Annotated in this window: 306 protein-coding genes, 15 tRNA genes, 3 rRNA genes, 7 pseudogenes, 1 riboswitch and 3 other annotated features (1 of these 335 cut by a window edge); of the genes and pseudogenes, 59 read left to right on the plus strand and 272 right to left on the minus strand. The window is 47.1% G+C overall.

The window, feature by feature from the left end:
- From AYR61_RS12610 to AYR61_RS12665, 12 genes are all read right to left on the minus strand, one after another.
- A protein-coding gene (locus AYR61_RS12610; protein ID WP_054707090.1) for a vWA domain-containing protein crosses the window boundary here: on the minus strand, positions 1–44 show its 5' portion. Its footprint begins 1,213 nt before the window's first position; only the first 44 of its 1,257 coding nucleotides appear in the window; it begins with the start codon at positions 42–44; its stop codon lies off the left edge, out of view.
- A 24-nt stretch (positions 45–68) separates the two neighbouring features.
- A complete protein-coding gene (locus AYR61_RS12615; RefSeq protein WP_065903302.1) occupies positions 69–1,259 on the minus strand; it encodes an ATP-binding protein in 1,191 nt (396 codons plus the stop codon).
- Positions 1,260–1,416: 157 nt separating this feature from the next.
- Positions 1,417–2,865: a signal recognition particle protein gene (gene ffh / locus AYR61_RS12620; RefSeq protein ID WP_056987660.1), complete on the minus strand. Its 1,449-nt coding sequence runs from the start codon at positions 2,863–2,865 to the stop codon at positions 1,417–1,419.
- A 19-nt stretch (positions 2,866–2,884) separates the two neighbouring features.
- A complete protein-coding gene (locus AYR61_RS12625; RefSeq protein ID WP_054707084.1) occupies positions 2,885–3,226 on the minus strand; it encodes a putative DNA-binding protein in 342 nt (113 codons plus the stop codon).
- Positions 3,227–3,371: 145 nt separating this feature from the next.
- Positions 3,372–4,841 carry a signal recognition particle-docking protein FtsY gene (ftsY, locus tag AYR61_RS12630; protein ID WP_420864769.1) on the minus strand — a complete coding sequence of 490 codons (1,470 nt, stop codon included), beginning with the start codon at positions 4,839–4,841 and terminating at the stop codon, positions 3,372–3,374.
- A gap of 194 nt (positions 4,842–5,035) precedes the next feature.
- A complete protein-coding gene (smc, locus tag AYR61_RS12635) occupies positions 5,036–8,587 on the minus strand; it encodes a chromosome segregation protein SMC (RefSeq protein ID WP_065903309.1) in 3,552 nt (1,183 codons plus the stop codon).
- A 31-nt stretch (positions 8,588–8,618) separates the two neighbouring features.
- Entirely contained in the window at positions 8,619–9,317 is a 699-nt protein-coding gene (rnc, locus tag AYR61_RS12640) for a ribonuclease III (protein ID WP_065903312.1), read from the minus strand.
- 65 nt (positions 9,318–9,382) lie between these two features.
- On the minus strand, positions 9,383–9,625 hold the full coding sequence (acpP, locus tag AYR61_RS12645; protein WP_054707072.1) for an acyl carrier protein: 243 nt from the start codon (positions 9,623–9,625) through the stop codon (positions 9,383–9,385).
- Between the two features lie 214 nt (positions 9,626–9,839).
- Positions 9,840–10,880, minus strand: coding sequence for a phosphate acyltransferase PlsX (gene plsX / locus AYR61_RS12650; protein WP_065903951.1), 1,041 nt, complete (start codon positions 10,878–10,880; stop codon positions 9,840–9,842).
- Positions 10,881–10,913: 33 nt separating this feature from the next.
- Positions 10,914–12,950 (minus strand): ATP-dependent DNA helicase RecG, encoded by a 2,037-nt coding sequence (gene recG, locus AYR61_RS12655; RefSeq protein ID WP_065903321.1) that lies wholly within the window; start codon positions 12,948–12,950, stop codon positions 10,914–10,916.
- 121 nt (positions 12,951–13,071) lie between these two features.
- Positions 13,072–14,763, minus strand: a complete 1,692-nt coding sequence (locus AYR61_RS12660; RefSeq protein ID WP_065903323.1) for a DAK2 domain-containing protein — start codon at positions 14,761–14,763, stop codon at positions 13,072–13,074.
- 22 nt (positions 14,764–14,785) lie between these two features.
- A complete protein-coding gene (locus tag AYR61_RS12665; protein ID WP_054707069.1) occupies positions 14,786–15,148 on the minus strand; it encodes an Asp23/Gls24 family envelope stress response protein in 363 nt (120 codons plus the stop codon).
- 847 nt (positions 15,149–15,995) lie between these two features.
- Between AYR61_RS12665 and rpmB the strand changes: the two genes are divergently transcribed.
- Complete coding sequence (rpmB, locus tag AYR61_RS12670; RefSeq protein WP_065903325.1) at positions 15,996–16,181, plus strand: 50S ribosomal protein L28; 186 nt, start codon at positions 15,996–15,998, stop codon at positions 16,179–16,181.
- Positions 16,182–16,390: 209 nt separating this feature from the next.
- Here the strand turns inward: rpmB and AYR61_RS12675 are convergent, their stop codons facing one another.
- The 11 genes and pseudogenes from AYR61_RS12675 to gmk form a co-directional block, all read right to left on the minus strand.
- A complete protein-coding gene (locus tag AYR61_RS12675) occupies positions 16,391–17,038 on the minus strand; it encodes a thiamine diphosphokinase (RefSeq protein WP_054707064.1) in 648 nt (215 codons plus the stop codon).
- Between the two features lies 1 nt (position 17,039).
- Positions 17,040–17,690, minus strand: coding sequence for a ribulose-phosphate 3-epimerase (gene rpe / locus AYR61_RS12680; protein ID WP_065903327.1), 651 nt, complete (start codon positions 17,688–17,690; stop codon positions 17,040–17,042).
- A 10-nt stretch (positions 17,691–17,700) separates the two neighbouring features.
- Complete coding sequence (gene rsgA / locus AYR61_RS12685) at positions 17,701–18,594, minus strand: ribosome small subunit-dependent GTPase A (RefSeq protein ID WP_065903329.1); 894 nt, start codon at positions 18,592–18,594, stop codon at positions 17,701–17,703.
- A 79-nt stretch (positions 18,595–18,673) separates the two neighbouring features.
- A complete protein-coding gene (gene pknB, locus AYR61_RS12690) occupies positions 18,674–20,692 on the minus strand; it encodes a Stk1 family PASTA domain-containing Ser/Thr kinase (protein ID WP_065903332.1) in 2,019 nt (672 codons plus the stop codon).
- Positions 20,692–21,435, minus strand: a complete 744-nt coding sequence (locus AYR61_RS12695) for a Stp1/IreP family PP2C-type Ser/Thr phosphatase (RefSeq protein WP_054707060.1) — start codon at positions 21,433–21,435, stop codon at positions 20,692–20,694. The genes pknB and AYR61_RS12695 overlap by 1 nt, the downstream gene beginning before the upstream one ends.
- Before the next feature lie 14 nt (positions 21,436–21,449).
- Positions 21,450–22,798, minus strand: a pseudogene (rsmB, locus tag AYR61_RS12700) (16S rRNA (cytosine(967)-C(5))-methyltransferase RsmB).
- On the minus strand, positions 22,795–23,742 hold the full coding sequence (gene fmt / locus AYR61_RS12705; RefSeq protein ID WP_054707057.1) for a methionyl-tRNA formyltransferase: 948 nt from the start codon (positions 23,740–23,742) through the stop codon (positions 22,795–22,797). The pseudogene rsmB and the gene fmt overlap by 4 nt, the downstream one beginning before the upstream one ends.
- A 13-nt stretch (positions 23,743–23,755) precedes the next feature.
- Entirely contained in the window at positions 23,756–26,161 is a 2,406-nt protein-coding gene (gene priA, locus AYR61_RS12710) for a primosomal protein N' (RefSeq protein ID WP_065903333.1), read from the minus strand.
- Between the two features lie 3 nt (positions 26,162–26,164).
- Entirely contained in the window at positions 26,165–27,379 is a 1,215-nt protein-coding gene (gene coaBC / locus AYR61_RS12715) for a bifunctional phosphopantothenoylcysteine decarboxylase/phosphopantothenate--cysteine ligase CoaBC (protein ID WP_156770489.1), read from the minus strand.
- Between the two features lie 499 nt (positions 27,380–27,878).
- Complete coding sequence (gene rpoZ / locus AYR61_RS12720) at positions 27,879–28,091, minus strand: DNA-directed RNA polymerase subunit omega (protein WP_054707053.1); 213 nt, start codon at positions 28,089–28,091, stop codon at positions 27,879–27,881.
- 2 nt (positions 28,092–28,093) lie between these two features.
- A complete protein-coding gene (gmk, locus tag AYR61_RS12725) occupies positions 28,094–28,711 on the minus strand; it encodes a guanylate kinase (RefSeq protein WP_065903344.1) in 618 nt (205 codons plus the stop codon).
- A 183-nt stretch (positions 28,712–28,894) separates the two neighbouring features.
- On the opposite strand from gmk, the gene AYR61_RS12730 reads away from it, so the two are divergent.
- A complete protein-coding gene (locus AYR61_RS12730) occupies positions 28,895–29,197 on the plus strand; it encodes a hypothetical protein (RefSeq protein WP_054707048.1) in 303 nt (100 codons plus the stop codon).
- Positions 29,198–29,284: 87 nt separating this feature from the next.
- On the opposite strand, the gene recN is transcribed toward AYR61_RS12730, so the two are convergent.
- From recN to fabZ (AYR61_RS12865), 27 genes are all read right to left on the minus strand, one after another.
- The gene (gene recN, locus AYR61_RS12735; protein ID WP_065903345.1) at positions 29,285–30,988 is read right to left on the minus strand and encodes a DNA repair protein RecN; all 1,704 of its coding nucleotides are present in this window, start codon (positions 30,986–30,988) and stop codon (positions 29,285–29,287) included.
- Positions 30,989–31,079: 91 nt separating this feature from the next.
- Entirely contained in the window at positions 31,080–31,532 is a 453-nt protein-coding gene (locus tag AYR61_RS12740; protein ID WP_054707041.1) for an arginine repressor, read from the minus strand.
- A gap of 81 nt (positions 31,533–31,613) precedes the next feature.
- Positions 31,614–32,429: a TlyA family RNA methyltransferase gene (locus AYR61_RS12745; protein ID WP_054707037.1), complete on the minus strand. Its 816-nt coding sequence runs from the start codon at positions 32,427–32,429 to the stop codon at positions 31,614–31,616.
- Positions 32,430–32,437: 8 nt separating this feature from the next.
- The gene (locus tag AYR61_RS12750) at positions 32,438–33,340 is read right to left on the minus strand and encodes a polyprenyl synthetase family protein (protein ID WP_082409094.1); all 903 of its coding nucleotides are present in this window, start codon (positions 33,338–33,340) and stop codon (positions 32,438–32,440) included.
- Complete coding sequence (locus tag AYR61_RS12755) at positions 33,327–33,584, minus strand: exodeoxyribonuclease VII small subunit (protein WP_054707035.1); 258 nt, start codon at positions 33,582–33,584, stop codon at positions 33,327–33,329. Before AYR61_RS12755 ends, AYR61_RS12750 begins: the two co-directional genes overlap by 14 nt.
- 5 nt (positions 33,585–33,589) lie before the next feature.
- On the minus strand, positions 33,590–34,936 hold the full coding sequence (xseA, locus tag AYR61_RS12760; protein ID WP_056987651.1) for an exodeoxyribonuclease VII large subunit: 1,347 nt from the start codon (positions 34,934–34,936) through the stop codon (positions 33,590–33,592).
- Between the two features lies 1 nt (position 34,937).
- The gene (locus AYR61_RS12765; protein ID WP_054707032.1) at positions 34,938–35,789 is read right to left on the minus strand and encodes a bifunctional 5,10-methylenetetrahydrofolate dehydrogenase/5,10-methenyltetrahydrofolate cyclohydrolase; all 852 of its coding nucleotides are present in this window, start codon (positions 35,787–35,789) and stop codon (positions 34,938–34,940) included.
- A gap of 310 nt (positions 35,790–36,099) precedes the next feature.
- Positions 36,100–36,519, minus strand: coding sequence for a transcription antitermination factor NusB (gene nusB / locus AYR61_RS12770; protein WP_054707029.1), 420 nt, complete (start codon positions 36,517–36,519; stop codon positions 36,100–36,102).
- Positions 36,516–36,959 carry an Asp23/Gls24 family envelope stress response protein gene (locus AYR61_RS12775; RefSeq protein ID WP_054707026.1) on the minus strand — a complete coding sequence of 148 codons (444 nt, stop codon included), beginning with the start codon at positions 36,957–36,959 and terminating at the stop codon, positions 36,516–36,518. The genes nusB and AYR61_RS12775 overlap by 4 nt, the downstream gene beginning before the upstream one ends.
- Before the next feature lie 41 nt (positions 36,960–37,000).
- A complete protein-coding gene (gene efp / locus AYR61_RS12780) occupies positions 37,001–37,561 on the minus strand; it encodes an elongation factor P (RefSeq protein WP_054707023.1) in 561 nt (186 codons plus the stop codon).
- 85 nt (positions 37,562–37,646) lie between these two features.
- The gene (locus AYR61_RS12785; RefSeq protein ID WP_065903351.1) at positions 37,647–38,711 is read right to left on the minus strand and encodes a M24 family metallopeptidase; all 1,065 of its coding nucleotides are present in this window, start codon (positions 38,709–38,711) and stop codon (positions 37,647–37,649) included.
- A gap of 73 nt (positions 38,712–38,784) precedes the next feature.
- Positions 38,785–39,081 carry a 50S ribosomal protein L27 gene (rpmA, locus tag AYR61_RS12790; protein ID WP_054707020.1) on the minus strand — a complete coding sequence of 99 codons (297 nt, stop codon included), beginning with the start codon at positions 39,079–39,081 and terminating at the stop codon, positions 38,785–38,787.
- Between the two features lie 25 nt (positions 39,082–39,106).
- Positions 39,107–39,436, minus strand: coding sequence for a ribosomal-processing cysteine protease Prp (locus tag AYR61_RS12795; RefSeq protein WP_065903354.1), 330 nt, complete (start codon positions 39,434–39,436; stop codon positions 39,107–39,109).
- 15 nt (positions 39,437–39,451) lie between these two features.
- A complete protein-coding gene (rplU, locus tag AYR61_RS12800) occupies positions 39,452–39,760 on the minus strand; it encodes a 50S ribosomal protein L21 (RefSeq protein ID WP_054707013.1) in 309 nt (102 codons plus the stop codon).
- A 22-nt stretch (positions 39,761–39,782) separates the two neighbouring features.
- Positions 39,783–39,859 (minus strand) — a sequence feature (ribosomal protein L21 leader region).
- Between the two features lie 129 nt (positions 39,860–39,988).
- Complete coding sequence (gene accA / locus AYR61_RS12805) at positions 39,989–40,747, minus strand: carboxyltransferase subunit alpha (RefSeq protein ID WP_056987649.1); 759 nt, start codon at positions 40,745–40,747, stop codon at positions 39,989–39,991.
- Positions 40,747–41,604: an acetyl-CoA carboxylase carboxyltransferase subunit beta gene (locus AYR61_RS12810; RefSeq protein WP_056987648.1), complete on the minus strand. Its 858-nt coding sequence runs from the start codon at positions 41,602–41,604 to the stop codon at positions 40,747–40,749. The genes accA and AYR61_RS12810 overlap by 1 nt, the downstream gene beginning before the upstream one ends.
- On the minus strand, positions 41,605–42,981 hold the full coding sequence (locus AYR61_RS12815) for an acetyl-CoA carboxylase biotin carboxylase subunit (protein ID WP_065903356.1): 1,377 nt from the start codon (positions 42,979–42,981) through the stop codon (positions 41,605–41,607).
- An 8-nt stretch (positions 42,982–42,989) separates the two neighbouring features.
- Positions 42,990–43,442 (minus strand): 3-hydroxyacyl-ACP dehydratase FabZ, encoded by a 453-nt coding sequence (gene fabZ / locus AYR61_RS12820; protein ID WP_082615658.1) that lies wholly within the window; start codon positions 43,440–43,442, stop codon positions 42,990–42,992.
- Positions 43,443–43,857: 415 nt separating this feature from the next.
- A complete protein-coding gene (accB, locus tag AYR61_RS12825; protein ID WP_054707010.1) occupies positions 43,858–44,337 on the minus strand; it encodes an acetyl-CoA carboxylase biotin carboxyl carrier protein in 480 nt (159 codons plus the stop codon).
- A gap of 1 nt (position 44,338) precedes the next feature.
- Positions 44,339–45,568 carry a beta-ketoacyl-ACP synthase II gene (gene fabF, locus AYR61_RS12830; protein WP_065903358.1) on the minus strand — a complete coding sequence of 410 codons (1,230 nt, stop codon included), beginning with the start codon at positions 45,566–45,568 and terminating at the stop codon, positions 44,339–44,341.
- An 11-nt stretch (positions 45,569–45,579) separates the two neighbouring features.
- Positions 45,580–46,314: a 3-oxoacyl-ACP reductase family protein gene (locus AYR61_RS12835; RefSeq protein WP_065903360.1), complete on the minus strand. Its 735-nt coding sequence runs from the start codon at positions 46,312–46,314 to the stop codon at positions 45,580–45,582.
- 9 nt (positions 46,315–46,323) lie between these two features.
- Positions 46,324–47,262 carry an ACP S-malonyltransferase gene (locus tag AYR61_RS12840; protein ID WP_054707005.1) on the minus strand — a complete coding sequence of 313 codons (939 nt, stop codon included), beginning with the start codon at positions 47,260–47,262 and terminating at the stop codon, positions 46,324–46,326.
- A complete protein-coding gene (locus tag AYR61_RS12845) occupies positions 47,259–48,218 on the minus strand; it encodes a nitronate monooxygenase (protein WP_065903362.1) in 960 nt (319 codons plus the stop codon). Before AYR61_RS12845 ends, AYR61_RS12840 begins: the two co-directional genes overlap by 4 nt.
- Before the next feature lies 1 nt (position 48,219).
- Entirely contained in the window at positions 48,220–48,465 is a 246-nt protein-coding gene (locus tag AYR61_RS12850) for an acyl carrier protein (protein ID WP_065903377.1), read from the minus strand.
- Positions 48,466–48,501: 36 nt separating this feature from the next.
- Positions 48,502–49,482: a beta-ketoacyl-ACP synthase III gene (locus AYR61_RS12855; protein ID WP_054706996.1), complete on the minus strand. Its 981-nt coding sequence runs from the start codon at positions 49,480–49,482 to the stop codon at positions 48,502–48,504.
- A gap of 15 nt (positions 49,483–49,497) precedes the next feature.
- Positions 49,498–49,950 carry a MarR family winged helix-turn-helix transcriptional regulator gene (locus tag AYR61_RS12860; RefSeq protein WP_054706993.1) on the minus strand — a complete coding sequence of 151 codons (453 nt, stop codon included), beginning with the start codon at positions 49,948–49,950 and terminating at the stop codon, positions 49,498–49,500.
- 70 nt (positions 49,951–50,020) lie between these two features.
- On the minus strand, positions 50,021–50,464 hold the full coding sequence (gene fabZ, locus AYR61_RS12865) for a 3-hydroxyacyl-ACP dehydratase FabZ (RefSeq protein WP_054706990.1): 444 nt from the start codon (positions 50,462–50,464) through the stop codon (positions 50,021–50,023).
- A gap of 819 nt (positions 50,465–51,283) precedes the next feature.
- On the opposite strand from fabZ (AYR61_RS12865), the gene AYR61_RS12870 reads away from it, so the two are divergent.
- Positions 51,284–51,604: a heavy metal-binding domain-containing protein gene (locus tag AYR61_RS12870; RefSeq protein WP_054706987.1), complete on the plus strand. Its 321-nt coding sequence runs from the start codon at positions 51,284–51,286 to the stop codon at positions 51,602–51,604.
- A gap of 367 nt (positions 51,605–51,971) precedes the next feature.
- Here the strand turns inward: AYR61_RS12870 and AYR61_RS12875 are convergent, their stop codons facing one another.
- On the minus strand, positions 51,972–52,964 hold the full coding sequence (locus AYR61_RS12875; protein WP_065903380.1) for a hypothetical protein: 993 nt from the start codon (positions 52,962–52,964) through the stop codon (positions 51,972–51,974).
- Positions 52,965–53,869: 905 nt separating this feature from the next.
- Positions 53,870–54,049: a hypothetical protein gene (locus AYR61_RS12880; RefSeq protein ID WP_054706983.1), complete on the minus strand. Its 180-nt coding sequence runs from the start codon at positions 54,047–54,049 to the stop codon at positions 53,870–53,872.
- 236 nt (positions 54,050–54,285) lie between these two features.
- Between AYR61_RS12880 and AYR61_RS12885 the strand changes: the two genes are divergently transcribed.
- Positions 54,286–54,359 (plus strand) — tRNA-Arg (locus AYR61_RS12885).
- Between the two features lie 64 nt (positions 54,360–54,423).
- On the opposite strand, the gene AYR61_RS12890 is transcribed toward AYR61_RS12885, so the two are convergent.
- The 6 genes from AYR61_RS12890 to miaA form a co-directional block, all read right to left on the minus strand.
- Positions 54,424–54,918: a hypothetical protein gene (locus AYR61_RS12890; RefSeq protein ID WP_083215560.1), complete on the minus strand. Its 495-nt coding sequence runs from the start codon at positions 54,916–54,918 to the stop codon at positions 54,424–54,426.
- A gap of 69 nt (positions 54,919–54,987) precedes the next feature.
- Positions 54,988–55,908, minus strand: coding sequence for a hypothetical protein (locus AYR61_RS12895; RefSeq protein ID WP_054706978.1), 921 nt, complete (start codon positions 55,906–55,908; stop codon positions 54,988–54,990).
- Positions 55,901–56,785, minus strand: coding sequence for a hypothetical protein (locus AYR61_RS12900; protein ID WP_054706975.1), 885 nt, complete (start codon positions 56,783–56,785; stop codon positions 55,901–55,903). Before AYR61_RS12900 ends, AYR61_RS12895 begins: the two co-directional genes overlap by 8 nt.
- A 405-nt stretch (positions 56,786–57,190) precedes the next feature.
- Complete coding sequence (gene glnA / locus AYR61_RS12905) at positions 57,191–58,531, minus strand: type I glutamate--ammonia ligase (RefSeq protein ID WP_065903383.1); 1,341 nt, start codon at positions 58,529–58,531, stop codon at positions 57,191–57,193.
- Between the two features lie 43 nt (positions 58,532–58,574).
- A complete protein-coding gene (locus AYR61_RS12910; protein ID WP_054706971.1) occupies positions 58,575–58,958 on the minus strand; it encodes a MerR family transcriptional regulator in 384 nt (127 codons plus the stop codon).
- 80 nt (positions 58,959–59,038) lie between these two features.
- Positions 59,039–59,962 (minus strand): tRNA (adenosine(37)-N6)-dimethylallyltransferase MiaA, encoded by a 924-nt coding sequence (gene miaA / locus AYR61_RS12915; protein WP_065903386.1) that lies wholly within the window; start codon positions 59,960–59,962, stop codon positions 59,039–59,041.
- A gap of 108 nt (positions 59,963–60,070) precedes the next feature.
- Between miaA and AYR61_RS12920 the strand changes: the two genes are divergently transcribed.
- Entirely contained in the window at positions 60,071–60,244 is a 174-nt protein-coding gene (locus AYR61_RS12920; protein ID WP_065903390.1) for a DUF3042 family protein, read from the plus strand.
- A gap of 679 nt (positions 60,245–60,923) precedes the next feature.
- On the opposite strand, the gene AYR61_RS12925 is transcribed toward AYR61_RS12920, so the two are convergent.
- The 7 genes from AYR61_RS12925 to AYR61_RS12950 all read right to left on the minus strand — a co-directional run bounded on the left by AYR61_RS12925 (position 60,924) and on the right by AYR61_RS12950 (position 66,179).
- Entirely contained in the window at positions 60,924–61,334 is a 411-nt protein-coding gene (locus tag AYR61_RS12925) for a rhodanese-like domain-containing protein (RefSeq protein ID WP_054706965.1), read from the minus strand.
- A gap of 52 nt (positions 61,335–61,386) precedes the next feature.
- Positions 61,387–62,349, minus strand: coding sequence for an ROK family glucokinase (locus AYR61_RS12930; RefSeq protein ID WP_065903392.1), 963 nt, complete (start codon positions 62,347–62,349; stop codon positions 61,387–61,389).
- 18 nt (positions 62,350–62,367) lie between these two features.
- On the minus strand, positions 62,368–62,583 hold the full coding sequence (locus AYR61_RS12935) for a YqgQ family protein (RefSeq protein WP_054706962.1): 216 nt from the start codon (positions 62,581–62,583) through the stop codon (positions 62,368–62,370).
- A gap of 41 nt (positions 62,584–62,624) precedes the next feature.
- Entirely contained in the window at positions 62,625–63,299 is a 675-nt protein-coding gene (locus AYR61_RS12940) for a rhomboid family intramembrane serine protease (RefSeq protein WP_065903394.1), read from the minus strand.
- A gap of 17 nt (positions 63,300–63,316) precedes the next feature.
- Positions 63,317–63,859, minus strand: a complete 543-nt coding sequence (locus tag AYR61_RS12945; RefSeq protein WP_054706955.1) for a 5-formyltetrahydrofolate cyclo-ligase — start codon at positions 63,857–63,859, stop codon at positions 63,317–63,319.
- Between the two features lie 81 nt (positions 63,860–63,940).
- Positions 63,941–64,090, minus strand: coding sequence for a 50S ribosomal protein L33 (gene rpmG / locus AYR61_RS15005; protein ID WP_082409093.1), 150 nt, complete (start codon positions 64,088–64,090; stop codon positions 63,941–63,943).
- A gap of 124 nt (positions 64,091–64,214) precedes the next feature.
- Positions 64,215–66,179 carry a peptidoglycan D,D-transpeptidase FtsI family protein gene (locus AYR61_RS12950; protein ID WP_404814631.1) on the minus strand — a complete coding sequence of 655 codons (1,965 nt, stop codon included), beginning with the start codon at positions 66,177–66,179 and terminating at the stop codon, positions 64,215–64,217.
- A 428-nt stretch (positions 66,180–66,607) separates the two neighbouring features.
- Between AYR61_RS12950 and AYR61_RS12955 the strand changes: the two genes are divergently transcribed.
- Positions 66,608–69,259, plus strand: a complete 2,652-nt coding sequence (locus AYR61_RS12955; RefSeq protein ID WP_225356488.1) for a YfhO family protein — start codon at positions 66,608–66,610, stop codon at positions 69,257–69,259.
- Positions 69,260–69,364: 105 nt separating this feature from the next.
- On the opposite strand, the gene AYR61_RS12960 is transcribed toward AYR61_RS12955, so the two are convergent.
- The 9 genes from AYR61_RS12960 to AYR61_RS13000 form a co-directional block, all read right to left on the minus strand.
- Positions 69,365–69,670 (minus strand): HesB/YadR/YfhF family protein, encoded by a 306-nt coding sequence (locus AYR61_RS12960; protein ID WP_054706948.1) that lies wholly within the window; start codon positions 69,668–69,670, stop codon positions 69,365–69,367.
- A 253-nt stretch (positions 69,671–69,923) separates the two neighbouring features.
- Positions 69,924–70,406, minus strand: coding sequence for a transcription elongation factor GreA (gene greA, locus AYR61_RS12965; RefSeq protein WP_065903402.1), 483 nt, complete (start codon positions 70,404–70,406; stop codon positions 69,924–69,926).
- A gap of 80 nt (positions 70,407–70,486) precedes the next feature.
- Entirely contained in the window at positions 70,487–71,158 is a 672-nt protein-coding gene (gene udk, locus AYR61_RS12970) for a uridine kinase (protein WP_054707320.1), read from the minus strand.
- A 31-nt stretch (positions 71,159–71,189) separates the two neighbouring features.
- Complete coding sequence (gene mltG, locus AYR61_RS12975; protein ID WP_082615666.1) at positions 71,190–72,338, minus strand: endolytic transglycosylase MltG; 1,149 nt, start codon at positions 72,336–72,338, stop codon at positions 71,190–71,192.
- 618 nt (positions 72,339–72,956) lie between these two features.
- A complete protein-coding gene (gene pheT / locus AYR61_RS12980) occupies positions 72,957–75,368 on the minus strand; it encodes a phenylalanine--tRNA ligase subunit beta (protein WP_056987642.1) in 2,412 nt (803 codons plus the stop codon).
- A gap of 9 nt (positions 75,369–75,377) precedes the next feature.
- Positions 75,378–76,424 (minus strand): phenylalanine--tRNA ligase subunit alpha, encoded by a 1,047-nt coding sequence (gene pheS, locus AYR61_RS12985; protein WP_065903405.1) that lies wholly within the window; start codon positions 76,422–76,424, stop codon positions 75,378–75,380.
- A 42-nt stretch (positions 76,425–76,466) separates the two neighbouring features.
- Positions 76,467–76,699: a binding site (T-box leader), on the minus strand.
- A gap of 24 nt (positions 76,700–76,723) precedes the next feature.
- Positions 76,724–77,116 (minus strand): winged helix-turn-helix transcriptional regulator, encoded by a 393-nt coding sequence (locus tag AYR61_RS12990; protein ID WP_065903408.1) that lies wholly within the window; start codon positions 77,114–77,116, stop codon positions 76,724–76,726.
- A gap of 20 nt (positions 77,117–77,136) precedes the next feature.
- The gene (locus AYR61_RS12995; RefSeq protein WP_065903411.1) at positions 77,137–77,649 is read right to left on the minus strand and encodes an HD domain-containing protein; all 513 of its coding nucleotides are present in this window, start codon (positions 77,647–77,649) and stop codon (positions 77,137–77,139) included.
- A gap of 156 nt (positions 77,650–77,805) precedes the next feature.
- Positions 77,806–78,573: a TrmH family RNA methyltransferase gene (locus AYR61_RS13000; RefSeq protein ID WP_054707317.1), complete on the minus strand. Its 768-nt coding sequence runs from the start codon at positions 78,571–78,573 to the stop codon at positions 77,806–77,808.
- 68 nt (positions 78,574–78,641) lie between these two features.
- On the opposite strand from AYR61_RS13000, the gene AYR61_RS13005 reads away from it, so the two are divergent.
- The 3 genes from AYR61_RS13005 to ltrA (AYR61_RS13015) all read left to right on the plus strand — a co-directional run bounded on the left by AYR61_RS13005 (position 78,642) and on the right by ltrA (AYR61_RS13015) (position 81,829).
- Positions 78,642–78,914, plus strand: coding sequence for an acylphosphatase (locus AYR61_RS13005; RefSeq protein WP_054706941.1), 273 nt, complete (start codon positions 78,642–78,644; stop codon positions 78,912–78,914).
- A gap of 91 nt (positions 78,915–79,005) precedes the next feature.
- Entirely contained in the window at positions 79,006–79,950 is a 945-nt protein-coding gene (yidC, locus tag AYR61_RS13010; RefSeq protein ID WP_065903419.1) for a membrane protein insertase YidC, read from the plus strand.
- A 496-nt stretch (positions 79,951–80,446) separates the two neighbouring features.
- Complete coding sequence (gene ltrA, locus AYR61_RS13015) at positions 80,447–81,829, plus strand: group II intron reverse transcriptase/maturase (protein WP_065903422.1); 1,383 nt, start codon at positions 80,447–80,449, stop codon at positions 81,827–81,829.
- A 262-nt stretch (positions 81,830–82,091) separates the two neighbouring features.
- On the opposite strand, the gene AYR61_RS13020 is transcribed toward ltrA (AYR61_RS13015), so the two are convergent.
- Entirely contained in the window at positions 82,092–83,819 is a 1,728-nt protein-coding gene (locus AYR61_RS13020; RefSeq protein ID WP_065903425.1) for a HAMP domain-containing sensor histidine kinase, read from the minus strand.
- On the minus strand, positions 83,816–84,502 hold the full coding sequence (locus tag AYR61_RS13025; protein WP_065903428.1) for a response regulator transcription factor: 687 nt from the start codon (positions 84,500–84,502) through the stop codon (positions 83,816–83,818). Before AYR61_RS13025 ends, AYR61_RS13020 begins: the two co-directional genes overlap by 4 nt.
- 342 nt (positions 84,503–84,844) lie before the next feature.
- Between AYR61_RS13025 and adhP the strand changes: the two genes are divergently transcribed.
- From adhP to AYR61_RS13040, 3 genes are all read left to right on the plus strand, one after another.
- Entirely contained in the window at positions 84,845–85,867 is a 1,023-nt protein-coding gene (adhP, locus tag AYR61_RS13030; protein WP_065903431.1) for an alcohol dehydrogenase AdhP, read from the plus strand.
- A gap of 190 nt (positions 85,868–86,057) precedes the next feature.
- The gene (locus tag AYR61_RS13035) at positions 86,058–86,960 is read left to right on the plus strand and encodes a magnesium transporter CorA family protein (RefSeq protein ID WP_065903432.1); all 903 of its coding nucleotides are present in this window, start codon (positions 86,058–86,060) and stop codon (positions 86,958–86,960) included.
- A gap of 205 nt (positions 86,961–87,165) precedes the next feature.
- Positions 87,166–87,867, plus strand: a complete 702-nt coding sequence (locus AYR61_RS13040) for a matrixin family metalloprotease (protein ID WP_065903435.1) — start codon at positions 87,166–87,168, stop codon at positions 87,865–87,867.
- Positions 87,868–87,976: 109 nt separating this feature from the next.
- Here AYR61_RS13040 and rpmF read toward each other — a convergent pair whose 3' ends face one another.
- The 25 genes and pseudogenes from rpmF to AYR61_RS13155 all read right to left on the minus strand — a co-directional run bounded on the left by rpmF (position 87,977) and on the right by AYR61_RS13155 (position 112,848).
- Entirely contained in the window at positions 87,977–88,156 is a 180-nt protein-coding gene (rpmF, locus tag AYR61_RS15010; protein ID WP_082409092.1) for a 50S ribosomal protein L32, read from the minus strand.
- Between the two features lie 68 nt (positions 88,157–88,224).
- Positions 88,225–88,782, minus strand: coding sequence for a YceD family protein (locus AYR61_RS13045; RefSeq protein WP_065903438.1), 558 nt, complete (start codon positions 88,780–88,782; stop codon positions 88,225–88,227).
- A gap of 125 nt (positions 88,783–88,907) precedes the next feature.
- Entirely contained in the window at positions 88,908–90,092 is a 1,185-nt protein-coding gene (locus AYR61_RS13050) for a nucleotidyltransferase (RefSeq protein WP_065903441.1), read from the minus strand.
- A complete protein-coding gene (locus AYR61_RS13055) occupies positions 90,034–90,786 on the minus strand; it encodes a class I SAM-dependent DNA methyltransferase (protein WP_065903445.1) in 753 nt (250 codons plus the stop codon). The genes AYR61_RS13050 and AYR61_RS13055 overlap by 59 nt, the downstream gene beginning before the upstream one ends.
- The gene (gene rsfS, locus AYR61_RS13060) at positions 90,783–91,139 is read right to left on the minus strand and encodes a ribosome silencing factor (protein ID WP_054706929.1); all 357 of its coding nucleotides are present in this window, start codon (positions 91,137–91,139) and stop codon (positions 90,783–90,785) included. Before rsfS ends, AYR61_RS13055 begins: the two co-directional genes overlap by 4 nt.
- A 16-nt stretch (positions 91,140–91,155) precedes the next feature.
- On the minus strand, positions 91,156–91,767 hold the full coding sequence (yqeK, locus tag AYR61_RS13065) for a bis(5'-nucleosyl)-tetraphosphatase (symmetrical) YqeK (protein WP_065903448.1): 612 nt from the start codon (positions 91,765–91,767) through the stop codon (positions 91,156–91,158).
- On the minus strand, positions 91,760–92,392 hold the full coding sequence (locus tag AYR61_RS13070; protein WP_054706923.1) for a nicotinate-nucleotide adenylyltransferase: 633 nt from the start codon (positions 92,390–92,392) through the stop codon (positions 91,760–91,762). Before AYR61_RS13070 ends, yqeK begins: the two co-directional genes overlap by 8 nt.
- A 25-nt stretch (positions 92,393–92,417) precedes the next feature.
- Positions 92,418–92,729, minus strand: coding sequence for a ribosome assembly RNA-binding protein YhbY (gene yhbY / locus AYR61_RS13075; protein WP_054706919.1), 312 nt, complete (start codon positions 92,727–92,729; stop codon positions 92,418–92,420).
- Between the two features lie 12 nt (positions 92,730–92,741).
- Complete coding sequence (gene yqeH, locus AYR61_RS13080) at positions 92,742–93,878, minus strand: ribosome biogenesis GTPase YqeH (protein ID WP_054706915.1); 1,137 nt, start codon at positions 93,876–93,878, stop codon at positions 92,742–92,744.
- Positions 93,862–94,407 (minus strand): YqeG family HAD IIIA-type phosphatase, encoded by a 546-nt coding sequence (locus AYR61_RS13085; protein ID WP_083215561.1) that lies wholly within the window; start codon positions 94,405–94,407, stop codon positions 93,862–93,864. Before AYR61_RS13085 ends, yqeH begins: the two co-directional genes overlap by 17 nt.
- A gap of 512 nt (positions 94,408–94,919) precedes the next feature.
- Positions 94,920–95,273 (minus strand): 50S ribosomal protein L20, encoded by a 354-nt coding sequence (gene rplT / locus AYR61_RS13090; protein WP_054706912.1) that lies wholly within the window; start codon positions 95,271–95,273, stop codon positions 94,920–94,922.
- Between the two features lie 83 nt (positions 95,274–95,356).
- Positions 95,357–95,554, minus strand: coding sequence for a 50S ribosomal protein L35 (gene rpmI / locus AYR61_RS13095; protein ID WP_054706909.1), 198 nt, complete (start codon positions 95,552–95,554; stop codon positions 95,357–95,359).
- A 27-nt stretch (positions 95,555–95,581) separates the two neighbouring features.
- Complete coding sequence (gene infC, locus AYR61_RS13100; protein ID WP_156319203.1) at positions 95,582–96,103, minus strand: translation initiation factor IF-3; 522 nt, start codon at positions 96,101–96,103, stop codon at positions 95,582–95,584.
- 290 nt (positions 96,104–96,393) lie between these two features.
- Complete coding sequence (gene thrS / locus AYR61_RS13105; RefSeq protein WP_054706905.1) at positions 96,394–98,337, minus strand: threonine--tRNA ligase; 1,944 nt, start codon at positions 98,335–98,337, stop codon at positions 96,394–96,396.
- A 356-nt stretch (positions 98,338–98,693) separates the two neighbouring features.
- Entirely contained in the window at positions 98,694–99,623 is a 930-nt protein-coding gene (dnaI, locus tag AYR61_RS13110) for a primosomal protein DnaI (RefSeq protein WP_054706901.1), read from the minus strand.
- Between the two features lies 1 nt (position 99,624).
- Complete coding sequence (locus AYR61_RS13115; RefSeq protein WP_056987636.1) at positions 99,625–101,046, minus strand: DnaD domain protein; 1,422 nt, start codon at positions 101,044–101,046, stop codon at positions 99,625–99,627.
- 18 nt (positions 101,047–101,064) lie between these two features.
- Complete coding sequence (gene nrdR, locus AYR61_RS13120) at positions 101,065–101,550, minus strand: transcriptional regulator NrdR (RefSeq protein WP_054706892.1); 486 nt, start codon at positions 101,548–101,550, stop codon at positions 101,065–101,067.
- 30 nt (positions 101,551–101,580) lie between these two features.
- The gene (gene coaE / locus AYR61_RS15620) at positions 101,581–102,204 is read right to left on the minus strand and encodes a dephospho-CoA kinase (protein ID WP_175577013.1); all 624 of its coding nucleotides are present in this window, start codon (positions 102,202–102,204) and stop codon (positions 101,581–101,583) included.
- A 9-nt stretch (positions 102,205–102,213) separates the two neighbouring features.
- Positions 102,214–103,020: pseudogene (mutM, locus tag AYR61_RS15625) on the minus strand (DNA-formamidopyrimidine glycosylase); the annotation flags it as partial.
- Between the two features lie 17 nt (positions 103,021–103,037).
- Positions 103,038–105,704 carry a DNA polymerase I gene (gene polA / locus AYR61_RS13130; RefSeq protein WP_065903450.1) on the minus strand — a complete coding sequence of 889 codons (2,667 nt, stop codon included), beginning with the start codon at positions 105,702–105,704 and terminating at the stop codon, positions 103,038–103,040.
- Between the two features lie 414 nt (positions 105,705–106,118).
- A complete protein-coding gene (locus AYR61_RS13135) occupies positions 106,119–106,832 on the minus strand; it encodes a Bax inhibitor-1/YccA family protein (RefSeq protein WP_054706890.1) in 714 nt (237 codons plus the stop codon).
- A gap of 271 nt (positions 106,833–107,103) precedes the next feature.
- Positions 107,104–108,435 carry a UDP-N-acetylmuramate--L-alanine ligase gene (murC, locus tag AYR61_RS13140; protein WP_065903453.1) on the minus strand — a complete coding sequence of 444 codons (1,332 nt, stop codon included), beginning with the start codon at positions 108,433–108,435 and terminating at the stop codon, positions 107,104–107,106.
- A gap of 181 nt (positions 108,436–108,616) precedes the next feature.
- Entirely contained in the window at positions 108,617–111,616 is a 3,000-nt protein-coding gene (locus AYR61_RS13145) for a DNA translocase FtsK (RefSeq protein WP_318529565.1), read from the minus strand.
- A 102-nt stretch (positions 111,617–111,718) separates the two neighbouring features.
- On the minus strand, positions 111,719–112,354 hold the full coding sequence (ytpR, locus tag AYR61_RS13150) for a YtpR family tRNA-binding protein (protein ID WP_054706881.1): 636 nt from the start codon (positions 112,352–112,354) through the stop codon (positions 111,719–111,721).
- A gap of 176 nt (positions 112,355–112,530) precedes the next feature.
- Complete coding sequence (locus tag AYR61_RS13155; RefSeq protein WP_065903457.1) at positions 112,531–112,848, minus strand: thioredoxin family protein; 318 nt, start codon at positions 112,846–112,848, stop codon at positions 112,531–112,533.
- A gap of 186 nt (positions 112,849–113,034) precedes the next feature.
- Here AYR61_RS13155 and AYR61_RS13160 point away from each other — a divergent pair, with 186 nt between their 5' ends.
- The gene (locus tag AYR61_RS13160) at positions 113,035–113,361 is read left to right on the plus strand and encodes a PepSY domain-containing protein (RefSeq protein WP_065903459.1); all 327 of its coding nucleotides are present in this window, start codon (positions 113,035–113,037) and stop codon (positions 113,359–113,361) included.
- A gap of 70 nt (positions 113,362–113,431) precedes the next feature.
- Here the strand turns inward: AYR61_RS13160 and trmB are convergent, their stop codons facing one another.
- The 3 genes from trmB to AYR61_RS13175 all read right to left on the minus strand — a co-directional run bounded on the left by trmB (position 113,432) and on the right by AYR61_RS13175 (position 116,174).
- Positions 113,432–114,082: a tRNA (guanosine(46)-N7)-methyltransferase TrmB gene (trmB, locus tag AYR61_RS13165; RefSeq protein ID WP_054706870.1), complete on the minus strand. Its 651-nt coding sequence runs from the start codon at positions 114,080–114,082 to the stop codon at positions 113,432–113,434.
- A 150-nt stretch (positions 114,083–114,232) separates the two neighbouring features.
- Positions 114,233–115,444, minus strand: a complete 1,212-nt coding sequence (locus tag AYR61_RS13170; protein WP_065903462.1) for an ABC transporter permease — start codon at positions 115,442–115,444, stop codon at positions 114,233–114,235.
- Positions 115,437–116,174 (minus strand): ABC transporter ATP-binding protein, encoded by a 738-nt coding sequence (locus AYR61_RS13175; protein ID WP_054706863.1) that lies wholly within the window; start codon positions 116,172–116,174, stop codon positions 115,437–115,439. Before AYR61_RS13175 ends, AYR61_RS13170 begins: the two co-directional genes overlap by 8 nt.
- 626 nt (positions 116,175–116,800) lie before the next feature.
- Between AYR61_RS13175 and AYR61_RS13180 the strand changes: the two genes are divergently transcribed.
- From AYR61_RS13180 to ltrA (AYR61_RS13195), 4 genes are all read left to right on the plus strand, one after another.
- Positions 116,801–117,238 (plus strand): HIT family protein, encoded by a 438-nt coding sequence (locus AYR61_RS13180; RefSeq protein WP_054706860.1) that lies wholly within the window; start codon positions 116,801–116,803, stop codon positions 117,236–117,238.
- Between the two features lie 15 nt (positions 117,239–117,253).
- Complete coding sequence (locus AYR61_RS13185) at positions 117,254–117,559, plus strand: hypothetical protein (protein WP_054706857.1); 306 nt, start codon at positions 117,254–117,256, stop codon at positions 117,557–117,559.
- Positions 117,560–117,672: 113 nt separating this feature from the next.
- Positions 117,673–118,554, plus strand: a complete 882-nt coding sequence (locus tag AYR61_RS13190; RefSeq protein WP_065903468.1) for a peptidylprolyl isomerase PrsA — start codon at positions 117,673–117,675, stop codon at positions 118,552–118,554.
- A 497-nt stretch (positions 118,555–119,051) separates the two neighbouring features.
- On the plus strand, positions 119,052–120,434 hold the full coding sequence (ltrA, locus tag AYR61_RS13195; RefSeq protein ID WP_065900954.1) for a group II intron reverse transcriptase/maturase: 1,383 nt from the start codon (positions 119,052–119,054) through the stop codon (positions 120,432–120,434).
- An 804-nt stretch (positions 120,435–121,238) separates the two neighbouring features.
- Here ltrA (AYR61_RS13195) and AYR61_RS13200 read toward each other — a convergent pair.
- From AYR61_RS13200 to argS, 7 genes are all read right to left on the minus strand, one after another.
- Positions 121,239–122,192 (minus strand): 3'-5' exoribonuclease YhaM family protein, encoded by a 954-nt coding sequence (locus AYR61_RS13200; protein ID WP_083215602.1) that lies wholly within the window; start codon positions 122,190–122,192, stop codon positions 121,239–121,241.
- A 38-nt stretch (positions 122,193–122,230) separates the two neighbouring features.
- On the minus strand, positions 122,231–124,885 hold the full coding sequence (locus AYR61_RS13205) for an ATP-binding protein (protein WP_056987632.1): 2,655 nt from the start codon (positions 124,883–124,885) through the stop codon (positions 122,231–122,233).
- Positions 124,875–126,101: a metallophosphoesterase family protein gene (locus tag AYR61_RS13210; protein ID WP_056987631.1), complete on the minus strand. Its 1,227-nt coding sequence runs from the start codon at positions 126,099–126,101 to the stop codon at positions 124,875–124,877. Before AYR61_RS13210 ends, AYR61_RS13205 begins: the two co-directional genes overlap by 11 nt.
- A 164-nt stretch (positions 126,102–126,265) precedes the next feature.
- Positions 126,266–126,607, minus strand: coding sequence for a YlbF family regulator (locus AYR61_RS13215; RefSeq protein WP_054706840.1), 342 nt, complete (start codon positions 126,605–126,607; stop codon positions 126,266–126,268).
- A gap of 64 nt (positions 126,608–126,671) precedes the next feature.
- Complete coding sequence (locus AYR61_RS13220; protein ID WP_083215563.1) at positions 126,672–128,810, minus strand: PBP1A family penicillin-binding protein; 2,139 nt, start codon at positions 128,808–128,810, stop codon at positions 126,672–126,674.
- Positions 128,811–129,030: 220 nt separating this feature from the next.
- A complete protein-coding gene (locus AYR61_RS13225; RefSeq protein ID WP_065903472.1) occupies positions 129,031–129,498 on the minus strand; it encodes an arginine repressor in 468 nt (155 codons plus the stop codon).
- Positions 129,499–129,990: 492 nt separating this feature from the next.
- Positions 129,991–131,682: an arginine--tRNA ligase gene (argS, locus tag AYR61_RS13230; RefSeq protein WP_056987630.1), complete on the minus strand. Its 1,692-nt coding sequence runs from the start codon at positions 131,680–131,682 to the stop codon at positions 129,991–129,993.
- Positions 131,683–132,310: 628 nt separating this feature from the next.
- On the opposite strand from argS, the gene AYR61_RS13235 reads away from it, so the two are divergent.
- Positions 132,311–133,744: an APC family permease gene (locus AYR61_RS13235; protein ID WP_056987629.1), complete on the plus strand. Its 1,434-nt coding sequence runs from the start codon at positions 132,311–132,313 to the stop codon at positions 133,742–133,744.
- Positions 133,745–133,883: 139 nt separating this feature from the next.
- Here AYR61_RS13235 and AYR61_RS13240 read toward each other — a convergent pair.
- Positions 133,884–133,954, minus strand: a tRNA-Gly gene (locus tag AYR61_RS13240).
- Between the two features lie 122 nt (positions 133,955–134,076).
- Positions 134,077–134,293: pseudogene (locus AYR61_RS15795) on the minus strand (DUF2187 domain-containing protein).
- 217 nt (positions 134,294–134,510) lie between these two features.
- Here AYR61_RS15795 and AYR61_RS13250 point away from each other — a divergent pair.
- Positions 134,511–134,858 carry a DUF1516 family protein gene (locus AYR61_RS13250; RefSeq protein WP_054706831.1) on the plus strand — a complete coding sequence of 116 codons (348 nt, stop codon included), beginning with the start codon at positions 134,511–134,513 and terminating at the stop codon, positions 134,856–134,858.
- A 56-nt stretch (positions 134,859–134,914) separates the two neighbouring features.
- Here AYR61_RS13250 and AYR61_RS13255 read toward each other — a convergent pair whose 3' ends face one another.
- From AYR61_RS13255 to AYR61_RS13265, 3 genes are read right to left on the minus strand one after another with little or no spacing between them, the layout of a single operon-like run.
- Positions 134,915–135,643 carry an aspartate/glutamate racemase family protein gene (locus AYR61_RS13255; RefSeq protein WP_054706828.1) on the minus strand — a complete coding sequence of 243 codons (729 nt, stop codon included), beginning with the start codon at positions 135,641–135,643 and terminating at the stop codon, positions 134,915–134,917.
- A gap of 5 nt (positions 135,644–135,648) precedes the next feature.
- Positions 135,649–136,902 (minus strand): carboxylate--amine ligase, encoded by a 1,254-nt coding sequence (locus AYR61_RS13260; protein ID WP_054706825.1) that lies wholly within the window; start codon positions 136,900–136,902, stop codon positions 135,649–135,651.
- Between the two features lie 2 nt (positions 136,903–136,904).
- The gene (locus tag AYR61_RS13265; RefSeq protein WP_065903474.1) at positions 136,905–138,437 is read right to left on the minus strand and encodes a UDP-N-acetylmuramoyl-L-alanyl-D-glutamate--2,6-diaminopimelate ligase; all 1,533 of its coding nucleotides are present in this window, start codon (positions 138,435–138,437) and stop codon (positions 136,905–136,907) included.
- A 1,158-nt stretch (positions 138,438–139,595) separates the two neighbouring features.
- Here AYR61_RS13265 and AYR61_RS13270 point away from each other — a divergent pair.
- Complete coding sequence (locus AYR61_RS13270; protein WP_065903477.1) at positions 139,596–139,847, plus strand: hypothetical protein; 252 nt, start codon at positions 139,596–139,598, stop codon at positions 139,845–139,847.
- A gap of 47 nt (positions 139,848–139,894) precedes the next feature.
- On the opposite strand, the gene AYR61_RS13275 is transcribed toward AYR61_RS13270, so the two are convergent.
- The 3 genes from AYR61_RS13275 to AYR61_RS13285 are packed head-to-tail and all read right to left on the minus strand — an operon-like array spanning position 139,895 to position 140,745.
- A complete protein-coding gene (locus tag AYR61_RS13275) occupies positions 139,895–140,155 on the minus strand; it encodes a hypothetical protein (protein WP_054706817.1) in 261 nt (86 codons plus the stop codon).
- A 4-nt stretch (positions 140,156–140,159) separates the two neighbouring features.
- Positions 140,160–140,540 carry a hypothetical protein gene (locus AYR61_RS13280; RefSeq protein ID WP_065903479.1) on the minus strand — a complete coding sequence of 127 codons (381 nt, stop codon included), beginning with the start codon at positions 140,538–140,540 and terminating at the stop codon, positions 140,160–140,162.
- Positions 140,518–140,745, minus strand: coding sequence for a hypothetical protein (locus AYR61_RS13285; RefSeq protein WP_225353064.1), 228 nt, complete (start codon positions 140,743–140,745; stop codon positions 140,518–140,520). Before AYR61_RS13285 ends, AYR61_RS13280 begins: the two co-directional genes overlap by 23 nt.
- Before the next feature lie 308 nt (positions 140,746–141,053).
- On the opposite strand from AYR61_RS13285, the gene AYR61_RS13290 reads away from it, so the two are divergent.
- From AYR61_RS13290 to AYR61_RS13305, 4 genes and pseudogenes are all read left to right on the plus strand, one after another.
- Complete coding sequence (locus tag AYR61_RS13290) at positions 141,054–141,719, plus strand: GIY-YIG nuclease family protein (protein WP_065903481.1); 666 nt, start codon at positions 141,054–141,056, stop codon at positions 141,717–141,719.
- An 81-nt stretch (positions 141,720–141,800) separates the two neighbouring features.
- Positions 141,801–142,088, plus strand: coding sequence for a heavy metal-binding domain-containing protein (locus AYR61_RS13295; RefSeq protein WP_404814632.1), 288 nt, complete (start codon positions 141,801–141,803; stop codon positions 142,086–142,088).
- 54 nt (positions 142,089–142,142) lie between these two features.
- Positions 142,143–142,226, plus strand: a tRNA-Leu gene (locus tag AYR61_RS13300).
- A gap of 359 nt (positions 142,227–142,585) precedes the next feature.
- A pseudogene (locus AYR61_RS13305) lies at positions 142,586–143,052 on the plus strand (MarR family winged helix-turn-helix transcriptional regulator).
- 376 nt (positions 143,053–143,428) lie between these two features.
- On the opposite strand, the gene AYR61_RS13310 reads toward AYR61_RS13305, so the two are convergent.
- From AYR61_RS13310 to AYR61_RS13320, 3 genes are read right to left on the minus strand one after another with little or no spacing between them, the layout of a single operon-like run.
- Positions 143,429–144,133: a CPBP family intramembrane glutamic endopeptidase gene (locus tag AYR61_RS13310; RefSeq protein WP_054706801.1), complete on the minus strand. Its 705-nt coding sequence runs from the start codon at positions 144,131–144,133 to the stop codon at positions 143,429–143,431.
- Between the two features lie 22 nt (positions 144,134–144,155).
- Positions 144,156–144,392, minus strand: a complete 237-nt coding sequence (locus AYR61_RS13315; RefSeq protein ID WP_054706798.1) for a hypothetical protein — start codon at positions 144,390–144,392, stop codon at positions 144,156–144,158.
- Between the two features lie 33 nt (positions 144,393–144,425).
- Entirely contained in the window at positions 144,426–145,022 is a 597-nt protein-coding gene (locus AYR61_RS13320; protein ID WP_054706795.1) for a hypothetical protein, read from the minus strand.
- A 357-nt stretch (positions 145,023–145,379) separates the two neighbouring features.
- Here AYR61_RS13320 and mscL point away from each other — a divergent pair, with 357 nt between their 5' ends.
- The 4 genes from mscL (at position 145,380) to pgmB (ending at position 152,079) form a co-directional block, all read left to right on the plus strand.
- Complete coding sequence (gene mscL / locus AYR61_RS13325; RefSeq protein WP_056987698.1) at positions 145,380–145,784, plus strand: large-conductance mechanosensitive channel protein MscL; 405 nt, start codon at positions 145,380–145,382, stop codon at positions 145,782–145,784.
- Positions 145,785–146,251: 467 nt separating this feature from the next.
- Positions 146,252–148,546, plus strand: coding sequence for a glycoside hydrolase family 65 protein (locus tag AYR61_RS13330; protein ID WP_065903484.1), 2,295 nt, complete (start codon positions 146,252–146,254; stop codon positions 148,544–148,546).
- 116 nt (positions 148,547–148,662) lie between these two features.
- Complete coding sequence (locus AYR61_RS13335; protein WP_065903486.1) at positions 148,663–151,377, plus strand: glycoside hydrolase family 65 protein; 2,715 nt, start codon at positions 148,663–148,665, stop codon at positions 151,375–151,377.
- A gap of 24 nt (positions 151,378–151,401) precedes the next feature.
- Positions 151,402–152,079, plus strand: coding sequence for a beta-phosphoglucomutase (pgmB, locus tag AYR61_RS13340; protein ID WP_056987626.1), 678 nt, complete (start codon positions 151,402–151,404; stop codon positions 152,077–152,079).
- A gap of 106 nt (positions 152,080–152,185) precedes the next feature.
- On the opposite strand, the gene AYR61_RS13345 is transcribed toward pgmB, so the two are convergent.
- Positions 152,186–152,842, minus strand: a complete 657-nt coding sequence (locus tag AYR61_RS13345; RefSeq protein ID WP_065903487.1) for a deoxynucleoside kinase — start codon at positions 152,840–152,842, stop codon at positions 152,186–152,188.
- A 213-nt stretch (positions 152,843–153,055) separates the two neighbouring features.
- Between AYR61_RS13345 and AYR61_RS13350 the strand changes: the two genes are divergently transcribed.
- Positions 153,056–153,829, plus strand: coding sequence for a Cof-type HAD-IIB family hydrolase (locus AYR61_RS13350; protein WP_056987625.1), 774 nt, complete (start codon positions 153,056–153,058; stop codon positions 153,827–153,829).
- A gap of 326 nt (positions 153,830–154,155) precedes the next feature.
- Here the strand turns inward: AYR61_RS13350 and AYR61_RS13355 are convergent, their stop codons facing one another.
- From AYR61_RS13355 to pepV, 4 genes are all read right to left on the minus strand, one after another.
- Positions 154,156–154,548: a hypothetical protein gene (locus AYR61_RS13355; RefSeq protein ID WP_065903491.1), complete on the minus strand. Its 393-nt coding sequence runs from the start codon at positions 154,546–154,548 to the stop codon at positions 154,156–154,158.
- Entirely contained in the window at positions 154,548–154,775 is a 228-nt protein-coding gene (locus AYR61_RS13360; RefSeq protein WP_065903493.1) for an AbrB/MazE/SpoVT family DNA-binding domain-containing protein, read from the minus strand. Before AYR61_RS13360 ends, AYR61_RS13355 begins: the two co-directional genes overlap by 1 nt.
- Before the next feature lie 176 nt (positions 154,776–154,951).
- Positions 154,952–155,449, minus strand: coding sequence for a universal stress protein (locus tag AYR61_RS13365; protein WP_054706786.1), 498 nt, complete (start codon positions 155,447–155,449; stop codon positions 154,952–154,954).
- Positions 155,450–155,487: 38 nt separating this feature from the next.
- A complete protein-coding gene (pepV, locus tag AYR61_RS13370) occupies positions 155,488–156,900 on the minus strand; it encodes a dipeptidase PepV (protein WP_065903495.1) in 1,413 nt (470 codons plus the stop codon).
- A gap of 657 nt (positions 156,901–157,557) precedes the next feature.
- Here pepV and AYR61_RS13375 point away from each other — a divergent pair.
- Positions 157,558–158,385 carry an NAD(P)H-hydrate dehydratase gene (locus AYR61_RS13375; RefSeq protein WP_065903498.1) on the plus strand — a complete coding sequence of 276 codons (828 nt, stop codon included), beginning with the start codon at positions 157,558–157,560 and terminating at the stop codon, positions 158,383–158,385.
- Positions 158,386–158,446: 61 nt separating this feature from the next.
- On the opposite strand, the gene AYR61_RS13380 is transcribed toward AYR61_RS13375, so the two are convergent.
- Positions 158,447–160,111, minus strand: coding sequence for a putative polysaccharide biosynthesis protein (locus AYR61_RS13380; RefSeq protein WP_083215564.1), 1,665 nt, complete (start codon positions 160,109–160,111; stop codon positions 158,447–158,449).
- A 491-nt stretch (positions 160,112–160,602) separates the two neighbouring features.
- Between AYR61_RS13380 and AYR61_RS13385 the strand changes: the two genes are divergently transcribed.
- Positions 160,603–161,517 (plus strand): alpha/beta hydrolase, encoded by a 915-nt coding sequence (locus AYR61_RS13385; protein ID WP_191982255.1) that lies wholly within the window; start codon positions 160,603–160,605, stop codon positions 161,515–161,517.
- 84 nt (positions 161,518–161,601) lie between these two features.
- Here AYR61_RS13385 and AYR61_RS15630 read toward each other — a convergent pair whose 3' ends face one another.
- The 13 genes and pseudogenes from AYR61_RS15630 to leuS all read right to left on the minus strand — a co-directional run bounded on the left by AYR61_RS15630 (position 161,602) and on the right by leuS (position 175,730).
- Positions 161,602–162,042, minus strand: coding sequence for a phosphoribosylglycinamide synthetase C domain-containing protein (locus AYR61_RS15630; protein ID WP_318529595.1), 441 nt, complete (start codon positions 162,040–162,042; stop codon positions 161,602–161,604).
- Positions 162,040–162,854: pseudogene (gene purD, locus AYR61_RS13390) on the minus strand (phosphoribosylamine--glycine ligase); the annotation flags it as partial. The pseudogene purD and the gene AYR61_RS15630, both read right to left, overlap by 3 nt.
- A gap of 78 nt (positions 162,855–162,932) precedes the next feature.
- Positions 162,933–164,465: a bifunctional phosphoribosylaminoimidazolecarboxamide formyltransferase/IMP cyclohydrolase gene (purH, locus tag AYR61_RS13395; RefSeq protein WP_065903503.1), complete on the minus strand. Its 1,533-nt coding sequence runs from the start codon at positions 164,463–164,465 to the stop codon at positions 162,933–162,935.
- Positions 164,466–165,056, minus strand: coding sequence for a phosphoribosylglycinamide formyltransferase (purN, locus tag AYR61_RS13400; RefSeq protein WP_056987621.1), 591 nt, complete (start codon positions 165,054–165,056; stop codon positions 164,466–164,468).
- Complete coding sequence (gene purM / locus AYR61_RS13405; RefSeq protein ID WP_156770492.1) at positions 165,025–166,068, minus strand: phosphoribosylformylglycinamidine cyclo-ligase; 1,044 nt, start codon at positions 166,066–166,068, stop codon at positions 165,025–165,027. Before purM ends, purN begins: the two co-directional genes overlap by 32 nt.
- On the minus strand, positions 166,058–167,518 hold the full coding sequence (purF, locus tag AYR61_RS13410; RefSeq protein ID WP_065903506.1) for an amidophosphoribosyltransferase: 1,461 nt from the start codon (positions 167,516–167,518) through the stop codon (positions 166,058–166,060). The genes purM and purF overlap by 11 nt, the downstream gene beginning before the upstream one ends.
- On the minus strand, positions 167,494–169,725 hold the full coding sequence (gene purL / locus AYR61_RS13415; protein ID WP_065903975.1) for a phosphoribosylformylglycinamidine synthase subunit PurL: 2,232 nt from the start codon (positions 169,723–169,725) through the stop codon (positions 167,494–167,496). Before purL ends, purF begins: the two co-directional genes overlap by 25 nt.
- Before the next feature lie 4 nt (positions 169,726–169,729).
- On the minus strand, positions 169,730–170,401 hold the full coding sequence (purQ, locus tag AYR61_RS13420; protein ID WP_054706778.1) for a phosphoribosylformylglycinamidine synthase subunit PurQ: 672 nt from the start codon (positions 170,399–170,401) through the stop codon (positions 169,730–169,732).
- Complete coding sequence (purS, locus tag AYR61_RS13425) at positions 170,398–170,655, minus strand: phosphoribosylformylglycinamidine synthase subunit PurS (RefSeq protein WP_054706775.1); 258 nt, start codon at positions 170,653–170,655, stop codon at positions 170,398–170,400. The genes purQ and purS overlap by 4 nt, the downstream gene beginning before the upstream one ends.
- 27 nt (positions 170,656–170,682) lie before the next feature.
- On the minus strand, positions 170,683–171,390 hold the full coding sequence (gene purC, locus AYR61_RS13430) for a phosphoribosylaminoimidazolesuccinocarboxamide synthase (RefSeq protein ID WP_225353060.1): 708 nt from the start codon (positions 171,388–171,390) through the stop codon (positions 170,683–170,685).
- A 31-nt stretch (positions 171,391–171,421) separates the two neighbouring features.
- Positions 171,422–172,544, minus strand: a pseudogene (gene purK / locus AYR61_RS13435) (5-(carboxyamino)imidazole ribonucleotide synthase).
- Entirely contained in the window at positions 172,528–173,010 is a 483-nt protein-coding gene (gene purE, locus AYR61_RS13440) for a 5-(carboxyamino)imidazole ribonucleotide mutase (RefSeq protein WP_065903509.1), read from the minus strand. Before purE ends, purK begins: the two are co-directional and overlap by 17 nt.
- 296 nt (positions 173,011–173,306) lie before the next feature.
- Entirely contained in the window at positions 173,307–175,730 is a 2,424-nt protein-coding gene (leuS, locus tag AYR61_RS13445; RefSeq protein ID WP_065903512.1) for a leucine--tRNA ligase, read from the minus strand.
- Between the two features lie 79 nt (positions 175,731–175,809).
- Positions 175,810–176,019 (minus strand) — a binding site (T-box leader).
- Between the two features lie 103 nt (positions 176,020–176,122).
- Between leuS and AYR61_RS13450 the strand changes: the two genes are divergently transcribed.
- Positions 176,123–176,689: a tRNA (mnm(5)s(2)U34)-methyltransferase gene (locus tag AYR61_RS13450; protein ID WP_054706760.1), complete on the plus strand. Its 567-nt coding sequence runs from the start codon at positions 176,123–176,125 to the stop codon at positions 176,687–176,689.
- A gap of 383 nt (positions 176,690–177,072) precedes the next feature.
- Here the strand turns inward: AYR61_RS13450 and AYR61_RS13455 are convergent, their stop codons facing one another.
- From AYR61_RS13455 to metK, 3 genes are all read right to left on the minus strand, one after another.
- On the minus strand, positions 177,073–177,330 hold the full coding sequence (locus tag AYR61_RS13455; RefSeq protein WP_065903515.1) for a DUF960 family protein: 258 nt from the start codon (positions 177,328–177,330) through the stop codon (positions 177,073–177,075).
- A gap of 108 nt (positions 177,331–177,438) precedes the next feature.
- Complete coding sequence (locus AYR61_RS13460; protein ID WP_065903518.1) at positions 177,439–178,914, minus strand: MDR family MFS transporter; 1,476 nt, start codon at positions 178,912–178,914, stop codon at positions 177,439–177,441.
- A 241-nt stretch (positions 178,915–179,155) separates the two neighbouring features.
- Entirely contained in the window at positions 179,156–180,343 is a 1,188-nt protein-coding gene (gene metK, locus AYR61_RS13465) for a methionine adenosyltransferase (protein ID WP_054706750.1), read from the minus strand.
- A riboswitch (SMK box riboswitch) is annotated at positions 180,341–180,433 on the minus strand. It overlaps the preceding gene by 3 nt.
- A 174-nt stretch (positions 180,434–180,607) precedes the next feature.
- On the opposite strand from metK, the gene AYR61_RS13470 reads away from it, so the two are divergent.
- Together AYR61_RS13470 and AYR61_RS13475 are read left to right on the plus strand one after the other, a co-directional pair.
- The gene (locus AYR61_RS13470; protein WP_065903521.1) at positions 180,608–181,174 is read left to right on the plus strand and encodes a hypothetical protein; all 567 of its coding nucleotides are present in this window, start codon (positions 180,608–180,610) and stop codon (positions 181,172–181,174) included.
- A gap of 396 nt (positions 181,175–181,570) precedes the next feature.
- Positions 181,571–181,930 (plus strand): hypothetical protein, encoded by a 360-nt coding sequence (locus AYR61_RS13475; protein WP_056987616.1) that lies wholly within the window; start codon positions 181,571–181,573, stop codon positions 181,928–181,930.
- A 260-nt stretch (positions 181,931–182,190) separates the two neighbouring features.
- Here AYR61_RS13475 and AYR61_RS13480 read toward each other — a convergent pair whose 3' ends face one another.
- The 17 genes from AYR61_RS13480 to AYR61_RS13560 all read right to left on the minus strand — a co-directional run bounded on the left by AYR61_RS13480 (position 182,191) and on the right by AYR61_RS13560 (position 190,369).
- The gene (locus AYR61_RS13480) at positions 182,191–182,604 is read right to left on the minus strand and encodes a hypothetical protein (RefSeq protein ID WP_065903524.1); all 414 of its coding nucleotides are present in this window, start codon (positions 182,602–182,604) and stop codon (positions 182,191–182,193) included.
- Positions 182,605–182,856: 252 nt separating this feature from the next.
- Positions 182,857–182,941, minus strand: a tRNA-Leu gene (locus AYR61_RS13485).
- A gap of 40 nt (positions 182,942–182,981) precedes the next feature.
- A tRNA-Cys gene (locus AYR61_RS13490) sits at positions 182,982–183,052 on the minus strand.
- Positions 183,053–183,079: 27 nt separating this feature from the next.
- A tRNA-Gln gene (locus AYR61_RS13495) sits at positions 183,080–183,151 on the minus strand.
- 10 nt (positions 183,152–183,161) lie between these two features.
- A tRNA-His gene (locus tag AYR61_RS13500) sits at positions 183,162–183,236 on the minus strand.
- A gap of 14 nt (positions 183,237–183,250) precedes the next feature.
- Positions 183,251–183,321: transfer RNA gene (locus tag AYR61_RS13505), tRNA-Trp, on the minus strand.
- A gap of 1 nt (position 183,322) precedes the next feature.
- A tRNA-Tyr gene (locus tag AYR61_RS13510) sits at positions 183,323–183,408 on the minus strand.
- Between the two features lie 4 nt (positions 183,409–183,412).
- Positions 183,413–183,485: transfer RNA gene (locus AYR61_RS13515), tRNA-Phe, on the minus strand.
- A 33-nt stretch (positions 183,486–183,518) separates the two neighbouring features.
- Positions 183,519–183,593, minus strand: a tRNA-Asp gene (locus tag AYR61_RS13520).
- Between the two features lie 4 nt (positions 183,594–183,597).
- Positions 183,598–183,670: transfer RNA gene (locus AYR61_RS13525), tRNA-Val, on the minus strand.
- A gap of 42 nt (positions 183,671–183,712) precedes the next feature.
- Positions 183,713–183,784, minus strand: a tRNA-Glu gene (locus AYR61_RS13530).
- Between the two features lie 18 nt (positions 183,785–183,802).
- Positions 183,803–183,894, minus strand: a tRNA-Ser gene (locus AYR61_RS13535).
- 71 nt (positions 183,895–183,965) lie between these two features.
- Positions 183,966–184,082, minus strand: a 5S ribosomal RNA gene (rrf, locus tag AYR61_RS13540).
- A 68-nt stretch (positions 184,083–184,150) separates the two neighbouring features.
- Positions 184,151–187,070: ribosomal RNA gene (locus tag AYR61_RS13545) — 23S ribosomal RNA — on the minus strand.
- A gap of 221 nt (positions 187,071–187,291) precedes the next feature.
- A 16S ribosomal RNA gene (locus tag AYR61_RS13550) occupies positions 187,292–188,855 on the minus strand.
- Together the 16S, 23S and 5S rRNA genes with 11 tRNA genes alongside form the textbook arrangement of a ribosomal RNA operon.
- 368 nt (positions 188,856–189,223) lie before the next feature.
- A complete protein-coding gene (locus AYR61_RS13555; protein ID WP_054712238.1) occupies positions 189,224–189,601 on the minus strand; it encodes a CvfD/Ygs/GSP13 family RNA-binding post-transcriptional regulator in 378 nt (125 codons plus the stop codon).
- A gap of 177 nt (positions 189,602–189,778) precedes the next feature.
- Positions 189,779–190,369 (minus strand): peptidylprolyl isomerase, encoded by a 591-nt coding sequence (locus tag AYR61_RS13560; protein ID WP_275452930.1) that lies wholly within the window; start codon positions 190,367–190,369, stop codon positions 189,779–189,781.
- Positions 190,370–190,571: 202 nt separating this feature from the next.
- On the opposite strand from AYR61_RS13560, the gene AYR61_RS13565 reads away from it, so the two are divergent.
- Positions 190,572–191,231, plus strand: a complete 660-nt coding sequence (locus AYR61_RS13565; protein ID WP_056987227.1) for a VTT domain-containing protein — start codon at positions 190,572–190,574, stop codon at positions 191,229–191,231.
- A gap of 377 nt (positions 191,232–191,608) precedes the next feature.
- Here the strand turns inward: AYR61_RS13565 and AYR61_RS13570 are convergent, their stop codons facing one another.
- The 21 genes from AYR61_RS13570 to ccpA form a co-directional block, all read right to left on the minus strand.
- Complete coding sequence (locus tag AYR61_RS13570) at positions 191,609–192,244, minus strand: TIGR01906 family membrane protein (protein WP_054712234.1); 636 nt, start codon at positions 192,242–192,244, stop codon at positions 191,609–191,611.
- On the minus strand, positions 192,245–193,024 hold the full coding sequence (locus AYR61_RS13575; protein ID WP_065903529.1) for a TIGR01457 family HAD-type hydrolase: 780 nt from the start codon (positions 193,022–193,024) through the stop codon (positions 192,245–192,247).
- A gap of 8 nt (positions 193,025–193,032) precedes the next feature.
- The gene (locus AYR61_RS13580) at positions 193,033–193,770 is read right to left on the minus strand and encodes a YutD family protein (RefSeq protein WP_054712230.1); all 738 of its coding nucleotides are present in this window, start codon (positions 193,768–193,770) and stop codon (positions 193,033–193,035) included.
- Positions 193,763–195,211: a bifunctional metallophosphatase/5'-nucleotidase gene (locus tag AYR61_RS13585; RefSeq protein WP_225353327.1), complete on the minus strand. Its 1,449-nt coding sequence runs from the start codon at positions 195,209–195,211 to the stop codon at positions 193,763–193,765. The genes AYR61_RS13580 and AYR61_RS13585 overlap by 8 nt, the downstream gene beginning before the upstream one ends.
- On the minus strand, positions 195,186–195,797 hold the full coding sequence (locus AYR61_RS13590) for a metallophosphoesterase family protein (protein WP_054712227.1): 612 nt from the start codon (positions 195,795–195,797) through the stop codon (positions 195,186–195,188). The genes AYR61_RS13585 and AYR61_RS13590 overlap by 26 nt, the downstream gene beginning before the upstream one ends.
- Positions 195,798–196,010: 213 nt before the next feature.
- A complete protein-coding gene (locus AYR61_RS13595; RefSeq protein ID WP_054712225.1) occupies positions 196,011–197,411 on the minus strand; it encodes an amino acid permease in 1,401 nt (466 codons plus the stop codon).
- 443 nt (positions 197,412–197,854) lie between these two features.
- On the minus strand, positions 197,855–199,045 hold the full coding sequence (locus AYR61_RS13605; protein ID WP_056987226.1) for an acetate/propionate family kinase: 1,191 nt from the start codon (positions 199,043–199,045) through the stop codon (positions 197,855–197,857).
- Between the two features lie 22 nt (positions 199,046–199,067).
- Positions 199,068–200,090 (minus strand): class I SAM-dependent methyltransferase, encoded by a 1,023-nt coding sequence (locus AYR61_RS13610; protein WP_318529566.1) that lies wholly within the window; start codon positions 200,088–200,090, stop codon positions 199,068–199,070.
- An 89-nt stretch (positions 200,091–200,179) separates the two neighbouring features.
- Complete coding sequence (locus tag AYR61_RS15225) at positions 200,180–200,341, minus strand: hypothetical protein (RefSeq protein ID WP_156770493.1); 162 nt, start codon at positions 200,339–200,341, stop codon at positions 200,180–200,182.
- Positions 200,338–200,766, minus strand: a complete 429-nt coding sequence (locus tag AYR61_RS13615; protein WP_065903533.1) for a competence type IV pilus minor pilin ComGF — start codon at positions 200,764–200,766, stop codon at positions 200,338–200,340. The genes AYR61_RS15225 and AYR61_RS13615 overlap by 4 nt, the downstream gene beginning before the upstream one ends.
- Positions 200,763–201,161 (minus strand): type IV pilus modification PilV family protein, encoded by a 399-nt coding sequence (locus AYR61_RS13620; RefSeq protein WP_065903536.1) that lies wholly within the window; start codon positions 201,159–201,161, stop codon positions 200,763–200,765. Before AYR61_RS13620 ends, AYR61_RS13615 begins: the two co-directional genes overlap by 4 nt.
- A gap of 37 nt (positions 201,162–201,198) precedes the next feature.
- Positions 201,199–201,507, minus strand: a complete 309-nt coding sequence (locus AYR61_RS13625; protein WP_054712220.1) for a hypothetical protein — start codon at positions 201,505–201,507, stop codon at positions 201,199–201,201.
- Between the two features lie 378 nt (positions 201,508–201,885).
- On the minus strand, positions 201,886–203,190 hold the full coding sequence (locus AYR61_RS13630) for an IS1380 family transposase (protein WP_065901982.1): 1,305 nt from the start codon (positions 203,188–203,190) through the stop codon (positions 201,886–201,888).
- A 155-nt stretch (positions 203,191–203,345) separates the two neighbouring features.
- Positions 203,346–203,600, minus strand: a complete 255-nt coding sequence (locus AYR61_RS13635; protein WP_056987445.1) for a prepilin-type N-terminal cleavage/methylation domain-containing protein — start codon at positions 203,598–203,600, stop codon at positions 203,346–203,348.
- Positions 203,600–204,640, minus strand: a complete 1,041-nt coding sequence (locus AYR61_RS13640) for a type II secretion system F family protein (protein WP_056987444.1) — start codon at positions 204,638–204,640, stop codon at positions 203,600–203,602. Before AYR61_RS13640 ends, AYR61_RS13635 begins: the two co-directional genes overlap by 1 nt.
- Entirely contained in the window at positions 204,579–205,553 is a 975-nt protein-coding gene (gene comGA / locus AYR61_RS13645) for a competence type IV pilus ATPase ComGA (protein ID WP_191982256.1), read from the minus strand. The genes AYR61_RS13640 and comGA overlap by 62 nt, the downstream gene beginning before the upstream one ends.
- Positions 205,554–205,941: 388 nt before the next feature.
- Positions 205,942–207,324: a group II intron reverse transcriptase/maturase gene (ltrA, locus tag AYR61_RS13650; protein ID WP_065902193.1), complete on the minus strand. Its 1,383-nt coding sequence runs from the start codon at positions 207,322–207,324 to the stop codon at positions 205,942–205,944.
- A 468-nt stretch (positions 207,325–207,792) separates the two neighbouring features.
- The gene (locus AYR61_RS13655; protein ID WP_056987443.1) at positions 207,793–208,527 is read right to left on the minus strand and encodes a YebC/PmpR family DNA-binding transcriptional regulator; all 735 of its coding nucleotides are present in this window, start codon (positions 208,525–208,527) and stop codon (positions 207,793–207,795) included.
- Positions 208,528–208,665: 138 nt separating this feature from the next.
- A complete protein-coding gene (locus AYR61_RS15020; RefSeq protein WP_083215566.1) occupies positions 208,666–210,153 on the minus strand; it encodes a CPBP family intramembrane glutamic endopeptidase in 1,488 nt (495 codons plus the stop codon).
- Positions 210,154–210,170: 17 nt separating this feature from the next.
- A complete protein-coding gene (locus AYR61_RS13665; protein ID WP_065903549.1) occupies positions 210,171–210,380 on the minus strand; it encodes a hypothetical protein in 210 nt (69 codons plus the stop codon).
- A 763-nt stretch (positions 210,381–211,143) separates the two neighbouring features.
- The gene (gene ccpA / locus AYR61_RS13670; RefSeq protein ID WP_065903552.1) at positions 211,144–212,145 is read right to left on the minus strand and encodes a catabolite control protein A; all 1,002 of its coding nucleotides are present in this window, start codon (positions 212,143–212,145) and stop codon (positions 211,144–211,146) included.
- A 183-nt stretch (positions 212,146–212,328) separates the two neighbouring features.
- Here ccpA and AYR61_RS13675 point away from each other — a divergent pair, with 183 nt between their 5' ends.
- Positions 212,329–213,426 carry a M24 family metallopeptidase gene (locus AYR61_RS13675; RefSeq protein WP_065903554.1) on the plus strand — a complete coding sequence of 366 codons (1,098 nt, stop codon included), beginning with the start codon at positions 212,329–212,331 and terminating at the stop codon, positions 213,424–213,426.
- Positions 213,427–213,832: 406 nt separating this feature from the next.
- On the opposite strand, the gene AYR61_RS13685 is transcribed toward AYR61_RS13675, so the two are convergent.
- Together AYR61_RS13685 and AYR61_RS13690 are read right to left on the minus strand one after the other, a co-directional pair.
- Positions 213,833–214,321, minus strand: coding sequence for a YtxH domain-containing protein (locus AYR61_RS13685; protein WP_056987441.1), 489 nt, complete (start codon positions 214,319–214,321; stop codon positions 213,833–213,835).
- A gap of 25 nt (positions 214,322–214,346) precedes the next feature.
- Positions 214,347–214,760, minus strand: coding sequence for a DUF948 domain-containing protein (locus AYR61_RS13690; RefSeq protein ID WP_054710102.1), 414 nt, complete (start codon positions 214,758–214,760; stop codon positions 214,347–214,349).
- 632 nt (positions 214,761–215,392) lie between these two features.
- Between AYR61_RS13690 and AYR61_RS13695 the strand changes: the two genes are divergently transcribed.
- Positions 215,393–216,268: a mechanosensitive ion channel family protein gene (locus AYR61_RS13695; RefSeq protein WP_056987317.1), complete on the plus strand. Its 876-nt coding sequence runs from the start codon at positions 215,393–215,395 to the stop codon at positions 216,266–216,268.
- 42 nt (positions 216,269–216,310) lie between these two features.
- On the opposite strand, the gene cbpB is transcribed toward AYR61_RS13695, so the two are convergent.
- From cbpB to murI, 4 genes are read right to left on the minus strand one after another with little or no spacing between them, the layout of a single operon-like run.
- Positions 216,311–216,796, minus strand: a complete 486-nt coding sequence (gene cbpB, locus AYR61_RS13700; protein ID WP_054710099.1) for a cyclic-di-AMP-binding protein CbpB — start codon at positions 216,794–216,796, stop codon at positions 216,311–216,313.
- Positions 216,797–216,816: 20 nt separating this feature from the next.
- Positions 216,817–217,335 (minus strand): metallophosphoesterase, encoded by a 519-nt coding sequence (locus AYR61_RS13705; protein WP_054710096.1) that lies wholly within the window; start codon positions 217,333–217,335, stop codon positions 216,817–216,819.
- A gap of 3 nt (positions 217,336–217,338) precedes the next feature.
- Positions 217,339–217,941 carry an XTP/dITP diphosphatase gene (locus tag AYR61_RS13710; RefSeq protein ID WP_056987318.1) on the minus strand — a complete coding sequence of 201 codons (603 nt, stop codon included), beginning with the start codon at positions 217,939–217,941 and terminating at the stop codon, positions 217,339–217,341.
- Positions 217,931–218,785 carry a glutamate racemase gene (murI, locus tag AYR61_RS13715; protein WP_065903558.1) on the minus strand — a complete coding sequence of 285 codons (855 nt, stop codon included), beginning with the start codon at positions 218,783–218,785 and terminating at the stop codon, positions 217,931–217,933. Before murI ends, AYR61_RS13710 begins: the two co-directional genes overlap by 11 nt.
- A gap of 1,085 nt (positions 218,786–219,870) precedes the next feature.
- Here murI and AYR61_RS13720 point away from each other — a divergent pair.
- Complete coding sequence (locus tag AYR61_RS13720; protein WP_054710089.1) at positions 219,871–220,389, plus strand: YslB family protein; 519 nt, start codon at positions 219,871–219,873, stop codon at positions 220,387–220,389.
- Positions 220,390–220,491: 102 nt separating this feature from the next.
- Here AYR61_RS13720 and trxA read toward each other — a convergent pair whose 3' ends face one another.
- The 21 genes from trxA to AYR61_RS13825 form a co-directional block, all read right to left on the minus strand.
- Positions 220,492–220,809 carry a thioredoxin gene (gene trxA, locus AYR61_RS13725; protein ID WP_054710086.1) on the minus strand — a complete coding sequence of 106 codons (318 nt, stop codon included), beginning with the start codon at positions 220,807–220,809 and terminating at the stop codon, positions 220,492–220,494.
- Positions 220,810–220,895: 86 nt separating this feature from the next.
- On the minus strand, positions 220,896–223,256 hold the full coding sequence (locus AYR61_RS13730; RefSeq protein WP_065903559.1) for an endonuclease MutS2: 2,361 nt from the start codon (positions 223,254–223,256) through the stop codon (positions 220,896–220,898).
- A gap of 77 nt (positions 223,257–223,333) precedes the next feature.
- On the minus strand, positions 223,334–223,606 hold the full coding sequence (gene zapA / locus AYR61_RS13735) for a cell division protein ZapA (protein WP_225353183.1): 273 nt from the start codon (positions 223,604–223,606) through the stop codon (positions 223,334–223,336).
- 116 nt (positions 223,607–223,722) lie between these two features.
- Positions 223,723–224,052 carry a DUF1292 domain-containing protein gene (locus AYR61_RS13740; RefSeq protein WP_054710082.1) on the minus strand — a complete coding sequence of 110 codons (330 nt, stop codon included), beginning with the start codon at positions 224,050–224,052 and terminating at the stop codon, positions 223,723–223,725.
- 10 nt (positions 224,053–224,062) lie between these two features.
- Positions 224,063–224,500 (minus strand): Holliday junction resolvase RuvX, encoded by a 438-nt coding sequence (gene ruvX / locus AYR61_RS13745; RefSeq protein ID WP_056987321.1) that lies wholly within the window; start codon positions 224,498–224,500, stop codon positions 224,063–224,065.
- On the minus strand, positions 224,501–224,770 hold the full coding sequence (locus AYR61_RS13750; RefSeq protein ID WP_054710080.1) for an IreB family regulatory phosphoprotein: 270 nt from the start codon (positions 224,768–224,770) through the stop codon (positions 224,501–224,503).
- Between the two features lie 272 nt (positions 224,771–225,042).
- Positions 225,043–227,688, minus strand: coding sequence for an alanine--tRNA ligase (alaS, locus tag AYR61_RS13755; protein ID WP_065903560.1), 2,646 nt, complete (start codon positions 227,686–227,688; stop codon positions 225,043–225,045).
- Positions 227,689–228,391: 703 nt separating this feature from the next.
- Positions 228,392–229,753, minus strand: a complete 1,362-nt coding sequence (locus tag AYR61_RS13760; RefSeq protein ID WP_065903561.1) for a DEAD/DEAH box helicase — start codon at positions 229,751–229,753, stop codon at positions 228,392–228,394.
- Positions 229,746–230,717: a DHH family phosphoesterase gene (locus AYR61_RS13765; RefSeq protein WP_056987323.1), complete on the minus strand. Its 972-nt coding sequence runs from the start codon at positions 230,715–230,717 to the stop codon at positions 229,746–229,748. The genes AYR61_RS13760 and AYR61_RS13765 overlap by 8 nt, the downstream gene beginning before the upstream one ends.
- A 63-nt stretch (positions 230,718–230,780) precedes the next feature.
- A complete protein-coding gene (dinB, locus tag AYR61_RS13770) occupies positions 230,781–231,851 on the minus strand; it encodes a DNA polymerase IV (RefSeq protein ID WP_065903983.1) in 1,071 nt (356 codons plus the stop codon).
- A 208-nt stretch (positions 231,852–232,059) separates the two neighbouring features.
- The gene (yajC, locus tag AYR61_RS13775) at positions 232,060–232,428 is read right to left on the minus strand and encodes a preprotein translocase subunit YajC (protein ID WP_083215604.1); all 369 of its coding nucleotides are present in this window, start codon (positions 232,426–232,428) and stop codon (positions 232,060–232,062) included.
- A 136-nt stretch (positions 232,429–232,564) separates the two neighbouring features.
- Positions 232,565–233,707 (minus strand): tRNA guanosine(34) transglycosylase Tgt, encoded by a 1,143-nt coding sequence (tgt, locus tag AYR61_RS13780; protein WP_056987324.1) that lies wholly within the window; start codon positions 233,705–233,707, stop codon positions 232,565–232,567.
- A gap of 636 nt (positions 233,708–234,343) precedes the next feature.
- Entirely contained in the window at positions 234,344–235,378 is a 1,035-nt protein-coding gene (gene queA, locus AYR61_RS13785) for a tRNA preQ1(34) S-adenosylmethionine ribosyltransferase-isomerase QueA (protein ID WP_065903565.1), read from the minus strand.
- Positions 235,379–235,407: 29 nt separating this feature from the next.
- Entirely contained in the window at positions 235,408–236,430 is a 1,023-nt protein-coding gene (gene ruvB / locus AYR61_RS13790) for a Holliday junction branch migration DNA helicase RuvB (protein WP_083215567.1), read from the minus strand.
- Between the two features lie 10 nt (positions 236,431–236,440).
- Positions 236,441–237,046 carry a Holliday junction branch migration protein RuvA gene (ruvA, locus tag AYR61_RS13795; RefSeq protein WP_056987341.1) on the minus strand — a complete coding sequence of 202 codons (606 nt, stop codon included), beginning with the start codon at positions 237,044–237,046 and terminating at the stop codon, positions 236,441–236,443.
- A gap of 397 nt (positions 237,047–237,443) precedes the next feature.
- Positions 237,444–238,517, minus strand: a complete 1,074-nt coding sequence (locus tag AYR61_RS13800; protein WP_065903571.1) for a lysylphosphatidylglycerol synthase transmembrane domain-containing protein — start codon at positions 238,515–238,517, stop codon at positions 237,444–237,446.
- A 5-nt stretch (positions 238,518–238,522) separates the two neighbouring features.
- Positions 238,523–239,551 (minus strand): glycosyltransferase family 4 protein, encoded by a 1,029-nt coding sequence (locus tag AYR61_RS13805; RefSeq protein ID WP_065903574.1) that lies wholly within the window; start codon positions 239,549–239,551, stop codon positions 238,523–238,525.
- 140 nt (positions 239,552–239,691) lie between these two features.
- On the minus strand, positions 239,692–240,867 hold the full coding sequence (locus tag AYR61_RS13810) for a glycosyltransferase family 4 protein (RefSeq protein WP_065903576.1): 1,176 nt from the start codon (positions 240,865–240,867) through the stop codon (positions 239,692–239,694).
- Positions 240,868–242,217: 1,350 nt separating this feature from the next.
- Positions 242,218–243,936 carry a phosphoenolpyruvate--protein phosphotransferase gene (ptsP, locus tag AYR61_RS13815; protein WP_065903577.1) on the minus strand — a complete coding sequence of 573 codons (1,719 nt, stop codon included), beginning with the start codon at positions 243,934–243,936 and terminating at the stop codon, positions 242,218–242,220.
- Positions 243,936–244,202 (minus strand): phosphocarrier protein HPr, encoded by a 267-nt coding sequence (locus AYR61_RS13820; RefSeq protein WP_065903580.1) that lies wholly within the window; start codon positions 244,200–244,202, stop codon positions 243,936–243,938. Before AYR61_RS13820 ends, ptsP begins: the two co-directional genes overlap by 1 nt.
- 180 nt (positions 244,203–244,382) lie before the next feature.
- On the minus strand, positions 244,383–244,574 hold the full coding sequence (locus tag AYR61_RS13825; protein ID WP_156319298.1) for a hypothetical protein: 192 nt from the start codon (positions 244,572–244,574) through the stop codon (positions 244,383–244,385).
- A gap of 461 nt (positions 244,575–245,035) precedes the next feature.
- Here AYR61_RS13825 and AYR61_RS13830 point away from each other — a divergent pair, with 461 nt between their 5' ends.
- Together AYR61_RS13830 and AYR61_RS13835 are read left to right on the plus strand one after the other, a co-directional pair.
- Positions 245,036–247,297 carry an ATP-dependent Clp protease ATP-binding subunit gene (locus AYR61_RS13830; protein WP_065903586.1) on the plus strand — a complete coding sequence of 754 codons (2,262 nt, stop codon included), beginning with the start codon at positions 245,036–245,038 and terminating at the stop codon, positions 247,295–247,297.
- 460 nt (positions 247,298–247,757) lie between these two features.
- The gene (locus AYR61_RS13835) at positions 247,758–248,870 is read left to right on the plus strand and encodes a MucBP domain-containing protein (protein WP_054710053.1); all 1,113 of its coding nucleotides are present in this window, start codon (positions 247,758–247,760) and stop codon (positions 248,868–248,870) included.
- Positions 248,871–249,151: 281 nt separating this feature from the next.
- Here the strand turns inward: AYR61_RS13835 and AYR61_RS13840 are convergent, their stop codons facing one another.
- On the minus strand, positions 249,152–251,812 hold the full coding sequence (locus tag AYR61_RS13840; RefSeq protein ID WP_404814644.1) for a cation-translocating P-type ATPase: 2,661 nt from the start codon (positions 251,810–251,812) through the stop codon (positions 249,152–249,154).
- Between the two features lie 477 nt (positions 251,813–252,289).
- Positions 252,290–253,708, minus strand: a complete 1,419-nt coding sequence (locus AYR61_RS13845) for a C69 family dipeptidase (protein ID WP_065903986.1) — start codon at positions 253,706–253,708, stop codon at positions 252,290–252,292.
- A 172-nt stretch (positions 253,709–253,880) separates the two neighbouring features.
- Between AYR61_RS13845 and AYR61_RS13850 the strand changes: the two genes are divergently transcribed.
- Positions 253,881–255,233 carry an FAD-dependent oxidoreductase gene (locus AYR61_RS13850; RefSeq protein ID WP_065903589.1) on the plus strand — a complete coding sequence of 451 codons (1,353 nt, stop codon included), beginning with the start codon at positions 253,881–253,883 and terminating at the stop codon, positions 255,231–255,233.
- Between the two features lie 476 nt (positions 255,234–255,709).
- Positions 255,710–256,816 carry an acyltransferase family protein gene (locus AYR61_RS13855; protein WP_056987328.1) on the plus strand — a complete coding sequence of 369 codons (1,107 nt, stop codon included), beginning with the start codon at positions 255,710–255,712 and terminating at the stop codon, positions 256,814–256,816.
- Positions 256,817–256,969: 153 nt separating this feature from the next.
- Here AYR61_RS13855 and AYR61_RS13860 read toward each other — a convergent pair whose 3' ends face one another.
- From AYR61_RS13860 to recX, 8 genes are all read right to left on the minus strand, one after another.
- Positions 256,970–258,955 (minus strand): ABC transporter ATP-binding protein/permease, encoded by a 1,986-nt coding sequence (locus AYR61_RS13860; protein ID WP_065903591.1) that lies wholly within the window; start codon positions 258,953–258,955, stop codon positions 256,970–256,972.
- 232 nt (positions 258,956–259,187) lie between these two features.
- Positions 259,188–260,759, minus strand: a complete 1,572-nt coding sequence (locus AYR61_RS13865; RefSeq protein ID WP_056987330.1) for a peptide chain release factor 3 — start codon at positions 260,757–260,759, stop codon at positions 259,188–259,190.
- A 262-nt stretch (positions 260,760–261,021) separates the two neighbouring features.
- A complete protein-coding gene (locus AYR61_RS13870) occupies positions 261,022–263,046 on the minus strand; it encodes a CDP-glycerol glycerophosphotransferase family protein (protein ID WP_065903594.1) in 2,025 nt (674 codons plus the stop codon).
- Between the two features lie 12 nt (positions 263,047–263,058).
- Positions 263,059–263,892, minus strand: a complete 834-nt coding sequence (locus AYR61_RS13875; protein ID WP_054710050.1) for a hypothetical protein — start codon at positions 263,890–263,892, stop codon at positions 263,059–263,061.
- A gap of 77 nt (positions 263,893–263,969) precedes the next feature.
- Positions 263,970–264,371 carry a glycerol-3-phosphate cytidylyltransferase gene (tagD, locus tag AYR61_RS13880; RefSeq protein WP_065903600.1) on the minus strand — a complete coding sequence of 134 codons (402 nt, stop codon included), beginning with the start codon at positions 264,369–264,371 and terminating at the stop codon, positions 263,970–263,972.
- 145 nt (positions 264,372–264,516) lie between these two features.
- A complete protein-coding gene (locus AYR61_RS13885; protein ID WP_054710044.1) occupies positions 264,517–265,662 on the minus strand; it encodes an AI-2E family transporter in 1,146 nt (381 codons plus the stop codon).
- 188 nt (positions 265,663–265,850) lie between these two features.
- Complete coding sequence (gene ntdP, locus AYR61_RS13890) at positions 265,851–266,399, minus strand: nucleoside tri-diphosphate phosphatase (RefSeq protein ID WP_054710041.1); 549 nt, start codon at positions 266,397–266,399, stop codon at positions 265,851–265,853.
- 566 nt (positions 266,400–266,965) lie between these two features.
- Positions 266,966–267,784: a recombination regulator RecX gene (recX, locus tag AYR61_RS13895; protein ID WP_065903602.1), complete on the minus strand. Its 819-nt coding sequence runs from the start codon at positions 267,782–267,784 to the stop codon at positions 266,966–266,968.
- A gap of 75 nt (positions 267,785–267,859) precedes the next feature.
- On the opposite strand from recX, the gene AYR61_RS13900 reads away from it, so the two are divergent.
- Positions 267,860–268,309, plus strand: a complete 450-nt coding sequence (locus AYR61_RS13900; protein WP_054711696.1) for a flavodoxin — start codon at positions 267,860–267,862, stop codon at positions 268,307–268,309.
- Positions 268,310–268,364: 55 nt separating this feature from the next.
- Here AYR61_RS13900 and AYR61_RS13905 read toward each other — a convergent pair whose 3' ends face one another.
- Both AYR61_RS13905 and wecB read right to left on the minus strand, forming a co-directional pair.
- Positions 268,365–269,429, minus strand: coding sequence for a YihY/virulence factor BrkB family protein (locus tag AYR61_RS13905; protein ID WP_065903604.1), 1,065 nt, complete (start codon positions 269,427–269,429; stop codon positions 268,365–268,367).
- A 12-nt stretch (positions 269,430–269,441) separates the two neighbouring features.
- The gene (gene wecB / locus AYR61_RS13910) at positions 269,442–270,560 is read right to left on the minus strand and encodes a non-hydrolyzing UDP-N-acetylglucosamine 2-epimerase (RefSeq protein WP_054711700.1); all 1,119 of its coding nucleotides are present in this window, start codon (positions 270,558–270,560) and stop codon (positions 269,442–269,444) included.
- A gap of 592 nt (positions 270,561–271,152) precedes the next feature.
- Here wecB and AYR61_RS13915 point away from each other — a divergent pair.
- Both AYR61_RS13915 and AYR61_RS13920 read left to right on the plus strand, forming a co-directional pair.
- Complete coding sequence (locus tag AYR61_RS13915) at positions 271,153–272,094, plus strand: glycosyltransferase family 2 protein (protein ID WP_065903606.1); 942 nt, start codon at positions 271,153–271,155, stop codon at positions 272,092–272,094.
- A gap of 70 nt (positions 272,095–272,164) precedes the next feature.
- A complete protein-coding gene (locus AYR61_RS13920) occupies positions 272,165–272,575 on the plus strand; it encodes a GtrA family protein (RefSeq protein ID WP_065903611.1) in 411 nt (136 codons plus the stop codon).
- Between the two features lie 310 nt (positions 272,576–272,885).
- On the opposite strand, the gene AYR61_RS13925 is transcribed toward AYR61_RS13920, so the two are convergent.
- The 3 genes from AYR61_RS13925 to AYR61_RS13935 form a co-directional block, all read right to left on the minus strand.
- The gene (locus AYR61_RS13925; RefSeq protein ID WP_065903614.1) at positions 272,886–274,412 is read right to left on the minus strand and encodes an ABC transporter permease/substrate-binding protein; all 1,527 of its coding nucleotides are present in this window, start codon (positions 274,410–274,412) and stop codon (positions 272,886–272,888) included.
- Positions 274,405–275,364 carry an ATP-binding cassette domain-containing protein gene (locus tag AYR61_RS13930; protein ID WP_054711706.1) on the minus strand — a complete coding sequence of 320 codons (960 nt, stop codon included), beginning with the start codon at positions 275,362–275,364 and terminating at the stop codon, positions 274,405–274,407. Before AYR61_RS13930 ends, AYR61_RS13925 begins: the two co-directional genes overlap by 8 nt.
- A gap of 451 nt (positions 275,365–275,815) precedes the next feature.
- Positions 275,816–276,289 (minus strand): hypothetical protein, encoded by a 474-nt coding sequence (locus AYR61_RS13935; protein ID WP_054711708.1) that lies wholly within the window; start codon positions 276,287–276,289, stop codon positions 275,816–275,818.
- Between the two features lie 180 nt (positions 276,290–276,469).
- Here AYR61_RS13935 and AYR61_RS13940 point away from each other — a divergent pair, with 180 nt between their 5' ends.
- The gene (locus AYR61_RS13940) at positions 276,470–276,925 is read left to right on the plus strand and encodes a universal stress protein (RefSeq protein WP_054711710.1); all 456 of its coding nucleotides are present in this window, start codon (positions 276,470–276,472) and stop codon (positions 276,923–276,925) included.
- 62 nt (positions 276,926–276,987) lie between these two features.
- Here AYR61_RS13940 and AYR61_RS13945 read toward each other — a convergent pair.
- The 3 genes from AYR61_RS13945 to AYR61_RS13955 all read right to left on the minus strand — a co-directional run bounded on the left by AYR61_RS13945 (position 276,988) and on the right by AYR61_RS13955 (position 279,475).
- Positions 276,988–277,060, minus strand: a tRNA-Arg gene (locus AYR61_RS13945).
- A gap of 65 nt (positions 277,061–277,125) precedes the next feature.
- Complete coding sequence (locus AYR61_RS13950; protein WP_054711712.1) at positions 277,126–278,448, minus strand: DEAD/DEAH box helicase; 1,323 nt, start codon at positions 278,446–278,448, stop codon at positions 277,126–277,128.
- A 22-nt stretch (positions 278,449–278,470) separates the two neighbouring features.
- Complete coding sequence (locus AYR61_RS13955) at positions 278,471–279,475, minus strand: Gfo/Idh/MocA family protein (protein ID WP_056987334.1); 1,005 nt, start codon at positions 279,473–279,475, stop codon at positions 278,471–278,473.
- A gap of 158 nt (positions 279,476–279,633) precedes the next feature.
- On the opposite strand from AYR61_RS13955, the gene AYR61_RS13960 reads away from it, so the two are divergent.
- Positions 279,634–279,990 carry a DUF4828 domain-containing protein gene (locus AYR61_RS13960; RefSeq protein WP_065903616.1) on the plus strand — a complete coding sequence of 119 codons (357 nt, stop codon included), beginning with the start codon at positions 279,634–279,636 and terminating at the stop codon, positions 279,988–279,990.
- Between the two features lie 52 nt (positions 279,991–280,042).
- On the opposite strand, the gene AYR61_RS13965 is transcribed toward AYR61_RS13960, so the two are convergent.
- Entirely contained in the window at positions 280,043–280,819 is a 777-nt protein-coding gene (locus AYR61_RS13965) for a GH25 family lysozyme (protein ID WP_065903617.1), read from the minus strand.
- A 409-nt stretch (positions 280,820–281,228) separates the two neighbouring features.
- Entirely contained in the window at positions 281,229–282,083 is an 855-nt protein-coding gene (locus tag AYR61_RS13970; protein WP_065903618.1) for a MurR/RpiR family transcriptional regulator, read from the minus strand.
- 187 nt (positions 282,084–282,270) lie between these two features.
- Here AYR61_RS13970 and gntK point away from each other — a divergent pair, with 187 nt between their 5' ends.
- The 3 genes from gntK to AYR61_RS13985 all read left to right on the plus strand — a co-directional run bounded on the left by gntK (position 282,271) and on the right by AYR61_RS13985 (position 287,032).
- Positions 282,271–283,830 carry a gluconokinase gene (gene gntK, locus AYR61_RS13975; protein ID WP_056987337.1) on the plus strand — a complete coding sequence of 520 codons (1,560 nt, stop codon included), beginning with the start codon at positions 282,271–282,273 and terminating at the stop codon, positions 283,828–283,830.
- 132 nt (positions 283,831–283,962) lie between these two features.
- Positions 283,963–285,318: a gluconate:H+ symporter gene (locus AYR61_RS13980; RefSeq protein WP_065903619.1), complete on the plus strand. Its 1,356-nt coding sequence runs from the start codon at positions 283,963–283,965 to the stop codon at positions 285,316–285,318.
- Positions 285,319–285,703: 385 nt separating this feature from the next.
- Positions 285,704–287,032: an APC family permease gene (locus AYR61_RS13985; protein ID WP_065903622.1), complete on the plus strand. Its 1,329-nt coding sequence runs from the start codon at positions 285,704–285,706 to the stop codon at positions 287,030–287,032.
- A 182-nt stretch (positions 287,033–287,214) separates the two neighbouring features.
- On the opposite strand, the gene AYR61_RS13990 is transcribed toward AYR61_RS13985, so the two are convergent.
- From AYR61_RS13990 to AYR61_RS14085, 20 genes are all read right to left on the minus strand, one after another.
- Positions 287,215–288,756, minus strand: a complete 1,542-nt coding sequence (locus AYR61_RS13990) for a gamma-glutamylcysteine synthetase (RefSeq protein ID WP_065903624.1) — start codon at positions 288,754–288,756, stop codon at positions 287,215–287,217.
- 263 nt (positions 288,757–289,019) lie between these two features.
- A complete protein-coding gene (locus AYR61_RS13995; RefSeq protein WP_065903626.1) occupies positions 289,020–289,721 on the minus strand; it encodes a matrixin family metalloprotease in 702 nt (233 codons plus the stop codon).
- 649 nt (positions 289,722–290,370) lie between these two features.
- The gene (gene rlmD, locus AYR61_RS14000) at positions 290,371–291,750 is read right to left on the minus strand and encodes a 23S rRNA (uracil(1939)-C(5))-methyltransferase RlmD (RefSeq protein WP_056986896.1); all 1,380 of its coding nucleotides are present in this window, start codon (positions 291,748–291,750) and stop codon (positions 290,371–290,373) included.
- Between the two features lie 73 nt (positions 291,751–291,823).
- Positions 291,824–292,861, minus strand: coding sequence for a diacylglycerol kinase (locus AYR61_RS14005; RefSeq protein WP_054712216.1), 1,038 nt, complete (start codon positions 292,859–292,861; stop codon positions 291,824–291,826).
- Between the two features lie 536 nt (positions 292,862–293,397).
- On the minus strand, positions 293,398–294,819 hold the full coding sequence (gene gatB, locus AYR61_RS14010) for an Asp-tRNA(Asn)/Glu-tRNA(Gln) amidotransferase subunit GatB (RefSeq protein WP_056986897.1): 1,422 nt from the start codon (positions 294,817–294,819) through the stop codon (positions 293,398–293,400).
- Positions 294,819–296,288 carry an Asp-tRNA(Asn)/Glu-tRNA(Gln) amidotransferase subunit GatA gene (gatA, locus tag AYR61_RS14015; RefSeq protein WP_054712215.1) on the minus strand — a complete coding sequence of 490 codons (1,470 nt, stop codon included), beginning with the start codon at positions 296,286–296,288 and terminating at the stop codon, positions 294,819–294,821. The genes gatB and gatA overlap by 1 nt, the downstream gene beginning before the upstream one ends.
- Before the next feature lie 2 nt (positions 296,289–296,290).
- Positions 296,291–296,602: an Asp-tRNA(Asn)/Glu-tRNA(Gln) amidotransferase subunit GatC gene (gatC, locus tag AYR61_RS14020; RefSeq protein WP_056986899.1), complete on the minus strand. Its 312-nt coding sequence runs from the start codon at positions 296,600–296,602 to the stop codon at positions 296,291–296,293.
- Between the two features lie 340 nt (positions 296,603–296,942).
- Positions 296,943–298,301 carry an IS4 family transposase gene (locus tag AYR61_RS14025; protein WP_065901546.1) on the minus strand — a complete coding sequence of 453 codons (1,359 nt, stop codon included), beginning with the start codon at positions 298,299–298,301 and terminating at the stop codon, positions 296,943–296,945.
- 490 nt (positions 298,302–298,791) lie between these two features.
- Positions 298,792–299,934, minus strand: coding sequence for a CamS family sex pheromone protein (locus AYR61_RS14030; protein WP_082409399.1), 1,143 nt, complete (start codon positions 299,932–299,934; stop codon positions 298,792–298,794).
- Complete coding sequence (ligA, locus tag AYR61_RS14035; RefSeq protein ID WP_065903628.1) at positions 299,921–301,990, minus strand: NAD-dependent DNA ligase LigA; 2,070 nt, start codon at positions 301,988–301,990, stop codon at positions 299,921–299,923. The genes AYR61_RS14030 and ligA overlap by 14 nt, the downstream gene beginning before the upstream one ends.
- A 21-nt stretch (positions 301,991–302,011) precedes the next feature.
- Positions 302,012–304,270, minus strand: coding sequence for a DNA helicase PcrA (gene pcrA, locus AYR61_RS14040; protein WP_065903631.1), 2,259 nt, complete (start codon positions 304,268–304,270; stop codon positions 302,012–302,014).
- Between the two features lie 704 nt (positions 304,271–304,974).
- A complete protein-coding gene (locus AYR61_RS14045; RefSeq protein WP_404814633.1) occupies positions 304,975–306,141 on the minus strand; it encodes an ATP-grasp domain-containing protein in 1,167 nt (388 codons plus the stop codon).
- Between the two features lie 102 nt (positions 306,142–306,243).
- Positions 306,244–306,783, minus strand: coding sequence for a DUF2179 domain-containing protein (locus AYR61_RS14050; RefSeq protein ID WP_054712501.1), 540 nt, complete (start codon positions 306,781–306,783; stop codon positions 306,244–306,246).
- A gap of 67 nt (positions 306,784–306,850) precedes the next feature.
- The gene (locus tag AYR61_RS14055) at positions 306,851–307,432 is read right to left on the minus strand and encodes a xanthine phosphoribosyltransferase (protein ID WP_056987454.1); all 582 of its coding nucleotides are present in this window, start codon (positions 307,430–307,432) and stop codon (positions 306,851–306,853) included.
- Positions 307,433–307,617: 185 nt separating this feature from the next.
- Positions 307,618–308,529 (minus strand): 1,4-dihydroxy-2-naphthoate polyprenyltransferase, encoded by a 912-nt coding sequence (locus AYR61_RS14060; protein ID WP_065903633.1) that lies wholly within the window; start codon positions 308,527–308,529, stop codon positions 307,618–307,620.
- A gap of 811 nt (positions 308,530–309,340) precedes the next feature.
- Positions 309,341–311,089 carry a thiol reductant ABC exporter subunit CydC gene (gene cydC / locus AYR61_RS14065; RefSeq protein ID WP_065903635.1) on the minus strand — a complete coding sequence of 583 codons (1,749 nt, stop codon included), beginning with the start codon at positions 311,087–311,089 and terminating at the stop codon, positions 309,341–309,343.
- Complete coding sequence (cydD, locus tag AYR61_RS14070; protein ID WP_065903637.1) at positions 311,089–312,816, minus strand: thiol reductant ABC exporter subunit CydD; 1,728 nt, start codon at positions 312,814–312,816, stop codon at positions 311,089–311,091. Before cydD ends, cydC begins: the two co-directional genes overlap by 1 nt.
- An 893-nt stretch (positions 312,817–313,709) precedes the next feature.
- Positions 313,710–315,092 carry a group II intron reverse transcriptase/maturase gene (ltrA, locus tag AYR61_RS14075; protein WP_065903640.1) on the minus strand — a complete coding sequence of 461 codons (1,383 nt, stop codon included), beginning with the start codon at positions 315,090–315,092 and terminating at the stop codon, positions 313,710–313,712.
- Between the two features lie 491 nt (positions 315,093–315,583).
- Complete coding sequence (gene cydB, locus AYR61_RS14080; protein ID WP_065903643.1) at positions 315,584–316,603, minus strand: cytochrome d ubiquinol oxidase subunit II; 1,020 nt, start codon at positions 316,601–316,603, stop codon at positions 315,584–315,586.
- Positions 316,596–318,065, minus strand: a complete 1,470-nt coding sequence (locus AYR61_RS14085) for a cytochrome ubiquinol oxidase subunit I (protein ID WP_054710941.1) — start codon at positions 318,063–318,065, stop codon at positions 316,596–316,598. The genes cydB and AYR61_RS14085 overlap by 8 nt, the downstream gene beginning before the upstream one ends.
- 379 nt (positions 318,066–318,444) lie before the next feature.
- On the opposite strand from AYR61_RS14085, the gene AYR61_RS14090 reads away from it, so the two are divergent.
- On the plus strand, positions 318,445–318,672 hold the full coding sequence (locus AYR61_RS14090) for a DUF2187 domain-containing protein (RefSeq protein WP_054710939.1): 228 nt from the start codon (positions 318,445–318,447) through the stop codon (positions 318,670–318,672).
- Positions 318,673–318,733: 61 nt separating this feature from the next.
- On the opposite strand, the gene AYR61_RS14095 is transcribed toward AYR61_RS14090, so the two are convergent.
- The 3 genes from AYR61_RS14095 to AYR61_RS14105 all read right to left on the minus strand — a co-directional run bounded on the left by AYR61_RS14095 (position 318,734) and on the right by AYR61_RS14105 (position 321,615).
- Entirely contained in the window at positions 318,734–319,792 is a 1,059-nt protein-coding gene (locus tag AYR61_RS14095) for a D-alanine--D-alanine ligase family protein (protein WP_056987105.1), read from the minus strand.
- A gap of 319 nt (positions 319,793–320,111) precedes the next feature.
- Positions 320,112–320,705, minus strand: a complete 594-nt coding sequence (locus AYR61_RS14100) for an ECF transporter S component (protein WP_065903645.1) — start codon at positions 320,703–320,705, stop codon at positions 320,112–320,114.
- A 547-nt stretch (positions 320,706–321,252) separates the two neighbouring features.
- Entirely contained in the window at positions 321,253–321,615 is a 363-nt protein-coding gene (locus AYR61_RS14105; RefSeq protein ID WP_054710935.1) for a DUF1304 domain-containing protein, read from the minus strand.
- Positions 321,616–321,802: 187 nt separating this feature from the next.
- On the opposite strand from AYR61_RS14105, the gene AYR61_RS14110 reads away from it, so the two are divergent.
- Entirely contained in the window at positions 321,803–322,246 is a 444-nt protein-coding gene (locus AYR61_RS14110; RefSeq protein WP_056987103.1) for a hypothetical protein, read from the plus strand.
- 1,164 nt (positions 322,247–323,410) lie between these two features.
- Here the strand turns inward: AYR61_RS14110 and AYR61_RS14115 are convergent.
- Complete coding sequence (locus AYR61_RS14115) at positions 323,411–324,256, minus strand: SDR family oxidoreductase (RefSeq protein ID WP_065903647.1); 846 nt, start codon at positions 324,254–324,256, stop codon at positions 323,411–323,413.
- Positions 324,257–324,372: 116 nt separating this feature from the next.
- On the opposite strand from AYR61_RS14115, the gene AYR61_RS14120 reads away from it, so the two are divergent.
- Positions 324,373–325,113, plus strand: a complete 741-nt coding sequence (locus AYR61_RS14120) for an SDR family oxidoreductase (protein ID WP_225356547.1) — start codon at positions 324,373–324,375, stop codon at positions 325,111–325,113.
- Here AYR61_RS14120 and AYR61_RS14125 read toward each other — a convergent pair.
- The 11 genes and pseudogenes from AYR61_RS14125 to larA form a co-directional block, all read right to left on the minus strand.
- Complete coding sequence (locus tag AYR61_RS14125) at positions 325,110–325,583, minus strand: MarR family winged helix-turn-helix transcriptional regulator (protein ID WP_191982257.1); 474 nt, start codon at positions 325,581–325,583, stop codon at positions 325,110–325,112. The two genes, AYR61_RS14120 and AYR61_RS14125, sit on opposite strands and share 4 nt — an antisense overlap.
- 452 nt (positions 325,584–326,035) lie before the next feature.
- Positions 326,036–327,841 carry a glycerophosphoryl diester phosphodiesterase membrane domain-containing protein gene (locus AYR61_RS14130; RefSeq protein WP_065903650.1) on the minus strand — a complete coding sequence of 602 codons (1,806 nt, stop codon included), beginning with the start codon at positions 327,839–327,841 and terminating at the stop codon, positions 326,036–326,038.
- A gap of 102 nt (positions 327,842–327,943) precedes the next feature.
- On the minus strand, positions 327,944–328,438 hold the full coding sequence (locus AYR61_RS14135) for a hypothetical protein (RefSeq protein WP_054710925.1): 495 nt from the start codon (positions 328,436–328,438) through the stop codon (positions 327,944–327,946).
- Between the two features lie 65 nt (positions 328,439–328,503).
- Entirely contained in the window at positions 328,504–329,118 is a 615-nt protein-coding gene (locus AYR61_RS14140) for an RloB family protein (protein ID WP_056987100.1), read from the minus strand.
- 13 nt (positions 329,119–329,131) lie between these two features.
- Entirely contained in the window at positions 329,132–329,782 is a 651-nt protein-coding gene (locus tag AYR61_RS14145) for an AAA family ATPase (protein WP_191982258.1), read from the minus strand.
- Positions 329,783–329,907: 125 nt separating this feature from the next.
- On the minus strand, positions 329,908–330,918 hold the full coding sequence (locus AYR61_RS14150; protein ID WP_065903652.1) for a HoxN/HupN/NixA family nickel/cobalt transporter: 1,011 nt from the start codon (positions 330,916–330,918) through the stop codon (positions 329,908–329,910).
- A gap of 28 nt (positions 330,919–330,946) precedes the next feature.
- Positions 330,947–331,780 (minus strand): ATP-dependent sacrificial sulfur transferase LarE, encoded by an 834-nt coding sequence (gene larE, locus AYR61_RS14155; RefSeq protein WP_065903989.1) that lies wholly within the window; start codon positions 331,778–331,780, stop codon positions 330,947–330,949.
- Between the two features lie 17 nt (positions 331,781–331,797).
- Positions 331,798–332,508 (minus strand): D/L-lactic acid transporter LarD, encoded by a 711-nt coding sequence (gene larD / locus AYR61_RS14160; RefSeq protein WP_056987099.1) that lies wholly within the window; start codon positions 332,506–332,508, stop codon positions 331,798–331,800.
- Between the two features lies 1 nt (position 332,509).
- Complete coding sequence (larC, locus tag AYR61_RS14165; RefSeq protein ID WP_065903655.1) at positions 332,510–333,874, minus strand: nickel pincer cofactor biosynthesis protein LarC; 1,365 nt, start codon at positions 333,872–333,874, stop codon at positions 332,510–332,512.
- Positions 333,874–334,632 carry a nickel pincer cofactor biosynthesis protein LarB gene (gene larB / locus AYR61_RS14170; protein ID WP_065903658.1) on the minus strand — a complete coding sequence of 253 codons (759 nt, stop codon included), beginning with the start codon at positions 334,630–334,632 and terminating at the stop codon, positions 333,874–333,876. Before larB ends, larC begins: the two co-directional genes overlap by 1 nt.
- Before the next feature lie 7 nt (positions 334,633–334,639).
- Positions 334,640–335,924, minus strand: a pseudogene (larA, locus tag AYR61_RS14175) (nickel-dependent lactate racemase).
- Positions 335,925–336,164: 240 nt separating this feature from the next.
- On the opposite strand from larA, the gene AYR61_RS14180 reads away from it, so the two are divergent.
- The gene (locus AYR61_RS14180; protein ID WP_054710911.1) at positions 336,165–336,836 is read left to right on the plus strand and encodes a Crp/Fnr family transcriptional regulator; all 672 of its coding nucleotides are present in this window, start codon (positions 336,165–336,167) and stop codon (positions 336,834–336,836) included.
- Positions 336,837–337,176: 340 nt separating this feature from the next.
- Here the strand turns inward: AYR61_RS14180 and AYR61_RS14185 are convergent, their stop codons facing one another.
- From AYR61_RS14185 to AYR61_RS14195, 3 genes are all read right to left on the minus strand, one after another.
- Positions 337,177–337,365, minus strand: coding sequence for a hypothetical protein (locus AYR61_RS14185; protein WP_054710909.1), 189 nt, complete (start codon positions 337,363–337,365; stop codon positions 337,177–337,179).
- A gap of 553 nt (positions 337,366–337,918) precedes the next feature.
- Positions 337,919–338,611, minus strand: coding sequence for a hypothetical protein (locus AYR61_RS14190; protein ID WP_065903660.1), 693 nt, complete (start codon positions 338,609–338,611; stop codon positions 337,919–337,921).
- A gap of 39 nt (positions 338,612–338,650) precedes the next feature.
- Positions 338,651–339,154 (minus strand): hypothetical protein, encoded by a 504-nt coding sequence (locus AYR61_RS14195; protein ID WP_191982259.1) that lies wholly within the window; start codon positions 339,152–339,154, stop codon positions 338,651–338,653.
- Between the two features lie 235 nt (positions 339,155–339,389).
- Here AYR61_RS14195 and AYR61_RS14200 point away from each other — a divergent pair, with 235 nt between their 5' ends.
- The 4 genes from AYR61_RS14200 (at position 339,390) to AYR61_RS14215 (ending at position 342,854) form a co-directional block, all read left to right on the plus strand.
- Entirely contained in the window at positions 339,390–339,965 is a 576-nt protein-coding gene (locus AYR61_RS14200) for a TetR/AcrR family transcriptional regulator (RefSeq protein ID WP_054710902.1), read from the plus strand.
- A 90-nt stretch (positions 339,966–340,055) separates the two neighbouring features.
- Positions 340,056–341,012 carry a zinc-binding dehydrogenase gene (locus AYR61_RS14205; RefSeq protein WP_225356491.1) on the plus strand — a complete coding sequence of 319 codons (957 nt, stop codon included), beginning with the start codon at positions 340,056–340,058 and terminating at the stop codon, positions 341,010–341,012.
- A gap of 43 nt (positions 341,013–341,055) precedes the next feature.
- A complete protein-coding gene (locus AYR61_RS15745) occupies positions 341,056–341,556 on the plus strand; it encodes an FMN-binding protein (RefSeq protein WP_065903666.1) in 501 nt (166 codons plus the stop codon).
- A complete protein-coding gene (locus AYR61_RS14215; RefSeq protein ID WP_065903668.1) occupies positions 341,553–342,854 on the plus strand; it encodes an FAD-dependent oxidoreductase in 1,302 nt (433 codons plus the stop codon). The genes AYR61_RS15745 and AYR61_RS14215 overlap by 4 nt, the downstream gene beginning before the upstream one ends.
- Positions 342,855–342,969: 115 nt before the next feature.
- On the opposite strand, the gene AYR61_RS14220 is transcribed toward AYR61_RS14215, so the two are convergent.
- The 5 genes from AYR61_RS14220 to AYR61_RS14240 form a co-directional block, all read right to left on the minus strand.
- Positions 342,970–344,229 (minus strand): Fic family protein, encoded by a 1,260-nt coding sequence (locus AYR61_RS14220; RefSeq protein WP_065903670.1) that lies wholly within the window; start codon positions 344,227–344,229, stop codon positions 342,970–342,972.
- 127 nt (positions 344,230–344,356) lie between these two features.
- The gene (locus tag AYR61_RS14225; protein WP_065903673.1) at positions 344,357–344,965 is read right to left on the minus strand and encodes an RloB family protein; all 609 of its coding nucleotides are present in this window, start codon (positions 344,963–344,965) and stop codon (positions 344,357–344,359) included.
- A complete protein-coding gene (locus tag AYR61_RS14230; protein ID WP_054710892.1) occupies positions 344,962–346,182 on the minus strand; it encodes an AAA family ATPase in 1,221 nt (406 codons plus the stop codon). The genes AYR61_RS14225 and AYR61_RS14230 overlap by 4 nt, the downstream gene beginning before the upstream one ends.
- Positions 346,183–346,359: 177 nt before the next feature.
- Entirely contained in the window at positions 346,360–348,678 is a 2,319-nt protein-coding gene (locus tag AYR61_RS14235; RefSeq protein WP_065903675.1) for a Cna B-type domain-containing protein, read from the minus strand.
- Positions 348,653–349,333, minus strand: coding sequence for a hypothetical protein (locus AYR61_RS14240; protein ID WP_065903676.1), 681 nt, complete (start codon positions 349,331–349,333; stop codon positions 348,653–348,655). Before AYR61_RS14240 ends, AYR61_RS14235 begins: the two co-directional genes overlap by 26 nt.
- A 519-nt stretch (positions 349,334–349,852) precedes the next feature.
- Here AYR61_RS14240 and AYR61_RS14245 point away from each other — a divergent pair.
- Positions 349,853–350,752, plus strand: a complete 900-nt coding sequence (locus AYR61_RS14245) for a 3-hydroxyacyl-CoA dehydrogenase (protein ID WP_054710888.1) — start codon at positions 349,853–349,855, stop codon at positions 350,750–350,752.
- The last annotated feature ends 999 nt before the right edge of the window (positions 350,753–351,751 follow it).

Here is a 351,751-nt window from a genome sequence, read left to right on the forward strand (position 1 = left end):
GCGGGAAGTTGTTTTAGCGTCATTAACGCTTGTGAAAACGACATTCGACGCCCTCCCTTTCAAGAATCTTAGTTCTGTGCATCACTCGCCACGCCGATCTGTGCTAAAGCTTGATACAGGTCAGCCACAGCATCCGGTTTCTGCTCGGCATGAGCAGCCAAGCCCTCCAGAATTTCTGGGGTTTCCGCAATTTTAAGCGCAATCGCGTACTGACCATCTGGAGCAAGGTGTTGTAACAGCGTCAAAAATCTTCCTGCAACTTGCGGGGTGTTCAATGGATAGGTCGGGTTTTGATCAACGAGGTCGGCCAGGATGCTTTGCTGCTGACCCGGATTAAAACGGTCAAACCGGTCTAGAACTGTGGCTGACAACTCAGGTGTCTCCTCAGCATCCGCGTATATTTCAGCCGCTGTAAGTCCCTGTTCATCGCGACGCAAATATTGTTCAAACGCGTGACTCACAGTGACACCCAGATCACCCGCTAAAACATCTAATCGTAAAGCCGATTGCTGGTCAGCAGGCAATATGCTTAATTGCGTGAGATTCGCTGAGACCCGTGCCCATGCACGCGGTGTTGGATACAGATCGTCATCGTGATCACTAGGCCGCAACTGGTTCGGATTTTCTTCAATAAAACGGGTCACTGTTGGCTGAATTCTAGGCTGGCCATGACCATTATCCTGTCTTGCCCAAGCCAACCAGTCGGCAGTATCGGCACGCATCACAAGTCGAACTGTCCGATCGTTGATGGCCGCATCACCAGTGACCACGCCGTAATCGCTTTGTTCAAAACCAGCCATCGTTGCATCCGGGTTTTCTGCCAGGATCAAGTGAACTTGAGCGGGTAACTTCAGCGTATTGATCTGTCGTTGCAACACCAAATTCATCAACTCACTTTGAACGGCTGGTGTCCCCCGATTAAACTCATCAAGAAACCAAATAATGGGCCGATTGGATTCAGCTTCCGCAGCGTGAATAATTTCGATCAGGGTGTGCGTATAGCCAAACTTAACGTCAGCAAGTTCACCATACCGTGTCGTTTGGACGTAAGCCTTATCTGTCAGTGGCGGAATTGGAATAGCAAGGTCACCTTTTTCAGACAAACTGACCGTTGTCGTAAATAATTTGGCCTGCATCTGGTCGGCAACATCTGCAACCAATGCCGATTTACCAATACCCGCTTCACCAACGATGGTCGGCACGTTACCTGCTTTTAGCACGAGTGGAATCGCCACGAGCAGTTGTTGGTAGCTTAACATATTGAGCCTTCTTTCGACTTTAGTGTGATGAATTCAAAGTAACCAGCAGTATCTGTTGTTACTTCATATTAACGATAAAAACCTTTCCCATCAAACAAAAACAAAAAGAACCCAGACTACCCGCTAAAGGAAATGATCTGAATTCTATCTAATTGACTTATTTCCGCCGACGTTTCAAATTATTCCGACGTTTCTTATTCTTCTTAATGCGTCGAGACATCTGCTTCATGGCCATTTGGCCCATCTTGCCACCCATGGCGCCGCCCATGCCTGATTGGCCCATTAGACCTTCCATGCCTGAGAAGTTTCCCTTTGAGACCTGGTTCATCATCTTTTTCATCTGATTGAACTGCTTGATCATCCGGTTAACTTCTTGGACAGGACGGCCAGAACCAGCCGCAATTCGACGGCGACGTGAGGGGTTCAAGACGTCAGGATTCGTCCGTTCCTGCTCAGTCATTGAGTAGATGACGGCCTTTGTATGATCCATGTCTTTTGGATCCAGCTGCGCGTTCGCCATGGCAGGATTGTTAGCCATCCCAGGAATCATTTTCATGATCTGGTCCATTGGCCCCATCTTTTGAATCTGTTGCATTTGATCCAAGAAATCATTGAAATCAAACGAATTTTCCTGAATGCGTTCAGTGAGCTCTTGCGCTTGCTTTTCATCATACTCTTTTTGCGTCTTTTCGATCAGGGACAGCATGTCGCCCATCCCAAGGATCCGGGAGGCCATCCGATCAGGGTGAAAGACGTCCAAATCAGACATCTTTTCACCTTCACCAACGAACTTGATTGGCTTCCCAGTGACGGCCCGAATTGACAGCGCAGCCCCACCACGGGTGTCGCCATCAAGTTTTGTTAAGATCACACCCGTCACATCGAGCTTATCATTAAACCCTTGTGCCGTAGCGACGGCGTTTTGCCCAGTCATGGCATCCACGACCAGTAAAATTTCATCTGGGTGGGCCAGGTCTTTGATATCGGCCAATTCATTCATGAGCTGTTCATCAATTTGGAGCCGACCAGCAGTATCGATGAACACGTAATCGTTGTGGTTTTCCTGAGCTTGGGCTAACCCCTGACGCACGATCTCCACTGGATTCGTGTCCGTACCCATTTCGAATACCGGCACATCAATTTGCTGACCAACCGTTACTAACTGGTCAATGGCGGCTGGCCGATAAACGTCGGCCGCAATCATTAACGGCCGCGCATTATCTTCAGTCTTCAACCGGTTGGCTAATTTGCCGACCGTGGTCGTTTTACCAGCCCCTTGAAGACCAGCCATCATGATGACAGTTGGAATCTTTGGCGATTTGTTCAGCGGGACCTCAGTCTCACCCATCATCTTCGTTAATTCTTCGTCAACGATCTTAACGATCTGTTGTGCGGGGTTCAAGCCTTCCAGCACCTTCGCGCCAACGGCCCGTTCCCGGACAGTTTTGACAAAGTCCTTGACGACGTCAAAGTTAACATCCGCTTCCAGTAAGGCCAGCCGAATTTCGCGCATGGTGTCGCGCAAATCGGCGTCAGAAACCTTCCCCTTGCCACGGAGCCGCTTCATCGCGTTTTGTAATCGTTCAGTTAATCCTTCAAATGCCATGGATAAATGCACCTATCTTTCATTCTTCTTCAGCAGACTCAAGCTGATTGACAAGCTGATTGAGTCGCTGATCGGTTGGGTATTGTTGTTTAACGTAGGCTTGAATCTCATCAGCAACCTGGTTACGTTGCGTAAACTCAGCTAAGAGATGCAGCTTGGTCTCATACGTTTCGAGAATCTTTTCTGTGCGCCGAATATTATCATAAACGGCTTGACGACTGACGCTAAAATCTTCGGCAATTTCGCCAAGAGAATAGTCGTCACCGTAGTAGAGCTGCATATAGTCGTTCTGCTTTTTCGTCAGTAACGGCTGGTAAAATTCGAAAAGCGAATTGATGCGATAATTTTTTTCAATTTCCAAGGTAACGCCCTCCGTTGTCTACATACACTCAACTAGGTTACCATTTTTAAGCGTTCTGGGCAAGCGGTTTAGACCGCTCTACCACGGTTTTTAAAAGATTATCAGCCAAAAAAAGAGGCCCCCGTTAAGGCAACCTCTCGTGACTCTATTTAACGTCGATAAGCCCCTTGAACAACCCGTAAACAAACTCGGTTGGCTCAAATGGTCGCAGGTCATCAACCTGTTCCCCAAGACCCACATATTTCACAGGCAGGTGCAACTCGTTTCTAATCGCAAGCACGATACCGCCCCGGGCCGTCCCGTCCAGCTTCGTTAAGACGATGCCAGTGACGTCCGTCGTTTCCTTAAATAACTTTGCCTGGTTAAGCGCATTTTGGCCAGTCGTTGAATCCAGCACCAGCAACACTTCATGCGGTGCATTCGGAATCTCCCGACTAATGACCCGCTTCATCTTGGCTAACTCATTCATCAGGTTGGACTTGTTCTGCAACCGACCGGCAGTATCCACGAATAAAATATCGTAGTCTTCGGCCTTCGCCTTTTTAACCGCATCAAACACCACGGCAGAGGGGTCGCTCTTTTCGGGCTTCATGACAATGTCAACCCCGTCTCGTTTTGCCCACACATTCAACTGCTCGATTGCACCAGCTCTAAATGTATCGGCAGCGGCAAGCAACACCTTTTTACCCTGAGTTTTAAACATCTTGGCCATCTTACCGATGGTGGTCGTTTTACCGACCCCGTTAACACCGACAAATAAAATGACAGTCGGCCCCTTGTCTGCAAAGTGCAGCTCGTTATTTTCCTCGGTCCCAGCAGCATCGTAAAGATCGATCAATTTCTCAACCACGACGTTTTGAACGTCCTTTGGTCGCTTCGCATTTTGCAACTTCACTTCATCACGCAACTGGTCGCTGATCTGCATGGCGGCCTCGTAGCCGACATCAGCACCGATCAAGGTTTCTTCCAGGTCGTCAAAGAAGGACTCATCCACGTGCCGGAAGTTCGCCAGCAGATGGTTCAACCGTTCACCAAACGTGGTCCGGGATTTTTCCAACCCCTTGTCGTACCGTTCGGCATCCGTTGGCGCCTTTTCTGTGGTTGACGTCTCTGGTTCAGTCGCTTCCGAAACCGGTTCAACGGTTGCATCAACATCAGTTTTACGATCTTTCGATGCTTCAACCACCGTCTCTTGCGCATCCGTTTCAGCATCCTGTTCCGTTGTTGAACGGTCAGCTTCAACCGTTGGTGCTTCGCTAGCCGATAAACTGACGTCAGTGTTTTGTGTGTCAGTTGGCGCTACCTCATCAGCATTGGATGGCAATTCAGGTTCACTGTCAGCTGTGGCGTTATCGGCGTCAGTTACATGCTGAGTGTCTGTTTTCAGATCTGAATCTGTGTCTAACTCAGGTTCGGATTCTGATTCAGGTTCTAATTTTGACTCTGGTTCTGATTCTGATTCGGGTTCTGTTTTTGGTTCTGATACAGGTTCTGATTGTGAATCAGGTTTTTCGTCTGTTTGCGACTCTGATTCAGGCTCAGATTCCGTTTCAGGCGCGTCGGTTGCCTCGTCAGGCACCGCCGTTGCGCTAGCATCATCCGTTGTTTCAGCCATTTCATCAGCTGGTGTAGTATCGCCTTGCGCCTGGGTATCAGGCGATGCATCTTGCGCATCAGCGGGTGCACTAGATGCATCTGGTTCAACGGGTGTTGCCGGTTGTTCAGGCTTCCTTTCTTCGTCCGCTTTACTGCGGCGCTTAAAGAAATCAAATAACCCCACGTGAGACACTTCCTTTACTATTTAATGCGTTAATTGCTGGCACTGACCTGGCTTAGGTCGACGGAAACAAGTTTCGAGACGCCAGACTCCTGCATTGTGATGCCATACAGGCGATCTGCTTGCACCATCGTTTCCTTACGGTGGGTGATCACAATGAATTGGGTGTCAGTCTGAAACTGACTCAAGTAACTCGCAAATCGGCCCGTGTTTGCCGGATCCAGAGCAGCTTCCGCTTCGTCTAAAATACAGAACGGTACGGGTTGCACCTGCAGGATAGCAAACAACAATGTGATCGCCGTCAATGCCCGTTCACCACCAGACAACAATCGCATACTTTGCAACTTTTTGCCAGGCGGTTCGGCCATGATCTCAATCCCAGTCGTTAACAAATTATTGGGATCCGTTAACTCAAGGCGGGCGCGACCACCGCCAAACATCTTCACAAAGGTTTGGCCAAACTGGACGTTGACGTCATTAAACGTTTTTTCAAAACGCGTGACGACTTCTTTATCCATTTCATTCATGGTTGTCAGCAAATTATCCTTGGAGGCTTCCAGGTCGCTGCGTTGTTTTGTCAGAAAATCATAACGTTCCTTAACGCGTTTATACTCCTCGATAGCCCCCAGATTGACGTCACCAAGGTCGTCTAACCCGCGCTTTAAGAGTTTTAACTGCTCCTTAATATCGTCAAGCGGTTGATCAACCACTGAATCACGCGCAAACGCCACGCTAACGTGATAGTTTTCAGTCAGATCAGACGTCAGCTGATCCACTTGATTACTGGTCTTTTGCTGGGCCAACTGCGTTTCGTGCACCGCTGACTGCTCCGCCGCAATCGTGTTGGTCAACGCTGCCTTGGTTAATTCGAGTTCATCGACTTTTGCTGAAACTGTCTTCAGTTCCCGTGTTGCTTCATCAACAAGCCCCTGGGCCGTTTTTTGCGCAGCATTAATTTTCGTCAACTCAGCATCGATTCTTGATGAGGACTGGTCCGCTGTACTGTCATCAGCCGTCAAATCAGCTAACTGTTGCTGCAGATCAGCTTGGTGTGCCTCTAGCGCTTCAAGTTGATCCTTAGCAGCTTGAACAGTCTCTTGACTATGATGTTGCTTCTCAGTTAGTCGGGCCAGATCCTCCTTACAGCTCTGATACTGATCACTCACCGTTTGACTCGTCTCGCTCGCCTGCTGCTGTTCCGTTTTCGTATCCGTGATGTCAGCCTTTAAAGCTGCCAATTGTTTGGTCGTAGCTGCAGTCTGCACATCGTTGTCCTCGAGGGCTTTTTGGTAGTCTTCTTCGCCACCCTGCAAGGCTTGTTGCGCGTGTTGTACCTTGACTTGTTTTTGCAACGCAGCAAGTCGGTCCTTAGCAACGTTGACCGAGCTCAACTGGCTCTGATACGCAGTCGTGGCCTCCGTTACAGCCGACATGAGTGCCGTCTGATCAAGCTCTGCCTGGCGCGTTTTGAGCATTTGTAATTCCGTTTGCTTGGCAGCCAATTGAGCATCCATCGTTTTGACCGATTCCGCTAACTGCTGACGCTCTTGTTGCCGGGCCAATAACCCGTTATTAGATCGGCGGTCACGGCCGCCGGTCATCGTTCCGCTCGCGGAAACCACTTCGCCGCCAAGCGTAATGATCCGGTAACGGTGATGAATCTGCCGGCCCAAAACAACGGCGTGGTCCAGGTCATCCGCAAACAACACGTTTCCCAGCAGAAACTCGAGTACTGGTTGGTACTGGCGGTCTGTCACGTGGACCAGCGCGGAAGCAACGCCAAGAAAGCCGGTCACTTGTTGACAGTCCGCTAACGTTCGGCTATCCACCTGACGTGATTTAATGGTTGTTAATGGCAGAAAGGTGCTGCGGCCAAGCTGGTTTTGCGTCAGGTAACGAATGGCCTGTTTTCCTGCCGTTTCATCGGCGACCACAACATTTTGCTGCTGGGCGCCAATCGCGGCTTCAACAGCCTTCGTATACTGACCGTCAACTTGCAGTAATTCCGCGACTGGACCGATGACGCCATTCAGCTTATCTTTAGCTTGCATGACCGCCTTGGTTCCCTGATAAAACCCGTTGTAATTTGCCTGCGCCTCTTCCAACGACTTCAACCGGGCCTTCGCCTGTTGACTTACTTCCAGCGCCTTAAGCCACTGATCATTGAGCTGGTCGATCTTCGTTTGGCGGTGTTGGCGAACCGTTGTAGCATCCTGTTGCGCCTGTTTGGCCTCAGCTAACGTTTTGTCACACCCATTCAGTTGCTCGGTGAGCGTTGTCAACTCAGCTTCTTGCGTTGTGACCTGCTTCTGTAACGCGGTCAGTTGTGCCTTAGCTTGCGTTGTTTGCGAATCGGCACGCTGCTGATTCTTTTCCAGGTACTGGCGTTCATTGTGCAACGATGTCAGGGCCTGCATCGCCTTAACGTAATCGTCTTGAAGCTGATCCAATTTTTGTGACAGTGTGGCTTGATCAAGTTTTGCCAGTTGTTGTTTCAGCGTCTTAGCCGATTGGCGCCCGGCCTTGACCTGCTGATCAATGGTTTGTTGTGCCGTCTTATCCGCCGCTAAGTCTTCCTGAGTCGCGGTCAGTTGATCCGCCACGGTTGCCAGCTCGGCCTTTAACTTGGTGACATTTTCGGCACGATTGGCCCGGCGTTCCTTATTGAGCGCGCGTTGCCCAGCGAGTTTTTGCTGGTCACCGGACAGCTTAATCAGACTATCATTAGCCTTATCTTTTTGGGATTGCCATTTTGTTTCCTGCTGATGAAAGGCTGTCACTTGTTTTTGATTCTCATACGCCGCAGTTCGGCTTTCTTTGAGTTCAGCTTGTGCCTTTGTCAGGTTTTCCGTCTGCGTTTTTAACGTTGCAGAAGCGTTATCAATCATCAACACGAGTCGACTCTGTTCAAGGGTGTCAAACTGGGCCTTTTGTGTCACGTACTCCTCAGCCAGACTACTCTGTTCGGCCAGTGGTTCGACCTGTGCAGAGAGTTCTGTGATCAAATCATTGACCCGGTCGAGATACTCAGCCGTCTGTTCCATCTCTCGCTGGGCCTTTTGCTTGCCCAGTTTGTATTTTGAAACGCCCGTGACTTCCTCAATAATAAAGCGCCGGTCTTCCGGTTTGGAATTAAAAATGGCTTCAACTCGGCCTTGGGAGATCATCGAAAACGAATCATCCCCGATACCAGAATCTAAGAACAGGTCGGTAATATCCTTTAAGCGACACTCTTGACCGTTGAGTTGATACACACTGTCCCCATTTCGAAACAACTTCCGCGTCACGCTGACTTCGGTGTAGTCCGATTTTAAATAGTGATCCGTGTTATCCAGCACCATGGTCACCATGGCGCGGTTCAGCGGCTTTCGCTCAGCACTCCCGGCAAAGATCACGTCCGGCATGCGCTGCCCCCGTAAATTTTTGGCTGACTGCTCACCGAGGACCCAACGAACGGCTTCACTAATGTTGCTTTTGCCACTCCCGTTGGGGCCAACAATGCCTGTCACCCCGGTTTCAAAATCGATCTTTGTATCATCTGCAAACGACTTGAAACCACTAATTTCAAGCGACTTTAACTTCATCGCGTAGTCCCCATTCATTCAAAATTAACGTTTAGTTGTTCGCCTGTAATTTATTCAGCGCTGCTTTAGCTGCAACCTGTTCGGCATGTTTCTTAGAGTGGCCTTCACCGATCCCAAGTTCCTTACCGTCAATGGTCACGGCCACCTTGAAAGCCCGGTCGTTATTCGGGCCATCCTCTGAAACAAGTTCGTAGTCAATGGCCACAGGTCCGTTTTGCTGGGCGACTTCTTGTAATTCTGTTTTGTGATCAAAGAATTCGTCGAACCGGCCCTCATCAAGTTTTGGAAAGATCACCTGATGAGAAAAGGCAATGACGGGTTCCACTCCTTGATCAAGGTACAAAGCACCAATAAAGGATTCAAAAATGTCACATAGCAGCGAGTCACGTTCCCGCGCGTGTGCCTTTTCCTCACCCTTACCCAGTCGAATGTACTTATCAAAGGTACATTCACGCGCAAAGCTCGCAAAACTATCCTCGTTGACCATTGCGGCGCGCAGACGCGTCAACCGACCCTGAGGTAATTTTGGATAGCGTTTATAAATATATTCTGACACGACTAACTGCATGACCGCATCACCCAAAAATTCGATGCGTTCGTAAAATTTAAGATTCTGGTTAGGGTGCTCGTTCACGTACGACGCCTGGGTAAAGGCTTCGTCCAGCAGATCTTGATTGTGAATCGTAATGTGAAAGCGTTTCTTCAGTAGTTCATTTAACCCTTGTATCAACGTGGTTAACTCCTTTTTTAGTCATGAAAGTAAAAAGGCGATTACGCAGGTAACCGCCGACTTGCCTATTTACTGTGGCTTGTGATGTAATCCACCGCTTCGCCAACCGTGTTTAGGTTTTCCGCATCTTCGTCGGAAATTTCAGCGCCAAAGGTGTCTTCCAACTCCAAGATAAATTCCACAAAATCAATGGAATCAGCGTCCAAATCAGTTTTAAAATTCAGACTATCCGTGATCTTGTCGCGATCCACTTGGAACCGGTCAGCAATAATATCGGCAATCTTATTAAACGTTTCTTCTTTTGACATTTCTCTACCTCACTCAATCAACCTTGTTCATTTGTTAGTCTATCACAAACTTGCAACTAACAACATGCTTTTTTACTGGGCGGGACCGCGCAACGATCAGCCATCATGTCTGCTTTAGAAACTACAAAATTCCACCCAGTACTACGTTACGGTAAACTAGCTTTGCACGTCGCCAGTGACCGGTAACAAACAGTCCATGGCTGAGCCAGCCACCCTATTTTTGTTTTAACTGTTCCTTAGCTGCAATCATTTCATCACTGTGTTCATCAAAATAGGTGACAACGTCAGCGACAACGTGGTTTTCAAGCATCGTTTTGATCTGGCCAATGGTGTTCGCAACAGTTGGCGCCTTCGTGGAGCCATGAGTTTTGACAACCGGTGCTTTCACGCCGATCAAGACAGCACCACCGTGCTTGGAATAGTCCATTTGGGATTGGATCTTACCAAACGTTGATTTCAACATTGCGGCGCCCAACTTAGCTGACAGTCCGCCATCCATGATGCTTGACTTGATCAATTTCAACATGGTCAAGGCCGTGCCTTCGGTGCTCTTTAAAACGGCGTTTCCAGAAAAACCATCACTGACAACGACATCCGCTGCACCATTTAGAAGTTCGCGTGACTCAACGTTGCCGATGAAATTAATGTCTTCAATTGAGGCCAGTGCGTCATGGGCAGCCTTGTGTACTAAGTCTCCCTTATCCGCCTCAGTCCCATTGTTGAGAAGGCCGATCCGTGGGTTTTTAACGCCCATCACTGTTTCCGCGTAGTACTTACCCATAATGGCGTACTGATACAGGTTGAACGGTTTTGTATCGGCATTAGCACCAACGTCTAACATCAAAAAACTATCCTGGTTAGGCTGGTTTAAAACGGGTAATACCGTGGTTAATCCAGGTCGGTCAATGCCCTTGATCCGGCCGATGATCAACAGTCCCGCAGCTAAAATAGCACCCGTATTTCCTGCTGAGAAAAATGCATCCGCCTTGCCGTCGCGCACATCCTGTGCAGCAAGGACAATGCTGGACTGTTTCTTTCGTCTAATGGCCCGGACAGGTTCGTCGCCCATGGCAATCACTTCGTCCGCTTGAATAAGGGTGATTCGATCCTCATTTTGGAGGAGCGGCTTCACCTGATCCAGTTGGCCGTACAGGTTAAATTCTACTTCTGGGTACCGGTCACGCGCCTGTTCCACCCCTGCAACGATTTCCTTTGGGGCGTAGTCGCCACCCATAGCATCAACAGCAATTTTCACAATCAATCCATCCCTTCATGTCTTGGTACTTGGTTAATCAAATAAATAAGTGGTGCGTTCTTTTTGTTTCATGTAGTCAGCTAGCGCATTGTTTTCAGGCTGTTGTGCCCAGTCTTTCTGGTCGCTCAACTGCTTAGCTTCCTGTTGCGCAACGCTCAGCATGGTGAGGTCAGCCACGGGGTCACCAACTTTAAAATCGGGTACCCCGGACTGTTTCTTACCAAGCACATCGCCCGCGCCTCGCAACTCGAGGTCCTTTTGAGAAAGCACAAAACCATCGTTTGTCTGGGTCATGACCTGCATCCGCTGCACCCCATTCTTATTCTTAGGGTCCGCAATCAAGATGCAATAGGACTGCTGGTCTGACCGGCCGACCCGGCCGCGTAACTGATGGAGTTGCGACAAGCCGAAATGATCCGCGTCATAGATAAACATGACGGTCGCATTTTTAACATCGACGCCGACTTCGATCACGGTCGTGGCCACTAAAACCTGAAATTCCTGGTTCTTAAACGCTGCCATGACCGATTCTTTTTCCTCATTTTTCATCCGGCCGTGCAATAAACCGACCTGATATTTCGGCGCAAAGTACTGCGAGAACCGCTCATAAATGGCTTCCGCATTCTTCATATCAACCGCCTCAGATTCTTCAATCAGCGGTGTGACCACGTATGCCTGATGGCCTGCCTGAAGTTGACCCGTAACGAATTGAATCGCCGAGTCGATCTGCGTACTTTTGATCCAGTATGTCGATACTGGTTTGCGACCAGCCGGCAGTTCATCAATGACGGAAATATCCATCTCCCCGTAGCTTGTAATCGCGAGGGTTCGGGGGATCGGCGTTGCGGTCATTGCCAGCACGTCAGGGTTGTCACCCTTTTCGCGGAGTGCCTGCCGCTGACCGACCCCAAACCGGTGTTGCTCATCGATCACGACCAACCCGAGTTTATGGTACTGAACGGTGTCTTGAATCAACGCGTGCGTCCCAATGATCAAATTGAGTTCACCGCTTTCAATTCGCGGTAAAATTTCCTTTCTGACCGCCGGCTTCGTCGACCCAGTTAGTATAACGATATTAACTGGAAAGCCCTCGAAGAGTGCCTGCAGATTATTCGCATGCTGCTCCGCCAATATTTCCGTCGGTGCCATCAGTGCCGCTTGGAAGCCGGCAGTAATGGCAGCGTACATCACAATTGCTGCGACGACCGTTTTCCCGCTCCCAACATCGCCTTGCAACAACCGGTTCATGTGGAACGGCCGCTTCATATCAGCACAGATCTCATTGACGACCCGCTTCTGTGCCCCCGTCAGTTCATAGGGCAATGACTGCGTCAACGCTGTGACCTGTTCATTATCGTATGCGATCGGCACGCCAGATTGAGTTTTATCCTGGTGTTTTAACTGCTGCAACTGCATTTGAAAGAGAAAAAACTCTTCAAATTTCGCACTGCGACGCGCTGCCTGAGCTGCCGCCAGCGTCTCTGGAAAATGCATGTCATGAATCATTTGCTGGCGATCAAGCAAGCGATAGTGCGTCGCAATCGGTGCCGGGATGAGGTCTGTGATCTCATCATGGTACTGGTCCCACGCGGCTTGTACCAACTGCTGAATCGTTTTTTGTCTGATGCCGCTGTTACTTGGGTAGACCGAGGCCATTGGATCAGCATTCCCGCTGGCTAAGATCTTCATCCCGTTAAGCTGTTTGCGGTTGGCGTCAAACCGCCCGTAGACCATGATTGGCTCTTCCACTGTGATCTGTTTTTGCAGCCATGGTTGGTTGAAGAAAGTTACCGGTACGACGTCATGGTCAATCAGCAACCGAAAATTCAATCGTGTTTTCTTACGACCAAACCGCGCAATGGTTGGCGGCGCAGCAACGACGCCCTTTAAGGTGACCTGTTCTTGGTCCTGGATCTCGTTTAAATTCTTAACCCGCATATCGTTATAGCGAAAAGGATAGTAGGTCAATAGTGAGGCAATATCAGTGATACCAAGCGCTGCCAAGGCATCGACCCGTTTTGGGCCCACCCCTGGCAACGTACTCACAGAATCGGTTAACGCCACCGTCATGACCTCCTTTTCTATGTGTGTGTGGCATGAAAGGCGAATAACAAACCGCAGGCTGCCCGCCAATTGTTTGCTATTCGCCTTTCGGTCCAGCAAGATGCTGAACATCGTTACGATTCAGTTTTTATTCAACTGAGACAACGAATGGATATACCGGTTGATCACCCTCGTGAATTTCAACCTCCAACTCATCATCAAGGTCGCTAACCGCCTCAGACAACGTATTGGCTTCAGCTTCATTGGCGTCGGCCCCGTAAATGATCGTGACGATCTCGCTGTCTTCATCCAGCATTTTAGCGACCATTTGCTTGGCAGTCTCCTGCAGCGTCTTGCCAACAACGGCAATCTTACCGTCAATTAACCCCATAAAATCGTTTTTCTTGATGTCAAACCCATCCACGTGGCTATCACGAACCGCGTGGGTCACCTCGCCGCCAGTGACCGTGGTCAAATTTTCTTCCATAGCCTTCTGGTTTTCTTCATTGGTGTGATCAGGTTCAAAGCCAAGCATGGCGGTCATCCCTTGGGAGATCGACTTACTGTGGACGATCACCGTTGGCACGTCGGCGGCCTCGACCGCCTGATCAGCAGCCATGAAAATGTTGCTGTTGTTAGGCAACACAATGGCCTGTTTAGCGCCGCTTTGGTTAATAGCATCCACGATATCCTGCGTACTTGAGTTCATGGTTTGCCCACCGCTGATCACAGTGGTCGCACCAAGGCTCTTAAACAACGTCTTCATGCCATCGCCGGCAGCAATTGTGATGATTGCTGTTTCTGGTGCTTCCTTTGGTGCCGTTTCAGCAGCTGCATCATCGTTGGCTTCGTCTTTTTCCATGATGGTCTCTTGTTGAAGTCGCATGTTATCGACTTTAACCTTAGCGAGGTCACCGAATTCTTGACCCCAAGCGAGCACCTTGCCCGGATGCTCAGTGTGCACGTGGACTTTAACGATCTCGTCGTCGTTGACCACTAACAGTGAGTCACCTAGGTTAGCCAAATATTGGTAGAACTCGTCGTAATCAAATGGATGATCCACCTGCTTACCCTTACCGATTCGAACCATGATCTCCGTGCAGTAGCCATAAACGATACTGTTAGGATCAATATTGCCCTGAACACTACGGTGGTGTTCAGCATCGATCATTTCGTCCATCTCATTGGTATTTGGCTTGTGCGTTGCTGAAACCTTGATCTCACGGTCGTTTAACACGTCGTCAAACGCCTGCAACACAAAAGTCAATCCCTGACCACCAGAATCAACGACACCGACCTGTTTCAATACAGGCAACAGATCTGGTGTTGTCTTTAAGGCGTCACTAGCAGCTTCATAGGTGGCATCCATCACAGCAACGATGTTATCGTCGCGTGCTGCCGTCTTACGGGCCGCTTTAGCAGCTTCCCGGACAACGGTGAGGACTGTGCCTTCCGTCGGCTTCATAACGGCTTTATAGGCCGTTTCAGCACCCGCAGCAAAAGCATCGGCCAAATCAGTGGCTGACAACTCATCCTTGCCCTCAGTGCTCTTTGAAAAGCCCCGGAAGATCTGTGATAAGATCACCCCGGAGTTTCCGCGTGCCCCCATTAAAAGTCCCTTAGCTAAGGCAGTTGCTAAGGCACCAACGGACGTACTTGTTTCATCATTTAAATACTTTAAACCGCTGTCCAAAGACAGGCTCATATTTGTCCCTGTATCACCATCTGGAACGGGGAAAACGTTTAGGGAATTGATGAATTCAGCGTTTTGGTCCAGGAAAGCAGACGCTGCCTCGACCATTTTAGCGAATTCACGATTCGTTATTTTCTTTGTTTGCAACAACATGATCCTCCTCGCCCCACTAGTCAGCTAATACTTGAACACCCTGCACCGTAACGTTCACGGAATTTGCAGTGATGCCCAGCATCGTTTCTAAATTATATTTAACCTTTGACTGAACAGTTCGTGAGACTTCTGAAATTTTAGTGCCGTAGCTGACGATAATATTAACGTCAACCGCCACACCATTTTCTTCCTGACGCACAACAACACCCTTAGCGTAGTTTTCACGCTTTAAAATATCATTTACGTTGTCGCGAATCTGATTCTTGCTAGCCATGCCAACAACCCCATAGTTGTCAGTAGCAGCACCACCCACAACGGTTGCAATCACATCGTTGTCAATGTCGATCAAGCCATGTGGTGTTTTAATTTTAACGGCCATCTGAACGCAGCCTCCTTGTAGTCCTAGTCTTAACGATATTTTATATTAACACATGTTGGTGGGGATTAAAAATAAAGAGTGCGGAAAAAAGGCGCTTAAGGGGCGGCCTATAAGGGGTCTAACACCTAAAATCCAAGTTCGGGATTTTAGGTGTTAGACCCCTTATACAGGAGCCCCTTGCCTTTGGGAGCACGTTTCGACGCCATGAAGGCAACGCGCAAAGTGACAATGCCCTTAGAAAAAAATTAGACCGATGGAAACACAGACCTAGGTTCGTGTTCCAGCTGCTTAGCCCTGAATGCCTGGTGCCAAAAAGCCGAGCTAAGAATCCCCTCAACCTGCACCCAACACCAACACACTTTAGCTGTCAGCCATCTTGCCAACGAAAATCAGCTAAACTACCACCCTCAAAATCCGCTTTTCCGCATAAACTAGGTTTTAATATCCCCCAACATCACGACTATTATACCATCTTCTGTCGAAATGCCATCTTTGAATCACCGAACAGGACAACTCAACTGAAATAACCCACTGTTTCACAAAAGGACACCGTAAAAAATCTCAAAATCACTTGCCCGAATTCCTAAAATCGGTCATAATAGTAACATTCGGCAAAGAGCACAACACACCGTTATGACCTTTGCACAACGGACTAGTTTGAATACAGCTTTCATTGGAAAAGACCGCTAAATTTAAAAATTCTGAAACCCTATTATACCGGCAATTTTGACTGTCAAGTATTTCTACTTGAAAGAAAACTATTGCATTCCTAAAACGGGTATGATAAATTGTTTTAGTGAGCTTAAAGCAACGTATTTTAGATAAGTCTTGAAGGAGGATGTTACCCATGGCAAAAGATTTCATTAGTGGCAAGTGGACGCACTTTGGTAACAAGCGTTCTCACGCCCTGAACTCATCACGTCGTGCATGGAAGCCAAACTTACAAAAAGTTCGTATCTTAGTTGATGGCAAGCCTAAGAAGGTTTGGATCTCAGCTCGGACTTTAAAGTCAGGCAAAGTGACCCGTGTTTAATCAAAAAAGTTTGGCTTAGCCAAGCTTTTTTTGTTTGGTTTATTATTTTAAAACCATTAAAAAGCGCCCTAGTCGTTATGACTAGTGGCGCTTTTTTTCTCTATTACGGTTTGTGTTGGTTACGACACGGTCAATAAGGCTTGATTTCGTGTCACTATTTGACTTGGTCAATATGTGTTCGCAAGGCAGTGGCAGCCTTGCGAAACAGGCTAATCTTTAGACTGAATCACCGCCAACAGCCCACTTTCAAACGAAAACTGACCCGTCTCGCCCACAAACTCATTGCTTGCATACGATATTGGGTACGGCACATTCTCGTGATCGAGGGTGTACTTTTCGTCGACCAACGTCAGGCCATCCACCTTTTCGAGTGGAATAAACGCCAAATACTTCTTATCAGCTTCCTTTTTAATGGTGTAATCCCCTGGTAAAAAGAACGTGATCGTATTCGTTTGGTCAATGAAGCGAATCTGCGGGGCAAAGTCACGGTATCGTGGTTTTAATACCAGCCAGAGATTGGCTAGGAAATGGTCGAGTCGACCCCCCGTTGCACCATAAATATCCAACCGGTCGTACTGAAACTCCTTCAAAGCCACCGTAACGGCCAATTCAGTATCTGTTTCATCCTTTTCAGGAATGGCCTGACGAATGTCGCTAACCGCCGTTTTAACTTGGTGAAGCTCGTCCGCAGACAAGGAATCAAAATCGCCAATTGCCACCAATGGCGTTATCCCCATCTTAAGCAATCGCAACGTGCCGCGGTCAACCCCGATCCAATCACCACTGACCTTGCCAGCGGTGAGTTGTTCCGGCCATCCGCTGGTGGGTCCGCCCACAAGCAAGTTCAGATGGCTCATGCTACTTAGTCGCTTCCTTTAACGTTGCAACTTGGCCAGCAGGATCATCGGCATCAAAAATGTATGATCCAGCAACGGCAACGGTTGCGCCAGCATCGGCACAGGACTTGATCGTATTTGCCTTAACCCCGCCATCAACTTCGATGTCAAAGTCGTAGCCTTCAGTTTGCTTGAGCTGATCCAGTTGTTGGATCTTCTTTAACGTCTTAGGCAAGAATTTCTGACCGCCAAAACCGGGGTTAACGGTCATGACAAGCACTTGGTCTACCATGTATAACACCGGCTTGATGGCTTCCACAGGGGTGCCTGGATTAATCACAACTTCTGCTTTCGCACCCGCGTTCTTGATTAATTGGAGCGCCCGATGGATATGGGGTGTAGCTTCAACGTGAACACCAATGATATCAGCACCATTTTCAGCAAACTGTTCCACGTACCGTTCTGGGTTTTGGACCATCAAATGAACGTCCAAGGTCATCTTTGTAATTGGCCGAATAGCTTTTAACCAACCCGGACCATATGAAATGGCTGGCACAAAGTTGCCATCCATCACGTCGATGTGCAGGTATTCCGCACCGGCCTTGTCTACAGTTTCAATATTCTTTTGAAGATTTACGTAATCCGCACTCAAAATTGACGGTGCAATAATCATGAATCGTCCCTCATTTCTTATAATTTGGTTTCTGATTTTTCAAGGTTTGGTAGAGCAGCAAATAATTATCGTAACGGCTTTTCATAATTTCGCCGTTTGCGACCTGCTCTTTAACGGCGCAACCTGGTTCGTTCACGTGGACGCACCCCCGAAAACGGCAGTCAACTGATGCGCGTTTGAATTCCGGAAAGTACTGGCCAAGTTCTTTAGAGGTTAATGAGAACGCCTCGTACGAAGAAAAGCCTGGTGTGTCAGCGATTAGACCGTCAGCAACTGTCAGGAGCTGCACCCGCCGCGTGGTATGCTTCCCACGATTGAGGGCTGCCGAGATCTCACCAGTCGCAAGATCTAAGTCAGGCGCGACATGGTTCAACAGCGTCGATTTTCCAGCCCCGGTCTGACCCATGATGACACTCACCTTGTCCTTGAGCACGGCCTTAACAGCAGTGAGCGCCGCGTCGCTAAACGGTTCACGCGTCAAAATCACTTGGAACCCCGCCTTGCGATACCCTGCAGCTAAAGTGTCAAAGTTGGCCATCTCGGCATCAGTTAACAGATCCGTTTTCGTAAAGTAGATCACCGGTTCAATATTGGCAATCTCAAGCGCCAATAACTGACGATCCAACAAGTTCGTTGTGAAATCCGGCTGCTTAACTGCCGTGGCAACGATTGCCTGGTCAACGTTTGCGACTGGTGGTCGTTGTAACTGGTTACGTCGCGGCAATACTTCGAGAATGTACCCATCCTTGCCATCAGTTGCTTCAAACGTCACTCGGTCACCAACCAACGGGGTGATTTTACGGTTCCGGAAATTTCCCCGTGCTCGGGTCCGAACCGTCTCGCCATCGTCAGTCACCACATCATAAAACCCACTTAAAGATTGTCGAATTTGGCCTTCCGCCACATCAACGCCACCTCTCAAAATAAATTTAAAACCAGTTCCTCTATATTATAGAAGAACTGGTTTTAAATTGCAGTAACTATTAATGAGAATTTTTCGTCACGTTATTGTCAGATAAAATAACCTTCCCGTCGCGAACGATTTTATAACCACCACTCTTGCCGGATTCAACGGCAAATGGCAAGTTGACCTGCGTATCTTGTGCAATCGTCAACTGTTTGTAGACGCTGCGGTAGTTATGGTCTTGATCACGCAAATAGATCTGGACGACGTTGGTAGCTGAGACAGCACTTGAACTGCTGCTGCTCGTATCGGAAGAATCTGAACTGTCATCGGTGGCGTTGCTGCTTGAATCATCAGACGAAGCCTCAAATGGAATATCAACGGTCACACTGAACTCGTCGATCTTCGGCGTTGTCGGTTTTGGTCCCCGTGACAAGGTCACGACGATCGTTGTCCCTTCACTCACCAGACTACCTGCAGCCGGACTCTGACTGGTTGCCCGGTCCTTCTTTGCACTTGCGTAGCGGTAGTTAAAGGAAACGTTCAGGGATTCTTTGCTGGCATACGTCTGAATTTGAGTCTTCGTTTTCCCAACTAAGTTAGCAAGCGTAAGTTGCCGCTGACCCGCAGAAACGGTGAAGGTCACCGTGGTGCTGTCCGGGTCGATTCGGGTGCCAGACGTTGTACTCTGCGCCATGACAGTGCCAACCGCGACGTCGTTTGACGTTTGGTTCTGCCGTTTAACGGTGACGCCCTTCGCCCGCAGTACAGACGCTGCACGCGTATAGGACTGCCCAACGTAGTTACCGATTTTGACCAGTTTAGGGCCACTGGACAACGTCAGCATCACATTGCTCTGTGTCTGAACCGACTTCTTGGCTTTCGGATTCGTTTTGATGACCCGGCCCTTGCGGATCTGCCGACTCGTTTTGTGTGTCACCTTATTAACCGTCAAGTTCTTATCAGACAGTTTAGCCTTGGCCGCCGTTTCTGTCATCCCAGTCACATCTGGAACAGAAACATATTTTGGTCGTCCAAGCCAAAACGCAAACACCGTTCCAGCGACGAGAAGCAGGATCAGTCCAATAAGGACGGCCCACCACCGCTTGCGATGATGGCGTTTCTTCTTTTTGGGTTTGGCAACCTTGACCCCATTTTCATCGGTCTCATCCACTTTGTGAGCGGCTAATTCCGACTGCAATGCGGCTTTATCAAGCACTTTCGTTTCGCCATTATCTGAGTCGTGATCCGGCACAAACTTTGGCTCACTGGCACGCCGTGGTGAAAGTGAGGTTTCCAAATCATCCGCCATACTCTTAACGGTGTCATACCGGTCTTCAGGACGTTTTGACGTTGCCTGCAACACCACGTTTTCAAGTGCTTGCGGGATTCGGGGATCAAAGTCACGCACTGATGGAATCTCCGACTGAAAATGTTTGATAGCGATTGAAACGGCCGTCTCACCCTTAAACGGTACGGTTCCTGTCAGCATTTCATACAGAATAATACCCAGAGAATAAATATCAGACTGTTTTGTGGCCATCCCACCGCGGGCCTGTTCCGGTGACAGATAGTGGACAGAACCTAACACCGTGTTGGTTTGCGTCAATGAATTTTGTGACAGCGCAACAGCGATCCCGAAATCGGTGATCTTCGCCACGCCATTTTCATCCATCAAAATGTTTTGAGGCTTTAAATCCCGATGAATAATATTATGGTCATGTGCTACCCGCACAGCGGAGAGCACTTGCTCCATAATGTTGATGACTTCCTGATAAGGAATCGGAAAATGTTCTTGAATATAGGCTTTAAGATCCATCCCCTTCACATATTCCATCACCAGGTACTGCATGCCGTTTTCCTCGCCAACGTCATAGACGCTGACAATGTTTGGGTGCACAAGCTCTGTTGCCGCAAGTCCTTCACGCTGAAAACCCTTGATCATTTTTGGGTCATCACGAAGATCCAGCCGTAATAGCTTCACGGACACATCCCGGTCCAAGATCAGATCGTGCGCTAGATAAACGTTTGCCATGCCGCCCTCCCCCAGAGAACGGATGATGCGATAGCGCCCATTTAATGTATAGTTTGCTCGCATTAGTCAGCTACCCCCGATCCATTATCGGCGATAACCACCGTAATGTTGTCCAGACCGCCGGCTTCATTGGCCATGGCAATCAAGCGGTCACACTTGTCGATCAACGACTCGTGGCCCTTTAATACCGCTTGGATGTCATCATCACTCACCATGTTCGTCAGCCCGTCTGAGCAGAGCAGCACAACGTCCTTAGCATTTAATTTCAGGTAGTGCAAGTCAATTTGAACCGCATCCGTCACCCCTAAGGATCGCGTGATCACGTTTTTTTGCGGGTGCACTTTGGCCGCTTGCTTGGACAACTCGCCGCGCTTGACCAGCTCATTAACAAGTGAGTGATCCTCTGTTACTTGGTTAAACTTCTTGTGGCGTAACAGATACGCGCGACTATCGCCAATGTTGCCAACGATCAACTCGTTTGGTAACAGCAACGCCAGCACGATTGTCGTGCCCATCCCTTTCAGGTCCACAAACTGCTGGGAACGTTCGCGAATATTTGAATTTTCTTCATCAATTTGGGATTGCAGCCATGTCGAGGCGGTATCAAAGTCCGTTAACGTTGATTTTTCAAACGCGTGACCAAGGTGAAAGACCGCTATATCAGACGCAACGTCACCACCCTGATTACCACCGATACCATCCGCAATAATGGCTAACTTAACCCCAGTTTGGTTGGTAAACACCCCAACGTTATCCTCGTTGTCGGTACGCCGTTCACCAATCGCTGTTCGATAAGCAATTTGCATGTTTATGTCTCCGTTCACCGGATCCGTTTGAACTGGCTGATAAAGAACCCATCAGACCCGTAATCATCCGGATAGATTTCTAAATAATCTGTCTCACGGTCCGCTTTAAGATCATGAGCCGTGTGTACCCGCTGCGAAACAAAGTCGGGATGGGCGGCTAAGAAGGCTGCTACGACATCACGATTTTCCTGATTTAAAATTGTGCAGGTACTGTAAGTTATTATACCGTTAATTGTCACCTTGGTGGCAACAGCATTCAAAATTGCCAGTTGCACCTTGGCCAACGCTTCAGAGTCGCGTAATTGTTTTTCGTAACGAATTTCAGGTTTACGACGAACGAGACCGATTCCAGAACAGGGCGCGTCGACCAGAATTTGGTCAAATAGCCCATCCGCAAACATGTCATCCACTTTTCGAGCATCTAGTGTGACGGCATCGACCCGGTCGCTGACACCCATTCGCTTAGCATTTTGCGTGATCAGCCGAACCTTATGCTGATGAATGTCCAATGCAGTCACTTGTCCGCCGGCAGACTCGTCGACACTTTCAGCCAGTTGAACGGTCTTGCCACCAGGCGCAGCACAGGCATCTAAAATTTCCTGATTTGCCTTAACGTGCATACTCTCAGCAGGCAGCATGGCACTTTCATCTTGAATGGTGATATCGCCCTGCTTAAATAGTTCGGCGTGGTTAGCACAGGTTTGCCGTTAAGAACCAAACCGTTCTCACTGACTGCACTGGCTGTCACGTCATACCCATCCGCCTGAAGTTGCTCAGTTGCCTGGGCCACCGTCAACCGCGTTCTGTTGACACGCACCGACTGGTTAGCGGGTTGGTTGATCACCTTCAAAATGGCCTCAGTCTTCTCAGCACCCCGCTGATCCAACAGAGAAGTGATCAGCCATTCTGGTACGGAATACTGAGTGACCCACCGTTGTGTTTGGTCCGTGATCTCAGATGGATCCGGCAGACCGCTGCGATCCATCTGGTGTAAAACGCCGGTCACAAAACGTCGAATGCCTTCATGACCGCGTTTTTTAGCAATATCAATTGTTTCGTTAAAAATGGCGCGCTTAGGCACCCGTTCCAAATATTGCCACTGGTAAATGGCCGTTTCAAGGAGCACCTTGACCCAGGGTTGAAGCTTATTTGGTTTTTGAATAAATGGCTTCAGCTGGTAATCGATCGTTAATTGGTGTTGGATCACACCGTAAACGATCGTCGTCAACAAACTAGCATCGCGAGGATCAAGGTGGGTGTCATCCAACATCTGATTTAATTGCAGATTTGAATAAGCGCCCTTTTGAATGCGCATCAGCGCAGTCACTGCAAGGGAACGCGGATTTGTGTCTGGTGTTGTCATAGGTCAACCACCTGCTCGCCGATCGTTAAGGCGTCCTCTGTACCGTTTAAATAGTCTGTAATGGTCTGTTTTGGTTTCCCCGCCGGTTGTAACTGGTTGATCTGAATCGTGCCGTGGTGACCAGTTGAGAGCACTAGCTCGTGCTTGCCGCGACGGACAACCTTTCCTGCTGATAGATCCGTTTTTTCATCCAAAACCGTGACGTCCCAAAGTTTCGTCCGGATACCAGCCAGGACGATATAGGACGATGGAAATGGCCGCAATCCGCGAATCTTAGCATCGACGAGTTCAACGGGTAAACTGAAATCGACTTCTTCTTGTTCTGGCTTAATGGTTGGTGAAAAGGTCACTTTACCTTCATCCTGCGCAATAGGTGAAATATCGCCACTCAAAATATTAGGAATCGTTGCTAACAGCAGGTCGCGACCCAAAATACTCAGCTTATCAAACATCGTGCCAACATCATCCGTTTTCTCGATTGGAATTGCCTGTTGACTGATCACGTCACCGGCATCCATCTTCTTAACCATATAAATGATCGAGACACCTGTTTCATCATCGTTATTCATCACCGCATAGTGCACTGGTGCACCGCCGCGGTATTTCGGTAGCAGGGACGCATGAACGTTAATTGCGGCCACCTTGACTGAATTCAATAATTTAGTCGGCAAAAACTGCCCAAACGCTGCAGTGACAATAAGATCCGGCGCAATATCGATCACCTGTGCCATTTCAGGACTGCCGCTAATTTTTTCGGGTTGCAGTACCAAAATATCATTGGCAACAGCGACCTTTTTGACAGGTGAGGCAGTTAACACATGTTTCCGGCCAACTGGTCGGTCTGGCTGGGTAACAACGGCCTTAACGTCATACCCGGTGTCCACAAGGGACTGTAAGATCGGGGCTGAAAATTCGGGCGTCCCCATAAATACGATTGAAGTCATCGCAATTCTCCTTTTACATAAAACTCATTGGATTATTATCGATTGCAATCTGCAATCCTTTTCGATTCTTTTGTGCTTGATTCAGTAGATTAAATAAGAGCGCCGACAATTGCGGCTCCTGCTTATACTTGATCACTAATTGATAGTAGTACCGCTTATTCACACGAGCAATTGCGCTTGGCGTCGGGCCAAGGACAATCGCACTTTGACTCATCCCAGCTTGTAATTGGGCGGCAATTTGATGAATGGCAGCCGCCGCAACCCGTTCCTCAACGTCACTGGCTGTCACCTTAACCGCAAAATAGTACGGCGGATAGTTGCCCTGGTGCCGCAATTTCATTTCGGTCAAGAAAAACCGCTCATAGTCCTGCGACTTCGCCAGTTGAATGGCATAGTGCTCCGGATTATACGTTTGAATAAAAACCTGACCTGGTTTTTGTGCCCGGCCGGCTCGCCCGCTCACCTGAGTCAACAGTTGGAATGTGCGCTCGCTCGACCGAAAATCGGGTAGGCTAAGCGCAGTATCGGCGTTCAACACGCCAACTAATGTCACATCGGGAAAATCCAGTCCCTTCGCAATCATTTGTGTCCCCAGCAGGATATCCGCTTCGTGGTTGCCAAACTGTCGCAAAAGGCGCTCATGAGCACCCTTGCGCCGCGTGGTATCCACATCCATTCGCAAGATTCGAGCTGTTGGTAACAGTTGTTTGAGTTCTGTTTCAACCTTTTGCGTCCCCGTCCCATAGTAGCGAATATGGTGTGAATGACAATTTGGACAAATTTGAGGAATTGGCTCCTCATGTCCGCAATAGTGGCATTTCATACTGTGGCTGTCCATGTGAAGCGTCAATGAAATATCACAGTTTGGACACTTTAAGACAAACCCGCAATCACGACACATCACAAATGACGAATAGCCGCGGCGATTAAGCATCAAAAGCGTCTGCTCACCCTTGGCTAACCGGTCGTTCACCGCCGCCATTAGGGGAGAAGAAAACGTACTTTCAGCATGTTTTTGCAGTTCCTGCGTCATATCCACGATCGTGGCTTCAGGTAACGCTTGTTGGTTAACTCGCGTTGGCAACAGTAATCGCTGATAGCGATTCTTCTGCGCCCTTGCACGACTCTCCAAAGATGGTGTTGCACTCCCCAATACAACTGGGCAGTGGTGATAACGACTACGCCATAACGCGACGTCGCGGGCGTGATACCGTGGATTGTCGTCCTGTTTATAACTCGCTTCGTGTTCCTCATCCATGATGATGATGCCGATGTTGGTCAGTGGCGCAAACACTGCAGACCGCGCGCCAACAACGACACGAGCTTCGCCACGGTCGATTCGCCGCCACTCATCAAACCGTTCTCCGGCCGACAACCCACTATGTAGCACGGCAACTTGTTTACCAAAGCGTCCTCTGACCCGGCCAACGATCTGCGGCGTCAGGGAAATTTCTGGGACTAACATCAGGGCATTTTGCCCCTTTTCAAGTGCATTGGCGATGGCTTGCAGATACACCTCCGTCTTGCCACTTCCCGTCACACCCTCAAGAAGAAATGTTGTGTCTTCGTGGTCATCCGTTGCGGCACAAATGGCACTGACTGCTTTTTGTTGCGCCTCATTCAGGTGCAACGGCCGAGTCTTATCGACCGCCCGACTCAACGGGTCGCGATACACTTCCGCTTGGAACCGCGTCAGCCAGCCCTTTTCCGCAGCATTCTTAATGACGGTACTCGTAATGCCGAGCGTTTTCTCCAGCGCTGGTTGGCTGATAAGGTCCGTCTGGGTCACTAAATAATCTAATAGGTCAGCCTGTTTGACAGCAGTTATCCGAAGTTGTTGCTTGGCTTCCTGTAGTTCAGCCACACTCATTGCCGGCTTCACCATTGTCACTTGTTTGACATGGCCCTTACTTTTCACTTCGTAGGTTACCGAGATCTCATGTTTCCGATACAAGCCCATCAGTTCATTAAGTTGGGCAGCCGGTAATTTATCCGTCAGCTCAATTTTTTCCTGCTCGCCAAAAAGTCGTTTCTTTGAGGCCGGATCTAAGTCCGAATTAGGTGTCGCCCAGCGTTCATAAGCAGCTTTCAAGGCGTTTGGCAGCATCGTCAATAACACGGTGATAGTAAACGCAAAAGTCGTTTTCGCCAGCCAATCAGCCATCGCCAATAACTCTTTATTCAGAACCGGACTGAGATCCATGACGCTATCGATCGTTTTTAATTCGTGGGTCGTGGGTACTTGCTCGTGCACCTGCCACACAAATCCCTGAACCTTTCGACTGCCATTTCCAAAGGGCACGATCACGCGCATTCCCGGCAGTAAGGGCGTTGTCAGCGCAGCAGGAATCAAATATGAATACGGCGTGTTCGTTTGCATCGTTGGCACATCAACAATGACTTCTGCAACCTGAGACATGACTTACCCCTCTTTTGAATCAACTAACCGTTCTAATTCGTCGACGATAATGCCTGCCACTGCCGTTTTAGAGACTAGGGCAGTTGTCACGGGCGCCTTATTCTTGCTCAAAATCGTGACTTGATTTGTATCCCCATTAAACCCAACGCCAGGTTGGGAAACATCGTTTGCGATGAGCAGATCAAGCGCCTTACTGGTCAACTTCTTAGTTGCGTTAGCGATTAAATTTTGTGTTTCTGCAGCAAACCCAACGGTCAGTTGGCCTGGTCGTTTAAGGGTCGCTGCCGTTTTTAAAATATCCGTTGTTTTCACGAGTGACAGCGTCATTTCATCGTTATCACTCGTTTTTTTGATTTTTTGTGTCACACTTGTTTTTGGTCGAAAATCTGCGACGGCGGCTGCCATCACTAAAATATCTGCCTTAGGAAAATGCGTCGTCACAGCCTCCGCTAACTCTTCCGTCGTCGTAACGGGCACCACGTGGGTCCCGGTTGGGGCGGCAAGCTTTGTTGGTGCTGAGATCAGCGTCACATCAGCCCCTCGTGCCACCAATTCGGTTGCTAACGCGTACCCCATTTTACCAGAAGAGTCATTTGTAATAAACCGAACGGGATCAATTCGTTCGCGAGTTCCCCCGGCCGTGACCAGCACTTTTTTACCGGTATACACGGTTTTAGGCCGCGACAACAGTTGGAGTTCAGCTAGAATCGTTTCTGGTTCTGCTAACCGGCCCTGACCGTTGTAGCCCTCAGCAAGAAACCCAGTGCCCGGGGCCACAAAGTGCACACCGTCAGCTGTTAATGCAGCAAGATTTCGCTGCACAGCCGGTTGATTTAACATGTGTTCATTCATGGCCGGCGCCACCAAAATGGGCGCAGTCGTCGCCATCAGGGTGAGACTTGCCATATCATCCGCGATGCCGTTTGCAAGTTTACCAATAATATCTGCACTCGCGGGTGCGACGACAGCGTAATCCGTCCAGTCGGCTAATTCAATGTGATCAACTGCAGTTGGTGTCTTACCATTAAATACTGACGTTAAAACTGAATTTTTAGACAGCACTTGAAAACTCATCGGGGTAACAAACGCCTGGGCTGCGGGTGTCATCACCACACGAACGTGCGCCCCCGCTTTTACTAACAAGCGGGTTAAGTAAAGAGATTTATAGGCAGCAATACTGCCCGTGACGTAGAGTGCCACATTTTTATCGTTTAACATGCTGATGCCTCCGTTAGCCTTGTTAGTATCCATTGTACCAAGAAATGCGTGCGGGGCACAGTTCTAAGAATGATGAATACGACTTCTTTTCAGAAAGCCAATCCCTGTGCTGTTAATGGGAGCTTAATTACCGGACGGTTTCAAAGTGAATCACCCAACCAATGCAGTTCATCATCGCAATTTATGGCAACCACCGCCACAGCTTTGTTTAATACTTTGGATGGCCCGCCCACTAGCTTTTGTGCTTAAAAAACGGAGCGGCCCTGACAGATATGTCGGCCTCTCCGTTCTCATGTGTGTGATGCTTTTGCGGGTTTCATTTTTTCGGTAGTGGTTGTTTGCCTTGAACTTGGATGTTTCGTTCTTGGCGACGTTGCCGAAACGCGTTTCACAAGGCAGAGGGCTCCTGCATAAGCCAACTCTGACACAAATGCCAAGTTCAGGCATTTACGTCAGAGTCAGCTTACGCTCCGCCCTCTAACCGCCTTGTTCCACGCTATTAAATCGCCTCTTCGTTATCCGGGTCAATCATAACCTTACCGGCTGCAATTTCTTCCAGTGCCCGGCCAATGGTCTTTGGCGACTTGTAGTCGTCCAAGAGTGGCTTTGCGCCAGCGTCTAATTCGTGTGCCCGCTTGCTTGCTAGCATAATTAAAGAGTAACGTGAATCAACACGTTCTAGTAAATCATCAACTGATGGGTAAAGTAACATAATTAATCTTCCTCTCCGATCATTTGTTCATAATCTGGCATTACTCGGGTCACCCGTAACCGTTCGGAACGGATGATCGTCCGAATGCTGGCAACGGCATTTTCTACTTCGTCGTTGACCACTGCATAGTCATAGTTGCGCATCATCTTAATTTCGCCCACTGCTTTTTTAATCCGGGCATTGATGACTTCAATGTCTTCCGTACCACGATTGATCAGCCGGTGCTTTAATTCCATAAGGTCAGGCGGGGTCAAAAAGACAAAAACAGCATCGGGGCAGTTGGCGCGAACCTGCATCGCCCCGTTCACTTCAATTTCCAAAAAAACGTCCTTGCCAGAATCCAAGGTCTCATTTACATAGTTTAACGGTGTGCCATAGTAGTTGTCAACGTATTTGGCGTATTCCAGCATCTCGCCATTTTGAATGTTATCTTCAAACTGCTCTTTCGAAACGAAAAAGTAGTCCACACCATTCTTTTCGCCGTCCCGTGGTTGCCGGGTGGTCATTGAAATAGAGTATTGAAAGTCGGTGTCGCCTTCGTCAAATAGTGCCTTACGTACGGTACCTTTACCGACACCAGAAGGGCCGGACAGGACAATCAGCATGCCTCGTTTTGTCATTGATCGAGATCCCCTTAATTTTTTGAGTGATAATAAAAATAATTATCGCACGTTCCAATACAACTTGGCAAGCGCTATTCGTTGGTTTTACATCACTTGTCAAAAAAATTTCAAAAACCTATTGTCAAAACAAACATTAGTTCGTATAATAGGCTATGCAAACAAATGTTCGAGGTGATATTCATGACAAACGAAACTTCTGCTTTAAAAAAACTATCGACGCAACTTAACGCTGGTTACCGCCAGTTGCTTGCCCTAGATCAACCAAGTGCTATGCCAACACAGCAGCGGCAATACTTTATTGATCAGGCCATTACTCGTCACTATCACGTTCAACTAACCCTTACCGGCGACCCTGAATCGACCATGACCGGCTACCTCAAACGTGGCCCAAAAAATACCGTCCTTGTCACAATTCCCCACGATACTATGACCAGTATCGCACATCTGAATCAAATCAGCTTTATCTCCCGTTTAGACTACTAACTCGGGTAATCGCTGGGTACGTCCAGCACATAAAAGTCAAAAACTGCAACCATCCATTCTAGGATAAGTTGCAGTTTTTTTATGCCATCATTTGGCAGTTTTCTTTTCATCTTTAGCCATGTTCAACAATTCTTGTGCATGGTCTAGCGTGAGTTCGGTCACGGTTGTGCCTGCCAACATGCGGGCGAGTTCCGTCACCCGTCCCTTAGTATTTAGGCGTTGGATATGTGTTTCCGTCCGTTTGCCGATCACTTCTTTGGCAATGAAGTAGTGGTGGTCACTCATGGCCGCAACTTGCGGTAAATGCGTAATGCACAGCACTTGAGAGTTCTGGGCGATACCGCTGATCTTTTCAGCAATGGCTTGTGCCACGCGACCGGAAACCCCTGTATCTACTTCGTCGAAAATAATCGACGTCACACCCTGTGATTGAGAAAAAATCGTTTTTAACGCCAGCATCAGACGTGATAATTCACCACCAGAGGCGATTTTAGCCAGCGGCCGGATCTCTTCGCCAGGGTTTGGCTGAATGTAGAATTCAACGTCATCCAACCCAGTCGCATAAAATTGATGCTCGCCAAGGGTTTTAAACCGGACCTGAAAGACCGTTTTGGCCATGTAGAGATCACCCAGTTCGCCCTTAACAGCCACTTCAAGTTTCTTTGCGATTTGGTGGCGCTGTTTGGACAGCTGCTTGCCAAGGGCAGTTAAATGCGTTTCCTGCTTTGTGAGCTGGGTATCCAGATCACCCTCATCTAATTCCGCAGCTTCCATATCCGTTAATTCGTGACTGATTTTATCATAGTAAGCTAAGATCTGAGCTTCTGAATCGCCGTACTTTCGTTTTAATTGGTGGATAACCTCCAGCCGCTGTTCGATCTCATCCAGCTTATTTTCGTCCCACTCCATCAGATCTGCCTGACGAGAGAGCTCACCGGAAGCATCCTGCAGGGCATAGTAAGCTGACGATAACGCGTCGTGCAATTTTTCATACTCCGGATCAAGTGCTGTAATCCTGGCAAGTGCGTTCATCGCCTGACCGCTCAGATCCAGCGCGCCAGGAGCGTCCTCCTCACCATTTAGGGCTAAGAACCCCTCCTGAAGGGCAGCGTTGATCTTTTGAAAATTGGTCAGTCGATCGCGTTGCTGCGTCAGTTGCGTTTCTTCATCTGGTTTGAGATCAGCATCCTTAATTTCTGCAACCTGAAAGCGCAACATGTCCAATCGTTGCGCCCACTCGTTTCGGTGCGTGTTGCGTTCGACCATGGCCTGATGCAAGTGTTGATACTGATCGTATGCCGAGTGATACTCCTGACGCAACTGCGCGACTGGTTTACCACCGAATTCATCAAGTAACCGTAAATGTTTATCCGGCTGCATGAGTTCTTGATGTTCGTTTTGCCCATGAATATCGACGATCGTCTCACCAAGTTGCTTTAAGGTCGATGTATTGACCAGCATCCCATTGACCCGACAAATATTACGGCCGCTGCGGTAGATCTCACGCTGCAAGATAATGGCACCGTCATCGTAATCGATGCCAAGATCATCCAGCATGTGGTACGTGGCACCATCCTTTGGAAAAATAAACGCCCCCTGGATAACCGCCTTATCCGCACCAGTTCGGACAAAATGCTGCGACCCGCGGCCGCCGGCTAACAGACCGACGGCATCAATAATAATTGATTTTCCGGCACCGGTTTCACCAGTCAGCACCGTCATGCCGTTTTCAAATTCCACGTCAAGACTGGCGATGATTGCAAAATTTTTAATTGAAAGTTCCTGTAACAACCGCTAACCTCCTTATTTGCCACGCGATTCACACCCAGGATAATAATGGAAAACGAGCTAGATTTTACCGTGACGTAAAATCCAACCCGTCTTATTTTAAGAGATCATCGACAACATCCTGAAGTGCCAGTGCACCCTCGTCACTTTTACAAATGGTCAGCACCGTCTCGTCATCACCAATTGTGCCAAACACAAAATCATACTTCATTTGGTCGATGAGAGATGCGATTGCCGGCCCATTTCCTGGTAACACCTTCAAAAAAGTATCTTTCCCCTGAACACTAAAGCTCACATAGGCATCTCGCAGGGTTCGTTTTAACTTCTTTTTGGTATCCAGTTTCTTTTGAATCGGCATGTTATACCGATAGCCACCGGAGATCGACGGCACTTTAACCAGTTGCATTTCCTTAATATCCCGTGAAATGGTCGCCTGGGTCACATGAATATTTTGTTCTTCTAGTAGTTTTACGAAATCTTCTTGGCGCTCAATATCCTGTGTGCTAAGTAATTGCCGGATTAAACGCTGCCGATCCTGCTTTTTCATGTGGCCATCTCCCTACGTTTTCAATCAATTTAGTTCCTATGATAACCCCTTTCACAAGATTTTAAAAGTCATTTGTGGGTTTTATGCATTGAGTATTCGATGCGCGTTTTCGACGGTTGCAGCCGGATCAACACTTTCGGCAACCGCTGTCGTCGTTTCAACTGAATGCAGGTGGACTAAGAACTCAATATTGCCTTCACCACCAGTGATCGGTGAAAAGTCCAGGTTCTCAACACTGTATCCGCTGTCCAGCGCGAGTTGAATGACCTTGTTAATAACCATTTCATGCACCTTGGAATCCTTAATAATGCCATGTTTCCCAACGTATTCGCGACCCGCCTCAAACTGCGGCTTGATCAGAGCAACCACGTCACCGTCAGGCAGTAAGATCTGCTTAAGCGGCGGCAGAATCAGCGATAGGGAAATAAACGAGACATCAATAGATGAAAACGACGGCCGACCGTGGGTAAAATCTTCGGGCTTACTGTACCGAAAATTCGTGTGCTCCATAACGACAACCCGATCATCCTGACGCAGTTTCCAAACGAGCTGATTGCTGCCGACGTCTAATGCATAGGACAATTGCGCGCCATTTTGCAACATCACATCCGTGAAGCCGCCGGTCGACGAGCCAATATCCAAAACGATTTTATCCTGCACGCTAATAGAAAACACCTGCAGCGCTTTCGCTAATTTCAGTCCACCGCGGCTCACATAAGGTAATGGCTTTCCCTTAATGTGCAGATCGGTGTCAACGGGAATCTTGACCCCCGGTTTGTCCAGTCGCTCCTCATTGTTACCAAGAACTTCGCCCGCCATAACGGCGCGTTTAGCCTTTTCGCGGGTCTCAAATAACCCCTGTGTGACGAGTAGTACATCGACACGTTGTTTTTCCATCGTGGCACCTATCCTTCAATCTGAAAATAACTTAGAAATGCAGTGAGTAATGTAACATCTAATTGTGAGTCTTGTGAAAGTGGTTCTAAAGCCGTTTTTGCGGCTGCAACAACTTCTGCCAGTCGGGTCTTGGTGCCTTCAACACCAAACAACCCTGGGTAGGTGTTCTTAGACTCCTGAGCATCCTTATGCACGCGTTTGCCAAGTTGTTCTGCAGTCGACGTCACGTCTAACAGGTCATCATAGATCTGGAAAGCCAACCCAAACTGATCCGCAAAGGTGAGCAAGGCCGCTGTTTCTTGTGGCGTTGTTTGCGCCATAATGCACCCAGCCTGAACAGCGTAGTGTAGCAGCGCGCCCGTTTTATGGCGGTGTAGATTCTCAAGTGCGGGCAAGGCAAGCTGATGATGTTCGTTTGAAATATCATCAGCTTGACCTGCCACCATACCGCTAGGGCCGGCATTAACAGCCAACGCGTTAACAAGCGCCAATTTTTGATCCGCTGGCAGGTCATTGTCAGCAACCCACTGGAACGCCAGCGTTAACAGCCCATCACCTGCCAACGTGGCCATTCCGGCACCAAATTTAACGTGATTTGTGGGCACACCGCGCCGGAGATCATCGTTGTCCATTGCTGGCAGATCATCATGAATCAATGAATAAGTATGCAGGAGCTCTAACGCACTTGCTGCACGAAGTTGCCCCGTTGCGATTTCTGACTGGCCCGCTGCCACTAAAACTGCCAGCGTCAGTAATGGTCGGAGTAGTTTGCCGCCGGCGTTCACTGAGTAAGCCATGGCATCAGAGAGAATTGACTGATCCACATCTTTTGGCAGATTTTCCGTCAAATACGTATTGATCAGTGGCCGAAAATTGGCTTCAAACGTTGCTAATTGTTTACTGATCGTCATTCGAGTCGGACGCCTCCGGTTTTTCAAAAGCGACCGTTTGATCGTCATCGGTCATCATTTCAGCAAGGGTCTTTTCTGCTTCGCTCAATCGTTGTTGCAGGTCGTGACTGAGTGCCACCCCTTGTTTAAACTGTGACAATGCCTGTTCTAACGGGACATTTCCCTTCTCTAATTCGGTTACGATCTGTTCGAGTTGGGTTAAATTTTCTTCAAATGTTGGTGTTTCGTTTGCGTCTTGACTCACAATTATCAGTCCTTATCTGTCGTTTTAATAGTCTTAATTTCTGCAGTCGCTTGACCATCTTTAAAATGCATGGTCACCGTTTCGTTTACAGCCAGGTCTGCTGTGCTGGCAAGCACCTTATCGTCACTTGTCACGTAGCTGTACCCACGCCCCATTACTTTAAGCGGACTTAGGAAGTCCAGGGACTGCGCGAGCTGCCCCAGATGCTGCTGATGATTCAACAGGGTCTGCTGGGCACCGCGATTCAGTCTAGCTTGAAGATCATGCGTTGTTTGGGTGAGTTGTGCAACCTGGGTAGCTGGTGTCGCGGCCATCAATCGATCATGGTCCGCTGTTAACTGCGTCTGCGTTAACGTGACGCGGTGCGTCATCGTTTGCTCTAGCTGGCGGCTTAACTGATCCACCTTTTGACTGTAACCTTCGTACAGCCGCTCAGGCTGCTCGAAAACATAGGTCTGTCTTAGCTTAGTGAGTCGTTCTTGCAGCAGGGATAACTCATGACGAAACGCATTAAGCAACCGCACCCGATCTCGGCCGATCTCCAGTAACACATCGCTGAGCACAGGGACTGCCAGTTCACCAGCGGCCGTTGGCGTTGCTGCCCGAACATCCGCTACCAGATCAGCGATCGTAGTGTCCGTTTCATGCCCCACGGATGAAATCACTGGAATCTGACTCGCAAAAATGGCTCGGGCAACCGTTTCTTCGTTGAACGGCCAGAGGTCTTCAATCGACCCACCGCCCCGACCAATGATAAGTGTATCAAAGCCGCCAATACTATTTGCCCGATTGATCTGACGCACAATGTCTGGCGCCGCTTCAGTTCCCTGAACAAGGGCTGGGAACAGCACGATCTGGGCAATTGGGTAACGACGCCGCGTTGTCGTGATAATATCTCGAATCACTGACCCACTAGGGCTCGTGACAACCGCAATCCGTTTTGGAAAACGTGGCAACGGCTTTTTCGATGCATTAAACAGGCCCTCTTCGGCCAATTTTTTCTTCAACTGTTCATAGGCTTGATAAAACTGACCAACGCCATCTGGTTCCATGTGATCCACATAGATTTGATAACTGCCGCTTGGTTCGTACAGCGAAATGCGCCCCGTCACCAAGACCTTCATGCCTTCTTCAGGCATGAATTTAATTTTACTAAAAGCCGATTTGAACATGATCGCACTGATTTTTGCATGGTCATCTTTCAAGCTAAAGTACTGGTGCGCATTACGCCGTAACCGGAAGTTTGAGATCTCCCCAGTCAAATAGATTTTGCCAAGGTACGGATCATTATCAAATTTCCGCTTAATATAGGCTGTTAACGCGGTCACCGTTAAGTATTCACTTGGTTCCAAATTAGTCACTCCATTTTGCTAATTCAACAGTTTGTTGTAGTAAGGTTGCAATGGTCATCGGACCAACACCGCCTGGTACGGGGGTGATCAGACCGGCAACATCCTTCACCCCATCGAAGTCGACATCCCCCGTTAATTTACCATTCTCATCACGGTCCATGCCGACATCGATCACTGTCGCCCCAGGCTTAACATCGCCGCGTTTAATTAAGTGGGCAATTCCTGTGGCAACCACTAAAATATCAGCCGTCTTCGTATATTGAGACAGATCACCAGAATGATGGTGGACGATCGTCACAGTTGCGTTGGCATTCAACAAAAGAGCTGCCATTGGCCGCCCAACAATATTTGACCGGCCAACGATAACGGCATGTGCGCCTTCTAATGGGACGTTATATGCCCGTAACATGCTCATAATGCCCTTTGGCGTACAAGAAACGGGGAAGTTCAGTTGGGCATTTGTCAAGAGTTTACCAACGTTGATTGGGTGAAAGCCATCCACGTCCTTAACCGGCGAGATGGCCCGCGTAATCGCTGGTTCATCAATCTGCGCCGGTAACGGCGATTGCACCATGAGCGCGTGAACCGTTGGATCTTGATTATATTCGGCAATGACCGCCAGCAGCTCATCCTGAGTTGTTTCAGCCGGTAATTGACGGACCACTGAATTAATACCAAGCTGAACCGCTTTGCGATGCTTATTTCTCACATAAATTTTGCTAGCATTGTCCTCACCAACAATAACTACGACAAGCGTCGGGACAATGCCTCTTTTTTTTAAGGTTTCTACTTCTATTTTTGTTTGCGCGTTAATGTCACTCGCAACGCGCTTCCCATCGATAATGTCTCCCAATTCAATCACCCTCGCTTTAAGATTATGTACGTGCTTTTCGAGATACTGATACTTGATATTTTAGCATATTCTCGCGTTGAGTTCAGCTCTCGGAGGAATGTGGGCGGTGTGAGGTGTTTGTGTCTGGATTGGAGGCGTTGAAGCTAGCAGGCTCGGTTGCCAGAGATTTTAAAACTGCATGACGTTCTATGCTGCCGTGCCGAAACGCGTTTCACAGGGCGGAGGGCTCCTGCCTAAACCAACCGCCCTGTTCCACGCTCTAAAAAAGACCTCCCTGCACTCAGCAAAAAGGTCTTGTTTATGATGCCATCTAGTTTGTTTCGACTTCGTGCGCTAACACACCGTTGATAAAGCGTCGTGAACGATCATCACTGAACTGTTTTGCCAGTTCCAGTGCTTCGTTAACCGCAACGCGGTTCGGGATGTCTTGCTCGTTATCTAATTCAAAGAAAGCAATTCTAAGAATAATTAAATCCGTTTTCGCGATTCGTGAGATGGTCCAACCCTGCATCAGGTACTGCTTGATTTTTTCATCCAACGCTGCCTGATTTTCCAGAACGCCACTCACCAGTTCGTCCAAATAGGGCGGCACGTTCAACTCAAGCTTACCATCATCAGTCAGCAATTGTTGATACAGCACTTCCTTATCAGCCTCTGGGTTCGCGTTCAAGGCAAACAACGTCTGAAAGGCGCGAATGCGAATATCGTGTCTCGTTAGTTCTTGCGTCACTTAATGTCACCATCTTCACTTTCATCATCGTCATCAAACAGGTTGTTTGGGTCGACCGCCTGAGTTGTTTTCTCAGGAATAACGCCCTCAACATGCACGTTGACTTCACTCAAGTGCAGATCCGTCATAAAGAGCAGCTGTTGTTTGACCTGTTCTTGAATGGCCAGGGCCACTTTTGGCACCGACACACCATAGTCCAAGTAAACGTAAACGTCCACGCGCAGGTCATCGTCAGTTAACGACAGCTTGACGCCCTTGCCCCGCTCCTTACGACCGAACAGTTCATTGACACTATTAGCTAATGAGCCACGCATCCGTGCCACGCCGTCAACATCATTGGCAGCGATGCCAGCAATGATCTCCAACACCTGGGGGGCAACTTGAATATTGCCGAGGGCTGGTTCTTCTGCTGTTAAAGTAATGTTTGTATCTTCAGCCAATTAATGAACCTCCGTTTCAAATAAACGTGATCAAACGTTAATTAAGCACGTGAAATGTAAGTACCGTCTTGGGTGTTAATGGTCAGCTTGTCGCCTTCGTTAACAAAGAATGGCACTTGAACGATTAACCCAGTATCCATGGTAGCTGGCTTTGAACCGCCAGAAGCAGTGTTCCCCTTGATACCAGGTTCAGTTGCTGTAACTGTTAAAACAACGGTGTTTGGCACTTCAATACCAAGTGTTTCTGAACCATATTGAATCAAGGTAACTTCCATGTTTTCTTGCAAGTATACTAATTGATCTTTGATTTGTTCGTCAGGCACTGAAATTTGTTCGTAGTTATCAGTATCCATGAAGACACGTGAGTCACCATCAGCGTAAAGGTATTGCATTTTACGTTGGTTGATTGGTGCTTGTTCCATCTTTGCACCGGCACGGAATGTTTTTTCCTGAACGGCACCAGTCCGCAAGTTCTTTAACTTTGAACGGACGAAGGCGCCACCCTTACCAGGCTTAACGTGCTGAAATTCAACGATCCGCCAAATTGCATTGTCAACTTCGATTGTTAACCCATTTTTAAAATCTGCTGTAGAAATAGCCATACGAGAGTCCTCCTAATTTTTCCTTTACCATCATAGCAATTAAGCCCCCCTAAATGCAAGCTAGACCGCTAATTTATTCCATTATTTATACGATTATTAAATCTCTTGGTGCTGGTGTTAACCGCGATCCAGAATCAGGCTGAACTAAAACATCATCCTCAATTCGAACACCACCGAGATCGGTGAGATAGATACCTGGCTCAACGGTGATCACATTATTGGTATGCATCGTATCCGTTGAACGGGCCGACAGTGCTGGTCCTTCATGAATATCCAACCCAATGCCGTGGCCAGTACCATGGTTAAAAGCTGGCCCGTAACCGGCCTGGGTAATCAACTCACGACCTACTTGGTCAAGCACCCGTCCGGAAACACCATCATGAACGGCGTCAATGATGCGCTGCTGTGCGGTTTGAACAACGGTGTAGATTTCCTTCAACTTTGCACCCGGATCACCAACAGCCACGGTTCGGGTAATATCAGACGTGTACCCGTCAAAATAATACCCACAGTCAATGGTGACAAGTTCGCCATTCTGAAGGGTCTTATCGCTTGCAGCACCGTGCGGCAGCGCCGACCGATACCCACTAGCGACAATCGTCGCAAAACTTTCTCCAGTAGCACCCAGTTGGCGCATCGTCGCGTCAAGTTGATTCGCAACCTCACGCTCAGTCTGCCCAGCATGCAGCGTATCAATCGTTTTCATCAACCCATCGGAGGTTAACTCGGCTGCTATTCTCAAGGCGCTAAGTTCATCAGCATCCTTGACCCAGCGCAATTGATCGATAATCCCCGTCAGCGGAACAATATCAGAAGACATCTGGTCATCGATCTGATCATAGTCAAAGTATGGCAGATCATCCTCAAATCCAAGCACGGTCACGCCCTGCTCAGCAACGACTTTGGCTGCAACTTCAAGGTAGTTGCGCGTAATCATCAACTCATAGTCGGGATGCTGGCGACGCAGCTCAAGGTCATAACGGGCATCTGTTATTAAGAACGCGCGAGTGGCAGTCACTACAGCAACGCCATCACCTTGAAGGCCATCAAAATTCATCAAGTACTTCAAATTAAACGCATTCGTAACGAGGAACCCATCGATCCGCAAGTCGTCAAACTTAGCTTGAAGCTGTTTTATTCTTGCTTGCATAGCCGTACCCTCCTGACTAACCCTAATTCATGACAAACAAAAAGACCCCGCGGGGCCTTTTTAAATGTTGTGCTTAACGTGCAGCAACATCTGATGCAGGGTAAACGGAAACTTGGCGCTTATCGCGACCCTTACGTTCGAAGCGAACGACACCGTCAACCTTTGCAAATAATGTATCGTCGTTACCACGAAGAACGTTGGCACCTGGATAGATGTGAGTTCCACGTTGACGATAAAGAATTGAACCACTGGTTACAGTAGAACCGTCAGCAGCCTTCGTACCGAGACGACGCCCAGCAGAATCACGACCGTTGGCAGTAGAACCGCCCCCTTTATGGTGAGAGAAGAATTGTAAATTCATTTCTAACATTACGTTTCACCTCCATTAGGAAAGTTTATGAGATTCGGACATACTCCGAATATTGTTTTTCGACATCTAAAAGTCCGTTTAAGAAACTTTGTAACAGTGCCTGACTAATTCGGTCTTGCATGTAGTCGTCAACGGGTGGCATTCGAAGGCTCAAAAAGCCGCCTTCGTCATTTTTTGAAACCACCACAGGGGTGATCTCAGCTACCGTTGACAGCCCATTCACAGCACTGATACTCAGTGCTGAAACCGCGGCACACACGATATCGCTGCCATAAGGCGCGCTATCCGCGTGACCGGTAAGGTTAAACCCGATGATCCGGTGGCTGTTGTCGTAGTCAAATGTCGCTTGAATCAAGATCAATCACCTACATTAAGCGTTGATAGCGTCAATAACAACCTTGGTATATGGTTGACGATGACCCACTTTAGTGTGTTGACCCTTCTTAGGCTTGTACTTGAAGGTAACAACCTTCTTTTCACGGCCTTGCTTTTCAACAGTCCCAGAAACTGAAGCACCATCAACTAATGGAGCACCAACCTTGGTCGTGTCGCCGCCAACGAAAACAACTTGGTCAAAAGTGACCTTGTCGCCTGCCTTGGCATCAAGCTTTTCGACGTAAACAGCTTCGCCTTGTTGAACACGGTATTGCTTACCGCCCGTTACAATAATTGCGTACATGTATGTGCACCTCCTTCATATAGTAATAACTTAGACTCGCCGAGAACAAGTGGTGATTGAACACACTTAGGAACTTGGCCCGTGCGGTTGCAGTGTGGAAGTCCACAAATACAACAAATTGCATTTTACATGAAAAACAGGGCGTCGTCAACCCCCTACCAGACGGTAGTTTCACAAATCCAATTTTATCTCTATTTATTATTAGTATAATTGCAGTAAAATTACAACCTAAAATTTACGGAATCCTGCTTGTCGTTTCGTTAACAGCGTACTCGTGGTCTGATCGGCCAATCTAGTTAGCTCATCCGCCATTGTTTGCTGAAACGTGTCATCTAAAACAACGTCGTCTGGAAACACCTGGTCAATGACCTGCTGTTCCTTGAGCTGTTCAGGCGTCAACCGCATCAACTCAGCGGCTTCGTCCGCCCTGTGCGCATCCTTCCACATAATGGAAGCAAACCCCTCAGGCGACAGAATTGAATACATACTGTTCTCCAGCATCCAAATCGTATCGGAACAAGCAAGTGCGAGCGCACCGCCGGACCCCGCTTCCCCAACAATGATCGTGAGGATCGGCGTCTTAAGCGTGAGCATTTCTCGAATATTTTTAGCAATCATCTGACCCTGTCCCGCAGCTTCTGCATCCGCACCCGGATAGGCGCCCGGGGTATTGATCAGAGTGACGATCGGTACCTGCAACCGTTCAGCCATGCGCATCACACGCAACGCTTTTCGATAGCCGGCCGGTTCCGGACTGCCAAAGTGGGTCGCCAGTCGCTCCTCAAGGGTCATCCCCTTTTCAGTAGCGATAACGGCGACTGGGTGTTCCTTTAACGTTGCTAACCCGGCAATGATTGCTGGGTCATCACCGCTGATCTGGTCACCGTGACACGCAAAGAAATCAGTAAAAAGGGCATCCACGATAGCCTGCATGTTTGTTTTTTGATCGCTGCGGGCACCCGCAACAATGTCTGAAGCCTGTGTCATTACGCGTCACCCCACTTTGGTGCTTCTAAGATCCGCAGCAGTTGACTTAACCGGCCAGCAAGTTGATCTCGCGGCACGATCTCATCAATAAACCCACGTTTGTAACTATTCTCAGCACTCTGAAAATCATCCGGCAACTGTTTGTTGATGGTCTGTTCAATGACCCGCTTACCAGTAAAGCCCAGCAGTGCATGCGGTTCAGCCAACGTAATATCGGCTTGAGTGGCAAAACTTGCCGTTACGCCACCGGTCGTGGGATCCATAATCACCGAAATATAGGCTAAGCCAGCATCGCTGTGTTCGTTGACCGCCACGGAAATCTTAGCCATTTGCATGAGTGAATAAATCCCCTCCTGCATTCGGGCACCCCCAGAAGCTGTCAGCAAGACCACGGGCAGTCCCTGTTCAGTCGCCCGTTCAAACAACCGGGTCAACCGTTCACCATTGGCGGTTCCAAGACTGCCCATAATGAATAAGGGGTCCATGATGCCTAGGGCAACCGGCTGGTCATCGATTTTTGCCAGTCCAGTTAAAACCCCGTCTTTCAAATGGGTCGCAGACTGTGCTTTTTTTAACTTTTTCTCGTAATCAGGAAAATCGATTGGATCTTTTGAAACGATATCCGCATCCCATTCTTCGAAGTGCTTGGTAATCATTTTCAAGCGTCGTTTGGCCGATACCCGAAACCCATACCCACATTCAGGGCACACCCGATACTGGCCGGAACGCTTAAAATAAAAGCTGGCATGGCAGCGTGGACATTGAATCCAGATGCCGTTTGGCACCTGGGCTTCATAGTGCTTCAGGATAGAAACGGATCGCGACGAAAACCGTTTGACGTGTTCGCCAAAATTCATTTACGACACCTCCTGAACGTGTTGTTGCTGAAATTCAAGCAGGAACGTCGTCATAATGTAATTCGTCGTTGCTTCGCCGCGCATCACGACAGGATCATCGAGAAGCGCTGATAAGAACGCCTGGTTAGAAGCGATACCGTCCATTTCAAACTCGGCCAGGGCTTCACGTAATTTGGCAAACGCCTCGTCCCGCGTGTCGGCATAGGCAATCAATTTAACGACCATTGAATCATAGAACGGCGTGATCTGATCACCGCTGGCAATTCCACTATCCACTCGGATACCAGGACCACCAGGCAGACGTAACTGTCTGACTGGCCCAGCCTGCGGCATAAAGTCGAGGGCTGGGTCTTCAGCGTTGACTCGTGCTTCAATCGCAGCACCATGAATCGTGACGTCAGCCTGAGTAAACGGCAACGCTTCCCCCGCAGCAACCCGAATTTGGTTCTTAACCAGATCAATGCCGGTAACCGCTTCAGTGATTGGATGTTCCACTTGGATCCGTGTGTTCATTTCCATAAAGTAAAAGTCATGGTCGTGATTCATTAAGAATTCAATGGTCCCAGTATTGCGATAACCAATGGCTTCTGCCGCACGAATCGCAATCGTTTGAACGTGTTCACGTTCTTCAGGCGTCATGATGGCGCACGGGCTTTCTTCCATGACCTTTTGCTGGTTACGTTGCAGCGAGCAGTCCCGCTCAGGAAATGCCACCACGTGCCCAAAATCATCGGCAAAGACCTGAACTTCAATGTGTTTTGCCGGTGAGACGATCTTTTCAAGATACATCCGTGAATCTCCAAACGACAGCTGTGCTTCCTTCGTGGCTTCAGCGTAAGCCGGTCTCAATTGATCCGGTGTGAGCACCTTACGGATGCCCTTACCACCACCACCAGAGGCCGTCTTTAACATCACTGGATACCCCACTTTTTCAGCGGTTGCCAGAGCATCATCAGCATCTTTCAAAAAACCGGTACTGCCAGGAATAACTGGCACATCGTTAGCCTGCATTTGAATGCGAGCATTCGCCTTATTACCCATCAGTTGAATCGTTTCAGGCTTAGGCCCAATAAAGGCAATCTGACAAGTCTCACACAGTTCGGCAAACTCTTCGTTTTCAGATAAGAACCCGTATCCGGGATGGATGGCCTCAGCGCCGGTCAAAATTGCGGCGCTGACAATATTTTGCATATTTAAATAAGAGTCTGCTGGTTGTGGGCCACCCACACAAACAGCTTCATCGGCTAGCTTAACGTGTTGCGCTTCAGCATCAGCAGTGGAATAAACCGCCACGGATTGAATACCAAGTTCCCGTAAGGCGCGAATGATCCGAACTGCAACTTCCCCGCGATTGGCAATCAATACTTTCCTAAACATGCACTCACCTACCCAATCATAAAGGTCAGGTCACCCGAGCAGACTTTTTTATCATCCACGTAGGCGGTCCCGTGACCCAAACCAGCATTACCGCGAATTTTATCTAACGTTACTTCCAACCGCAATGTGTCGCCAGGCTTAACCATTTGACGGAATTTTACCTTGTTGACGCCGCCAAAGTAGGCCGTTTTGCCTTTAAAGTCATCCAGTGTCAAGAGGGCAATAGCACCAGCTTGCGCCATGGCTTCAACGATCAAAACGCCAGGCATAACGGGATTGCCAGGAAAATGACCTTGGAAGAAGGCTTCATTAACGGAAACGTTCTTCTTAGCAATGACCTTTTCACCAGGCACATAGTCTAGAACACGGTCTACCAACAGCATTGGATAACGGTGCGGCAAGATTTTTTGAATTTCAACAACATCTAATTCATGGGTACTTGTTTCAGTTTCTTCGGACAATTTGGTCACCTCATTTTAATAGAGTGTGGAGCAAGCCGTTTAGGGGGCGGCGTGTAGGTAACTCTGGCAGAAATGCCTGATCTTGGCATTTATGTCAGAGTTGCTTACACATTAGCCCCCTGGCTTGCAGAACACGTTTCGACAAGAGTGTGGAGCAAGGCGCTTAAAGGGCGGAGCGTAAGCTGACTCTGGCGCAAATGCCCGAACTTGGCATTTGTGTCGGAAGTCCCTTACGCAGGAGCCCTTTGCCTTGCGGAACACGTTTCGGCTACATCACCTATAACCACAAACTTTACAAGGAAGAGGTCAGAACAAGTCATCCTCATCCTAACCTCGTTCCTAAACAACATAGCGATTACTGAACACGTTCAGCAACCTAAATCAATTTTATTTCTACTATATTAATAACCCGCAACTAAGGGGTCACTTTAAACAGTGGCTGATCGTACTCAACCACTTCTTCATTTTCAACCAGAACCTGTGACAACGTCCCAGATACTTGGCTCTTAATTTCAGTCATCATCTTCATGGCTTCAACAACGCAAACAACGTCGCCTTTTTCGATGTGGTCACCAACCTGCTTGTACGCTGGTTTGTCAGGTGCTGGTTGGAGATAAATGACCCCAACTAACGGTGCTTTGATGGTTTCATCGTTATCCGCAACGACTGGTTCAGCCGGTGCATCTGATGCAGCTTGTTCAGACGGTTGAGCAACTGGTGCCGTTTGGGCAACTGGTGCTGCCGTTTGGACAGGTACTGCCGCCGACTGGTCGACACGATGGGACTGTTTATTCTTGTTTAAGTATAAGTGCAGATCTTGATAGTCTAATTCGACTTCACGAATCTCGCTATCGTTGATCTGATTGATAATCGTTTGAATTTCTTCAATCGTCATCTTAAGCCCACCTTCTGAAAGCTAACACGGCGTTGTGGCCGCCAAACCCAAAGGAGTTACTAATCGCATATTCGGCAGCCGTGTTTTGGTTATCCTTGGTGACAAGGTTAACCTGGCATTCAGGGTCTTGTTCCGTGATCCCGACGTTTAATGGTAACTTGCCGCTTTGAAGCGCTGCTGTTGTCGCAACGGCTTCAATGGCGCCAGCGGCACCTAACAAGTGTCCCGTCATACTCTTGGTACTTGAAACGAGCACGTCGCTGTCTTCGCCAAACAACTTGTTAATGGCTAATGATTCAGCGCTATCGTTCCCCTTGGTGGCAGTCCCATGGGCGTTAATGTAATCAACGTCTGCGGGCGTGATATCAGCTTCTTCGATAGCAAGCTTCATGGCACGTGATGCCTGCGTTCCCGCTGGATCTGGTGACGTAATGTGATAAGCGTCAGAAGTTGAGCCGTACCCAACGATCTCACCCAAGATTTCTGCACCTCGTGCCTGTGCGTGTTCCAGTGATTCGAGAATCAACGTTCCGGCACCTTCACCCATGACAAAGCCGTCACGAGCAGCGTCAAATGGCCGGGATGCCTTTTCGGGATCCGTAGCCTTGGACAACGTTGACAATGCTGCGAACCCAGCGATGCCAATCTCGTTAATTGAGGCTTCTGCCCCACCGGTGATCATGACATCAGCGCGACCGTCCTTAATTTGACGGAAAGCTTCACCAATGGCATTCGTACCTGAGGCACAAGCTGTCACGATGGTCGTACAAATGTTTTGTGCATTGTAGTGAATGGCAATGTTACCAGAAGCCATGTTTGAGATGGCCGTTGGCACAAACATTGGTGAGACCCGGTCAGGTCCCTTGTCATGCATTTTAATGACCTGTTCTTGAATGGTCGTCAAACCACCGATTCCTGAACCGTAAATAACACCAAGACGTTCAGAATCCGTGTTATCGTCATTAATACCGGCTTGTTCCATGGCTTCACCAGTAGCGTACATCGCGTACTGACTGAACCCATCCATCCGCCGCAAGTCACGCTTTTTCAACCGCTGCAACGGGTCAAAATCAGTGAGTTCCCCCGCAAGTGTCACGCCAGTTTCCGTAGCGTCAAAGTGCGTGATGGGGTTAAACCCAACCTTCCCTGCAGTCAGACTGGCGACAAAGGTTTCAACGTCGTTTCCGACTGGGGTAACAGCTCCCATTCCTGTAATCACAACTCTTGGCATAATCAATCTCCTTACTGCATCGTTAGGCCGCCATCAACAGTGATGGTCTGACCCGTAATGTACTCGTTTTGTGCAAGGAAAATTGCAGTTTGTGCAACTTCCTCCACGTTTCCAAATCGTTTTAACGGAATCTGTTCAAGAATGCCGTCCTTGACTTTATCGGCTAAAGCTGCCGTCATGGCAGTGTCGATCATCCCTGGCGCAATGGCGTTGCATCGAAGACCGCGCATTGCAGCTTCTTTGGCAACCGATTTTGTTAATCCAATGATGCCGGCTTTGCTCGCCGCGTAGTTCGCCTGACCAATATTTCCAGTCAGCCCGATGACACTGGCAAGGTTAATGAAAACGCCTGCCCGTGCTTTATACATGGGCCGCAAACAAGCCTTGATCACGTTGAAGGTCCCCGTTAAATTCGTGGTGACCACTTCTTGGAAATCAGCCATGGACATCCGATTCAACAATTTATCATTAACGATTCCGGCGTTGTTGACCACAACGTCAAGGTGGTCACTGACCGCGTAGATCTGTTTGATCAGGGCAGCGACACCCGTTTCATCCGTAATATCGGCGCTGAAGTCCCAACAGGTCACACCCTGAGCTTCAATGGTCTTTTTAACATCATCTGAAACGGCGTGACGGCCATTTAAAACGATATTTGCCCCCTGGTCCGCAAAGGCTTGCGCAATTGCCAGCCCGATGCCCTGGGTACTTCCTGTTACAAGGACAGTTTTACCTTCTAAATTCATGTTGAACTCCTATTTCTGGGCCGCTACTGCTGCCAACGTGTCAGTGAGCGTTTCGGCACTATCAATATGATAGTAGTTAAGGCCCTTAACCGTCTTCCGAGCGAAACTCATCAGGGTCTTACCTGGCCCGACCTCGATCACCGTGTCCACGTCTGGTGCCACCTGTGTCAACGCGTCTGAAAAATGCGTGGTAGACACCAACTGATCAGTAAGTGTCGTGACAATGTCAGCCGGCGTAAACGGCTGCAGTTGCGTGGTACTCATGATTGGGAAGTGCCCCTGCTGCCAGTTGACTTGCGTGAGCGCTTCATGCAGCGGCTGTTGCGCCGATTGCATGAGTGGCGTATGAAACGCCCCGCTCACATTTAACGTCACTTGACGACCCGCATCGTGGTCAGTGAGATACGCACTTGCAGCATCAACAGCACTGACATCGCCACCGATCACCACCTGCTTAGGCGTGTTCACGTTAGCGATTGCAACCCGGCCAGTCGTCTGACCAGCCTTAACAGCTTCTTGCAGTACCTCAATCGGCGTATTCATTACGGCTACCATTTTGCTAGGATCATCATCGCTAGCTCGCTGCATTAACTGCCCGCGAAGTGCGATCAGTTTAAGCGCCTCGTCAAATGTGAGAAAGCCACTGGCGGCAAGTGCGCTGTATTCGCCTAAACTCAGTCCAAGCCCGACTTTCACTTGATCGTCGAGTTGCGGTTTGATGGTTTGATACACCGCCATACTCATGGCAACGATTGCGGGCTGCGTATACTGCGTTTCATTAAGCTGATCCGCTTTAGTATCATCAAAGTACAGGGCAGGCAAATCAATCCCTAACACCTGACTAGCGTGGTCAATGGTGTCGCGATAAGGTGCCTGGGTTTCATAAAGATCTTGACCCATACCCGTTTTCTGTGATCCCTGGCCACTAAACAAAAGTGCAATTGTCATCTGATTTTTTCACCATCCATAAGGGCGATTGCTTGGGCGTACACGTCAGCCAAAATGTCGGCTGCCGGTTCAGCTTCCTTCACAAGACCGGCAACTTGTCCGGCCATGAACGCACCGTTTTCAGCATCGCCAGTCAGCACTGCCGTCCGCAAGCTGCCGTTACCCAATTCTTCGACATCAGTAAAATCTGGCTCCGGCTTAGACGCCTCGGCCTTTTCAATTCTCATGAAGCGCTTTGCCATTTTATTTTTTAAGACACGGGCTGGATGACCTGCAAATTCACCGGTCACAACCGTGTCGATATCCTTAGCCTTTAACACGGCACGCTTATAGTCAGGGTGCACCTTTGATTCTTGAGCCACCAAAAAGTGCGTGCCCATCTGCACACCAACAGCGCCCAACATAAAGGCAGCTGCCATGCCGCGGCCGTCAGCAATACCGCCCGCAGCGATCACGGGAATATCAACGGCGTCAACCATCTGTGGCACGAGGGCCATGGTTGTCAGCTTACCGATGTGGCCACCTGACTCCATACCTTCTGCAACCACGGCATCAGCACCGACCCGCTGCATGCGCTTAGCAAGCGCTACCGAACCGACAACGGGCACTACTTTGATATCAGCAGCCTTAAAGTCTTCCAGATAGCGGCTTGGGTCACCGGCACCGGTTGTAACAACCGTGATGCTGTCTTTTTCAGACAAAATGACATCCACCACGTCCTGAACGTGAGGCGATAGCAGCATCACGTTAACACCGAATGGTCGGTCAGTTAACGATTTCGCCATTTCGATCTCATCGTGCACGATCTGACCAGATGCGTGACCGGCACCAATAATGCCTAAGCCGCCAGCGTTTGAAACCGCAGCGACTAACCGGCCATCAGCGACCCAGGCCATCCCACCCTGAAAGATCGGATATTTCAGGTCTAATGAGGCCATAAAAGGGTCTAATTGCATGTTATTTTGCTTTCTTCAATTGCTTTTCAACGAAACCAACTAAATCAGAAACGGTGTCGATACCTTCTTCAGTTTCGATCTTGATATCAAATTCGTCTTCAATTTCGTTGATCACTTCAAAAATATCCAAGCTATCAGCATCCAAGTCTTCCTTGATGTTGGTCGTCATAGTGACCTTTTCTGCATCTTCACCAGTTTGGTCCACGATAATTGCTTGTACTTTTGAAAAGATTTCGTCGTTAGTCATAATATAAAATTCTCCTATAATATCTGTTTTAGTTTTTTAGTAAATAATCAGTTGGGTGCCGATGGTCAAGCCACCGCCAAACCCGCTCAACGCAATCAGCTGACCACGTTGGATGGTCCTCGCTCGAACAGCTTCGTCCAATAGAATTGGCACACTTGCTGCCGAGGTATTACCGTAATTGGCAACGTTAGAAAGAAACGGTGTTTCTGGTAAATCAAGTTGTTTTGCAATTTGGTTAATGATGCGTTGATTGGCTTGATGCAACAAAAAATAATCAACGTCCTTAACCGTTTTGTCGGCTTTGACCAGTGCGCGGTTGATCGACTTAGGCACGTCGCGGGTCGCAAATTTGTAGACTGCGCGGCCGTCCATTTCAAAATACTGCTGGTGTGCGTCGGTATCATCCGTCGCAAACGGTGACGTCAACGGCTGGTAGCCAGCTGTTAACCGATCTCCCAATTCACCTAAGGTCTGCAGATCAGACGCTAAAAACTGCGACTGATCTGTATCACTGACACGTTCAAGCAACACCCCACCGGCGCCGTCACCAAACAAAACAGCCGTTGACCGTTCATGCCAGTCGACCAGTTTTGAAAGCGTCTCACCACCGATAAGCATCCCGCGCTTTTGACCACCCTTTAATAGGTCGCCCGCAACTTTAAGCCCGTAAATAAAGCCTGAACAAGCAGCGTTTAAATCAAACGCAAAGGCGTTCGTTGCGTGAATATGGTGCTGCACAATGGCCGCCGTTGCCGGGGTCATGTAATCTGGTGACATGGTCGCGACCACGATAAAGTCTAAGGAATCTGCTGACCAGCCAGCGTCTTCAAGTAACCGATCAGCCACGATTCCGCACAATGCCGACGTTGTCTGTGTTGTGGTGACGTGTCGCTGTCGAATGCCAGTCCGGCTGCTGATCCACTCATCAGAAGTATCCATGTACTGAGTCAACTCATCGTTTGTCACGATCTTGTCTGGAACTTCATGCGCAGTTTGCACAATTTTAATGCCTGCCATGAGTAAACTCCTTACTTAATTGAGGGTCTCTGGAAATTCCAAAAACGCCTGTAAATTCAATAGTGCTTTTTCGATAAGCTGCACCTGTTCATCATCCATATCCTGCGTAAAGGATTGGATCATGTGCCGGTGAAACGACTCGTGCGCCCGAAAAATGAGTCGGCCGCGCCGTGTCAATCCCAACCGGACAAACCGGCGATCATCATCACTACGCAAGCGGACCACATAGCCTTTACGGACCAAATGGTTGATCATCGTTGTGAGGGTTCCAGGGGTAATTTTTAACTCCCGAGCCACTTGCGAGGTCGTTTTATGCTCATACATAGTAATGGCGTCGATGGCGTGCACTTCCTTAATCGAAATGTCTTTAAAGCGGCTTTTCTTAAGTTCACGTTCCTCGACGCGCAGAATATCATTATACACTGTTGTTAAAAGATCATTGATGCGTTTAGTTGTCGCCGCGTCCATCACACCCACCACCTGCTTTGAAAGTCAAATTATTTCATCATCAAAATAATAGCAGTGACGACTGCCAGAATCACTCCTGAGTGTCATCTGGGGCAACAATAAACATGAGTTCAGCACGAACACAGACATCGTCCGCAACAACTGCTTCGCAAGAAACAATGCCCATGTTATCGCGCTGTTTTTTCATGGTAACTTTTAAAGCAAGCTGATTTCCTGCCTTAACGTCCTTCAAAAACTCCGCTTTTGGAATGCCGCCTAAGTAAGCGGTTTTGTGTTGAAACGCCGGTGACTTCAGAATTAAAATCGATGCAGCCTGAGCCAATGATTCAACGATCAGTGCTGAAGGCATAATAAATTCGCCAGGGCGATACCCATTCACAAAACTTTCATCTGCGGTGACATTTTTGATGGCCGTAATTGACTCGCCAGGGGTCAATTCGGTCACGCCATCCATGTAAAAAATCGGGAATCGATTCGGAATCAACGTTTGAATTTCCTGAGAAGTTAATTGCATGTACTGTTTAACACATCCTTGTCAAAGTATTTCAAACATCAAAGTATTTGATGGCAGTATGTTATGATAAATGCCCCTAATTTGTCAAGTTTTATTGTGAATATGCATGCATAACTGCGTTTTAAACCCCCCTATTCTTGGGGCTGGTCACACTTTATTAAAATTTATTCTTTGACCTTCAAACTATCCGTGTAAAGCCCGTTACAGACGCTATGAGCTAGTCTTGAAGACAAGCTGTTCTGAGGTAATTATTGCGCAATCTAAGGTTGAAATGTCGTTTTTGCACAGCTGTATTTTTAATCAATTGACTGCACAAGTTTCTTGACGAATTCAAGTAATAGAGAGAGTGGAAGGAAGCGGTTAAGGGGCAGAATGTAAGGGAGTCTGGCAGAAATGCCTGACCTTGGCATTTGTGCCAGACTCCCTTACATGGCCGCCCCTTGCTTCCTGGAACTCGTTTCGACTATGTAGACTAAACGATGGTATATCCCTAACTAATTCCAAAAAATAGCCAATGCCAACACTCTCTAAGATCAGAGTCCAACCCCCCCCTCATTTGTTAAAAGTTCGTTTCACCAGAGCTATCATTGCTGAGAGAAAACATAACAGCAAAAGGCCCATCAATCATCCTCCGACTAAACCTTGAAACTTAATGCAGCTAATCCACTATTACCCCCTGCCCGTCACATCCCTCTATCCTTCCCATCCTTACCAATCACCTGCGTCTTAACATCTAAGACACCCCAAAAGAAACGTTTTCTTTCCTATATGAAGCCCCCATGGTACACTAAACCTAATTTAACTAAGGAGGCCACAATTATGGCTGAAATTTTAGTAACCACTACCGAAAACATTCCAGGAAAAAAGTATGACGTCATTGGTGAAGTCTTTGGCTTAACGACTCAGTCCAAAAACATCGTACGTAACATTGGTGCCGGGTTGAAAAACTTGGTCGGCGGAGAGATCAAAGACTACACGCAAATGATGATTGAAGCCCGTGATGTTGCCATCGAACGGCTACGGTCTAATGCTGTTGATTTGGGTGCCGATGCGGTTGTGATGATGCGGTTTGATTCTGGTTCAATCAGCGACGATATGCAGTCAGTTGCTGCGTACGGAACAGCAGTCAAGTTTAAATAAGCACACTTTTCTGTCACTGTTTCATTTATGGTGAAAATGAGAATCCATTATCAAAAAAAACGATTGTGACCTAAACGTTAATCCGCCAACAATTACCGTGATTTTTGTTGGTATCCTTGACGTGGCTCGCCGCCAAATAATTGAGAGATAACAAGTTCTTTCAGAAAGTCTATTGAAAACGCTATCATCTGTGCTATAATAACTTCTGTACTGCGATTATCCTTTGAATGTTTTACCTAGAAACCGGCTAGTGAGTGGCCGGTTTTTTTGTGTCTTTAAAAATGTCCAACTGACAGAAAAACTGGCTATTGCAGCTTTCCTATCCGGAATGCTGCAATAGCCAATTTTATTAAACACAAGTTCAGCGCTAAAAGAATCGATTTCTTCTAAGTGCATTTTTCAGGATACCCAATAAATAAAGGATTGCAAACACCCACGGTACCCAGTTAATGATATTCAGTAAACTGCTAGTTGTCATGTTGGACCCAATGAGTGCTGTTGTCAGCTGATAACCGCCATCAACGGGATGACCATATAAGTAGCCCACGATAACCGTTGTTAAAATGCCAATGACCACCGCTGCAAGTTTATAAAGTCGGCCGCCATGCTGATGGTGAAATAATAGTTTGACAATGCCGCCACCTATCGCAAAAACGCCCCAACCGATCAATAGATAGGAAACAATCAGACAATAGCCCTTAAATGAAACCGTACTACTGTTGATCATGCTTGTGATTTGAGTGCTGAGTGATTCACTCGCAATACTCCCACCGACCCATTTCAGAACTTCACCAACGAGTAAGAAAATAATGCCGCGTTTCAATTCAGGATTGCCAAGACGCTGCAAGACCTGTCTGAAACCCTGTCGGCGATTATTAGCGGTCGCAGCTGGTGGTTCAGATTCAGCAGTCTGTTGAAATTGAGGCGCTACTTGAGGTGCCGCTGACTGCGGTTGCCTCGCACTTGCAGGCTCACCATAAACAGGCTCTGGTTCGGATCGTGGTTCGGAGGACTGGTGAAGCCACCCAAAGAGTCGCCGCTCCCATGGCCAAGTCGACTTATTTAACAGTAACGGATATAAATAACTTGCAATGATCCAAACCGCAAAGAACCACCACCGATACTGTGAAAAAATAATGGCCAATAGAAAAATCAGCCCAAGGGTCAACGAGTTGGCTAATAGAAAACGGATCACAGTTCCCAAATGAGCACGCGATGGTGTTAACTGTTGCCACGGTGTCGGCTTCGTACGCCGTTTCATGCTGGCAGCAGAGGCCGACCGTGAATTGGGGTTCTTAGTATCTTCTGGACGCTCATCCGATTGGGATGTCGTCGAGTTATGAGCTTGCATTTGACTCACCGGTAATCCACATCGCGGACAATACTGGGCGTTATTGGGTACTAGACTACCGCAATCTGGACAATAAAGATCATTCATAAGCATATTGCCACCTTTTAGGCTATGGCTAGTGTAAGCCACAGTCGTAAGAAGTGTGGCGTCCTTTCCCTCTTTTCTAAATGAAGTCAGCTAGTCGACTTTGTTGGTCGGCTAACATGCTTATCGTCAATATAGCGCAACTGGGATGTCGATAACACCCTTCAGATAAAAGATTCAAGGAATATTAAACTTTGGTTCTGAATCGAATGGCACGGCTAAAAATGCAGTGAGAATTGCCATCAACCTAATTAGAAATAAAGACTGCCATATTAGTTTTTGTATATAACATATTACGCTCACTTAGCGTAATGCAGTTCTTTTTTCGACAAAAAATGTGCCCCGTAAGACACACTTACGAGACACATTTTTTTAGGTTCATGATGGTTAACCATCAGTCACGATTTAGGGCTGTTTTCCGGCTTAACTAAGATGCGTTTTGCTTAATATCGAACTTGCTCCCTCACGCTTGTTAGACGCAAAATGCTTAGGACCGGCAACTTTACGGGTGTAACTTTGATAATATTCGTATGCGCCCGCAATGATAAATAGAAAAACGATAAATGAGACAAAAACCATAGCGAACCCCCTAAGAGAAAATAAAGATTTCAATTGTGTTACAATTCTATTATTAAATTATCTCAGCTAAATTGCAAGTAACTAAACTCCTTTTTTAACAAATCGTAACCTTTTTAGTTGTATGAATCGGGATTTTTCTCTAAATTTTTTGGGGTGTACAGCGAACTAGTTGGTCTTGATTGTGTTTTCCTTGTAGTATCACAATTACCTTTGTGCCGGTACTTAGACCGTCTTATCTCAATGGCTTTAACCTATTCTGAAAAATAGGCTACCGTTGCCAAATATTTAAAACGGGCTTCATCGTAATTCTCAACACGATAATGATCAAACAACCGATCACCAATATAGACCCTAATTTCCAGGTCAACGAGGTCGATTCGAATTTCTCCAGCGGGCGTTGTAATCTTATGGTAATGATTTGGCAGTAACATAGCGAGTTCCTCCTTTAACTTTGGGACTATGAGTAACTACGCCATGACCATCAGATTGAACCCAAAACTGTTGAATATTTTTTATCGCAATCAATATTTATTGATGCTTGGGTCGCCAATCACCTTACCTTTAATGCGAGCAGGTTATGTACCACTGCTTTTCACTAAAACTCATTGAAATCACGTTGACTTAACTCTGGGTATCTCTTATAATTATACATGTTCGTTAATACACTGTCGCAATAGCTCAGCTGGATAGAGCAACGGTCTTCTAAACCGTAGGTCGAGGGTTCGAATCTCTCTTGCGACATGATTAAAAAGCGTGGCTTGCAAACTAAATTGCAAGCCACGCTTTTTTCATTTCATCTAATCCGTTATTTTTCCGCTAAAAAAGCCTTTTCCAGCTCATCCTCAGTAAATTCAAGATCCACTAATCCTAACTTCAAAAATAAGTGCCAGGCATGTTCAAAAGCTGGTTGTTCGTGCTTAAGAAAAGCATCGAATACTAGCTGCTTCATCGCAAGGTACTGCTGACTGAGTGACTTTGCTTTTTTAGTAGCTTTCAAAGCCGCTAATTTATCATCTGACTGAACGATCAGTTGAGACCAGGTCTGTTTTGCCGCAACCTGGAAAAAGCCATCCATCGCTTTTAAATACGTCGCAAGCAAGTCATCGTGATTTGCTGGGATTGGCTTGTCAGTGAGTTCGAACCACCCCATGGTGTTGGCCAGATCAGCCAAAGCAACATCCAAGCGGACATAGTTGCCCCGCATCGTTTCCTCCGAGGAGAGTGCAATATCGTTTTCGTATAATAGTTGGTTCCGTCGTTGAATCGCCGTTTGTAACATGTTAGCAAGATTTAATGCCACAGTTTCCACTTCTTTCTCGTTTACATAAACTCAAAAAGGAGCACACGAGTTGTCTGCTCCTCCATTATCCTACCCAAAAACTAACGGGTCGGATTTGATTTCCAAATCAGTCAAGTTATCCAAATACCATTCACGGACAAACGGATAGTCTAGCAATAGCTTAAACCAGGATGTTGTTTCGTCGTCATCATGGACCGTTAACCCCCACTTTGCATTCTTACTTGTAATATGCAAAGTGACTTGGTTAGGCAATTCTAGCACCGCACCATCATTTGAATGCATCAGCATGTAGTCTTCCTTCGCTGCAGCAACAAATAACTTATCAACCACTTCATCCGATAAATTAGAATTACTGAAGGCATAGAATTCATTATTACTGGTGTCCAAAATATTGAAGTCAACACTGAACCCGTAGTCCTCTTTCAGTGAAGACCCAAAGTCCATAAACAATTGGGTGGTGGCCAGGATCTGATCAGTTTCAACCTGGTCATGATAAGTGATCACAAATAATTTCGTGATTGCCGCACTGTTGATCCGCAGCATCTTGCGTTGCAGGTTCAAATAAAAGATCGTTTCGCCAGTGACCTGTTCTTGATAATAGACACCACCAGTCCCATCATTGGCAATCATAAAGGAAAAGACACCCTTGTCTTCAAGCGACGCAATTTGTTGGGTCAGGTGCTGGTCTTCATGCGACTGCAGTGTAATCACGTTATCCTTACCGTGCAGCTCTAACAACCGGCTCATGAAAATCAAATAATAGTCCGCTGTGTTGTACTGGTGTGGGAAGGTCACGTAGTCCGTGTCCAGCACGAACGTTGAGAGTTCCTGCGCTGAACGCACAAGCACGTCCGGATCCTTAGTACTGATCAATTGATCCATCAGTTCAGTAAACTTCAGCCCAGTCTGTAACCCTTCTTTAACGGCACTATTATACGATAATAATCGGCCACTGGTACTCAGTGTCGACGGATCATTTTCGTTAATCATCTGAGATCACCTGACCTTTCCCAATCAGATTTGTCAAATAATCAGTGTAGAGACTTTGGTTGTGTGACTCAAAGTGCGTAAAATCATCAAAAGTCTTTTGAATCGATTGTTTCTCATAATTCAAAATGGTGTCTTCCTTTGATAATTCCAGAATGCGATCATCGTTTTCCTTGATGGTCTTTGATGCATTCATGGCCGCTTCATCCTCATCCGCTAACTGTGTCAGTTTGTCGATAATGGTCTGGCGTTCTTCCTTAACCTTACCAGAATCCCACGGCATCGTACTCTTTTGGCTGACCTCTTTTTGCTGTGCCCGCAAGTCTTCTTTTTCGCGATCACGGTCGTCTTGATGATTGATGAGTTCCTGCAATTCAGCACTCTTTGACGTAATTGCGGCAATGTTTTCGGTGTTGTATCGCTGGTGCATGGCATCAAGCTCAAACGCCTTTTTCAACTTACCGTATTCGTCATCATCAAACTTAAAGGCAACGTTTAACACGTCTAATTGGCCAAATAAGCGCCGGTCCCACCAGTTACCAAAGTAAATGTCAAACTGCCCTTCTGCCGTTTCGTCATAGTAAAAGAAGGGATAGGTTTTCCCAAGGTATTCGATCAAATTCTGGCTCAGATAGTGACTCAGTTGCGCGTGGGCATCATCGATCAGGTTAGACAGGTCCTCCGCCTTCGTGATCGACCGCGATTTTTTGATTTCACGTGAATAGCGCACCTTATCGATCAATTCGTAGATCTGTCGGTCATCACCATCGTGAAGCGCCTGCTGCAGTGTCTGTAAATAGGTAATCTTCTGTGTTATCGAGAGGTCAAGCTGGGTCTCACTTGGTTTGAGCTCTTGTTGGTTTTCTTCACTATTTTGCATATTATCCCTCGTTTATCTTTTCTCATATGTAGCTAATTTAATGTTAACGGAAACGGGCCAAATAATAAAGCGGTTTAGATAAAATTCGAAAAAAATTTTTAAGCCTGTGAAGACAGGCGGGTCAGGGGCGGTGTGTAAGGGACGCTGACAGAAAAGTCCGGGCCTGACTTTTTTGTCAGCGTCCCTTACACGTTAGCCCCGTGCCTTGCTGAACACGTTTAGGCTAGGTAAAATACGAGTGCCGAAGCCGACTCCAGTTGACAAAGAGCCAAATAAACGCACAATACCATTACACCCAATATTGCCCCATCTGCCCCCACTTTACAACCAAACGGCCCGCACTCAATTAAAAAAACACGCCAACCACCGTCAGCGTGTTTTCGACAATTCTTTTAAAGTTTAGATTTAGTACATTTCAAGGTATTGATCGCGTTCCCACTTTGAGACTTGGGTGCGATAAGCATCATATTCCAAATTCTTGGCTTCAATGAAGCTTGGGAATAGATGTGGCCCCATGGCCTTCTTCATCACTTCGTCAGCTGACAAGTCTTTTAAAGCGTTGTGTAACGTGTCTGGCAGGTTAGTGATGTGGTTTTCAGTTCGTTCCTCAGCGTCCATCCGGTAAATGTTCCGGTCAACACTTTCTTCAGGCACAAGCTTCTTCTTCAAGCCATCTAACCCAGCTTCCAAAACGGCAGCGATTGCTAAATATGGGTTAGCTGATGGATCAACACTGCGGACTTCCAAACGGGTGGACAACCCACGTGAGTTTGGTACCCGGATCAATGGTGACCGGTTTGACCCAGACCAAGCAACGTAAACGGGTGCTTCGTAGCCTGGTACCAGCCGTTTGTATGAGTTAACAGTTGGGTTGCAGATCGCAGTAAAGCTGCGTGCGTGTTCCAACAAGCCGCCCAAGAAGTGGTAGGCCGTTTCGGATAACTGTAAGTCGCCCTTTTCATCAAAGAAGGCGTTGCCGTCTTTAGTAAACAGAGACATGTTCAAATGCATCCCAGACCCATTGATACCGGCTAATGGTTTTGGCATGAAGGTTGCGTACAGCCCAAACTTACGGGCAACGGTCTTCACAACCAGCTTAAAGGTTTGAATGTTATCAGCAGCGGTCAACGCATCCGCATACTTAAAGTCGATTTCATGTTGGCCTGGCGCCACTTCATGATGCGCAGCTTCAACATCGAAGCCCATTTCTTCCAAGGTTAACACGATTTCACGCCGACAATTTTCACCCAAGTCCATTGGCGCCATATCAAAGTATGAGCCGCTGTCGTTTAAGGTCGTCGTAGGCTTGCCATCTTCATCCATCTTAAAGAGGAAGAATTCTGGTTCAGGCCCAATGTTGAAGTCTGTAAAGCCAGCTTCACGCATGTCGCTCAGCACCCGGATCAAGTTGTTCCGTGGGTCGCCAGCGAACGGCTTGCCATCTGGTGTGTAAACTTCACAGATCACACGCGCAATTTTACCACGTTCGCTAGACCACGGGAAGATCATCCAAGTGGTCAAGTCGGGGTAAAGGTACATATCACTTTCTTCAATGCGAACGAAGCCATCAATTGAAGAGCCATCAAACATCAATTTGTTGTCTAACAGTTTTTCCAATTGTGAAATCGGCACTTCCACGTTCTTGATGGTCCCAAATAAGTCAGTGAACATTAACCGTAAAAATTGCACATTTTCGTCTTCGGCCATCTGACGGATATCGTCTTTACTATAATCGTGTTTTGGCATAAAATCGCTCCTTAAAAGAATTGTTTGAACGCAACATTATTGATTACTCGAGAGGTTTCTGAGAATGTAATGATGTCCCAGAAGTACGCTCCATGCCGCTAATGTTAAGAAACTCATCATGAAGGATCTGCCGCACATCGTTATCGGTAAGGGTCTCTTCTTTACGTTCAGCAGCCCGTTTACGTTGCTGTTCGTAAATCTCTTTGATGCCCGCCATGTTAATGCCTTCTGTCAGATAATCCTTGATCTCTAACAGCCGGTCAATATCATTGAGCGAATAGAGCCGGCGATTACCTTCAGTTCGCGTGGGAATCACCAGACCCTGCTCCTCATAGTAACGAATCTGACGAGCGGACAATTCAGTTAACCGCATGACCGTCCCAATGGGCAGCACGGACTTTGAACGTTGTAACTCCTTTTCTGTCATCACATTCACACCTCCTTTTCATGGGTTTATCATACCACGGTGAAATGGGATGTCAAGAACGCATGTAAGATTTTATTACATCAGTTTAAAAGCCACTGCGAAACGGTATCCTGAATGGTCGGCAGCTGCTCCGGATGCTGGACAATGTCGAACCAAGTAACGGGGACCTGATGGCGAAACCAAGTCAGCTGGCGCTTGGCATAGTGCCGCGTATCCTGCTTAATTTGCTCGACCGTTTCTTGTTTTGGTTGCTGATGCTCAAAATACGGGAAGAACTCGCGATAACCGATTCCTTTGCCCGACTGCCAGTCCTGGCCACCTGCGTCAAATAATTGCCGTGCTTCTCGTTCTAGCCCTTCATCCAGCATTTGGTCCACACGTTGGTTAATGCGCTGATACAGCAACACACGGTCCGTATTCAGGCCAATGATGAGCGGGTCATAACGTAATTTTGTGCCGGATGATTGTTTTGAAAATAACTCACCTGTTCGGTCATAGACCTCAAGTGCTCGGACAACACGCCGTTCATTTGAGACTGGAATCTTCTCAGCAGCATCTGGATCAATGCTTGCAAGGTGGTCCCAAAGCGCCTGTTGGCCCCTAATAGTCGCGTACTGGTGCCATTTTTGGCGAACAGCCTCTGACGGTTCATAAGTGTCACCACCAAGCGTCATGTCGTAGAGGAGTGCCTTTAAGTAAAAACCAGTACCGCCGACGATCATGGGCACATGACCACGTGCGGTTATCTCATCGATCAGTTGCTGTGCGCTGGCCACAAAATCAGCAACAGAATACCGTTCATTCGGCTGTTTAATATCAATTAAGTAGTGCGGCACGCCCTGCTTTTCATCAGCTGTGATCTTAGCTGTGCCAATATCTAAACCTTGATAGACCTGCATGGAGTCCCCAGAGATCACTTCGCCATTAAAGACCTGTGCTAATTTGATTGATAAGGCCGTTTTACCAACCGCCGTTGGGCCGATAATGGCCATTAACTTTTTCATATTGTCACTCCGCTATAATTTAACTTCAGATACTGGATATTTGCAGGCAAAACCTGCATAATGTAACTAACACAATCTATATTCTAACTTGTTAAGGGGGCTTTCTCAATGAAACATTTTGCAAAGGGCTTTCTTTTTGGATCAGTGGCCACACTAGGCGCAGTAGCCGGTGCCGTCCTCTCCTTTAAAAAGAAGATCGTCGAACCCATCGAAGACCAAGAACAACGTTTTGAAGACAACCGTAAAAAAGCAGCAAGAAAGAGTCGATCGGCTCATAATTAGAGCGTGGAGAAAACCGTTAAGATAGCGGAGCGTAAGGGCGTTATGGCATAAAATCCCGGGTTTGGATTTTGTGCCGTGACGCCCTTACGTGCAGCTGTCTGGTTTTCGGAACGCGTTTCAGCTATATAACAGAGAAGCACAACATTACAACGTCTCTTTATTATATTGCTCATAATTAGAGCGTGGAGAAAACCGGTTAGGGGGCGGAACGCGTTTCAGCTTGAGGAAAGAAAAGCGCTACAATTAGAGAATTCATTAGTAAATCTCTCATAATTAGAGCGTGGAGAAAACCGGTTAAAGACTGGATCAGAAGGGTGTTATGCGATAAAATCCCGGGTTTGGATTTTGTCGCATGACACCCTTCTGTGCAAGTCTTTGGTTTTCGGAACGCATTTCAACTATATAACAGAGAAGCACATCATTAAAACGTCTCTTTATTGTATTGCTCATAATTAGAGCGTGGAGAAAACCGTTAAGATAGCGGAGCGTAAGGGCGTCTGGTTTTCGGAAGGCGTTTTTTCTAACGGACAATAGAACGCCATCTTTATGAAATACCTCTACTATCGTCAAAAAAGAAATACTACCACCCTGATCCAAAAGTATCCAGCGCCGATATTAATTAGTCCATGTAACCACAAAAAAACGCCAGTCAACCGACCAGCGTTTTTTTGGTTTCTCATTAAGATTGCTTGGTTTTACCATCCCACCGCGCATAACCGGTTTTCAAGATAAAGAGTTGCGTATAGCCCTTCTTTTTCAAGAAGATTGCTGAACGTGAACTCATTTCCTTGCCTTGGTCATACAGGTAGATTGGCAGATCCTTACGCAACTGTTGATAGTATGCGCGTAACGTTGAATAAGGAATGCTGCGTGCGCCTAAAATATGGCCGGCATCGAAGTCCTTCTTTTCTCGAACATCGATCACCTGGGCCTTGCGCATGCCTTGTCTAAACGTCTCTTCATCAATCAATTTTGCCGCTTGGTTCCGCTGATAAAGCGTATACAGCCGCCATAGCAGCCAACCGACAACGATGATGAGCAGCACGATCGTATAAAGTCCCGTTGTTGAAATTGCTGCAGCCATCTCCATCGTCCCTTCTACTTTAAAATAAAAACTACCGTCATTAAGTATACGCTATTTTTTATTCAAAGCGAAGTGCTAATGATGCGGCACCAATTGCGCCAGCGTCGTTACCCAGTTGGGCCATCTTCAAGCGCGTTGAGTCACGCACTGCTGGGAAGGTGTTTTCTTGGAAGTAACGGGTCGTTGGTTGTAACAGGGTGTTACCGGCAGCGGAAACGCCACCACCAATGATAATGTTAGCTGGGTTCAAAATGTTAGCTGAGTTAGCTAAGGCCAAGCCCAGGTAAAAGGCAACCTTGTCAACGATCCGACTTGCTAAAATATCACCGTTATCCGCAAGGTAAACCACCATCTTAGAGGTTACATCTTCATGGTTATCAAACAGTTCCTTTAAACGAGACTTGCCAGTAAAGTCGGCTGTCATGTCCTTAGCAACGTGAACGATCCCAGTAGCTGAAGAATATTGTTCAAGACAGCCGCGCTTACCACAGGTACACTGGTAGCCGTTTGGTTCGACACAAATGTGGCCAATTTCACCGGCCCCACCGTTCACACCGTGCAACAGTTGGCCGCCAGCAATCACACCGCCGCCGACACCGGTACCAAGTGTCACGAAAATGACGTCGGTATCCTTTTCGCCGGCACCCTTCCAAAATTCACCAAGGGCGGCAACGTTGGCATCGTTTTCCAAAACAAACGGTAAGCCCAATGCCGTTTGAATCTGGTCGCGAACGTGTTGCGTCTTGGTCCAATTCAAGTTAAACGCATTAATTACGGTACCGTTTTCAATATTAACCGCACCAGGCGTCCCCATTCCGATACCGATAAAGGAGTCCGTGGTGTAGCCAGATTTGCTGATGGTTTCCTTTAATGACTTAATGATGTTTGGTACGATATTGACGCCTTCGTTACTGATATCAGTAGGAATGCTCCACTTTTGAGTAATTTCGCCTTCGTGCGTGAGAAACGCCATCTTGGTGGTCGTTCCACCTAAATCAATTCCAATCAAACTCTTTGCCATGAGTTGTTTCCTCCAGTACTAGTTGGTTTTATTACTTTCACGTGCTTCCTCGAGACGATGTTCACGGGTCAAGACCATCTTGGCGTGAAGATACGTTTGTTGATCAACGACCTGGGCGTCGTGAAGATGGTCAAGTTCTAGCGCCATGACTTCAATATCCCAAAGGCGCTTACCTACATACACGTAAATGCCAAACTGCTTGAGCAGCTGTTGTACATCATATAGCGTTTTCATAATGCGACATCCTCCGATACTGACACGAGTACTTTACAATTTTACAACGTTCGGCCGTAATAGTATAGCCCACTCATCATAAGAATGAGAACGACTACAGCAATTATTCTTTTTGTGAAAGCAACCGGTCCCATTTTCGGTGCGCCAACCACGTATCCTGTAAGGAATCCGGCGGCTAACCCACCAATGTGCCCCGCAATATCAGTGCCGGGTGTAAAAAAGCCAAAAATGAGATTCATCAAGATAAAAATGAGAAATGTTTGCGTCATTTGCCGAATATAATCATATTCCCAAAAGGATTCACCAAGCATCAAAAACGCGCCAAATAGGCCAAAGATTGCCGTACTTGCACCAGCAGAAATTGCTGACGGATTAAACGCGTAACTCGCAAGGTTGCCGCCAACTCCTGAAACTAAAAAGATGATGAGAAAACGGCTGTGACCAAAGAGTGATTCGATCTGAATCCCAAGAAAATACAGCGTGACCATGTTCAATAAGATATGCTCTACCGAAAGATGCAGAAACGTTGGCGTAATTAGTCGCCACCACTGGCCTTGATTGATCAGCGGATCCCATTTTGCCCCGAACGTCAATAGGACGTGCACGTTGCTTGCACCGCCGCTGAGTTCCATGGCTAAAAAAATGATGACCATTAGTGCAATGAGGCCCGTTGTCATATACGGGCCGGCCAACCATCGCTTAACTCGAACTTGCATGTGTGTCTGCCACTTCCTTAGTGTACTGTAATTACCTGCTGAACGCGAATATCATGTTCTTTCACCGACCACTGAGGGGTGTCAAAGAGTTGGGCGTCAAGTGCTAACGACACCGTTTGGCCAGAATAATCAGCCAAGTAACGGTCATAGTAACCCCCACCAAAGCCTAACCGGTCACCAGCCGGGGTAAACCCAAGGCCGGGAACGACGATGAGATCAATTGCCGACTTGACAGTTGCGTTCCCGTTAACGGGTTCTTCAATGCCGTATTCACTGGTTTCTAAACGGACCGCATCCGTCAGCGGCACAAATTCCATTTGCCGACCCGGAAAAGTTCGTGGCACGAGCACACGCTTATCCGCTTGTTGGGCCGCCTCAATGATCGGCTGGGTGTCTAACTCAGTTTCAGTCGACATCGTGACAGCGACCGTGTGACTGGTATTCCAGGCATGACTGGCAAATAGATCCTGGTAAAGTTCGTCAGCTTGAAAGTGCCGAACATCTGGTGACAGTGCCGTCAAGTTAGCAATAATCTGTTCTCGCAGTGCTTTTTTCTTCATCGTTTACCTCTCTTATGCTTGGCTACAGGTCCATCGTTTCAATATTAATAAAAAAAGGCGCAGGCTCATCGCCCTTGCCTTTTACTTTGTTTCTTTGTGTAACGTAACCTTGCGTTGACGTGGGCAGTATTTCTTAAGCTCTACCCGGTCTGGGTTGTTCCGCCGATTTTTACTTGATAAGTAGTTTTGTTCACCACATTCAGTGCATTCCAATGTAATGTGTACGCGCATTGCCTTAACCTCCCAACTTAACTCGAATTAGGCAAAAGCCTTAACTCATAGTAGTTTATCATTTTTGAACCAGAATTACCAGTGGATTTTGATAATATGTTAAGTATTTTTACTTAACACCTCGTTAATTGCTGCTAGAACTTGATGAAAGTGTTGAGGTTGACTGAACCGTTGACCAGTAGGCCTTGTAAATTTGCTTGGCTAAGGTCATGTTGTTTGATTCATCGCTTGTGCTCAAGTTTGGCATTGCCAATGCGACAACGACCTTAGGATGAGACACAGGGGCGTACGAAACCAAACTCAACGTTTCGGTGGCAGTCCCTTTGTAGAACGTTTGGGCAGTCCCAGTCTTAGCTGAAATAGCTGGCTTGATCGTATCAAGCGCGCCACCAGTTTTGTAGGTGTTGGTCCCGTGAACAACGTCGTACAACCCTTGTTTAACGACTGCTTTTTGAGCAGCTGTCATATCAATGGTGTTCAACACGTTTGGGGTGACTTTGGCTTTAATGGCACCCAAACCGCCTGACTTGCTCGTCCCACGAATGGATTGCAGCAAGTGGGTCTGGATTCGACGACCACCATTCGCAATTGTCGAAATATACTGTGCCAACTGCATGACCGTATACCCATCGTAGTTACCGTAGGCCTCATCCAGTGCGTTCCCAATATGTGCTTTGGTACTTGCCCCTTCGATCCCCGTTGTTTCACCAGGAATATCGATCCCGGTCTTCACACCGAGGCCAAACTGGTAGAAGTAACCCCGTAACTTAGCGAAGATACTGGTACTCATGGTTAATGGTGCCCCAGAGTAGTAATGGAACCCAGCTTCCTTCATGGCCAACTGCATCATGTAAGAGTTAGAAGAAACTTCCAACGCAAGTGGTGCGGTCAATTCCATATCGGCACTCCCTGACGAGTTAAACCATGACGACTTTTTGACCCCACCAACACGGATCGGCATTTCTTCCAAGGTGTTATTGGATGGCGTGATCACACCATCCATCAGGGCACCGGAAACCATGGCACCCTTAACCACTGACCCCATTGTAATCGCGCTGGTCATGGTACCCAAGGCATTTTCAGTTAACTTGTCAGTCGATGGGTTTCGGTCTTCACCAGCCATCCCAATGACGGCACCCGTGTTCGGGTTCATCACGACCGCGTAAGTCCCAGTTGAATCGCCGCCGGCACTTGATTCAGCCGACTTCACGAGGGCTTGCAGCTTCTTTTGGAAGGAAGCGTTGATGGTCAACTGCAGGTTATCCCCCTTATTCCCACCATACTTCTTAACTTCCTTCATGATCTTCGTCCCAGAAACTTCAACGTTAGTCTGAGACTTAGTCCCCTTCAGTGCAGATTCGTACTGCTCTTCAAGGTAAGACTGACCCACGGAGTCGTTTCGAGAATAGCCTTCAGCTAAGAACTGGTTGACTTTGTCACTTGGCAGCCCTGTCTTTTCTGAAGAAGCCGTCCCAATAATACTCTTTAGAGAACTCCCTTCTGGGTAGTCACGCGTCCAACTTGTGCTGACCTTAACGCCAGGCATATCGGAAAGATGCTCCCCAACTTCGGCAATTTCTTTATTGGTCACACCCGTTTCCTTGATGTACGTCGTTGACAACGAGTATGTGCCGCTCATCTTCGCGTAAATCACGGCCGCATTTTTCTGTTGCGCAGTCAGTTTGTATTGGCTGCTGTGGTTCATGTAATACGTCACCGCATAGTCTGACTCATCCGTTGAATTCTGTTGCGACTTTGGCAATTTCTTCTCAATTTGTGCCAGTCGAGACGTATCCGCAACGTAGTAGTCCGCTTCATTACGGTAAGTCAGTGATGATTTAGACACCGTAATGTACTTACTGAGTCGATTGGCAATCTTATAGAGATCACCTGAAAGCACGTCGACACCCTTAGTATAACTGATGGCTTGGTGCGACTTGTTCCCAACAAGGACCCGACCCGTAGAATCAAAAATCTCGCCACGTTGGACGTTGTTGGTTTCAACCGTATTATCCGTTGAGTTGACCTCCGCCTTTAATTGCGAGCCGTGAAGGATCTGCAGGTACGCTAACTGTGCAATTAAAGCCATGAACAGCAGCGCTACGATGACGAACAAAAAATTCATCCGGAACGGAATTTGAGAACTCGTTGAACCAGTTCTATGTGATTGTTTTCGAGTGATTCGATTAAAGAAATTTTTCAATGTCCTAAACGCTCCTTATCTAACTTCATTATTTTACCAGAATTTCAAGCGCACGGCCATTTTCACAACAGGGTTTTAAAACTTTTTAGAAGTTCCACATCCTTTTAAGCCTTAGTAAGGAAATTTATGCTATTCTAAATGACTAGGAAGGGTGCGCGGACGTCACTAGTGAACGTCATAATCCAACAATGAATCAAATTTCGATGGGTTACTTATCTGCATCGATCACCACTGGTGGCTGTGCGCCCCATGTCTCATGAAAAAAATCTCCAGTACTCGTGGAGATCATCACTTGTTTAATGGAGGTTGTCTTCGTGTTTCCAAAATTTCAATTAAATCTGACCGAAAAACGGGAACGGCGGTTGATTCTAACGCTGAGTTTTCTGCTTCCGGCGCTGATCATGACTGTTTACTTTGCGTCGCGCCATATGGCACCGTTTGGGAATTCTTCCCTACTGACGGTCGATCTTGGGCAGCAGTACGTGGATTTTTATGCTTACTTCAGGCACTGTTTACTCCACGACCCAAGCGGTATTTTCTATACCTTTCAAAAAGCCTTGGGCGGCGAAATGTTTGGGATCTGGACTTACTACCTATTAAGTCCCTTCAATCTGATCCTACTGTTCTTCCCCGACCACGTGATCACGAGTGGGATTCTCGTCATTACCGTTTTAAAATACGGCGCTGCAGGGTTTACCTTTGCCTGGTTGCTGATCAAAACCGGCGTTCAGCGCCACTGGACTGTCCTGGGATTTGCTACCAGTTATGCCATGATGGGGTGGATGATTGCCAACCAACTCAATTTAATGTGGCTAGATGCAGTCGTGATTCTGCCGCTGATCGTCCTTGGGCTACTCCGATTGATCAACGGTCAGGGCTGTCGAACCTATATTTTCTGGTTGGCTGCCTTACTGATCATCAATTATTATATGGCTTACATGGTCTGCCTGTTTGCGATTCTTTTCTTCATCTATGAGGCCATCAGTCAGTATCAGAATCGTCCAGCATTATTGAAACAAACGGGCCGGTTCATTGGCAGTTCGCTGCTGGCGGCTGGCATTGCCTGCGTCACACTGCTGCCGACCTGGTATTCACTGTCACTGAGTAAGTCGCAGTACACCGTCACAGACGTCAAATTTAAGTTCGAATACTTTCCATTTAAGATGTTGGCAAAACTGTTCCTAGGCGGGTTTAACTTTAGCCAAATGCCAAAGGGAATGCCGAACCTGTTTATCGGCAGCGTTGTTCTAGTCGGTGTTATTGCCTTCTTCGTGCGGACCGATATCAAATCTAGACGTCGCTGGATGGCCCTCATCATTAGCTTGGTCCTCCTGCTCTCCCTTTGTTTTCAACCATTGGACCTCCTGTGGCACGCCATGCAATTCCCAATTTGGTACCCCTACCGCTTCTCATTTGTTGTGAGCTTTTGGCTGATTTGGTTAGCAGCCAATGCGTTAAAAGCCGACTTTGTGCCTGATCCAGCGCAGATTTTGATCATGGTGGTAGTCGGTGCAGTAGCGATCATCTACGTTTGGGTCAACTTAAAATCCTTTAGCTTCTTGAGTCAAAACCAGGTCATGATCGGTGGCCTCTTCTACGTCGCCGCCATCTGTCTGGTGGCCCTGCCGCAAAAACAGGCCTTCTTCTACCAAGTGATCTTCTCGCTATTTATCATCGCAGAAATGACCAGCAACATGGTCACTAGCCTGAATCACATCACCTATGTGAGTCAAACTGAGTATGGCAATTACGAGCAGGTCATGACAAAGGAGGTCGCTGGCGTTACCAGCAAGCACAAGGGTCTTTATCGGATGACGCCAACCTTCATGCGGACGAAGAACGATCCATTGACTGGTCAGTTCAACGGTGGCTCCGTCTTCTCCTCAACGTTGGAAAAAACGATGCCAACCTTTATGGGGAACATCGGTCAGCCTGATGGAGACGGGTTCGTTGCCTACACCAATGGCACAGAACTCACTGATTCCCTGCTGGACTTCCGTTATTTGATCAACCAAGATTCAGTTTTAACCGGGTCAACTAGTGCAACTGGTCTCACCCAATCCGGCCTGCCGACGGTGTCTACTAGAGCTGACCTGGCGGATTACCAAAAGATCAAAGAAGACGGCACAGTCGCGACCTATAAGAATCCAAATGCATTGTCCATGGGCTTTATTTCGAGTTCAAAGGTGCTGAGTTTGAAGAATACAACTGCCGATCCAACCCGCTATCAAGCAAATCTCTTTGCGTCACTAACGGGCAATCAAAAAGATCAACACTTATTTACAGCTGAGAACTTCAATAATGTCCTATTTTCAAACGTCAAACAGCAAACAAAATTGACTGGTGCGTTCCTGCAAAAGGCGAACTTACTAAAACCTGGTTCAGTCACCCTGACGTTTAAACCCACCAGTAACGATTCCTACTACCTCACTATGGGCGCCGACATGGATGAAGATAACGTGACGGTTCTGTTGAACGGTAAGACGCTCAGCCAATACCCAACCTATCGGCACACGATCGTCGTCAACATTGCCAACCACGACAAGGGCAAAACAGTTAAAATTCAACTGAATTTCAAGAAGAGTACGCTGTGGTTGCAAAACTTCACCCTTTACAAGTTCAACAATTCAGAATTCAAGTCATCACTCAAGACATTGCAGGCGCATCCGCTAAACGTGACGCATCATCCCCAACGGTCAATTACAGGGACTGTCACAGCGCCGCATAACAATGCCACCCTAATGACAACGATTCCTTACAGTAAGGGCTGGCACGTTACCGTTGATGGCCATCCAGTCACTGCAAAGAAGGCTGCTGATACTTTCTTGGCACTCAACTTGTCCAAGGGTACCCACACGATTCATATCAGCTATTGGCCACCACTATTCAACCTCGGCCTCGCCATCAGTCTCATCTGTCTCGCTGGATGCGGCAGCTTATACCTATGGCGCCGACGTCAACACTAGTCACAGATAGGCAAATAAAACACGGTTCAAGAGCTCAACAGAGGTCCTAAACCGTGTTTTTGTGTCATCTAAAACGGGTTAACTGATTAAACACCCGACACATGTCTATAGTTCGCCATTTTCAATATAGTCATACTTTGGCCCATCGATCTGTGGGTCATAATCGATTCCCAGATCATACCCCTTAAAGAACCAGGCGTCACCCTGTTGCACAAAGTAAGTAATACCATCTTTTTCGGTAACTGCATAGGGATTCTTAGGATGGTCATCAGGCGTTAATGCAAGGGAGAAGCCGTCATGGACGGGTGTTTTACCATAGACTTTACCATAGAAACGTACCCCACGGCCGTCTTCAAGACCCATATCTGCGTGGAACCATTTGCTTGCGCGATCCGAAACTGTAATCTTCATTAATGATATCCCCTTCACAAGTTGTATACGTTTTCAATACATCTCATTTATACCTTGTATTTCACAAAAACGCAAGTCAAATACACTAACTAAAGAATAGTAATTCTTAATCCCTATCAATTCTTGGTTATTTTCAACCACACGCATCTGCTACGCTCAGTCACACTTGTGAAATTTAAGAAATTTACATCAAAAAAGTACCCGTATCTTCGCATTGGCGCGAATCAACGGATACTTTTTAAATGACGCCGCTTTATGCAGGTTCAACAGTTAAAACTTTAACTTTCATATCGCCAGCAGGAATGTTGATCGTGACCTCTTCACCAACTCGATGGCCTAACAGCCCCTTAGCGATTGGAGAATCGTTTGAAATCTTGCCAGTCATTGGGTCTGCTTCAGCGGCCCCAACGATAATGTAGCTTTCTGGCTCTTCATCGGGTAATTCTTTGAAGGTCACCTTTTTCCCAACGGTGATCTCATCCTTATCCGTGTTGTCATTGTCAATGACTTCAGCGTATTGAATCATGTGTTCAACCGTTGAGATACGACTTTCCAACATTGATTGCTCTTCCTTGGCAGACTCGTACTCTGAGTTTTCTGACAAGTCTCCATAACTACGCGCAATCTGAATCCGACTGATCACGTCAGGACGCTTGTTCATTTTAAGATCTTCTAATTCTTGTTCCAATTTGACTTTGCCTTCCGCAGTTATTGGATAGGTTTTTTCTTCAGCCAAAATAGCCACCTCTTAAATTCTTTATAATATGTCTGTCGCCTACAATATCATGCTCGTAGGCGACTTGCAACCCCTAATCGCTAAATGACTTGGGTGCTGTTTTGCGCCCGACCATTCTTCTTACGCATCAGGATCGACCGGATTTTTGTGGTCAAGAGATCAATGGCCACGCGATTCTCGCCACCCTCAGGCACGATCAGATCAGCGTAACGCTTTGTCGGCTCGACAAATTGATGATACATTGGTTTGACCGTCGCCAAGTACTGGTCGATGATCCAATCTAAATCACGGCCGCGTTCCTTAATATCACGCTCAATTCGGCGAATAATGCGAATATCATCATCCGTATCAACGAAAACTTTAATATCCATCAAATCACGCAACCGCTGATCATCAAGAATTAAAACGCCCTCAACAATGATGACATCCTTTGGTTCCTGGTGAATCGTTTTGTCACTACGCGTTGACTGCGTGTAGTCGTACACCGGCTTCTCAACACTCTTGTACTGTTGCAACTGTTTGAGTTGGGTGATCAAGAGATCGGTATCGAAGGCCAGCGGGTGGTCGTAGTTCACTGCGCGCCGTTCTGCCATCGTCATTTCAGCTTGATCATTATAATAAGCATCTTGTTGCAAAATCATGATCGATTCATTTGAAAAATTATGATAAATTGCCTGACTGACAGTGGTCTTGCCACTGCCTGACCCGCCTGTCACACCAATGATGACGGGTTTTGATTGCGTAGCTGCCATGTTGAATTGAAGATCCTTTCCCATTTGTTACTTAGTTATTTGCAGAACTTAAACTTGCTGATTTTTCGTTGTGTTCAGCCAATGTCTTAGAGTAGTAGATCTTACCCGTCTTCATATTCGCAACGAAGTACAGATACCCCTTGCTTTCGTCTAACGGCTTTAAAACGGCCTTGATGGAATCTGAACTTGGACTGTTAAATGGTCCTGGTCCATAACCCGCGTACTTATACAGGTTATATGGTGAATTTGATTGCAGATCACTATCTGATAAATTCTTTTTATGCTTGTTGATGGCATACATCACAGAAATATCAGATTGCAATGGCATCCCCTGTTTGATTCGGTTAAAGAAGACACCGGCAATCTTACGCCAGTCAGTGTTGGTGACCCCTTCACGTTCAACGAGCGATGATAAGGTCAGCACCTGCTGAACCGTCATCTTTTTCTTAGCAATGTACTTATAATAAGGTCTCATTTCCGTGTTGGTCGCACCAACCATTTGTTCAACCAGCTGCTTGAGTGACATTTTTTTATTTACCGTGTACGTTGCTGGATACAGATAGCCTTCCAACTTATACCGCACGTGCTTGCTTGTCATCGTTGACTTTAAGAGCTGTGGATATTGTTTGTAGAGCTGATTCATAAAGGTTTGATCCTTCATTAAACTCAGAAATTCACTCTTACTAAAATCAGTTGAAGCCGCAATCGTTGTCGCAATGTCCTTGATCTGAACCCCTTCACGGACGAGCACTTTCCCTTTGGAACTCTGAATAGGTTCACTGGAACCGCCCTTTTCGAGCTGTTTAGCAATCTGGGTCAAGGTCATTGAAGACTTCAATTGGTAATAACCCGCACGAAAGGCAGTAAAGTTACGTGACTTCACGAAATAGTTGAAGACCATCCCACTTTTGACGATGTTCTTTTCTTGCAGGATCGACCCAATTTTTTTCGTTGAGGCACCCATGGGAATATCCACTTGAACGACTTGGGTACTATGGGCATTTAACGGCTTTTGCGCCGACTTAAAGTATCGATAAAACCCGATACCGCTCACGACAACAAGGACAACCAAAATGCTGACCACGCCGATAATGATCCGGTGACCCATGCTCATCTTGGGCTTGCCCGGTTTTTCTGGCGGTGTTGGCGGCGTCGATCCCCCATTACCTGTTGGTGGCATCGTCCCCGACGGCGTTGCCGACTCAGTTGGTTGACTGTCACCGCTGTCACCAGTTACCTGTTGATCATTTTTTGAAGGTGCAGAATTTGGTGTCTGTGCCGTCGTATCAGTTGTCTGGGCATCCGCGGCCGTGCTGTCCAGCTTAGTGTTCTCTGACTCATTTTTGGTGGGTTGGTTATCTTTATCCACGAGTAGTTCCCCCGTTCCGTTTCTTTTTCAATCTTGTATAGTTTACCAAAAAACGACGTTGATTGCAGTAATATTGTGGGTTCTTGAGGAATTTGTAATAGAAGCAGAGTGTGAAGCAAGCCGGTTAAGGGGGCAGAATGTAAGGAACTCTTGCAGAAATGCTCGGGCTTGGCATTTTTGCAAGAGTTCCTTACATGGCCGCCCCTTGGCTTGCTGAACACGTTTCCACAATATAACAGAACCCCACCAAAAATTCCAATCCCATGAAGTCTCAGCAGTAATCGTCCAGAAATTCCACCCATAATCTGCAAGGAACCAACCACACAACAAGCGCACCTATACCCCAACACCAACAGAAAGCGCCACCAACTTACTCCCCACAAAAAGACCAAGGATCCAAAATCCTTGGCCTTTTAAAGCATTTAATAACTATCTAATTTCAGCGTGCAGATCCTCAGTCAAGATCTTCTCAACCTTAGCAAATGCTTGGTTGACCTCATCATCCGTTAACGTATCGTTTGGATTTTGATACGTCAAGGTGTAGGCCATCGATTGCTTACCAACCGGCAAGTTCTTGCCGGCGTAAACATCAAACAGTTTGACGGACTTCAGATAAGCCCCGCCACGCTTGCGGATCTTAGCTAAGATCTCATCGTTTGTGACTGCCCGATCGACTAATAGCGCAATGTCCCGAGTTACAGCCGGGTACTTCGAAATTGGTTCGTACTGGTTGGCCTTCTTTGGCATGTCGATCAAGGCATCCAGGTTCAGTTCGAACACATATGATTCTTTGATCTTGTATGCTGACGCTGTCGTTGGGTGCACCTGCCCGATAAAGCCAACGTAGTGCCCATGAATGGCAATATCAGCCGTTCGGCCTGGGTGCATTTCTGGATACTTGTCGGTGGCTTCAAAGGTCACGTCGCCTTCGACGTCAAGGTTAGCTAAGAATTGTTCAACGATGCCCTTCAGTTGATAGAAATCAACCTTTTGGGCCTTGCTGTTCTGCCAACTCGTTGGTGTCAACTCACCACTGATGACCCCGGCGATATGTTCTTGTTCGCTTGGTCGAACTTCGTCGCCCTCACGGTAGAACACCCGGCCTTGTTCGTAAAGCGCAATGTCGTTCACGTGGCGCGCGTTGTTATACGCAACGTCGTCCAGCAACCCACTCACTAAGTTTTCGCGCAAGGTAGTGTGGTCAGCGGTCATTGGCCAGCTGAGTTCTGTCGTTTCTGTGTCACGCATCAGGAATTGTTGTGCCTTTTCGTTGGTGGTTAAGGCATATGAGATTGCTTGGTTCAGGCCAAATCCTTCCAACAAACTACGTGATGCGCGAATCAACCGTTGCTTATCAGTTAAACTACCCAGAGTCGTCGGGCCAACTGGTAACGTTGATGGAATGGCATCATAACCGTAGATCCGGGCAACTTCTTCCAGCAGGTCGGCTTCAATATGAATGTCCCAACGACGTGGCGGCACAGTTACGGTATAGGTCTCACCATTCAATGCGACACCAAAGCCAAGACGTTTAAAGATAGCAGTAACCTCATCAGCAGACAATTCAGTCCCCAGCACATGGTTGATACGGCTGAGTGTGACGTCAACGTTGACGTCAGTCACGTCGTATTCTGCACCGGTCACGATGCCCGTTAAACTATCACCATCTGCCAGTTCGTCCATCATCTGAGCAGCAGCGTCTAAGGCTTCGGCAACGCCGCCACGGTTGACCCCACGTTCGAAACGTTGGGATGCATCCGTGTGCAGGTTGTGCCGCTGCGCCGTTTTCCGGATCAATGTTGGCTGGAACACAGCTGATTCAATGGCAACCGTTGTGGTGTCGTCATCAATTCTTGAATTGAAGCCGCCCATCACACCGGCTAATGCAATCGGCTTATCCGTATCAGCAATCACGATGTCGTTTGCATCAAGGTCGTGTTCTTCCTCATCCAACGTAGTAAGCTTTTCGCCTGCCCGCGCGTTTCGAGTCACGACCGTGTTCCCCTTGATCTTATCAAAGTCAAAGGCGTGCAGCGGTTGACCATACTTCAGCAAAATGTAGTTAGTGACATCGACCACGTTATTGATCGGGCGAACGCCAGCGTTCCACAATTTAATCTGTAACCAGCGTGGACTTGGTTTAATCGTCACGTTTTTAACGAGCCGCATCTTATAGATTGGTGCTAGGCTTTCATCCGTGTCCAACGTCACCTGATCAACAGCTTTTTCGCCAATTTCAGTCACATCAGGGTGATTCAACTTAGCAGTTTTGTCGTACAACGCAGCGACGTCATTTGCGACACCGTAAACACTCAGCATGTCGCCACGGTTAGGGGTTACATCAACGTCGATCAGCTCATCGTCCATCCCAAGGTAAGGGAAAACCGGTTCACCGACTTCGGCATCGTCTGGCAAGAAGTAAATACCGTCCGCCCATTCCTTTGGGACAACGTCCTTGCTGAACCCAATTTCATCCAGCGCACAGATCATCCCATTGGAAGTGACGCCACGCATCTTAGACCGCTTAATTTTGACGTTGCCGCCGATTCTTGAACCAGGCAGTGCAACAATAACTTTGTGGTTAGGCGCAACATTGGGTGCGCCACATACGATTTGGGATAGGTCGTCTTCCCCAATATCAACTTGGCAAATGTTTAAGTGATCAGAATCGGGATGCGGTTCCATGGACATCACTTCACCGACCACGATCTTTTTAAGACCATCACTAGGCTTTTCGACAGAATCAATTTCAACGGAACCCCGTTCGATTTTTTCTGCTAAGTCTTTGGCTGGTACATCAATATCGAGATACTCTTTTAACCAGCGATAAGAAATTTTCATAGGTTTTGATTATCCTTTCTTAGCAAATTGGGTGAGGAACCGGACGTCGTTTAAGTAGAAGTTCCGGATATCGTCAACACCATACTTCAGCATTGCAAACCGGTCAGGGCCAAGACCAAAGGCAAAGCCACCGTAAACGGTTGGGTCAACCCCAGCCATCTTCAACACGTTCGGGTGAACCATCCCGGCACCGAGCACTTCGATCCAGCCGGTGTACTTGCAGACGTTACAGCCCTTACCGCCACAGTTAAAGCAGGTAATATCGGCTTCAACAGAAGGCTCAGTAAATGGGAAGTAACTTGGGCGCAACCGGACGTCAAATCGGTCACCAAATAAGGTGTGTGCAACCAGTTCCAAGGTACCTTTTAAATCAGCCATGGTAACGTGCTTATCGATGACAAGCCCTTCCACCTGGTGGAATTGATGAGAGTGGGTTGGATCATCCGTATCACGACGGTAAACGACCCCTGGTGAGATCATCTTCAACGGCCCCTTACTAAAATCGTGGGTCTCCAACGTTCTTGCCTGCATCGGTGAGGTTTGTGTCCGCATCAAAATTTCCTTGGTGATATAGAACGTATCTTGCATATCCCGTGCTGGATGATCCTTAGGCAGGTTCATCATTTCAAAGTTGTACTTGTCTTCTTCGACTTCTGGACCGCTCAAAACTTGGTAGCCCATGCCCATAAAGAGGTCTTCCAGCTGATCAACGATTTGTTGAATCACGTGTGGTTGTCCCTGAGTAACGGCAGCCCCTGGTAAGGTCACATCAATTTTTTCGTGTTGCAGCTTAAAGTTTAACGCTGCCTGTTGTAGTTCGCTATTGCGATCATCAATGGCGTTTTTTAGGTCGTCACGCACCTTATTTGCAAACTGGCCAAAGCTAGGTCGTTCGTCTGCGGGTAAGTCTTTCATACTGCGGAGCGCTTGAGTGACGGGGCCTTTTTTACCTAACAACTGCACACGCAGTTCATCAAGCTTTTTAAGGTCGTCAACATCGAGGATACTCTGCTTTCGCTCATCGCGAATTTTTTCCAATTGATCTCTAAGTGTCATTATGGATCCTCCTTAACAAAATAAAAAAACTCCGCCCCAAAATAAAGGGACGAAGTCTTCGCGGTACCACCCTTGTTTACTTATCAATAAGTACACTCGGTAATTTAATAACGGTCAATCAACCGGACGATTATTTGTCACGACCCTAATGACCGCGACGCCCAATCTCTGCTCGGAAAGTGAATTCGATCCTAACCAATCGACGACCTTCCACTGACCTAGCCGTCTCTCTGGGATTAGCGCTGAACCTACTACTCTTTCGTTAAGGCATTTCATTCAATTTTTACACACCAATTAGTTTACAGCGGTTGGTGGCATTGGTCAACCTCTTGCGGATCATCAGCATCTAACTGGTTCCATTTTTCAGACCAGTTGTGCACCGTCTTCATGACACCGGCAAGGTCTTGACCTTTTTCAGTGAGGGCGTATTCGATCAACGACGAATCGTCATAGGTGTTGCGAACAACGATGCCGTTCATCTCGAGTTCCTTAAGGCGTTCGACCAACACCCGATCTGAACACCTAGTCACCTTACCTGCAATATCTTTAAACCGTTGCGGGCCGAGGTTCAACAATACATCGATAATCAGTCCGTTCCATTTTTTACCTAAAATACTAAACGTCTGCTCAAACTTTGGACAGAGTTCAAAATTGTCAATATCCACTAATCCTTGCGTTAAGGCTTGATCCATCTTAACACCCCCTGTTATCACTATTTGTCATCAAATAAGACTTGCTTTAATCGTTTCATATTCCACTGGCTCATGCGGGCCCGAAGTGGGCTAAAGAACTCGTGAATCGCATCGTAATCATCGACCAGACTCACGATGACACTTTCGCGATATCTTGGCATGGCCGCCGTGGCACCCCACATGTGTTTCAGAATAATATCCTTTTCCATGGGGGTCAGCTCAGTCAGCTTTTCCGCGTTTCGCAGTGCGACCCGTGGGTGGATGAAGGCATGAGAGCCCAAGTTAAACTTGGTGGTGCGCCAGTCATAGTAGAATAAATCATGTAACAACCCTGCCCGCGCAACTGCCCGGGTGTTAAGGCCGTGTTTTTTAGCAATTAAGTAACTATCGTAAGACACTGAGATCGAATGTGTGAGTCGGTCAGAATGGTGGTGCTGCGTATAGTTAGCCAATTTCTGTACTTCTGGCTTAGCCAGCAAGTCGTCCACTAAAGCGATGTATTCTTTGTCTGTACGCCAATCATTGGTCTTCATAGAACGCTTCCTTTACTTAAGTAAGTTCATTTAGACATACTATACTGAATTTCATTACAAATAACAAGTAAAATGGCCCTTTATTCGGTTAAATAAACCTAAAGAGACCTAAAATAGTGCAATCATGACTGATTTTCGGACAAAACCGAACCAATTTTACTGGTTCAGTTGAAACATCAACACGCCAGCCGCAATTGCAACGTTCAACGATTCTGCATTCCCCTTAATTGGAATATAGAGATTGTCGGTCGTTTCAGCCATCAATTCAGGCGCCATGCCCTGGCCTTCGTTGCCCATGATGAGGCCAAACTCAGTTGATGCAGTGACGTCCCGGAAATTCTTCGCATCTTTATTTAAGGCCGTCCCGTAAACGGGCTTGTCCGCGCCTTTGAATGTTGTCAACCAGGCGGTTAGGTCTCCCTCGGTCAATTGGACATGGAATTGACTGCCCTGCATCGCCCGAACAACTTTAGGATTGTAGCGGCTGGACGTGCCTTTACCAAACACGATACCAGTGAATCCGGCTGCATCCGCAGTTCTGACCATCGTCCCAATGTTACCGGGATCCTGGATCCGATCCAGCATAAGCCAAGCACCGGCCGCGTCTTCCGGGGCAACTCTGGTAGCAGCAGTGATGTTCACAACAGCGAAAATGCCCTGGGGTGTGACCGTATCCGTTAATTTTTTGGCAACTTCTTCTGAGATCTCAATCTGTTCCAACGTTGCTGGCAGGTCATCCTCGTGCGCTTCAAGCTGATCTGCCGTTGCCAGAATCGTTTGCACTGGCTCGTTAGCAGTCAGTGCATCCCCAACGATATGCCACCCTTCAACCAGATATTGATGGTATTTTTGGTGTCCCTTCTTTGTCGTTAAATGTTGCCATTTTTTTACCTTTGCATTTTGTGTAGACGTAATCTTTTCGATCATGGCCACCTCTTTCTCCGTATTTTGTTACTATAGATACATACTAGCACGATTTAGGAAGTGATTATATGGCCTCACAATTAATTTCTGTCGTTGGCCGTGTCCAGGGCGTCGGGTTTCGCTGGTCAACCAAGCGCATGGCCGACGAGCTAAACGTCACTGGATGGGTCAAAAACGAACGGGATGGGACCGTCTCAGTATTAGCCCAGGCCGACTCAGAAACACTTGCCACCTTTGTCGCCGGACTGAAACGGTCGCCATCACCGTACGCTGTCGTTGATGCAGTGCACGTCAAGCCAATTACGGCCCCTGTCTGGCACGAATTTAACATTACCAATTGAAAAATGCCCCTATTTCAAGTAATATTTACTTTGTTGCGTTAAGCAAATTGTGAAGACTGCAATATTTTAGAAGGGGATTGACAACTAACAAATGAAATCAAATAAACCTTTACGCTTGGGCATGGCCTTAGCGGGACTCGCCCTTGTGTTGAGCGGGTGTGTGCAACGCACGAAGAGTGGTAAGCCCTACGGCGTCGTGTACGATTACCTCGCCGTTCCTGGTCAGCACGTCATGGAATGGATGGCCAACTTCTTAGGCCACTCCTATGGCTGGGCCATTATCGTTTTGACCGTCGTCGTTCGGCTCGTTTTATTGCCGTTGATGGTCCGTCAGATGCGCAGTTCAACCGTCCAACAAGAAAAAATGGCAGCCATCAAGCCTCAAATGACTGCCCTTCAGAAACGTCAAAAGTCGGCTTCAACTCAAGAAGAGCAAGCTGCAGCTGGTCAAGCGATGATGCAACTCTACCGGGATAACGGCATCAGCATGACTGGTGGGATCGGCTGTTTGCCGCTGCTGATTCAAATGCCAATTTTCGCTGCATTATACGCTGCGATTCAGTACTCGCCTGAGCTTTCCTCATCTTCATTTATGGGTATTCCGCTTGGGAAGTCTTCCATTGTATTGGCCATTCTTTCCTTCGTGGCATACCTGCTTCAAGGGTACTTATCCATGATCGGCATGCCAAAGGAACAGCAGAAACAAATGCGGGTAACAATGGTCATCAGTCCCGTGTTCATTTTGTTCTTTACGATCTCAGCCAACGCTGGGCTAGGCCTTTACTTCTTCATCGGTGGAATTTTTGCCTGCATCCAGACGATCATCATTAATTTGTATCGACCACGGATCAGACGTGAGATTGAAGCCGAAATGAAAAAGAACCCGCCTAAGATCGTTGAGGAACCAATGCCAACTGCGGCAACACCAACAGCTGATAGCAGCTCGACGGATTCAGCACCTTTGACCAAGACGCAAGCCACCGATAAGAAAAACCGGCAACGAAATGCGGGTAAGCAACAGCACCATCATGAGTAATCAGCATTAAATAATGCATCGTAAAAAAACGCCAAGTATTCAAGTGCTTGGCGTTTTTTTGGTGCGCCCGGCATGGGCGCCAACTAGACGGTGAAAGTCCGTTGCGGGCCGTAGTAGTCGGAACCGCAAGTCAATGACAAGGGTGTCCATCGTGAGGTGGAATCTGAAGGAAGTCGGCGACAAAGTACCGCATTGATGTACAAGAATCAGCTATAAGGCTGTGTTGGTCGGACGAGGTTGCCAAACAAACCAAAGTCCAATACTACTCGAGGCCATCGCAGTAAAGCTGGCAATGACATGGTACGAAAGTGGGCGTTCTTACCCGGGGAGGCCTGTATCGTACGTTCCCGACAAGAGGCGCGCTAAGCGCCACAGGAACAAACATCACAGTGATGTGGTGCAGAACGATACAGGAGTCAGCCGAGGCCATAGTAGCGGTATCTGCCACGAAGGGCTGAACAATAATAGGTCATCATTGATATTGGAGGTGGAGACAGTGCAACAACCGCAGAATACAGAAAAAGCTGACCGCCGGCGGACAGTAGGACTGGAAGCCCAAGAACAAGTCGGGGTGCGTAGCACTGACTCTGGTGAAAATACGATGATGAACGGCACTAAGTTTCAAGAGTTAGTCTTAGACCGAAATAACCTGAACGAGGCTTATCTTCGCGTCTGCAGAAACAAAGGTGCAGCAGGACTAGACGGAATGACCGTTGACGAACTGTTGCCCTACTTGAGGAAACATAAACAGGAATTACTGCAAGCTTTACAAAACGAGACCTATCGGCCTCGTCCCGTTAAGCGGGTTGAAATTCCAAAACCTAATGGTGGTAAACGCAAGCTCGGAATACCAACTGTGATTGACCGACTTGTTCAACAAGCCATGGCGCAAGTCATGGTGCCAACATTTGAGCGTGTCTTCTCAGATAATAGTTTTGGGTTCCGACCGAATCGAAGTGCTAAAGATGCCATTGATAGAGTGGTTCAGTTCTACAATCAGGGCTATCACTATGTCGTGGATCTCGATTTAAAAGCATACTTCGATACGGTCAACCACGATCTGCTTATTAAATTTATTGAGCAGTATATTACGGATCCATGGATACTGCATCTCATTCGTCGCTTCCTAACCAGCGGTGTCATGAATGGTGGTCTATTTGAACGAAGTGATAAAGGCACCCCTCAAGGTGGCCCCTTATCGCCACTTTTGGCTAACATTTATCTCAACGAACTGGATAAGCTGTTAACTTCCAGAGGTCATAAGTTTGTCCGCTATGCGGACGATTGTAATATTTATGTCCGAAGCAAACGTGCTGGAGAACGGGTTCTGACTAATGTTACTCGCTTTCTTGAAGGCGACCTAAAGGTCACCGTCAATGAGGACAAGACATCAGTAAGTTCGCCTCTGCGGGCCAAGTTCCTGGGATTTTCCTTGGGGGTTGGTCGAGGAGGTGCGTATGCGCGACCTGCTTGGCAGGCCAAGCAACGCATCAAGTCTGCACTCAGGAAAATGACCAAGCGCAATTGGGGCGTTTCGTTAAACCTGGTGTTTAACGAGATTCATCAAAAGATGCGTGGGTGGTTACAGTACTATTCGGTCGGGAAAATGACCAATTTTATCCGTCACTTAGACGAATGGTTGCGAGCAAGGATTCGCCAGTATATTTGGAAACAGTGGAAGAAGCTCAAAACAAAGGTCAATCATCTTGTAAAACTGGGGCTTTCTGGCACCAGTGCTTATACAATGGCCAATACCCGTAAGGGTTATTGGCGAACTGCGCATAGCAAGACATTGACCTATACTCTGACAAACAAAAGACTGGAACGCCTTGGACTCATCAATATGAGCAAGACACTCCAGTCAATACAAAGTGCTTAAATTATTGAACCGCCGTATACGGAACCGTACGTACGGTGGTGTGAGAGGTCGGTAATTGAATTAATCAATTACCTCCTACTCGATTGTGCTATTTTTTGGAGGGTACTTGAGAGGAAACAAAACCTAGGTTGCCCATTGGCGCTACCTATTTCCGCCCTGTAAGCTGCAACGCTCTGCATATTTAGCGTAAAACAAAGCCGCAATTGTCACCCTTAAATGGGATGCAATTGCGGCTTCGTTTTATTGACGCTATTAAACGGGATCAATCCTGAGGGTCATCGTCATCTGAATGAACGCTTGGGTCATCGGTTGCACGATAGACACCCGGAATGCCCGTACCTGAGTCTGTATCGTCCGTTGGGGTCGTCTCCGACGATTTCGTCGAAGCAGCAGTTGACTCATCAGTCGGGTCAGCACCCAAATTGGAAGACAGCGGTGTTGGTTTGGGCTTCGGCCCCTCTTCTTTTGCAATGTCGAGTTGCTGCTTTTCCGTTTCGGAGATCAACGGCAGCGCAATCTGGAAGATCGACCCGTGGCCCACAGCACTTTCGATGGCAATCTTACCATGGTAGGCTTCGATCAACCGCTGGGCAATTGACAGCCCGAGACCGTTACCGCCCTTGTTGCGACTACGGGCTTTATCGACCCGGTAGAAACGGTTAAAGACGCGGTTCATGTTCTCTTGGGAAATCCCTTCACCAAAGTCCTGAACGGCAATTTCAACCGTGTGACCGCCCTCGGACAACGACATATGAATTTCTTTTCGTTTAACCGAATACTTCACGGCGTTGTCTAACAAGATGATCAGCACCTGTTCAAGGTGGTTCCGATATATTTGCGAGTACGCGTGACCTTCAACATCATCATCCAAAATGAACATGAAGTCCGGGTGAATCATTTTGAAATCGTTGAACACCTGGTTCACAACTTCCTTAACGTCAGTCGTTTCATGATTCAGCGTGATCTCAATCTGTTCTGCGCGGGTCAGATCCAGCATTTCACTCACAAGACTCTGCATCCGTTTGGTTTCCTGCATCGCGGCACTGAGGGATTCATCCAGCACTTCTGGATCATCCTTCCCCCAGCGTTGCAGCATCTCAATGTGGCCTTGAATAACCGCGACTGGCGTTCGTAGTTCATGTGAAACGTCTTCAACAAATTGTTGCTGCTGGTCAATGTAGCGCTGCATTTGATCTAACATATCATTAAATAGCGTTGTCAGATCAGACAACTCGTCGTTACGCTTAGTTTCTGGCACCCGTTCCTCAGATTGCGGGTCAGACCGGACCGCGCGCATCGTCGCGTTCAGGTCATCGATCGGCCGCAGCAGGTATGCAGATAGCAGGTAACTAAACACGGCCGCAACAAACACAGCCGAAATAAGTAAGACGAGTAAGATCATTGCAAACCGCTGTTGCGCTGCCTTATATTCCTCAAGCGAATTGGTCACCTGCACGTAGCCCAGCAGCTGATGCCCCTGTGCGGTGTAGATGGGCGCCCGACCAACGAGCCCTGAAAAATGGGCTGTGTTGACGCGCGACAACTGTCGTTTAAGCGTTAACTTACCAGTTTTAAATTGCTTATCTCGTGACGAAAAGACCTCTTTTTTCTGGGCGTTATAAATGGTAACGACCGTACTATCACGTGACAGATCTGTAATTAAATTACTGGAGTAAATATTCGTTTCGTCGCTCACCGAGCCGCTTGGCTGATCTAGCGTGGGTTGTAGTTCGGCAGCAACCGTTGTTTTATTGAAATGGCCCTGAAGATTATCCAGTCGGGATTGGACCGTTGTCAGCGTACTGTTCACATGGCTGCGTTCCTGGCTTAGCAGCACCCCTGACAGCCCCGAATACAGCAGCCAGGAAAAAATAATGAAGATGAGAAAGACGCCGGTTGCGGTGCCCAGCGCCCATTTCCACTTGACAGATAACCGACGTCTTTTTTTAGCGGTCGTCTCCGCCGCGAGTTCTGGTGTGTTTTGGCTCATGAACGCATCACGTACCCTGTCCCACGAACGGTTTGGATATAGCTCTTTTCACCAGGACGATCAATTTTATTCCGCAGGTAACGTACATAGACGTCGACCACGTTTGTTTCAACTTCTGATTCGTAACCCCAGACCTTGTTTAACAAAACGTCCCGAGCTAACACAACGTTGACGTTTTCCATCAGCGTCAAAAGGAGTTCGTATTCGCGCTTCGTCAGGTTGATCACTTCATCGCCGCGACGCACGACTCGGTTTTCTTTTTCAATCGTGAGGTCCTTGTAAGTCACCGTTGTTTGCTTGAAGTCTTTTTGTTCCGATTCAATGTGGATCCGACGCAACAATGCCCGAACACGTGCTAAAAGTTCTTCAATCGCAAATGGCTTAACAATGTAGTCGTCGGCGCCGTGGTCAAACCCAGAAACTCGGTCGATCACAGAATCCCGCGCCGTCATCATAATAATTGGCGTGCTCTTTGTTTCACGAATCCGGCGGGCAACGTCGATCCCGTTTAATTCAGGCAACATCAGATCCAATAAAATGACATCAAAATCTTCAGCCAGCGCGGTATCAAGACCGGCACGCCCATCAAAACGGACTTCTGTTTCGTAACCTTCATGTTTAAGTTCAAGCTCCACAAAGCGGGCTAAATTTTTTTCATCTTCAATAATTAAAATGCGACTCATTATAACGAACTCCTCTTATTCAATATTATTTTTTAGGATAACCATCGTTTATAGTATTTTGGACACTGTTTGACAGTGTATCACAACTATCGCTCACACTTCGTCTATCATACTATATTAATCGTAATTTGGCGAGAAACTGCGCGGAATTTCAGTTAATTCCAATGGAGTTTCATTCAACTCTCATATTAATGAAAATAAAGGGAATTTTTCTTCATCAAATTATTATGTGAAAATAATTATGATTGCTCACAAAATCACTTGTATTTCTGTAAGAGATGTGGTTAAATAACATTGTGAAAAAATTAAACAACTCAGACAGATGAAAGAGGTTATTCAATAATGAAAGCAGCAGTTATTCGCGATTCAGTAGATGGATATGTAGATATTAAAGACGTTACCCTCCGTCCTATCAAGCACGGTGAAGCCTTAGTTGACGTTGAATATTGTGGCCTTTGCCACACTGATTTACACGTTGCAGCTGGTGACTTCGGCAAGTTCCCTGGCCGGATCATTGGTCACGAAGGTGTTGGGATCGTTTCACAAGTTGCCGATGACGTTGAAAACTTGAAGGTCGGCGATCGCGTTTCCATCGCTTGGTTCTTCAAGGGCTGTGGCCATTGTGAATACTGTCTCACAGGTCGTGAAACGCTTTGCCGTAACGTCCAAAACTCCGGCTTTACTGTTGACGGTGCCATGGCACAACAAGTTATCGTTGACGCCAACTACGCCGTTAAAGCGCCAGAAGGCCTTGACCCAGTTGAAGCAACCTCATTGACCTGTGCCGGTGTGACCATGTACAAAGCCCTTAAAGTCGGCGAAACAAAGCCTGGCCAATGGGTTGAAGTCGTTGGTGCCGGTGGTTTAGGAAACTTAGCTATCCAATACGCTAAGCACGTCTTTGGCGCCCACGTTGTCGCTGTTGATGGTAACGAAGACAAGTTAGCCGCTGCTAAGGAAAACGGCGCTGACATTTTAATCAACCGTCATACGCAGGATGTCGCTGAAGAAATCCAAAAACAAGTTGGCGGTGTGCACAACGCGCAAGTCACAGCTGTTAACAAGGATGCCTTTACCCAATCCGTAAACGCCCTGCGTCCAGATGGCCGGTTAGTTGCTGTTGCCTTACCACAAGGCGACATGGAATTAAACATTGCCAAGACTGTTTTAGATGGTATCCAAGTCGCTGGTTCCCTTGTTGGGACTCGTCAAGACTTAGCTGAAACGTTCCAATTCGGTGCTGAAGGCTTAGTTCACCCAATCGTTAAGACCCGTCGTTTAAGCGAAATCAACGACATCATCGACGAAATGAAACGTGGCGAGATCACTGGCCGGATGGTTATTGACTTCACTAAGGAAAAATAATCGCATTTAAGAAATGGTTCACGTAACCACTGAACTACCTGAATAAAAAAACAATGGTTTCACATCCCGCCGCGGGCTTGTGAAGTCATTGTTTTTTTGTGGTATAAGAATTGATCCCATTAAGTTGACCAAATTGTGCCATAATAGAGGTAATGATTTACCGGGAGAATGCCCACTAAGGAGCCATAATATGGAAACGCAGCAGTTTAATCAGTTTACCTGGGTTGCCGTTAAAACAACAGCCCCGCAAGATATTAAAACGATTCAAGAAACCTATCACCTGGATGCAGAAGTCCTTGATTATGCAACTGACCCAAATGAACGGGCGCACGTTGAATACGACGATGAAACCAAGACCTTCCTGTTGGTGTTTCATGTTGCCAACACGAAAAAGGTCGATCAGCACTATGAAGCCGTGCCAATGACCTTTATGATCAAGAACAACACCCTGATCACCATCAACTTTCCAGAATCAGACTACGTTATTGCAATGATGCAACAAGCCAAGGCGCTTCCTGATTCGGCCAGTGTGTATCAATTCCTCTTTACCAGCCTCTTTCACGTCTCAGACGCGTTTTTCCCATTGGTTGAACAAGTGGACCAGGAACGCAAAGAGATCACAGAACGGCTTAAAATTAAAACAACTAAGGGCAACCTGCTGAGCCTCTCTGATCTGGAAACCGGTCTGATCTATCTCATGACAGCGGCAAAACAGAATGCGGCGGTGTTGGAACAGCTTAAGGCGCTCCAGATCTACAAACAACTGTCAGAGACCGACCAGGAAGTCCTTGATGATGCCCTGATCGAAGCCAACCAATTATCGGAAATGACGCAACTGACTGGGCAAATTCTGGATCAGCTCTCGGGCACTTACAATAACGTCTTAAACAACGGCCTAAACGACACCATGAAATTTTTGACGGTCTGGTCCCTGCTTTTGACGATTCCAACCATCGTCTCCGGTTTTTTTGGGATGAACGTCCAGCTCCCCTTCCAGCATGGTGCTTGGAGCTGGGTCATCACGCTGGTGATTGCCGCCATTCTTTGGATGGGATTAGGATTCCTCTTGCGACATTTTATGAATAAATCTTAAAACAACAGTTAGCTCATTCATCCAAAATCCCCACGTCACATTGTCTCTTGCAATGTTGCGTGGGCTTTTTAGATGATTTTATGGCTCAATACGACGATGGCGGTTTATACGTTTCGTAATGCTTACTTTTGATAAGCTAAAATAATTCATTATATAGGATTTTGTGCTATCATGACCTCATCCTAAATAGTGGAGGTAAGCGACCATGACTGGTTTAAGGACGCGCCGAACGCGTCAATTCGTGGTTAAAGCCCTACTTATGGGCCTCGTAACGCTACTATACAGCTCATTTTCAGCACTGTCTGCTAACGCGGCGATCACGCCAGTCTTTCCCTATCGTTTCTCGGAACCTGAAGCAACGATTCACATTAAGGCTGGTACCTACTACACAAGTGTCTGGCAAAAAGCAATTCAAGTCTGGAACAGCAAACATGTCTTTTCATTTGACCTCACACCACACGCATCCGCTCAGATTACGGCAACCAGTCTGCCTGCCTCGCTGTATCAACCCGATTTAAGCGGTCTCACCAGCATTCAGCACACGGCAGATAACCAGATCATCACCGTGACGACCTACATTAACACCAGCGTTGTCAAAGCGAGCCACTACACAACTGCGCAACGGGTTCATGTTGCAGAACATGAGCTTGGGCATGCCATGGGGCTTAATCATAACCCGGGGCAAAAAAGTGTGATGTATTACGCGAACCGCTATTATCCCGTTCAAGCAGTCGATGTGGCGGCCGTAAAAGCCCACTATCAAGTTGGCGCGAATGGCACACCATTACCCAGCATCCCTGCTGGTGATACGGCAATCAAATATGGGACGCGCATTTTACCCCTGTTAAATCAAACCCTGGGCGATGAAGCTGACCTGCAATTAATTATCGTGCCGGGTCATCACTAACCATAGGGCGATTATCCTATCACGACAAAATTAGGCTGAAGACACAAAAAAGCCACCCCGAGACCGCGGTTCTCGTAGGGTGGTTTTTTGTCTGTGTAGAAAGCTTCAATTAGTTGTTAGTCGTAACAACTTGACGGCCATCATAGAAGCCGCAGTTAGGGCAAACAACGTGTGATACACGTAATTCACCACAGTTTGGGCAGGCACTCAAGTTAGGTGTTTGCAACTTGATGTGTCCACGGCGCATACGCTTCTTTGTCTTTGAAGTTTTACGTGCTGGTACAGCCAAAACCAACACCTCCTTTGGTCTAAAATTTGTCCACTAGTGAAAAATTTTTAAAAGTCTTGTCGTCAACTTCAGTCCTTCTTCTTAGACGCATCGTCCTGAAAGAAATTCTGCAGTTTAGCAAGACGTGGATCAACAGTTTGAGCATCTGACGCATCGTCTTGACCTTCAATGGTCACCGACCAGCCCTTGCCCTCAGGCAACGACTTGGCTGATTGCTCAGCCGGCGTCAGAATTTGCATGGGAATCTGAAGTAACAGGTTATCTGCTACCGCCTTATCAACGTCAATTTCATCATCCTCAACGTAGAGGACAACGTCCGTCTTTTCGTAACGGTCGACCGCTTCATGACTATCAACATAAAACTCTATCATGTCAAAGTCTGTCGGCAGGCTGACCGGGTCTAATGACCGCGATGACGGCACCGTTAACGTTGCGGATACATGGGCGTAGATGAGAATATCACCACTGGATTCAACGCTTGCCATTCCTGATACTTTAACAGGGGTGGCATCAAGCACTTCATCCGGGTAACGTTCCATCAGTGAAGTCTTGAGATCCAAGGTGGTATCGAACTTTAACGACTCGTGTCGATAGTTCTTACGCAATTCGGTCAATGAAAGTTTCACAACGAACCCTCCTAATGCAACTTTATTATTATACCTAGCCCGATTTAGGTTGTCAAGGTAATTTCCTTGATAGTCTTATTTAACCCTTAAGTTAACGCCTAATTCAACCTTTACTGTTTAAACTATTACAAAATGACGGGATGCTGTAACCGGTCCTGATCGATACCAGTCATCATCTGGCGCAACAAGCCGGCCTGATAATCTAGTCGATATGGGCCATTGATCCAGTCATCCGTCACCTTCGAAATCACGGGAACCGGCAACGCTTTTTTGATCTCGTTAAGATACGCCTGACCCTTATGAGAAAACCCGAGGACCCGGCAGTAGCGCGGTTGCGTATTTGGTGCGACGGTTGTGACCTGTAAGAGCACGTACACGCATAGACGCTGTAACCGCGCATAGGTAAACCGTTTGGTCTTCGCCCGTCGCAGAAAATCCTGGAACCCCGTGGCTGGCAATGCTGCCTGTTTGAGTCGGTATTCAATGCCCTCACTCATCTGGTAGATCCGCTGAAGGTCTGGCATCGCCGCTAACAACAATTGATACCGTAACTGCGGCCAAAACGTCTCCCAATCGACTGTAGGCTGAGTTTGCAACGCTGATAAGGTCGTTGGGGGCACCACTTGCGCAATGTCCGCCCAATCCTGTTTTTCAAACGCCTTACGAATTGCCGCCCCACTCGCAATGGTCGTTTCACCAATCGTTTCTGACTGATGGTCACTGGTCTGGCGTTGAATCGGCAGGATCGTCATCTGCGTTTGCAAGCGCGCATTTGCTGCCACATAGGTAAACCCCAGAATGTCGTTTGACGCGCGGAGATCAATTCCCGTCTGCTGTTCTAAATAGTCATTGAACAGCGTTGGGTAGGTCTCGTCAAACTGCTTAAAATGCGCCGTTTGAGACGCTGGTTGATTTGCGACCAGTTGTGCGAAATCCATGTCTGGATGTTCGGCACCAAACGCCAGAGTCTCACACCCCAGCATGTGCAGATAGTTCACCGCACCCGCCGCAAACAAGTGCGCCGGTTGCACCGCCATTTCAAATGGCAATTCCACAACGAGGTCCAGTCCGTTTTCTAGTGCCAGCCGGGTCCGCTGCCATTTATCTAACAGTGCCGGTTCACCCCGTTGTACCCAGTTACCGCTCATCACCGCGACCGTGACGTCCGCATTGGCTCGACGTTTAGCTGTTACCAACTGATACTTGTGCCCGTTATGGAACGGATTGTATTCAGCAATGATGCCTAGCGCATTAGTCGTTTTGACCGTCCCCTTTTTCACAAACAAAGAACCAGCGCGTGGTCTGCGCATCAGGTTGCTGACGCCCAAAGTCGGCACTCACCGTCACCCGATTAAAGCCAGCTGCCTGTAACAATTGCCGGTAGACCGATAACTCATAGGTCCGCTCATGATGCAGTTCTGACACTTCATCGTAAGCATCCTTAGCACTGTTATAGGTAAAGAACGTCAGGTCATGTTCTACAGCGTGCGGTTCATCGGCTTCATCACTGGTCCACAGGAACGCCCGGTCTTCATCACGGTAGTTGTACATGTACCCAGGATAGACGTCATCTGTTTGGTGCGGGGTGATCACGTCAAACAGAAACTGGCCGGTTGTCGTTAGATGACCCGCGACCTGCTCAAACACAGTCTGCAGCGCGGTTTCGTCTGGTAAATAACACAGCGAGTCGGCGTAGCAGGTCACGGTTTGATAAACCGGCAGCTCGCTGAGATCCAGCATGTTTCCCTGGATCAACGGCAAGGCGACATCCGCCTCACGCACATGCTGATCCGCTAAGGTCAGCATCTCTTCTGACAGATCAAACCCAGTGACATCAAATCCTGCCTGCGCCAATTGAACAGCTAGACGGCCAGTCCCACAAGCAAGTTCAAGTAAGGGCTGGTCAGGCTGCCGCACCGTCTGACGCGTAAAAGCTGCCCAATCCGCATACAGTTGCGGGTCAAACAGCTCATCGTATAACTTAGCAAAAGTCTGGTAAATCATGCTTCGACCCAGTCACTCAGGTCAACAGTAGGTGCGTCAGACCAAAGTTTTTCAAGGTTGTAATGCCCACGTTCCTCTTTTTGGAACACGTGAACCATGACGTCACCCAAATCAATGAGCACCCAGCGACCAGCTTCCCGGCCTTCGATGCGTTTCACGTCAATATCAGCGGCATCCGCTGCATCGTGAACGGCGTCAGTAATGGCCTGTACTTGACGGTTTGAGGTCGCATCCATGATCAAAAAATAATCGGTGATCAGGCTAACCTTTTCCATGTCGAGTGCCAAAATATCTTCGGCTCGCTTGTCGTTTGCGGCTTTCACAGCCACTTCTAAAATTTGTTTACTATCCATATAGATTAATCGCTCCTTATTTAACGAGTCCGCTAGTCGGGACCCATGCGTTGTAAGTTTCAATCGTTTTCGGGTAAATCGCTTTGTTTTCTGCGATCAGATACGTCAGCGTGTGCCACGTTTGAAAGGCCACCCCGAGATCCAGATCCCGGGCGGTCATTTCACGGGCTTCAGCCACACCATCAAAGTCACGTGCCGGTTCAATGTAATCTGCCATGTACACGATCTTCTCAAGGGTCGTCATGTAGGGATTCCCCGTGGTATGATACCGAACGGCATTCAGAATCTCTTCATCATAAATGCCGAGTTCTCGCTTGATAAACTCAGGGCCGACCACCCCGTGCCAGATGGCATTATTCCAGTTAGCCAAGTCAGGATCCAATCTGTAATCGCTGATAGCTTGCAAAAAATCGCTATCAGGACGTTGTTTGGCATAATCATGGACCAACCCAGCAATCGAGGTCTTTTCAACATCAGCACCGTACTGCTTGGCTAACGCAATAGCTGTCTGCTCGACGCGTTGGACATGGGCAAACCGTTCGGGACGTAAATGCGCCTCAATTTTTGCTAACAATTGATCCCTTGTGTCCGTCGTATAATGATCTGAATAAACTAAGTCACTAGTCACGGTATAATTGTCGCTCCTTTATAAAATCAGCTACCGGATCTGCCACCATGTATCGAATCGATTCACCATGCTTCACCCGCTCACGAATGGTCGTTGAGCTGATGTCGATCACCGGCACATCCACCCACAAAACGGGATATTGAGATGTTAACGGCGAATGTTCTCGCCGCACCCCCACAAACTGCACGAGTTTAAGCAGGTCATCAATGCGGTGCCACTTTGGCAAATAGGCCACCATATCACCACCAATAATGAAGTAGTAGTCATTTTCAGGGTGTTTTCTCTTTAGTTCGACCATGGTGTCATAGGTATAACTAATGCCCCCACGACGCACTTCCGTAAGTTCTAAACCAAAGTCTGGGTTGCCCTCGATACTTTGACAGACCATTTTGACCCGTTCATCCGCATCGATTGCAAACTTTCGGTCAACGTGCGGCGGGTTGGCGTCCGGCATAAATAATACTCGGTCAAGACCAAGCTGATCCTTCACCTGGTCAGCCATGATCAGGTGGCCAAGGTGCGGCGGATTAAAGGTGCCCCCCAGGATACCAATACGCTTTTTTTGCACGCTGGCAGCCAGTTGTTCGACAACCTTGGTTTCTGTGCGTTCCAGTACCTTTACCATCTCAATATCCCCTTACGCGTGTTTCTTACAACTGGTCAACGTTAAGTGAATAGCGTTGATATTTTTCGTCTTCGGCGGGTTGGAATAAAACCAGTACCCGGCCGATCGTCTGAACGACCTGAATCGGTGTTTCTGCCTCAATGTAAGCCTGAACATCGCTCACACTTTCATCGGCGGCCTGCTGCAGGTTGATCTTGATCAGTTCCCGCTTTTGCAGTGCGCCATCAAGCTGCGCCAACCATTCAGGGTTCAAGCCGTTCTTCCCGACTGAAAAAATGGGGTGTAAATGATGGGCTTGAGACCGTAAATAATGTTTTTGTTTTCCTGTTAATGTCAAATTCAATTCTCCTTAAATCATTGCTTTTCGAACCAGTACGCCAACACCTTTCGGCGCGTAACCGGCGACAACTGTCCCCGCTGGAACCGTCACCCAGCCAAGGCCCTCAAAAACGAGATCACTCTTTTCGATGATTTTGAACTCATGCCGGGTCAATGGTGGCAATTGGTCAAGATCACTAGGCGGTGTCAATAAGTCACCCACGTGTTTTTCATAGAAGTTATCCGCATTTTCCAACTTAGTTCGGTGCAGCGGCAGCGTATTTTCAACGTAAACGGTGAATCCGTTCTTGGGGCCGCTGACATAGTCAAAACGAGCCAGTCCTGCCAAGAAGATGGTTTGCTGGTCATTAAGTTGGAACACCTTTGGTTTAATTTGCTTCTGTGGTGCGGCGATCTTTAAATCTTTCCCCGAGAGGAAGTGTGCCATTTGTGACTCATGGATGATTCCAGGGGTGTCCACTAAGGCGTGACCGTCATCTAATGGAATCTCAATGCGATCAAGCGTCGTGCCGGGGAACCGTGACGTGGTAATGACATTTTGTTCACCCGTCCGTTGGTGGATGATCTGGTTGATCAACGTTGATTTACCCACGTTTGTGACACCAACGATGTAAACGTCGCGACCCTCACGATACTTATCGATCTGCTGCAACAGTTGGTCAACTGAGTGATTCGTTTTTGCAGAAACCAGTGCGACATCCATTGGCCGAAGTCCCTGTTCATTTGCACGTTGGCGGATCCAGTCCCGCAGCTTAGGCCGTTTTAACGACCGTGGTAGAAGATCTTCCTTGTTACCGACTAATAAGATCGGGTTGTCGCCAACGAAGCGGTGGAGGCCTGGAATGATCGACCCATTAAAGTCGAAAATATCAACCACGTAAACGATCAGCGCATCAGCATCCCGAATCTGAGTCAGTAATTTCAGGAAATCGTCATCGGTTAAACCGACGGGCACGATTTCATTGTAGTGACGTAACCGAAAACAGCGTTGACAATACAGTTCACCAGTTTCCAAGCCCTTTTCCAGCGCGGATTTTGGGGTGTAACCAGGTTTATTTTTTTCAGTTGTTTGAATCTGGGCACCGCACCCAATACAGTACAGTGTTTCGCCGTCAACTAAGACGTCGGTGTTAGTTGTGTCGTCCATTAATGGTTATTTCCTTTCGATAGGTGAGTTCTGGATGCGCCTTTTTGACGCCGTGCATCACAAAATATTCAAAGAAGCGATTAATTTTTGTATTCCAAGCATCACTAGCGACAATTGGTTTCACCAATATACTCCGCACCCGACTGGCATTGGCAGCGGCGACATCAGTCAGTAACTGATCACCCACCATCACTGTCTGTGCAGGCGTGACGTGGTACTGACGCATGGCGCGTTTAATGCCAAACGGGAGCGGTTTTAATGCTCGTGAAACAAATGGTAAGCATAGCGGTGCAACGGCCTTCTTAACCCGCCGATGCGAGTTGTTTGAGACCACAACAAGTTGAATCCCCACCCGTTCGAGGTCCAGCATCCAATTCTTAAGTTCAGTGGTGCCATAGGGGTTATTCCAAGCAATCAGCGTGTTGTCCAGATCGGTTAAAACGACCTTGATGCCAAGCTGAAGTAACGTCTCGGGTGAAATATCGTACGTGGCACGAATCATCCAAGTCGGCGTAAATCCTGATATCATGACGGACTCCTTTTATTTCTCTACTGATTGTCTATTATACTGAACTTTCGCCTGTTTGACTAACCCTACTGCTTGAAAAATAAATTTTTCTACTATTATTGTGTCGAAACGTGTTCGTAAAGAATGCTTTTCAATGGCAGGTACGCAGTCCGTTGCGTTTATTTTTTACTACTAGTTAAGTATTAAATTGGCGTTTAAGCGAGTTCGAAGAGAATCCGCCCTCGACTGCTAGGAAATTTCCTGTCAGCAATGCTTCTCACTGTAGAGCAGTCACCAATAACGATTAATTAACAAGTTTGTGGTGCCACTTATGAAGGTTCATCAACGATGCTGACTCCTGAAAATCTTAGCTGAGTGTAGCCGTTCAGCATTGCGGACAGCGACACTTTTATATTACCGAAACGTATTCCGCAGACTGACTCCCTACTGCGTAAGCCCTCCGCATGGCGCCACATCATAAAAAAACGAGGCTAAGGTAACAAACACCTCAGCCTCGTCTTATTAGTTGTTAATTAAAGAGCTTTCTTAGCAGCGTCTGCAAATGCCTTGAAGGCGTCTGCATCGTTAACAGCTAAGTCAGCCAGCATTTTACGGTTAACTTCGATGTTAGCTTGCTTCAACCCAAACATCAACTTGCTGTAGCTCAGACCATTGATCCGGGCAGCTGCGTTGATCCGGGCAATCCATAAACGACGGAAGTTACGCTTGTTGGCCTTACGGTCACGGTATGCGTATTGGGCACCCTTCATAACTTGGTCTTTAGCAACCTTAAACAAACGGTGCTTTGAGCCGCGGTAACCCTTGGCTAACTTAAGAACTTTCTTGTGGCGTGCGCGTGTAACTGTTCCACCTTTAACTCGTGGCATAATAATTCCTCCTAATACTTACGGTCAGTCGTGTTGACTAACAGTGTCTCGATTGATGCGTCACTGTAATGAAGTAACGTTGATTACTTTTGTAATAATGCGTGGTACGTCTTCTTGATAGTGTTTGACTTCATCATTGAAGTCCCACGCAATTGACGACGTTGCTTCTTGGTCTTACCGTGGAAACGGTGACTGGTGTAAGCATTGGCGCTCTTAATACCACCCTTGGCAGATACCTTGAAACGCTTGGCACTAGCACGGTTTGTCTTCATCTTTGGCATAACGTAAATCCTCCTAATTTCTTACAACTATTTGTCTACTTTTGGTGTCAGCATCAAGAACATGCTTCGGCCATCCATCTTCGGACGCTGTTCAACAGTAGCGACTTCGCTAGTTGCTGCAGCCATCCGGTTTAACACGTCGCGACCAATTTCCTTATGGGTAATGGCACGACCCTTAAATCGAATTGAGACCCGAACTTTTTCACCCTTGCTTAAGAACTTCATTGCGTTCTTCAGCTTCGTGTTAAAGTCGTTGTCATCAATTGACGGACTCAAGCGAACTTCTTTAATGCTAACGACCTTTTGCTTCTTACGAGCTTCGCGTTGCTTCTTTTGCATCTCAAACCGGTACTTCCCGTAGTCCATGATTCGGGCTACTGGCGGTTTTGCCTTTGGGGCAACCAGGACAAGATCCAATTCAGCATCGTCAGCCAACTGAAGCGCATCACGCTTACTCTTGATACCCAATTGATCACCGTTTGCAGCAATCAAGCGAACTTCACGAGCATGGATTCCTTCGTTAACCATCATATCGTTTGCTATGGTCATTCACCTCCGAGTGAGTTTAAAAACAATCAACATAAGTCTGCATAAACAAAACGGGTACTGTCTCACAACAGCACCCGTTAAAGTTCCCGAACTGCTTAACTGCAGTCAGGTTATTTACGTATCAGCCAGGCAACGTGAGTCACGAGGCGAGAAGCGGGTGCTTCTACTTACATTTATCAACCAAGCTAGAATACCATGTATCCGGTTTAGTGTCAACTGGTCTTACTTAAAAGCTCACGAATACAAATTATAGCGCAGGGGCGACTATCTGTCGACCCCCTTTTTCACAATTATTTGTCAGCGCGGCTGTAGTTTTCAATGTCACCCAGTACTTCTGACAGGAAGGCATCAGCACTCATGCTGTTAGAATCCTGTTCGCCGTACTTCCGAACACTGACTTCATTGTTGGCCTTTTCTTGGTCACCGACAACCAACGTGTATGGAATCTTGTGCGTCTGTGCGTCACGAATCAGATAGTTCATCTTTTCGCCACGGTGATCAACGTCGACCCGAACGTCGGCAGCAGCGAACTTCTTACGTAACGATTCAGCGTAGTCGCCATGCTTGTCATCACTAACAGGAATGATCGTGACTTGCTTAGGGGCTAACCAAGTTGGGAAGGCACCCTTGTAGATTTCAGTCAGGTAAGCGATGAAGCGTTCCATCGTCCCAACGATCCCACGGTGAATCATGACTGGCCGGTGCTTTTCACCATCAGCGCCAATGTAGCTCAGGTCGAACTGTTCTGGCAGCATGAAGTCCAATTGAATCGTTGACATGGTTTCGTCGTTGCCCAAAGCAGTCTTCGTTTGGATATCCAACTTAGGACCGTAGAAAGCAGCTTCCCCTTCAGCCTCGTAGTAGTCAAGACCAAGGTCATCCATGGCACCCTTCAACATCGATTGACTGCGGTTCCACATCTCGTCATCATCGAAGTACTTCGCCGTGTTGGCTGGATCCCGGTATGATAAACGGAAGGTGTAGTCGGTGATGTTAAAGTCGTTGTAAACGTCCATGATCAACGTCAGGATCTTCTTAAATTCATCTTGAACTTGGTCCAACGTAACAAAGGTGTGGCCATCGTTCAAGGTCATTTCACGAACCCGTTGCAACCCACTCAACGCACCTGATTTTTCGTAACGGTGCATCATCCCAAGTTCAGCGATCCGCAGTGGCAATTCACGGTATGACCGGATGTGGTGGTTGTAAATTTGGATATGTGACGGACAGTTCATTGGCCGTAATTCAAGCATTTCGCCATCGCCCATGTCCATTGGTGGGAACATGTCATCACGGTAATGTGCCCAGTGACCGGAAGTCTTATACAGGTCCAGGTTAGCTAACACTGGGGTGTAAACGTGCTTGTAGTCATCAGCAACTTCCTTATCGATGATGTAACGTTCGATTGTCCGACGAATGGTGGCACCATTTGGCATCCAGTATGGCAAACCGGCACCGGCCTTTGGATCAACGAAGAACAAGTCAAGATCATTCCCGATCACCCGGTGATCGCGTTCACGTGCTTCCTGACGCGCTTTAAGGTCAGCGTCCAGGTCAGCCTGCTTGTAAAAGGCTGTCCCGTAGATTCGTTGCAGCATGTCGTTTGAGGACTTGCCTTCAAAGTACGCACCGGCAACTGACAAAAGCCGGAAGAACTTCACGTCGCCCGCATTTTCAAAGGCAACCCCGTTGTTCAAAACGTCAACGCCATCCACGTTGTAAAAATCAAAACTGTCGTCCTCTGAATCTTCAACCAATTGGGCTTCAAATTTAGTGCCGGCTAACTTCTTCAATGCTTCAGCTTTGCTGACGGATTCATGCTTTAAGTCAACCTTCTTGTCAACGAAGGATTGAATCTTGGTGCTGATTGCTTCCAAATCATCAGCACTGACTTGACCATCGTCCTTATCAGTATCGATGTACAACCCTTCCTCGTCGCCGCTGTCTTCACCAAAGCGAATATCTGAGAAAATTTCTTTCAAAGATACTTTAGCAAGCAAAGCAACTGTTGACCGTAAAACTGCCAACCCATCTTCGCTGTCCTTAGTGACGATCTCAATCTTGCCATCGTGGTTGATTGGGGCGTTCAAGTTGATCAATTTGCCGTCTAACTTACCGGCAACAGCCTTCTTTGCTAAACTAATTGCGATCGATTGGGCAACATCTTTTGCTGAGGCACCTGCCTCAAACTGACGCTTGCTGCCATCTGGAAATTCTAATGAAATTTCTGACATGTTTATCTTCTCCTTTAAAATAACCTACTTAAATGTGCTGCGGTGCTGGTGGATAAAAAAATCCCGGTGTCTGCAATATTGCAAACACCGGGACGTTAGTTAACGCGGTTCCACCCGAATTCATCAGGAAATTGGTGCACCAATCGCCTGACCTCATAAGGGATAACGGACCCGCCGGCACGGTATTATCCACCGCACATACAGAAAGTGGTAGCTTGTGATTCCTGACGAAACGCCTTACAGAAGATGTCGTTTCTCTCTTGGACAGGGCAAACAAGTCATGTCTTTCAAACATTTAAAGTCTTAATTTATGATTACGCCTTTTATTAAACCACGGTGAATTTCGTTCGTCAAGGTTAATTTGGTCGCCGATTGGTACCAATCATTTCGATCTCCTTGGCCAAAAAACGGAACCGTTGCATCAGTCGTTTCGCTTTTAACGGCTCCACGTCGCCCTTCTGCGTGACCTGTAAGTGTTCTTTTTCCAATTGATCCATCGAAAAGTTGGATGAGAAAAAAGTGGTCAGTTCAGACTGCATCCGGTATTCCAAAATAACACCGAGCACCTCATCACGAACCCAGGCAGACATGGCATCCGCACCAATGTCATCAATCATCAAAACGGGCGCTTTCTTAATGGCGTCCAATTTTTCAGCAACCTGGTTGTTGCCGATCGCATTTTTCATTTCAACTGCAAAACTGGGAAAGTGCACCAACGTCGTCTTAAAACCCTTTTCAGCTAATTGGTTGGCAATGGCCCCCAGTAAATAGGTCTTCCCAACACCAAAACTGCCATAGAGATACAATCCCTGATGATAGTCCTTCGGTGCTGCTTCGTAGGCGTCAGTAAAATCAAGCGCCGCCATCAGCGCCGGCACCCGATCCTTATCAGATGCATCAAAATGGTCGAAAGATGCCTTACGAATCAGCTTGGGCATCAGCACGGAATTGACCCGTCGATGCAGTGACTGCTGTTTTTGTTTGGCAACCTGTGCCTCTGTCGGCAGGTAGGCAACGTCGATCAAATGATTGTTCATGATCAGCTTCGGCTCATACCCGGGCGCAAACGTCTGCTGACCCGCGGCAAGGCGGTCTCTTTCCGTGACGTACTCGTACAGTTTTGCCGACGAGCGGTCGATCTGCTGCGCATCAAGTTCACCATCATTTTCTTTGATAAACGCCTGAACATCAGCATCTTGATAGACTTTTTGCATCAGTTGCTGGTAGTTATGATTCAGTTGATGTTGATCCATGTAGTGTTGCATGGCGTCACTAATATTATCCATTCTAGGCGTCACCTCCTTCACGATTTTGGCGTTCTGATTTTAATTTTTTCAACCGGTCAATGGCCCGTTGTTGCTGGGCGTCTGAAACTGACTTATCGGTGGCCTTCTTATCCGGCTGGTAGTCCGACTTTGCCCAGTCAGGCAAGGTTTCCTTAACGGTGCCTTGCTGCCGGCGATTACCCTTGCGACCTGGTTGCGGATTATCCCGTTCCTTTTGGTAACGATGGATTTCTTTGAGTGCATCCTCGGGCGTTTTAACGCTAGCCTGAGCCCAACTATTGGCAATCGTATCGGTTAACCGCTGGGTCAGCGTGGACTGTTTCATATTCATAAGCAGATAAAAGATCAGCACGTTGACCACAGCGTTAGGAAAGACCTGTTTATTGAGTAAGCCTTCAACAATGCGCTGCTCGCCACCAGTTACATAACCGCCCTTTTCCTCGTGCATTTTCGTCAAAAAGGCCATGGGCGACACCTGGTTTGCCACTGTGATCAGTGCCTGTTCCTGCGGCGTGTGCTTGGTCGTCGACTGTTTTTGAGGCTCACTAGCCGCAGCCGTTTTCGTCTGTGCTGTCGTGCCAGTTGTCACTGGCGTCGCATTTCGTTGTTCTGACGCAATCATCGCTTGCAGCTGGCGGGCATTTAACGCGTTCGTCGCTAGATTGGTTGCCCGATTAATATAGTCCGCCATTTCAGGCTCCGTCAGGCCATACATCAGGTGCTCATTTAAAATGAGTTCCCGGTTGGCCTTAATATCCTCAAGGTTGACGTACGACCGCTTTAAAATATCGATCAGCAGATCAAAATCAAAGCGCGAACTTGCCGTCTGCTTTGGCCAGTTCGTCACATCGTCACTGCCCTTAAAGGCCGCTTTTGTTTCCGAGATCAACGCTGGCGGGGTGGCAATCAACCGGTCGTTCACTTGAAAGACGTCTAAAAATTGTCGCGAGATATTCTGCCAACCATCATGGGTCGCTTGAGGGCGCACAAAGTGGTCACGTAACCGCTTGAACTGTTTTTCACCCACCACGTCAAGCAAAAGCACGCTTAACAGATCATCCCCAAAAAATGTCCCGGCAGAAACAGGCTGCTGGAGTTCGTAGATCAATTCCGGCAGCTTGTCTGACTGGTTCCGATAGGTTTGAATCAATTCCAGGGCTTCAAGCCGCTGGCGGCAGTGTTCTAGCTCGCTCACACTGATGTTTAACAGGTCGAGTAATTCACTGTGTTTGAGCTGCACCTGAGTGCCGTGGGTCAATTCAAGCTGACGCCACAAAACGAGCAGCAACCCGTATCCAGCCACACCAATCAGCGGTTGATACAGGTCATCTAACACGTCGCGCTGATCCACAGTTAACCTGCCAGTTGCCATTATGGCAACCGTCGTTTTGGGGGTCAGAGAGGTGGTGTTATCCAGTGTCATCCGAAACGCCCCCATTCATTATTTTTGATCAGACTTGTCTGGTTTATCTTTATCTTTTTGCATGACGTCTTCGAGTTCCTTTAAGAAGACGCTCATGTCCTTAAACTGGCGGTAGACGCTGGCAAATCGGATGTAGGAAATCTCATCCACATCGGCCAGCCGTTTCATAACGTATTCACCAATCAGTTGACTCGAAACTTCATTTTCGCCCAGTGAGCGAATCTCATTTTCAACTTCGTCAACGATCTTCGTCATGACGTCCATTCCCACCGGTCGCTTTTCAGCCGAGCGAATGATACCGCGCAGGATCTTTTCACGATTAAATTCTTCTCTGGTCCCGTTCTTTTTGATCACCAGTAACGGTGTCACTTCGATCCGTTCAAAGGTCGTAAAACGAAAACCGCAATTTTCGCATTCCCGTCGTCGCCGAATCACCCGGCCTTCATCGGTCGGCCGACTATCAACAACGCGGGATCCATTATGATGGCAATGCGGACAGTGCATGGTCTCACCTCGTTTTCAACCATCTGGTCATTAATCGACCAAATGCAGTTTATTAAGCCATTCTACCACTTGGGCTTTCGTTTTATCAATAGAGCCGCCATTATCAACGACAATATCGGCCACGTTGATTTTTTCAGCCAACGGCAGCTGACTGTTGATCCGGCTGCGCGCATCGGCCTCAGACATGTTATCTCGTGCCATTAACCGCTGCAATTGGGCAGCCGTATCCAGCGCAACGACCATGATCACATCAACGTCATAGGCGTAGTCACCCTCAAACAACGTCGGCGCATCGAACACCACTAACGGCGTGTGTTTGCGGCGGTAAGCGGCCACCTGTTTTTTCACGGCCTTGTGGATGGCCGGACTCGTGATGGCATTTAGCTTATCCAGTTCATCTTCATCGTTAAACACGCGTTGGCCCAGCCGGTGGCGATCAAGCGTCCCGTCTGGTTGAATCATTGCCGTGCCAAACGTCGCTGCAATCTGGCTTAAAGCGAGTGAATCAGGTTCGACCACTTCACGCGCAACTTGGTCAGCGTCAATGACTGGGATGTCCCGGTCATGAAACACGGTCGCAACCGAAGATTTACCAGTGGCGATTCCGCCCGTCAGACCAAGCACGACTGTCTGGCTGGGCTTCTTCTTGAGCACCTGACACCGGGGACAATAGTGCGTCCCGCGCTGGGCCACTTTTGTCTTTTGTAATTCAGCGCCACACCGAACACAGGGTTCGCCTTCACGGCCATAAACGTTCAGCTGATTCTGGAATTCGCCAGCGTTACCAAAGGCAGTGGAAAACGAATGCACCGTTGTCCCGTGACCATCAATGGCCTTGGACAGTTCCTTTAAAATGTTTTCACGCAGAAACCGGATCTGAAAATCCGTCAACGTATTGGCGGGTTGCTCAGGGTTGATCCGCGTCATCCAAAGCGTTTCGTCAACGTAGATGTTCCCCAGACCAGCAATGTTGCTTTGATCCAGCAAGAATGGTTTGATCACCTTTTTACTCTTGTTAAAAATCTGTTTCATGTAGTCAAATGTCAGGGTGTCAGGTGTTGGCTCCGGCCCAATCGTTTTCAAACCGGCAACTTGAAGTTCGGCACCGTTTTTGACTAGGTTCATCCGCCCAAATTTCCGCGTATCGGTATACCGAAGCTCGCGACCATCCGTCAGGTGGAAAACAACGTGGGTGTGTTTGGTCAGCGGCGCCCCCTCAGGCTGGACGTCATATTTGCCTTCCATCCGCAGATGAGACACCATGGTCATTCCATTATCAAACCGAAAGAGTAGGTACTTGCCCCGGCGGTCGATCTGGTCAATGGTGACACCGGCCAATTGTTGTTTAAATTCAGCAGGCGCCGGACTCACCATTTTTTCGTAAATCACGTCAACGTGGTCAATAGTCGCCCCGCCAACGAGTCGCGTGAGGCCGCGGCGGACCGTTTCAACTTCTGGTAACTCAGGCATACTGTCCCTCCTTACACCTACTTGGCGTCATACCAAGTGTTCCCGTATTGGGATTCAACCTTTAATGGAATTTCCAATTTCACAGCTGAGTCCATCACCTTTGGGACTAATTTTTCAAGCGTTGGGATCTCTTCAGCCGGGGCCTCAAAGATCAGTTCATCATGCACCTGCAGCAACATCGTGGCCTGGAGGTCCGCCTTTTTCAGTGCATCCTCCATGTTGATCATCGCAATCTTAATAATGTCCGCAGCACTCCCTTGAATGGGCGTGTTCATAGCCGTCCGCTCAGCAAACGAGCGTTGGGCAAAGTTGCGGGCATTGATGTCTGGCAAGTAGCGGCGACGATGGCTAATGGTTTCAACGTAGCCTTGGTCCTTCGCCGTTTGGACAATGTCATCCATATATTTCTTAACGCCAGGATACTCTTCGAAGTACGTTTCAATAAAGTCATGCGCTTGCTTCCGCGAAATGCCAATGTTTTGTGACAGGCCATAGTCACTGATACCGTAAACGATTCCGAAGTTAACCGCTTTAGCTTGACGCCGCATGTTCGGGGACACTTCCTCGTCTGGCAGCAGACGGAAGATTCGCCGTGCGGTGCTGGCATGAATGTCTTCATCATCGATAAAGGCTGCCTGCAAGTTCTTATCATGCGTCATATGCGCAAGTACCCGCAGTTCAATTTGCGAGTAATCAGACGAAAAGATCTGCCAGCCATCGTGACTCGGCACAAAGGCTTGTCGAATCCGCCGGCCCTCCTCTGTTCGAATGGGAATATTTTGCAGGTTAGGATCGACCGAAGACAGGCGCCCAGTCTGCGTCAACGTTTGCTGGTAACGCGTGTGCGCCTTTTGATCTGTTGAATGGACCACCTTCAGCAAGCCCTCGATGTAAGTCGATTGAATCTTTGCGATCTGACGATACTTTAAGATGTTTTCAACGATCGGTGCCTCACCCGCTAATTTTTCAAGGACGTCAACCGAGGTTGAATACCCCGTCTTCGTTTTCTTGATTGGGGTCAGACCCATCGTTTCAAATAAAATATGACCCAACTGTTTTGGTGAGCCAATGTTAAATTCTTCGCCAGCCTCTTGATAGATCGTCTGTTGAATTTGCGCCAACTGTTCCGTGAACTGGCTGCCCATTTCACTGAGTTTATCGGTGTCCACTTTGATCCCAGCGATTTCCATATGGGCTAAAACATAGGCCATTGGTAATTCTAAATCACGGTAAAGAGACATCTGTTCATTTTGTGTCAGTTTATCAAAAAGCGGTTGTGCCAGCTGCTCAATCGCAATCGCTTTGCGGGTCAGATGCTCAAAAAAGATCTGGTCATCATCAGGAATGGCCCGCTTTGCGCCCTTGCCGTACACCTCGTCATCTGTTTGGATCTCGTGGTACTGGTGTTGAAACGCCAGCTTACCAAGGTCGTTACTGTTTTCATTCGTATCAAGCAAATAGGACGCCAATAATAGGTCAAAATCCACATTTTGCAGATGGATGCCAAGACGGTTCAACCCAACGTAGGTCCGCTTGACATCAAACACATTTTTCGTGAGCGTTTCACTAGTCAGTAGTGACTTAACGGCGTCTTCTTGCAGCAACTCAACGTCACGACTGACAAACCACTTCGCCCCACTGCCAATCACAAAACCGGCAAAGTCAGACGTGTGATAGTTTGCTTCCGGCATCTCCAGATAAAATGACACTGGGTCGTTTAAGGTCTTCAATTCAGCCAAGTTGTCTTGAGTGAGCACGGTAAACGACACCGGCTTTAACCCCAACACATCCTCACCGTCGCCATCGGTATTTAATTTACTCAAGAAAGATTGGAAATTCATTTTTTGATAAAATGCAACCAACGCATCGGTATCATCACCGGTATACGCTAAGTCGTCCAACCCAATGGCTAACGGTGCATCACGCCGAATCGTCGCCAGGTCGCGTGACAAAAAGGCCGAATCCTTATCTTCAAGCAAATGTTCCTTGAGTTTTTTAGCCGTAATATCATCAATATTGTCGTAAACACCATCGATGGTGCCATATTTTTGAATCAGATTTTCAGCCGTTTTAGGACCAACACCGGCAACCCCGGGATAATTATCCGACGTATCACCGCGCAGTCCCTTGATCTCAATAATTTGATCGGGCGTCACGCCTAATTTCTCCTGCACGTGAGCGGATGTGTAGTATTCGACTTCACTAACGCCTTTAACGGTCACAGCCACGCTTGTCTTATCAGAAGTTAATTGCGTGAGATCCCGATCTCCAGTGATGATCACTGTTTCATAATCAGCCGCATCCGCTTCCTTAGCCAGCGTGCCGATAATGTCATCGGCTTCATAGTCCTTTAAATCGTACGACTTCAGTCCCCGTGCCGTCAGCAGATGACGAATTTCCGGCATCTGCTCTGTTAACTCGGCTGGCGTTTTTGCCCGGCCGCCCTTGTAGTCTGTATATTTCTTTGTTCGAAACGTTGTCTTACCAGCATCAAACGCCACCAGGGCATCAGTTGGCTGAACGTCTTTTAACATGTGATCCAGCATGGTGTTGAAGCCATAAATGGCATTAGTGTGCAAGCCATCGGGATTCGTGAACCGGTTCAACGAATTATAGAGCGCGTAAAAGGCTCGAAAGGCCACGCTGTTCCCATCAATTAACAACAATTTTTTAGATTCTGTCATGCGCTTCTCCTTGCTGTATCTTCTATATGTCCACTGTATAGTTTACCAAAGTTTGACGCAAATAAAAATATTAAGCGCGTGTCGTAAAAGTCTTTTCTATTGCTAAGTGAGCCGAATAAAACAAAATTGCCGCTTCGTTGCTCCGTTCGGCTTTGCAGGCTGTGGTGTCGTCATCAGTTAGCGACCCTACTTTGGTCGGTTACTGATGTGCGAGACGACTGAGATTCACTCGAGAGCCACTACACGACCTGCCAAATTGCGGAATGCAACGAACTATCACCTAACCGTGGAAAGACGTATTCAACAATAATGAAAGAATGGCCGTCAATCGGTTAAAAATTGACTTCGACACATAAAAAAGCCAGGAAATCAATGACTTCCCAGCTTTATTGAAACTTTCATTCAATTAGATGATTAATCCCGACTACTGCCAGCGCCACCGAAGATTTGAATCAAGAAGATAAACAGGTTGACGAAATCTAGGTAGAGCTGCATGGCACCAATCACGGCTAACCCGCTTGTGACATTACCGCTGCCGTCACTCTTCAGGTACAGTGTTTTCATCTTTTGACTGTCAGATGCGGTCAAGGCAGTGAAGATGATGACCCCGACAAACGAGAACACGTAAGCAATGATGGCACTGTGCAAGAACATGTTAATGACCAAGGCAACCAGCAATGCAATTAGAGCGGCTGTTGCTTGCGCGCCGACTCTGGTTAAATCACGCTTCGTGACTGTCCCATACAACGCCATCACGATGAAGACGACTGCGCTTGAGACAAACGCTGAAACGATGGTGGTGCCAGAATAGACCAACGAGTAGACCGAGAAGATTCCACCCGTAATCAGCGCATAAACCATCAAGAGTACGAAACTCACTGTTGGCCGTTTAAAGGCCTGACCATTAACTAAGAATGGAAAGATAAACCAAACGATGAGACCGATCCACATCCCGCTTCCGGTCATGGTCGATAATAACGCCTGGTTAGTGCTGACAAAATAGGCCGACACTGCTGATAACAGCACCGCAAGTGCCATCCAGCCATACATTTTGGTTAAGAAAGTGTTTAACCCGACGTCGGCGTTAACCACGCGACGCGGTTGTTCATCAAATTGTTGATTGTTCATTCAATTCCCTCCAATTTATGAAACGTCTGTCTTGTTAATTGTTGACCATTGTATCAATCCCAGTAAAAAAAGCAATTATTCCTATTTAAAACAAGTGACTTTAGACATTATTTAAGAAATTAATCACTTATTAACCACATTTGGGACACTTATCTAAGACTGTATGACATAAGTAAGCACAAAAGAAGTCTCACCCCAGCATGACGTATCATTTTGGGAGGCGGCTTCTTTTATTTTCGACTGTCCACGCACTAAATGTAGCGGTGGCCAGCTAGTTATCTTTAAGTGATAAATGACTCAAGAGTTCCTCATAGGCGCGTTCGTACTTTTGAACATCGCCGGCACCCATGAAGACAACAACGGCATCGTGGTAGTCCAGCAACGGTGACATGTTATCCAATTTGAGGATCTCGCCACCCTTGGTGATCTTCTTGGCAAGGTCCGCACTTGAAACCTTCCCGTTCGATTCACGCGCAGAACTGAAAATATCTGTCAGATAAACGTGATCCGCGTTGTTTAAGGCGGTCGCAAAATCGTCCATTAACGCGATGACCCGGGTAAAGGTATGCGGCTGAAAGACAGCGATGACCTCTTTATCGGGATATTTTTGCTGGGCAGCATCTAACGTTGCGCGAATTTCAGATGGATGATGCGCATAGTCGTCGATGATGGTCATGTCGGCTAATTGACGTTCCGCAAACCGGCGCTTGACCCCTTTAAAAGTCAGAAGTTCCTTCTTGATCTCATCCAGATCAACGTCTTCAAAGTACGCCACAGCGATCACGGCCAAACTATTCAACACGTTATGCTCGCCAAATAACGGAACGTGGTAGTTCCCCAAAAATTCGTCGTGATAGTACACGTCAAATTGAGACCCCTTTGTTGTCCGCTTAATGTCGCGCGCCTGGAAATCATCCTTATCGCTCGTACCGTAGTAATATACCGGAACGTCAGTCTTCAAACGACGCAGATTTTCATCGTCACCCCAGGCAAAGATACCCTTGGTGACTTGGTTAGCAAACGTTTGGAACGCTGTGAACACGTCATCAATATCTTTGTAGTAATCTGGGTGATCAAAATCAATGTTGGTCATGATGGCATAGTCGGGCTTGGTTGCTAAGAAGTGGCGGCGATATTCGTCGGCTTCATAAACAAAGAACCGGGCGTTAGGCGTGCCCTTCCCTGTCCCGTCACCAATTAAATAACTGGTTGGCGCAATCCCGGATAAGACGTGTGACAGCAGACCCGTTGTACTGGTCTTCCCATGCGCACCGGCAACACCAATACTGGTATAGCCTTCAATTAATTTTCCTAAGAATTCGTGATACCGGTAAACGGGCAAGCCCATTTCCCGTGCTTTTTTAATTTCAGGATGGTCATCAGTGAATGAATTTCCGGCAATCACTGTCAGGCCTTCTTGAATGTTGTCTGCGTTGAATGGATATACTGGGATCTTGGCTTGTTCCAAGCCACGTTGTGTAAACGTGTACTGGGTGATGTCTGAACCAGCCACCTTAAATCCCTTATCATGTAAAATAAGTGCTAATGAGCTCATTCCTGAACCCTTGATGCCAACAAAGTAATACGTTGTCGAGTTGTTCATCAATATCCTCTTTTCGTCACTGCTCTATTAATTTTTTTGCGCGGATAACCCTCGCGCTGGTTTTAGTCACTCATTTATTTTAGCACAGCTCACCTAAAATTCGAGGGGCATTTCGCCTCAGATGTCTTATTTGACGGGAATCTTAATTTTTACCGGCTGGCCGCCACGTCTTTTCAGCAAGCTAGTCAGTGCGTGGTCCCCGCATTTCGGCCAGTTGTTTAGCCGTCAGGAAAACATCACGGGGTTTGGACCCATTTTGCCCGGATATATACTGCTTATTTTCCAGCGTATCGATCATGTTTGCCGCCCGGTTGTAACCGATTGAAAAGACCCGTTGCAACTTGGACGTTGAAACCGTCTGTTCCTGGACAATATAATCCAAAACTTCTGGCATCAGTTCATCCTCGTTTTGTTGACTCTGTTCTTTAGCAAGCAGTCCATCCGGATCAAATTCGTAATGTGGTTTGCCCTGAGTACGGACAAAGTCAGTCACCCGGTCAACCTCGTCATCCACAAACGTCCCCTGCAGTCGAACCGGCTGCGAGGCACCGTTACCAAGGAACAACATGTCCCCTTTTCCAAGGAGGCGCTCAGCACCAGACGTATCAATGATCGTGCGTGAGTCCACTTGCGAAGAGACCATGAAGGCGACCCGGGTCGGGATATTATTTTTAATTGTCCCAGTCACGATGTCGACACTTGGTCGTTGCGTTGCAATTAACAAGTGGATGCCGGCTGCCCGAGCTTTTTGTGTGATCCGGACAATGTAATCTTGAACTTCACTTGAAGCCATCATCATCAAATCGGCTAATTCGTCGATCACGATCACAATGTACGGCAACTTAAGACTGTATTCTTCCGTTAATTCAGCCCGCTCATTGTACTGTTCAATATTGCGGACTCCAGCTGCCGCAAGACGATCATACCGATCATCCATCTCATTAACTGCCCACTTCAAGGCAGCCGCTGCGGCCTGCGGATCAGAAATAACGGGCGCTAAAAGATGCGGCAATTTGTCATACGGTGCCAGTTCAACGGCCTTTGGATCGATCAGTAATAACCGCAAGTCTGCTGGTGTCGCTTTATACAGTAACGAAATCAGCAAACTGTTAATGAAGACCGACTTTCCTGATCCGGTTGCCCCAGCAATCAATCCGTGCGGCATCTTCCGCAGATCAGTCACCTGCGGCTTACCAAAGAGGTCAACCCCAAGCGCCACAGTCAACGGTGATTTGCTGTCCTTAAACGCCTTTGATTCAAGCACTTCAGACAGCATCACAGGCCGTGTCTTTGGGTTTGGAATCTCGATCCCAACGGTTGATTTGCCAGGAATGGGTGCTTCGATTCGAATATCTTTAGCAGCAAGCGCCAGCTTCAGATCATCCGTTAGATTCGTAATCTTATTGACTTTAACCCCTAGTGAGAGATGTACCTGGAACTGCGTCACGGTCGGTCCAATCGTCCAATCCACGACGTGCGCGTCCACGTGAAAGGCTGCCAGAGTTTCATCCAGCACTTCCCCCTGGTGTTCGATCCATTCGTCCAACGCACTTTCGTCGGGAATAACGGGCGGTGTCAACAGATCCGGCGACGGGAACTGATACCCGCGTAACGGAACAGTCTCTCCCTGAACGTCCGGCTTATCCTGGAACAGGGCTAGATCTTTCAACTGAGCATTTTCTTCATTGAGAATATCACCTAGTGAATGGCCCAACCCGTGTTGTGCTTCGGCTGGCTTTTTAGGCGCCGGCGTGGGCGTGTTAGTTGCCGGTGCACTGGTGGCAACAGGTTTAGGTGCAGATGGGGTCTGTGTCACATGCCCTGCAGCGGGTTCCTCATCTGTCACAATATCAGCACTTGGGATTTCCGCCACAGGGCTGGTATCAAACTGTTGTGCTGCGTCACTGGATTCCTCAACATGGTCTAACAGTTTACGATCCTGCTGAATGTTTGGCTGATCTGGTTGATCCGAAATAAGTGTTGTCGGGTCATCAGTAGACGGATCAGCACGGACATCTATTTCACTCAACTCTGTGTCGTGAGCGGCAAGGGGTGACTCTAGCGTTGTCTGGGCATTGACAGATGACTCAACTTCAGGCTGAGTGGCGGTGCGTGTATCGACATCACCATCAACGTTGCTATCAGCTGCCACCTGCGACTCATCTGATTCCGTCTGCTCATCAGCCTGGTCACTGGCATTGTCTAATCCAGAATCATCCTGGTCACGCTCAGAAACAGCCGCCTCTTGCAAATTTTCAGGCTGGTCGGGCTCAACCGGCGTCTCTGATGGCGCTGACTCGGTAGTCTGGTCGCTTGTGTCGGTCGGTTCGCTTACTAGCAACCCATCATCCGTTGATTCAGAACTTGGAATAGCGTCACTGGTTTGCCCAGCTGAGTGGTCATCTTCGACCGACGCGATGTCAGAAATCGATGGTTGCACTTCAGACGGTTGGACATCAGTGGCGGCTTCTGGCACCGTTTCAGACATTGAAGACACTTCATCAGTTGTATCAGCGTCAGACTGCCAATTATGAATTGAGGGACCGTCTTCCTTCACTGTTGATGGCGATGCTTGCGTCGTCGCCGCGCCCTCATCTAAAACAGTCGTGTTATCGTCAGCAGTGTCAGAAACACCTGATGCCGACGCAGAAACTGCCTCATTTGAGACAAACTGCATGCTTTCCTGTGTTGTGTCACTCGATGGCATTGCATCAGGAATTTCAGTCACATTGGCATCACTTAATAACAGGACGTCACTGTCCTGTTTTTTAAAAAAGCGAGTCACCAATTGCGTAAAATTAACGCGTGGTGAGGCTAGACTTGGGTGATGCAGTTGTCTCGGGACTGCCGTCACACGAAACGGCCGGTCAGTCCGCCAATCGTTCGTCGATGTCATTTTTGCGGATGGCCGAGGGGGTTCAACCTCGTGGCGCATTTCCGCGTCCGTTTCACGAGGCGGCAATTGTGGCCGCGATTCAGCAGCCGGTCGATTCTGACGCGTCTGGGTCTGGCGCACTCGCTGCGTCTGGGCATCCCCCTCACTTGGTAAGTGATACGTCCGTTTGATCGGGGTTGCCTCGGGTGCCGGCGCTGCCGCATTTAATTTTCGATTTTTTCTGGGTAACCGGTACTTTCGGTAGAAAGCCGGTCCATCATAGTGAGTCATTAGGCGTTCATCCATTCCAATTTGCTATGGGCAGTTTTTTAGTTGCAACTAACAATAACCCGTTTTATGGCACAATAAAAGGGAGCGCGTGGCCCCCTTTTTGCGATTAAACTTACTCTATTGGAATAAAGTTTGGGCCTTTTCAAAATCAAAAGGCTGTCCAACTTCATAATCATCAGGTAAGATCAATGCGCCTGGCCGATCGGGTGCGTTAGGAATCCGTAATTCCCGTCCTGATGAAATCATACCATCACTTTCGACCCCGCGCAATTTACCAGGCCAAATAATGAGTCCATCTGGCATCATGGCGCCAACCTCAGCGACGACCACCTTAATGTCGGCTTGCATGTTGGGTGACCCGCTGACGATCTGGACGACTTGCCCATCCTGCACCTCTGTCTGGGTCACCAACAGATGGTTAGAATCTGGATGCTGTTCCGCCGTTTTGACGTATCCCACCACGAATTTCGGTTCATGGTCTGCCTTGAGATCTGGCACAAAATCAGCAGCTGCGAGGGCCTCGTTTAACTGGTCAACTTGAGCATCCGTCAAAAAGACCTGTCCGTTGACGTTCAACTGACCTAAAATCTGGCTGACATTCGCAATATTGTAGCCTAAGGTTTCATTCTTGGCTGGATCATAAATGCGCGTAATTGACTGGTGGGTCTCAACGGCCTGTTCGTCAACGTCTGGCGCAACGTAGACGATGAGGATATCGCCCAACGCTTTTTGATTATAACTAGAAATTAACATGAAGAATCCTTTCACATTCAAATTATGACTGTCTCATTTTTTCAGTGCCCTATTATTATAGCGCACAATTGCGTGATTTCGTACCTAAAACCCGCATTTCCAATTGTGATTTAACACAAAAAAACAACGCCCATTTGAAACGCCCAATGCGCGCCAAACAGTCGTTGTCGTGACGCTTATAGTGCGGTCACAAACGCTTCAACTTGTTCCTTTGTTTTCCGGTCCTTATTCACGAACCGCCCAATTTCTTGACCATGATCATAAGCAATAAAACTTGGGATGCCAAGTACATTCAGGTCAACGCAAAGGTCAATGTTTTCATCACGATCGACCGCTAAGAATGTGTAATCGCTAAATTTTTTTTCAATATCTGGCATTGCGGGCTTAATGAACGCGCAATCTGGGCACCAGCCAGCTGAGAAAAACAGCATGTATTTCCCGTCGCTGACCCGCTTTGTGAGTTCTTCAGTCGTCATCTTTGGTAGTTGTTCCAATCCAATCGCTCCCTTGCTTACTTTTTAATAGCATTAAGTATACCGCAATTTTCGAGTCTTGAATATGATTTACATCTGAAAACCTGCTATGATAGTGACACTTTAAATTTCACGTCAGAGTAATGACAGTTACTTCCCATTCTGACGATTCCGCAACACAATCTATCCGTAACTGGAGGTCATGTTATGACATCGAATTTAAAAACACCAGAACAACTCAGTTTTCTATCCATTCTAAGCGTGATCCTCGGGTTTCTTTTGGGCCACGTTTATGATCGTCAAACCATGATGACCTCAGATGAAATTTTGAACCAGGCCAAGACCGCTTTTCAACGTGAAGCCCCGATTGAAGGCGCCTGGATCAGTACGCATCCAAGTGAACGTCGTCAGTTCGCCATTAAAAATCTGGTCTACTACGGCGGCATCACCCGGCAAGAGGATCACGCGTTGGTACAATATGAATTTATGGCGGACGCAAAAACTGGCAGTGTCCTTAGCGTCAACCGCATTTAATTAACTTGCGACAATGTTAAAAAGACTCATGACCAGACAGTTACCTGTCAGTCATGAGTCTTTTTGACGCTTAATGAGTTAACGTTGGAAAATGCGCCTTTAATTCGTAGATGGGCCCCTTTGCGCTAAATTTTTGTTCATATTCAGTCTCAACGTTGCCCTCGTTGCCGGCGCTGTTGTGCAGATCCAGCCATACCTCATCAAATGTGAGGCCGTAGTTATTAAAACTGGCCAACGAATATTCGAATAAACCGCGGTTATCCGTTTTAAACTGGATCATGCCGGCAGGTTTCAAAACCTTTTCATAGTGCACCAAAAAATTAGGTGACGTTAACCGCCGTTTGGCATGCCGGGTCTTCGGCCATGGATCCGAAAAGTTCAAGAATAGCGCATCAACTTCGTTTTCAGCAAAGAGTGTATCGACGTTGGCCCCGTCCGTTTCAACCAGTTGGACGTTCGTCAGCCCGCTTTCGACAAGCTGGCGTAACGCTGTCGCAATCACGGATTCTTGAATTTCAATTCCTAAGAAGTTGATTTCTGGATGCTGACGGGCCATTTCGACAATGAAACGCCCCTTACCGATGCCGATCTCAATTTGCAGCGGCTGCTGTTTTTCAAACCGCTCCTGCCAGTGTCCTAGTTGCGTTTCAGGGGCCGTGACGATGAGATCACTATGGTCGTTAATGTACCCTTCTGCCCACGGCTTTTTTCGTACCCGCATGATGATGCCTCCATTTTTTGATGTCATATTAAAACGACGGCACCTTTCAGCGTTCAAGTGAAGCGCTCAAAGGCCCGTCGTTTGGTTACTGTGTTCATTTCAGTCAATTTAAGCAATACCTATTTTAGGCAATTTATGGGTCAGCGTCAACTAACGATTTTTCCGAAGCCTTAGTGGCAGATAGTAGCTGACCATCGCGAGAATTTCCACGATTTCAACGATTGCGGTAATCACTACAACCTCAAGCTGAAAATCACTAATGGCAACAATGACTAGGAATAACACACCCGTCACGATCATCAATGTCCGCAATAGTCTCTTGAAATTAGCGATCCGTTGCGCCGTCTTGATCGGGTAAAGGTGCGTAAAGACGATGTCGTCGAACTGCCAGTAAAAAGGAATCAACTGGAACCCGATCAGATACAGGAATAGTGCCGCCAATAGCACAGGCAGCCAAGTGCCGTGAATAAAATACAGCAGGATCATCCCAATAATGGTCAAGCGCGAATACAGACCGCTGAATTCACCACTGCGCACCATGCCGCGACTGTACAGGTAGAGGTAGGTGTTTGCCGGTTTCGTGGCAACCAAGCGCAGGATACCATCCATGTACTTGCGTCGTTTTGCGACCCCTTTTAACATTGGCACGTTGGTAAACAAATTAAAGAAGCGATAAACGCCCAGCATCCGATTATTTTCCTGACCAATAGCTGACCGCCAATCAAACGCCTGCCGCTGCCACCCCTGACCAAGCAACCGCATAATTCCGTCAGCTGCAAGTGCCAGGATCACGCTAGCCAGTGGTGTGACATAAACACCGATAATCAACACGATTGCTGGAACCAGCCATCGGAACCAAACGGCCTGGTGCAGCCATCGTTGACTGAAGCGGTAATGATTCATTAGAACTGCCGTCAGCCAGGTATCCTTTAAGATCACCTGGGTGACTGCCAGTCCGGCCAAAGCAGCCACTGATAACGGATCGGTTGCTTGAATAAACGGCAGCAGGACAAACAGACCAAAGAGTTGGCAAATTTGTGCCAGCGTTTCACTATATCGTTTCGCAGCAAGAAAGTAGGTGTGCATGGCGTGTTCCTTTGGTAGTAAAAACACCACGTCAGCATCTTCCAATAAAGTCGCTAGTCGGCCGATCTGCAATAACGCAAACATCACCAGAATAATGATGGGTTGTGACCACCAAACATTGGGATGCAACGTTTTTAATAGGTTGGAATAGGCGTACCCCAGGCCACCAATCATGATCAGTAACGCAAAAATGAAGTGGTCGTTAAACACCAGCCGTAAATACTTGAACATTTCTCTTAAATGACTGGCCAATCGTTTGCTAAATAACTTATTCATGTTGGTCCGCCTTCGTCATCGACATGTAGATATCGTCGAGTGATTCACCGGCATCTGGCAGCGCTTGTCGCAGTTCTGCCAGCGTTCCTTCCGTTTTCACTTGGCCATCGTGCAGGAGCACAAATCGGTCACAGTATTTTTGCGCGGTATCAAGCACATGGGTCGACATCAGAATGCTGGCCCCCTTGGCCTTCTGATCGTTGATGAGATCAAGCAGGTCATGAACGGCCAGCGGATCCAATCCTAGAAAGGGTTCATCAATGATAAACAGCGGTGAGTCGGTAATGAACGCACAAACGATCATCACCTTTTGCTTCATCCCCTTTGAAAAATTAGCTGGGAACCAGTCTAATTTGTTGTCCAGTCGGAAGATCTGCAACAGTTTTTCCGCCCGTTTCCAAGCGGCATCCTGGTCAAGATCATACGCCATCATCGTCATCTCAAGATGCTCCTTCAAGGTCAATTCTTGGTAGAGAATCGGCGTTTCAGGAATGTAAGCAATTTGTTTTTTATAGGCTTCGTTATCTTCCGCCAGGGTCACCCCATTGATCTTGATCTGACCCTTAAACGGGGTCAGCAACCCAATGATGTGATTGATCGTCGTTGATTTACCAGCACCGTTCAGCCCAATCAAACCAACGAGCTCGCCATCTTTAATATCAAATGTAACTTCTTTTAAAACTGGAATCTGTGAGTAGCCACCAACAATCTTCGTGACTTGAAGCGTCATGGATATCCCTTCATTTCTGTAGTTTCTTTTTTAGTGTCGTATTTTTTATTATAGCATAGATGTAAGAGTGTGGAACAAGGCGGTTAGAAGGCGGAGTGTAAGTAACTCTGGTCAGAAAAGTCCGGGCCTGACTTTTTTGACCAGAGTTGCTTACACAGGAGCCTTCTGCCTTGTGGAACACGTTTCGGCAATGTATAAAGCCAGCGCGGCAGCCATTTCACCACGGCTGCCAAAATCAGAAAAGTCCGGGTCTGACTTTTTGGTCAGAGTCCCTTACACGTTAGCCCCGTGCCTGTGAAACACGTTTCGACAATGTATAAAGCGAGCGCTGTAGCCAAAACCACGCGGTGATTTCAGGCTCAAATGCCTGAACCTGGCATTTTTGTCAAAGTCCGATACATGGCCGGTTATCTATAGTAGACGAACACGTTTCGCAAATCTCAAATTAGAGCACATCGCCAACACCACTCGATTCCTGATATCCTGAAACCAAGCCCTAAATAATCCCATTCCCGTCAAGCCACTCCACCCAAATCTAATTTTCCCCTAAATTCCAACATCCACTAACCAGCCATCCCAAACTCTAGTGTATACTAGGAACAGAACAACGCTAAGGAGGAACCGACATGATTCATAATTATGATGATAACTGCATTTTCTGTAAGATTATTAAGGGTGAGATCCCAAGCTACACCGTTTACGAAGACGATGATGTCAAAGCATTCTTAGATATTTCCCAAGGAACTCCAGGCCATACGCTGGTTGTCCCCAAGACCCACGTCAAGGATATCTTTGACTATGATGCCGATCTGGCAGCCACCGTTTTTGCTAAGATTCCGCTGATTGCTCGAGCAGTCAAAGCATCCAACCCTGACATTAAGGGCATGAATATTGTGAATAACAATGGCGAAGTGGCTTACCAATCCGTCTTCCACTCACACATTCACATTGTGCCGCGCTACACCAGTAACGACGACTTTGCTATGATTTTTAAAGACAACTCTAAAAACTATGATGAAGCCGCTTATACTAAAATTCAAGACGCCATTAAGGCGCAATTCTAACTGGGAGGCCGTCATATGAAACGCTTCTTGCTCACCACCCTGCTCACAGCGGGTGGCACGCTTGCCATGCACCTCATTAATAAACGTCAGTCACCGGTGGATTTTGTTTCCGAAACAGTCACCACTGTTAAAACGAAGTACGCTGATTATCAAGATTGGCGAAAAAAGGCATCCGCTGTTTCTGATAAATTAACCCAGTTGAACAGTGCTGTCGCTAAAGCACAACCTGTGATCGACAGTATTCAAGATGACGTGCAGCAGTTTCAGTTTAAGATCCAGCCGCGGTTGGATAAAATAAATGAGACTTTAGATAAGTTTTAGATTTTAGTTAAGTTCCCCTACCCAACTGCTATTATCTCAAGGTTATGTTATAGTTATTGAGAACGCCCCAGCTGGGAGTTAAACAAATTTATAGAAATGGATGTGTTTTCGCAATGAAGAAATGGTTCGTCGCACTTGCCACTGTCTTAATGGGTCTGACATTGGCAGCTTGTGGTAGCAAAACGGTTGCCACCACTTCAGGTGGTAAGATCACTGAAAGTGAGTATTACAGCAGCCTGAAGAACACTTCAAGTGGTAAGCAAGTCTTACAACAAATGATTCTTGACAAAGTATTGGAAAAACAATATGGCGACAAGGTCAAGACCTCACAAGTGACTAAGCAATACAACACTTACAAGAAGGAATACGGCTCATCATTCAAGTCTGTCCTTTCTCAAAGTGGGATGACCGCTTCACAATTGAAGCAACAAATTCGAGACAACCTTTTACTTAAGGAAGCTGTGAAGGGCAACGTCACGATCACCAATGCCCAGCTTAAGAAGCAATTCAAGAGCTACGAGCCAAAAGTTACGGTTTCACACATCTTAGTTTCAAAGAAGTCAACTGCTGAAACAGTCATCAAGGACCTCAAGGCTGGCGACAGCTTCGCATCCTTGGCTAAGAAGTACTCAACTGATTCAACGACTAAGAACAAGGGTGGTAAGTTAGCTGCCTTTGACAGCACCGGTACTTCTCTCGACAGCACCTTTAAGAAGGCTGCTTGGAAGCTGAAGACTGGTGAATACACCACCACACCTGTTAAGACGACTTCAGGTTATGAAGTTATCAAGATGGACAGCAACCCTGGTAAAGGTACTTTGAACGAACACAAGGCAGAACTGAAGAAGCAGATCATCGATGATGATATGAACAACAGCACTGTTTTGAAGAGCGTCGTTTCTAAAGTCCTTAAGAAGGGTAACATTTCCATCAAGGACAGTCAATTACAAAACGTTCTGTCAGACTACTTGACAAGCAGTTCATCAAGTAAATAAATCATCTTAACAGGGTCTACCCTGTTTAACCGCTTCGGTAATTTACCGGAGCGGTTTTTTTGGTGCGCCCGGCATGGGCGCCAACTAGACGGTGAAAGTCCGTTGCGGGCCGTAGTAGTCGGAACCGCAAGTCAATGACAAGGGTGTCCATCGTGAGGTGGAATCTGAAGGAAGTCGGCGACAAAGTACCGCATTGATGTACAAGAATCAGCTATAAGGCTGTGTTGGTCGGACGAGGTTGCCAAACAAACCAAAGTCCAATACTACTCGAGGCCATCGCAGTAAAGCTGGCAATGACATGGTACGAAAGTGGGCGTTCTTACCCGGGGAGGCCTGTATCGTACGTTCCCGACAAGAGGCGCGCGAAGCGCCACAGGAACAAACATCGCAGTGATGTGGTGCAGAACGATACAGGAGTCAGCCGAGGCCATAGTAGTGGTATCTGCCACGAAGGGCTGAACAATAATAGGTCATCATTGATATTGGAGGTGGAGACAGTGCAACAACCGCAGAATACAGAAAAAGCTGACCGCCGGCGGACAGTAGGACTGGAAGCCCAAGAACAAGTCGGGGTGCGTAGCACTGACTCTGGTGAAAATACGATGATGAACGGCACTAAGTTTCAAGAGTTAGTCTTAGACCGAAATAACCTGAACGAGGCTTATCTTCGCGTCTGCAGAAACAAAGGTGCAGCAGGACTAGACGGAATGACCGTTGACGAACTGTTGCCCTACTTGAGGAAACATAAACAGGAATTACTGCAAGCTTTACAAAACGAGACCTATCGGCCTCGTCCCGTTAAGCGGGTTGAAATTCCAAAACCTAATGGTGGTAAACGCAAGCTCGGAATACCAACTGTGATTGACCGACTTGTTCAACAAGCCATGGCGCAAGTCATGGTGCCAACATTTGAGCGTGTCTTCTCAGATAATAGTTTTGGGTTCCGACCGAATCGAAGTGCTAAAGATGCCATTGATAGAGTGGTTCAGTTCTACAATCAGGGCTATCACTATGTCGTGGATCTCGATTTAAAAGCATACTTCGATACGGTCAACCACGATCTGCTTATTAAATTTATTGAGCAGTATATTACGGATCCATGGATACTGCATCTCATTCGTCGCTTCCTAACCAGCGGTGTCATGAATGGTGGTCTATTTGAACGAAGTGATAAAGGCACCCCTCAAGGTGGCCCCTTATCGCCACTTTTGGCTAACATTTATCTCAACGAACTGGATAAGCTGTTAACTTCCAGAGGTCATAAGTTTGTCCGCTATGCGGACGATTGTAATATTTATGTCCGAAGCAAACGTGCTGGAGAACGGGTTCTGACTAATGTTACTCGCTTTCTTGAAGGCGACCTAAAGGTCACCGTCAATGAGGACAAGACATCAGTAAGTTCGCCTCTGCGGGCCAAGTTCCTGGGATTTTCCTTGGGGGTTGGTCGAGGAGGTGCGTATGCGCGACCTGCTTGGCAGGCCAAGCAACGCATCAAGTCTGCACTCAGGAAAATGACCAAGCGCAATCGGGGCGTTTCGTTAAACCTGGTGTTTAACGAGATTCATCAAAAGATGCGTGGGTGGTTACAGTACTATTCGGTCGGGAAAATGACCAATTTTATCCGTCACTTAGACGAATGGTTGCGAGCAAGGATTCGCCAGTATATTTGGAAACAGTGGAAGAAGCTCAAAACAAAGGTCAATCATCTTGTAAAACTGGGGCTTTCTGGCACCAGTGCTTATACAATGGCCAATACCCGTAAGGGTTATTGGCGAACTGCGCATAGCAAGACATTGACCTATACTCTGACAAACAAAAGACTGGAACGCCTTGGACTCATCAATATGAGCAAGACACTCCAGTCAATACAAAGTGCTTAAATTATTGAACCGCCGTATACGGAACCGTACGTACGGTGGTGTGAGAGGTCGGTAATTGAATTAATCAATTACCTCCTACTCGATTTGCGGAATTAATAACGACCATTAGCATACAGAAGTCCTTCACTGTTGGGTGATTCGAAGTAGCGCTTCAATGTCGCTTCGTTCCACCGGTCGGCCCTGCAGGCTAAGGTGGGGTCGCTCCGGAGCTATTGAATGTCTTGGCAGAAATCCAAGGATCTCCTACGTCTCCCGTGTTCGTAAGCGAGGAAAGTACCCTCGCCAACGAACACCGACACCACAGCCTGCAATGCCGACCGGTTCCACTACGCTACAAAACTTCTATTCGTCATCAGAGACGGCAAGACTTCATAAGTGATGCCATGATACCGTTCATTAATCGTTACCAATGAGTAGCATATTGTGATAAGCGTAGCTGTCAATATTCTTACTAGCAGTCGAGGGCGGATTCTCTTCGACCATGGGTTAACATCATTGAGATGCTTAACTAGTGGTTAAATATAGGCTCACTATCAGTGGAATGCAGCAATTTGGCACAGAACTGTGGAGTCGACATCAGTTAGCGACCGTATTTTGGTCGGTTACTGATGTGCGAGTCGATGGAGATCCATTCAGATGGCGCACAGCGACAGCTGAATTAGCGCCATCGCGAGCCACTACTGCTCCGTGCCAAATTGCGGAATGCAACGGACTATCGCCTAACATAAGAATATCAAAAACAATTTGCCACTAAAACCAAAAAAACGCCTGAGTCAATAAACTCACGCGTTTTTTGCTACTCAATTAAGCATTGTCTTGTGGGTCGTCCTTTTCATTTGGTCGGTAGAATGACCGGCCGTCCATTGCGAATAGGCGTTCACCAAATGACCCTGGACTCGTTTTGTCAAGTGCGTTGGTCATCATCATAATGGAAGCATCGAGTTCATCTAAATCATGAAGAACCTCTGCTTCCAACAATCGTGGCCGGACGGGAGAACCGTATTCCAGTAACCCGTGGTGCGCAAGGATCATGTGCCGAAGCATCACAACATCTTCACTGTCCAAATCAAACTTCAGTGCGCTGCAGGCAGTGACGATCTCGCCGTCCACAATACTGATGTGTCCCAGCAAGTTGCCTTCGACCGTGTACTGTGTCCCAACTGGACCGGACAGTTCAACCACTTTGCCAAGGTCGTGCAGGATGGCGCCCGCGTACAGCAACGGAGCGTTGATAGTCTCATATTGACCGGCCACACTGTGTGCTAACCGGAGAATTGAAACTGTATGGAAAGCAAGGCCGCCCTTAAACGCGTGATGGTTACGCTTGGCCGCCGGATACGTGAAGAATGCTTCGCGATGCTTGGCCAAAAGCCAGCGAACGATACGATTCCAGACTTGGTTGGTGATCTCAAAAACAACTTGGTTGATTTCATCTTCCATATCGGCTGCCTTCATTGGCGCTGAACTCATGAAATCGTCAGGATCATGCGGTTCGTCCGCATTCGCTAACCGAAGTGCGCTGATCCGTACTTGCGGTGTACCCTGATAGTTCTCCCGTTTACCTGTTAGCCGAACAACGCGCCCTGCTTGATAGCGCGTAATGTCGGCCTCACCTGCATCCCAGAATTTACCGGACATTTCACCTGAGGCATCCGTAAACGTAAAATCAAGATACTTCTTACCGTTTTTTGCGACCCGAACCTCAGCACTCTTAATGAGCACCATCAGGTTCATCTGGTCACCCACATCGTAGGTCATTAATTGTTTTTCAGCCAAAATGACGACCCCCTTTTCTTTTATTTTACTGCGACTTGTGCCAAGTTTAAACACTGTTCTGGTGCAACGAGATCGCGGTTATAACGATCCGCTGTAAAGTACAGGATCTGCGTCGTCTGCTGGAGCTGTTTTAACAGCGCGAACGCGTTGGCAGTTCGGTCCCGGTCAAAGTTGACGAAGCTGTCATCAATAATAATCGGCAGTTCAATGTCATCAGCCATCACCTTGGTAAATGCGAACCGCAACGCAACGTAAAGCTGTTCGGCAGTCCCTTGGGACAGTTCACCCACATCATACGTGGTTTGAGCGGTGTCTTCAACTGTGACGGTGGTATCAGTGAAGGTGATCTTGTGAAAACGCTGACCGGTCAGTACCGCAAAGTAGTCCGTTGCAGCGGCCATGATCTGCGGTTGGCGTCCCTGCGACGCGTGAATCAGGGTTTGGTCGATCCACTTGATCAATAATGTCTTTGACAACCAAGTGTCCGTCATTTCAGTGATTTCAGCTTCCAAGGCCGCTTGGCGCTGTAACAGATGCTGATAGGTATCACTGCTGGCCAATTGCTGCATATCGTAGGTCAACTGGCTATGCTGTTTCAACTGGGCCGCCTGGTCGGCACGGGTTTTTGCAAGCTGGCTTGTCAACGTCGCCTTTGCCTTAGTGATAGCTGCCTGGTCTGGATATCGTTTAAACAGGTCTGAATCCACTCTTTCCAACTGGTTCTTGATCAGATCAATGTGCGCACGGTGCTGTTGAAAGGATTGGGACGTTTCATACGCGGCTTGAAAGGCTTCACTGTCCTTCAGATGTCGCGCCGTTAAAAACGTCGTTAACTGTTGAGAAACCCGCTTTGATTGGTTGGTAAGATCTGCGACACGCTGTTCACTATGCTGCTGTTGTTGTAGCGCCAGTTGCTGCTGTTGCGTTTCATCGTGCCGAGCACTCAGGTACTGCTGGATAGCTGCTATCTTTTCGGATTGGCTTCCTGTTAGTTGCAACCACTCGCGCCCAACAACCTGCCACTGCGTTAAATAGGCATCAAGGCGCTGTTCGAGATCCAGCAGACGCTGCTGATCAGTTGCCGATTGTGCCATGAGGACACCGTATTGTTTTAAAACGGGCTGCAGGTCGAGCCATTCCGTTGCTGGCATCCCTGTCAGATGATACTGCGCGCCGATTGTTTCTAGGCGGCCACTCGCATCCGTCAGCTGTGCATTGACAGTCTTTAACTGCTGATTAAGCTTGTCGATCTGCTCAGATAACAAATCAGTTCTAGAGGCACTTGCATTGCTGTTATTTAGCATCGGTTTAAAGATACCATACGCCGCCACGATAACGCCAAGTGCCCCGCCTACTGACCGCAAAACGCCACTCAGAAAAAAGACAGCCAGAACAACGACCGCTATTCCGGCAGCGAGCCAGGTAACAGAAATACCAGAACCAGCATCATTGTCAGCTTGTTCGGCAGCATTCAACTGATCGGCTAACTGGTGACGCTGATCGGTGATCGCAGTCTGCGTTGCATTTAGCTGACGTTGTTGCGCCAATAATTGCGCGACCGTTTCCTGGTCACTCGCCCGCATCGGCTGGCTTTGCATCAACTGTGCGCCATACTGTGCCCGCAAACCATCCAACGTGGTCGCATCAGCGGTCAAAGCCTGATCAGCCAATTGTTGATCACGATACTGTTGTTGACGTTTCGGCAATTCAGCACCTAATTGATCAATGGTCGTTTTGTGGGCCTGGTAAGCCTGCTGGGCTGGTGTTGGTTGGGTGGCCGCTTGCTGAGTCGTTAGCTGCTTCGTCTCGGTTTCTAGACTGCTTGCCACCTGGTGTTGCTGCGTCGTTAACGTTGTAAAGGTTTCCCAATCCTGAGTACTAACCGTCTGTGGGACCGTTGCGTTCTCTGCTTGAAACGCCTGGTATTCCTGATAATATGGGTAAACCTGAAGTAATTGATCAAGTTGATTCAAGGCTGAACGCTGTGTCGTGATGGTCTGCTGCGTTGCTGCGAGCGTGGCGGTCATTTCGCTTGTTTTTGTTTGAAGGTCTTGGTATTTTGGATAATCAGCCTTAGCTGCCGTCACTCTTGCCGTCAGGTCATCGTACTCACGCAATTTTTCACTAAGCGGTTGTTTGCGGCCACGGGGCTTATAAATCATGTCCGCTTCCTTACGCAGCCGCTGGTTGAGCGTGATCCAGTCGTCGCTGCCAATTGCCCCGATACGCTGAATGCGTTGAATGAGCGCAAATCGGTCAAGATTGAAAACGGCCTGGAGGTTCTGGGCACTAAACTGATAAATTTGCGAAAACAACTCACGGTCAACCGGTCTGAGCATTGTGGCGAGGTCCGCCTTCGTCAGGTCGGTATCCGTAGTGGTATCCCTAAAGGTCACGTCCCCGCCGTGGGTGCCATCGACCCGCTTGAGCCAGTAATCATGCCCCTTATGGGAAAAGGTCATTTCTCCGCCGTACGTTGCGCCATTTTTTGGGTGGTACATGGCATATTTGTGCTTAGCTGTCGCAAAGCCAAACAACATACTGGTAATGAAGGCAACGAGGGTCGTTTTGCCAGCCTCGTTTGGCCCGTAGATCACCTGAAGCTGGGCGTCAAACTGCACCTGCGTATCGTGGAACTTGCCAAACCCATAAATGGTCAGCTGATTAATCCGCATGGTCATCCGCCTCCAAACGTGCCTGTTGTAATAACTCATTTTCTGCACGTTCTTGGGTATCCTCCAGCGTGGTTGACGCCAGTAAATGATCGGCTAAAAATGGGTAACTCAACAGCTTCTTACCAGCCGCTTTAGTCAATTCATCGCCCGTAAAAACGTCGGCCTGAGCTGCCTTCCAAAATTCGGCATCCAATTGACTGTAATGAATGTCTGTTGCGGCAGGTTGACTATGCGTTTCGTAGATCCAACAGCGATTGGCCTCATATTGATCTTCTTGAAGTTGCGACAACCGGTCGAACCAATTACCATTGTTCAGCTGGGCAACAACCTGACCGGGTAGCGCCTCCACGTTGGTCAGCGTGAGGGAGACCAGTTTAAACGTCGTCTCATCCGTTAACCGGCTGAGCTGCTCAAACACGAGGTCGATCAGCTCAGTTTCACTTTGTTGATCCGTCACCGTAATGGCTAAGGTGACCCAGTCGACTGGATTTACCGGCACAAACGACGGTACCAACCGGGTATCCTGACTCCTTACCAGTGTGTACCCGTGCTCACCTGCTTCGTTTTTATGCCGACCTTGAATCGTACCCGCATAAACAATTGGCGGCTGTTCCTGCAAGACCTCTGGTTTGTGAATATGACCCAGCGCCCAGTAATCGTAATGGGTTTCTCGTAACTCATCAAGTGTAAACGGTGCGTAATGGTTTGTGCCGGATTGTCTCAGTGCGCCGTGCAGCATGCCAATATGATAATCAACATCCCCACGTACCGGGAACTGGGCTGCCATGTCCGTTTCCAGCCAGCGGGTTGGGTAACTAAAGCCGCTGATTGCAACCCGTTTTTGATTCCGGGTCGTCAACGTCATCGTGCTGACCGTCGACACAAAAACGTGCACCCCCTCTGGCAAATCGATGGCTTGGTTGGCTGTCTGATAATCATGATTGCCAAAACACAGATAAACGCCAATTTGGGCATCGATCAGCCGCTGTAACTGTTCATTTAAGAATAACTGAGCTGCGACACTCTGCGTCTCTCGGTCAAAAAGGTCGCCTGCCAATAAGACGAACGCCACCTCCTGATCAATTGCTTGGTCAACGAGTTGCTGCGTCGCTTTAAATGGTGCTTGGTAAATCAGCTGCCACACTGGTTCTGGAAGCTGTCTTAGCCCTTCAAAGGGACTGTCTAAATGTAAATCAGCCGCGTGGATAAATTTCACGACAGGGGCTCCTTTCTTTGGCACGATCAGGTGCCTGATTTCTTTGAATCAATCGCTAGTTAACGCCCAAATGATAAGAGGCTCCATCCGAAAATCCTGAACTTGGATTTTAAGATGGGGCCTCTTATGGCCAAAAGTGGCCGTTGTTCACAGGTGTTAGTGTCTTAGTTGCGATAAAGGTCTTGAATCGGTTTTGTGATCTCATCGTTCAATTTTGAAAGCAGATCATTGACCCCTTTTTCGGCGTCCATTAAGACTTTAATGGCATCAGCTTGACCAACCTTATCCGCAACCTCGCGGGCATGCGTCATTTCTTCTTCGGTTAACTGTTGGCCCTGTATTTGTTTTTGTTGAATGTTCAACTGAATCTCCTGGAAGTTCTTGAACAGATCAAAAGTGGCCTGTTCCGCCTTCATCTTGTCATATGCATCCGCCAATTTCTTGAATTCGTCGGATGTCTTCAGTTGTTCCTTCAGTGTTGTTGCCGTTTCATTAATATCAGCCATTATGAATCCTCCTGTCTAGTTGTCTTCATAATTGTATCATGAAAGCGTTGCGCTGACTATCTGTCTAGTTGCCTAAAATACTTGAAGTGGTATTCGACCACCACTTTTTAACGGAATTAGCAGCGCTGCTGGCACCCTTTTTGATCTGGCTACCAACTTGCGACGCGCCGTTTTGAACATTATCCCAGAAACCAGTATTGTTAGACGATTTTGAGGCCTTTGCCAAGGTTGCCGCGTCCTGGGTATTAAACGACGTCTGCTTTGTGTACGGTAAGATTTCTTGCAACTCTGTCTTAAATAAGGTACTGATTCCGGTGCCGCCAAGGTTTTCCAAATGGTGTTCCTTGTTGGTGTTATCAAACCCTTCCCAGGTCGTCACGACCACATCAGGGGTGTACCCAACCATCCATTTATCCTTGGCTGCGTCACCGTCACCCGTATCATCGGCTTCAGTACTCCCCGTCTTACCGGCAACTTGGTAGCCATATGGTTTAGCGGCAGCCCCAGTCCCCGTATTATAAACACCCAGCATCATACTGGTCATTTCTTTAGCGACCTTTTTGGACATCACTTTCTTGGTCGTCACTTTGGGCTGCGCCACGATGGTCTTCCCGTTTGCATCAACAATTTTACGGATATAGTGTGAATCCGTTCGAGTCCCGCCATTCGCAAACGCCGTATAAGCACTCGCTAATTCCTGCGGTGAAACCCCTTTGTTCAACCCACCAAGTGCCAGCGCAAGATTATCATCTGATTTAGTGACGGGCAGGCCAAAGTCTTTAACGGACTGGTATCCCTTATTCACACCGATCTTATTTAACAACCAAACGGCTGGCGCATTCATACTTTGGGCTAACGCCTCATACATCGGTACCTTACCCGTATAGACGTTATTTTCATTTTTAGGCGTGTACTTATTTGTCCCATATGACAGTTTCTTATTTGTCAGCTCAGAATCATAGAAGTAGCCGTTTTCGAGTGCTGGCGTGTACACCGCCAATGGCTTGATTGTCGATCCCGGTTGCCGCGCCATCTGGGTGGCCCGGTTATACCCGCGGAAGACGTGCTTCCCACGGCCACCAACGACGGCTAACACACCCCCGTTATTCGGATTGACCGCAATCGAGGCTGCTTGGACCTTCGTGCCATCCACAGCGTTGGACGGAAAAAGGTAGGCCGATTTAAAGTTTGTTTGCATGGATGACTGATAATTCTGATCCAAATAGGTGTAGATCTTGTACCCATGATTCAAAATTTCAGACTCCGTCAACCCATACTTTGAAATGGCTTCGCTGATAACGGCGTCAAAATAATAGGGATACTTGTATGAATCTTTATAACTGTACGTATCATGTGTCACGATTTTAGTTTGCTGGTACGCTTTAGCCTGCGCTTGCGTGATCGCGCCATTTTCGGCCATCAGATCCAGCACAACGTTGCGCCGTGCCAACGCGGCCTTCGGATGGTCGATCGGGTTATACCCGCTCGGCGACGTCAGCATGCCGGCCAGTACCGCAGCTTCTGGAACCGTTAACTGCGACGCTGATTTACCAAAGTACTTCTGTGACGCGTCCTGACCCCCCCAAACACCATTCCCAAAATAGGCATTATTGAGGTACATGGACAGAATGTCTTTTTTGGTATACACATTTTCAACTTCAACCGACAAAAACAGTTCCTTAAACTTTCGTGTGAAGGTTTGTTCCTGCGTCAAAAACGCATTTTTAACCAACTGTTGCGTCAGTGTACTCCCACCACCGCTAATGTAATCTCGGTGAAGGATCTTATTCTTCGCCAGAAGTAAAAACGCCCGGGCAATTCCTTTTACTGAAAAACCATACTCATGGTAAAAGCCCCGGTCTTCCGTTGAAATGACGGCATTCTGAATGTTAGGCGAAATCTTGCTCAACGAGACATACGTCCCTTTTTGTGAGTAGAGTGACCCCGCCTTTTTCCCATTTTTGTCGTAAATATACGTTGTTTTTTCAAGTTGATTCTTCAAATCACCAACGTTGGCTGTCTTTGCTTGAAACGTTAATACCGCACTCATCACAAACACGATGGCTAACACGATGACAATGAGCCACCGCGTGATCTGAAAGCGATGCCAGATTCGGCCTAACCCGCGTTTAAACCGATGCCAGCCAGGTGACAGCCAAGCCTTAATTTGCTGAAAAAACCCATTTCCCCGATTTCTATTCATAGACTCCCTCATTCACTACACAAATTAATACGTTAATTTTAGCACATTGTGTTCAGTCAACTGGCTGTTCACTTGAAATTTAAGAAAAATTAGATGTTCGAATCCAGGTATTGGGCAATTCCAACACCCGTGGTATCGCTATTTCAACCAAAAAATGTCATCCAACTCTCCTAATTTAGGAGAATTGAATGACACCAGTGAACCATAACTGGATACGAGACTAGTGCACGATATCCGGGTTCATGCTTTTGGCAATTTCATTATTCAGTTGCTGGGCGACTTCTTTACTTGGGCTAATGACCAAGATAGCGTCGTGACCGGCAAGGGTGCCGACAACTTCCGGCAGCTTTAAATCATCCAAGATTGCTGCCAATAAATTGCCGTTGCTTGGTAGTGTCTTGATAACGTTGATAAACTCAATCTGGGTCAGACCGACGACCACTTCGTTGATTGTTTCGCGCATGTGTTCTTCTTCGGATTTGTTCCCCGGTTTAAAAATGGTATAACGCAAGTGTCCATGGCCATCCTGGGCTTTGACTACCTGCATTTCACGAATGTCACGAGAAATCGTTGCTTGCGTCGCCTTAATCCCAATTTCCTTTAGATGACGCATTAGGTCTTCTTGCGTTCCAATCGGATATTGATTGATTAACTGTTCAATTCTCGATTGACGAATACTCTTTTTCATCCTAATGCAGCCCCCTTACTGTAAGTAACACTGCAATTATTATAACAAAGTAAGATGAATATGGCTACTTTTAATTGAATATTTATTTACAGGGTTGGTGTCCAGTATAACTAAAAAAAGCGAGCCACCGGGGCATTTCCAGGGTTTGTTTTCTCATTAATATTTCATTTAAACATTATGATGCATGGCGGGCGTGACGGAAAATGGGAGGAAGCAGCGCAGCAGAACGCTTTGCGAAACTCAGTTTGTCCTGAGCCTGGAATAAAAGTCAAATTTTCTCCCAAAATAAAAAAGGTGTCAACTGAAAACCCTGCATTTAGGTCTTAGTTGACGCCTCCTTTATGACCGGAATCCGCCGTTTGTTGTATTTAGGCTAGATAATCTGGATGCGCTAACGTAACAGATATAGCAATCTCGATAGTTGCCCTAGCCTTTGACCCAGTCTAGTTCACTTTCTTTGTCCGCCGAACGCTTCAGCAACAAAGCGTCATCCTACATTTCATCAGGTGCTTCAACACCCAACAACCGCAATGCTTCCTTTAGCACCGTTGACACACTCTTAACAAGGGTCAACCGAGCAGTCTTCTCACTGTCATCAGCTAAGATCTTAGAGTGTGCATAGTACTTGTTAAAGGCTTTCGCTAACCGAATGGCATACTTCGCAACGTCAGATGGTTCGAATTCCTTCAAGGCCAGTTTAACGGTGTCTGGAAAGTCAGCTAAGACCTTCAACGTCTCCCAAGCTTCAGGATCCGAGATCTTGGCATCCGACTCAAGCAGCGTCACATCGCCGGCCTTTCTCAGAATACTTTCGGCACGTGCGTGAGCGTATTGAACGTATGGGCCAGTTTCCCCTTCAAACTTCAGTTGGTCTTCAAGGTTGAAGTCAATACTGTTCATCCGTTCGTTCTTTAAATCGCCAAAGATAATCGCACCGACACCAACTTGTTTAGCAACTTCATCCTTGTTTGGCAGGTCTGGGTTCTTAGCAGCAATCTGCTTCTTGGCCATTTCAATGGAGTCATCCAAAACGACATCCAATAAGATGATCCGGCCAGAACGCGTCGACAATTTCTTACCATCAACAGTAATCAAACCAAATGGAATATGGTGCAGGTTCTTAGCAGATGGCAAGCCCATTTCAGTTAAAACAGCCTTTAATTGTTGGAAGTAGTACATTTGTTCAGAACCAACAACATAGAGGTTCATAGCTGGATGGTACGTGTTTTCACGGTAGACCGCTGTCGCGATATCACGGGTGATGTACAGTGAGGCCCCATCACTCTTCAGGATCAAGGCCGGGTTCAAGTCGTACTTAGACAGATCGACCACTTGGGCACCCTGTGATTCTTTCAGGAGTCCCTTAGCCTTTAGATCATCAATAACCGCCTGCATCTTGTCGTTATAGAAAGCTTCACCATTATAGGTATCAAACTTAACACCTAATTTGTCATAGATGGCATTGAATGCCTTTAATGATTCGTCACGGAACCATGACCAGAGATGGTGAGCTTCTTCGTCACCATCTTCAAGCTTCTTAAACCATTCACGCGCTTGGTCGTCAAGTTCAGGGTGTTCCTTATCTTCCTGGTGGAATTTAACGTAGTACTTTACCAGATTGGTAATTGGATCCTTCTTAACGTCTTCTTCGTTCCCCCACTTCAGGTAAGCAACGATCAACTTCCCAAATTGGGTCCCCCAGTCACCCAAGTGATTATCCTTGATTGGGGTGTAGCCGTTTTTCTTCAGGATCTCAGCAATGGAATTACCGATCACAGTCGACCGCAAATGTCCCATGGAAATAGGCTTGGCGATGTTAGGAGAAGACATATCGATTGGCACATTGCCACCGTTTCCGTCTTCATTTTGACCATAGTCAGCACCGTCGCTCATCACTTGACCAAGAATGTCAGCACTAAAGACGCTCTTATCAAGGAAGAAGTTCAGGTATGGACCAGCAACTTCAACCTTTTCAAAATGAGATGTGTCGATCTGGGCTACCAGGTCGGCCGCAATCTGTTGGGGTGCCTTTTTCATCGCTTTTGCCAGCGTAAATGCTGGAAAGGCGTAATCCCCCTTTGACGTGTCCTTAGGGCGTTCAATTTTTTGATAAATATCTTCAGCCGATAAGACATCAGTCAGGCTGGGTGCTAACGTATCAGCAACTAATTGTTTGTAATCCATAACGAATACTCTCCTATCGTATCTATAATGTCTGTGTCAATCTTAGAATATCACACTTGTGTGCACTACTGGCGCGAAACGGTATAAAAAAACGCCCCCTACAATTTAAAAATTGTAAGAGACGAGATTAACCCGCGGTACCACTCTAGTTGATATTTAGTATCCACTTTAACGTATTCACATTGACCGTTCTAAAAAGCGCGCTTCACTGAATGGTGCCATCAGGCTTCCAACCTCCCTGACTTGCTGTACACAGCCGACTCAGTTACTCCTCTTTTATCGTTGAACGTGATTGTCAGTGACAATCTCACTTGATGCATTCTACCGCATCTGAATAGGAATAACAAGTCTTAACTGGTGATTACCGTCATTCTAGCTAAAGATTCAAACAACTGAGTATTTTCTCATTAACGTTTAATGAATTATGGCGTATGCTAGAAACTGGTGAGACCTCCTTGGGTATTATGAGAATGAGATAAAATTCATTTTCCATCACATCCTGGGTTATTGTTTAATAAGCTGACACCAAAGGATTAATTCATTTATCCACGCTGGTCACCACCGGTTGACAACCATAAGGGACAAATAAGTGAAGTGTCTTGCGCTTCAAATGAAAGGGATTTTGATTATGGGTGACAGAAGACATAAGTCGACCCTGTTCTTGCGGAAAGATATTCGGACGGATATCTTCAAAAAAACGGGGTTGGCTAAATCATTGAATGCATTTAGTTTAATTACCATGGGTGTTGGCGCCATCGTCGGGGCCGGGATCTTTATTACACCAGGCATTATCGCTGCTAAATATACTGGTCCGGGGGCCATGCTAGCCTTTGTCCTCGCGGCAGTCGTGTGTTCGTTAGCAGCGTTGTGTTATTCCGAGTTTTCCTCGACGATTCCACTTGCCGGCAGTGCCTATACTTACATATACGCTGTGTTTGGCGAATTCATTGCCTGGATTCTCGGCTGGGCACTCGTGTCCGAATACTTATTCTCCGTTTCAGCGGTCGCGGCGAGCTGGTCGTCGTATTTCCAAAATATTCTCGCCGGGTTTAACCTCTACTTACCAGCACAATTACGAGCAGCATTCGGAACAGCCGGTCAACCGCACGCGATTTTCGACCTGCCAGCGTTTGTAATCATCATGATCGTGTCCTTGTTGCTGATCGGTGGTATCCGTGAATCCGCCCGAGTTAACGCGATCATGGTCATTTTAAAGATTATTGTCATTATCCTATTCATTGTGGTCGGCGTCTTCTACATTCGCCCTGAAAACTACCACCCCTTCTTACCACACGGATTCAAGGGCGTTGTTTCAGGGGCGGCGGTTGCGTTTTATGCCTACATCGGGTTCGATGCCGTCTCAACAGCGGCCGAGGAAGTAAAGCAGCCGCAACGGAACGTGCCAATTGGCATCATCGGCTCCCTATTGATTGCGACAGCCCTGTACATTGCATTGTCTGCAGTTCTTGTCGGCATCGTCAAGTACACGAAGTTAAACGTTGCTGACCCGGTTGCCTACGCGCTGCACTTTATTCACCAAGATTGGGTCTCTGGAATTGTTTCCTTAGGGGCGGTTATTGGAATGACCACCGTGCTGATCGTCTTTCTCTATGGCGGTACCCGATTGGTCTTTGCGATTAGTCGTGACGGCCTGTTGCCACAATTATTCAGCCGTCTCAACCCAAAAACGCACGCACCAGCTGTGAATACTTGGGTGTTTGGAATCGTCGGCAGTATCTTCGCCTGCATTATCCCAATTGATAAAATTACCGAATTGGTCAACATTGGGACGTTGTTTGCCTTTGCGATGGTCTCGATTGGGATCGTCTTTCTCCGACAGAATCCGGCGTTTAAGGATCTGGATTCAGCCTTTAAAGTCCCGCTCTATCCTGTGTTGCCGATTGTGTCATTCATCCTATGTATCACACTCATGCTTGAATTGAAGGCCTTTACTTGGATCGCCTTCTTCGTTTGGTTATTGATCGGTCTGTGTGTTTACTTTAGTTATGGGTATCGGCACAGTGTTGTGCGCCTTCGTTATCAGAAAGATCAACCAAAATAAACTGACAAAACACGATTTGGCAATGATTGCTAAATCGTGTTTTTTATGCGTTTATGGCGCGTGGTTATTTGAATTTAAAGTTAGAAAAAAGACGTTCAGTTTTTATAAACAGAACGTCTTTTGATTCGATTAAAACCTAAGCGGGTAACGGGAATCGGACCCGCGACACAAGCTTGGGAAGCTTGGATTTTACCACTAAACTATACCCGCAACAACAAGATTAACTATATCATATCCTTACAAACTTGTCAGTAAAAATTCAAAAAAAAAAGTTTGTAAATTCTTTCAATAGTCAACCTTTTTCGTTTTTTAAAAGCCCACCATTACCGTGGTTAGCTGTTTTTAACTTTTGCTAACGTTGCATCGTCTTTACGCACAATTGCCCGGTTGTTTAACTCGCCGACTAAGATGCGGTCTGCTTGATCAAACATCGAGGATGTGGATTAAAACAGAATTTTCGTAGACCTTTTCAATCTCGCCCTGAAAATCGTGTTCGAAAGAGCCAAAACGTTTGCCTTTAACGTAATCGCCAATCTTAAGTTCTGCCATGTGAAGCCCTCCATATCAAGATGATGAACAAGATAATAACAAACCCCTCAGTAAATTACAAGCAGTATTCCTCATATTTTTAAACTTTTGGGAAAACAGCAACGAATAGGCCACAATTGTCGTTCCATAAGTTTTCCCAAATTCCACTTAACTCACGCCCACTGGACCAGCTGACGTGGTAAACTAAGCATAGATTGTAATTAAAGGACGTGGGTCTATGTGGCTAGCCATCCACTCGGTAAGTTTTGTCTTCTTAATTCTTTGCACGATTATCGGCTTAAATCGCACCTCTGAAAAACGTATTTCGCAGTTCTTAATTATTGACCGGATCATCTACCTGGTCATCATCATCAGTGGCATCATTCTGTTGATTCGAACCTTTCAGCATGCGCCAGTATTGGTGGGCCTGCGGGAAGGGTTGGAACTATTGCTCATAGTGGCAATTGAACTGGCCTTTGGACGCAAACAGGAACGCTCCCTTTCCACCAGGCTCGTTGTGGTGCTGACCGTCTTGATCTTGCTCATTGCGGGTCTCGGCTGGTGGCTGGCTGTTAAGCTGCCCTGATTTCGGAACATTAAAAACCATTCTTCCAAATTATCGGAAGAATGGTTTTTTTGTTTCTATTCGGTCTTGTAATCAATACCCTTTTGCTGTTTCAAGGCTAACGTCAACGAGTGATCCACTAAGATCGACTGGCTATCAATGATCGGTAAGTCAGTGATCGGTTCACGTTCTTGCGCGAGTGAGAGCTCAGTACACCCGAGCACCACTGCATCTACGTCAAACGTATCAAACATTTCCTGCACCAAACTATGGAACAGGTTCCCGTCGACAGTGTTGTTATCCTTGATCTGCGTGTAAATGAGTTCGTTAGTCTTAGCCTGAACGCTCGGCGTTGGTTTGACAAATGCATAACCGGCCGCTTCAATTTCGTGGTCGTAGATTTCATCTGCAATTGTCCCCTCGGTCGCAACGATACCGATCTTCTTGGCATTGGGATACTTGATTTTGATTTCACCGGCAGCCTCGCGCGGCATATGCAGGATCGGAATATCGGTCACCGCCGTTAACTCATCGTAGAAGTAGTGCGCTGTATTACACGGTAGCGCGAAAAAATCAGGGTTTAAGGCCGACTGGCGCTTAAAGTCGTCCAGCAATGGCGGTAACGGATTAGGCTTTGAGTGGTCCAAAATATAGTCCGTTCTATCCGGCACCGTCGCGTGGTTGACGAGGATGTAGTCCAGATAGTCCTGATCAGAATGCGCTGGTGTGCGTAAATTTAACTGGTGAATATAACTTTCGGTGGCCTGAGTACCCATGCCGCCGATGATCGTAAAGAAATGGTTCATCGTGATCACCCCTTGTTTTCAGCAAAATACCTATCAAAGTTCTTCACGTAATTGTGGTTCATCCACTTGATCAGTGCCCACCGCTTCAGATTCATGTCGTCTGAATATTCGTAGGTTGTCCCATAACGGTGTTCCTTGATCAGTTCTAACGCACGCTCCTTATCCGCATTTTCACGGGCATACTTCTTAAACGTTTTAACTGGGACACCCAGCCAAAGGGCGTGCTGTTCCGGATTCTGGTTGCCATAAACGGTCGGTTCCTCCGCCAGATCCTGTTTCACGTAGTCCTTGACGACCCAGTCGGCAAGGTTGTACCCGTTTAGCGTCACGAAGAAGCTGCTGCGACCCTGACGCAAGTTAATTTCAAATAATTTAAATGTGTTGTCCCGCGCATCGTACTTCATATCGAAGTTCGCATAACCAGTAAATTCAATGGCTTCAAGGAAGGTCTTGATCTGCTGATAGATCGTTTCGTTGTATTCTGGCAGGATCGCCACGTAGTTCCCGATAGCAGACGGTGCCGGATCCTCCAAGAGTGGATGGCCCAAACACATCATTTTCACGTGGTGGTGCTGGTCAACGTATGCGTTCAACACCCGCATATTGCTATCATCGCCAGGCACAAAGTCCTGCAAGATAAAGTCGGATTTATACCCGTTCTCATATGCAGCATCAAGGACGCGGTCAAATTCTTCGCGAGACTGGATCCGAAAAGCCTTCTTACGCCCTTCAAAATGCACGTCTAACCACTCCACGCTATTAGCTGGCTTCAAGGCGACCGGGTAGTCAAATGGCTGGTCAATGACCTGGCGATTATCGTGCTCATCCTTTGTGATGACGCGGGTCTTAGGGTATGGCAGCTGATATTTGTCACAAATTTCGTAGAAGCGTTCCTTATTATTGAGGTGTTTCAAGAGATCGTAGTCAATGTATGGGCACACAAACGTATCGGAAAGTTCGTCTTTATGCTTAGCGATCAACTCAGCGTAACCGTCCCCACACCCGATCAAAATAACGGGTTCGGCGTGGTCCTTGTAGCGTGCCTTAATTTTTCGCATAGATTCGATCCAAACGGGATCCTCATCAAATCCGGGGATCAGTTCAAGGTCAACCACCTTGGTATAGCGGGTCGGCGCAAGTTGAATCGACGCAATGGCCTTAACTGGCTGATGGTACAGCGCGTATAGTGACCGGGCCATTCCGTAGACGTTAAAGTCGCTCCCTAATAAGATTGGCGTAAACTTTGGTGTTTCCTGCATGACTAGTTTTCCTCCACAACATTTTTGGCAATCGTAACATCCGTTTCGTAAGGCGTGTTGACGCCGTTAACCTTTTGGTAGTTGTCTTCACCCTTACCTGCTAACACCACGATATCATTTTTTGTACTCATTTCAATGGCCTTGCGAATGGCCGTCTTGCGATCCATTTCAAACGCGACCTGGACCTTATCATGGTCAATATACGAATCAATTTCATCCGCAATTGCCCGCGGGTCCTCATAGCCAGGATCGTCGGTCGTTAAAATGGCCAGGTCCGCCTCTTCGCTAAGTGCTTTCCCGAAGCCTTTTCGTCTTGAGACCCCCTTGTTTCCGGTACTGCCAACGACCACGATCACGCGACCAGCATCGGTTTGGCGCCGCAAGAAACTCAGCAAGGCTTTCAGACTAGCATAGTTATGCGCGTAATCAATGTAAATGGTGCCATATTGAGAACTCGTCACCATTTCCATCCGGCCGGGCACGTGAACCGTCGTCAAGGCTGTCTGCATTTCAGCAGCCGTAGCACCAGACAACGCGCCCGCAATAATGGCACTGGCGGCGTTACTTTCATTATAGTCGCCAGGGACGCTCAGTGCGTAGGTGCCATCAAGGGCAAGTGACTTGGCCTTGTCGGAAATACTTTGAACGTCAAATGCGCTGTCTTTAAGCGTCTCTTCGTCATTACTAAACTGCACGTCCAGGTCGAGTGGCAACTGTAATTTGGCCCCTTTGCGCGCATACAGATAGATGTTTTCTGGCGGTGTGCTCGTCTTAGCGGCCTGATAGACATCTTCAAGATGGTCTGTCTCTGCGTTAATAATGCAGGTCCGTGAATTGACAAGTAACTGTTCCTTGCAAAACAGGTAATCCGCAAACGTCGGGTGCTCGTTTTCCCCAATATGATCCGGCGTAATGTTCAAAAAGATGCCCACGTCATAGGTCAACCCATAGACCCGGTTCTTCTTATAAGCTTGGGAAGACACTTCCATCACCAAATGCGTCATCCCATTAGTGACCGCAGCCCGCATATCGTGAAACAGGTCGAGTGATTCAGGTGTTGTGAGATCAGATTTAAACCGCTGATCTGGTTGGTTACCCAGCACCCGGTCAATGGTCGAAAACAACGCGGCCTTGTCATGGGTGTGGGTCCGTTGAATATGGTGTTCAAAATAAGCGGAAGTGGTTTTCCCTTTCGTCCCAGTAAACGCAATGATGAAGAGGTCGTTTTGCGGATACCCGTAAAACGCCGCCCCCAACAGTGCCATTGCTTGTTGAATATTTGAAACCGTAATGGCAGTCATGCCAGCACCTTCTGGGTACACCGTTTCGGCAACGTAGCCCGTAGCCCCAGCCGCCTTAGCAGCCGTTAAATATTCTGGTTTAAAATTACCCTTACAAAAAAACAACGTGTCTGGTTGAACCTGGCGCGAATCATAAGTCACACTGGTGAATTGACGCCCCTGGTTCCCCGCCGTTGCAGTTAATAACTGATGTTCCTGTAATAAAGTCAACACTTGGGTCATATCAAGTGACATTGGCTTCTTCATCTCCAACTTATGAATAAAATACTGTTTCTATTATTTCACGTTTCCCTCAAAAAAGAAACTGACCCCGCCATCAGACTCCGGGACGGGGTTAACGGCATCTGTGCTGTTTAAGGCAAAGATAACGCCACAAAAAGCGACCCATTTTGTCCTAGCCAGCCAGCAATGAAGTCCAGCATCGTAACCCTTAACAAAATGGTCGTTCAAACAGTCTTCATTTTAGCAAATATCTGGTTGTAATACTACCAGGGTTGTGGGGTTGTAAGGATTTCTTTAGAGAGCGCGCGACCCAAGGCGGTTAGAGGGCGGAGTGTAAGTAACTCTGGTCAGAAAAGTCCGGGCCTGACTTTTTTGACCAGAGTTACTTACACTGGAGCCTTTTGCCTTGCTTCGGGTCTTTCTACTATTAGGTGAATCAAATAGCGCTGACATGTCGCTTCGTTGCACCGTTCGGCCTTGCAGTCAGAGGTGGGGTCGCTTCGGAGCTATTGAATTTCTTAACAGAAATTCAAGGATTTCCTACGTCTCCCGGGTTACCAGGCGAGGAAAGAACCCTCGCCAACTAACACTGACACCACAGCCTGCAATGCCGAACGGCTCCGCTACGCTACAATACTTGCAGGAGTCATTCGGAGGGTACGCCTTCATCAATGATTACATGAAGCCTCTCAATCAATTATTACCAGTGACTAGCTCATTGTTAGCAGCATTAATATTAATGGACTTAATAGCAGTTGAGGGTGAATTCTCTACGAACTGGTTTTAATACCATTTCGATGCTTGGCAAAATGGAATAAGTAAGCTCAACTTCAGTGAAATGGCCCAATTTGGCACGGAGCTGTGGTGTCGACATCAGTTAGCGACCGTACTTTGGTCGGTTACTGATGTGCGAGTCGATGGAGATCCATTCGAGAGCTGCGCAGCAGAAATCGAATTAGCTTCATCGCGAGCCACTACACGGAGTGCCAAATTGCGGAATGCAACGGACCTATCACCTAACATTGGAAAGCCCCCTTGCTTCGCGCGTTTCCGCTACATCACATAAATGCCTCGTAGCCAACACCACCAATAACTGTAAAAAAGCGCTCCCATCGTTAAATCCACAACAATGCGGTATAATAGAGTGGCACCAGGAAATGGAGTGATTGTATGGATAACTTAATCTTTTTTAATCCCGGCGATTCTGTTGGTAACTTTCACGACTACGACGAGGCAGTGAGAAGTGCCCAAATCTACCGTGAATCTAACAAAATTGAAAGCGGCCACGTCTTTGTGGTCAAGGGTGTCAATAATAAAAAATTCGATGTCTTCCTGGCTGATGATCAAATGATCAATCCAGAAACGGATCCACAAAAGGGAAAATCACGGTCACAACCCTACTACGTCTCAAAGAAACTCTAAGACGTTCCCTTATTTAACACATAACTGACAATTAAAAAAACGCACCCTCATTGTCTGAGGGGCGTTTTTTTAATGTACGGCAAAGTGGTTGTTTCACCATCCGCGTGAACGCTAAGAAATTGCTCACGATCATAACGGGTAAGTAACACTGGTACCCGCACTTGAAGTGACGTAACGCTATTAGCAATTAGAAAATGTTGATCGTCCACTGGTTGCAAGTCATACCCTGTCGCCCGCAAATAAATCTGCGTCTCCGCTAATCGCGTGGCATCTTGAAGCTCGCTGGTATCACTGATCAACAATGGCATCCCGTCACCCCCTGTGGCCCGTTTTAATGTAGATGCGCCCATCCATGACTCGGTCTTTAAACGCTACCAGATCAGTGTAGACCTCTGCATGACTTGGAACCGACCGCAGTTGGTTGACTAAGGTCATCAAAACGACTAAAAATCGGCGCTGCAACCGACGATTTGCAGCTGGCAGCAAGCCATTCACACGTTGATTTTGCTGGTACAGGATCTGTATCTCGCTGCGGATCTGATTGTTGACCTGAATCGCTAGTGTGAACTGCTGGGTGTCTCGAACAGCAATCTCTACCTGATCAACGCAACGTTGCCAGGCCTGAAGTTGGCTGATAATGGCTTGTTCAGCACGATCATAGTCTGAAAAATCAATTATTTTGTTGCGATTCATGGCGTTCAGCGACCGCCTTTTTCCCCTTCTCGGCCAACCCGTTAACGTAGTGACCTGCGTCAATGTAGCCGGCATCGATCAAGGGTTGCGGATCGCCGCCAATTGCGTTGTCACAGTAGTCAACAAAGTGACTGAGACTCGTCCCGGGTTCGACACGTCCTGAAGCAATGGCATCTAAAATATTGTATTGTTCTTTCGTTAACATTACGCTCATCCTTTCGCTCAACCAGTTATTGTGCTATACAAATAACTGCCGGCAATGACATTTAAGACGTTGTGACGACTTTGGTGACCGACCTAACGTCCGTTGCTTAAAATAATACCACGTTCTCTCTAAAACCAAACAATTATGCCTGTCAATTATGCCAAACGTGTATCACTACGATTTCTTGTTGTATCTAAATGTGGCAAGTTCTAAAAAGAAGATAAGTGTGTTACAGGTGTCTGATTGGGTAATGATTTGCCAATCGAGACAAGCAACCTAAAATTAAAATAAGCTGGAGATGGCGACCATTGGATGAAGATTATGGTTACGTATATGTGTTAGAAAATAAGGCGTTCCCTGGATACATTAAAGTTGGCCAGACAAAAAATCTGGCGCGACGTTTAGCCCAATTTAACAGTACGGGGATCCCGCAGGAAAAACCAACACTGCTGCTATTTGCGGTGCATTTAAACCACTATAAGAAAGCCGAGCGGATCTTACATAAAGCGTTGTCCGATAAGCGAGAAAGCACCTCAACGGAATTTTTCAAAGCCACCTATAACCAAGTGAGAGCCGAATTTGACCTGTTAAGTTTTAACGACCCCAACGCCGAGCTAGTCCGCCCGGAAAAATTCAACGAAAAGATTACGGGCAAACCCATTCAGGTCGTCAAACGAAAGGTTGGCTCCCGCCCCAATCGGACCTTCAAGTATCTGAGTATTCCTGCCGGGTCAAAATTAACCTTTAAAGAAGACCCAAAGTTACAGGTCACCGTCATAGATGACAAAAATCACGTCTTGTGCCGATGTGGTAAAGAACACACCCTCTCTCGCGCAGCAATCTGCTGCTTCGATTATTTCCACCAGCTACCAGAAGCACAACAGGGTCACGACCGAAATGGGTTTGACTGGTTTGAATATAATGGCATCTTAATTTCTAAGATCAAGCCAATGGTAAACGAAGAACTCGGGTAGTCTTGAGCTGTTGAAATAATATTCAGGTGTCATTAAAAATCGATATTAGGTATAATGGCCTTATGAGATTGGAGTGTGAGAATGATGTTTATGTCAACGGGGGCGTTTAATCAACCACACGTGATAAAAGGTGTGGTTGCGGTTACTTGTCATACACAATTAACTTCAGAAAAGCCAGATGAGTTTGACTTATTTGATCAACTATTTGAAGACGCAAAGCAAAAGTTATATCAAAAGGCGGCTGAAAAAAATGCGGACGGCATCGTCGATGTTTCCTTTAACACCGAGGTTGTTCGCATGAGTGTCGCCCCTAAGTTTTTAATTGTTCATGCATATGGGACCGTTATTTCGATAGAAAATTCAAAATAAGGTTTGCAAATATGGCAATTATAGTGTAATATATTTTTTGTTGTTAAAGGCACTGCCCCGGTGGCGGAATTGGCAGACGCGCAGCGTTCAGGTCGCTGTTTGGGTAACCAAGTACAGGTTCGAATCCTGCCCGGGGCATTTTTAACAAAACTGGATAAATTTTATAAAATAAGAATCGCGCTAAATCAAACTTTGGCCGGTTCTTATTTTTTTTGTTTTTAGTCGAAAAATAAACTAGTTTGCACATATTCAGCACAGTTAACAGAAACGCAAATCGTCTCGTATCTGAATTAATCCGTCTTTCAAGAGGTTTAAATATCCAATTTTCTCAAAGTCCCAATTAATACCTGATCGAGGTTTTTCTTTAAATCACGAACTTTAGCCCCCATTCCATGGACAAAATGGTGTATTCACGTTATAATTCAATTCAAGTAGCAATTTAATTGTACACAATAAGATATGACCATAATCAATTTCACAAGAAAGAAGGGACCGTTATGAGCGATACGAAACCGCGTCTCCTAGACGACCAGCTCTGTTTTGCCTTCTATACGGCAAGTAAAAATTTAATCACTTTTATCAGGAGGCGCTCAAGCCGTTTCACCTAACCTACCCCCAGTACATTACCATGTTAGCGCTCTGGGAAACGTCGCCATTGACCGTTCGCGAACTTGGGCAACGACTCAACTTAGACAGTGGCACCCTGACACCACTCTTAAAACGACTAGAAAAACAAGGGTGGATCTCTCGTGATCGCAGTGAAGAGGATGAACGTCAAGTGGACATCTCACTGACCGACTATGCCATTGAGCAACGCGATGTCGTTTACGACCGCGTTAACCAGTGTGTGGACCTGCTTGATCTCGACCTTGCAACTTACGATGCTTTTCTTGACCAGATTCGTAGCGTTGGCGATGATTTGGACAACGTGCGAAATGACCGGAAGATTCAGAAGAGTTTTTAACAGCATATTTAGGTATTAAAAAGCGACTCACAGTTGAATCCTGTGGGTCGTTTTTTTGTTGTTTATTAGGTCTATTGTATATAGCAACTTTTAGTTTTGAGAACCCTGATCTGTTTGTGCTTGGTTGACCGGTTAGGTTTCTTCTTGCATTGTACTGAAGACATTCTTTTTTTGATTCAGTTTACCCATTTTTACACGATTGTACATAGCAATTATGCTTTATGACAGTATTTTTGATTGTTTCGGTCTACCGTGCCGAAACGAGTTCTGGAAAGTAAGGAGCTGCACGTAAGCTAACTCTGGCAGAAATTCCCGGTTCTGGAATTTGTGCCAGAGTCAGCTTACGCTCCGCTCCTTAATCGCTTTCCGCCACTCTCTATCTCAACATCGCCGCCATAATCGACATCGCCATCAAATTATTTAACATATGCAATCCAATCGACGTTACCAGGTTGTCCGTCCGACGATAGATGAAGGCCAAGATTCCGCCGAGACAGGCGTAAATCAAAAAACTGATCACGTTATTGCTTGCATGGGCGATTGAGAAGATCAACCCGCTTGTGATCACTGGCAGCCAAAGTCTGCCAGGATTAAAGAAAGCATTGATCCAATAGCCGCGAAACAGGAGTTCCTCAATGATTGGCGATAAAAAGATTCCCGAGAACATCAAAAGGTAAAAGATCCACCTGTCACTGCGCAACAGCGTAATGATCACCTGGTTGTTCGCCGTCTGAGTCTCACCAAACAGTCGACTATTTAACGTCGTCAGCAGCATCTCAACTGCCAAAAAGACAACGAACGCAATTAGCAAATAGGCAATATCGTTACGTGATGGTCGGTGCCACACTGGATGGTCCATCACCCGTTTTAAACACTGATACAGAACCAAGATCAGCACAACATAGCCTAAGATGTACCCTGCGGCGGCTAGGGAACGCCCCAAATACTGCGTTTTAGGTAGCCCCCTAATCACCGTTAATAACAGAGGTACCAACTGAATTAAAACAAAGAACGTCAAAAAAATTAAGATTCGAGTCGCAACAGACGGTTTTGCGATGCCCGACTTTTCCAATGGCTGCATGCAGCTGGCCACCTCCTAACAATTAATGACTCTCGTGATGATCATCGTCATCCGTTGCCGTATCACCGTTTGCTCGTTTAACAAAGGGCAGCAACTTCAAATAAATCACCGTCACTAAGGTCATAGAAACGACAAAGGCCACAAACAGCGTCAAAATCGTGACAACGCTATTTGCTGGCCAGTCATGAACGAGCACCATGGTGCCCCCAATAATGAGACACGGCACCAATACAATGATCGTGTACATAAATCCCTTCAATTAAAGTCTCCTTACCCACATTATATTGTGTGGTTAATGAAAGTCTTCCGACATATACCGCTCCAAAATGGCGGTGATGGCTAATGTTTCAAAGCTATTAAACTCCACAAAGTTCATGTTCGCGTACTTTAAGCCTACCTGCCACCGCGCTGAAAGATCTGACCGATCAACGTAATTAAAGACAACCTGCTTGTTTTTTAAACTCCCCAAAAATCCGGTATAGACAGCTTCACGTTTCCCCGGATGTTCTCCCACCGTCACGACTTGGTCAGCATTAAACGCCCAGGCTAAAAGGGTCTTCAGAATCGATTTTTTCTTAAAGTCCAGAGAGCTGATGATACTGTCTAACTGCCAAACATTGGCATAGCCACGTTCTCTAGCGAGTGCCATCACTGCAACCAGCGATTTGAGATAATCTGATTGTTCGATCACTCGGGTAATGGTATTCAGGCGATACACACCGCCGCCATTAATCGCCCCATCCGGGTTGATCTGTTTCAATAGAACAAATTTATCATCCACTGCCAACACATTGCCAACTGAAAAATGCGCGTTATCGCCATACCGATAGATTTCCACAAGCCGACCGGTCTTAGCTGCATTTAACAATTGTTCACGAACTGTCCTCATAGTTTGCCTCCGTGGTTAATCGCCGAAGAATTTTTGTTAGATTAAATTGGTGCTACCTTAAAAATAGCAATTATTGACTGATTGTTCAAGTCTTGGTATTTAGGTCTGGCACAAATTTTGAGAATAGCCGCAAGAACCCGAATTGGTTATCACCATTTTAACCAAATCTGCTCGCCGGTACTTGGCATCGTGTTAATTAGATTTTCACGGGCAACCACGTTATCTCTAATAGTCGCTTTTAATGGTTAATAGGGTACACTATGATCATAATGTCGCAACATACGGCGTTTTCCTTGCACCCACCCCCTATTTTTCGTTACACTAGACCCATAAAGAATGAATTGAGGTGACATGATTGTGTTAAAGGAATTCAAGACATTTATCGCGCGTGGAAACGTGATTGATCTCGCCGTTGGGGTGATCATTGGGTCAGCGTTCACTGCTATTGTGACATCGTTGACGAAAAATTTGATCAACCCGCTGATTGGGATCTTCCTGGGTAAGATTGATTTATCCGGGCTGGTTTTGACCGTGGGCCAAGCCCATTTTCGTTATGGCGACTTCCTAGATGCCGTGATTAACTTTCTCATCATTGCATTCGTGGTCTTTCTTATGGTCAAAGGGATCACTAAACTGATGCCTACCGAGGAACCAGAGGAAGAAGCGACCCCTGAACCAAGTTCAGAAGAGATCGTCCTCACCGAGATCCGTGATTTATTAAAGCAACAGCAGGAAACAACTCAACAGCAAACCAAGGAATGAGTGCGGCCATTTTGGCGGTGCTCTTTTTTTAGAGCGTGAAGCAAGGCGCTTAGAGGGCGGAGCCTAAGCTAACTCTGACAGAAATGCCTGAACTTGGCATTTTTGTCAGAGTTAGCTTAGGCTCCGCCCTCTGCCTTGTTGAACGCGTTTCAGCTACAGATAAGTGAACAGCTAACGTAAAGGCCGGGTTTTGCCTTTATCGGTCGAAGTTGCTTACACGGTAGCCCCTTGCTGAACGCGTTTCAGCTACAGACAAGAGAACCACCGAAGCAAATTCCTATTCAAGGAATTTCAATCTAACTCAACTTACCCAAAATACCTGTCCGTACAAAAGCGCAGTTCAGCCACCCGCTCTCGAGTTGTTTTACAACCACATTGCTAACAGTCGACCGCAAACAGCCATTGAAACTTCCCAATATCAATAACTGTAAGCGGTTCCTGTTCATTAGTGACAAAGAAGGCATGTTATGGATACAACAGATGAGTTTCAAATTCACTTACAGCGACTCCCTTTCAAGAAAGCAACTGCGATTGAAACGGTCTACGCGCTTGGAAATGGCCATTTTGGCGTCCGTGCATCGAATCCGCTTCAGGGCGATAACCCCGATTACCCAGGGCAGCCAGGACTGTTTATCAACGGGTTTTATGACCTGACAGCGCTCCATTACGGCGAGGACTATCCCGGATACCCGCAAAATTCACAAACAATGTGTCAGTTGCCGGATCCCCGCTTTATTGTGTTAGAAATTGATGGTCTGCGCTCTGACGATGAAACATTTAGCGTGAAGCAGGTCGATAAAAATCTGAATCTCAAAACGGGGTTGCTATCGGAAATTTATGAAATCACGTCGCCGACTGATAAAACAGTTCGGTTGACCATGCAGACCTTTGCCTCGCAGGATGATGCCCGGATATATGGCGTGGCCTATTCCCTATCGGCCCTCAACTTCTCGGGAAACGTCAAGGTGATCAAACAGCACCGCTATACGCAGCAGCAAATTCCACAACACGACATTGATGTTCGAAATGTGCAGCGACAATCACAATTGACTTGTACGTACCAAGAAGCTGATCATCCAACAATGCAGATGATTACGCGAAAGAGTCAGCTGGCCATTACGCTGCAGGTACAACCTTTGAAAAATGACGACCAGCCAGTCCCTAAATTAACGACTCAGGATCAATTGCCGACGTACGTCACCGACTTTGATCTTGTTCCTGGCATTGCCCAAGAAGTTGATTTCGTTTATAGTATCGGGTTTCCACACCCGGTCGTCATCGCCAATGCCGATCCGGATACGGTCGACCAAACGCTGGCGAACGAAACGTTTTCAACGTTACTCAATAAGTCTGCGCACCAGTGGGCTATTTTTTGGGACAACAGCGACGTTGAACTTAAGGGGGACGCAAAACTGGCAAAAAGTATCCGGTTTAACCTCTTTCACCTCAATCAAGCTGCGGGTCGTGATGGCATGACGAGTATTCCTGCAAAGGGATTGACTGGTTCTGGATATGAAGGTCACTATTTCTGGAATGCTGAAATGTTTATGTTACCCTTCTTTATTTTCACCCAACCAGAAACGGCCAAACAAGTCCTCAGTTACCGGTATAGTAAGCTGCTTCAAGCCCAGCAACGCGCCCGAGAAATGACTGTTAAAAAGGGCGTTCTCTTCCCCTGGCGAACCATCAACGGCACCGAGGCCAGTGCCTACTATCCCACCGGCACTGCACAGGTTCACATCAACGCAGATATTGCCTACGCCGTCGACCTGTACGTTCGCGTGACTGATGACCAGGACTTTTTAGCAACTCAGGGGTTGCCGCTGATCATTGAAACAGCACGCTTCTGGCTGTCTTATGGGCATTACGCAACGGACGATGCACACCATGGTCGATTTGTGATCAACGATGTGACTGGTCCGGATGAATACACGGCAATGGTCAACAACAACTATTACACCAACCGCATGGCGCAACATAATTTGTATCTAGCAGCGCACTACGCGAGAAGACTGGGACAGACTGACAATAATGTGATTGGAAAATTAGGGCTTACGACGACCGAGATCGATGCTTTTCAGCACGCAGCTGACCAGATGTATCTGCCGTTTGATCCGAATCGCCAAATCAAAAAGCAGGATGATACCAGTACGGAAAAACCGGTTTGGCCGATTGCAGAAACGCCGCGGACGCAGTTTCCGTTACTGCTTCACTACCACCCAATGACGATCTACCACTACCAGGTCAATAAGCAGGCTGATACGGTCATGAGTGACTTCTTATTTCCAGAGGATCAAGATCAGGCCCAATTGAAACGAGATTACGATTACTATGAAGCCATCACGGTTCATGATTCTTCCCTCTCTCGGGCCATTTTTGGTATCTTAGCGCACCGCTTGGATGAAGCCGATAAGTCGTACCAGTACTTTATGGACACTGCCCTGACGGACCTAACAGACGCTCAGGGTAACGTTGGCGATGGCATTCACGCTGCCAACATGGGCGGCAGCTGGCTAAGTCTGATTTATGGCTTTGCAGGACTTGAAATTAAAGATACCACGCTGCACCTGCATCCCAAACTGCCGACTGAGTGGCTGGAAATGCGCTTTAAGCTTTGGTTCCAGCACCGGCACATTGGTATCACGATCAATCATCAAGCCGTTATTCTTGAAAATCTAAAGGGTAAACCGATCACCATCCAAATTGGTGACAAACAGGTGACCTTAGGGAGTGAAAGAGTTACCGTACCATTTCCAATTTAATGTGAAAAATGAAACTTAAATCACAATATTTGTAGAAAACCCGAATCATGCCTATCATTAATTTAGAGGGGTTTTAATTAAGGAATTTAAACTTTAAGGAAAAGAGGCTAACTTGTATGAGAACTATTGCACTAAATGTCATGCAAGAATCGATTGAGGTCGCTTACTCAACGAATAATAACGAACCGCCCTTTCGGCAATTTATGATCACGTACAATCCTGATCAGGCCATTGGGGATAACTTGGAAAAGATCAAGGTTGTGCTAGCCGGTCTTCCAGTCGATGCCGCTATTTTGACGAATTCACTGGAATACGATTTTTCAGACACGGTTATTGGCATCAACCACCAACGAATCGATATTGGGCTTGCGTTGACCAACATGTTGAACATTTCGGTGGTTTGCCAGCGAGATGTTGAAGAAAACGGTCTCCAAGCAGCAACCGATAAAAAGCAGCGCTACAACGAGTGGCACCTAGATTACTATGGTGAGTATGAAAAAAAGCGTAACTATGGTCAGGAAGCCATGCTGACGGTCGGAAACGGCTATCTTGGACTGCGTGGGGCCTTTGTTGAGTCGCGAGCAGATGAGGATAATTACCCAGGCACTTATGTTGCTGGTGTCTATAACCAACTGACCACCAAAATTGGTGACCGTGACGTCACGAACGAAGATCTGGTGAACATGCCTAACGCCCAGTTTCTCACGTTTGGTGTTGATCATCAGCCGCCATTTAAGATCACATCAAGAGACATTCAAGATATTTACCGGTCGCTTGATCTTAAGCATGGGACCTTGACAACAATGATGCGGGTTCAGCTTTCAACGGGTCACGTCCTCAACGTGACAACGACAAAGATGGCTAACATGCAAGATTGGCATCAATACGCCATCAAGTACACGCTGACACCCGTCAATTTCTCTGGTAGCATTCAGATCTATTCAGAAATCGATGGCGATGTGACCAACGGCAACGTCGATCGGTACCAGGACTTCGACCAGCATCATATCGACATCACGGGCATGAGCGCCCACGGTAACGAAATGTACCTCACTGGTGAAACCAAAACGTCAAAAATCGGATTTACGGTCGGGGCAAGCCTGTTAAGTGAGCAACCAACAGACAATGATATTGAGGTGACAAACGACGATAAGCACATCCGTCAGCAATTATCGACAGAAGTCACTGCCGGCCAGACCTATTCGTTTACGAAGAACGTCGTCATCTACACGACCTTGGAAACGGCCGAGACCCCAACAATGTCAACTGCAAGCGAAGCACTCGCTAAAGCCAGTTACAAGCAGACTAAGAAACAGAGTCTCGCCTACTGGAAGTCAACCTGGGATAACTTCGATATTCAGATCGATAACGATATCACGAGTCAAAAACTGACCCGGGTCAACCTCTTTCACACCATGGTCTCAGCCGCCGCAAATGAATCTGGCGAACTTGATGCATCTGTTGGTGCGCGTGGGTTACACGGTGAAGCCTATCGGGGGCACGTGTTCTGGGATGAAATGTTCATCATGCCCTTCTACAGCCTGCACTTCCCGAAGTTAGCTAAACAGCTGTTGATGTACCGTTACCGTCGTTTGGACGCCGCAAAGGCCTACGCCAAGAGCGAAAATTACGATGGTGCGATGTTCCCTTGGCAGTCTGGTGAGACCGGCGATGAACAATCTCAGTTTGTTCATCTGAACCCGATCACGCACACTTGGGATCCAGACAACAGCCGCCTGCAACGGCACGTCTCGTTGGCGATTGCCTACAACATCATCACGTACGTCAACGTGGCTGGCGACCGGAAGTTTATGAAACAATACGGGCTGGAAATGCTGCTGAGCATCGCGAAGTTCTGGCTAAGTACCGTCACCTATGATAAAAAGGCGGACCGCTACAGTATTCCACACGTCATGGGACCGGATGAATTCCACGAAAATTATCCCAACAGTGACGAACCTGGCTTAACCAACAACGCCTACACCAATATCATGGTGGCTTGGCTCTTCAACATACTAAGTACGATTCGGACCGACATGAAGGCGGCTGATTTTAAGGACGTCGCCGAAAGAAGTGCGTTTGACGAAACCCTCTTTACAAAGATGACCGATGTTGCCCATAAGCTCAAGCTTGATATCAACGATAACGGCATCATTGGCCAATTCGAAGGCTACTTCAAATTGCCAAGCATGAACTTTGACAATTACCGGAGCAAGTATGGTGATATTTCACGGATCGACCGAATCTTAAAGGCCGAGGGCAAGACCCCGGATGCTTATCAAGTGGCCAAACAGGCTGATACATTAATGCCCTATTACACATTAAGCATTGACGAAGTGGGTCATATTCTGGGACAATTAGGCTATCAGTTGCCGAAGGAATATTTAACCAAGAACATTCAGTACTATCTGAACCGAACGACTCATGGCTCGACCCTGTCACGAATTGTTTACTCAGTGCTGACTGAAATGGACGACAACATGGATCAGTCCTGGTCGCTCTTCTCGACCGCCCTCTTTTCTGACTACTACGATATTCAAGGTGGCACGACCGCCGAAGGGATTCACCTTGGTGTCATGGGTGCAACCTTAATGATCGAGACCAGAAACTATGGTGGTGTGGATAGCCTGGGACCGCAGCTTGAAATTCACCCGCACTTACCCGCTCAGTGGCAGCGCTTGCATTTCAAACAGTTGATCCGTGGTCATTGGTTTGAATTTACGATCACGCACCATCAAATTTCTGTTAAAACAGATACGAAGGTGACGATCCAAATCCTAGGACAACCGGTTGCATTAACACCAAACAAGGAAACGATTTACGATTACTAACCAACTACGAAGGAGTGTTGCAGTATGGCAAAGGTTTCATTTGAACAAATTAAGGGCTTTGTGTTCGATCTCGACGGGGTCATTACGGATACCTCGCTCTACCACACAAAGGCCTGGCACCAGCTTGCAGATAAGCTAGACGTTACCTGGAGCAAGGAATTGGAAGACGGTTTAAAGGGTATCTCGCGGATGGATTCACTCGAGATGATTCTCAAAGCCGGACACAAGGAAAACGACTATACGCATGACGAAAAGGTCGCGCTTGCTACCGAAAAGAACACCAACTATGTCAATGAGATCAGTAAAATGACCCCAGAAAATATTCTTCCCGGTATCAAGGCGTTCTTAGATGATCTGCGCGCTAACGGCTACCAAATTGCATTAGCATCCGCTTCTAAAAACGGCCCAACCGTCCTAAAAAACCTTGAACTAACAGATTACTTCCCAAAGATCGTTGATCCAGCCTCATTGTCTAAGGGCAAGCCAGACCCAGAAATTTACACCAAGGGTGCTGAATTGCTTGGCCTGGCACCAGAGACCTGCATCGGCGTTGAAGACGCTGCAGCTGGCATTGAAGCCATTAACGCAGCAAACGAAGTCTCCGTTGGTATCGGTGACGCAACGTTGCTGAAGGATGCCGACGTTCGGTTTGATAACACTGCTGAAATGACGTTAGCAAACATCAAAAAAGCGATGGCTTAATGTCGATTTTAAAAAAAGACGCTTCCGAGCGTCTTTTTTGTTTCATTGCAACTAAAAAAGCACGCATGATAGGCCGCGTACTTTTCTGGTCACTATTTTGTATTTTTTATGCTTCAGTCATTGAGTTATCAGAACGAATGGCCTTAAGCACATCGTCGATCTGACCCAAAACAGCAGTAACATTTTTAGGATCTTCCAGGTTATACTGCTGGAGATTGATCTTTAACTTGGGACTGACATCATATTCATCAAACCACTTGTGATATGCAGTCCACATCTTATAGTAGTAATCCTCACGCTCCGGGTGGCCGTCAATTTGTTCATAGTCGCGACCACGCTTCTTGATCCGGTACAGAATCGTGTCAAAGTCACTATCTGCGTATACTAACAGGTCGGGCGCTTTCTTTGGCAGTTCGTTTAATTCCCCCATCATGTTGTCCAACAATTTGAGGTAAACGGAAAGCTCTGTGTCTGTAATGTTGCCTTCCGCGTTGTTTTCCTTTGTAAACAGAGCGTCTTCGTAGATCGACCGGTCAAGCACATTGTTGTCATCAGCCAACGCCTGTTTGATCATCCCAAAGCGCTTGTTTAAAAAGTAGATCTGCAGCAAGAACCCATATTGTTTTGGATCTGAATAGTATAACGGTAAAACAGGATTTTCGCCAACGGGTTCAAAAAAAGCCTTTGTTCCCAAATGGTCTGCGAGCATTCCTGTGAGCGTGGTTTTCCCAACGCCAATCATTCCGGCAGTAATTATCACCATAATAGCCCCTCTTTTAAAAAATATGCAAGATATAGTGTACCACAATTCACCCCCTACCACATCTATATTGACGATATTTTAGTCAAGCGCGGTTCCTGAGACAGCGCACGACGTGTAGTATAATGAACGTATAAGGGTTAGCACATTGTAGCAGGACAGATGTCCAGTTTCATACAGAAGTAACAGGCATAATAGAAAAGGAGCGGATCACCTATGGCATATGATGCAATTGTCTTTTTTGATTTAGACGGTACTCTGTTTGATAACGACAAACACGTGTTACCAGCAAGTATTGACGCAATTAAACAAATGGCGCAGCAAAACATTCTTTCAGTGGTCTCAACTGGCCGCAATATTTTTGAAATCCAGTATGTTCTAGATGAAACGGGGATTAATTCAGTCGTCAGTGCAAACGGCAGCTACGTCCAATATGAAGGCAAAAAACTGCACGCAGAAGAAATTGACCCAGAACTGATTGCGACCTTCACCGACTATGCAAACCGTCAGGGAGATGCGGTCGCCTACTTTAACAATCGTGGTTTTCGCTTAAGTAAAGAAAATGACCTGACCCGGCCAAACTTTAAATTATTACGACTCGATGCCAAGGTCGACCCTGATTTTTACCGCAAAGAACCGATTAATTTCATGAACGTGTTCAACACCAACAAAGAAGACCAGTATACCGCTGAATTCAAGAATCAGCTGTCACTGGTTCGAAATAACCCACGTTGTCTGGATACGATGAAGGCCGGCGTTTCTAAGAAGACGGGTATCGAGATCCTGTTGTCGGCGGCCAAATTAGAAAACATTCCAACATACGCTTTCGGCGATCAGCTCAATGACCTGCAGATGTTTGACGTGGTCGACAATCCGATTGCCATGGCAAACGGCCACCAACTAGCGAAGGAAAAAGCGTCCTATGTGACCACTTCCAATGTCACTGATGGGATCGTGCACGGGTTAAAGCACTTTAATTTGATAAAGTAGCGCTGATCTAATGAGTGTTGCGGTACGCCGTTGGTGGCATGCCTTTTAAATGTATAGCGCAATTATTTTAATTGAGGCGTTGAATAGAGGCGGTCGATTCGAATATCCTCGTTGGGGATTTTGAGTTGACCGCCTCTTTTTTGCATTTTATGTGGCTTGGGGTCTGGAGTGGGATTGAAGATTGCAAAGCCCTTCTTGGCAACCGTGCCGAAACGAGTTTCGGAAAACTGAGGGCTCCTGTCTAAGCAGCTCTGGCAGAAATGCCAAGTGCAGGCATTCCTGCCAGAGTTGCTTAGACTCCGCCCTCACCCGTTTTCCTCCACTCTCTAATGACTTTTCAAATGCTCATCAAACAACTTAAACAACTGCCCATAATCCAACGCTTCATTCTTTGTATGATCGACCTGTTTTGCGAGATCCACCATTTCCTGGCTCGTAAAAGTCAGTTCATAGTCGTTCAAGTTGGCCAATTCTGCCACCGCAATGATTGCCGTTTGATAGTTATTGTCGACAAATGGCTTGCCGCGGACAATTGAGGCGAACAGGTAGCCTGTCTTGTTGGAGACGGCTTCCCGCAAACTATTTTCGTAAAAATCCGCCTGCGGGATCGCAATCACCCGGTTCAGCTGTTCGGCTTTTGCGAGTCCTGGTTGCTGTTTTTGATGAATATCAATGCGCGCATTGATGGCAATCAGCTCATAACTTGTCAGGTACCGCATTAGGCCTGGTCACCTCCGTTGAGGATCTCCAGGGCATCATCATACTGCGCCATTGCAGCATCCAGGCCGGCTTCAAACTCATCATCAAGTTGGTTATTCTTACGAAAGGCAACGTCCAACATGTCGCCCTTGTCCACTTTGAGCTTATGGGCAACGTTAGCGGGAATGGTGACGGCAAGCGAATTACCAACTTGGATGATCTTACGTTGTGACTTGATTTCATTCATGGCTAAAATATCCTTTCGTTATAACAATTTCATATTATCGTAAGTATAGCACAAAATTGCCCGTATTATAGACTTATGTTGTAAAATCGTCAGTTTTAACTGAATCCGTGTTAACGAGCTACAAAAAAGGCCTTCAACTTGGTGGTTTCCTCGTTGAAGGTCTTTTAATTTGTCGCTTATTTCTGACTTAAAATTGGTTGATTCGTCACGTCTGTTCGAACGATCAGTACATCACAGCGGGCATTCGTCACAACGTAGCTGGCGTTTGACCCCAGCATCATCCGTTCAACAACGTTTGCGCCCGTAGCACCAAGCATGATCAAATCGGTGCCAAACTTAGCGGGTAAGTTCTTAGCTAACTCAACCTTAGGATTGCCATACTGAACCTCACCTCTGACGTTCGTGACCCCTGCTTGTTTGGCACTGGCCACGTTTTTATCAACGAGGCGCTCAATTTTTTCCTTGATTTCATCGAGCAAGCCCTGATCGACGTAACCAAATCCGAGTTTAGTCGACCCTAACCCAATGAGTTTGCTCACGTTCAGGACACTCACAATCGTGAGTTCAGCCTGGTTTCGTTTGGCAACGGCAATCGCTTTTTGAACCGCGCGTTGGGCCTGTTTTGATCCGTCAACACCGACCAGAATATGGTGATAGTTTGCACTGAGTTTCATAGGACCCCACCTCCAAGTGGTCGTCTAACCGACTGACATTAATCGGCTAATTCATTTGACAGCGCCTCAATTGACCGGCCGTAAATGGCCATTGCGGTCAGAAGGTCATCAACCGGTTGAAATTCATTGACCTGGTGCATCGTGTCTGGGGTGTGGGCAAACAGGGCACCAAACGCAACCCCGCGCTTCATTAACCGGCCATAGGTCCCACCGCCAACAACTTCTGGTTCAGCAGCCGTGTCACCAGTGAGCTCCTGGTAGGTGCTCATTAACGTGGTTACGATTGGATCATCAGGTGAGACGTAGTGTGGCACCATTTCGCGACCCTTTTCGAGTTCAAAATGATTTAATTTTGCGACCTCAGCAAAGGTGGCTTGAATATCGTCAGAGCCGATGCCCTTTGGATAACGGAAATTCAATACGATATGCCCGCCCTTTTCAGCATCAAAGGCCATGACACCAACGTTCATCGTGAGCTCACCCATGATGTCGTCAGTGTAGGCAAGCCCAAGTTTTGTGACCCGCGAATCATCGTGTAATTGGTCACCTAACAGGTTAAGAAAGGCTTTAGCATCAGCACCAAATCCATACTGTCTCAAGAAGCGGGCCAAATAAGTCCCCGCATTGATGCCATTCTTAGGTTCCATCCCATGCGCGGCTTTACCGATCACATGCAAATGCACACCGTCACCATCCGTGGTCACATCCCCAGTAACGGGCTGGTTATCTAAGAAACTGGTGAAGTCGCTGACCAGGACTTCGTTGTCGCTAGTTTCAACAACGGCGTGTGCATCACGAGGGACCATATTTTCCCGTAAGCCAGCGTTAAATGAGGTCAACGTATAGTCGCCATCATTTTCACCGGCCATTGTTAATGTGAAGGAAACGTTCCCTTTTTCACCATTGATAATTGGAAATTCGGCGTCTGGTGAGAAGCCCATTGTGGGTTCTGGATGCGTCTTAAAGTAGTGGGTCATCCCAGCCCAACCGCTTTCTTCGTCAGTGCCCAAAATAAACCGAATCTTCTTATTGAGTTTAACGCCCTGTTCTTTGAGAATCTTTAACCCGTAGTAGCAGGCCAACGCTGGCCCCTTATCATCAGAGGTTCCCCGGCCATAGGCGTTGCCATCTTTGAGAGTCAGGGTAAACGGATCCGTGTCCCAACCTTCGCCAGCGGGCATCACGTCAACGTGCGCCAAAATAGCGACAGTTTCGTCGCCTGATCCAACCTCCACGAAGCCCGCAAGATTGTCCAGATTTGTTGTTTCAAAGCCGTCGCGTTCAGCGAGTTTTAAGAACGCCTGTAAAGCCGTTGCTGGCCCAGGCCCTAGTGGCGCGTCAGCCGTTTTTTGACTATCGTCACGCACACTCTGAATGGCGATCAGATCCTTTAAATCACTTAAATAAGCATCGCGATGGTCCGCTGCTGCTTGTTTCCAATCAATTGTCATGAAAGTCCCTCCATCTTATTTCTACCTCCATTTTAGCATAGGTGACCGTGTTTACTGTTATGAATCCGCTTTTCTTTGGGTCTTTCCATTGTTAGGTGATCCAAATAGCATTAACATGTCGCTCCGTTGCGCCGTTCGGGCCTGCAGGCTGAGGTGGGGTCGCTCCGGCAATGCCGAACGGCTCCACTACGCTACGATACTGGTATTAGTCTGAATAGATGGTCAGGTTTCATAAGTGGTGTCATGGAACCTGCTAATGAATCGTGACCAGTAACTAGCACATCGCGAGAGAAGCATTGCTGTTAATTGTCTGACTAGCAGTCGAGGATGGATTCTCTTCGACCTCGGATTAACGCTGTTATGATGCTTAACCAGTGGGGAAAAAGGGTGCTCAACGTCAGTGAAATGGCCCAATTTGGCACGGAACTGTGGTGTCGACATCAGTTAGCGACCGTACTTGGGTCGGTTACTGATGTGCGAGACGATGAAGATCCATTCGAGAGCTGCACAGCAGAAATCGAATTAGCTTCATCACGAGCCACTACACGGCCTGCCGAATTGCGGAATGCAACGGACTATCCCCTAAAAGTGGAAAGCCCCTTTTCTTTTCTCGTGCGTGCTATACTCAAGGTAGCGACATTGAACGGAGGCCAAAATATGCAAACATTATCGGAACAGATCTTACGCAACACGATTCGAATTCGCCCGGAAAATAGCCATAAGGGCACTTATGGCCGTGTCTGCCTCGTAGGTGGTAACGCCCAGTATGGCGGCGCCATCATGATGGCCACCGAAGCGGCGGTTTATAGCGGTGCCGGCCTGAACACCACATTGACTGACCCAGCCAATTTTGTGAGTCTGCATTCACGGTTGCCAGAAGCGATGGTTGCTGATTTCCATGACGAACACCAACTTGAATCGTTGGTAGCTGCTGCAACGACGGTCGTTGTCGGCCCAGGATTAGGAACGGACGCTGATAGTTTAGCGGTTCTGGAGACTGTTTTCAAAACCGTGTCACCCAACCAGATCCTAGTCATCGACGGGTCCGCTATCACCCTCGTTGCAGACAAGTCCCTCTCGCTGCCAAACGCACGGCTGGTCTTTACCCCACATGAAATGGAATGGCAACGGCTATCTGGCATTACGATTACGGATCAAACTGACGCGCACAATACCCAAGTCCGCGAACAGTTAAACGGTATCGTGGTCCTTAAATCACATCACACCCGCATCTACACCGCGGACGACGTTTACCTGAACCCTACTGGCACACCTGCGCAAGCTACCGGTGGTATGGGAGACACCCTCGCCGGGATGGTCGGTGGCTTTACCGCGCAGTTTGCTGATTTGGAGAACGCCGTGTTAGCTGCCGTTTACGCGCACAGCGCAATTGCTGACGAACTGGCGGCAACGCAGTATGTGGTCTTGCCAACGCAGATCATGCATGAGTTGCCACGATTTATGCATGATCACCAAGCACAATAAAGGAGAATCGAATCAAAAAGAAGTTGGGAATAAGGTCATTTCCAACTTCTTTTTGATATGATTATTTAATTCTTAACAGTTGTCTTAATCGTTCAGTCCGCGCACCCAGCACCGTATCAGCTAAGCGGGTCTTTAAGACCATGTAGACATAAAAGTCCCCAGCAATGCCCACCGCAAAAATAATAACGAGCAAACTGCCGACACGTGAATCAACCACCATGACATGGCTGATCAGCCAGCTCACAATCTTAACCAAGGCGTACGCAATCACGCACATGATCAGCGAGAAACTCAAGATACCGTTCGTTTTCTTGGCGATACCAGCGTAATCAACACCAAATTCGCCATTGAGCCAGTGCATGATAAAGTAGTTCGCCACGATAAATCCGATCATTGTTGCAACAAGTGGTCCAAAGACGCCCATGAAATGGATGCATGGCCACTGCAACAACAGTTTGACAGCTGTCCCAATCAAGAAATAACGAACTGCCCGCTTGTTTTGCGAGACCCCCTGCATGATTGCAGAAGTGACACTGAACAACCCAAGCATGATCGACATAAAGGAAGAAAAGGCCAAAACTGCGGCGGCCAGTCCCTTGTGAGCAACCCCATAAAACAGGATATTCAACGGGTGGGCAATCGCTGCCATACCCAAGGCACTAGGCAGCATCACGAATTCAAACAGCAAGACTGCGTTCGTAATTTGACTGCTGATGTCCTTCTTATCGCCGCGAGTAAAGGCTTCGGACAGTAACGGTACCGCCGTAATGGCCAAAGCAGAGGACAACGAAACGGTGATCATGATCAATTTATTGGCGTTCACGCTAAACAGCGCAAACAGATCATTAAGCATCACAGGGTTTGAGATCCCTGTTGATGGCATAAACTTGAAGAAGGTAAATTGATCGATCAGTTGAAAGATAGTGATACCGGCACCAAGCACAATAAATGGCAGTGCTTGCTGTAGAATTTCTTGGTAGAGCTGTTTAGCCGGCACCACGATTTCATTATTACTGTTGGCAACTAAATTGCGATACAGTGACCGCCGCCGCAGGTAATAGACACCTAAAGTCAGCAAGCCAAAAATCGCACCGACGCAGGCCGCAAAAGTTGACTGGGAAACGGCTGTGATCCAGCTGCCATGCCACACGCGCATAATCAAGTACGCTGTGATCAACATATAAAGGACGCGGGCAAGCTGCTCAACAAATTGAGAGATTGCCGATGGTGCCATGTCCTGGTAGCCTTGGAAAAAGCCCCGGGATAAACTCATGACTGGAATGATCAAAACGGCCCAAGCCAGTGAGTGTAACACTGGAATCACGTGTGGATCGCCGCCATCGAAGACTGGTGCGCCAAAGTACAGCACCAGCATACAGATCACACCAGTGGCGCCTGCGAGGACTAGCCCATGCTTATAGAGCCGAAACCCAACGCCGTATTCATTAAGCGTATTATAGTGCGCCACCTGTTTAGCAATCGCGGATGGAATCCCGGCAATCGCTGCAATCAAAAAGAAACTGTAGATATTGTATCCCTTACCATACAGCGCATTCCCCTGAAGAAAGAAGGACCCAAACCAGATCCCCCAAGGAATAATGTAAATCGCCCCAAGTATGCGTGAAACGATGCTGCCGGCTGTCATCCAGGCTGACCCCTTAACCATTTGGTCCTGTGCATCAATTTCAGGCGTTAAGGTGTCATCCTTATTTGACATCTCACTCATTCAAAAACCCTGCTTTCATCGCGCTGGTTGGAGCGCTAATCTAATATCATTTTTTAACTTCGTCACAACTTATACATTGTATTATGAATGTGAGTTTGACGCAATTAAATTTAAGAAAGTTTAAAACCAGAGTCCGTTACACGTTAGCCCCTTGCCTTGCTGAACACATTTCAGCAATGTAGCAGCAGAAGTTAGTCGCCGGTACCACTCAGAAGAAAAAATGCCCGAACTTGGCATTTTTGCCAGAGTCCCTTACATGGTCTCGCCTTGCTGAACACGTTTCGGCAATATATCAGCAGAAATTAGTCGCCGGTACCACTCAGAGACAAAAATACCAAATTCCATACTGAAACAACCTGTCACTTAGATTAAAGGCCAAATGAAAAGACTTTCTTAAACCCATGCGTCTCAACACGAATTCAAAATAGTCGCCGCCAAACTCTGGTATAATAAACGTAATTTGAAATCTAATTGTCATACAGGAGGCTCATTTGAAAAGTAAAAAATTGCTGATTGCGCTTATCATCAGCTTGATTTGCGGCCTCGGACTTGGTGTCTGGTATGCGCGATACACCCAGCATCAAACAATTAAACATGAGTACAGTTTTTCCAGCACACCCACTATTTTCGTGCACGGCTGGACAGGTACTGGTCGCTCGGAGGAGCCACTCTTTGCGTCTGCCCAAAGCTTGGGAATTGCTAAACGGCACATGATTATTTATATGCGTCCAAATGGCAAGCTCAAAATCAAGGGGCATTTGACTGCTAAAATGAAGAATCCGATCGTTCAGGTGATCTTTAAGAATAATCGCGCCGGCGAAATCAAGGATGCGCACTGGTTATTAAAGATCATGCGGGTCCTAAAAACGAAATATCACGTCAATAAATACAACGCGGTCGGCCACTCCATGGGGTCTTATGCCTGGGTTTATTACAACATGCTTGTCGGCAATAGTGCGAAGTATCCAAAACTGGAACGCGCTGTCCTCATTGGTGGCCCCTACGACGGCATCATTGATAACCATAAACTCAATCAACCGCAGAATCCACCACTGAGTAAACTTTGGGATGACCAGCCAAATGAGAACCACCTTTTAAAAAATGGCCGACCAGCGATCATTCGGCCTGAGTACCAAAAACTATTGGCGATTCGCAGCCGTTTCCCTAAGCAGGCTGAAGTGCTCAATATTTACGGTGATTTGTTGAACGGGTCTAATTCAGATGGTGTTATTACGATTCCCTCAGCGCGCTCTCTAGGGTACTTGATTAAGAACGAAGTCCGTTCGTACCACGAATTACGAGTGACAGGCGCAAATGCACAACATAGTAAGCTTCACGAATATAATTTAACAGTTAACAAAGCCCTCACCAATTTTATATGGGGCAAAAATAAAGCGATCAACTAATGGGTTGATCGCTTTTTTTGTTAACTATTGGAAAAAGGGTAAAGACTAGTGTAGAAGTTACACTATCACTAACGTGGCGATCGCTTACAAAAACGCATGAAACCCAATGTCATGCCTGAACGTATAAGCCGTCGCATCAACATCAGCATCCAACGTAGCGTTCACCAGCTGTTGGGCCGTTTTCAAATCAGGGGCCTTGGCTGTAACCATCATCACCCGACCACCGTGACTGACTGGCTGCCCATTCTCCTCAGCAACACCAGCATAACTGACTAAGACTTGGTCATTATGAATAGTGGGTAACGGTCGCCCGTTGACCACGTTGCGTGGATAATCGCGTGATGCAATCACGGTGCCCAAATAAAAGTCATCCGTTTGCCAGGTCACTTGTGGGGTCTGGTTTGCAAGCAAATCAAGAATGATTGCCCCCAAATCGCTTGTCAACTGCGGCAAAACGACCTGCGTTTCAGGATCACCCATCCGAACATTAAATTCAATCACTTTAAGCCCCTGGTCTGTGTTCATTAACCCCGAATACAGAAAACCATTGAACGGTGTGCCATTGGTGTTCATCGTTGCTAAAACGGGTTTGACGACCTGATCAATTGCCGCCTGTTTAAGGTCATCTGTGATGTGGGGTACTGGACTGTATGCACCCATACCACCCGTGTTCGGCCCCTTATCACCATCGCCAAACGTTTGTGGTCCTGGGCAATCGGCATCACCACAAGCTGGTCGCCCTGCACCATTGTGAAGAGTGAAAATTCCTCACCGGTCAAATAGGCCTCGATCAACAGGCGATGCTGATCCGGTTTATCAAAGATGGTTGTGATAGCAGTTTTCGCTTCAGCGGCGCTGTTGACGATAATGACACCCTTGCCCGCAGCAAGACCATCTGCTTTGATGACTTGTGGATAGGTCAGCGTCTCAGCATAGCTCAAAGCCTGCGTTTTATCCGTAAATTCCTGATAAGCTGCAGTCGGAACCCCGCTGTCGGTAATGATTTGTTTGGCAAATGATTTTGACGTTTCAAGGCGTGCCGCCATCTGAGAAGGCCCAAAAATCGGTAAGTCACGCGCCTCAAAATAATCCACGATGCCCTTCGACAGAGGCTGTTCAGGTCCAACCACGGTGCAAACGACCGCGTGAGTCTTCGCAAAATAGGCGAGTTGAGAGAACGCCAGCTCGTCAATTGCAACTGGTTCAACATGGGCTAAATCAGCCATTTTGGGATTGCCAGGTGCCACAAAAACAAGTCGGTTACCAGCTTTCGCCAAAGTCTGTGCGAGTGCAAATTCACGACCGCCGCCACCAATCACTAACCAATTTTCCATCATTGTCGTCCCTTCTAAAGACGGCTGGAATCCAATTTGTATTCCGGCCGTAGTGTCATCTTCATTGTAAGATTGCTGTGATTAATGTTTAAAATGCCGAACGCCGCTAAAGACCAGGGCAATACCGTACTCGTCCGCTTTGGCAATTGAATCCTTATCTTTGATACTACCACCCGGTTCCACGACGGCTTTAATGCCATTTTTGGCAGCAAATTCAACCGAGTCATCCATTGGGAAAAAGGCATCAGAGGCTAAAATGGCATCAGCAAAATCTGGTTTATCCTTTGCTTTATCAATCGCAATCTTCACGGAATCGATCCGGTTCATTTGCCCAGCGCCAACGCCTAACGTTTGATGATCAGTTGTAACAACGATGGCGTTACTCTTAACGTGCTTAACTACGGTCTGTCCAAATTGGAGGGCCTTTAATTGGGCTTGCGTAGGTTGTACTTTAGAAACAACCTCAAACTGATCGTAAGTTTCATGGGTCGTGTCGCTATCTTGCAGCAAAAGACCGCCAAGTAGACTGACACTATCTTGTCGCTGCTTTTTCATCGGGACAAAATCTAGCGTCAAGATCCGCAAATTTTTTTTCTTAGCTAACACTGCATAGGCATCGTCATCATAGCCTGGAGCAATAATAATTTCGAGGAACAGCGCATGCATTTTTTCAGCGGTCGCTAAGTCAACTTGACGATTTAAGGCAATAATGCCGCCGAAAATCGAAATTGGGTCCGCATCGAATGCTAATTGCCAAGCATCTAATAACGTATCACCAACACCGATACCACACGGGTTCATATGTTTCAATGCGACAACGGTTGGTTTCTCGTCAAAATCAGCAATGATCCGTAGGGCCGCATCTGCGTCACGGGTGTTGTTATACGATAACGCCTTGCCATGTAATTGCTTCGCATTCGCCAGTGAGTAAGCTTCTGGAATTGGATCCTTGTAATAGGCCGTCTTTTGATGACTGTTTTCACCATAGCGCATGTCCTCAACCTTTTCATAGGTCATGGTGAGCTTCTCAGGAAATTCTTCCGTGGTCAGATACTTGGCAATCAGGGCATCATAGGCAGCAGTTTGGCGAAAGACCTTCGCTGCTAACTCACGACGATACGCCTCGTCTGCTGTGCCATTATCAAATTTGGCTAAGAAATCAGCATAGTCAGCCTTGTCAGTGATCACCGTCACATCACGGTAGTTCTTTGCGGCTGCACGTAACATCGAAGGCCCGCCAATATCAATGTTTTCAATGGCCTCCGCATCGGAAACGCCATCCTTTTGAATCGTCTCTTTGAATGGGTAAAGGTTAACACAGATTAAATCGATCGGATCAATGTGGTTTTCGGCCAGCTGTGCCATGTGGTCAGCGTTATCCCGTTTCGCTAAAATACCGGCATGTACGCGTGGATGCAGCGTTTTGACCCGGCCATCCAACATTTCTGGAAATCCGGTAATGTCTTCAACGGCTGTCGCCTGAACGCCGCCATCCTGAATGGCCTTTAACGTCCCGCCAGTGGAAATGACCTTAAAGCCCCGACTTGTCAATTGCGCGGCAAAGTCGACGATACCATCTTTATCTGAAACACTTAACAATGCTAATTTAGCCACTTAAAGCACTCCTTTTTCAATTAAATTCCGAACGGTTTTTGGGTATAACTGATGTTCCACTTCATGAATTCTATTTTCTAAATCGCTTAACTGATCATCATCGTACCGACGAACAGGTTCCTGAGCGATGATCGGCCCCGAGTCAACCCCAGCGTCAACGAAGTGAATCGTCACACCGGTGACCTTGACCCCGGCCGCAAAGGCGTCCTCGATTCCTGTCCGACCAGGAAATGATGGCAGCAACGCCGGGTGAATGTTCACAATTCGCCGCGGATAGGCATCTAAGAGCGTCGTGCCAACGATCCGCATGTAACCCGCAAGCAGAATGGCCTCAACCTTGGCTACGCGTAACTGCGTCAATAGCTGGGTTTCACGCTGAATCTTAGACACCCCTTTTTTAACTTGCGACAGCACAACAGGCACGTGATACTTGGCTGCCCGTTCGATCACCGGCACGTTATCATGGTCACAGACCAACATGACGACATCCATCGGCAATGACGCCTGCATCAGGGCTTCAAAATTGGTGCCGTTACCGGAAGCAAAGATGGCGACCCGTTTAGTGGGCAACGTATTCGACTGGTTGGTCATGTCGTGTCACCACCTTACCGATAGATTGGGCTTTAACTGTCGTTTGATGCAACTTATCCAGAACAACTTGCGCCTTGTCAGCTGAAACGATCAATACCATCCCGATTCCCATATTAAAGACGGTCCGCATTTCAGACTGACTCACGTGCCCAGCCCGTTGTAAGAGCTTAAAAATTGTCGGCGTCGACCAGGTTGTCTCATCCACCTCAGCCGTTAACGCCGTTGGCATCATCCGCGCTAAGTTTTCAATGATCCCGCCACCCGTAATGTTTGCGGCGGCGTGAATCAAACCGGCGTCGATCAATGGTCGCACCGCTTTGTCATAAAGGATGGTCGGTGTCAGCAGCGTCTGCATTAAGGAATCCGATAGACCTTCGTATTGGTGATCAACGTCTAACTTGGCATCACTAATGATCTTGCGCACCAGTGAAAACCCATTCGAATGCACGCCACTGGATGCCAAACCAATGAGGACATCACCAGCCGCAACGTGATGGCTGCCGAGCAGGTTTTGCTTGTCAGCAATCCCAACAGCAAACCCACTCAGATCATAATCGCCATCGTGGTATATGCCAGGCATTTCAGCCATTTCGCCGCCAATCAGCGACAATCCTGCCTGTTTGCATCCTTCGGCAATGCCGCTGACCACTGTTGTGACTTGGTCGGACTCAAGCTGACCAAGCCCTAGATAATCCAGGAAAAACAGTGGTTTAGCCCCCTGAGCCAAGATATCATTGGCACACATGGCAACCAGGTCGATCCCAATGGTGGCATGCTGTTGCGCTTGAATCGCCAGCAACAACTTCGTCCCAACACCATCGGTTCCGGAAACCAGCACAGGTTCGTGATACTGCCCCATTAAGGCGGTCAGTTCATACTCGGCACCAAATCCGCCAATGCCATTCAAGACGTTGGTGTCCTGTGTGGCCGCAACAATCGTCTTAATGTTGTCCACTGCTTGTTCGCCAGCTTCAATGTTGACGCCGGCCTGTTCGTATTGACTAGTCACCAATATTCGCTCCTTCATAAAGTCCGAGTCGGGCAACTTCAGCATCAAACCCGGCCTGATAATCGTAAAGCGGGGTTGGATAATTGCCGTCAAAGTAGGCGGTACACAGCCCATGATTTTCTGCATCGTTGAGGTCACCAATGGCTTTGATCAACCCTGGGACGCTTAAAAAGGCTAATGAGTCTGCTTCAATTTGCGTACAGATTTCTGGAATCGTGTTGTTTGCCGCAATGAGTTCCTTGGTCGTTTGAATATCGATCCCGTAGTAACACGGAAACTTCAGCGCAGGGGATGCGATGCGCACATGAACCGATTTTGCGCCGGCTTTTTTCAGCAATCGAACGATATACTTGCTGGTCGTCCCGCGAACGATCGAATCATCCACTAGAACGATATCTTTGCCAGCGACAACAGACTTCACAACGGAGAGTTTCATTGAAACGCCGCGGTCGCGTTTGGCCTGCGTCGGTTCAATAAAGGTGCGCGCAACGTACTGGTTTTTGATCATCCCCATATCGTAAGGAATACCACTTTCTTGAGCGTACCCAATGGCCGCTGACAGTGATGAATTCGGTACCCCAAGGACGATGTCGGCTTTCACCGGATTTTCCCGGGCAACCAAGGCACCCATGCGTTTCCGCGCTTCATGCACGCTGATACCGCGAATAATTGAATCCGGGCGGGCAAAGTAAATGTATTCCATTGAACAGAGCGCCAGGTGCGTGTCAGTCGTAAAGTGATCAATGGTCATGCCATCGTCAGTGACAATAATAAGTTCACCAGGCTCAACATCGCGAACGAAACTAGCACCGACTTGGTCAAGCGCACAGGTTTCGCTGCAGATCACCGTCGCCCCATCAGGCATCTCGCCAACAACGAGCGGGCGAAACCCATTTGGATCCAGTGCAGCGACCATCATATGCGGTGTCATCAAGAGGTAGGCAAACCCACCATGAATCTGGTTAAGTGATGCTTTAAGTTGATTAATGAAGCCCGTTTCATGACTGGTAGCCACAAGTTCACCCAGAAGTTCGCTATCAGATGTGGCTTGAAAACTGACACCTGCATCACGGAGTATACCGCGAATCGTATCCGCGTTTGTTAAGTTACCATTATGGGCTAACGCAAATTCACCAACTTCATCGTGTGTAAACAGCATGGGTTGAATGTTTTCGACCCCATGATTACCTGCCGTCGCGTATCGCACATGACCAATGGCTGATGACCCATATAATTGATGAATTGTTTCCGAATCTCGAAACACTTCTGATAACAGCCCCAGACCGCGGTGGCGATAAAACTGCCCCTGGTCATTGCTCACAATACCGGCGCCTTCTTGACCCCGGTGTTGGAGGCTGTGTAGGCCGTCATAGGTCAACTGAGCCGCATCACTTGCGCCCCAGATACCAAACAGACCGCATTCTTCATTTAATCCTTTGATTTCAGCAGGCATGCGAGTGCGCCTCCGTATATCTCATTTAGGTCGTTGCTATCGGTGCGTAGTTCACCGTCAGCAGTTGACAGCGTAATTGTTGTTGCATCAGTAGTTGATCCGAGCAGCACGACCTGATCTCCTGCAAGTGCCTCGAAAGCCGTTTGTTGGTCAGCACTCACACTAACTAAGAACCGGGATTGCGTTTCGGCAAACAGCTGGCGGTTAGTCAGGGGGGTTGTCCCCGTAAAACCAAGGTGGTTGGTAAACAGGGCTTCCGCTAAGGCAACCCCTAACCCGCCTTCACTTAAATCGTGAGCAGATTGAATCAAACCGTTGCGAATCGCTTGTTTGATAAATTGTTGATTAGAATGTTCAGTCGCTAAATCAAAGCTGATGGTGCCGCTTGGCGTGGTCTGCCCCAGCAATTTTTGAAGTTCTGAACCGCTAAAGTCATCATGAGTTTCGCCAACGAGGTAGACTAAGTCCCCCGCTTGTTTGAAATCCTGAGTCGTAATGTAGTTCAAGTCTTCAATTAGCCCAACCATGCCGATCATTGGTGTTGGGTAGATTGCCTTGCCATCCGTTTCGTTGTACATCGACACGTTTCCAGAAATGACGGGTGTATCAAATAACTCACAGGCCTTGGCGATGCCTTGAACGGATTGATCAAGGGACCAGTAACTTTCAGGATCATCGGGACTGCCAAAGTTCAGACAATCCGTGATGCCAATTGGTGTGCCCCCAGCAGCCACAATGTTTCGAGCAGCTTCACTGACAGCAATCTCCCCACCCTGATATGGGTCAAGGTAGATATAGCGGCCATTACAGTCGGTCGTCATGGCCAGAGCTTTATTCGTATGCCGCACGCGGATAACGGCTGCGTCGCTCCCAGGTGTCACGACGGTATTGGCCTGCACCTGAGCATCATACTGGCGAAAGACTGGTCTTTTAGACGCAATCGTTGGCTGTGCCAAGAGTGCCTTCAGCGTGGCCTCAGCATTAGGAATATCTGGCAGATCATTTTTAGCGGGACTCACAATATGTTGCGGCTTTCGCCCTTCGTGGACGTATTCCGGCACATCATCGACTAACGTTGAAACGGGCACGTTCGTCACGACCTCGCCATGTTGCGTCAGTCGATACATGCCATCATCGGTCACATGACCAACAACGACTGCATCAAGCTCGTAACGGGCAAAAATGTCCAGAACGGTCTGTTCTTCACCCTGCTTCACACAGAGCAACATCCGTTCCTGTGATTCAGACAGCATGATCTCGTAACCGTTCATATTGGGTTCGCGTTGCGGGACAAGGTCTAGGTTCATCGTTAAACCGCTATCGTCGGCCTTAGCTGCCATTTCAGCGGAGGAAGAGACTAGTCCAGCGGCGCCCATATCTTGAATGCCCATTAAAATGTCGGCGTGGTCGTGAATAATTTCCAGACAAGCATCCGTTAACAGTTTTTCCATAAAGGGATCACCAACTTGAACAGCGGAACGATCGGCTTCCTTTTCTTCACTAAATTCATTGGAGGCAAACGTGGCGACATTGATGCCATCGCGACCGGTTTTTGCGCCAACATAAATGATGCTGTTGCCAGTCCCGGTAGCGCGGCCCTTCTTCAGGTCCTTTTGATTCATTAAACCAACGCACATCACGTTAACGAGTGGATTACCGTTATAGACACTGTCAAACCCAATTTCGCCGCCAACTGTTGGAATCCCAATACAGTTACCATAAGCGGCAATGCCACGAACGACTTCGTCCACCAGGTAACGGTTTTTGGCATCAGTCAGTTCGCCAAAGCGCAAACTGTCCAGTGATGCAATTGGCTTGGCACCCATAGAAAAGATGTCGCGGATAATGCCGCCAACGCCGGTTGCTGCACCTTCATAGGGTTCAACAAAACTTGGGTGGTTATGACTTTCAGCCTTAAACACGACGGCCTGGTCGTCACCAATATCGAGGACACCCGCACCTTCACCAGGTCCCATGATGACCCTTGATCCCTTATTCCAAAACTTACGAAGCACGTGCTTAGAGTTTTTGTAGGAACAGTGTTCGCTCCACATGGCAGCAAACAAGCCGGTCTCAGTATAATTGGGCAATCGGTGTAATAACTTGTTACTGATCAGGTCGTATTCTTCTTCAGATAAGCCCCAATCTTTATACGGTTTTTGATCCCGAATTTCTTCTGGTGTTGGTTCCGTTCGCAGTTCTTGCATCAAATTACACCATCCTTGTAAAGTTGGCTAAAAGTGACCGAAAAACACTGAGTCCGTCACTGCCGCCAAGTAATGGATCGACAGCCCGCTCTGGGTGGGGCATCATGCCAAGCACGTTCCCCTGTTTGTTCACGATTCCAGCAATATCGGCGACACTGCCGTTCGGATTATCACGATAGGTAAACACAATTTGATGGTTTTCTTGAAGGTCGGCTAGCGTGGCTGCGTCGCAGTAGTAGTTCCCCTCGCCATGCGCAATCGGGAGCGTGATGGTCGCATCCGTCGCAAAGTCATTTGTAAATAACGTCTTGTTGTTCGCAACATGTAACGGTTCCGGTTCGCAAATAAACTGCATATTCGTATTATGTTGAAGACTGCCGGGTAACAACCCGACCTCAGTTAAAATTTGAAACCCATTACAAATACCCAACACCGGCTTGCCAGTCGCAGCAAAGGCCTTCAGCGCCGGCATCACCGGCGCAAATTTGGCAATCGCACCTGACCGCAGATAATCACCGTAAGAAAAACCGCCGGGTACCAGAACGGCGTCAAACCCATCGAGTTGTGTCTGGGTATGCGGGATGATTTCAGCGGTTTCCTTTAATCCGTCAACAATCGCGTAGTAAAGGTCCTCATCACAGTTTGACCCGGGAAAACTGATTACGGCAAATTTCATTGGTTCGCCAGCTCCTTTACATCGTAACGGTAGGTTTCCATGTTGGGGTTAGCTAACAATGTGTCACAGATCGAATCGATTTGTTGTTCGGCAGCGTCCTTTGACTCAGCATTCAACGTCACTTCAAAATATTTACCTTGCGTGACGGCATCCACCTCGTTGAATGATAACCGGTGCATGGCATTCTTGATAGCAACGCCCTGAGGATCCAAAATTGATGGTTTATAGGTGACGTGAATTTGCGCTAAAAACATTGGGTGATTTCCTCCTTAGGTGGGTGGTTAACGAGTGGCTTGTAAACGAGAGAGCACGGTCCGATAACCGTCCATGACGTCACCGGTATGCTTACGAAAAACATCTTTATCTAAGGAATCATGGGTCTTCGCATCGACTAATCGACATGAATCAGGCGATATTTCGTCACCCAAGATTAGCTTACCTTCGGGATCGAACCCAAACTCGAGTTTAAAATCAACTAAGGTGATGCCAGCTTTAGCGAAGAGTTCCGTCAAGGCATCGTTCACCTTGAGGGCTTGCTCACGAATGGTCTTCAACTGAGATTCGTCAGCAATCGAGAGTGCCAGGATCTGTGAGTCGTTCATAAACGGATCATCGAGACGGTCACTCTTGTAAAAGAACTCTTGAACCGGGGTTTTAAATGGCAGCAGGTATTCAGTATCAAATTTGCGTTGGAAACTACCTGAGGAATAGTTACGAATGACAACTTCAAGCGGGATCATCGTCATTTTCTTAACGAGCTGGTCGCTAGCATCAAGCTGCTTGATGAAATGCGTTTCAATGCCCTTTGATTGCAGGTAGTTGTAAATCAAGCTGTCGATCTGATTATTCACTTCACCCTTATCAGCGATCTGCTCTTTACGTTTGCCATTAAGTGCGGTGGCCTGGTTCATGTAGTGCACGCGGATGATCGTGTCATCCTCCGTTGTAAATAACTGCTTTGCTTTGCCTTCCTTGATCAAGGTTGCCAAACTATTCAGATCCTTTCTGGTTATCTAAATGCTATTGAAATTGACTTACAGATGCTAACAATGTTTCAGTTGAGGGACCGACAACGGTAATGTGCCCCATTTTACGTGCGGGTCGAATCTCGGCCTTGCCGTAGTCATGAAAATGCCATTCTGGATGATCCTTGAAACTGGCGCGCGCCTGAGTGAGCTCATCCCCAAGCAGATTCACCATCACCGCCGGCTGTAATTGTTGAATCGGTGGTATTGGCAACCCGCAGATACTGCGAATATGCGCTTCAAACTGTGAGATATTGCAGGCCTCAATGGAGTAGTGGCCAGAATTATGCGGGCGTGGTGCAAGTTCGTTGATCATCAGGGTGCCATCCTGCAGTTCAAACAACTCAATGCCAAGCACGCCTCGCAGGTCTAACGCTTCCGCCGTGCGTTCCGCAATATCCGTTGCGCGTGCGGTCACTTCAGCAGGTACTCGTGCCGGAATGATACTCGTATGCAGAATGTGATGCTGATGCTGGTTTTCACTAACTGGAAAAGCAATGACGTGGTCGCGGCCATCGCGTGTGACCATGACGGATAATTCGCGGACAAAGGGTTGTCGCTGCTCGTAGATCCATTCAGTGTTCGGCAATTCGTCAGCGACCTTGTCAAAATCAGCAGGGCTATTGATGTCAAATTGGCCGTGGCCATCGTAGCCTCCTTCAACGGTTTTTAACAGCCCCGGGACGCCGATCTGTTCAACAGCCGCTTGGAGATCTGCCAAGGTCTTTACTGACGCGTAGTTGGTAACGGGCAAGCCGTGGTTACGGCAAAAGTTCTTTTCACGGAGCCGATGACTGGTAATGGTCAACAGATCAACGCCCTGTGGACACTGGGTCAGCGGTAGTACCTTGGTTAAACTTTCTTGACCAACATTTTCAAATTCATAGGTGATAATGTCTGCTCGCTTTGCTAATGCAGTGAGCTGGTCCTGGTCATCATAGTCGGCAACCAGTTGAAAATCAGCAACTTGGCCGGCCGGTGCAGCAGGTGTCGGGTCGAGGACGCCAACCTTATACCCCATCGTCTTGGCAGCTAACGCCATCATCTGGCCGAGTTGCCACCCCACCGATGATACCAATGGTTGCTGGCGGTAATATGGGCTTACTGTAATTGGGCATTGCTGGCAATGGCCTCCTTGGTTTGTTTGTCCCGGTAGGCAACCAACTGTGTGTTGACATCCTCATCCGTCAAAGCGATGATCTCAGCGGCTAGCAGCGCGGCATTCTTCGCGCCAGCGTTACCGATTGCCACGGTGGCAACCGGGATCCCCGTCGGCATCTGAACGATTGACAGCAACGAATCAACGCCGTTTAGCGCTTTGGTCTGAATTGGCACTCCGATGACCGGCAGCGTTGTATTGGCTGCCAGCATGCCTGGTAAATGGGCTGCCCCACCCGCTGCGGCAATGATGACCGAATATTGTTCGGCTTTCGCTGATTGTCCAAATGCTTGCAATTCCTGTGGCATCCGATGTGCGGAAATAACGTGTTTATCAAACGAGACGTGTAACTGTTCCAGCAGATCAGCCGTTTGCTTAACAGACGGCCAATCAGAAATTGATCCCATGACAAGTGCGACCTGCATTCTGAAAATCTCCTTTGCGTTTGTTAGTCATAGCGTACCAAGTTCATTTGATTGTGTCAATACTATAATCGAACTATGTTTAAATTTGTCGACTGATAGTTCGTGTTTAGTAGAACTAATGTCGATTTTTTCTCAACACGATTGTCGATTATCCGTGATCCGGATCAGCAACAACTGCTTCACCAACCCTGACGCAAAAAAAGCCACCCGCGCACACAGTTAGTGTGCAAACGAGTGACTTTTTCAGGAAATCATGCGCGCATGATTCCTCATTTTGTTATTCCAAGGTTGATTAATTACTTACCCACAACGATATTGACGATCTTCTTTGGAATCACGATGACCTTTTTCACATCATGACCTTCAGTATAGGTCTTCACAACGTCGTCAGCCAGGGCATCCGCCTTGATTGAATCCTCATCAGCTTCAGTAGCGACCTTAATGTGCGCACGGACCTTACCGTTGACCTGAACAGCCATTTCAACTTCTTCGACGACCAGTTTTGATTCGTCGTAAGTTGGCCATGACGCGTAGGCAATGGTCTTGTCGTGGCCCAGAAGTGACCACAGTTCTTCCGTAATATGCGGTGCGATTGGGGCCAACAGCTTCACAAGGCCTTCCATGTACATTAATGGCAGACTATCAGCCTTGTACGCTTCATTTACGAAGACCATCATTTGAGAAATGGCCACGTTAAAACGCAGGTTCTTCATGTCGTCGGTAACCGTCTTGACAGTTTGGTTATAAATCAGATCAAGCTGGCCGTCGTTAAACGTAGTGACCCGGTCACGCAAATGATTGTTATCGTCGATCATCAAGCGCCATACTCGGTCAAGCCAACGATGTGACCCAGTAATCCCTTCAGTACTCCAAGGCTTTGATGCATCCAAAGGTCCCATGAACATTTCGTACAGCCGCAGCGTGTCGGCACCATACTTGTCCACGATCTCATCAGGGTTAATGACGTTCCCTTTAGACTTAGACATCTTTTCATGGTTCGTCCCAAGGATCATCCCTTGGTTAACCAGCTTCTGGAATGGTTCCTTCGTTGGCACAACGCCAATATCATACAGGAACTTGTGCCAGAACCGGGCGTACAACAGATGCAGAACAGCATGTTCCGCCCCGCCAATGTACAGGTCAACTGGTAACCAGTACTTCAACTTTTCTGGGTCAGCAACCATCTTATCGTTGTGTGGATCGACGTAGCGCAGGAAGTACCATGAACTCCCAGCCCATTGCGGCATGGTGTTTGTTTCGCGTTTGCCTTTACGGCCGTTCTTATCCACCACGTTGACCCAGTCATCCAGGTTCGCCAGTGGACTTTCACCAGTACCAGAAGGTTCAAGCTGCTTAGCCTTAGGCAGGCGCAACGGCAATTCATCTTCTGGAATCAGAGTGGTTTCGCCATCTTCCCAGTGAATGACAGGAATAGGTTCACCCCAGTACCGTTGACGAGAGAAGATCCAGTCCCGCAAACGGTAGTTGACCTTCTTGTGGCCGGCGTCGTGTTCTTCCAACCAGTCAATAGCGGCCTTGATTGCCGTTTTCTTGTCCATCCCATTCAGGAAGTCAGAGTTGATGTGGGTCCCATCGCCAGTGAACGCTGCTTCATCCGTGTCGCCGCCCTCGATAACGGGCTTGATCGGCAGGTCAAACTTCTTGGCAAATTCAAAGTCCCGGTCGTCATGAGCTGGCACGGCCATAATGGCACCAGTACCGTATGACGCCAGCACGTAGTCGCCGATCCAGATTGGAATCTGTTCACCGTTGATCGGGTTGATCCCGTAAGCCCCGGTGAAGACACCAGTCTTATTCTTGTTGAGGTCAGTCCGTTCAAGGTCAGAACGTGATTCAATTTCTTTCTTGTAAGCGGCAATGGCATCGGCCTGTTCTGTCGTTGTAATTTCATCAACCAGGTCATGTTCAGGCGCTAAAACCATGTATGACGCGCCAAACAACGTGTCTGGGCGGGTCGTATAAACTTCGACCTGCTTGTCTTCATGACCAGCAACCTTAAAGAAGACACTAGCGCCTTCAGAACGGCCGATCCAGTTACGCTGCATTTCCTTAATGGATTCTGGCCAGTCCAGATCATCGAGATCATCGATCAACCGGTCAGCATAGGCTGTGATCCGCAGTACCCACTGTGTCATTGGGACACGATATACAGGATACCCGCCACGTTCAGTTTTTCCATCGACAACTTCTTCGTTGGCCACAACGGTTCCGCCCATAAAGTCGGGTGCCCAGTTGACCATGATCTTGTCTTCATAGGCTAACCCTTTTTTATACAATTGTTCAAAGATCCATTGGGTCCACTTGTAGTAACCAGGATCTGTTGTGTTGATTTCACGATCCCAGTCATAAGAGAAGCCAAGGGAACGAATTTGGCGTTTGAACGTTGTAATGTTCTGGGCAGTAAAGTCCTTTGGGTTGTGCCCCGTCTTTAAAGCATACTGCTCAGCAGGCAGCCCAAAGGCATCCCAGCCCATAGGATGTAAGACGTTGAACCCCTGCATCCGTTTCATCCGCGCAACAATATCGGTTGCGGTATAACCCTCCGGGTGCCCAACGTGAAGTCCTTGTCCTGATGGATACGGGAACATATCCAGGGCATAGAATTTCTTTTTTGAGTCGTCGTCATATGTTTTAAATGTTTTGTGTTCTTTCCAGTAGTGTTGCCACTTGCGTTCAATGACATCGTGATTGTAAGCCAAACAAAAACGCTCCCTTTCAATATGTTTGTGTGCACTATTAAAAACTAAAAAAGCCTACAAGAAACTAAGGACTAGTTTCTTGTAGGACGGAAATTCCGCGGTACCACCTACACTTCCCGTCAATAACACGGGCGCTTCGTTGTGCCATAACGCGGCAGCCACGGTCCGACCTACTTAGGTTCAGTCAAACTAACTCCGAGACGAGTTCGGTATCTCATCACGGTGGCTTCGCAACAACCAGCCACTTTCTGAACGTGATAATCCCCTACTAATCCTCATCAGTCTTTAATAGATTCAAGTGTCTTAATCCTACCAAATGGCAGTCTAAAATGCAAGATACCATTCAGGTTGGTATACTTAAGAAAACGGTTTTATGGAGGTTACCGAAAAAAATGAATTTAGAATCACCTTTGACATACAGTCACACCTTACTGGCACCCGTTATTCAATCAGGCGATACCGTGATTGACGCAACGGTGGGCAATGGTCACGATACGATTTTTCTGGCCAGTCAAGTCGGTCGGACTGGTCATGTTTTGGGCTTTGACATTCAACCACAAGCGCTAGTAGCAACTAAACAGCAACTTGTGTTAACGGGATTAGCCCCTCAGACGAACCTGATTTTGGCCGGTCACGAGTCTTTGAACGATTACCTTGATGCTGACCAAGAAATCACGGCAGCAACGTTTAACCTCGGTTATTTGCCGGGTAGTGACAAAACAATCACGACAACCAGCACGACGACCGTGCCCGCAATTGCGGCTTGCCTGCAGCATCTTCGCCGCGGTGGCATCGTTTCGGTAATGGTCTATTATGGGCACCCCGCCGGTAAAAGTGAAAAACAGGCTGTTTTGGACTATGTCAGTGGCTTGGATCAAGCTGCGTTTCAAGTTTTGCAATATCAGTTTATTAATCAGGTGCATGAACCGCCGTTTTTAGTGGCGATTCAGCGACGGTAGGTTTGGTAGCGATGAGGCGTGAATAAAAAACCTCATTCTTAGCGTCCGGATTGGGTGTTAAGGGTGAGGTCTTTTTATCATGGAAACGATTTGGTGGTTCTGTGGATTCGCTTTGGTGTTTAGACTTGCTTAGCTTCTGTGCTGAATTGTGTTCCGCAAGACAGCACAGATTGTTTCTGCCTAAGCAAATCCTGGCAAAAATGCCAGGTTCAGGCATTTCTGATATTGAGTGCATCTTGCTGCTGGCTTTCTCGGTCTCATTGCCGAAACGTGTTCCGCAAGGCACGGGGCTAACGTGTAAGGGACTCTGACCAAAAAGTCAGGCCCGGACTTTTCGGTCAGAGTCCCTTACACACCGCCCCTAAACCGCCTTGCTCCACACTCTACAACTGTTCCTGCGGCAGCAGCACAATCTGACTCTCACCGTCATCGAAGACCCAGACATTTTCTGGGAAGTCATCTGAGAATGGGAACGGCGTGTCAAAGCTTGCTACTAGGGTGTCATTTTGGCTGAAGTCAAAGGTTAATTGACCGTCATTATTTCTCAATCCAAGCGCGAGGGTCTGAGGCAATTCAAACATGCCTTGAAGGTCATTATCAATAATGTACCAGACCTGGTCGATGATTTCACCGGGGAGGATATTTACGACCCCATAACTGGCTAGCGTGCGTGATCATTTTCAAACATCGCGATCGCCTCTCTTTCATTGGTTATCTGACAACGATTATACCGCAATTATCCAACGATATCAGGCTTGCCGTTCGGAAGTTGTTTTCGGGCGGTCCAACCCGTTGACGCAAAATGATAAAACGACCAACAATAGCGCCACAATAAAGATCCAGTGAAGCCCACTATAGAGGATCTCCCGCAGCGGCTTAATCAGGTGTGCAGGCAATTCTGACGCCGTTTGCGGGTTGATCAGTTTGTTCATCATATTGAGTGTTGTACCCGGATGATGGTGGACGCCGTTTGCCATTTGAACGTTCATAATGATGCCAAAGACTGAGATCATCAGTGTTTGACCGAGCGTTCGTCCAAGTGTATTGATGGAAGTTGCAACCCCAACGTTGGCGCCGCTAACTTGATTTTGTGCGGTAACTGTCGTGGTCGTGATGGTGATGCCAAAGCCAGTCCCACAGATGGCGGCAATGACAAAGAACCAGGCAAACGCAGTAGTTTCGGGTAATACTGCCATGGCAATCGCACCAATCAAAATAAACGTTAAACTGATTGCGATGATGCTTTTAGGCGTGTGATCCAGTAATAGTTTCCCGGCAATAAACGACCCCACGATCCACATCAGCGAACTAGGAGTTACAGCAAATCCGGCCAATGAAGCTGGCAGACCAAGAATCCCCTGAGTCCACGTTGGCAGGTAAACTTCAAACCCCATTAAGAAGCCACTAATCAGTGCTGCGACTAAATTTTGCGTGACAAACGTTCGATTTTTAAACATGCCCAATGGAATAATCGGGTTGTCAACACGGCCCTCGTGACGAATAAACGCTATGAAGCCAAGAATTGCCACTAATAAACAACCAAGCAGTAACGGCCAACTGAGTGTGCTATCACCTAATAATTGGAACCCATACATCAGGGATAGCAAGCCAACAGTCAACCAGAAACTCCCCAAGAGATCCAGCCGTTGTGTTGTCCGACGACGTTCCTCCTTCAAGAAAACGACAATCATCACCACTGCCAACAAACCGATTGGAATGTTGATAAAAAAGATCCAGTGCCAGCTCAGCTGATCAACAATGAACCCGCCTAAAAGTGGGGCAACAATGGAAGCTATACCCCATGCGGACCCGTTGAACCCCATGACCTTGGCGCGTTTTTCCAAGGGGTATATATCAGCAATAATTGTAAATGAAATCGGCATGATCGATCCGGCGCCGATCCCCTGAACAGCCCGCCAGAGGATGAGCTCACCCATACTATTCGAGAGTCCGGAAAGCGTTGACCCAATAATAAAAACAGCCAGACCGAACAAAAACACATTTTTACGACCCAACATATCCGCCAGCTTGCCGTAAATTGGTGTCGCAATTGCGTTTGTCAGCAAAAAAATAGAAAAGACCCAGTTCATCAAGGCAACGCCGTGGAGATCACCCACAATGGTCGGCATTGCTGTGGACACAATTGTCCCCTCAACTGCTGACATAAACGTCGCAATAAAAATGGCGATGGTGACCAGCGTCACGTTTGTTTTTCTTGAACCCATGTTACATCCTCACAGTATACGTTGGCCCGCACCCCCAACGTTGAAATTAGGGGTCAATTACCCCTGCCACAGTGTCAGTCGTCTGCCGCTGACGTTGTATTCGCTCATAAAACCGCTAATATCTAGTATAACAAAGACCAATCGCTGCGTCAGTAGTTTCGAATCAATCAGGCAGACAAAAAGAGCCGTTATCCAGACGGATAAACGACTCTTTTTACTCGGTCTTAACCGATATGTTTACTTATTGTAACTCAGCCTTCAATGCGTCGACCTTGTCTGTGTGTTCCCAAGGCAGATCAACGTCGGTCCGGCCGAAATGACCGTATGCAGCAGTCTGTTCGTAGATTGGCCGCTTAAGATCCAGCATTTCAATGATGCCAGCTGGACGCAAGTCAAAGATCTTTCGAACAGCTGCAGTCAGTGCAGATTCAGAAACAGTGGCACTGCCAAACGTGTTCACTGAAACGGAAACCGGCTGTGCAACCCCAATAGCATAGGCAAGTTGAACTTCAACTTGGTGTGCAAAGCCTGCTGCTACGATGTTTTTAGCAATGTAACGGGCAGCGTAACTTGCTGAACGGTCAACCTTAGTGGCGTCCTTACCTGAAAAGGCACCGCCACCATGGTGCGCATACCCACCGTAAGTATCAACAATGACCTTACGACCGGTTAGCCCAGCGTCACCCTGTGGCCCACCGATAACGAAACGACCGGTTGGGTTGATCAAATAACGCGTCTTATCATCTAACAGCTCAGCTGGAATGACAGGTTTGATGACCTGTGCAATCACATCGTCATGGATCTGGTCCAATTCAACGCGCTCAGCATGTTGGGTACTGATAACGATCGTATCAACACGTACCGGCTTGCCGTTATCATCATATTCAACCGTCACTTCAGACTTAGCGTCAGGGCCAAGGTAGTCCAGGATGTTTTCCTTGCGAACTTTGGCGATTCGCCGCATCAATTGATGTGCAAGTGAAATGGCTAATGGCATGAGTTCAGGCGTCTCATCAATGGCATACCCGAACATCAAGCCTTGGTCACCGGCACCGATTTGGTCCAGTGGATCCGTTTCACCTTCACGGGTCTCAAGGGCGTCATCGACCCCTTGGGCAATATCTGGTGACTGTTCGTCAATGGCGACGAGCACGGCACAGTTATCACCGTCAAACCCGTATTTACCATCAGTGTAGCCAATCTTCTTAATGGTTTCACGAACAACGTGTTGGATATCAACGTACGCTGAGGTTGAAATTTCACCAAAGACCAGAACTAAGCCGGTGGTAACTGATGTCTCACAGGCGACCCGAGCGTCCGGATCCTGCGCTAACATGGCATCTAAGATAGCGTCACTAATTTGATCAGCAATCTTATCTGGATGACCTTCAGAAACAGATTCTGAAGTAAACAAATGTCTCTCTTGCATTGTAAAAATTCCCCCAATTCTTGATTTAGAGCGGTTACAAGGCATCTTCACTGAAACGTGAATCCTATCGGGAATAGACTTATAACTTTTCCAGTTTATCACAAATTTGTTGTCATTAACATAAGAAATGGTGATTTTCGTTGACCAGTCAGGGAAAAATGTATAGGATAAGGACATTGATACTGCGGAGGATTTGATCTTATCGAAACTATAAAACTACTGATCGTACGCTACCGCCGACTCCTGCAAGTGATATTATTCAGTGTGCTACAAACCGCCGGAATCACGATGTACGCCGCTTCGATCTCTTTTAAAGCCTATGAAACACCAACACTGCTCCCCTTTTTAATGATGATTGCCGTGGTGTTCTTTGCATTTGGTGACCTCTTCATTGCCCTAAATAGCCCTTATTACGCCCGGTTTAAAACGCAATTATGGTTATTGGCCACCATCGTTGTCACCGTGTTGAGTAACCTAATGTTACCCCTAATGGTCAATGTGATTAACGATCTCATTGTCATTTTATTGGTGCTGTTATTTATACTGCCAGCTCAGTTCACGAATGAATGGGGTCTGCTCAGTATGGCGCTGCTTTTTTCTGCGTTAGTGCCCAGTTTTTTCCTGCTGAGTCATCAATATCTGCCCCTTGCTGCCGTTAAGGCCATGTTACTGCCATTTCTGTGTTACGGGTACTTCTTTAAAGCTCATTTTGTAACCGTTAAATGGTCAGGAACAGTTGGCCTCCTAGGCGTTTTAATCGTTTTGGCACTCTTCATGACAGAATCAGCTATTTTAATGATTATTGTGACGATCGTATGTCTCATAATCTGATTCCTACTCACGAGACAGCTATCCCAAACGTCAAACCGATTCTTACTGTTATCAGCCTGCTTCACTGCAATCGTGCTCATTTTGAACCGTTAACGACAAAGGAACCTCATTTAAAGCTGATTTTACTGCCTTATATAAGGATTTCTCAATTCCAATAGCCTGCAAGCTAAACCCCAATTTGTTAGCTTACAGGCTTTTTTAGTGTTTAAAGACACTGCTCATGCACCCCCTCATTTAGAGAATAAAGTGATGATTCAACCGTATTTTCATCTCATAGGGCGCCCTGCCCAACCAACCTTTTAAAGATTTCTAAAATGTCCATCAAATAATATCATAAATGCCGTTCTTGCTTTATGATACTGAATGTAATCAAGACTTATCTGGGAGGTTGAAGACTTGAAAGAAATTAAAGTTGTTGGGGACATTCGTGAAGGGAAGTTCCAGCCTGCGCTAACGGGAAACCCAATTGTTGATACTGCATTAATCAATCAATTCTGTGATCACCTCAGCGACTGGTTAACAGCCCATCACCTTGCCTATCCAGTTTCAGCTGAACATGCTTTTTCAGTAACGGATAATGCGAACGACGATATCTTATACATAGTGGATAAACAGATTTTATCCGTTTTTAACGCGCATGAAGTGCATCAAATGCACATCTTGCCCGTTGACCATCAGGATCTGTTGCATGCCCGCCCAGATGCCTATTTTGACGCCATAGTCGTACTTCTTAAGAGTTTAGCGATAACAAAATAACGGGTCCGCCTTCGTGAGTGATATAGTGTCGAGTAGAAGCATAGTTTGACTCTCATTCATCGTTTTCCTGCCCAATCATTAAAAACATCCCAAGACTGAATTCATCGTATGAATTCTGGTCTTGGGATGTTTTTAAGACTCAGTATGAAACACCACTCTCATACAGGCACTAATGACTAATCAGGGCGTATGAGCATGCTGCGGAAGTCGAAACAAAGTATGGTTGCACCTGTGTCTTCATGTTTTACATCAACCAACGCCTACACAAAGAAAGCTGGAAAAATGACACGATTCTTTTTAGGGACCATCAATTTCGGCAATTGGACGCCAATCACCTTAATGAAGGACTCAAGTGGGTATTGTTCGTTTCCAACATAGCCGACGAAGTGTTTAAAATGAAGTCTGGCGTGTTTGATTGTATAGGACAAATATGCGGTTAATGGCGTTTCCTCATAAATCAGTTTTAGCGTGACATCGCCAATTTTATTTTCGTAAGAGGTTGCCCTCAGCATCTGTTCATTTCGTAATTCAATAGGCCGGTATCGATCAAGCGGATTGTGAATGTTCAAAATAGTATCAATTTGGTGTCCAGGTCGAAATAGCGTGTGGCTGGCGCGGTGTAATTCAGCGTAGGTTTCTATCACTTGTTTCAATGATGGGTGACCAGTGTACATAGTTCCTCCTATTTTGTGGGCAAAGTAACGAACAAGTGTCCAGACAGATTCAAAATTTTTAGAGAAAGTATATCATGGTTTATACCAATTAGACAACAGTCCGTACACGACTGTCGTTCTAGAACAAAATTGCGGGTCACTTCACCACGTGCTTAAGCACCGTTAGATGACTAAGAGCCGGTAATGATTACAGGCAATATTAATAATTTAAACACAAAAAAAGACTAAGATCATTTATCTTAGTCACTTTAGTACCGGAGGTGGGGTTCGAACCCACACGTCCTCAACGGACACTGGATTTTGAGTCCAGCGCGTCTGCCAGTTCCGCCACTCCGGCATAAATTGAATGTTGTTGAATAGGCCTCTCAATAAGGCAAAGGCGGTAATCGGATTCGAACCGACGATGAAGGTTTTGCAGACCTCTGCCTTACCACTTGGCTATACCGCCATATTGAAATCGATGAACCATATCCAACTGGGTTAGCTGGATTCGAACCAGCGCATGACGAAGTCAAAGTCCGTTGCCTTACCACTTGGCTATAACCCAATCTTCAAAGGGCGGTATGTGGGACTCGAACCCACGCGTGCCGGAACCACAATCCGGTGTGTTAACCAAACTTCACCAATACCGCCATCACATGACAAACAGGGATAGTAGGAGTTGAACCCACACTAGCGGTTTTGGAGACCGATGTACTACCATTATACTATATCCCTATGGTGGATGGGAGTGGATTCGAACCACCGAACCCGAAGGAGCGGATTTACAGTCCGCCGCGTTTAGCCAGACTTCGCTACCCATCCATAATGGCGCGGGACGGAATCGAACCGCCGACACACGGAGCTTCAATCCGTTGCTCTACCAACTGAGCTACCGAGCCATTTAATGCTTGTTAATATTCAATTATTAACAACGGTCCGTACGAGACTCGAACTCGTGATCTCCTGCGTGACAGGCAGGCGTCCTAAACCAACTAGACCAACGGACCATGATGGAGGATACAGGGCTCGAACCTGTGACCCTCTGCTTGTAAGGCAGACGCTCTCCCAACTGAGCTAATCCTCCATGAGGTTGTTAACTAAAAACTTATTGTAGTCTTTCGACTAATGACCCGTACGGGATTCGAACCCATGTTACTGCCGTGAAAGGGCAGTGTCTTAACCACTTGACCAACGGGTCATACTAAAAGTTGCTGAACGGAGAGTAAGGGATTCGAACCCTTGAAACAGGTTTTTGCCCGTTTACACCATTTCCAGTGGTGCTCCTTCGGCCAACTCGGACAACTCTCCAAGAGTCTCCGACATGCGTCATCAAAACTCACTATTAAAGTTGTCCCAACAACTGAGTCGGAAATCAAATCGCGTGGCAACGTCCTACCCTCGCAGGGGGCGATCCCCCAACTACTCTTGGCGTGCTGAAGCTTAACTTCTGTGTTCGGCATGGGAACAGGTGTATCCTTCAGGCTATCGCCACCACACTATTGAGAACTGATGCTCTCAAAACTAGATAATATCGTTTTCCTACCGGAAATCACCGTTTTCTTACTTGGTTAAGTCCTCGACCGATTAGTACTAGTCCGCTCCATCCATCACTGGACTTCCACTTCTAGCCTATCTACCTGATCATCTCTCAGGGGTCTTACTTCCATATAGGAATGGGAAATCTCATCTTGAGGCGAGTTTCACACTTAGATGCTTTCAGCGTTTATCTCATCCACACATAGCTACTCAGCAATGCGCCTGGCGGCACAACTGATACACCAGCGGTGTGTCCATTCCGGTCCTCTCGTACTAGGAACAGCTCCTCTCAAATTTCCTACGCCCGCGACGGATAGGGACCGAACTGTCTCACGACGTTCTGAACCCAGCTCGCGTACCGCTTTAATGGGCGAACAGCCCAACCCTTGGGACCGACTACAGCCCCAGGATGCGATGAGCCGACATCGAGGTGCCAAACCTCCCCGTCGATGTGGACTCTTGGGGGAGATAAGCCTGTTATCCCCAGGGTAGCTTTTATCCGTTGAGCGATGGCCCTTCCATACGGTACCACCGGATCACTAAGCCCGACTTTCGTCCCTGCTCGACCTGTCTGTCTCGCAGTCAAGCTCCCTTCTGCCTTTACACTCTACGAATGATTTCCAACCATTCTGAGGGAACCTTTGGGCGCCTCCGTTACTTTTTAGGAGGCGACCGCCCCAGTCAAACTGCCCACCTGACACTGTCTCCCACCACGCTAAGTGGTGCGGGTTAGAGTGTTCACACAACAAGGGTCGTATCCCACCAGCGCCTCTGCCGAAACTAGCGTTCCGGCCTCTACGGCTCCGACCTATCCTGTACAAGTTGTGTCAACACCCAATATCAAGCTACAGTAAAGCTCCATGGGGTCTTTCCGTCCTGTCGCGGGTAACCTGCATCTTCACAGGTACTATAATTTCACCGAGTCTCTTGTTGAGACAGTGCTCAGATCGTTACGCCTTTCGTGCGGGTCGGAACTTACCCGACAAGGAATTTCGCTACCTTAGGACCGTTATAGTTACGGCCGCCGTTTACTGGGGCTTCATTTCTGGGCTGCGCCGAAGCTAACTCATCCACTTAACCTTCCAGCACCGGGCAGGCGTCAGCCCCTATACGTCATCTTACGATTTTGCAGAAACCTGTGTTTTTGATAAACAGTCGCCTGAGCCTTTTCACTGCGGCTGCACTTGCGTGCAGCACCCCTTCTCCCGAAGTTACGGGGTCATTTTGCCGAGTTCCTTAACAAGAGTTCACTCGCACACCTTAGGATACTCTCCTCGACTACCTGTGTCGGTTTGCGGTACGGGTAATAAAGTATTCACTAGAAGCTTTTCTCGGCAGTGTGACGTCGGCCACTTCCCTACTTAAATTCGGTCCTCATCACAGCTTGTCAACCCGGCTGCCAGCATTTAACTGGTAACCTGACTTACTGCTTGAACGCACATTTCCAATCGTGCGCACGGCTTAGCCTCCTGCGTCCCTCCATCGTTCAAACACACTTTACTAGTACAGGAATCTCAACCTGTTAGCCATCGCTTACGCCTCTCGGCCTCAGCTTAGGTCCCGACTAACCCTGGGAGGACGAGCCTTCCCCAGGAAACCTTAGTCATTCGGTGGATCAGATTCTCACTGATCTTTCGCTACTCATACCGGCATTCTCACTTCTAAGCGCTCCACTAGTCCTTACGATCTAGCTTCACCGCCCTTAGAACGCTCTCCTATCACGTGACCTAATGGTCACATCCACAATTTCGGTGGTATCCTTAGCCCCGGTACATTTTCGGCGCAAAATCACTCGGCTAGTGAGCTATTACGCACTCTTTAAATGGTGGCTGCTTCTGAGCCAACATCCTAGCTGTCTATGCAACTTCACCGCCTTTTCCACTTAGGATACACTTAGGGACCTTAATTGGTGGTCTGGGCTGTTCCCCTTTCGACGATGGATCTTATCACTCACCGTCTGACTCCCGGATATAAATCTGTGGCATTCGGAGTTTATCTGAATTCAGTAACCCATGACGGGCCCCTAGTCCAAACAGTGGCTCTACCTCCACGATTCTCAATTCCGAGGCTAGCCCTAAAGCTATTTCGGAGAGAACCAGCTATCTCCAAGTTCGTTTGGAATTTCACCGCTACCCGCACCTCATCCCAGCACTTTTCAACGTACACGGGTTCGGGCCTCCAGTGCGTTTCACCGCACCTTCACCCTGGACATGGGTAGGTCACCTGGTTTCGGGTCTAGACCAACATACTGAAACGCCCGTTTCAGACTCGCTTTCGCTACGGCTCCGTCTTTTCAACTTAACCTTGCATGTTAGCGTAACTCGCCGGTTCATTCTACAAAAGGCACGCTGTCACCCATTAACGGGCTCCAACTAATTGTAGGCACATGGTTTCAGGAACTATTTCACTCCCCTTCCGGGGTGCTTTTCACCTTTCCCTCACGGTACTGGTTCACTATCGGTCACTAGGGAGTATTTAGCCTTGGGAGATGGTCCTCCCGGATTCCGACCAGGTTTCACGTGTCTGGCCGTACTCAGGATCCTGAACTGAGGGTTATTGGTTTCGTTTACGGGGCTATCACCCTCTTTGGCCAGGCTTCCCAACCTGTTCAACTACCAACAACTTTGGTAACTCAAATGTTCAGTCCTACAACCCCAGGAAGCAAGCTTCCTGGTTTGGGCTGTTCCCACTTCGCTCGCCGCTACTATGGGAATCGCAATTGCTTTCTCTTCCTGTGGGTACTTAGATGTTTCAGTTCCCCACGTCTGCCTTTACTTAGCTATGTATTCACTAAGCAATAACCATCGGTTAAGATGGCTGGGTTTCCCCATTCGGAAATCTCCGGATCAAAGCTTACGTACAGCTCCCCGAAGCATATCGGTGTTAGTCCCGTCCTTCATCGGCTCCTAGTGCCAAGGCATTCACCATGCGCCCTTGTTAACTTAACCTAAATCACTAACGTGATTTCAGTTAATTGAGTATATGCGAAGTAGTTTAACTACTAATAAAAAACTCAAAATAATGCGGTGTTCTCGGCTTAATTAATGAAATTATTAATTAATAAAAGAAAATTGATATTATCTAGTTTTCAAAGAACCAGTTTGAGAGTAGACCTCTCAAAACTAAACAAAGTTTTGTCTCAGTGCAGGGCTTCCGTATTATTCCTTAGAAAGGAGGTGATCCAGCCGCAGGTTCTCCTACGGCTACCTTGTTACGACTTCACCCTAATCATCTGCCCCACCTTAGGCGGCTGGCTTCCGAAGGTTACCGAACCGACTTTGGGTGTTGCAAACTCTCATGGTGTGACGGGCGGTGTGTACAAGGCCCGGGAACGTATTCACCGCGGCATGCTGATCCGCGATTACTAGCGATTCCGACTTCGTGTAGGCGAGTTGCAGCCTACAGTCCGAACTGAGAATGGCTTTAAGAGATTAGCTTGCTCTCGCGAGTTTGCAACTCGTTGTACCATCCATTGTAGCACGTGTGTAGCCCAGGTCATAAGGGGCATGATGACTTGACGTCATCCCCACCTTCCTCCGGTTTGTCACCGGCAGTCTCGCCAGAGTGCCCAACTAAATGCTGGCAACTGACAATAAGGGTTGCGCTCGTTGCGGGACTTAACCCAACATCTCACGACACGAGCTGACGACAGCCATGCACCACCTGTATCTGCGTCCCCGAAGGGAACGCCTAATCTCTTAGGTTAGCACAGTATGTCAAGACCTGGTAAGGTTCTTCGCGTAGCTTCGAATTAAACCACATGCTCCACCGCTTGTGCGGGCCCCCGTCAATTCCTTTGAGTTTCAACCTTGCGGTCGTACTCCCCAGGCGGAATGCTTAATGCGTTAGCTGCGGCACTGAAGGGCGGAAACCCTCCAACACCTAGCATTCATCGTTTACGGCATGGACTACCAGGGTATCTAATCCTGTTCGCTACCCATGCTTTCGAGCCTCAGCGTCAGTTACAGACCAGACAGCCGCCTTCGCCACTGGTGTTCTTCCATATATCTACGCATTTCACCGCTACACATGGAGTTCCACTGTCCTCTTCTGCACTCAAGTTACCCAGTTTCCGATGCACTTCTCCGGTTAAGCCGAAGGCTTTCACATCAGACTTAAGTAACCGCCTGCGCTCGCTTTACGCCCAATAAATCCGGATAACGCTTGCCACCTACGTATTACCGCGGCTGCTGGCACGTAGTTAGCCGTGGCTTTCTGGTTGAATACCGTCAACGTCTGAACAGTTACTCTCAAACGTGTTCTTCTTCAACAACAGAGTTTTACGATCCGAAAACCTTCTTCACTCACGCGGCGTTGCTCCATCAGACTTTCGTCCATTGTGGAAGATTCCCTACTGCTGCCTCCCGTAGGAGTTTGGGCCGTGTCTCAGTCCCAATGTGGCCGATTACCCTCTCAGGTCGGCTACGTATCATTGCCTTGGTGAACCGTTACTCCACCAACTAGCTAATACGCCGCGGGTCCATCCAGAAGTGATAGCCGAAACCACCTTTCAAACAAAAACCATGCGGTTTTTGTTGTTATACGGTATTAGCACCTGTTTCCAAGTGTTATCCCCTGCTTCTGGGCAGGTTACCCACGTGTTACTCACCAGTTCGCCACTCATCCGATGTTAAAATCCGTGCAAGCACTTCATTTAACGGGATGCGTTCGACTTGCATGTATTAGGCACGCCGCCAGCGTTCATCCTGAGCCAGGATCAAACTCTCATTTTATGATTGTTTGTGACTCATTTGTTGTTACATTGTTAATAAGCGAATTGACGTTCGCAAATTACATTTGATCTCAACTTACAGTTGAGATGCCCCGCACTTTGTGAAACAAAACTTTGTTCAGTTTTCAAAGGTCTACTTGTTTGAATCAACTCATTTAGTATAGCTAAGATCCAAAATGATGTCAACCATTATTTTGAATCTTTATTCAACCAAATGTTTAACGAATCGGTTAAACAAGTGAATGGCGTTATCGAGACAACGGCCACTTGAATAATTATGCGTTCAATCTGTGACGTCGTCTTTAACAACAGGTAAAATAATACCAGCAAAACAACAGTCGGTCAAGCACTTATTTGAAAAAGATTCATTTATTTGCGAACGAACTCACGAAGTGCCTCTTGTTCCCATCCGTGACGGCGGTCAGCAATCGGCGTGAACCCTTCATGGACGTTGCGGCTCGTCCAATAATGTTTGTGATGATTATCTGGTTGATCAATCTGCGTTGCCTTTGGTTCCTCCAGGCATCTCAACGATAATGATATTTTCCCAGTAAACTCATCAATATCCAAAATCACAACCGTCATTGTCTGGCCAACGGTAAGATATTGATGGATATCCTTTACAAACCCATAGTGGCACTCTGAAATGTGAATTAATCCCTGTGTGTTATCACCAAGGTCAACAAACGCACCGTATGGTTGAATCCCGGTAACCGTACCCGTTACTTTATCACCAATATGATACATACTGCTCCTCCTAACATAACTAACTGTCTGAAATCACACGGATACTACCCGTATGACAAAAGTCCGATAAATGCATTATACCACCTTGTTACCTCTATATTAGGGGAAACATCTCTGCAAAAAAATAACTGCCTCAGCAGATTCACTGAACCAGTCACTCTTCAAGACTTTTCAATACTAATCGTCAATGACTTCCACTGAGGATAACTTAACGTCTTCAAGTGGTTTGTCACTACCGTCTGTCTTCACTGTCGCAATGGCATCAACCACATCCATGCCATCAGTTACTTGACCAAACACCGTGTGCCGAAAATCCAGCCACGGCGTCCCGCCCTTTTGATAAGCGGTAACGATCTCATCTGGAAAATGGGCTTCCGTCATCTGCTCACTTAACTGTTCCGACAAATGCTGATTTTGAACGATGAAGAATTGACTTGAGTTCGTGTTCGGACCCGCATTGGCCATCGATAATGCGCCACGCAGATTATAAACGTCCTTAGAAAATTCATCTTCAAACGGCGTCCCCCATTTAGAGTCGCCGCCCATACCAGTACCTGTTGGATCGCCACCTTGGATCATAAAATCATTAATGACCCGGTGAAAAACGCCGTCATCATAGTAGTTATCCTTTGCGAGCGTCACAAAGTTTTCAACTGCCTTGGGTGCTTGTTCAGGGAATAATTGAATCTTAATATCGCCTAACGATGTATGCATGACCACCTTAGGACCATTTACTGTATCAAGATGTAGTTGTGGAAAACTCACCAGCAAAACCTCCATTATGTTTCTGATATCTATTCTATTATCCATGTTTAAGATTAAAAATCAACTTTGATGGTGTCTTAACCTATTACTTCATGCGTTTTTTCTAAGTTTTCCCAAAATACTGGTATTCTGCTGGTGATTTGATACAATGACCTCAGCATTGAAGCACATTGACTATCTTAGACCTGAAAGGACTATTGCCTACATGACCTTTTTAACGACCCTCTTTGATTTCGTCCTCCACATTGACCAGCATATGGTTAATATCGTCAACACCTTTGGCGGTTGGACGTACGGCATCTTATTTCTTATTGTGTTGGTTGAAACTGGGGCGGTTATCTTGCCGTTCCTGCCTGGGGATTCACTCCTGTTTGCCGCTGCAGCGTTGGCAGCAAACCCTGACTATCATCTCAGTATTCTTGTCTTTATCGTGATTTTCTTGGCAGCCGCGATCGGCGGTGACTCACTGAACTTCTTCATTGGTCGTCACGTTGGTGTTGCCCTAACAAAAAACAAACTTTTCGGTCGCGTTTTCAGCCAGCAACGGCTTAACGAGGCGCATGGCTTCTTTGAAAAGCACGGTGCCATGGCCATTTTTCTAGCACGGTTCATGCCGATCATCCGCACCCTAGCCCCATTTGTAGCAGCTACATCGGACTATGATTATAAGTCTTTTATCAAGTATAACGTGGCTGCGGCCATTTGTTGGGTGGGTCTCTGTTGTGCCGGCGGTTTCTTCTTCGGCAATATCGGCTTTGTGAAGGACCACTTCTCACTCGTTGTCATCGGCATCATCGTGGTCTCCATGATCCCAGCGTCCGTTGGCTTCCTGAAGGGAAGAAAGGCGCCGGCGGGAGAAGAGTAGAGCGTGGAAGAAAGTGTTTAAAGACTGGAGCAGAAGGCGACTCTGATATAAAATCCGGGGTTTGGATTTTGTATCAGAGTCGCCTTCTGTGCAAGTCTTTGCTTTCTGTAACGCGTTTCGGCAATGCAGCCAAGAAAGACAGAAACGGCCCTCACCAAATTCCATGACTTGAAATTTACACAAAATAGCCATGTGTGCAACCTTCAGCTTCCTCCAAAGCATTTCATCAATGTCTCCAAGTAAGAAAATAACAGGTAACGACATTCCTCAGCAGTACCGTCAGCACAAGCCAAGGCTTGCCGTCCCACGCCTTAATAACATCACAAAAAAGACGTTCATCGCACGATCCATAACCGGATCCGCAATGAACGCCTTTTTTAATCATCATCATGGGTCAACTGATATTTACCATACCAAATCCCGAGAACCATCACGATCTCGAACAAGCCAAACGCCATCACGAAGCACTGCGCAAAGAAACTTTCAGGCAACACATTGATGACCGGATCAAATTGAGGGTTAAACAACCAATCAGAATTGCGAAACAGGACCTTATGAAATGCAATAAAGAACCCATTAAAGTTAACCAGCATCAATAACCCAAAGAACACCGGGATCACCGCCGCAATTTGAAACGTACGAATAAACAGCCATGCCTGCCGATGCCGCACTAACCGGACTGTAAAAATAACTGCCGGAATAATCGTTACAATCAGGATCACGTTATTTAATAAGAACAGGTGTTTAACATCGATGAAGTGTTGCAGTCCACTAGGAGACGTCGGGAAATCCATCATGTTCAGGTGATGAATCCACGGCAGTTCTAGGAAGCCTAAAAGCTGGTGATAGTTTGTCATAAGTCGGGACACTGACAAGCCTACCTGATGCGGAATCGTGCTGAAATTCAAATTCAACCGGTACAGCCAAAAACTGTTGATGGTCAAACAAATAATCAAGGATACCAACGCTAGGTAAACTACCGTCCATGCGATAAATCGCCGCAATCTTAACATCTACACCAACTCCCAATCATCCAGTGAATCACATTCAACAGTCGGCTGCCGGTCTTCACGAGCGACTTGCGCGCGTGTTGACAACCCGGTATACACGAGCAGTGTATCGATTCCAAAGTCCAAACCAGCCGTGATATCCGTGCGGTAGTTGTCCCCCACCATCACGACCTGATCCTTTCTAAGGCCACTACGTTGCAACGCATTTGCCATAATGATCGACCGGGGTTTCCCAATATATACCGGTCGTTGCTGGGTGGCATACGCAACCATCTCGACCAGCGAACCAGCGCCCGGTAACATGCCCAATTCGTTCGGAATATTTGAATCCGGGTTGGTCCCGATAAACGTTGCCCCCGCCCGAATGGCAAGAATGGCCAACGATAGTTTGTGGTAGGTGACATCGGAATCTAAGCCCACCACCACAAAGTCCGGATCGTGCTCCGTTAAGTGAAACCCGCGGTCTAAAAAGGCCTGGATCAACCCAATTTCACCGACAATATAAACACTGTCCTGGCCTGATTGGGCAATCTGTGCCACGTAATCGGCACTTGCTAACCCGGCCGTATACACATTATCTTCTGTAACGTGAATATCGTGGTTATCGCCTAAGTTGCGCACAACATCAGCGGGCAATTTTGTGGTGTTATTGGTCACAAACATAAAATTGGTATTGGTGTTCTGTAACCGTTCGATAAAGCGTTTAGCTGCCGGAATACGGCGTTTGCCTGCGTAGATCGTCCCGTCTAGGTCAATAAAGTACCCGTCGTAGTGTTTTGTCATGAAACGCGTCAGTCCTTCTTTTCTCTTATGGTAAAGCGCCGGTGCTTGCTATGGCCCACCGTTTTAACAGTGCCGTCACGTTTGCTCAACGGCGTCTGCTTCACCTCTTTGATTTGTTCAGTCACATAGGCGGTCTGCCGTTTAGACTGGTGGTTTGAATGGGCGTTATTCCGATTGTTGCGGTGTTGCCCATTGCCATTGGTGTTCGACGTGTTTTTCCGTGAATGAGTTGACCGATTCGAATTACGGCTCTGTTCGTGCCCACGTTGGTCGCCTGACTGTGAGCTGCGGTCATTCGTCTGGTTACTGGTACCGTTATTGTGAGTCCCATTGCGGTGACGACGGTTGTTGGATGAGCGCGGCTTGCGCTTTTTAGGTTCAACGACCCGCACATCCTGATTCTTCAGCACAAAATACGGGCACCCGATACTGCAATTTTCATCCAGGTAATCCTGCAGTGCCGTAATCTTAGCCTCAATGGGCACGTTGCGTTCTTCGCTGTAAAAACCGCGGAGTCGCAACTGACCGAATCCCCAGTCACCAACAAGGTAGTCATACTTTGAAAAATAGGCGTTGAACCGGTCGCTCAGTTCCATTTTGTCAAAGGCATCCCGGTAATTCGTCAGCAATTCGTACGGGTGGTCATTGATCTGGTAGTGGGTCTCGTCTTCACTGACGACCACGCCGCCAGCAGCTCTGCTCGTGCGGGTTTCCTCAATTAATTCTTGAAGTGTTTTTTTATCCATTGTTAGCCTCCTTCCCCGCTTGAAGTGGGTAGCGTTTTGCAAGATAATCGCTTAAAACGTTCCGTAATAGTTTACCATACATAATTTCATTTTGCCCAACGATACTGATCGTCGGGAAAAACGGAATGAACAGGTAGTGATCCGGCATCGCAACGGTGTAGTGCCGCACTGGCGAAAGCACTTCACCACGGTACAACACTTGCTGATCATGCGCATCGTAACTGATACCTGAATAGTTGATTGCGCCAAAAATTTTACCGCGAAAGCCCATGCCCTTAATTGGAAAACGACTGAGAAAAACGCGATTCTTTTCCATTTCCCGAATCAACCGCCAGAGGTCGTACCCATTTAATGTCACGCGCATGACGTGCATCGCGTGGGGCAACAGGTTATGAAAATCATTGGCGGTTACTTCACCAGCCGGCAGATCAGTCATAAACAGGCCGCCGTTAATAATGGCTGCATCCGTTTGCGCGTAATCTTCTAAGGCCGCCAATCCTTCGCTGGTGAGCCGTGAATGGCCCTCCCAACTATGTTCCATGGCAACTGGTAAAGTCGCAATTTTACGGGCAGCGAGCAGCTGTTCACCCTTGGTCACATAGCCATTGATCTCATCACGGTCGGTCGTTGCACGCTGCAGCGTCTCCGTTTTGACAACTGAGGCCTCTTTAGTCGAAATGTGGTGGTCCTTTAACGTCAGTTGAATCGTGCCAATATACTGACCCCATTTGCCCGCCGCAGCAAGTAACGATTGATTCACGTGTTCACCATGGACGAGTAAATGATGGGTGTGGGCACCAATGATGACGTCAACCTCTGGGTGTCGCTTGGCAATCATGCGGTCGACGTCGATGCCCAAATGAGACAGCAGCACCACAGCGTCGTACTGCCCCTCATACTGGGTCAGCAACCGTGGCAGCATCCGCTCCACTGAAATCGGCTGCCACCCCACCAGCGGATAGGTCAGTGTGTACGGGGCAGTCAATCCAAGCACCAGAACTCGCGTGTGTGCCGCTGTTTCAATGAGTTTTGCGGGCATCGCCCACTTTGGTTGCGTCTTGTTTGGCGCGGTCAGTAAATTGCCTAAAATGACATCAAAATTTGCTGCATCAAAGAGGTGATTGAGTTGCGATTTTGTGTTGCCAAGTCCCTCATTATTGCCAATCGTCACCCCATCGTAGTGGATCGTATTCATGAGGTCAACGTTGGCCTTCCCATCGGTGGCCTCCGTTAATGCATGCTCGCGATCCATCGCATCACCAATATCAAAGGTCAGGACAGTATGACCTGCAGCTTCGTAACGCGCCTTTTCCTCACTCAAAAAACGTCTGATCTGCGGCCAATTTTCAAGGTGAGAATGCAAGTCATTTGTGTGAAGGATCGTAATTCGTTCTACCAACTCCGTTTGGTCTTGCTTAACGTCTTTTTTGGAAGTCATCATATTTTCCCTTCACCATTTCTTCAACCTCGGCCATGGAAAACGGTGTCCCAAATGGCGGTTTTTCTACCAAATAGTCCGTTTCAGGCGTGTCCACGCCAACGTTGATATTTTCTTTGATCCCCACCGCGTAATGATGAATGTGGCCGTGGAGGTTGATGATCTGTTTAACAATACCCATCATCATCGGGTAGTGCGTCATGTAATATTGCCGGTGATTAACCTTGATCAAAACGCCAACATCGTGAAATGTAAACTTAGGTCTGCCACCATACTCGTAATTGTGAGCCGCTAAATATTTAAACAATGACCGGCTGTCGTGGTTGCCCTTGATCAGCACTAAATGCCCGTTGAGTTCGTTGAGCACCTGAAGAACCGCTTCATGAGAAACCTTTTCGGGTCGCGTAAAATACAACGCAATGTCGCCGAGATGGTACACCGTATCTTCAGGTGTGACGCGTTTGTTCCAATTATCAATAATCGTTTGGTTCATTTCCGCTACGTTCGCAAAGGGTCGCGGGGCAAATTTTGAATCACCTAGCAGATCCTTGTGAAAGAAATGCGTGTCCGCCGTAAAATAAGACTTCACGTAAACCCCTTCTTTGCTGCTTTATTTTTAAACAACCGATACGGATCGTTTTCATGACTAGTTTAACATGCCTGCAACATGAGTGGCCATATCTGGCGTTCACCCGAATTGTGGGCACAAACTCTGACTTCAATCATACGCCTTTCACTGCGGCAACAAAACTGTTCCATGTAAAGAAAAAAAGCCGATCAAAACGATCGACTTTTGTTCAGTCTAATCCCTATTCTGTTCTAAATCGTCTCGGTAACTTGCGTGGTCCTTAACTGTTTTAACCAGCCACAGCGCCACCAACCAGATGACTGAACCAATCAGCGCAATCAGCGTTTCTGTCTTGAAGACCAGGACAACCCCGACCATGGCAAGAAACAGGAGCACAAAATAATCTGAATAGGGTGCAAATGGCATCTTAAAGGTTAACTGTGCTTCCTGATGCGCGGCCTTGACCTCCCGACGATACTTCAAGTGCGCTAACACGATTGATCCCCAGATAAACAGGAAACAAGTCGTTGCCACACTTGAAATCAGCGTAAAGACCTTCCCTGGAATAAACATGTTCATGATCACCACGACAGCTATGATGGCTGCCGAAAACAACAAGGCGTTAACTGGCACCTGAGCCTTAGATAACTTACCAAAGCGTTTAGCCATTGGCGACTTGCCGTCATATGTCAGTGAAAACAGCATCCGCCCCGTTGTGAATAGCGAACTGTTGCAGGCAGAAGCGGCTGCGGTCAGCACAACAAAGTTAATGATGGCTGCGGCCGCCTTGATACCCACTGCGGAAAAGACCTGAACAAACGGACTCGTCGATGGCGAAATATAGTGCCAAGGATAAATGCACATCAGCGCTAATAGTGATCCCAAATAAAATAGGATGACGCGCATGGGAATTTCATTGATTGCCTTGGGAATAATTTTTGCCGGATCACTGGTCTCTGACGCGGTCATCCCAACCATTTCAATGCCGATAAATCCAAACAGTACCATTTGAAAGGATAGGAAGAATCCCTTCCAACCGTTCGCAAAAAATTTCCCAGCGAATAAATTGCTGACCGACGCATGGCCAACCGGTGTTTTAAAGTTAATGGCAACTAAAATGACGCCAGCAACGATCAACGCAATGATAGCAACGATCTTAATAATGGCAAACCAGAATTCCGTTTCGCCAAACGCTTTTACCGTAATGGAATTAATGCCAAGTAGAATCAACAGAATCACCAACCCTGTGACCCACTGTGGTAAATGCGGAAACCAAAATTTCATGTACAAGCCCGCCGCGGTTAGATCGGCCATCGCAATGGTGAGCCAACACACCCAATACGTCCAACCGGCAACGAAGCCCCAGCGTTCTCCCAAGTATTTCGTAATAAATTTGATGTAGGAGTGCGCGCTCAAATCAGATAACAAAAGTTCTCCTAGTGCACGCATCAGCAAGAAGCAGGCGATCCCAGCCAGCAGGTATGCCAGCAGGATCGACGGTCCAGCGGAATGAATCGATTCGCCGGCACCAAGGAACAACCCCGTCCCAATCGTGCCGCCCAGTGCAATCAGCTGCACGTGACGGTTTTTCAACCCTCGTGAAAATTCAGTTGTTGATGTCTCTTTGTCTGCCATGTCGCTCACTCCTTATGAATCACTATTATACACGGCAAAATGAGCATTCTTTAATGGACCGGACCAAATTAACATGATTATTCAACGACAAACACCGAAGAACCGCGTTATACCGGTGTCTTTGAAAATGATGAGGTTTTTTCAAGGTGAAGTGAAGAGAATTCATCAGAGCGTGAGGCAAGGCGGGTTAGGGGCAGAATGTAACGGACCCTGGCCGAAAAGTCCGGGCCTGACTTTTTGGCCAGAGTCCGTTACATTCTGCCCCGTGCCTTGCCGAACGCGTTTCAGCTACATAACAGAGAAAGAACCACCCTACAAAAATAAGAAGAAATCTGAAACCCAACAATCCCCAAAAAGGTCTAATCTCCCAAAAGAAACCAGCCCAAACCAAAAAAAGCCCAGGAAAAATTCCCAGACTTCCCAACTCAATAGAGCCGTACAGCTTATTTAGTCAACCGTTCAACATCACGAACGATCATCAATTCTTCGTTTGTTGGAATCAACAAGGTCTTAACAGTAGCATCCGCCGTTGAAAGATCACGTTCAACGCCACGAATGTTGTTCTTTTCAGAATCAACACCAATGCCGAAGTAGGATAATTGATCAGCAACTTCTTGGCGAATCGGGATATCGTTTTCACCAACACCGGCTGTGAAGACAATGGCGTCCACGCCGCCTAATTCAGCGATGTATTGGCCAACGTACTTCACGATCCGGTTGATGTACATATCACGTGCTAAGTGTGCCTTAGGATTTTCATCCTGAACCTTTTCAAGGTCACGCATATCAGCTGAGTATTCTGAAACCCCAACTAACCCTGACTTCTTGTTTAAGATGTCGATCATGTCATTAGGGTCCTTGATGTTCAACTTTTCCATCAAGAAAGTGACTAATGAAGCATCAATATCACCGGAACGGGTGGCCATCATGATACCAGCTAACGGGGTAAAGCCCATTGACGTATCAAATGACTTGCCGTTCTTAATGGCGGTAATCGAAGCGCCGGCACCAATATGCAACGTAATCAATTTCAAGTCTTCAAGCGGCTTGTTTAACATTGCAGCTGCCCGGCCAGCAACGTAACGGTGGCTCGTCCCATGGGCCCCATACTTACGGGCACCAAACTTCTCGTAGTATTCGTAAGGAATCCCGTACATGTAATTGACTTGTGGCATTGTGGTATGGAATGACGTATCAAAGACCGCCACGTTTGGGACATTTGGCAAAATCTTTTGGAACGTCCGGATACCCATTGCCTCAGCTGGGTTATGCAGTGGTGCGTACTCAGACAAGTCTTCGATCTTCTTTAAAGCATCTTCATCAACCAAGACAGAATCGGTAAAGAATTCACCACCGGCAACGACCCGGTGACCAACACCCGTAATTTCATCGTAACTTGCGATGATCTTCAGGCTCAAAAGCTGATCCAACATGATGTGGATGGCTTCTTCATGGTCCTTAACATCCTGAGTATTCTCGTATTTTTGACCGTCGCCATACTTAATGGAAACGAGTGAGTCACCCAGACCGATTCGTTCAATAGCGCCACTTGTGAGCACTTTTTCTGATGGTACCTCAAATAATTTAAACTTTAATGTTGAGCTTCCTGCATTAACCGCAAGTGTCTTTCCCATGTCTTAAAAGTCTCCTTTTTATTTACTTCGCAAGTAAGTCATTCAATTCCCAATCAACAATTTCAGCCATGAATTTCGAAAAAGCATCCTGATCTTTAAACGATGGGAATTCTCCCAGCATCACCTTGCCGGCCTGCTTGGCGTCGCCACCATGTCGTTGCAGTAACAAAACTGCTTTTTCTGATTCATTCGCGGCAAAGAGATCCTTCGGCAGGTTCAAAAAGGCCTGTAAATAAGCACTATCTTGCAACCATCCGAGTAACGTCTTTGCTTCTGCTGATTGGAAGAGCTGACTTGGTACCAAAAAGATGCCAAATCCGCCGGGCTTCACCGATTGCATGGCTTGTTCCAGCAATAAGTGATGCACGTAAGAGTGACCTTCCTTGGCACGTGTCTTAAAGTTGGTCACTTTTTGATCCAATGGATAATAACCAATTGGCAGATCCGAAACAACCAGATCCGCTGAGGTGCCTAATAGATCCCCCAGTGCATCTTGATGCCGCAGTTCTACCGGTGCGTGTTGAAGCGTCACGTTAATGTCCGCCACCGCTAACATTGAATCATCATTGTCAATTCCGATACCAGATATCTCATGATGAGTGGCATCGCTAAGCTGATTCATGATGGTCGTCAGCAGGTTGGCAGTCCCAACGGCGGGATCAAGAACAACGAGCTTCTGCTGATGTTCAACCAGCCGAATCACAAGGTAGCCCATCACCATTCCAATCGTATCGGGTGTTAATTGGTGATTACCCTGAATCTCGTCTTCCTTAATTGCCTTAAGCATGCCAAGCTGGATTGCCTGACGGATGCTTTCAGTTGCCAGTTGGTCCAAATGTACGTCGTCATAAAGCGCTTGCAATTGCTCAACAGTCTGCCGAGCCGGTTTGCCGTCTTCAACCTGGACATTGCCTGCAATCAGGTTATCGCCTGATTCAATAAAGGCGTCCACGTACGAAGTATCCAATGCCGAACGTAACAACTGGGCCGACTGATCAAGCACATTAAACAGTGCTTCAGTTTCTTTCAGAGCCAGTGTTGTCAACCTCCTCTGTGTTAAGGATTATCCACAGAATCTATCTTACAAATAAATGCTCACTAATTCAAGCAAACAATTTAAATTAAAGCCCGTCTTTACTTATGGGGAAGCGCACTGATTGCTTGTGAATAGTGCTTTATAAGGTCGTTGTAAGCATGCTGCTGTTGGGCATACCCCTGGACCTCTAATAGCAACAGCACCATTAATAACCCGAGAAAAGCAACAGCAACTAAAGTGACAAAGCCATTTCGTTTCATTCTTTTGCTCCTATGATGGTGGTGGCAGCGAATTTTTGGTGGGTCGATGTGGTCATGTTGAGAGCGAGATGGTGGTTATTTTCAGTGAATTTAAGATCGGTGACATGTTGCATTAACGGCACATAACCGCCACTCTTGGTAGTTACCATCACCTCATCCATATTTGGGCGGTACCGAATGATGTAATCCTTCTTTTCGATATTACTATGAACAAAAGCTTCATCGCCATCGATGTGGTCGAAATCAAATTCATGGCGGCCACCTTCAATGATTCCTAACAGGCCATACCAATCTAATTGCTCCGCATTTCGCTGTTGTTGATGGTTATTGACCCACTGATAACCCATCTGGAGCGTCAACAATGCTAAGGCTGTCACAAACAAGGCAATAATCGTTTCAACTAACGTAAAGCCACTTCGTTTCATTTCGAGTCACTGACCTTTTCTTCTGGCTGTTCAGGAAGCTTTGAAAGTGTTGACTCGTTTTCCGTTTCCGGCAACTCAGACGATGTGTCACGATTCGACGATTCTGAAACTTGAGAATCCTTAGCACTTTCTGAATGGGATGATGCCTCATCAGGCTTGGCTGACGCTTTATTTTTAGTCGTCTCTTCCTGCTTTGAATCTCGCATTCTTTGTTCTAGCTTGGGTGCTAAGGACTCATATTCTTGACGAAGCGCGTGAACACGCAACTGTTTTTCCTGAGAATGCTGCATCATTACCTGTTGTAACCCAACATATGTCAAAACACCTAATCCAATCAGTACCAGCCCAATTAAAGCATCACTTAGAATAAAACCTGAGCGTTTATTTCTTTTCAAGTCTGTATAACCCCCATCCCATTTGAACCGTTAATGTTCAATTACCATTTTTAAGTTTTGATCGAAACTGCAGTCTTTGTGGATCAGCATGACTATCTGCATAGATATCGACTTCGTGCTCGGGTCCAACGAGTGTGCTTGGATAATCCAGTTGGTGCAGCTTAGTTGGTTGCCCCTCCTTAAGCCCACTTTTAAAGACGACCTCATGTTGATGAAACGCAATTGAAGTACGCTGATTACGATATTTAGCTGCGTATTGTGCCTCCTGCCAATTACTGTTCAAAGTATGCCAAAAGGCTTGTTCCGCTCGTGGCGAATGATGGCTAAACGCCTGGCGTGTAGTCATACTTAAAATTAGTAAACTACCGACAATCCCCATAACCACTAACGATTCAACTAACGTAAACGCACTACGACTTGCTATTCGCTTTTGGGTCAACATGATTATCCTTAATCACTAATGTGGCAGTGGCCTTATTGAATTGTTTGTCAGTCAAATAGCCGCCATCTTTTAAGTCTTCTAAAGAACCTGAATTATTCATAGTTCATAAAAATCCCGTCAGTTTTCGTATTTTTTCGAAAACTGACGGGTATGTCTTTATCTTTTGCTGAAATACGATGTTTATCAGTTCTAGCTAGTGAGATCTTTCAACTAACTCAGAATTGCTTTGAACTTTTGGATACGCTTGTCCCTTGGTTGTACAGATTTTTTTAATTTTGCCGGTTATTCAATAGCCTGGATACGCTGTAGAGCCTGGTAGAACAGCCGATGGTAAACATGATACGAGCTCAGCCGCAACTGAATGCGTCGGCCAGTATGCACAACACGTGCCGCAACTTTGAATAAACGGATCCGCAATGTGCTAACGCACAAGCCGGAATCATGTTTTGTCAGTGCTAGCTGCTTTAAAAAGTTGACAATATTGTAAGCCAGTACACTAACCATCATCCGGGCAGCATTGGCATTAAACGTTGGACTATCAGTCTTATCGAAAAAGAAACCTGTTTTAGCTTCTTTGATGTAATTTTCCATTTGGCCGCGTTTGTGATACAGTTCGAAGGCAGTTTCAGCCGTTAAATTAGTCAGATTAGTGACGATAAATTCATGTGAAAAGATCAGTTCACCAGCTACTCGAGTTGATTTAATATAAATCTGCCGTGGCTTAGGCCACGATGCTGATTGATAGATTTCAGAGTAGTAATGAGTCTCTTCCTCTTGCCACTGGGTTTGATCACTGATCTTGACGAACTTTTCAGCTAGATTCTGTAATTTTCGATTGCATTTGAGTCGAATAATGTAAAACACATCGTTGGCTTCACAGACATCGTAAACTTCTGGCGTGGCGAAGCCACTATCACCACGAACCAGAATGTCAGTCGTGGGCAGCTGAGTTTGATAATGCTTTAATAGTGGTGTTAAAAAAGCTTTTACATCTTTGCTGGTGTAGGCATTTCCAGGACGCAAGACAGCTTTCAATAAGTTACCATCTTGATCAGTTGCCAGTAATGGATGATATCCTTCAGTACCATAATGTGCGTTGTAGTTAGTGGCTTCCTGTTTGCCATAAGTGTCTGAGTGAGTCGAATCGATATCAATAATCGTGGCTGTCTGGTTGGTTAATAGTCGAACACGGTCGATCAAAGCCTCATTTAAAGTCTGTAATGTGCTAACACTATCTTTATCAAAGCGTTGCCAAAAACGTGATATTGTTGCTTGTGAAGCCAAAGACGGTTTATCCAATAATAATTTAAAAAGCGGTTCTTTTTCTAAAGAAGTTGCCGCAGAATCTGCGCTATAACCAGCAATAATCTGAAGAATTAACTGTTTTAAGATACTAGAATTACTGTGTTGACAATATCGTCGCTGGTCATTGAACCTCAATAGTTTGTCGGCCAAGATGGTGAACTGGAATTTTGCCATCAGCTCTACACACAATGTTAGCCCGCCATCGGAAGATAATTGACCACCCGTATGCGATACTAAAATGTTTTTGTTGAAATTTAATGCCATTTCCTGTAAAGTTTTCAATATAGAGTCCTCTTCTCTCATGTGGTTTTGTTTAGCAATTTAACTATACCAGAGCTGGGGCTCTTTTTGTGTACTTAAAAGGTGAAAATACAAAATACCCATCAAACGCGTGATTCATGTGTTTGATGGGTATTTTGCATATCTTTGTGAATAAATCAGGAAGAAGCTTCTTTATCAATACTATTTGCCTTACCAGAATCCGCATCCGTTTCTTGATCCTCTAAATAAAGATTAACCTGCGTCTGCACCATCGTCTGCAAGGCCTCTGAATGCACCGTCGTCGCGTGGTCCTTTTGCTTCGTAATGTTGGGTACAATAATCAGGATCAACAAAGCGATAATAAAAATTACGATCGACATTTCTAAAAGTGTAAAGCCTTTACGTTTTTGTTGCTTTCTCAATTTAGTCATTAACTAAATCCTCCAATCATTTGATACATCGGCAAAAACAAACTGACATAAGTCCCAACAATCAGCGACCCGACAATTAAAAATGCCAGTGGCTGAATGAGACTCATCAACGTTTCCAACCGGTGCTTTAGGCGTTCATAATAAATTTCTGTCAGGGCAGCCAGTTCGGCGCCCATTTCTTCACGGTTCTTGCCCGTCTCCAATAAGAGACGCAGTTCCTTAGGCACAAACCGATATTTTGCTAATATTGGCCCAAGCTGCTGGCCCTGTTTAAGCTGTGTATCCAGTTCGTCTCCGAGTTGGTATAGCAAGGTGGTCGGCTTCGCATCCTTAACTGTCACCAAAATATCCTGCAGCCCTAAGCCACCCTGAACCATAATGGCTAAGATGGATAAGAGATAGTAACCGTAATAGGTGCGCATGACCCCACCAATAATGGGCAGCCCAGCCAGTTGCTGCGTTCGTTTTAAGGCAGGTGACTGCTTGATCTGCAACCAAATACCGACACCCAACAGGCCAAGCACCAGCCCAGCAATACCAAACCATAGACCATATCCCGTCGTCGCTGGCGCATCCGTTAGCTCCCGAATCTCTGGAAACACAAAAATTTTAAGTCCAGTGAACACGACTGCTAAAATAAGCATCAACACAAATGGGTATTGCAGCAACCGTTTAATACGTTCTTTACGCTGATGGGCCGTAGTCAGCAAGCGACTGATCTGACTGAGACTTTGACTTAGCTGACCGTGTTTTTCCGCTAACTTTAACTGCGTACTGATCTGTTCATCAATGTAGGGTTCAAACGTTCCGCTGATGGACTGCCCATCCTGTAACTGCTGATTGATCTGTCTTAAATCAGCTAGATGCGTCTTAAAGACCACTTCACAAAATTTAAACGCATGCCGGACCGAAAAGCCAACCTTCAACAGATCGCTGACCATTTGAAAAACGTCCGCCTGAAACTTCGCGGGCCACGGCTTAACCTTCTTTGAAGCGGTCGGCTGTTGTGCCTGTGATTTGACCGGTTCGCTCACAATCATCGATGTATTGCCTCCATTCTGGGGTCATCCCCGTTTTTGTCACCCAGTCACTGGTTACTGGCCCTCGTTTGAGATCCAGCAGTGCGGCAGTCTTCATCTCGATGCCTGGCAGCAACCGCTGATACGCGACTCCCGTAACTGCCTGATGAATTGCCGCTTCTGGAATGCCAAGTTGACGTAACCGCGTAATGATGCCGTAAACGTTCAGCGCATGCACTGTACTAAATACCAAGTGGCCACTAAGCACCGCATCAATTGCGGCCTGCGCAGTTTGTCGATCCCGAATTTCTCCAATAATCAGCACATCCGGCCGGTGTCTTAGCGCGACTTTAATCAGGGACTCGTATGACATATCCGCCTCATTGTTGACCTGAAGCTGCAAGAAGGACGATTCCGTAATTTCTACTGGGTCTTCAATCGTCAATACCGACTGTTGCTGACTCAAAGGCCGTGCGAGTTGAAAGATCGTGGTCGTTTTTCCAGAACCCGTTGGACCCGCAAATAAAATCAGTCCGCGTAGCCCACACCATTCCTCCAAGGTCGTCCACTGTTCCGGCACTAAGAACTGTGTCTGCTGTTGACCTAACGGAAATAGCAACCGGATAACGAGTGACTCTTGTTGTAAGAAATTACCAACACTGGATAATCTCAAATGAATCTCAGTCCCGTTCAGTTGAACCTTCATCGCACCTAATTGTGGTCGCCGCGTTTCAGTGATGGCCATATCAGCACGATATTTAAAATGGGCAATGAGTTGAACACCGGTTTCTTTTGGTAAACTTTGGATCATCATCAATCCATCGATTCCGTGTTCATACACAACGTAGGCATCTTCCCGCGGTAGAATATAAAGATCGGAGCTACCGGCAGTCATGGCACCTTGTAATAGCTGCTGGCCTAATGCTTCAATCATGATTATCACCTCCATACCCAATAACTACGTAAAAGTTTCTGGAACCACGAAAAAAGTCACGATTTTTTTCGTGACTTTGGGTGGGACTGTATTGACGTTGGTGTAGCGGGCTGTTGGCTTGGGTTGATGGCGTGTTTCTATGTCCTTTTAACGCCCCAATTTTTCTTGGCACCTTTGCCGAAACGCGCTCCCGGAAAGCAGAAGGTTGCACACAAAGGGACTCTGACAGAAATACCAGGGTCAGGTATTTCTGTCAGAGTCCCTTTGTGCTCCACCTTCTAACCGCTTTCTTCCGCGCTCTGCAATCGAGTAGGAGGTAATTGATTAATTCAATTACCGACCTCTCACACCACCGTACGTACGGTTCCGTATACGGCGGTTCAATAATTTAAGCACTTTGTATTGACTGGAGTGTCTTGCTCATATTGATGAGTCCAAGGCGTTCCAGTCTTTTGTTTGTCAGAGTATAGGTCAATGTCTTGCTATGCGCAGTTCGCCAATAACCCTTACGGGTATTGGCCATTGTATAAGCACTGGTGCCAGAAAGCCCCAGTTTTACAAGATGATTGACCTTTGTTTTGAGCTTCTTCCACTGTTTCCAAATATACTGGCGAATCCTTGCTCGCAACCATTCGTCTAAGTGACGGATAAAATTGGTCATTTTCCCGACCGAATAGTACTGTAACCACCCACGCATCTTTTGATGAATCTCGTTAAACACCAGGTTTAACGAAACGCCCCGATTGCGCTTGGTCATTTTCCTGAGTGCAGACTTGATGCGTTGCTTGGCCTGCCAAGCAGGTCGCGCATACGCACCTCCTCGACCAACCCCCAAGGAAAATCCCAGGAACTTGGCCCGCAGAGGCGAACTTACTGATGTCTTGTCCTCATTGACGGTGACCTTTAGGTCGCCTTCAAGAAAGCGAGTAACATTAGTCAGAACCCGTTTTCCAGCACGTTTGCTTCGGACATAAATATTACAATCGTCCGCATAGCGGACAAACTTATGACCTCTGGAAGTTAACAGCTTATCCAGTTCGTTGAGATAAATGTTAGCCAAAAGTGGCGATAAGGGGCCACCTTGAGGGGTGCCTTTATCACTTCGTTCAAATAGACCACCATTCATGACACCGCTGGTTAGGAAGCGACGAATGAGATGCAGTATCCATGGATCCGTAATATACTGCTCAATAAATTTAATAAGCAGATCGTGGTTGACCGTATCGAAGTATGCTTTTAAATCGAGATCCACGACATAGTGATAGCCCTGATTGTAGAACTGAACCACTCTATCAATGGCATCTTTAGCACTTCGATTCGGTCGGAACCCAAAACTATTATCTGAGAAGACACGCTCAAATGTTGGCACCATGACTTGCGCCATGGCTTGTTGAACAAGTCGGTCAATCACAGTTGGTATTCCGAGCTTGCGTTTACCACCATTAGGTTTTGGAATTTCAACCCGCTTAACGGGACGAGGCCGATAGGTCTCGTTTTGTAAAGCTTGCAGTAATTCCTGTTTATGTTTCCTCAAGTAGGGCAACAGTTCGTCAACGGTCATTCCGTCTAGTCCTGCTGCACCTTTGTTTCTGCAGACGCGAAGATAAGCCTCGTTCAGGTTATTTCGGTCTAAGACTAACTCTTGAAACTTAGTGCCGTTCATCATCGTATTTTCACCAGAGTCAGTGCTACGCACCCCGACTTGTTCTTGGGCTTCCAGTCCTACTGTCCGCCGGCGGTCAGCTTTTTCTGTATTCTGCGGTTGTTGCACTGTCTCCACCTCCAATATCAATGATGACCTATTATTGTTCAGCCCTTCGTGGCAGATACCACTACTATGGCCTCGGCTGACTCCTGTATCGTTCTGCACCACATCACTGCGATGTTTGTTCCTGTGGCGCTTAGCGCGCCTCTTGTCGGGAACGTACGATACAGGCCTCCCCGGGTAAGAACGCCCACTTTCGTACCATGTCATTGCCAGCTTTACTGCGATGGCCTCGAGTAGTATTGGACTTTGGTTTGTTTGGCAACCTCGTCCGACCAACACAGCCTTATGGCTGATTCTTGTACATCAATGCGGTACTTTGTCGCCGACTTCCTTCAGATTCCACCTCACGATGGACACCCTTGTCATTGACTTGCGGTTCCGACTACTACGGCCCGCAACGGACTTTCACCGTCTAGTTGGCGCCCATGCCGGGCGCACCAAAAAAACACGCCTCAACAGCGTGTTTTTTTATTAGTCGACGCTTTCTGGTAACGTAGCTGCTTCATAAACATCTGAAACATCATCGTTTTCTTCTAATTCATCGATTAAACCAGTATATTGTGAGATCTTGGCTTCTGGTACTTCAGTGGTGTTCTCTGGGAACATCCGTACTTCAGCAGTATCAAGATCATACTTGTCTTGCAGTGCATCACGCACAGCCGTCAAGCTCGAAGGATCTGAAAAGATTTCAAATTCATCGTCGCTGGTCTTCATATCATCAGCACCAGCATCCAATGCATCCATCAAAACAGTGTCTTCGTCAGCATCAAGACCGTCACGTAAGATCACAACATAACCTTTACGGTCAAACATGTATGAAACGGAACCGGCTGCGCCAAGTGAACCGCCATGGTGAGTGAACGCAGAACGAACTGCAGCAGCTGTCCGGTTCTTGTTGTCAGTTAAGGCAGCAACCATGATGGCAGACCCGCCAGGACCGTAGCCTTCATAAGTGATTTCTTCGAACTTGGCGCCACCAAGACCAGAAGCCTTGTCAATAGCGCGTTGTACGTTGTCCTTAGGCATGTTAGCAGCCCGGGCCTTATCCATCACCAATCGAAGTTGAGGGTTGTTTGCTGGATCAGGATCACCTGCTTTAGCGGCTTGATACAAATCACGTGAGATTTTTTGGAAAATTTTTCCACGCTTAGCATCTTGGGCGTTTTTACGGCCTTGGATGTTATGCCATTTTGAATGTCCTGACATCGTTAACTCCTCTTTTCTTGTATTATTTATCGTTGTACAGACTACATTATATTATCACGCAGGCCGTGAGAGTTCAACACTTGTGACTAAATTTACGAGGTCGTCAAGTCGTTATTGACCGTTAAGCACGTTGCTAAATTAGCCAGTAACATGCATCAGCGTCATCACGAGAACAAACACGGCTGCCAGCACCTGCACGAAATCAAACAGAAAATGGGTCAAAATATTTTGCCAAATATTCTTCGACCAGTAGTAGATCAACCCGAACCATGCACCAACAACCATGTACGGAATCATTTGCGTAATGTCCCCGTTAAAGTTGTTCCAGTGAAAGAGTCCAAACATGATTGATGACAGAATCAACATTAACCAAGTGACAATCCCCCGGTTGCGCCATTGGTAGAACCACGCATGGCGGAAAATAATCTCTTCGGTGAACGGCGCCATCAGCGTGGTCAGACTAGCAATAACGCCCAGTCCAGCCGTTTGTGCGCTAAGCACATCAACGCCACCAGCTGCTGATGACGTGTGTAAGAAGAGCCCCAGCCCCGAACGCACTAGCGGCAAAAGAATATAGGTGATCACAACGGCGCCAATAGCCAACAGCGTTCCACGCCAAAAATGCGGTTTAAACGCTTGCCAATCTCGTTTTAGGACGTCCTTGAACATCCAAATTGCCACCAAAAACCCAATGAAGAAGATCACATCAACGATGATGACCTGAACTAATTTTGAATGGAATGGCTTCACTAAAAAATCGCCTAAGATCAATTCAGCGATAGGAATTAACAGCGCATAAAGTGCCATCTTCAAGCTAGCTGGTTCCTGTGTTCCCTTTTTAAAATCCATTTTCTTTCTCCCCCTCTGTGTCACACCTCGACCAGACGATGCCCGCAGCTGATCAGTGTGTGTGCTTAAAATGACACCACCTAACACCACAAACACCACGGCGTAGATGATACCCGTATGCAAACTTGTCCCGGCAGAATTACTGAGTGTCCCAAAAGCTAATTGGTCAAAACAATCAATAACAGCATGACCAATAATGGCCAGCCATAAATTGTTAGTGATGAGATAGAGCGCGGCAAGAAAGAACCCTAGCCCAAAGGCCTGAAGAATCTGAGCAATCGTGTTGACCAGATCACCACTTTGCAACACATTAATGGCATGTGCTAAGCCAAATATGAGGCCGCTCCAAAGCGCCGTCCAAACACCACTCAGGCCAAAGTGGGTCCGCAAATAAGTGACCACCAAGCCCCGAAAAAGATATTCCTCAAAAATCCCAACAACTAGTCCAAGAACAATCGCCCACAAAATAGCTGAAACTGTCAGTGTGAATTGCGGATTCAGCGTTGAGTCCCCAATAAAAACGACCAGAAATGCCAGTCCCCATAACCAATTACGGTCAATTCTTGACCACCAGTGAACGCGAGCTTTTAAATAGAACCGGTTAAGTAACCAAAAACAGCCAAAACCGATAAGCTCTGTCACTGTATTTTCCGCGTTAGTGTCACTTCCGAGCGATAAATAATGAAAAATAAGATGGCTGATCACACTCGCAAATGATGATAGAAAAAGCATTAACACGAAAATCCCAAGCAAAAACGCGGAAAGGTGTTTTCTCACGATTTTTCTCCTCCAAATTACCAGATCACCTTAATATGAGCACGGCGATGCGCTAGTCGTAACTCATGGAACGAGTCAAGTGCCAAATAATATTCAGCCATCGCATCCCCATGTTGTGACCGATACGTCAGTTCATTACGAGCGGCCACTGCGACCAACCCGGTTGCATATGAGCTGGGCATCATTTTGTAAAACAAATACAGATTACTGTGTTCCACAAGATCCATGGTGTTGCTTCCTCCTTCTTAAGTGATCGTGTATGTTACAAGTATATGACAATTCTGTGGGATAACATACTGTTGGGTGGGAAATTTAATAATTTTTGGGGATTTTTAATTTAGAGAGGTAAGGCTAAAATGGCGCGAATATTCTCTTTTGGGTGGGGAGACAACAGTCTTTATGGTTTGAGCTTGTTTGTGTTAGGGTGGTTTTTTGGGTATTGAGGCGAAAGTTGTTCGGCACGGGGCTAAGTTGTATGGGCCTTTTGTCTTAAAGTCAGGACCGGTTTTGTGGGTTACTTTTGCAGAGTGCTGTTGGCTGCGTGGTTTTTCCCCTTATCTTGCGGAAACGTGTTCAGCAAGGCAAGGGGCTAACTTGTATGCGGATCTGGCATAAAAGTCAGAACCGGTTTTGTGGGTTTCTTTTGCAGAGCGCTGTTTGCTGCGTGGTTTTCCCCTCATCTTGCGGAAACGTGTTCAGCAAGGCAAGGGGCTAACTTGTATGCGGATCTGGCATAAAAGTCAGAACCGGTTTTGTGGGTTTCTTTTGCAGAGTGCTGTTTGCTACGTGGTTTTCCCCTTATCTTGCGGAAACGTGTTCAGCAAGGCAGAGGGCTCCTGTGTAAGTAACTCTGGCAAAAACGCCAAGCCCAGGCATTTCTGCCAGAGTTACTTACACTCCGCCCTCTAACCGCCTTGCTTCACACTCTACAAAAAAAGCCACACTCCCCACTTGCGAGTCTGACCTTCTTAACGTTGCAATTATTTAACTTTAATTGGTTGTGTCACGCTTCATTAAGCCGTATGGCAACAAGACCGTCTTTTCTTCGACTTCTTCGTTGTTCATCAACTTAGTCAATAACCGCATGGCAACGGCGCCAATATCATACAGCGGTTGGGTGATTGATGACATCTTTGGCCGCACCATTTCAGTTAACTTCGTATCATTACTGGTAATGAGTTCAAAGTCATTTGGCACGTTCAAGCCTGCATCCGTCACACCGTTCATCACACCTGCAGCAAGTTCGTCGTCACCGACAACCGCTGCCGTGGCACCAACTGACTGCAATGCTGGTTGCAGTAATTGGCCAGCCTTATATGTGTAATCCGTTTCGAAGACTAACTTGTCATCGTAGCGAATACCAGCCTTCTTCAGGGCTTGTTTGTAGCCCTTCAGACGGAAATCACGGTTGATTGGATCAGCTAAGTTTCCTGAAATAAAGGCAACTTTTTGGTTTCCTCGATCGATCAGGTTCTTAACAGCTTCTTCAACCGCAGCTGTGTAGTCAATGTTGACACTAGGCATTTGGCCCTTTTCATCCACACATCCGGCTAACACGATCGGCGTTTTAGCTCGGTCGAATTCTTTGCGAAGTTCCTCACTAACAGCATTGCCCATGAAGACGATTCCGTCCACTTGCTTTGCCATTAAGGTGTTTAACACCTGAACTTCTTTACGTCCATTTTCGTCGGAGTTTGTTAGAATGATGTTGTACTTGTACATCATTGCAATATCATCGATGCCTCGAGCCAGTGCTGAGAAGTAAATGTTCGTCACGTCGGGAATAATCACCCCAACAGTGGTCGTTTTCTTGCTGGCCAAGCCACGAGCAACAGCGTTTGGCCGGTAATCCAGCCGTTCAATCACATCCAAAACTTTTTTACGAGTCGCTGGCTTAACGTTTGGATTCCCGTTAACCACCCGGGAAACAGTTGCCATTGAGGCATCTGCTTCACGGGCCACATCGTAAATTGTCACAGTCTGTTTATCCATTGCGATAGCCCTTTCTTTATTGGTATTATTCGTTTTCATAGATTTTCAACAACCTATCAAATATAACAGATAAACTTTCAGAAATCAATTTGAAAACGTTTTCGTCTTAATGATACTCTATTCAGCCCCACTTTTCAAGATGAGCAATGCTATAATGAAGTATTCTTACAAGAGGTGATTACATTGTCCAAACTACAAGAGATTCAAAAATGGACCGCCGAAAACCACGCGGATTTTGCTTACATTAGCAACCCCAAAACCATTCAGTATTTAACGGGCTTTTACAGCGACCCGATCGAGCGAGTTTTAGCACTGATCGTCTTCCCTGATCAAGACCCCTTCATGTTCGCACCAGCACTGGAAGTAGAGGCCATCAAGGACACTGGCTTTACCTATCCGGTGTACGGGTACCTTGACCATGAAAATCCATGGAAGATGATTGCGACAGATGTTCAAAAACGAGTCGCATCCCCTAAAAACATTGCTCTTGAAAAGAGCCAATTAACGGTTGAACGACTTGAATTTCTACGTGAAATTTTTCCAAGTGCGGCTTTTAACCTCGACATCACCGATTTCATTACTCAGTTACGTCTCATCAAGTCTGATGACGAAATTAAAGAACTGGAAATCGCCGGTAAATGGGCAGACTTCGCGTTTGAAAAAGGGTTTGCAGCAGTCAAGGCTGGCGTCACTGAAGGTCAAGTTGCGGCTGAATTGCAATACGCTCTGATGCAAAATGGCATCATGGAAATGAGCTTTGCGACTCTGATTCAAGCTGGTGCACACGCTGCGGAACCGCATGGTGCAACGAACGCGACCAAAATTGAAAACAACGAACTGGTTTTATTTGATTTGGGAACCGTTTGGAACGGCTACATCTCTGATGCATCACGGACTGTTGCAGTTGGCAAACCGACTGAAAAACAGCTTGATATTTACAAGGTTTGTTTGGAAGCACAATTGGCAGCGCAGGATGCCGCTAAACCGGGCATTACCGCTGCTTCACTTGATAAAATCGCCCGGGATATCATTGAGAAAGCTGGCTACGGTGAGTACTTCATTCACCGTCTCGGCCACGGTATGGGCATGAGCGAACACGAATTTCCATCCATTATGGAAGGCAACGACATGATTCTTAAACCAGGGATGTGCTTCTCCATCGAACCAGGGATTTACATTCCAAATGTTGCCGGCGTTCGAATTGAAGACTGCGTTCACATTACTGATGATGGTTGCGCACCGTTTACGCATACGTCTAAGGAATTGACTTACGTAGGATAACCTATTGTTAGCCAATAAAAAGCGACTGAGATTAGTTTTCTCGGTCGCTTTTTTGATTAGAATTTTGTTTTTTGGCTCTCTTATTTAGATTGCCGAAACGTGTTCCGGAAAACAGAAAGTTGCATGTAAACCAACTCAGGCGAAAATGCCAAGTTCGGGCATTCTCGCTGTCTTTCTTGGCAATCATGCCGAAACGCGTTTCGGAAAACAGAAAGCTGCATGTAAGCCAACTCAGGCAAAAATGCCAAGTTCGGGCATTTTCGCTGTCTTTCTTGGCAACCATGCCGAAACGCGTTTCGGAAAACAGAAAGCTGTATGTAAGCCAACTCAGGCAAAAATGCCAAGTTCGGGCATTTTCGCCTGAGTTGGCTTACACTCCGCTTCCTACCGTTTTCCTACACGCTCTCTAATATTCTACCGGTTCACTCGTTCCATCCGGCAAAATTGTTTCTGTTGGACGGTTACCTTCTCCTGCATCGCTCACATCAGCGCCGCCGAAGGTTTCCTCGCTATTCAAGACAATGTCATCCGAATCGTCGTCCGCAGAAGTTGACACATCCGCTAATTCTGACCGCAGATCTGGATCCTCATCATCGCTTCGCTTACCCAATGAAGATGCGGCTTGCTTGAGTCTGTCAGTATCAATTTGACCTGCTACATCCTTCACTTTGTCAGAAACGTGTTGAGATTGATCCTCAAACGTTTCCTTGAAGTCATCCCAGGCATCGCTAGCATAAAATGCGTAGTCCACGGCGCGATCCTTTAAAACGTCTAGCTTGTCAGAGACGTCATCTTTCAGTTGCGATTGTTCATCCTTTGATAGATGATGGTAGGCAACGTGCGCGATAGCGGCACCCGCCAAAAGTCCTAAAAATAACCCTGTCTTTTTTGCCATGTTCAAAACTCCCTTCTAATTTGCGTTAATCATCACTGTTTGAACGCCGGTGTTTTGTATAGAAATTAAATGCCGCTTCACCAGTCCGAACTAAGATGTTCGTTGATGCAGTTTTCTTTGCTGATTTAGAAACCTTACTTGTCAGGTTTCGAGTGGCATCATTCAAATCAGACACGCTGGTACCCAGATCAGCGGCCGCCTGAAAGACGGGATCAACTGTTGCCACTTTCTTGTTCACGTCTTCAAGTAATGTATTGGCATTGGCCATAATGTCCTCCGCCTGTTTTGAAACGACGTCAACATCATCCGTTAACGTTTGAATACTACGATTAACTTCTTTTAAAGTGGTCAACATCTTGGATAAAAACATGCCAATGAAGAGCACGAGGATCAAAAATGCAACTGCCGCAATCATCCCGGCAACTTGTCCTCCAGTCATCGCATATCGCCCCTTCCTTAGTAAAAACCTTATTGGTTTAAGAATAGCATTGACGATGGGTGGAAGCAATAAAAATCACTAGAGAGTGTGAAGCAAGGCGTTTTAGGGGCGGTGTGTAATGGAGGCTGGTCTAAAAGTCCGGGCCTGACTTTTAGACCAGCCTCCATTACACGTTAGCCCCGTGCCTTGCTGAACACGTTTAGGCAATGTAATAAGGGCGCGCAGTGGTGGTTACCACTCAGTTGCTGAAAACCTGAAAAGTCCGGGCCTGACTTTTAGACCAGCCTCCATTACACGTTAGCCCCGTGCCTTGCTGAACACGTTTAGACAATGTAATAAGGGCGCGCAGTGGCGGTTACCACTCAGTTGCTGAAAACCTGAAAAGTCTGGGCCTGACTTTTAGACCAGCCTCCGTTACACGTTAGCCCCGTACCTTGCTGAACACGTTCAGGCATTGTAAAAAGCGCGAGCAGTAGCAGTTACCACTCTGCGCTAGAAAACCTGTACCTACTAAACGTCGCGCTCAACTTTCTAATAATTCCAACCCTCCCCACCCAACAAAAAAACCAACAGTAGCCGTACCCCCTCGCCTTTGGTACACTAGAAGATGATCTCACTAAGGAGAACTTGCCATGATACTTAAACAAACTTCCATTTCTTCACTGCTCAATCATTTCATTAAACACTTTGATTGGCAGTCCATTGGCGAACAGATTGCGGTAACTATTTTCCAACTCGTCCTAGTGACGATCGGTCTGTTAATCGTCAACTGGCTAGGGAAAAAGGTCATTAAACACCTTTTTAACCGCTATAAGGCTACTAAGCTTAATACGATTTCTGTTAACCGAGTCAACACCATCTACACCCTTGTACAAAATATCTTTCAGTACACGATCCTCTTCTTCTGGATCTACGCCCTATTATCCTTCTTGGGAGTGCCAGTTGGTACCTTGGTTGCTGGCGCGGGGATCTTTAGTTTAGCTTTAGGTCTAGGTGCCCAGGGATTTGTATCCGATATTGTGACCGGTGCGTTTATTTTGATGGAAGAACAGATCAACGTGGGTGATTCCGTTAAAATTGGCACGGTTGAGGGAACAGTGTCCGCCATCGGGATTCGAACGACCCAGGTCATCAGTGCAGATGGGACGCTCAACTTCATCCCCAACCGAAATATTTCAATCGTCAGCAATAAATCCCGACACGAAATGCGGGCCCTCGTTCAGGTTCCCATTTTCCCTGATTCACCAATCGATCAGATCAATGCCATTATTGATAAGACGAATCAAACAGTGGTTAAATCGTTGACTGGTATCACACAGGAGCCGACCAACATGGGCGCCACCCCGCTTGCAGATGGCAAATTGGTGATTCAAGTCGTCACTTTCACGAAACCCGGTGATCAATTTACGGTTCAACGTGAACTGTTGGCGGCGTATCTCAAAGCAATTTCCGATGCCGACATTGTGTTGCCGACTGTCTATCATGACGATGCCACACCAAACAACTAAAAAAGATTGCGTAGTCGTTTGATTACGCAATCTTTTTTTGTTTTATTGAGAGGATGAGTCCTGAGGCCGTTTAGTTGTCTCAAAACAGTCATCAAAATTATGTGCCAAATAATTGACGCGCTTTAAGAGTTCTCGCCGCGTGATAATACCAGTAAACGTTCGTTCATCTGACACAACCGGGACAAACGAATCATCAACAAGTAGGTGCATGACTTCATCCAAATCATCCGGATCTTCGACAACTCTAAAATCAGTCTGCATGACATCTTTAACCTTCATCCGCCGCAGATTTTCGGGCGCAATGTGATCCGTATCTAACATTCTTTCAGTAATCATCGACAGCGACAACAGGCCGCACAAATGCTGGTCCTTATCCAGGACTGGAATCTTAGAGTAGCCAATCTTTGTAAGTACCAAAAACGCGTGATAGCAGTCATTGTTCACCATAACATTGGCAACAATGTTTGCTGGAATGATCCATTGACCATGGGCTTGCATCAGCATGGTCTGAATCGGTTGGTCAATCATATCCTCATTACCTCATTTATTTAACGTGTGAATTTTTGCTGTAGGTCTGGCAGCTGGTTTAACTTGCGGTCATAATAGGTGACCGCAATGTTATCAGGTGTCGTCGTCACGATGGCAAACGTCCCGCCAATTGGCGCATATTGACCTCGGGGTAACGAGATACTGCCAGGATTAAGATAGAGGCAGCCAGCCTCGAACTCAGCTCCAAGTTGATGGGTGTGGCCAAAGAACGTCAGGGTCGCGCCGACTTCCTGAGCCTTCAAGCTCAGATGCGTCAACCCCATGCTCACACCATACAGGTCACCATGCGTCATAAAGACGGTCTCATCGCCCACCTTCTGGACAACGTCATCTGGGAACGCACCCCGCGGATCATTATTGCCTTCAACAGCGATGACGTTGTCAAAAACGGGGTTGTCCCGGGTCGTTTCCGAATCCCCACAGTGAAAAATGGCATCCACGCGGTGACTAAATGCGTCAAAAACCGTTTGAAGAATTGCCTGATCGCCATGGTTATCACTTATGACTAGATAGTTCATCCGCTAAACCTCCCACCAATCATCAAACCGGGTCATCATATTGCGTAGCGCCCGACCTCGGTGGCTAATGGCGTTCTTTTCGGCATCAGTCAGTTCAGCCATCGATTTTCCCTGATCTGCTAACCAGAATAAGGGATCATAGCCAAACCCGTTATTGCCGCGGGGCGCAGTTAAAATTGTGCCCTGGACATCACCATCAGCGACTAATTTGTCACCATTGGGCTTTAACAACACCAGCGTCGTGTGGAACGCAGCTTGCCGTTTCTCGGCCGGAACGTCTGCTAAATTCGCCAACAATTTTCGGTTGTTTGCAGCGTCGTCGTGATCTCCGGCATAGCGGGCTGAATGAATCCCTGGTGCACCGTCGAGGGCCACGACTTCCAGTCCAGAATCATCTGCTAAAACTGGCAAGTTCGTTTGGTGGCTAATGGTCTCCGCCTTGATCGTGGCATTTTCTTCAAAGCTAGTGCCGTTTTCATTGATCTCACCGATCTCCGGAAAATCAGCGAGTGTTTTGATCGTAATGCCCTTTGGTTCAAACATTTCCCGAAACTCTCGGGCCTTGCTGGAATTTCGTGTCGCAATAATGAGTTGATCATGCTTCATTAAATGAACCCTCCGTTTGTCGTGGTAGTTGGTACTGCTGCATCTCTGTGAGTGCCACGTGTTGGACATCGAGGTTATCGCGCTGCAACCACTGTTCCGCCACTCGCTTAAAGTGTGCTGCCCCACCCGTTGTATAAAACTGTGCAGTTGGCGTCTGGTCACGATCGGCCAACAGGTGCTTATCTGCCAATACTTGTTTTACAATGGCCACACTTTCGGCGCCCGGATCAACCAGTTGCACCGTCGGCCCCATCGCCGCCTGAATGGCCGTGCGTAGGATTGGAAAATGCGTGCAGCCGAGAATCAGTGTGTCCATTGGCTGCGTTTTAAAGGGTCTTAATTGCCGTTTGACCTTAGCTGATGAACTCGGTAGGTTTGCTGCGCCGCGTTCAACCAGCGTCACAAATTGGGGGCATGCCAGCCCACGAACGGTTGCGCCGGGACGGATAGCGGTTAAATTTTGCTGATAAGCGTGGCTCTTGATGGTGCCCTCCGTCGCAATCACGCCAATGTGACCAGTTTTGGAAACAGCAGCCGCTTTACGACTCCCAGCTTCGATAACACCGACGACAGGAATGGACAGGCGCTCACGTAAGAGCGGCAACGCAGCGACGGTTGCCGTATTACAGGCAATCACCAGTAATTTGATTTGCTTTGAGACCAGAAAAAAAGCGGTTTGTGCGACAAAACGGCGCACCTCGGCCATCGGCCGCGGCCCGTATGGCACTCTTGCCTGGTCACCAATAAAGATAAACGATTCGTTGGGAAGCTGTTTAAATGCCTCTTTAACAACGGTTAAACCCCCAACACCGGAATCTAAAAAGCCAATTGCTTGAGATGTCATTAAACTAATCCCTTTCTATAGTAATCTTGAGTCTTAATTATCGACCATTTCGGCACCGGTTGCAAGAATTCCGAAAAAATCTTAAATTCTTGCAATACTTTGATTTAATCTTGCATTCAGACTTAATTTCATTGTAATCTTATTGTAAAGAGCGTGAAGGAAAACGGGAGGAAGCGGAGTGTAAGTCAACTCTGACGGAAATGCCAGAACCTGGCATTTCCGTCAGAGTTGACTTACATGCAGCTTTCTGTTTTCCGAAACGCGTTTCGACTCGAGGACAGAGAACCACACAGAAATGCCCGAACCTGGCATTTCCGTCAGAGTTCACTTACATGCAGCTGTCTGTTTTTCGAAACGCGTTTCGACTCGAGGACAGAGAACCACACAGAAATGCCCGCACTTGGCATTTTTGCCCGAGTTGACTTACATGCAGCTTTCTGTTTTCCGAAGGGTCTTTCCAATGTTAAGTGATTCAAAGTAGCGCTTTAATGTCGCTTCGTTCCACCGTTCGACCCCGTAGGCTGAGGTGGGGTCGAACTGCAATGTCGAACGACTCCACTACGCTATGATTCTGGCAGTAACCGTCATAATTAATAAGTCTTCAAAAGTGGCATCACGAAACCTCTATATTAATCGTTACTAGTGACTAACATGTCATGAGAAGCATTGTTGTTAATAGCTTACTAGCAGTCGAGGGCGGATTCTCTTCGAACTTGGTTTAACGCCAATGTGATGCTTAACTAGTAGTAAAAATAAGCTCAACATCAGTGGAATGCAGCAATTTGGCACGGAGTGTGGTGTCGACATCAGTTAGCGACCGTTCTTTAGTCGGTTACTGATGTGCGAGACGATTGAGATCCACTCGAGAGCTGCGCAGCAGAAATCGAGTTAGCTCATTCGCGAGCCACTACACGGCCTGCCAAATTGCGGAATGCAACGGACTATCACCTAACATTTGATAGACCCTTTCCGAGACGCGTTTCGACATAGTCGCCTAGAATAACTGGCAAAAAAGCGTCCCAACAACCGATCCACCACCATCCAAATCGATATTATCGTAGAATAAGAAAGCAGGTTAGTCCATTATGGATACACAGATCTACACCAATTACCTGACAGATCCCAACAATTCGGGATTATTTGGTCAGGCTTTGTTACGCGACGTCATTCTCACCGATATTTTAGGCCCGGATGCGTCAAACATCGCATACTGGGAAGGTAAGCAATTAGCCCGCCGGTTTAAACTCGGCAGTGCCAGCGACATTGCTGTATTTTTCGCACAGGCACAGTTCGGCACCCTGTCACTGACTAAGCAATCCGCCACCCAGTGGCAGTTTGAGTTAACCGGTAAGCCAGTTGAATTACGGGTTGCCACTGATTCAAAAACCGCCTTTACCTTGGAAGCCGGTTTTCTGGCTGCCACCGTTGAACAGATGATTGGCGTGGTCGCTGAAACTGAAGTTGCGCCTTTGACCCGCTCACGTAAGGCACTCGCAATCACGATGACCGTGCATCTTGACCCCAAAGATCCAGTGTCCGATCCGCAAGAACTGATTCCAATGAAACTGATTTTGCCAACCCAAGATTCGAAAACAACAGAATAGCATTTATTCATACTAAATTTTTGAACACAGACAAAAACAGTGTCGACTGACGCCCAGAATGTTGGGCGTCAGCTGACACTGTTTTTTTGCAATTCTGTTACGTTATGCTTCAACGTACTGGGTCAACAATTGCTTGAGTTGATCCTTTGTGTGGTAACCCACGATTGAGTCAACCACTTGGCCGTCCTTTTTAACAAGGAGCGTTGGGATGCTCATGATCCCGAACTTTTGTGGTGTATCTGGGTTAGCATCAACGTCCATTTTGTTGAACGTTACATCGCCCATTTCATCAGAAAGTTGTTCAACAACGGGTGATTGCATCCGACAAGGACCACACCAAGTTGCCCAAAAATCAGTTAATGTTACGCCCTTAGACGTATCTGCTTCAAAAGTCTTATCAGTTGTTTCTACAACAGCCATATATCGACGCCTCCTGTTTAATTACTAAAGGTAAGTTTACCAGAATCTCATAAAAGCACAAGCATTCTGCTTAATCATTACTAAATTTATAATTTAACGATGGTTGAGCCATCCCCACCAGCATTGGCAGGTGAAAACCCAAACGATTTGACCCGGCGATTGGATTTCAGGTAGTCAATCACACCCTGCCGCAATGCGCCGGTACCCTTGCCGTGAATGATCGTGACAGAAGGGTAACCAGCAAGCAGTGCTGAATCGATGTATCGATCCATTTCTGCCATGGCTTCTTCATACCGGTGACCACGGAGGTCAAGGGTTGGCGTCATGCCATCAGAACGAGTTCGGCGAATAGTGGCTTTAGGCGCCTTCTTCGTCGTCGCTTCTGGGGCTGCTTTCTCCAGATCACTGTCATCGATCTTCATCTTCAAAATTCCCATCTGAACTTCGTAGTTGTGATCATCAAGCTTATCCATGATCACACCACGTTGCCCATAGGATTTAACGAGCACCTCGTCACCCTTTTTGAGCTGATGCTTGCGCTTTTCACGATTCAAGACGCGGTTTTGCGTCAAGGTTTCATCTTGATGCAGCGCATTAATACTGCCCTGAGCGTCAATCAGTTGATCTTCTTTAATGACGGTCTTGCCGGACGCTAATTGCTTTTTACGGATATCTTTGATGATCTTGTCCGCTTGTTTCTTCGTTTGATCGACCACTTCATTTGCATGGCGTTTTGCATCTTCCATCAGCTGACTCTTTTGTTTCTGATAAGCGTCAAACTGTTTTTGGAGGTCTGCGTACAGCGCCTCATTTTCATGCAATTTATCAGCCGCTGCCGCTGCGTCCACATTGGCTTGGCGCGTCTGCTCGGTCAGTGACGCAATCATTTGATTAAGGTCCTGGCTGTCCTGATCGGTTAACCCACGAGCTTCATCAATGATTGATTGGTCAAGCCCCAACCGCTGCGCAATCTCCAACGCGTTACTGCGACCAGGGATTCCAATCAGCAAGTGATACGTCGGTTTCAATGTTTCTTGGTCAAACTCCATGCTGGCATTGATGGTTTCTGGTCGGTTGTACCCGTACGCTTTGAGTTCTGGGTAGTGGGTCGTCGCAATCACTTCACTGCCAATGGTGCCAACATTATCCAGAATAGCCATAGCAAGGGCTGCCCCTTCTTGCGGATCAGTCCCAGCGCCCACTTCATCCAGTAGGATCAAACTGTGATCAGTTGCTGCCTTTAAAATCGCCGCAATGTTGTCCATGTGTGAAGAAAAAGTTGACAGATTTTGTTCAATGGATTGCTCGTCGCCAATGTCGGCAAACACTTCATCAAACAACCCAACCTGGCTATTTTCATTTGCCGGAATAAACAGTCCAGACTGAGCCATCAGCTGGGTCAACCCCAGTGTTTTTAACGTGATGGTTTTCCCACCTGTGTTTGGACCAGTGACCACGATGGCTTTGTAGTCGCCGCCAATTTCGATGTCGTTAGCCACCACTTTTTTCTGGTCGATCAACGGGTGTCTTGCCTGACGCAAATTCACGTGGTTCTCAGCTGAAAGAAGCGGTTCTGTCGCCTTAATTTCGTGTGCATACCGAGCCTTAGCGTTGATAAAGTCTAAGTGACCCAGCACCGTGGCATTCGCTGAAATATCATCCTGATACGGCCGTAACAGGTTCGACAATTCCAGAAGGATTCGCCGCTCTTCTTGACGTTCCGCAATTTGCGCTTCACGTAACCGGTTGTTTTCTGAGACAACGGCTTCCGGTTCAATGTAGAGCGTCAACCCACTGGCAGACTGATCGTGAACAATGCCGCCAAAATGGTTCTTGTACTCCGCTTTAAAGGGTAACACGTACCGGTCATCCCGAATGGTCACCAGCGTTTCGCTGAGATACTTCGCCTGTTTACCGCGTGTATAGCCGTTCATTTGTGAGCGCACACTACCTTCGATCTGCGTGATCCGTCGCCGAATCCGTTTCAATTCTGGTGACGCTTCATCCGTAAGCCGACCATCATCCGTCACCGACATACTTAACCGACGCGTCACGTCTGGCAAATGCACAAGTTCCGCGACAATCGCGTACAGCCGACGCAATTCAAGTGCCTTATCCTGGAGCCCGTCAAAGAAGTCAACGACCCGACTGACCGTTTTTAAGACCTGGCCAATTTGCGCCAATTCAGTCCCGCTTAACGTGCCTTCGATTGCTAACCGTTTAACGTGCGGGGTAACGTCAGCCATTTTTGGCAGTGGAATACCGCCCTCTAACCGCAAGACATCAGCCCCGTCTTTCGTTTCATCAATAGCGCGTTGAACAGTCTCTTGATCTGCAACTGGCATTAAATGGTTCAGTTCAGATTCTCCTGAAGCTGAAACCAAATGTGCCCGTAATTGCTGCTTGATCTGATCAAACGCCATGGTTTTAAATATTTTATCGTTCATTAGTCGTTGTTTCTCCCAAATCCTGTTGGTTACCCTGACATTGTTAGCCCTGCCGGTTAAACCGATGTCATGGGTCGTTAGTTATCCGTAGGTGTTTGCGTTTTTTGTAACCGGTCGAGCTCTGCTGCCTTATCCAACTGGTCAGAGATCGCATTAAACGCAAGTAACGTTGCGGCTTCCTGTTTGGTCATTGATGGCGCTAATTTCTGCAACTGTGCAAGCTGCTGATTCATTAGTTCCGTCACGGCCTGCATGTGTGCCGTTGACTTATTGCCAACGATCGTATAGGACTGGCCGTCAATAACCGCCTTGAACCGGCGCTTGTTACCAATGCTGTTTGGTTCACCCACAGCCGTCACCCCCTCATTTTGACGTTAAAATCACTTAAGCCGCTGACCCCTTTTCGGACCAGCGGCTAACTTGTTACTTAAGTCGTTTGACGATTATACCTGTTCGGTTGCAGACCCTACTTAGGATCTGAAACGCCCCAATCTTGATCAGAGGCATCGGTACCGCCGCCGTCAAGGAAGGTGTTTAACATGGATTCAACCATGTCCCATTCGTCGTCTGATTCAATTGGCAGCAGATCGCCGCCTTGTGGGTCAGCCGGATCATCAGAGTCTGCTAATTGGTAGGCCTGAATATCAACTTCCTCATCATCAGACTTACCTGATGGGTAAAGTAAAATGTAGGACTTGCCAAAATCTGCAGAGGTAAACGTGAAAAGCACGTTATATAACTCTTCGTTGCCGTCTTCGTCGACGATTGTAATTTGTTGATCTTTGTTTTCACTCATATTATCGGCCTCATCTTTCTTGTGTTAACGGACCCTTACGATCCAAGTAATTTTGCAAAATCAAGTCAGCTGCTAGCTTATCAATAACCTTCTTGCGTTTTTTTCGCGACACGTCGGCCTCTTCAACCAGCATCCGCTCCGCCTCAACAGTTGTGAGACGTTCGTCTTGAAAATCATACGGCATCCCGAAGGTGGCCTTTAACAGCTCGCCATAGTTCTTTGCCGCTTCCGCACGGGGTCCGAGGGAATTGTTCATATTCTTGGGTAACCCGACCACGAAGCCTGTGACCTCGTACTGTGCCACAATTTCCTTGACCCGGTCGATCCCAAATTCTTTCTCATCTTCGTTGATCGGAATAATCTCAATTCCTTGAGCCGTCCATCCCAACATATCACTCATTGCCACACCGACAGTTCTCGATCCGACATCTAATCCCATTAATCGCATTTATTTAGTCAACGTCCCATTCTCATTGAGGTAGAAGCGCACCAACTCTTCGATGATTTCGTCGCGTTCATGCTTACGAATCAAGTTCCGGGCGTCGTTAAAACGCGGAATATATGCCGGATCACCAGAGAGCAGGTACCCCACGATCTGATTGATCGGGTTGTAGCCCTTTTCCTCAAGTGCTTGATACACTGTTACCAGGGTATCGTGAACGTCCTTTGGCTTTTTGTCGCCAAAATCGAAATACATGGTCTTGTCTAACGTACTCATGATCACACCTCCACCGATGCTATTTGTTCTAATTCTACCGGAATACTGAACTAACCACAATCGGGTTTCCCCGATGTAACTCATTCGTAATAAAATAGAACCCCAAATTCGGACAGTGTTTCTCAGTGAGCATGATCACTAAGCGTCAGCACGTGCCCGAGTACCGCAGCCGCCACCAGTAGTCGAAGCGTATCGATTTCTATAAAACGCAACGTTTTTAGAAACTAATGTCGCCTACTGGTGCGTTGTCACGTACTCTATAGTTTACCACGTTATGCCAAATTTGACAGCCATTTAGCCGCTTCGCTCATGGCATCGTTTAATCCAGCAGGATTCTTCCCACCGGCTTGGGCAAGGTTTGGCCGACCACCGCCGCCACCATTGATCTTTGGTGAGATTGCTTTGATGAGATCGCCGGCCTTGATGCCCGCCTTCATGGCGCCGTCACTCGCTGCAACGATCAAGTTCGCCTTTTCACCGACCTGGGCACCAAGAACCAGAACGTCGGACAGGTTCTTTTGCCGCCAAGTATCAGCAAGCTGGCGCAATTGATCCATTGAAGAAACTTGCACAACACCGGTGATCAATTGTTTACCATTGATCTCCTGAACGTTATCAAAGATCTTGTCAGCCTGTTGGCCAGCCAACTTGGCTTCAACACCGGCCTTTTCGTTCGTCAAGGTCTTAATTTGTTCCTGGAGTTGTGCCACCTTTGCGGGCACTTCTTCAACTTGTGGTGTCTTGAGTGCGGCGGCGGTCGTTGTCAGCAGATCATCATGAGCCTTGAGATACTTATAAGCATCACCGGCTGTCACTGCTTCGATCCGCCGTGTGCCGGCACCGATCCCAGTTTCAGAAACAATCTTGAACAACCCTAATTCGTTGGTATTCTTAACGTGGGTCCCACCGCAGAATTCAATTGAGAAGTCGCCGATGGAAACGACCCGGACCTTGTCGCCATACTTGTCGCTAAACAGCGCGATGGCACCCATCTTCTTACCAGTGGCCTGATCAGTCTCAACCGTCGTAACGGGGATTTCTTCGAAGATCTTCTCGTTGACGATGGCTTCAACCTTAGCCAGGTCCGCTTCAGTCACCTGACCAAAGTGGGTAAAGTCAAATCGCAGGTAGTTTGGTTCAACTAATGAACCAGCTTGCTGGGTATGACCACCAAACACGTTTCGCAGTGCTTGATCCAATAAGTGGGTCGCTGTATGGTTCTTTTCAACCTTACTGTGGAAGGCAGCGTCAACCTTTAATTCAAAACTGTCGCCAACGTGCATTGGCTGTTGCAGCTTCAAAGTATGCAGATTTTGACCATTTGGGGCGTGCTGAACGTCCGCCACAGTCGCAACAACGCTGCCATCGGCTGCCAAAATATCACCCTGATCCGCAATTTGGCCACCCATTTCAGCGTAGAATGGTGTTTTATCAAAAATAACCTGCACAGTACCGGCTTCGGCACCGTCAACAAGCGCACCATCTGCGACCATATCCGTCACCTTGGCATCCTTGACGTCTAATTGCGTATAGCCGACGTACTCGCTTGGACTCTTCACGCCAATCAGCAGATCCGTTTGAACCCCCATGGATTCATCCTTACTGCGGGCGTTCCGGGCACGGTCTTGCTGCTTCTTCATTTCAGCCTTAAAACCGTCTTCATCAACGGTAATGCCTTCATCAAGTGTGTATTCACGTGTCAGTTCAACGGGGAAGCCGTAAGTATCATAAAGCTTAAAGGCCTCGGCACCATCAATTTCCTTCGCGCCGCTTTCCTTGGTCTTAGCGACCAGATCATTTAACAGGGCTAACCCGTCAGTCAAGGTTTCGTTAAACCGGTCTTCTTCAGACTTCACGACCTTCGCGATGTAATCAGCTTGTTCTAAGACTTCTGGGTAGTAGGATTGCATTACTTGGCCCACGACGGGAACAAGTTTGTATAAGAACGCCCCGTTGATGCCTAGTTTACGCCCATTAACAACGGCCCGACGAATCAACCGCCGGATCACGTAGCCCCGACCGTCGTTTGACGGCAGCGCGCCATCACCGATAGCAAACGTGATTGCTCGAGAATGGTCAGCGATCACTTTAAATGAAATATCAAGTTTCGGATCAGAATTATAAGTCTTGCCATCACTGAAATCTTCAGTAGCGTGAATCATTGGCAAGAATAAGTCAGTTTCGAAGTTAGTCTTGGCATTTTGGAACACAGAAACGACCCGCTCAAGGCCCATCCCAGTATCAATGTTTTTACGTGGGAGCGGCTTGTATGAGCCATCAGGTTCGTGGTTAAACTGTGAGAACACAATGTTCCACACTTCAAGGTACCGTTCGTTTTCGCCGCCTGGGTAGTTTTCAGGATCATCCTCAGCTAAATTATTAAATGATTCCCCGCGGTCGTAAAAGATTTCTGAATCGGGACCTGAAGGGCCTTCACCGATATCCCAGAAGTTATCTTCCGCTTCGATGATGTGGTCGGGTTGAACGCCCGCTTCCTGCCAGAACTTCTTGGCATCGTCATCTTGGGGATAAACGGTCATGTATAACAGATCGGGATCCCAGTCAAACCAGTCCTTGGAAGTCAGTAACTCCCAGGCCCAGGTAATGGCTTCTTTCTTGAAGTAATCGCCCACTGAGAAGTTCCCCAACATTTCAAACAGGGTGTGGTGCCGGGCAGTCCGACCCACGTTTTCAATATCGTTTGTCCGGATCGACTTTTGTGAACTCGTCAACCGCGGGTTTGAAGGGACAACTGACCCGTTGAAATATTTCTTCATGGTTGCGACCCCTGAATTGATCCAAAGCAAGGTTGGATCGTCAACTGGAATCAGTGAAGCGCTCGGTTCAATGGTGTGACCCTTACTCTTGAAAAAGTCCAGATACATTTGGCGGATCTGGCTGCTGCTTAACTGCTTCATAGTGCGTTTATCTCCTTTAAAAAATAATAAAGCACCGCTGTAAGTAAAGACGCCATAGACGCGGTACCACTTTACTTGCAACGATGCTGATCGTTTACCTCTTAAGCTCAAAATCGTTTGAGCAACGTATTCAATTAAACGGCAAGGGAGCACTTTGACTGGGAATCGTTTTTCACAGCTGCCAAAACGTTTCTGAAAGACCGGCCTCAAAGCATATCCTTGTTGTTAACACGAAATTTAGTATAGATGTTCACGCTTTAAATGTCAATCTCGTCAGGTAATAGTAGATTACTCATTCCACGTAGTCTATATCCCCCGCTTCGTTGCGCTGGTCGGCCCTGCAGGCTGAGGTGGGGTCGCTCCGGAACGCCGACCGGCTCCACTACGCTACAATTGCGGCATTAGGTTACTGTCATTAATAAGGAACCACAACCGCTGTCTGATAATCAGTAGATACTAGCACGACAGGTTTAGTATGAAGCATTGCGAATCATGGACTCAAAAGCAGTCAAGGGCGGACTGCTCTTCGAACCAGGGTTAAAGCTATTGTGATGTTTAACAAAAAGAAAAAGTACATCCAACGTGAGTGGAATGGAACAATTTGGCACGGAGTCGCGAACCACCACGATTCCGTGCCAAATTGTGAAATGCAACGGATTTATAAGCTAGTTATAAAACAAAACCATTCCTAAAAACAGAAAGACTACTTATAACGCTCCGACGAAGCTTTCTTTCGCTTCTTAGCCTGGCGCTGTTTTTGCCGAATTTCATTACGGTGTTCCATTTGCTGTTCACGGCTGATGGCTTTCTTAATGCGCCGCTTATAGCCTGGTTTGACCTTTTTCTTAGCCTTATGAATGGCACCAGCCATGCTGCCGGAGATTTTAACCGGCTTATTCCCGCGCTTCTTTCGCCGATTACGGTCGAAGGAATCCACGATTTCGCCATTTTTGAGTTCCTTAGGCTTAAAGACAATGCCTAAATCCTCTAATGCTTCAATCTGGTCTTCATCATCTGGTGAGTACAGCGTAATTGCTGTTCCCTGCATGCCCTTACGACCAGTCCGGCCGACACGGTGAATAAAGTAATTCAGATCTTCAGGAATCCCGTCGTTGATCACGTGGGAAACCCCTTCAATATCAATGCCTCGAGCTGCTAAGTCTGTCGCAACCACGAATTGGAAGTCCAGGTTCTGAACCTCGCGCATGACACGTTTCCGTTCCCGAGCTGGCAAATCACCATGAATCACAGCCACTTTAAGGCCCTGACTCTTCAAGAAGTCGGCAATTTCAACGACTCGTTTTTTAGTGTTCGCAAAGACCAACGCTAAGTATGGTTCACCCATCGTCAAAAGCTTGTAGATCAGCTCGTTCTTTGACCGGCCCTTGGTTGATAACAGCCAGTTATCAATGGTTGGACTAATCACTGATTTTACTGGGATCTCTTCGATCACTGGGTTGTCCATGTACTTGCGTAAAAATGGCCGCAACTTGTCAGGAATCGTTGCCGAAAAGACCATCATCTGCAGATTCTCAGGCATCCGCCCAGCAATCTTATCGACCTGTTCCAAGAACCCGAGGTCCAGGGTCATATCAGCTTCGTCGACAACAAATTGCGTTGCGATGTGAATGTCTAAAGCGTTTGATTGGATCAGATCCAAAACACGACCGGGTGTCCCGATGACGATCTCAGGCTGTTCACGTTGCAGCTTATCGATCTGACGCTTCTTATCCGTGCCACCCACGTAGTTACCGATGCGAATCTCAGCCTCACTATGCTTGGCCAACTGCTTCGCGTCACCATAGATCTGGTAGGCTAACTCACGGCTTGGCGTGGTGATCACAGCTTGAACTTCGTGCTTGTTAGGATCGATCTTATCAAAAATAGGCAATAAAAAGGCGTGGGTCTTCCCACTCCCTGTTTGAGACTGGCCGACAACACTTTTGCCAGCTTTAACGACCGGAATCAATTTTTCTTGAACCGGCGTTGGGGTTTTAAAATTCAATTCCGTTAGGGCTTCGTTTAAAAATGGTTTCAGACCGAAGTCCTTAAAGGATTCACTCATGTTTTTCTCCTTTGTACGCGGTGGTGATTTCGTCTAGTTCCTTGATCACCTGTTTAATTTCATCATCATCATGGGCCACCGCACCACTAGCGAGTGCGTGACCGCCGCCACCGTGGTTTTTAGCAAGATCATTAATGGACGGTCCCTTCGACCGTAACCGGATCCGGAAGGTGTGATCCTTGGATTCCACAAAGATGGCCCAGGCCACGACCTCATTTAGGCGGCCTGGTAATGGTACCACAGCACTGGTACTCTCGTCACCTAAATTAAATGGTTTGACCACTTCATCTGATAACTTAATGTACGCAGCGCCCGATGGCAGAATCGTCAGCGACTGGTACACATAGGCGGACAAGCGTGCCAGCGGCAAGGAAATGGCATCTTCTTGCTGGTTGATATCACTTGCCGAAAAATTGAATGTCATCAGGTCACCAGCGACACGCATGGTGTGCGGTGAGGTTGCGGGGTACATGAACCGGCCAGTATCCCCAACAATGCCGGCATAGAGTAGTCGGGCTGCGTCGTCCGTGCAAGTCAAGTCGTTCTCAAAGGCCTTGTAAAAATCAAATACCAGCTCTGAGGTACTTGATGCTGCCGGTGTTACCCACTGCACATCGCCAAACGCATCGTCGTTTGGATGGTGGTCGATCTTAACCAGTTTATCGCCTTTAGTATAGCGGAAATCGTCGACTCTCGGCTGGTTGGCGGTATCAACCACGATCACGAGGGCGTGGTCGTAAACATCGTCTTCAATCACATCGGTCGTGCCAAGCCAGTTAAATCCTGGATATTGTTTCCCAACGCAGTAGATCTTTTTCGTTGGAAAGCTCGCCTTCAAGATGCCTGCCAACCCCATTTGGGAGCCAATGGCGTCCGGGTCAGGCCGCTGGTGGCGGTGAATAATAATGGTGTCATGCTGTTTGATCAAGTCTAAAATTGCTGATTGCGTTTCGCGTAGTGTCATTTTTGTCACCTTTCCGTCCGATATCATACAGTGTCGCCCTTTAGTATACCGTTTTGTGAGCTGTTATTCAAAATCACGATGGTCATTAAAGAGCGGTAATTTTATATTTTCAAACGCTTGCGGTGCCAGGCCAGTCAGCGTGATGCCAAGCAGGCGAATTCCATCATCCGGCGCTGGCATCTGCGTCATTAACTGCTGTGCCAACCGTAAAAATTCATCCGCTGACGTCTCAATAAAATCTGCCTGGGTAAACCGTTTAGTGATCGTCTTGAAGTCACCGTAACGCACCTTTAGAACAACAGTCCTGCCATGAGTCTGCTTCTTGCGCACTTCTGCGGCCACCATTCCCGCTAATTTAGTCAACTGGGTCGTCACTTCGCCCTGAGTCGTCAAAAACGGCCAGTACGTGCGCTCCTTGCCAATTGACTTACGATCCCGCTGATATTCAACGGGGCGGTTATCCACACCCCGAACATGCTGATAGAGCACCTCACCAAACCGCCCAAACTGGTTGATCAGATCCATTTCATGCCACTTTAAGAGGTCGGCGCCATTCGTAATATTGAGGTCGTGCATCTTAGGCACGGTCTTCTTCCCGACGCCGCGGAAGCGTTCAATTGGCAGCTTCGCCAAAAAATCAGGTGCGTCTTCAGCATGGATCACAGTGACACCAACCGGTTTACGGTAGTCGGAAGCTTCCTTAGCTAAAAACTTACTGTATGAAATGCCGACTGAACAAGTCAGGTGAGTCTCCTGCCAAATTTGACGCTGCATCTCGGCCGCTAAAACAACGGGGTCTTTGATGTCAGGTTTATTCTGGGTCACATCCAGATAGGCTTCATCAAACGCGACCGTTTCAATGATGTCCGTATATTGATGAAAGATCTCATGAATGTGGTCAGAGATTTCCCGATAATGCGGAAAATTCGGTGGAATAAACGTCGCTTTTGGGCACAATTTTAACGCCTGCTGAGCCGGCATCGCCGAATGGATCCCATACTGCCGCGCCACGTAGTTTGCGGTTGTCACAACGCCGCGGCCGCCAGTTGTTCGCGGATCACGAGTGATCACTAAGGGAACGGTCTTGTAAGCTGGGGTATCCCGCTCTTCAATTGACGCATAAAACGCATCCATATCGACGTGCAAAATGTGTCGATGATCATCAATTTGCGTTGGATTATCCAAGTTACCGCCCCCTTACTTTCACCTAAAACATCATTCCATTATAGCGAAGGTTCTGAACGCTTGCAAGCCAGAAAACCGCGTGCAGTGACGAAGCCAGAGAATCCCACGCCAAATAAAAAAACCTCCCAATAACGGGAGATTCTAAACAACCAAGCACCTATTTGTCAGCGTCTTGATCAGTAGTTTCATCTGAGTCGGCTGGTTTGTCTGCCGTTTCAGTTGAAGCGGTGTCAGCAGCTGCATCGTCAGCTGGCTTTGTTTCTGCCTTGGCTGGTTCTGCGGCGACTTCTGAACTAGCTGCCCGTTGAGAAACTGAACCGATCGCGTTTAAGTCAAAGACTAAGAAAATGCCATCGCAGTCAAGGGTTACGGTCTTGGCTTCGTTGTTGATCTCATCAACAACACCATGAAGCCGACCAATGGTAACAACGTGGTCACCCTTTTGAAGCTTTGATAATGTATCTTGATGCTTTTGTTGTTGCTTACGTTGCGGCCGAATCATCAAGAAGTACATGGCCACGATCATGACCAGGATCAAGATGATACCGGAATAGCTACTAGCGGAACTTGCTGCTAAAACTGTCAATTGTTTCACCCACCTTTTCGTCTACTCTATAATTTAACAAAAAATTGGACCTTCGTCCATGGTATCTCTGAAAACGCTAGAAATTTTTGGGGTTCGGGACGTTATAACCGTATGCTTCAAAGAAGTTTTCTCTAAATTCCAACAAATTATCGTCCATAATTGCCTGACGAACCTGTTTCATCAAATGGAGTAAGAAATACAAATTATGGTAACTTGTCAACCGCAGTCCAAAACTCTCATCAGCTTTAAACAAGTGGCGAATATACGCCCGCGTATAGTTTCGGCACGCGTAGCAGTCACAATTATCGTCAATTGGACTGAAATCACGTTCGTACTGTGCGTTCTTCACTGTCACCCGACCGTGACTCGTCATGCAGGTCCCACGACGCGCGATCCGTGTTGGCAGCACGCAGTCAAACATGTCGATGCCGCGCATGACGCCATCGATGAGGGAGTCAGGCGACCCGACCCCCATGAGGTAACGCGGTTTATTCGTTGGCAACATTGGCGTTGTAAATTCTAGCACCTGGTTCATTTCCGCCTTAGATTCACCGACGGACAACCCACCGATCGAGTAGCCAGGAAAATCCATGCTGACCAGATCATTGGCTGATTGGCGACGTAGTTCTTCGTAACCGGCCCCTTGAACAATGCCAAACAACCCTTGCCAATCAGGGTTACGATGTGCATTCAACCCGCGTTCTGCCCACCGAGACGTCCGTTCAACGGAGTGTTTGATGTAGTCGTAGCTCTCAAAGAAGGGCGGACATTCATCCAAACTCATCATGATGTCGGGTCCCAAATCGTTTTCGATCTGCATCGCCTTTTCAGGAGACAAGAATAGTTTGTCTCCGTTAGACGGATTTCTAAAATGAACGCCTTCCTCGGTGATGTTGCGATTCTCAGCAAGTGAAAAGACCTGAAAGCCGCCAGAATCAGTCAAAATTGGTTTCTGCCAGTTCATAAACTTGTGCAGCCCACCGGCCTCTTTGACGAGATCTTCGCCGGGTTGCAGCCAAAGGTGATAAGTATTGGCCAAAATCACACCAGCACCCATCTCATCAAGTTCTTCCGGGGCCAAAGACTTTACTGTAGCCTGAGTGCCAACCGGCATGAACATGGGTGTTGGAAAGGTACCGTGTGGTGTGATCAGCTCACCAAGCCGTGCGCCAGTGTGTTTTTCAGTTTTAATTAAGCGATACTTAATCGCTGGTTCCATAAAAGAATGTGCCTCCGTTCTTGAAAATCGTTCCTTTAATGTAGCATGGATCAGAGTGTGGAGCAAGGCGCCTAGGGGCAGAATGTAACGGACTCTGGCAGAAAATCCCGGGTTTGGATTTTTTGCCAGAGTCCGTTACATTGCCGCCCCTTGCCTTGCGAAACACGTTTCGACAATGTGACAGAGAAGGCGGTAGCCAATAGTACAATGTAGATCTAAAGCGTTATTACTATTTGTTGTTAATGCGCATTCCTCAATTAATAAATTTAGAAACTGAGATCATTGTTTTGAAGTTCTCTGTCCTCGAGCCGAAACGCGTTCAGTAAGCGAGGCTAACGTGTAAGAGGGTTCTGACAAAATTGCCAAGATTGCGTTTTTTGTTATTAGAGAGCCACTTGCGACGTGCTTTGCTTTTATCTAGCGGAAACGCGTTCAGCAAGGCTGAGGGCTACTGCATAAGCTAACTCTGGCAAAAATGCCAAAATCAGGCATTTCTTGTGGGCCTCTGTCCTCGAGCCGAAACGCGTTCAGCAAGGCACGGGGCTAACGTGTAACGGACTCTGACCAAAAAGTCAGACCCGGACTTTTCGGTCAGAGTCCGTTACACACCGCCCCTAAACCGCCTTGCTTCACGCTCTACTTAATGAACATCGCATCCCCAAAACTAAAGAACCGATATTTCTCTTCAATGACGTGCTGATAGGCATTCAAAATGTTATCTCTGCCCGTAAAGGCTGCCACCAACATAACTAGCGTTGATTTTGGCAAGTGGAAATTAGTGATGAATGCATCCACTACTTTCCACTGGTAGCCTGGGAAGATGAAGATGTCCGTCCAGCCAGAATCAGCCTTGATCTCACCGTTAAACTTTGTGCCGATTGTCTCCAACGTTCTAATTGACGTTGTCCCCGTGGCCACAATGCGACCACCGTTGGCTCGGACTTCATTCAGTGTTTTTGCAGATTCTTCTGACAACCGATAGAACTCAGAGTGCATCTTATGGTCATCAATATTTTTCTCGTCGACTGGCCGGAATGTCCCCAGACCAACATGGAGCGTCAAATAAACAAGCTTAATGCCCTTGTCCTGTACTTTTTGCAAGAGTTCTTTCGTCCAGTGCAAACCAGCTGTTGGCGCAGCTGCAGAACCTGATTCGCGCGCATAAACCGTTTGGTAGCGTTCAGGATCATCCAACTTTTCCTTAATATAAGGAGGCAGTGGTGTTTCACCCAATTTTTCCAAAATCTCCATAAAGATCCCATCGTAATGGAATTCAATCATCCGGCCACCATGCTCTAATTCCTTGGTGACGGTTGCCGTTAACTGACCATCGCCAAACGTGACCGTTGTCCCGACTTTGATGCGCTTCGCCGGCTTCATGAGCGTCTCCCACTCGTCGCCATTAGTGTTATGTAACAGCAGCACTTCAACATGACCGCCAGTATCCGGTTTTATCCCGTAAATGCGGGCTGGCATGACCCGTGAATCATTCATGACCACCGCGTCACCGGCATGCAGTTCATCAATGATGTCATAAAAATGCTTATCTTCTAAAGCGCCAGTGGCATGGTCCATTACCAAAAGACGGGATGCATCCCGTTTTTCAATGGGGGTTTGTGCAATGAGTTCGTGCGGTAGATCATAGTCAAAATCATCTGTAGTCAGTGTCATGGTCGTCTTCCTTTCAAGGTTGAGCAGTATTAGTCGTTATGCGGTTCTGGAATGCCAAGGTGTTCATACGCTCGAGCCGTGACCATTCGGCCGCGGGCAGTGCGTTTAATGAACCCCCGCTGTAACAAGAACGGCTCGTACATTTCCGCAACAGTTTCGGTTTCTTCACCAATGTTAGCGGCGAGCGTGTTTAATCCCACCGGACCGCCATCATAGTAAGTAATCATCGTTTTAAGTAATTTAATATCCGTTCGGTCGAGTCCCTGATCATCAACTTGCAACATGTTCAATGCTTTTTGAACGATTGCTAAATCAATGCCGTCGTGGGACGTCGACACCTCCGCAAAATCACGGATCCGCTTGAGCAGCCGGTTTGCAATTCGCGGCGTTCCTCGTGACCGGCGCGCAATTTCGTGAGCGCCCTGCTCATCGATCGGTGAATGCAGAATGCCTGCAGACCGAATCACAATCTGTTCAAGATCGGCGACATCGTAATAGGCCATGTGTCCCACGATACCAAACCGGTCGCGCAATGGCGCTGATAAGAGTCCGGCCCGCGTCGTCGCACCGATCAATGTAAATGGCGGTAACGGGAAATGGACGGGGTGGGCAGTTGGTCCCTGACCCACCACGATATCAACAAAGAAATCTTCCATCGCCGAATACAGCATTTCCTCAACAATTTTAGGGAGCCGATGAATTTCATCAATAAACAGCACATCGCCCGGCTGCAATTCATTCAGCAACGCAACGAGATCACCCGTTTTTTCAATTGCAGGGCCACTCGTCGTTTTAATACCGACCTGCATTTCACTAGCAATGATCATTGCCAGCGTCGTTTTACCTAAACCAGGAGGCCCGTAAAGCAGCACATGATCCAAGGCTTCTTCCCGCTGTTTGGCCGCTTGGATATAGACTTTAAGTTCGTCTTTTAAGGCTGACTGGCCAATGTATTGATCCAGCGAACTTGGTCGTAATGACTGTTCAACAGCTGACTCTTCGTCACCCTGTGGCTGACCGGAAACCAACCGTTCATCATCATCGTTCACAATGTCACCTCCCCTATGCGTTTGTTAATAGTTTCAATCCGGCGCTTAAATAATCGTCAGTGGTTTTGCCTGGTTCTTGGCTCAAAGTGGCTTCGAGTTTTGCCACGTCGCGATCGCGATAACCAAGTGCTGTCAGTGCTGCCAAGGCATCCGCCAACTGCGGATTGTCTGAGGTTGGTGTTTCGGGCTCACGCTGCGTGGCAAATAACCCAACCTCACCCAGGTCTTCCAGTTTATCTTTAAGATCAAGCACAATTTGCTGCGCGGTCTTTTTCCCAACGCCCGGAAAATGGGTTAAAAATTTAACATCGTTATCTTGAATGGCCCGAATAATTGCGGCCTGATCGCCGTTAGCAAGAATGGCAAGCGCACTTTTAGCACCGATGCCAGAAACCGCTAATAGTTTTTCGAAAAGTTTTTTCTCATCCAAAGTCGCAAATCCATATAATACTTGGGCGGTATCACTGATCGTCTGGTGCACGTACACGCGCACAAGTTGATCACCAACCTCGTACTGATAGGGATTGGCGGCTCGAACGAGGTAGCCAACGCCGTGCACGTCAACCACGATGTACGCGGGTTGAACGTCGGTGATCCGGCCCTCTAAATACTGAAACATGGTGTGATCGTCCCCCATTTCCTTACCGTTTAAAAACGTATGTTTGCCTAAAAAGTGTACCATGAAACAAGGCGTTGAATCAAGCTTGAGTGTCAGGCTGAGTGCCGGTTTGTTGGTTGGTGTTAACGTTTGATCTGTCAGGGGTTACGAGGCACGTCGGTGTTGAGTTGCCGTTGGTTTAGGTGTGGCTTTTGTGCCACTTTTTTGACTCATTCCAAACCGACTAAGCAGTATTTTTTTGGCAACCGTGCCGAAACGGGTTTCGGAAAACTGAGACCGGCCACGTAAGGCGCAGGTGTGACAAATCCAGGACCGGGATTTATCACGCCCGTGCCTTACGTTCTGGTCTCACCCGTTTTCCTTCACCCTCTAAAAAAAGCCCAGCCATCGGCCAAGCTTACTTTGGTGTTTTTGCTCCCTTTTCTTTTGCTTCTTCATTTTCGATCTTCTGGCGGTCATGCGGTTTCAACGGGTCCGGTTTCACACCCAGAGCGCCGATACCGGCAAAGATTCCAAAATAGTACGTCAGGATCCGCCACAACAGCATGGCCAACACTAATTTGCTGGAGTTGGTAATGTAGCTTCTAAATAAAACTTCAAAACTATATTCCGCCCCGCCTTCACCACCCGGAATTGGGAAGATGGAGATCACCATGATGATCAGAATATGCAGGCATGTGACCATAACGGCGTTGACGTGTGAATAGCCAAGTGCCAGCATGATAAAGTATGGGACAAGGTAATAGAACAGGAGTTGAAAGAACGTCACGATAACCACTTCGATCAGCAACTTACGCTCACTGAGTAGTCGCACACTTTCGTCGTAAAACAAGTCCACTTTATTATCCAGGTTCGCGGCCCTTTTCGAGACCCGTTCCGGTTTCATAAAGAACTTGAGCGGCCAGGTCACGACCTTAATTAATTTTTTAGTAAATCGCGGCCAAAACATGATCAGCAGTAAGCCGACAATGACTGAAAAATGGATAATGAAGCCTAACACTACAAAGAGTGCTAGGTAGCTCATTTTAGCGACCATGTAATGAAAGCCGATGATCAAGGCAATCAGGAAGTTGATGACAATCATCGCCTGAAAGACAACGAACTTCATCAGCAGGATGGAGCTTGCCCGACCACCATCAACACCCGATTGCAGCATCGCCACTAACTGGGCCGGCTGCCCACCGGAAGAAAACGGTGTAATGCCGTTAAACAACTGCTCGATCAACGGGATCCGCAGCGCGCTCTTGTACGAATATTTTCCTAATCGTTTCTCAACCAGCAGCTTAACGATCAGTCCTTCAAGGCCGAAGTACACACACATACAGCCGATGGCTACTGCCAGCCACCAAAGATTAATGGTGGTAAAGTCATGAATCAAAATACTGATCTTGATGTCGCGCAGGGAATACCCAAAAACGCCAAGTCCTAAGATCAGCATCAGGACCAGTACCAGTTTATTACGTCTCGACATAGTTTCTATCCTCTTTTACGTAGATGTGCTTGATCCTGATAGAACTTGACCCAGATCTTAACGAGTCGATCTTCGGAATAGTAATCAGCAGCGTCCTTTGCCTTATCCTGCAACGCCTGTAGAGCCGCCGGATCATCGCGCAGTTCATGGAGATCTCGATCCATTTCGTCAACGTCATCAGCGCCAAGATAGTCACCTTTTAAGATGGCATCATACAGGTCAAGGTTACGCACCAGGACTGGGGTATGGGTACTGAAGGACTCCAAAACTGACATGGGAAAGAGCTCGTTATAGGACGGTAACAGAAAAACATCGGCCATATTATAGTAGTCCACTAACTTGTTGCGGTCGACGATTCCTGGAAAGCTCAGGTTAGCCGGCGGATCATCAACCACTTTCTTCAGTTCCGCATAACCGTCTGTGATCCGGCCAAAGGAAAAGCCTCCCGTCCAAATGAACTGCATATCGGGATTGCGTTTTGCCAATTCGATAAAGTCTGGGACCCCTTTTCGAACCTGGACTTGACCAGACCCTAGAACGGTAAACTTATCGGGAAAATGATACTGTTCCCGCAACTCAGTCCGCTTCTTATCCGTCACTGGATAGAAGGTACTGCTGCTGACAAAGTTAGGAATATAAGTGATTTTTGCCTCTGAAATCCCATACGCCATCAATTTTTCCTTAAAACTGGGGTTCACCACGACCAGCTGATCCATCCGTTTATAAAACGCAATGACATACCGGTAAAAAATCCCCTTAAACAGTCGAGGAAGTTTAAGACTCCCCTCAAGTGTTTCAGGCAAAAAATGAACGAACCCGATCTTGCGGCCGCGATTCGGCATAAAGGTCGATAAATAATACTGCGGATTGATGGTGTGATAATGACTAATATCAGCCCGTCCGTAGGTGTTGACCTGAATCTTCAATTCATCATTTGCCTGTGTTCGCAGCAATCGCAACAGTTCGACGTAGACACTGCCAACGCCCTGACCGGCAACTTTATCCGCTGTTGAAAACATGGTTATCTTTAACATTTGGCACTCCTCATCATAATCCGCAGTCGTTGTAACCCCAACCGCTAGCCTAACACCCCAACTGATAGTATCACTCAAAATAAAACACGCAAAAAGGCAAAAACTCGTCCCGAATTTCTGCCTTTTCCAGTCTTCTACACTTAGTTACTGATTCCAGCTGAGTCTTCATGAACTTGCTCGTAAGCGAGTTGACAGTCCTGATAAAACGCAGCGACCTGTTCGCCAAACGCATCTGACGACGAATCGTGCAACGTTTTCTTAAGCGTTTCTTGGTCCTTAATAACAGGATCCTTAAGAAAATGCACCATATCGGCAACCATCTCATCAAAGCTGGCAAAGATACTGCCAAGCGTATCGCCCGCCAACAGGTCATCAGTATATGGGCTGTGTTTGACAACGATCTTGGTGCCAGCTGCCAACGACTCAATGTAGGTCAGTCCCTGAGATTCTGATTCAGAAGCTGAGACAAAGAGGTCGGCAGCTTGGTAAAATGCGGCAACCTTGTCGTTATTGATCTCACCGGTAAAAATAACGTGGTCGTCTAGTTTCAGATTCTTAACCTGTTGTTCGAGTGTTTCCCGGGCTGGACCATCACCAACGATCAACATCTTGGCGTTCGGCAATTCGTCGATCACCTTTGGCATCCCATCGATAACTTCTTTAATATTTTTTTCAAACGCAAGCCGGCTGAGTGATAAAATCAGCGGTGCATCTGGTGAAATGTTGTAAGTTTCACGAACATTTAGCGCACTTGGCTGCGCATACTGATCCAAGACAATGCCAGTTGGAATGACACGAATCGGTGTCTTAACACCATACCCGGTTAGCGTATCGATCACACGATCACTTGGCGCAACCACGCCATCTAAATGGGCACAAAACGCAAGCGTCATTTGTTTAACGTGCACCGGCTTTAAAATTTTACCGTTAGCCACATAGTGCAGGTAATCCTCATACATTGTATGGTAGGTATGCAGACACGGAATCTTAAGGTTCCGCGCCACAAATTTGCCGATCCACCCCATTGAGAACTCGGTTTGCGTATGAATAATGTCTAAATCCAGTTCTTTCGCAATTTGATAGGCATGAAACAGCCCACGAAACGCGATGCGCCGGTCAGTAAACGACACAAACGGCACACTTGGGAACCGGAAAATATTGCGTTCATATACGTCGCGCTCAATATGCGGGTCAGTCGTCGTGAAAATGTAGACTCTATGCCCTTGTTTTTCAAGCTCGTGTTTTAAAATTTTAATGGATGTGGCAACACCACTTACCTGAGGGAAGTAGGTATCCGTAAATAGTCCAATGTTCACGCTGATCCCCCCAACAAAATTAGTTCAACATAACGGACAGAACTTATTAAATCTGTACCGCTTCTACAGTCTAATAATGGACTTCAAACGCCCATGTTATCACAATTAATCATACGCCCTCTTTAGCGTTAGTCCAAGCCAAACGGCCGATAACTTCGTAAATTGGCATGTAAATTTAACAATTTAACAAATTGACAGGTTAGTTACTTCAGTAATTAACTATATAGCATTTTGCGCCGTAACGCAACCGCCAATCAAATAACCAATTGTCTTGAATTGAAAAGTTACCCTATCCTACCGAGTTGAACGAGTCCTGTCAACTTCAATTAACCACCTGTTACTAGTCTTTTTTGAAGTCAATGCCATTGGCTGATCTCGCCGTTAGGACCTGGTGAATACATACTATATCCCATATAATATGATTTTACAAGTATCTTACGTGACTGACGAGCTGGTGTCAAGCCACAGCGTTGTTTATTTCGTCTGCATCACGAACCCGTGCACACCCTATGCATCACAAAAGCACCAGCCCAAATTCCTATCCTGGATTTTGGGCTGGTGCTTTTGTGTTTTTAGGATGTTAGTTTTTTATTCACATAATTTTTCTTGTCAGCTGTGCTGAAACGTAATTCGGAAAACTGAAAAATTCTATCTATTTTCCATAGTGGAAACGCGCTCCGCAATGGGTACTCTCCATTGTTGGGTGATTCAAAGTAGCACTTAATGTCGCTTCGTTCCACCGTTCGGCCCTGCAGGCTGAAGTAAGAGTGTGGAGCAGGCCTGTGGAACACGTTTCCGCAATATACACTAGAAATTCAAAGATCTCCTATGTCTCCCGTGTTCGTAACCGGCTTAAGGACGGCCGCTAACGACCACCGACAACCACAGAGCCTGCAATGCCGGATGGCTCCACTACCCTGCAATGCTGACAGTGGTCATCACAGTTAATAAGTCTTCAAAAGTGGTATCACGAAACCTCTATATTAATCGTTACTGGTGACAGACACATCATGAGAAGCATTGCTGTTAATTGCCTTACTAGCAGTCGAGGGCGGATTCTCTTCAAACTTGGTTTAACACCAATGTGATGCTTAACTAGTAGTAAAAATAAGCTCAACGTGAGTAGAATGCAGCAATTTGGCACGGAGCTGTGGTGTCGACATCAGTTAGCGACCGTTCTTCGGTCGGTTACTGATGTGCGAGACGATTGAGATCCACTCGAGAGCTGCGCAGCAGAAATCGAGTTAGCTCAGTCGCGAGCCACTACACGGAGTGCCAAATTGCGGAATGCAACGGACTATCACCTAACATTCGAAAGGCCCTCCGCTTCCTCCCGTTTTCCTACACGCTCTAAAACACGAATTCATCCACCAATTTAATCACTTCTTCATTGGTGCCAGCATGAATCGCCTTATCGGCTAAAACAGCCATCTTAGCCGAATCTAACCGGCGAAACAACGCCCGTGTTTTTAGAATGCTTGTTGCACTCATTGAGAACTCGTCTAAGCCCATGCCGACCAAAATTGGGACTGCCAACTGGTCACCCGCCATTTCGCCGCACATGGCCGCAATTTTGCCCTCCTGATGACAGGCATCGATCACGTGTTTGATCAAACGTAAAATCGCTGGGTTGTAGGGTTGATAAAGGTAAGAAACGCGTTCATTCGTGCGGTCAGCAGCCATTGAATACCCGATCAGGTCGTTCGTGCCGATACTCATAAAATCGACTTCCTTAGCAAACTGATCGGCCAAAATAGCGGCAGCCGGCACCTCAACCATTATGCCCAACTGCGGGTCGCCTACCGGAACGTCGTCATCCAGCAACTTCTGATGTTCCTCCTTGGTGATCCGCTTTGCCGAGCGAAACTCATCAAGTGTTGCGATCATCGGAAACATGATACCAAGATCACCATAGGCCGATGCCCGCAACAGCGCCCGTAATTGGGTTCTAAAGATTGCCGTCTTACTTAGGCTGATCCGAATCGCCCGGTAGCCCATAAACGGATTCATTTCTTTTGGCATGTCCAAATAAGGCAACCCCTTGTCACCACCAATATCCATGGTGCGCACGACAACGGGTTTGCCCGCCATGCCTTGAACAACGGTCCTATAGGCTTCAAACTGGTCATCTTCGGTTGGCCAATTATTGGCATTCATGTACAGAAACTCGCTGCGAAATAAGCCGACACCCTCAGCCCCATTTGTCTTTACGGCAGTCAGGTCCTCTGGTGTCCCAATGTTGGCAGCTAGAACGTGGTGGACACCATCCTTCGTCACACTTGGCTTGTCTTGCAGTTTCTGCCACTCGATCCGCTGTGTTTGATAATCGATTGCCATATCGTGGTATTCCTGACGTTCAGTGCTTGTTGGCTGCAAAATCGCCTGGCCGTGAATGCCATCCAAAATAAGTGGCTGGCCATCTTCAATCAGTGACGTTGCTTCTTTGGTACCAACAACCGCTGGAATTTCAAGCGTTCGCGACATAATTGCGGAGTGAGAGGTTCGCCCACCGATATCGGTAATGAACCCCTTCACAAATCGGCGATCTAATTGAGCCGTATCACTTGGGGTCAGATCATGAGCGACCACGATCACTTCATGGTCGATCAGCGCCGGATTCGGCAATTCAACACCCAGCAAATGCGCTAATACCCGCTTTGTCACGTCCCGAATATCGCCAGACCGCTCACGCATATACGGGTTATCCTGCATGTTTTCAAACAGTTTAACGTACGAATCCGTGACAACGGTCAGCGCCTCCTCGGCACTCACCCGCTGGTCACGGATTTGTTTAACAATCTGCCGAATCATTTCTGGATCGGACAGAATGGCGAGGTGCGCGTCGAAAACGGTGGCTTCATCCTCACCCATTGTTTGAATAGCATGTTCTTTGATCTGCGCCAATTCACGTTTAGACGCAACAAGCGCAGCGGATAACCTGGTTGCCTGGGCATTAACATCAGAGATCTTGACCTTATCAAAAGACAGGTCCGGATCTACCAGCCGATATGACTCGGCAATCGCAACACCATCGCTGGCGGCGATTCCGTTAAGTACCCGACTTGGCATTAGTCAGACAGGCCTTCCTCTTTCATGGTCTTAGCAACGTCTTTCATGGCGTCCTTTTCGTCGTCGCCGTCAGCAGCGATGGTGACGTCAGTGTTGGCACCAACACCGAGAGACATCACACCCATGATTGACTTCAAGTTAACGGACTTGCCCTCGTATTCAAGGGTAATGTCAGCGTTATACTTGCTGGCAGCTTGAACTAATAAAGTTGCTGGACGAGCATGAATCCCTGTTTCTGCGGTAATGTGAAAGTTGCGTTTTTCCATAGTCATCGATCTCCTTTTACGAGCACAATATTTTTTCTTTTAGGGCGCTGTTGCCACCAAGTTCAAGGAACCCCGCTTCTTCGAATTGATGGGAAAACTTGCCTTTATCCTAAGAATATCAATTTATTCACTAAAATACAAGCGAATGTAAGCAAATAGTGACCGCTTACATTGTTGTTTTTATGAAGTTTGGTCATGATCATAGTGATAAGTGAGAATCCCAAGTTTGTCAGCCTTACCAATGACCCGCTTACGAAACTCGAAATTCATGTAGGCGGGATAGAAGCTCATAAACTCATCCGGTTTCACAACAAACTCGTCTAATTCGCCGTCTTTCAGCTGTTCCATCATCTTCGTGTAGTCCTTGTCCACTGGCGATATCCCCCCTTTTCTGAAACCCATGTCACCATGTTACGCCGTTTAAAACAACCTGTCTATTATAGATGAAACCCGATTATCTTTGAACCCCCTATTTTGGTCAGCATGACAATTTTGGACAAAATAATTTTAGTGAGCGGACACCTTTCATCATTTCGCGACAAGGTCGGTATGGACCTGACGTAATGGTTCAATCTGGTGGCAATCGTCGCTAACAAAAACCGTCACCATCTATTATCAGTCGCGTTAAAGCACATGACTTGCATCTAAAGCCTAAATGTTATACAACTTACAGTGTGATTAGCACTGGAATCAAAGAGTGCTAATTTTTGAAGCAAACTGCTTGCTTCAAGGTCAAGTTAGGGTATAATTAAATCAATGGTCAGTATTGGTCAAACAGTCTCGCATTGTTTGGCCAATTGGCTTGACTACTTTATATAGAAGGGAGTCAATATATGCTCTGTCAAAATTGCCATCAACGCGAAGCCACAATTCATTTGTACTTAAACGTTAATGGCCAACGGCAGCAAGTTGATCTCTGTCAGAACTGTTATCAGCTCCTGAAAGATCAGCAGCCAAAAAATCCAAATTCCGGAAACGGAGGTACGCAAATGGCACAAGATCCATTTGGGTTCGGTAACTTAGACGACATCTTCCGCGCAATGCAGGACGGTGGTACCCCAAACAACGGTCAGCAAGGGTTTCAACAGCAAGTGCCACCTACTCAGCCGCAAGGCCCAACCGGTGGTAACGGCCAAGGTCGTAATAACCAACAAGGTGGTCTATTAGGCCAATATGGGTTAGACCTTACTGAACTGGCAAGTCAGGGCAAAATCGACCCCGTTATTGGGCGTGATAAAGAAATTGCTCGGGTCACTGAGATCCTCAACCGACGCACCAAGAACAACCCTGTTCTGATTGGTGAAGCCGGGGTCGGTAAAACGGCCGTGGTCGAAGGACTGGCACTCAAGATCGTCGCTGGTGACGTTCCCCAAAAACTATTAAATAAGAAGATTATTCGGTTAGACGTTGTTTCACTTGTTCAAGGGACTGGTATTCGTGGTCAGTTTGAACAACGGATGCAACAGTTGATGCAAGAAGTGCAACAAGATCCAAACGTGATCCTGTTTATTGATGAAATCCACGAAATTGTGGGTGCCGGTAACGCTGAAGGCGGCATGGATGCTGGTAACGTTTTGAAACCAGCCCTTGCCCGTGGTGAGTTCCAACTTGTTGGGGCCACTACCCTCAATGAATACCGTGACATCGAAAAGGATCAGGCGCTGGCAAGACGGCTCCAACCCGTAACGGTCAACGAACCATCACTTGAAGAAGCCATTGAGATCCTCAAAGGGATTCAAAAGAAGTACGAAGACTATCACCACGTTAAGTACTCTGATGGTGCCATTGAAGCCACCGTCAAGTTGTCCGATCGTTACATTCAAGACCGGTTCTTACCAGACAAGGCAATCGACTTACTCGATGAATCAGGCTCAAAGAAGAACCTGACGATCAACGTTGCCGACCCTAAGACGATCCAAGAAAAGATCGATACTGCGGAAGGCCAAAAACAAGCGGCGTTGAAGCAGGAAGATTACGAAAAAGCAGCCTACTACCGTGATCAGGTGAATAAGTTAGAAAAGACAAAGGATAGTGCCTCTGCCTCCCCTGACGAAACACCTGAAGTCACTGAAGAAGACATGCAAAAGATCGTTGAGGAAAAGACTGGTATCCCTGTTGGCGAGTTAGCAAACAAGGAACAGACGCAGTTGCAAGACCTTGGCCCATCACTGAAGAAGCACGTGATCGGCCAAGATGAGGCCGTTGATAAAGTGACGCGGGCAATCCGTCGTAACCGAATCGGTTTAAACGGCACTGGTCGGCCAATCGGGTCATTCCTATTCGTTGGCCCAACCGGTGTTGGGAAAACGGAACTTGCAAAACAACTGGCGCGTGAACTCTTTGGGTCAAAGGACGCCATGATCCGGTTTGACATGTCTGAGTACATGGAGCCGCATTCAGTGTCTAAATTGATTGGTTCGCCTCCTGGCTACGTTGGCTATGAAGAAGCTGGTCAACTGACGGAACAGGTTCGTCGGAATCCATACAGTATCATTTTGCTGGACGAAGTCGAAAAAGCACACCCAGACGTGATGCACATGTTCCTTCAGATCTTGGACGATGGGCGCTTGACTGATTCACAGGGTCGCACTGTATCGTTTAAGGATACCATCATCATTATGACCTCAAATGCAGGAACTGGTGATGTTGAAGCCAGTGTTGGTTTTGGTGCCGAAGCAAGTGGTAAGACCCACTCTGTTTTGGACAAATTAACCAACTACTTCAAGCCAGAATTCTTGAACCGGTTCGACGACATCGTTGAATTCAACGCCCTCACTAAGGAAAACTTAATGAAGATCGTTGACCTGATGATCGATGACGTTAACAGTATGTTGGCTGTTCAAGGCCTCCACGTTCACGTTACTGAACCCGTTGAGAATAAGTTAGTTGACTTAGGTTACGATCCGGCCATGGGTGCTCGACCATTACGTCGAGTGATTCAAGAACAGATCGAAGACCGCATTGCGGACTACTACCTCGACCACAGTGATATCAAGAACCTGATTGCAACATTGAACCATGACAAGATTACGTTAGGTGCTGAAGCTGGCGATACCGCCACTGCAAGTACCGAAGAGAAACCTGAAACAAAATAGTGATGTTTGAAAGTCTCGCGACAACGGTGTGTTGTTGCGAGACTTTTTTTGGTTTGCTGAGTTTGAGGGTGTTGGTTGTGACTGAGAAACTAAGCTCAGTTTGGGTAAGCTCTTGTTAGGTGGCTTGCTTTCACTGACCCTTTTTGAGAATTTTGGCGCAAATTGTATTTTGGTTATTGGGTGCGGGTTTTACAATGCACCTCTTTTTGGGGTTGGTGGTTTTGATTTATGTTGGTTGGTTCTTTCTTGGCAACCTTGCTGAAACGCGCTCCGCAAGGCAGAAGGCTCCTGTGTAAGCAACTCTGGTCAAAAAAGTCAGACCCGGACTTTTCTGACCAGAGTTACTTACACTCCGCCTTCTAACCGCCTTGCTCCGCGCTCTTTCCTAAATTTCCCTTTTACCTACAAATTCCCTCAACGTATGCGGTATACTATTAGTAAAGCACGGAGGAGGGGTTGCATGGCAATTTTAGATCGATTATGGCACTGGTTATCTGGGCAAAATGCGCCCACGCCGCGGCATGCTGCCGCGCCTCGAAGCCAGCATCAGGCCAGCCACATTGCACCCCGTGGTGAATCAAAAAAGATTACGGTAACACCGAAGCCCGAACCAGATCAAACCGTCTCAGAACCCCAGCATCAGCAACCCGCTCAGGCTAGTGTGCCAAGCACTACCACGGATGCTGTGCTCGTTGTATTATATCTCGGCGAAGATGGCCGTTCATTAGCTGATCCGGAATGGTTGAACGGTCACATCGGCGATCCGATCCACCTCCAATTTAAAAACTTTGAAGATAAGATTTTAATTAATATCAAGGGGTTTCTAACCAGCTATACGAGTCCCTACCACATCATGACCCTGCAGTTTATGCAGAAATTGGGACACCCAGTTGTGCTATACCCAGTCGACTATGACACTGGCCAACTGCTCCAAACACCCCACGTCATTACTGGCCAAATTAACGCCCCATTTGCGCTTAAACAGCCTGATATTGAGGACTATCATTTGATCAAGGCCAGTCGCCCGCTCAATGGCCACTTTACGACTGAACCGCAAATGATCATTGTCATGTTACGACGAAATACGTGGCAGTCTGTTCAACGCATCAATTACTATCTGGAACTCAATCAAACAACGGTCGTTTACGATGCCCCAAATGGCCAAATTCAACCGTACGACTTCCCGGACCATTCCGTTTGGCGGGCCTTTATCAAGGTAACTCTATCTGATGGCCAAACTTGGTACAACCTCGGCGGGCCGCAGTGGATCATTAACGATAAGATCGTCGTCACCGACCGGCCCGCAGCATCAGCCTTAGAAAGTGAAACAGCGTTGGAGCAACCAAAATTTGACCCAATGAATAAATCTGGCCAGATCGACTTTATAGCCGACCATTCAGTCAACATTTTCAATGCACCAAACGGGCAAATCATGGGTCACATTCCAGACGGCACCTTGGTCATGGTGACGGGTAAACTTGTTGATGATGCTAAGATTCCATGGTATGAGTTGGATCATAAGGAAGTGATTCAAGCCCAGTATGTGAGGTTGATGAATGTGCAAATGGTGTAGAGTGTGAAGCAAGGCGGTTTGAGGGCGGAGCGTAAGTAACTCTGGTCAGAAAAGTCCGGGTCTGACTTTTTTAACCAGAGTTGCTTACGCAGTAGCCCTCAGCCTTGCTGAACACGTTTCGGCAATATAACATAGAAAACCAGCCGCAAGAACTAATCGTGAGAAAAACACCTCAAACCAGACGCTTTCCCAATACCTTGAAAAGCCTCTCAAACATATAACAGAAAAAGCAATCACGAAAAAAGCAACCCCGACACTCCGAGGTTGCTTTTTTCATCCCATCAATCCACTACATCTTCCACCTGAATTTCCTCAGGCCGACGCTTACGCTGAACGCGCTTATTGATTTCCAAGATCACACTAGGCACAAACACCGCTACAAGCACGATCATCCAGTTCAATACCGGCATTGCAGTGAGTTCAAACACGTGTTGCAGACCAGGTACCAACGCAATTGCAAACACAATTACAGCGGCTAAACAGACACCAATATTGATCTCACGATTTGCCTTAATACTTGCCCATGTCAGTGGCGACCGCCGCTTGATTGGGTAAATATCAATCATTGACCCGATGGCTAAAATCATGAACAGCATTGTCGTGCCCATTAACGGATCATTAGCTGATAACCCAAACCGGCCAAGCGCATAAATGCCGAGCGTCAACAGGACAAACGTGGTTGCTCTCAGGGCGACACGCTGTCCAAGTCCGTCCGCAAATATACTGACTGACCTGCCAATTGGCGATTGTTTCATATTAGACGGCTCAGCTGGTTCTCGACTCAGATAGAAGCCTGGAATCCCATCCGCTAACACGTTAATGATCAGCAATTGTTCGGCAATCAGCGGCGCACCCCAGCCAACGGTTACCGCGAAGATCATCAGGAAAATCTGCGCGAAGTTCACACCAATCAGGAATTCAACGGCTTTAAGAATGTTTTGATAAACCGCCCGCCCCGTCGAGACGGCAGCGACGATCGTTTCAAAATTATCATCCGTTAAAATCATGTCACTCGCATTCTTGGAGACTTCGGTTCCCGTAATGCCCATCGCGATACCGACATCAGCTGCCTTTAAAGCCGGGGCATCGTTGACCCCATCGCCAGTCATTGCCACCGTTGCCCCCTTGTTTTGCCAAGCAGTCACGATGCGAATCTTGTCCTCTGGCGACACCCGCGCATAAACGCTGATGCGGTCAATTCTTGCCGTCAGTTCAGTATCCGTCAATTGCCGAAGGTCAGCACCAGTGATGACATCATCCGTCACGTGCAAAATACCGATTTGAGTGGCAATTGCCTTCGCCGTTTCTAAGTGGTCACCAGTGATCATGACCGTTCTGATACCTGCATCGGCAGCTTGCTGAACGGCCGCAATAGCCGTCTCGCGCGGCGGATCGATCATGCCGATCAGCCCCGCAAATGTCAGGTCGGTCTGCAAGTTTTCAATCGGCGCCGTTGGGCGTTCCTCGAAGTAGCGGTAACCGACTGCTAACACCCGCAGTGCTTCGTGCGCAAACGTATCATGAACCCGCATCATCTCGCGTTGCTCTGCTGCCGTCTGTTGTAATGGCAAATGGTCAACTGCGCCTTTGACGATCAAAAGGTAACGGCCGTCCGGGGTGTCATGCAACGTCGCCATTGTCTTTTTGGTCGAATTAAACGGGTCTTCCGCCAACCGCGGATAGTCTCGTTCTAATTCGGAGCGACTATGATCAAATTTTGCCAGCCAGCGAACAATTGCTAACTCAGTTGAATCCCCCACCTCGACCAGTTCGCCGTTGACGGTCTGGCGTGTGGCATTGGTTGCTAATCCCATTAAACGCATGAGTTTGAGTGATTCATCATTCACGTGCATCTTTGCCACACTCACTGAGGCATTTGCCCCAGCCGGCCAAAACCGCGTGACGGTCATTTTATTTTGCGTCAAGGTGCCGGTTTTATCTGAAGCAATGACGTTCACGCCACCAATCGTTTCTACCGCATCAACTCGCCTCATGATGGCATGTTGTTTCGCCATGACGTTCACACCGTGTGACAAACTAATGGTGACAATGATTGGCAGCGTTTCTGGCACGGCTGCAACGGCCAACGATACGCCAATCATGAGCGCATCCGTCAGCGGCTCGCCCTGGTAGAAGATACCAAGCGCAAAGATGATCACACCACCCACTAGCGCCACCGCCGTCAGTCGCGCTGATAACTGATTTAACCGTTTCTGCAACGGTGTCATCCGCGCCTTCGTACGGTTTAACATCCCAGCAATAGCCCCAAGCTCAGTGGCCATCCCCGTTGCGGTCACGACCATTGTTCCAGTCCCCTGTGCGACCCCGGTTCCCGAAAACACTTCATTGATCCGGTCACCGAGTTCCTCAGCTTCTGGCACTGCCTCAGCCGTTTTCTTAACGGGTTCGCTTTCGCCCGTTAAGATGGCTTCGTCGATTCTCAGATCAGTCGCAGCAATCAATCGCCCATCCGCTGGAATCTGATTACCGCCAGTCAGCAACACAATGTCACCCGGAACCAAATCAGCCGCGTCCACCACCTGAGAGTCCCCATCACGGATCACAGTCACCTCGTGTACATTCAATTTTTTTAACGCCGCCAACGATTTTTCAGCACTGTGTTCCTGATACATTCCGATGGCGACGTTAATGATCAAGATACTGCCGATCACGATAGTTTTCGTCCATCCACCGTCAGCTGTCAGCGCTAAATACGTCGACAGCAAAACGGCAAACAACAGTACCAGGGAGGCAACGTCGGACAGATGCCGCCAGACCTTTTGAAAAACGGTCGGTGGCTTCTCCTCCTGTAAAACGTTGCGCCCTTCATGTTGCCGTTCGGTCACCTGAGCGGTCGTGAGTCCCTGCGACAGGTCCGTTTCGAGTTTTTTAGCTAATTGTGCGTGCGTCAGTTCTGCATTATGAATTGTCATCGCGAGCAGTCCTTTCTTGAATTTGCTGCGGGGAATCGGATCAACAGCTGGATTTAGGAGCTGAAAGTTGTCCTAGTCTTCTCTTATAGTTTATCGAAATTGTTGGCGATAGACAATAGATTTTAATTAATATCTTATGATTTAAATAATATTTTTCTATGAATTTTGTGTGAAGATTTTAGGATGTCAAGGCAGATGCTAAAAAACCTGATGAAGGGATTGGCTTCATCAGGCTTTTTTGGTTTTATTTTTTTGTACGTTGTCGAAATGTGTTCAGCAAGGTACTCCTGCATAAGCTAACTTTGGCAAAAATACCGTTTTGCTGATATCGAGTGGTTCTTGTTTCTGACTTTCTATTTCACATTGCCGAAACGTGTTCAGCAAGGCACGGGACTAACGTGTAATGGACTCTGACCAAAAAGTCAGGTCCGGACTTTTCGGTCAGAGTCCATTACACACCGCCCCTTAACCGCCTTGCTTCACACTCTACAAATTGACATCCATATTAAACGTCAACTTCGAAAGCCCCAACCCCTCTTCAAACAACTCATTCATAAACTGAGTGGTCTTTGCCTTCATCTCAGCGACCACTGCGTAGTTTTGTTTTGTCAGGTAATCAGTTAACGCATCTCCCGACAAGTTTGCTGCCGCTGCGTCCGTTTCTGCGATATGCGTCTGAAATGCCTGCTTAACCGCAGTTAAGAAGTCCGTATCCGATTGGATGAATTCTGCATAGTGCGATTCAACTAACACTGATAACTTACGGTACATCCAGTAGGCACTGTCCGCATCGGCATGAAGCGGTGTAGTTGAGTATGATGGATCCGTATCCGTTGCGTTCGCAAAGAATGGCACGTAAGGACTAAAAGCTGGCACCCCGAAGCACAACCACATGATGGCCGATTGTTCCGCGGGCACATTGTTCCGTAATTGGAGCACGTGTGAATTCTGCGTCCGGTTCATTGAAATTGGCCGGAATTTTGTTTTCAAATCTTCTGGTCCGCGACCCAATGGATCGTAGTCGGTTTCGTTATAGTGGGAACTCAAAATATATTCCACATCTTCCACGCTAATTTTACGTGACGCATGACAGATAAACGGCAACTCTGATGATGTTGGTTCCTGCTTGTGTTCTGGATTGAGGTACCGTTGACCAAACCATACCCGCGGCGTGTTATAGTGACGGTCTTTTTCATTGCTCGTCCCAAAAATATGACGGAAATTCCAGCCGGAAAGATCTGGGTTCAAGCCATGGTCACTCACAAATTTTTGAATCCCTTCAGCCCACATAAAGTTATCAGGATCATCAAAGTCAACAGTTTGAATGGCAACCTGGTTGGCGGTGATGACGTACGCATCATCCGGAATCCGTTGGGCAACCCACTGGTGGCCAGTTACGATTTCCATGTACCAAGCTTCATTGTTATCTGCAAACAAAACACCATTACCTTCAGGTGATCCGTATTGTTTGATCAAATTACCGAGGTATTCGACCCCGTTACGGGCACTGGTGATAAAGGGTAAGACCATGGTCTGTAAACTATCCTCAGCAAGGCCGTTTTCGATCCAAGGGTCATAGGCGAGCGTCTTCGGATTGCCGTAAACACTTTCGGTAGCACTCATCGCCACGTTTCGTTCATTAAAGCCGCTTTCGGCGTAAATTCCCTCCTTATCAACATCCGCATTAGGCGTCTGCTGGTAACGCATCCCGGCTTCTGGAAGTGGCGCAGTAAACCCGTTTTGGTTTGACACAAGCGTCTCATGCCGGCCCTTAACTGCCGGCATCATTTCAAAACGCTGTGGTGTTAATGGTAAAAACGTGTCATCGTTTCTGGCAATCATGACGGATCCGTCGATTGAAGCTGCCTTTCCGACTAACACTGACGTACAAGCTGATTCTTTCATTTCAAAATCTCCCTTTGCTCGTTTGCCTAACATTATACCCCTCTCATGAAAATAACAACTGAAAGAACAATGACAATTTACTTGTGAAAACGTTGACAATTAATTTTAATTGTGTAAAATATGATTGTGAACAATTTTATTTGTGCAAGATGCACATAGGAGGCAGTTGAATATGAAAGTCGTTGTTATTGGTTGTACCCATGCTGGGACCTTTGCGACCCAACAAATTTTGGCGGAAAACCCGGATGCTCAGGTCACCGTCTATGAACGAAACGATGTCATCTCATTCTTGTCTTGCGGGATCGCACTTTATCTCGGGGGCCAAGTCAAGGATCCTCAGGGCCTGTTCTACTCAAGTCCAGATGCGTTATCAAAACTTGGTGCCACCATTAAGATGCGTCACGATGTCACAAACATCGATAATCAAGCACACACGATCACTGTGGAAGATTTGGACACGCACGAAACTACCACAGAAGCCTACGACAAGCTTGTTATGACGACTGGTTCATGGCCCGTTATCCCGCCTATTCCGGGAATTGATTCTGATAAAGTCTTGCTCTGCAAAAACTGGGCACATGCTCAAGCCCTGTTTGAAAAAGCAGCCTCTTCAAAGCGCATCGCAGTTATCGGTGCCGGCTATATTGGCGCTGAATTAGCTGAAGCCTACTCATTGAAGGGTCACGATGTCACGCTCATTGACGCTCAAGACCGGGTGATGCCTAAGTATTATGACCAAGCCTTCACTGATAAGATCGAACAGGACTACGTTGACCACGGTGTTAAGTTGGCACTTAGTCAAAAAGTAGCCTCATTCGACACGACCGCCACTGGTGTCACGATTACGACCGACAAAGAAACAATTGAAGCTGACCTTGCCATTTTATGCATCGGGTTCAAGCCAAATACCGACCTGCTCAAGGGTAAAGTTGACATGGCAGATAACGGTGCCATCATCACCAACGACTACATGCAATCTTCTGACCCAGACATTTTTGCTGCCGGTGATAGTGCAGCAGTTCACTATAACCCAACGGGCAAAAATGCCTACATTCCATTGGCAACCAACGCCGTTCGTCAAGGTATCTTAGTGGGTAAGAACCTCGTCAAACCAACCACCCGTTACATGGGGACCCAATCTTCATCTGGTTTAGCCCTCTATGGGACATCAATTTGTTCAACCGGTCTTACCTACGATGCAGCTAAAGCTCAGGGAATCAACGCTGAACAGGTCATTGTTGAAGACAACTACCGGCCTGAATTCATGCCGACTACCCTGCCCGTCTTGATGTCTCTCGTCTTTAACCCAGACACCAAAGAAATTCTTGGCGGTGCTTTAATGAGTAAGTACGACATCTCACAATCAGCAAACTTGTTGTCCGTTTGCATCCAAAACAAGAACACCATTGATGACCTTGCGATGGTCGACATGCTGTTCCAACCAAACTTTGACCGGCCATTCAACTACTTGAATATTCTGGCTCAAGCTGCCCAGGCAAAGGTCGCCAAAGAAACTGTTAAATAATCGCCTTTAAACTTTAATGATCGATTAAAAACGTCACCCGCTCTGGGTGGCGTTTTTTTATGCTGCTATGGTGATAGTCAAATCCTTTCACATTGTCGGTGTTGATTCAATTTTGCTATTGTGTATCATTGTGAGGCGATTTTGTGGTAACATTTTCTAGACTGATTGTTAGTTTCTAGGAAGTGCTTTTTATTTAGGGCGCTATGCCAGCTTTTTAGTGAATGTCTTTGTGCGCTGGCTGTGGTAAAAATGCCAGGTATCTCTGCTAGAGTTGTTTTTTGGCGATGTGCATCGCTGTTACATTGCCGAAGCGTGTTCAGCAAGGCAGAGGGCTCCTGCAGAAGCTAACCGCCTTGCTTCACACTCTTTTAAGCTTCCCTTAAGCTACCAGTCACATCATAGACTATTGCACTCATACCTTGATAGGAAAAAGAAATAACCCTGTGTTTAGGGACATTAATTTAGGAGGTGATGGCTTGGCTACCAAAACCAAGCGGCCCTATCTTTACGAAGTTGACCTGATGCGGGTCATCTTTATTTTTGGGGTGTTACTGAACCACACAACGACTGTCTACATGGCGCACATTGTCAACACGTCAAACAGTCAAACTTTTCTTGAGGCAACCCACCTCATCCTGCATTTTACCCGAATGGGATTCATGTTCATGTCTGGACTAGTGCTCACGCTGAACTACTATAACCGTGAGCCTCACTGGGTCACATTCTGGAAGAAACGTTTTTCCAGTTCCGGCATTCCCTACCTTGCCTGGGACGCCATCATTCATGGGGATCAGTTCTACATGTACTACATTTTGGTCACCCTTCAGTTGTACGTCCTGTTCCCACTGCTTGTGATGCTGTTCAAAAAAATGCCAAATTCCCACGCTGGCATCATGGTCGTCAGTTTCATTATTCAGATTTTTTTGATGATCGGCATCAAGTACTGGTTGCCACACGTTGATACCAGTCACTGGTGGTTCCTGTTTAAAAACTATGGCGAAAACGTTCTGGTTTACCAATTCTACTTCCTGTTTGGGGCATTTGTTTCCATTCACTATAAAGAAGTGGATAAGTTCATTGGCGATCATGCAAAAGCCATTGGGTTCTTCACCGCCGTTCTGGCACTTGGAACCGTTGCGCTATACTGGTGCAATATCCACATCCTAAAACTCTCAATGGCGGCAACAATGTCGGTTCACCAACCCTACATGTTGGTGTATGACACGGTGATGATCATCTTCGTCTTCTGGGTTGGACGGCGCTACGCCTATGCGCGTCAACACGGTCTGTGGCCCTGGGTCGACCGTTGGATTCATAATGGTGCGAAGGTTTCCTTCGGGATCTACCTTGTTCAAATGATTCCCTTGACCTTCTTAACGCTGATCATGAATCACATCCACATGCCAGCTTGGTTGCTGGTCCTCTGCCTGCCGATCGGGTATGCTTTTGTGGCCGGCGGTGCCTTCTTAATTTCATGGTTCTGCTACAAGGTCCCACCATTTGGCGTCTTGATTGGGCGACCACAGATTCATTTTAAACGAAAACCTGCACCTGTTTCAGAAACGGGCGCAACTAAAAAATAATAAATTAAAAAACAGCACCTCCAATTTGGGGATGCTGTTTTTATTTCTAGAAGTGGCGGTAACAGTCAACCTGATATAACGCAGTCGGCTAACCCACCCGATACCACTAAAAAAGGCCCGAACAAATCACGTCCGCGCCTTTTTTAGTTAAACTTAATCAGCTGACAACGCATCGATCGGATTCAATCGTGATGCCCGTCTTGCTGGCATGAGGGCCGCAATAAACGAGATCACGATGGCAATCACAAACGTCGTGATCACATTGCCCAATGTCAGCTGGACCATATTAAACTTCACGATGCCATACAGCACGTGATTGAGCCCAATACTGCCCAGGTAAGCTAAAACCAGCGCCAGAACGGCTGAGAATACCCCAATGATCAGGGATTCAGCTGTAAATAGCCGTCGAATATCCTTCCGTCGTTCACCAAGTGCTCGGAGAATCCCGATTTCCTTAGTCCGTTCAGAAACTGACATGTACATCGTCACGATGATCATCAGTGCTGAAACGATCAGTGAAATACCGGCAATCGATGATAAGACAATCGAGGCGATCTTAACATACTGGTTCACCGTATCAAGGATGTCACCAACGGTAATCGCGCCAAACGCATACTTGCCGTTGCTGCCCTTAATGTCCTTAACCTCATTAGCAACCGTCTTAACGTCGTTCATGCTGCTGGCGTTAACGGAGACAAAGTTTGGCTTTGTGAAAGCCTTGGCGTCCTTCAGCAACTTGTGCATGGTGCTGTAGTTGGTACCCGTAATAGCCCCAGCCTGGCCGCCATTTGCAATCCCGACAACTTTAAGCTTTGCCTTCACCTGAACCGGCTGCTTTTGGTCGTTGACCCAAGTTAAGTTTAGCGTCACCGTTTTACCCAGGATCTTCTTGTAATTCTTTTGCCCCATAAAGGCAACGGCCTGAGTCTTATCTAGAACAATCTGGTTGTTCTTTGGCGCGTGACCTGACTTGATCGTGTTGCTGGTATAGGCCTTGGTCCAAGTTTGGAAACCAGAACCCGTCTTTGATTGTTTACCGTAGTTTAACGAATAGTTGCTCATTTGATAACCCGGTTCAACCTTGTCAACGTGCTTTAAGTTGTCCAGCTTGGTCATAAGTGACGAATCGATCATCATCTTCGTGGGGTCGCTCTGGAAGTTCCCCATTTCTGATTCGAACTGGCTGGTACTCAATTTTTTGCCAGTCGGGTTTTTCATCACCGTGACCGAGTTGGGGTTGACCATCGAATTGATCTGATTTTGGATAAACGCATTGATCCCGTTACCTAACCCGCTAAACAGCAGAACGGCAAATAACCCGATTGCTGTCCCAAGCATAATCAATGAGTTTCGCCAGAAGTTAAAACTAAAGTGCTTGAACGCGTTGCGATAGCTGGCCGTACTCGACAAGACCTTAGGATGCATCAAATGCTTGTCTTCACCAAGTGGGTACGCATCCTTCAAGCGGTCATCACCATCGATCTGACCGTCAGCAAGGTGAACGATTCGCGTCCCATGGTTGGCCACATCCTGAGAGTGGGTCACCGCAATGACCAGCTTGCCCTCCTGAGCAATCTCAGTCAACAGGCTCAAAACTTCAGCGGTGTTCTTTGAATCCAGCGCCCCCGTTGGTTCATCAGCAATAATTATTTTTGGGTCGGAAGCCAACGCCCGGGCAATCGCAACTCGTTGTTTTTGCCCACCGGAAAGCTGGTTAGGATGTTTTTTGATCTGATCACTCAGACCCACCTTATTCAGCAATTCAACGGCCCGTTGTTTACGTTGGCTGCTGTTTAAGTCAGTCATGTCCAAAGAGACTAAAACGTTGTCCAGCACGCTTAAATGGCTGATTAGGTTGTACGACTGGTAAATGTACCCAATCGTGCCGCGCCGGTAATTATCCATTTGTTTTTCTTTTGTGTGGTCGAGTGTCTGGCCCTGAATCGTGACCGAGCCGTCAAAGTTCCGGTCCAAGCCACCGATAATGTTCATCAAGGTAGACTTCCCACCACCAGATTCCCCTAAAATTGATACAAACTCACCTAGTTCAAAGTCTAGGTCGATCCCCTTTAACACCGGGAATTCTTCTTTTCCAAGATAGTACGACTTATGAATGTCGTGTAATTCCAAGAATGCCATTACCCACTTGCCTCATTTCGATTATTTGTACCGTGGCCCAATATACCGGAGTGTCTTAGGGCTGTCAAGCCGTCTTCCAGCTGTCACGTTCAGTCTAAGTTAGTGTCAAGATCCCGCTAACTAACAAAAACCAGTGTACTTATTTAGTTAGTCATTGTCAATATAAACTAACTAAGTTGTCAAAAAAACCACCTAGGCCGTCCAATTGATGGCCCAAGTGGTTATCTGTTGTCTATAATTTTGCCGTCAGCGTCACATCTGGATACTTATCCTTAAACCAGCGTTCCGCAAAGTCGTTTTCAAACAGGAACAACGGCTCACCGGCCAGATCCTTGACCAGCAGGTTTCGGCTGGAAGACATCCGTTCATCCAACTGTTCCGGATCGATCCACCGAGCAGTCTTGTGGCCCATCGGTTCCATAATGACGTCCGAGTTATACTCGTTTTTCATCCGGAACTGGAAGACTTCAAACTGCAGTTGACCAACCGCCCCAAGGATGTAATCCCCAGTGGTATACGAGGTATAGAGCTGAATGGCACCTTCCTGTACCAGTTGGTTAATCCCTTTGTGGAAGGACTTTTGCTTCATGACGTTTTTAGCTGTGACCCGCACAAATAATTCTGGCGTAAACTGCGGTAATTTTTCAAACTGCAGTTTCTTCTTACCGGTATAGATCGTATCGCCAATTTGGTAATTCCCAGTATCGTACAACCCGATGATATCCCCGGCCACAGCAGTATCGACGTTTTCACGCGTATCAGCCATAAACTGGGTCACATTTGAGAGTCGCATCGTTTTCCCAGTCCGACCTAACGTAACGTCCATGCCGTGATTGAACCGGCCAGAACAAATTCGGACAAAGGCGATCCGATCCCGGTGCTTCGGATCCATGTTGGCCTGAATCTTAAAAACAAACCCAGAGAAGTTATCATCCGTTGGATCGATTTCTTCACCATCCGTTGTTTTATGTTCTTCAGGCTGCGGTGCAAATTGCAGGTAAGTCTCAAGGAATGTCTTGACCCCAAAATTAGCCAGCGCTGACCCAAAGAACACGGGGGTTTGGTCCCCCTTTGCAATCTTGTCCATGTCAAACGAATTACCAGCGTCTTCGATCAGTTCCATGTTGTCCCGGGCATCTTCGTACCACGAGTCATCATGGAGCGGGTTGTCAGCAGGAATGTCGCCATTGTCGTCTAATGGCACGTAGGCGGTCTCCTCGGAATCTGGACGGAACATAGCCACTCGGTTGTGGTAACGGTCGTACAGGCCCTTTAATTCTTTCCCCATACCAATTGGCCAGTTCATTGGATACCCTTCGATTCCCAGAACGTCTTCCAATTCGGCAATCAGATCAAGTGGGTCGCGGCCATCACGGTCCAGCTTATTCATGAAGGTAAAGATCGGGATTCCCCGCATCTTACAAATTTGGAACAGTTTCTTAGTTTGCGGTTCGATCCCCTTTGCGGAGTCAATGACCATGACAGCAGAGTCCACTGCCATCAATGTCCGGTACGTATCTTCAGAGAAATCTTCGTGTCCTGGTGTATCCAAGATATTGATGCGTTTGCCTTCGTAATCAAACTGCATCACTGAACTGGTAACGGAGATCCCACGTTTTTGTTCGATCTCCATCCAGTCTGACTTGGCAAAGTTGCCACTTTTACGGGCTTTAACTGTCCCCGCCTGACGCACGATTCCGCCAAACAGCAACAGTTGTTCCGTAATCGTTGTTTTCCCGGCATCAGGGTGAGAAATAATGGCGAAGGTCCGCCGGGTCGCAACGTCGTTGGATAATGTTGTCATAGTGTTGTTCCTTTCAAGTTTTCAGTTGGTTGTGCGTTCATTTTTTAAAATTCGTCCATCTAGTAGTATAACTTAATGACGCCCATTAGCCAATTGCCTTTGGGTAAACAGCAAGAAAGACTGGGAAGTTATTCCCAGCCTTTTTTTGATTGCGTTGAAATCCGCTGCATTCTGCAATTTGGCACTCCGCAGTAGTGGAAACCGTAACCTATGCAGACTATTGGAACGAAACGATAATCGCTACCACTAGGGAACAAGGATATTAACCGTTCTTTTCAATCTGATGCACAACATAGTTAACGATCTTCAATGAACTTAACCCGTCATCAATGGCACAGAAGCGCTTATAGAACTTCATAAACCTTGCGTCATGACTCATATCGGGTTGCTGCAAATCTTTTTTAATGCCAGCTAATAGTTCTGATTCATTATTGGCAATGTCCCCAGGCAGGTCCTTTTCGTAATCGAGGTAGAATCCGCGCAGTTCATCCTTGTACAGATGGTAGTCGTACGGGTAGAACAAGATCGGCCGTTTGAGGTAGGCATAGTCGAAGAAAACCGAGGAGTAGTCGGTGATCAGCATATCGGAAACCAAGTACAGGTCTGAAATGTTTGGGTGACTCGAAAAATCGTACACAAAGTCGGTGTAATCACTAATATCCAGCGCGTTCGCAATCAAATAGTGCATCCGCAAGATCAGGACCGTATCCTCGCCAAACTGTTTCTTAAAGTCGTCCAGACTAAACGGCAGTTCAAAGGTGTACTTTCCCTTTTCAGCAAACTGGTTGTCCCGGTAAGTTGGGGCGTAAAGCACGACCTTCTTATCCAGCGGGATGCCCATCTCTTCCTTCAGACGTTGAATATCATCAGCAGAAGAGTTCAGTAATTCATCGTTACGAGGATACCCAACCTTAAGAATCTGGTTATTGAACCCAAAGGCTGACCGGAAGATGCGTGTTGAGTAGTCGTTTGGTGAAACCAGTGCATCCCAGCGGTTGGCTTCCTTCACAAAGTTAGCGTGGTACTTGGCCGTGGTCGTCCCCGGCATCGAAACGTTTTCGATGTCCAGCCCCAGTTTTTTCAACGGTGTCCCGTGCCAGGTCTGAATGTACGTCACATAATTAGGTTTCTTGACCCAGGATGGGAACCGTGCGTTACTGATCCAGTAAGTGGCCTTTTCCAACGTTCGGACCCACTTCGAAGTTCGGCGGACAACGAACGGAATGTTGTTTTCCTTGCAGAACTTCTTCAATGACCGATCGATCGACCAAACAAAGTTAAAGCCGGGATAGAGTTCCTTGAACAAGCGGTAAATGGCGTACGGACTGTCACTGACTTGACGGCCGCCAAATGATTCAAACACGATGGTCGTCTGGTCGTATGGCCGGTGGCCTGACTTAAACAGGAACCGCATCCGCCGCAAATTCACCTTATCCTGCACCGTCCGACCAAGGTCCACAACAGCGTGGGTCTTGCCAGGGACGGCCGCAATTTTTTTGCCAAGGCTTGGTGCTGGGAACTCCTTGATGACGATCCCGTTATTAAACCGCTTTTCGATAAGGACCAGCCGGTTGCCAGGTAACACAGCTTGAACAGTTTGGCCTTCCAATGACCGCGCTAAGATCAACCGCTGAGTAATGGGCTGGGATCCCATCTTATATGAAATCGACAGGTCCTCAATGGAATCCTGCGGCAGATCAGTCAGCGGAATCGCAACGCGAAACAGCCCACGCAGGGTGCCCTTTTTGGTTGGGTAAGCCAACTTAGCATCCGAATTACGCGACTTCAAGATGATCTTTTGATCCGTGATCTTCTGGTTGTTAATTTTGTTATAACCGGTGATCTGCAGGGTATTATCCACCAAGTTCACTGCGTTGACCGTGAATTCATCCTCGGCTTGACGAATGTGGATGTTTAATGTGGCCATGCCCTCAGAGTCGGCATTAAATTGGAACTGACTCGTCAGCGATAACTGGTGACGGTCGCTTAAGTATTCACTTTCGACCTGCAGGATCACCTGTTCTTCGTTGGCATCGAAGGCCAAGAAAAGCTGCCAGGTGAATTCTGACTGGTCGAAGGCATTGAACTGCAATTTTGCGGGATCGATCTGTACGCGAACCAGATTGTTGTCGATGATGCGTGTCACTGGCAACGTGACGGACGCCAGACTGGTCGTTTCCAAGAAGGTTACCCGTAAATTATCGAAGGATCCTGGCACATCGATCAGTTCGAATTCCAGTTCCTGCTGTTGTTTTTTTTGATGTAATCCTGATAATATTGCACGCACAAGAACGACTCCTTAGTAATTAAAGATCAATAGTTGTTGCAGATAGGCAGCGAAATGCGGATTGTCGTTGAGATCGATGAACAGACTGGCTGGCACGTCCGCAAATTCCGTACTGATAAATTCCGCATAGAATTCAAAGATCGAGTTGAACCGGTGAAAGTCCACGTGATCAACAACCTCATAGTATGGCCGCTCTTCGCTGAGCCGGTAACTGACCTGATCCGTTTTTTCGTCGGTTTCAGAGATCAGATTGGTAAAGGCCATTTTCGAGGTCCGCTGCATTTCATAATCATAGGTCACGTGGTGGTCGTGGCGAATGAAACGATAGACCAGCTCACCGGCACCGTTCAGCAACAGACTTTCGTCGTGCTTACCGTCCGTATAGTGCAGCAGCCCGATCTGCTTGTCGTCTTCATAAACGGCCGCTGCCACCGGTTGATTTTGACTGATCTTAGTCGCGGTGATCAGCCGGCCATCAGCGTCGACCACTTCCTCGGCCACAATATCGCCCTCTGCCACGTAGCGGAGAATCACATCATCAGTGTTGTCTCCTGCACTGAATCGTTTCACGTCAAGGTCGCGGTAGTCTGCCGTAAACTGATCCTTTTCAGCGACCGCAATGCCCGGCTTATCGCGCACTAATTCTGCCAGTGACATCACAATCACCCGGCCAGCACCCACCATCGTTTGGATGAGCTGTTTTGCGGCCTCATACTCGTCAAACTGCACCATACCCAACACCACAGTGATTTGGATATCGTCGTTGCGCAGCATCGTGATTTTTTGTTTAAACGTCAATTTTTTAATACCCGCTAATGACGTTACTAAAAAGATTGCCTGCTTCATGATTACCCTCGCTTTTACAATAAAATATCCCTAGTCGCAACCGGGGATATTGTCGTCACATTCTACTTATTTTCTTTTCAGTCCGCACCAGTGGTCAAGCCAAGGTCCTGCTTGATCTTCGTGGTGGAGATACCCTCTGTCCGAGGCAGGTAGATCACTTCACAGTAGTCCTTCAAAAAGTCGAACTTACCCTTCCAGTCATCGCCCATCACAAACAAATCAATATCGTTGTCCTGAACATCCTTGATTTTTTGATCCCAGTTCTTTTCTGGAATCACTTCATCCACGTAACGAATGGCTTCCAGAATATACTTTCGGTCTTCGTATGAGGTGTATGCGCGCTTGCCCTTAATGGCGTTGAATTCATCAGAGGAAAGGCAGACCGTTAAGTGGTCACCTAACGCAGCCGCCCGCTTCAATAATCTAACGTGGCCCTTGTGTAATAAATCAAAAGTGCCGTAAGTAATAACTTTTTTCATAAAATCTCCCGCTTATCTGTGTAGTCGCTATTAATGTGTTGTTTCCCTGAGTCCTAACTCGACTATAATATCATAAATTGCGATGCAACCCAATATCTGACCAGGGAAAGTTTGCTGTCCTTAGGAATCCTTTAAGAAACGGCGGCTATTTGGCCGAATCAGCCGGCGTCTTTTCCTTTTGCTCGCGTTGCAGGTGGAAAATGTTGTAGATGAACTCAACCACCGTTTTGACCACCGCATACAGCGGCACACCAAGGATCATACCGAACAGCCCGGCGATGTTACCCGCCACCAGCAAAATGATAATAATGGTCAACGGATGAATGTTCAGCGTCCGACCAATGACATTTGGATAGATGAAGTTTCCATCCACCTGTTGCACGATGACCGTGACAACGAGAACGAGAATGACCTGCGTCAAGCCGCTTTCGATAGCAACGATCACTGCTGGTAAGACCCCAATGTAAGGCCCCACGTAAGGAATAATATTGCACATGCCGGCAAAAATACCGAGCAACAGCGCATACTTTTCACCAACGAGGCTAAACCCGATCGAGGTAAACGTCCCAACGAATAAGATCTCGATCATTTGCCCGCCGATATAGCGTGACAGCGTATGACTCATTTTGTTCAGCAAGTCGATGATTTGATCCGCGTGACGATCCGGCAAAAACTTTTTAATACTTGGAACAAGTTTATGCCCATCCTTCAACATGTAAAACAGCATCACTGGAACGGTGACCGCTACAACTGTCACACTCGTTGCCATCCCGACGACCGTCCCAACGCTGGAGGTCAGCCCAGTCATAAATTTTTGCGCATAGCTGGCCAGGTTCTTTTCAATCTGGTCACCATATTTACTGAAGTCAACATTTTTCAGCCAAGTATAGCTGCTCAGCTTATCGTTAATGTCAGCTAACCCCGTCTGAATAATTTTGACGATGTTCGGCACGTTATTGACCAGTGTGCTAACTTGTTGAATCAGTCGTGGAATCAACCAAACAATACCACCAGCTAGAATCGCCGCAAACAAAATAAAAATGAGGGCAACTGCCCATGTTCGGCTAATATGCCACTTGCCGATCTTCACCTTTTGAATCAGCTTAACTACCGGATTTAGCAGGTAAAACAGCACCCCAGCTAATAGGATCGGCATGAAGATCGTATTGAAGAATGTTGCGATGGGTGAAAAAAGAAAATCAATTTTCGTGCAGACCCAAATCAACGTTGCCGCAATAAGGATCTCTAACGACCAAAATAATAATTTGGACCTGCGATACTGATCAAACATAGGCCCCTCCCTCGTTTCGTGTTGAAAATATGTTTATTATAACGTGATTACGCCCCACGTACCAGCGTCTCTAATAGATTCCAGCACAATTTGTCGTTGTGTTGTCTAGCGGGGCTTTGATTCAAAAAAAATGAACCACAGCGATGATCCTGCCGGGTTCATTTTAAATTGACCTCGAAAGCAACCCATTAGCTCCGCCGGGAAAGTTCGAGATAGCGTGAATACCAGAGATCGACGTATTCTTTGGAGAATGGTCCTTTTCGGTTGTTGATCCAATCAACCAAAATGAGCACGTTCGCCTTTAAAATCTGATCGATCTCTTTGGAGTAATGCCAGCGACGGCTGAACACTTCGTACTCGTCAACGTCAAGCAACCGTTTTTCGCCGTCAGGAAAGACCTTAACGTCTAAGTCATAATCAATATACTTTAATGCTTCCTTATCCAGAACGTATGGTGAAGCGAGGTTACAGTAATAGGAAATACCATTATCTCGGATCATCGCTACCACATTAAACCAATAGTGTTTATGAAAATAAACGATTGCCGGCTCACGAGTCACCCACCGCCGCCCATCGTCTTCAATGACTAACGTGTGGTCATTGCAACCGATGAGGGCATTTTCACTTGTTTTAAGTACCATTGTATCGCGCCAAGTTCGATGCAAACTTCCGTCGTGCTTATAGCTTTTGATCGTAACGAAGTCGCCTTCCTTAGGTCCTCTAGCTTCGCGCGCCATAGTTAAAACCCTACTTTCTCCTAAAGTATCGGGTATGATTAATAAAAATTCACTTGTCATTATAACAAAGATTGGGACCTTTGCATAGAGAGCGGAAGAAAGCGTTTAAGGAGTGGAGCCTAAGGGACTATGTCCAGTAAAGCCCGGGCCTGGCTTTACTGGGCATAGTCCCTTAGGTGCAACTCCTTGCTTTCCGGGAGCTCGTTTAGTCTCAAGGCTAATAGAAAGACCAAGTAAATTGCACCTATAGCAAAAAATAAAATCAAAGTTCAGAGAGCGGAAGAAAGCGTTTAATCTCGAGGCTAATAGAAAGACCAGATAAGTTGCACCGACAACAAAAAATAAAATCAAAGTTCAGAGAGCGGCAGAAAGCGTTTAATCTCGAGGCTAATAGAAAGACCAGGTAAGTTGCACCGACAACAAAAAATAAAATCAAAGTTCAGAGAGCGGCAGAAAGCGTGACATTGAAAGCAATCAAAGACTATGAAGGTGCTCCTCAACGAAACAAAAACGCTTCGTGCAAAAATCTCACCACTCCAAAACGACTACATCAAAACGCAACTTACCTATTCGTCTTCCAGCTCCTCAAACCAAGCACTGATCAACTCCCCAGAAAACCCCTTCCGATAAAGCGCCTGCCGCACCTTCATCTTCCGTTGACTTTCCGGTTGTGCCCGATACCGGCGCCACAGCTTTTCAGCCTGAGGTGCCATCAACTCTGCCTGGTCATCCGCACTCATCTCAAAGCTAACATCGTTCAACGCTTCGTCGACCACATCAAACGAATACCCGCGGTCGACCAACCGTTTTTGCACCTTTTGTCGTTGCAGTCGCGGCGTTTCTTTTCGGTACTGCCGTTGTAACTTAGGTACCAGTTCAGCCAATTTAGTGAGCTGCGCGTCCAAATCATATTCATCCGCCAAGGCTTCATCAACGTAGGTCGGCGCCACGTGTTTTTGCTGCAACGTCCGTCGAATCACTGTCGGTCCCTTATCGCTGGTCCGTCGCATTGTGCGCACATAGCTGTACGCATAGTGTTTGTCGTTTAAAACTAGCTCTTCTTTTAAGCGACCAATGACCGCATCAATTGTTTCAGGGTCGTATTCCTTTTTCACAAGGTAATCGATGGTTTCTTTTTCAGTCCGCTGCTGGTATGAAATGTACCCCAGTGCCACGCCCCACGCTTGAGATTGCTGATCCGCGTTCTCAAGTTGTTCTCGCAACTGGACATCGACCTCACTGCCTTTAAACAGCCGAAAGCGGACCAAAACATCCTCGCTTACCGGAAAGGCGTATCGGCCATCTAAATAAACATTGTAACGACCCGCCCGTTTTTGCGTTTCGATTTTTGTGATGACTGGAATCTTTTCGTTTTCTGAAGTCAAGGTTGGTTCACACTCCTGTTTTAGTTTGCTATACTAACGTTAATTCATATTAAACATGATCGAGGTAGAAAAATTATGGCAAGTGCTCACGTAGTATACGCAACAATTACTGGAAACAATGAAGACGTCGCGGACATCGTCACCGACAAACTCGAAGAACTTGGCGTCGACGTTGAAGAAACTGAAATTTCTCAAACGGACGCCGAAGAACTGAACGACGTGGATATCTGCATCGTTTGCCCGTACACGTACGACGAAGGTGAACTCCCAGAAGAAGGCATGGACTTCTATGAAGACTTACAGGACCTTGACCTCACGGGTAAGGTTTATGGGGTTGCCGGGTCTGGTGATGTCTTTTACGAAGACGACTTCAACGTCGCCGTTGATGCCTTTAGTGCCGCCTTTAAGACCGCTAAAGCAACCCAGGGTGCCGAGGATGTCAAAATCAACTTGGAACCCGATGAAGACGACATCGAAACCCTCGATGCGTTTGTCGAAAAAATTGTCGCTAAGGCCAACGCCTAAGCCGCTAACTATCAGAGCGTTGTCAGGATACCAAATGGTCACTGGCAACGCTCTTTTAGTGTCTTGTCATTGGTTTATTTTTTTGGCCATTCACCGGTGGCCGCTTAGTCTGCAATTGTGACCGATTTTTTGGCTGGGCAGCTGGCTTCGCCTTCGTAGCCGTCTTGTTCGTTGGCTTTTTCTTAGGCGGTGTGGGTTTCGCCTTAGTCTGACCAGAATGCTTCTTTTTGGCTAAATGCTTTTGATGGCTATGACGGGCAGTATCCATGATCTGATCCACAAAGTGCATCTCCTGGATCTCACCTTGAAACCATTCTTGAAGTGTCGCATTGACAATCCCGCCGATCAGTAAGACCATCCCGGCTAAGTTCATCCACAGCATTAAAATGATGAAGGTACTAATCGTCTTGTAACTGGTCACATTCGTTTCAAAGTACCGAATATAGAGTGAAAAGATTTGGCCTAATCCCAACCAGCCAGCCGTCGTAACCAGGGCACCCGCCCATACATAGCGGTACTTAACGCGCACGGATGGCACGATGGCGTAAAGGATGTAGCTCAGGACAAAGATACCAATGAAGGAGATCGGCCATTTAATATTGCCAATGAACGCTGTAAATTGATTTGAAAATTGAAACCACGGCTTAGCAACGCGCAAAATCGCTTCACTCAGCCCGAACAGCAGTCCTAACAGGGTAATCCCAATGACCAGCACGACGATGAAGATAAACGAAAAGAACCTGCTGATAACCGCGTTGGTGTTGTGAATGCCATATGCTTGATTGATACTGCGTTGAAACGCAGCCACCATTTTACTGGCGGACCAAATCGTCACAATGATCCCGATCGACAATGTGCCGGTACTTCCCTGTTCCAGAAAGGAGCGAATCACCGGTGCCAGTGTTTGATAAAAAGGTAGCGGCAAAACTGGTTTCAGATAGTGCAAAACCATGGCCGACTTAATGCGCAAAAACGCAATCAAGTTACCCACAATCAAAAAGATTGGGAAGACCGACATCATCATGTAGTAGGACAGCACAGAGGCTGAATCACTGACATTTGCCGATTGATAGTGCGCCCAGAGCGCTTTTATGAATAACCCAAGACTTCGCTTTTGCATCTTGTTCCCCCGTTAGGCTTGTTGGAAATGGGTCTGGATCGCATCTAAAATGCGTTCGGAAGCATGTCCATCACCGTATGGATTCTTAGCGTCTGCCATTTGCTGGTAGGCTTGTTGATCATTCAATAGCGTTGTGAGGGCCCTGGTGACTTTTTCCGGATCCGTTCCAACGAGTTTCAGCGTTCCGGCAGTCACCCCTTCTGGCCGTTCCGTTTCATCGCGTAGCACCAAAACTGGCTTCCCGAGTGATGGTGCTTCTTCCTGAACACCGCCAGAATCGGTCATGATCAGATAACTACGAGCCGCAAGATTATGAAAATCAACCACATCTAGCGGGTCGATCAAATGAATCCGGTCATCGCCACCAAGTATTTCGTGCGCAACAGTTTGCACTTTCGGACTCAGATGGACGGGATAAACGACCTCAACGTCCGGCTGGTGATCAACTACCTCACGAATAGCCTTAAAGACGCGTCGCATGGGCTCCCCCTGGTTCTCACGACGATGCATGGTCAGCAAAATGATCCGGTGCTGGTCATCGACAGCGTCAAGTACAGCGTGGTGATAGTCAGCATTGACGGTTTGCTGCAGAGCATCGATAGCCGTGTTGCCAGTCACAAAAATGTGGCTGTCATCATGGGCTTCTTTCAACAGATTTTGGCGGCTCAATTCTGTTGGCGCAAAGTAAAGGTCCGCTAACACATCCGTTAATTGCCGGTTCATCTCTTCCGGATATGGCGAATACTTATCCCACGTCCGCAACCCGGCTTCAACGTGTCCCAGTGGAATCTGGTGATAAAAGGCACTCACGCTAGCCGCAAAAGTGGTCGTTGTGTCGCCATGAACCAAAATGACGTCCGGCTTTGCTTCAGCAATCACGTCGTCCAAATTTGTCAGTACTCGACTCGTAATTTGAGCCAGTGTTTGATTCGGTTTCATAATGTTGAGATCGTAGTCTGGCTTGATCTTAAAAATATCGAGGACCTGGTCCAACATCTCCCTGTGTTGAGCAGTCACAACAGTGATGGGATCAAACACATCACTGAGTTGTTGCATGCGTAAAACGATGGGGGCCATTTTAATGGCTTCTGGACGTGTGCCAAAGATGGTCATTACTTTAATTTTTGTCATTTTAAAATTCACTCCAATTATTTTCGACTATTATTATAGCAAATGCGCGAAATCGATAACACTTTCTTGCTGAAGTTTAATGCTAAGGGAACGGAATTTTTGATTTTTGAGCTGGTTACTATATAGCTACGTTAAATTGCTGAGATGTTTTAAAATAAAATTGTTTTTTTTGAATTTGATTGGGTAAATTGGTTGGATGTCCAGATAGATGTAGAATACATAATCGCTTAACATCAAGGCTTCAAGTGCTATCTTTATTTTTGATACTGATAAGCTCATTTATTCTGTTGAGCAGTTGAAAGATGTGATAGTGTTTGTTAGTATTTTGCTGTTATTTGCCGTAATGCGTTGATGTCGATGTTGTTTTCTGTCCTCTAGTCGAAACGCGTTCAGCAAGGCAAGGGGCTACTGCAGAAGGGACTCTGGTCAAAAAAAGCAGGCCCGGCTTTTTCTGACCAGAGTCCCTTCTGCTCCGCCCCTTAACCGCCTTGCTTCACGCTCTTAATGCAACTTTAACAAACAACCCCTTTGTTCTTCATAGGATTTAGCTTAGAATAGTGTATGAAAGTTCGTAGGGAGAGAAGGTTTTTTTATGCGTACCATCAGCCTGATTGTGCCTTGTTACAATGAGGAAGAATCCATCATGCTATTTTATGACGCTGTAACCAAGGTCTTCACTGGTATCAACCACGCTGGTGAACGGTATCAGCCACAGTATCAATTTGTCAATGATGGCTCCAGTGATAAAACACTTGAAATTTTAAAGCAGCTGCAAGAGCAGCATCCAGAAACTGTGCACTATATTTCATTTTCACGTAATTTCGGGAAAGAATCTGCCCTAGCTGCCGGATTGGATGCCGCTACCGGCGATCTGGTCGCTGTAATGGACGTGGACCTTCAGGATCTACCTGAGCTGTTACCTGAAATGATCCGTCTCATTGAAGAGGAAGACTACGACTGTGTTGGCACGATTCAAAAGGCCCGTCGAGGTCAAAGCCGAATTCGTGCGTTCCTTTCATCACGATTTTATAAAGTTATCGACACCATGTCACAGGTAAAAATCGAGCCAAACGCCCGTGATTACCGTTTAATGACACGCCAAATGGTCGATTCCATTACTGCCCTGCCGGAATATAATCGTTTCTCTAAGGGGATCTTTGCCTGGGTCGGCTATAAAACAAAATATTTAACATATGAGAGTCAGCCTCGAGCTGCCGGCACCACGCATTGGTCGCTGAGCATGCTCTTTAACTACGCAATCGACGGCATCATCGATTTCTCCGATGCCCCCTTACGATTAGCCACATGGGTCGGTGGATTTTCTTTCTTCCTATCGATCTGTGGTTTAATTTTTGTCGTGCTGCGGGCTTTGATCATCGGTGGCTCAGTTGCTGGTTGGCCAAGCCTAGTTTCAATCATCTTAATGCTAGGCGGTCTGCAGCTCTTCTGTCTCGGAATCCTAGGTGAATATATCGGTAAGATCTACTTAGAGACCAAACAGCGACCGAAATATATCGTCAAAGAAAAGAAGTAACGTTACCTAAGCAAGTCGCTGATCCGGCTTGCTTTTGTATAATGCAGACATGCATTAAGAAAGGCTTTCTATGCAAACCCTTATCACCCTGTTTCATAAGTATGAGTCCGTCATTTCCTACCTTTTTTTTGGCGGGTTAACAACGCTGATCAACATTGGTGTGTTTGTTTGGTTAAGTCCCCATATCTACTACCAAATCGCCAACGTTATCGCTTGGTTCTTGTCTGTTTTATTTGCGTTTATCACCAATAAACTGTGGGTCTTTCATTCAAAGACAATGGTTTTAAGAACCTTCATTTGGGAAATGGCCTCGTTTTTCTTCTTCAGAATTGCATCATTGGGCGTCGATGCACTGATTCTCTGGGTCGGGATTTCTCTGCTTAATGGCAACACCATCGTGGTGAAGTTAATCGACCAAATTGTCGTGGTGATTTTGAACTACTTTTTCTCAAAGTGGTTCATTTTCAGAAAGACAAACTAGTGCGTAGAACAAAGCGTTTCAGCACAACAGCCAAGTACGACGAATAAATGAATGCCAATTAACTAAAAAAGCAGCGTACCAATCAATCTCATAACTGATTGGTACGCTGCTTTTATATTATTCCTATCCTGATCTATCAACTTATTGCATATACCAACAGAGATATGTCACTCAAATAATGATGCGCTATAAGCGTCACACAATCTCAAGCCAGGTCACAATCAAATTTTTATATAAATTGTATCATACATAAACCGATTAAATCAGTAAAAAGCACGTTTCAACATTCCTGTCAAAACGTGCCCTAAAGTTAGTTTAACAACCCATGTGTCTTCAAATAATGTCGTGCCACAGTGGCGGCTTTTTCATGTTTATAAGTGACTGCATAGTTCATCTTCTGCATGTCCGTCGTTGAGATCTTGCCGGACAGTTTAGATAACGCGCGTTTGACCTCAGGATGGCGGTCCGCAAACGTGTTGGTCATCAACGGGGCTCCTTGATACGGTGGGAAGAAATGCTTGTTATCCTTGAGCACAACCAAGTGGTCCTTTTGAATTTCAGGATCCGTTGTATACCCATCCACAACGTTAACGCGGTGATCTGCAATCGCATCATAGCGAATGCTGGATTCCATCGTTTTGATGTTGCCAAGATGTAAGCCATACGCTTTCTTTAAACCCGGATACCCATCGGCTTGATGGTAGAAATCAGGGTCAAAAGCGGCGGTTGCTTGACTGCCAACTTTTGCGAGATCACTAATCGTTTTCAGGTGATATTTTTTGGCAAAACTACGACTCACTGCCAGATCATACCCATTTTGATAGGCCATCGGCTTGAGGTAAGTCATTTGGTCTTGCTTAGCTAACGCTGTTTTGGCCTTCTTATACGTGACCTGAGGATTATGCGGTGTCTTGCCGGTATCCTTAACGATTGCCTGAAGAACGGTACCCGTAAACTCTGGGTAAACATCAATTTGCTTACTTTCAAGGGCCTTAAACAAGAAACTGGTACCGCCAAAGTTTGGCTTGACGACAACCTTTGTTTTCGGTGATTCCTGTTGAATCAAATCTTTGTACATATTAATTAAGATCTCAGGTTCACTGCCCATCTTTCCGGCAATTGTAATCGTCTGCTGGCTTGGTGCGAAATACTTAAACGCACCCGCCCCACAAGCAATCAGGAAAACGCAAAGCGTGGCAATCACACCGCGTTTCGTAATGCGCACCCGCTCCAAAAGTCGAATCAAGGCACTGAAGACGATGGCTAAGATTGCTGACAGCACGGCCCCAATCAAGAGCAGCGCGTTGTTATTATTTTCGATTCCGAGGATAATGTACGTCCCAAGACCACCAGCCCCGATCAAAGCGGCTAACGTTGCTGTCCCAATGATCATCACGGTAGCAATTCGGACCCCGGACAAGATCATCGGCATCGCCAACGGTAATTCTAGCCGAAAGAGTTTACGGCTGCGAGAAAGGCCGAAAGCCGTAGCTGCTTCTTCCAGGCTCGGATCAATGTCCGTGAGTCCCGCATACGTGTTTTGAAAGAGCGGCATGATGGCATACACGACCAGCGCAATGATGGCTGGCACCGTCCCAATGCCGACAAACGGGATCAGGATTCCGAGGATGGCTAAACTGGGAATGGTCTGAAAAACACCCGCAACCTGGAGAAAGAATTCAGCCACCCGGTGATGATTCATCAGTGCGATGGCTAGCGGAATTGCAATGACACAGGCAATCAACAGCGAGATGAGCGAAATCGCAATGTGCTCACCAATGGCCTGCCAAATTTGACCGCTTTGAGTGCGTAACACCTCTTCAATCTGTTTAAACAAGGGCTTCACCTCCCGCGGCTAAAAAGTCGAGCAGGTCGTTCATCGTGATTTTGATCAAGCTGCCGCTGCTCAAAGCGACAACCCCATCTGGATGTTCTCGCAACGTCGTGACCAGATCAGCCGTGGAAATTAACGCATTCACTTGTGGTAACGTCTTCGCGGTCGCTTCATTAACTACGGTGCAAGTCTTTGCCTGTTTCAAGAGTTCAACGACCGGCTTTTCTGTCTTAGAAATGCCAGAGAAGAAGGAACGCACAATGTCGTTTGCGGGCTCATCAAGCAGTGCCTGCGGCGTGGCAATTTGCTGCATGTCACCCTCAGCCATCACGCCGATTCGGTCACCCAGACGTAACGCTTCGTTCATATCATGGGTCACAAACAGGATCGTTGAGTTGTACTTTTGGTGAATCTGTAAAACAAGATCCTGTAAATTATGCCGCGAAACGGGATCGAGGGCACTAAACGGCTCGTCCATCAGCACCACTTTCGGCTGGGCAGCAATTGCCCGGATGATCCCAACGCGTTGCTGTTCACCACCAGAAAGTTCAGCAGGCATCCGTTGCGCGTATTTTTCTGCCGGCAGTCCCACCGTATTCAGCAGGTCAGCCGCAATTTGTTTGCGGTCTGCAGCTGGTCGTTTGAGTTCTTCCAGTTGAATGCCGATATTTTCTTCAATCGTTAAATTCGGAAAAAGGCTAATGTTTTGCAACACATAGCCCATCTGCAACCGTAATTTTTGAATGTCGTATTCCTTAATCCGCTTCCCATCAAAATAAATGTTGCCATCCGTTGGCACGACCAACCCGTTTAACATCTTTAACGCAGTCGTTTTCCCCGTACCGCTTGGTCCGACCAACACAAACAGTTCCCCGTCGTTGATCGTAAAATTGATATGGTGCAGCACCTGTGTGTCATCGTTATAGTGCATGCCCACATCACGGTATTCTATCATCTCGCAATTTCCTCCCTGCGTGTGGTTAATCCCAGTAAACCGCCTTTTAGACAGGGATATCGGTCATTCGATCGGCTTATACAGCACTGTATAACAGTCACGAATTATGGATATCGCCTGAGGGCTTGCGGTCACCAGTCTGGTATGCTCACTCGATTTAACGTTGTTACCGACAACGTCGACGATTCACGGGCAACCTCCCGTCACCCGAACATCTGTTTAAAAGCTTACCACTTTTGAAACGAGTGTCACCCAGAAACGCTTGAAATCAGCGGATAATTTTTGTGTGTCATTGCTGGTTACAATGACGCTGTGACCCAACCAGCTTCCTCTAAAAAATGTCTGAAAACATCGAATACTATTATTTGGCCTAAACGTTGCCCTATCACACCACTATTTGAGCGCAAAAAAAGCAGACCAGCATCCTAGTCTGCTCCTTGACAAGAGGCCCTTAGTGGCCCTCCTGCATGTCTTTTAAGAAATCAGCAACGATCGATAGTTCTTCAGGACTGTACTTCTCAACGAGCCGGGCATGCTGCTGGTCAAGCAGGTCGCCGAGTTCATTTTGAATCATGACGACCTTACTCCCTGTTTTCGTGAGTTGAAAGGTCGCCTGTTTGATATCTTCATGTGAGCGCGTCACAAACCCTAACCGCGACAGTTTGTTCACATTCTTGGTTATGACCCCCATTTTAAGATCCAATTCAGCAATCAAACCCTCGGCCGTCACCGGTTGGGAGAGTTCAATTTGTTGAAGCAGTCGTAAATTCAGCGTCGTTAACTGGGAAATTGCATACTGCAAATCACGATTAGGCACGTGCAACTGAATCCACTGCCGTTCAAAATTATTATCCTGAGCGCGGGTATTAATAATATTGATGAGTGGATTTTCAATATGATGTTTATAAAAATCTAACTTTTCCAATCAGTATCCCTCGTTTTCATTGACACTGAAACTATATCATAAATCGCGACTTAAGGCCAACGCTGACCTCGCCAGCGCATTTTAAAAACCTCATGAGAATCTGGGCAGATTGATTGAAACCACTTACAGTTTGCTTCAAAATAAAGGTGACCAATTATATATAGAAAAGAGTTGAGCTTCATGTATAACGATATTATGGTACCACTCGATGGCAGTCATAACGCGCAATTAGCGTTAGGCGAGGCCATCAAACTAGCCCGCACCTTTAACGCCACGTTGCACCTTGTCAATGTGGCAGACGACAAACGTCTCATTTACGAGGTAACCGGCACTGGAATCGCCAATTCCGGCGGCTACTATGGCGAGCTTGCCGACCATGCAAATAGTGTGCTGGCGGAAGGCAAAGCCCAAGCCGAAAAAGACGACTTCCCGGTGTCCACAGAGATCCTGCACGGTAACCCTAAGCAGGTCATTGCCACGGACTATCCCAGTGACCACGATGTTGACCTCATCGTTATGGGAAAATCCGGAACTGACGCCATTGACCGGTTGTTGGTCGGCTCAACCACCGCTTACGTTGTGCGCAACGCGAAGGTGAATGTCTTGGTCGTTGCTGAACCGAGTGAAACTGCATAATCTTGGTACTAAAAAGACGCAAACTGTTGTCGAAACAGTTTGCGTCTTTTTTGGATGCGCAATGACCCCACCCGGGCTCGAACCGGGATCATCCGCTTAGGAGGCGGGTGCCCTATCCAGTTGTGCTATGGGGCCAACACACGAACACTCAATATTTTCTCATGGTTAGACGCGATTGTAAAGGTGTTCAGTGAGTTTGCCTAATCCTGTCTTTTGTGCCGCATTCCCTTACGCTTGGAATGCTTGTTTTTCTTATGCCGTTTGCTGCTGGCTGGTGCGACGATATCACGCTTAACTGGTGTTTTCTCACCACGTTCCTGTGAGACTGACGTCGCCTTACCAGCCGCGTTATCATTCGCCGCGTGAACCACCGGCATATCAGTATCCTGAGCCTGAGTGTCTGCTTCGTTCCGGTCCCCATAGGGCGTGGTGGTTAGCTGATGGTCGTTGTAATAGATCGGCACTAACGCATAGTCCGTATCCTTCAGCATCCGCTTCAGATCCCGAAAATCATGATCGTCACCAAAATTAATCACCTGTCCCGGTTCACCCATCCGGCCTGTCCGGCCTGTTCGATGGGTGTAGGCATTGGCTGAGCGCGGAATTTCATAGTTCACCACGGCAGGTAACTTAGCAATATCTAACCCGCGAGCCGCAACATCCGTTGACAACAGCAACTTTACACGGCCCAGTCGAAAATCTGTGAGTGCTTTTTGTCGTTCGGTTTGCCGCTGGTTTGCCGTCAACGTTGCCACTGGCGCATGATGGTGCACCAACCAGGACTTTGCTTGTTGCAGGGAGCCCATGTGGCTGAAAAAGACAAGCGCTTTAAACTGCTTGATGGTCGCGAGCTTCGATAGCATCCCCGCTTTTTTAAAATTCGAAACCGTCAGCAGCCCATGTCGGACCTCACCCTGGGTCGTGTCAATGTCACGCACATCATACCGCGTGACCGGTTGGCCAAACCATTTTTCAAGTTCCTGTAAAATGGGCGTTTCGGTGGCGGAGAAGAACCCAAGTTGAACCTCAGACGGGGCTGACTGAAGAATGTACCGCACCGTATCAAGTGTTTCTCCAGCCAATAGATCATCCGCTTCATCGATGATGACCGTTTGCAAGTCGCTCATTTTCAGTTTATGCTCATCAGCCAAATTTTGAATCCGTCCCGGTGTGCCGACCACGATTTCAGGATGTTTTTTGAGTTGCTGAAACTGGTTTTTGATGTTGGCACCACCGGTTAAAGCAGTGACCTTCAAGTCAACCAACTGTGCAAAACTCCGGGTAACGTTGGTCAACTGCATCGCCAATTCTTGGGATGGCGCAATGATCATGGCCTGGATCCCCATTCCTGGTGCAATTCGCTCCAGCATCGGCACGACGAACCCCAGCGTCTTCCCCGACCCAGTCGGTGCAAGACCAAGGACACTGTCGCCTTTTTTCATCGGTTCATACACCGCTGATTGAATTGGGGAGAGCTCGTCAAAGCCCAGTTTCTCAAAACGTTTTTCAAATTCAGTTATCATTAAATAGATTCTCTCATTTCTTTTAGTTAGCAGGTTCGTCCGCGAAGACGATGTCGCCGTTCTGCCTTAAATTATATAATACCTTGTTGACTTGAACACTAAGGTCCAGCCAACGGTGATAGTCTGCTTGGTTCTGCGGATTTGCCGGGTCGTTAAGGACGCGCGCAAAATCGCGAGCTTCAGGCAGCATCTGGTTGTCAGTCACCGGCGTGCTGATCACGGTTTCGTGACCCTCAGCATCAAAATAGCTGGCCTGGGTCAACTCCCCCGCATCGTCAATAACAATCGTGTCCTTTAACCCGTAGACTTCGGATGGCATGTGCGAATTAGTCGTTTTACCAAAGTTGAGGGTCACATCAAAGTCGTCATACCGTAGAATCGCGACGCCTTTGCCATCAACGCCCGTTTGAATACGTTGTGGGAAATAGGCTACTTCCTGGGGCACACCGAACAGGGTCACTGCATCGTAGACTGGATAAACACCGAGGTCTTCGAGCGCCCCACCCGCAAATTTCAAGGAGAACACATTCGGTTCTTCGCCGGCTAATACTTTATCATACCGGGACGAATATTTCATGTAGGTAAAATTACCGCCCTGAATCGTTGGCATTTTAGCCATCTGTTTTGCAATCGCTGCAAAATTCGGTGTATGAATGTTGCGTGCTGCTTCAAAATAGTGCAATTCAGGGTTAGCTGCGAGTAATGATTGAATCTTGGTCATTTGAGCCTGGGTCGCAAACGCCGGTTTTTCAATAATCACGTTCTTACCGGCTGTAATTGCTTGGACGGCTTGTTCGTAATGCAAACTATTTGGTGAGGCAATATACACCGTGTCAAAGTCCCCGGTCGTGAAAAATGTCGTGAGGTCATCAAAGGATTGACTGGCGCCATTTTTACTGCCAAACGCCTCTGCAGTCGCCATTTTTCTTGAGTAGACCGTCGTCAATTCATACTCGCCTGAAGCCTGCGCTGCGTCTACAAATTGCTGGGCGATCCAGTTGGTCCCAATAATGCCAAATTTAATCATGGTTGAACCCTCCTTAAAATACTCTTACAATAATGATACCAGCTATTAACATCAGATGATACGCATTAGGTTGGATTTCCGTTAAATTGGGATAAAACGCTAGGGACAGTTTTTCATTCATGTTATATTTATATCAAACGTGTAAGGAGGTCGTTTAAATGAATGCAAAAGATATGCTAAAGAACGGGCAATCATTTTTCCGCGGCTTCCTGCCCAAACAACGACATGCGAAACAAAACAAAAAGGTTTCTCCCATTATCTTCATCGGGTCATGGCAGCTGCAGCTCACCGATAACACGCGAATTCACTCGTTGGTCATCGGGCCTGATCTAACCGTCAACATTGATCACCGAACGATTCCAGCGCAAGTTGAATCGCTCACTAATGACTCCCTCGTGCTGCTAGACCACTATGGGTACCACATCACAATTCAGGCCGACCATGACATTCCCGTGCAATTATTCGATGAGGCTGATGATGTCTACTATGTGATTTCACCGGTACAGGACTCATAAAATGCAACGCAATAAAAAAGATCACCTAACCTATGCGTTAGATGGTCTTTTTTTATTGTGCGATTACTTTTAAATAATCCGCCCACTGTTTCTTAGTCCCATTAAAGACGGACCGCGGTACCGTTTGCGTTTGACCATTCATCGTCACGCTGCCCTGGTCATCATACTCGATAAAGGAAATATCCGTGCCAGCATGCGTCAAACTGCCACTGTTCACCCACCGTTGTGTCTGCCCGATATCACTATCCTTAAGCAATCGCCACACGGTCGGCGTACACCAGATGATCACTGATTGGTGATAACGTTTGCGAAGTATTCTAATGAAATCAACTAGCCGGTTAGCTGTCGAGGGTTGTTTCAACGTGCGTTGGTTATACTCACCGTAGAATGCGACCTGTACGGCAATCGGTAGCGTCCCCGTTTTAGACCCAACCTCGCGTTCAAAATTGGTTGCTTGCGCCTTAGGTGACGTTGAAAAACTGTATACGTGATACACGCCTAACTTAACGTCAGACCCTAATGCTCGCGAATAATTAGAGCTAAAATCATCATCCGTATAAGTAGCACCTGAACTCGCACGCAAATACGCAAACGAAATGCCATGTTTTGCCAGTTGTTGAAAATCAATAAACCCGTTATCCTGCGTCAATGAAACACCCTGGATTGGGTACCGTTTTAATTGTGCTTGTTTATAGCGTTGCCAGCCCATCCAGGCGCCGATGGCCACCAAGATCACAGCGATGATCAAGAGCGTCCGTGTCCAAACATAACGGCGCCGTACTTGGCGATAAGTTGTGTTGTAGATTGGTTCAATGCGTCGTTTTCTCACTTGACCTCATCCTCGTTAGAAAGTGTTCATGGTTTATTTTACCACACACTGTTAGGATGCTTTGGATGGCTGTGAGAGTGCGGATGTGGATGGGGTTATGATTAAGCCTGTTGTTTTTGCCCAGGATGTGAAATGTAACGGAGAGATTAGCTGGTTTTGGTTGGTTTAATTTCGGCTTGGGGCTAGTTGACATTGATGAAGCGTGTTCCGTTTTTGGAACGAGGGCACCATGTCACGGGCTCTGATTACCGAGGTGGGACATTGCGACGTGGGAATATTTTACATTGTCGAAACGTGTTCCAGGAGGCAGAGGGCTACTGCCTAAGCCAACTCTGACACAAATTCCAAGTTCGGGAATTTCTGTCAGAGTTGGCTTAGGCTCCGCCCTCTAACCGCCTCCTTCCACACTCTATATTTCTGTCCTAGTCTCATCAATCGCCCTTCTAACCCGTGACATCACAGCTTCAGTCTTATTGGACAATTTAATAGCGACCATTGTAAATAAACTATCGATCAGCGCCAACTGGGCAATTAGTGTATACATGCCATCAGAGCGTTTGTTGACCTGATCCGCTAACGACAACAGCACAACATCCGCGCGTTGCGCCAACGATGACCGGCCATAGGACGTAATTGCGATAACCGGTACATGGTTATTTTTCAATTGGTTGAGCACCGTTAGTGTCTGCTGGTTTTCCCCCGAATGCGAAATCATGATCGCGCAATCATCACGCGTCAGTTTCGCCGCCTGCATCAACTGAACGTCAAAGTCTGGATAGTACTCACTATTAATAGAAGTTCTTAAGAAGGTGTGGTAGCCGTCAAGGGCTGCCACGGACGATCCACCAAGCCCGAAGAACGCCAACTGGCCGGCGTGCAGGATGTGATTGACCGCCTGCGTTAACTCGTCTTCATGGAGGATAGACTGCGTTGAGATCAGCGCATCGATCATCGCTTGGAAGGTTTTTTTCGCCATTTCATCCAGTGAATCGTTGGGGTCGATCTTTTTAAACATCGTCCCCTGATTGTTATCAGTAGCAACGTTGGCTAGATCCATGCTAAACTCACGGTAGTTAGCGTACCCCACCGTTTTGGCAAACCGAGAAATCGAGGCGGTCGAAACGCCCACCTTTTTTGCCAGTTCGCTAATTGTAAGCTCGCTGACCATTTGGGGTTGGGCAAAAATGTAATCTGCAATTTTTTGATGTAGTCGACTTAGGTTTGGATAATAAGATCGAATACTGCTTAATACCGAGCGTGCCAATGTTTTGACCTCCTATGTGTGAAAAAAATTTGAGATTTAATTTCGTTATTGTAAATATTTTACAACAAAAGGGTTGAATTGAGAAAATTTTTTTCATATAATAAGCCTTGTTCGAATTACAACTATCCATTTTTTTAATACTGTCATATAGACACAAACAAGTTTTACGAAGGGAAGTATCTCACCTATGGATTATATGATTGGTCTCGATATTGGGACAACCAGTGTTAAAACGGTACTTTTTGATGACAAAGGAAAAGTCAGTGGCTATTCCAACAATTTGTATCCGCTTTATCAAGACAAACCTGATATGGCCGAAGAAGATCCAGAAGAAATTTTCTCCGCTTTAGTTGACGGTCTGACAACCGTTTTACGGAAAGCGAACTTAAAGCCTGGCGAGCTGAAGGGTGTTTCCTTCTCAGCCGCTATGCACAGTCTCATCCTATTAGATGACGACCATAAGCCATTAACACGGGCCATTACATGGGCTGACAACCGGGCCGTAAATTACGCCGACGAACTCCGCGAAAACGGTGTTGGTAAGCAAATTTACGAGAAGACCGGGACCCCTATTCACCCCATGACCCCATTGACCAAGTTAATTTGGCTGCGAAACGAACACAAAGACTTGTTTGACAAGGCCCGTTGGTTCGTCGGGATCAAAGAATACATCATCTACAAATTATTCGGTGTCTTAAAAGAAGACTACTCAATCGCTAATGCTACCGGGATGTTCAACATCTTCAACATGGACTGGGACGACCAAGCCCTTGAACTTGCCGGCGTGACACGCGACCAATTGCCAGAACTTGTGGATACGACAGACACAGTTTCCGGCATGAACGCCGACTACGCACGGGTTATCGGCATCGACCCAGAAACCCCATTTGTTATGGGTGCTTCTGATGGTCCTTTGGCCAACCTTGGTGTTGACGCTATCGACCCAGGTGTTGTTGCGGTGACCATCGGGACTTCTGGTGCCGTTCGTGTCATTACTGACAAACCAAAGATCGACCCTAAAGCGCGGGTGTTCTGTTACTACCTCGCTAAGGACAAGTGGGTCGTTGGTGGGCCTGTCAACAACGGTGGGATCGTCTTCCGTTGGGTCCGCGACCAACTGTTTGCACCAGAAAAGATCACCGCCGAACAAATGAAGATCGACAGTTACGACTTGTTGACTGAAATTGCGTCGAAGGTGCCTGCTGGTTCAGACGGCTTGATCTTCCACCCATTCCTTGGTGGCGAACGTGCCCCAATCTGGGACGCTAATGCCCGTGGTTCATTCTTCGGTTTGACCCGGACACACACCCGTGCCCACATGGTCCGTGCCGCCCTTGAAGGGATCGTTTATAACCTGTACACAGTTATGATTGCTCTTGAAGAAGTTGTTGGTAAGCCAAAGAGTATTCAAGCAACTGGTGGTTTCGCCCGTTCTGCCCTCTGGCGTCAAATGTTAGCCGACATCTTCGAACAGGACGTTACCATTCCTGAAAGTGTTGAAGGAACCGCATTAGGTGCTGCCACACTTGGGATGTACAGTCTTGGTTTGATCGATGACCTGAGCGAAGTGAAGAAGTTTATCGGGGTTGCAAACGTGCATCATCCAAACCCTGAAACTTACGAAGCTTACCGGGCATTGGTTCCTATCTACATTCGTCTGAGCCGTCAGTTACAAACTGAGTACAAGGCCATTGCTGACTTCCAGCGTTCACAGGAAGCAAAGAAGCAATCAGACGACGTTAAATAATCGGGTTCAACCTGAGGCGAGATTGCATGCGTGCATGTGATCGCACTTCACATTATAATTTATGTTATTGAAGGGCCATCTGTTTGCGGCAGATGGCTTCTCAAAATAATTAAATGAAAGGGTTTACTTATTATGCAATTGCTTGCTCTTCTTATTGGGGTCATCCTGTTGCTGATCCTGATCATCAGATTCAAGATCAACACCTTCGTTTCCCTGATCATCACATCCGTTGTGACTGCCATTTTACTTGGTATGCCATTAACGAAAATCCCAACCAGTATTGAAACTGGTATCGGGTCAGGACTTGGTGAATTATCACTAGTCTTTGGTTTTGGTGCTATGCTTGGTCGGCTGGTTGCCGATGCTGGTGGTGCCCACACCATTGCTTCAACTTTGATTGAAAAGTTCGGTCGTAAGAGACTGCAAATCGCTATCATGTTAGCATCATTCATTATTGGTCTTGCGCTTTTCTTCGAAGTTGGGATGGTTCTGTTAGTGCCTATCGTCTTCGCGATTGCCGTTGAAGCTGAAGTTCCAGTGCTTTACCTTGGGATTTCAATGGCTGCCGCCCTGTCCGTTACCCACGGGTTCTTGCCACCTCACCCAGCACCAGTTGCAATTTCTGCAGCCTTGAATGCTAACGATGGTAAAGTCCTGTTATTTGGGATCGTTGTTGCGATTCCTGCAGCTTACATTGCTGGTCCTCTGTTCACTAAATTAGCGCAAAAGTTTGCCCCAGATGCTTTCAAGCAAAAGGGTTCATTAAGCTCATTTGGTGAAATGAAGAAGCCAGAACCAGGTCAAGAACCAGGCTTTGGTATCTCTGTTTTGACTTCCCTCTTCCCAGTTATCTTGATGGCCATTACGACCATCTACAAGATGACCGTTGACGGTGGGAACACCCCAAAGAACCCTAGCATGCTTGACTCAATCATTTCATTGATTGGTGACCCTGCTATTGCCATGTTGATCTCATTGCTGTTTGCAATGTGGTCAATGGGCTGGCACCGTAACCGCGCAACGAAGGACATTATGGCCACTCTTGAAGACGCCGTTAAGTCAATCGCTATGTTGCTGTTGGTTATTGGTGGTGGTTCTGGATTCAAACAAGTCTTGATCGACGGTGGTATCGGTAATGAAGTTGCCAAGATCTTCGTTCACTCAAGCTTGTCACCACTGCTGTTAGGTTGGATCGTTGCCGTTATCCTACGTGTCGCTTTGGGTTCCGCTACTGTTGCATCATTGACTGCCGCAGGTATCGTTGCCCCATTGATGACCCAAGCCGGCGTTGACCCTGCCCTGATGGTACTTGCCATTGGTGCCGGTTCACTTGCCGCATCACACGTTAACGATGCTGGGTTCTGGATGTTCCGCGAATACTTCGATTTGACGATCAAGCAAACACTTTCGATTTGGACGGTGCTTGAAACGGTCATCTCAGTCGTCGGGATCATTATCGTGCTCCTCTTGAATCTCGCGTTCCACTAAACTAAAAGTTGTTTTGAGAAGCTAAGCCTTGTGCTTGGCTTCTTTTTTTGATTTTTTTCATATAGTTTTCGACTTTCGCTTCGTTGCGTCGCTAGATTGCCGTCGAGGAAAATTCCTTACGAACTACCATTTACCGTTTTGATGTATGGCAAGCGTCAACGAAATGCATGTTGGGATGACATGAAACGATTTGCAGCTTCGTTTATAAAAACCATCAGCGCAAATGGTTCACCGTTTTACCATTTTTTCATCGTTTTCTCCAACTTTTCCTAACATTATTAATGTTTCATGAGACCAGCAGAAACACGGCCTAGCAGCTGATTGCGAGTGTTCATTAACTCTGCTATAATGCAGTTCTATTGCGTAAAAACGAAAGGAAACGGTCATGAACGAATCACACTTAAAACGTGAAATTGGGTTATTTACTGCGCTTGCAACGGTCATGGGCACCACCATTGGCGGCGGGGTCTTCTTTAAAGTTGCCAGCGTAGTCGGTGTGACCCATTCCGCCAGCATGACGATTGCTGCCTGGATTCTTGGTGGTCTCATCACGATCTGCGGCGGATTAACGACAGCTGAGCTCGCAGCCGCTATCCCGCGAACTGGCGGGGCTATCAAATATATTGAATACACCTACGGCAAACTGCCAGGCTTCTTAATGGGCTGGGCGCTGATGCTCGTCTACTACCCAGCGAACATGGCTGCCCTCTCCATTATTTTTGCCACCCAGTTCATCAACCTATTCCAACTGACAACCATTTGGCAGATTCCAATCGCAATCATGTGTGCCGGTTCCCTCCTTCTCATCAACTTTTTAGGTGCCCGAGTCGGGGGTGCCTTTCAATCGATCACGCTGATTTTTAAATTGATTCCGATCGTGCTGATCGTTGGTGTTGGTCTCTTTTCTAACGCTCACGTCAACGTCTCACTGTTTCCCATCACTGCGGGGCCACACCTGAACTACTGGACGGCCTTTAGCGGTGGCTTGCTCGCCACGATGTTTGCCTATGATGGCTGGATAAACATTGGGAACATTGCTGGTGAAATGAAACGACCCGAAAAAGATCTGCCCCGGGCCATCATTCTTGGGCTGGTCTTGATCACATTGATCTATACGCTGATCAACTACGTCTTCGTTAAGACGTTGCCAGTCAGTCAAATTGCCAATAACCAAAACACGGCCTACGAAGCTGCCCGCCTTATCTTTGGCCAAATGGGTGGTAAGCTTGTCACCATTGGGATCCTAGTCTCCGTTTACGGCGCGATTAACGGGTACACTTTGACTGGGATGCGCGTGCCGTTTGCGATGGCGGAGGAAAACGCCCTGCCTTTCAGCAAGTACTTAAAACGGCTTTCCCGTCACACCTACGTTCCATATTTCGCTGGGGCTGCGGAGTTTGTCATTGCCCTGTTGATGATCTTTATGGGATCCTTTGACACCCTGACGGACATGCTGGTATTTGTGATGTGGATCTTCAACGTGATGCTCTTCATCGCGCTGTTTATCCTGCGAAAACGTGAACCCGAACTACAACGGCCCTACCGCGTACCGGGTTATCCGATCATTCCGGTAATTGCCATTATTGGCGGTTTCTTCATTCTCATTGTCACCATCCTCACTCAAACCGGTTTAGCGGTCACTGGACTTGTTTTAACCGCTATCGGTATTCCGGTTTACTACTACCATCAAACACGTGTTAAACAGCAAAAATAACCCCAATGCTGTGTATTGAAGTCTTGAGGGACTCTGGACAAGCACAGCAGTGTACAAAAAAACGTCTTCGTCGCTGGCAATCAGCGCTGAAGACGTTTTTTAGTCGAACAGGTAACGTGAACTTTAAGCTCTTGCCTGTGCACAGTTAAAAATCAAACCTTCGAATCGTTATCTAAGGGCAGTTACTCGTTTTTAAGTGAATCGGTAACCGGCATCGGCAAATCAGGAAATAGGCCTTGCAGATAGGCCGTAGCGGCCTCATCCGGAATCTTGTCCGCCTGAACCACCTGCGTCAACCCATCATACGTCAGCATTAACAAGGCTTCACCGTGTTCATCATGCACGACGTAGTAACGGATACCCAATTGGATGGCGCGGAAAACAAGTTCCTGCGCACGAACCGGCAGCCGGTACATCGCTGGGATCAAATCCTGCGCACCGATCCGGTCCGCCTTCCACTTGGCAGCTTGCTGCTTGCCAAAGGTCATCAGGCTGCCATCGACCAATTGATCAACCATCTTGGCGGCTGGTGTCAGTTCAGGATGGGTCATAAACTCCGCAAAGTCGTCAACCGCTGTAATTTGCTCGCTGTGAGCGTTTAACGCCTTAGCAAGTTCATCTAACCGGTGAAAGATTGCCTGGCCCTCTGCCTGCTTAAACGTTGGTTGTTTCGGGTCTTCTAACGCCACTTGGTCATTATCACGCCCGGCCTGTGTCAATTGGGCCCCGATGTCAGTCAAATCGACTGGCGTTACAAGCAGATAGATCCAAAAGAGCTTCATAAAGTACATCGCATGACGACTGACCCCATTTGGCGTAAACGGTGTCAGATCAAAGTTTCGAAATTCGAGGTACCGAATTCCCTTCTGCAGATAGTCGCTTAATTCGACCTGTCCGCGTAACCGAACTGGGCCATAGAACTCCGATGCCGCGTACAGATGACCATCCGCGACAGCAGCATCAATCGTTTTCACAAAATGACTGAGCGACTGGTAGACACCCATGTCCATGTGGTCAGCTGGCAGGTTCGCGTAGCCATACTTGCTGCTGCGAATGCTCCGAACGGGATGCGTTAGGTCCACATCAACCGGATAGTTGTCGAAGAATCCGGCTTCCGCAACGGGTGACGCCCCAAATAAATAGGTCAACAACCACCGGTGCAATACGAGATTCTGGGTGATCCGAAAATACAGCGCATTCTTAAAATCCTTAACGCTCGCAAACTCGTTCTCGTAATACGGAAATAATCGGTTAACGACGGGGTCAGGCAAACTGAAATTAAGATGAATGCCCGTGATAATTTTGGGGGCAACATCATACTTTTCCGTGAGATAGTCCCGGTACACCGCATAGTTTGGCCGTTCAAAATGGTCGCGAATGTACTGGCGGTCTTCCTCATCGATAGCTGGCGGCATGCTCATTGGCCAGATGCGATCATCACCCTTTAGTGAGCGATAGAAGACCGTCTGCAACGCGTCAAGTTGATCTAAGACACCACCAATATTGGGATTTGGATCCGTGATCAATTCAGCCTGAGCCTCACCGAAATCGGTTTGAAGGTACGGGTGAAACTGACGGGAGCCAAGTTCTTGTGGGTGTTCCTGCCGACTTAGACGGCCATTTTTATCGATTCGATTTTCTTCAATTTCGATCCCGACAAGGCTGTGGTACAGTTGCTCAGCCAAGTCCTCTTTTTGAATGGTGGCTAACAAGTTTTCTAACATGTAAGTGCCGCCTCCTGCAGTCTGATTTATAATACCGATACCGATGCTGTGCTTTCGTCAGAATCCGATGGGTAACCCCAATGATGAAAATATCATGAGGTCATTAATTAATGGTTCGATTATAGTTTAAATTCAGCTGACGTACAAGCGTCTCAAACCGGATTTAAATGAAACGAAAAAATCAGCGCTCATCCCGTGCTAGCGGTGATGAACGCTGATCTTTTTATGGTCATAAAACGGTTTACGTTAAATTAGAACTTCAATTAATTATTGTTATTATAGGCGTTCTTCAACCCTTTGATATCGGTTGAGGTAATTGCTGAACTCCGATTAGCGTAATACATCACGCTCTTTTTCGTTTCAGCATGCTCCAGACCAAGCGCATGGCCGATCTCATGTTCAGCTACGTGTTCGCGGTCAAGCTGCGAATAGTGCATCTTGTTGGCAATGTTTTTGTACACATATGATTTGGCACTCGCCATAACGTTGAGATCACCCATCGTTTGGGTGGTGTGGTAAGACGTGTACGTCAACCCAACAATGTCGCCAGAGGTCTTCTTAGTATCGCTATTAGCAGAAGCTAACGTAATATCAGCTGTCTTGCCGGATTGGACGGGCACCATCTTGATGACCTTCGTGGCGTTCCAGTGTTTAACAGCACTGTTCCAAACCTGTTTGTAGTAGGTCGACTTATCATTGACCTTGTAGGTGATGGTCTTGCTGGCCCACCGGTAAGTTGCCGGAGTCGACGAGCTGGCACCCGTTTTAAACCCATATGACATATGAGCAACCGTGGCTGTTGCAGCACTCGTTGAGTGGCTGATTGCCCTTGTTGCATCTGCCTCAGTCGTCACAGTATCCGCTGGCGTTTGATGAGCAGTCATATTTGAATTTTCAGTAGCAACAAGTGAAACAAACAATGCAGCAGTAGCAACAGCGATGGTCGTAAAACGTTTGATAGTCATATAGGTTCGATGAACTCCTTAAAATTGGCAGTGATGAATTGACGGTTATGATATCGCTTTTTCATCGACTCCAAAGGGCGTTCACCAGGTCCCTAAACCTGACGCCAAGTCGTGCCATCCTATCCGAAAGTCTCAAGTACTGACAACTAAGTTCCAACTTCAGTTATCTAAATTTGATCCCCACATTGGTCCCCCGACCAATATGAGGTTTAAATTTTGACTTAAGATTTACGATGTGCTGAATTAAACTTAAACAACATTTAATTAACGATTTGTATGTTAGACGCTATCTGTATGAAATGCAAGCCCCCATTTTTCATGAAAGTCATTTTGTAATCTTATCTTGCAAGGACTTGTGAAAAACTGATAATGTGCAAATAACACGCCCGGCAACGATGGAAACGAGTGCAGTTTTCAGCAGATGCTCATATTGTTAACCATTTTAAATACAAGTTTATTAATATTACATTTATATTACAGTTAGAAATTATTGATTATTTTTAACAGTTTCATTAATGTGTTCTATTAATGTGCATGATTAATCACGACTATTTTCTGAATTAAGCCCAACAAAAAAGACCATTTTTTCTCATTAAAAGAAAAATAGTCTTTATTTGAATCCTAACTAAACTATATATTTACAGAATTCTTATTTATCTATTCTGTTTAGCACAGTAACAGATTCAACATGCGGTGTCTGTGGGAACTGATCAACTGGCTGAATTGGATCAGCCACAGCGTACCCTGCATCCGCAAACCGTTCGATATCGCGAACCAGCGTGGCTGGGTTGCAACTCACGTACACGATTCGTTCAGGTGCCATCTGACTGGCACTTTCAATCAACGTCTCGTCTAACCCCTTACGTGGCGGGTCAACAACGATCACGTCCGGCTTAAGCCCTTCTTTTTGCCACTTAGCCATTTGATACTCAGCCTTGTTGGTTTCAAAGTGGGTGTTGTCCAGCTTGTTCAGCTTGGCGTTCTTCTTGGCATCTTCCACAGCGGTTGCCACAACTTCAACACCGTAAACCTCCTTCGCATGGCGGGCCATTGCAAGTGAGATCGTTCCGATACCACAGTAATCATCGATAACAGTCTCCTCCCCCGTCAACTGAGCCTTTTCAATAGCGAGGTCATACAGTTTTTCGGTCTGTTGCGGATTGACCTGATAGAAGGACTGGGCAGAAATTTCAAACTTGTTGCTCAGTAACTTATCGGTGATGGCTGGTTTCCCTGACAGCACCTTGGTCTTTGGTCCCATAATAACGTTGGTTGGCCGGTTATTGATGTTTTGGACCACGCTCACGACAGTTGGCAAGGCCTCACGAATCGCTTCAGCAATCGCTGGACTGTTTGACAACTTCGTCGAGTTGGTGACGATGCAGACCATCATTTCATCATTGTAGTACCCCTGACGAATCATGATGTTTCGAATCAAGCCACGGTGGGTGCGTTCATCATAAGGTATGAGCCCATTGTCCCGCAAAATATCGCGGACAACGATAAGTGCCTTATCGATCCGTGGGTCTTGAATGTAGTAATCTTCCAGCGGCACAAGCGTGTGTGAATGTTGACGGAAGAAGCCGGTTTCGAGCTTACCGTTAACCAAGCGCACTGGAATCGTTGCCTTGTTGCGGTAGTGATACGGCTTATCCATGCCAATTGTTGGCAACACATCAATGGCCAACTTGCCCTTTTGCAGCAAGTTTTCAATCTGGTGTTGCTTGAAACGCAATTGTGCGTCGTAGGTCATGTGCTGCAAGGGGGCAATGCCCGCTTGCGCCAAACGGCGGTCCTTGTCACTGGTGTCCACCCGGTCAGGTGAGGTCGTCAGATGGTCAAGAACGCGGCCGTAACCGAAGTTCTTACCGACCTTCGTCACAACAAATTTCACCTTTTCGCCGGGTAGTGCGTTGCCGACGAACAGAGAATAGTTGTCAATTTTAACGACCCCGTTCCCCTCGTACGTCAAGTCCACAACGTCAGCGGTGTATGTTTCATTTTTTTCTACTGGTGCTTTTTCTTTCATGTATATACTCCATAACTAATAAAAAGGATTTTACTGCCTTACGTATCATACAGCAAAATCCCTCAAATTCATACTATGATTGTTCAGAATCGTCATCTTGTTCAGGATCGCGCTCGTCTTCCGGCAAGCCGCCGACCCCTTCAACGAACTTCCGCTCAGCTTCAATGTACTCCGGACTCTCTTCTTCAACAGCATCGTCTGGAATATCATCAAGGTTCGCAAAAAATTCAATGTGTTGTTTCAAATCGGTAAACGTCATTGGTGCATCGCCACCATATTCACCATCAAGGTTGATCATGATGCGTGAGCCATTCACTGGTTTGACGTTAACCTTGCTGACCTTACGATAGATGATCTTAGGGTCATTGATGTGCTTACCGCCATTCAGAACCATGGTGATCAGTCGCATGATTTCAACCAGATTACTGGTCTTCACAATGATCATGGTAAACTTCCCATCGTTTAAGGAAGCATCCGGCACGATCTGTTCAAACCCACCAATCGAATTGGTCAGGGCGAGAAAGAACATCGACGCCTTGCCCTTATAATCTTCACCGTCATACTTGAGATCCATTTCAAACGGCTTGATCCGAGGAAGCAATTCTGCCCCCTTGACCAGGTAGGCAAGGTAGCCAAACAGCGATTTTAATTCAGATGGCACATCGTACGTGAGCTCCGTTAAGCGTCCACCACCGGCAATATTAACAAAGTAGTTGTCAGCTGCCAGACCAATGTCCATCTTAATTGTTTGTTGCTTGAGGACCACTTTAGCGGCCGCCAGCGGATCTTCGCGAGGAATATGCAACGCACGCGCGTAGTCGTTTGTCGTTCCCGCAGGAATAATCGCCATCTTTGGCCGTTTTTTAAGCCCTGCGATCCCGTTAACCACTTCATTAATGGTCCCGTCACCACCAGCTGCAACAAGCAGTTCAAACCCGTCTCGTGCAGCCCGGTTTGCTTCGTCCCGCGCCGAATTTGGCGCCGGCGTGGTCGCAAAGGCGCTGGTTTCATAGCCAGCTTGTTCAAATACATCTAAGATATCGATCAAATCCTTCTTCAGCGCCTCACGCCCCGAAGACGGGTTATAGATCACACGCGCCCGTTTACGCATTATGGTTCCTCCGTCGTTCTTGTATCTTTTTACTTGATGTTTTTTACTAGGACTGTTTACTGCCGCTGCGTTTCGCTGGTTGGCCCTGCAGGCTGCAGTGGGGTCGCTACTGCCTGCAATGCCAACCAGCTACACTTCGCTACTTAAGTGAGAATTGACCACCACGATATCAGTCACAGAAATCTGTCGTCTCAATTCGTGGCGCCAACGACTGCATGCTTGTGGAAAACGCCACTCTTAATGTCGATTCGATTCAAGAGCGGATCTCTCTTCAAACCATTCTTAGCTCTATTTAAAAGCTTAAGCAACATTAACAGCAAGCTCACAGTGAGTGAAATGCAGCGATTTGGCACGGAGCTGTGGTGTCGACATCAGTTAGCGACCGTATTTTGGTCGGTTACTGATGTGCGAGTCGATGGAGATCCATTCAGATGGCGCAAGGCGACAGCTGAATTAGCTTCATCGCGAGCCACTTCAGCTCCGTGCCAAATTGCGGAATGCAACAGTCTGATTACGTCACGCTTTAAAAGAACAGTTTACTTCTTCAAGGAAGCCAGCAGCAACTTGTTAACCACTTGTGGGTTAGCCTTCCCGTGGGTCTGCTTCATGATTTGACCAACCAAGAACCCAACAGCACGGTCCTTCCCATTGTTGAAGTCTTCGATGGATTGTTGGTTGTTGGCCAACACGTCATCGATGATGGGTTGTAATTGAGCAGGGTCTGATAATTGAACTAAGCCCTTCTCTTCGACAAAGGCCTTAGGTTCCTTACCCTGAGTAATAGCCTTAAAGACCTTCTTCGCCATCTTAGATGAGATGGTGCCGTCATTGATCAACTTGACCATGCCAGCCAGGTTTTCAGGTGTCAGCTCAGTATCTTGCAGATCAGCGTGCTGTTCGTTCAGATAGGCGTTAACGTCCCCTTGCAGGTAGTTAGATGTTAACTTCGGATCGGCACCCAACTTAACGGTGGCGTCAAAGAAGTCTGACATTTCCTTAGTCTGGGTGATGACCATGGCATCGTAGTCGGTCAGGCCAAGCTCGTTAATGTAACGTTCACGACGCTTCCCTGGCATTTCTGGCATTTCGCCCTGAATTTCGTTAATCCAGTCGTCAGAGATATCAAGGGATGGTAGGTCTGGTTCTGGAAAGTAACGGTAATCGTCTGAGCCTTCCTTGACACGCATCAAAATCGTTTGACCAGAAGCTTCATCAAAACGACGGGTTTCTTGTTGAATCTCGCCGCCGGACATCAAGACACGTTGCTGGCGTTGTTCTTCAAAGGCCAGCCCTCGGCGCACGTAGTTGAAGGAGTTCAAGTTCTTCAACTCTGTCTTCGTCCCAAACTTGTCGGAACCGGCTGGGCGGATAGAAATGTTAACATCGACACGCATCGACCCTTCTTCCATCTTCACATCAGAGATCCCAGTAAACTGGATGCGTTGACGTAAGGCTTCCAAGTAAGCATACGCTTCATCGGGTGACGCAATGTCTGGCTTCGACACAATTTCGATCAACGGGGTACCTTGACGGTTAAGGTCGACGTAGGAATAGTCCCGTTCATGGGTGTTCTTCCCAGCATCTTCTTCAATATGCATTTCAGCGATCCCGATTTTTTTCTTCTCGCCGTCGACTTCAACTTCAAGCCAGCCATCGTGGCCTATTGGGGTATCCGCCTGAGTAATTTGGTAGGCCTTTGGGTTATCAGGATAGAAGTAGTTCTTCCGGTCAAAGTGCGGGTGCTGTTCGACTTGCGCATGCAGGGCCAAAGCAGCCATGATCCCGTACTTCACAACGCCCTTGTTGGTAGATGGCAAAACGCCTGGATAGCCCCAGTCAATGACGTTGGTGTTACTGTTTGGATCGTCCCCAAATTCAACGGGGGAAGGACTGAAAATCTTAGAATTTGTCTTCAACTCAACATGGACTTCAAGCCCAATCGTTGTTTCAAAGTTCATTAGTTTTTACCCCCTGCGTTTGGTGTTTGTTTGTGAAAATCGGTAGCTTGTTCGAAGGTGTAAGCTGCCTTGTACAGCGTTGTCTCGTCGAATGGCCGACCGATCAGTTGCATGCCGACTGGCAACCCGTTTGAGAAACCGGCTGGAATGGACATGCCTGGTAGTCCAGCTAAGTTCACTGGAATCGTTAAAATATCGTTCATGTACATCGTCATCGGGTCGTCAACGTCTTCACCGATCTTGTAAGCTGGTGTCGGCGCAACGGGTCCCATGATGAAGTCGTGATCCTTTAAAACGTTTTGGAAATCGTTGATGATCAGTGTCCGAACCTGGGCAGCCTTCTTAAAGTAGGCATCGTAGAACCCAGCAGACAATGAGAACGTCCCCAGCATGATCCGGCGCTTCACTTCGTCGCCAAACCCTTCGGAACGGGACTTGACGTATACGTCTTCAAGACTCTTGGTGTCATCAGCACGATAGCCGTAACGAATACCATCAAATCGTTGTAGGTTTGAAGAAGCTTCAGAAGATGAAATGATGTAGTAGGCCGCAACCCCATACTTGTTATGTGGCAGCGAAACCTCGTCCACTGTCGCACCCAGTTCGCGGTATTTGTCTGCAGCTGCTAAAATGGCATCCTTAACATCCTGGTCGACCCCTTCGCCCAAAAATTCCTTAGGCAGGCCGATCTTCATGCCCTTCACGTTGGTGTCGGCGTTTAAGTCGGCAGCAAAGTCAGGAACGTCCTTGGTTGAGGTAGTCAAATCGCGTTCATCATGTCCGGCAATGGCAGACAGAATCAGCGCGTTATCTTTAACCGTCCGCGTGATCGGTCCGATTTCATCCAAGCTTGACCCAAAGGCAATCAAACCCCAACGAGAAACACGGCCATAGGTCGGCTTCATGCCGACCACGCCGTTGAATGAAGCGGGTTGGCGAATCGAACCACCGGTATCTGAACCCAGCGCAGCAACCACTTGGCCAGAAGCCACAGCAGCTGCTGAACCACCTGATGAGCCACCAGGAACGCGGGTGTAATCCCAGGCGTTTTTGGTCGTTTTAAAAGCAGAATTTTCGGTTGACCCACCCATGGCAAATTCATCCATGTTAGTCTTGCCGACGTTGATCATGCCGCTTTCGTTGACCTTCTTAGTCACCGTTGCGTCATAAATTGGCTTGAAGTTTTCAAGCATTTTTGAGGCAGCAGTGGTCTTGAGGCCCTTAGTCACAATGTTATCCTTGATGGCAACGGGAATCCCAGACAATAAATTGTCCGCATCGATACCTTGCGCGTCAAGTTCAGCTGCCTTCTTCAAGGCAGCATCTTTATTTAAGTTTAAAAAGGCTGCAACGTCAGCATCGGTCGTATCGATGTTGTCAAACGTGGCCTTGGTTAAGTCGGTTGCACTGATCTTCTGATTAACGAGGTCGTCGTGAAGAGAAGTCAGATCCTTATCAAAATAATTCATACCTAATCTTCGTCCTCGCTTTCGTCAATAATAACGGGCACCTTGATGTAGCCATTTTCAGCCTCTGGTGCGTTTGCCAGCAATTCGTCTCGCTGACCCCAGTTATCAGCAACGTCCTCTCTCATGACGTTGATCTGGTCGCTGACACTCGAAGTGGGTTTGATCCCATCCGTATCAACTTCGCTTAACGTTTCAAATAATCCAATAATGTCGTCTAACTGCGTCGTAAAGTACTTCAGTTGGTTATCATCTAAGGATAACTTGGCTAATGAAGCGACGTGTTGAACTTGGTCTTGGTCAATTCGACTTGTCATCGATTCTCCTTCTTTCAAAAGAATTTCTTTTATTCACGATAAGGGTAAATTAACGCTACACTAAAATATTTTAACACATTAACCCGCAGATTCTTGAGTTATTTTCAGTTTATGGTTAAGTTTAGAAAAATCATATAACATGGTGGTGTGCGGGTGAAATGATCGGGTGTTTCTAAAATAATTTTTGTTTGGAGCCATCTTTCTAAGCCATTTTGAAGAGAAGTTTATCGCTGGAATGCGGTGCGCTTCAGTATTAATAGTTATTTCAGCTGAAACTTGAAAGTATGAAGACAGACTGATCCCTTGGTATCACAGGGCATATTTTAATTAATTTAACCATTTAGCTTGCTGTTAACAGCGAAACTAACCGTTTCGGCAAAAATGTGAAGAACTGATTCATCATCTGAATAATTTGGGCTCTTCTTGCATAAACTTCATGATTAATAATCGTTTTTAACGAATTTAGAAGCCATACCAGTGCTTGAGACAACTCAATATCTGGCATGGCTTCGTTCATTATAAAGAATAAATCCCCAATGGTGCGATCATCCTGATTTTGCCGTTCCTGCCAAGCTAATAGGTCATAAGTCATCATGACAATTGCTAAATGGCCACAAAGCCCGTCATAATTTTGAACTTGTGATTTGTCGAGCCGCAAGTATTGCTTGGCAACTTTAAAGTAATTCTCAATTTGCCATCTTCGGGCGTATAGTTGAATGATCTCTTGTGGCTGAAGGCCTAACTGAGTCGTTGCCAGTACTAGGTAGTCATCTTGACGGGCCCGATTAGCCACAAATACCAAGCGAAGCTTGAATTTTTGGTTCCCGACGTGCGCTTCGACAAAGCAGCTGTATTGATAAGCTTGCTTGGGTTGATATTTTGAGGCCTGCAGTCGCTTGTATAATGCTTTAACTGAATATTGCCGTCCGCGATATTGATAGTAAATTTTGCTGGACCGTTTAAGCATGCCCACGCCGTTTAATCCCAACTTGGTTAATTCATAGAACATTTTTGGTGAGCTATACCAGCTATCAAATAACACATAGTCAGCTAGAACGCCATTTGCGAGGGCTTGCTTGACAAGTTGCAATGAAACGAGGTTCATTTTTTGCTGTGCTTGGCGACGTCTCCGGCCAGCAATTGTTCGTTGATCGGTTGTTTTAGCTGATTTTCCAAGGACGTTTTGTGGCTTCTTGGAAGACATTAATGCAAAGTTGATCGGTAAGAATGTATTGGCGTCACTCCAACCCAAAGTTAAAGCCCGGTATCCCTTAATATATAACTGTTTGTCATGGTCAAAGACTCGCGCTAGTAATTCGGTTTGGGTGGCGTACTCACGGGAAAAGAGTGTATCGTCAATGATCAATGCTAACCGCCGCCGGCGGTCAATAAACGGTCGTAAATGCTTGATTAAATGACTCCCAACTTGACAAATCAAGCGTTGCCAATTGATCCGGCCATCGTTCAAATTATTTCTGACGGTGCGACTGGTAAAGTTAGGTGTTTCATGGGCTCGATAAAGCGAGCGTCCCAGGAACTTTGTCGTGAGCAGCCATTCAATGACCTTCATCAAGCTGATTTCTGAATTCCGGCGATAATTCACCAACTTGGTGAGTTTAGATAGACCAATGAGGGAAGTAAATTGATGAACAATATTGTGAAGCTCGTTTTCTGTATTTTTTTGTCTTATAATATTCATGACGTAAGTCTCCTTTGTATCTTGGTTTTGGTCGACTAAAGTATACAACGCAGGAGAGCTTGCGTTTATTTTTTGCCAAAAAAGCCAATAACCACACGCCTTTGGCGTGATTATTAGCTTTCAAGTTTCAGTTATTTCAGTAAAAAGAAGCCTAGAGACTTTGGTCGTCTCTGGCTTCTTTTTGGCTCATTTGATATGTGATTTGTTGCTTTCGTTGGTGTAGCGCTTGTGCTGCAAGGTGACTTCGTTCAGAACTTTGATTTATGGTCTTTCTTGGTCACTGTGCTGAAACGCGCTCCACAAGGCAGAGGGCTCCTGCCTAAGCCAACTCTGACACAAATGCCAAGTTCAGGCATTTCTGGTCTTTCTTGGCCTCCGTGCCGAAACGCGCTCCACAAGGCAAGGGGCGGCCATGTAAGAGACTCTGGCAAAAATACCAAGTTCAGGCATTTCTTTTCTTTCTTAACCGCCTTGTTCCGCGCTCTGCTCTCTAATAACTACTAAACACATGCGAATAAAACGACTTCCCACTCGAAGTTCGACTCAGGAAGCTTTGGATCCCCTCCGTTGACGACACCGTGATGTCAACTGGGGCACCGCTTGGCAGATACTTTTCAGCTGCCTGTTTCAGATACTGGGTAAAGCTGATAATTTCAGTTTCACTATAGAACTGTGTCGTAATTGAAATGTTCATGCCTGTCAGCTGCTTATCCGTGTATTGCGCCTGGGCGGTCACACCCGCAACGTTCGGGAAGAAGTTTTCAATCTGACTCTTAAAGTTGGTAAAGTCGGTCTCATCGTTTGAGTTCCCAACCTTCGCGCTCGATGACGTCGTTGGGTAAACGTAGTTCTTCACGCTCACCGGTGTCCACGACTTCACAGACGTTGTCCCGGCCTTGTTGACCGAGTAGGCAAAGAAGGTCCCACCCACTAGGCTGTCATCAGAGGCTTGCTTGTACAATGCAATGGTGATCGGCACGTTCTTCAGTGCCTTCTTTTGACGCAGACGTTTTAGCACCCGGTTTGCAATAAGCTGCCCTTCCTTTTTAACTGTCGCATTACTAATGTCAGTTTGGTAGGTCGAGCCATACGCAGTTTTGGTGTAGTAGTCAATTGAATTCAGTCCAAGACCAATGGTGACCCCGGATAGTTTCAACTTCTTACCGCTTTCAGTCAGGTAATCCTGTTCTTCCATTTGTTGGAGGTAAATTGGATTCCGCTTAGTTGGACTTGTTGACCCGTTGTTAACTGGGTTGAGCCCCGTTGGATTGGACTTTGATTTTCGTCCTAACCAGTTTGTGACAGTGCTTGTTGAGAGGTATTGCCCCTCTTGGAAAACGTACTTGTTGGTTGAGAACACTTTTTTAGAAATGTTTAACAGCCCTGATTCAAAACTCTTCAAATTGTAGGTATTGTCGTTTTGCGACACGTTAACGCCCCGAGCCTTACTGGTGCGGTAACGGCCGTTTTTAATGACACCCTGATACTGGCCAGCACTGGCCTGGCCTGTGAGTTGCGTCCCTTTGCTGGACGTCGTACTCGTTGACGTTGTTCCAGTGCTGCCTAAGTTACCACAGGCGCTCAGCAACAGACCGCAAACGGCCATGGCGATGACTGCCTTAATTCGTTTCATCACGATTTCCTCCATTTTCATTTGCTGTGTCAGCGCTCATTTCACTGGCAAATCTTGCCTCGTTCCAAACCGGCACGGACAAGGACTGGGCCTTGGTGAGCTTGCTGCCGGCATCTTCGCCAGCAATCAGCAGGTCCGTTTTTTTCGAAACGCTGCCAGTGACCTTGGCGCCCTGTGCTTCAAGCCATTCTGTTGCTTCTGGTCGGCTCATCTGCGTCAGCTTGCCCGTCAAAACAACGCGCTTACCGTTGAAGAACCCATCAGCGTTGGCTGGTTCAGCTGGTGCACCGGTATAGGTCATGTTGACCCCAAGCGTTTTGAGCTCGTCGATCAACGTTTGCACATCCGCATTTTCAAAGTAGGTCACCACGCTATCAGCAATGGTATCACCGACTGACGCAATGGCAGCAATCGATTCTTCATCCGCAGCCATTAACGCGTCAATGTCGCCAAACTCAGCTGCCAGCAAGCGGCCCGCCTTGGCACCAACGTGACGGATACCCAAACCAAATAACAGCCGTTCCAGCGAATTATCCCGACTATTATCGATCGCCGTCAACAGGTTTGTAGCCGACTTCTCGCCAAATTTATCAAGCGTGACCAGCTGGTCAAACGTGAGTCGGTAAAGGTCAGCAACATCCGTCACGTACGCCTTTTCAAACAGCTGTTTAATGATTCGCGGTCCCAGGCCATCAATGTTCATCGCATTTCGTGAGGCAAAGTGATTTAACTGTTCTGCCAACTGGGCTGGACACTTGGGATTGATGCAGCGCAAGGCAACTTCATCATCAAGGTGAACCAGCTCAGCGCCGCAGGAAGGACAGTGCGTCGGAATCACGTAAGGCGCACTGTTGGGATCACGTTTAGCGGCAACGAAATTCGAAATTTCCGGAATGATATCGCCCGCTTTATGCAACAGCACGGTATCGCCGACACGGATGTCCTTTTCAACCAGGTAATCCGGATTATGCAAGGAGGCCCTTGCCACCGTTGTGCCAGCAAGTTGGACCGGATCCATGACAGCGGTCGGTGTGACGACCCCGGTACGGCCAACGGTCCACTCAATATCACGCACAATGGTTTGTGCTTCTTCTGGTGGGAACTTGTAGGCAATCTCCCACCGTGGATCCTTCACCGTTGCACCGAGCGCCCGTTGCCGCGGCAAAGAGTTCACTTTGATCACGATGCCATCGATGCCATACGGCAGGTCATCTCGTTTGCCCGTGTATTCAGTGATAAATGCAAACACATCATCAAGTGACTCAGCCACCCGATTTGTGGGATTGGTCGTAAACCCAAGTGACGTCAGTTCTAACAACATATCACTCTGAGTCCGCGCGTCAATGGGATCAAAATCGGCGACGTTATACATAAACGTGCTTAATTTCCGGTCAGCGGTCACCCGTGAATCCAACTGCCGCAAGCTACCAGCCGCTGCATTTCTGGGGTTCGCAAAGACTGGCTGGCCCTCAGCTTCCCGCCGTTCGTTCAACCGCATAAACGAGTCCTTTGGCATGTAGCACTCACCACGAACTTCCACGGTTAATGGGCGGTTGAGTTTTTGAGGAATTGAGGGAATCGTTTTAAGATTCTGCGTAATATCCTCACCGATCACCCCGTTGCCCCGCGTCGAGCCCTGGACAAGCAAGCCGTCTTCGTACCGTAACGAAATCGCTAACCCATCAATTTTTAATTCACAATTATAAGCGATTCGGTCGTCCGCATCCGCTTGAATCCGCTGATCAAAGCCAGCCAGTTCGTCCTCTGAGAAGACATCCCCCATTGAAAGCATGGGAATGTCGTGCGTTACCTTCGTAAACCCGGTCAGTACTGACCCGCCAACGTTTTGGGTTGGTGAATCTGCTGTGACCAGGTCCGGGTAGGTCGCTTCAATGGCCACAAGTTGGGCATACGCTGCGTCGTATACGTGATCTTCAACATCCGGCGCATCGCTCGTGTAATATGCTTGACCCCAGGCAGTTAACTGCGGCCGTAACTGTGCGGCCAGAGTTGCTGCCTCATCCTTCGTTAATTGATCCACTGGTTTGTCTGCCATGACGATCCGCCTCCAATATCATTACACCCGTTCAATTGGGGCAAAGGCGGCCAAGAGTCGCTTAACCCCTTCCTGTGGAAAGGCAATGTCAAGTTCCATGTCTTCCCCAGTCCCCGTTACCTTGACCACGGTTCCAGTGCCCCACTTTTTATGCGTCACTTTATCACCAATGGTCCAACTGCTCTTTTCAGCACCGGTCCCAGAATTAACCACTTCCGCCTTGGAACGCGTGTTGCGCCGCGGTGTCTTGTAGGCTGATTGGGTTGCACCAGCAGTTCGCCGGTCAAACGGTGTTTTCAATGGTTGACTGGATTCGCCAGCAGCCACTTGATTCTTGTTATCCAGTTTATCTGGACTGATTTCTTCAATAAAGCGTGATTCAGGATTGCGTTGGACCCGCCCGTAAAGCAAGCGGGAGTATGCGTTTGAAATAAACAATTTCTTCTTAGCACGCGTGATACCAACGTAGGCTAACCGCCGTTCTTCTTCGAGTTCGTCATTATCCGCCGCTGATCTGCTTAGTGGGAAGACGCCCTCTTCCAACCCAATGAGAAAGACGACCGGAAATTCCAGTCCCTTGGCGGCGTGCAGCGTCATCAACGTGACCTGAGCCGGTTCTTCCTCAACATCATCCTGGTCAGAAACCAGTGCCAAATCGGCTAAGAAATCAACGACTCGGTCGCCAGAATCACTCTCTTCGGGATCGAACCCGTCATCAAACTTCTTGGTCACAGAAAGAAATTCCTCGATGTTTTCGATGCGCGTCTCAGCTTCGAGGCTCCGTGAGGCCTTTAACTGTGCCATATAACCGGTCGTATCAAGAATCTGTTCCGTTAATTCGGTCACGGTACTTGTTGAGACCATTTCACGTAATTTCATAATGGTGGTCGCAAACCCGCCAATGGCACTGCGGGCACGCGAACTAATGCCGTTTAACACGTCAACGTTTTCGGCTGCTTCCATTTCAGTCCAACCATTTTCATCCGCAAAATCACGCAGTTTGGCTAAACTACCGCCACCAATGCCCCGTTTAGGTTCGTTAATGCCCCGTTCCAAACTGATCGTATCAGCAGAATTAGCCACCAGCGTAATGTAGGCCAGTAAGTCCTTAATTTCTTTACGGTCGTAGAACTTGTGTCCGCCGACAATCGTGTATGGCACGTTCGCCTTGACCAGCGTTTCTTCCATGACACGGGACTGCGCGTTAGTTCGGTACAAAATGGCGAAATCACCATACTGATACTGTTGCTCACGCATGAGGTCTTGAATGGACGCCACCACAAAGCGGGCCTCGTCATTTTCGTTTTGCCCACGGTAATAGGTGATCTTGTCACCCTCACCATTTTGCGTCCAGAGGTTCTTATCACGCCGGTATTCGTTGTTTTGAATCACTTCGTTCGCCGCGTCCAAAATGGTCTTCGTTGAGCGGTAATTTTGTTCCAGCATGGTCACGTGAGCGTTTGGATAATCACGCTCAAAGTTCATGATGTTTTCCATGTTGGCACCCCGCCAGCCGTAGATACTTTGATCCGCATCCCCGACAACGCAGAGGTTTTTATTCTTTTTGGCTAGTAAATTCACCAACGTATACTGGGCATCGTTGGTATCTTGGTATTCATCCACGTGAATGTACTGGAACTTATCCTGATAAGACTCAAGAACATCCTGATTTTCCTGAAACAGTTGAATCGTCAACATAATCAGGTCATCAAAATCCATGGCCTGATTTTGCTGCAGCGACCGTTGATAATTGTCGTAAGCTCTGGCAACGATCTCATCAAACGGTAACCCGGCCTCCTGAGCAAACTGCTTCGGCGTTTTTAATTCATTTTTAGCGTTTGAAATTGCGGATAGCACGGAACGGGGATCAAATTTCTTGGTGTCCACGTTCATTTCCTTGAGCACCCGCTTCATTAAGGTGCGTTGGTCACTCGAATCCGCAATTGTAAAGGCTCGGTTATAGCCTAATTTATCAGCGTGTGACCGTAAAATACGCACACACAAGGCATGGAAGGTTGAGGCCCAGACTTCATTGCCGTCAGGTCCTAATAATCCCACGATTCGTTCGCGCATTTCACGAGCGGCTTTGTTGGTAAACGTGATGGCCAGAACGTGCCAGGGCATCACGTGCTTTTCTTCGATCAGGTAAGCGATTCGGTGTGTTAAGACCCGCGTCTTACCACTACCGGCCCCAGCCATGATCAAAAGCGGGCCCTCCGTTTGCATAACGGCCTCTTTTTGCTTGTCGTTTAATTTAGACACTAAGCTCTGCTCTGCCACGCGAAATCCAATCCTCTCCATTTAGTAATAGTCGGCTTTTATTATAGCAAATATTTAACGTAAAGGTGATAGTCATATGTTGAAGTTCAGGTTTATTTAAAGATTCAGAGAGTGGAAGAAGGCGCTTAAGGGGCAGAATGTAACGGACTCTGACCAAAAAGTCTGGGCCTGACTTTTTGGTCAGAGTCCGTTACATGGCCGCCCCTTGCCTTCTGGAACTCGTTTAGTCTAGGTGCAATTAGAAAGCAGCGGCCAATTGCAAACGACTGCTCAAGTGCACAAACTGGCATTTGTGCCATGGTGCTTTACATGACCGCTCCTCGCCTTCTGGACTCTTTTAGTTTATGTGAAATTAGAAAACGGAGGCCAATTGCTGATACTACTAAGGCGAGCAAACTAGCATTTTCACCATAGCGCCTGACATGCCTGCCCATTGCAGAAGACTCCCGCATAGGCCACCTCTAGCAAAATACCAATGCCAGGCGCTTCTCGTCTGAGTAGTGCTTGCCGCTGTCTTTCTATGTCACATTGCCGAAACGTGTTCAGCAAGGCAGAAGGCTCCTGTGTAAGCAACTCTGGTCAAAAAAGTCAGGCCCGGACTTTTCTGACCAGAGTTACTTACACTCCGCCTTCTAACCGCCTTGCTTCACACTCTACCAAAAAAGGCCAACACCCCTAAAAAGTGTCAACCTTCTCCAAATCATTTAATCCTGATCATCGTCAGCGGCCTTCGCCGTCGACCAAATCTCTGTATCTTCAAGCTGTTCAAGCAACTTATTCACATCGTCACCCTGCACGATCACGTGGCCGACGAGGTCGTTCTCGTCTTCCTTTTTAAACCGGTGATAGTACGTAAAGTGCCAATTTTTCTTGATCTGCCACTGTGTCCGCATTGCATTCAGCTGGGAGGCATTGAAGGCGGCCAAGACCGTTGGCTTCAAGACTTCGACATCACTTAACGGCAACCCGGCAATCGCGCGCAGATGTTGTTCATACTGGGTAACGGTTGCGGCGCGGTCAAAGATACGACCGGCCTCACTAAATGTTGGGATAATGGCCTTCACGTAAATGGCATTACTCTCCGTTAACATAAAATCAACATCGAACACACCAACGTATGAGAGATTGGCCACGATCTCGTGACAAATGCGATCCATCTCTGCCTTCACATCGGCAGCTAATTGAACGGGCAGATAGACCCACTGAATGTGGTTCCCCTGACGTTTAATTTCAGCTGGTGGAAACAGACTAGCTTCCCCCTCAGCTGTGCGGGCAACGGTCACAGACAGTTCCCGTGCGTAATTCACAGTTGATTCAAGAATGTACGTCCCCCAATCAGTCAGTCCCGCTGCCTGCGCAATGTCAGTCTGCGTGTTGATCTGGATTTCTTCGCCGTGAGCGAGGTCCTTTTGAATCGGCTTCAACAAGGCCGGATACCCAATGGAGTTAATGGACTGGTAAACATCGTCCAGACTCACGATGGTGGCATAGGGTGCCACGTTCACGTTCATTTGTTCATAAAATGCGCGTTCCAAGAGACGATCAGCCATCATGGATTGCAGGTCGCTCCCCTGTGGCAGGAGCGTCTTATCTGCTAAAAACCCCAGCAGATCTGCACTGAGATTTTCAGAATCGTAGGTCACCACATCACACCGTTCGGCAAAATCCTGGAGCCGATCTTTATCTGATAGTGAACCAACAATTTTAAAATCGGCTAGTTGCAACATTTCACTCGTTTCGTCGGCGCCATACGCACCAACTTTAAACCCTGATTGGCGCGCAGCGGCCACGATCATTGGGCCGTTGCTGCTATCGCCGATAACACCAATTGTATCTCCCGGATACAGTACTCGATTGTCCAAAATGCTCACTACCTTCTTCGTTCATCAATAATAATTCGGATTCAGTTTAAACGGTGCAGGTGCACCGCCTCGTTTAACAGTTTATTTAGTCATCACACATCAGTATACCCTTTATGGACGAAAATGACGATTGCGAACGCGTTTTACCCAGAAGCCGCCGGAAATATACTTGGGTTCATAGGTGATGATAAACGCTTTGGGTTCCGCTTCATTGACCATGGCGTACAGCCGCCGTTCCTGATTACGCGGCGTCAAAATATCTAACACCAGCCGTTGTCCTTCAAGTCCCTGCGCACTGCTCTGAGTGACCCCAAATCCGTTTTGCCGGAGGATTTTAGGCAGGTCACTATCCGTATTTGGCAGGATGACCGTTGCCATAATGTACCCTAACGCAAGCTTGTCTTCCACCCAGATGCCGACTCGTACACCAACGCCGTACCCGAGTGCGTACGCAATGATATTTAAAATATTATCTAGCCGGTTCAGTACCAGTGAGAGGCCAACAACGTAGACCGTAATTTCGACCATGCTGATGATTGGTGCCAGCGTGCGGTACCCCTTCATCGTCAGCATGTAGCGAATGGTGTTCAGGGTAATGTAAACGAAATTGACGGTAAAAATCAAAACGAGTGTCCAGACTTCAACGTGCAATGCGGATCCCTCCAATCAGTCGCGGGGTGTCATCACAGCTGTCGCCACTGACCGACTAGCAATGCGGCTACTGCTGGTCGCTCATAAAGGTGACTTGATTATTTTCTAATGACGCAACGCTGGCCAGGGCTTCAAGGTGCAACCCAGCGTCCAGCACCATTTGGTGACCCTTTTGAAAACTTTTTTCGATAACAACGCCAACGCCAGCAATGTCAACGTTAGCAGCCTTTGCGATTTCCATTAAGCCCTGCACAGCTTGGCCGTTTGCGAGAAAGTCATCAATAATGAGGACCTTATCATCAGGACTGATGAACCGTTTGTCAACACTGATGTCGTTATTAACCTGTTTCGTGTAGGAATAGACAGTTGCGGTATACAAATTGTCAGTCAGTGTGAGTGACCGGTGCTTACGCGCAAAGATAACCGGCACGTGAAGCTGCAGACCCGTCATCAAGGCTGGCGCAATTCCCGAAGATTCTACCGTAAGGACCTTGGTGACCCCAGCGTCCGCGAATAACCGTGCAAACTCTTCACCGATGGCACTCATGAGATCTGGGTCGATCTGGTGGTTCAAAAAATTATCCACCTTTAATACGTCTCCAGGTAATACGGTACCGTCTTCTCTGATGCGGTCTTCTAGTAGCTTCATGGTAAGAAATTCCTCCTAAAAATTGACCGGCATAGTGCACCCTTATTAGTACTAGTGTACCCGAAGGTCTGGTGTGGGGCAAGGGATTTCAAACAACATCAACTCACGAAAAGACGAACAATCAGTTGAGATTTGCAGTCAATGACGGCCAATTCTATTGGTTTTCCTAATTGTTACCGGCATTCTTACCAGTTTGCGATGGTGCCGATACCCACACAGACAATGCTGAAAACGGCAAGAATCATGGCATTTTTAACCGCAAATTTAAACGTTTCCTTCTTAACTTGTTTTGCCAAGAACTGGCGCGTGTTTTTGATAACCAGCGGCAAACTCAGCAGTACCAGTAAACTTGTATAGGGCAAGTAATGCAAGCCAACACTCAAAATTAGGCACGCATAGGCAAACACATAATTTAAAACAAACAACCGTAATCCGTTCTGCTTACCCAGGTAGTGGACCAACGTTTTCCGGTCCAATAATTGGTCTTCGTCCGCGTCGCAAAGGTTATTGGCTAACATAATGTTGCTGATGGCAAACACTGCGATACCCGAAGCTAAAAGGACCTGCCAGAAAAGCGTAAACGTAAACAGGCCGCTGCTTGCCGTGTTGATATAGACTGTGATCAGCATGATCACAAAGCCCATGGTGATACCAGAGAAAAATTCGCCAAATGGCGTGGTAGAAATCGGCCGCGGACCAGCTGCATAGAAGTACCCCACTGCAAAGCAGAAGATTCCCATAATTAACAGCGGCCAGCCAGTCATCACCGTCATTGCGATACCAAAAACCGTTGCAACCCCGGCAAACGACAGGATGAGGTTGCGGATACCCGTCATCGAGAGGTTGTTAACGCCGATGACGTTCGTCTTTTGTTTCCACTCATCTGCTTTTGCTGTTGCATTCTTATAATCTGAATAATTATCGTGTGCGTCGACAGCCATATTAAACAGCAGCATCGCGATGAAAAACATCAACGAGAGCCCCCAGTTAAGCTGATGCGTATAATACCAAGAAAAATAAAGGCCTAAAAAGAAAGGAAATACTGAGGCGACCTTTGCCTTAGCTTCCACAAGTTCCAAAAAAATGGGTACTGTCATAAACGATTCCTCCAAAATAATCACCAACCGTTACCGGCCAGTGTCCGCTCAGCATCACTTGAAATCGTGTCGTTGAGCGTTGCTTCATATAAGAGTGTAATGTATCTGCTACCCAGTCGCAAGCGAAGTGCCGTGTCACATGCTTGATAACCAAAAAAAGATGAACCTGTAACTGAATCTTACAGTTTCATCTTCTATATCTTAATTGCGATACTATTGCCGCTTCGTTCCGCCGGTCGGCCCTGCAGGCTGAGGTGGGTCGCTCCGGGGAGCTAGTGAATGTCTTGGCAGAAATTCAAGGATCTCCAACGTCTCCCGTATTAGTAACCGACCAAAGTACGGTCGCTAACCAATACCGACACCACAGCCTGCAATGCCGACCGGCTCCACTACGCTGCATGGTGCAAGATTGGCACAAAACTTCATGTCACATTCAACCTTCGATGATGGTCATGTGACCACAGATTACCTTTAACTTAAGCTGATGCTCTGTTATCACAAACTAATAAGCATAGCTGTCTCTAGGTGGCGTGCAGTCGAGAGCGGATTTCTCCACGAACTGTCATTGACTGTATTTCGATATTTAGCTATCTGTGGCTAGCATACACAACGTGAGTGGAATGGAGCGATTTGGCACGGAGGCATGGTGTCGACATCAGTTAGCGACCGTTCTTCGGTCGTTTACTGATGTGCGAGTCGATGGAGATCCATTCGAGTGGCGCACAGCGACAATCGAATTAGCTTCATCGCGAGCCACTATGACGGAGTGCCAAATCGCGCAATGCAACGGACTTCCAGCGCTATGTCTACACTACTCAGTAACCTTCCCACGGTCCAAATCATACAACCGCCGGAACCGCGCTTCATGTTGATAAAGGTCGTCCGGTGTCCCCTGCATGTCGAACTGGCCGTTTTCCAAGAAGCGGACTTGGTCGACGTGGTCGATGCCGGCCAGATGGTGGGTGACCCAGATAATCGTTTTATCCTTAAGGACGTTAAAGACCGTGTCCAACAGGTCTTTTTCCGTGATGGGATCCAGACTAACGGTCGGTTCGTCCAAAATGATGATGGGCGCATCCTGCAACAGTATTCTTGCCAGTGACAGCCGTTGCCGTTCACCGCCAGAGAACCGGGCGCCAGACTCTTGAACCTGCGTATCGTACCCGTTTGGCAGTGAGTTGATCAGCGGCTCAAGTTCAACTGCTTTAATCGCGGCCTTCACTTGGTCATCCGTTGCGTTCAAATTGCCCAGCCGGACATTATTCATCACCGTTGTGTCAAATAAATACGGTTGCTGGTCCAACACGCCAAATAGATTAGCGCGGGCATCCTGCAACGTCGCAATATCTTGGCCGTTGATCGTGACTTGCCCCGCTGTCGCGTGCTCATCACCAAGTAGCAGCTTCAATAACGTACTCTTCCCAGTGCCTGAAGGCCCCAGTAATGCTAATTTTTCACCAGCATTAATCTGCAGTGTCAGGTCGTGCAAGATCACCCGGTCGTCGTCAGCGTAACGGAAAGTCACGTTATCGACAGTCAATTGTGAAAACGCCCCGTTGAGTTGAGCTTGATCTTTTTGCACAACCGGATCAGCAGAAAGCGCGTTGACGCGTTGGATCGATTGTTGGTAAATCGGCCATTCACTAGCACCCTGGCTAATTTCTAGAAACGGTTCGATGACCGGAAATAGTGCCAAGGCAAAGGCGGCGACCCAGTTTGCTTGTGCCTTAGAGCCTGTGAATTGAAACCCAGACCAGATCAGTAACGTTAAAACTGCCAGCAGGAAGAAGACCTGGACGCCAAACCCGCGCCACCACTGAAAATAATGGTCCTCGCGCCGCAGTTTAGCGATCTGCTTGATCGGTTTTGTCTGCAGGTCCATAAAATCGTCATAACGGCCTGAAATGACCCAGTCGGATAGGCCCAAAACTTCATCCGTTAGGTTCGTATAGAAGTCGTGTTGAATCTGCTTTTCTTTAAACTCACGGGCACCGTTAACGGCAACCGAAACCATTGGCATGATCACCACGATGACGCCTAAAAGCACCAGCAGCAGTAACCCCACTGCCCAGTTAAAGACGCCGACGCCAATGACGATAAACAGATACAGCACCCAACCGATGACCATGGGAAAGACCGTCCGTAAATAGAGGTTTTCAATGTGGTCGATGTCTTCTGCCAAAATGCTGAGGATATCCCCGGTTTGGTGGGTCTGCTTAATGGCCGCTGCTTTATTTTCAACGGCTTGATATAATTTCTTTCGAAAATCAGAAACAATGCGCAGTACCCAGTTGTGGCTGGTCAGCCGTTCAGCGTACCGAAACGCTGGTCGAGCGATCCCAAAACCACGGGCTAAAACGACCGGTACATAGATGTAGATAATGTTGCCAGGCCGTCGAGCCGCTTCACTGATCAGATAACCGGAGTTAAACATGAGTGCGCCGGCTGATAGAAACGTCATGACCCCAAGAAAGAGTACGAGGGTCAATAACCATTTATACTTGCGCAAATACGGCATGACCCAGGTATCGTGCGCAAAAGTTGCTCGCAAATCTCGCATCATTTGGCCCCTCCCATTTCTGCGCGAAGTTTCGTGTACGCGCCGTTTCGTTGTGCCAATTCACTTGGTGTCCCCTGCTCGACCAGCACGCCATGGTCCATGACCAAAACGTAGTCCATCTGGTTGATCCAGTGCAGCCGGTGCGTCGCAAAGAACACGAGGTGGTTGTCCAGCAGCGGCAAAATATCCTGCTTCAAGGCAGCTTCCGTTTCAATGTCCAAGTGCGCTGTCGGTTCGTCAAACAATAAAACGTGTCGACTGTCATCGAGGAACGCCCGTGCCAATGCGATCCGTTGCGCCTGACCGCCACTGACGCCCCGGGATCCTTCGCCGATCATGGTATCCAAGCCATCAGGCAACGTCGTGATCCAGTCGGTCAAGCCGGCATTTGCGCAGGCTTGTTCGATCTGGTCCCGAGTCGCTGTCGGCACATAAAAGGCAACGTTTTTAGCTAACGTGTCATGAAACAGATACGGTTTTTGCGGAATATACTGCTGATCCGCCTGCCAGGCATCTTGTCCTAAATGCGGCAAGCCTTGGCCGTTGACCCGAATCTTCCCTGGCTCATCAGGAGATAAGAACCCGCCAATCAGGTTGATCAGGGTCGATTTACCGGAACCGGAAGCACCAATGATCCCCACCTTTGTATTACCGTGAACATCAAACGATAGGTGGGTTAACGTTGGCGTGTCCATGTTGTCATAGGTAAATGTCACGTCATTGAACTGAATGTGACTGTCGTCATGCCACTGCCCGTCAGTGAGCGCCTGACGGTCTTCAATTTCAGGCATTTCCAAAACGTCCAGTACCGACTGCAACGCATTTTTCCCGTTCAGGGTCGCATGATAGTCGTTGGCGAAATTCCGAATGGACAAAAAATAGTCAGGCGCTAACGTTAAGATCGTCAACGCCGGCAGTAACGCAATGTGGCCGTCCATTAAATCAAACCCTAAGAACACGGCAACAACCGCAATCGACAACGTCGTAAAGAAATCAAGTGCAAAGGTCGACGTCATTGCAATCCGCAACGTGGCCATGGTCTCCTTACGATAATCCTCGCTCACATGGTAGACATTATCGGCATATCGTTTCGACAACCCAAGTTGTTTCAAGGTTGGCAGTCCACGTAACGTGTCCACAAAATTATTAGATAAATGCTGATACCCCGCAAACTGCTGATCCGCCTTACTCTGCGCCGCTAATCCCAGAATAACCATGAATAAAATAATAACTGGGTAGATCACAAGCAGGAATAGCGCTGAATTCCACTGCAAAAACGCAATGTAGATCAAAATGATCCACGGGGTAATGCTCATATCCATCATTTTAATAATGATCAGCATCAGGTACGTTTGAACCTTATCAATACCTTCGAGTGCCATCGTGACAACTGACCCGGTCCCCGCCTTTTCAACCACGCTGGGGCCAAGCCGAAACAACTTTGTCATGAGATCCGAGCGCATCTTGCCCGACGTCTGTTCCACAAACGGATAAAACGTCCGCTGCTGAAACACGCCAAGCAGATGCCGTGCCAGAAAACTCACAATAAAGATTGCCGTTGGTGTCACGATCGTCCCTATCGGCTGCAAGTGCCACAGGTTCACCACTGCCTGTGACAGGTAGCGCGCCTGAATCACGATCATGATCGCCTGAATAAACATGAGCACCGCAATCACAATCGCGCGCCCCATCAACCCCGGCAACTTAAATAACCGTCTATCAATCAAAATAATTCCCCCTCTGTCAAGAAACCGCTTTAAGACTATGATACCGCTGATATGCTGACATTTCAGGTATCAGCGCTTATGTTTACAAGATAGTCGATACTTTCTAATTACCGCTTCGTTCCGCCGGTCGGCCCCGCAGGCTGAGGCAAGAGTGTGGAGCAGGCCGGGTAACTCCCGGAGTGTAAGGCGACTTTGCCGGAAATTCCGGTCTTGAATTTCTGGCAAAGTCGTCTTACGCAGTAGGGAGTTGGCCTGCGGAACACGTTTCCACAATATAAACTAGAAATTCAAGGATCTCCTACGTCTCCCGTGTTCGTAAGCGAGGAAAGTACCCTCGCTAACGAACACCGACACCACAGCCTGCAATGCCGACCGGCTCCACTACGCTACTATGTGCAAAATTAAATACAAACTGCGTGGCCATTAGCTAACTACATGGTGTCATCTCATCTTCCAGTCGCAACTTATCCTATAATGCAAAATAACAAGCATACCTTGACTGAATTGACTAGCAGTAAAGGGCGGACTTCTCTTCAAGCTGTGTTCGCCTGTATTTAGATGCTTAACCAACGTAACCAGCATGCTCACAGTGAGTGGAATGGAACAATTTGGCACGGAGCTGTGGTGTCGACATCAGTTAGCGACCGTTCTTTGGTCGGTTACTGATGTGCGAGTCGATGGAGATCCATTCGAGAGCTGCGCAGCAGAAATCGAATTAGCTTCATCGCGAGCCACCACATGGAGTGCCAAATTGTGAAATGCAACGGCCTTAGAATGTCCAACGCTACAAATCAGAACACCATAATCAAATCGAGTAGGAGGTAATTGATTAATTCAATTACCGACCTCTCACACCACCGTACGTACGGTTCCGTATACGGCGGTTCAATAATTTAAGCACTTTGTATTGACTGGAGTGTCTTGCTCATATTGATGAGTCCAAGGCGTTCCAGTCTTTTGTTTGTCAGAGTATAGGTCAATGTCTTGCTATGCGCAGTTCGCCAATAACCCTTACGGGTATTGGCCATTGTATAAGCACTGGTGCCAGAAAGCCCCAGTTTTACAAGATGATTGACCTTTGTTTTGAGCTTCTTCCACTGTTTCCAAATATACTGGCGAATCCTTGCTCGCAACCATTCGTCTAAGTGACGGATAAAATTGGTCATTTTCCCGACCGAATAGTACTGTAACCACCCACGCATCTTTTGATGAATCTCGTTAAACACCAGGTTTAACGAAACGCCCCGATTGCGCTTGGTCATTTTCCTGAGTGCAGACTTGATGCGTTGCTTGGCCTGCCAAGCAGGTCGCGCATACGCACCTCCTCGACCAACCCCCAAGGAAAATCCCAGGAACTTGGCCCGCAGAGGCGAACTTACTGATGTCTTGTCCTCATTGACGGTGACCTTTAGGTCGCCTTCAAGAAAGCAAGTAACATTAGTCAGAACCCGTTCTCCAGCACGTTTGCTTCGGACATAAATATTACAATCGTCCGCATAGCGGACAAACTTATGACCTCTGGAAGTTAACAGCTTATCCAGTTCGTTGAGATAAATGTTAGCCAAAAGTGGCGATAAGGGGCCACCTTGAGGGGTGCCTTTATCACTTCGTTCAAATAGACCACCATTCATGACACCGCTGGTTAGGAAGCGACGAATGAGATGCAGTATCCATGGATCCGTAATATACTGCTCAATAAATTTAATAAGCAGATCGTGGTTGACCGTATCGAAGTATGCTTTTAAATCGAGATCCACGACATAGTGATAGCCCTGATTGTAGAACTGAACCACTCTATCAATGGCATCTTTAGCACTTCGATTCGGTCGGAACCCAAAACTATTATCTGAGAAGACACGCTCAAATGTTGGCACCATGACTTGCGCCATGGCTTGTTGAACAAGTCGGTCAATCACAGTTGGTATTCCGAGCTTGCGTTTACCACCATTAGGTTTTGGAATTTCAACCCGCTTAACGGGACGAGGCCGATAGGTCTCGTTTTGTAAAGCTTGCAGTAATTCCTGTTTATGTTTCCTCAAGTAGGGCAACAGTTCGTCAACGGTCATTCCGTCTAGTCCTGCTGCACCTTTGTTTCTGCAGACGCGAAGATAAGCCTCGTTCAGGTTATTTCGGTCTAAGACTAACTCTTGAAACTTAGTGCCGTTCATCATCGTATTTTCACCAGAGTCAGTGCTACGCACCCCGACTTGTTCTTGGGCTTCCAGTCCTACTGTCCGCCGGCGGTCAGCTTTTTCTGTATTCTGCGGTTGTTGCACTGTCTCCACCTCCAATATCAATGATGACCTATTATTGTTCAGCCCTTCGTGGCAGATACCGCTACTATGGCCTCGGCTGACTCCTGTATCGTTCTGCACCACATCACTGTGATGTTTGTTCCTGTGGCGCTTAGCGCGCCTCTTGTCGGGAACGTACGATACAGGCCTCCCCGGGTAAGAACGCCCACTTTCGTACCATGTCATTGCCAGCTTTACTGCGATGGCCTCGAGTAGTATTGGACTTTGGTTTGTTTGGCAACCTCGTCCGACCAACACAGCCTTATAGCTGATTCTTGTACATCAATGCGGTACTTTGTCGCCGACTTCCTTCAGATTCCACCTCACGATGGACACCCTTGTCATTGACTTGCGGTTCCGACTACTACGGCCCGCAACGGACTTTCACCGTCTAGTTGGCGCCCATGCCGGGCGCACCAAAAGACACGCAAAGCACTAGCTTCACGTGTCTTTGACGATTGAACGCCTAGTGATTAGGCTGGTTTAACGTCTTTAGATGGTGATTTGAGTCGTTTGTAGAAGACCCAGTAGCTCCAGATGAAGTAGATCAAAACGATTGGCAGCAACGTGAAGGCCAGGATGGTCATCAGGTGCAGCGTATAAGGTGAACTTGACGCGTTTTTGATCAGAATCGAGTGGGCACTGTTAGTGGCAATCATGACGCGTGGGAATAAGCCGTTGAAGATCAGGATCACGATGCTGATCAAGGACAACCCGCTCGCGATAAATGCGGTCCAGTTGTGCTGACCAACAACACTCCACCAAGCAATCAGCGTCAACACTACCAGGACACCCAAAATGCTCCAGGTTGAAACTGGCTTTTGTTTGAAGAAGTCCGTAAAGATCATTAGCAAAATAACGAACAGCACTTCGCCAACAATCAGAACCGGATATAAAATCTTGTTCCAAGCTTGCGCCCGGTCGCGTAACGTGCCAAGGGTCTTCAATTGTAAGAAGTTCAACCCGTGGATAAGGCACATCAGCGTCACTGCCACGCCGCCAACAAGCGATAACCAGTTCACGTATGTGGTGAACGTGCCAATGACGTTACCGCCAGCATCCATGGGAACCCCCTGAATGAGACTGGTAAACATCATTCCAAAGAGGAAGGCTGCACAGAAACTGCCGATGGTGCCAGCCCATTCCCAGAAGTGCCGCCATCTTGCGGTTTCCATGTTAGCCCGAAATTCAAAGGAAACACCCCGGAAAATCAGGGCAACAAGGATGAGGAAGAGGACGATGTAGTAGCCTGAAAACAGTGAGGCATACCACATTGGAAATGAGGCAAACATCGCCCCACCAGCGGTGATCAGCCAAACTTCATTACCGTCCCAGTGCGGGCCGATGGTTTGGATGATCGTGTCTCGTTCAGCCTGGTCGCGACCGAAGAACCGAATGGCCATCCCAATTCCGAAATCAAACCCTTCGAGGAAGAAGAAACCGCTAAACAGGACACCGATCAATAAGAACCAGAGTAATTGCAGACTAGTCATGGTTAAACGCCTCCTGTCCAAACGGATCTTCGACTTTGGCTTCTGGCGCGTCCTTCATACTATTGTAGTTGTTCGTTTCAACTGCGTCTGGTCCCGCTTTGAGCACTCTATGCGACAAGATGAGCATAATCAGACCCAATCCTGCGAACAAGCAGAAGTACACAATGTTGGTAAACAACAGCGAGGTAACCGTTGACGTTGGTGAAACGGCATCCGCAATCGTCAGCAGTCCGTAAACGACCCACGGGTAGCGGCCAAATTCAGTCACAAACCACCCAGCGGTATTGACGATGAATGGGAGCCATAAACAAAGTCCCAGAACATACAAGAACCAGCGTTGTTTCATAATGGCCTGACTCTTCTTGCGGTTAAAGAACAACCCGACAATGGCCAGTAAGGCGAAGAGTCCGCCAGCAACGGCCATAATTCTAAAGCTCCAGAACAAGGTCTTCGTTGGGACATAGTAGTCCTTTAATGCCTTCCCCTTTTGGCCAGCATACTTTGCCTTCAATTCTTTATTGACGGTATTTTGGCCCTTCACAGTCCCGTTTAACTTGTGATAACTCAAAATGTTCAGGACGTGTGGAATGTCGACCGACCAGTTCGTCTTATGCGCCTTGGTGTCAAACGACGCAATTGCCGCCCACTCACCCTTGTTGGTGGAGTTCTTGTAAAGTCCCTCCATTGCGGCGAACTTCATTGGCTGATTATTGATCAGGAACCGCGTTTGCGTGTCCCCAGAAGCAATCGACCCGACTGATGCCAGTAACCCAATAATCAACGCAACTTTCAGTGACTTACGATAGAAGTGTTCGTGGTCCTTTTTAAGCAACCGCCAAGCACAACAACCGGCAACCACGAAGGCCGCCGTCACTCCGGCACCGAAGATCACGTGTGGAAATTCATTCCACAATTGCGGGTTTAAGATCACCTGCGAGAAGCTGGTCATTTGGACCCGCCCCGTCTTGGCATTGATCATGTATCCGACTGGATTTTGCATAAAACTGTTCGCTGCCAGGATCCATAACGCTGATAATGAGGATCCAAACGCAACTAACCAAATAAACAGTGCGTGAATTCCTGGTTTGAATCGGTCCCAAGTAAACATCCATAACCCAATGAACGTGGATTCAAGGAAGAACGCTGCCAAGGCTTCAATTGCCAGTGGCGCGCCAAAGATGTCCCCCATGAACCGTGAATACTCTGACCAATTCATTCCGAATTGAAATTCTTGAATAATACCTGTTACAACACCAACCGCGAAACTATAAAGAAAAATCTTGCCCCAAAACTGGGCCATTTTCTGATAGGTCTTGTCCTTTTTAATCACGTAGACGGTTTCCATTACGGCAACAATAAAGGCTAATCCAATGGAAAATGGTACAAAGAAGAAATGGAAGACCGTCGTCATCGCGAATTGGAACCGCGACAAGGACAACATCGATAGACCTGCGATTAACATAATATCCCCCCTTACAAAATTTTCGGACACCTTATGGTTTTATTATATCGGTCGATAAATGAATATTCAATCTTAAGCCCTTCCAAATTGAGAATTATTCTAAACTTCGACACACTTTAGTGAAACTGGCTTGTATTGTTGCAACAGATTGTGCCATTTTCTTGAAAAATACTGCTTATCTTTTCAATTAAATAGAAAATAACCTGATGATTTCGGGTGTCGTCATCAAACATTTTTCGATCTATGTTTGATTCCCAGATGCGTCCTTTTACCAGAAGCGGTTTCATCCAACTAATTGAAAAGATTCACGCAAATCAATTGACAAACGGGCGAAAATCAAGTAAATTACATAGAGTTTGACTTGGGGAGATGACTCGTAATGAAAATTGGCGATCAAGTGTCTTTTAAATTAGAAGGCAAAGATTTCACGGGCTTCATCGATAAAGCGTACCAAAACTCTTTCATGATCACATTCAAGAGCGACGATGCAGACATTACCGATAAGTACCACGACCGCGTTGTGATCAACAACAAGAAGTTAAAGCTCATCAAGGCTGCACCGGAAACGGAAACTGACGATGATGCAGAGACAACTGATGATAAATAGGTAACATTAAAAAAGATGACTTAGGCGTTCGCCTGAGTCATCTTTTTTATGTTATTGCATATTATTCAAAGGTTAAGCCTAATAATTTCACTTGCGACTGAACGATCATATCGCACAGATCATCATAGGCGATACCCGCTGCTTCCGCTTCTTGCGGGAGTAAGGACAATGGTGTCATCCCAGGAAGTGTGTTTGCTTCGATCACGTAGAGGCCGTTCTTATTCCACAAGAAATCAATTCGGCCGTAGTTGGTCATGCCAAGCACATCCATGGTCTTCTTCGCCAACCGCTTCATTTCATCATGCACGTCATCTGGAATGTCTGGTGGTGTCTGGAACTTCGTGGTATTCCCACTGACAAATTTATGCTCAAAGTCGTACCAGCCATCAGTCACGATGATTTCAATGGCCGGCATTGCTTCGCCATCAACGACACCCATTGAGAACTCGCGCCCATCGATGTATTCTTCGACCAACACGTCACTGTCAAACTTGGCACTCTCCTTGAGTGCGGTATGCAGTTCAGCTTGATCGTGAACGATGTACATCCCAACGCTGGAACCCCCGTTGGCCGGCTTAACGACCGCTGGGAAGTTAAATGGCAGCGAGACGTTGGTCTGAAGACTAGCGTGCGGCAAGTTCATAAACCGCGCCGTTTGAATGCCGTTAAACAGCATCAACTGTTTTGAAACATTCTTGTCCATGGCAATGGCTGATGCCAGCATACCGCTCCCCGTGTAGGGAATGTTGTTGAGGTCCAGGGCTGCCTGCACCTTCCCACCTTCACCATCGCCGCCGTGCAACCCAATGTAAACAAGGTCTGCCAAACCGGCGATCTTCATCACGTTAGGACCAAAGAGTTGCGTCGTCCCATCCGTCCTTAAGGCGTTGATGCGGTCATCCGTCATGATCTCATCACTGATATTGAGGTCAACTTCCTGTTCTTCACTAGTAAACAGATTGGCAAGTTGTGCCTCATTGGCATCTTCAAGGCCTAAAAACAAATCAACTAGGGCAACTTCGTAACCTTTACGCCGTAATGCGTTGGCTACTTTCGCGCTAGAAGAAAGGGACACGTTTCGTTCGGTGCTGCGTCCGCCCGCTAATACCACAATTTTCATATTTTCGTTCCTCCGCTTCAGTTCCGCTTCGTTTATAGAATCTTAAGTATATCATGAATTGGAAGCGGTGACTATGGAAGGGCGATTAGAATTTGCAAAGAGCGCGAAGCAAGGCGTTTGGGGGCTACTGCCTTGCTAAACGCGTTTCAATCGATGGCAGAAAAAGAAGAAACAAAATCTAAACTGCACTCAAACCTAGACGCATCACCCCGCCCCACTGACCAGCCCAATAAACCGAAAAAAAAGAACGACCACCCAAGAACCCAAACAGATTCCCGACCCAGTCGCCCCAACAATAACTCACCCAAAAAATCCTAACTTACTTACTAACCCGGCTCATCAAATGACGCAACGGCAACCCGATCACAGGCACCAAAATCCCCGACATAATTGCCTCCGGAATCCCATTAGTCGCCATAATCCCAAGTAACCATGGCATCAATTTTGCGATGTGCAATTTGGCCATCGGCAGCATATGAAACTGGTAAAGCAGCGCCATAAATCCAAGGACGAAAATAGTATTGATCAGCGCCCCAACGACTCCAGTCAGCGCTAAATGCCAGGTCTTAGCACCCTTGCGTGCCAGCCAGAAGAACAGCCAGCCGGCAACAAGTCCGACTAAGACCCGCGGTACGACTGAAACTAATGGATTGACCAGCACATAAACGGCTAGCGGACTCGTCGGCCAGACAAAGGCGCGAATCCAATCAGTCAGTCCCCAAACGAGACCGACGATGGCGCCCTCACGTGTGCCCATGGTGACACTAGCAATGACCGTGGTTGCCTGAATCGTGACAATGCTGAACGGACCGACAGGAATGTAGCCTAAAAATGGCACGAGCGTTTGAATAATAACAATGGCAATAAACAGAGCTAACAGACTGATCCGATAAGCGTTACTTCGAGTTTTGATGATGGTTCACTTCCCTTTTGAGTTTGACTGCTACATGAATGACATTTCTAAACAAGTCCAACCTGCCCTTTTTTGTAAGCAATACATAATCGGTAACTTGTTCATTTGTAAAGGATAGCACTTTTCACACCAGAAAAAAGCAATTTTGCCAAATTTAATGACACGAATGTCATTTTCTTTTAAAACGGTTACATCTGTTCGAAAAATAATGCATATTACAAGACAAGTGTTGCTGATTCTTGTTATGCTGAAGTCATAGAAAGGTGGTGGTTCGATACGACAGATAATCGTACCGAGGGCCGCCTGAACCTGGGCGGTAACCGTTATCCATGTGGCCAACCCACGGCTCCGAAGAAAGCACGTCGGCCGACCAGCGGTGCTTGACGCGCGAGTCGTGACTGGGGGACTGCTGCGACGACTAGGCATCACGCTAACTGACGCAAGAAGTCAATTGGCGAAAGAAAAAAGAACCCGCCGCACCATTCTGGATCGTCAGAATGATGCGGCGGGTTCTTTAGTTGTCGCTAGTTAACCTATTGGATGTATATCATAGAAACAATAATAGCAGTGTCACCGCACCCGGCAGTGCCTGAATCAGATAGATCTTCTTCGTCACCGTTGCACCGCCGTATAATCCGACCACAACCACAAACAGACTCAGCAGCTCAAAGAAAACGACCTGAGCGTGCGCGGTAAACATGACAAATCCCAATAAAAATAGCACGCCTAACGCAGCGTTATAGATTCCCTGATTCTTTAGTGCCAGTTGCGCACCAGACTGTTTAACAAAATCTAAGTCCATGTCAAAAGCATTGGCCTGGACTTCAGGCTTCGCAAACATTTCCAAATAAGCGATGACTATATGTAAGATACCCAAGAGTCCTGCCAAAATCATCCCAATTGTTACCATGCTGTCTCACCCCCTAATGATCATTCTTAATATCTACCCTACCATACTTTATCACGACGCAATATCATGAACGCCTGAATATTTTTAAACACGTGTGTTGCAAACCAGCAGTTCGTGGTACATTAAAGCTAGTGTGGATTTACAGGGGGAATCTCATTTGATAAAAAAACGAGCAAAATTTGGTTAAATGGTCGCACTTGCCAGCCTTGTGATGCTAACTGTGCCAGTCACGACTCACGCTGCCGCAAAAACGAACACGATTCCGACAGTGTTACGCGGCAACTGGTACTTCTACGTAAAGGGCGCCGGCTATGACGAATATAAATTGACGACGCATACGCTGACAGAACTTCAGGTCACTGCCTTTGGCACCAAGAAGGAGCACCACTACTCAGCTAAAAGCTTGAGCGTCGTTAAATTCAAAAAGGCCTACTATGTTTGGAGCACCAAGGGTACCGGGATCTCATTCGGTTTCAACCCTGGCCGCGTCAAGGTCAACGGCACCTATAAGCCCGCCATCGCGGTAAATGGTCTCTCAGATAAAACGCTAAAATCTGGCAAGACCTCAACAGCGGTTGGCGATGTTTACACGCCTTTTAAAACGAAAAAGGCTTACACAATTTACTTTTAAGTTCGATAACGATCGTAGCTTGCAAAATAATTCACTACTATATTAAGCAATAATCCAGCAGAAAGAATTAGATATTCGTTCTGCTATTTTTTGTGTATTTAAATCGGTCATTATTAATTAATAAAATTATTCTATTATTATAATATAAAAACATGATGGTTAAAAAAGGTAAGTCAGGTTGTCTTGTCACCATTAAAACGCTGTTATGTCAGCGATTATTACAATTTCCATCTGAATACATTATGACATCTTCACATATCATCGGCCAATTTTAAATAAGTGTTAATGATTATAACTAAATTAGTATTATGTAATGCTTTTTAAATGCATTTGCACCTAGTTCGTGCTACACTGCTCTCAAAAGGACGGTGATGCGAGAACGCAACCACTCAACCCGTGTTTAGAGTGGTGAAGCAAGTGGGAAAACCTTACGATATAACTACAATTATGAAATTATGCCGTTGGGTCGTTATGTGACGGCTGTCTTTTGGGAAGATGGCCAACATAGAGATCTTTCGGACGTGCTCTCTACCTGCTGGGATAGCACGTCTAATCCTCGGATCTTATGGTTATCGGCAACCCTCACAGACCCCCAACATTTTGTCTGACAGCGTGAGCACAATGAACACTGTTGTACCCCAATTCAGTTGAGCACTGAAACATTTACCTTCACTGGTATTCTTCAAATGTTCGGCGCATCAGTGTGACGTACCAATGCAATCAACACCTTATGGCTCACAAATTGATCATCCGGTTTGTAAATCACGGGCATCGCCTACATTCCTCGTTGCGGTGCCGTGAAGTCACTGCGGATGGGTTTTCCCACTGCACGCGCGCCGATGGTGCAGGTCTGCGACCATCATCATCGGAAAACGACCTCGTCAGTCAGTGAGCTGACGGGAATACTGCCTGCTAAACATCATGGTTCACCCCCGTCGTTTAGTCCGCAGTCGTCGTTTCATCTATTTTGGCCTATGAACAATTAAATCGAAAATACCGAGTGTCTGCCTCTCCCGGCATTAACGTTGTTTCATCCTATTCTATATTATTCTCAAATGTTTCCCCGAGCGGCTGAGAAAGCGAATGAAACGAACCGGTAGTACACCGGCGTCAAAAGCGCCCTCAGCTAAATGATCTAACTGAGAGCGCTTGTTTGTGATTAAATTAGTTTAGCTGTCGTTTTACGTATGTTTTAAAATCGGTCGGTTGGCGTCCAAGCAACAGCCGTAGCACAGTGCTATTGCCGTCGAGTCCCCACTTGCTATAAGTGTCCGCAAGGTGTTTGAAACCCGTTCTAAAAAATAAATCTTGCGCATCAATAGTGTCAAGAAAGGTCTCAACGTCAACATACTCCGCCACCGCTTGTTCACCAGTTAGTGCGTTGTATTGTTGGACAAGCTCATTTGGCGAAAAGGGTTGCGTGCCCACGAGTTCATATGTGGCCTTATTATGCTGGGCTATGTTGCCAATCACCTGTACCAAAACTTCAGCGACATCTTTTGGATCCACGTACGCTATCTTAGAATCCACATTGTAAAAGATCTGATACTTGCCGGTACGATGAACAAGCTGCGGATCAAAATTATGCATGTAGTGCATTGGTTGTAGAATAGTGTACGGCAGTTGAGACGTCATACCCTGATAGATCAGATGTTCTTCCACATCGCGCTTGGCGGTGTGCTGCAGTAACGTCGTCAAAATTGGGTGCGTCACTGACACAAAAACAAACTGCTTGACTTGCCCAGCAGCTGACAGATCAATTAGGTTCTCGCCGATCAAGGCCTCTTCAGCTGAAAATAAGGGCGGAATATAAACAATCTGGTCAGCACTAGCGACCAGTTGCTGTTGAAATGCAAGCTGTGTCAGGTCTCCAACCAGTGCTTGTTTAATCCCTGGGAGTTGTTGAACTTTCGGATCAATATCTGTTGCGATAGCATCGTAGCCAGCGGTCACAAGTGTGTGCACCATAATACGACCTGTGTGACCAGCTGCGGAAGTGACTAAGATCATCAGACCATCTCCTTTTTACTCATTATAGCGTCAATTAAGTGCAATTGCACTTAATAAGTGATTTCATTCACGGAAGGAACGTGAACCTTATGAAACTATAAAATCATCACATTTTAATTACCGGTGGGACCAGCGGCATTGGCTTCGCCCTCGCAAAACGCTTCATGGATCTGGGCAACCAAGTCCTCGCTGTTGATTTTAGCGAAAAGAACATTGAGGCCGCAAAAAAGGAGCGCCCAGAATTGCTGACCTACAAGGCCGATCTGAGCTTTCCTGACGACCGGGAAGCCCTAAAGACTTGGGTCGATGATAACTTTAGCGATCTCGATATCCTGTTTAACGACGCTGGCATTCAACGGTGGATCAATCTCCAGAACCTCAAGCACGACTGGTCCTGGTACCACCAAGAACTGGCCGTCAACCTTGAAGCGCAGTTACACCTGACCTTCTTATTCTTACCGCAGATCACCGCGCAACCGAATGGTGCCTTCATTAACATTTCGTCCGGATTAGTGATCAACAACGGTGCATGGGTTCCCGTTTACACAGCCTCGAAGAACGGCGTGCACGGGTTTACGCAAGCACCGCGGCTCCAGTTACAGGATACCGCAACCAAAGTGTTTGAGATCCTGCCGCCTGCTGTAAATACAAATCTGGGTGGTGCTGGCGAGCATAACTACGGCAATGACCTCGATGAATTTGCCGATGCAGTGATTCAGCAGTTACAAGATGATTTACCTGAGATCACCTTTGCCTCATCATGGGACCAGCTGCGGGCTGATAAAGCAACCAACCAAAAGACGACCCAGGAGACCTGGAATCTGTTTAAGGATAACCCGACCTTTAAGGACGCCTAATCGATGCCAGCCAAGGCGTGACGCAGATTTAAAATTTGGTCGTAGGGTGGTAACGATTGCCCGGCGCTATCTAAAAGGTAGCCGTTCAGCCGATCAAGGACCGTGGTGATCTGGCTCGCCCGCGTTTCACCCATTTGTGATAAACGCAGTCGCGTGGCCCGGTGATCATCCGGATCTGCCTCCTTGATGATAAACCCATCTTCAATCAAATGGTTGATGGCTCGAGTTACCGTGCTGGGATTTACCTTGATGATCGTGTTCAACTGATTTTGAACGATACCGGGATGAGCGCCAATTTTCATCACGTAAAAATAATTCGTGGCGGTCACCCCAAAGGCTTTGAGATTAGTATTGAGCCACTTCACAATGGCGTAATTTAATTCTGCGACTTGTTGTACAAGATCTGCTGGTTCTTGTGTTGTCATATTGACCGTCCCCGTTCGTTTGCCTGCAACTTGAATGATAATCATTTGGGTATAGTGTACCATAACATTGCTTATGATCACGTGTTGACGAATTGAGAGATAACGGTTGATTAATAGGTGAGGCGCCTTATCAAACACAAGTTGCGGACTTGGACAGCATCCAATTGCATTTTATATCAAAAGGCCACGCGCAGTTTACTCTTTCGGTAAGCTGCGCGTGGCCTTTTGTTGCTATTTTGTTGTCATTCGGACAGCGTTAATCATAATCAGTTTCTTCAGGCGCTTTTTATATTTTGTATTCAAAATCACCTTTTTTGTCACTTTTTTTCTGCGATTATCAATGATTGTATCTTAAGATGACTATCTATTTTACGTAGTGGAAACGAGTTCCGAAAAACTGAGACCGGCCACGTAAGGGCAATGCGTGACAAATCCAAGTACGGGATTTATCACGCATTGCCCTTACGCTCTGGTCTCAAACCGTTTTTCTCCACTCTCTAATTCTCAACCCCACCATTCCCAGTAAACACAGTCAACTCATCCGCATAAATCAAAAGTTCACGCGCATAACTCGGATGGTTAAAAGTGGTCTTGATCGTCGATTGCAATTCATGCAAATTATCGGTAATAATGCCGTCCACATTCAGAAACATCATGTGGGTCATGTCGTCTTGTGAATCGACCGTCCAAGCCAGCACCTTTTGCTTATTGGCATGGGCCTGATCCACGAAGGTTGCATTCAGCGTGGTCTCCTCCATGGTATAGGCATCTGCCTTGGTCTGGGGGAACGTCAGGTTGTACGGCAAAATGAAGCTCGCCGTTTCCTTTGGATCATGCTTGACCACATAACTGATCACAGGATAGCTCAACGAGTGCATCCAGTCGTGATCACGCAATAACCGTGCCTTGTACCGTTTCATAAACAGCTGCATCATATTCGCGGAGTCGTGCTTGTTAACCTTGATCTCGACTAGCAGGCGCTGATGGTCGCGTTCAGCCGCAGCCAAATACTGGTCAAAGCTGGCGACGTGTGCGACATGGCCGTTTTCTCGGGCTTTAAGCTTGGTCATTTGCTTCAACGTTAATTGGTATGGCTGCTTGATGACGCCGGTTAGATTCTTCAAATTTTCGTCGTGCATGACCACAAACTGATGATCCTTGGTCTCATGGAGGTCCATTTCAACGAAGGCCGGCTTTTCCTTGCTCGTTTTATTCAGTGCTGGAATCGTGTTTTGCACGCCGTTGCCGTTGTCGACACCCCGGTGAGAGATGGCGAGCGGCTCTGTGAGAACTGCGCCACGTAGGTACATCACGTTATAAGCACCCTGGCTCAGCAGGAAAATGACCACGACGACCGCGGCCAGACGCCGACTTCCCCGCGGGTGGCTGAGGGATGTAACCGTTGGTGCAACAACCTCTGACGGGCTCTGTTCAATGATCCGGACGAGTAAGAGAATAAAGATGGCCAACGTGGCCGCGCCCACCACCTTTATCCAGATCGACAATAATACCATATTGGTCACAGCCCCAACGAAGGCAACTGTTTTAGATTGTTTATCCAGTTGGACCTGCAAGCCATACAGCAGGATTGACCCAACTGCCGTGTTGACAATGCTAAGGATTCCCAACCAGGCCAGACGCCAGAAGTAGGCCCAAGTGTGATGTCGCGTCATCCGCCAACTGTTTCGTGCAGCGGTAACACCATGCAACTGGCCGAGGACTGTCAATGGCAAGACTTGCACTAACCGTATGCCAAGATAGGTGACGACAACGGCCGCGATGACTAATAAAGTCGCGTATAACGCGTTGCCTTCAAGAAAGCTGATAATGAACGCTGGAATCTGAACTTTTGACAGCAGTGGCGACGTAAAGTACATATCTGAAAATGGCAAAATGAGCACAAAATACGGAATAAAGAACAGGAAACTGCTGACCCGCAAATGGCGCATGGCTTGTAGCGCTGATAAGGTGATTCGTGTCAGTCGCCGTTCTTGGTCATGGTGAATACCTTCAACTCCCTGAATCAAGAACGCAAACTGCCAGAAGACGATCAGCAGGATCACCAACGCCAGCGCAACCAGTTCAATTACCGCCAACGGTCGTTTGGTGAGCAACCAGCCAAAGTTTGTGTAAGACACGTATGGCACATCATTTTGGACCATGATGAACTTCGTGAGCCATCGCATGATTGGCACGATGATGAAGGTCAAAATTAAATTCAATGTAAAAATCAGTGTTATGTAGGCGACCCAGTTCTTAAAAAAAGTCCGGATCGTTTGACGAAAGAGATGCTTCGTATTCATATTGACTTCCCCTTTTAAGTCTCAGATTGTTAGTTCTAGTATGACATAAAATAAACTTAAAAGTTGAAATAGGAACAAAAAACACCTTTTACCAATCAACCTTTAATTTCGATAACTCAGTTGATAGTCCTTTGACGGTTTATAGGTCGTAAAAATCATCAAATGCCCATTTTGATTCGGCGTCATTAACACATGCCGTGTTTTACCAGCAAGCTTCAAATGGTATGAATAATTTGGTTCTATGTCACCGGTAGTGGTATTGCCAAAATAATAACCCGTTAATGTATGTGTCCCGTGACCTAACAGTTTAAGCTGGGCTTTACTGTGTGACACGATAAATTTATTGCCTGTCAGTGAACTTGAAAAAGAAAGCCCACCCGAATACTTGACCCGCTGTGAATGCGCCGTCACAGTGTACGTTTCACGAAATTTTGGACCGCCATTTGTCGAATCATTTTTGGTGAAGTAATGGTACCAAGTCCCTCTTAAACTTGTCGGTGATGTATGGGAACTTGCCGATACACTCGTCGTTGTGTCAACCGCAAATAGCCCTAACGACACTACCCCAATTAATGTCCCACGTAGTAATTGATACATAACTAACACACTCCCTTTTATTCCATTATAGACACCATTCCGTATGATAGTCATCCAGCACTTCATTAAAGTGTGTCGATGCTAAAAATATCACGAATGCTGTGGTTAAAATTGGTAAACGGCCGATTGGTATAGAAAACAGAACTATCCAACGCTGTTTCACCAAAGAAAGCTGCACAATTGGTTGCGGCATCTTGAACGTAGTCCTCATACTTATATGCGATGTCTTGGCCTTTATACGATTCATACCGTTTTTTTAACTGCAAAGTTTCGGTTAGACGCTGATAAAGCCAGGTTTTTTCTAACCATTTTTCAGTAGTTTCAATCGGCCTAAAATGGCGTAACAGCCATACTTCGACATTGATTTTGGAGAAGATAACGTTGATATGATGATGGTTAGCCGTCTGTAATGCAGTCACCAGACTATCTTTGTCTTGACTGTCATCATCAAAACAGACATATATCGACCCAGAAAAGCCGTTTCCTTGGGCGTTTCGCCATACAATGGCCTCATTCACCAACTTGTTGCCCTTTTGCCCGTTTTCATTTCGAAGCTTGAGTTTAATGCCGCTACCATTGTATTTTTGCTGCAACATTTTAAAGTAATTCAGCTCCGTTTCTCCTTCACAAAAAATCATCACTTCAGTTCGGATTTTCTTAGGTCGTCGTTTTCTAGTCACGTGGTACTTCTCCTTATAGCCGTAGGGCCTTATTGAGTTCATCACTGTAAATAATTGGCACCGCCCCAAACTGTCCCTTTCGGTAGCGTTTCGAAAAGGCAATATCTGATCTTGACAGGTCATCCCCATAATCAAAAACAGAATAGAGGTCACTTTCACCGCGAAAATTCTTCTCGGTAAAATAAATTTGATCAACACGAAGCTGTTGGTCAAGCAAATCAATTTGATGACTGGTGATTACGAATTGATTCTCATTTTGCTCAGAATTGAAGAAGGCAACCAGTGCCACTAGCATTTCTTCGTGGAGTCCAGTCTCAAACTCATCAAAAAATATCGTTTTATTTTGATGCTGCAACTGCGCGTTTAAAATGGCTAATGCAATTAAAACGATACGCTGGGTGCCAGTGGATTCTTGCGTTAACGGAATCTCAACCTCCCTCACCACATGCCCCGTGTCATCGTAGGCTTTATGGATAGTCAATAATGTAGCCGCTGATTGTAACTGATGGTTGTTAGCCTCTGGAATTGTCGTTTGAATGCGAATGCCTTGAATACCCGTATCAGCGACTCTCAAAAAATGCTTCAATGCCTCTTTTGTGCCTTTGGATTTCAGAATGTCAGCATCAAAATGGGCGTTGTCAATCTGACTATCAACTATGATCAAATCATTTTTAAACCAATCAAAAACGGCCACAGCGTGAAAATCCCCGTCATTGTTTTTTTAAAAGTGGACTCAACGCAAAAAAATGCCGCACCCCCAAAAGGAGATGCAGCATTTCAATCACGCATTTAATAATCCGAATGCCCCGCCAGCTTCAGCCGTCGTGCACGCCAAGCCCAGTGGACATAGGCCACCAGCCAAAACGCAGCGAAGAACCCAACCAGCGCGTAACCGAGCCACCCCAGATCAACGCTGGCGATCCAGCGACCAAAGCCAGTTGGCATGTGTACCATTTGCAGCAGTTCAAACGAACCAATGCCTAACGCAGTCACAGCGGAAATACTGGTCATCACAATGTTGTAGCGTATCTTTTTGCCCGGCGTATCAAACGCCCAGCTATACGCACACAACATCATGGTAGAATCCACCGTGTCCATGAGGTTCATACCGGAAGCAAACAGGATGGGAAGGGCAAAGATACCGCAGGCCGTGGCGGTCGTTTGACTAGCTGTCACAGCAGAGAGCGCGATGACCGTGATCTCGGTGGCGGTGTCAAAGCCAAGGCCGAACACGAACCCGATGAAGTACATCTGCCAATCGTGACGGATCCACTTAAATAGCGGTGCTAAAATCCGCGCAAGAACCCCACGCGACATCAACAAGTTTTCCAACTCTGGCTGGTCCGTTGCGGCCTGCGTATGACGACGCATCCGTAACAGCTTGCCCAGAATCACGAAACTACTGAGAGCAATAATCAGCAGAAAGACGCCGGAAATAACCGTCCCGATCTTACCGCCAATTGCGTTTAGCAACGTCAGTTTCTCGCGCGCCCAGCCCAGCGAGACGCGAACGGCTAGGATCATCAAGAACACAACGGTCGAGTGGCCGATCGAGAAATACCAGCCGACACCGTACGCCGATTCGTTTTGGTTCAATAACCGGCGAACCGTGTTATCGATGGCCGAAATGTGGTCGGCGTCAAAAGCGTGGCGGAGTCCCAGGGTGTAGGCCAATACGCCTAAGCCAACGAACTTAGGTGCGGACTGTGCCGCCACCAAGAGTAGCCCAATGCCCAGCAGGTGCAGGACAAGGGTCAACCCATAGAACGGCATGGTCTTTCGCAAACGCATTTTTTTCATCACGGCACTTCCCTTCCCGATACGCGACCTAGTCGACTAAGGCTGACTTAACGTCGGCGGTCAGACTTTCGTTCATCCGACCTGACTTGAAGCCTTCAAGGTCAACGGTGACGTAGTCAAACCCAAATTCTTGTAATTTGTCATTGATGGCAAACATTTGAGCAACTAAATCGTTGATTTGGTCAGCCATGATTTCGATCCGGGCTAACTTATTTTGAACACGAACACGAACAGTGGCAAAGCCTAAGCTACGCAGGTAAGCTTCTGACTTCATGACCCGTTGGATGCCTTCAACAGTCAATTCAGTATCGTATTCGAACCGTGATGATACGGAACAGCTGGCAACCTTGTTCCAGTTTGACAGACCGGCTTCACGAGCCATGTCGCGAACGTCTGACTTGTAGATGTTAGCCACTTGGAGCACGGAAACGGCACCCTCTTCATCGCGGGCACGTAAGCCGGGACGGAAATCGTTGTTGTCGTCCATGATCATGCCGTCTAAAACGACGTCGCAGTTGCTGTTATCTTTGAGGTCGTTCATCTTTTGGTAGAACATCTTTTTCATCCAGTACCATGAGCTGGCACGGTTGTTCTTGATGTCGTCGTTTGCTAGGTAGTCCAATGTGGTCCCTAAAACAGTGGCACCCATTTCTTGGGCAAGATCCATTGCCTTGGTGTATTCTTCGTCGGTGAACAGGTCAGAGTTGGCAACAACGGCCAGAACGTTTTCCTTACCCAACGTCTTCAAAGCGGCGTCCAACACAACGGTTGAATCGATTCCGCCAGAAAAGGCAACTAACACCTTGTTGTACTGTGACAATGCTGCGGTTAATGCTGATTTTTTGCTGATTCCATGTGTAATTACTTCCTTTTTTAAAATTAAAGTCCAAGATAAAATTTTGCAAAAATGACGGCTGCTGCGGCACCAAAGAACGGTGCGATACCAGGCACAAGCAACCCGTATTGCCAATCGGCAGCTGCCTTGTTCTTCAATGGCAGGATGGCAAAGGCAATTCGTGGGCCGAGGTCCCGCGCTTGGTTCATGGCGAACCCAGTTGGGCCCCCAAGTCCCATCCCAATGGCCCAGACTAACAGCCCGATACCAATTGGCATGATGCCGGGTGTCTTGATGGTCACGATGACCATGATCCCTGTCAGGAAAATGAAGGTGTCAAAGAATTCGACGAAGAAGTTCCGTGGCAGGTTCCGGACACCAGGACCCGTTGAGAAAATGTTTCGGATCGTCACTGGGTCGATCTTGTCGTAGGAGTGTTTAAATTGGTCGGCGTACATGATGTACACGATGACGGCGCCAATAACCCCACCAGCCAGTTCAAAAATCGAAACTTCAATGAACCGGATAAAGCTCATGTTCCCCAGTAAGAATTGCGCAAATGCCATGGCTGGGTTCAGGCAGATGGTTGGAAAAATAAATAAGACAATTGAGATGCCAAATGCCCATGTTGTGATGGCAAATAAATGCCCTGAACCGTGGTACTTCGTGTCATTTAAAACGGTGTCGGCGTGAACCCCGACCCCAAAAACGATCATGAGGGCAGTCCCCATTAATTCCGCAAATAATTGATGCATGTTAGTTCATCCCATCTTCTTTGTCGTATGCTAGCAACGCTACGCGACGGACCGCGTCAAGACTGACGTGGTGGCTGTCGGCTAGGGCTGCTGCGCTATCGTATTCAACAGTTACTTTTTGTTGTGCGTTAAACGTGCCAATTTTAAGGGTCACCTCACCAAATTCGGTGGTGACGGTCTTAAACGTTCGTGGTAGGGTTGCCCGCTTCATGGTGGCCCAACGCACGCCAAACGTGGTGGTGTGGGTCATCAGCAGGTCAACCATGGCCTGCAGTTTTGCACTGGTCGTGATCACCGTGACCTGGTAAGCTGGCCGGTTCTTTTTCATGAAGATCGGCGTAAAGTAGGCGTCGTAAGCCCCAGCAGTCATTAATCTCTCAATGGCATACCCGAGCCCCTCACCTGACTGGTCGTCCACGTTGGCGTGGATCTCCACGATTTCATCGCTGGTGGAGTGCACTTCTTTTTGGCTAGCCAATGGTGTCAGCAGCAGTCCGCGCAACCCATTTAAATGCCCGGTGTCACGGGTACCGAAACCGTAGCCGACCTTTTGCACCTGCATATCGTCCGGAATCGGGCCGAATGAATCAAAGGCCAATTTGGCGATTGCAAAGCCAGTTGGTGTCACCAATTCAGTATGAATGTCAGTCCGTTGCCGAACGGGCACCTCACTGTTTTGGCGCATCTGCATCACGGCTGGTACGGGCACGGGCATGGTCCCGTGGGCCACTTCAATGGTGCCGGAGCCGTCAACCAATGTGCCGCTGATAATCCCGTCAATGCCCATCATCTCAAGGCCAACGAAGAAGCCGACGATGTCCACAATGGAGTCCAGCGCGCCAACTTCGTGGAAGTGGATCTCATCCAGTGACAATTGATGAACGTGGGCTTCCGCCTGTGCAATCTCGTTAAAGACGCCCAGTGCCTGGATCTTCACCGACTGGCTCAGGTTCGAGTTGTTGATGATCGTTTCGATCTCCTGCAGGTTGCGCCCGTGGTGATGGTGGTGATGATGCGGCGTGGCGGCCAGGTCATCGTGGTGGTGATCATGCTCGGCCAAGTGGTCATGGTGGTGATCGTGTTCAGCAAGCTGGTCGTCATCGTGATGGTGGTGCTCGTGGGCCTCAACCTCCTGCGCGGTGAGACTCTCATCCGCGTGGTGGTGCGCATCGTCCAGCACAACGCCGAACAACTGCCCGCCGATTGCAGACCGGGTCGTCTTCTCCAGTGTCAGGTGGTAACCGGACACTTTTAATTTTTCAAGTTCCGCCTGAAACTGGTCAAAGTCCAGTCCTAGGTCGAACAGGACACCCAGCAGCATGTTGCCGCTAAGCCCTGAAAAGGGGTCTAAATATAAGTAAGCCATTACTTGTTCTCCGTTAAATGATTGATCTGACTGGCACTGTAGCCGGCGCCGAACCCGTTATCGATGTTGACCACGGTGATGCCAGACGCACAGGAATTCAACATGGTCAACAGGGCGGACATACCGCCGAAACTGGCGCCGTAGCCGACACTGGTGGGCACGGCGATGACCGGTTTGTCAACGAGGCCGCCAACGACGGAGGCTAAGGCCCCTTCCATGCCGGCGATGACGATGACGACCTGGGCGTCACGGATGACGTCAAGGCGCGCAAATAGCCGGTGGATGCCGGCGACACCCACGTCGTAGACCCGGGAAACGACATTTCCGAACGCCTCAGCCGTCAGCGCGGCCTCTTCAGCCACCTTCAGATCCGATGTCCCGGCTGTGACCACCGCAATTTTGTGGGTGGTCGGCGTCAGAGCAGTCTGTTGCCACAGCATCACCTGAGCATCGTCACGGTAGGTCATGTCAGGATACGCTTGAAGCACCTGATCCGCCTTGTCCTGTGACACGCGGGTCACTAAAATATTCACTTTTGTGGTCAGCATTGCCTGAATGATGCCGATGATCTGCTCGGCCGTCTTCCCTTCACCATAGATGACTTCAGGATAGCCGGTGCGGCGCTGACGGTCGGTGTCGACCTTGGCGTAGTCGAGATCCACAAAACCGGGATCATCGAGCTGTGCCATGGCAGCGTCAACTGACAATTGTTGATCCGCGACCTGTTTTAAGAGCGCGGCCATGTTGTTTTTTGCCATGTTCAGATTAGTCCTTTGTCTTGACGATGACGCCTAAGCCATCAGGGATAACAGTTACCTTAGCTTTTTCGCCTTCACGCTTGTAGGCCATTTCCATGGCTTCTTCCAAGCTCGATGCTAATTCCATGTGCATGTCAGTCACAAGGTTTGGTTGAACGAGATCTGAGACCATGATAACGTGGTGGTTGACCAGGATTCGAGCCAAAATTTGTGCGGTCCACTGGTCAGGAATGGTTTCCAGACGTGGCGTGTTGACGGCTTGGTCTAAGAAGACCTTAGGATCGTCAACGTCGGCCAAGTTATGGTAGAAGCCTTCACCACCGTGACCATCGCGGCAACCAGAAACCATGATGATGGTCCCGTGGTCCTTGTTGGTGGCTTCGGCAGCGGTCATGCCCTTAACGGCTTGGTAGATGTTTTGGTCCAGTGGGTAGCCACCGTTAGTTGAGATCGAAATATCAGAAGGAATGGCGTCGACCTGTGATAAGGAAGCGACAAAGTCAGTCCCCCTTCTTGTGGGCGTTTTCCAAATCACCAGCAAATGAGGCGATGATCTTCTTATCTTCATCCAACACAACGTTGAGGATGAATTGTAAATGAACGGCCTTGGCAGCGAACACCATGTCCTTGTGGATCATGTTGTGGTGCAGGTTCCCGGTCCGGCTGTGCTTGTCGGCAACGAATTCACCGGAGTGGTTGGCCATAATAGTTTTGTATGAGGCGATTCCAGGCAAAACGGACTTCCGACCGCCGGAGAACCCAGCGAAGAAGTGAGATTCAATGAAGCCTTCGGAGATCAACAGGTCAGCTTCAACAGCGACCTTGTTTAAAATGAGATCCCCGCCTGAAGGCAGCTTGCCAATGTTGACCATGTCCTCATCTTTTTGGGAGTAGTGCATGACAATTTCTTCATTATCAACGATTTCTTGCCCGTACTTATTGATCAATTCTTCGCGGGTCGATGGTCGGTGAAATCCAGTGGCCACCAAAATCCGAACGCGAGCGTCTGGTACGACAGAACGAATCCGACGTAACAAAATTGGGGTGATGATGTGTGATGGGACTGGCCGGGTGTGGTCGGAAGAAATGATGACAATGTTCTTCTTACCCTTGGCTAATTCCTCCAATTTTGGGGAGTCGATCGGGTTATCGAGCGAGCGTTCCACAGTCTCAATTTCTGAAATGGGATTCTCGTAGTTCGCAGCTTGTGAAACTAATTTCCCAGCAAAGTTCTCATCTGGGATGTGTGCCGTGATCTTTTTCTTATCATACGGCAAAGTAATATCAATCATGTTTGTCAATCTATCCTTTCTCTCGAAGCTAAGCACTATCATATTCTTTTGAGTTTTCAAAAATACTCTCATTGTTGCGTTGTTTTCAGCGTCAAAAATAAGCGTATGATTTGTTACATAAGGAAAAATTAACTTCACAATGGCTGGAAGTGTGCTAAACTCAAATAGGTATGATTTAGGACATCAATTAAATTGGGCTTGTGAAATCGTTTCCACCCTTCTAAGGATCTGAAAAAACACATGGTTATGAACCGAACTGAGTATCTATTAAACCAAATGGAGGCCGCCCACGCCCCCGTCATTACAAAAAAACGCCACACCTATTTGACCTACCATGGCCTTGAAGAGACGAACGCTTACATTTTAAAGCGCGGGATCGTTAAGAACTCCATCATTCTGCAGGATGGGCGCGAGTTCAATTTGTCATACATCGCAAAGCCAGATGTCATTAGTCTATTACGAGATGAAATTTCAAAGGATACGGACCAGCCGTTCAACGTCCGCATCGAGTCGGACACTGCTGAGTTCTATAAGATCGACCGCGTCACCTTCTGGCAGATGGTCAATAAGGATGACGAGTTAAACAACTATGTCAAGGAATACTACCGGACGAAGTTGTCTGAGAACATCTTACGTTCTCAGCAGATGATCATGGGCAGCAAGCACGACGTGGTCTGCACGTTCATGAACCAGCTGGTCGGCCTATTCGGTAAGCGGTTGCCAGAGCATCAAGGCATCCTGATCGACTTCGTGGTAACCAACCTAGATATCGCAGGCTTCTGCGGCATCAACTCCCGCTCGTCAGTGACCAGAATTTTGAGTGACCTGCGTGCTGAGGGGATTATTGATATTGTGGATCATAAGTTTGTGGTTAAGAATATTAATTTTTTGAGGGATTATGTGCCGATGTAGAGAGTGTGGAAGGAAGCGGTTAAGAGGTGGAGCCTAAGTAACTTTGGGCAGAAAATCCCGGTTTTGGATTTTTTGCCCGAAGTTACTTAGGTGCAACCTCTTGCTTTCTGGAACACGTTTCGGCAATGTGGAATTAGGACGCAGTCTAGGATACAGGTAAAGACAACAACGCCTAAAAAAAGAAGCATAAGAGCTTCTTTTTTAGCTGGAATAGACAACTCTCACATTTCCAATCAATAAAAAAACAGCAACGCACGCTCTCATCATGAGAAAGTGCGTTGCTGTTTTTAGTTTCGTTGTATCAAATTTATCCTCAAACGACTTCAATAAAACGGCCTACTCACTTCTTACCAGCCTTTTCCTCCCGTTCCTGATCCATCTTCCTCGCTATCTTCAGTGCCTTTTGATAGTGCTCTTCATCCGAAAAATCGAAAAACCAGTTTACAAGATCTTCGTCAGAAATATATTTTTCAGTATCAAGTGCATCGTCTGGGATAGTTACCCAATTTGCTTTGTCCCATTCAGACATTGGTATCATTTCCTATCTTTTAATATTGTTCTTGAATTTAAAAATTGAAGCTTTGTAAAAATTACCAGCCTTTTCTTTTCGTTCTTGATTCATTTTTCTTGCTATCTCAAGCGCTCTTTGATGATGCGCTTCATTCGGAACCCACTTTTCAGTATCAAGAAACTCTTCAGAAATAGTGATTTTCTTTGCCTTAACCTATTCAGACATGAGTGCTAGTTCCGTTCAGCTTGCTATCTAAGTTCTCTTAATACTAAGTAGTTGCGGCCCTACTTACTAACCTAATTATATCAGATACTAAGATAATAATAACGATACGCAATTATATATATGGTTAACTATAATTCTTAACTTCCTCGATTTTCTTCTGCATTTCAAGTTCATAATCCCAGTTCAATAAGGCTAAAAATTCAATTAGACTACTTGATGACGCCATCGACATCACAAGCAAATTAAGAAATTACATAATAAAAAATCGCGGTCGACAATCTAACCACGATTTTTACTATCTTCACGTATTCAATTTACTTAAATTCTAAAACTCAACGATACCAGTTTAGTCTGGAAATGGTGTGTCAACAGTCTGATACCGATTTCCACCATCATCAGACCGTTGAAGTTCGCCATCTTTATTTATCCGATAAGAGGCAATAATCGGATTAACCTGTTCAGCTGCCCCGGCTTTCTTCATATCTTGCGTTGAATGGTCTTCTCTCAGGTAAATATTGAGTAAGCCGCCATCCATATCTTGTTCAAACATGTAGTCGGTACGCTTAAACTTTGTCTCTGACTGATAGTCTGCCCATACCCAATCATCAACCTGCTTAGCAGTTAAATGCGTCGTATCAGTAGACCCTTGCGTACTGGACGACTCACTGGCAGCCGAATCATCACTATTAGTATCAGCAGTTTTGTCCGGCGTGAAGCTAACACTTTGTCCGTTAAACAGAATATCAATCTGACTCGAACTCACTTCCGTCACCTTATAAGCCATAATGCTGGCATTAGCGCCCGTTCCATTGTATGACTTCAACAAGTAGGTATCGTTTCCAAGGGTCTTGTATGACAAATCAGAGTTCGCACCCCATCCAGCCCCTTCACCCGCTGCATCGGTCTTTTTATTCGCGTGGTACAGCACATTGACGCCGTTCGTGCTGTCAGCCGTAATTGAAAAATGGATCTTGGCGTAAGGATAATCGCTATTTTGAGCACCCGCTAAAGCCGGGGAAGAAGAGACGAATCCAGACACCCAGTTGCCTTGAAGTGCCGTTGGTGCGCCACTGGTCCACTAGCCATCCGTATCGCCAACCATGTAACTATTATTAACTTCTGCCTTTGAACTTTTAACATTGTATCCTAAATTGTCTTGCAGAGGCGTCAATGTTAAATCAAAAGTATTGCTATCGCCTACATCATCCATTTTTAATGTCGTTATACCTTCCGAGGAAGTCGATGCTGATTTAACCTTAGCATCTTGCAACAAGCCTCGCGAAATACTCTGCACCCAGTGCCAGGCACCATTCTTCCAGTAGAAGTTCGAGTAAGTCACCCCACTCGCCTGTTGCGTGCTCTTATCCTCGATATACTTGCCCGCAATCGGTGATAGCGCAGTGGTGGCAACGGATGGCGTGGCGCTGGCCGTCGCCTTGACCGCGGTCTTATTCGTCGCCGATGCCTTTGGTTTAAACACTTTTGCGCTTGAGCTGGCACTGCTGCTGTTCTTTTTGGCTTGACTGGAATTGCTGCCGCAACTGGTTAAGATCAGCGCGACCGCTGCAATACTTGCTAACATTCCCCAATGTTTGTTAATCATCCTAACGCCCCAATTCAATTTTTAACTCTATTAATTAATATCTATATTAGAACATACAATTGGTTTTCGCCATGGGTAATGCGGAAACGATAAGTAAAATATTCCCCGTTAATCATATTTTCATGTGCTATGATAAATATGTACCTATTATTGGTTAGACAATTTTTTTAATATACATAGCAATTTAGTTTGAATTTAGAAAGGAATACTTCACATGGATACCAAAAGCCAAATTCTTGAAGCGGCCTATGCCCTCTTCCAAGAAAAATCCTATGATCAGACAAGCGTCACAGATATCTGCAATGCTTGTCACATTACCAAACCAGCCTTTTACTACCACTTTAAGGCAAAGGCTGATCTTCTACTCTATTTCTACAAGTCAACGGTCGAAAAACTCGTTCTGACAGTCGATACAGATAATGTTAACTATTGGAAACAACTCGTCATGTGTTTTATCCAACTCGCTCAAGCAGAGAATAAACTTGGGGCAGATATGATCAGTAAGGTGTTTGTGGCTAACCTCACCCAAAACCGACATACATTCGATTTTAATGACGCTTTCAAAACAACATGTGTGACACTAATCACTAAGGCACAAACTGCTGGTCAAATTCAAAATACTCAGGCACCTGATGAGCTCTTCTACACCGCTTCCTATATTTTTTCTGGGTATGATATCATGTGGGCAATCGAACACGATGAAATCACCCGAATAAACGGTATGATTACGTCGTTTAACACCCTTTTTAATGTTCCAAAACAACATCAATTTACTTTCGATATCAAATAAAGATTAACCAATATGTCGGTTGACCTTTATTTTTTTGGTGCTATTCTTTACTCGAGTAAAGATAGTGAATTTTAAAACAAGAAAGGTTGGATGAACATGAAAGGTTGGCAATTCACTGAAACAGATACACCGTTGAAACTAGTTGAACAGGCAGATCCTACACCAAAGCCAGATGAGGTTATCCTGGCACTGAAAGCCTCGGGACTATGCCATACAGATGTTGGCATTCTTCACGATCCTAGTTGGGCGCCCATGGTAGAATCACCTGTCATTATTGGCCATGAAACAGCTGGTGTTGTGACCCAAGTCGGCGCTGATGTCACCAATGTAAAAGTTGGTGATCGGGTAGCTGTCTCCCCTCAAAATCCTGAGACAGGTAAAACAATTGGTGCATTCCGAGATGGTGGCTACGCCGATGTACTCGCTGTCCCAGCCGTTCAGTTGGTTCCCCTTCCTCAAGATGTTTCATTTATTCAGGGCGCTGCTGCGACTGATGCTGGTATGTCAGCTTATCACCCACTTTTCGTTGTTGGTCAAGCGAAGAAAGGTATGAAAGTTGGTATCATTGGCATTGGTGGCTTAGGTCAGTTTGCAACTAATATGGCCGTTATTGCTGGCTGTGACGTTTACGTTGCTGACACTAAAGCCTCATCACGTGATTGGGCGATGCAAATCGGCGTGACTGCTGCTTATGAAAACATCTCTGACTTAGCACAACATCATTTAAACCTCATCGTTGATTTTGCAGGATTTGACACGACCACCAACGAGGCAATTAAAGCTGTTAAACCAGGTGGCACTGTGGTCCTTGTCGGAATGGGTATTCTTCATTCTACAATTGACACTGGTGCACTGATTTTTAATAATATTAAATTGATTGGCAATTCAGGCGGTACGCCAGCAGATATTGCCAAAGTACTGGATTTCTTTGAAACTGGAAAAATGCATCCAATGCTTGAGACAACGAGTTATGATCAAATTCCAGAGGGACTTGTTCGAGTTCAAAATGGTGATGTGAAAGGCCGTTTAATTGCAACTCGCGATTAAAATTTAATTATAAAATGTAAGCGTTTCCCAAGGAGGAGTTTCTATGTCTAGATTAAAAGATGGTACCTACCAAGGATCTGGCACTGGTAATCGTGGTGAAATTTCGGTATCCGTCACGGTAAAGAATGACAAGATCACGAATGTTAGCATCGTTGATCAAAATGAAACAGACGGTATCAGTACAGCTGCATTAAAAAAAGCCCCTGAACTAATAATGGATTATCAGTCCTATAGCATTGACGCCGTAACAGGACCAACAGTGAGTTTCCAAGCCGTTCAAAAAGCAGTGCAAGAAGCCCTCGCAAAGGCCGGCGACAACAGTATTTTCGATAAACCCGTTGATTTGCGTCACACCGTCGAAGATAAAGACGATAACGATTACCGATATCTTGATCCCGAAACAATTAAGTTTGAAGACTCGAGCGATGTACTGATCATCGGAGCAGGTGCTTCCGGTCTGTCAGCCGCCATTGCCGCACGAGAGGCTGGCGCAAGCGCCCTCGTTTTGGGGAATATACCTCCAGCTATATGCTGTCCGACATGACGTTATCTGGTGGCTATTACAATGCTGGTGGCGGAACCAGTCTACAACGCAAACAGGGTATCGAAGACTCCAAAGAAAATTGGAATAATTATCTTAAAGCTGTTGGCCAGGGCTTTGAAGACGACATGATGCGGAACACAATCGTTGAGCACGGTGCCGAAGATTACGAGTGGTTAGCTAACGATGTCGGCGTTAATTTTCTCGAAGTTCAAATGATTGGCAATGAAATGGCAATGAAGGATTATGCAACTCCGGCCGCTCGTTCACACTTAACTGTCGAAAAAAGCGGTGTTGGCCTTTCACGTCCCCTTTTCAAGAAAGCTGATGAACTAGGCACTAAATTTGTTTTTAACATCACCGCACAAAACCTGATCACTGACAAATCAAACCGAGTAGTTGGCGTTCACACCAATAAAGGTAATTTTAGAGGTAAAAACGTCATTGTTGCCACTGCTGGATATTCTCGAAATAAAGATCTGCTGAAAAGATTCGCGCCGGACTTCGCAGTGGGTGAATCCTATGGTTCCATCCGTCAAAACGGTGATGGCATTATTATGGGTGCCGAAGTTGGCGCTAAACTTACTGATATGTGGATGCCAATTGCAAGTTCCATGGGGGCTCAATCTGGCGACAACGTTTGCATTGGACCCATCTGTGCAGCATGGAAATATCCTTATATCTGGGTTGGTGAAGATGGAAAACGCCACTTTAGAGAAGATATGTACTTCGAAAGCGGGTCAAAACACATTGCCAGTTTACCAGGCGGTTACGTTTGGCTAGTATTTGACCAGCGCATGGCTGAAGAAGATCCTGGTGCTTTCTCTGCACCAGCAGTATCACCAGGGTTAAAGCGGGAAGTTGAAGATGGTTACTTCAAAAAAGCCGATACCATTGTAGACTTAGCCAACCAAATCAACCTTGATCCTGACGTTTTGACTGCGACAATTGATAAATGGAATTCCGATTCAGAAAACGGAAAAGATACTGAATATGGACGGACGAATGTTCTCGGGGCATTAAAGGCCCCGTTCTATGCTGCCAAGATGGCACCTTCAACGCCCGATACAGCTGGTGGACTGACAATCAACAGCCAAACCCAAGTTTTGGATAACCGTAACGAAGTCATCCCTGGTCTATACGCCGCCGGAAGCACAACGGGCGGATGGCGTGGCATGACTTATCCTGGTTGCGGTATGGGAATCACTAATGCTATTGTCTTTGGACGTCTTGCTGGCGCAGAAGCAGCTAAAAGTACATCAGATGTTAGTACTGGTGCTTCGCAACATGTGAACGCATAATAATAAAAGGCCAATCATCTTAACGTAATGATTGGCTTTTTTTATTTCATTTCAGAATAAACCTTTAAAATACAATTCTTCAGTATTCAAAAGCGACCAATGTTGCAACAACTTTTTACTTCTGAATCAACGCGTCATCAATCACATGCTGTAAAGGCCGCTCTTTAATCATATGCAAAACACCCTGAGTTTCTAATTCCTGAATAGGGCGTCTGACCGACACCTTATGGTAGCGCTTAGGATCATCATTAAACAAAAATTCGACGAGTTCTGTGTCCTTCACACCAGTAATCGCATCCTCGGTAAACAACGCGGATTGCGCAAAGACAAACGCAACGGTCCATTGAATATCATCAGAAAGTTGTTGATGAAGTCGCGTGGCAGCTGCGTCGAGTTGCTCAGTCAACACCCTCAGATTTTGGATCACATCTTGTTGCCCCTGAACAATGATGGTGAGCATTTGTGTAATAAACAAGGTTAAATCAGCACGATTTTGGTAATCATCAGCCTGTTTAAATGCCCGGTAATAGCGATTCTGTTCCGCATGAATCGCCGTTGAAATGGATAATCCGGTATAAGTATCAAACTTTGCTGCTAGATAAGTCGATAAAAGATACCGTCCAGTCCGCCCATTACCGTCGTAAAACGGATGCGTATTCTCAAACATAAAGTGCGAAACGATTGCTTTGATCACGTCTAAAATATCATCGTTATTCATAAATTTAATTAACGATATAATACTTTCTTGAATCTCACTCTCTGTCCTTGGCGGCGTGTGAACTTTTTTGAGCTCATCACCGATATAAACGGGTTGCTTCCTAAAATGTTGGCCATCCGGTAACTTAGAATCCGGTATTTCTCCATCTAACAACTGATCATAAATGTGCCGAATATCAGTAAGATCATGGATTGAAACGACACGACCTGAAGTCGTCGAGTTGTATAAACGAACAGTTGAGGTCAATCGTTTCTGAGGTGCCTGTTTTGAATCCAAATCACCAATGATCGTGCTGATTTCATGTTTTGTTACATCAACACCTTCAATTTTATTCGTGTAGTAGACTTCCTGAGTCAGCAAATTTCGCCGATATATTTCACTAGCCACCCCAGGTAAGGTGTTTGAAAGGTCTTGAATCTCGGCTGAATGTCGGAAAATCTTATTCACCAACGCCAGCAGTGAGGTTGTTTGAACAAAAAAGAGTGGATACTTTGCTACTTGAGCGTATAAGTCAATATCTAAAGTTGGCACTAATCTGGATACAACGGTTGAGTAACCATTCAATCTTTCTTGATACTCCCTTTCAACGGCTTCTACTGAACGTATTGCGCCACTATCATTATATTTATATTTTGACAGCAATTGATAATCCATCATTCCACCAAATTTCTTATATACATGATTGTATCTTCAATTATATTTGAAGAAAACAGAGAAATGTTGAAACGAATTGAGCCTTTCATGCTAGTCCATTATTAATCAAACAAAAGTCCAACCTTCAAACTCACTTGGTTGGACTTTTTAACTCACTCAATATTTCTTTTAATATCGATCCAACATTCGTAGACTGGTGATCAAGAGAGAATTCTGAAATGCTTTCACTGTTTTCAATTGCCTCCAGGGTCCGGTTTTCCTTAATAATTCGTTGCATTTGGACACTATCTGCTTTGACGTATGTTTCTCCCAAATATTTGCTTAAAGCCAGATTGAGTTGTTTCTGTGTTTTGAACCCAGGCGTTATTTTTTCAAAATAAGCTAACAGCCATAACTCAAAACTCTCGTTGGAGAAACAGATTTCACACTTCGAGCCACCAATTTTTAGTCTTTTTGATTTTTGTATCATCGCCTTAATCTGACTATCAGTATCATTATTTTTATCAAAAACAATAAAAACGGTGGTCTTAGCATTCGGTTGTACTCGCGAATTATTCTTTATCATCCGTTGAGATTTCTCAACCCAATCTGTACCGCTATTTTTAAGGATTTTAATAGTTTTGGCGCTTGTCAACCGATATTCTTGCCACAATGTATCAAAAAACACCTTCTCAGTCTCTCCTTCAACGAAGAAAAGGAATTGCTTGTTAACCTTTCTCTTCTTTCTTTCTCGGCTCACCTTTTTAGTGCCTCCATTAACAATCCCTGATTGACAATCTGTGTCGCACCATAACGACCTTCTAAGTAACGCTTTTTATAATTAAAATCACTGCGTTTTAAAGCCGGATCGTCAAAATCAAATAAACTAAATAATTCTGTTTCGCCAAACTGGTTTTTCTCCGCAAACCAAATCTGGTCTTGACGTAAACGACAATCCATAAGCGATAGTTCATGAGTGGTAAGAATAAATTGATTGGTCTGTTCTTCACTGTTAATTAGCGCAATTAATGCTTCAGCAAGTTCAAGATGATATGAGCGATCAAACTCATCGATAAGTAATGTTTTTCGACTGTTGCTTAAAAAATAAAGTGCCAATATCATAAACACTTTTGTTCCTGTACTTTCATTAGTAAAGTGCACCGAAAATGTACCGTTTTCTGATCGATGAGTACAAAAAACATCCAAAACAGATGATTGAATTGTCTCTGCCATGTTGGCTTCATCAGTGTCCTCAGAATTTAGCTTGTTCAGAATGTACGATGGGTTTGGGACTGTCTCGGGATGCTCCCTAACCTCAACGTCTGTAATATTAAAGTCAGCAGCTTGTAAAAAATGAATGAACTTTTTTTTAAATTTTCCATTCTTCAACGCTTTAAATTTTGTGTTCTGAATGGCATTAGTATTGATTAGAATTAAGTCTTCGACAAACCAACGATAGGCTTCTTTAGCAACTGTCACATTATTCTGCTGGGCAAAGTAAAGAAGCAACTGATTCTTTCTTAGATTATCAATAATAGGTTTTAATTGATCTGGTATTTCTGACACAAGCTGTCGTCGACGTGAAAAAACGACCTGATTATTTTTAGTTAAGTTTTCACCAACAATTTCCTTGGCATTGTACTCAAGAAAGTAGTCATATTCATTATTATTTTCAATGAATTTAATGTCAAAAATTGTGTTATCAGAATTATAGCCAAACGTATCAGTATTTAATCTTTGTATTTCATCCGGTGTCGGATGTAACACTAAACTTTTTAACATCGTCAGAGCTCTTATCAAATTCGTTTTTCCATTAGCATTTGCGCCAAACAGCAAAGCCGATTTTAATAATTTTTCGCGCTTTAAAGTAATCGTATTGTTATCCCGGAATTTACTTAAGTGACGACCTGTTTCCATCGAAAATTCCTGTTCACCTTTGAAGGATCTATAATTTGTCACTTTAAAATTAACTAACATGTACTCACTCCTTAAAAAACGAAATATCGTTTTCTTTAAACGAATATACTATTATTATCCAATATATTTGATAATAGTCAACGGAAAATATCTAAATAAGAAACAAAGGTAATAAAAAGACAACTAACAATTAAGCAGTTGCCTCTTTAATCATAGCTATAAACTTTTTTACACGAGTTAATCAAAAACGCGTTTCCGCAATGCCAACCCAAATCCAGCAGTCAGCATCAACAGCACCCCACCCAAAAGACCAACATTGGAACGCTGATCATTCGTCTGTGGCAATCTGGCTGCTGGTTGCGCAGCCTGCTTGTCAGCACGGTGTGGCGTAACGGTTCTCACAACAGGTACACTAGGTACTACAGGTGTGATAGTCGGTGTTGGCGTTACGACGGAAGTTGTCGTTGTTTTAATTGGCGTCTCTGGTATCGTCGATGGCGTCGGTGTTTCTGGCGTCGTGGGCGTAACAGGAGTCGTAGGTGTTACCGGAGTCGTTGGTGTCACTGGTGTTGTCGGTGTTACCGGAGTGGTCGGTGTCACTGGTGTCGTAGGAGTTACTGGTGTCGTAGGAGTTACTGGCGTTGTTGGCGTTGTTGGCGTTGTCGGTGTAGTCGGCGTAGTCGGAATGTAATCATTAGTAATCACAACCGTCCCATCCGCCAGCGTCGTCTCACCTGTTTCCGTGTAGCCTGCAACCGCCGTTTCGACAACGGTATACCGAATGGCCTTCCCCTGAGCATCCGTTTCATCAAGGGTCGCAAAACTGCCCTTGTAGTCGTTGGCGCTGCTCAGAACAAGCGTCTGGTCAGTTGCCACACCATTCTTGTACAACGTTACGGTAACTGCTGGCGTCGTCACACCGTCCGGAACACCCGTCCACTTCTTTTCAACAGTGAGCGAGGTGGTCACTGGAATGTAGCTGTTCGTGATGACGATTGTGCCGGCAGCGTTGGCGGCGTCACTGATTTCAGAATACCCGGCAACGGCTGCTTCCTGAACGGTGTACGTAATCGCATTGCCGGCAGCATCCGTCGTATTAAGACCGGTAAAATGACCTTGATAGTCGTTAGCAGCATCCAGCGTCAAGGTTTGATCGGTGGCTGCCCCATTCGCATACAACGTCACGGTAACTGCTGGCGTCGTCACACCGTCCGGGACACCCGTCCACTCCTTTTGAACATTGAGCGAAGTGGTCTGCGGCGTGTAGGCGTTCGTGAGCACAACGGTACCGTCAGTGTTAACGACATCACTCGTTTCAGTATACCCAGCAGGAACCATTTCTTGCACAGTATAACTGATTGGATTCCCATTGGCGTCCGTTGTATCCAGGTTCGTAAAACTGCCTTTGTAGGCATTGGCACTATTCAGCACCAAGGTCTGGTCAGTCGCAACATCATTTTGATACAGCGTGACGGTCACATCAGGCGTCGTAACCCCTGATGGCACACCAGTCCAATCCTTCTCAACATTGACTGAGGTAACTGGCATATCATAAGCCGCAACAGTTGCCTGAGCCGTGTCCGTTGTGATGGAAAATGGGACCTGCGTTGCACTCACGGCGTAACCCGCTGGTGCAGTCGTTTCAACGAAGTAGTAAGAACCGCTGTTCAAGCCATTGACATTTATGCTGCCAGCAGTACCGGTTGTGAGTCCTGATCGAACAAGTGTCCCATCAGCCGTGTAGAGGTCAAAAGTCGCATTACTTAAAGCCGTGGTCGTGCCAGTCGCATACTTCGTCAACGTTACGGCGCCGACTTGGCCGTCACCGTCACCGGTACCGCCCCATGAAACCTGAGCGTTGGCAACATTAGTAGACCCTGAGCCGTTACCATCAGATGACGTGCCTGAAGCAGAGTTGGTCAATGTCCCACCGTTACCCGGGTTAGTGATCTGAGTTGAGTAGGTAATATAGACGCCACTCGTCAGGTCGCCGAGGTTGATAGTGATCGTGTTGCCGTTAACAACAACACTGGTTGGCGTAATCACAGCAGCATCAGAAGCGATGACGTTACCCGCAATCGTACCTTCTTTAACGACCATACTGTCCGCGTTATACGTTTGACCAGCGCCAAGCGTATCCGTAATCACAGCATCATGAAGCGTGGCATTTTGCATGTTGTACAAAATATCCCAGTAAACCTTGGTTGGCTGACCGTCATTATTAGTCGAATTGCCATCCGTCCAACCACCCTTGGCAATCACCGTAGTGCTACTGTCGTTACCGCTGGAACTGGTCGTCGTCCCCACAACGTTCACGTTCATCGTGCCCTTACGATTATAGGTCGTACTGGCCAACGCATCCGTAAACGTAATGGTTCCAGTCGCTGAGTCATGTGGTAATGCAACCGTCGCAATCACCGTTTCACTACCTGTCAGATACAAGTTAAACGTCGTGTCAGTAGTCGGCTTAGCCACCACCGTGGCTGGTAACGTAAACGTCGCGGTATCGCCGGCACTAACGGTGAGCCCATCAGGAATCGACCAGGTATAACCCAACGTTGTAGCTGCCAGTGGCGCTCAGCGAAATCGCATCGGTCACATCAGCACCACCGTTTGAGTTGTCGGTAATGGTGGCATCCGCTGCGCCCAAACCGTCGACTTCAATCGTGACCGGTGTGTCAGAATCACTGTCGCTGCTGAGTGCTGAACGTGCCAGCAGCTTCGTGCTAAGTTGCGCGGTCGGGGTGACACTAGCCGCACTGCTCTTAGCCGTCTGTAATGCTACTTTAGTCGCAGCATTAGTGGCTTCAGTCGTATCATCTGGCTGGGTCTCAGCGACAGATGACGATTGCTCATCCACAATTGACGTCGCTGAACGAGTCGTGTTTGTATTAACCGGTGTTGTACTATTAGAAGTAGCAACTGTCGCGGAATTGCTGGCACTAACAGCTTGTTCAGAAGCACTCGTGTCAGAAGACGAAGATGAAACGACATCACGCGTCCCATCCGTATCGCTGGTCGCTTGTTGACTAGTTTTCAAGGCAACGGACTTGGCGGTGCTGATCGTGGCGGCATGGGTTGTTTCCGTGCTTGAAGCAGCACTGGCACTCGAAGCTGCAGTGTCATTTGCTGAAGCGTTGACAAGATTCAACCCCAGAGCAGTCGCAAACGCAGCCGCGCCAAGGATCAATTTTCCTTTAACGCTTTTCATTTTACAGATCCTCCCTTCCATAAAATATCGTAATCCCTCATCATAACCAAACAAATCCCCCTTTGTCGGTAAATTCGAATAACCTGCATTGGTCTATTCAACATTAGTATAAGACTTTTCATTGACTTGTATCGGTCACAATTTGTGATATTTGGTGCATATTCTATAAAAATTTGTCATTATTACGAAGCTGTTTAGTGATCTTTAAAGGTTTCAAGTGTGCTTTACACTATGATAAATTGTCTCAGTGTTTCAAATTGTCGAAATACAATCAAACAAATAGAAAGGCATTATCTTTTTCTTTCAGTGCGCCACGACTTCATTACATCTTACAATCTGGTACTTATGTTTGAAATAATTCACAAAGTAGTAAGTTCATATCCTTGTATTACCGGCAATCACGACTCCTTGACAATATCAATGAGCAATCTACTTGTAAGCGCTTAACTAATTGGCTACACTATCATCGAAAGGAATCATTTATCATACGCTAAGTTTTCTCAACAAGGAGGCCCCATCATGACTGATATTAAAAACGTAACAGTTGCTGGTAGTGGTGTGTTAGGTAGTCAAATTGCTTATCAATCTGCGTATAGTGGTAAAAACGTGACGATTTATGATATTAATGATGAGGCGATTGCGAAAGCTAAGGAACGGGTTAAAGGGCTGCGGTCGCTGTATGAGCATGATTTGAACATTAATGATGCCGAATTCGAAGCTGGTTTGGAAAACCTGAGCTACTCAACCGACTTAGCGGATGCTGTAAAAGATGCCGACTTGGTGATCGAAGCTATTCCTGAAAAGCCTGAGATCAAGCACAGTTTCTATCAACAGCTCGCAAAGATAGCGCCCGCAAAGACCATTTTTGCAAGTAACTCATCGACCTTAGTTCCAAGCATGTTCATGGACGACACAGGCCGGCCGGAGAAATTCTTGAACCTGCACTTTGCTAACCAAGTCTGGTTGAACAATACGGCGGAAGTCATGGGCTCACCGAAAACTGACCCGGAAATCTATAAGGAAATCGTTGAGTACGCGCGTGAAATTGGTATGGTGCCAATTCAGCTACAGAAGGAACAACCAGGCTACATTTTGAACTCGCTGCTGATTCCATTTTTGAACGCTGGTCAAGAACTTTGGGCTAAAGGCGTTGCTGATCCGCAGACGATTGATAAGACCTGGATGAAAGCTACTGGCGCGCCTAAAGGACCGTTTGCGATTCTCGATGTGGTTGGGTTGCGGACAGCTTATAACATTACTGCCACCTATGCTGCTAATGCCCATGATGAACAGCTTCAGGCTGTTGTGGCCAATATTAAGAAGATGCTGGATGATGGCAAGCTTGGACGGGAGTCTGGGGAAGGGTTCTATAAGTACCCTCACCCGGCATTTGAGGATCCGGACTTTTTGAAGATTTGATCACTTATTATGAGAAATTAAAGACACATATTTAAAGATGGGAGTGTTGAATTTTAAAATTCACACCCCCTATTTTTTAGGCTCTAATCCTAAATTCAGCTTGCTTTCACGTAAGAAAACATCTTAAGATAATCCAATAAAAAAATGATGCGTTAATTCTGTGTTCCGACTTTCACACCTTAAATAAGCGATAACATAAAAAATGAAGATAATTCAGTAAATCAAAGCCACGAAAAAATTAATCATTAACTTCTAAAAGCAACTTTCCACGAACCAAGCAAAAATTTCTAGTGTGTTTGGTTTACGAAAGTAGCTTTTTTGTACACAATTATCTACAATAGAACCAAGTTAATATGAAAGGAAGTTTTTATTTATGTTTTCATCATCTAAAAGTCGTTGGTACTACTGGTACATCCCTAACACAAATCTGCTAAAAAAGCCTCCAATATGATTCCAGAGAAATTCAAATGGAAAAGCTAAAAAACGCAGTAAATTCACCCTTCCAAAAAAACGCGTGGTTTTTTGGATTGCTTGTCACTTTTCTATCAATCTCTTGTAACGTATTAGTCCTAATAGTAACACACGCGGATACCGTAATTGTTGCTGGTATTGAGTCAAACAGCGGTCACTTAGTTAATAAGGACTTAATAACATCTATTACGGAACTAACTACATCCATGAATAATGCGATTACAACCATTGGAACTGTCTTTGCTTTTCTTTTAATATTCTCTGCGCTCTTCACTGTATATGAAGTCAACCTAAATCATCGCCGAATCCTGGTACTTAATCAGCTATTTAAATGACAAAAATAAAGTAAGTGATCTAGTATTTGTAGAACATGATTTTTAATTTGATTACTATGGCGGAGAAATCGTTCACTTCGCTAATCAAAAAGAGCCATTAAGCCTATTTCAAAACTTGATGACTCTTTTTAATACTAATGAATTAACTGTCCAGTTACATATCATCTGTCTTATGTCATTTTCCATTAGAATA

The sequence above is a fragment of the Secundilactobacillus paracollinoides genome (genome assembly GCF_001702155.1).
Lineage (GTDB): Bacteria > Bacillota > Bacilli > Lactobacillales > Lactobacillaceae > Secundilactobacillus > Secundilactobacillus paracollinoides.

Excerpts from the sequence above, each read along its gene's own strand:
- AYR61_RS12910 (WP_054706971.1), bottom strand. The coding sequence starts at position 58,958 with ATGACAGAAAAGGAGTTACAACGTTCAAAGTCCGTGCTGCCCATTGGG.
- AYR61_RS13915 (WP_065903606.1), top strand. The coding sequence starts at position 271,153 with ATGCGTACCATCAGCCTGATTGTGCCTTGTTACAATGAGGAAGAATCC.
- AYR61_RS13980 (WP_065903619.1), top strand. The coding sequence starts at position 283,963 with ATGCAATTGCTTGCTCTTCTTATTGGGGTCATCCTGTTGCTGATCCTG.
- AYR61_RS13025 (WP_065903428.1), bottom strand. The coding sequence starts at position 84,502 with ATGAGTCGCATTTTAATTATTGAAGATGAAAAAAATTTAGCCCGCTTT.
- AYR61_RS14245 (WP_054710888.1), top strand. The coding sequence starts at position 349,853 with ATGACTGATATTAAAAACGTAACAGTTGCTGGTAGTGGTGTGTTAGGT.
- AYR61_RS13235 (WP_056987629.1), top strand. The coding sequence starts at position 132,311 with ATGGGTGACAGAAGACATAAGTCGACCCTGTTCTTGCGGAAAGATATT.
- yqeH (WP_054706915.1), bottom strand. The coding sequence starts at position 93,878 with ATGGACGACACAACTAACACCGACGTCTTAGTTGACGGCGAAACACTG.
- AYR61_RS13050 (WP_065903441.1), bottom strand. The coding sequence starts at position 90,092 with ATGCGCAGACCACGCGCTGGTTCTTTGTTTGTGAAAAAGGGGACGGTC.
- polA (WP_065903450.1), bottom strand. The coding sequence starts at position 105,704 with ATGACAGAATCTAAAAAATTGTTGTTAATTGATGGGAACAGCGTGGCC.
- AYR61_RS13640 (WP_056987444.1), bottom strand. The coding sequence starts at position 204,640 with ATGATTGTGAGCGAACCGGTCAAATCACAGGCACAACAGCCGACCGCT.
- AYR61_RS12920 (WP_065903390.1), top strand. The coding sequence starts at position 60,071 with ATGAAACATTTTGCAAAGGGCTTTCTTTTTGGATCAGTGGCCACACTA.
- AYR61_RS14215 (WP_065903668.1), top strand. The coding sequence starts at position 341,553 with ATGACGTTATCTGGTGGCTATTACAATGCTGGTGGCGGAACCAGTCTA.
- AYR61_RS13280 (WP_065903479.1), bottom strand. The coding sequence starts at position 140,540 with ATGAATCGCAACAAAATAATTGATTTTTCAGACTATGATCGTGCTGAA.
- AYR61_RS13265 (WP_065903474.1), bottom strand. The coding sequence starts at position 138,437 with ATGTCACTTGATATGACCCAAGTGTTGACTTTATTACAGGAACATCAG.
- AYR61_RS13360 (WP_065903493.1), bottom strand. The coding sequence starts at position 154,775 with ATGAATGAAATCAAGTCACAACGTAAGATCATCCAAGTTGGTAATTCG.
- AYR61_RS14115 (WP_065903647.1), bottom strand. The coding sequence starts at position 324,256 with ATGATCTTAGTCACTTCCGCAGCTGGTCACACAGGTCGTATTATGGTG.
- trmB (WP_054706870.1), bottom strand. The coding sequence starts at position 114,082 with ATGCGGGTACGAAAAAAGCCGTGGGCAGAAGGGTACATTAACGACCAT.
- AYR61_RS13285 (WP_225353064.1), bottom strand. The coding sequence starts at position 140,745 with ATGTTAACGAAAGAACAATACAATATTTTAGATGCCATTGCTTCAGGA.
- fabZ (WP_054706990.1), bottom strand. The coding sequence starts at position 50,464 with ATGCAATTAACTTCTCAGGAAATTCAAACGTTGATTCCGAATCGATTC.
- AYR61_RS13055 (WP_065903445.1), bottom strand. The coding sequence starts at position 90,786 with ATGATTTACCAGACTTTTGCTAAGTTATACGATGAGCTGTTTGACCCG.
- rplT (WP_054706912.1), bottom strand. The coding sequence starts at position 95,273 with ATGCCACGAGTTAAAGGTGGAACAGTTACACGCGCACGCCACAAGAAA.
- gmk (WP_065903344.1), bottom strand. The coding sequence starts at position 28,711 with ATGACAAAACGAGGCATGCTGATTGTCCTGTCCGGCCCTTCTGGTGTC.
- AYR61_RS12740 (WP_054707041.1), bottom strand. The coding sequence starts at position 31,532 with ATGAAAAAGCAGGATCGGCAGCGTTTAATCCGGCAATTACTTAGCACA.
- AYR61_RS14030 (WP_082409399.1), bottom strand. The coding sequence starts at position 299,934 with ATGAAACGAATTAAGGCAGTCATCGCCATGGCCGTTTGCGGTCTGTTG.
- AYR61_RS13275 (WP_054706817.1), bottom strand. The coding sequence starts at position 140,155 with ATGCCATTGTTGATCAGTGATACCAGCGAGCTTCAAGATGCCACGCGA.
- AYR61_RS13665 (WP_065903549.1), bottom strand. The coding sequence starts at position 210,380 with ATGGATCTTGTGGAACACAGTAATCTGTATTTGTTTTACAAAATGATG.
- AYR61_RS13705 (WP_054710096.1), bottom strand. The coding sequence starts at position 217,335 with ATGAACTATCTAGTCATAAGTGATAACCATGGCGATCAGGCAATTCTT.
- AYR61_RS13320 (WP_054706795.1), bottom strand. The coding sequence starts at position 145,022 with ATGAGGACAGTTCGTGAACAATTGTTAAATGCAGCTAAGACCGGTCGG.
- AYR61_RS12880 (WP_054706983.1), bottom strand. The coding sequence starts at position 54,049 with ATGTTACTGCCAAATCATTACCATAAGATTACAACGCCCGCTGGAGAA.
- rpmI (WP_054706909.1), bottom strand. The coding sequence starts at position 95,554 with ATGCCAAAGATGAAGACAAACCGTGCTAGTGCCAAGCGTTTCAAGGTA.
- AYR61_RS13135 (WP_054706890.1), bottom strand. The coding sequence starts at position 106,832 with ATGAACAATCAACAATTTGATGAACAACCGCGTCGCGTGGTTAACGCC.
- acpP (WP_054707072.1), bottom strand. The coding sequence starts at position 9,625 with ATGTCAAAAGAAGAAACGTTTAATAAGATTGCCGATATTATTGCTGAC.
- AYR61_RS13555 (WP_054712238.1), bottom strand. The coding sequence starts at position 189,601 with ATGTATCATATTGGTGATAAAGTAACGGGTACGGTTACCGGGATTCAA.
- rplU (WP_054707013.1), bottom strand. The coding sequence starts at position 39,760 with ATGTACGCAATTATTGTAACGGGCGGTAAGCAATACCGTGTTCAACAA.
- purQ (WP_054706778.1), bottom strand. The coding sequence starts at position 170,401 with ATGAAATTTGCCGTAATCAGTTTTCCCGGGTCAAACTGTGATGAGGAC.
- ytpR (WP_054706881.1), bottom strand. The coding sequence starts at position 112,354 with ATGTTAATTTCTAGTTATAATCAAAAAGCGTTGGGCGATATCCTCATC.
- AYR61_RS13625 (WP_054712220.1), bottom strand. The coding sequence starts at position 201,507 with ATGACTACACGCCAGGCGTTTAGCCATCATTCGCCACGAGCGGAACAA.
- AYR61_RS13930 (WP_054711706.1), bottom strand. The coding sequence starts at position 275,364 with ATGATAGAATACCGTGATGTGGGCATGCACTATAACGATGACACACAG.
- gatB (WP_056986897.1), bottom strand. The coding sequence starts at position 294,819 with ATGAACTTTGAAACAACGATTGGGCTTGAAGTCCATGTTGAGTTGAAG.
- AYR61_RS13605 (WP_056987226.1), bottom strand. The coding sequence starts at position 199,045 with ATGGGAAAGACACTTGCGGTTAATGCAGGAAGCTCAACATTAAAGTTT.
- AYR61_RS14200 (WP_054710902.1), top strand. The coding sequence starts at position 339,390 with ATGGATACCAAAAGCCAAATTCTTGAAGCGGCCTATGCCCTCTTCCAA.
- AYR61_RS13850 (WP_065903589.1), top strand. The coding sequence starts at position 253,881 with ATGAAAGTCGTTGTTATTGGTTGTACCCATGCTGGGACCTTTGCGACC.
- rpe (WP_065903327.1), bottom strand. The coding sequence starts at position 17,690 with ATGATTATTGCACCGTCAATTTTGAGTGCGGATTACGTAAATCTTCAA.
- AYR61_RS13960 (WP_065903616.1), top strand. The coding sequence starts at position 279,634 with ATGAATGCAAAAGATATGCTAAAGAACGGGCAATCATTTTTCCGCGGC.
- AYR61_RS13040 (WP_065903435.1), top strand. The coding sequence starts at position 87,166 with ATGACTGGTTTAAGGACGCGCCGAACGCGTCAATTCGTGGTTAAAGCC.
- AYR61_RS12870 (WP_054706987.1), top strand. The coding sequence starts at position 51,284 with ATGGCTGAAATTTTAGTAACCACTACCGAAAACATTCCAGGAAAAAAG.
- AYR61_RS12785 (WP_065903351.1), bottom strand. The coding sequence starts at position 38,711 with ATGCAAGCAAGAATAAAACAGCTTCAAGCTAAGTTTGACGACTTGCGG.
- AYR61_RS13330 (WP_065903484.1), top strand. The coding sequence starts at position 146,252 with ATGGATACAACAGATGAGTTTCAAATTCACTTACAGCGACTCCCTTTC.
- AYR61_RS13295 (WP_404814632.1), top strand. The coding sequence starts at position 141,801 with ATGATGTTTATGTCAACGGGGGCGTTTAATCAACCACACGTGATAAAA.
- AYR61_RS13720 (WP_054710089.1), top strand. The coding sequence starts at position 219,871 with ATGGATACACAGATCTACACCAATTACCTGACAGATCCCAACAATTCG.
- AYR61_RS13250 (WP_054706831.1), top strand. The coding sequence starts at position 134,511 with ATGTGGCTAGCCATCCACTCGGTAAGTTTTGTCTTCTTAATTCTTTGC.
- AYR61_RS12840 (WP_054707005.1), bottom strand. The coding sequence starts at position 47,262 with ATGACAATTGCACTTTTGTTTAGTGGCCAGGGATCACAGAAAACGGGT.
- AYR61_RS13940 (WP_054711710.1), top strand. The coding sequence starts at position 276,470 with ATGTATAACGATATTATGGTACCACTCGATGGCAGTCATAACGCGCAA.
- AYR61_RS13760 (WP_065903561.1), bottom strand. The coding sequence starts at position 229,753 with ATGAGTGAATCCTTTAAGGACTTCGGTCTGAAACCATTTTTAAACGAA.
- AYR61_RS14220 (WP_065903670.1), bottom strand. The coding sequence starts at position 344,229 with ATGATGGATTATCAATTGCTGTCAAAATATAAATATAATGATAGTGGC.
- AYR61_RS12730 (WP_054707048.1), top strand. The coding sequence starts at position 28,895 with ATGACAAACGAAACTTCTGCTTTAAAAAAACTATCGACGCAACTTAAC.
- tgt (WP_056987324.1), bottom strand. The coding sequence starts at position 233,707 with ATGGAACCAGCGATTAAGTATCGCTTAATTAAAACTGAAAAACACACT.
- AYR61_RS13845 (WP_065903986.1), bottom strand. The coding sequence starts at position 253,708 with ATGAAAGAATCAGCTTGTACGTCAGTGTTAGTCGGAAAGGCAGCTTCA.
- AYR61_RS12950 (WP_404814631.1), bottom strand. The coding sequence starts at position 66,179 with ATGGCTTTAATTGCACAGTTAGCGTACCTGCAGATCCTTCACGGCTCG.
- AYR61_RS13005 (WP_054706941.1), top strand. The coding sequence starts at position 78,642 with ATGGCCTCACAATTAATTTCTGTCGTTGGCCGTGTCCAGGGCGTCGGG.
- AYR61_RS13580 (WP_054712230.1), bottom strand. The coding sequence starts at position 193,770 with ATGGATAAAAAAACACTTCAAGAATTAATTGAGGAAACCCGCACGAGC.
- murI (WP_065903558.1), bottom strand. The coding sequence starts at position 218,785 with ATGACATCTCAAGCAATTGGCTTTTTAGATTCCGGTGTTGGGGGTTTA.
- pheT (WP_056987642.1), bottom strand. The coding sequence starts at position 75,368 with ATGAAAATTTCTTATCGCTGGTTAAAAGAGTATCTCGATATTGATGTA.
- AYR61_RS13170 (WP_065903462.1), bottom strand. The coding sequence starts at position 115,444 with ATGAATAAGTTATTTAGCAAACGATTGGCCAGTCATTTAAGAGAAATG.
- alaS (WP_065903560.1), bottom strand. The coding sequence starts at position 227,688 with ATGAAGCAGTTAAGCAGCAGCCAGATCCGCCAAATGTATCTGGACTTT.
- AYR61_RS13200 (WP_083215602.1), bottom strand. The coding sequence starts at position 122,192 with ATGACCTACGATGTGGGTGACCAGATGAACCTGATGGTGCTCATTAAG.
- rsfS (WP_054706929.1), bottom strand. The coding sequence starts at position 91,139 with ATGGATAGTAAACAAATTTTAGAAGTGGCTGTGAAAGCCGCAAACGAC.
- AYR61_RS13570 (WP_054712234.1), bottom strand. The coding sequence starts at position 192,244 with ATGTTAAGATTGCGGCGATTTATCGCATGGACGGTAGTTTACCTAGCG.
- purN (WP_056987621.1), bottom strand. The coding sequence starts at position 165,056 with ATGACCAACCAGTCGAATACGTTGCCCACTAAACGGGTCGCCATCTTT.
- AYR61_RS13750 (WP_054710080.1), bottom strand. The coding sequence starts at position 224,770 with ATGAGTACGTTAGACAAGACCATGTATTTCGATTTTGGCGACAAAAAG.
- adhP (WP_065903431.1), top strand. The coding sequence starts at position 84,845 with ATGAAAGCAGCAGTTATTCGCGATTCAGTAGATGGATATGTAGATATT.
- AYR61_RS12960 (WP_054706948.1), bottom strand. The coding sequence starts at position 69,670 with ATGAAGATTACAGTTTCGGATCGCGCAAGCAAATGGTTCCACGCAGAT.
- purS (WP_054706775.1), bottom strand. The coding sequence starts at position 170,655 with ATGTTTTTAGCGCAAATTCACGTCACCTATAAACCATCAATTTTGGAT.
- AYR61_RS14185 (WP_054710909.1), bottom strand. The coding sequence starts at position 337,365 with ATGTCTGAATGGGACAAAGCAAATTGGGTAACTATCCCAGACGATGCA.
- ruvA (WP_056987341.1), bottom strand. The coding sequence starts at position 237,046 with ATGTTTCAGTATTTAGAGGGCCGGATCACCGACGTTCAACCCGCGTAC.
- AYR61_RS13335 (WP_065903486.1), top strand. The coding sequence starts at position 148,663 with ATGAGAACTATTGCACTAAATGTCATGCAAGAATCGATTGAGGTCGCT.
- AYR61_RS12750 (WP_082409094.1), bottom strand. The coding sequence starts at position 33,340 with ATGACGATCAGTAAACAATTAGCAACGTTTGAAGCCAATTTTCGGCCA.
- AYR61_RS13995 (WP_065903626.1), bottom strand. The coding sequence starts at position 289,721 with ATGACTATCAAACGTTTTACGACCATCGCTGTTGCTACTGCTGCATTG.
- AYR61_RS13035 (WP_065903432.1), top strand. The coding sequence starts at position 86,058 with ATGGAAACGCAGCAGTTTAATCAGTTTACCTGGGTTGCCGTTAAAACA.
- AYR61_RS12615 (WP_065903302.1), bottom strand. The coding sequence starts at position 1,259 with ATGTTAAGCTACCAACAACTGCTCGTGGCGATTCCACTCGTGCTAAAA.
- AYR61_RS12815 (WP_065903356.1), bottom strand. The coding sequence starts at position 42,981 with ATGTTTAGGAAAGTATTGATTGCCAATCGCGGGGAAGTTGCAGTTCGG.
- coaBC (WP_156770489.1), bottom strand. The coding sequence starts at position 27,379 with ATGTTAAACGATAAAAATGTGGCACTCTACGTCACGGGCAGTATTGCT.
- AYR61_RS13350 (WP_056987625.1), top strand. The coding sequence starts at position 153,056 with ATGGCATATGATGCAATTGTCTTTTTTGATTTAGACGGTACTCTGTTT.
- recG (WP_065903321.1), bottom strand. The coding sequence starts at position 12,950 with ATGACGGTGGCGTTAACCGATTCTGTGAGTACGTTGCCAGGGGTGGGC.
- thrS (WP_054706905.1), bottom strand. The coding sequence starts at position 98,337 with ATGTCAGAAATTTCATTAGAATTTCCAGATGGCAGCAAGCGTCAGTTT.
- smc (WP_065903309.1), bottom strand. The coding sequence starts at position 8,587 with ATGAAGTTAAAGTCGCTTGAAATTAGTGGTTTCAAGTCGTTTGCAGAT.
- AYR61_RS13220 (WP_083215563.1), bottom strand. The coding sequence starts at position 128,810 with ATGAATAGAAATCGGGGAAATGGGTTTTTTCAGCAAATTAAGGCTTGG.
- larD (WP_056987099.1), bottom strand. The coding sequence starts at position 332,508 with ATGCATCAATTATTTGCGGAATTAATGGGGACTGCCCTCATGATCGTT.
- rpoZ (WP_054707053.1), bottom strand. The coding sequence starts at position 28,091 with ATGTTACTTTACCCATCAGTTGATGATTTACTAGAACGTGTTGATTCA.
- tagD (WP_065903600.1), bottom strand. The coding sequence starts at position 264,371 with ATGAAAAAAGTTATTACTTACGGCACTTTTGATTTATTACACAAGGGC.
- AYR61_RS13205 (WP_056987632.1), bottom strand. The coding sequence starts at position 124,885 with ATGCGGATTAATCAGCTGACCATTTATGGGTTTGGCAAGTTCCACGAT.
- AYR61_RS13595 (WP_054712225.1), bottom strand. The coding sequence starts at position 197,411 with ATGGCAGACAAAGAGACATCAACAACTGAATTTTCACGAGGGTTGAAA.
- AYR61_RS13950 (WP_054711712.1), bottom strand. The coding sequence starts at position 278,448 with ATGATAACTGAATTTGAAAAACGTTTTGAGAAACTGGGCTTTGACGAG.
- AYR61_RS14025 (WP_065901546.1), bottom strand. The coding sequence starts at position 298,301 with ATGAATATTATAAGACAAAAAAATACAGAAAACGAGCTTCACAATATT.
- AYR61_RS13585 (WP_225353327.1), bottom strand. The coding sequence starts at position 195,211 with ATGATGACTTCCAAAAAAGACGTTAAGCAAGACCAAACGGAGTTGGTA.
- AYR61_RS13145 (WP_318529565.1), bottom strand. The coding sequence starts at position 111,616 with ATGGATGAACGCCTAATGACTCACTATGATGGACCGGCTTTCTACCGA.
- cbpB (WP_054710099.1), bottom strand. The coding sequence starts at position 216,796 with ATGATTGACCAACCGATTCAGACCATGCTGATGCAAGCCCATGGTCAA.
- accB (WP_054707010.1), bottom strand. The coding sequence starts at position 44,337 with ATGACGATTGAAGAAATTCAAACGATTATCAATCAGATCAACGATAGC.
- AYR61_RS13765 (WP_056987323.1), bottom strand. The coding sequence starts at position 230,717 with ATGACACTACGCGAAACGCAATCAGCAATTTTAGACTTGATCAAACAG.
- AYR61_RS13985 (WP_065903622.1), top strand. The coding sequence starts at position 285,704 with ATGAACGAATCACACTTAAAACGTGAAATTGGGTTATTTACTGCGCTT.
- AYR61_RS13085 (WP_083215561.1), bottom strand. The coding sequence starts at position 94,407 with ATGATATCAGGATTTACGCCGACTTGGATGATTCGTGCCACGTACGAT.
- AYR61_RS13255 (WP_054706828.1), bottom strand. The coding sequence starts at position 135,643 with ATGAACCATTTCTTTACGATCATCGGCGGCATGGGTACTCAGGCCACC.
- comGA (WP_191982256.1), bottom strand. The coding sequence starts at position 205,553 with ATGATTGAAGCATTAGGCCAGCAGCTATTACAAGGTGCCATGACTGCC.
- AYR61_RS13955 (WP_056987334.1), bottom strand. The coding sequence starts at position 279,475 with ATGATTAAATTTGGCATTATTGGGACCAACTGGATCGCCCAGCAATTT.
- AYR61_RS13460 (WP_065903518.1), bottom strand. The coding sequence starts at position 178,914 with ATGGGTTCAAGAAAAACAAACGTGACGCTGGTCACCATCGCCATTTTT.
- AYR61_RS12850 (WP_065903377.1), bottom strand. The coding sequence starts at position 48,465 with ATGACTAACGACGAAATCTTTTCAAAAGTACAAGCAATTATCGTGGAC.
- AYR61_RS14130 (WP_065903650.1), bottom strand. The coding sequence starts at position 327,841 with ATGAATACGAAGCATCTCTTTCGTCAAACGATCCGGACTTTTTTTAAG.
- ptsP (WP_065903577.1), bottom strand. The coding sequence starts at position 243,936 with ATGCCAAGTCGGGTACTTAACGGAATCGCCGCCAGCGATGGTGTTGCG.
- rlmD (WP_056986896.1), bottom strand. The coding sequence starts at position 291,750 with ATGAAAGAAAAAGCACCAGTAGAAAAAAATGAAACATACACCGCTGAC.
- AYR61_RS12835 (WP_065903360.1), bottom strand. The coding sequence starts at position 46,314 with ATGAATTTAGAAGGTAAAACTGTCCTTGTAACAGGAAGTACCCAGGGC.
- argS (WP_056987630.1), bottom strand. The coding sequence starts at position 131,682 with ATGGATTACAAACAATTAGTTGCTGATACGTTAGCACCCAGCCTGACT.
- AYR61_RS13835 (WP_054710053.1), top strand. The coding sequence starts at position 247,758 with ATGGCAATTTTAGATCGATTATGGCACTGGTTATCTGGGCAAAATGCG.
- AYR61_RS13900 (WP_054711696.1), top strand. The coding sequence starts at position 267,860 with ATGGCAAGTGCTCACGTAGTATACGCAACAATTACTGGAAACAATGAA.
- larC (WP_065903655.1), bottom strand. The coding sequence starts at position 333,874 with ATGGCTTACTTATATTTAGACCCCTTTTCAGGGCTTAGCGGCAACATG.
- nrdR (WP_054706892.1), bottom strand. The coding sequence starts at position 101,550 with ATGCACTGTCCGCATTGCCATCATAATGGATCCCGCGTTGTTGATAGT.
- AYR61_RS14125 (WP_191982257.1), bottom strand. The coding sequence starts at position 325,583 with ATGATTATCATTCAAGTTGCAGGCAAACGAACGGGGACGGTCAATATG.
- AYR61_RS14195 (WP_191982259.1), bottom strand. The coding sequence starts at position 339,154 with ATGTTAGCAAGTATTGCAGCGGTCGCGCTGATCTTAACCAGTTGCGGC.
- purF (WP_065903506.1), bottom strand. The coding sequence starts at position 167,518 with ATGCCTGCTGAAATCAAAGGATTAAATGAAGAATGCGGTCTGTTTGGT.
- AYR61_RS12935 (WP_054706962.1), bottom strand. The coding sequence starts at position 62,583 with ATGAAAACGCTATATGATGTACAACAGCTGCTCAAGCAGTTTGGCATT.
- AYR61_RS12845 (WP_065903362.1), bottom strand. The coding sequence starts at position 48,218 with ATGCAATTAGACCCTTTTATGGCCTCATTAGACCTGAAATATCCGATC.
- AYR61_RS12810 (WP_056987648.1), bottom strand. The coding sequence starts at position 41,604 with ATGAATTTTGGCGAACACGTCAAACGGTTTTCGTCGCGATCCGTTTCT.
- AYR61_RS15630 (WP_318529595.1), bottom strand. The coding sequence starts at position 162,042 with ATGAACACAGACCAGGGGCTTAAAGTGATTGAATTTAATGTTCGGATG.
- AYR61_RS14005 (WP_054712216.1), bottom strand. The coding sequence starts at position 292,861 with ATGCGTAAACGGGCGCGTGTGATCTATAACCCGTCTTCGGGGCGTGAG.
- murC (WP_065903453.1), bottom strand. The coding sequence starts at position 108,435 with ATGAACAACTCGACAACGTATTACTTTGTTGGCATCAAGGGTTCAGGA.
- cydB (WP_065903643.1), bottom strand. The coding sequence starts at position 316,603 with ATGACTAGTCTGCAATTACTCTGGTTCTTATTGATCGGTGTCCTGTTT.
- AYR61_RS13070 (WP_054706923.1), bottom strand. The coding sequence starts at position 92,392 with ATGGTAAAGGTACTGGAACGCACAGAAACCAAGGTTGTCGAACAACTG.
- AYR61_RS13860 (WP_065903591.1), bottom strand. The coding sequence starts at position 258,955 with ATGGCATTCTTGGAATTACACGACATTCATAAGTCGTACTATCTTGGA.
- accA (WP_056987649.1), bottom strand. The coding sequence starts at position 40,747 with ATGACACAGGCTTCAGACATTGTTGCGGGTGCCCGCAGCGATCAAAAA.
- AYR61_RS13375 (WP_065903498.1), top strand. The coding sequence starts at position 157,558 with ATGCAAACATTATCGGAACAGATCTTACGCAACACGATTCGAATTCGC.
- AYR61_RS14205 (WP_225356491.1), top strand. The coding sequence starts at position 340,056 with ATGAACATGAAAGGTTGGCAATTCACTGAAACAGATACACCGTTGAAA.
- AYR61_RS12900 (WP_054706975.1), bottom strand. The coding sequence starts at position 56,785 with ATGCAAAATAGTGAAGAAAACCAACAAGAGCTCAAACCAAGTGAGACC.
- AYR61_RS12665 (WP_054707069.1), bottom strand. The coding sequence starts at position 15,148 with ATGGCCGTTAAAATTAAAACACCACATGGCTTGATCGACATTGACAAC.
- AYR61_RS13885 (WP_054710044.1), bottom strand. The coding sequence starts at position 265,662 with ATGTTTGATCAGTATCGCAGGTCCAAATTATTATTTTGGTCGTTAGAG.
- AYR61_RS14240 (WP_065903676.1), bottom strand. The coding sequence starts at position 349,333 with ATGAAAAGCGTTAAAGGAAAATTGATCCTTGGCGCGGCTGCGTTTGCG.
- AYR61_RS13270 (WP_065903477.1), top strand. The coding sequence starts at position 139,596 with ATGGATAACTTAATCTTTTTTAATCCCGGCGATTCTGTTGGTAACTTT.
- udk (WP_054707320.1), bottom strand. The coding sequence starts at position 71,158 with ATGGCAGCTACGCAATCAAAACCCGTCATCATTGGTGTGACAGGCGGG.
- AYR61_RS14105 (WP_054710935.1), bottom strand. The coding sequence starts at position 321,615 with ATGGTAACAATTGGGATGATTTTGGCAGGACTCTTGGGTATCTTACAT.
- miaA (WP_065903386.1), bottom strand. The coding sequence starts at position 59,962 with ATGAAAAAGTTAATGGCCATTATCGGCCCAACGGCGGTTGGTAAAACG.
- AYR61_RS13805 (WP_065903574.1), bottom strand. The coding sequence starts at position 239,551 with ATGTTAAAGATAACCATGTTTTCAACAGCGGATAAAGTTGCCGGTCAG.
- pknB (WP_065903332.1), bottom strand. The coding sequence starts at position 20,692 with ATGCGAGCAAACTATACATTAAATGGGCGCTATCGCATCATCCGTTCT.
- AYR61_RS12945 (WP_054706955.1), bottom strand. The coding sequence starts at position 63,859 with ATGAAGAAAAAAGCACTGCGAGAACAGATTATTGCTAACTTGACGGCA.
- AYR61_RS13565 (WP_056987227.1), top strand. The coding sequence starts at position 190,572 with ATGACCTTTTTAACGACCCTCTTTGATTTCGTCCTCCACATTGACCAG.
- rpmB (WP_065903325.1), top strand. The coding sequence starts at position 15,996 with ATGGCAAAAGATTTCATTAGTGGCAAGTGGACGCACTTTGGTAACAAG.
- AYR61_RS13905 (WP_065903604.1), bottom strand. The coding sequence starts at position 269,429 with ATGCAAAAGCGAAGTCTTGGGTTATTCATAAAAGCGCTCTGGGCGCAC.
- AYR61_RS13345 (WP_065903487.1), bottom strand. The coding sequence starts at position 152,842 with ATGGTGATAATTACTGCCGGAATGATTGGCGTTGGGAAAACCACGCTC.
- AYR61_RS13800 (WP_065903571.1), bottom strand. The coding sequence starts at position 238,517 with ATGTCGAGACGTAATAAACTGGTACTGGTCCTGATGCTGATCTTAGGA.
- ruvX (WP_056987321.1), bottom strand. The coding sequence starts at position 224,500 with ATGCGATTAATGGGATTAGATGTCGGATCGAGAACTGTCGGTGTGGCA.
- AYR61_RS12855 (WP_054706996.1), bottom strand. The coding sequence starts at position 49,482 with ATGGCAGGCATTAAAATTGTGCAAACTGCGCATGAAGTTCCAGACAAG.
- ccpA (WP_065903552.1), bottom strand. The coding sequence starts at position 212,145 with ATGGATAAACAGACTGTGACAATTTACGATGTGGCCCGTGAAGCAGAT.
- glnA (WP_065903383.1), bottom strand. The coding sequence starts at position 58,531 with ATGCCAAAACACGATTATAGTAAAGACGATATCCGTCAGATGGCCGAA.
- AYR61_RS13875 (WP_054710050.1), bottom strand. The coding sequence starts at position 263,892 with ATGAAGCAGGCAATCTTTTTAGTAACGTCATTAGCGGGTATTAAAAAA.
- AYR61_RS12675 (WP_054707064.1), bottom strand. The coding sequence starts at position 17,038 with ATGAGCCATCTGAACTTGCTTGTGGGCGGACCCACCAGCGGATGGCCG.
- ntdP (WP_054710041.1), bottom strand. The coding sequence starts at position 266,399 with ATGGCGCGCGAAGCTAGAGGACCTAAGGAAGGCGACTTCGTTACGATC.
- AYR61_RS14150 (WP_065903652.1), bottom strand. The coding sequence starts at position 330,918 with ATGAAAAAAATGCGTTTGCGAAAGACCATGCCGTTCTATGGGTTGACC.
- mltG (WP_082615666.1), bottom strand. The coding sequence starts at position 72,338 with ATGCCACCAACAGGTAATGGGGGATCGACGCCGCCAACACCGCCAGAA.
- AYR61_RS14090 (WP_054710939.1), top strand. The coding sequence starts at position 318,445 with ATGAAAATTGGCGATCAAGTGTCTTTTAAATTAGAAGGCAAAGATTTC.
- gatA (WP_054712215.1), bottom strand. The coding sequence starts at position 296,288 with ATGAATTATTTTGATAAGGATCTGACTTCTCTTCACGACGACCTCGTT.
- AYR61_RS13740 (WP_054710082.1), bottom strand. The coding sequence starts at position 224,052 with ATGAGTGAAAACAAAGATCAACAAATTACAATCGTCGACGAAGACGGC.
- AYR61_RS14095 (WP_056987105.1), bottom strand. The coding sequence starts at position 319,792 with ATGAAAATTGTGGTATTAGCGGGCGGACGCAGCACCGAACGAAACGTG.
- yidC (WP_065903419.1), top strand. The coding sequence starts at position 79,006 with ATGAAATCAAATAAACCTTTACGCTTGGGCATGGCCTTAGCGGGACTC.
- AYR61_RS14110 (WP_056987103.1), top strand. The coding sequence starts at position 321,803 with ATGGTCGCACTTGCCAGCCTTGTGATGCTAACTGTGCCAGTCACGACT.
- AYR61_RS13575 (WP_065903529.1), bottom strand. The coding sequence starts at position 193,024 with ATGACAAAACACTACGACGGGTACTTTATTGACCTAGACGGGACGATC.
- AYR61_RS13730 (WP_065903559.1), bottom strand. The coding sequence starts at position 223,256 with ATGAACGATAAAATATTTAAAACCATGGCGTTTGATCAGATCAAGCAG.
- AYR61_RS13020 (WP_065903425.1), bottom strand. The coding sequence starts at position 83,819 with ATGAGCCAAAACACACCAGAACTCGCGGCGGAGACGACCGCTAAAAAA.
- purE (WP_065903509.1), bottom strand. The coding sequence starts at position 173,010 with ATGCAGGTCGCACTTGTCATGGGATCAATTTCTGATTGGCCGTCTGTT.
- AYR61_RS13615 (WP_065903533.1), bottom strand. The coding sequence starts at position 200,766 with ATGAAACGAAGTGGCTTTACGTTAGTTGAAACGATTATTGCCTTGTTT.
- priA (WP_065903333.1), bottom strand. The coding sequence starts at position 26,161 with ATGTCTCAGGTTGCAGAAGTCATTGTTGATGTGCCAACGATGCAAACG.
- AYR61_RS12895 (WP_054706978.1), bottom strand. The coding sequence starts at position 55,908 with ATGATTAACGAAAATGATCCGTCGACACTGAGTACCAGTGGCCGATTA.
- AYR61_RS13690 (WP_054710102.1), bottom strand. The coding sequence starts at position 214,760 with ATGACTGGAGGACAAGTTGCCGGGATGATTGCGGCAGTTGCATTTTTG.
- dinB (WP_065903983.1), bottom strand. The coding sequence starts at position 231,851 with ATGGATGCGTTTTATGCGTCAATTGAAGAGCGGGATACCCCAGCTTAC.
- AYR61_RS14055 (WP_056987454.1), bottom strand. The coding sequence starts at position 307,432 with ATGAAGCTACTAGAAGACCGCATCAGAGAAGACGGTACCGTATTACCT.
- gntK (WP_056987337.1), top strand. The coding sequence starts at position 282,271 with ATGGATTATATGATTGGTCTCGATATTGGGACAACCAGTGTTAAAACG.
- infC (WP_156319203.1), bottom strand. The coding sequence starts at position 96,103 with ATGACCATAGCAAACGATATGATGGTTAACGAAGGAATCCATGCTCGT.
- AYR61_RS14230 (WP_054710892.1), bottom strand. The coding sequence starts at position 346,182 with ATGTTAGTTAATTTTAAAGTGACAAATTATAGATCCTTCAAAGGTGAA.
- AYR61_RS13225 (WP_065903472.1), bottom strand. The coding sequence starts at position 129,498 with ATGAAAAAGAGTATTCGTCAATCGAGAATTGAACAGTTAATCAATCAA.
- ligA (WP_065903628.1), bottom strand. The coding sequence starts at position 301,990 with ATGGCAGACAAACCAGTGGATCAATTAACGAAGGATGAGGCAGCAACT.
- AYR61_RS15745 (WP_065903666.1), top strand. The coding sequence starts at position 341,056 with ATGTCTAGATTAAAAGATGGTACCTACCAAGGATCTGGCACTGGTAAT.
- rpmG (WP_082409093.1), bottom strand. The coding sequence starts at position 64,090 with ATGCGCGTACACATTACATTGGAATGCACTGAATGTGGTGAACAAAAC.
- fabF (WP_065903358.1), bottom strand. The coding sequence starts at position 45,568 with ATGCCAAGAGTTGTGATTACAGGAATGGGAGCTGTTACCCCAGTCGGA.
- trxA (WP_054710086.1), bottom strand. The coding sequence starts at position 220,809 with ATGGCTGTTGTAGAAACAACTGATAAGACTTTTGAAGCAGATACGTCT.
- wecB (WP_054711700.1), bottom strand. The coding sequence starts at position 270,560 with ATGACAAAAATTAAAGTAATGACCATCTTTGGCACACGTCCAGAAGCC.
- AYR61_RS13830 (WP_065903586.1), top strand. The coding sequence starts at position 245,036 with ATGCTCTGTCAAAATTGCCATCAACGCGAAGCCACAATTCATTTGTAC.
- AYR61_RS15225 (WP_156770493.1), bottom strand. The coding sequence starts at position 200,341 with ATGAAACGAAATGGCTTTGTCACTTTAGTTGCTGTTGCTTTTCTCGGG.
- AYR61_RS13820 (WP_065903580.1), bottom strand. The coding sequence starts at position 244,202 with ATGGAAAAACGCAACTTTCACATTACCGCAGAAACAGGGATTCATGCT.
- AYR61_RS13215 (WP_054706840.1), bottom strand. The coding sequence starts at position 126,607 with ATGGCTGATATTAATGAAACGGCAACAACACTGAAGGAACAACTGAAG.
- AYR61_RS13160 (WP_065903459.1), top strand. The coding sequence starts at position 113,035 with ATGACATCGAATTTAAAAACACCAGAACAACTCAGTTTTCTATCCATT.
- AYR61_RS13260 (WP_054706825.1), bottom strand. The coding sequence starts at position 136,902 with ATGCAGGAAACACCAAAGTTTACGCCAATCTTATTAGGGAGCGACTTT.
- AYR61_RS13710 (WP_056987318.1), bottom strand. The coding sequence starts at position 217,941 with ATGAAGCATGATCAACTCATTATTGCGACACGAAATTCCAGCAAGGCC.
- AYR61_RS12995 (WP_065903411.1), bottom strand. The coding sequence starts at position 77,649 with ATGAAGACCAATGATTGGCGTACAGACAAAGAATACATCGCTTTAGTG.
- ftsY (WP_420864769.1), bottom strand. The coding sequence starts at position 4,841 with ATGGCTGAAACAACGGATGATGCTAGCGCAACGGCGGTGCCTGACGAG.
- yajC (WP_083215604.1), bottom strand. The coding sequence starts at position 232,428 with ATGATCGTGGCCATGTACTTCTTGATGATTCGGCCGCAACGTAAGCAA.
- AYR61_RS13175 (WP_054706863.1), bottom strand. The coding sequence starts at position 116,174 with ATGACGCTTCAAGTCACGAAGATTGTTGGTGGCTACTCACAGATTCCA.
- rpmA (WP_054707020.1), bottom strand. The coding sequence starts at position 39,081 with ATGTTAGAAATGAATTTACAATTCTTCTCTCACCATAAAGGGGGCGGT.
- AYR61_RS12990 (WP_065903408.1), bottom strand. The coding sequence starts at position 77,116 with ATGGATCAAGCCTTAACGCAAGGATTAGTGGATATTGACAATTTTGAA.
- AYR61_RS14180 (WP_054710911.1), top strand. The coding sequence starts at position 336,165 with ATGGTTATGAACCGAACTGAGTATCTATTAAACCAAATGGAGGCCGCC.
- AYR61_RS14060 (WP_065903633.1), bottom strand. The coding sequence starts at position 308,529 with ATGACAGTACCCATTTTTTTGGAACTTGTGGAAGCTAAGGCAAAGGTC.
- AYR61_RS13695 (WP_056987317.1), top strand. The coding sequence starts at position 215,393 with ATGATACTTAAACAAACTTCCATTTCTTCACTGCTCAATCATTTCATT.
- AYR61_RS13180 (WP_054706860.1), top strand. The coding sequence starts at position 116,801 with ATGATTCATAATTATGATGATAACTGCATTTTCTGTAAGATTATTAAG.
- AYR61_RS13190 (WP_065903468.1), top strand. The coding sequence starts at position 117,673 with ATGAAGAAATGGTTCGTCGCACTTGCCACTGTCTTAATGGGTCTGACA.
- pgmB (WP_056987626.1), top strand. The coding sequence starts at position 151,402 with ATGGCAAAGGTTTCATTTGAACAAATTAAGGGCTTTGTGTTCGATCTC.
- AYR61_RS13380 (WP_083215564.1), bottom strand. The coding sequence starts at position 160,111 with ATGAGTGAGATGTCAAATAAGGATGACACCTTAACGCCTGAAATTGAT.
- cydC (WP_065903635.1), bottom strand. The coding sequence starts at position 311,089 with ATGCGAGATTTGCGAGCAACTTTTGCGCACGATACCTGGGTCATGCCG.
- AYR61_RS13355 (WP_065903491.1), bottom strand. The coding sequence starts at position 154,548 with ATGCGGTACCTGACAAGTTATGAGCTGATTGCCATCAATGCGCGCATT.
- AYR61_RS12745 (WP_054707037.1), bottom strand. The coding sequence starts at position 32,429 with ATGGAAAAACAACGTGTCGATGTACTACTCGTCACACAGGGGTTATTT.
- AYR61_RS12925 (WP_054706965.1), bottom strand. The coding sequence starts at position 61,334 with ATGGAGATGGCTGCAGCAATTTCAACAACGGGACTTTATACGATCGTG.
- AYR61_RS13310 (WP_054706801.1), bottom strand. The coding sequence starts at position 144,133 with ATGCAGCCATTGGAAAAGTCGGGCATCGCAAAACCGTCTGTTGCGACT.
- purL (WP_065903975.1), bottom strand. The coding sequence starts at position 169,725 with ATGCAAGAACTGCGAACGGAACCAACACCAGAAGAAATTCGGGATCAA.
- AYR61_RS13685 (WP_056987441.1), bottom strand. The coding sequence starts at position 214,321 with ATGGCAAAAAAGACAGGGTTATTTTTAGGACTTTTGGCGGGTGCCGCT.
- AYR61_RS13655 (WP_056987443.1), bottom strand. The coding sequence starts at position 208,527 with ATGTCAGGACATTCAAAATGGCATAACATCCAAGGCCGTAAAAACGCC.
- AYR61_RS12860 (WP_054706993.1), bottom strand. The coding sequence starts at position 49,950 with ATGGACGCGGCGACAACTAAACGCATCAATGATCTTTTAACAACAGTG.
- AYR61_RS14085 (WP_054710941.1), bottom strand. The coding sequence starts at position 318,065 with ATGTTAATCGCAGGTCTATCGATGTTGTCCTTGTCGCGGTTCCAATTC.
- AYR61_RS14135 (WP_054710925.1), bottom strand. The coding sequence starts at position 328,438 with ATGTATCAATTACTACGTGGGACATTAATTGGGGTAGTGTCGTTAGGG.
- AYR61_RS12940 (WP_065903394.1), bottom strand. The coding sequence starts at position 63,299 with ATGCAAGTTCGAGTTAAGCGATGGTTGGCCGGCCCGTATATGACAACG.
- AYR61_RS13185 (WP_054706857.1), top strand. The coding sequence starts at position 117,254 with ATGAAACGCTTCTTGCTCACCACCCTGCTCACAGCGGGTGGCACGCTT.
- AYR61_RS12930 (WP_065903392.1), bottom strand. The coding sequence starts at position 62,349 with ATGGCAAAGAGTTTGATTGGAATTGATTTAGGTGGAACGACCACCAAG.
- AYR61_RS13365 (WP_054706786.1), bottom strand. The coding sequence starts at position 155,449 with ATGAAACTCAGTGCAAACTATCACCATATTCTGGTCGGTGTTGACGGA.
- metK (WP_054706750.1), bottom strand. The coding sequence starts at position 180,343 with ATGCAAGAGAGACATTTGTTTACTTCAGAATCTGTTTCTGAAGGTCAT.
- larB (WP_065903658.1), bottom strand. The coding sequence starts at position 334,632 with ATGGCAAAAAACAACATGGCCGCGCTCTTAAAACAGGTCGCGGATCAA.
- dnaI (WP_054706901.1), bottom strand. The coding sequence starts at position 99,623 with ATGGATAATATTAGTGACGCCATGCAACACTACATGGATCAACATCAA.
- queA (WP_065903565.1), bottom strand. The coding sequence starts at position 235,378 with ATGACACTGACTACAGATGATTTTGACTATGATCTACCGCACGAACTC.
- AYR61_RS13635 (WP_056987445.1), bottom strand. The coding sequence starts at position 203,600 with ATGACTAAATTGAGAAAGCAACAAAAACGTAAAGGCTTTACACTTTTA.
- pepV (WP_065903495.1), bottom strand. The coding sequence starts at position 156,900 with ATGACAATTGATTGGAAACAAGCAGCAGCGGACCATCGCGATGCTTAT.
- fmt (WP_054707057.1), bottom strand. The coding sequence starts at position 23,742 with ATGACTTCAATCGTATTTATGGGGACGCCCGAATTTTCAGCCCCGATC.
- AYR61_RS13480 (WP_065903524.1), bottom strand. The coding sequence starts at position 182,604 with ATGTACACTGGTCACCCATCATTGAAACAAGTGATAGAAACCTACGCT.
- pheS (WP_065903405.1), bottom strand. The coding sequence starts at position 76,424 with ATGACACTTAGAGATCAATTGGAAAAAATTCGCGATGAGCGAAAGCAG.
- ffh (WP_056987660.1), bottom strand. The coding sequence starts at position 2,865 with ATGGCATTTGAAGGATTAACTGAACGATTACAAAACGCGATGAAGCGG.
- AYR61_RS13920 (WP_065903611.1), top strand. The coding sequence starts at position 272,165 with ATGCAAACCCTTATCACCCTGTTTCATAAGTATGAGTCCGTCATTTCC.
- AYR61_RS13115 (WP_056987636.1), bottom strand. The coding sequence starts at position 101,046 with ATGACACTGGATAACACCACCTCTCTGACCCCCAAAACGACGGTTGCC.
- gatC (WP_056986899.1), bottom strand. The coding sequence starts at position 296,602 with ATGACAAGTCGAATTGACCAAGACCAAGTTCAACACGTCGCTTCATTA.
- efp (WP_054707023.1), bottom strand. The coding sequence starts at position 37,561 with ATGGCTATTTCTACAGCAGATTTTAAAAATGGGTTAACAATCGAAGTT.
- AYR61_RS13865 (WP_056987330.1), bottom strand. The coding sequence starts at position 260,759 with ATGACAACATTATCCAACGACGTTGCGACCCGGCGGACCTTCGCCATT.
- AYR61_RS13450 (WP_054706760.1), top strand. The coding sequence starts at position 176,123 with ATGAATTTAGAATCACCTTTGACATACAGTCACACCTTACTGGCACCC.
- AYR61_RS13990 (WP_065903624.1), bottom strand. The coding sequence starts at position 288,756 with ATGTTAGAAAACTTGTTAGCCACCATTCAAAAAGAGGACTTGGCTGAG.
- AYR61_RS12695 (WP_054707060.1), bottom strand. The coding sequence starts at position 21,435 with ATGCAAATTGCTTATCGAACAGCGATTGGTGAACGGCGTACCGACAAC.